450 protein-coding genes, 5 tRNA genes, 6 pseudogenes and 1 riboswitch (2 of these 462 only partly in view) are annotated in these 450,446 nt (G+C 58.3%); of the genes and pseudogenes, 256 read left to right on the forward strand and 205 right to left on the reverse strand.

The features are described from left to right. From BMY55_RS04780 to BMY55_RS04790, 3 genes are all read left to right on the forward strand, one after another. Nucleotides 1–216 carry the end of an ABC transporter ATP-binding protein gene (locus tag BMY55_RS04780; RefSeq protein ID WP_091428773.1) on the forward strand. Its footprint begins 846 nt before the window's first position, so only the last 216 of its 1,062 coding nucleotides appear in the window; its start codon lies off the left edge, out of view; it ends in the stop codon at nt 214–216. 83 nt (nt 217–299) lie between these two features. Then, on the forward strand, nt 300–1,493 hold the full coding sequence (locus tag BMY55_RS04785; protein WP_143064282.1) for an AMP-binding protein: 1,194 nt from the start codon (nt 300–302) through the stop codon (nt 1,491–1,493). Beyond that, the gene (locus tag BMY55_RS04790) at nt 1,490–2,602 is read left to right on the forward strand and encodes a thiolase family protein (protein ID WP_091428777.1); all 1,113 of its coding nucleotides are present in this window, start codon (nt 1,490–1,492) and stop codon (nt 2,600–2,602) included. Before BMY55_RS04785 ends, BMY55_RS04790 begins: the two co-directional genes overlap by 4 nt. Nucleotides 2,603–2,609: 7 nt before the next feature. On the opposite strand, the gene BMY55_RS04795 is transcribed toward BMY55_RS04790, so the two are convergent. Then, nucleotides 2,610–3,287: a nitroreductase family protein gene (locus BMY55_RS04795; RefSeq protein WP_091428779.1), complete on the reverse strand. Its 678-nt coding sequence runs from the start codon at nt 3,285–3,287 to the stop codon at nt 2,610–2,612. 486 nt (nt 3,288–3,773) lie between these two features. On the opposite strand from BMY55_RS04795, the gene acs reads away from it, so the two are divergent. The 7 genes from acs to BMY55_RS04830 all read left to right on the forward strand — a co-directional run bounded on the left by acs (nt 3,774) and on the right by BMY55_RS04830 (nt 12,463). After that, the gene (gene acs / locus BMY55_RS04800; protein ID WP_091428786.1) at nt 3,774–5,744 is read left to right on the forward strand and encodes an acetate--CoA ligase; all 1,971 of its coding nucleotides are present in this window, start codon (nt 3,774–3,776) and stop codon (nt 5,742–5,744) included. Continuing rightward, nucleotides 5,744–6,427, forward strand: a complete 684-nt coding sequence (locus BMY55_RS04805; protein WP_091432038.1) for an adenylate kinase — start codon at nt 5,744–5,746, stop codon at nt 6,425–6,427. Before acs ends, BMY55_RS04805 begins: the two co-directional genes overlap by 1 nt. Before the next feature lie 60 nt (nt 6,428–6,487). After that, entirely contained in the window at nt 6,488–6,748 is a 261-nt protein-coding gene (locus tag BMY55_RS04810) for a DUF4212 domain-containing protein (RefSeq protein ID WP_091428788.1), read from the forward strand. A 15-nt stretch (nt 6,749–6,763) separates the two neighbouring features. After that, complete coding sequence (locus BMY55_RS04815; protein WP_091428789.1) at nt 6,764–8,551, forward strand: sodium:solute symporter family protein; 1,788 nt, start codon at nt 6,764–6,766, stop codon at nt 8,549–8,551. Between the two features lie 103 nt (nt 8,552–8,654). Next, nucleotides 8,655–10,490 carry a DUF294 nucleotidyltransferase-like domain-containing protein gene (locus BMY55_RS04820; RefSeq protein ID WP_091428791.1) on the forward strand — a complete coding sequence of 612 codons (1,836 nt, stop codon included), beginning with the start codon at nt 8,655–8,657 and terminating at the stop codon, nt 10,488–10,490. A gap of 30 nt (nt 10,491–10,520) precedes the next feature. Then, nucleotides 10,521–11,051 (forward strand): hypothetical protein, encoded by a 531-nt coding sequence (locus BMY55_RS04825; RefSeq protein ID WP_091428793.1) that lies wholly within the window; start codon nt 10,521–10,523, stop codon nt 11,049–11,051. Further along, nucleotides 11,048–12,463: a 3'-5' exonuclease gene (locus BMY55_RS04830; protein WP_322787715.1), complete on the forward strand. Its 1,416-nt coding sequence runs from the start codon at nt 11,048–11,050 to the stop codon at nt 12,461–12,463. The genes BMY55_RS04825 and BMY55_RS04830 overlap by 4 nt, the downstream gene beginning before the upstream one ends. A 15-nt stretch (nt 12,464–12,478) precedes the next feature. Here BMY55_RS04830 and BMY55_RS04835 read toward each other — a convergent pair whose 3' ends face one another. Both BMY55_RS04835 and BMY55_RS04840 read right to left on the reverse strand, forming a co-directional pair. Then, the gene (locus BMY55_RS04835; RefSeq protein WP_091432041.1) at nt 12,479–13,249 is read right to left on the reverse strand and encodes an amino acid ABC transporter permease; all 771 of its coding nucleotides are present in this window, start codon (nt 13,247–13,249) and stop codon (nt 12,479–12,481) included. Nucleotides 13,250–13,258: 9 nt separating this feature from the next. Then, nucleotides 13,259–13,960, reverse strand: a complete 702-nt coding sequence (locus BMY55_RS04840) for an amino acid ABC transporter ATP-binding protein (protein WP_091428797.1) — start codon at nt 13,958–13,960, stop codon at nt 13,259–13,261. A gap of 167 nt (nt 13,961–14,127) precedes the next feature. Between BMY55_RS04840 and BMY55_RS04845 the strand changes: the two genes are divergently transcribed. Then, complete coding sequence (locus BMY55_RS04845) at nt 14,128–14,901, forward strand: transporter substrate-binding domain-containing protein (RefSeq protein WP_091428798.1); 774 nt, start codon at nt 14,128–14,130, stop codon at nt 14,899–14,901. Nucleotides 14,902–14,958: 57 nt separating this feature from the next. Here the strand turns inward: BMY55_RS04845 and BMY55_RS04850 are convergent, their stop codons facing one another. Both BMY55_RS04850 and BMY55_RS04855 read right to left on the reverse strand, forming a co-directional pair. Further along, a complete protein-coding gene (locus tag BMY55_RS04850; RefSeq protein WP_091428799.1) occupies nt 14,959–16,080 on the reverse strand; it encodes a THUMP domain-containing class I SAM-dependent RNA methyltransferase in 1,122 nt (373 codons plus the stop codon). A gap of 43 nt (nt 16,081–16,123) precedes the next feature. After that, nucleotides 16,124–16,687 carry a DUF1285 domain-containing protein gene (locus BMY55_RS04855; protein ID WP_218142252.1) on the reverse strand — a complete coding sequence of 188 codons (564 nt, stop codon included), beginning with the start codon at nt 16,685–16,687 and terminating at the stop codon, nt 16,124–16,126. 116 nt (nt 16,688–16,803) lie between these two features. Between BMY55_RS04855 and BMY55_RS04860 the strand changes: the two genes are divergently transcribed. From BMY55_RS04860 to BMY55_RS04875, 4 genes are read left to right on the forward strand one after another with little or no spacing between them, the layout of a single operon-like run. Next, a complete protein-coding gene (locus BMY55_RS04860; RefSeq protein WP_091428801.1) occupies nt 16,804–17,808 on the forward strand; it encodes an AAA family ATPase in 1,005 nt (334 codons plus the stop codon). Further along, the gene (locus tag BMY55_RS04865; RefSeq protein WP_091428803.1) at nt 17,805–18,662 is read left to right on the forward strand and encodes a DUF58 domain-containing protein; all 858 of its coding nucleotides are present in this window, start codon (nt 17,805–17,807) and stop codon (nt 18,660–18,662) included. Before BMY55_RS04860 ends, BMY55_RS04865 begins: the two co-directional genes overlap by 4 nt. Further along, complete coding sequence (locus tag BMY55_RS04870) at nt 18,659–21,433, forward strand: DUF4159 domain-containing protein (RefSeq protein ID WP_091428805.1); 2,775 nt, start codon at nt 18,659–18,661, stop codon at nt 21,431–21,433. The genes BMY55_RS04865 and BMY55_RS04870 overlap by 4 nt, the downstream gene beginning before the upstream one ends. Continuing rightward, nucleotides 21,430–23,526 carry a hypothetical protein gene (locus BMY55_RS04875; protein WP_091428807.1) on the forward strand — a complete coding sequence of 699 codons (2,097 nt, stop codon included), beginning with the start codon at nt 21,430–21,432 and terminating at the stop codon, nt 23,524–23,526. The genes BMY55_RS04870 and BMY55_RS04875 overlap by 4 nt, the downstream gene beginning before the upstream one ends. A gap of 3 nt (nt 23,527–23,529) precedes the next feature. Here the strand turns inward: BMY55_RS04875 and BMY55_RS04880 are convergent, their stop codons facing one another. Further along, on the reverse strand, nt 23,530–24,228 hold the full coding sequence (locus BMY55_RS04880; protein WP_091428809.1) for a DUF599 domain-containing protein: 699 nt from the start codon (nt 24,226–24,228) through the stop codon (nt 23,530–23,532). An 88-nt stretch (nt 24,229–24,316) separates the two neighbouring features. On the opposite strand from BMY55_RS04880, the gene BMY55_RS04885 reads away from it, so the two are divergent. The 6 genes from BMY55_RS04885 (at nt 24,317) to BMY55_RS04910 (ending at nt 30,461) form a co-directional block, all read left to right on the forward strand. Further along, nucleotides 24,317–25,750 carry an FAD-linked oxidase C-terminal domain-containing protein gene (locus BMY55_RS04885; protein ID WP_091428812.1) on the forward strand — a complete coding sequence of 478 codons (1,434 nt, stop codon included), beginning with the start codon at nt 24,317–24,319 and terminating at the stop codon, nt 25,748–25,750. Next, nucleotides 25,747–26,871: a glycolate oxidase subunit GlcE gene (gene glcE / locus BMY55_RS04890; RefSeq protein WP_091428815.1), complete on the forward strand. Its 1,125-nt coding sequence runs from the start codon at nt 25,747–25,749 to the stop codon at nt 26,869–26,871. The genes BMY55_RS04885 and glcE overlap by 4 nt, the downstream gene beginning before the upstream one ends. Before the next feature lies 1 nt (nt 26,872). Then, the gene (gene glcF, locus BMY55_RS04895; RefSeq protein WP_091428817.1) at nt 26,873–28,153 is read left to right on the forward strand and encodes a glycolate oxidase subunit GlcF; all 1,281 of its coding nucleotides are present in this window, start codon (nt 26,873–26,875) and stop codon (nt 28,151–28,153) included. An 89-nt stretch (nt 28,154–28,242) separates the two neighbouring features. Further along, complete coding sequence (locus BMY55_RS04900; RefSeq protein WP_091428819.1) at nt 28,243–29,070, forward strand: trypsin-like serine peptidase; 828 nt, start codon at nt 28,243–28,245, stop codon at nt 29,068–29,070. 62 nt (nt 29,071–29,132) lie between these two features. Further along, nucleotides 29,133–29,888, forward strand: a complete 756-nt coding sequence (locus tag BMY55_RS04905) for a trypsin-like serine peptidase (protein WP_091428821.1) — start codon at nt 29,133–29,135, stop codon at nt 29,886–29,888. 120 nt (nt 29,889–30,008) lie between these two features. Next, nucleotides 30,009–30,461 carry an Hsp20 family protein gene (locus BMY55_RS04910; protein ID WP_091428822.1) on the forward strand — a complete coding sequence of 151 codons (453 nt, stop codon included), beginning with the start codon at nt 30,009–30,011 and terminating at the stop codon, nt 30,459–30,461. Between the two features lie 56 nt (nt 30,462–30,517). On the opposite strand, the gene BMY55_RS04915 is transcribed toward BMY55_RS04910, so the two are convergent. From BMY55_RS04915 to BMY55_RS04930, 4 genes are all read right to left on the reverse strand, one after another. Further along, nucleotides 30,518–31,396 carry a DMT family transporter gene (locus BMY55_RS04915; RefSeq protein ID WP_091428824.1) on the reverse strand — a complete coding sequence of 293 codons (879 nt, stop codon included), beginning with the start codon at nt 31,394–31,396 and terminating at the stop codon, nt 30,518–30,520. A gap of 77 nt (nt 31,397–31,473) precedes the next feature. After that, a riboswitch (FMN riboswitch) is annotated at nt 31,474–31,614 on the reverse strand. 61 nt (nt 31,615–31,675) lie between these two features. Continuing rightward, nucleotides 31,676–33,640: a vWA domain-containing protein gene (locus BMY55_RS04920; protein WP_091428825.1), complete on the reverse strand. Its 1,965-nt coding sequence runs from the start codon at nt 33,638–33,640 to the stop codon at nt 31,676–31,678. After that, a complete protein-coding gene (locus BMY55_RS04925) occupies nt 33,637–34,176 on the reverse strand; it encodes an RNA polymerase sigma factor (RefSeq protein ID WP_091432043.1) in 540 nt (179 codons plus the stop codon). Before BMY55_RS04925 ends, BMY55_RS04920 begins: the two co-directional genes overlap by 4 nt. A gap of 108 nt (nt 34,177–34,284) precedes the next feature. After that, a complete protein-coding gene (locus BMY55_RS04930; protein WP_091428826.1) occupies nt 34,285–35,763 on the reverse strand; it encodes an NAD-dependent succinate-semialdehyde dehydrogenase in 1,479 nt (492 codons plus the stop codon). 63 nt (nt 35,764–35,826) lie between these two features. Here BMY55_RS04930 and BMY55_RS04935 point away from each other — a divergent pair, with 63 nt between their 5' ends. Further along, nucleotides 35,827–36,609, forward strand: a complete 783-nt coding sequence (locus BMY55_RS04935; protein ID WP_091428827.1) for an alpha/beta hydrolase — start codon at nt 35,827–35,829, stop codon at nt 36,607–36,609. Between the two features lie 3 nt (nt 36,610–36,612). Here BMY55_RS04935 and BMY55_RS04940 read toward each other — a convergent pair whose 3' ends face one another. From BMY55_RS04940 to ffh, 20 genes are all read right to left on the reverse strand, one after another. Continuing rightward, complete coding sequence (locus tag BMY55_RS04940) at nt 36,613–37,170, reverse strand: hypothetical protein (protein ID WP_091428828.1); 558 nt, start codon at nt 37,168–37,170, stop codon at nt 36,613–36,615. Between the two features lie 10 nt (nt 37,171–37,180). Beyond that, nucleotides 37,181–38,167, reverse strand: coding sequence for a P1 family peptidase (locus BMY55_RS04945; protein WP_091428829.1), 987 nt, complete (start codon nt 38,165–38,167; stop codon nt 37,181–37,183). A 64-nt stretch (nt 38,168–38,231) separates the two neighbouring features. After that, a complete protein-coding gene (locus tag BMY55_RS04950; protein WP_091432044.1) occupies nt 38,232–38,972 on the reverse strand; it encodes an SDR family oxidoreductase in 741 nt (246 codons plus the stop codon). Nucleotides 38,973–39,028: 56 nt separating this feature from the next. After that, nucleotides 39,029–40,186 (reverse strand): winged helix-turn-helix domain-containing protein, encoded by a 1,158-nt coding sequence (locus BMY55_RS04955; protein WP_091428831.1) that lies wholly within the window; start codon nt 40,184–40,186, stop codon nt 39,029–39,031. Nucleotides 40,187–40,189: 3 nt separating this feature from the next. After that, nucleotides 40,190–41,629 (reverse strand): aldehyde dehydrogenase family protein, encoded by a 1,440-nt coding sequence (locus tag BMY55_RS04960; protein ID WP_091428832.1) that lies wholly within the window; start codon nt 41,627–41,629, stop codon nt 40,190–40,192. Nucleotide 41,630: 1 nt separating this feature from the next. Beyond that, a complete protein-coding gene (locus BMY55_RS04965) occupies nt 41,631–43,208 on the reverse strand; it encodes an ABC transporter ATP-binding protein (RefSeq protein ID WP_091428833.1) in 1,578 nt (525 codons plus the stop codon). Beyond that, a complete protein-coding gene (locus BMY55_RS04970) occupies nt 43,205–44,029 on the reverse strand; it encodes an ABC transporter permease (protein ID WP_407639004.1) in 825 nt (274 codons plus the stop codon). Before BMY55_RS04970 ends, BMY55_RS04965 begins: the two co-directional genes overlap by 4 nt. Continuing rightward, entirely contained in the window at nt 44,026–44,973 is a 948-nt protein-coding gene (locus BMY55_RS04975) for an ABC transporter permease (protein WP_091428835.1), read from the reverse strand. The genes BMY55_RS04970 and BMY55_RS04975 overlap by 4 nt, the downstream gene beginning before the upstream one ends. A 61-nt stretch (nt 44,974–45,034) precedes the next feature. Next, nucleotides 45,035–45,847 carry a division plane positioning ATPase MipZ gene (locus BMY55_RS04980; protein ID WP_091428842.1) on the reverse strand — a complete coding sequence of 271 codons (813 nt, stop codon included), beginning with the start codon at nt 45,845–45,847 and terminating at the stop codon, nt 45,035–45,037. Nucleotides 45,848–46,044: 197 nt separating this feature from the next. After that, nucleotides 46,045–46,266 (reverse strand): 50S ribosomal protein L31, encoded by a 222-nt coding sequence (gene rpmE / locus BMY55_RS04985; RefSeq protein ID WP_091428845.1) that lies wholly within the window; start codon nt 46,264–46,266, stop codon nt 46,045–46,047. A gap of 11 nt (nt 46,267–46,277) precedes the next feature. Further along, nucleotides 46,278–46,652 (reverse strand): 50S ribosomal protein L19, encoded by a 375-nt coding sequence (gene rplS, locus BMY55_RS04990; RefSeq protein ID WP_091428846.1) that lies wholly within the window; start codon nt 46,650–46,652, stop codon nt 46,278–46,280. 834 nt (nt 46,653–47,486) lie between these two features. Beyond that, nucleotides 47,487–48,293: a tRNA (guanosine(37)-N1)-methyltransferase TrmD gene (gene trmD / locus BMY55_RS04995; protein ID WP_091428849.1), complete on the reverse strand. Its 807-nt coding sequence runs from the start codon at nt 48,291–48,293 to the stop codon at nt 47,487–47,489. A gap of 97 nt (nt 48,294–48,390) precedes the next feature. Continuing rightward, on the reverse strand, nt 48,391–49,209 hold the full coding sequence (locus BMY55_RS05000; protein WP_091428852.1) for a hypothetical protein: 819 nt from the start codon (nt 49,207–49,209) through the stop codon (nt 48,391–48,393). Next, a complete protein-coding gene (rimM, locus tag BMY55_RS05005; protein ID WP_091428853.1) occupies nt 49,206–49,718 on the reverse strand; it encodes a ribosome maturation factor RimM in 513 nt (170 codons plus the stop codon). The genes BMY55_RS05000 and rimM overlap by 4 nt, the downstream gene beginning before the upstream one ends. Then, nucleotides 49,715–49,864: a hypothetical protein gene (locus BMY55_RS16885; RefSeq protein WP_177179290.1), complete on the reverse strand. Its 150-nt coding sequence runs from the start codon at nt 49,862–49,864 to the stop codon at nt 49,715–49,717. Before BMY55_RS16885 ends, rimM begins: the two co-directional genes overlap by 4 nt. Before the next feature lie 19 nt (nt 49,865–49,883). Next, complete coding sequence (gene bluB, locus BMY55_RS05010) at nt 49,884–50,513, reverse strand: 5,6-dimethylbenzimidazole synthase (protein ID WP_091428854.1); 630 nt, start codon at nt 50,511–50,513, stop codon at nt 49,884–49,886. A gap of 27 nt (nt 50,514–50,540) precedes the next feature. After that, entirely contained in the window at nt 50,541–50,939 is a 399-nt protein-coding gene (gene rpsP / locus BMY55_RS05015) for a 30S ribosomal protein S16 (protein ID WP_091428855.1), read from the reverse strand. 50 nt (nt 50,940–50,989) lie between these two features. Further along, the gene (locus BMY55_RS05020) at nt 50,990–51,286 is read right to left on the reverse strand and encodes a chorismate mutase (RefSeq protein WP_091432048.1); all 297 of its coding nucleotides are present in this window, start codon (nt 51,284–51,286) and stop codon (nt 50,990–50,992) included. 29 nt (nt 51,287–51,315) lie between these two features. Continuing rightward, the gene (locus BMY55_RS05025) at nt 51,316–51,879 is read right to left on the reverse strand and encodes a GNAT family N-acetyltransferase (protein WP_091428857.1); all 564 of its coding nucleotides are present in this window, start codon (nt 51,877–51,879) and stop codon (nt 51,316–51,318) included. A 1-nt stretch (nt 51,880) separates the two neighbouring features. Further along, a complete protein-coding gene (gene ffh, locus BMY55_RS05030; protein WP_091428859.1) occupies nt 51,881–53,389 on the reverse strand; it encodes a signal recognition particle protein in 1,509 nt (502 codons plus the stop codon). Nucleotides 53,390–53,695: 306 nt separating this feature from the next. Here ffh and BMY55_RS05035 point away from each other — a divergent pair, with 306 nt between their 5' ends. The 5 genes from BMY55_RS05035 (at nt 53,696) to BMY55_RS05055 (ending at nt 56,173) form a co-directional block, all read left to right on the forward strand. Continuing rightward, nucleotides 53,696–54,103, forward strand: coding sequence for a universal stress protein (locus tag BMY55_RS05035; protein WP_091428866.1), 408 nt, complete (start codon nt 53,696–53,698; stop codon nt 54,101–54,103). Between the two features lie 92 nt (nt 54,104–54,195). Continuing rightward, entirely contained in the window at nt 54,196–54,570 is a 375-nt protein-coding gene (locus tag BMY55_RS05040; protein ID WP_091428870.1) for a TFIIB-type zinc ribbon-containing protein, read from the forward strand. A gap of 107 nt (nt 54,571–54,677) precedes the next feature. Then, nucleotides 54,678–54,998, forward strand: a complete 321-nt coding sequence (locus BMY55_RS05045) for an antibiotic biosynthesis monooxygenase family protein (protein ID WP_091428871.1) — start codon at nt 54,678–54,680, stop codon at nt 54,996–54,998. A gap of 21 nt (nt 54,999–55,019) precedes the next feature. Continuing rightward, complete coding sequence (locus BMY55_RS05050) at nt 55,020–55,607, forward strand: rhodanese-like domain-containing protein (RefSeq protein WP_091428872.1); 588 nt, start codon at nt 55,020–55,022, stop codon at nt 55,605–55,607. Nucleotides 55,608–55,750: 143 nt separating this feature from the next. Further along, nucleotides 55,751–56,173: a hypothetical protein gene (locus BMY55_RS05055; protein ID WP_245744649.1), complete on the forward strand. Its 423-nt coding sequence runs from the start codon at nt 55,751–55,753 to the stop codon at nt 56,171–56,173. On the opposite strand, the gene BMY55_RS05060 is transcribed toward BMY55_RS05055, so the two are convergent. Both BMY55_RS05060 and BMY55_RS05065 read right to left on the reverse strand, forming a co-directional pair. Continuing rightward, nucleotides 56,151–56,645 (reverse strand): YdcF family protein, encoded by a 495-nt coding sequence (locus BMY55_RS05060; RefSeq protein ID WP_091428873.1) that lies wholly within the window; start codon nt 56,643–56,645, stop codon nt 56,151–56,153. The genes BMY55_RS05055 and BMY55_RS05060 overlap by 23 nt on opposite strands. Continuing rightward, entirely contained in the window at nt 56,642–57,034 is a 393-nt protein-coding gene (locus BMY55_RS05065; protein ID WP_091428874.1) for a hypothetical protein, read from the reverse strand. The genes BMY55_RS05060 and BMY55_RS05065 overlap by 4 nt, the downstream gene beginning before the upstream one ends. Nucleotides 57,035–57,225: 191 nt before the next feature. On the opposite strand from BMY55_RS05065, the gene BMY55_RS05070 reads away from it, so the two are divergent. Together BMY55_RS05070 and BMY55_RS05075 are read left to right on the forward strand one after the other, a co-directional pair. Next, the gene (locus BMY55_RS05070) at nt 57,226–59,022 is read left to right on the forward strand and encodes an ABC transporter transmembrane domain-containing protein (RefSeq protein ID WP_091428876.1); all 1,797 of its coding nucleotides are present in this window, start codon (nt 57,226–57,228) and stop codon (nt 59,020–59,022) included. 137 nt (nt 59,023–59,159) lie between these two features. Beyond that, complete coding sequence (locus BMY55_RS05075; RefSeq protein WP_091428877.1) at nt 59,160–61,052, forward strand: acyl-CoA synthetase; 1,893 nt, start codon at nt 59,160–59,162, stop codon at nt 61,050–61,052. Between the two features lie 103 nt (nt 61,053–61,155). Here BMY55_RS05075 and BMY55_RS05080 read toward each other — a convergent pair whose 3' ends face one another. From BMY55_RS05080 to BMY55_RS05095, 4 genes are all read right to left on the reverse strand, one after another. Beyond that, complete coding sequence (locus tag BMY55_RS05080; RefSeq protein WP_091432051.1) at nt 61,156–61,740, reverse strand: outer membrane protein; 585 nt, start codon at nt 61,738–61,740, stop codon at nt 61,156–61,158. A gap of 236 nt (nt 61,741–61,976) precedes the next feature. Then, on the reverse strand, nt 61,977–62,564 hold the full coding sequence (locus BMY55_RS05085; RefSeq protein ID WP_091428879.1) for an acyl-homoserine-lactone synthase: 588 nt from the start codon (nt 62,562–62,564) through the stop codon (nt 61,977–61,979). A 57-nt stretch (nt 62,565–62,621) separates the two neighbouring features. Continuing rightward, nucleotides 62,622–63,233, reverse strand: a complete 612-nt coding sequence (locus BMY55_RS05090; protein WP_091428880.1) for an autoinducer binding domain-containing protein — start codon at nt 63,231–63,233, stop codon at nt 62,622–62,624. 293 nt (nt 63,234–63,526) lie between these two features. Continuing rightward, nucleotides 63,527–63,601 (reverse strand) — tRNA-Thr (locus tag BMY55_RS05095). 262 nt (nt 63,602–63,863) lie between these two features. On the opposite strand from BMY55_RS05095, the gene murA reads away from it, so the two are divergent. The 10 genes from murA (at nt 63,864) to BMY55_RS05145 (ending at nt 70,196) form a co-directional block, all read left to right on the forward strand. Continuing rightward, on the forward strand, nt 63,864–65,129 hold the full coding sequence (gene murA, locus BMY55_RS05100; protein ID WP_091428882.1) for a UDP-N-acetylglucosamine 1-carboxyvinyltransferase: 1,266 nt from the start codon (nt 63,864–63,866) through the stop codon (nt 65,127–65,129). Then, nucleotides 65,126–65,614, forward strand: a complete 489-nt coding sequence (locus BMY55_RS05105; protein ID WP_091428883.1) for a DUF2948 family protein — start codon at nt 65,126–65,128, stop codon at nt 65,612–65,614. The genes murA and BMY55_RS05105 overlap by 4 nt, the downstream gene beginning before the upstream one ends. A gap of 3 nt (nt 65,615–65,617) precedes the next feature. Continuing rightward, a complete protein-coding gene (gene hisD / locus BMY55_RS05110; RefSeq protein WP_091428884.1) occupies nt 65,618–66,919 on the forward strand; it encodes a histidinol dehydrogenase in 1,302 nt (433 codons plus the stop codon). Nucleotides 66,920–66,935: 16 nt separating this feature from the next. After that, a complete protein-coding gene (locus BMY55_RS05115) occupies nt 66,936–67,418 on the forward strand; it encodes a UPF0262 family protein (protein ID WP_091428885.1) in 483 nt (160 codons plus the stop codon). A gap of 2 nt (nt 67,419–67,420) precedes the next feature. Beyond that, on the forward strand, nt 67,421–67,897 hold the full coding sequence (locus tag BMY55_RS05120) for an arsenate-mycothiol transferase ArsC (protein ID WP_091428886.1): 477 nt from the start codon (nt 67,421–67,423) through the stop codon (nt 67,895–67,897). 93 nt (nt 67,898–67,990) lie between these two features. Further along, nucleotides 67,991–68,209 carry a translation initiation factor IF-1 gene (gene infA / locus BMY55_RS05125; RefSeq protein ID WP_008186030.1) on the forward strand — a complete coding sequence of 73 codons (219 nt, stop codon included), beginning with the start codon at nt 67,991–67,993 and terminating at the stop codon, nt 68,207–68,209. Between the two features lie 14 nt (nt 68,210–68,223). Next, the gene (locus BMY55_RS05130; protein WP_091428892.1) at nt 68,224–68,811 is read left to right on the forward strand and encodes a Maf family protein; all 588 of its coding nucleotides are present in this window, start codon (nt 68,224–68,226) and stop codon (nt 68,809–68,811) included. Then, entirely contained in the window at nt 68,808–69,851 is a 1,044-nt protein-coding gene (locus tag BMY55_RS05135; protein WP_091428895.1) for a ribonuclease E/G, read from the forward strand. The genes BMY55_RS05130 and BMY55_RS05135 overlap by 4 nt, the downstream gene beginning before the upstream one ends. Next, nucleotides 69,848–70,042: a DNA gyrase inhibitor YacG gene (locus tag BMY55_RS05140; protein WP_091428896.1), complete on the forward strand. Its 195-nt coding sequence runs from the start codon at nt 69,848–69,850 to the stop codon at nt 70,040–70,042. Before BMY55_RS05135 ends, BMY55_RS05140 begins: the two co-directional genes overlap by 4 nt. A gap of 79 nt (nt 70,043–70,121) precedes the next feature. Beyond that, a tRNA-Phe gene (locus BMY55_RS05145) sits at nt 70,122–70,196 on the forward strand. Between the two features lie 516 nt (nt 70,197–70,712). On the opposite strand, the gene BMY55_RS05150 is transcribed toward BMY55_RS05145, so the two are convergent. From BMY55_RS05150 to BMY55_RS05160, 3 genes are read right to left on the reverse strand one after another with little or no spacing between them, the layout of a single operon-like run. Beyond that, nucleotides 70,713–71,510 (reverse strand): substrate-binding domain-containing protein, encoded by a 798-nt coding sequence (locus tag BMY55_RS05150; protein WP_091428897.1) that lies wholly within the window; start codon nt 71,508–71,510, stop codon nt 70,713–70,715. Continuing rightward, nucleotides 71,507–72,220: an energy-coupling factor ABC transporter ATP-binding protein gene (locus tag BMY55_RS05155; protein WP_091428898.1), complete on the reverse strand. Its 714-nt coding sequence runs from the start codon at nt 72,218–72,220 to the stop codon at nt 71,507–71,509. Before BMY55_RS05155 ends, BMY55_RS05150 begins: the two co-directional genes overlap by 4 nt. Continuing rightward, nucleotides 72,217–72,921 carry an ABC transporter permease gene (locus tag BMY55_RS05160; protein ID WP_091432053.1) on the reverse strand — a complete coding sequence of 235 codons (705 nt, stop codon included), beginning with the start codon at nt 72,919–72,921 and terminating at the stop codon, nt 72,217–72,219. The genes BMY55_RS05155 and BMY55_RS05160 overlap by 4 nt, the downstream gene beginning before the upstream one ends. A 253-nt stretch (nt 72,922–73,174) precedes the next feature. On the opposite strand from BMY55_RS05160, the gene hpaE reads away from it, so the two are divergent. The 6 genes from hpaE to BMY55_RS05190 all read left to right on the forward strand — a co-directional run bounded on the left by hpaE (nt 73,175) and on the right by BMY55_RS05190 (nt 79,097). Beyond that, on the forward strand, nt 73,175–74,683 hold the full coding sequence (gene hpaE, locus BMY55_RS05165; protein ID WP_091428899.1) for a 5-carboxymethyl-2-hydroxymuconate semialdehyde dehydrogenase: 1,509 nt from the start codon (nt 73,175–73,177) through the stop codon (nt 74,681–74,683). Between the two features lie 80 nt (nt 74,684–74,763). Further along, nucleotides 74,764–75,606, forward strand: coding sequence for a 3,4-dihydroxyphenylacetate 2,3-dioxygenase (gene hpaD, locus BMY55_RS05170; protein ID WP_091428901.1), 843 nt, complete (start codon nt 74,764–74,766; stop codon nt 75,604–75,606). A 12-nt stretch (nt 75,607–75,618) separates the two neighbouring features. After that, nucleotides 75,619–76,473, forward strand: a complete 855-nt coding sequence (locus tag BMY55_RS05175; protein ID WP_091428903.1) for a fumarylacetoacetate hydrolase family protein — start codon at nt 75,619–75,621, stop codon at nt 76,471–76,473. Next, nucleotides 76,470–77,270, forward strand: a complete 801-nt coding sequence (gene hpaH, locus BMY55_RS05180; protein WP_091428904.1) for a 2-oxo-hept-4-ene-1,7-dioate hydratase — start codon at nt 76,470–76,472, stop codon at nt 77,268–77,270. Before BMY55_RS05175 ends, hpaH begins: the two co-directional genes overlap by 4 nt. 109 nt (nt 77,271–77,379) lie before the next feature. Then, nucleotides 77,380–78,504 carry an aminodeoxychorismate synthase component I gene (locus BMY55_RS05185; RefSeq protein ID WP_091428905.1) on the forward strand — a complete coding sequence of 375 codons (1,125 nt, stop codon included), beginning with the start codon at nt 77,380–77,382 and terminating at the stop codon, nt 78,502–78,504. Between the two features lie 8 nt (nt 78,505–78,512). Continuing rightward, nucleotides 78,513–79,097 (forward strand): aminotransferase class IV family protein, encoded by a 585-nt coding sequence (locus BMY55_RS05190; RefSeq protein ID WP_322787716.1) that lies wholly within the window; start codon nt 78,513–78,515, stop codon nt 79,095–79,097. A gap of 37 nt (nt 79,098–79,134) precedes the next feature. Here BMY55_RS05190 and BMY55_RS16890 read toward each other — a convergent pair. Next, nucleotides 79,135–79,218, reverse strand: a tRNA-Tyr gene (locus BMY55_RS16890). Between the two features lie 145 nt (nt 79,219–79,363). Here BMY55_RS16890 and rlmB point away from each other — a divergent pair. The 3 genes from rlmB (at nt 79,364) to BMY55_RS05205 (ending at nt 81,373) form a co-directional block, all read left to right on the forward strand. After that, nucleotides 79,364–80,149: a 23S rRNA (guanosine(2251)-2'-O)-methyltransferase RlmB gene (gene rlmB / locus BMY55_RS05195; RefSeq protein WP_091428906.1), complete on the forward strand. Its 786-nt coding sequence runs from the start codon at nt 79,364–79,366 to the stop codon at nt 80,147–80,149. 69 nt (nt 80,150–80,218) lie between these two features. After that, a complete protein-coding gene (locus BMY55_RS05200; RefSeq protein ID WP_091428907.1) occupies nt 80,219–80,692 on the forward strand; it encodes a YHS domain-containing (seleno)protein in 474 nt (157 codons plus the stop codon). A 228-nt stretch (nt 80,693–80,920) separates the two neighbouring features. Continuing rightward, on the forward strand, nt 80,921–81,373 hold the full coding sequence (locus BMY55_RS05205; protein ID WP_091432057.1) for a CoA-binding protein: 453 nt from the start codon (nt 80,921–80,923) through the stop codon (nt 81,371–81,373). A gap of 83 nt (nt 81,374–81,456) precedes the next feature. Here the strand turns inward: BMY55_RS05205 and BMY55_RS05210 are convergent, their stop codons facing one another. Together BMY55_RS05210 and hisF are read right to left on the reverse strand one after the other, a co-directional pair. Next, nucleotides 81,457–81,771, reverse strand: a complete 315-nt coding sequence (locus tag BMY55_RS05210) for a phosphoribosyl-ATP diphosphatase (protein ID WP_091428908.1) — start codon at nt 81,769–81,771, stop codon at nt 81,457–81,459. Then, complete coding sequence (hisF, locus tag BMY55_RS05215; RefSeq protein WP_091428909.1) at nt 81,768–82,547, reverse strand: imidazole glycerol phosphate synthase subunit HisF; 780 nt, start codon at nt 82,545–82,547, stop codon at nt 81,768–81,770. Before hisF ends, BMY55_RS05210 begins: the two co-directional genes overlap by 4 nt. A gap of 101 nt (nt 82,548–82,648) precedes the next feature. Here hisF and BMY55_RS05220 point away from each other — a divergent pair, with 101 nt between their 5' ends. After that, nucleotides 82,649–83,092, forward strand: a complete 444-nt coding sequence (locus BMY55_RS05220; protein WP_091428910.1) for a DUF302 domain-containing protein — start codon at nt 82,649–82,651, stop codon at nt 83,090–83,092. Here the strand turns inward: BMY55_RS05220 and hisA are convergent. After that, nucleotides 83,089–83,805: a 1-(5-phosphoribosyl)-5-[(5-phosphoribosylamino)methylideneamino]imidazole-4-carboxamide isomerase gene (gene hisA / locus BMY55_RS05225; protein ID WP_091428913.1), complete on the reverse strand. Its 717-nt coding sequence runs from the start codon at nt 83,803–83,805 to the stop codon at nt 83,089–83,091. The genes BMY55_RS05220 and hisA overlap by 4 nt on opposite strands. Before the next feature lie 137 nt (nt 83,806–83,942). On the opposite strand from hisA, the gene BMY55_RS05230 reads away from it, so the two are divergent. Continuing rightward, nucleotides 83,943–84,326, forward strand: coding sequence for a DUF2147 domain-containing protein (locus tag BMY55_RS05230; RefSeq protein WP_091428915.1), 384 nt, complete (start codon nt 83,943–83,945; stop codon nt 84,324–84,326). A 46-nt stretch (nt 84,327–84,372) separates the two neighbouring features. Here the strand turns inward: BMY55_RS05230 and hisH are convergent, their stop codons facing one another. The 4 genes from hisH to BMY55_RS05250 form a co-directional block, all read right to left on the reverse strand. After that, nucleotides 84,373–85,011, reverse strand: coding sequence for an imidazole glycerol phosphate synthase subunit HisH (gene hisH, locus BMY55_RS05235; RefSeq protein ID WP_091428917.1), 639 nt, complete (start codon nt 85,009–85,011; stop codon nt 84,373–84,375). 24 nt (nt 85,012–85,035) lie between these two features. Continuing rightward, a complete protein-coding gene (hisB, locus tag BMY55_RS05240) occupies nt 85,036–85,623 on the reverse strand; it encodes an imidazoleglycerol-phosphate dehydratase HisB (protein ID WP_091428919.1) in 588 nt (195 codons plus the stop codon). 91 nt (nt 85,624–85,714) lie between these two features. Beyond that, nucleotides 85,715–86,431: a hypothetical protein gene (locus BMY55_RS05245; protein ID WP_091428921.1), complete on the reverse strand. Its 717-nt coding sequence runs from the start codon at nt 86,429–86,431 to the stop codon at nt 85,715–85,717. Nucleotides 86,432–86,603: 172 nt separating this feature from the next. Next, nucleotides 86,604–87,488 (reverse strand): LysR family transcriptional regulator, encoded by an 885-nt coding sequence (locus BMY55_RS05250; RefSeq protein WP_143064283.1) that lies wholly within the window; start codon nt 87,486–87,488, stop codon nt 86,604–86,606. A gap of 229 nt (nt 87,489–87,717) precedes the next feature. Between BMY55_RS05250 and BMY55_RS05255 the strand changes: the two genes are divergently transcribed. From BMY55_RS05255 to BMY55_RS05270, 4 genes are all read left to right on the forward strand, one after another. Continuing rightward, complete coding sequence (locus tag BMY55_RS05255) at nt 87,718–88,080, forward strand: helix-turn-helix domain-containing protein (RefSeq protein WP_091428926.1); 363 nt, start codon at nt 87,718–87,720, stop codon at nt 88,078–88,080. Nucleotides 88,081–88,364: 284 nt separating this feature from the next. Next, nucleotides 88,365–88,751: a hypothetical protein gene (locus BMY55_RS05260; RefSeq protein ID WP_091428929.1), complete on the forward strand. Its 387-nt coding sequence runs from the start codon at nt 88,365–88,367 to the stop codon at nt 88,749–88,751. A 97-nt stretch (nt 88,752–88,848) separates the two neighbouring features. Further along, nucleotides 88,849–89,094, forward strand: coding sequence for a helix-turn-helix domain-containing protein (locus BMY55_RS05265; protein ID WP_025059995.1), 246 nt, complete (start codon nt 88,849–88,851; stop codon nt 89,092–89,094). Continuing rightward, a complete protein-coding gene (locus tag BMY55_RS05270; protein ID WP_091428930.1) occupies nt 89,094–90,386 on the forward strand; it encodes a type II toxin-antitoxin system HipA family toxin in 1,293 nt (430 codons plus the stop codon). The genes BMY55_RS05265 and BMY55_RS05270 overlap by 1 nt, the downstream gene beginning before the upstream one ends. A gap of 423 nt (nt 90,387–90,809) precedes the next feature. Here BMY55_RS05270 and BMY55_RS05275 read toward each other — a convergent pair whose 3' ends face one another. From BMY55_RS05275 to BMY55_RS05285, 3 genes are all read right to left on the reverse strand, one after another. Continuing rightward, nucleotides 90,810–91,346, reverse strand: a complete 537-nt coding sequence (locus tag BMY55_RS05275) for a GNAT family N-acetyltransferase (RefSeq protein WP_091428933.1) — start codon at nt 91,344–91,346, stop codon at nt 90,810–90,812. A gap of 182 nt (nt 91,347–91,528) precedes the next feature. Then, nucleotides 91,529–91,756, reverse strand: coding sequence for a DUF1127 domain-containing protein (locus BMY55_RS05280; RefSeq protein WP_091428935.1), 228 nt, complete (start codon nt 91,754–91,756; stop codon nt 91,529–91,531). After that, nucleotides 91,746–91,970: a DUF1127 domain-containing protein gene (locus tag BMY55_RS05285; RefSeq protein ID WP_177179291.1), complete on the reverse strand. Its 225-nt coding sequence runs from the start codon at nt 91,968–91,970 to the stop codon at nt 91,746–91,748. Before BMY55_RS05285 ends, BMY55_RS05280 begins: the two co-directional genes overlap by 11 nt. Nucleotides 91,971–92,101: 131 nt before the next feature. On the opposite strand from BMY55_RS05285, the gene BMY55_RS05290 reads away from it, so the two are divergent. Next, complete coding sequence (locus BMY55_RS05290) at nt 92,102–93,013, forward strand: LysR family transcriptional regulator (RefSeq protein ID WP_091428937.1); 912 nt, start codon at nt 92,102–92,104, stop codon at nt 93,011–93,013. 37 nt (nt 93,014–93,050) lie between these two features. Then, a complete protein-coding gene (locus tag BMY55_RS05295; RefSeq protein WP_091428938.1) occupies nt 93,051–93,431 on the forward strand; it encodes a carboxymuconolactone decarboxylase family protein in 381 nt (126 codons plus the stop codon). Nucleotides 93,432–93,521: 90 nt separating this feature from the next. Here the strand turns inward: BMY55_RS05295 and BMY55_RS05300 are convergent, their stop codons facing one another. Next, entirely contained in the window at nt 93,522–94,280 is a 759-nt protein-coding gene (locus BMY55_RS05300; protein WP_091428940.1) for a metallophosphoesterase family protein, read from the reverse strand. An 87-nt stretch (nt 94,281–94,367) separates the two neighbouring features. On the opposite strand from BMY55_RS05300, the gene BMY55_RS05305 reads away from it, so the two are divergent. Both BMY55_RS05305 and BMY55_RS05310 read left to right on the forward strand, forming a co-directional pair. Continuing rightward, nucleotides 94,368–95,000: a LysE family translocator gene (locus BMY55_RS05305; protein ID WP_091428942.1), complete on the forward strand. Its 633-nt coding sequence runs from the start codon at nt 94,368–94,370 to the stop codon at nt 94,998–95,000. A 104-nt stretch (nt 95,001–95,104) separates the two neighbouring features. Then, nucleotides 95,105–95,737 carry a tyrosine-type recombinase/integrase gene (locus tag BMY55_RS05310; RefSeq protein WP_091432061.1) on the forward strand — a complete coding sequence of 211 codons (633 nt, stop codon included), beginning with the start codon at nt 95,105–95,107 and terminating at the stop codon, nt 95,735–95,737. Nucleotides 95,738–95,992: 255 nt separating this feature from the next. On the opposite strand, the gene BMY55_RS05315 is transcribed toward BMY55_RS05310, so the two are convergent. After that, on the reverse strand, nt 95,993–96,352 hold the full coding sequence (locus BMY55_RS05315; RefSeq protein ID WP_245744650.1) for a DUF1330 domain-containing protein: 360 nt from the start codon (nt 96,350–96,352) through the stop codon (nt 95,993–95,995). A gap of 139 nt (nt 96,353–96,491) precedes the next feature. Here BMY55_RS05315 and BMY55_RS05320 point away from each other — a divergent pair, with 139 nt between their 5' ends. Then, nucleotides 96,492–97,184, forward strand: coding sequence for a winged helix-turn-helix transcriptional regulator (locus tag BMY55_RS05320; RefSeq protein ID WP_091428943.1), 693 nt, complete (start codon nt 96,492–96,494; stop codon nt 97,182–97,184). A 22-nt stretch (nt 97,185–97,206) separates the two neighbouring features. Here the strand turns inward: BMY55_RS05320 and BMY55_RS05325 are convergent, their stop codons facing one another. Then, nucleotides 97,207–97,920 (reverse strand): winged helix-turn-helix transcriptional regulator, encoded by a 714-nt coding sequence (locus BMY55_RS05325; protein WP_177179292.1) that lies wholly within the window; start codon nt 97,918–97,920, stop codon nt 97,207–97,209. A gap of 108 nt (nt 97,921–98,028) precedes the next feature. Here BMY55_RS05325 and BMY55_RS05330 point away from each other — a divergent pair, with 108 nt between their 5' ends. Continuing rightward, complete coding sequence (locus tag BMY55_RS05330) at nt 98,029–99,147, forward strand: acyl-CoA dehydrogenase family protein (protein ID WP_091428946.1); 1,119 nt, start codon at nt 98,029–98,031, stop codon at nt 99,145–99,147. Between the two features lie 263 nt (nt 99,148–99,410). Here the strand turns inward: BMY55_RS05330 and BMY55_RS05335 are convergent, their stop codons facing one another. Further along, nucleotides 99,411–100,040, reverse strand: a complete 630-nt coding sequence (locus BMY55_RS05335; RefSeq protein WP_177179293.1) for an MSMEG_1061 family FMN-dependent PPOX-type flavoprotein — start codon at nt 100,038–100,040, stop codon at nt 99,411–99,413. 75 nt (nt 100,041–100,115) lie between these two features. Next, entirely contained in the window at nt 100,116–100,970 is an 855-nt protein-coding gene (locus BMY55_RS05340) for a class I SAM-dependent methyltransferase (RefSeq protein ID WP_218142229.1), read from the reverse strand. A 142-nt stretch (nt 100,971–101,112) separates the two neighbouring features. Between BMY55_RS05340 and BMY55_RS05345 the strand changes: the two genes are divergently transcribed. After that, nucleotides 101,113–101,823 (forward strand): winged helix-turn-helix transcriptional regulator, encoded by a 711-nt coding sequence (locus BMY55_RS05345; RefSeq protein WP_091428949.1) that lies wholly within the window; start codon nt 101,113–101,115, stop codon nt 101,821–101,823. 580 nt (nt 101,824–102,403) lie between these two features. Here BMY55_RS05345 and BMY55_RS05350 read toward each other — a convergent pair. Continuing rightward, complete coding sequence (locus BMY55_RS05350) at nt 102,404–103,600, reverse strand: IS91 family transposase (protein WP_091428951.1); 1,197 nt, start codon at nt 103,598–103,600, stop codon at nt 102,404–102,406. 12 nt (nt 103,601–103,612) lie between these two features. Further along, on the reverse strand, nt 103,613–104,491 hold the full coding sequence (locus BMY55_RS05355; protein WP_091428952.1) for a tyrosine-type recombinase/integrase: 879 nt from the start codon (nt 104,489–104,491) through the stop codon (nt 103,613–103,615). Between the two features lie 524 nt (nt 104,492–105,015). On the opposite strand from BMY55_RS05355, the gene BMY55_RS17020 reads away from it, so the two are divergent. Genes BMY55_RS17020 through BMY55_RS05385 form a run of 5 tightly spaced genes read left to right on the forward strand, consistent with a single transcriptional unit; the run spans nt 105,016 to nt 108,587 of the window. After that, complete coding sequence (locus BMY55_RS17020; RefSeq protein WP_245744651.1) at nt 105,016–105,888, forward strand: helix-turn-helix domain-containing protein; 873 nt, start codon at nt 105,016–105,018, stop codon at nt 105,886–105,888. Next, a complete protein-coding gene (locus BMY55_RS17025; protein ID WP_245744652.1) occupies nt 105,885–106,358 on the forward strand; it encodes a plasmid mobilization protein in 474 nt (157 codons plus the stop codon). The genes BMY55_RS17020 and BMY55_RS17025 overlap by 4 nt, the downstream gene beginning before the upstream one ends. After that, the gene (locus tag BMY55_RS05375) at nt 106,352–107,875 is read left to right on the forward strand and encodes a relaxase/mobilization nuclease domain-containing protein (RefSeq protein ID WP_091428954.1); all 1,524 of its coding nucleotides are present in this window, start codon (nt 106,352–106,354) and stop codon (nt 107,873–107,875) included. Before BMY55_RS17025 ends, BMY55_RS05375 begins: the two co-directional genes overlap by 7 nt. Nucleotides 107,876–107,926: 51 nt before the next feature. After that, entirely contained in the window at nt 107,927–108,256 is a 330-nt protein-coding gene (locus BMY55_RS05380) for a type II toxin-antitoxin system RelE/ParE family toxin (protein WP_091428955.1), read from the forward strand. A gap of 1 nt (nt 108,257) precedes the next feature. Further along, the gene (locus BMY55_RS05385) at nt 108,258–108,587 is read left to right on the forward strand and encodes a helix-turn-helix domain-containing transcriptional regulator (protein ID WP_091428957.1); all 330 of its coding nucleotides are present in this window, start codon (nt 108,258–108,260) and stop codon (nt 108,585–108,587) included. Nucleotides 108,588–108,748: 161 nt separating this feature from the next. On the opposite strand, the gene BMY55_RS05390 is transcribed toward BMY55_RS05385, so the two are convergent. Continuing rightward, nucleotides 108,749–108,982: a helix-turn-helix domain-containing protein gene (locus BMY55_RS05390; protein ID WP_091428958.1), complete on the reverse strand. Its 234-nt coding sequence runs from the start codon at nt 108,980–108,982 to the stop codon at nt 108,749–108,751. Between the two features lie 120 nt (nt 108,983–109,102). Here BMY55_RS05390 and hsdR point away from each other — a divergent pair, with 120 nt between their 5' ends. From hsdR to BMY55_RS05415, 5 genes are all read left to right on the forward strand, one after another. Next, nucleotides 109,103–111,457, forward strand: coding sequence for an EcoAI/FtnUII family type I restriction enzme subunit R (gene hsdR, locus BMY55_RS05395; protein ID WP_218142230.1), 2,355 nt, complete (start codon nt 109,103–109,105; stop codon nt 111,455–111,457). After that, the gene (locus tag BMY55_RS05400) at nt 111,458–112,936 is read left to right on the forward strand and encodes a type I restriction-modification system subunit M (RefSeq protein WP_091428959.1); all 1,479 of its coding nucleotides are present in this window, start codon (nt 111,458–111,460) and stop codon (nt 112,934–112,936) included. Further along, nucleotides 112,933–114,708, forward strand: a complete 1,776-nt coding sequence (locus BMY55_RS05405; protein WP_218142231.1) for a restriction endonuclease subunit S — start codon at nt 112,933–112,935, stop codon at nt 114,706–114,708. The genes BMY55_RS05400 and BMY55_RS05405 overlap by 4 nt, the downstream gene beginning before the upstream one ends. 91 nt (nt 114,709–114,799) lie before the next feature. Then, complete coding sequence (locus BMY55_RS05410) at nt 114,800–115,561, forward strand: hypothetical protein (protein ID WP_091428961.1); 762 nt, start codon at nt 114,800–114,802, stop codon at nt 115,559–115,561. Between the two features lie 9 nt (nt 115,562–115,570). Then, nucleotides 115,571–117,418 (forward strand): ATP-dependent nuclease, encoded by a 1,848-nt coding sequence (locus BMY55_RS05415; protein ID WP_091428962.1) that lies wholly within the window; start codon nt 115,571–115,573, stop codon nt 117,416–117,418. A 9-nt stretch (nt 117,419–117,427) separates the two neighbouring features. Here BMY55_RS05415 and BMY55_RS05420 read toward each other — a convergent pair whose 3' ends face one another. After that, entirely contained in the window at nt 117,428–117,697 is a 270-nt protein-coding gene (locus BMY55_RS05420) for a hypothetical protein (protein ID WP_091428964.1), read from the reverse strand. A 13-nt stretch (nt 117,698–117,710) separates the two neighbouring features. Beyond that, nucleotides 117,711–118,118, reverse strand: a complete 408-nt coding sequence (locus tag BMY55_RS05425) for a helix-turn-helix domain-containing protein (protein ID WP_177179294.1) — start codon at nt 118,116–118,118, stop codon at nt 117,711–117,713. A gap of 320 nt (nt 118,119–118,438) precedes the next feature. On the opposite strand from BMY55_RS05425, the gene BMY55_RS05435 reads away from it, so the two are divergent. The 6 genes from BMY55_RS05435 to BMY55_RS05460 all read left to right on the forward strand — a co-directional run bounded on the left by BMY55_RS05435 (nt 118,439) and on the right by BMY55_RS05460 (nt 123,041). After that, nucleotides 118,439–118,627, forward strand: coding sequence for a hypothetical protein (locus tag BMY55_RS05435; protein WP_245744653.1), 189 nt, complete (start codon nt 118,439–118,441; stop codon nt 118,625–118,627). Then, entirely contained in the window at nt 118,606–119,640 is a 1,035-nt protein-coding gene (locus BMY55_RS05440; protein ID WP_245744654.1) for a tyrosine-type recombinase/integrase, read from the forward strand. The genes BMY55_RS05435 and BMY55_RS05440 overlap by 22 nt, the downstream gene beginning before the upstream one ends. A gap of 383 nt (nt 119,641–120,023) precedes the next feature. Then, nucleotides 120,024–120,887: a hypothetical protein gene (locus tag BMY55_RS05445; protein ID WP_091428975.1), complete on the forward strand. Its 864-nt coding sequence runs from the start codon at nt 120,024–120,026 to the stop codon at nt 120,885–120,887. A 97-nt stretch (nt 120,888–120,984) separates the two neighbouring features. Beyond that, a complete protein-coding gene (locus BMY55_RS05450; protein ID WP_091428977.1) occupies nt 120,985–121,230 on the forward strand; it encodes a helix-turn-helix domain-containing protein in 246 nt (81 codons plus the stop codon). Next, nucleotides 121,230–122,522, forward strand: a complete 1,293-nt coding sequence (locus BMY55_RS05455; RefSeq protein ID WP_091428979.1) for a type II toxin-antitoxin system HipA family toxin — start codon at nt 121,230–121,232, stop codon at nt 122,520–122,522. Before BMY55_RS05450 ends, BMY55_RS05455 begins: the two co-directional genes overlap by 1 nt. A 321-nt stretch (nt 122,523–122,843) precedes the next feature. Next, nucleotides 122,844–123,041, forward strand: a complete 198-nt coding sequence (locus tag BMY55_RS05460; RefSeq protein ID WP_091428981.1) for a hypothetical protein — start codon at nt 122,844–122,846, stop codon at nt 123,039–123,041. Nucleotides 123,042–123,352: 311 nt separating this feature from the next. Here BMY55_RS05460 and BMY55_RS05465 read toward each other — a convergent pair whose 3' ends face one another. The 3 genes from BMY55_RS05465 to BMY55_RS05475 form a co-directional block, all read right to left on the reverse strand. Further along, nucleotides 123,353–124,720: an exonuclease domain-containing protein gene (locus BMY55_RS05465; protein ID WP_091428983.1), complete on the reverse strand. Its 1,368-nt coding sequence runs from the start codon at nt 124,718–124,720 to the stop codon at nt 123,353–123,355. A 77-nt stretch (nt 124,721–124,797) separates the two neighbouring features. After that, nucleotides 124,798–126,825, reverse strand: coding sequence for a DNA phosphorothioation-associated putative methyltransferase (locus BMY55_RS05470; RefSeq protein ID WP_091428985.1), 2,028 nt, complete (start codon nt 126,823–126,825; stop codon nt 124,798–124,800). 72 nt (nt 126,826–126,897) lie between these two features. Next, nucleotides 126,898–128,040, reverse strand: a complete 1,143-nt coding sequence (locus tag BMY55_RS05475; protein ID WP_091428987.1) for a cysteine desulfurase family protein — start codon at nt 128,038–128,040, stop codon at nt 126,898–126,900. A gap of 126 nt (nt 128,041–128,166) precedes the next feature. Here BMY55_RS05475 and BMY55_RS05480 point away from each other — a divergent pair, with 126 nt between their 5' ends. The 6 genes from BMY55_RS05480 (at nt 128,167) to BMY55_RS05505 (ending at nt 137,888) form a co-directional block, all read left to right on the forward strand. After that, nucleotides 128,167–129,108, forward strand: a complete 942-nt coding sequence (locus tag BMY55_RS05480; protein ID WP_143064285.1) for a DUF4007 family protein — start codon at nt 128,167–128,169, stop codon at nt 129,106–129,108. After that, nucleotides 129,098–132,448, forward strand: a complete 3,351-nt coding sequence (locus BMY55_RS05485) for a hypothetical protein (RefSeq protein ID WP_091428991.1) — start codon at nt 129,098–129,100, stop codon at nt 132,446–132,448. Before BMY55_RS05480 ends, BMY55_RS05485 begins: the two co-directional genes overlap by 11 nt. Further along, nucleotides 132,441–133,280 (forward strand): phosphoadenosine phosphosulfate reductase domain-containing protein, encoded by an 840-nt coding sequence (locus tag BMY55_RS05490; protein ID WP_091428993.1) that lies wholly within the window; start codon nt 132,441–132,443, stop codon nt 133,278–133,280. Before BMY55_RS05485 ends, BMY55_RS05490 begins: the two co-directional genes overlap by 8 nt. A gap of 267 nt (nt 133,281–133,547) precedes the next feature. Next, nucleotides 133,548–135,209: a DEAD/DEAH box helicase gene (locus BMY55_RS05495; protein WP_091428995.1), complete on the forward strand. Its 1,662-nt coding sequence runs from the start codon at nt 133,548–133,550 to the stop codon at nt 135,207–135,209. Beyond that, nucleotides 135,209–136,975, forward strand: a complete 1,767-nt coding sequence (locus tag BMY55_RS05500; RefSeq protein WP_170805353.1) for an ATP-binding protein — start codon at nt 135,209–135,211, stop codon at nt 136,973–136,975. The genes BMY55_RS05495 and BMY55_RS05500 overlap by 1 nt, the downstream gene beginning before the upstream one ends. Before the next feature lies 1 nt (nt 136,976). Then, on the forward strand, nt 136,977–137,888 hold the full coding sequence (locus BMY55_RS05505; RefSeq protein WP_091428998.1) for a phospholipase D family protein: 912 nt from the start codon (nt 136,977–136,979) through the stop codon (nt 137,886–137,888). Nucleotides 137,889–137,963: 75 nt separating this feature from the next. Here the strand turns inward: BMY55_RS05505 and BMY55_RS05510 are convergent, their stop codons facing one another. Further along, the gene (locus BMY55_RS05510; RefSeq protein WP_091429000.1) at nt 137,964–139,004 is read right to left on the reverse strand and encodes a class I SAM-dependent methyltransferase; all 1,041 of its coding nucleotides are present in this window, start codon (nt 139,002–139,004) and stop codon (nt 137,964–137,966) included. Nucleotides 139,005–139,556: 552 nt separating this feature from the next. Between BMY55_RS05510 and BMY55_RS05520 the strand changes: the two genes are divergently transcribed. The 10 genes from BMY55_RS05520 to BMY55_RS05565 all read left to right on the forward strand — a co-directional run bounded on the left by BMY55_RS05520 (nt 139,557) and on the right by BMY55_RS05565 (nt 150,494). After that, a complete protein-coding gene (locus tag BMY55_RS05520) occupies nt 139,557–140,435 on the forward strand; it encodes an ArdC family protein (protein ID WP_091429006.1) in 879 nt (292 codons plus the stop codon). Further along, nucleotides 140,432–140,635, forward strand: a complete 204-nt coding sequence (locus tag BMY55_RS05525) for a hypothetical protein (RefSeq protein WP_091429008.1) — start codon at nt 140,432–140,434, stop codon at nt 140,633–140,635. Before BMY55_RS05520 ends, BMY55_RS05525 begins: the two co-directional genes overlap by 4 nt. After that, nucleotides 140,632–140,856, forward strand: coding sequence for a hypothetical protein (locus BMY55_RS05530; RefSeq protein WP_091429009.1), 225 nt, complete (start codon nt 140,632–140,634; stop codon nt 140,854–140,856). The genes BMY55_RS05525 and BMY55_RS05530 overlap by 4 nt, the downstream gene beginning before the upstream one ends. Continuing rightward, nucleotides 140,843–141,124: a hypothetical protein gene (locus BMY55_RS05535; RefSeq protein WP_091429010.1), complete on the forward strand. Its 282-nt coding sequence runs from the start codon at nt 140,843–140,845 to the stop codon at nt 141,122–141,124. Before BMY55_RS05530 ends, BMY55_RS05535 begins: the two co-directional genes overlap by 14 nt. Before the next feature lie 255 nt (nt 141,125–141,379). Beyond that, nucleotides 141,380–141,889, forward strand: coding sequence for a hypothetical protein (locus BMY55_RS05540; RefSeq protein WP_245744655.1), 510 nt, complete (start codon nt 141,380–141,382; stop codon nt 141,887–141,889). Beyond that, a complete protein-coding gene (locus BMY55_RS05545; RefSeq protein ID WP_091429013.1) occupies nt 141,876–143,684 on the forward strand; it encodes a relaxase/mobilization nuclease domain-containing protein in 1,809 nt (602 codons plus the stop codon). The genes BMY55_RS05540 and BMY55_RS05545 overlap by 14 nt, the downstream gene beginning before the upstream one ends. Further along, nucleotides 143,677–145,569 (forward strand): type IV secretory system conjugative DNA transfer family protein, encoded by a 1,893-nt coding sequence (locus BMY55_RS05550; protein ID WP_091429015.1) that lies wholly within the window; start codon nt 143,677–143,679, stop codon nt 145,567–145,569. The genes BMY55_RS05545 and BMY55_RS05550 overlap by 8 nt, the downstream gene beginning before the upstream one ends. Nucleotides 145,570–145,751: 182 nt before the next feature. Further along, on the forward strand, nt 145,752–147,032 hold the full coding sequence (locus tag BMY55_RS05555; RefSeq protein WP_091429017.1) for an MBL fold metallo-hydrolase: 1,281 nt from the start codon (nt 145,752–145,754) through the stop codon (nt 147,030–147,032). A gap of 173 nt (nt 147,033–147,205) precedes the next feature. After that, nucleotides 147,206–148,495, forward strand: a complete 1,290-nt coding sequence (locus BMY55_RS05560) for an SIR2 family protein (RefSeq protein ID WP_245744656.1) — start codon at nt 147,206–147,208, stop codon at nt 148,493–148,495. Continuing rightward, complete coding sequence (locus tag BMY55_RS05565; RefSeq protein ID WP_091429018.1) at nt 148,482–150,494, forward strand: ATP-binding protein; 2,013 nt, start codon at nt 148,482–148,484, stop codon at nt 150,492–150,494. Before BMY55_RS05560 ends, BMY55_RS05565 begins: the two co-directional genes overlap by 14 nt. Nucleotides 150,495–150,628: 134 nt before the next feature. Here the strand turns inward: BMY55_RS05565 and BMY55_RS05570 are convergent, their stop codons facing one another. The 22 genes from BMY55_RS05570 to BMY55_RS05680 all read right to left on the reverse strand — a co-directional run bounded on the left by BMY55_RS05570 (nt 150,629) and on the right by BMY55_RS05680 (nt 169,216). Further along, complete coding sequence (locus tag BMY55_RS05570; protein ID WP_091429020.1) at nt 150,629–151,336, reverse strand: uracil-DNA glycosylase; 708 nt, start codon at nt 151,334–151,336, stop codon at nt 150,629–150,631. Nucleotides 151,337–151,450: 114 nt separating this feature from the next. Beyond that, nucleotides 151,451–152,449, reverse strand: coding sequence for a type IV secretion system protein (locus tag BMY55_RS05575; RefSeq protein WP_091429021.1), 999 nt, complete (start codon nt 152,447–152,449; stop codon nt 151,451–151,453). A gap of 9 nt (nt 152,450–152,458) precedes the next feature. After that, entirely contained in the window at nt 152,459–152,650 is a 192-nt protein-coding gene (locus BMY55_RS05580; RefSeq protein WP_143064286.1) for a DUF4177 domain-containing protein, read from the reverse strand. Next, nucleotides 152,643–153,638 carry an ATPase, T2SS/T4P/T4SS family gene (locus BMY55_RS05585; protein WP_091429025.1) on the reverse strand — a complete coding sequence of 332 codons (996 nt, stop codon included), beginning with the start codon at nt 153,636–153,638 and terminating at the stop codon, nt 152,643–152,645. The genes BMY55_RS05580 and BMY55_RS05585 overlap by 8 nt, the downstream gene beginning before the upstream one ends. Nucleotides 153,639–153,640: 2 nt before the next feature. Beyond that, nucleotides 153,641–154,957 (reverse strand): TrbI/VirB10 family protein, encoded by a 1,317-nt coding sequence (locus BMY55_RS05590; RefSeq protein WP_177179295.1) that lies wholly within the window; start codon nt 154,955–154,957, stop codon nt 153,641–153,643. Further along, nucleotides 154,950–155,645, reverse strand: a complete 696-nt coding sequence (locus tag BMY55_RS05595; protein WP_091429029.1) for a TrbG/VirB9 family P-type conjugative transfer protein — start codon at nt 155,643–155,645, stop codon at nt 154,950–154,952. Before BMY55_RS05595 ends, BMY55_RS05590 begins: the two co-directional genes overlap by 8 nt. Nucleotides 155,646–155,648: 3 nt before the next feature. Then, complete coding sequence (locus BMY55_RS05600) at nt 155,649–156,299, reverse strand: virB8 family protein (protein WP_091429031.1); 651 nt, start codon at nt 156,297–156,299, stop codon at nt 155,649–155,651. Nucleotides 156,300–156,303: 4 nt separating this feature from the next. Beyond that, entirely contained in the window at nt 156,304–157,083 is a 780-nt protein-coding gene (locus BMY55_RS05605; protein ID WP_091429032.1) for a type IV secretion system protein, read from the reverse strand. Beyond that, the gene (locus BMY55_RS05610; protein ID WP_407639009.1) at nt 157,080–158,228 is read right to left on the reverse strand and encodes a lytic transglycosylase domain-containing protein; all 1,149 of its coding nucleotides are present in this window, start codon (nt 158,226–158,228) and stop codon (nt 157,080–157,082) included. The genes BMY55_RS05605 and BMY55_RS05610 overlap by 4 nt, the downstream gene beginning before the upstream one ends. Before the next feature lie 143 nt (nt 158,229–158,371). Then, nucleotides 158,372–160,738, reverse strand: coding sequence for a VirB4 family type IV secretion/conjugal transfer ATPase (locus tag BMY55_RS05615; protein WP_091429036.1), 2,367 nt, complete (start codon nt 160,736–160,738; stop codon nt 158,372–158,374). Further along, entirely contained in the window at nt 160,728–161,006 is a 279-nt protein-coding gene (locus BMY55_RS05620; RefSeq protein WP_024096577.1) for a type IV secretion system protein VirB3, read from the reverse strand. The genes BMY55_RS05615 and BMY55_RS05620 overlap by 11 nt, the downstream gene beginning before the upstream one ends. A 7-nt stretch (nt 161,007–161,013) precedes the next feature. Further along, the gene (locus tag BMY55_RS05625) at nt 161,014–161,304 is read right to left on the reverse strand and encodes a TrbC/VirB2 family protein (protein ID WP_090219049.1); all 291 of its coding nucleotides are present in this window, start codon (nt 161,302–161,304) and stop codon (nt 161,014–161,016) included. Then, nucleotides 161,304–161,882, reverse strand: coding sequence for a lytic transglycosylase domain-containing protein (locus tag BMY55_RS05630; RefSeq protein ID WP_091429039.1), 579 nt, complete (start codon nt 161,880–161,882; stop codon nt 161,304–161,306). The genes BMY55_RS05625 and BMY55_RS05630 overlap by 1 nt, the downstream gene beginning before the upstream one ends. A gap of 64 nt (nt 161,883–161,946) precedes the next feature. After that, a complete protein-coding gene (locus BMY55_RS05635; protein WP_245744657.1) occupies nt 161,947–162,264 on the reverse strand; it encodes a hypothetical protein in 318 nt (105 codons plus the stop codon). Nucleotides 162,265–162,971: 707 nt separating this feature from the next. Beyond that, entirely contained in the window at nt 162,972–163,316 is a 345-nt protein-coding gene (locus BMY55_RS05645) for a RidA family protein (RefSeq protein ID WP_091432075.1), read from the reverse strand. A gap of 2 nt (nt 163,317–163,318) precedes the next feature. Next, nucleotides 163,319–164,086, reverse strand: coding sequence for an ABC transporter permease (locus tag BMY55_RS05650; RefSeq protein WP_171006891.1), 768 nt, complete (start codon nt 164,084–164,086; stop codon nt 163,319–163,321). Nucleotides 164,087–164,088: 2 nt separating this feature from the next. Then, nucleotides 164,089–164,778 carry an ABC transporter permease gene (locus tag BMY55_RS05655; protein ID WP_091429043.1) on the reverse strand — a complete coding sequence of 230 codons (690 nt, stop codon included), beginning with the start codon at nt 164,776–164,778 and terminating at the stop codon, nt 164,089–164,091. 67 nt (nt 164,779–164,845) lie between these two features. After that, entirely contained in the window at nt 164,846–165,637 is a 792-nt protein-coding gene (locus BMY55_RS05660) for an ABC transporter substrate-binding protein (RefSeq protein ID WP_091429045.1), read from the reverse strand. 26 nt (nt 165,638–165,663) lie between these two features. Beyond that, the gene (locus tag BMY55_RS05665) at nt 165,664–166,434 is read right to left on the reverse strand and encodes an ABC transporter ATP-binding protein (protein WP_091429048.1); all 771 of its coding nucleotides are present in this window, start codon (nt 166,432–166,434) and stop codon (nt 165,664–165,666) included. Beyond that, entirely contained in the window at nt 166,431–167,816 is a 1,386-nt protein-coding gene (locus tag BMY55_RS05670) for an NAD(P)/FAD-dependent oxidoreductase (RefSeq protein ID WP_091429050.1), read from the reverse strand. The genes BMY55_RS05665 and BMY55_RS05670 overlap by 4 nt, the downstream gene beginning before the upstream one ends. Further along, complete coding sequence (locus tag BMY55_RS05675) at nt 167,809–168,126, reverse strand: (2Fe-2S)-binding protein (protein WP_091429051.1); 318 nt, start codon at nt 168,124–168,126, stop codon at nt 167,809–167,811. The genes BMY55_RS05670 and BMY55_RS05675 overlap by 8 nt, the downstream gene beginning before the upstream one ends. Next, nucleotides 168,092–169,216 carry an NAD(P)/FAD-dependent oxidoreductase gene (locus BMY55_RS05680; protein ID WP_091429052.1) on the reverse strand — a complete coding sequence of 375 codons (1,125 nt, stop codon included), beginning with the start codon at nt 169,214–169,216 and terminating at the stop codon, nt 168,092–168,094. The genes BMY55_RS05675 and BMY55_RS05680 overlap by 35 nt, the downstream gene beginning before the upstream one ends. Here BMY55_RS05680 and BMY55_RS05685 point away from each other — a divergent pair. Further along, nucleotides 169,199–170,221, forward strand: a complete 1,023-nt coding sequence (locus BMY55_RS05685) for a LysR substrate-binding domain-containing protein (protein ID WP_143064287.1) — start codon at nt 169,199–169,201, stop codon at nt 170,219–170,221. The genes BMY55_RS05680 and BMY55_RS05685 overlap by 18 nt on opposite strands. Nucleotides 170,222–170,397: 176 nt before the next feature. Here the strand turns inward: BMY55_RS05685 and BMY55_RS05690 are convergent, their stop codons facing one another. Beyond that, the gene (locus BMY55_RS05690) at nt 170,398–170,610 is read right to left on the reverse strand and encodes a hypothetical protein (protein WP_091429057.1); all 213 of its coding nucleotides are present in this window, start codon (nt 170,608–170,610) and stop codon (nt 170,398–170,400) included. A gap of 2 nt (nt 170,611–170,612) precedes the next feature. Beyond that, nucleotides 170,613–170,825, reverse strand: coding sequence for a helix-turn-helix domain-containing protein (locus tag BMY55_RS05695; protein WP_091429058.1), 213 nt, complete (start codon nt 170,823–170,825; stop codon nt 170,613–170,615). Nucleotides 170,826–170,983: 158 nt separating this feature from the next. Between BMY55_RS05695 and BMY55_RS05700 the strand changes: the two genes are divergently transcribed. Continuing rightward, a complete protein-coding gene (locus BMY55_RS05700) occupies nt 170,984–171,625 on the forward strand; it encodes a hypothetical protein (RefSeq protein ID WP_091429060.1) in 642 nt (213 codons plus the stop codon). 2 nt (nt 171,626–171,627) lie between these two features. Here BMY55_RS05700 and BMY55_RS05705 read toward each other — a convergent pair whose 3' ends face one another. Beyond that, complete coding sequence (locus BMY55_RS05705) at nt 171,628–171,942, reverse strand: Arc family DNA-binding protein (RefSeq protein WP_091429061.1); 315 nt, start codon at nt 171,940–171,942, stop codon at nt 171,628–171,630. A gap of 84 nt (nt 171,943–172,026) precedes the next feature. Here BMY55_RS05705 and BMY55_RS05710 point away from each other — a divergent pair, with 84 nt between their 5' ends. From BMY55_RS05710 to BMY55_RS05720, 3 genes are read left to right on the forward strand one after another with little or no spacing between them, the layout of a single operon-like run. Further along, the gene (locus BMY55_RS05710; RefSeq protein ID WP_091429063.1) at nt 172,027–172,221 is read left to right on the forward strand and encodes an Arc family DNA-binding protein; all 195 of its coding nucleotides are present in this window, start codon (nt 172,027–172,029) and stop codon (nt 172,219–172,221) included. 24 nt (nt 172,222–172,245) lie between these two features. Continuing rightward, a complete protein-coding gene (locus tag BMY55_RS05715) occupies nt 172,246–172,437 on the forward strand; it encodes a hypothetical protein (RefSeq protein WP_091429065.1) in 192 nt (63 codons plus the stop codon). Then, the gene (locus BMY55_RS05720) at nt 172,434–173,465 is read left to right on the forward strand and encodes a site-specific integrase (protein WP_091429066.1); all 1,032 of its coding nucleotides are present in this window, start codon (nt 172,434–172,436) and stop codon (nt 173,463–173,465) included. Before BMY55_RS05715 ends, BMY55_RS05720 begins: the two co-directional genes overlap by 4 nt. Before the next feature lie 68 nt (nt 173,466–173,533). On the opposite strand, the gene BMY55_RS05725 is transcribed toward BMY55_RS05720, so the two are convergent. After that, nucleotides 173,534–173,607, reverse strand: a tRNA-Cys gene (locus tag BMY55_RS05725). A gap of 196 nt (nt 173,608–173,803) precedes the next feature. Here BMY55_RS05725 and BMY55_RS05730 point away from each other — a divergent pair. The 3 genes from BMY55_RS05730 to BMY55_RS05740 all read left to right on the forward strand — a co-directional run bounded on the left by BMY55_RS05730 (nt 173,804) and on the right by BMY55_RS05740 (nt 176,874). Further along, a complete protein-coding gene (locus tag BMY55_RS05730; protein WP_091429068.1) occupies nt 173,804–174,457 on the forward strand; it encodes a protein-L-isoaspartate O-methyltransferase family protein in 654 nt (217 codons plus the stop codon). A gap of 77 nt (nt 174,458–174,534) precedes the next feature. After that, nucleotides 174,535–175,911, forward strand: a complete 1,377-nt coding sequence (locus BMY55_RS05735) for a TolC family outer membrane protein (RefSeq protein ID WP_091429070.1) — start codon at nt 174,535–174,537, stop codon at nt 175,909–175,911. A gap of 99 nt (nt 175,912–176,010) precedes the next feature. Continuing rightward, nucleotides 176,011–176,874 carry a hypothetical protein gene (locus BMY55_RS05740; RefSeq protein WP_091429071.1) on the forward strand — a complete coding sequence of 288 codons (864 nt, stop codon included), beginning with the start codon at nt 176,011–176,013 and terminating at the stop codon, nt 176,872–176,874. A gap of 9 nt (nt 176,875–176,883) precedes the next feature. Here BMY55_RS05740 and BMY55_RS05745 read toward each other — a convergent pair whose 3' ends face one another. Together BMY55_RS05745 and BMY55_RS05750 are read right to left on the reverse strand one after the other, a co-directional pair. Continuing rightward, complete coding sequence (locus BMY55_RS05745; RefSeq protein WP_091429073.1) at nt 176,884–178,329, reverse strand: cobyric acid synthase; 1,446 nt, start codon at nt 178,327–178,329, stop codon at nt 176,884–176,886. 120 nt (nt 178,330–178,449) lie between these two features. Further along, a complete protein-coding gene (locus BMY55_RS05750) occupies nt 178,450–178,767 on the reverse strand; it encodes a DUF6280 family protein (RefSeq protein ID WP_091429074.1) in 318 nt (105 codons plus the stop codon). Nucleotides 178,768–178,982: 215 nt separating this feature from the next. Between BMY55_RS05750 and efp the strand changes: the two genes are divergently transcribed. Together efp and BMY55_RS05760 are read left to right on the forward strand one after the other, a co-directional pair. Beyond that, the gene (gene efp / locus BMY55_RS05755; RefSeq protein ID WP_091429076.1) at nt 178,983–179,546 is read left to right on the forward strand and encodes an elongation factor P; all 564 of its coding nucleotides are present in this window, start codon (nt 178,983–178,985) and stop codon (nt 179,544–179,546) included. A 67-nt stretch (nt 179,547–179,613) separates the two neighbouring features. Beyond that, complete coding sequence (locus BMY55_RS05760) at nt 179,614–180,159, forward strand: pseudouridine synthase (protein WP_091429078.1); 546 nt, start codon at nt 179,614–179,616, stop codon at nt 180,157–180,159. Nucleotides 180,160–180,169: 10 nt separating this feature from the next. On the opposite strand, the gene ygfZ is transcribed toward BMY55_RS05760, so the two are convergent. The 3 genes from ygfZ to BMY55_RS05775 are packed head-to-tail and all read right to left on the reverse strand — an operon-like array spanning nt 180,170 to nt 183,572. Next, nucleotides 180,170–180,937 (reverse strand): CAF17-like 4Fe-4S cluster assembly/insertion protein YgfZ, encoded by a 768-nt coding sequence (ygfZ, locus tag BMY55_RS05765; RefSeq protein WP_281242425.1) that lies wholly within the window; start codon nt 180,935–180,937, stop codon nt 180,170–180,172. Nucleotides 180,938–180,966: 29 nt separating this feature from the next. Then, nucleotides 180,967–182,844: an ABC transporter ATP-binding protein gene (locus BMY55_RS05770; protein WP_245744659.1), complete on the reverse strand. Its 1,878-nt coding sequence runs from the start codon at nt 182,842–182,844 to the stop codon at nt 180,967–180,969. Continuing rightward, complete coding sequence (locus BMY55_RS05775) at nt 182,841–183,572, reverse strand: tyrosine-protein phosphatase (protein ID WP_143064288.1); 732 nt, start codon at nt 183,570–183,572, stop codon at nt 182,841–182,843. Before BMY55_RS05775 ends, BMY55_RS05770 begins: the two co-directional genes overlap by 4 nt. Before the next feature lie 112 nt (nt 183,573–183,684). Between BMY55_RS05775 and BMY55_RS05780 the strand changes: the two genes are divergently transcribed. Continuing rightward, entirely contained in the window at nt 183,685–184,884 is a 1,200-nt protein-coding gene (locus BMY55_RS05780) for a pyridoxal-phosphate-dependent aminotransferase family protein (RefSeq protein ID WP_091429082.1), read from the forward strand. Here the strand turns inward: BMY55_RS05780 and BMY55_RS05785 are convergent. Continuing rightward, nucleotides 184,881–185,993, reverse strand: coding sequence for a pyridoxal phosphate-dependent aminotransferase (locus BMY55_RS05785; RefSeq protein ID WP_091429085.1), 1,113 nt, complete (start codon nt 185,991–185,993; stop codon nt 184,881–184,883). The genes BMY55_RS05780 and BMY55_RS05785 overlap by 4 nt on opposite strands. Nucleotides 185,994–186,088: 95 nt before the next feature. Here BMY55_RS05785 and BMY55_RS05790 point away from each other — a divergent pair, with 95 nt between their 5' ends. Then, a complete protein-coding gene (locus tag BMY55_RS05790; protein ID WP_091429087.1) occupies nt 186,089–186,265 on the forward strand; it encodes a Tat pathway signal protein in 177 nt (58 codons plus the stop codon). A gap of 109 nt (nt 186,266–186,374) precedes the next feature. Here BMY55_RS05790 and BMY55_RS05795 read toward each other — a convergent pair whose 3' ends face one another. From BMY55_RS05795 to BMY55_RS05805, 3 genes are all read right to left on the reverse strand, one after another. After that, the gene (locus BMY55_RS05795) at nt 186,375–189,500 is read right to left on the reverse strand and encodes a valine--tRNA ligase (protein WP_091429089.1); all 3,126 of its coding nucleotides are present in this window, start codon (nt 189,498–189,500) and stop codon (nt 186,375–186,377) included. Nucleotides 189,501–189,627: 127 nt separating this feature from the next. Continuing rightward, on the reverse strand, nt 189,628–191,697 hold the full coding sequence (locus tag BMY55_RS05800; protein WP_177179297.1) for an autotransporter domain-containing protein: 2,070 nt from the start codon (nt 191,695–191,697) through the stop codon (nt 189,628–189,630). A gap of 667 nt (nt 191,698–192,364) precedes the next feature. Further along, nucleotides 192,365–192,796 carry an Lrp/AsnC family transcriptional regulator gene (locus BMY55_RS05805; protein WP_091432081.1) on the reverse strand — a complete coding sequence of 144 codons (432 nt, stop codon included), beginning with the start codon at nt 192,794–192,796 and terminating at the stop codon, nt 192,365–192,367. A 129-nt stretch (nt 192,797–192,925) separates the two neighbouring features. Between BMY55_RS05805 and BMY55_RS05810 the strand changes: the two genes are divergently transcribed. Further along, nucleotides 192,926–194,065, forward strand: a complete 1,140-nt coding sequence (locus BMY55_RS05810; RefSeq protein WP_091429092.1) for a type III PLP-dependent enzyme — start codon at nt 192,926–192,928, stop codon at nt 194,063–194,065. A gap of 24 nt (nt 194,066–194,089) precedes the next feature. On the opposite strand, the gene metF is transcribed toward BMY55_RS05810, so the two are convergent. Next, nucleotides 194,090–194,956 (reverse strand): methylenetetrahydrofolate reductase [NAD(P)H], encoded by an 867-nt coding sequence (metF, locus tag BMY55_RS05815; protein ID WP_091432083.1) that lies wholly within the window; start codon nt 194,954–194,956, stop codon nt 194,090–194,092. A 100-nt stretch (nt 194,957–195,056) separates the two neighbouring features. Between metF and BMY55_RS05820 the strand changes: the two genes are divergently transcribed. The 3 genes from BMY55_RS05820 (at nt 195,057) to BMY55_RS05830 (ending at nt 197,096) form a co-directional block, all read left to right on the forward strand. Further along, nucleotides 195,057–195,962 carry a LysR family transcriptional regulator gene (locus BMY55_RS05820; RefSeq protein ID WP_091429095.1) on the forward strand — a complete coding sequence of 302 codons (906 nt, stop codon included), beginning with the start codon at nt 195,057–195,059 and terminating at the stop codon, nt 195,960–195,962. Between the two features lie 73 nt (nt 195,963–196,035). Continuing rightward, nucleotides 196,036–196,824 (forward strand): inositol monophosphatase family protein, encoded by a 789-nt coding sequence (locus BMY55_RS05825; RefSeq protein ID WP_091429097.1) that lies wholly within the window; start codon nt 196,036–196,038, stop codon nt 196,822–196,824. 50 nt (nt 196,825–196,874) lie between these two features. Next, nucleotides 196,875–197,096, forward strand: a complete 222-nt coding sequence (locus BMY55_RS05830) for a hypothetical protein (RefSeq protein ID WP_322787717.1) — start codon at nt 196,875–196,877, stop codon at nt 197,094–197,096. A gap of 62 nt (nt 197,097–197,158) precedes the next feature. Here BMY55_RS05830 and BMY55_RS05835 read toward each other — a convergent pair whose 3' ends face one another. Beyond that, nucleotides 197,159–197,908 carry a rhomboid family intramembrane serine protease gene (locus tag BMY55_RS05835; protein ID WP_091429100.1) on the reverse strand — a complete coding sequence of 250 codons (750 nt, stop codon included), beginning with the start codon at nt 197,906–197,908 and terminating at the stop codon, nt 197,159–197,161. Nucleotides 197,909–197,952: 44 nt separating this feature from the next. Further along, nucleotides 197,953–201,411: a bifunctional proline dehydrogenase/L-glutamate gamma-semialdehyde dehydrogenase PutA gene (putA, locus tag BMY55_RS05840; protein WP_091429102.1), complete on the reverse strand. Its 3,459-nt coding sequence runs from the start codon at nt 201,409–201,411 to the stop codon at nt 197,953–197,955. A 109-nt stretch (nt 201,412–201,520) separates the two neighbouring features. Here putA and BMY55_RS05845 point away from each other — a divergent pair, with 109 nt between their 5' ends. The 3 genes from BMY55_RS05845 (at nt 201,521) to BMY55_RS05855 (ending at nt 202,713) form a co-directional block, all read left to right on the forward strand. Further along, complete coding sequence (locus tag BMY55_RS05845) at nt 201,521–202,000, forward strand: Lrp/AsnC family transcriptional regulator (RefSeq protein WP_091429104.1); 480 nt, start codon at nt 201,521–201,523, stop codon at nt 201,998–202,000. Nucleotides 202,001–202,082: 82 nt separating this feature from the next. Continuing rightward, a tRNA-Leu gene (locus tag BMY55_RS05850) sits at nt 202,083–202,169 on the forward strand. 253 nt (nt 202,170–202,422) lie between these two features. Then, on the forward strand, nt 202,423–202,713 hold the full coding sequence (locus BMY55_RS05855) for a CBU_0592 family membrane protein (RefSeq protein ID WP_143064290.1): 291 nt from the start codon (nt 202,423–202,425) through the stop codon (nt 202,711–202,713). Between the two features lie 96 nt (nt 202,714–202,809). On the opposite strand, the gene ychF is transcribed toward BMY55_RS05855, so the two are convergent. Beyond that, nucleotides 202,810–203,907: a redox-regulated ATPase YchF gene (ychF, locus tag BMY55_RS05860; RefSeq protein ID WP_091432085.1), complete on the reverse strand. Its 1,098-nt coding sequence runs from the start codon at nt 203,905–203,907 to the stop codon at nt 202,810–202,812. Nucleotides 203,908–204,006: 99 nt separating this feature from the next. On the opposite strand from ychF, the gene BMY55_RS05865 reads away from it, so the two are divergent. After that, on the forward strand, nt 204,007–204,423 hold the full coding sequence (locus tag BMY55_RS05865) for a VOC family protein (RefSeq protein WP_091429108.1): 417 nt from the start codon (nt 204,007–204,009) through the stop codon (nt 204,421–204,423). Between the two features lie 60 nt (nt 204,424–204,483). Continuing rightward, a complete protein-coding gene (gene trpA / locus BMY55_RS05870; RefSeq protein ID WP_091432087.1) occupies nt 204,484–205,275 on the forward strand; it encodes a tryptophan synthase subunit alpha in 792 nt (263 codons plus the stop codon). Nucleotides 205,276–205,278: 3 nt separating this feature from the next. Here trpA and BMY55_RS05875 read toward each other — a convergent pair whose 3' ends face one another. Beyond that, entirely contained in the window at nt 205,279–206,481 is a 1,203-nt protein-coding gene (locus tag BMY55_RS05875; RefSeq protein WP_091429110.1) for an NAD(P)/FAD-dependent oxidoreductase, read from the reverse strand. Between the two features lie 54 nt (nt 206,482–206,535). Further along, nucleotides 206,536–207,036 (reverse strand): DUF2478 domain-containing protein, encoded by a 501-nt coding sequence (locus BMY55_RS05880; protein WP_091429111.1) that lies wholly within the window; start codon nt 207,034–207,036, stop codon nt 206,536–206,538. A gap of 132 nt (nt 207,037–207,168) precedes the next feature. Here BMY55_RS05880 and BMY55_RS05885 point away from each other — a divergent pair, with 132 nt between their 5' ends. After that, nucleotides 207,169–208,032: an urea carboxylase-associated family protein gene (locus tag BMY55_RS05885; RefSeq protein ID WP_091429112.1), complete on the forward strand. Its 864-nt coding sequence runs from the start codon at nt 207,169–207,171 to the stop codon at nt 208,030–208,032. A 9-nt stretch (nt 208,033–208,041) separates the two neighbouring features. On the opposite strand, the gene deoD is transcribed toward BMY55_RS05885, so the two are convergent. Next, entirely contained in the window at nt 208,042–208,746 is a 705-nt protein-coding gene (gene deoD / locus BMY55_RS05890; protein ID WP_091429114.1) for a purine-nucleoside phosphorylase, read from the reverse strand. A gap of 29 nt (nt 208,747–208,775) precedes the next feature. Between deoD and BMY55_RS05895 the strand changes: the two genes are divergently transcribed. Then, nucleotides 208,776–209,318, forward strand: coding sequence for a DUF4329 domain-containing protein (locus tag BMY55_RS05895; RefSeq protein WP_245744660.1), 543 nt, complete (start codon nt 208,776–208,778; stop codon nt 209,316–209,318). Nucleotides 209,319–209,321: 3 nt separating this feature from the next. Here the strand turns inward: BMY55_RS05895 and BMY55_RS05900 are convergent, their stop codons facing one another. After that, on the reverse strand, nt 209,322–211,289 hold the full coding sequence (locus BMY55_RS05900) for a protein meaA (protein WP_091429115.1): 1,968 nt from the start codon (nt 211,287–211,289) through the stop codon (nt 209,322–209,324). 228 nt (nt 211,290–211,517) lie between these two features. Between BMY55_RS05900 and BMY55_RS05905 the strand changes: the two genes are divergently transcribed. From BMY55_RS05905 to BMY55_RS05925, 6 genes are all read left to right on the forward strand, one after another. Further along, on the forward strand, nt 211,518–212,969 hold the full coding sequence (locus BMY55_RS05905; RefSeq protein WP_091429116.1) for a 1-acyl-sn-glycerol-3-phosphate acyltransferase: 1,452 nt from the start codon (nt 211,518–211,520) through the stop codon (nt 212,967–212,969). Between the two features lie 155 nt (nt 212,970–213,124). Next, a complete protein-coding gene (gene ccrA / locus BMY55_RS05910) occupies nt 213,125–214,414 on the forward strand; it encodes a crotonyl-CoA carboxylase/reductase (RefSeq protein ID WP_091432090.1) in 1,290 nt (429 codons plus the stop codon). A gap of 252 nt (nt 214,415–214,666) precedes the next feature. Continuing rightward, a complete protein-coding gene (locus BMY55_RS16720) occupies nt 214,667–214,882 on the forward strand; it encodes a hypothetical protein (RefSeq protein ID WP_143064291.1) in 216 nt (71 codons plus the stop codon). Then, complete coding sequence (locus BMY55_RS05915; protein ID WP_091429118.1) at nt 214,827–215,540, forward strand: helix-turn-helix transcriptional regulator; 714 nt, start codon at nt 214,827–214,829, stop codon at nt 215,538–215,540. The genes BMY55_RS16720 and BMY55_RS05915 overlap by 56 nt, the downstream gene beginning before the upstream one ends. Before the next feature lie 90 nt (nt 215,541–215,630). Further along, entirely contained in the window at nt 215,631–216,281 is a 651-nt protein-coding gene (locus BMY55_RS05920; protein WP_091429120.1) for an acyl-homoserine-lactone synthase, read from the forward strand. Between the two features lie 67 nt (nt 216,282–216,348). Next, a complete protein-coding gene (locus BMY55_RS05925) occupies nt 216,349–217,887 on the forward strand; it encodes an ATP-dependent DNA helicase (protein WP_091429121.1) in 1,539 nt (512 codons plus the stop codon). 10 nt (nt 217,888–217,897) lie between these two features. Here BMY55_RS05925 and BMY55_RS05930 read toward each other — a convergent pair whose 3' ends face one another. The 14 genes from BMY55_RS05930 to BMY55_RS05995 all read right to left on the reverse strand — a co-directional run bounded on the left by BMY55_RS05930 (nt 217,898) and on the right by BMY55_RS05995 (nt 230,036). Further along, nucleotides 217,898–218,665 (reverse strand): TIGR02186 family protein, encoded by a 768-nt coding sequence (locus tag BMY55_RS05930; RefSeq protein ID WP_091429123.1) that lies wholly within the window; start codon nt 218,663–218,665, stop codon nt 217,898–217,900. Then, entirely contained in the window at nt 218,665–219,582 is a 918-nt protein-coding gene (locus BMY55_RS05935; protein ID WP_091429125.1) for a sulfite exporter TauE/SafE family protein, read from the reverse strand. Before BMY55_RS05935 ends, BMY55_RS05930 begins: the two co-directional genes overlap by 1 nt. Before the next feature lie 66 nt (nt 219,583–219,648). Next, nucleotides 219,649–220,452: a purine-nucleoside phosphorylase gene (locus tag BMY55_RS05940; protein WP_091429126.1), complete on the reverse strand. Its 804-nt coding sequence runs from the start codon at nt 220,450–220,452 to the stop codon at nt 219,649–219,651. Next, a complete protein-coding gene (locus BMY55_RS05945; RefSeq protein WP_177179298.1) occupies nt 220,436–221,401 on the reverse strand; it encodes an ABC transporter permease in 966 nt (321 codons plus the stop codon). Before BMY55_RS05945 ends, BMY55_RS05940 begins: the two co-directional genes overlap by 17 nt. Further along, nucleotides 221,401–222,498: an ABC transporter permease gene (locus BMY55_RS05950; protein ID WP_091429131.1), complete on the reverse strand. Its 1,098-nt coding sequence runs from the start codon at nt 222,496–222,498 to the stop codon at nt 221,401–221,403. Before BMY55_RS05950 ends, BMY55_RS05945 begins: the two co-directional genes overlap by 1 nt. Beyond that, a complete protein-coding gene (locus BMY55_RS05955; RefSeq protein ID WP_091429133.1) occupies nt 222,498–224,069 on the reverse strand; it encodes an ABC transporter ATP-binding protein in 1,572 nt (523 codons plus the stop codon). Before BMY55_RS05955 ends, BMY55_RS05950 begins: the two co-directional genes overlap by 1 nt. A gap of 7 nt (nt 224,070–224,076) precedes the next feature. Continuing rightward, complete coding sequence (locus tag BMY55_RS05960; protein ID WP_091429134.1) at nt 224,077–225,072, reverse strand: BMP family lipoprotein; 996 nt, start codon at nt 225,070–225,072, stop codon at nt 224,077–224,079. 159 nt (nt 225,073–225,231) lie between these two features. Next, nucleotides 225,232–225,672 (reverse strand): GNAT family N-acetyltransferase, encoded by a 441-nt coding sequence (locus BMY55_RS05965; protein ID WP_091429136.1) that lies wholly within the window; start codon nt 225,670–225,672, stop codon nt 225,232–225,234. A gap of 10 nt (nt 225,673–225,682) precedes the next feature. Further along, entirely contained in the window at nt 225,683–226,300 is a 618-nt protein-coding gene (gene tsaB, locus BMY55_RS05970) for a tRNA (adenosine(37)-N6)-threonylcarbamoyltransferase complex dimerization subunit type 1 TsaB (protein WP_091429138.1), read from the reverse strand. Then, nucleotides 226,290–226,853, reverse strand: a complete 564-nt coding sequence (locus BMY55_RS05975) for a NifU family protein (RefSeq protein ID WP_091429140.1) — start codon at nt 226,851–226,853, stop codon at nt 226,290–226,292. The genes tsaB and BMY55_RS05975 overlap by 11 nt, the downstream gene beginning before the upstream one ends. 70 nt (nt 226,854–226,923) lie before the next feature. Further along, nucleotides 226,924–227,379 carry a universal stress protein gene (locus BMY55_RS05980; RefSeq protein WP_091429141.1) on the reverse strand — a complete coding sequence of 152 codons (456 nt, stop codon included), beginning with the start codon at nt 227,377–227,379 and terminating at the stop codon, nt 226,924–226,926. Between the two features lie 58 nt (nt 227,380–227,437). After that, complete coding sequence (locus tag BMY55_RS05985) at nt 227,438–228,472, reverse strand: AbrB family transcriptional regulator (protein WP_091429142.1); 1,035 nt, start codon at nt 228,470–228,472, stop codon at nt 227,438–227,440. After that, nucleotides 228,465–229,328 (reverse strand): branched-chain amino acid aminotransferase, encoded by an 864-nt coding sequence (locus BMY55_RS05990; protein WP_091429144.1) that lies wholly within the window; start codon nt 229,326–229,328, stop codon nt 228,465–228,467. Before BMY55_RS05990 ends, BMY55_RS05985 begins: the two co-directional genes overlap by 8 nt. A gap of 270 nt (nt 229,329–229,598) precedes the next feature. Further along, nucleotides 229,599–230,036: a DUF1489 family protein gene (locus tag BMY55_RS05995; protein ID WP_091429145.1), complete on the reverse strand. Its 438-nt coding sequence runs from the start codon at nt 230,034–230,036 to the stop codon at nt 229,599–229,601. Nucleotides 230,037–230,161: 125 nt separating this feature from the next. Between BMY55_RS05995 and BMY55_RS06000 the strand changes: the two genes are divergently transcribed. After that, a complete protein-coding gene (locus BMY55_RS06000) occupies nt 230,162–232,417 on the forward strand; it encodes an adenosylcobalamin-dependent ribonucleoside-diphosphate reductase (protein WP_091429146.1) in 2,256 nt (751 codons plus the stop codon). Nucleotides 232,418–233,022: 605 nt separating this feature from the next. On the opposite strand, the pseudogene BMY55_RS17030 reads toward BMY55_RS06000, so the two are convergent. Next, nucleotides 233,023–233,274, reverse strand: a pseudogene (locus BMY55_RS17030) (IS110 family transposase); the annotation flags it as partial. A gap of 74 nt (nt 233,275–233,348) precedes the next feature. On the opposite strand from BMY55_RS17030, the pseudogene BMY55_RS06010 reads away from it, so the two are divergent. After that, nucleotides 233,349–233,944 (forward strand): annotated as a pseudogene (locus BMY55_RS06010) (helix-turn-helix domain-containing protein); the annotation flags it as partial. Nucleotides 233,945–234,059: 115 nt separating this feature from the next. Here the strand turns inward: BMY55_RS06010 and BMY55_RS16900 are convergent. Further along, nucleotides 234,060–234,338, reverse strand: a complete 279-nt coding sequence (locus BMY55_RS16900) for a hypothetical protein (protein ID WP_177179300.1) — start codon at nt 234,336–234,338, stop codon at nt 234,060–234,062. 603 nt (nt 234,339–234,941) lie between these two features. Here BMY55_RS16900 and BMY55_RS06020 point away from each other — a divergent pair. From BMY55_RS06020 to BMY55_RS06045, 6 genes are all read left to right on the forward strand, one after another. Further along, nucleotides 234,942–235,667 (forward strand): ribonuclease activity regulator RraA, encoded by a 726-nt coding sequence (locus BMY55_RS06020; RefSeq protein ID WP_091429147.1) that lies wholly within the window; start codon nt 234,942–234,944, stop codon nt 235,665–235,667. 1 nt (nt 235,668) lies between these two features. Beyond that, the gene (locus tag BMY55_RS06025) at nt 235,669–237,189 is read left to right on the forward strand and encodes an aldehyde dehydrogenase (NADP(+)) (RefSeq protein WP_091429148.1); all 1,521 of its coding nucleotides are present in this window, start codon (nt 235,669–235,671) and stop codon (nt 237,187–237,189) included. 646 nt (nt 237,190–237,835) lie between these two features. Then, nucleotides 237,836–238,801 (forward strand): Bug family tripartite tricarboxylate transporter substrate binding protein, encoded by a 966-nt coding sequence (locus tag BMY55_RS06030; protein WP_091429149.1) that lies wholly within the window; start codon nt 237,836–237,838, stop codon nt 238,799–238,801. 247 nt (nt 238,802–239,048) lie between these two features. Beyond that, nucleotides 239,049–239,453: a tripartite tricarboxylate transporter TctB family protein gene (locus BMY55_RS06035; RefSeq protein ID WP_245744762.1), complete on the forward strand. Its 405-nt coding sequence runs from the start codon at nt 239,049–239,051 to the stop codon at nt 239,451–239,453. 3 nt (nt 239,454–239,456) lie between these two features. After that, nucleotides 239,457–240,983: a tripartite tricarboxylate transporter permease gene (locus BMY55_RS06040; RefSeq protein WP_091429153.1), complete on the forward strand. Its 1,527-nt coding sequence runs from the start codon at nt 239,457–239,459 to the stop codon at nt 240,981–240,983. Nucleotides 240,984–241,141: 158 nt separating this feature from the next. Further along, nucleotides 241,142–241,843, forward strand: coding sequence for a FadR/GntR family transcriptional regulator (locus tag BMY55_RS06045; protein WP_218142232.1), 702 nt, complete (start codon nt 241,142–241,144; stop codon nt 241,841–241,843). Between the two features lie 383 nt (nt 241,844–242,226). Here BMY55_RS06045 and BMY55_RS06050 read toward each other — a convergent pair whose 3' ends face one another. From BMY55_RS06050 to BMY55_RS06060, 3 genes are all read right to left on the reverse strand, one after another. Next, the gene (locus BMY55_RS06050; protein WP_091429157.1) at nt 242,227–243,537 is read right to left on the reverse strand and encodes a TRAP transporter large permease; all 1,311 of its coding nucleotides are present in this window, start codon (nt 243,535–243,537) and stop codon (nt 242,227–242,229) included. Then, nucleotides 243,534–243,968, reverse strand: a complete 435-nt coding sequence (locus tag BMY55_RS06055; protein ID WP_245744661.1) for a TRAP transporter small permease — start codon at nt 243,966–243,968, stop codon at nt 243,534–243,536. The genes BMY55_RS06050 and BMY55_RS06055 overlap by 4 nt, the downstream gene beginning before the upstream one ends. A 156-nt stretch (nt 243,969–244,124) precedes the next feature. Further along, the gene (locus BMY55_RS06060) at nt 244,125–245,120 is read right to left on the reverse strand and encodes a TRAP transporter substrate-binding protein (RefSeq protein ID WP_091429160.1); all 996 of its coding nucleotides are present in this window, start codon (nt 245,118–245,120) and stop codon (nt 244,125–244,127) included. Nucleotides 245,121–245,430: 310 nt separating this feature from the next. On the opposite strand from BMY55_RS06060, the pseudogene BMY55_RS06065 reads away from it, so the two are divergent. Continuing rightward, nucleotides 245,431–245,769, forward strand: a pseudogene (locus BMY55_RS06065) (Gfo/Idh/MocA family protein); the annotation flags it as partial. A 51-nt stretch (nt 245,770–245,820) separates the two neighbouring features. On the opposite strand, the pseudogene BMY55_RS16725 reads toward BMY55_RS06065, so the two are convergent. The 3 genes and pseudogenes from BMY55_RS16725 to BMY55_RS06080 all read right to left on the reverse strand — a co-directional run. Further along, nucleotides 245,821–246,030 (reverse strand): annotated as a pseudogene (locus tag BMY55_RS16725) (integrase core domain-containing protein); the annotation flags it as partial. 92 nt (nt 246,031–246,122) lie between these two features. After that, nucleotides 246,123–246,643, reverse strand: a pseudogene (locus BMY55_RS17190) (MATE family efflux transporter); the annotation flags it as partial. Nucleotides 246,644–246,710: 67 nt separating this feature from the next. Further along, complete coding sequence (locus BMY55_RS06080; RefSeq protein WP_091429166.1) at nt 246,711–247,403, reverse strand: GntR family transcriptional regulator; 693 nt, start codon at nt 247,401–247,403, stop codon at nt 246,711–246,713. A 251-nt stretch (nt 247,404–247,654) separates the two neighbouring features. On the opposite strand from BMY55_RS06080, the pseudogene BMY55_RS06085 reads away from it, so the two are divergent. From BMY55_RS06085 to BMY55_RS06130, 10 genes and pseudogenes are all read left to right on the forward strand, one after another. Continuing rightward, nucleotides 247,655–247,912 (forward strand): annotated as a pseudogene (locus BMY55_RS06085) (ATP-binding cassette domain-containing protein); the annotation flags it as partial. A gap of 189 nt (nt 247,913–248,101) precedes the next feature. Then, nucleotides 248,102–248,845, forward strand: coding sequence for an SDR family NAD(P)-dependent oxidoreductase (locus BMY55_RS06090; RefSeq protein ID WP_091429167.1), 744 nt, complete (start codon nt 248,102–248,104; stop codon nt 248,843–248,845). Between the two features lie 22 nt (nt 248,846–248,867). Then, nucleotides 248,868–249,179: a cupin domain-containing protein gene (locus tag BMY55_RS06095; RefSeq protein WP_091429169.1), complete on the forward strand. Its 312-nt coding sequence runs from the start codon at nt 248,868–248,870 to the stop codon at nt 249,177–249,179. A gap of 9 nt (nt 249,180–249,188) precedes the next feature. After that, complete coding sequence (locus BMY55_RS06100) at nt 249,189–250,100, forward strand: sugar kinase (protein WP_091429171.1); 912 nt, start codon at nt 249,189–249,191, stop codon at nt 250,098–250,100. A 27-nt stretch (nt 250,101–250,127) separates the two neighbouring features. Next, entirely contained in the window at nt 250,128–251,276 is a 1,149-nt protein-coding gene (gene uxuA, locus BMY55_RS06105; RefSeq protein ID WP_091429173.1) for a mannonate dehydratase, read from the forward strand. Between the two features lie 146 nt (nt 251,277–251,422). Next, nucleotides 251,423–252,301 carry an NAD(P)-dependent oxidoreductase gene (locus BMY55_RS06110; RefSeq protein ID WP_091429174.1) on the forward strand — a complete coding sequence of 293 codons (879 nt, stop codon included), beginning with the start codon at nt 251,423–251,425 and terminating at the stop codon, nt 252,299–252,301. Nucleotides 252,302–252,457: 156 nt separating this feature from the next. Further along, a complete protein-coding gene (locus BMY55_RS17195; protein WP_177179301.1) occupies nt 252,458–252,724 on the forward strand; it encodes a type I-E CRISPR-associated protein Cas6/Cse3/CasE in 267 nt (88 codons plus the stop codon). Beyond that, nucleotides 252,688–252,969: a type I-E CRISPR-associated protein Cas6/Cse3/CasE gene (gene cas6e, locus BMY55_RS17130; protein WP_091429178.1), complete on the forward strand. Its 282-nt coding sequence runs from the start codon at nt 252,688–252,690 to the stop codon at nt 252,967–252,969. Before BMY55_RS17195 ends, cas6e begins: the two co-directional genes overlap by 37 nt. Nucleotides 252,970–253,148: 179 nt before the next feature. Continuing rightward, nucleotides 253,149–253,547: a hypothetical protein gene (locus BMY55_RS06125; RefSeq protein ID WP_143064292.1), complete on the forward strand. Its 399-nt coding sequence runs from the start codon at nt 253,149–253,151 to the stop codon at nt 253,545–253,547. A 490-nt stretch (nt 253,548–254,037) separates the two neighbouring features. Then, on the forward strand, nt 254,038–254,301 hold the full coding sequence (locus tag BMY55_RS06130; RefSeq protein WP_245744663.1) for a hypothetical protein: 264 nt from the start codon (nt 254,038–254,040) through the stop codon (nt 254,299–254,301). 43 nt (nt 254,302–254,344) lie between these two features. On the opposite strand, the gene BMY55_RS06135 is transcribed toward BMY55_RS06130, so the two are convergent. The 6 genes from BMY55_RS06135 to BMY55_RS06160 all read right to left on the reverse strand — a co-directional run bounded on the left by BMY55_RS06135 (nt 254,345) and on the right by BMY55_RS06160 (nt 258,930). Further along, nucleotides 254,345–254,710 (reverse strand): cupin domain-containing protein, encoded by a 366-nt coding sequence (locus BMY55_RS06135; RefSeq protein ID WP_091432092.1) that lies wholly within the window; start codon nt 254,708–254,710, stop codon nt 254,345–254,347. A 170-nt stretch (nt 254,711–254,880) separates the two neighbouring features. Next, nucleotides 254,881–255,735 (reverse strand): ferredoxin--NADP reductase, encoded by an 855-nt coding sequence (locus tag BMY55_RS06140; protein ID WP_091429183.1) that lies wholly within the window; start codon nt 255,733–255,735, stop codon nt 254,881–254,883. Between the two features lie 68 nt (nt 255,736–255,803). Beyond that, entirely contained in the window at nt 255,804–256,214 is a 411-nt protein-coding gene (locus BMY55_RS06145) for a DUF934 domain-containing protein (protein ID WP_091429184.1), read from the reverse strand. Beyond that, nucleotides 256,211–256,951, reverse strand: coding sequence for a phosphoadenylyl-sulfate reductase (locus BMY55_RS06150; protein WP_091429186.1), 741 nt, complete (start codon nt 256,949–256,951; stop codon nt 256,211–256,213). Before BMY55_RS06150 ends, BMY55_RS06145 begins: the two co-directional genes overlap by 4 nt. Beyond that, a complete protein-coding gene (locus tag BMY55_RS06155; RefSeq protein ID WP_091429188.1) occupies nt 256,941–258,611 on the reverse strand; it encodes a nitrite/sulfite reductase in 1,671 nt (556 codons plus the stop codon). Before BMY55_RS06155 ends, BMY55_RS06150 begins: the two co-directional genes overlap by 11 nt. Further along, nucleotides 258,604–258,930 (reverse strand): DUF2849 domain-containing protein, encoded by a 327-nt coding sequence (locus tag BMY55_RS06160; RefSeq protein WP_091432094.1) that lies wholly within the window; start codon nt 258,928–258,930, stop codon nt 258,604–258,606. The genes BMY55_RS06155 and BMY55_RS06160 overlap by 8 nt, the downstream gene beginning before the upstream one ends. Before the next feature lie 140 nt (nt 258,931–259,070). Between BMY55_RS06160 and BMY55_RS06165 the strand changes: the two genes are divergently transcribed. Further along, on the forward strand, nt 259,071–259,532 hold the full coding sequence (locus BMY55_RS06165; protein WP_091432096.1) for an Lrp/AsnC family transcriptional regulator: 462 nt from the start codon (nt 259,071–259,073) through the stop codon (nt 259,530–259,532). A 117-nt stretch (nt 259,533–259,649) separates the two neighbouring features. On the opposite strand, the gene BMY55_RS06170 is transcribed toward BMY55_RS06165, so the two are convergent. Next, nucleotides 259,650–260,825 carry a cytochrome P450 gene (locus tag BMY55_RS06170; RefSeq protein ID WP_091429190.1) on the reverse strand — a complete coding sequence of 392 codons (1,176 nt, stop codon included), beginning with the start codon at nt 260,823–260,825 and terminating at the stop codon, nt 259,650–259,652. A gap of 59 nt (nt 260,826–260,884) precedes the next feature. On the opposite strand from BMY55_RS06170, the gene BMY55_RS06175 reads away from it, so the two are divergent. The 5 genes from BMY55_RS06175 to BMY55_RS06195 all read left to right on the forward strand — a co-directional run bounded on the left by BMY55_RS06175 (nt 260,885) and on the right by BMY55_RS06195 (nt 267,284). After that, a complete protein-coding gene (locus tag BMY55_RS06175; RefSeq protein WP_091429192.1) occupies nt 260,885–262,642 on the forward strand; it encodes a sensor histidine kinase in 1,758 nt (585 codons plus the stop codon). Then, nucleotides 262,639–263,880 (forward strand): sigma-54-dependent transcriptional regulator, encoded by a 1,242-nt coding sequence (locus BMY55_RS06180; RefSeq protein WP_091429194.1) that lies wholly within the window; start codon nt 262,639–262,641, stop codon nt 263,878–263,880. The genes BMY55_RS06175 and BMY55_RS06180 overlap by 4 nt, the downstream gene beginning before the upstream one ends. A gap of 234 nt (nt 263,881–264,114) precedes the next feature. Beyond that, nucleotides 264,115–265,116: a TRAP transporter substrate-binding protein gene (locus BMY55_RS06185; protein WP_091429195.1), complete on the forward strand. Its 1,002-nt coding sequence runs from the start codon at nt 264,115–264,117 to the stop codon at nt 265,114–265,116. 113 nt (nt 265,117–265,229) lie between these two features. Then, on the forward strand, nt 265,230–265,889 hold the full coding sequence (locus BMY55_RS06190; RefSeq protein ID WP_091429197.1) for a TRAP transporter small permease: 660 nt from the start codon (nt 265,230–265,232) through the stop codon (nt 265,887–265,889). 3 nt (nt 265,890–265,892) lie between these two features. Further along, nucleotides 265,893–267,284: a TRAP transporter large permease gene (locus BMY55_RS06195; protein ID WP_091429198.1), complete on the forward strand. Its 1,392-nt coding sequence runs from the start codon at nt 265,893–265,895 to the stop codon at nt 267,282–267,284. A gap of 121 nt (nt 267,285–267,405) precedes the next feature. Here BMY55_RS06195 and BMY55_RS06200 read toward each other — a convergent pair whose 3' ends face one another. From BMY55_RS06200 to BMY55_RS06225, 6 genes are all read right to left on the reverse strand, one after another. Beyond that, nucleotides 267,406–267,600 (reverse strand): YgaP family membrane protein, encoded by a 195-nt coding sequence (locus BMY55_RS06200; RefSeq protein ID WP_091432098.1) that lies wholly within the window; start codon nt 267,598–267,600, stop codon nt 267,406–267,408. Nucleotides 267,601–267,680: 80 nt separating this feature from the next. Beyond that, the gene (locus BMY55_RS06205; RefSeq protein ID WP_091429200.1) at nt 267,681–268,340 is read right to left on the reverse strand and encodes a Crp/Fnr family transcriptional regulator; all 660 of its coding nucleotides are present in this window, start codon (nt 268,338–268,340) and stop codon (nt 267,681–267,683) included. A gap of 138 nt (nt 268,341–268,478) precedes the next feature. Beyond that, on the reverse strand, nt 268,479–269,351 hold the full coding sequence (gene mmsB, locus BMY55_RS06210; RefSeq protein WP_091429202.1) for a 3-hydroxyisobutyrate dehydrogenase: 873 nt from the start codon (nt 269,349–269,351) through the stop codon (nt 268,479–268,481). An 11-nt stretch (nt 269,352–269,362) separates the two neighbouring features. Continuing rightward, nucleotides 269,363–270,391, reverse strand: coding sequence for an enoyl-CoA hydratase/isomerase family protein (locus BMY55_RS06215; protein WP_091429204.1), 1,029 nt, complete (start codon nt 270,389–270,391; stop codon nt 269,363–269,365). Next, on the reverse strand, nt 270,391–271,542 hold the full coding sequence (locus tag BMY55_RS06220) for an acyl-CoA dehydrogenase family protein (RefSeq protein WP_091429206.1): 1,152 nt from the start codon (nt 271,540–271,542) through the stop codon (nt 270,391–270,393). The genes BMY55_RS06215 and BMY55_RS06220 overlap by 1 nt, the downstream gene beginning before the upstream one ends. Before the next feature lie 136 nt (nt 271,543–271,678). Continuing rightward, nucleotides 271,679–272,812 carry a carboxylate-amine ligase gene (locus BMY55_RS06225; RefSeq protein WP_091429207.1) on the reverse strand — a complete coding sequence of 378 codons (1,134 nt, stop codon included), beginning with the start codon at nt 272,810–272,812 and terminating at the stop codon, nt 271,679–271,681. Between the two features lie 178 nt (nt 272,813–272,990). Here BMY55_RS06225 and BMY55_RS06230 point away from each other — a divergent pair, with 178 nt between their 5' ends. Beyond that, the gene (locus BMY55_RS06230; RefSeq protein ID WP_091429209.1) at nt 272,991–273,425 is read left to right on the forward strand and encodes a hypothetical protein; all 435 of its coding nucleotides are present in this window, start codon (nt 272,991–272,993) and stop codon (nt 273,423–273,425) included. A gap of 53 nt (nt 273,426–273,478) precedes the next feature. On the opposite strand, the gene BMY55_RS06235 is transcribed toward BMY55_RS06230, so the two are convergent. Continuing rightward, nucleotides 273,479–274,978: a CoA-acylating methylmalonate-semialdehyde dehydrogenase gene (locus BMY55_RS06235; protein ID WP_091429211.1), complete on the reverse strand. Its 1,500-nt coding sequence runs from the start codon at nt 274,976–274,978 to the stop codon at nt 273,479–273,481. 183 nt (nt 274,979–275,161) lie between these two features. Between BMY55_RS06235 and BMY55_RS06240 the strand changes: the two genes are divergently transcribed. From BMY55_RS06240 to BMY55_RS06255, 4 genes are all read left to right on the forward strand, one after another. Continuing rightward, nucleotides 275,162–276,052 carry a LysR family transcriptional regulator gene (locus tag BMY55_RS06240; protein ID WP_091429212.1) on the forward strand — a complete coding sequence of 297 codons (891 nt, stop codon included), beginning with the start codon at nt 275,162–275,164 and terminating at the stop codon, nt 276,050–276,052. 109 nt (nt 276,053–276,161) lie between these two features. Further along, nucleotides 276,162–276,596, forward strand: coding sequence for a CBS domain-containing protein (locus tag BMY55_RS06245; RefSeq protein ID WP_091432100.1), 435 nt, complete (start codon nt 276,162–276,164; stop codon nt 276,594–276,596). Nucleotides 276,597–276,700: 104 nt separating this feature from the next. Further along, nucleotides 276,701–277,192 (forward strand): pantetheine-phosphate adenylyltransferase, encoded by a 492-nt coding sequence (gene coaD, locus BMY55_RS06250; RefSeq protein ID WP_091429214.1) that lies wholly within the window; start codon nt 276,701–276,703, stop codon nt 277,190–277,192. Nucleotides 277,193–277,363: 171 nt separating this feature from the next. Next, nucleotides 277,364–277,918: a DUF6151 family protein gene (locus tag BMY55_RS06255; protein WP_091429215.1), complete on the forward strand. Its 555-nt coding sequence runs from the start codon at nt 277,364–277,366 to the stop codon at nt 277,916–277,918. A 213-nt stretch (nt 277,919–278,131) separates the two neighbouring features. Here the strand turns inward: BMY55_RS06255 and gap (BMY55_RS06260) are convergent, their stop codons facing one another. The 3 genes from gap (BMY55_RS06260) to gap (BMY55_RS06270) form a co-directional block, all read right to left on the reverse strand. After that, the gene (gene gap, locus BMY55_RS06260; protein WP_091432101.1) at nt 278,132–279,130 is read right to left on the reverse strand and encodes a type I glyceraldehyde-3-phosphate dehydrogenase; all 999 of its coding nucleotides are present in this window, start codon (nt 279,128–279,130) and stop codon (nt 278,132–278,134) included. Between the two features lie 125 nt (nt 279,131–279,255). After that, the gene (locus tag BMY55_RS16905) at nt 279,256–279,399 is read right to left on the reverse strand and encodes a hypothetical protein (protein ID WP_091429217.1); all 144 of its coding nucleotides are present in this window, start codon (nt 279,397–279,399) and stop codon (nt 279,256–279,258) included. A 115-nt stretch (nt 279,400–279,514) separates the two neighbouring features. Next, the gene (gene gap, locus BMY55_RS06270) at nt 279,515–280,513 is read right to left on the reverse strand and encodes a type I glyceraldehyde-3-phosphate dehydrogenase (RefSeq protein ID WP_091429218.1); all 999 of its coding nucleotides are present in this window, start codon (nt 280,511–280,513) and stop codon (nt 279,515–279,517) included. Between the two features lie 248 nt (nt 280,514–280,761). On the opposite strand from gap (BMY55_RS06270), the gene BMY55_RS06275 reads away from it, so the two are divergent. Both BMY55_RS06275 and BMY55_RS06280 read left to right on the forward strand, forming a co-directional pair. Continuing rightward, nucleotides 280,762–281,724, forward strand: a complete 963-nt coding sequence (locus BMY55_RS06275; protein WP_091429221.1) for a DUF808 domain-containing protein — start codon at nt 280,762–280,764, stop codon at nt 281,722–281,724. A gap of 80 nt (nt 281,725–281,804) precedes the next feature. Then, nucleotides 281,805–282,293: a VOC family protein gene (locus BMY55_RS06280; RefSeq protein ID WP_091429223.1), complete on the forward strand. Its 489-nt coding sequence runs from the start codon at nt 281,805–281,807 to the stop codon at nt 282,291–282,293. 100 nt (nt 282,294–282,393) lie between these two features. On the opposite strand, the gene tkt is transcribed toward BMY55_RS06280, so the two are convergent. Then, the gene (tkt, locus tag BMY55_RS06285) at nt 282,394–284,418 is read right to left on the reverse strand and encodes a transketolase (RefSeq protein ID WP_091429224.1); all 2,025 of its coding nucleotides are present in this window, start codon (nt 284,416–284,418) and stop codon (nt 282,394–282,396) included. Nucleotides 284,419–284,659: 241 nt separating this feature from the next. Between tkt and BMY55_RS06290 the strand changes: the two genes are divergently transcribed. From BMY55_RS06290 to BMY55_RS06300, 3 genes are read left to right on the forward strand one after another with little or no spacing between them, the layout of a single operon-like run. After that, complete coding sequence (locus tag BMY55_RS06290; RefSeq protein ID WP_091429226.1) at nt 284,660–285,181, forward strand: hypothetical protein; 522 nt, start codon at nt 284,660–284,662, stop codon at nt 285,179–285,181. Beyond that, a complete protein-coding gene (locus BMY55_RS06295; protein ID WP_091429227.1) occupies nt 285,174–285,557 on the forward strand; it encodes a cell division protein ZapA in 384 nt (127 codons plus the stop codon). Before BMY55_RS06290 ends, BMY55_RS06295 begins: the two co-directional genes overlap by 8 nt. A gap of 1 nt (nt 285,558) precedes the next feature. Then, the gene (locus BMY55_RS06300) at nt 285,559–285,915 is read left to right on the forward strand and encodes an MliC family protein (protein ID WP_091429229.1); all 357 of its coding nucleotides are present in this window, start codon (nt 285,559–285,561) and stop codon (nt 285,913–285,915) included. Nucleotides 285,916–285,921: 6 nt separating this feature from the next. Here the strand turns inward: BMY55_RS06300 and grxD are convergent, their stop codons facing one another. The 5 genes from grxD to BMY55_RS06325 form a co-directional block, all read right to left on the reverse strand. Next, nucleotides 285,922–286,284: a Grx4 family monothiol glutaredoxin gene (grxD, locus tag BMY55_RS06305; RefSeq protein WP_091429231.1), complete on the reverse strand. Its 363-nt coding sequence runs from the start codon at nt 286,282–286,284 to the stop codon at nt 285,922–285,924. Between the two features lie 47 nt (nt 286,285–286,331). Beyond that, entirely contained in the window at nt 286,332–286,574 is a 243-nt protein-coding gene (locus BMY55_RS06310) for a BolA/IbaG family iron-sulfur metabolism protein (protein ID WP_091429232.1), read from the reverse strand. Nucleotides 286,575–286,595: 21 nt separating this feature from the next. Then, entirely contained in the window at nt 286,596–287,171 is a 576-nt protein-coding gene (locus tag BMY55_RS06315) for a hypothetical protein (RefSeq protein WP_143064293.1), read from the reverse strand. A gap of 3 nt (nt 287,172–287,174) precedes the next feature. Continuing rightward, nucleotides 287,175–289,334, reverse strand: coding sequence for a phosphoribosylformylglycinamidine synthase subunit PurL (gene purL / locus BMY55_RS06320; RefSeq protein WP_091432103.1), 2,160 nt, complete (start codon nt 289,332–289,334; stop codon nt 287,175–287,177). A 442-nt stretch (nt 289,335–289,776) separates the two neighbouring features. Then, nucleotides 289,777–290,670, reverse strand: coding sequence for a LysR family transcriptional regulator (locus tag BMY55_RS06325; RefSeq protein ID WP_091429236.1), 894 nt, complete (start codon nt 290,668–290,670; stop codon nt 289,777–289,779). Between the two features lie 166 nt (nt 290,671–290,836). Between BMY55_RS06325 and BMY55_RS06330 the strand changes: the two genes are divergently transcribed. From BMY55_RS06330 to BMY55_RS06380, 11 genes are all read left to right on the forward strand, one after another. Continuing rightward, on the forward strand, nt 290,837–294,253 hold the full coding sequence (locus tag BMY55_RS06330; protein WP_091429237.1) for an indolepyruvate ferredoxin oxidoreductase family protein: 3,417 nt from the start codon (nt 290,837–290,839) through the stop codon (nt 294,251–294,253). 124 nt (nt 294,254–294,377) lie between these two features. Then, on the forward strand, nt 294,378–295,190 hold the full coding sequence (gene murI / locus BMY55_RS06335) for a glutamate racemase (RefSeq protein WP_091429239.1): 813 nt from the start codon (nt 294,378–294,380) through the stop codon (nt 295,188–295,190). Between the two features lie 55 nt (nt 295,191–295,245). Continuing rightward, complete coding sequence (argC, locus tag BMY55_RS06340) at nt 295,246–296,274, forward strand: N-acetyl-gamma-glutamyl-phosphate reductase (protein WP_091429240.1); 1,029 nt, start codon at nt 295,246–295,248, stop codon at nt 296,272–296,274. Nucleotides 296,275–296,304: 30 nt separating this feature from the next. After that, nucleotides 296,305–296,748: a cytochrome c maturation protein CcmE gene (gene ccmE, locus BMY55_RS06345; RefSeq protein WP_091432105.1), complete on the forward strand. Its 444-nt coding sequence runs from the start codon at nt 296,305–296,307 to the stop codon at nt 296,746–296,748. 66 nt (nt 296,749–296,814) lie between these two features. Next, nucleotides 296,815–297,426: a holin-associated N-acetylmuramidase gene (locus BMY55_RS06350; RefSeq protein ID WP_091429242.1), complete on the forward strand. Its 612-nt coding sequence runs from the start codon at nt 296,815–296,817 to the stop codon at nt 297,424–297,426. Continuing rightward, nucleotides 297,417–298,007 (forward strand): holin family protein, encoded by a 591-nt coding sequence (locus BMY55_RS06355; protein ID WP_091429244.1) that lies wholly within the window; start codon nt 297,417–297,419, stop codon nt 298,005–298,007. The genes BMY55_RS06350 and BMY55_RS06355 overlap by 10 nt, the downstream gene beginning before the upstream one ends. Next, nucleotides 297,997–298,191, forward strand: a complete 195-nt coding sequence (locus BMY55_RS06360; protein WP_091429246.1) for a hypothetical protein — start codon at nt 297,997–297,999, stop codon at nt 298,189–298,191. Before BMY55_RS06355 ends, BMY55_RS06360 begins: the two co-directional genes overlap by 11 nt. A 130-nt stretch (nt 298,192–298,321) precedes the next feature. Next, nucleotides 298,322–298,744: a hypothetical protein gene (locus BMY55_RS06365; RefSeq protein WP_091429247.1), complete on the forward strand. Its 423-nt coding sequence runs from the start codon at nt 298,322–298,324 to the stop codon at nt 298,742–298,744. 94 nt (nt 298,745–298,838) lie between these two features. Then, nucleotides 298,839–300,809, forward strand: a complete 1,971-nt coding sequence (locus tag BMY55_RS06370; protein WP_091432107.1) for a heme lyase CcmF/NrfE family subunit — start codon at nt 298,839–298,841, stop codon at nt 300,807–300,809. Continuing rightward, the gene (locus tag BMY55_RS06375; protein WP_091429249.1) at nt 300,806–301,270 is read left to right on the forward strand and encodes a cytochrome c-type biogenesis protein; all 465 of its coding nucleotides are present in this window, start codon (nt 300,806–300,808) and stop codon (nt 301,268–301,270) included. The genes BMY55_RS06370 and BMY55_RS06375 overlap by 4 nt, the downstream gene beginning before the upstream one ends. Before the next feature lie 122 nt (nt 301,271–301,392). Then, on the forward strand, nt 301,393–302,169 hold the full coding sequence (locus BMY55_RS06380; protein WP_091429251.1) for an enoyl-CoA hydratase-related protein: 777 nt from the start codon (nt 301,393–301,395) through the stop codon (nt 302,167–302,169). A gap of 42 nt (nt 302,170–302,211) precedes the next feature. Here BMY55_RS06380 and BMY55_RS06385 read toward each other — a convergent pair whose 3' ends face one another. From BMY55_RS06385 to gltX, 3 genes are all read right to left on the reverse strand, one after another. Further along, on the reverse strand, nt 302,212–302,865 hold the full coding sequence (locus BMY55_RS06385) for an alternative oxidase (RefSeq protein WP_091429252.1): 654 nt from the start codon (nt 302,863–302,865) through the stop codon (nt 302,212–302,214). 164 nt (nt 302,866–303,029) lie between these two features. Then, nucleotides 303,030–304,325 (reverse strand): citrate synthase, encoded by a 1,296-nt coding sequence (gene gltA / locus BMY55_RS06390; RefSeq protein ID WP_091429254.1) that lies wholly within the window; start codon nt 304,323–304,325, stop codon nt 303,030–303,032. Between the two features lie 68 nt (nt 304,326–304,393). Beyond that, nucleotides 304,394–305,797 (reverse strand): glutamate--tRNA ligase, encoded by a 1,404-nt coding sequence (gltX, locus tag BMY55_RS06395; RefSeq protein ID WP_091429256.1) that lies wholly within the window; start codon nt 305,795–305,797, stop codon nt 304,394–304,396. Between the two features lie 156 nt (nt 305,798–305,953). Here gltX and BMY55_RS06400 point away from each other — a divergent pair, with 156 nt between their 5' ends. Further along, nucleotides 305,954–308,005, forward strand: coding sequence for a ComEC/Rec2 family competence protein (locus BMY55_RS06400; RefSeq protein WP_245744664.1), 2,052 nt, complete (start codon nt 305,954–305,956; stop codon nt 308,003–308,005). Nucleotides 308,006–308,065: 60 nt separating this feature from the next. Further along, nucleotides 308,066–309,028 (forward strand): LysR family transcriptional regulator, encoded by a 963-nt coding sequence (locus BMY55_RS06405; RefSeq protein ID WP_091429258.1) that lies wholly within the window; start codon nt 308,066–308,068, stop codon nt 309,026–309,028. On the opposite strand, the gene BMY55_RS06410 is transcribed toward BMY55_RS06405, so the two are convergent. The 10 genes from BMY55_RS06410 to secG all read right to left on the reverse strand — a co-directional run bounded on the left by BMY55_RS06410 (nt 309,025) and on the right by secG (nt 318,987). Then, a complete protein-coding gene (locus BMY55_RS06410) occupies nt 309,025–310,245 on the reverse strand; it encodes a DegT/DnrJ/EryC1/StrS family aminotransferase (protein WP_091429260.1) in 1,221 nt (406 codons plus the stop codon). The genes BMY55_RS06405 and BMY55_RS06410 overlap by 4 nt on opposite strands. 199 nt (nt 310,246–310,444) lie before the next feature. Beyond that, nucleotides 310,445–311,824, reverse strand: a complete 1,380-nt coding sequence (locus tag BMY55_RS06415; protein ID WP_091429262.1) for a glutamine synthetase family protein — start codon at nt 311,822–311,824, stop codon at nt 310,445–310,447. Next, nucleotides 311,824–312,504, reverse strand: coding sequence for a type 1 glutamine amidotransferase (locus BMY55_RS06420; protein WP_091429263.1), 681 nt, complete (start codon nt 312,502–312,504; stop codon nt 311,824–311,826). The genes BMY55_RS06415 and BMY55_RS06420 overlap by 1 nt, the downstream gene beginning before the upstream one ends. Before the next feature lie 106 nt (nt 312,505–312,610). Then, nucleotides 312,611–313,417, reverse strand: coding sequence for an ABC transporter permease (locus tag BMY55_RS06425; RefSeq protein WP_091429264.1), 807 nt, complete (start codon nt 313,415–313,417; stop codon nt 312,611–312,613). After that, nucleotides 313,414–314,298 carry an ABC transporter permease gene (locus tag BMY55_RS06430; protein WP_091432111.1) on the reverse strand — a complete coding sequence of 295 codons (885 nt, stop codon included), beginning with the start codon at nt 314,296–314,298 and terminating at the stop codon, nt 313,414–313,416. The genes BMY55_RS06425 and BMY55_RS06430 overlap by 4 nt, the downstream gene beginning before the upstream one ends. A 101-nt stretch (nt 314,299–314,399) precedes the next feature. Continuing rightward, complete coding sequence (locus BMY55_RS06435; protein ID WP_091429266.1) at nt 314,400–315,119, reverse strand: transporter substrate-binding domain-containing protein; 720 nt, start codon at nt 315,117–315,119, stop codon at nt 314,400–314,402. A 42-nt stretch (nt 315,120–315,161) separates the two neighbouring features. After that, the gene (locus BMY55_RS06440; RefSeq protein WP_177179302.1) at nt 315,162–315,920 is read right to left on the reverse strand and encodes an ABC transporter ATP-binding protein; all 759 of its coding nucleotides are present in this window, start codon (nt 315,918–315,920) and stop codon (nt 315,162–315,164) included. A 289-nt stretch (nt 315,921–316,209) separates the two neighbouring features. Then, nucleotides 316,210–316,665: a tellurite resistance TerB family protein gene (locus BMY55_RS06445; RefSeq protein WP_091429270.1), complete on the reverse strand. Its 456-nt coding sequence runs from the start codon at nt 316,663–316,665 to the stop codon at nt 316,210–316,212. Nucleotides 316,666–316,761: 96 nt separating this feature from the next. Next, nucleotides 316,762–318,405, reverse strand: coding sequence for a CTP synthase (locus BMY55_RS06450; protein WP_091429271.1), 1,644 nt, complete (start codon nt 318,403–318,405; stop codon nt 316,762–316,764). Nucleotides 318,406–318,603: 198 nt separating this feature from the next. Then, nucleotides 318,604–318,987, reverse strand: coding sequence for a preprotein translocase subunit SecG (secG, locus tag BMY55_RS06455; protein WP_091429273.1), 384 nt, complete (start codon nt 318,985–318,987; stop codon nt 318,604–318,606). Between the two features lie 198 nt (nt 318,988–319,185). On the opposite strand from secG, the gene BMY55_RS06460 reads away from it, so the two are divergent. Further along, nucleotides 319,186–320,481, forward strand: a complete 1,296-nt coding sequence (locus tag BMY55_RS06460; RefSeq protein WP_091429274.1) for an adenylosuccinate synthase — start codon at nt 319,186–319,188, stop codon at nt 320,479–320,481. A 6-nt stretch (nt 320,482–320,487) separates the two neighbouring features. Beyond that, on the forward strand, nt 320,488–320,766 hold the full coding sequence (locus tag BMY55_RS06465; protein ID WP_091429276.1) for a DUF2842 domain-containing protein: 279 nt from the start codon (nt 320,488–320,490) through the stop codon (nt 320,764–320,766). Nucleotides 320,767–320,842: 76 nt separating this feature from the next. Here BMY55_RS06465 and BMY55_RS06470 read toward each other — a convergent pair whose 3' ends face one another. Then, nucleotides 320,843–322,870: an RNA-binding protein gene (locus tag BMY55_RS06470; RefSeq protein WP_091429278.1), complete on the reverse strand. Its 2,028-nt coding sequence runs from the start codon at nt 322,868–322,870 to the stop codon at nt 320,843–320,845. A gap of 145 nt (nt 322,871–323,015) precedes the next feature. On the opposite strand from BMY55_RS06470, the gene BMY55_RS06475 reads away from it, so the two are divergent. Then, on the forward strand, nt 323,016–323,684 hold the full coding sequence (locus BMY55_RS06475; RefSeq protein ID WP_091429280.1) for a thiamine diphosphokinase: 669 nt from the start codon (nt 323,016–323,018) through the stop codon (nt 323,682–323,684). On the opposite strand, the gene BMY55_RS06480 is transcribed toward BMY55_RS06475, so the two are convergent. Both BMY55_RS06480 and BMY55_RS06485 read right to left on the reverse strand, forming a co-directional pair. Beyond that, the gene (locus tag BMY55_RS06480; RefSeq protein ID WP_091429282.1) at nt 323,681–325,060 is read right to left on the reverse strand and encodes an L-serine ammonia-lyase; all 1,380 of its coding nucleotides are present in this window, start codon (nt 325,058–325,060) and stop codon (nt 323,681–323,683) included. The genes BMY55_RS06475 and BMY55_RS06480 overlap by 4 nt on opposite strands. A gap of 80 nt (nt 325,061–325,140) precedes the next feature. Continuing rightward, the gene (locus BMY55_RS06485; protein ID WP_091429284.1) at nt 325,141–325,494 is read right to left on the reverse strand and encodes a YbaN family protein; all 354 of its coding nucleotides are present in this window, start codon (nt 325,492–325,494) and stop codon (nt 325,141–325,143) included. 183 nt (nt 325,495–325,677) lie between these two features. Between BMY55_RS06485 and rpiA the strand changes: the two genes are divergently transcribed. The 7 genes from rpiA (at nt 325,678) to BMY55_RS06520 (ending at nt 333,134) form a co-directional block, all read left to right on the forward strand. Continuing rightward, a complete protein-coding gene (gene rpiA / locus BMY55_RS06490) occupies nt 325,678–326,460 on the forward strand; it encodes a ribose-5-phosphate isomerase RpiA (RefSeq protein ID WP_091429286.1) in 783 nt (260 codons plus the stop codon). 153 nt (nt 326,461–326,613) lie between these two features. Further along, nucleotides 326,614–327,981: a glutathione-disulfide reductase gene (gene gor, locus BMY55_RS06495; RefSeq protein ID WP_091432112.1), complete on the forward strand. Its 1,368-nt coding sequence runs from the start codon at nt 326,614–326,616 to the stop codon at nt 327,979–327,981. A gap of 141 nt (nt 327,982–328,122) precedes the next feature. Continuing rightward, complete coding sequence (hflK, locus tag BMY55_RS06500; RefSeq protein ID WP_091429287.1) at nt 328,123–329,268, forward strand: FtsH protease activity modulator HflK; 1,146 nt, start codon at nt 328,123–328,125, stop codon at nt 329,266–329,268. Then, entirely contained in the window at nt 329,268–330,137 is an 870-nt protein-coding gene (gene hflC / locus BMY55_RS06505; protein ID WP_091429289.1) for a protease modulator HflC, read from the forward strand. Before hflK ends, hflC begins: the two co-directional genes overlap by 1 nt. Beyond that, entirely contained in the window at nt 330,134–330,322 is a 189-nt protein-coding gene (locus tag BMY55_RS06510; RefSeq protein WP_407639013.1) for a DUF2065 domain-containing protein, read from the forward strand. The genes hflC and BMY55_RS06510 overlap by 4 nt, the downstream gene beginning before the upstream one ends. 114 nt (nt 330,323–330,436) lie before the next feature. Next, on the forward strand, nt 330,437–331,483 hold the full coding sequence (locus BMY55_RS06515) for a fatty acid desaturase (RefSeq protein ID WP_091429291.1): 1,047 nt from the start codon (nt 330,437–330,439) through the stop codon (nt 331,481–331,483). Between the two features lie 226 nt (nt 331,484–331,709). Beyond that, complete coding sequence (locus tag BMY55_RS06520) at nt 331,710–333,134, forward strand: Do family serine endopeptidase (protein WP_091429293.1); 1,425 nt, start codon at nt 331,710–331,712, stop codon at nt 333,132–333,134. 91 nt (nt 333,135–333,225) lie between these two features. Here BMY55_RS06520 and BMY55_RS06525 read toward each other — a convergent pair whose 3' ends face one another. Next, a complete protein-coding gene (locus BMY55_RS06525; RefSeq protein ID WP_091429294.1) occupies nt 333,226–333,423 on the reverse strand; it encodes a DUF1127 domain-containing protein in 198 nt (65 codons plus the stop codon). A 372-nt stretch (nt 333,424–333,795) separates the two neighbouring features. On the opposite strand from BMY55_RS06525, the gene ruvC reads away from it, so the two are divergent. The 16 genes from ruvC (at nt 333,796) to BMY55_RS06605 (ending at nt 347,723) form a co-directional block, all read left to right on the forward strand. Then, complete coding sequence (gene ruvC / locus BMY55_RS06530) at nt 333,796–334,302, forward strand: crossover junction endodeoxyribonuclease RuvC (RefSeq protein WP_091429296.1); 507 nt, start codon at nt 333,796–333,798, stop codon at nt 334,300–334,302. Beyond that, complete coding sequence (ruvA, locus tag BMY55_RS06535; RefSeq protein ID WP_091429297.1) at nt 334,299–334,976, forward strand: Holliday junction branch migration protein RuvA; 678 nt, start codon at nt 334,299–334,301, stop codon at nt 334,974–334,976. Before ruvC ends, ruvA begins: the two co-directional genes overlap by 4 nt. 17 nt (nt 334,977–334,993) lie before the next feature. Next, nucleotides 334,994–336,061 (forward strand): Holliday junction branch migration DNA helicase RuvB, encoded by a 1,068-nt coding sequence (gene ruvB / locus BMY55_RS06540; protein WP_407639014.1) that lies wholly within the window; start codon nt 334,994–334,996, stop codon nt 336,059–336,061. A gap of 55 nt (nt 336,062–336,116) precedes the next feature. After that, the gene (locus BMY55_RS06545) at nt 336,117–336,779 is read left to right on the forward strand and encodes a hypothetical protein (RefSeq protein ID WP_091429298.1); all 663 of its coding nucleotides are present in this window, start codon (nt 336,117–336,119) and stop codon (nt 336,777–336,779) included. Continuing rightward, entirely contained in the window at nt 336,780–337,316 is a 537-nt protein-coding gene (gene thpR, locus BMY55_RS06550) for an RNA 2',3'-cyclic phosphodiesterase (RefSeq protein WP_091429300.1), read from the forward strand. A 27-nt stretch (nt 337,317–337,343) separates the two neighbouring features. Further along, complete coding sequence (gene ybgC, locus BMY55_RS06555) at nt 337,344–337,730, forward strand: tol-pal system-associated acyl-CoA thioesterase (protein WP_091429301.1); 387 nt, start codon at nt 337,344–337,346, stop codon at nt 337,728–337,730. 110 nt (nt 337,731–337,840) lie between these two features. Next, a complete protein-coding gene (gene tolQ, locus BMY55_RS06560; protein ID WP_091429303.1) occupies nt 337,841–338,536 on the forward strand; it encodes a protein TolQ in 696 nt (231 codons plus the stop codon). A 1-nt stretch (nt 338,537) separates the two neighbouring features. Beyond that, entirely contained in the window at nt 338,538–339,020 is a 483-nt protein-coding gene (locus BMY55_RS06565) for an ExbD/TolR family protein (protein ID WP_091429304.1), read from the forward strand. Nucleotides 339,021–339,029: 9 nt separating this feature from the next. Beyond that, nucleotides 339,030–340,133, forward strand: coding sequence for a hypothetical protein (locus BMY55_RS06570; RefSeq protein ID WP_091429306.1), 1,104 nt, complete (start codon nt 339,030–339,032; stop codon nt 340,131–340,133). Further along, the gene (locus BMY55_RS06575) at nt 340,133–340,846 is read left to right on the forward strand and encodes a copper homeostasis protein CutC (RefSeq protein WP_245744665.1); all 714 of its coding nucleotides are present in this window, start codon (nt 340,133–340,135) and stop codon (nt 340,844–340,846) included. Before BMY55_RS06570 ends, BMY55_RS06575 begins: the two co-directional genes overlap by 1 nt. After that, nucleotides 340,843–342,207 carry a Tol-Pal system beta propeller repeat protein TolB gene (tolB, locus tag BMY55_RS06580; RefSeq protein WP_091429309.1) on the forward strand — a complete coding sequence of 455 codons (1,365 nt, stop codon included), beginning with the start codon at nt 340,843–340,845 and terminating at the stop codon, nt 342,205–342,207. The genes BMY55_RS06575 and tolB overlap by 4 nt, the downstream gene beginning before the upstream one ends. Before the next feature lie 148 nt (nt 342,208–342,355). Then, nucleotides 342,356–342,862 carry a peptidoglycan-associated lipoprotein Pal gene (gene pal / locus BMY55_RS06585; RefSeq protein ID WP_091432118.1) on the forward strand — a complete coding sequence of 169 codons (507 nt, stop codon included), beginning with the start codon at nt 342,356–342,358 and terminating at the stop codon, nt 342,860–342,862. 26 nt (nt 342,863–342,888) lie between these two features. Further along, the gene (ybgF, locus tag BMY55_RS06590) at nt 342,889–343,722 is read left to right on the forward strand and encodes a tol-pal system protein YbgF (RefSeq protein ID WP_091432121.1); all 834 of its coding nucleotides are present in this window, start codon (nt 342,889–342,891) and stop codon (nt 343,720–343,722) included. Continuing rightward, entirely contained in the window at nt 343,719–344,972 is a 1,254-nt protein-coding gene (gene tilS, locus BMY55_RS06595; RefSeq protein WP_091429310.1) for a tRNA lysidine(34) synthetase TilS, read from the forward strand. Before ybgF ends, tilS begins: the two co-directional genes overlap by 4 nt. 88 nt (nt 344,973–345,060) lie before the next feature. Beyond that, the gene (ftsH, locus tag BMY55_RS06600; protein WP_091429311.1) at nt 345,061–346,977 is read left to right on the forward strand and encodes an ATP-dependent zinc metalloprotease FtsH; all 1,917 of its coding nucleotides are present in this window, start codon (nt 345,061–345,063) and stop codon (nt 346,975–346,977) included. Between the two features lie 134 nt (nt 346,978–347,111). Continuing rightward, complete coding sequence (locus BMY55_RS06605; protein ID WP_091432123.1) at nt 347,112–347,723, forward strand: LysE family translocator; 612 nt, start codon at nt 347,112–347,114, stop codon at nt 347,721–347,723. Between the two features lie 76 nt (nt 347,724–347,799). On the opposite strand, the gene BMY55_RS06610 is transcribed toward BMY55_RS06605, so the two are convergent. Then, nucleotides 347,800–348,969, reverse strand: a complete 1,170-nt coding sequence (locus BMY55_RS06610; RefSeq protein ID WP_407639015.1) for a type III PLP-dependent enzyme — start codon at nt 348,967–348,969, stop codon at nt 347,800–347,802. Nucleotides 348,970–349,304: 335 nt separating this feature from the next. Here BMY55_RS06610 and BMY55_RS06615 point away from each other — a divergent pair, with 335 nt between their 5' ends. From BMY55_RS06615 to BMY55_RS06630, 4 genes are all read left to right on the forward strand, one after another. Beyond that, complete coding sequence (locus BMY55_RS06615; protein ID WP_091432125.1) at nt 349,305–349,889, forward strand: MOSC domain-containing protein; 585 nt, start codon at nt 349,305–349,307, stop codon at nt 349,887–349,889. Between the two features lie 213 nt (nt 349,890–350,102). Continuing rightward, nucleotides 350,103–351,779: a formate--tetrahydrofolate ligase gene (locus tag BMY55_RS06620; protein WP_091429315.1), complete on the forward strand. Its 1,677-nt coding sequence runs from the start codon at nt 350,103–350,105 to the stop codon at nt 351,777–351,779. A 101-nt stretch (nt 351,780–351,880) separates the two neighbouring features. Further along, a complete protein-coding gene (gene folD / locus BMY55_RS06625; RefSeq protein ID WP_091429316.1) occupies nt 351,881–352,783 on the forward strand; it encodes a bifunctional methylenetetrahydrofolate dehydrogenase/methenyltetrahydrofolate cyclohydrolase FolD in 903 nt (300 codons plus the stop codon). A 285-nt stretch (nt 352,784–353,068) separates the two neighbouring features. After that, nucleotides 353,069–354,079: a Hint domain-containing protein gene (locus BMY55_RS06630; protein WP_245744666.1), complete on the forward strand. Its 1,011-nt coding sequence runs from the start codon at nt 353,069–353,071 to the stop codon at nt 354,077–354,079. A 24-nt stretch (nt 354,080–354,103) separates the two neighbouring features. Here BMY55_RS06630 and BMY55_RS06635 read toward each other — a convergent pair whose 3' ends face one another. From BMY55_RS06635 to BMY55_RS06655, 5 genes are all read right to left on the reverse strand, one after another. Continuing rightward, nucleotides 354,104–354,898, reverse strand: coding sequence for a crotonase/enoyl-CoA hydratase family protein (locus BMY55_RS06635; protein ID WP_091432127.1), 795 nt, complete (start codon nt 354,896–354,898; stop codon nt 354,104–354,106). 59 nt (nt 354,899–354,957) lie between these two features. Further along, nucleotides 354,958–355,401 (reverse strand): PaaI family thioesterase, encoded by a 444-nt coding sequence (locus BMY55_RS06640; protein WP_091429319.1) that lies wholly within the window; start codon nt 355,399–355,401, stop codon nt 354,958–354,960. 73 nt (nt 355,402–355,474) lie between these two features. Next, entirely contained in the window at nt 355,475–356,137 is a 663-nt protein-coding gene (pdeM, locus tag BMY55_RS06645; RefSeq protein WP_091429321.1) for a ligase-associated DNA damage response endonuclease PdeM, read from the reverse strand. Between the two features lie 56 nt (nt 356,138–356,193). Beyond that, nucleotides 356,194–358,608 (reverse strand): ligase-associated DNA damage response DEXH box helicase, encoded by a 2,415-nt coding sequence (locus BMY55_RS06650; RefSeq protein WP_091432129.1) that lies wholly within the window; start codon nt 358,606–358,608, stop codon nt 356,194–356,196. A gap of 113 nt (nt 358,609–358,721) precedes the next feature. After that, complete coding sequence (locus BMY55_RS06655; protein ID WP_091432131.1) at nt 358,722–360,035, reverse strand: P-loop NTPase family protein; 1,314 nt, start codon at nt 360,033–360,035, stop codon at nt 358,722–358,724. Between the two features lie 121 nt (nt 360,036–360,156). Here BMY55_RS06655 and BMY55_RS06660 point away from each other — a divergent pair, with 121 nt between their 5' ends. Then, a complete protein-coding gene (locus BMY55_RS06660) occupies nt 360,157–361,848 on the forward strand; it encodes a DUF2029 domain-containing protein (protein ID WP_091429322.1) in 1,692 nt (563 codons plus the stop codon). Between the two features lie 56 nt (nt 361,849–361,904). Here BMY55_RS06660 and BMY55_RS06665 read toward each other — a convergent pair whose 3' ends face one another. The 12 genes from BMY55_RS06665 to BMY55_RS06720 all read right to left on the reverse strand — a co-directional run bounded on the left by BMY55_RS06665 (nt 361,905) and on the right by BMY55_RS06720 (nt 372,910). After that, on the reverse strand, nt 361,905–362,405 hold the full coding sequence (locus tag BMY55_RS06665; protein ID WP_091429324.1) for a prepilin peptidase: 501 nt from the start codon (nt 362,403–362,405) through the stop codon (nt 361,905–361,907). 7 nt (nt 362,406–362,412) lie between these two features. Then, the gene (locus BMY55_RS06670) at nt 362,413–363,279 is read right to left on the reverse strand and encodes a tetratricopeptide repeat protein (RefSeq protein ID WP_091429326.1); all 867 of its coding nucleotides are present in this window, start codon (nt 363,277–363,279) and stop codon (nt 362,413–362,415) included. Between the two features lie 31 nt (nt 363,280–363,310). Next, nucleotides 363,311–363,835 (reverse strand): tetratricopeptide repeat protein, encoded by a 525-nt coding sequence (locus tag BMY55_RS06675; RefSeq protein WP_143064349.1) that lies wholly within the window; start codon nt 363,833–363,835, stop codon nt 363,311–363,313. Nucleotides 363,836–363,979: 144 nt separating this feature from the next. Further along, entirely contained in the window at nt 363,980–364,954 is a 975-nt protein-coding gene (locus BMY55_RS06680) for a type II secretion system F family protein (RefSeq protein ID WP_091429328.1), read from the reverse strand. Between the two features lie 14 nt (nt 364,955–364,968). Next, complete coding sequence (locus BMY55_RS06685) at nt 364,969–365,937, reverse strand: type II secretion system F family protein (RefSeq protein WP_177179304.1); 969 nt, start codon at nt 365,935–365,937, stop codon at nt 364,969–364,971. Nucleotides 365,938–365,939: 2 nt separating this feature from the next. Then, nucleotides 365,940–367,409, reverse strand: a complete 1,470-nt coding sequence (locus BMY55_RS06690) for a CpaF family protein (RefSeq protein WP_091429329.1) — start codon at nt 367,407–367,409, stop codon at nt 365,940–365,942. Nucleotides 367,410–367,422: 13 nt separating this feature from the next. Beyond that, complete coding sequence (locus BMY55_RS06695) at nt 367,423–368,697, reverse strand: AAA family ATPase (RefSeq protein ID WP_091429331.1); 1,275 nt, start codon at nt 368,695–368,697, stop codon at nt 367,423–367,425. A 413-nt stretch (nt 368,698–369,110) separates the two neighbouring features. Then, a complete protein-coding gene (locus BMY55_RS06700; protein ID WP_091429333.1) occupies nt 369,111–369,788 on the reverse strand; it encodes an OmpA family protein in 678 nt (225 codons plus the stop codon). Between the two features lies 1 nt (nt 369,789). After that, nucleotides 369,790–371,208 (reverse strand): type II and III secretion system protein family protein, encoded by a 1,419-nt coding sequence (locus BMY55_RS06705; RefSeq protein ID WP_091429336.1) that lies wholly within the window; start codon nt 371,206–371,208, stop codon nt 369,790–369,792. Between the two features lie 216 nt (nt 371,209–371,424). Further along, nucleotides 371,425–372,261 (reverse strand): Flp pilus assembly protein CpaB, encoded by an 837-nt coding sequence (cpaB, locus tag BMY55_RS06710; RefSeq protein WP_091429338.1) that lies wholly within the window; start codon nt 372,259–372,261, stop codon nt 371,425–371,427. Between the two features lie 238 nt (nt 372,262–372,499). Next, entirely contained in the window at nt 372,500–372,691 is a 192-nt protein-coding gene (locus BMY55_RS06715; protein ID WP_091429340.1) for a Flp family type IVb pilin, read from the reverse strand. A gap of 27 nt (nt 372,692–372,718) precedes the next feature. After that, a complete protein-coding gene (locus BMY55_RS06720; protein ID WP_091429340.1) occupies nt 372,719–372,910 on the reverse strand; it encodes a Flp family type IVb pilin in 192 nt (63 codons plus the stop codon). A 378-nt stretch (nt 372,911–373,288) separates the two neighbouring features. Here BMY55_RS06720 and BMY55_RS06725 point away from each other — a divergent pair, with 378 nt between their 5' ends. Both BMY55_RS06725 and BMY55_RS06730 read left to right on the forward strand, forming a co-directional pair. Next, nucleotides 373,289–374,074: a lytic transglycosylase domain-containing protein gene (locus BMY55_RS06725; protein WP_245744763.1), complete on the forward strand. Its 786-nt coding sequence runs from the start codon at nt 373,289–373,291 to the stop codon at nt 374,072–374,074. Continuing rightward, nucleotides 374,064–375,524 carry a UbiA family prenyltransferase gene (locus BMY55_RS06730; protein WP_245744668.1) on the forward strand — a complete coding sequence of 487 codons (1,461 nt, stop codon included), beginning with the start codon at nt 374,064–374,066 and terminating at the stop codon, nt 375,522–375,524. The genes BMY55_RS06725 and BMY55_RS06730 overlap by 11 nt, the downstream gene beginning before the upstream one ends. Nucleotides 375,525–375,533: 9 nt before the next feature. On the opposite strand, the gene BMY55_RS06735 is transcribed toward BMY55_RS06730, so the two are convergent. From BMY55_RS06735 to BMY55_RS06755, 5 genes are all read right to left on the reverse strand, one after another. Next, nucleotides 375,534–376,283 carry an SDR family oxidoreductase gene (locus BMY55_RS06735; protein ID WP_091429344.1) on the reverse strand — a complete coding sequence of 250 codons (750 nt, stop codon included), beginning with the start codon at nt 376,281–376,283 and terminating at the stop codon, nt 375,534–375,536. Between the two features lie 5 nt (nt 376,284–376,288). Continuing rightward, nucleotides 376,289–377,602 (reverse strand): FAD-binding oxidoreductase, encoded by a 1,314-nt coding sequence (locus tag BMY55_RS06740; protein ID WP_091429346.1) that lies wholly within the window; start codon nt 377,600–377,602, stop codon nt 376,289–376,291. Further along, nucleotides 377,583–378,611, reverse strand: a complete 1,029-nt coding sequence (locus tag BMY55_RS06745) for a lysylphosphatidylglycerol synthase transmembrane domain-containing protein (protein WP_322787718.1) — start codon at nt 378,609–378,611, stop codon at nt 377,583–377,585. The genes BMY55_RS06740 and BMY55_RS06745 overlap by 20 nt, the downstream gene beginning before the upstream one ends. 176 nt (nt 378,612–378,787) lie before the next feature. Then, nucleotides 378,788–379,804, reverse strand: a complete 1,017-nt coding sequence (locus tag BMY55_RS06750; RefSeq protein ID WP_091429349.1) for a Hint domain-containing protein — start codon at nt 379,802–379,804, stop codon at nt 378,788–378,790. Nucleotides 379,805–379,966: 162 nt separating this feature from the next. Beyond that, nucleotides 379,967–380,461 (reverse strand): toxin-activating lysine-acyltransferase, encoded by a 495-nt coding sequence (locus BMY55_RS06755; protein ID WP_091429351.1) that lies wholly within the window; start codon nt 380,459–380,461, stop codon nt 379,967–379,969. Between the two features lie 100 nt (nt 380,462–380,561). Between BMY55_RS06755 and BMY55_RS06760 the strand changes: the two genes are divergently transcribed. Beyond that, nucleotides 380,562–381,680 carry a TIGR03032 family protein gene (locus BMY55_RS06760; protein ID WP_177179305.1) on the forward strand — a complete coding sequence of 373 codons (1,119 nt, stop codon included), beginning with the start codon at nt 380,562–380,564 and terminating at the stop codon, nt 381,678–381,680. Between the two features lie 56 nt (nt 381,681–381,736). Here the strand turns inward: BMY55_RS06760 and BMY55_RS06765 are convergent, their stop codons facing one another. Both BMY55_RS06765 and BMY55_RS06770 read right to left on the reverse strand, forming a co-directional pair. Beyond that, nucleotides 381,737–382,366, reverse strand: a complete 630-nt coding sequence (locus BMY55_RS06765; RefSeq protein WP_091429354.1) for a 3-oxoacid CoA-transferase subunit B — start codon at nt 382,364–382,366, stop codon at nt 381,737–381,739. Between the two features lie 3 nt (nt 382,367–382,369). Further along, on the reverse strand, nt 382,370–383,065 hold the full coding sequence (locus BMY55_RS06770; RefSeq protein ID WP_091429356.1) for a CoA transferase subunit A: 696 nt from the start codon (nt 383,063–383,065) through the stop codon (nt 382,370–382,372). Between the two features lie 214 nt (nt 383,066–383,279). Here BMY55_RS06770 and BMY55_RS16910 point away from each other — a divergent pair, with 214 nt between their 5' ends. Genes BMY55_RS16910 through BMY55_RS16745 form a run of 3 tightly spaced genes read left to right on the forward strand, consistent with a single transcriptional unit; the run spans nt 383,280 to nt 384,671 of the window. Beyond that, nucleotides 383,280–383,765: a hypothetical protein gene (locus BMY55_RS16910; protein WP_091429357.1), complete on the forward strand. Its 486-nt coding sequence runs from the start codon at nt 383,280–383,282 to the stop codon at nt 383,763–383,765. Nucleotides 383,766–383,803: 38 nt separating this feature from the next. Further along, nucleotides 383,804–384,328, forward strand: a complete 525-nt coding sequence (locus BMY55_RS06780) for a helix-turn-helix transcriptional regulator (protein WP_091429359.1) — start codon at nt 383,804–383,806, stop codon at nt 384,326–384,328. Then, nucleotides 384,294–384,671 carry a hypothetical protein gene (locus BMY55_RS16745; protein ID WP_143064296.1) on the forward strand — a complete coding sequence of 126 codons (378 nt, stop codon included), beginning with the start codon at nt 384,294–384,296 and terminating at the stop codon, nt 384,669–384,671. The genes BMY55_RS06780 and BMY55_RS16745 overlap by 35 nt, the downstream gene beginning before the upstream one ends. A gap of 374 nt (nt 384,672–385,045) precedes the next feature. Here the strand turns inward: BMY55_RS16745 and topA are convergent, their stop codons facing one another. Next, nucleotides 385,046–387,625 (reverse strand): type I DNA topoisomerase, encoded by a 2,580-nt coding sequence (gene topA / locus BMY55_RS06790; RefSeq protein ID WP_091429362.1) that lies wholly within the window; start codon nt 387,623–387,625, stop codon nt 385,046–385,048. A 234-nt stretch (nt 387,626–387,859) separates the two neighbouring features. On the opposite strand from topA, the gene BMY55_RS06795 reads away from it, so the two are divergent. Then, nucleotides 387,860–390,232 (forward strand): ATP-dependent helicase, encoded by a 2,373-nt coding sequence (locus BMY55_RS06795; protein WP_091429364.1) that lies wholly within the window; start codon nt 387,860–387,862, stop codon nt 390,230–390,232. 9 nt (nt 390,233–390,241) lie between these two features. On the opposite strand, the gene BMY55_RS06800 is transcribed toward BMY55_RS06795, so the two are convergent. Beyond that, nucleotides 390,242–391,507 carry a SulP family inorganic anion transporter gene (locus BMY55_RS06800; protein ID WP_091429365.1) on the reverse strand — a complete coding sequence of 422 codons (1,266 nt, stop codon included), beginning with the start codon at nt 391,505–391,507 and terminating at the stop codon, nt 390,242–390,244. A gap of 441 nt (nt 391,508–391,948) precedes the next feature. After that, entirely contained in the window at nt 391,949–392,164 is a 216-nt protein-coding gene (locus tag BMY55_RS06805; RefSeq protein WP_091429367.1) for a DUF1127 domain-containing protein, read from the reverse strand. A 465-nt stretch (nt 392,165–392,629) separates the two neighbouring features. On the opposite strand from BMY55_RS06805, the gene BMY55_RS06810 reads away from it, so the two are divergent. The 10 genes from BMY55_RS06810 (at nt 392,630) to BMY55_RS06855 (ending at nt 405,044) form a co-directional block, all read left to right on the forward strand. After that, nucleotides 392,630–393,706, forward strand: a complete 1,077-nt coding sequence (locus tag BMY55_RS06810; RefSeq protein ID WP_091429369.1) for an Mrp/NBP35 family ATP-binding protein — start codon at nt 392,630–392,632, stop codon at nt 393,704–393,706. Between the two features lie 661 nt (nt 393,707–394,367). Then, nucleotides 394,368–394,883 carry a division/cell wall cluster transcriptional repressor MraZ gene (gene mraZ / locus BMY55_RS06815; RefSeq protein WP_091429371.1) on the forward strand — a complete coding sequence of 172 codons (516 nt, stop codon included), beginning with the start codon at nt 394,368–394,370 and terminating at the stop codon, nt 394,881–394,883. A gap of 4 nt (nt 394,884–394,887) precedes the next feature. After that, nucleotides 394,888–395,883, forward strand: a complete 996-nt coding sequence (gene rsmH / locus BMY55_RS06820) for a 16S rRNA (cytosine(1402)-N(4))-methyltransferase RsmH (RefSeq protein ID WP_177179376.1) — start codon at nt 394,888–394,890, stop codon at nt 395,881–395,883. Beyond that, on the forward strand, nt 395,883–396,224 hold the full coding sequence (gene ftsL / locus BMY55_RS06825; RefSeq protein ID WP_091429375.1) for a cell division protein FtsL: 342 nt from the start codon (nt 395,883–395,885) through the stop codon (nt 396,222–396,224). Before rsmH ends, ftsL begins: the two co-directional genes overlap by 1 nt. Further along, the gene (locus BMY55_RS06830; protein ID WP_091429377.1) at nt 396,221–398,017 is read left to right on the forward strand and encodes a peptidoglycan D,D-transpeptidase FtsI family protein; all 1,797 of its coding nucleotides are present in this window, start codon (nt 396,221–396,223) and stop codon (nt 398,015–398,017) included. The genes ftsL and BMY55_RS06830 overlap by 4 nt, the downstream gene beginning before the upstream one ends. A 20-nt stretch (nt 398,018–398,037) precedes the next feature. Beyond that, nucleotides 398,038–399,528: a UDP-N-acetylmuramoyl-L-alanyl-D-glutamate--2,6-diaminopimelate ligase gene (locus tag BMY55_RS06835; protein ID WP_091429380.1), complete on the forward strand. Its 1,491-nt coding sequence runs from the start codon at nt 398,038–398,040 to the stop codon at nt 399,526–399,528. Continuing rightward, nucleotides 399,525–400,940, forward strand: coding sequence for a UDP-N-acetylmuramoyl-tripeptide--D-alanyl-D-alanine ligase (locus tag BMY55_RS06840; protein ID WP_091429383.1), 1,416 nt, complete (start codon nt 399,525–399,527; stop codon nt 400,938–400,940). The genes BMY55_RS06835 and BMY55_RS06840 overlap by 4 nt, the downstream gene beginning before the upstream one ends. Before the next feature lie 21 nt (nt 400,941–400,961). Beyond that, a complete protein-coding gene (mraY, locus tag BMY55_RS06845) occupies nt 400,962–402,044 on the forward strand; it encodes a phospho-N-acetylmuramoyl-pentapeptide-transferase (protein ID WP_091429385.1) in 1,083 nt (360 codons plus the stop codon). Nucleotides 402,045–402,240: 196 nt separating this feature from the next. Further along, complete coding sequence (murD, locus tag BMY55_RS06850; RefSeq protein ID WP_091432138.1) at nt 402,241–403,650, forward strand: UDP-N-acetylmuramoyl-L-alanine--D-glutamate ligase; 1,410 nt, start codon at nt 402,241–402,243, stop codon at nt 403,648–403,650. A 107-nt stretch (nt 403,651–403,757) separates the two neighbouring features. Beyond that, nucleotides 403,758–405,044 (forward strand): DUF3422 family protein, encoded by a 1,287-nt coding sequence (locus tag BMY55_RS06855; RefSeq protein WP_091429387.1) that lies wholly within the window; start codon nt 403,758–403,760, stop codon nt 405,042–405,044. On the opposite strand, the gene BMY55_RS06860 is transcribed toward BMY55_RS06855, so the two are convergent. The 4 genes from BMY55_RS06860 to BMY55_RS06875 form a co-directional block, all read right to left on the reverse strand. Next, the gene (locus BMY55_RS06860) at nt 404,977–406,041 is read right to left on the reverse strand and encodes a YeeE/YedE family protein (protein ID WP_091432140.1); all 1,065 of its coding nucleotides are present in this window, start codon (nt 406,039–406,041) and stop codon (nt 404,977–404,979) included. The genes BMY55_RS06855 and BMY55_RS06860 overlap by 68 nt on opposite strands. A gap of 201 nt (nt 406,042–406,242) precedes the next feature. Further along, nucleotides 406,243–407,157, reverse strand: coding sequence for an ABC transporter permease (locus BMY55_RS06865; protein WP_091429389.1), 915 nt, complete (start codon nt 407,155–407,157; stop codon nt 406,243–406,245). Beyond that, nucleotides 407,150–408,151, reverse strand: coding sequence for an ABC transporter permease (locus BMY55_RS06870; protein ID WP_091429391.1), 1,002 nt, complete (start codon nt 408,149–408,151; stop codon nt 407,150–407,152). The genes BMY55_RS06865 and BMY55_RS06870 overlap by 8 nt, the downstream gene beginning before the upstream one ends. A 66-nt stretch (nt 408,152–408,217) precedes the next feature. After that, the gene (locus BMY55_RS06875; RefSeq protein ID WP_091429393.1) at nt 408,218–409,930 is read right to left on the reverse strand and encodes a peptide ABC transporter substrate-binding protein; all 1,713 of its coding nucleotides are present in this window, start codon (nt 409,928–409,930) and stop codon (nt 408,218–408,220) included. A gap of 283 nt (nt 409,931–410,213) precedes the next feature. On the opposite strand from BMY55_RS06875, the gene BMY55_RS06880 reads away from it, so the two are divergent. Beyond that, nucleotides 410,214–411,380 carry a M20 aminoacylase family protein gene (locus BMY55_RS06880; protein WP_091432142.1) on the forward strand — a complete coding sequence of 389 codons (1,167 nt, stop codon included), beginning with the start codon at nt 410,214–410,216 and terminating at the stop codon, nt 411,378–411,380. 13 nt (nt 411,381–411,393) lie between these two features. Here BMY55_RS06880 and moaA read toward each other — a convergent pair whose 3' ends face one another. Beyond that, entirely contained in the window at nt 411,394–412,401 is a 1,008-nt protein-coding gene (gene moaA / locus BMY55_RS06885; RefSeq protein ID WP_091429395.1) for a GTP 3',8-cyclase MoaA, read from the reverse strand. Between the two features lie 94 nt (nt 412,402–412,495). On the opposite strand from moaA, the gene BMY55_RS06890 reads away from it, so the two are divergent. The 3 genes from BMY55_RS06890 to BMY55_RS06900 are packed head-to-tail and all read left to right on the forward strand — an operon-like array spanning nt 412,496 to nt 414,858. Further along, a complete protein-coding gene (locus BMY55_RS06890; RefSeq protein WP_143064297.1) occupies nt 412,496–412,963 on the forward strand; it encodes a D-galactarate dehydratase in 468 nt (155 codons plus the stop codon). After that, the gene (locus tag BMY55_RS06895; protein ID WP_322787719.1) at nt 412,960–414,624 is read left to right on the forward strand and encodes an AMP-binding protein; all 1,665 of its coding nucleotides are present in this window, start codon (nt 412,960–412,962) and stop codon (nt 414,622–414,624) included. Before BMY55_RS06890 ends, BMY55_RS06895 begins: the two co-directional genes overlap by 4 nt. 33 nt (nt 414,625–414,657) lie before the next feature. Continuing rightward, nucleotides 414,658–414,858 (forward strand): DUF3955 domain-containing protein, encoded by a 201-nt coding sequence (locus BMY55_RS06900; RefSeq protein WP_091429398.1) that lies wholly within the window; start codon nt 414,658–414,660, stop codon nt 414,856–414,858. Here BMY55_RS06900 and BMY55_RS06905 read toward each other — a convergent pair. From BMY55_RS06905 to glmU, 3 genes are read right to left on the reverse strand one after another with little or no spacing between them, the layout of a single operon-like run. Then, entirely contained in the window at nt 414,855–415,532 is a 678-nt protein-coding gene (locus BMY55_RS06905) for a DNA alkylation repair protein (protein ID WP_091429400.1), read from the reverse strand. The two genes, BMY55_RS06900 and BMY55_RS06905, sit on opposite strands and share 4 nt — an antisense overlap. Next, nucleotides 415,529–417,349, reverse strand: a complete 1,821-nt coding sequence (gene glmS, locus BMY55_RS06910; RefSeq protein WP_091429402.1) for a glutamine--fructose-6-phosphate transaminase (isomerizing) — start codon at nt 417,347–417,349, stop codon at nt 415,529–415,531. The genes BMY55_RS06905 and glmS overlap by 4 nt, the downstream gene beginning before the upstream one ends. 2 nt (nt 417,350–417,351) lie before the next feature. Continuing rightward, nucleotides 417,352–418,707: a bifunctional UDP-N-acetylglucosamine diphosphorylase/glucosamine-1-phosphate N-acetyltransferase GlmU gene (gene glmU / locus BMY55_RS06915; protein ID WP_091429403.1), complete on the reverse strand. Its 1,356-nt coding sequence runs from the start codon at nt 418,705–418,707 to the stop codon at nt 417,352–417,354. A gap of 132 nt (nt 418,708–418,839) precedes the next feature. On the opposite strand from glmU, the gene BMY55_RS06920 reads away from it, so the two are divergent. From BMY55_RS06920 to BMY55_RS07080, 34 genes are all read left to right on the forward strand, one after another. After that, nucleotides 418,840–419,544: an HAD-IA family hydrolase gene (locus tag BMY55_RS06920; RefSeq protein ID WP_091429405.1), complete on the forward strand. Its 705-nt coding sequence runs from the start codon at nt 418,840–418,842 to the stop codon at nt 419,542–419,544. A 51-nt stretch (nt 419,545–419,595) separates the two neighbouring features. Next, nucleotides 419,596–420,801 (forward strand): DegT/DnrJ/EryC1/StrS family aminotransferase, encoded by a 1,206-nt coding sequence (locus tag BMY55_RS06925; RefSeq protein WP_091429406.1) that lies wholly within the window; start codon nt 419,596–419,598, stop codon nt 420,799–420,801. Between the two features lie 194 nt (nt 420,802–420,995). Beyond that, entirely contained in the window at nt 420,996–422,156 is a 1,161-nt protein-coding gene (locus tag BMY55_RS06930) for an isovaleryl-CoA dehydrogenase (RefSeq protein ID WP_091432145.1), read from the forward strand. Further along, nucleotides 422,156–422,629: a lysozyme inhibitor LprI family protein gene (locus BMY55_RS06935; protein WP_091429408.1), complete on the forward strand. Its 474-nt coding sequence runs from the start codon at nt 422,156–422,158 to the stop codon at nt 422,627–422,629. The genes BMY55_RS06930 and BMY55_RS06935 overlap by 1 nt, the downstream gene beginning before the upstream one ends. 7 nt (nt 422,630–422,636) lie before the next feature. Next, nucleotides 422,637–423,233, forward strand: a complete 597-nt coding sequence (locus BMY55_RS06940) for a lysozyme inhibitor LprI family protein (RefSeq protein ID WP_245744669.1) — start codon at nt 422,637–422,639, stop codon at nt 423,231–423,233. Nucleotide 423,234: 1 nt separating this feature from the next. Next, nucleotides 423,235–424,839, forward strand: coding sequence for a carboxyl transferase domain-containing protein (locus tag BMY55_RS06945; protein WP_091429411.1), 1,605 nt, complete (start codon nt 423,235–423,237; stop codon nt 424,837–424,839). Between the two features lie 92 nt (nt 424,840–424,931). Next, nucleotides 424,932–426,869: an acetyl/propionyl/methylcrotonyl-CoA carboxylase subunit alpha gene (locus BMY55_RS06950; RefSeq protein WP_091429412.1), complete on the forward strand. Its 1,938-nt coding sequence runs from the start codon at nt 424,932–424,934 to the stop codon at nt 426,867–426,869. Next, nucleotides 426,869–427,546, forward strand: a complete 678-nt coding sequence (locus tag BMY55_RS06955) for a glutathione S-transferase family protein (RefSeq protein WP_091429414.1) — start codon at nt 426,869–426,871, stop codon at nt 427,544–427,546. The genes BMY55_RS06950 and BMY55_RS06955 overlap by 1 nt, the downstream gene beginning before the upstream one ends. Nucleotides 427,547–427,565: 19 nt before the next feature. Beyond that, complete coding sequence (locus tag BMY55_RS06960) at nt 427,566–428,420, forward strand: hydroxymethylglutaryl-CoA lyase (protein ID WP_091432147.1); 855 nt, start codon at nt 427,566–427,568, stop codon at nt 428,418–428,420. 2 nt (nt 428,421–428,422) lie between these two features. Further along, entirely contained in the window at nt 428,423–429,205 is a 783-nt protein-coding gene (locus BMY55_RS06965; protein ID WP_091429416.1) for a crotonase/enoyl-CoA hydratase family protein, read from the forward strand. 366 nt (nt 429,206–429,571) lie between these two features. Then, nucleotides 429,572–429,937, forward strand: coding sequence for an NADH-quinone oxidoreductase subunit A (locus BMY55_RS06970; RefSeq protein ID WP_091429417.1), 366 nt, complete (start codon nt 429,572–429,574; stop codon nt 429,935–429,937). Beyond that, a complete protein-coding gene (locus tag BMY55_RS06975; protein WP_091429419.1) occupies nt 429,928–430,461 on the forward strand; it encodes a NuoB/complex I 20 kDa subunit family protein in 534 nt (177 codons plus the stop codon). The genes BMY55_RS06970 and BMY55_RS06975 overlap by 10 nt, the downstream gene beginning before the upstream one ends. Before the next feature lie 3 nt (nt 430,462–430,464). Then, nucleotides 430,465–431,076 carry an NADH-quinone oxidoreductase subunit C gene (locus tag BMY55_RS06980; RefSeq protein ID WP_091429421.1) on the forward strand — a complete coding sequence of 204 codons (612 nt, stop codon included), beginning with the start codon at nt 430,465–430,467 and terminating at the stop codon, nt 431,074–431,076. 5 nt (nt 431,077–431,081) lie between these two features. Continuing rightward, nucleotides 431,082–431,921: a sulfotransferase gene (locus BMY55_RS06985; RefSeq protein WP_091429422.1), complete on the forward strand. Its 840-nt coding sequence runs from the start codon at nt 431,082–431,084 to the stop codon at nt 431,919–431,921. After that, nucleotides 431,921–433,141 (forward strand): NADH-quinone oxidoreductase subunit D, encoded by a 1,221-nt coding sequence (locus BMY55_RS06990; protein WP_091432148.1) that lies wholly within the window; start codon nt 431,921–431,923, stop codon nt 433,139–433,141. Before BMY55_RS06985 ends, BMY55_RS06990 begins: the two co-directional genes overlap by 1 nt. Further along, nucleotides 433,138–433,329, forward strand: coding sequence for a hypothetical protein (locus BMY55_RS06995; RefSeq protein ID WP_091429424.1), 192 nt, complete (start codon nt 433,138–433,140; stop codon nt 433,327–433,329). Before BMY55_RS06990 ends, BMY55_RS06995 begins: the two co-directional genes overlap by 4 nt. Further along, the gene (locus tag BMY55_RS07000; RefSeq protein WP_091429425.1) at nt 433,329–434,474 is read left to right on the forward strand and encodes an NADH-quinone oxidoreductase subunit E; all 1,146 of its coding nucleotides are present in this window, start codon (nt 433,329–433,331) and stop codon (nt 434,472–434,474) included. The genes BMY55_RS06995 and BMY55_RS07000 overlap by 1 nt, the downstream gene beginning before the upstream one ends. Before the next feature lie 117 nt (nt 434,475–434,591). Next, complete coding sequence (locus BMY55_RS17040; RefSeq protein WP_245744670.1) at nt 434,592–435,407, forward strand: NADH:quinone oxidoreductase; 816 nt, start codon at nt 434,592–434,594, stop codon at nt 435,405–435,407. A gap of 3 nt (nt 435,408–435,410) precedes the next feature. Next, a complete protein-coding gene (locus BMY55_RS07010) occupies nt 435,411–435,647 on the forward strand; it encodes a DUF5337 domain-containing protein (RefSeq protein ID WP_245744671.1) in 237 nt (78 codons plus the stop codon). A gap of 6 nt (nt 435,648–435,653) precedes the next feature. Continuing rightward, nucleotides 435,654–436,949 carry an NADH-quinone oxidoreductase subunit NuoF gene (nuoF, locus tag BMY55_RS07015; protein WP_091429427.1) on the forward strand — a complete coding sequence of 432 codons (1,296 nt, stop codon included), beginning with the start codon at nt 435,654–435,656 and terminating at the stop codon, nt 436,947–436,949. Between the two features lie 148 nt (nt 436,950–437,097). Beyond that, nucleotides 437,098–437,517 carry a DUF5333 domain-containing protein gene (locus tag BMY55_RS07020; protein WP_091429428.1) on the forward strand — a complete coding sequence of 140 codons (420 nt, stop codon included), beginning with the start codon at nt 437,098–437,100 and terminating at the stop codon, nt 437,515–437,517. A gap of 59 nt (nt 437,518–437,576) precedes the next feature. Beyond that, nucleotides 437,577–439,598: an NADH-quinone oxidoreductase subunit NuoG gene (gene nuoG / locus BMY55_RS07025; RefSeq protein WP_091432152.1), complete on the forward strand. Its 2,022-nt coding sequence runs from the start codon at nt 437,577–437,579 to the stop codon at nt 439,596–439,598. Nucleotides 439,599–439,620: 22 nt separating this feature from the next. After that, entirely contained in the window at nt 439,621–439,755 is a 135-nt protein-coding gene (locus BMY55_RS17135) for a hypothetical protein (protein WP_281242428.1), read from the forward strand. Continuing rightward, the gene (gene nuoH / locus BMY55_RS07030; RefSeq protein WP_091429430.1) at nt 439,748–440,785 is read left to right on the forward strand and encodes an NADH-quinone oxidoreductase subunit NuoH; all 1,038 of its coding nucleotides are present in this window, start codon (nt 439,748–439,750) and stop codon (nt 440,783–440,785) included. Before BMY55_RS17135 ends, nuoH begins: the two co-directional genes overlap by 8 nt. 3 nt (nt 440,786–440,788) lie before the next feature. Then, a complete protein-coding gene (nuoI, locus tag BMY55_RS07035) occupies nt 440,789–441,280 on the forward strand; it encodes an NADH-quinone oxidoreductase subunit NuoI (protein ID WP_091429432.1) in 492 nt (163 codons plus the stop codon). Between the two features lie 20 nt (nt 441,281–441,300). Continuing rightward, nucleotides 441,301–441,708: a carboxymuconolactone decarboxylase family protein gene (locus BMY55_RS07040; protein ID WP_091429434.1), complete on the forward strand. Its 408-nt coding sequence runs from the start codon at nt 441,301–441,303 to the stop codon at nt 441,706–441,708. After that, nucleotides 441,705–442,319: an NADH-quinone oxidoreductase subunit J gene (locus tag BMY55_RS07045; RefSeq protein WP_091429435.1), complete on the forward strand. Its 615-nt coding sequence runs from the start codon at nt 441,705–441,707 to the stop codon at nt 442,317–442,319. Before BMY55_RS07040 ends, BMY55_RS07045 begins: the two co-directional genes overlap by 4 nt. 93 nt (nt 442,320–442,412) lie before the next feature. Further along, complete coding sequence (nuoK, locus tag BMY55_RS07050) at nt 442,413–442,718, forward strand: NADH-quinone oxidoreductase subunit NuoK (protein ID WP_091429437.1); 306 nt, start codon at nt 442,413–442,415, stop codon at nt 442,716–442,718. Nucleotides 442,719–442,724: 6 nt separating this feature from the next. Then, entirely contained in the window at nt 442,725–444,875 is a 2,151-nt protein-coding gene (nuoL, locus tag BMY55_RS07055; protein WP_091429439.1) for an NADH-quinone oxidoreductase subunit L, read from the forward strand. Beyond that, on the forward strand, nt 444,875–446,419 hold the full coding sequence (locus tag BMY55_RS07060) for an NADH-quinone oxidoreductase subunit M (protein WP_091429440.1): 1,545 nt from the start codon (nt 444,875–444,877) through the stop codon (nt 446,417–446,419). Before nuoL ends, BMY55_RS07060 begins: the two co-directional genes overlap by 1 nt. A gap of 12 nt (nt 446,420–446,431) precedes the next feature. Next, nucleotides 446,432–447,868, forward strand: coding sequence for an NADH-quinone oxidoreductase subunit NuoN (gene nuoN, locus BMY55_RS07065; RefSeq protein ID WP_091429442.1), 1,437 nt, complete (start codon nt 446,432–446,434; stop codon nt 447,866–447,868). Beyond that, nucleotides 447,858–448,622 carry a biotin--[acetyl-CoA-carboxylase] ligase gene (locus BMY55_RS07070; RefSeq protein ID WP_091429444.1) on the forward strand — a complete coding sequence of 255 codons (765 nt, stop codon included), beginning with the start codon at nt 447,858–447,860 and terminating at the stop codon, nt 448,620–448,622. The genes nuoN and BMY55_RS07070 overlap by 11 nt, the downstream gene beginning before the upstream one ends. A 10-nt stretch (nt 448,623–448,632) precedes the next feature. Beyond that, nucleotides 448,633–449,412 (forward strand): type III pantothenate kinase, encoded by a 780-nt coding sequence (locus tag BMY55_RS07075; RefSeq protein WP_091429446.1) that lies wholly within the window; start codon nt 448,633–448,635, stop codon nt 449,410–449,412. Then, nucleotides 449,409–450,446 carry the 5' portion of a ribonuclease J gene (locus tag BMY55_RS07080; protein ID WP_091429448.1) on the forward strand. The gene runs 636 nt beyond the window's last position, so only the first 1,038 of its 1,674 coding nucleotides appear in the window; its start codon is at nt 449,409–449,411; its stop codon lies beyond the right edge, outside the window. Before BMY55_RS07075 ends, BMY55_RS07080 begins: the two co-directional genes overlap by 4 nt.

Below are 450,446 nucleotides of genomic sequence, written 5' to 3' on the forward strand. Positions count from 1 at the left end.
CTGAGCATCAGCGCAGGCAATGGCGGTGCTGTGTTGGACCTGCGCGAACGGTTGGGCGGGGTGTCATATGATTACCTGATCGCCAAGACCGGCGAGAAGATCATTGTGGAAAACCGGACCGAAGACACGCTGCCAGAATCCAGCGAGGTGATTGTCGGGTTCGGTGACGGGGATGCCATGTTCTTTGACGCGACCACTGAAAAACGTCTGCGCTAAGGGCGTGACCCGCCCGAAAGGGTTGGCGAACATCAAAGCTCCATCGCATAGTGCTGTGCAAATCGCGTGGCAAGGAAACCGATGTGACCGGCACTCTTTTTCGGAAAGATATCTCAAGCACCGTGTTGGTGCCTGGCGAGGGGCAGTCTGCTATCGGCACTGAAACAGCGCGGGCGGTGGCAATGGTGGTGGGTCTGCTGCGCCGTGGCGAAAGCCTGATGATGACGCAAACCGGTGCGGTCACCACGGCCCAAGGCGACGGCCAATGGTTGATGGTGCAAAGTGCAGGGTCCACAGGTGCGCCAAAGACCATTCGGCGCAGCCCCGCCTCGTGGGTCGCCAGCTTTGACGTAACGCGTCGCCAGTTCGGTATCGGCCCGAACGCGCCCTATGCGGTGCTGGGCGCGATCACCCATTCCCTGACCCTTTATGCCGTGCTGGAGGCGTTGCATATCGGCTGCGACCTCTCTGTGCTGACCGGTCTAAAGCCCCGCTCGCAGGCGCGTGCGCTTAAACAGGCCGGGGCGCAGGTGCTCTATGCCACGCCGACCCAGTTGCGCCTGTTGACCGCTGCAACGACCGAGCCCGTTCCCGGAGTGCGCTGGATCTTTTGCGGGGGCGGCACGCTCGACCCGCAGACGCGGGCGCAGGTCAGTCAGATGTTTCCCACTGCCACCCTGCACGAGTTTTTTGGCGCGTCCGAGACGAGTTTCATGACGATCAGCGATGCGGAAACGCCGTCGGGGTCGGTCGGGCGCGCTTATCCCGGTGTTGATCTGCAGGTTCGCGATGCACAGGACCGCGACACGCGCGACATTGGCGAGATTTGGGTGAAAAGCCCGTATCTGTTTGACGGCTATGTTGATGGTGACAGCCCGGACACGAGGTGGAAAAACGGGTATTTGTCGATCGGTGAAATGGGTCGGTTGGACGATGCGGGAAACCTGACCATTCTGGGGCGAAAAAGCCGGATGGTGACGGTGTCGGACCAGAATGTCTTTCCCGAAGCGATTGAGGCACAGATGCGCGCGGTGCCCGGCGTCGGACATTGTGCAGCCATCGCGGTGCGTGATGCGCGGCGCGGCCATGTCATCATCGGCGTTCTTGAAGGTCAGCAAGATGACGCGCTGGCCGCGCGTGTTCGGACCCACTGCCGCGCCACACTGGGCGCGCAGAAGACGCCCCGGCGCATTCTGTTCGTCGATCGGATGCCCCTGCTGACCGCCGGAAAACCCGACCTGATCGCCCTGGGCCACCAATTGGAACAGCTTGCATGAGCACTGCCTGCATCATCGCCGCCCGACGCAGCGCAACCGTCCCGCAGGGCGGGGCGTTTGCCGCCGTTGACATCCATGATCTGGCCGCCCCGGTCGTTCAGGCAGTGCTTGCTGATGCCGGGCTTGGGGAAGACGAGGTTGGCGAGTTGATCCTGTCCAACGCGCTGGGTGCAGGTGGCAATCCGGCGCGACGCGCCGGGTTGGCCGCTGGGTTGCCAGAGCGGGTCTCGGGGCTGACAATAGATCGTCAATGTTGCGGCGGGCTGGATGCAATCCTGCTCGCGCGTGCACTGGTCGTGTCAGGGCAGCATGACATCGTGCTTGCGGGCGGGGCCGAAAACTATTCACGCCGCCCACTCAGGTCGCGGACTTTCGCGGATCGACGTCCACCCGAGCCCTATGATCAGGCGCCGTTCACCCCCTGGCCGGATCGTGACCCGGATATGGCTGACGCGGCGGACGCGTTGGGCCGAAAGCTGGGGGTGTCACGGCGCGAACAGGATGATTGGGCGATGGACAGCCACGCGAAGGCGATGCGCTGGCAGGATCAAAGTGCAGCGGCAGAGATCATTCCGCTACTTGGCACCACCCGCGATGCCTTCACCCGAAAGTTGACCCCACGCCTGTGCGCCCGTGCGCCTGTGGTGTCTGGCGACATCACGGCGGCAAACATGGCGGTAGCGGCAGACGGGGCGGCGTTTTGCCTTGTGGTGTCGGAGCGTGTGGCCAAACGGTTGGCGCGTCCTGCGGTGCAAATCCTGTCCGGCGCAACCGTCGGCGGCGACCCGGTCTTGCCCGGTCTGGCTCCGGTCGCCGCCATTGCCGCATCGCTTGAGGAGGCGCGATTGACAGCAGCCGACCTGACACGTGCCGAGATCATGGAAGCCTTCGCGGTTCAGGCCATCGTCTGTCAACAAGGCGCGGGTCTTGCGCGTGAGATCGTCAACACTGACGGCGGCGCATTGGCGCGCGGTCATCCGGTGGGGGCGTCTGGTGCTATCCTTGCGGTGCGTCTTTATCATCAGTTGACCACGCAAGGGGGGGCGGGATTGGCCGCGATTGCGGCTGCGGGTGGATTGGGCACGGCGGTGGTTTTGCGCTCGGTTTAGGGCAGGATCAGTCGAAGCCGCGAAAACTCGTGAATTCCTCAAGCGTGGCGCGCGCGGTGCGAAACTGGTTTTCGGGCGCGGTTTCATCGGCGACGCCCACCGCAATACCGCACACCACCATTTCGTCGTCCGGAAGGTGCAAATGATTGTGCGCAACCGGGCCATAATTGGCCAGGGCACCGATTCCGGTAGCGCCAAATCCCTGATCCTCGGCAGACAGCAGAAACGACATCAGAGACATGCCAAGGTCCATAAAACAGCCTTTGCCCATATCGCGCCGGATCGTCACCACGATGCCGACGGGGGCATCGAAAAAGGCATAGTTGCGGGAAAACTGCGCGCGCCGCGCCTCGATGTCGCGTCGTTCGATGCCAAGGGCTGTATAGAGCGCATAGCCTGCGGCCCGCTGGCGGGCTTTCAACTCGGCAGGCAAAGGGGTCGGGAAATAGGTGTATTCGGACGCGTGTGGCGTGTTTTTCTTCTGCGCGTCTTGCAATGCTGCGACGAGCTTCCGCAGCGCCGATCCGGTCAGCACATGAAACCGACCCGGTTGCAGGTTGGCCCCGCTGGGCGCGCGTCGGGCCGCACGGCACATGCGTTCAATGGCACCGCGTGGCACCGGGTCGGGGGTGAAAGCGCGGGTTGATCTGCGGCTATCCAGCAGGTTTTCAAATGCACGGGACATGGGGCACCACGAGTTGTTGTCCGGCATTGGTAAATGATCCCGCATGCGGCGTCCATGTGGGTGGCTCTTCGATCCAAAATCCGCGCCCGTGCCGACGTGAAAACCTCGCAGAATCTTATAGAACATTCCCTTGCAACTGGACTGAGGCGCAGGGAGATTCTTTACAGGTTGAGCTGGTTCTGCCCGTTTTGCGGTCATTAATGACTGCGTGCGAAACATTGTTAGCGAAAACCGGCGGTCAGCTTTACAGATCGTGCGGCGACCTCTTCACAGGCAAACACCAGCGTTTCTATAGAAAATTCACCATTCAAGTAAATTATTTACACTTGTCGGGTCGCGTAGTTAAACAAGTTTACAAAAAAATTGTTGTTTGCTGAAGGGTTGTCCCACTATTTTCAGCATCAACGGAAATCGGGCTGTTAACACTTGGGTTTTCGTGGATCGCACGATCAGCGCGATCCGGAGGAATAATTGGGAGGACCTTGCATGTCGTCGGAAAACACGGCCGATAAAACTTATGCTCCGTCAGCTGAGTTTGTCGCGAACGCTCATATTGATGCTGCGAAATACAAAGAGATGTATGCCGCTTCGGTGAACGACCCGGAAGCGTTCTGGTCCGATCAGATGACACGACTGACATGGTCCAAGACCCCCACCAAGATCAAGAATACCACCTTCAAGCATCCGGATGTGTCGATCAAGTGGTTCGAGGACGGCGAGTTGAATGTCTCGGAAAACTGTATTGACCGCCACCTGGACACACGCGGGGATCAGGTCGCGATCATCTGGGAATCCGACGACCCCACCCTGGACAAGAAAATCACCTATCGCGAACTCCACGAAAATGTGTCGAAGCTGGCCAATGTGATGAAGGGGATGGGCGTCAAGAAGGGCGACCGCGTTGTGCTCTATCTTCCCATGATCCCCGAGGCTGCTTATTCAATGCTGGCCTGCGCGCGGATTGGTGCGATCCACTCGATTGTTTTTGCGGGTTTCTCGCCTGAAGCACTGGCGGCGCGTGTCGCAGGTTGCGAGGCGTCGTTGGTTATCACAGCCGACGAAGCCCCGCGTGGCGGGCGCAATACGCCCCTGAAAACCAACGTGGATGCGGCACTGGATCATGGCGACCTTGGCAATACCCCGGTTCTGGTGGTTGAACGCACGGGCGGCGATGTGCCGATGGTTGCCGGGCGCGATCATTCCTATGCCGCGCTGATGGCAGACGCGTCTGCCGATTGCCCTGCCGAGCGGATGAATTCAGAAGACCCGCTGTTCATCCTTTACACGTCTGGCTCGACCGGTCAGCCGAAGGGCGTTCAGCATTGTTCCGGCGGCTATCTGCTGTGGGCCGCGATGACCCATGAGTATGTGTTCGATTATCACGAGGGCGACATCTATTGGTGCACCGCTGATGTGGGCTGGGTCACTGGCCATAGCTATATCGTCTATGGCCCGCTGGCCAATGGCGCGACCACGCTGATGTTCGAAGGTGTGCCGACCTATCCTGATGCGGGCCGGTTCTGGGCCGTGTGTGAAAAGCACAAGGTGAACCAGTTCTATACCGCACCGACAGCCATCCGCGCCTTGATGGCCCGTGGCGAGGATTTCGTCACCAAATACGACCTGTCCGACCTCAAGGTATTGGGCACTGTGGGCGAGCCGATCAACCCCGAAGCATGGAATTGGTACAATGACGTTGTCGGCAAGGGCAAATGTCCCATCGTTGACACGTGGTGGCAGACAGAAACCGGCGGTCATTTGTTGACCCCTCTGCCCGGTGCGACTCCGACCAAACCCGGATCGGCCACGACGCCGTTCTTCGGCGTGCAGCCGGTGATCCTTGAGCCCACCACGGGCGAAGAGATCACCAGCACCGAGGCCGAGGGCGTGTTGTGCATGAAAGACAGCTGGCCCGGCCAGATGCGCACGATTTTTGGCGATCACAAGCGTTTCGTGGCGACCTATTTCGCCGACTACAAAGGCTATTACTTCACCGGTGACGGTTGCCGCCGCGATGCGGATGGATATTACTGGATCACCGGTCGCGTGGACGATGTGATCAACGTCTCCGGCCACCGCATGGGCACCGCCGAGGTCGAAAGCGCGCTGGTGGCGCATCCCAAAGTGTCCGAAGCGGCCGTGGTCGGCTTCCCGCACGACATCAAGGGGCAGGGTATCTATTGCTACGTCACCCTGATGGACGGCGAGGAATACACCGACGATCTGAAGACCGAGTTGCGCAACTGGGTGCGTCAGGAGATCGGCCCAATTGCCAGCCCGGATTACATCCAGTGGGCACCGGGCCTGCCGAAAACCCGTTCAGGCAAGATCATGCGCCGCATTCTGCGCAAGATCGCCGAGGATGATTTTGGCGCGCTGGGCGACACATCGACACTGGCCGATCCGTCGGTGGTGGATGATCTGATCGACAACCGCATGGCCAAGGACAAAGCATGATGGACGCGGCAACGAAAACCGCGGCACCCGTCCTGATCCTGCTTGGACCGCCGGGGGCTGGGAAGGGCACCCAGGCGCGGATGTTGGAGGAGACATTCGGGCTTGTGCAACTGTCCACGGGTGACTTGCTACGCGCGGCGGTTGCGGCCGGGACCGAGGCCGGGAAAGCCGCGAAAGCCGTGATGGAAGCGGGCGAACTGGTATCGGACGAGATCGTCATCGCCATTCTGCGCGACCGTTTGACCGATGCGGATTGCGCCAAGGGCGTGATTCTTGACGGCTTCCCCCGCACCACCATTCAGGCCGAGGCACTGGACGCACTGTTGGCCGAAGGTGGTCAGAAGATCAATGCCGCCGTCAGCCTTGAGGTTGACGACGCTGCCATGGTGAACCGTATTTCGGGTCGCTACACCTGTGGCACTTGTGGCGAAGGATATCACGACGAATTCAAGCAACCTCTGCAAACCGGAGTTTGTGACAAATGCGGCGGCACGGACATGAAACGCCGGGCCGACGATAACGCCGAAACCGTGGGCAGCCGTCTTGTGGCTTATCACGAACAAACGGCACCGCTCATTGCCTATTACAAGGGCAAGGGCAGCCTGAAAACGGTCAACGCGATGCTGGGCATCGACGAGATCTCGGGCAATCTGAATGCGATCGTTGAGGAGGCGATTGCATAAGAAAGGGACAGGCCGGTTCGCATAAGCGCCCGGTCAGTGGAACGTTAGGGAGGTGGCTTCATGGCCGAAAACTCATCCAACTCAGCATATTGGTCTGCCAATGTGCGCATCATTTTGATCAGCCTCGTGATATGGGCGCTGGTTTCCTTCGGGTTCGGCATCCTGCTGCGCCCAATGCTGTCCGGGATCGCCGTCGGCGGAACCGATTTGGGCTTCTGGTTTGCTCAGCAGGGGTCGATCATCGTCTTCCTCATTCTGATCTTCAACTATGCCTGGCGCATGAACAAGCTCGACCGTGAACACGGCGTCGACGAAGAGTAAGGGAGACTGGAATACATGGATCAGTTTACACTTAACTGGCTGTTTATCGGCGCGAGCTTCGCACTGTATATCGGCATCGCAATCTGGGCCCGTGCGGGCTCGACATCAGAATTCTATGCCGCAGGGCGTGGCGTTCACCCCGTCACCAACGGGATGGCAACGGCGGCTGACTGGATGTCGGCGGCCTCGTTCATTTCAATGGCTGGCCTTATCGCCTTCACCGGCTATGACAACTCGACCTATCTGATGGGTTGGACCGGCGGCTATGTGCTTCTGGCCCTGCTGCTTGCGCCTTACCTGCGCAAGTTCGGCAAATACACCGTGTCGGAATTTATCGGCGATCGCTTCTACAGCCAGACGGCGCGTATCGTGGCCGTTATCTGTCTGATCGTTGCCTCGACCACATACGTTATCGGTCAGATGACTGGTGTTGGCGTGGCCTTCGGTCGCTTCCTTGAGGTCGACAACACGACAGGTCTGCTGATCGGCGCAGCGGTTGTGTTCGCATATGCCGTGTTTGGCGGCATGAAAGGCGTGACCTATACGCAGGTGGCCCAATATGTCGTGTTGATTATGGCCTATACCATTCCGGCCATCTTCATCTCGCTGCAACTGACCGGCAACCCGATCCCGGCCCTCGGTCTGTTCGGTGATCACGCAGCATCTGGCGAGCCTCTGTTGGCCAAGCTGGACGCGATTGTGACAGAACTGGGCTTCAATGAATATACTGCCCACTACGGCGATACGTTCAATATGCTGCTGTTCACACTGTCGCTGATGATCGGTACGGCTGGTCTGCCGCACGTTATCATGCGCTTCTTCACTGTTCCCAAAGTGTCCGACGCGCGTTGGTCCGCGGGCTGGGCGCTGGTGTTCATCGCGCTGCTTTACCTGACAGCCCCTGCCGTTGGTGCCATGGCACGTCTGAACATCTCGGAAATGATGTGGCCCAATGGCGGCATCGAAGGTGGCGCTGTGACCGTTCAGCAGATCGAAGAAGATCAGCGCTATGATTGGATGGAAACCTGGCAGAAAACCGGCCTTCTGGGCTGGGAAGACAAGAACGGCGATGGTGCGATCCAGTACTATAACGACTCCAACGCTGAACTTCAGGCCATCGCTGCCGAAAAAGGCTGGGCCGGTAACGAACTGACCAACTTCAACCGTGATATCCTGGTTCTGGCTAACCCTGAGATTGCCAACCTACCCGGTTGGGTGATCGGTCTGGTTGCAGCTGGTGGTCTTGCAGCCGCGCTGTCGACCGCTGCCGGTTTGCTACTTGCGATCTCGTCGGCTGTATCGCACGATCTGATCAAAGGTTCGTTCAATCCGGGCATCTCGGAAAAAGGTGAGCTATTGTCAGCACGTATTGCCATGGCCGTTGCGATTGTTGTTGCAACCTATCTGGGTCTTAATCCTCCGGGCTTCGCGGCACAAACCGTGGCACTTGCCTTTGGTCTGGCAGCTGCGTCGATTTTCCCGGCGCTGATGATGGGTATCTTCTCGACCAAGGTGAACAACTCCGGCGCGGTTGCCGGTATGTTGGCGGGTCTGACCGTTACCTTGATCTACATCTTCATGCACAAAGGTTGGTTCTTCATCCCGGATACGAACAGCTTCACCGATGCTGATCCGCTTCTGGGTACGGTCAAGTCGACTTCGTTCGGCGCGATCGGTGCTGCGATCAACTTTGCGGTGGCCTATGTTGTGTCGGGTATGACCAAAGAAACGCCTGCACATATTCAGGAACTGGTTGAATCGGTTCGCGTTCCGCGCGGCGCCGGTGCGGCACAGAACAAGTAAAAGGCCAGGGCGAGGGGTCGATGCGACGCCCCGCCCCCTTTCATTCCTGTCCCGTCCGGTGCACACCGGGCGGGACATTTTAGTTCAGAAAAGGCCCGTTCGAATGCCGTTGACCCAGGACCAGATCCTTCGTTTCTTGCAATCCGTGCACCCCTATGACGTCCTGCCACAGGACACGTTGGCTACGCTTGCTGCGCAGATCGAGCCACGTGCCGTTGCATCCGGCGATCCCATTTACGAGCTGGGCGACAAGCTGCCGGGCATCTTCATCATTCATGCGGGCGAGGTCGAGGTTACAGACGAAAACGGCGAGACCGTCAGCCAGTTGGGTGTGCGCAATTCATTCGGCGAACGTGGCCTGTTGCGGGACGGTCGCGCGGTGACCAAGACGCAGGCGGTGACGGAGGCAATCTTGCTGATCCTGCCCGTTGACGCATTCCGGGACCTGATCAAAACCCATGACCCCGTGCGCCGGTTCTTTGACCGTTCCCGCGCAGACAGGCAGGGCAAACAAAGTCAGCAAAGCCTTGCCACCACGCAGGTTGATACGTTCATGGCCCGCAATCCGATCACCTGCGCGCCGGATGCAACGGTGCGTGATGCCGCCATCCTGATGCGTGACCATCGGGTGTCGTCACTGTGCATGACCGACGGGGACACGCTGACCGGCATCCTGACCACCCGTGATATGTCGGGCAAAGTGGTCGCCGAGGCCTTGCCCAGCGACACCCTTGTTTCCGCTGTTATGACGCCCAATCCCATCACGCTGGCCCCTTCTGCGATCGGGTCGGACGTGTTGCATGTGATGATGGAAAAACGCATCGGACATCTGCCCATCGTCGAAGGTGACAAGCTGGTTGGCATCGTCAGCCAAACGGATCTGACGCGGTTTCAGGCTGTCAGCTCAGCCGAGTTGGTGCGCGAGTTGGCGCAAGCCGTCGATGCGCTGGAAATGCGCGCCGTGACGAAACGCATTCCGCAACTTCTGGTGCAGCTTGTCGCGGGTGGAAGCCCCCATCAGGTCGTGACCCGCCTGATCACCGATATTGCCGACACCGCCACCCGCCGTCTGGTCGCACTGGCCGAAGAAAAACTCGGCCCTGCCCCCGTGCCTTACCTGTGGCTGGCCTGTGGCAGCCAGGGGCGGCAGGAACAAACCGGCGTGTCAGATCAGGACAATTGCCTGATCCTGTCCGATGACGTGAGTGACGCGGATCGCGATGGCTATTTCTCCGAACTGGCGAAGTTCGTCTGTGACGGGCTGGACACTTGCGGCTATGTCTATTGCCCCGGTGACATGATGGCCAGCAACCCGCGCTGGCGCCAGCCGCTATCGGTTTGGCGTGGTTATTTTGAAGGGTGGGTCGCCAAGCCCAGCCCGGAAGCGCAAATGCTGGCCTCGGTCATGTTTGATCTGCGTCCGATTGCGGGTGACGCGCGGCTGTTTGGCTCTTTGCAGACGGACACGTTGGCGATGGCCGCAAAGAATTCGATCTTCGTGGCGCATATGGTGTCAAATGGTCTGAAGCACACGCCTCCGCTGGGGCTGTTGCGCGGGTTTGCAACCATTCGGACGGGCGAACACAAGAACCGCCTGGACATGAAACACAACGGCGTCGTGCCCATCGTTGATCTGGGCCGTATTTATGCGCTGCAAGGGCAATTGACCGAGGCTAACACGCGGGCGCGGCTGGTCGCGGCCATGAATGCCGGCGGTCTGAGTCAATCCGGCGGGCAGGACCTGTTGGATGCCTATGACCTGATTGCCGAAACTCGGCTGGAACATCAGGCCGAGCAGGTGAAAGAAGGGCAGGCGCCTGACAATTATCTGGCACCGTCCGCGCTGTCAGAATTTGATCGCAGCCATCTTCGTGATGCGTTTGTTGTCGTGAAATCAATGCAAAGTGCCATTGGGCATGGGCGCGGAATGCTAAGCTGACGCTTGGCGCGTGCAATGGAAGGAATGTGAATGTTTTACGAGATTGTCGCCACGCTGGTCTCTGCCTTTGTTGGTGCGGGTTTGGTTCTCGCCCTGAACAAGCTGACCGGGGGCAGGTTGCCGAAATGGGCGATGCCGGTTGGGGCAGGGCTTGCCATGATTGTGACGACAGTTGCCACCGAATACGCGTGGTACGACCGCACGAAGGAGATTCTGCCCGAAGGGATGACCGTGGTGATGGAGGTCGAGAACAAATCGCTCTATCGTCCCTGGACTTACGTGGTGCCCTTTGTCGAGCGTTTCGTTGCGCTGGACGAGCAATCATTGCGCACGCACCAAGCCCAACCGGCTTTGCGGATGGTCGATCTGCTGTTCATGGGACGATGGTCTGCACCCGAGAGAATGGTGGTCCTGGGAAACTGCGACACCGGTCAACGGGCGCCACTGATTGACGCGGTCGAATTTGATGCATCGGGACAGGTCAAGGGAGTCGACTGGGTCAAGGTGCCGGAAGACGACGCCATCCTGGCAGCCATATGCAAACTTGAGGTGACATCATGAAAATTCTAACCACCCTGTCTTTGCGCCTGCGGATATTTCTGTTTTTCGCACTTTTGGCTGTCTGTGGGGTGGGTCTGGTACTGGTGTCGCTGGCAATCGGTTATGCGCGTGCGCAAGCAACCGGGCTGGCATCGGGGTTCGTTTTTGCCGGGGTGTTGTCCGGATTTGGCCTGCTGGCACTGTCTGTGGGCGTTTGGTTTTTGTTCGATGAGAACGTTGCGCGCCCGATTGAGCGGTTGGCAACAGGCCTGCGATCGCGTGCTCATGCGGGGGCCGGGGGTGTGGACAAACATGCTGCGCGCTATCTGGGTGATCTGGCCCCGGCGGCGGAAGCGGTGTCCGAGCAGTTGATGAAATCCACCATGGATCAGGCCAGCATCGTCGCATCGGAAACCGCGCGGCTGTCCGCGGACAAGGCGCGGCTGACCGCGCTTCTGTCTGAAATCCCGGTGGCGATGATCCTGGTGAACCCGGCGCACCAGATCGTGCTTTACGACAAGCAGGCGGCTGGCGTGCTGTCACAGGTCTGCCCGCCGCGCTTGAATGCCTCGATCTTCGATTACTTCAAGAAGGGACCTTTTCTTGCGGCACACAAGAAGATGATGGCGACGGGGCTTGAGCAGAGCTTCACAGATCTTGCCGCCGCCAATGGGTTGGAGTTTGACGCTCGGCTGAAGCCTCTTGGCCCCGGCGACGGGTATCTGGTCATCATTGACGACGCCCATACCAATATCGCCCCCGATCAAAGCCGCCCCGTGGTGTTCGACTTTGATCTGATGGAGGGACAGGCCACTGACAACCTGATGGATATGCAGCTAAACGACCTGAGTTACGTCGTGTTCGACACGGAAACCACCGGGCTGTTGCCGCACAAGGATGAGGTGGTTCAGATCGGCGCTGTGCGGGTCGTGAAAGGCAAGATCGTGCCGGGTGAGATCGTCAATCAACTTGTCGATCCGGGCATGAAGATCCCGCCTGCCTCGACCAAGGTGCATGGCGTGACAAACGCGATGGTGGCAGGGCAGCCGGGTATTGATGTGGCGGGCAAGCACCTGCATGACTTTGCACGCGGGGCGGTTCTTGTGGCGCATAACGCCCCGTTCGATATGGCCTTCCTGCGGCGACATGCGGAAACCTGCGGGGTGGAATGGACCCATCCGATCCTTGATACGGTGCTGTTGTCGGCGGTGCTTTACGGCACGACCGAGGTGCACACACTGGACGCCCTGTGCGAACGGCTGGGCGTGACCATCCCGCCCGAGCTACGCCACACGGCGCTGGGCGATGCCCATGCCACTGCCGAAGTTCTGTGCAAGATGCTGGCCATGCTGCATTCGCGTGGGATCGAAACCTTGGCAGGCGCCATTGCCGAAGCCAAGAAGCACAAGCGATTGTTGGACGATCTGAATTGACGCGGGCGTCGCTTGTCAGCGACTTTCATCCGCATTCATCTTGCGCTCCAACCACCGCACACCCGCCGAGATAATCAGGACCAATACCAGATACTCAAGGATCAGCAGCGTATAGATTTCCAGCGGCCGGTATTCGGTGACGACCAATTCATTGGCCCGGCGGGTCAGTTCTGCCATTCCGATCACGGACGCGAAGGCGGACATTTTTACGATATAGATGAACTGGTTGGCCAACGGCGGCAGGATGCGCCGCACCGCTTGCGGCAGGATGACATAGCGCATTGCCTGCGCCCGACTCAGCCCGATGGTCTGCGCGGCCTCGGCCTGTCCGCGCGGGACAGCCTGAATGCCGGACCGGAAGATCTCGGCAGTAAACGCACTGTCCGAGAGGGCCAGCGTGATCACCGCGCCCCAGAACGGGTCGATGTTGAGGTTGACGCCCATGGAGCGCAACACGACCGGCAAGCCGTAATATACCCAAAACAGCATCGGCAGCAGGGGGATTGCCCGAATAATCTCGACATAGATGCGGTTGGGCAGGCGCAACCAACGGCTTTGGGCGAAAGCGGGCAGGGCAACAAGCAGGCCGACGATGATCGACGCGACCGCCGCCAAAACCGAGATCTGGATGGTCGCCGAAAACCCTCGCAGCAGAAACTTGATATTGGTCCAACCCGCCGTGGTAGACGGGTCAATCACATACCAGCCCCACGTCCCCGGCGGGGCCGAGCAGGCGACCAAGGTGAAGAGCGAAAGAAGCGCAAGCGACAGGCGGATTTTGGTCATCGTCATCCCCTAATGCTTCAAAATCTTGTCCAGAAACTGCGCGAACCGGGCAGATTTCGGCGAAGAAAAGGCGATTTCGGGCGAGTCAACCTCGACCACCTCTCCGGCATCCATGAAGGCGATGCGGTCGGCCACCCGGCGCGCGAACCCCATTTCGTGGGTCACGCAGATCATCGTCATACCGTCGCGGGCCAGATCTTCCATTACTTCCAATACTTCGGCGATCATCTCGGGGTCGAGCGCAGATGTGGGTTCGTCAAACAACATCAGTTTCGGATCCATGCACAGAGAACGGGCAATCGCCACCCGTTGCTGCTGGCCGCCAGACAGTTGGCCGGGACGTTTCATTGCCTGTTCAGGGATGCGGACACGTTCCAGATAGGCCATGGCACGGTCGCGGGCTTCCAGCTTGGGCATCCCCAAAGCGCGCATCGGGCCAAGGATCAAATTGTCCAGAACGGTCAGGTGGGGAAACAGGTTAAACTGTTGAAACACCATGCCAATATCGCCGCGTCCTTGTGCATCTACGGGCTGTCCGTAAAGTGTGATGGTGCCTTCCTGATGTTTTTCCAATCCGGCCAGAAGCCGCACGACGGTGGACTTCCCCGACCCAGACGGGCCGCAGATCACCAGCTTTTCACCATGGTCCACCTCCAGCGTGATGTCGCGCAACACCTGAAAATCGTCGTACCACTTGCTGACATGCGCCATGGTGATCGCGTGCTTGCCTTGGTTAATGTTCGCCACTTGTTCTATTGCCCGCGATCTGTTCAACTGATCGTGAGCGGCTCATCCAAGTGCTGCCTCGATCCGTAGTCTGTTTGTTAAGGTATACGGACAAGCAACGAACTTGATAACCACCAAAAGGACACCGCGCGATGAAGTTACTGCGAACACTTGGGGCCGGGCTGCTGGCAATGACGATGCTGGCAGGCGGGGCGCAAGCCCAGTCCGCCCTGAATGACATTCTTTCCGGCGGCGTCCTGAAGGTGGGCACGACCGGAGACTGGAACCCGATGACGATGAAAGACCCAGCCACGGACAGCTACCGCGGCTATGACATCGACATCATGACCGAACTGGCCAAGGACCTCGAGGTCAATCTGGAATTTGTTCCCACCGATTGGAAAACACTGGTGAACGGGATCGTGGCGGGCAAGTATCACATGACCGGCTCTGCCTCGATTTCGCCGTCGAGGATGAAGGTGGCGGGGTATTCCGAACCCTATATTTCGGTGCAAATTCTGCCGTTTACCACGTCTGACAAGGTGGGGAACTATGACGGCTGGGATGCAATCAACAAGCCTGACGTGAAGGTGGCAACAACGCTTGGCACTTCGTTCGAAGGGATGGTGCGCAGCTGGTTCCCGGAAGCCGACATCAAGGTGGTCGAAGCGCCCGCCCGTGGCTATCAAGAGGTTCTGGCCGGTCGCGCCGATGTCTTCATCACCTCGAACATCGAAGGTGCCACCCTGACCGAGAAGTTTCCGCAAGTGGCCGCCATCCCTGTCGACGCGCCGCGCGCGCCGACACCGATTGCGATGCTGTTGCCGCAAGGCGATCAGGTGTGGATCAACTATGTGAACAGTTGGGTGAAGCTGAAGAAGGAACAGGGCTTCTTTATGGAAACCGCCGCGAAATGGGGTCTGTGACACGGGCCGTATGATAGCTGAAAGGCCGGGTGATGTGTCCGGTCTTTTTCTTTTCTGTCATGACAGCTTGGCCGTTTGATAGAGTTTCACCTTGGTGCCGCCGTGATCAACTGGCGGGCCGGGGGGCAAGAAGGGCAGGCCAGTTGCCTTGGCCAAGCCGCCGTCGCTGGTGATGATCGCCACACGCCAGCCCGCAAACCGCTCCAGCAAGACCTTGCCCAAGGTGCCATAAAGCGCGAACAGAAGCTTCTTGTTGCCGATCCGCCCGCCGTAGGGCGGGTTCACGATGACAAGGCCGGGTGTAATGTTGGGGCGTTGCAGATCACTGATTGACCCTTCGGTGAATCGGGTCAGCGGTGTGATCCCGGCGGCATCCGCATTCTGCCGGCTGTTGGCAATCGCGCCAGCGTTCCTGTCTGATCCAAAAAACCGGGGTGGTCCCTCGGGCGTTGTGCCTTCTGCCGCCGCTTTCATCTTCGCGAAGGTTTCGGCATCAAAACTGGCCAGATGCTCGAATGCAAAATGGCGCGCGCGACCGGGCAAAAGGCCCACTGACATCTCGGCCGCTTCGATCAGGAAAGTGCCCGATCCGCACATCGGGTCCAGCACGGGTTCGTGCCCGTCGTATCCTGCTGCTTTCAGGAACAAGGCCGCCAGCGTTTCACGCATCGGGGCCTTGCCGGTGGCGGTCTTGTAACCTCGCTTATGCAGGCTTTCGCCGGACGTATCCAGGCTGATCGTCACCAGATTGTCGTCGATCCGCACCTTCAGAACCAGGGCGGCGTTTTTCGAGATCGTGGCGCCCAGTTCCTCGGCAATCGCTTTCTCGACCCGTTGGGCGGCGGCCCTGTGGTGATAGATCTTCGACCGCTTGCACACCGCCTCGACACGCACCGGCATATCTGACCGCAGAACCTCCCCCCACGGAAATTTTCGTGCACGCTTGTCCAGTTGGGCCAGATGAAATGCCCGGAAACTGCCCAGCCGCACCAGAACGCGGGTTGCGCCGCGCAGTGTCAGGTTGGCACGCCAGATCTCGGACCAGTCGCCATGGATGGTGACGCCGCCGGGGCAGGTTGTTGGGGTGGCAAAGCCTGCCGCGCGCGCCTCGTCCGCAAGCACGGGTTCGAGGCCCGGCGGCGCAACAAGGAAGATTTCAAAGGCGTTGGTGTCAGTCATGGCCTCCCATAGCCCAAAGGCGCATATGGGGCGAGATGTATTATTAGACCTTCAATTCTTTGGACGGAATGATGGGGAAGAAGACACCGCCGGACCACAGACCGAACCATTGGTCCCCCTCGTGCTCCTTATGCGTGCCCAGATCCACCAGACGATAGAAACTCTTGCGATCAATCAGCGCCTCAAGATTGGTGCGCACCAGCACATAGGGCGACGGCTCGCCGGTTTCGGGGTCGCGTTCGACACGGATGGGCGCATCTGGCCCGGCCACGGTTTCGTCGCCCACATTGGTGGTGAAGGTCAGAACCTGATCGCGCCCTGTGCCTGACGCTTCGAAGTCGATGGCGACAAATGGTGCGTCATCCACCGTGATCCCTACTTTTTCGACCGGGGTGACAAGGAAATACTCGTCGCCATCCTTGCGAATGATGGATGAAAACAACTTCACCAACTCGTGCCGTCCGATGGGCGTGCCAAGGTAAAACCACGTCCCGTCGCGTGCGATCCGCATGTCAAGATCACCGCAAAAATCAGGATTCCAAAGATGCACCGGCGGTGGCCCCTTTTTGCCGGCTTTTCGGGCGGCAGTGGCCAGCGTTTCGGTCATGTTTCCGCCGACAGCCGCTTTTTCCGGCGATTTCCCGTCATTTGGCGCTTTTGTCATTTGTTCCCCCGACGCGTTTGGCCTTTAATGAAATGTAATAGTCGAGCGGAGGAATTTCCATGACCAACGATGCCATTCTGGACGAGATCGAAGCCCTTGGTGACACGCTGGCGCGGGCGAAATCGGTGATTGCGCGCCGGATTATTGGTCAGGATCAGGTTGTTGAGCTGACACTCTCGGCGCTTTTGGCTGGCGGCCATGCGCTTTTGATCGGGTTGCCGGGGTTGGGCAAGACACGTCTGGTGGAAACAATGTCCACCGTGATGGGCCTGCGCGAAGGGCGCATTCAGTTTACGCCAGACCTGATGCCTTCGGACATCCTCGGAGCCGAGGTTCTGGAAGAAAGCGCCGAGGGCGCACGGTCGTTCCGGTTCCTGAAAGGGCCGATCTTCTGCCAGCTTCTGCTGGCGGACGAGATCAACCGCGCCAGCCCGCGCACCCAATCGGCATTGTTGCAGGCGATGCAGGAACATCAGGTTTCGATTGCAGGCCAGACCCACCAACTGACCGCGCCCTTCCATGTGCTCGCCACGCAAAACCCGTTGGAGCAGGAAGGCACGTATCCTTTGCCCGAGGCGCAGTTGGACCGTTTCCTTTTGCAGATTGATGTCGAATACCCTGACCGCGATGCTGAACGCGATATTCTGCTGGCGACCACCGGCACCGAGGATGCGCAGGCCGAAGCGATTTTCTCGGCGGTGGAGCTGATTGCCGCTCAGAAACTGTTGCGCCGGATGCCGGTTGGCGAAAACGTGGTCGATGCAATCCTTGACCTTGTGCGCGCCTGTCGTCCTGATGATGAAGCTGCTTCACAGATCGTGCGCGACACGGTCAGTTGGGGGCCGGGGCCGCGCGCGGCGCAGGCCTTGATGCTGCTGACGCGGGCGCGTGCTTTGATCGACGGGCGATTGGCACCGGGGATCGATGACGTGCAGGCGCTCGCGCGTCCGGTTCTGAGCCACCGTATGGCGCTGAGCTATGGCGCACGGGCAGCCGGTCACGATCTGGCTGGCGTGATTGACACTGTGGTCGACCAGACCACGCGTGCCGTGGCGGCGGCGTGACCTCCAACCCCACATTGCGCAGCCGGGCCGAGGCCCTTGCTGAACGGCTGCCCCCGCTTCTGGCCCATGCACGCCATTTGGCGGCAAGTGTGGAGTTGGGCGAGCATGGTCGGCGCAAACCGGGGCAGGGGGATGCGTTCTGGCAATTTCGCCCCGCCCAGCCCGGTGATCCGGCACACCGGATCGACTGGCGCCGCTCGGCCCGGTCTGACCACCACTATGTGCAGGAAAAGGAATGGCAGGCGGCGCAAAGCGTGTTGTTCTGGGTGAATCCGTCGCGTTCGATGGATTTCGCCTCCACGTCCGATCTGGCAAAGAAAGGTGAAGTGGCACGGCTGATCGCCATGGCGCTGGCGGTGCTTCTGGTGCGCGGCGGCGAACGGGTAGGGCTGGCCACAAGTGCCGCCCCGACTGGCCGCGGAGAGCTTGCCTTGTCGCGTATGGCGACCGCCCTTCTGACCCCGCAAGAGGCAGAGTTCACAGACCTTCCGGCGCGGTCCCGCGCGGTGTTCCTGTCCGACTTCCTTGGTGATACGGCCTCTGTGACCCGGGCCGTCACCCGCGCCGCTGATCGCGGCGTGACCGGGGTGCTGTTTCAGATCCTCGACCCTGTGGAAGAAGGGTTCCCCTTTCACGGGCGTATGATTTTCGAAGACATGTCTGGCCGACTGGAACATGATACGACCGAAGCTCATGATCTGCGCGATCGCTATCTGCACCGACTTGCGGCCCGGAAATCAGAGCTTGCCGATCTGGCACGCCGGACCGGCTGGCAGTTTCACACCCATCACAGCGGAGAGGCGGACAGCGCTGCCTTGTTGTGGCTCTTTCACGCGATTGAGGGGCACAGATGATCTTGGGCCTGCCCATCGCCTTCACGACCCCCTGGCTGCTTGCCGGGTTGGTGGCCTTGCCGGTCCTGTGGTGGCTGTTGCGGGCTATTCCGCCCGCGCCACTTCGCCAACGGTTTCCGGCTGTCACCCTGCTTTTGGACCTGGAAGATCGCGATGCGGAAAGCGACCGCACGCCTTGGTGGCTTTTATTGCTGCGACTGCTGGCAGTTGCTGCGCTGATCCTTGGGTTTGCGGGGCCGGTGTTGAACCCTGAACAACGCCAGACAGGACGCGGGCCGCTTTTGATTTTTGTCGACGCACAATGGACCGCCGCCTCGGATTGGCCGCAACGGATGGGCGCGATTGAAGATCAGCTTGATGCAGCCGCGCAGGCCGGGCGCACCGTCGCCATCGCCTTGTCGCACGAAGTTACGGAAGCCGGGGCTGACGCACCGCAATGGCAAAGCGCAGGTGATTGGCGCGCGCGGCTTTCGGGCCTATCCCCCGTGGCGTGGGATGCACCCTATGGGGCGGCGTCCGCCTGGGTTGCTGCGCTTCAGGATGCCGACACGATCTGGATCTCGGATGGGGTGGCGCGCACCGGACGGCTTGATCTGCTGGCGGAGTTTGAGGCGAAAGGCCGCGTCGATGTGCTGCAACCCACCACGCCGCGCTTTGGCCTGTTGCCTGCACGGGCAGAAGATGGCGCACTTGTTTTGGAAGCGCTGCGCAGTGGCGAGACAACCGGGGCTGATCTTGTGGTGCAGGGTATTGGCCCCGATCCGTCAGGCGTTGAACGGGTGCTTGCCTCATCGGTGCTGTCGTTCGCCGCAGGTGCCGCCCGCGCCGAGGTGCAGATGCCCCTGCCACCGGAACTGCGCAACCGGATCACCCGGTTTCAACTGGAAGATCAACGCGCCGCAGGGGCGGTGACGCTGGCTGATGACAGCTTGCGCCGTCGTCGTGTGGCGCTTCTGACCGGTACCCAGTCGCGGGAGGGGTTGGAGTTGTTGTCACCGCTACACTACCTGCGCGAAGCCCTGGTCCCGTCCGCCGAGGTGATTGAGGATGCAGCCATCGACACACTGATCGAAGCCGGGCCAGAGGTGTTGATCCTGCCCGATGTCCCCAGCCTTGTCGAACCCGACCAAAGGGCGTTGGCCGAGTGGGTGGCGCAAGGCGGGTTGCTTCTGCGCTTTGCCGGACCACGTCTGGCTGCGGCGGATACCGGGCGCGGGGTCGAGGATATTTTATTGCCCGTGCGGCTTCGTTCGGGCGGGCGCGTCGTGGGCGGCGCGATGAGCTGGGGTGCCCCGCGTGCTTTGGCGCCGTTCCCCGAAACCTCGCCCTTCTTTGGGTTGCGCGTGCCGGATGATGTGCTGGTCCGGGCGCAAATTCTGGCGGAACCCAGCCCAAATCTCGCCGACCGCACATTGGCGTCGCTGGCAGATGGCACACCGCTTGTGACCCGCAAGGCATTGGGGCAGGGACAGGTTGTGTTGTTCCACGTTTCGGCCAATGCCGAATGGTCATCGCTGGCACTGTCCGGCCTGTTCGTGCAGATGCTCGAGCGGCTCGCGATATCGACCCGCCCCGGTCAGGTCGAGGCACAAACGCTGGAAGGCACACAATGGGTTGCCGAGCGTGTGCTGGACCCGTTTGGCCAGCTTGGGCCTGCCGGGGCGCAGGCCGGGGTGGACGGGCCGCGGCTTCTGGACGGTGCGCGCGCCGAGGTGCCTCCGGGGCTTTATGCTGACGGCGATCGCCGGTTGGCGGTGAACACATTGGGGCCGGACGCGCAAATGACCCCCGCAAACTGGCCCGCACGTATCGCCCCAAGATGGGAGGACCGCAGTGCTGCCCGCAGTTTTGCGCCCTATTTGCTGGCCGCGGCCCTGATCCTTGGAATGCTGGACATTCTGGCCAGCCTTTGGATTTCCGGGCGGCTTCGCAGGAGGGCGGTTGCGACCGGGCTGCGGGTGAGTGCACTTGTTGTGACGGCGCTGCTCGCCTTGCCGAACCAAGGTGTCTCGCAGGACGCCGATACACATGAGGCAGTGATCGGCGCGGCCAGTACCGTGACGCTGGCGCATGTTCTGTCTGGCGATCCGGCCACGGATGAAATTGCCAAAGCCGGGCTTATGGGCTTGTCGGATCAGTTGTTTTCCCGCACCTCGGTCGAACCTGCGCCACCTGTCGGTCTGGATATCGAACGCGACGAGTTGTCGGTTTATCCGTTTCTCTATTGGCCCATTGGTGACACGACCCGCCAACCCAGCCCTGCCGCCTATGCCCGGCTGAAAACCTATCTTGCGGCGGGCGGGTTCATCCTGTTTGACACCCGCGACGCCGGGTTTGGCGGGGAAAGCGCCGCCGCCCGTCGACTGCGGACCATAGCTCTGCCGCTTGGCCTGCCACCGTTGGAGCAGGTGCCGCATGACCATGTTCTGACCCGCGCGTTCTATCTGCTGGAAGAATTTCCCGGCCGAGCGCGTGGTCCTGCCTGGGTCGAAGCCGCCCCACCCAACGCCGAACGCGCTGAAGGGATGCCGTTTCGCAACCTGAACGACGGTGTCAGCCCGGTGATCATTGGCGGCAATGACTGGGCAGGCGCTTGGGCAATTCGGGCAGACGGCGCACCTATGTTTCCGGTGGGTCGTGGTCAGGCAGGTGAGCGTCAGCGCGAAATGGCGGTGCGCTTTGGGGTGAACCTCGTGATGCATGTGCTGACCGGGAACTACAAATCCGATCAGGTTCACGTGCCTGCGCTGCTGGAAAGGTTGGGGGAATGAATGCCTCGGGGCTGATATTCTCGCCGGGTTTGCCCTGGCCGGTGATTGGCGTCCTCGCGGCGCTGGCGGTTGTGGCGCTGATGGTGGCGCTGTGGCGCGGCCTGTCAGGCTGGGCGCTTCGGACAGTGGCCGCATTGGCTGTTTTGACTGCTCTGATGGGGCCATCCTTGCAGCAGGAAGATCGCGATCCGTTGGCCGACATTCTTCTGGCCATCGTGGATGACAGCGCGTCGCAAACCCTGTCTGACCGACCTGACCAGAACGCCGCTGCCTTGGCGTCACTGGAGGCTCAGGTCGCCGCCCGTCAGGGGCTTGAGCTGACCACGCGCCGCCTGTCCGAATTTACCGACCCGGCAATCACTGACGGCACCCATATGATGCGCGCGATCACCGCCGCGATGGCCGATCTGCCAAGGGATCGCGTGGCTGGCGTCGTCGCGATCACCGACGGTGTGGTCCATGATGCCGAGCTTGCGCCAAACCTGCCGGCCCCATTTCAAGCCCTTCTGACCGGACGCGCGGCGGACTGGGATCTGCGCCTGTCTGTCACGGAGGCGCCCGCCTTTGCCATTCTGGGTGAGCAAACTGAAATCCGTCTACGTGTGGACGCGTTGGGCGCACCGCAGGAAACCAGTCGTCTGGTCGAGCTTTCGGTGTCGCGCGATGGTGCTGACCCAGAACCTGTGTTGGCGCAGATTGGGGCTGAAATCGTGTTGCCGCTGACCCTGACCCATGCGGGTCGCAATCTGATCCACGTGACCTTGCCCGCGGCCCCGGGCGAACTGACCGACCGCAACAATGCCGTGGTGATCGAGATCAACGGCGTGCGCGACCGGTTGCGGGTGCTGCTGGTCTCCGGCACTCCCCATCCCGGCACACGCACATGGCGTAACCTGCTGAAATCTGACAGTGCGGTCGATCTAGTGCATTTCACCATCCTGCGCCCACCAGAAAAACAGGACGGCGTACCGGTCAACGAACTCAGCTTGATTGCTTTTCCGACGCAGGAACTTTTCGTCGACAAGATCGACGAATTTGACCTGATCATCTTCGATCGCTACCGGCTACGCGGCATTCTGCCCGGCGGCTATCTGGACAGTGTGCGGTCTTATGTGGATCGGGGAGGGGCGGTTCTGATCGCAGCTGGTCCCGCGCTGGCCGGGGCCGAAAGCATCGCGCGGTCGGCTCTGGCGGGTATGTTGCCGGCTTTCCCGACAGGGCGTCTGATCGAAGACGCGTTTCGACCCGAAATCAGCGACGCGGGCGGGCGCCATCCAATTACGCGCGATTTGGAAAGTTTTGCACCGGAAGGCGGCTGGGGCCCATGGCTGCGCCGGGTCGAGCTTGAGCCGACCAGTGGCTACACGATTCTGAGCGGGCCGGATGACGCGGCGCTTTTGACTGTCGATCGCGTAGGCGATGGACGTGTGGCGCTGTTGGGGTCTGACCAAGCCTGGCTGTGGGCGCGTGGGTATGAAGGCGGTGGGCCACAATTGGAACTTTTGCGGCGACTGGCCCATTGGTTGATGCGTGAGCCCGAGCTTGAAGAAGAGGCGCTTTCGGCAACCGCCACTGAAACTGGACTGCGGATCGAGCGGCGCACAATGGACGACACTGCCCCGGATGCGACCGTGATGTTCCCGGATGGAACCGAGGCAGGGGTTGCCTTGTCTGAACGTGCGCCCGGACTGTTTGAAGGTGTGATCGTGGCAGCCGATCAAGGGCTGTATCGCATCGCGCAAGACGATCTGACAACGGTTGTGGTGCGCGGGCTTGCAGCGTTGCGCGAGTTTGAGCAACCCATCGCGAATGCAGCACTTCTGGCACCTTTGGGCCATGCCACCAACGGCGCCGTGACCCGGATCGAAGATGGTCTGCCCGGCCTGCGCCCTGTGCGCATGGGGCAATTGGCGCATGGTCGGGGATGGATCGGGTACACGCCCCGCAACGCCTATGTGACACAAGCAATCCGGCTCATCCCGCTTGCCCCGGCTTGGTTGATGCTGGCGGTTGCCGCGCTGTCGCTGATCGGTGCTTGGCTGATTGAAGGGCGCGGCGGTGCGCGGCGAACAGGCCAGCCATCTGTGCCTTGATGCTTAGCTGTCGGGCTGCATAAGCACAGACCGTGAATGTGACGCAAATTCGCGCCGATACAGGACGAACACGGTCAGCAGGGTTGCGACGATCAAGCTGATGGGGCCAAGCAACCAGGCCAGCGCCCCCAAGGCGAAATAGACCGACCGTAGCCCACGATTAAAACTGCGCGCCGCCGATATGTTGATGTCTCCGGCCTTGCGGGCGCGGGGCAGGGCGGTAGGATCGTTTGGGTCATTGGGCACCGAGGCCATGACAACCGCGCAATAGCCGAACAATCGGTGCGACCAGACGAACTTTAGAAAGGCATTGGCGAGAAACAGCACCACCAGCAGGATCTTGACCTCCCACACCAGTTCAGGGGCGCTGCTTTGGGTCAGGTCTTGGGCGACGCCGCGCAGCCGCTCGGTATTGCCCAACAGGGCCATGCCGCCACCGATGGCAATCATTGACGCCGAAGCGAAGAAACTTGCCCCTTGGCGCAGGGTGGCCAGGATGGCGCTGTCGAAGATGCGCGGGTCGCGGGCGACGAACTGGACCATCCAGTCACGCCGGTATTGGGCGACAAGCCCTGACACCGAGGGTCTGGCGGGCGACGCGAATTCTATCCGCCAGCCAATTACGGCCCAGGCAAGAATGATCAGGCAGACGGCGACACCGTCCAGGGGTGAAAACAGGGAAAGGCGTTCGGTCAGGGACATGGGCGCACGCTATGCGCATTCCTTTCGGTTGCCAAACCGGAAAATTGGTAATATATTTTTACCAATTGCAGAATCTGGAGGGCTACCGATGCAGATGCCGACCCCCGACGCCACCATTCTTGCGCGCAAAGATCAGATCGTGAAGCGTCTGCAAGCCGTGCTGCCCGATGGCGCCGTGGTGCATGACCCGTTCGAGACCCGCGCCTATGAATGCGACGCGCTGACCGCCTACAAATGCCCACCGCTCTGTGCCGTTCTGCCCGCATCAACCGCCGAGGTGTCGGCGGTCATGCGTGTCTGTCACGAAGAAGGCGTGCCGGTGGTGCCACGTGGGGCGGGCACGTCGCTGGCGGGCGGGGCGCTGCCCACGGCCGACAGTGTGATCCTTGGCGTGGCCCGGTTGAATGATGTGCTTGAAACCGATTTTGCCAACCGGATCATCCGGGTGCAATCGGGCCGCACGAACCTGTCGGTCACTGGCGCGGTCGAGGAGGAAGGCTTTTTTTATGCGCCTGATCCGTCATCTCAGTTGGCCTGTGCGATTGCTGGCAATATCGCGATGAATTCCGGCGGGGCGCATTGCCTGAAATACGGTGTGACCACCAACAACCTGATGGGTGTGACCATGGTCATGGCCGATGGAGAAGTCGTGGAAATTGGCGGGGCGCACCTGGACGCAGGCGGGTTGGACCTGTTGGGGCTGATCTGTGGGTCCGAGGGCCAATTGGGCATCGTGACCGAGGCGACCCTGCGCATCCTTGCCAAACCCGAAGGCGCGCGTCCCGTGTTGGTCGGCTTTGACAGCAACGAGGTTGCGGGGGCCTGTGTGTCCGACATCATCAAATCCGGCATCCTGCCCGTCGCGATCGAATTCATGGACCGCCCTTGCATTCGTGCCACCGAGGCGTTTGCAGGCGCGGGCTATCCCGATTGCGAGGCGTTGTTGATCATCGAGGTCGAAGGCTCGGATGCTGAGATTGACGATCAATTGTCGCGCATTACCAAGATTGCCCGCGCCCACAACCCGGTCGAGCTGCGCGAGAGCACCTCGGCCGAGGAAAGCGCGAAGATCTGGTTGGGGCGCAAATCGGCGTTCGGCGCGATGGGGCAGATCAACGATTACATGTGCTTGGATGGCACGATCCCGGTGTCGGAATTGCCCTTGGTGTTGCGGCGCATTGGCGAGATGTCGAAGGACTATGGGTTGGACGTGGGCAACGTGTTTCACGCGGGCGATGGCAACATGCACCCGCTGATCCTGTTTGACGCCAACAAACCCGGTGATCTTGAGAAATGCGAGGCATTTGGGGCGGACATACTGAAGCTCTGTGTCGAGGTGGGCGGCTGTTTGACTGGCGAACACGGCGTTGGAGTAGAAAAAAGAGACTTGATGGTTTCACAATACAACCAAAGTGATCTGGAGATTCAATTGGCGGTAAAGGATGTGTTCGATCCAAACTGGCTTTTGAACCCGGCAAAGGTGTTCCCCTTGTCGTCCACGGAAACAAGGCGCGCGTCATGACCCCTACAACAGAAGCAGAACTGGCCGAAGCGATTGCGGCGGCCAACGGTCCCTTGCGGATAGCCGGTGGCGGGACGCGTGACATCGGTGTGCCGGTCGAAGGAGCGTCGTTGTCAACCTTGGGCTTGACTGGTGTCACGCTTTATGAACCCGGCGCACTGACCTTGGTGGCGCGCGCTGGCACCCCGCTTGCCGATATCGAGGCGCTACTGGCCAGGGAAGGCCAGCGTCTGGCCTTTGAACCCGGCGACATGCGTGCGCTTCTGGGCACCAAAGGCGGGTCGACCATCGGCGGAGTTATCGCCACCAACGCTTCTGGTCCCCGGCGCATTCAGGTTGGGGCAGCCCGTGATTTCTGTCTTGGGGTCCGTTTTGTTGACGGGCAGGGGCAGGTCCTGAAAAACGGCGGGCGCGTGATGAAGAACGTGACCGGCTATGACCTTGTAAAGCTGATGGCGGGCAGTTGGGGCACGTTGGGCGTCATGACCGAGGTCAGCCTGAAAGTGCTGGCCATTCCCGAAACCGAGGCGACGCTGGTCTGCAACGATGAATCTGCTGAAACCGCCGTGGCGTCCATGGCCGCCGCCTTGGGGTCGCCCTTCGATGTGACAGGTGCGGCTATGATTAACGGGCAGACGATGATCCGGGTCGAAGGCTTGGCAAAATCCGTCGCCTATCGCGCGAAGGCCTTGCAGGACGGTGTCTTGCAGGGGTTCGATATTGTCGAAGGCGCGGCCTCGGCCAAGCTGTGGGCCGACCTGCGCGACCTGACACCCTTTGCGGGCAGGGATGGCGCAGTCTGGCGCATCTCGGTCAAGCCGTCTGACGGACCGGCTCTGGTGCGTGAACTGAGCGCGCTGTCGCCCGAGGCAATTTTTGACTGGGGCGGCGGGCTGGTCTGGCTGCGCGTGGCCGATGAAGTCGATGCGGGTGCCCAGATGATCCGCGAGGATCTTGCTTCAATCGGCGGCCATGCCACTTTGGTTCGGGCAACCACCGAAACCCGTGCCTCTGTGCCGGTCTTCCATCCGGAGCCCGCGCCCATTGCGGCCCTCAGCCGTGGCCTGCGCGCGAAATTTGACCCGCGCGGTATCCTGAACCCCGGCCTGATGGGAGCCTGACATGCAAACGCATTTTACTGACGAGCAGTTGAAAGACCCTGCGATCAAGCGCGCCAATGAAATCCTGCGTTCTTGCGTGCATTGCGGGTTTTGCACGGCGACCTGCCCCAGCTATCAGGTGCTGGGGGATGAGCTCGACAGCCCGCGCGGACGCATCTATCTGATCAAGGACATGTTGGAGGCCGGGCGGCCTGCCGACAAGAAAACAGTCGAGCATGTGGATAAATGCCTGTCCTGCCTTGCCTGCATGACCACCTGTCCGTCCGGCGTGCATTACATGCATCTGATCGACCACGCCCGCGCGCATATCGAAAAAACCTATAAGCGCCCGCTGTTTGACCGGCTGCTGCGCTGGACACTGGCGCAGATCATCCCCTATCCGGGCCGGTTCCGGCTGGCGATGCAAGCGGCCCGATTGGGTCGCCCGCTGCGCAAATTCATGCCAGACCCGCGACTGGAGGCGATGCTGGAAATGGCACCGCCCAAGTTGCCAAAACCCAGCCCGAACGATAAGCCGCAAACCTTTCCGGCCAAGGGTGCGCGCAAGAAACGCGTGGCGCTGTTGACCGGTTGCGCGCAGAAGGCACTGGACACGGACATCAATGACGCAACGATCCGCCTGCTGACGCGACTGGGCTGTGACGTGGTGGTGGCCAAGGGCATGGGGTGTTGCGGGGCGCTGACCCATCACATGGGCAAAGAGCGTGAGAGCCACGCCCAGGCTGGTGCAAATATCACCGCCTGGATCGCCGAGAAAAACGGCGCGGGGCTGGACGCCATCGTCATCAACACTTCAGGGTGCGGCACGACCGTCAAGGATTACGGGCACATGTTCCGCAATGACGCGTTGGCCGAAGATGCTGCGACGGTGTCGGCATTGGCCATGGATGTCAGCGAACTTCTGATGAAACTCGATCTGCCCGAAGCGCAGATGAACAAGCGGGTGGCCTATCATTCGGCCTGTAGTTTGCAACACGGCCAGCAGGTCAAAACCCACCCCAAAACGCTTTTGAAACGCGCAGGATTCGAGGTCGTCGAACCCGTCGATGCCCATCTATGCTGCGGGTCCGCCGGGACGTATAACCTGATGCAGCCCGCGATCTCGCAAGAGTTGAAACGCCGCAAGGTCGCTAATCTGGAAGCCAAAACGCCCGAGATCATCGCAGCCGGTAATATTGGCTGCATGATGCAGATCGGATCGGGCACAGGTGTCCCGGTGGTTCACACGGTCGAGTTGTTGGATTGGGCAACCGGGGGGCCACAGCCACGCAAATTGACCTGACCATGGCAGTTTTTTCTTTTTCCTGTCCCCATTTTCGCCCTAAACATATGGTGAGAGGGTGGAAGAACCGCCCCACCAGAGGCAGAGAAATGAAGAAACTAATCGCTATGATGGCGGTGGGCCTATGGCTTGCCAGCCCTTTGGTCGCATCCGATCCGTCACCGCTGCGAACCTTGATGACAGGGGATGAAAGCCGGGGATGGGAAGGCGTAGGGCGGTTGAACATCGGCGCAGGTGGCTTATGCACTGGCGCGATGATTGGCGAAAACCTGGTGCTGACTGCTGCGCATTGCATGTTTGACAAAACCACGGGCGAACGTGTTCAACCCAAAGACATTCAGTTTCTGGCGGGCTGGCGCAACGGTCGGGCGTCGGCCTATCGCGGGGTGCGCCGGGCGGTTGTGCATCCTGATTTCACCTTTTCAGGCGATGACAAGGCTGCCCGCGTTGTGAACGATCTGGCGGTGCTGGAGTTGGATCAGCCGATCCGCAAAAGCTCGGTCAAGCCGTTCGCCATTCATTCCCGCCCGCGCAAGGGGGCCGAGGTCGGCGTCGTGTCCTATGCGCATGATCGCGCAGAAAGTCCGGCATTGCAGGAAATGTGTAAGGTGCTCGCGCGTCAAAGCGGGGCGCTGGTGCTGAGTTGCTCAGTCGATTTCGGCTCGTCCGGTGCGCCGGTTTTTGTGGTGCAGGATGGAAAGCCCGCGATTGTGTCGGTGATTTCGGCAAAGGCAATGGTGCGGAACATTCCTGTGTCGCTGGGCACCAGCCTTGAAAAACCGCTGGCGGACCTCATGGATATGCTTGCCAATGGCGATGGCGTCTTTGCGCGCGTGCAGCCCGTGTCGCGCCCACCGGTAAGCAACTTCGGAACCGGTGCCGCCGGCCCGGGCGGCGCAAAATTCCTGCGCCCGTAATGCTAAGGTTGCGCTGCTTTTTCCTTTGTTTCTCGGCACTTCTTCTAACGCTTCCCGCCGCGATGGCGGAAGAGTCCACGAGCCTGCGCCGCTTGACCAAACGTGAAGACTTGTTTGGATACGAGGCTGTTGGGCGTCTGGATTTCGGGCAAACGGGTTATTGCACCGGTGTCTTGATTACAACAGACCTTGTTCTGACAGCCGCCCATTGTCTGCGCAGTGTTGCGCGTGCGGGCCATGTCCAGGGGCTTCGCTTTCGGGCAGGTTTGCGCGACGGGCGCGCCGTGGCAACTCGCAACGCGAAACTGGCGATCATGCATCCGGACTATGACCCCAATCAGCGGATGAATGCTGTGAATATTCGCAACGATGTTGGATTGGTGCAACTTGACGCCCCAATTGCGGCGGCGGTCGCAGCCCCGTTTGCGGTTGCGCAGCTTCCACCCACCAAACGGAAAGTGTCGGTGGTCAGCTTCGGGGAAGGGCGCGATGCTGCCCTGTCGCGGCAAGCGGTCTGTGACGTATTGGGGCGAAATGCAGGTTTGCTGGCCTTTGATTGCGATGTCACGTTCGGATCGTCCGGGGCCCCGGTGTTTGACGACAGCGCACGCCGCGTGCGCATCGTGTCGCTCGTGTCCGCGGGAACGCGGGGCGGGCGCAACAAGATCGCCTATGGCACAGAATTGTTCGAGCGTGTGGCCGAAATAAAGCGTGCCCTGCGGGCCGGAACAGGCATCATTGGTAAAACCGGTTTTAAGCCTCGCCGATTAGGCGTCGGGCAGTCGAATGATGGTGGCGCGAAATTTCTGCGTCCCTGACCCCTTGAAGGGCGAAAAAACTTCCATAAATCTGTGGCACGGGCGCCGAAGGATCGGGCCCGGAACTCTGCCTGTCCCAGTGAAGGGAAGGCGCAACACTGTCGCTTTCAGGAGGACACCATGCGTAACTTTGACCTTTCGCCCCTATACCGCGCCACCGTCGGTTTCGATCAGATCGCCGACTTGATGGACCGGGTGCTGACCAATGACGTGAGCCGCGAAAGCTATCCGCCCTATAACATTGAAAAGATCGCTGACGACGGTTGGCGCATTTCGGTTGCCGTGGCGGGCTTCACCGAAGACGAACTGTCGGTGGAAGTTCGCGAAAACGCCTTGGTCATCTCGGCCAAGAAGGCGGACGAGGAAGAGCGGACCTATCTGCACCGTGGCATTGCCACGCGTGCGTTCGAGCGCCGCTTTCATCTGGCCGACCATGTGCGCGTGACGGGCGCATCCCATGAACATGGTATGTTGCATATCGACCTTGTGCGCGAAGTGCCCGAGGCTTTGAAGCCGCGCCGGATCGAGATTGCAAAATCCAAGGACGTGGAACGCAAAGCGATCGAAGCCTAAACATGGCTTGATCATCCGATAAGATGGGCGCGGAGGACAACCTCCGCGCTTTTGTTTTACACGGTCTGACGTCGTTCCTGTTCCAGCAGGTAAAAGCTGGCCGCCAGAATGATCGCGGTGCCCAGCCACATGGACCCGGTTGGCAGAAAACCGAAAACGGCAAATCCCAGCACCACGTTGAACACCAGCTTCAGATGGTCAAACGGTTGCAGGAAGGCCGCATCGGCCAGCGAGTAGGCACGCACCAGCACATGCTGTGCAAAGGCGGTCAATAGCCCGGCACCGACCACCAGCCAGATTGCGTCCATCGGCAGGGTGAACCCTGACCCAAGCGCCAAAGCGGCATTGATCGGGCTGAGGAGGACCAGAAGATAGATCGTGACTGTCTCCGGCCCATCTGCGCGGGTCAGAAACTTCGTGATCACCGAACTGGCCGCCCAAAGGGCGGCGGCGCCGACGGGCAGAAGGGCCACAAGCTCGAACCGGTCGGACCAGGGTTCAAGGATGACTGCACCGCCGATGATCCCAAGAAGGACCGCACCCCAGCGATGCATGGACACCGTTTCACGCAGGAACAGCCCCGCACCGAGTGTCACAAAAAACGGGGATAGTAAGATAAGTGCGATGGCCTGCCAGATCGGAACATACGCCAAGCCCAGCGTCCAAAGCTGGACACCTCCGGCGGCCAAGGCGACGCGCAGAATATGCAACCAGACCTGCCCGGTTTTTATCGCCGCCGCACGGTGGCGAACCACCCATGGCAGGTAAAACCCCAAAGCGATCAGATATTGCCAGAACGTAACCGAGGGCGCGGACGCCCCCATTTTCATTGTCGCCCCTTGCAGAGCTGTGTTCACGACGGCGAAGCTTGCGCCTGCCAGAACCATGAGACCAGCGGCCTTCACAGGCGTGGTCAGTGTCAGTTGATGAGCCATTGCGCAATGTCCTTTCTTCCTTACGCGTTGACCCAAGGCAGAAGGACAAGGCGCGCGGGAAAACCCGTCGCGCCTTTGACCATCCTCTTCCATCCGGACTTTAACCGTCGGCCCCGGAATTTCACCGGATCTGCTGACCCAGGCGTTTCATTAGAAACGCGAGGCGCTCGCGGGCTGTAACCGCCGGTGGGGAATTTCGCCCCGCCCTGAGAATGTCGCCACCCCGGCCGGGGCAGCGACAGGGAAGATAGGTTCGGGATGGCGCGCGGTCAAGCGGCCTTAGTTCGACAGGCTTTCGGCCAGACGCATCAGCGTGACCGCCTCGGCCCGGTAGCCATAAGGGTCGTCGCCCTTGGACCCGTTGGCCAGCGCGATGGCGTCGGAGTACGTCCAGTCGCCAAGATATTTGTCCTCGCGCAGCAACTGGCCGAAGCCAGCGATGGCGGCGGCAAACTGCTGTTCGCTGCCCGCTTTGTCCGCATCGGACATGATCGGCGTCTCGATCAACGTGCTGACATCCTCGCCGGGGCGTTTGTAGCGCAGTTTGAGAAAGCCAATCTCGTCCGACCCATCCGCGTCAGGGCTCGGGGCATAGCGTAGCGCGTCTGTCAAAACGGCATCCGAGCCGACAGGCGTGACCTCGTAGATCGCCGTCACCTGATGGCCCGCCCCAATCTCGCCCGCGTCCACCTTGTCATTGTTGAAGTCCTCGCGCGCCAAGGTGCGGGTTTCATAGCCGATCAGACGGTATTCCGCGATTTGGGTAGGGTTGAACTCGATTTGTATTTTTACGTCATCAGCAAGGGGGTAAAGCACGCCGGAAAGCTGATCGACGAGCACTTTTCGCGCCTCGCCCAGCGTATCGATATACGCGGCCTGCCCATTTCCGTTCTGCGCCAGTGCCTGCATGGTCGCGTCATCCAGATTGCCGCGCCCGAAGCCCAGGATCGACAGATAGGTGCCGGTGTCGCGCTTGTCCGCAATGAAATCCTTCAGCGCGTCGGGGTCGTGAATGCCCACATTGAAATCACCATCCGTGGCCAGCAGCACTCGACCAACTTCGCCGTCAGCGGCCATGCGGTCCGCAATCTGATATGCCAGTTCGATCCCTTGCGCACCAGCGGTCGATCCACCAGCATCCAACCGGTCCAGAGCGCCCAGAATGGTGTCACGATCTGCGGCTTTGGTGGGTTCCAGAACCTCGCCTGCGCTGCCAGCATAAGCGACGATGGCGACCTCATCCTCCGGCCGCAATTCGGATAACATCAGGCGCAGGCTTTGCTTCAGAAGCGGCAGTTTATCGGGGTCTGACATCGACCCGGACGTGTCGATCAGGAACACCAGGTTCAGCGGTGGGCGGTCCGTGATCATCTCGCCCTGAATGCCGATTTGCACCAGTTGCGTGCCGGAATTCCACGGCGTTTGCATCGTCGTAACCGTGGGTGCGAACGGATGCGGCCCCTCGGGCGCGGGGTAGGTGTAGGGGAAGTAGTTCACCATTTCCTCGATCCGCACCGCGTTCGGGTTGGGCAGATAGCCCGATTTCAAATCGCGCCGCACCACCGCATAGCTGGCCGTGTCCACGTCGATCGAGAAGGTGGAAACCGGGTCCTCGGTTGTAATTTTCAGGGGCGAAGGGACCTCGTTGGCGTATTCTTCGCCGCGTGCATCCCGCGGCACGGGTAGGATGCCGGGCATGTCGTCATACTTGATGTAACCGTCGCTGTCCGCAAAGGGCGATCCGTCCGCTTCCATCAACGGTTCGGCGACAACGGAAGGGGTGGCTTGCCCGGTCTGCGCACGCAACTCAGTCGTGCTGTCAGACCGAGTCCGTGCGGGCGGCTGTGCAACTTTTCCCAAAGGTTTGGGGGCGGACGGCGCGATTGCTTCTTCGCGTTCAATCAGCGTGTCATCGACTGTGGGTGTCGGGGTCATCGTCACCCCCGGCATTTCCACCCGATCAACATTCGGCATCACCACCAGCACGGCAAAGCCCACCGCCACCAGCGCGGTCGTCGCAGCCAATCCGCCGCGTGTGTTCAACGCATTCAACATTTCAAGAACTCCTTTTCCAAGCGCCCCGAATTTCGGAGCGTCAGAAGTAGGACGCGCGCCGTCACGCGATCCTTGGAGGTCATCGAAATTTTTCATCGCAAGCGCCAGATCGGCCTCTTTCTTTGAGGCGTCCGGGGCAGGTGGGGCCGCGTGCAGGGCGGCCTTCAGATCGTCCAGATCGTCGGTCATATCGCGTCCTCCTCAGCCCGCATCGCACGCAGGCGTTTCTTCACTTCGGACATCCGCCAGGCGATGGTGCCTTCGGACAGACCCAGAACGTCGCCGGCTTGCGCCTGTGTCAATTCTTCACCAAGAACCAATGCGACGGTGTCACGTAACTCGTCGGGCAGGGCGGTCATGGCCTGGGTCAGCCAATCCTGCGCCTCGGTCTCTTCCCGGATGGCTGCGCGCCGGTTCACTTCCCAATCACCCCAGCCATCGGCAGCCCGCGCGTGGGTTGCAGCACGGCGGCGACGGTCATGGGCGGCATTCACGGCAATGCGGTAGAGCCAGGTTGTGAACCGTGCCTCGGCCCGGAAACCTTTTAGCTTGGCGGGCAGGGCCGCGCAGATATCTTGCGTCAGGTCTTCGGCATCCGCCCGATTTCCCATCATCCGGAACGTAAACGCGAACAGCCGGTCATAGTGGCGTGACAGCAGGGCCGCGAAGGCAGCCCTGTCCCCTGTCACCGCCGCTGCGGCCAGTTCCTCGTCCTGATCGGTCATCATCTTCACATAGAGTAAGACGCGGGCGAAACGTCAATCCTTGGCGGAAATACGAAAAAAGGCGGCAGGTTGCCCCACCGCCTTGAACCTATTGCTTTTTCACTCAGATCAGACCGACATGCAGATATATTTCATCTCAAGGAAATCCTCGATCCCGTGGCGTGAACCTTCGCGGCCAAGGCCCGATTGTTTCACGCCACCAAACGGTGCGGTTTCGGTCGAGATGATGCCGGTGTTCACCCCGACGATCCCGTATTCCAGCGCCTCGGCCACTTTGTAGACACGGCTCAGGTTGTTGGCATAGAAATACGACGCCAGCCCGAAAATCGTGTCGTTGGCCTGTGCGATCACGTCATCTTCATCCTTGAACTTGAACAAGGGCGCCATGGGTCCGAAGGTCTCGTCCGTGGCGACCTCCATATCACGCGTGGCGTTCTTGATAATTGTGGGTTCGAAGAACAGCCCGCCTTTTTCGTGCTCCTTGCCGCCCAAAATGATCTCGCCGCCCTTGGAGGTTGCGTCGGCGATGTGCTCGCGCACTTTTTCAACCGCGCTTTGCGAGATCAATGGACCCAGGGCAATGCCTTCGTTCAACCCGTCACCGACGGGCAGGGCGGACACGGCCTTGGTGAAGCGCTTGGCGAATTCGTCATAGACGCCTTCCTGCACATAGATCCGGTTGGCGCAGACGCAGGTCTGGCCATTGTTGCGGAATTTGCAGGCGATGGCGCCTTCGACGGCGGCATCCAGATCGGCGTCGTCAAACACGATGAAGGGCGCGTTGCCGCCCAGCTCCATCGAGCATTTCAGCACCTGATCGGCGGCCTGACGCAGCAGGATGCGGCCAACATTGGTCGATCCTGTGAAAGTCAGCTTGCGCACCAAGGGGTTCTCGCAGAACTCCTTGCCGATGTCTGAACTGCGCGAGCTGGGCACGATGTTGAACACACCGGCCGGGATGCCCGCACGGTCAGCCAGGACGGCCAGAGCGGTGGCAGACAGCGGTGTCTCCGCCGCCGGACGCCCCACAAAGCCACATCCTGCCGCGACAGCCGGGCCGCATTTGCGTGTGATCATCGCGTTGGGGAAGTTCCACGGCGTGATCGAGGCGACGACCCCGATCGGCTGACGGATCACCATCAGCCGCTTGTCGGGTTGGTGGCCGGGGATGGTTTCGCCATAGATGCGTTTTGCCTCTTCGCCGAACCATTCGATGAAGCTGGCACCATAGGCGATCTCGCCGGTCGCCTCGGCCAGGGGTTTGCCCATTTCAGCGGTCAGGATGGTGGCCAGGTCGCCCTGGTTTTCCATCATAAGGTTGAACCATTTGCGCATGATGCCCGCGCGTTCTTTCGCGGTGCGCTTGGCCCATTCGCGGCCCGCCTTATCGGCGCAGTCGATCGCGTGCGCGACTTCGGCGCGGGACAGATCTGCCACTTTGGCAATCACATCGCCGCGTGCGGGGTTCTTGACATCGAAGGTTGCGCCGTCTTTGGCATCGATCCATTCGCCGTTCACATAGGCGCGGGTTTCGACCAAGGACGGGTCTTTCAGCAAGCTCTTCAGCTCGGTTGCATTGGCGGCCATTTTCCTCTCCCATAGCTCTGGTGTCGTTCGGGGTGGTCCCGACGCAATCACAGGACATCTGTCATGAATTTCGACATAGCCTATGCGAACGCGGATTTCATCCCGAATGGATACGATTTCCCGGCAAAATGGCAGAAATTGGCGAGCGACTTTCGCGCATCGCACAAGAATCTTCGGCTTGACCTGCCGGATGGCGAAGATGCTTCGAACGCGTTTGACCTGGTGTTGCCTGACACGCCACCCAAGGGCTTGATAGTGTTCGTTCATGGCGGGTATTGGAAGGCGTTCGGACGCCGCGACTGGACCCATCTTGCGGCGGGTTCGGTTGCGCAGGGTTACGCTGTAGCCCTGCCATCCTATCCGCTTGCGCCAGACGCGCGCATATCCCAGATCACGCGCTTTGTCGCGAAGGCCATCGACACCGCGGCCGCGCATGTAACCGGCCCCATTCGGCTGGTCGGTCATTCCGCCGGTGGGCATCTGGTGGCGCGGATGAACTGTCATGATGTGCCGTTGGTCTGTCGTGACCGAATTGTGCGAATCATGCCGATTTCGCCGCTGGGGGATTTGCACCCCCTGATGCAAACCGCCATGAATGACACGCTTCGTATTGACGAGGCCGAGGCGCAGTCGGAAAGCCCCGCCCTGATAGACCGGCGCGCCGGTATTCCAACCACGGTCTGTGTGGGGGCGGACGAGCGTCCTGCCTTTCTGGATCAGGCCCGTGACCTCGCGCTATTCTGGTCCGAGGCCGATCTGGTCATCATTCCCGACCGACACCATTTTGATGTGATCGAGCCACTGATGGACCCGGACAGCGATATGGTAGCCGATCTGTTGCGTTAGGCTCTAGCGGCCGAAATCTTCCAGCGCACGGTGGTCGATGGTTTCAAGCACGGGGATCATCACCTCAAGGTCCGCGCCTTCGGCCTGAATCAAGATCCTGCCATCGACGATGCCTGACAATTCTCCATCCTGATTAAGATATTTCATCCTCCCGACACGTTCAAGCTTTGCCCCCATCAGCCCGGCATTGGACAGCATCCCAGACAGCGCGCCCACCATCGGGTTATTCGCCATGATGGTGATCGAAAACTCTTCCGACCCATTGGAATAGGTCGCCTCGGCCCCCGCGCCGCCACCCAGCATGGCAAGGCCCGCATTCATCTCGGTCGACACCTCACGCGTCCAACCCTCGGGGGCGTCCGGCAGAAACTTGGCCAGGTCCGCTGTTTTCATCGCCTGAAGCAATTGTTTGGCGTATTCCAGTTCTTCCAGCGTGTAGGTGATGTCGCCTTCCTCATAGGCTTTCAGGGCGCTTTGAAGCGTATCGGTCACTTCGTCTGCTCCGGCAAGGGTTGGTGCCAGCAGGGTGGCCAGAGCAACGGCTTTGAACAAGTGTTTCATAAGATCCTCCTCAAGAAAATTTCTCGGCCCATGCGGGCAATGTGTCATGTTTAGCGGGCTTTGCCGCGTAAACCCCGCGCGCGATGGCACGGGCCAGACAGGTGGCAGCGGCATGACCCAGACGCAGCGCATCAAAGTCTGCGTCAGGCATGGCGTGTGCCCCTGTGGCGGCGGCAAATACCAGGTCGCCATCAAAGGGTGTGTGGCTGGGATGGATCGCGCGCGCCATCCCGTCATGAGCGGCGGTGGCCAGTCGGGTGGCCTGCGCTTGGGTCAGGTCCGCATCGGTGGCGATGATCGCGATGGTGGTGTTTTCGCCCAGCCGCGCCTCGGGCCGAGGTTCAGTGCTCGGGTCGTTGGTGCCCATGCCACGTGCGCCAAACTCGCTGTTCATCTCCCAGGGTGCGGCCCAGAATGTGGGACCGTCGCCCATTGTTACCGCGCCCAAAGCATTCACCGCCACCAATGCGCCCACGGTGACGCCGTTGTCCATCACCAATGAGGCCGAGCCTAACCCGCCCTTCAACCCGTCAACCGTAGCACCGGTGCCCGCGCCGGTCGTGCCAAGTGTGAAATCTTCGCTTGCCACTTCCAGTGCCGCCCGACCGAGCGCCTTATAAGGGTTCTCGGCCCAGCCCTTGTCGCCGCCGTTCAGAAGATCAAAAAGGATCGCGCCCGGCACAATCGGCACGCGCTGGTCGCCCACCCGAAACCCGCGATCCTGCGCGCGCAACCCGTCCGCCACGCCGGATGCTGCATCCAGACCAAAGGCTGATCCGCCCGACAGAACCAATGCATCCACTTGCTGCACCAGCTTGTCAGGGGCCAGCAGGGCGGTTTCGCGGGTCCCCGGCGCACCGCCCATGATGTGAACGCCCGCCGTGAATGGGGCATCACCCACCAGCACGGTGCTGCCGGTCTTGATCACCTCGTCCTGGGCATTGCCGACCCGCAGGCCAGCGACATCAGTGATCAGATTGCGGGGTCCGGGTTTCATCTCGTTCTCTTTTTCTTGTCACAAATATCCCACGGGGGTCCGGGGGTGTGAAACCCCCGGAGCATCAGATGCACCGCCCGCCGTCGACTTCCATCGCAACGCCCGTGACCATTGACGCTTCGTCCGAGCACAGGAAACACGCCGCGTTGCCCATATCCTCGGGGGTTGAAAACCGGCCCAGCGGGATGGTGGACAGGAACTTGGCGCGCATCTCGGGCGTGTCCTCGCCCATGAAGCTGGACAGAAGCGGCGTCTCGCCCGCAACCGGGCAGATCGCGTTGACGCGAACGCGATGTGGGGCCAGTTCAACCGCCATCGCTTTGGTCGCGGTGATCATCCAACCCTTGGAGGCGTTGTACCAGTTCAGGTTCGGGCGCGGGCTAAGCCCGGCGGTCGAGGCCACGTTCAGGATCGCGCCCGCGCCTGCCGCCTTCATCGACGGCACGAAATAACGCGCCATCAGGTAAACCGATTTGGCGTTGACGGCAAAGACGCGGTCGAACTCGCCCTCGTCAACCTCTTCCATCGGTTTGGGCAAATGTGTGATGCCCGCATTGTTCACGACTATGTCCACATGGCCCCAAAGCTCATGCGCCGCGCGGGCCATTTGGGCGACGCTGTCACCGCTGGAGACATCGACGTGATGGGCCACGCCGCCCGCCTCGGCAGCCACCGCGCGGGCCAGATCGTCATTCAGGTCGGCGACCATCACGCTTGCGCCCTCGGCTGCGAATTTGCGAACAATACCAGCGCCGAAGCCTGACGCACCGCCGGTCACGATCGCCGTTTTACCCTGAAGCCGCATCCGATCCCCCCTTGGTTGCTGGGCCGAGCTTGCGCCGATTTGCGCAGCGGTGCAAGTCAACCGCGCGGGGTCAGCCAATGCACCTGATCCAGCCCGGCGAACCGCGCAAATCGCGACAGTTCGGCGTCCAGCTTGGCATGGCGCGCGGCAACCCAGCGCACGCCGGGCTCAGGCCAGAAGCCAATCACGCTCAGAGTCTTGGCCTTGCGATCCGCTTTCAGCTCGATCCGCCCGACGAAGCGGTCGCCTTCCAGCACAGGATAGACGTAATAGCCCCAGCGTCGTTTGGGCTTGGGGACGAACATTTCGTTGCGGTAGTCGAAGCCGAACAGACGCTCCAACCGGGCGCGGTCGCGGATGGCCGGGTCAAACGGGTTCAGGATGCGCAACCGCGTGGTGGGCGCGGGCAGGGTGGCGAGCCGCGTTTCGATGTCAGGATGGGCAAGGGAAGTGACCGACCCCTTGTCAGCCGTCTCGATTTCGACCGGCACCAGTTCGGCGGCGTCACACCAGTTTTTGGCCTCACGCGCGCTCATCGCCTCCCAGAAACGACCCACCTCGCCACTCGTGCCGAAGCTCAGCCGGTCCATCGCGGCAGAGCACAGCCAGTCGACGGCGTGGGCATCCTCGGCGGGGTCATGCGTGGGGAAAACCCGTTCGCCAAGGTCATAGAACTTCACGAAGTTTTCGCGGTGGCAGGTTGCCAGTTCGCCCGCATACCACATCTGATCCAGCGCCTTCTTGTGCGGCGGGCGCGCCCACATCTCGCGGGTTTCGGCCTTGGTGTCGAAGGCGTGGGTGGACAGTGCGCCCTCGTCCGTGATGCGTTGCCGAATCTCGGCGATTTGGGCTTGTCCCAACCCCGATTGATACCAGTCATGCCGCGCCACCCGCGCGCCCAGACGGTCAAACTGGCGCCGCCAGAATGGCAGAACACGCATGTCGATCAGGCTGGCGTCATGGGTGAAATGTTCGAACACATCACGCTGGGCCAGCCGATCCCAGATCATCCCTTCACGGACATTCTGATTACGGCTCCATAGGATGTGGTTGTGCGCGCGGGTCACGTTGCGGATCGTGTCGATCTGAACGAACCCCAACCGCCTGATGATCGCGTCGAGGTCCAGCGGGCCGGTGGGCGTGTCCGACAGGGCGTTGGTCCACAGCCACAAGTGTCGCGCCTGCTTGTTTGAAAGTTTCAGGTGCGCGCCCATGCCTTACCCGTGTTTCGCGGCGATGGTTTTGAGTTGCGAGAAGCCGTAAAGCGCTTCGAACCCTTTTTCGCGTCCGTGACCCGATTTCCCGACACCGCCGAAGGGCAGTTCAACCCCGCCACCCGCGCCGTAATTGTTGATAAACACCTGCCCCGCACGCAGCCGTTTCGCCAGCCGCATCTGGCGCGCACCGTCGGCGGTCCAGATGCTGGCCACCAGACCGTAATCGGTAGAGTTTGCGATCTGAACGGCTTCTTCTTCGGTCTTGAAAGGGATGATGACCTGGACTGGGCCGAACACTTCGTCGCGCGCCAGCGGGTGGTCTGGCGGCACATCGGCAAAGAGGGTCGGGGCCACGTAATGCCCGCCTTCGGGGACGTCTGTGATCTGCCCCTGCCCGGCGATGCGCAGATCATTACCTTTTCTCAAGAATGTTTCGACGATTTCTTTCTGGCGGGCCGAGATCAGGGGGCCAACATTCAGATCGGCAGTCGCAGGTCCGACTTTCAAGGCGTCATAGGCCGCACCCATCCGCGCCACCACGTCATCATAGACGGCGCGCTGCACCAGCACCCGTGAACTGGCCGAGCAGGTCTGGCCCGCGTTCTGGATGCAAGCGCCCACCAGAAAGGGCAGGGCGGCGTCCAGATCGGCATCGTCGAACACGAGCTGAGGTGACTTGCCCCCAAGCTCCAACGTCACCGGCACCACGTTTTTCGCGGCGGCGGCTTGCACCAAACCGCCCACGGACACCGAGCCCGTGAAGCTGATATGCTGAACGCCGGGATGGGCGGACAGGGCAGCGCCCGCTTCCTCGCCCAGCCCGGTGACGACGTTCAAGGCACCCTTGGGCAACCCTGCTTCTTCGGCCAGTCGCGCGAAGGCGAGCGCGGTCAGGCAGGCTTCCTCGGCTGGTTTCAACACGCAGGCATTGCCCATCGCAAGTGCCGCCCCGACGGACCGGCCGATGATCTGCATCGGATAATTCCACGGCACGATATGACCCGTGACTCCGTGCGGTTCACGCAGGGTATAGACCGTGTAGCCATCAAGATATGGGATCGTCTGACCCATCACCTTGTCGGCAGCCCCCCCGTAAAACTCCATATAGCGGGCCAGTGCCACGGCGTCGTTGCGCGCTTGGGTGAGGGGCTTGCCCACATCGCGCGCCTCAAGCGCGGCCAGATCATCCACGCGCGTTTCAACCAACTGCCCGATTCGGGTCAGAATGCGCCCGCGCTCGGTGGCGGTCATGCGACCCCAATCGCCTTCCAGTGCGGATTGCGCGGCGGTCACGGCGGCGTCGATTTCATCAGCAGTGCCGCGCCCGATTTGCGTGAAAACCTTGCCGGTCGAGGGGTCTTCGACGGGCAGCGTGCGCTCGGTCTTGCGCCACAGACCGCCAATCAGGATCTCGGTCGGATCGAACCAAAGGTCTTCCATCTTAAGCCTCCTTCCACGCGGGCGGGATGACCGGCGCGGCGTTGATCAGGGTTTGTGTATAGGCGTGTTGGGGCGCGGCAAAGACCGCATCCGTCGCGCCGTCCTCGACGATCTTTCCCGCCTTCATCACCAGCACCCGGTCAGTGATCGAGCGCACCACGCCAAGGTCATGGCTGATGAACAGATAGCCCATCCCGTGACGCGCCTGAAGGTCTGCCAGCAGGTCGAGGATACCGGCGCGGATCGAGACATCAAGCGCTGACACGGCTTCGTCCAGAATGATCAGTTCCGGCCGCAGTATCAGCGCGCGGGCGATGGCGATGCGTTGGCGTTGGCCACCAGAGAACTCGTGCGGATACCGGGTCATGGCGTCTGCGTCCAAGCCGACCTCGGCCAGCGCATCGTGCACTCGGTTGCGCCAGCCTTCGGGGCGGCTGCCCAGCAGGTGAAAGGGCTCGGCGACCAGCCGTTCGACAGTCCAGCGGGGGTTGAAGCTGCCATAGGGATCTTGAAACACCACTTGCAGCCCGGCGCGGCGGGCGTGCGGCATGTCGGGCGCGATGGGCGTGCCATTCAGAAGGATCTCTCCGCTTTGCAGCGGTTCCAGACCCAGAATGGCGCGGCTGAGCGTCGATTTCCCGCAGCCGCTTTCGCCGACCAATCCAAGGCTCTCGCCCTTGTTCAACGTGAAGCTGACCCCATCCACGGCGCGAAATTGCGGGGTCGAACCAAACAGGTGCGTGCGGGGCAGGGGGTAGTCACGCACCGCACTGCGCACCTCAAGCAGCGGCGCGTCTTTCGGAATGGCCTGACCGTCCGGCACGTGGCCGGAGGCATCCAGCAACTTCCGCGTATAGGGGTGCGACATGGTGCGAAACAGCGGCTCGGTTTCACCCTGCTCAACGATCTCGCCCTTGCGCATGACGGCGACATGATCGGCCATGCCCGCCACCACGGCCAGGTCGTGGGTGATCAGCAGAAGCCCCATACCCTCTTCGGCGACCAGCTCTTTCAGCAGCCCAAGAATCTGCGCCTGCGTGGTCACATCCAGCGCCGTGGTTGGTTCATCCGCGATCAACAGATCGGGATGCAGGGCGATGGCCATGGCGATGCAAACCCGCTGCCGTTGTCCACCGGACAGCTCATGCGGATAGCGATCCAGCGGGAAGCGATCTTGCGGCAGGCCCACGCGGGCGAGCTTCTCGGCTGCGATGCGCTTGGCGTTGTCACGACTGGCACGGCCATGGACCAACAGCGTCTCGGCCACCTGATCGCCGATGGTCTTGACCGGGTTCAGCGCGGTCATCGGTTCCTGAAAGATCATCGAGATGCGGCGCCCGCGGATGCTGCACATCGCGTCTTCGTCCAGCGTCGTAAGGTCGGTGTCCTCTAACCTCATCTGCCCGGATTGGATCATGCCGCGTGGCAAAAGCCCCATCAGGGCAAGCGCCGTCATCGACTTGCCCGACCCGCTTTCGCCCACCAGTCCGACCACCTGTCCGGGCGCAATGGCCAGATCCACATCGCGCAGGATCGGAATGTTGTGGATCGACAGGCTCAGGTTTTCGATCCGGATCATCCGCGCGCCCTTCTGATCCGGGGATCAAGCAGATCGCGCAGCCCGTCACCCATCAGGTTCAGGCCCAGCACCATCACGACGATGGCCAGCCCCGGCGCGATGGCCAGGCGCGGGTGGGAATAGATCATGGTCTGCGCATCCGCCAGCATTCGCCCCCAACTGGCTGTCGGGGGCTGCGCGCCAAGGCCCACGTAGCTCAGCCCAGCTTCTGCCAGAATGCCCAGCGAGAACTGTATGGTGCCCTGCACGATCAGCAGGTTTGCGATGTTGGGCAGGACGTGTTCGACACTGATCCTGGCTTTGCCCTTGCCAGCGACGCGCGCGGCCAAGATGAATTCTTGTGTCCAGATCGTCAGCGCGCCACCGCGTGCCACACGCGCGAACACGGGGATGTTGAAAATGCCGATGGCGATGATGGCATTGGTCGCGGACGGGCCGAAGGTTGCGGTGATCAGGATGGCGATGACGAGTGACGGGAACGCGAAGATCAGGTCATTACCGCGCATGATGACCTCGTCCAGCCTCCCGCCCCGATGGGCTGCGGCTAAAAGACCAAGCGGCACGCCAAGCGCCATGCCGATGCCCACGGCAAGCACTGCCACGGCGATGGAAATACGCCCGCCCTCCATCAGCATCGACAGAAGATCGCGCCCGAAATGGTCGGTGCCCAAAAGGAACTCTGCTGACGGGGCGCGTAGCTTCGCGGCAATGTTCAGCGCGGTGACGTCATAGGGCGTCCAGAGGAATGACAGAAGGGCCGCCGCCAGCAAGACGGTGCTGAACGCCGCACCAATCCAAAGCTGGGCGGGCAGACGGATCATCTGCGCCTCCGCAATCGGGGATCAACCAGCGCGTAGGCCACATCAACCAAAAATGTCACAAGGATCACTGCAAAAACCAGCAACATCACCACACTTTCCACGACGACAAGGTCACGCTGCGTGATGGCCTGAAAGATCAGGCGCCCAAGACCGGGCAGGAAAAAGACGTTTTCGATGATGATCGCGCCGGCCAGCAGGAAGCTGAATTGTAATCCGATGATGGTTAGCACCGGGATCAGTGCGTTGCGCAGTGCGTGGCGGCGCGTGGCCTGAGCGATGCTCAGCCCCTTGGCGCGGGCGGTGCGCATATAGTCCTGATGCAGAACATCCAGCAGTGATGATCGCATGACACGGGCCAGAATTGACGCTTGCGGCAAGGCAAGGGCCACTGCGGGCAGGGTCAACGCCTTGATTGCGGGCCAGAACCCTTCATCCCAACCCGGGAACCCTCCGGCAGAAAACCAACGAAGCTGCACGGCAAAGACCATCACCAACAGCATCGCAAACCAGAAATTCGGCACGGCGATGCCCAGTTGCGTGACCCCCATGATGGCATAGTCGGCGGGATTGCCGCGCCTGGCGGCGGCAAACAGGCCGACAGGGATGGCGATCAGAGTGGAGAGACATAGAGCAAGCAGCGCGAGCGGCAATGAGACCTGAAGCCGCTCCAGCACCAGTTCGGACACCGGCACGCGATAGGTATAGGACAGGCCGAAATCCCCGGTTACTAGCCCGCCCACCCAACCCAGATACCGGGCGGGTAGCGAGCCATCCAACCCCAGTTCCACGCGTAGGGCGGCAATCGTTTCCGGCTGAGCATTCAGCCCCAGCATGAAGGACGCCGGATCGCCGGGGATTACCTCGATCATCGCGAAGATCACCAACGAGGCAACCACAAGACTGAGGCCAAGCGACAAGGCGCGGGTCAGGACAAAACTCAACATGATCGCGAGGGTAGTCGGAGCCACGCCCTTCCGAAAGGGGGAAAAAGTGTGGCGCGCGTGGTTAGATTTTCACCTCGACACCGGGCAGGTTCAGGGCCTTCATCAACTCGCGCAATTCCTGACGAGCCGCGACGTTCGAGATGTTCATCTGCCCCACCACTCCGATATCGCGCAGGTCAAGCAGGGTCAGGCCACGCGGGAACAATTCACGGAAGATGACCCTTTCGTTAAAGCCGGGGGCCACACGAAAGCCGATGCGCTTGGACAGATCATCGACCGCATCGCCCATCTTTTTCTTGTTGTGCATCATCTGTGCGCCCAGACGGTTGCGCACCACGATCCAGTCAATCGGTTTCAGCCCGGCCTTGGCGCGAAGCTGACGTGCGTTCCAAACCATCTCGGAATAGACCGAGGGGCCTTTGACCTTGTTGGTGTCCGGGTCGATATGGGCCAGCAGGTCGAAATCAACAAAACTGTCATTCAGCGGCGTGATCAGCGTGTCCGCCAGTGAATGCGCGACCTGGCTCAGCCGCGTGTGCGATCCGGGGCAGTCGATGATGATGAAATCCCGATCCGCCTCCAGTTTCGCCACGGCCATGGACAGGCGGCGATCATAAGGGTTTTCGCCGGGTTTCAGCGTGGCGGGATCGACTTCGGGCAAGTCGTGGTATTCGGGGGTGGCGAGATCAACCCCGGCGCGCGCCATGGTGGCTTTGCGGTTTTCGACAAAGCGGCCAAAGGTCTTCTGGCGCAGATCCAGATCAAGAACCCCGACCTTATGCCCCAGCCGCGCAAGCGCAGTTGCCACATGCATGGACACGGTGGATTTACCGGCCCCGCCCTTTTCGTTTCCGACCACGATAATATGCGCCACGCCTGTATCCCCGACTGTTGTGCAGCTTCTTATGTGCGGGGACTATAAATACGAAGCCCAGCGGGGGGAAGGTGTTCTGCGCATTGAAATCCGGGTTGAGTCTTCAGTGCCATAGGGGCTGAATTTGGGTATAGCCAGACGCAACGAAAAACGCCGCCCCACTTGGGACGGCGTTTCTGCCTCGAAAGAGGTTGGGCTTAGAAGCCAAAACCTTCGTATTTCGATTTGAATTTCGACACGCGACCACCGGTGTCCAGCAGGCGCGAGCTGCCGCCATTCCATGCCGGGTGCGCCGTTGGGTCGATGTCCAGCGACATGGTATCGCCTTCCTTGCCCCAGGTCGATTTCATCTGCACGATCGTGCCGTCGGTCATCTTGACGTCGATCATGTGGTAGTCGGGATGGATATCCTTTTTCATAACGACGCTCCTTATGCTTTCTTGGTTTTGTAGTTTGCATCTTCTGCGATACGTGCCGATTTACCGCGGCGGGTCCGCAGGTAATACATTTTCGCACGACGCACGCGACCACGGCGAACCACGGTGATGCTGTCGATGTTGGTCGAATGCAGCGGGAACACACGTTCCACGCCTTCGCCAAAGGAAATCTTGCGAACAGTGAACGAACCGGCAATGCCTGCGCCGTTCTTACGGCTGATGCAAACGCCTTCATAGTTCTGCACACGGGTGCGCGACCCTTCGGTCACTTTGAAGCCGACACGGATGGTGTCACCGGCTTTGAAATCGGGAATGTCTTTTCCCAGGGCGGCAACTTGTTCCGCCTCAAGCTCTGCGATCAGGTTCATCTGACCATCTCCTATCTATGCTTGCGGTTGGTCCGCAAAGTTAGCTGCCGTCCAAGAGCTCCGTGTCTTCACCGGGTCCGCATGTGCGCCCGCAGGAGGTCGTCCGTCGTTTCTTTTTCCGTTCTTCAGCCGGGTTTTGGGATGCAGAAGAAAGCACCACCCCAAATGAAAAACGCCCGCGCGACTCGGAAGAGTGGCAGACGGGCGGTGTATAGGCCCAATTTACCAGCGGATCAAGCGGTTTGGAGGCGGTTGAAGCGGGACAGAAAAGGCGGAAGCCGCACCCGGGAAAAAAGATGCGGCTTCCTTCACTTCGGCATTCGTGAGTGGTGTCCGTCAGACGAGGACGAGGGGTGTCGAAAATTCGTTCCGTGCTGAGCGGAACATGGGGATGCGACGCTTGAGGGTCGCCGAGGGGCGCTGAGTGCAAGACGCGCGTTTCTTTTGCGCAAGGGCGTTCAGTGCGTTGATGCGGTTTTGTTTCGCTGTGATCAAAAGTTCCATGTCGTTCACCTTTCCTTGCCGTGTGTCGGTCGTTCAGAGTTCGAAGTTCACAAACTGTTTTCAATCGAAAAGAGACTAAGAAAGATGGTCGCGTGTCGGTCTGCGAAATCTTTTGAAATGGGTGGTTCGGTCTATCGTTGATTAAACGTCGCACGCCCAATAAATGACACAAATTCACCTTTCTCGGTTCCCCATAAATGGCGAGTACGAAAGGTTATAAGTCGCGAGTTTTTAGATGTTTTAGAAACAGTTAAGGGTTATTTTTGTGAACAGTTACACTTTTCGAAACAACGCCACAAAAAAGCCTTGATTGAATTTGGACGAAACCGGTCATTCAGCCCCGTCTTTGTCCCGTTTCCGCCGCAATGATTCCCACAAATCTGGCCTGCGCTCGCGTGTAAGTTGTTCACTCGCCTCGCGCCGCCAGGCCGCGATCTTGCCGTGATGACCCGATGTCAGAACCTCGGGAATGGTGCGGCCGCGCCATTCGGCGGGGCGGGTGTATTGGGGATGTTCCAGCAGCCCAGCGGAAAAACTTTCCTCTTCGGTCGAGGCTTCGTTGCCCAAAACGCCCGGCAGAAGCCGCACGGTGGCATCCAGCACAGCTTGGGCGGCGATTTCACCGCCGGTCAGGACGAAGTCGCCCAGACTGACCTCTTCAACCTCGTATTCCTCCAGCACCCGTTCATCGACGCCTTCAAACCGCCCGCACAGGATGGTCAGGCCGTCGCAGGCGGCAAAGCGGTGCGCCATGGCCTGATCCAAAGGCTTGCCGCGCGGCGACATGTAGAGGATCGGCCATTTGGCGCGGTCGCTGGATACGCCGGATTGCGCGGTGTCGATGGCATTCCCCAAGACATCGGCGCGCAGCACCATACCCGCCCCACCACCCGCCGGGGTGTCGTCGACATTGCGGTGCTTTCCTTCGCCAAACGGTCGCAGGTCGATCGGTTCCAGCGCCCATAGCCCTTCGTTCAAAGCCCGCCCGGTCAGGCTTTCGCCCAGCACGCCGGGAAAGGCGCCGGGAAACAGGGTGATGACCTTTGCGGTCCAGACCCCGGCATAGCGCGGCGTGTCGGTCATCAACTCGCGCGGTTTAAGCGATGCCGAGACCGCAATTTTGCCGTGCGATTTCATAGCGCGAGACTTGGGGCTTGCGCTTGCATCGGTTGAAGGGGCTCTTGGTTTGCTCGTCATGGCGCCTCCCATACCGGGTTTCGGAGGGGGTGGGAAGTCAGGGTGTTCGCCGATGGGGCGACAGAAGGCGTTCTTTTTGCGCCTTCAACTCCGACTTTGAAAGCCCCTGACGGTTGAGCGCCAGAAATGCCTTGCGCAGCCCCGCGCCCTGACCCCGGTTGGTATGCGGGGCGGGCGTCAGGCCAACGCGCGCCGCACGGGGCACCTGCGCCAGATCAAGCACCGCCGTGGCCAGCCCGTTCGGGTCGTCGGTGTGATCTTCCAATGCAGCGGTCACGACCGGGATAGGGGACAACGTCTTCGCCATGCGCCGCGCTTCGTCAACCGGGCCGATGCCCGCCGAAAATCGCCCGCGAAAGGTGTCGAAATCATCGGTCAGGCGGATCGAGCGCAACAGGTGCCCGTGCACCGACCGAAGCCAGTCTTCGCGGTCGCGGGTGGTATAGAGGAACGTGATCGCAACATCAGGCCCGAAGCGCAGACGCAATTCTTTCACAATGGTTCGGGCAAGTTTCTGGGCGGCGGGAAGATAGCTTGTAATCATCCGCCCGCCCAGCATCCGGTGTCCCGGCATCCCGCCGGAAAAACTTTCGCGCGATAGGATAATGACCTCGTGGTCTGGGATCGATGCCAGAAATGTCCGAAAGGCCTTGCGAAACAGATACAGGCGATGTGGAAAAGGGCGCTGGGCATAAAGACGCGCGGCGGCACCGGCGTTCATGAAATCCCGTTGGCCGTAATAGTCAAAAAACGGCGACAGGGGGGCACGGTTCTGGCTGAGGAAGTCCTGAAGGCTTGTCGTGCCGGTTTTGTGGAACCCGGCATGAACGATGACATGAGGTCTTCCGGAGATCATTCCGGAAAGACGCCTTTGGGTGGATCGGCGATGATCCGGCCCGCGGCCAGATCAACGGTCGGCACGGCCTCGAGTGTGAAGGGCAGAAGCGCGCCCGTCTTCAGGCCGGGGCCTTGCACCTCCAGCACGTCGCTGGCGCCATGGTTGTGCACCGCAGAAACGCGGCCAAGCTCGCGGCCACCCGTGTCCAAAACGGTCAATCCGATCAGGTCTGCATGATAGTATTCGTCATCGGGCAGCGTCGGCAGCGCATTGCGATCGGTGAAAAGCCGGGTGCCCCGTAACGCATCGGCATCTTCCTTGGTGCGCACACCGTCGATCCGGGCGGCGAACCCGTTCTTGATGGGGCGGTCCAACGCCAGTTCAAACTGGCGGGTGCCGTCCTCGGACCAGAGCGGGCTATAGTCGCCGATGGCCTTTGGCTCGGCGCAGAAACTTTTCAAGCGCACCTCGCCTTTGACGCCGTAGGCTCCGGCAATTGCACCCACGCAAATTCGATGTTCGCTCATTCCACACCTACGCAAATGCCACGATCCACGGCACCGCCCCGATCAAGGCAACGGTCCGTCATGGAGTTTCGTTCAAACAGCAACCCGGCCAGAAACCCGGCACCGACGATCAGGATCAACCGAAAGGGACGAAATAGCAAACCCATGGCACAGCTTCCTTGGATGTCAGCGCGTTTCGATGGGAAGCGCGCCGCGTCGCTCCTCCCAGCCCGCATGTTCAAGTTCCGGGCTGTCGTCAACCGTTTCGGGCCAGCCCAGACAGAAATAACCCACCAGTTGCCAGTCAGTTGGGATGTCAAGATCACGGCTCAACCGGTCTGGGTCAAGGATCGACACCCAGCCTAGCCCCAGACCACGCGCACGCACGGCCAACCAGAACAGCATGATGGCAGACACCACCGAGTAGCGGCGCATCTCGGGCATCGTTCCCGCACCAAGGCCTGCGCCTTTCGCGGTGGCTTCGTCGCTGAACACCGCCAGTTGGACGGGGGCATCCTGCATTCCCGACAGTTTCAGCCCGGCATAGAGCTTGGCCTTTTCACCGGAATAGCCGCGCAAGGCGTCGTCGTTTGCTTTCGTGAAATTCTCAAGCGCCGCGGCGCGGGCCATATCGCTTTCGACGCGGATCACCCGCCATGGTTCCGACAGTCCGACAGATGGGGCCAGCAGAAACGCGTCGAGGCACTCTTGCAAGAGTGCCTCGTCCACTGGATCGCTGCGAAAGCGGCGCACGTCGCGCCGCCAACGCATCAGATCTTCAAGATCCGACTGAAACGCCCGTGAAAAGGTGTGCATGTCAGATCCGCCCCTATTATTGGCAGCTTATTCTTCCGAGGCTTCTTCTACAGGCTCTTGCGCAGGAGCGGCAGCGGCTTCGGCAGCGGCGGCCGCTTTGTCGGCTTTTTCCTGCACACGCTCTTGTGCTTTCTTGCCCGGCGCACCTTTTTTCAGGTTCGCACGTTCTTTCTTCTCAAGGATGCCGGCGGCTTCCAGGAAACGCGACACGCGGTCTGATGGCTGCGCGCCCTGGCCCAGCCAGTATTGAACGCGTTCCATGTCCAATTTCACACGCTCTTCCGAATCTTTCGGCAGCAGCGGGTTATAGGTGCCCAGCTTTTCGATGAAACGGCCATCGCGCGGCATGCGGGAATCGGTTGCAACAACGCGATAGAACGGACGTTTTTTCGAGCCGCCACGGGCGAGACGAATTTTCATAGCCATGAGAGTTTTCCTTTTTTCTAGCTACTTGCGGGGAAGGCCCCGGCATTTGGTTATTCGTGGTGTTTCTTGTGATGCCTGATGACCTCATCAATGATGAAGTTCAGGAATTTCTTGGCGAATTCGGGGTCCAGATCGGCGCGACGTGACAGGTCTTCCAGGCGCTCGATCTGTTTGGCTTCGCGGGCGGGGTCCGAGGGCGGAAGTTCGTGTTCGGCCTTCAGCTTGCCGACAGCTTGCGTATGCTTGAAACGTTCGCCCAGCGTGTAGACAAGGATTGCATCCAGCCGGTCGATCGACCTGCGATGGTCTTTCAACAATTCAGCGGCGCGGGCGGCATCGTCGGTCATCGCGACGTCCTTTCCGTGAGAGGTATCGGTCATGCATACGCCTCCGGCCCGCCATCGCTGTCCAGCGGATAGCTAAAAACAAGTGCCCCGTCCAATGTGCCTGTCTGCTCGCCGCCCAATTTGGCGACCAACGCTTGGCTGGCGGTGTTTTCCGGCGCGACGTAGCTGACGATTTGGTCAGGTCCCAGACTGCGCAGATGGGCAAGCGTGGCTGTTGCGGCCTCAGAAGCGATGCCCTGACCTTGCGCCTCGGGGGCGATGAAAAAGCCAAGCTCGATGGCTTGGTCGCCGATTTCGACCCCAGCGAAGATAAACCCCACAGGCGTATTGTTCTGGCAGACGGTGAACATCCCATCGCCACGCAGTGTCCAGCCAGCGGTGTAGTTCGTGAACTGCGCCCAGATCGCCTCGTTATCCGGTGGCTGCCCCATGAACTTGGCAGTGGGCAGCGAAAACAGTTGCTTGAACAGCGCGAAGTCACCCAGTTCGGGCGCACGCAAAACCAGACGTTGCGTGCGCAGCACGGGCAACGCGGCGCGGGCGGCTTCGGCAATCGGGGCGCCGGGGCAGGGAATGGTGACGGGCGAGATCATGTCACTTCTTCTTTCCAAAGCCAGACAAACCGGGAGGCAGGCCACCGCCGCCCAGACCGGGCAGCCCCCCCTTGGCGCCCAGTTGCTTTGCGGCTGCTTCCAGTGCCTTCGGGTCCATCGACGACGGGTCCATTCCCGGCGGCATGTCGGGGATGCCACCTTTGCCGAACATGCCTTTCATGGCTTGTTTTAACATCTTGCCTTTGCCCATCTTGCCCATCTTCTTCATCATGTCGCCCATCTGGCGTTGCATTTTCAGAAGCTTGTTCAACTCCGACACTTCCAGCCCGGCCCCTTTGGCGATCCGCTTTTTGCGGCTGGCTTGAAGAATCTGCGGGTTGGCGCGCTCGCGTTTTGTCATGGACTGGATAAGCGCAATCTGCTGCTTCAGCACCTTGTCGTCCATCCCGGCGGCCTCGGCCTGTTTGGCCATCTTGCCCATGCCCGGCATCATCCCCATGACGCCCTGCATCCCGCCCATCTTGATCATCTGCTCAAGCTGCATCTTCAGGTCGTTCATGTTGAACTGACCTTTCTGGAAGCGCTTCATCATGCGCTCGGCCTGTTCGGCCTCGATGGTTTCCTGCGCCTTTTCGACCAACGAGACGATATCGCCCATGCCAAGGATACGGCCTGCGATCCGCTCTGGCTCGAAAGTTTCCAGCGCATCCATCTTTTCGCCAAGACCGACATATCGGATCGGCTTGCCAGTGACTGCGCGCATCGACAGGGCGGCACCACCGCGTCCGTCGCCATCCATCCGGGTCAGAACGACGCCCGAAATGCCAACTTTGTCGTCAAATTCCTGCGCAACCTCGACGGCAACCTGACCGGTCAGGCCATCGACGACCAGAAGCGTTTCGCGCGGAGTGACGACTTTCGAGACTTGCTCGACCTCGTCCATCAGGACTTCGTCGATATGCAAACGACCCGCCGTGTCCAGCATATAGACGTCATAGCCACCCATCGTCGCCTGCTGCTTAGCGCGTTTGGCGATGTCGACAGGTTTCTGGCCGGGCACGATGGGCAGTGTGTCAACGCCCACCTGCGTGCCGAGGATCGCCAACTGATCCATTGCGGCGGGGCGATACACGTCAAGCGATGCCATCAGCACGCGCTTGCCGTCTTTTTCCTTCAAACGCTTCGCCAGCTTGGCGGTCGTCGTCGTCTTACCACCACCTTGCAGACCGACCATAAGGATCGGGGCAGGGGGGTTGTCGATCTTCAAGGCACCCGGCTCGCCCTCGCCGGTCAGAACCTCGATCAGCGCATCGTGCACGATCTTCACGACCTGCTGGCCCGGGGTCACGGATTTGGTGACAGACTGGCCGGTGGCCTGTTCCTGCACTTTCTTGATGAAATCGCGGGCGACAGGTAGTGAGACATCGGCCTCAAGCAGTGCCACGCGGACCTCACGAAGCGCAGTTTTTACATCGTCCTCGGACAGCGCACCCTGTTTCGTCAGGCGGTCAAAGACACCGGATAGGCGGTCTGACAGGCTCTCGAACATATCTCGGCTCCTTTGCCGTTTCATTTACCCCTAAATAGGGGCTGGGCTGCACTAATCCAAACTTCAAACCAGTGACGCCCCTGTGGGCGCAACGCGCTGACAGAGGGCGATCCCGGCATAAGCCACGGGACCGGAAGCATAACGACTCCCGGAGTTGGGGCGGAGATAGCCCGCTTGCCCCTTGCTGTCAAGGAAAGCCACACAGCTGGCGGCAGGCTGGCACCAATTGACCTGTATCATGGTTGTGTGCTGCGGTGTAACGTATCCGGAAAGGGAAACGGAACACTCAAACACAGGAGCACCGAGATGTATAACAATGTCCTCGTGCCGATCGCTCTGGATCATGAGCGGGATACCAAAGAAGCCCTGAGCATTGCGAAAGCCATTGCCGAGAAAGGTGCCAAGATCACCGCCCTTCATGTGATGGAGGAAGTGCCCGCCTATGTTGCCCAATACCTGCCTGAAGGGCAGCTGGAAGAAAACGTGCATGAGCTTGAAGCGCGGATGAAAGAAGAACTGGCCGGAGAGGACAGCATCGCCATCAAGGTGGTCTCGGGCCACGCGGGCCATGCGATTGTGGATTACGCCAAGCACCATGGGGTCGACTGCATCGTCGTGGCCTCGCACCGGCCCGGCCTGACCGACTTCTTCCTTGGTTCAACGGCGGCGCGCGTGGTGCGTCATGCGCCTTGTGCAGTGCATGTGTCGCGATAATTCGCGCATTTCAAAATGTTGGGAAAGCGGGCTCTTGCGGCCCGCTTTTTCATTCCTACATCATTTATCAGCAAGGCAGGAGGAGCCAGCACATGAAATGCCCGATTGATGGAACTGATCTTTTGATGACGGAACGTCACGGGGTCGAAATCGACTATTGCCCCGAATGCCGGGGTGTCTGGCTTGACCGGGGCGAACTGGACAAGATCATAGAAAAGGCGACCCCTGCCGTGGTGCTTCCCAATCCTGATCCGGCCCCGACCGATCCGCCCGACCTGCCGGGACCGATCACCACCGACACGCCCGTGGCGGCCCGCCGCGAAGGTCGGGATGATCGGCGGTATAAAAAGCCATCGCGCAAGTATCGGTATGACGATGACGACGACGATGATGATTACCGCCATGCGAAGCGTTACAAACGCAGGCGCGGAAAGTCGATCCTGTCCGAAATATTCGACTTCGATTGATCCGTGATTGATCGGGGTGGGGGTGAGCCATTTCCGCCCACCCTCAAATCTCGTATTCATCTGGCGCACGAAAGGGATTAGGCTTTCCTTATCAACAGGAGGAAGCCATGCCCAAAATCAGCAAAGCCCCCGATTATCAAACTGTTATCACCACGTTCGAAATGACGCCCGGCACCTGTCAGGATTTGCTGGACGCGCTGACCGATGCCTATCATCAGTTCATTTCAAAGCAGCCCGGTTTCGTCGGGGCCGGTCTTCATGTCAACGACGCTCAGACCAGGATCGCCAACTATTCGCAATGGAAGAGGCGCGAGGATTTTCAGGCCATGCTGCGCACTGATGAAATGCGCGAGCGTAATCGCGTAATTGCGACCCTGTGCAAAAGTTTCGAGCCGGTCATGTATGACGTGTTTGAAACCTTCGACTAAACTTGGTGGAGAGGGACCGAGATGAAACATACAATTGCTTTTCTGACGGCAGTGATGTTGGCAACTCCTGCATTGGCGGATGGGGTGAATATCCGTCCGGACATGCCGTCGGTGACGGTCGAAACCGTCTCTGGCCCAGTGGAAATTTCGCGCAATCCCGATCAGGACAACCAGATAACAGGGGAATGGGCACGGACCTCTCGCGCCTGCCCGAATTTTTGTGTGCAACCGATGGTGCCCGCGCCCGGAGTGACACCAATCGGTGAGCTTGAGTTGCTTGAGATGTTGCAAGATCCCGAGGTGATCGTGGTGGACAGCCGCGTGCCGGCCGATCACGCAGGTGGCACCATCCCCGGCGCGATCTCGATCCCCTATAACGAAGCGGCAGATCGTCTGGATGAATTAGGGTGCGAGATTGATTTTGACGGGTTCGATTGTGAGGGCGCAAAACCCGTTGCACTGTTCTGTAACGGCAATTGGTGCGGTCAGTCGCCAACCGCCGCGCGTCGGATGATCGAAGCGGGCTTTCCCGCCGACAAGATCAATTATTATCGTGGTGGGATGCAGGCGTGGCGGTTGCTGGGTCTTACCGTGTCAGATCCCCAGTGACCTTTACCGGTTGGCGCGACCTTCACCTGTCGCGCCAGTTCCATCGCGTTGCAAAATTGGGGCAGTGTTGATGGCAACTGAACCCAGCCATTGACCCGATGAACCGACATCCCCAAGTTGAGCGTAAGGATAAGGGTGATGCAATGTCGCGAAAGACCCAAAAACGACGATTTGGTCTGCCGTCTGCCGCGTTTGCGGTGGGGTTGGTTCTGGCGTCTCTGGGCGGGACCGCCGCCCGGGCGCAAGAGCTGATCGGCTCCTACGTCGCCTATATCGGCCAGCCCGATCTGTTCAGTTCCAAGGGCGCGCGGCTGAACCAGCCCTGGCAGATTCTGCGTCAGGATCGCGCCAATTTTCATCGGTACGGGATCAGCCAGCCAGGCGATGAGTTCGACCCGTTCTTCGGGTCGATCGACAATCGTGGGGAAATGGAACGTATGGTGATGAACGGGTCCATTGATCCCCAGGCTGCAAAGCGTCTGGTGCAAGGCGGGGCGACCGTGTTTGTGCGCATCTATGGCAGCGGCAATACTGGAACGTCCCTTACAGTGACTGTCGCGAAATAAACCGCTGCGCGCGGCGCATGGCATAGAGCAAGACGGCGGCGGCTTCTCTGAGATAGCCCCGGATGATCCGGTCAATCCTGTTCGGGCGCAGTGCTGGTGAAAAGCACTCCGGGGTCAATCCAAACTCGCGGGCTGTCAATCGTGCCCGAAACGCGTGATAGCGATCCGTGACCAGGACCACCTGCGCGTCGGGCGGCAGTAATGCTTTGGAGTATTTGATGTTTTCCAGCGTGTTGCTCGACGCTTCCTCGATCATGATGGCCGATGTCGGAACCCCGGCTTGTTTGCAAACCTCACCAATTACGCTGGCTTCGCTGCGGCCCGCGCGGGGCACGCCGCCGGATGCGATGATCTTACTAACCTTCCCGTCCCCATAGAGGCCAGCCGCAGCTCTTGCGCGCCGCAGAAGTGCGGGCGACGGCGATCCATCCGGTCGCACCGCCGCACCCAGCACAATGGCAACGCGGGTCATTCAGGATAGGTCTGGCGACAGACCTTGGTGCCCGCAACCGCTTTGCGCTGCGCCGTTGCAAGTTTCGCCTTCAGGCCGGCCAGCTTGGCCTTTTCGTTGTCAATGTCGATGGATACCGGCGTTTCAATTTGGCGAAATGCCGTCCGTTGGCAGGTATACGGGTTCTTATTGCCATCGTAGCACACACGCGTGTTGGTGATGGGAATGGATTGCCGGTGCAACGCATAGCCGCGCGCGATGTTGGATTCGGCTGTCTTGATCTGGGTCTGTAGCGTGCGATAATCGGCGGTTGCCCCGGCGATGCAGCGTTGTTGCGGCGTCGCACAGGCGGACAGACCCAAAAGAAGCGCAAGACCAACCATTGTCGGGATACGGTGGAAAAGTAACATGAAACGTGTTCCTTCATCGTGCCTCTGGGCCAGCAGATCATAGCATTCTGCGGCAGATATGTGAAAGGACAGAACTTCGCAAAGTTTGTCGATCAGGAAACGCCCCCGGCGGTCTGCGACAATCCCGAATGGCAGTTCGGCTTGTGCGTCGTGCCGTGCGCGGCTATCTCTGCCCGAAAGGAGCAGGTCAAATGGCAAGACAGGCAGGTGCGTCCAGCGTTGAAATGGACGAACGCGAGAAATCCAAACGTATTGGCGCGCTGGCTGGGCTGTGGCCGTTCATGCAGCCTTATCGGTTCTGGATATTGGCTGCGTTCTGCGCGCTGGTGTTTACGGCTGGAATTTCGTTGACCCTGCCAATCGCGGTGCGCCGGGTCGTGGATGGGTTTGGCGACGCGACGACCCAACTGCTCGACAGGTACTTTCTGGCAGCACTCGCCGTTGCCAGCTTGCTCGCCCTTGGGACGGGGTTGCGCTACTATCTCGTGACCCGGTTGGGTGAACGCGTGGTTGCGGATATCCGCAAGGCTGTCTTTGGTCGCGTCGTCGGAATGAGCCCGGCCTTTTATGAAAACATCATGACCGGCGAAGTGCTGAGCCGGATCACGACTGACACCACGTTGATCCTGTCGGTGATCGGATCGTCGGTGTCGGTCGCGCTGCGCAACGTGTTCATCTTCCTGGGCGGTATGGTTTTGATGCTGCTGACTTCGGCAAAGTTGACCGGGCTTGTGCTTTTGATCGTGCCAATAGTGATCGTGCCAATCATCGTTCTGGGGCGGCGTTTGCGTGTGCTGGGCCGCGAAAACCAGGAATGGATCGCCAAAAGCTCGGGCAATGCGTCCGAGGCGCTGCTGTCGGTCCAGACCGTTCAAGCCTTCACCCACGAGGACCTGAGCCGAGGCGAGTTTTCCGGGCTGACCGAGGAAAGCTTTATATCGGCCAAGCGCCGGATTGGCACACGTGCCGTGATGACGGTGATCGTGATTTCGCTGATCTTCTCGGGCGTTGTTGGGGTCTTGTGGATTGGGATGCGCGATGTGACGGCGGGCAATATCTCGATCGGGGCACTGGTGCAGTTCGTGATCTATTCGGTCATGGTGGCCGGGGCCGTTGGTGCCCTGTCGGAAATCTGGAGCGAGCTGCAACGCGCTGCTGGGGCGACTGAACGTCTGGTCGAGCTTTTGAACGCCGAAGATGCGGTCAAGGATCCGGTCAACCCGATTGCCATCACCAAACGGCCCAAAGGCGCGATCGAGTTCGATGACGTCACCTTCCACTATCCCGCACGCCCAAATCAGGCGGCTTTGGAGGGGATATCGCTGAACGTAGCTCCCGGCGAAACGCTCGCACTGGTCGGCCCGTCCGGCGCGGGCAAGTCGACGATCATCCAACTGATCCAACGGTTCTATGACCCCGAGGACGGGGCGGTGATGCTGGACGGCGTCGACCTGCGCCAGATGCGCAGGGACGAGTTCCGCAAATACGTGGCGCTGGTGCCGCAGGACGCGGTGATCTTCGCAGCCTCTGCGCGCGAGAACATCCGCTTCGGCCGTCCCGATGCGACAGACGCCGAGGTCGAAGCCGCCGCCCGCGCCGCCGCCGCGCACGAGTTCCTGGAACGGCTGCCCGAAGGTTATGACACCTATGTGGGTGAACGCGGCGTGATGCTGTCGGGGGGGCAGAAACAGCGCATCGCCATCGCCCGCGCCATCCTGCGCGACGCGCCGATCCTGCTGCTGGACGAGGCGACATCGGCGCTGGACGCCGAAAGCGAGCGTCTGGTGCAACAGGCCGTGGACGAGCTGGCGCAAGGCCGCACCACGCTGATCGTGGCGCACCGGCTGGCCACGGTAAAAAAGGCGGATCGGATCGTCGTCTTTGACGAAGGGCGTATCGTGGCGCAAGGCACACATGATGAACTGGTTGCGCAAGACGGTCTCTATGCCCGGCTGGCACGTTTGCAATTTACCGAAGGTATGGCCTGAGGCCCGTCTCGCCTGCTAACCTCCCCTAGCGTCACCCAAATTCGCCACGTCACGTCACACTTGCGGGGGGCCGGTTTTGACCGCATTCTTGTGATCAAACGACCGCCCGGTTCTCTGGGCGCAGGGGAGGAACAAGAATGTATGATTTTGGCTCGATGAAAGACCGCAACGCGGTCGAAGCCGAGATGAGTTGGGATGCGCGCGACAAGCCCGTCACGCTGTATCAAATGTTGGAACAGACCGCAAAGAAATTCCCGGAACGGCCCGCGGCGTCGTATCAGCTGACATCCGGGCCAACCGACGCCAAGGAAACCGTGACATGGCGGCAAATGCTGGAACGGTCCTGCCAGGCGGCGAACCTGTTTCGGTCGCTGGGGATCGGCGAAAAAGATGTTGTCGCCTTCCTGTTGCCCAATTGTAACGAGACGATTTACACCCTCATGGGTGGCGGCATTGCTGGGATCGTAAACCCGATCAACCCGCTTCTGGACGCCGAGCAGGTCTCGGGCATCCTGCGTGAAACCGGAGCCAAGGTGCTGGTGACGCTGAAATCTTTCCCGAAGGCCGATGTTGCACAACTGGCGGCCAAGTCCGTGGCGATGGCGCCGAACGTGCATACCGTGCTAGAGATCGACCTGAACCGTTACCTTAGCCCGCCGAAAAGCTGGCTGGTGCCGCTTCTGCGACCGAAGAACCCGGTCGCCCACAAGGCGCGTGTTCTGGATTTCGTGGCCGAGATGTCGCGCCAGAATACCACCCTCGATTTCACCGATACGCCGGAAGATCGCGTCGCCGCCTATTTCCACACCGGCGGCACGACCGGCACGCCGAAAGTGGCGCAGCACAAATACTCTGGCATGGTCTATAACGGTTGGCTTGGATCGAGCCTGCTGTTTGACGAAAATGACGTGATAATCTGTCCCTTGCCGCTGTTTCACGTCTTTGCAGTGCATGTGATCTGGATGTCGGTTCTGATGGCAGGCAGCCATTTCGTGCATCCGACCCCTGCGGGCTATCGCGGCGAAGGGGTGTTCGACAATTTCTGGAAACTCGTCGAGCGCTACAAGGTTAGCTTCATGATCACCGTCCCGACTGCCATTTCGGCGCTGATGCAGCGGCCGGTGGACGCGGATGTTTCGTCGCTCAAAACCGCGTTTTCTGGTTCCGCCCCGCTGCCGATCGAGCTTTACAACCGCTTTGTTGCGGCAACCGGTGTCACGATTGTTGAAGGCTACGGGCTGACCGAAGCCACCTGTCTTGTGTCCTGCAACCCGCCAGCGGGCGACAAGAAAGTCGGGTCGGTCGGTGTGCCATTTCCCTATACGGACGTGAAGATCCTGACCTGTGACGACGACGGGAATGTCCTGAAAGAACATGACGTGGACGAGGTGGGCGAGATATGCCTGTCCAACCCCGGCGTCTTTGCGGGCAACACCTATACGGAAGAGGCCAAGAACCAAGGTCTGTTCGCCTATGGCAGCCATCTGCGCACGGGCGATCTGGGCCGTCTGGACGAAGACGGCTATCTGTGGATCACCGGTCGCGCCAAGGATCTGATCATCCGGGGCGGACACAACATAGACCCGGCCGAGATCGAAGAGGTTCTGGCCGGTCACGACGCGGTGGCCTTCGTGGGGGCCATCGGACAGCCCGACAGTTATTCCGGGGAACTGCCATGCGCCTATGTCGAACTGGTCGGCGGCGCGCAAGTTACGACCGACGAGTTGATGGATTTCGCCAAGAAGCATATCCACGAAAAAGCCGCACTGCCCAAGCATATCGAGATTTTGGACGAACTGCCCAAGACCGCTGTTGGAAAAGTGTTCAAGCCCGAGCTGCGCAAATCCGCGATCACGCGGGTTTATGACAAGGCGTTGGAAGATGCCGGACATGACGCCCATGTGGTTGAGGTCATTGACGACAAGAAACGCGGGCTTGTGGCAAGATTGCGCGCGACGGGGGATGTGGATCACGAGGCCGTGGCGCAGTGCCTGGGCGAGTTTACCCGTCCGTTCGAGTGGATGGATTAAGCTGGGTTATCGCAAGACCCCAGCCAGGGCAAATGTGCAGGATGGAAATACGAATGGCGCGCCTGGCTGGCGCGCCATTGTTTTGTCTAAGGTACACTGACCATCAGAAGCGGTAGGTGCCGCGCAACTGAATCGTGGTCGCGTCAACGTCGATACCGCTGCCATTGAAGTCAGCAAATTCGTGATACAGAACTTCTGCACCGATATTGAACGAGCTTGTGACACGCTGTTCGTAGCCAGCGCCGACGAAATAGCCGTCGCTGTCTCCAAGTGTATCCGTATAGGCATTGGCGTAACCGGCGGTTGCGTAAAGCAGCCCGTCGCCCATCTTGTAACCGCCACGCGCTTTGACGCGCAGGACGTTCTCAAGGTTGGCGGCGCCAGCAAGATCCACATCGGCCCAGTCATAGTCGATGCCCACACCGGCAACCCAGTTGCCCATGTCAAAATCGTAACCGGCAGTAAGACCGCCGATCACGCCATCGCCTTCGACGCCAGCGGCTGTGGTGCCAACATCGGCATAGCCGATCTGTGCACCGACATAGCCACCTGTCCAATCAGGTGTGGCGGCCGGTGCAGGAGCGTATGCGATCGTCGGCTCAGGCGTAGGTTCCGCCAAACTGCCAGCCAATGCGGTAGTCGCCGTCAACGCCACGGCGGCGGCTGTATAAGAAAACGTCTTCAACATGTGTTCCATCCTCTCGTTGTATGTGGCCCTAATACGAGGCTTAGGCACCTCTGGATCATATGTAGGGTTGATATGTGCTGATTTAAGGGGTGGGGCCGCGTGTCGCGTCACATTGGCGGGGAATTGCCCAAGGGCATGAGGGATCGGTTGATACCTGCCGACTTGTTGAAAAGGGCGCAGAAACCGCGCCCTGATCACAGGTGTTCGTTGGGTTTGCAGCGGGGTGGCTGCCCTTGTCAGTGCAGCTTGCCTGACAGGTCGATGGACACGACTTGATTGTTGATCCCATCAATTTCCATCACCCGTCCTGCGGCGCTGGTGTCCAAACCCAAACGCTTGGACCAACGGGGCCAACTGGCCGGGATCAAGCCCAGAACACGCGTGGCCCCCAAATCGCGGGCCGACTTCGTCATCTCGGAAATCAAGTGTCCATGGACAAGGCGGCGCACCCGCTGCGGCGTATCATGCGCCACGAAGACCCGACTGCTTTCCCAGATGTTCTCGGCCACCGGGGCGTCGTCATACAGAAGGTCCGACGGGATCGAGTCCAGCAGCCCCAGCTGCGCATCGCGGATCATGTAGGTATAAATCCCGCAACGCGCCGTGGTCGGCGTCAACCGAATGCCAGCCAGAACCCGGCCGAATTCATGGACCGCCACCCAACGGCTGGCGGGCGTGTCGTATTGGTCGAACTCCATTCCCAGTGCTTCGGGAAGATCCCAACGGTTCTGAATGATAAAGCTTTGCCGTCTAGCGCGAAGTAGATTCGCAAATAACTCGCCATGGTTGTGTAAATTGGCGAAAGAAAGTGTGGTCGTCTGCATGACATCCTCCAGTTTGGTTGAAAAAAAACGGGAAGCACGCCCAGGCGACAGCCGGGTCTAGATCAGTCGGTAGTCCTTAGCTCTCTGAATGGCCTCGGCCGAGGTGCGTGCAAATAACTTCTTGCGGGCAGAGGACAGACGCGCCTTCAGCGCGCTTTCCGAAATGCCCAGCACAACCGCACCTGCCGCATAGCGTTCACCCGATGCCAGCACGCGAAGCGCTTCGATCTCGGCCTTGGTCAGCGTATCAGGGGGTTGTGAAACATGGTGAAGCCGAAGCACGACACCGCTGATCGCGGCGATCTCTTCATCGGTAAATTCCCGGTCAGCCCGGGCTAAACCTGCAACCGTCCGCGATGAGATTTCACCACAGGACACGCAGACGCCATAGACCAGCCCGTGCCGAGCGGCATCCTTCAGGATGCCAAACGGGTCGGGCAGGTCAATATCGCTCCAGCGCGTGGCACCGGTGCGCGATATGCCCCAGGCGATCATCGGGTCACGCAACGCATAGGCGTTGCGCGTGTAGTGATCGGACCAGGCTTGCGGGTATGTTTGGAAGGTCAGGAGAGGTGCGGCAAAACGAATATGCAGCCCGACGAAATATCCCGCCGAGGCCATTGGTTCCAATTCATCTAGCAGCGAGTCTATCGCTTGATTCCGGCTCATGGTTAAATTTTGGTTACACCGAAGAGAAACACAACCCTAAATTGCATTCAGCGCCACGAAACACTCAAAAAATGCGCCGCGAAGCCTTGGCGCGCCAAGCTCTCATCGGATAAAATCAGATGCAAGCCAAAACACACACTGCCCGAAAAATATCAACCTTAAGATGATATTTGTACTCGTAAATGAGACAATCCATGTATCCGGTGAGAATAGCGTTCAAATCGACAGAAATCAGAATAGCGTGCACCGCCGTCACTGCCTGATCAAAGCCCAGTCTGATATTGCCGATGATATGGTGCTGCTAGGGAGGATCGAACTCCCGACCTCGTCATTACCAATGACGCGCTCTACCACTGAGCTACAGCAGCACACTGTGGGCGGCTGATTAGCCCTAATTGCGTAAGGACGCAAGCGCATTCTGGACCCTTTTTTGAAGCTGGGTTACAGAAGGGGTTATGGAGCGTAAGAAGATACCCCAGAAACCCTCAAAAAAAGGGGCGGATCGTGAAGAGCGGCTGAAAGCTGCGCTGAAGGCCAACATGGCGCGGCGCAAATCCCAGGCGCGCGCGCGGGCGGGAAACGGGGCCACTCGGTCGCAGACGCAAAAAGACCAATAGAAAAGGCGGGCAGATGGATTCGATAGTTGTGACCGGTGGTGGTGAACTGCGCGGCGAAATACCTATTGCGGGGGCAAAGAACGCGTGTTTGACGCTGATGCCGGCGACTCTGTTGTCGGAAGAGCCCTTGACGCTGACCAACGCGCCGCGCCTGTCAGATATCAAGACGATGACTGAATTGCTCGCCTCGTTAGGGGCTGAGGCGACGTCGATGCAGGACGGGCAGGTGCTGGCGATGTCGTCGCATGACATCAACAACCACGTGGCCGATTATGATATCGTACGAAAGATGCGCGCCTCGAACCTTGTGTTGGGGCCGATGCTGGCGCGGCTGGGGCATGCAGTTGTGTCGCTGCCCGGCGGCTGCGCGATTGGAGCGCGACCCATGGACCTGCACATTTTTGGGCTGGAAAAGTTGGGCGCAGAGATCGAGCTGAAAGACGGGTATCTGCATGCCAAGGCACCGCGTGGCCTTAAGGGGACCGAGATTGAACTGGCCTTTGCGTCTGTCGGGGCGACCGAGAATATCCTGATGGCGGCCACGCTGGCCAAAGGCACGACCATCATTCGCAACGCCGCGCGCGAGCCGGAAATCGTCGATCTGGCGGATTGCCTGCGCAAGATGGGCGCGCAAATTGACGGGGATGGCACGACCGAGATTGTCATTCAGGGCGTGGACCGCTTGCACGGCGCAACCCACCCGGTTGTCACTGATCGGATCGAACTTGGCACCTATATGCTGGCCCCCGCCATCGCGGGTGGTGAGGTCGAATGCCTGGGTGGTCGCATTGATCTGGTTAAAAGCTTTGTCGAAAAACTGGATGCTGCGGGCATTCAGGTGGAAGAAACCGCGCGCGGTTTGAAAGTCACGCGAAAGAACGGGCGCGTCTCGGCGGTCGATGTCACCACCGAACCCTTCCCCGGTTTCCCGACCGACCTTCAAGCGCAGATGATGGCGATGCTATGCACCGCAGAGGGCACATCGGTTCTGCACGAAACCATCTTCGAGAACCGCTTCATGCACGCACCTGAACTGACGCGTATGGGTGCGAATATAGAGGTGCATGGCGGCACGGCCACGGTGCACGGGGTCAAGAAGTTGAAAGGCGCGCCGGTCATGGCAACTGATCTCAGGGCGTCCGTGTCGCTGATCCTGGCGGGCATGGCGGCGGAGGGTGAAACCGTGGTCAGCCGCGTCTATCACCTTGATCGCGGGTATGAGAAGGTTGTGCGCAAACTGTCCTCAATCGGGGCCAAAATCGAACGGATCAAAGAATGAGCGATACAGACCAGGATGCCCGGTTTGAAGATGCGGCAGAGGCTCCGCTTCGCCTGATTGCGATGGACGATGAGGATCTGCAAGTGATCAGCACGCTGGTGCAGGACGCCGTATTCCCGGCATCAGAAATCGCGTGGGATGCGCGCCACAGACGCTTTGCCCTGTTGCTGAACCGCTTCCGATGGGAGGATACAGCCGCCGCGAAACGCCGGTCGCGCCCGGTCGAGCGGGTTCAGTCGGTGCTTTCCGTCTCGGATGTTCTAAAAGTGCAAAGTCAAGGAATTGAGCGCGGCAATAAAGATCTGATTTTATCGCTTCTGTCTTTGTCGTTCGTGGCGGCTAAAGATGGGATGGGGCTACTTGAACTGATCTTGGCAGGCGACGGAGCCATCGCGCTGGACGTCGAAACGCTGGATGTCACGCTTCAGGACGTCACCCGCCCTTATGTCGCGCCGTCGCGTCACACGCCTGAGCACCCGGAATAACCAATGCCCCAGTTTCTGAACTCCAAAGACGCTGATTTCGAAGCACGTTTTGTCGACCTGCTGTCCATGAAACGCGAAGATAGCCCCGAGGTCGACGGCATCGTGGCCGACATTATCGCCGACGTGCGCGCCCGCGGGGATGCGGCGGTGATCGAACTGACGTCAAAATTTGATCGGCTGGACCTGACGCCCGACACCCTTCGGTATACGACGGATGAGATTGATGCGGAGTGTGCCAAGGTTTCGGACGCGGACCGCGCCGCGCTTGAACTGGCCGCAGACCGCATCCGCGCATATCATGCCCGCCAAATACCGGACGATCAGCGCTGGACGGATGAGACCGGGGCCGAGCTTGGCTGGCGTTGGTCGGCGGTATCTGCCGCAGGGCTTTATGTGCCCGGTGGCTTGGCCAGCTATCCGTCCTCGGTCCTGATGAACGCGATACCGGCCAAGGTGGCGGGGGTGGAGCGGCTTGCGATTACGGTGCCGACACCTGACGGGATCGCCAACCCGCTGGTGCTTCTGGCCGCGCGCATTGCCGGCGTGGACGAGATCTATCGCATCGGTGGCGCACAAGCCGTGGCGGCACTGGCCTATGGGACCGAGACGATCGCACCGGTCGACAAGATCACCGGGCCAGGTAACGCGTTTGTTGCCGCGGCCAAGCGCCGCGTGTTCGGCAAGGTGGGCATCGACATGATTGCCGGGCCCTCCGAGATATTGGTGATTGCTGATGGCGACAATGACCCCGACTGGCTGGCGTTGGACCTGATGAGCCAGGCCGAACACGACGAAAGCGCACAATCTTTGTTGATTACCACGGATGAGGTCTTTGGTCGCAAGGTTGCCCAGGCGGTTGATGAAAGGCTGGAGACATTGGAGCGGCGCGAGATCGCGGGCGCAAGCTGGCGCGATTTCGGGGCGGTGATCGCGGTCGCTGATCTGGACGAGGCCGCCGCCCTGTCCAATCGGATCGCGCCTGAACATCTTGAACTGTGCGTTGCCGACCCCGAGGCATTGTCAAGCAAGTGCATTCATGCTGGTGCGATCTTCCTTGGCCAATGGACGCCCGAAGCCATCGGCGATTATGTCGGTGGGCCGAACCACGTTCTTCCCACCGCAAGGTCGGCCCGGTTCAGCTCTGGTCTTTCGGTGATGGATTTCCTGAAACGCACCACGCTGGCCCGAATGACGCCGGCCGCATTGTCCGAAATCGGACCCGCAGCAGAAACGCTTGCCATTTCAGAAAGCCTTGAGGCACACGGGTTGTCCGTTCGCGCACGGCTTGACGCCCTTAACGATTGATCCTCAGAGCGCCCCAATGACCACAAACCGCATCAACGACATCCAAATTGACGACAGTGGCCTTGCCGCCCCCACACCTGCGATCGAACAGGAGCGTAAAGTCGCGATCTTCGACTTGCTGGAAGATAACAGTTTTGAACTGGCCGGTCGTGATGATCTGGTGCCGCCCGAAGGACCGTATCATCTGGGCCTGTCCATTCGCGAAAAACGGTTGGTGGTAGACGCAAAAACGGAAAACGGCCACCCTGCGGCTGAATTCCACCTGTCTCTTGGTCCGTTTCGTCAGGTGGTGAAGGACTATTTTGCGATCTGCGAAAGCTATTTCGACGCGGTGAAAAAACTGCCACCCAGCCAAATTGAAGCCATCGACATGGCCCGGCGCGGCATCCACAACGAAGGCGCGCGCGTGTTGCAGGAACGACTTGAAGGCAAGGCCAATGTCGACATCGACACCGCGCGCCGCCTGTTCACCCTGATCTGTGTCCTGCACTGGGGCTGAGCATGGCCGCTGATCTTCCTCAGTCTGTGCTGTTCTGTTGCGACCACAATGCGGTGCGCTCGCCGATGGCCGAGGGGATGATGAAAGCCTATTACGGGCACGACATTTATGTGCAATCCGCCGGTGTTCACAGCGATATGGATATTGATGGCTTTTCAATATCGGTCTGTGACGAGCTGGGGATCACCCTGTCCAACCACCGGGTGCGCAGCTTTGACCAGATGGAGGAGTGGGGGGATGATCTGTCCAGCTTCGATCTGGTCGTGGCGCTGTCGCCGGCCAGTCAGCGGCGCGCATTGGAATTGACGCGGCTGTTTCATCTGGATGTCGAGTATTGGCCGATTCTCGACCCCACCGGGCTGGGCACACGGCGGGACGAGAAGCTGGCCGCCTATCGCCAAACCCGCGACCAGATTCGCGGCCATATCCTTGACCGTTTTGGCCCGCCGCGGCCGCAAGGTGATGAAACCACGGTCTAATCTGCCAGCAGGCCGGATTTCCCTTGAAAAACTGAAAGTTTGGCCCCATTTAGAGGGCGCTCACAAAGGGTGGGTGAAAATACAGGAGTGAACATGGCCAAGGAAGAACTGCTCGAATTCCCCGGTGTCGTGAAGGAACTCCTGCCGAATGCGACATTCCTGGTCGAGCTGGAAAACGGCCATACGATTATCGCTCATACGGCAGGAAAGATGCGCAAAAACCGCATCCGCGTTCTGGCTGGCGACAAGGTGCAGGTCGAAATGACCCCCTATGATCTGACCAAGGGTCGGATCAACTACCGCTTCAAGTAAGCGGTCTGCCGGGCATGACACGCCCCAAGTTGATTCTGGGCTCTGGCAGCCCAAGACGGGCCGAGTTGCTGGGGCAGCTCGGCCTTGTTGCAGATGATGTGCGGCCACCGGAAGTGGATGAAACGCCGTTGAAGGCAGAGTTGCCGCTGGACTATTGCCGCCGGATTGCCGGGGCAAAGGCCGCGGCGATGGATGTGGCTGTGGATGAGGTCGTTCTGTGTGCCGACACCACCGTCGCATCGGGCCGCCGCATCATGGGAAAGCCCGAGGATGCGGGGCAGGCAGCCGAGTTCCTGCTGGCCCTGTCAGGTCGTCGCCACCGCGTCATCACCTCGGTCGTTGTGCGCAATGCAGGCCAGACATGGGCGCGAGATGTCGTGACCACCGTGAAATTCAAACGCCTGTCGGATGTTGAACTGAACGCGTATCTTGCGTCTGAGGACTGGCGCGGCAAGGCGGGTGGCTATGCCATTCAAGGACCAGCCGGGGCTTTCGTCACCTGGCTTCAGGGCAGCTATACCGCCGTCGTCGGTCTGCCGGTGGCGGAAACCGCCAACCTGTTGGTGGCAGCGGGCTACCCGATTTATGGAGAGAGAACATGAAGGGCAGCGTGATCGCGCTTGACCGTTACAAGGGGCGCTTGGCAGCGGCCCATATCGTCGATGGTCGGCTTGAAGATCTTCTGATCGAGCCGCCCGAAGATGTGACATTGCCCGGCGCGATTTTCCGCGCAGTTTGTGATCGCCCGCTGAAAGGGCAGGGGGGCATGATGTTGCGCCTGGCGGATGGGGAAACGGGGTTTCTGCGCCAGGGCAAGGGGTTGAGTCCCGGCCAGCCCCTTCTTGTGCAGGTCACAGGGTTTGCCGAGGACGGAAAAGCCGTTCCCGTCACCCGGAAGCTATTGTTCAAAAGTCGGTATGCGATTGTCACACCGGACGCGCCCGGCATCAATGTCAGCCGCGCGATACGGGATGACGACGAACGCGTGCGCCTGCTGGACATCGCCCACGGCGTGATGGACGGGGTGGATGAAGGTTTGATATTACGCTCGGCGGCGGCAACCGGATCGGATGACGAGATTGCCGACGATATTGCACAGATGCTGTCGCTGTCTCGGGCTGTGCGCGCGGATGCAACCGGGCAGACACCAGAACTGTTGCTTGACGGGGCCGACCCTCATCATCACGCGTGGCGCGAATGGGCCAAACCCGATCAAATGGATGATGGCGATGGCGCGTTTGACCGCCATGGGGTGTCCGACCTGATTGCAGATCATACCCGCGCCCACGTGCCCTTGTCAGGTGGCGCATGCGCCTTTGTCGAACCCACGCGCGCACTGGTGGCCGTGGATGTAAACACCGGCGGCGACACCAGCCCGGCGGCCGGTCTGAAAGCCAATATCGCCACCGCTCAGGCCTTGCCGCGCGCCTTGCGGTGCCGGGGTTTGGGTGGGCAAATTGTCATTGATTTCGCACCCAGCCCCAAGAAAGATCGCCGCCAGATCGAGCAAGCCCTGCGCAACGCCTTTCGCGCCGACAGGATCGAAACATCCCTGGTTGGCTGGACGACGCTGGGCAATTTCGAGCTTCAGCGCAAACGCGAACGGATGAGCCTGCGCGCCTGTCTGGAGGGCCCGAAATGAGCTGCCCCGTTTGCGAGAAGAAGACCGACCCGACCTATCGTCCGTTTTGCTCACGCCGCTGTGCGGATGTGGATCTAGGGCGCTGGCTGAACGGCTCCTATGCGGTCCCGTCAGACGACCCGGAAGACATTGAAGAAGCGGCGGAAGCCGCGCCTCATGCGCACCCCGAGGAAAGTCACGGCCCGCACTGAAAATCCTGCATTTTCCCTCTGGACACCACATTCCCCCCCGTCTACAACCCGCCCACCCGAACGATTAACGTTCACCCATGCCCGGGTAGCTCAGGGGTAGAGCAGTGGATTGAAAATCCTCGTGTCGGTGGTTCGATTCCGCCCCCGGGCACCATAGCACACTCTTAGTTGCAATGATATCAATGGGTTATGTGGCGAAATCGTCCCGCCGTTTTCGCCCCGGGGCAAAAGTGGGACATTTTTGTTCGCGGTTCGGTCTCGAAGCTGTACCGACCTGCCACCTGCTTGGCTGACTAATTCGCCAACCTGCCGTAACTTCGTGACAATCTCTTCCGGCTTGTGTCTCTTGATTCCCATCTTTGATCCTCCGTTTCCTAACTTTAGGGGCGGACCGCTTCAGTGGGAGAGGATCAGTTCCGACTTGTCTCAATTGTTGTGCCAGAATGATAGTTTTTCGCATATTTGTGCATCAGTCGATTTTTGATGCCCTGTTGGTTTGCGCATTTTTTAAGGTCTTTGGGCATCTCATCAGTCTCATTGGTCAGCCCCAAAGGTTCTACTACCCACACTTTCACTCGTAGCCAATCCAGTGTGGATCGACTGGTAGAGCGCAGATGTTTGCCCGTGGCTGGTGCTGGGCGCGCGCGGGCTGGGGTAGGTGTCAGATAACCTATTGATCTGCGTTGAAAACGAACAGGGTCTCATTGTTGATTTGATAGGTGTTGATCAACGTTTTCGCTGTGTCCGAGACCAGCCATGTTTCCAGTTCTGCTGCCAGCCCCGCTTTCACATGTGGATGCTTTTGTGGGTTCACAGGAAGATAGGCATATTGATTGAACAAGATGGGATCGCCAGCATAGACAAGCGCAAGGTCGCCCTTGTTACCGAAGTTCAGCCAGCTTGCGCGGTCCGACATGATATAGGCGTTCATACCCGATGCGGTGTTCAGCGCCGCCCCCATTCCAGCCCCGACCGCTTTGTACCAAGACCCAGCCGGGTCGATCTCGGCAGCCGCCCACAGGCTAAGTTCTTTCTTATGTGTGCCGCTGTCATCCCCGCGGCTGACGAAGGGGGCTCCGGCGGTCTGAATGCGCGTCAGGGCGTCTGTGGCGCTGGTGGCGGCGGCCAGATTTGCCTCGTCCGTTTTGGGCCCGATAAAGACGAAGTCGTTATACATGATCTCGCGGCGGTGGGTGCCGAAGCCACCGGCCAGGAACGCGTCTTCCGCTTTGCGAGAATGCACGAGAATGGCGTCGACGTCGCCCGCTTCGCCCAGTTTGATCGCTTGACCGGTGCCGACCACAAGCAGTTGAACCTCGATGCCGGTATCCTGCTTGATCTGTGGCAGCAGAATATCCGCCAGTCCAGAATTGTGGAACGAGGTCGTCACCGCGAGTTTCAGTTCATCGGCAACCGCCATGCCGGTCAGGGTGATCGATGCAATAGCCGCAAGAAGTAACCGTTTCATTCGACAATGTCTCCTTTCAGAAAAGCGCGTGCCTGCGCTGTTGTGGGCTGGGTGAAAAAACATTCGGCTGTGCCGCGTTCGTGGATCTGCCCGTTCAGCAGGAACAGAACATCCGTGGCCAAACGGCGCGCCTGCCCCATGTCATGCGTCGACATGATCAGCCCGGTGCCTGCGGCGGCTGCGCGGGTCAGGATGGTCTCGATCTCGCGCGTGGCGCGTCCGTCAAGCGAGGCGCAAGGCTCATCAAGAAACAGCAGATCGGGCGCGGTGATCAGAGCACGGGCCAAAGCCAGCTTCTGGCGTTCGCCACCCGACAGAAACGGCGCGGGACGGTCCAGCATTTTCTGCAACCCGACCTCTAGCGCGGCCTGCGTCGCTTTCGCATACGCCTCGGCGCGGGACAGTCCGGTCAGACGAAGCGGGTAAGCTAGATTGCCCAGGACCGATCGGCGCATAATGATGGGTGACTGGAACACAAAGGCCTGCCGTCGCCGAGCCTCGGTATCATCGCAGGCCCAGCGGATCGAACCACTGCCAAGTCGGGCAATACCATGCAACATGCGCAACAGCGATGTCTTTCCGGCACCATTCGGGCCGATCACCATCGTGATCCCCGGTGCATCCAGCACAAGATCTAGGGGACCAACCAGTAGCTTGCGGCCCCGGCGCACCGATGCGCCTTTGACGTGAAGGGGAAACAGCTTGCTCACCACCTGCCGCCTTGTTCTGTTCGACTTATGATGTGTATGGCCAGATTGACCGTGATCGCCAGCAGGATCAGCACAAAGCCAAGGGCAAGTGCCAATGCAAAGTCGCCCTTTCCAGTCTCAAGCGCGATTGCAGTGGTCAGGACACGGGTGTGGTGATCAATGTTGCCCCCCACGACCATGATCGCGCCGACCTCGCCGATAGCGCGTCCAAACCCGGCCAATGCGGCGGTCAGGAGTGCACGGCGACCATCCCAAAGCAGTGCCCGAATACGTTGCTTTTGCGTCGTGTTCATCGAGATCAGAAGATCATGATAGTCCGACCAAAGCTCACGCAGGGCTTGGTGCGAGATTGACGCGATGAGCGGTGTGATGATGATCACCTGGGCGATGATCATGGCAGTGGGGGTGAACAACAGCCCCAGCACACCGAAGGGACCAGAGCGGCTGAAGAACACATAGACGATCAAGCCGACCACAACAGGTGGCAGGCCCATAAGAGCGTTCAGCACCGCGATTGTGACCTGGCGGGCACGAAAGCGGCGGACCGCCAGATAGGCGCCCAGTGGCATACCGATGGCACAGGCAATCAGCAGCGCCGTCAGGGTGACACGCAATGATCTGAGCGAGATTTCGACAAGGTCCGCATCCAGCGTTGCCAAAAGCCAGAACGCCTGGGTGATGCCAGACCATAAATCAACCATGCCTTCCCCTTCGGCTTTGACCAGACAAGTCGGTTGCAGCGCCACCGCTGCCGTAGTCGAAACACACATCAACTGACAAGAAAACCGATTTTTGGTTTGCGGGTGAAAAATGATGTGATCTGTCGGGCTGTGCGCAGACCACAGTCTATTGACGGGTGATAAGACCGGGTTGACAAGCACGAGTCCAGATAGTTAACATGTGAAGCAATTGAAGGGCGCGGTTCTTGGACAGCGCAGAGCTGCCGGGGGCGTAATGACTGCGTTAACTGAAAATCTTGATAAGCTGGACGGGTATCTGGCGCGCTTTCGCGGCGCAGGGATCAAGAACCGGATTGGCGGTAAAGACAGCGATGGGACTGGTTCGGCGTTCACCACACATTCGCCGGTCGATGAAAGCCTGATCTGTGCCGTTGCACGCGGGACCGAAGCCGATATTGACGCCGCCGCACATGCCGCCCATGACGCGTTCGCGGATTGGCGCGACATGCCGGCAACCGAACGCAAAAAGATTCTGATCAACGTGGCCGACGCGATCCAGGCGCGGGCTGAAGAAATCGCCCTTTGCGAATGCTGGGACACCGGGCAAACGATCCGGTTCATGTCCAAAGCCGCCCTGCGCGGGGCCGAGAACTTTCGTTACTTCGCCGATCAGGTCGTGCGGGCGCGCGATGGTCAGCAACTCAGATCGCCGACTTTGTTGAATGTCACAACCCGTGTTCCCATTGGCCCGGTTGGGGTGATCACGCCCTGGAACACGCCGTTCATGCTGTCGACCTGGAAAATCGCGCCTGCGCTGGCCGCCGGCTGCACCGTCGTTCACAAGCCGGCCGAGGCGTCTCCGCTGACCGCCCGCCTGTTGGTCGAGATCGCCGAAGAGGCAGGCCTGCCACCCGGCGTTCTCAACACCGTCAATGGGTTTGGCGAGGACGCGGGCAAGGCGCTGTGCGAACACCCACTGATCCGCGCCATCGCCTTTGTGGGGGAAAGCCGCACAGGGTCATTGATCACCAAGCAGGGCGCAGACACGTTGAAACGCAACCATCTGGAGTTGGGGGGTAAAAATCCGGTGATCGTCTTTGACGATGCCGACCTTGACCGGGCGCTGGACGCGGTGATCTTCATGATCTTTTCGATCAATGGGGAACGCTGCACCTCGTCCTCGCGCCTGTTCGTGCAAGACACCATCAAGGATGAATTCGAAGCACAACTGATCGAGCGCGTGAACAACATCAAGGTGGGTCATCCGTTGGACCCCGCCACCGAAATCGGTCCGCTTGTGACCGAAGAGCATTTTAATAAAGTGACCTCGTATTTCGACATTGCGAATGAAGACGGCGCCACGGTGGCCGCTGGCGGCGTGGTGATCGGGGACATGGGATATTTCGTGCGGCCCACTGTGTTCACCAACGCCACCAATGACATGCGCGTCGCGCGGGAAGAGATTTTTGGCCCGGTCCTGACGTCTATCCCGTTCTCGACCGAGGATGAAGCGCTCGCCATGGCCAATGACACGCAATATGGCCTGACCGCCTATCTGTGGACCAACGATCTGACCCGCGCGCTGCGCTTCACGGACAGGTTGGAAGCCGGTATGATCTGGGTGAACTCGGAAAACGTGCGCCACTTGCCAACGCCGTTTGGTGGGGTGAAGGCATCGGGCATTGGTCGCGATGGCGGCGATTGGTCTTTCGAATTCTATATGGAACAAAAGCATATAGGCTTTGCCACCGGGGATCACAAAATCATGCGACTGGGTGCTTAACTGCTCTTTTTCTTGTTATAAATATCCTGGGGAGCACGAGGGGCTGGCCCCTCGTTCCCACAGACCCCAGAGGAGATTCAATGGGACAGATCGTTCAAGCTGCGAAAATCACTCATGTGCCCAGCATCTGGATGTCGCATACGATGGAGAAATACAAAGGCATCCGTCAACCGGCCATTGATGGCTATGCCAAGCTTCGGCAAGACGCGATTGATCGCGGGGTCGAGACTTTCATCGTCTTTGATACCCACTGGATCACCAACCAGGGGTTTCATCTGAACGCCAAGCCACATCACAAAGGGCGTTTCATCAGCCATGAGTTGCCGCATATGCTGGCGGATATGGAGTTCGACTATCTCGGCGACAGTGAGTTGGCGGCCTCGATCCTGTCTGTGCTCGAAGAACGGGGCGAGCGCGCGATGGGTCACGCACAACCCGATCTGGGTATGGAATACGGCACGCTTCTGCCGATGCATTTCATCAACGAGGGCGTGAATGCCCGGGTGTTGCCGGTGGCGGTGAACCAGTTTTCGTCCATCGAGGAAAACCGTCGGTGGGGCGCTGCGATTGCCGAGGGCATCTGCCGGTCGGATCGGAAGGTGTCAATCTTCGCGTCCGGCTCTCTCAGCCATGATTTCACGCCCAATGAGCGTTCGGTCGATGGGTTGAATTCTGTGAATGGCGAGTTCAATCGCCAGATGGACATGCGCGTCTTGGAGCTTTGGGAAAGCGGCAGGTGGGAAGAATTTCTCGACCTGCTCCCTGATTATGCTGTCAAATGCACTGGCGAATGCGCGATGAACGACACCGCGCTTTTGTTCGGTGCGCTGGGCTGGAAGGATTATGAGGGCGAGATCGACATTTACACCCCGTATTTCGGCAGTTCCGGTACCGGGCAGGCCAATATCAGTTTCTCAGTGTGACAGGATCACCCAATGCGTATCGCCAGTTTTACCGCCGGGGGCACAGCCTTTTATGGTGTCATCGCCGACGCGGGCGCAATAGCCCTTTCCCCTGATTTTACGCACTGGCCCACGCTTTGTGATGTGATGGCGGCGGGCGGGCTGAATGACCTGACGCAGGTTGCGAAAGGCAGACCCGTCACCCATACCGACTTCACCTATGACATGGTGATGCCAGATGCCTCCCGCATCCTCTGCGTCGGGGTGAACTTCCCCGACCGCAATGCAGAGTATAAAGACGGTAGTGCACAGCCGAAATACATGTCGCTGTTTCCCCGCTTTGCGAGCGGTTTCACCGGTCACAACCAACCGCTGATCCGCCCGCCGGAAAATCACACGCTGGACTATGAAGGCGAGGTCGCAATTGTCATTGGCAAAGCGGGTCGGCGTATCCCGGCGGCAGATGCCTATGACCACATCGCGGCACTGACACTGTGCAACGAAGGTACGATCCGCGATTGGGTGCGACACGCGAAGTTCAACGTCACGCAGGGCAAGAACTGGGATCGGTCGGGCGCGATGGGTCCGTGGCTCGTGCCGTTCACAGACCCTGCGCAATTGGACGAGGCCCGCATTCAGACCCATGTGAACGGCGAGCTTCGGCAAGACGATCACGTGCGCAACATGATGTTCCCGATCCGTGAGGAAATCGCCTATATCTCGACCTTCATGACCCTCCAGCCCGGCGATATCATCGTGACCGGCACGCCGACCGGTGCAGGCGCGCGGTTTGATCCCCCTCGCTATCTGGCGCCCGGCGATGTGGTTGAGGTTTCGGTGGACGGCATTGGCACACTCCGCAATACGGTTGAGGACGAAGTGATATGACGCCGGACGACCACGCCTCGGCTGCCGCCGACCTGCTGAACGCCGAACGGACGGGTCGACAGATCGGCCTTCTGTCCCAGCGCCACCCCGAGATGGGGATGGATGACGCCTATGCGGTGCAAAACGCAATCCATAATCAGAAACTGGCCGAGGGTCGTCGCGTGATCGGGTGGAAGATCGGCTTGACCTCGAAAGCCATGCAATACGCGCTGAACATCGACATCCCCGACAGCGGCATTCTGTTCGATGACATGCTGTTTGAAACCGGCGCGACCGTGCCCGCCCGGCGCTTCATCCAGCCCCGCATTGAGGCCGAGATCGCCTTCGTGATGAAAGCCCCACTGGACGGTGCGGATGTCTCGCGGGATGACGTGATTGCGGCCACTGACCATGTCGCGCCCTCCCTCGAAATCCTTGACACCCGTATCCAGCGGGTGGACCCCGACACGGGCATAACCCGCACGGTTTTTGACACGATCAGCGACAACGCGGCCAATGCGGGGTTAGTTCTGGGCACGGCCCGCCATGCCATCGACGCCTTCGATCTGCGCTGGGTCGGTGCGCTGACCTTCCGCAATGGTGAAATTGAAGAAACCGGGCTGGGTGCGGGCGTGCTGAATGACCCTATCGAGAGCGTGGTCTGGCTGGCCCGCCGCATGGCGCAATATGGCCAAAGCATCGAGCCAGGGCAGGTTATTTTGTCGGGCAGTTTCATCCGCCCCGTGGAATGCCCGCGCGGCACCGATATTCACGCCGATTTCGGCCCGTTCGGGTCCGTTGACATCCGATTTGGCTGATCAGGCGGTGCGGATGCACGCCGCAATCGCGCACCGCATCGGCGCAAATGGTTGCACCCCCTCGCGATCTGAATGATAGAACCGGGGTCCACCCAGACGGAGACCCCGCGTGAAACTGCGCTTTGACCACGGCCCGCATCATATGCCCTGCCAGTTCGATACGCCTCGGCGGCTGATCGTGGCGCATGGGCTGACGGATGTAGCGCCCGCGCTGGCCGAGTTGGATCTTGTCCGTGCACAAGGCGCTTGGGTGGCCGGGTTTGCCAGCTATGAACTGGGCTATGCGCTGGAGCCGCGTCTTGCGCCCTTGATGCCAGCGAACCGCCGCTTGCCGCTGTTGCAGTTCGGGGTATACGACGACCCGTGCCTGCCCGTGGCCGTTGCGGGCGGCCCGGCCCATTTGATGGGTCTGACGCCGGGCTGGAGCCGTGATAGATATGATGCCGCGTTTCAGCGAGTTCACGATTATATCTGCGCGGGCGACACGTATCAGGTCAATCTGACCTTTCCGATCCACGGTAGGGCATCGGGATCGCACCAGGCCATCTATGCCGCACTGACGCGCGCGCAGCCGGTGCGGTTTGGCGTGCTTCTGGAAGCGGATGCGCTGCCCGCGATCCTGTCGCGATCACCGGAACTTTTCTTTCGAACCACCGCAACCGGTCAGATTGAAACGCGCCCCATGAAGGGCACGCAACCGCGCAGCGCCGACCCGATTGAAGACGCCCATCGCGTCGATTTTCTGCGCAATGATGAAAAGAACCAGGCGGAAAACCTGATGATCGTCGATCTTCTGCGCAACGACATCTCGCGGATATGCGACGCAGGCAGCGTATGCGTGCCGGAACTTTTCACCGTCGAAAGCTACGAGACCGTGCACCAGATGGTGTCGCTCGTGCGGGGGCAAATGCGCGCGGGCACCGGGTTGGGCGACATCTTTCAGGCGCTGTTTCCCTGTGGCTCGATCACCGGCGCACCAAAGCTACGCGCGATGGAGATCATTGCCGAGTTGGAGCGCAGCCCGCGCGAGATTTACTGCGGCACCATCGGGTGGGCCGCACCGGACGGACGGTCCGAGTTTAACGTCGCCATTCGGACCTTGATGGTCGACGATGGTGCGGTCACGCTGAATGTCGGGGGCGGCGTGGTCTATGACAGCACCGCACACTCGGAATACGAGGAAGCCTTATGGAAAGCCCGTTTCGCGACGCAATTGATGACGATACAAGGCTGATAGAGACCATGCTTTGGACGCCAGAAGGTGGCATCCGCATGCGGGATCGGCATTTGGCACGGCTGGCGCGTTCGGCAGCGCGCTTGGGCTTTCCAGTGTCCGATCCGACGTTCCTGTTGAATGCTTTCGGCGCCGAAGGGCCACGCCGTTTGCGGTTGACGATGGATCGCCACGGTGCGCTTGATCTGGTCTCTGGGCCCTACCAACCGCTGCCCACTGGCACGGTCTGGACCTTGCAGATCTCTGCCGTGAAGCTCAACTCGGCAGACCCATGGCTTTCGGTGAAATCCACCCGACGGGCACTTTATGACATGACACGAGCAGCGCTTCCTGACGGTGTGAACGAGGTAATTTTCCTGAATGAGTGCAACGAGTTTTGCGAGGGAGCGATCACCAATCTTTTCGCTGACTTCGGGCAGGGGTTGGTCACGCCGCCGCTGTGCTGCGGCCTGTTGCCCGGTATCCTGCGCGAAGAGATGTTGGAAATCGGGCACGCGCGTGAACAGATGATTTCAATCGACGAACTACGGCAGGCAAAGGCGCTTTATGTCGGAAATTCCCTGCGCGGACTGATCGCGGCGCGCTTGACCTGACACAGGTTCGATCTGGTCGCTTTCCAAGGGTGGGAAGTGGTGGGCGACCTTGGAATCGAACCAAGCGTGCGTCTCCGCGAGGGAGTTACAGTCCCCTGCCACACCTTGCGGCCTGTCGCCCACTGTCCCGGCACGCGATGCGCCGAATGTGGGGCTGATTATCCCGCCCACGCCGAAGGGTCAATACGAAAATTCGACCATCTGCTCTTGTCTCGCTCTGACAATGGCCGCATTGTCCGGACCTTGCGAAAAGAAGGGCAAACGGCATGACGAAAAAGCCGAAATGGGTGGTTCAGAAAGAAAAAGCGCGGCGCGATGCCGAGGCTGAAACCGTGTGGCTGTTCGGGCTTCATGCGGTGCGCGATGCGTTGATGAACCCGGACCGAGAGCGGTTGCGTCTGATCGTGACAAAGAACGCGGCAGACAAGCTGGCGGAGGCCATCGCCGCGTCAGGCATGCAACCCGAGATCGCCGATGCCCGAAAATTTCCCGCGCCCTTGGACCCGAATTCGGTGCATCAGGGCGCGGCTCTTGAAGTAAAACCATTGGCTTGGGGCAGTTTTGCCGAGCGTGTGATGGGCGGTGCGGGCGGCTTGCCGATCGTCGTGTTGCTGGACCGCGTGACCGACCCGCACAACGTGGGGGCGATCCTGCGGTCCGCCGAAGTGTTCGGGGCCAGCGCGGTGATCGGCACGGCGCGCGGATCGGCACCGGAAACCGGCGCATTGGCCAAGACGGCTTCGGGCGCGTTGGAGCGCCAGCCCTATCTGCGTATCCGCAACCTGGCCGACACGATGATCGAATTGCGCGAGATGGGGTTTGTCATTCTGGGTCTGGATGGGGAAGCCGACGTGACGCTGGACGAGGCACTTGATGCCCAACGGGACAGGCCGGTCGCCCTGGTGCTCGGGGCCGAGGGGCCGGGGCTGCGAGACAAGACGAAGGCGACCTGCGATCAACTGGTCAAAATTCCCTTCGCGCGTGACTTCGGATCGCTCAACGTGTCGAATGCGGCGGCAGTGGCGCTTTCCCGCACACGAGCGACCCGTTGATCACTTCCCCTTGAGGGGGGTGATTTTTTCTGAAGATAGTGATCTGATAGGGATGTGGAGGGGTGCCACATGAAAAAGACGAGATTTACACGCCGACATGTTGTGTCGGGCCTGCTTGCTGCACCGATTGTCGCAACTGTCGGTGTGCCACGCGCGTGGGCTGCGGCGTCTGCTGTCTATATCGAGGATGGTGTGGCGTGGGACGGGCATGATCCGGTTGCCTATTTTACCACCGGGGCGCCGATGCCCGGTTTGCCGGAATTTGCCTTTGATCACAACGGTGTCACCGTGTTGTTCGCCAATGACGAACACCGCGCGATGTTTGCCGATGACCCGATGCGGTATGCACCGCAATATGGTGGCTATTGTGCCTACGCGATGAGCAAGGGGCAGATTGCACCCACCGTGCCCGAGGCGTGGACGATCTATGAAGGCCGACTTTATCTGAATTTCAGCCTTGGCGTGCGCGAATTGTGGTTGGCGGATGTCCCCGGCCACATCGCCAAAGCCGACACGTTCTGGCCCGGGGTTCTGAGCGGATAGGGTTCCGCCGCTGCTGCCCTGAGTTCACAAGTTCTTGACAATCCCTTCCCATAGATGGGTTTGCACATATTTGTATGACGAGAGCGGGCTGTGGAACGCCCGATATCTCATTTCACTGTCCCTCGTTCCACCAACTTGCGCCCGACCTTTATTGGTTTCGGGCGCATTTTTCTGTGGGGATGTGGGCGGGGGATTGGAAAGTGCTGCGTGCTGGCCTATCTGTCGCACATGACCCATAATGATACAGATGCCCGCCTGAAATCCATCCTGACCACGACCCGCACCATCGGGTTGGTCGGGTTATCCCATAAACCTGAACGCGCAAGTCACGGTGTGGCGGCGTTTTTGGTTCGCAAAGGGTATCGCGTGATTGGCGTCAATCCGGGTCTGGCCGGGCAGGAGATGTTTGGCGAAAAGATCGTCGCCTCTGTCACTGAATTGCCAGCGGAGACAGATATGCTTGATCTGTTCCGCCGCTCGGATGCCGTGGCCCCAATTGTGGACGAGGCTTTGGCAGCACTGCCTGGATTGAAAACAGTCTGGATGCAGCTGGGGGTCGAGAACGCCGAAGCCCGCGCGCATGCCGAGGCTATGGGCGTCACGGTGATCGAGAACCGGTGTCCGAAGATCGAATATCCGCGCTTGTTCGGGGAAGCGGCGCTGGTTGAATTGGTGGGATAAGGCTCACGTCGTGAGCCTGAGGGGCGCTGCCCCTCGCGGCAAGGCCGCTCACCCCGGGATATTTCAAGCCAGTAGAAACAGGATCAGTCTGTGCGAGCAGCTTTTTCGGCGATGCCGGAAGTTCCTTCGCGGCGTTCGAGTTCGGCCAGAACGTCGGCCAGAGGGATGTCGCGGGCGGCGAGCATGACAAGCAGGTGGTAGACGACATCGGCAGCTTCGGCGGTCAGGTTTACGCGGTCGTTCTTGACCGCGGCGATGATAGCCTCAACAGCTTCTTCGCCGAATTTTTCAGCACATTTCTCTGGCCCTTTGGACAGGAGTTTTGCGGTCCAAGAGGTGTCGGGGTCGGCGCCTTTGCGCGCCTCGATCGTGGCGGCGAGGTGGTCGAGAATGCTCATGTCAGCCTCATCGGAATGCCCGCGGCGGCCATGTGTTCCTTGGCCTCGCGGATGGTGTAGTCGCCGAAATGGAAGATCGAGGCGGCGAGTACGGCGGATGCCCCGCCGTCTGTAACACCTTCGACCAGGTGGTCGAGTGTGCCCACGCCGCCGCTTGCAATGAGGGGCACATGGACAGCGTCGGAGATAGCGCGGGTCAGGGGCAGGTTGAAACCTGCGCGGGTGCCGTCGCGGTCCATCGAGGTCAGAAGAATTTCCCCCGCGCCCTTGGCTTCCATCAGCTTGGCAAACGCGACGGCGTCGATCGGGTCGCCGTTCTTGTCCAGCGCGGGTTTGCGGCCGCCATGGGTGAAGATGCCCCATTTTCCGGGGGCAATTGTCTTTGCGTCAATGGCGACCACGATGCACTGGCTGCCGAACCGGTCCGCCGAGCGGGCAATCACGTCGGGGTCGGCCACGGCGGCGGAGTTGAAGCTGACCTTGTCGGCACCTGCCAACAGCAGGTCGCGCACATCGTCTGGGCTGCGCACGCCACCGCCGATCGTCAGCGGCATGAAACACTGCTCTGCCGTGCGGGTTGCCAGATCATACATCGTCCCGCGGTTTTCATGCGTGGCCTTGATGTCGAGAAAGCAGAGTTCATCGGCCCCGGCGGCATCATAGGCGCGCGCCTGTTCCACCGGATCGCCCGCGTCGATCAGATCGACAAAGTTGACGCCCTTCACCGTGCGGCCTTCGGCCACGTCGAGGCAAGGTATGATACGGGTCTTCAGCATGTTCTGCGCGGTCCTTGGCTGATCACGGTTTGTTTTATTTGCTCTATGCCCAACTGGCCAGAGCATTGTCGCATTCGAACCTGAATTAAAGGAATTGCCCCATGATGAAACTCACCCTTGCAACACTTGTGTCGATGGTCGCCCTGCCAGCGATGGCAGAGATTGTGAAAGTGCCCGCATCCGGTTCTGTTGCTGAGACGATGGACGCTTTGGAGGCGGCTGTCGGAAACGCAGGTGCTACCGTGTTCGCACGTGTTGATCATGCAGGTGGTGCTGCGTCGGTCGATATGGAGCTTGCGGCGTCGCAGCTACTGGTTTTCGGCAATCCCAAGCTTGGCACGCCGGCGATGCAGGACGATCCGTTGGCTGGATTGATGCTGCCATTGCGTGTGCTGGTTTATGAGGACGGTGAAGGCGCGGTCTGGCTTGCCTATGAAGCGCCCGCCGACATGCTGGGGGAGTTTGGCATTGCAGCTGACACACCCTATGTCGGAATGATGACGGGCGCGCTGGACAAGCTGACCACCGCTGCTGCGGGGGGTTAGAGCGCGGCGAGGGCTTCCTTCAGGTCAATCGCGCCGTCATAAAGTGCCCTGCCAGATATCACCCCGTTCAGCGCTGCCCCACAGTCACGCAAAGCGATGAGGTCAGCCAGAGAGCTGACGCCGCCACTTGCGATCACCGGGATTGAAACCGCGCGGGCGAGGGCGGCGGTGGCTTCCACGTTCGGGCCTTGCATCGCGCCGTCGCGGTTGATGTCGGTATAGATGATGGCGGCGACGCCTGCATCCTCGAAGGATTTCGCAAGGTCAGCGACCATCACATCGGTTTCCTCGGCCCAGCCTTTGGTGGCGACGCGGCCATTGCGCGCGTCGATCCCCACGGCAATCTGGCCGGGGAAGGCGCGCGCGGCTTCGCGGACAAGATCCGGGTTTTCGACGGCCACGGTGCCAAGGATCACACGGGCAAGGCCCTTTTCGATCCAGCCTTCGATGGTTTCCATGTCGCGGATGCCGCCGCCCAACTGGACAGGGACGTCGATGGCGGCGAGGATCGCCTCGACCGCCGCGCCGTTCATCGGTTCGCCTGCGAATGCGCCGTTCAGGTCAACCAAATGGATCCATTCACAGCCTGCATCCTGAAACGCGTGCGCCTGAGCCGCCGGGTCGTCGTTGAAGACCGTGGCTTCCTCCATCTCGCCGCGCAGCAAGCGCACGCATTGGCCGTCTTTCAGGTCGATGGCGGGATAGAGGATCATGGCAGGCTCCGATGTTTGGTGCTTTTGGTGCTTTTTGCATGGAAGTCGCGGCTTGCCAAGCCGTCCCTCCCGTCACGTCACACTTGCCTTAAACGGTTTCTCGGGGTCAGGATAATTCCAAATTCAGGGAGGATTGAATGAAACGTATGGTTCTGGCGCTTGCGCTGAGTTTTGGTATGGCCGCCCCGGCTTTGGCGGACGCTGTGGAAGGCGTGTGGAAAACGCAGGTGGATGATGGGGCCTATGCGCATGTGACAATCTCGCAATGTGGAAGCGCATTGTGTGGCGTCATATCGCGCACCTTCAAGGACAGCGGTGAATATAAATCCGAGAACATTGGCAAGAAGCTGGTCTGGGACATGCAGCCCAATGGTGGCGGCAGGTATTCGGGCGGCAAGATATGGCAGCCGTCAACGGGCAAGGTCTTCAAATCCAAGATGACGCTCTCCGGCAGCAGCCTGAAAGTCGAAGGCTGTGTCGCAGTGTTCTGCAAGAAACAAACGTGGTCACGCGTGAAGTAAGCGCATTTGGCGTTGTAGAAAAAAGGGCGCCGCGTTGGCGCCCTATTTATGGCGCCCAGCTTAGGAAGTTGGCGATCATCCGAAGCCCGGCAGCCTGACTTTTCTCGGGGTGGAACTGCATCCCGATCAAGTTGTCACGCCCGACGATTGCGGTGATGTCACCGGCATAGTCGCAGTGCGCAAGCCGGTGGGCAGCGTCATCGACCACAAAGTGATAGGAATGCACGAAATAGGCGTGATCGCCTGTCGCAACACCGTCGAGCACTGGATGTTCCTGTTCGACCACCAGATCGTTCCAACCCATATGTGGCACTTTCAGTGCCGGGTCTGAAGGGGTGATCTTGCGCACATGGCCCTTGATCCAGTCAAACCCGTCCGTGTCCTGATATTCGTGGCTCATCGTGGCCAGCATCTGCATCCCGACGCAAATGCCCATGAAGGGTCGAGCTTGCCGGATCACCGCCTCTTCAAGTGCCTCATAGATGCCGCGATGGTCTGACAATTGCTGTCGGCAGGCGGGGAAGGCCCCGTCGCCGGGCAACACGATCCGGTCGGCGCGGGCCACCTCTTCTGGTTTGGTGGTGACGATCACTTTGCCTGCGTCGGTTTCGGCCGCCATGCGTTGAAACGCCTTTTCGGCCGAGTGCAGGTTGCCGCTGTCATAGTCGATGATCACGGTCAGCATGGAATGCTCCGGGGATGTAGCGGCTTAAAGCGCGCCTTTGGTCGATGGGATGGCGTCCGCTTTGCGCGGATCAGTTTCGACGGCCAAGCGCAATGCGCGCGCAACGGCCTTGAAGCCCGCTTCCGCCACGTGGTGGGCGTTGAAGCCGTGCAACTGGTCCACATGCAAAGTGATCCCGCCATGGGTCGCCAGCGCCTGAAAGAATTCGCGCACCAACTCGGTGTCGAACGTGCCGATCTTGGGGGCCGCGAACTCAATGTTCCACACCAGATACGGGCGCCCGGACAGATCGAGCGCGGCCCGCACCTGCGCGTCATCCATCGGCAAGTGACACTCGCCATAGCGACGGATGCCTTTCTTGTCGCCAAGCGCCTCGGTCAGGGCTTGCCCCAGCGCGATGCCGGTGTCTTCAACCGTGTGGTGGTCGTCGATGTGCAAATCCCCCGTGGCCCGCACCGTCATGTCGATCAGCGAGTGGCGCGACAACTGGTCCAGCATGTGGTCGAAGAACCCCACGCCGGTCTGGTTGTCGTAAGTGCCGGTTCCGTCGAGGTTGATCTCGACCGAAATCTCGGTTTCCGCAGTCTTGCGGGTGATCTTTGCGCGCCGCATCGGGTCGTCCTTCTTCTGTCTGCGCCCCTTATAGGCGCGCAGGACGGCGCGGGGAAGGCGACAAATGCCGCCCTTGCCGGGGGTGTGGCAATCACGCGGCTTGCGACATCATGAAGTCGCGCGGGCAAAGCGAGATCAGATGGCTTAGATCATCGCGGCTCATATATGTCATGAATCCTTTCAAAGGGGCGTTGCTGCCTTTTGGATACCAGGCCAGCGCGCTGGGATCGGTGTGCATATAGCCTTCACGCTCGGCCAATCCACGGAACGCATGGCGTTCGGGCATGAAGCCGAAGATATGATCGGGCGACCAGCGCAGCACACAAGTGGCCAGCGCGAACCGAGCCAGCAATCCCGGCAATCCGGTGCCGCGATAGCGGTCGTCCCCCTTGACCCACAATTCGCCATGATAGCAGGTCTTGCCGCTGATACGTCGGGCACCGGGACCAGGCTGATAGCAACTACGCTCCATGTCCAGATCCAGTCCCACGGGGGGGAAATCCCTGAAATTCTGCCCAAGATAGTCTGATAGCGTCAAGCCACCCAGATTGAACCGACGCATGGCCTGCGTGTGCACCAGCGTGCCTTGTTCGTTCCAACCCACGATCCAGAAGCCGTTATGTTCGTTCATCTCGTGGCGTTTGGGGTCGAACGGCGCGCCAATCGGCTGATGCGCGCGATGTGTGTTGATGTGGCTTTCATACAGGTCGAAATCCGACCCCATCTCGATCACCAAGCCGTGTTCACTGGCCATATCGAGAATCGCGGTCACATATTGTGCCCCCGCAAAAGTGTCGTGAATGGTCATTTGGATCTCCCATGTGCTCGTGGTCCACGGGAATCTTAACCTATGCGGGAAACATTTCGAATCGATTTGCGGAAATTCGCGAATTACGGGAAATCAGGCAGAAATATGAGCATAATCTGACACATTTCGAACTATTCTGTGGCCCTGCTGCGAACCAGAGACGATCGTTGCGTCAGTAATCGTCCGGCGGCACGACGTTCATGGTAAACTCGGCGTCCATCGCATCGCGATCTGCGTCACTCAGATTGGCAATCTGAACGTTTCTTGTCCGGTCGATGAGAGTGGCAAGAGCGAACTCGCCATCTGCAAACCGACAAGCCATGGCCAGCCGCTGATAACTGATCGCCTTAAGGTCATTATTGTCGCCATGCCCGATGCGTGTGTGGATATGATCCAGCCGGATACCGCGCGTGGTGGCGATGTCGTGAAATGGTTTTGCCAGCAGGTTGGCAAACCCCGGACCGCCGGGCAGATTTGCTATGCCCTTGCCGACTGAAGATCGGTATTTTTCCCACCCGAACCATGTGGCGTAAGATGATTTTTCGCCCACTTCGGTGCAGATCCAGTCGCCATTATCCGCGTTGAAGCGAAACACCATCAAATAGGGCCGCAGCGGGGCGAAGGCCGGACTTTCAAGCGCGCCTTCTGACCGCGCCCAAGCGTGAAAGCCGAACCGGATCAAGGGCGAGCCCATATCCCAGATGGCGGTCAGCGGGTGCTGTTGCAGGAAATACGGCACATCCCCGATTTGCATCGCAAGATAGAACAGCTCGTTCACATGCTTGCTTTCGTCGTAGAGCCATGCCTCGCCACGTGCGATCAACTCCTCGGCCTCTCGCAATGCGTTCTTACCATCCTCGGTCAGCCGGTATTGTCGGTTTTCAAAGCTGAAAAGTTCGCAACCTTTATAGCTTTCCAATGATGCGATGTGGCGACGGACGGTTTGACGGGTGCTGTCAAGCTCGCGCACGGATTCGGATAGGTTCAATGTGCGCGCCAAAGATGCAAACGAGCGCAACATCTCAAACAAAAGGGCGGGGCTGGTTCGATTGGTCATTTCTGCACCCGGACTGTCTTCACCAAACTGTTTCCGCAATGGAATTCAACATAATCCAAACAGCCTATAGCAGAAATTATCGTTCTTAAATTGATATTTAGACAGTAGGGTAAATAAATCATCCATACCGGGTAAATTTTTGCAACCAAACCGTTCAAGACTCATCACTTGGGTCTTTCGATGAAACCTGACATTCTCGTTTAACGGGAAGCAATTAAATGGTGAGAAAATGGTCCATCCAGTCGATGTCCATGTGGGTAAGAAAATCAGAGAAGTCCGTCTGCTGCGCGGCCTGACTCAGGTAAAAGTTGCCGAGCAACTGGGACTGTCGTTCCAGCAGCTCCAAAAGTACGAAACGGGATACAATCGTGTCTCGGCCAGCAAAATGTTCGAGATTGCACAACTCTTGAACGTTCAACCAGGGTATTTCTTCGAAGGGCTGGCAGATGCCGGCACGTCAGAGGACGAAGCCATGGATGAACGTACGGCGAAAGCCGCACAGGCGTTGTCGTCAATCCAGGACGTGAAGGTGCGCAACCAGATCCAGTCCATGATCCACGAACTGGCCAACCGCCAGTCGCTGAGCGCCTAGACAAACGACACTGCCTTTTCTGAGGGGGAAGGGACGTGGTGGAAGGGGGACGTGCCAAGCGCGTCCCTTTTTCTTTGGAGCACGTGAAAAAGACGTGTGGGCGCCCGTCATCTCTAGTGCAGTCAATTCTGTCCAAGAGATCCCATTGGAGCGGGCGAGGCCTTTCGAACACCCGACCCTAGCCTTGGCAATCAAATATAGACAACCTAGCGCGCGCGTCCCACTTTGGGTCATACCCGCCGTTCAGCCGCCAGTCCTATGAAGATCTTGAATCTGAGAAGATCTTGGCGGCCTATCCCGAAGACAGGATCCGAGACCGGCGGACCAGTCTGCGCCTGATTGCAGCGGCTGTGAAAGCGGGAGTGAAGCCCGATGACTTGCAGCAGGCGGTCAAAGCCTATGCGAAGGAAACCGAGGGCTACACGCGGAGCAAGGTCTGTTTTTCGGACAATTGGTTCAGGATGCGCCGATGGGAGAAGGGGCTTGCCCAGATACAGGCGGACCGGGAGAAGGCGCGAGAGGCCGAAGCCAAAGGCCGTGCGAGCCTCGCCGAGTGGATCAGTGAACGCCACCCCCTGTGCCGCTACATCACGAACCGGCAGATCAAGGACTTGATCGCGTCAAAGCTGGTGACGCCCGAGCAGGTGTGCGCTGCGGGGCTGCAGGCATAAGTGCGGCTCGATTGTTACGCCATGGCGTAAAAAGTAGATATTTACGTTGTAGCGTAATTTGTTTTAATTTACGCTGTGCCGTAAAAGGAGCCGCATCATGGACCTCACAGCACGAACGGCCGAGCAGATCGGCGAGGCACTTCGCCGGACGCGCAAAGCGCGCGGATGGACCCAAAGCGACATCAGCGCGCGTACGAATTTGCGCGTCGCGACGATTTCGTCGCTCGAGAATGGCGACGCGGGAGCCAAGCTCGCCACAGTGCTTGCTGTTATGGCGGCACTTGGGCTTGAGTTCCGATTGGTGGAACGCGGTGGCTCGCTTGAGATCGAGGATATCTTCTGATGGCGAAACGCGGGCGTAGCGGCACAATGCAGGTGCTTCTGAATGGAAGGCTGGTTGGGGCTTTGCGTCTTGCAGGCTCAGGCGCAATCAGCTTCACCTATGATCCGGAATGGTTGGCATGGGAACATGCCATGCCCATTTCGTTGTCACTGCCTTTGCGCGAAGAGGCGCATCAGGGCGGCCCTGTCATCGCCTACCTGGAAAACCTGCTGCCGGACAATCAGGCGATACGTGAACGCGTTGCTGCACGGGTGCGTGCGGGCGGCACGGACGCGTGGCACATGCTGGAGAAGATCGGCCGCGATTGTGTGGGGGCCTTGCAGTTCGTTTCGGGTGAGATCCCCGAGGTTGGCGCACTCGAGGGAGAGCCCGTTTCCGAGGCGCAGATTGCGGATATGTTACGCAACCTCGCAAGCGCCCCCCTTGGCTTAGACGAGGAAGACGACTTCCGCATTTCTATCGCCGGGGCGCAGGAGAAAACGGCGCTGCTACGCCACGAGGGCGCGTGGATCCGTCCATCGGGGCTCACCCCAACAACCCATATCCTCAAGACGCAGCTTGGCGTTCTGCCCGCAGGGATCGATTTGTCCGATAGCGTCGAGAACGAGTTTTTCTGCATGAGCTTTTGCCGCGCCATGGGCATGGATGTGGCCGAGGTTGAGATTGCCGACTTCGAAGACGTGCGAAGCCTTGTCGTAACGCGGTTCGATCGGCGCTGGACCAAGGATGGCCGATTGATCCGCCTCCCGCAGGAAGACTTTTGCCAAGCGCTCTCAGTCCCGCCCAGTCAGAAATACCAAATGGACGGCGGGCCGGGAATCACCGAAGGGATCGGGTTGCTGAAGGGCAGTGATGACCCCGAGGCGGATCAGCGCGTGTTCTTCCGCGCGCAGGTGCTGTTTTGGCTTTTAGGGGCGACGGACGGGCACGCCAAGAACTTCAGCATCGCATTACGCCCTGGCGGCTTCCGCATGACCCCACTCTACGATGTGCTGAGTGCACAGAAAGCGGTGGATGATGGCCAAATCCGTCAGAACCGCATGCGCCTCGCGGTGGCGGTGGACGGGCACTATCGGGTAAACGAGGTGGTGCCTCGCCATTTCCCGCAGGCTGCAAAGGCGGCTGGTTTTGGTGTGGCGCTGGCGGAAGAGATCTTGTCGGACATTGCGACAGAGCTTGAACCCGCCTTGGACAAGACACTAGCAGACCTGCCAGATGGGTTTACACAGCCTTTGGCGGAAGCCATTGCCGCTGGCATACGACGCCGGGCAATTGTCTTTCATGCCGTATGATCCGCAGATCATATTTCTGCTTTATGATCCGTGGGTCATATTGAGTGGCAGGTCGCCTTCATGCAGCAACACGTATTTAGGGCCAGAGTACACCGTGATTGTGAGGTCGCAGGGGCGTCACTCTATTCGATGCATCGGATTTTCCATGTGGATGGACGCCAAAGCGGACATTAAGTTGAATTGCAGCGAATAACTGCCAAGAGCCCAACCTGTGAATTCAACTATCGCGCTGCGTGCGCTCGCAGCACAAAATTTGCCGCAGTTGCAACGAACATGACGCTGTCATGCAGCGGACAAACCGGCCGTTCGTATTCTACTCAGCGGGAAATTCTGACCCAAATCATAAGTTGTGAAACATCCTCGCCATTCCACTGAACTCTGTTGATGTCCGGATAGACTTATGAACGCCTACCTTATGAGCAGCTACGAGTATCCACTAGTTTCCGCGATGATCTCTTTCGCAATGGAAAACGGAGTCGGCCAACTGGGGTGCAGCACTGCTTTAACGGTCTCTACGTCAACGAAAAGCCGCGCACTATGCTTCGCTGCGAGATAGCGCATGTGGCTGTTTTCCTTCAAACACATCATTTCGATTGTTCTCACTCCTCTGTTCTGCGCCATTGCGAACATCTGTTCAAAGAGGGCATCGCCAATCCCGATGCTTTGCCACTCAGCCTCGACAGAGAAAGCGGCTTCGGTCCTTGATGGCCAGGAATGAAAGAGGCCGCGCAGCTCTACAATGCCCCTCAGGTGCCGAGAGACAAATGCGCCACACGCGATACTGTCGTACCGAAGAATGTTATGTGCGTATCTCAGGACCGACTCGTCGCTCGCGCCGCCGCAAAACCTTGCCCGCCGGGTCTGACCATCCAGCCGAAGAAAGTGTTCACAAATATCATCTTGGTCTGCGGAACGGAGACGACGGACGACCAGGTCCTGTGGGGTTCTTTTATCGCACATTCTTCGGGGCTCCTGCTTGGCAGGTTGGTTCGAGCCAGCACCTTCGGGAGGAGGTGAAGATGCTGGCCCGTTTGCGTTGGCGCTCCCTGTTGATGTGTTCGCCGCCGCCCATGCTGGCCTACTCTGGGAGGAGCGAGAACCAGCACGTTTCTTGTATGCTTCTGACCTAAAAGCGTGCGCCCTTATTCGTCGGCCATCAATTTCTCCGCGTATTCCGGGATTTCGGATCGCGAGATACCGATCTGAGCGAGCTGGTAGTCGGTCATATTCGCAAGCGTGGAGAGCATTCGAGCCATTTGAAGCGCCTTCAAGGCCGCCTTCGCTCTGGTTCCAACCCACGCCAACAACGCGATTGATGTACCGACGACGTTACCGCGTTCAGGTCCGGCTGTATGGGTGCTAAAGGCCATAGGCCGCCTCCATCGCCAGTCTTTTGATGTTGCTGCGCGGAATGCCCAGATCCCCCAGCTCACGGTCGGACAGGACCGAGAGTTCGTGAAAGGTTGTGCGATAGACCCGCCGCTTGGCCTGTGCCTTGCGAAAGTGATCCAGTTTCTGATGAAAGAACGTGCGGCCAGCATCGAAAACGACATCCAGCCCAACGTTTGATCGTGTGATTGCCATGATAGTGCCTCGTCTATTGCCGCAGCGCAGTATTTATGCTGCACTGCAGCAGTACGTGTATTTGGTAGCGCTCACAATTGGTCGATTTGGCAATGGACCCATGCCAGATTGGAACAGGCAGGTGACATAAGATGGATATCTCAGCACAAATGCTGATATTTGCGACCGTGGTGGAACAGGGTAGTATTTCTGCGGCTGCAAGATCGATGGGGCAAACGCCCTCGGCCGTCAGCAAACAAATCGGACTCCTTGAAGATCATGTGCATTACCGCTTGCTCAATCGCACGAGAACTGGTGTGTCGCCAACGCGAGAGGGGCAGGACTTCTACGAGAAATGCAAAGCCATGGCTGAAAAGTTCAAAGAGGCGGAAGCGATGATCCACAATCTTGATGGTGTACCGCGCGGAGAACTCAAAATCGCATCCACGGTTGCGTTTGGTAAGTCCCAACTGATCCCAGCGCTGCCAGAGTTCATGGAAGAGAATCCGGAGGTTCAGGTTTCATTGGACCTGACAGATAGGGAAATCGATCTTCCAACTGAAGGATTCGACGCGGCCATTTGCTTTGCTGAGCAACGCAAGAACCCCGATATGGTTGTGAGGCGCATCATGCAAAGCCGCAGGGTGTTATGCGCCTCGCCCGATTATCTTGAGCGGTCAGGGGTGCCGACGAACTTTGCTGAGTTGGCCGAACACAACTGCCTTAGGGTAGCGGGTAAAAGTCAACGGAACGCCTGGAATAGTATTGAACCGACGAACGGTGAAAGATTTGAAGCAACGGGAAATTTTGAGGGGAACAGCACTGATGTTGTATTTCGGGCCGCGCTCGCAGGGATGGGGATCGCGCGACTACCCTGCTATATGGCAAACAGGAAGTTTAAGTCCGGTGAACTCGTCCATGTCATGCCAGAGTATGCGCCGCCCAGCACCGATATCGTGGTAATGTTTGCCGACAGGCGCAATCTAGCGCCGAAAACGCGTGCTTTCGTGGACTATCTGGTGCGGCGGTTTATGGACGTTCAAAGCTATCAAATGACTGGTTAGATGGCACATAGCTGATCAGATGCAATGAGGTGACAATTTGGCTGAGAACACCACTGACATAGGGCGAGAGCTGTCCGAGCAGCTGAACCCGGGGATGGAAGACGCATTGAACGCGCGCTATGGGCACTTGCTGCCCGGAATGGCTGAAGGCGTGGTCGATTTCGCCTATGGCCGCCAGTACGCGCGGCCGGGCCTTGGTCTTCGCGACAGGTATTTGGCGACCATCGCTGCTTTGGCGGCCTTGGGAGGACAGACCAAGCCTCAACTCAAAGTGAACATCGCGGGCGGGCGCAAGGCTGGCTTGACGCAAGAAGAGATTGCAGAAGTGATCTGGCAAATGGCGCTATACGGTGGGTTTCCGTCGGCGATCAATGCGTTGAACGCCGCGCTGGAGGTTTTCGAGGAAGAAGAGGCGTGACCAGTCGATCTCCCGATGCTCGACGCCACCCGATTTCGACCCCCTCGCAACGATCAAAGTGAGTTCGCTCATAGCTGCGTCAGGGCCTTCCTAAGCTACCCATCCCGTTGCTAATCTTGCTTCCCAGTTTGGATGGTTGGCGGCCTTCGCCAGCTGTATCATTCGGCTCGGGTCATAGGGGACGTGTCGGAACATGGTCACCCATCCGTTGGTTGTTTTCTCAGCGACGGCATAGCAAGCTGCACTCGTGCCTGTTTGAACGACATGATGAACGGGCGTCTTATCGATGTAGCCCGGGCACCCGACACTGCCGGGGTTCAGGACCACGCGACCATCAGGTAGGTCCATTCGGCGTGGGAGATGGGTGTGGCCACACAGCAGAAGGCTCGCGTCGATGCTAGATGCCTCATCAGCAACTTCGTCACGCGATCTGAGGATAATATCTCCTTGTGGCGAAACCTTTTCCATCCAGTAAGTCGTGTCGCTCTTCGGTGTCCCGTGACAGGCGAAAACGTCTTCTGACAACCAGAGCGTCGTAGGCAGCTCCCGAAGCCAGTTCAAATGATGTTCGTCAAGCTGGTCGAAGGCGACACCATCAATTGAGATCATGTCCTCACGCTTGTTCTCGACAAGCCACCGGTCATGATTGCCACGAATAGCAGGCATTTCGTTAGATAGAAGCAGTTCGGCAGTTTCACTCGCTGCCATCGGGCCACTCAGATGATCCCCAAGATTAACGACGCTTTCTATACCCTGATCCGAGATGTCCTGAAAGACTGCTTCCAAAGCGTCAGAGTTGCTATGAATATCGGCAATGACCGCGAAACGGTTGGGATCAAAGTCTTGCATTTAAGCATCTTAGCAAGGCTCGGGCATCAGAGCAGCCAAATTCACGATATTTCTTGGCATTTTTGGCTCTCTGCCTAATTTGACAGCATGTCACCTGAGATCATCCTGACAACCTTTCTCGCCGGTATGCTCTATGTGCTCATCCCAGGTCCGGCGACGCTTGCTGCGCTGAGCTTATCGGCGACCGATGGGCGTGCGGCCTGCGTTCGGTTTCTGGGGTGTCACCTTGTCGGCGACCTCATGTGGTCAGCGGCAGCGATCCTTGCAATCGTAGGTGTGTCGCAACTTGGGCCTGCGCTCTTCGATACCCTCGGGCTGATCTGCGGCCTCTATCTTATTTACCTCGGCATCAATGCACTGCGCAGTCCGAGTGCGGGAAACACTCGCTCTATCAAGAACCCGTGGCGATCCGGGTTGCTATTTGGGTTGACCAACCCGAAAGCCTATCCCTTCGCCTTGACGATGTTTACTGCTGTGTTTTCACGCTTCGATGAAGCTATGTCGCTCTCGCATGTGTTTCCTCTGGTGGCCGCCGCGTTCAGCGGCTTTCTGGTTGCTACGGGCTTCGTTGTCCTTTGGACCGGACTGCCGATTACGCGAAAACTTTTCCTGCGATACGGACGCTGGATTACGAGAGCGACGGGGCTGGTCTTCATCGCTTTTGGAGCGAAGTCGATCGTTGATGCCGTCAACGGCTTCCGCGCTAGAGCAACTATCTAGGAATCGCTTCGCCCGAAGAAAGCTAACCTTGCCATAGACGATACAATCTCATTGCCAGCGTGGTGCTGGTGATTGGGTTTGGAGGGTGGATCGGAGGGCAAATCATGCCAAGAGTCCAACTTCCTGCAACAACCCCGAAACGCAACGCCTGGAACAAGGGGCGGATCATCGGTCAGAAGAGGCCGCTGTTGCCGAAACAGGTCTGGGCAATCCGGGCAAGGCTCGAACTTGCGGGCAATTTGCGTGACCTGGCCTTGTTCAACGTCGCCATCGACAGCAAACTGCGCGGCTGTGATCTTGTCAAATTGGCAGTGTCTGATCTGGTCAAAGATGACCGGGTACGCGAACGTGTTTCAGTGATCCAGAGCAAGACCAAGCGACCTGTTCAGTTCGAACTAACGGAAAACACGCGTGAAACTGTCTTGGCCTGGGTCAAATCGCCAGAGATGTATGCATGTCGGTTCATGTTCCCCAGTAGGTTCCACGACAGGCCACACATCTCCACCCGCCAGTACGGACGGTTGGTTCGTGATTGGGTGACCGCAATTGATCTAGAGCCAAGCGGATATGGCACCCATTCGCTCCGCCGGACAAAGGCAGCAGAGATATACCGAAAAACTGGCAACCTCCGCGCAGTCCAATTGCTGCTCGGCCATACTAAGGTTGACAGCACTGTTCGTTACCTCGGCGTCGAACTAGAAGATGCACTGAGCATAGCTGAGCGCATCGACATCTGAGCCATATTGGCGAACGGTCCTGCCGTTCGCCATTCCAAAGCGGATGTCTGTCCGTTGCGCGGCGGGGGTCGGTGCTGAGCCCATTCTGTGAGTTCGAATTTCTCGCTGCGCGTGCTCGCAGCGTAGAGAAAACTGCGGGTGCATAATTGATTCTGATGCTATGCGGCGAAGATATCGGCCATTCATGCCGGTCGCAGCGAGAAAGTTATCCGAATGGCTGCACCAAATCGGGTTCTTTGGCGCAGCCTCTCGTCGTTAGCCCGCCTTTAGGTAGGGAATTGCACCTGCAATATCTGTGTCGTCAATGACGTGGAAATTGCTGACGCTTCCTGCCTGGCGCGCTTTCCCATACGGAGCGTAGTTAGGATCCGAGGCAAAGCGGTCTAACGCGGCCCGTGTCGGAAATTCAAGAATAGCGATCAGGGTACTGTCTTTGTCCCGACCTTCAAGCGTTTCAATATTTCCACTGCGGGACAGGTACTTACCGCCATGTTTCTTGACCAGATCGTGGACATTGGCGGCGTAGTCTGGGACCCAGCTGTCGTCTGTAACTTTGATATCTGCTATTAAAAATACACTCATCGGTTTCTCCAATTGAACTTCAGCATCGACCATCGAGGCTTATGGATTGAACCTATGAGACGCCGCCCCAACCGATCCAGTCACCGATCTGAACCATCAGATTCAGTTTCTGAACTAGGCCAATAAAATATTCGGGCCTAGGGTGATCCTTAACGAGAAAAGGAAACGCGATATGACCCAAGCTGGATACAAACAATTCTGCCCCGTCGCCATGGCATCAGAAGTACTCTGCACACGCTGGACCATGGTCTTAATGCGTGAACTTGTGGCTGGAACCACCAGATTCAATGACTTGCGACGCGGCGTGCCGAAAATGTCGCCAGCTCTTTTGTCCACTCGACTGAAGGAATTGGAACTGGCGGGCGTGGTTGAACGCAAGCCTTCGAAAACCGACAAGGGAATTTTCGAATATCACCTGACCGAAGCCGGGAAAGATCTGCGCCCGGTCGTCGAGGCTATCGGCATGTGGGGCCAGAAATGGGTGGAATCTTCGCTGTCATTGAAGAACCTCGACCCATCGTTGTTGATGTGGGACATGCGTCGCAACTTAAATCCATCCCCGCTACCGCCCATTCGGACGGCCGTTCAGTTTCTGTACTCAGATTTGCCTTCCACGAAAAACCTGTGGTGGTTGGTCATTGAACCTAGCGGCGAGGTCGATCTTTGCTGGTCTGATCCGGGGTTTGAAATCAATCTCTATGTGACGACCGATTTGCGAACGATGACCGCGATATGGATGGGACTGGGCACCCTCGAAAGCGAGCGGGACAAAATCGAACTGCTGGGCGAACGACAAGTCGCAGAAACCATGCAAGTTTGGCTGGGACTTAGCCCCTTCGCAAAACAAAAGAAACTTGTGGCCTAGTAGAGAGATGGGCAGACCGGTGCTATCGTCTGTCTGCATTTCTTTCCAATTCGGCTTGCGCAAAATGACTGAGGACAAACCACTCTGAAAACGCCTCTATCTCTGGACGCGGGCCATCCAGTTGAAGAGCGCCTTCGTCGTACGCCTGACTTAACGGGACATGTCCAAGCCAGATTTCGACCAATGTTTTGATACTGCTGGTGATCCACAAATCAACTTCGTGACCTGGGTCTTTGATACAGATTTCGATGTTGTCAGGTTCAAATATCAACCAATACCGCTGTTTTGGGGCAGGTACACCGCTGACGTTGAACTCTGTCACCCTGCGGCGCTCAACATCTATGCCACGAGAGATGTTCAGTTGCCGGAGCTCCCAAAACAAAACGTCGGGGTCCATGTTTTCTTCCAAAGTAATCTCACGCCGCAGCCAATTTTGAGCCCAAATGCCCATCTGATCGACAATTGGGAACAGGGCCTTCCCCGCAGCGGTCAGTTGGTATCGCTTGCGGGCGTTCTCCTTTGCAGGAACGACTTCAATGATGTTGGCAAATTCCAACTCCCTGAGACGGCGAGACAAAATGGCCGAAGACATCAAGGGAGCGCTGCCTTGAATATCGCTGTAACTTGTCGCCCCGCAGAAGAACGCGCGCAAAATAAGCGTCGTCCAGCGGTTGCAGATCAGCTCTGAAGTGAGCGCAACGGGGCAGAACTGATTGTATCCATGTTTGTTTTCCATGTGGAAAAGCATCTGCGAATTGCGGCAAAAGTTCAACTTCACTTATTGAAGTGGAGCGTTGGGTTGAAATCATTGTAGGTCTTGGTCGAACCTAGAGGGAAATTTTTGATGCGAAGAATTGATTTGGAAACTCTTGCTGACACCGTTTCTCAAGAATTGGCCACAAGCAGCGTCAAACGTGACAAGGCCGGTGAATTTGCGGCGGACAACCACCATTGCTTGCGGACTCACAAACTGTTCTCAGCCTTGATCCCGCTCGAACTGGATGGCGGTGGCTGTAAACACAAGGAAATGGCAGCGTTCCTGCGCAAGATCGCCAAGTCGAACGCATCTACGGCACTCGCCCTTGCGATGCACCAACATTTAGTTGCCGCTGCTGTCTATAATCACGGCAAAGGGCGACCCGGCCGCAAACTGCTAGACAAAGTTGCTGCGGCAGAAGCGGTGTTGATCAGCACCGGAGCAAACGACTGGATGGAATCGAACGGCCACGCAACCCGCACAGACGGGGGGTATATCGTCACGGCGCACAAACCCTTTGCCAGTGGCTCACCAGCGGCCGTGGCCGTTGTGACGTCTGCGCGATACGACGATCCGGTGAATGGCGCCCAAGTTTTGCATTTCTCGATTCCACTTCAAACCGAAGGCCTGTCCTTTGCCGATGACTGGGACACGATGGGAATGCGCGAGTCTGGTTCGCAAACAATGCTTTTAGAAAAGGTATTTGTGCCGGACGAAGCCATTATTCTTTCGCGCCCTCGTGACGGTTACGGTGCAATCTTTGACGTCGTGCTTCCCTGCGCTTTGCCATTGATAATGTCCGTCTATTTAGGGATTGCGGAAGAGGCAGTGAAGGTCGCGATAACGCAGGCAAGTAAGCGAATGAGCGACGAAGTTGCTCCATACCTCGTCGGCGAAATGCTGAACCTACTGACCACCGCCCAAGTAACCGTCGATGATATGCTGGCAATCGCAAATGACCTCGACTTTGTCGCTTCGATTGAGACGACCAACGCGATATTGATGCGCAAAACAATCACTGTGAACGCGGTGATGAATACTGTCGAAATGGCAATGGAAACAGCAGGCGGTTCGAGCTATTTTAGAAAGCTGGGCATAGAGAGAATGCTGCGCGATATTCACGCAGCGCAGTTCCATCCGATGCAAGAAAAACGACAACACAGATTTAGCGGTCGCTTTGCTTTGGGTTTGGATCCTATCCGGTAGAATTAGATGACCAGCAGACAGGGTGTGTTCTCGGCAATTCAAGATCAACAGCGAACTTAACGCCTTGATTGTTTGCGCAGTTAGGAAAATTGGGCAATAAACGTGACCATCAGCGCGGTTACAATGAACGATCGTAAAGCCCTGCACTAAGGCCGCTCAAGCTGATATTACCTCTAAATTTCTTGACGATGTTCACCGGAATCCCGCTGTGAGCCCGAGTGGACAGATGTCAAAAAACGGGCAAATGTCAGATTCTGCCTAACTCAATATAGGCGAGATTTTTCGTCGGAACTGTGGTCGGCTTGCACCTCATCAAGCGTCTCCCGAGTGTCGACAGTTGCTTTGACCCATTCCGCGAGCGTCGGTGCCGTCTTTCGTTTTGGCCAATGGTCTGCATGCCATAGACGCGAGCGAATAAATGATTTTGAACAATGCATGAATGCTTCCTCAACGTCGATCACGAGAGCGAGCAGCGGCTCTTTCCCATTGACTGCATGGCGCTTGTTGATTGCCGCATCCCGAACGATACGTGCTTTGCCCGCAATTCGCAGAGTGTCACCATGACCGGGCACAATGAACAAAAGCGCCACATTGGGATCTTCTAAGAGATTATGAAAACCATCGACGCGATGATTGCCAAGCCTATCCGGTATGATCAGCGTCTTGTCATCATAGACCTCGACAAACCCGGCCGGATCTCCTTTGGGTGAGATGTCGATCAAGCCATCCGACGCTTTGGTCGCCACTATAACAAAAGGAGCATGAGCAATAAACGCTCGCGCTACATCGTTCAAACGATTGGTGACCTTAAGAAAAGTATTTGTGAACCCCTCAGTGGGCAAGAGTTCCCTAAGGCGTTCAATGCTTTGAATTTCTTCATCAATTTCTAACAATCGGCAATCCCTTCTATGCAATGAAGTCTTTGTCAACTCCAACCAGTGTGCTGGTCAAGTGCCGCGCTCTAGATCTTAGGGTTTCCTCCCGCTAGCGGCAATCATGGTGCAAGGTCCCGCAAAACCCTGATCCGTCTCAAACGCCTCCAAGGCCTTTTCCACAGCTTCCCATGCCTTCTGTTTGGCTACATCATCAAGGCCACCCAGCATTTGGTGGAGCGCGCCAAAGCTTTCTTGTTCGAAACGCAGACAATCCTTCGCGCTTGGGAGTGTGACTGGAGCATCTATCTTCTGGATTTGGATGTCAGTTAGCCCCGTTCGTTCGAATAGGGATTCGATGACACCTGGCGCACCCAGACTGAATGGACCCGGCATACCCGGTTCTGGTGGCGGAAGGTTAGCGTGTTTGCGAATGATACCGACAGGATCAGAGAAAAACCGGCACTCCTGAGGCGTTGCATAGACCAGCGCACCAACAGTTCCACCCGATTTTAGGGCGTCGATCTGGCTGTTCATCGACCGTTCCTGATCTGGAAAGAAAATCAACCCTACCCGCGAAATCACAGCATCAAATAGAGGACCATCGACACTGATATTCTCGCCGTCCATTGTGACCGCGTGCGCCTGAGATACCCCTGCGTCGGCGAATTGGATGTTCGCCAGCCGTGTCAGTTCCTCAGAGAAGTCCGTTGATAATACGTGGCCAGTATTTCCAACACGGCGCGCACTTTGCATCGCATCTTGTCCCGATCCTCCAGCGACATGCAAAACGCGAGATCCAGTTTGAACATCGCACATATCAAGCAGCGCTTCAGTTGATGGACCAAGCCACCGATCCAGAAGTGAGCCCCAAGCGTTCCAGTGTTCGGCAACCGTATCCCATTGGACCTGCGTAGATAACTTGTATGCCTCGGCGTCAAAATCCTTCATTTTACCCTCCATTAAAATCAAATTCAGCGTCGGGCCGTGCGGCGTTTTCCTCAAGTCTCTGATCTGAAGCGGATCTGGTACAAAAACAGGACTAGACTGATTTCGGATACCGCCCCATTCTGAGAACCGGAGACCAAGCCACATGAACACCCGCAAGAACATGCTTTTCTGTCCTGTCACGATGGCCTGCGAGGTGTTGCAGCCACGTTGGACAATCCAAATTCTCGCTGAAATGTGGTGGGGCTCGACCCGGTTCAATGAAATTCGTCGGGGCATTCCGGGTATTTCCCCGACGCTCCTGACCAAAAGGTTAAAAGAACTGCAGGCCCATGGCTTGATCGAAAGGGTCGAGAATAGTGCGACCGGAATGATCGAATATTTGCGTACTGCCGCAGCGGTCGAACTTGAGCCGGTTATTCAAGCGCTGGGTAATTGGGCCTATCGGAACACAAACACCATGAACGGAATTTGCGACGCGGATGCCAAAGGGTTTGTCTGGAACTTGCGCCGCAGCATCGACGTTTCTGAGTTGCCCGCCCGACGTGTGGCCATCCAGATATCATTTCCAGAACAAGAAACAGGCGAAAAGAACTTCTGGATTGTCTGTAAACCTGGAGCGCCAGTCGATATTTGCTATCTCGACCCCGGCCACAATGTCGATCTGTTCATTACCGCCGAGCTTGCAGCAATGATATCGGTCTATTTTGGGCATACTTCCCTGAGCACCGAAATCGACGGCGGCCGGATTATCCTATTGGGCCAAGCCTCTCTAGCTCGCAGCATCGACCGTTGGTTGATCGTCAGTTCCTATGGCGAGGGCATTTTAGCAGAAATGCACAGTAGTGGTGTTTAATGTCTGCAGCCGAAGCAGCTCAGATTTTTCGTTGGCCGTTTAAACCAGTCATTGAGTTAGAACCGTTCAAGGTCCGCGACTTGATTGTTGGAGCAGATCGCAGCGAAAGGTCATTCCAGTATCCACCAAGATCGGCCCGTGTGAACGACCGCTTCGGTGAAATGTGCTGCATATGCAAATGAGCGACGCTGCAATTGCGAAAGTTTTCTGCGTCAGCAATAGCTGCACCTGCATCAGGTCCGGTTTGTCTAAGATTTTTCGATGCGGGCCAGTTGGTTAGGTTGGTCTTGGCGGAATGGCCCGCGTTGACAAATCTGACAAGGTGGAAGCCGCGGGATGCGTGCGCTGCGTTATGGGGAAAGTACAGGCGTCTGCCTCTGATATCGGTTTGAGTTTCGCCGGGTTTGCCAAATTTGACCGGGCGGCTGGACGGCCTTTGGCGTTCCGTTGGGGGCTTTTGCGGGTCTTGCGGCGGTGCTTTGCATGGTCTTTTTCATCGAGAACGGCGTTGAACCAAAGCCCAGCTCTGACCGGCACCCTGAGCGTCGGATCGGAGGATGGGCAGCAGATGGGCGTTTCATCATGCGGCCTGCTTTCGTGGTGGTGCCCGGGTGCGGGGTTTCTGCCCGCGCCGGAATGCTTCGATGATGCGCATCGTGCCGCCGCAGTTGGGACATGGTTCGCGCAGTTTCAGTGAGACTTGGGGGTCATCTTTCAGCTGGTCTGGTTCGTCAGATCTCGCTGTTCCGAGAAGCGAGCGGATCTGGGCGACTTTCTCTTTGCGACCGCTGCCCGCAAGGTAGCCGTAGTGGCGAATGCGATGGAAGCGATCGGGCAGGACATGCATCAGAAAGCGGCGGATGAACTCGAAAGTCGGTAGCCGCATCACCTTCATGCGATCCCCGCGCTTAGTCCTGTAGTCCTTCCACCGGAACGCCACGGTGTCGGCATCAGCGCTGACAAGGCGGTGGTTTGAGATTGCCACTCGGTGGGTATACCGGCTCAAATAGGCGAGCACCGCTTCCGGGCCACCGAAGGGCGGTTTGGCATAAACAACCCAGTCGATCTTGCGCAGCGGGGCCAACCATCTGGCGAAAGCGCTGGCGTCTGCCAATCCGGCAAGATCGCCGAAGAACCTCAGTTGCCCGACACGGTGCAGGGCCATCAGCCCCTCAAGAAAGAGACGGCGCAACAGCCGCGACAGCACGCGCACATGCAGAAAGAACCCGGGCTTGCAGGCATTCCATCGATTGCCGTCCGAGGTCAGGCCGCCCCCCGGAACGATCATGTGAATGTGGGGATGATGGGTGAGCGCTGAGCCCCAGGTGTGTAATACGCTGGTCATGCCGACACGGGCGCCAAGGCGCTTGGGATCAGCGGCGATGGTGGTTACCGTTTGAGCAGACGCCTTGAACAGCAGACCATAAACAGCGCGCTTGTTCCAAAGGGCAATCTGGGCGATCTCAGCTGGCAGCGTGAAGACGAGGTGAAAATACTCGACCGGCAGCAAATCTTCGGCGCGCGCCTGCATCCAGTCACGGGCCGCTGGTGCCTGACACTTGGGACAATGCCGGTTCTTGCAGCTGTTATAGGCGATGTGCTGATGGTTGCACTTCGTGCAGGCCGCCACATGCCCACCGAGCGCTTCTGTACGACAGGATTCAATCGCTGACATGACGCGGAGTTGGCTCAGGTTCAGACGCCCCGCTTTGGCTCCCCGATAGGCAGGACCGTAGGTTCGAAAGATATCAGCGACCTCCAGCTTCGGGCGCGGCAACGCCCGTGCCCATCACTCTGACCTTCGGTCCTGAAGCTGCGCCAGCAGCTCATAGGGGCTGTCGGTGTCCCGGATCAGCTTGGTCGCGACATGGGTATATTGTGCGGTCGTGCTCAGCTTGGCATGGCCCAACAAAACCTGAATGACACGCACATCCGTCCCGGCCTCAAGAAGGTGGGTGGCAAAGCTATGACGCAACGTATGCAACGTGCTTCTCGGCGTCTTGATACCGGCCAGATGCTTGGCAGCGCTGAAGGCACGATGCAATTGACGCGGTGAAAGTGGGTTGATCCGAGGTTTGCCGGGAAACAGCCAGCCCTCCGGGCGCGCCTCGCGCCAATAGTCACGCAAAAGCTCCAATAGGCCCGGCGACAACATCACCTTGCGATCCTTGCCGCCCTTGCCCTTCTCGACGTGGATCAGCATCCGGTCGCTGTCGATATCCGTAACTTTCAGATTGCAGACCTCCGATGCCCTCAAACCGGTGCCATAGGAGATACTGAGCGCCGCGCGATACTTCAGCCCCGGTCCGGGTGCAACCTTTAGCAACTCGAATACCTCTTCGGCGCTGAACACAACGGGCAGTTTCCGGGGCTCGGTGCGGAAATGCAGGCACTGCTTCATCTCGGGGCGCTTGCAGGTCGTTTCAAAGAAGAACCGCAGCCCGACAAGCCGTACATTGTAGGTCGATGGGGTGACGTTCGTGTTCACCATCTGCAACTGATAGGCACGCAAGTCTTCGGCGGTCGCTGTGTCCGGAGACCGACCAAGGTACTCGGCAAAATATCGAACCGCTCGGATATGCGCTTTTTGTGAGCTCTCGCCCAGCCCTTTGATCCGCATATCTTCGATCATCCGCTCACGCAGCGGTGTGGTCTTCGTGTCCGCCATGGGACCCTCCTGTCTGTTGATTGAGAGACCCCAATCGTCAGACAGACACGCCCATTCCCAAAGTCTCGACCGTCAGATCATCGCAACGCGCCGGCCACAAGCGCCCCCGCCGCGCGAGCGGCTTCGTCCTCGTCCCGCATACCGGACCTTAATTGGTTTTCGATGAACGGCAGTGATGTGGAGATAGTGCTGAAGAAGTTTGTGTTTTGGTCTTTTGATTGCCCGCGATGGTCGGGCAGCCACCTCAATGTCTCGCACATGCGCTTTCGCTGGGAGCTGGAGCCGTAAGGATGGCTCAGGACTACAATTTCAAAAATCCGTGTTTGAAATTCGCGTATAACTGCGAAAATCCGGCTAAGTGATTGAAATTTATTGGAGGCGAGTACCGGAATCGAACCGGTGTACACGGATTTGCAATCCAGTGTATTTCGCTCCGAAAACAAGCCCTTAGGTCCCAAAAAGTATCAGGACATTTGTCGAACAAGTTGTGAACCTGATACCACCCTTTTAGCAGGCTCAAAACCATGAGCGGCATGGCGTTGATCTGGGCCGCGAACGTCAAAGGCCTGAAGCCCGCCGCCAAGATTGTGCTGATTCAACTGGCAGACTTTCACAACAAAGAAACGGGCCAATGCAACCCAAGCGCTCAGCGGTTAGCAGACGAATGTGAGATGGCCCGTGCAACGCTGTTCCGGCATATGGCCACCTTGGAGGAATGTGGCCTTGTCACGCGGCATGCCCGTGGTGATGGCGACGGCGGGCGTGGGGCCAACCAGTATGAGTTGCACCTCGACATTACCCTCGGTCCGAGCGCGCGCCCCAAGGGTGGGGGCAGCGGTCCTGATAGGGTTGTGTCTCAAAATGAGACGGGGGGAAACGTCTCAAAAAAGCGGGGGAAAAGTCCCAAGGGTGAGACGGGGGTAGTCTCAAATCGAGACAGGAACCTTACCATTGAACCTAGGAAAGAACCGCCTTCGCGCGGGCGCGAGGCGGCGGAGGCTGAGAAGATTTTGGCGGCGTATCCACCGGACCGGCTACGCGGCAAAACAGCCTGTCTTGCCCAGATCGAAGAGGCCATGAAGGAAGGGATTGCACCGGAAGACTTTCTGCAAGCGGTCCAGGCCTACGCGACCGACAGTGCAGGTTTCACCCGTTCCAAGGTCTGCTTTTCTGACAATTGGTTTCAGTCGCGTCGGTGGCTTGCCTATGTTGAGAAGCAAGCGGAAGACCGGGAGAAGGCGGCAGCGTTGCAGGCTGCTCACCAAGCGCGGCTTGCTAGCTGGATCAGTGATCGCAGCCCGATGTGCAAACACATAACGGCCAAGCAGATCGACGGATTGCTCGCCTCAAAGCTGGTGACAGAGGCCCAAATCCAAGCCGCAGGCCTCAGATCATGACCGCTACCGACCCCACCGAAGAGCAAACAGCAAGGCGACCCATGTCATACGCTGGCGCTGCTGACACGGGACCTTGCGAGGGGCGGCAAGCCTCCCCTTCGAACCCCACCGGTGCGGGAAAAACCCGCACCAAAGAGCCGCTGACCGAGACCTTTGTCTTCCGCTGTACCGCGTCCGAGAAGGCCGAGCTGCGCGCCAAAGCCGAGGCCGCTGGCTTGCCCGCCGCGACCCTGCTGCGCGAAGCGCTTGGCCTGACCGAGGCCCGCCGCCGCAAGCCTGTGCCGCATGTCGATCCGGCGCTCGTGCTGGCCGTCGGGCGCATCGGCGGCAACCTCAACCAGATCGCCCGGTGGCTGAACCGCGCGATGCTGGCGGGCCGCGTTGACCTCGATGCCCTCACCGTTGCCCGCCGCCTGCTGACCATCGAGCGCCAGCTTGCCCAGATCGTGGAGGCCGCACGCCGATGCTGATCAAGTTCTTCCGCAACGGCAAAGGCGCGGGCGCAGGTCCGGTCGGCTATCTCGTCGCGGGCAAGGTGCTGGCCTACGACGACAACCGCGACCTGATCCGTGATGCGGACGGTCAACCGATGACGGTCACACGGGAGCCTTTGCCGGAGGTCCTGCGCGGCAATCCCGACCGTACAGAAGCACTGATCGACGCCAGCCGCCACCAGTGGACCTACCGCGCGGGCGTGATCAGCTTTGCCGCAGAAGATGCCCCAACCGAAGAACAGCAGGCCGAGGTCATGGACGGGTTCGAGCGTCTGGCCTTCGCGGGGCTGGACCCTGAGCAATATGAGGTGCTCTGGGTCCGACATACCCACGAAGACCGTGTCGAGCTTCACTTCTGCACGCCGCGCCTGGAGCTGACCTCGGGCCGGAGCCTGAACATCGCGCCGCCAGGTTATGAGAACGCCTTCGACAGCCTGCGCGATGTGATGAATCAGCGGCACGGCTGGGCCGATCCGATGGAGTTGGAGCGGGTCCAAGAGGTCCGCGACACCATTGAAACCCCGACCCGCGCTCAGGGCCGTGACGAGCTGCATGCGTGGATTCTGGATCAGGTCAGCGTCGGCCTGATCACCGACCGCGCCAGTATGCTCGACGCCCTCACCGATGCGGGCTTTGGCATCCCGCGCGCGGGCAAAGCCTACCTGACCGCCCAAGACCCAGACACCGGCGAGCGCTGGCGTTTGAAAGGAGAGATTTTCCATGAAGACTGGCAAGCCGACACGGCTGAGCGAGAAGTTGAACGCGGAACTGGACACGATACGGCAGGACTACGCCGCCTCGATGGCATCCCAATTGGAGAACTTCAGGACAGATTTGAACAGCATTGCGACCAACGCGCAGCGTACAATCGAGACCGATACCCGCACCTTTCTGCGACAGAACAAGAGTTGGCTGACGATCTCGCCCTGGCTGATCACAGGGACGTTCTTGGTGGGGATCGTCTCGATGATGGCCGCGAGCTTGCTCTGGACGCTGATGCTGACCAGCTCGGAACTGACGGACTTGGGCCTGACACGGATCGACAGGGAGGACGGGACATGGCTGGTGCTGGACCCGACCAAGACACGCCTGAGGACCTGCACGCTAGGCGGCAGGTCAGTGACGTGCATCAAGATCGAGGAGGATTAGATGACGACACCCCTGACAGCCTTAGAACGCGACTTGCTCGCCTGCGTCGAGCGGTTGGTGACGGCCTGCGAGGTCTCAGCCGCGGAATTGAGCGGGTTAGAGGCACGCTCGACGACCAAGATGCAGAGCCAGATGGATGGATTGGCCGCCTGCGTGTCAGTGCTCATTCAATCGCAAACGGCGTCCGTGGCTGCGTTGCACGGCTTGTTGAGCGAGGGCTCGAACTACGGGAAGCTGCGCACGCAACTCGAGACCAGCTTGAAATTAGTGAAAGCCGCCGAAGAGAGGTTGAGACAGAGCTAGAAGAGCGGGAGGTGGAGATGGACCGGGGGATGACGCATTGATGTGCCAAAACCGATTGACAATTGGTAACGTATATGTCACCAATGGCTGTAATGAATAAGCTTGTTGTCTATGTCACCGAGGCGGGGAAAACACCGTTCGACGATTGGTTCAATGGTCTGGATACGGCGGCGGCACTGAAGGTGCGAACGGCGCTTGCACGGATCGAGACCGGAAACCTTGGCGACGTGAAGCCAGTGGGCCAAGGCGTGTCAGAGCGGCGCATCACCTTCGGCGCCGGCTACCGCGTCTATTTTGGCAAAGACGGCGATACGCTTGTGATTCTGCTCTGTGGCGGCACGAAAAAGCGCCAGTCAAAGGACATAGAACAGGCCAAAGCATATTGGGACGACTACAAGGCCCGCAAAGAGAAAGACGAATGACATGCCCCTGACGAAAGACTTCAAAGACACGATCAAAGCCCGAGCTGAGCGCGATCCTGAGTTTCGTTCGGGGTTGTTCCGCGAAGCCATCGAAGCGATGCTCAGCGACGATCTGGAGACCGGCAAGGTGTTGCTGCGCGACTATGTCAACGCCACGGTGGGATTCGAGGCCTTGGCGCAAGACATGGACAAAGACCCCAAGAGCCTGATGCGAATGCTCAGCGCCAAGGGCAACCCGCGCGCGGATAATCTGCTGGCCATGGTTGCCCGCTTGAAGCAGCGTGAAGGCGTGTCTTTTTCCATCACCTCAAACGACAGACTACACGCGTAGCTTTTCGGTCAACCAAGCTAAGCTGGACAAGTCCCTTGTGATGTCATTGACCGCGAGGTCTCAATGCTGTGATCCGGGGGCGGGGCGCGCGCATCATTATTCAGCCAAAACGTTGATCAGTAAAACAAAGCTTGGGTAGTCAAGTCGATCATTCTAATGGGTTAGGCTCTTGATAGATTTGACTTCTTTCGAACTACGAGCTCAAGTTCGTTTGCTTCAAGCAAAGATAGTACTGTTTCTAACCTTACACCTTGATCACCATTTTCTACTTTTGAAACCGTTGCCTGCCGAAGGTCAGCACGTTCCGCAATTTCAGCCTGAGTTGAGGCGGAAGCCTTTCTAGCTTCGGCGAGCAGAGCACCCAAGCGTTGCGGGCTAGAAATCAGACTATTCATCGCGCGTCCATTGCAAGAAAGATCACACTAGTCAGTATACGCTTTTGCGTATAATTGTATAGCCTAAGAACCTTCGCTCTGTACAGCTTAGCAAAGGGATTTTTGGAGTATTAAAAGCAAATGTCGCTGCCCCCTGGAGAGAAGAAGAAGCTCAGTGAGTCCGATATCTGCGACCTTTATATTACCCCGGCACTGAAGCGCGCTGGCTGGGATCAGTTTACCCAGATAAGGCGAGAAGTGACTTTGACGCCGGGGCCAATCATCGTCCGCGGTAACATGTCTTCCCGCAACAAGAAGAAAAAGAAATTTGCCGATTACGTCCTATCCTGGGAGCCATCACTTCCCGTGGCTGTATTGGAGGCCAAAGACAACAACCATTCTATAGGACACGGGATGCAGCAGGCGCTTGGCTACGCCGAGATCATGCAGATTCCAACGGCTTTCAGTTCAAATGGCGATGGTTTCGAACAACACAACAAGCACCCAAGCTCCGGCGAAGACATTGAAACATCTCTTTCTTTGACTGCGTTTCCAGACCCCCAAACCCTTTGGGCACGTTACAAATCGTTTCGTGGCATTGAAGATGGTGAGCAAACCTTGCTCATGGAGCCTTACCATGATGACGGGTCGGGCAAAGAGCCGAGGTATTATCAGGCCGAAGCGATCAACCGCACAATTGAAGCTGTCGCCAAAGGCAAGAATCGAGTGCTATTGGTCATGGCGACCGGAACCGGCAAGACCTACACGACTTTTCAGATCATTTGGCGGCTTTGGAAGGCTGGTGCTGCAAAGCGCATTTTGTTTTTGGCTGATCGTAACATTCTTGTTGATCAGACTCTTGTGAACGACTTTAAGCCCTTTGGTTCAGTGATGACCAAAATTGGAAGTCGGAGAATTGATCCGTCTTATGAAATACACTTGGGTCTATATCAGTCACTCACGGGCCGTGAAGAAAGTGATAAGACGTTCAAGACCGTTTCCCCAGACTTCTTTGATTTGATCGTCGTAGATGAGTGTCATCGCGGGAGCGCGTCCGAAAACTCGGAGTGGCGTGAGATCCTCGAGTATTTCAAGGGTGCCATACAGATTGGTTTGACGGCGACGCCGAAGGAAACCAAAGACGTTTCGAGCAGCACCTATTTTGGCGAACCAGCCTACACATACAGCCTGAAACAAGGGATCGAAGACGGGTTTCTAGCGCCTTACAAAGTAGTGAAAATCGATATCGACAAGGATGTCGAGGGTTGGACCCCGCCACCCGGCGCCATCGATGATCTCGGCAACCCGCTTGAAGACCGACAGTACAACCAGAAAGACATGGATCGACTTCTGGTGCTTAACCAACGCACCAAGCTGGTTGCCGCGAGGGTTATGCAGCTTCTCAACGCGACTGACCCTTTCAGCAAGACCATCATCTTTTGCGAAGACATTGACCACGCGGAGCGGATGCGCAAGGCAATCGTAAACGCTGCAGGCCAGATCGCGATCGATAATCCACAATATGTCCGGCGTATCACCGGTGATACTAAGGAGGATGGCAAAGCCGATCTGGACAATTTCATCGACCCGGAAAGCAAGTTTCCCGTCATTGCGACAACATCGGAAATGCTTACCACTGGCGTAGATGCGAAGACCTGCAAGCTGATAGTCCTCGATAAAACGATCACATCCATGACCACCTTCAAGCAAATCATTGGGCGGGGAACCCGCGTCGATGAGGAGCATGGCAAGTGGTACTTCACCATCATGGACTTCAAAAAGGCTACAGAGCTTTTTAACGACCCAGACTTTGACGGGGAAGCGGTCGTTATCTACGAGCCAGGCAATGATGATCCGCCCGAACCTCCTGATCCCCCAATTGATCCGGAGGACGATCATTTGGAACTGCCAGATAGTACTGGAATAACCAAACTAGTCGTCAGCGGCGTTGAAGTGGAGATCATTGCGGAACGCGTCAGCTTCATCGGTCCCGACGGTGCTTTGATCACAGAATCTTACAGGGAATTCGCGCGGAAACAGATTTTGACCGAGTTTTCGTCCTTGGACGACTTCATCCGCAAGTGGAACGACGCAGACAAGAAGGCCGCTATCATCCAGGAGCTGGAGGAGCATGGCATCTTGTTGGAGAACTTGGCCGAAGAGGTCGGCAAGGATTTCGGCGATTTCGACCTGCTCTGCCACATCGCATACGACCAGCCGCCCCTCACGCGCGCGGAGCGGGCCAACAACGTCAAGAAGCGCAACTACTTCACAAAATACGGAGACGAGGCCCGCAAGGTCTTGTCGGCGCTTCTGGACAAGTATGCGGACGAAGGTGTGCGCACGATCGAAGACGCCCGCGTCTTGCGTCTTGACCCCTTCGATGAAATTGGAACACCGGTCGAGATCATCCGCGATGTGTTCGGCGGCAAAGAACAATACGAACAAGCCGTAAGAGAGCTTGAGCAACAGATATACAGACAGGCGGACGGATAAATGGGTGATCTTACCAGCATCATCAAGGCAATTCAGGACATCATGCGCAAAGACGTGGGTGTCGATGGTGATGCGCAGCGCATCGGCCAGATGGTATGGATGTTCTTCCTAAAGATTCTCGATGACCGCGAACAGGAACTTGAACTCATCGATGATGATTTCGTGTCGGCGCTTCCCGATCACCTAAGGTGGCGCAATTGGGCGGGCGAGCGTGAAGGCCTGACCGGCGAAGGTCTGTTTGACTTTGTGCAAGATACGCTCTTCCCAAAGCTGAAGGCTCCTGTGAAGACGCAAGGCCCGCAGCGAGAACAGGCGCTGATTATCCAGCGCGTCTTTGAGAACGCATACAACTACATGAAGTCCGGCACTTTGCTGCGCCAGGTCATCAACAAGATCAACGAAGTCGATTTCAATAACCGCGAAGACTGGCACACATTTGGCGGCATCTATGAGCAAATCCTGCGCGACCTGCAAAGTGCGGGCAACGCTGGCGAATTCTACACGCCTCGCGCCGTCACTCGCTTCATCGTGAACCGCGTTGATCCAAAGCTGGACGAGGTCGTGTTTGACCCGGCCTGCGGCACCGGCGGCTTCCTGACCTGCGCGATCGACCATAAGAAAGAGCATTACGCCAAGACCAGCAAGGACCGCCAGCAGCTCGCCAAAACCATCAAGGGGGTCGAGAAAAAGCCGCTGCCCTATATGCTCTGCATGACCAACATGATCCTGCATGGGATCGACAGCCCTTCAAACATCCGCCTCGATAACACGTTGGCCAAACCCTACCGCGACTATGGCGATAAGGATCGCGTGCACTGCATCATCACCAACCCGCCCTTTGGTGGGATCGAGGAAGACGGGATCGAGCAGAACTTCCCGGCAGGCCTGCGCACCCGTGAAACCGCTGATCTTTTCATTGCGGTGATCATCAAGCTGCTCAAGAAACACGGCCGCGCTGCGGTCGTTCTGCCGGATGGTTTTCTGTTTGGCGAAGGCACAAAGACACGGCTGAAAGAGTCTCTTTTGACCGAGTGTAACCTTCACACCATCGTTCGCCTGCCTAACGGTGTCTTCAACCCTTACACGGGCATCAAGACCAACATCCTGTTCTTCACCAAGGGCGAGCCGACGACGGATGTCTGGTTCTACGAACACCCCTATCCAGAGGGCGTGAAGAACTACAACAAATCCAAGCCCATGCAGTTCGCGGAGTTCCAGCCCGAGATCGACTGGTGGGGGGATGAGGCCGATGGTTTCAAAGCACGCAAGGAAACCAATCAGGCGTGGAAACGCAGCGTTGAATACTTCGAGCAGCGCGGTTTCAACTTCGACGACAAAAACCCTTTTGAGGCGGCCAAGGCGGACCATGACCCCGACAAGCTGTTGAAAGACTATCAGGAAGCGCAGGATGACATTCAGAAGCTGCGTGATCAGCTGAAATCGATCTTGTCGGATGCGCTGAATGGGGCTCGCCCGTGACGGATGTGAACCAACTCATCACTGACCATCTGGATGTCTGGACGGCAGCAATCGAGAAGAAATCCAGCGCGGGCCGTGGAAATAGCGGCGCGATCACGCTCTACGGCATCAAGAAACTGCGCGCTTTGATACTTGAGCTAGCAGTTCGAGGAAAACTGGTCCCTCAGGATGAAAATGATGGCGGTGTTGCTTTCTATCTTGATGAGATCTTGCGACTACGCAACGAGCTCGTAAGGCACGGCAAATCGAAGAAAACAAAGGCGCTACCTGAAGTTGCTAAAGGTGAGGTTCCCTTTGATGTGCCAGAAAGCTGGGTATGGACGAGGCTACAGGACGTCACCGGATATATTCAAAGAGGAAAGAGCCCTAAGTATGCCGAGGACGGTCAGGTTCAGGTTGTCTCGCAAAAGTGCGTGCAGTGGGGGCAGTTCGACTTAGAGAAAGCCAGGTTCATCAACGACGCGAGCGTTGATACCTACGGCCCTGAGCGTTTCTTAAGGAGCGGCGACATTCTCTGGAATTCAACGGGCACTGGTACCGTAGGGCGAGTATTGGCCATTGAAGTTGAAAACGATCAGACACTAGTGGCGGACTCGCATGTTACGGTTGTTCGGTCAATTTCTGGATGCCCAAGGTTCCTTGAGGTGTTCCTTTCCTCTGCGGGTATTCAGGATCGTATTGACCCAACACATGAACGCTCCTTGGTGTCAGGTTCGACGAAGCAAGTCGAATTGAACGTGAGTACAGTTACCGCACTTCCGGTTCCGCTTCCGCCGCTCGAAGAACAAAACCGCATCGTGGCCAAAGTGGATGAGCTGATGGGGCTGTGTGATGCGTTGGAGCGGCAGGCCGAGGACAGCCTCAAGGCGCACCAAACCCTCGTCGAAACCTGCCTCGCCACCCTCACCAACAGCCAAACCCCCGAAGACCTCACCCAAAACTGGACCCGCATCGAAGCCCACTTTGACACGCTGTTCACGACCGAGGAGAGTGTGGCAAGGCTTGAAACAACCGTGCTCGAGCTGGCCATAAGAGGTTTGTTGGTTTCCCAAGACCCGAGCGACGAACCAGCGGCCACATGGTTAGAGCGTGCTATCCGCACCAGAGACAAACTCGTCAAAGCAAAGACAATCCGAAAGCCAAAGGCCACAAAGGATGTGGACGGATTGCCAAAGCCGTATGCTCTGCCAGAATCGTGGACTTGGGCCAGATTGCCAGAGGTCGGCGAGCTTGCTAGAGGAAAATCAAAACATCGGCCTCGGAATGATCGGCGTCTGTTCGACGGCGGCGAATACCCTCTTGTTCAAACGGGGGACGTCGCCCGCGCAAATCCGTTCATTGTCGAGTCTGAAAGCTTTTATAACGACTTTGGCCTCCAGCAGAGCCGACTCTGGCCGAGAGGGACACTCTGCATCACCATCGCCGCGAATATCGCCGATACTGGCATCCTCGCAATAGACGCTTGTTTTCCAGACAGTGTGGTTGGCTACATCCCGTTTGAAGATGACGTTGACGTCACCTACTTTGATTATTTCATTCGCACCGCCAAGAACGATCTTGAACACTACGCTCCATCTACGGCGCAAAAGAACATCAATTTAGAAATCCTCGGCGAGGTTCTTGTGCCTTTGCCACCGAAGGCGGAGTTAAGCCGAATTTGCGATCGAGTGTCCGACTTGTTGAAAATTTGTAAAATGCTGCGCCAGCGAATTCGAGACTTAGAATCTTCCAGCGTCAAGCTGGCCGACACCCTCACCTCAAAAATTCATTGAGAAAACATGTATTTAAAATCTGTCCGGTGCTACGAGCACAGAAGCCTTAGCCAACTTACCTCAACCTCTCTGATTTGCGAGAGGTTTGCCCATGCCCTGGCCTGACTTCACTGAGTTGACCTTCGGCTTCGCTTTCCTGCGCGAGCTGGAACAAAATTACGTGCTTGGCGGCAAGTTTCCGAAGGCCCCCGACTTCATCAGCCAGGGTGCCGAGGCGACGAAAGGCTATGATGTAGAAGTCACTCTTGACGGTTCGACGCCTGTCTTTATCCAGCTGAAACGCTCCTACGTCCTGGTGCAGCACAACGCGAGAGAGATACAGCAAGGGCTTTATGCCGCCCCGAAGGTTTATCGCATGAACCTGCACAAGAACGGTAAGTACCGCCAACACAAGGCCCTGCAAGGGCTCGAAGCGCTCGGCAATGCCGTTTTCTACGTGACCAGCCAGATACACACACCCAAGGAATTCTCAGACGCCTACAGCGGCGGAACGGTTGTGTCGCAGGCCTCAGCAATGTTTGCGCCCAATGAGATCATTTTGCCGGACGACACGAAGGATCATCACGTCAGCTTCAAGCCGAATGATAGTTTTGGCTACGTGTATTCCAAAGAACCGCACCAGTTCGAACGAAAGTTCCAGAGCTTTGATAGCTGGCTTCCGGCTGTTGGGCAGCGCGCGCAAGGTGCGAAAGAGAACCGGCAACTGCTTGAAAAGACGGTTGAGTTCTTGAAGAAGAAGCGTGGCCCCCGCGATCCTGTCCGCCAAATGATCCGCGACCAACCGCTCGAAGCCCAAGCCGCGATCCTCGCCTATTTTATCCTCGACGCCCAACTGACCTTCGTGAAGACATAGGGGAAATCTATGCGCCTAAAATCTGTCTGGATCAGCGAATATAAGAACCTTCGCGACTTCACGCTCACCTTTGACGGCGACAGCTTCCTCGACATCTTCGTCGGCAAGAACGGCACGGGTAAGTCCAACTTTTTCGAGGCCCTGGTGGAGATCTTCAACTTCGTCTTTGCCTCGACGAAGCGGCGCAGCGAGATCAGTTTCGACTTCGATCTGTTCTACGAGATCGATGGTGATGACGTGCGCGTATGTTGTGAGGGTGGCCAGTTGCAGGTCAACGGAGCGAACCGTTCGAAAATCGCCGACGCGCTGACACCCGACAACGTTATCATCTACTATTCCGGTCACAGCGACAAAATCACGTCTACCGTAGATCAGTACTCCCGGGCCTACGCCCGCCGGAACCGCAAGTGGACCGGCGAGGAGGCGCGGGAGTTCATCAGCATCGGCGCGGAGTACAAGGAGATGCTGCTTTCGATCCTGTTAATGCAGCCTGACGATTGTGCGGCCCGTCGCTACATCTGCCAGAAGCTGGGGATCGAGGTCACGTCTGAAACAGTCACGCTTCGGCTTTCGCCGCCCAGGTTTAAGCACAGCGATGTCGAAGTTGGCGATGTGGCTTCGTTCCTATGGGGGGCGAAGGGCCAATCACTCGTTTTCGTTGAACGGTTGCTCAACTGTGTTAGGGGCGAGTTCACACGAGACTCGATTTATGACCGTGGGCAAGATCGATATACTATCCGCATTAATCTTGAGCTCTTCCGTGAAGAGTTTGCCGAAGCGTCGTCGTCTGATCTTTTTCGCCAATTCGACAACCTTAAAACACTTGGCATGTTTGAGGGCTTGTCCATTCCGATCGGCTTGGGCGACGGAAGGCCGATCCTTGTCGGAGATTTTAGCGACGGTCAGTTCCAATCCATTTACATTTTTGCCATCACGGAATTCTTCAAGGACCGTAATTGCATCACGCTCCTCGATGAACCAGACTCCTTTCTGCACCCGGAGTGGCAGTTTAGCTTTCTCAAGCAGGTAGAAGACATTGCGGCCACCGAAGCCGCCCAGACCAATCACGTTCTACTCAGCAGTCACAGTGCTTCGACGATCGTCGAGGCCAATGAACCGCAGATACGGCTTTTTGAGATTGCGGATGGCAACGTCTCGGCGGTGCAGCGTGATAAAGCGGCAGTAGTTCAGTCACTCTCGGCTGGGCTAATTACGTTTAGTGAGCGTGAGGCGCGCCTCAACATTTACCACAATCTCAAGAACACCAATGGGCCAGTACTCATGGTTGAGGGAGTAACGGACGAAATCATCTTCGAAACAGCTTGGCGCAAGTTGTATGGAGCAGAGGTGAACAGGCCCTTTGAGATATTGAGCGCATTTTCTTGCACAACACTTGGCCGTTTGATGCGAAGCAACGAATTCTACCATGATAATCAGGGGCGCACAATTTTTGCGTTGTATGATTGGGATGAAGCTTACAACGAATGGAACATGAACCACAGTCAAGTTGTTCAAAACGATGTTTCGCGTTGTTTGGTAAAAAAGCGGAATGGAGTGGACGGCTACAACCTGATGTTGCCAGTTTCCGAGGAACATAGCTGCTACGGACAAGTTGTGAACGCAGCCACCGGGGAGCATTATAAAAGCAAGTCAAGTTTTCCCATGGAGCTGCTTTTTCGTGATGCGCCTGGAGTAGGCGCACATTTTGAAATCGACCCGACGCGCCCCGGCGATTGTCAGCGCTTCAAGGGAGACAAGGCAACCTTTGCTAAGGAAATAGTTCCCGGTCTACCGCCTGTGGCGTTTGAACCCGCCAGGCCCGTTTTTGACTTTATCCTGCATACTATCGGCCAATAAGAGCCAAAACTACTCTTCGCCATAGAAATAGAACTTACGGCGCGAGACGTCGCTGTTTGTCAGTAGTATTTTCCATAGCGCTTCGCCAATAAATGCGAGGATAGCCCCGGCAACGCCAAGGTGAAGCAGGAACAGGGTGTAGACGTCCCAAAAGTGGCCGGTTTCAGAGCGATAGGAGATGAAGCCAACGCTGGTGACGACCAGTAGGACAATCCCCATCACGCGCAAAGAATTGGCGAATTTGTTGATTGGCGTCTTAGGGTCTTTCAAATGTTTCATCGGGTTGTCCGCCTTAGCCAATGGCCGAAAAGAACAGCTTTGCCTCGCTTTGCGGCGAGGTGCCCTTCGAAAGGGCTTGCTCAAAGATGTAGTGTGTGAACTTTTGTATTTCCGCGCTGGAAAACGTCCTCTTGTTCGTTTGCGCGTGATCAAACACAGCCTGCGCGGTTTCCCCGGCTAAACGAGCGGACTGCTCACTGTCAGGCACGGAGCTTCCATAAACCAGCCACATGAGGCTCTTGTCGAACTCTTCGCAAAACTTGACTGCGATCGAGAGCGGCAGCTCCCGTTTTTCAAGCTCGTAATTCTTATAAGATTTGTCAGCGATCCCCAGGATCGCTGCGACTTTGTTTTGAGGATAGCCAAGCTGACTGCGTACGCTCAGCATCCTTTGGCCAATTCCAATCAATACAGTTGACATTCGGACAAATGTTCCCATATTTGGACTTACGTAACCTTTTGTTGCGTATTCTTTCTATTGATATCACTAAATGCCAAAGAGGAAAGAACTATGGACGATTGTTCCCTGCTTACCCCGAGAGAATTGGCAGCTCATAGCGGCTGGCCTGAGAAGCGGATCAGGAAGTTGATAGCCACCAGAAGCATTCGATTCCTCAAGAACGGGACTAATTTCCTACTGCCGCAGGACGCGGTTCAGGACTACATCGCGCGGAATATGGTGGAACCTGACGAGCGTTCGGGCGCGAGCAAGCCATGAGCCGGGCAGGGCAAACACCCATCATGGCCAGCGAGACGACCGCCGCGCGGTTGCTCGATTTGCGCACGAACGAGTTCAAGGCTTTGGTCGATGAAGGTCACCTACCGCCGGGGCATGAAATTGCGCCCGGCGTTGTTCGTTGGGATACTGAGACGCTCAAGCGAATTTCAGGTGGGGATGTGACAGGATTATGGGATCAAATTCAGTGGTAGGCCGACGCAAGAAATACCTTTGGCAGCATCCGTCTGGCCGTTGGTATGTGCGCAAGAGCGTCAACGGCAAGATGTTCTATCTGGGGCGGATCACGGCGGAGGAAGGCACGGCAGAGTTCGACCAGCAGTACTGGGAGATCGTCAGCGGGAAGAAAGCGGTCTCCAAGACATCATGGGGCGCTTTGATTGATGCGCTGCGCGAGACGGACAAATGGAAAGATTTTTCGCCGCGCTATCGGCGCGACCTTGAGCAAGTTTTTGAGTATTTGACCGAAAAGATAGGGCGCGCTGACGTGGCACGCCTGACCCAAGCCGACATTTATGACGCCATGGAAAAGAACCGGCATCGGGTCAGGTTCGCCAATTACATCCCGACCGCGATCAGCATGTTATCCAAAATGGCGATGCGCAAGCGCTGGCGCAAAGACAATCCCGCGATTGATATTGAGCCGTTGAGGGTTCCGAAGGACCGCAAGAAACCGCATTTGCCGTGGACGGATTGGGCGGTCGAAAAGATGCGGGAAGAGGGTGAGCCATTGCCCCGCCTGATTTTTGAGATTGGTGTGGGCAGTGTACAGCGTCCTGGTGACTGGGTGGACTTCCAGTGGGGCGACTATGACGGCGATACCCTCAAGCTACGTCAGAACAAGACAGATACCGTCCTTTCACTGCCCTGTACGATTAAACTCAAGGCGGCACTGGACGGTGCGAAGGCTGATCTGGGGTTCACGCCTCATCCATCGCGCCACATCCTGACGCGCGCTAATGGTTCGAGGATGGATTATCACGCGATGGCGCGTGTCATGGTGCGCGAGCGTAAGCGGTTGGACCTTATGGCCCATGACCAGCACGCTTTGCGGTATCGCGGCGTGATGGAATTGGCGTGGGCGGGCTGCACTGACGATGAAATCGCCAGCTACAGCGGCCACACATCCAAAGAGATGATCATCAAATATGCGGGCGAGGCTCGGCAAATCATGCGGGCGAGGCAGGCGGTAGCAAAGCGCAAATGACCCCGAACAGAACAGGCACAGAACGTGAAACTGATACCAGAGGTGATACCCAATGAGCAGAGAAATTCGTAACCCATTGATTTTATTGGAGGCGAGTACCGGAATCGAACCGGTGTACACGGATTTGCAATCCAGAAAGACAAGAAGCAAAAACAACGGCTTAAGGGTGCAAAACACCCCCTGACAAAAGGTGAACAAAAAGCGAAAGTTTCAAAGCCAAATTCGCCGGTTCAAAACGAAAAAGGCCCCGTCACAGCGGCAACTGTGAACCGGGGCCAAATAGAAAAAGCCTGTCAGCTTTCACTGAACATTAGCATGGGCCAGTGTCTCTTCGCAAACGCTCAGTCGGCTTTTTCGTGGCCTCTAACCGGCGAGGTGGTCCAATGAGCTGGCGCATCGCAAACGAATGCGCAGAGCGTCGCTTTGGCAGTGCCGCGCGCAAACAGATCATCATGTTCCTGGCGGACAAGGCGAGCGACGACGGCTCGGGTATCTGGTGCTCCAAGGGGACGATCCAGCGCCACACAGAGCTCAGCGAAAGCACGGTCAAGCGCACCATCATCGACTTTCTGCGCGAAGGCATTCTGATCGAGACAGGGCGGCGGCACTGCAAGAATGGCTACACCGTCATTTACCGCATCGTTCTGGAGCGCGTGGCCGCGCTCGAACCCACGGCTGAGCCCGATATTGAGACGGGGGTCACTGTGAACCCCGTCCAGCCTGAACCCGGTACGGGGTCCACGGTGAACGGGGTACGGGGTTCACGGTGGACCCCAAACCATCCTAAAACCATCCATAAACCACCTACGCGCAGGCGCGAGGCGGCGGAGGAGGTTGAAGATCTTGAATCTGAGAAAATCTTGGCGGCCTATCCCGAGGACAGGATCCGAGACCGGCGAACCAGTCTGCGCCTGATCGCAGCCGCCGTGAAAGCCGGGGTAAAGCCCGATGACTTGCAGCAGGCGGTCAAAGCCTATGCGAAGGAAAGCGAGGGCTATACACGCAGCAAGGTCTGTTTCTCGGACAATTGGTTCAAGATGCGCCGGTGGGAGAAGGGGCTTGCGCAGATACAGTCGGACCGGGAGAAGGCGCAAGAGGCCGAAGCCAAAGGTCGCGCTAGCCTCGCCGAGTGGATCCGTGAACGCCACCCTCTTTGCCGCCACATTACAAACCGGCAGATTGAGGGCTTGATCTCGTCAAAGCTGGTGACGCCCGAGCAGGTGCGCGCTGCGGGGCTGCAGGCATAAGTGCGGCTCGATTGTTACGCCATGGCGTAAAAAGTAGATATTTACGTTGCGGCGTAATTTGTTTTAATTTACGCTGTGCCGTAAAAGGAGCCACATCATGGACCTCACAGCACGAACGGCCGAGCAGATCGGCGAGGCACTTCGCCGGACGCGCAAAGCGCGCGGCTGGACCCAAAGCGACATCAGCGCGCGTACGAATTTGCGCGTCGCGACGATTTCGTCGCTCGAGAATGGCGACGCGGGATCCAAGCTTGCCACAGTGCTCGCTGTTATGGCGGCACTTGGGCTTGAGTTCCGATTGGTGGAACGCGGTGGCTCGCTTGAGATTGAGGATATCTTCTGATGGCCAAACACGGGCGTAGCGGCACGATGCAAGTGCTTCTGAACGGACGGTTGGTGGGGGCTTTGCGTCTCGCTGGTTCAGGCGCGATCAGCTTTATCTATGATCCGGAATGGTTGGCATGGGAACATGCCATGCCCATCTCGCTTTCGCTGCCTTTGCGTGAAGAGGGACACCAGGGCGGCCCCGTAATCGCCTACTTGGAAAACCTGCTGCCGGACAATCAGGCGATACGTGAACGTGTTGCGGCTCGGGTGCGCGCAGGCGGCACGGACGCATGGCACATGCTGGAGAAGATCGGGCGCGATTGCGTGGGGGCTTTGCAGTTTGTTTCGGGTGAGATCCCCGAGGTTGGTGCACTCGAGGGGGAGCCCGTATCCGAGGCGCAGATTGCTGAAATGCTGCGCAACCTCGCGAGCGCTCCGCTCGGCCTGGATGAGGAAGACGACTTTCGCATTTCCATCGCAGGGGCGCAGGAGAAAACGGCGCTGCTACGCCACGAGGGCGCGTGGATCCGTCCATCGGGGCTCACCCCAACAACCCATATCCTCAAGACGCAGCTTGGCGTTCTGCCCGCAGGGATCGATTTGTCTGACAGTGTTGAGAACGAATTTTTCTGCATGTACCTCTGTCGGGCCATGGGCATGGATGTGGCTGAAGTCGAGATTGCCGACTTCGAGGACGTGCGGAGCCTTGTTGTGACCCGGTTCGATCGGCGCTGGACCAAAGATGGCCGGTTGATCCGCCTCCCGCAGGAAGACTTTTGCCAGGCGCTCACAGTTCCACCCAGCCAGAAATATCAAATGGATGGCGGGCCGGGGATCACTGAAGGGATCGGGTTGTTGACTGGTAGTGATGACCCTGAAGCAGACCAGCGTGCCTTCTTCCGCGCGCAGGTGCTGTTTTGGCTTTTGGGAGCGACGGACGGGCACGCCAAGAACTTCAGCATCGCATTGCGCCCCGGAGGTTTTCGCATGACCCCGCTCTACGATGTGCTAAGCGCCCAGAAAGCCGTGGATGACGGTCAAATTCGCCAGAACCGGATGCGCCTCGCGATGGCGGTGGACGGGCACTATCGGATCAACGAGGTGGTGCCCCGCCATTTCCTGCAAGCTGCGAAGGCGGCAGGTTTTGGTGTAGCGCTGGCGGAAGAAGTCTTGCCGGACATCGCGGCAGAACTTGAACCCGCCTTGGACAAGACACTCGCAGACCTGCCGGATGGGTTTCCACAGCCATTGGCAGATGCCATCGCTGCTGGCATACGACGTCGGGCGGCTGCCTTTCATGCCGTATGATCCGCAGATCATATTTCCGCTTTATGATCGGTAGATCATATTGGCTTCGAGCAATCTGCAGTCCCGATGCGGATCTTGAAACTTCCTATGCCAGTCTTGATCGGCTAGCTCAGAGACGGATAGCCAAGCTCAGATCCTCTACGCCGCGTTTCTGATTGCTGAACATAAGCGGGCAGCCGTGTCCGACGCGGGGCAAGCCCCGCTTCAACAAGAAAATTCCCCTGCGCCTGCGCATTCCTCGCGAAGCAAGTTTCTCGCTGACAGCCCCTTGCTGCCAGCTTTGGTCATGTTCATCGAAACACTCAAAGTGAGGATCAAAAAATGGCTACTCAAACTCTGAAACTGAACGTCAAATCCGGCGAAAAAGACGGCAAGAACTTCTGGGACCGCTGCGGCGTCCTCTTCGTCAATACTGATGACAACGGCAACATCACGTCGATAAACGTCAAACACAGCATGTTCCCCGATGTCGAAATGGTCGCCTTCCCGCGCCGCGACGAAGATCCGGTCACCGAATGACCTCAGCGCCAGGGTGGGTTTCCTGCTCTGGCTTTTTGCAAGAACGATAGAGCTAAGCATTAAATCGGATTTCCCTCGAAATTTCATGGGCATACCGACCAAAGCTAAGGTACCAGAATGTGAAGATTTCAACATCATTCAAGGCGTGTGTGGTGATCTGAATTAAAGAGCAGAGCCTTAACCCGATGGCGATGAGCGCTCTACCGTTTTTGTATTTGGGATCAAAGCACTACAGTGCTTCTAGTGAGCCAAGACCCATACGAAAGATCAGGGGCCGGAATCGATGACGCGTCATGACAGGTGATGCAAACTCATGTGTCTATTTCCGAAATTCTTGCGCGATAGAAGTCTTGAAGTGCGCAAATCCGACCACGGTCTAACACCTCAGCACTGATAATCTCGTGGAGTTGTTCTTCTACCGTTGCCTTGGTCGTCCACGGAGTGGATGGCTCGTTGGTCAGCCAGCGGTCTCGGATCGCAGCGTTTGCTGCTGATCGGTAGTTCGCGGGTGCAAACTCTGGGGCGTTGGAAAAGATAAGCCGCATACCCAGTTGCTTGAGCCGGATGTCGTCCAATTGTGCGACAATTCGAGCGCGGTCACGCCAGTCGGCTGCAGTGAAATCTTCAAGGATCCGCTTGTCATCGGCGCTGTAGAAGCCGTCATAGATCAACTGTTCAACGTGATGAGCTGGCTCTTTATCTGCATAGCGATCGGCCAAAGCCTGCCCCACTCGTTTATGAAATTCAGGGTGCGCAGAAACTAATTCAGCGAGCGAACTATGCGCAGCGCTTGGGTTGGCTACCGGAAAAACACTTGGGACTTTGTTTATCGCAATAGTCCGTATCAGCTTGGGTGATGCAGCAACCGCTTTGGCAAGATCGCAATCGGTGGTGTCGATGATAGACGCATCGCAGAGGTCCAAATCGAGAAATGCTACAGAGTTGCGGTTCTGCGGGTTTGTGCCTGCGTATGCACCGAAATAGGATCGCGGTGGTGCCGCACCAAATCGTTCGATCAGGCACACGGGATGCCCGCTTCGCAGCAACCGATCAACTTGGTGTTTGTCGCGGTTCAACAAGCATTGATCCCAAACCTCAGGGGCACGCTTGCGAATGAGTGACGCGATATGGATCGTTGCCTCTACGTCGCCGAGGGCATCGTGGGCGTCATGATTGGCAAAGCCGTTTGCCGGGGCGAGGCGATCCAGTTTGAAACTTTCGCGTCCAAGATCATCTATTGGCCATTCGAGGGCGTCGGGCTGGCGATCCCGAACTGCGTAGACCACCTTCATGAGATCCAGGCGGTCATTGTTGTCAAACTGGGTTTGATACAAGTTGGGATGAAGATTTTGATAGAATGACTGCCTGAGGAACTCTTCGTCAAAGGCAAGTGTGTTGTATCCGGCCCATGTCGCTGGAGCCCAGCGGTTGATTAGACCACTTATCTGATATGAAAACTCAAACCAGGATGGCAGGCTAGGGTCCATCAGCCGATCTGGTGAGATCCCCGTAACAGCGAGCGCCCATGGTGCTGGAAGTATGTGAGGCGCGAGCCTGCAGCGAATATCTACGCGCTCAACTTGGTTGAAGTCGTCATCCGTCAGGATCGCCGCAAACTGTAGGGGCTGGTCGAAAGCGGGTGATGTCCCCGTGGTTTCAAGGTCGTAAAATGCAAACATACGTGACTACTACCTGCCTTATTCCGCCAAAGTCCAATTCCTACCGGCCTTGGCGACGAAGCCTAAGGATGCTTAACCTAGCTTGGAATTCTCACGCCAGCCTTGAGGAGGGTCTGAGCAAACTCCCGAAAACTTGGTCCCTCATTGCAGAAATTGAGAGTATTCAAGTCTAAGACTTCCTGATCAAATGCTTTCTGCGCCGCTTGCCGAGGATCAGTCTCTTTCATGTAGCGGGATTTTAGATACAGAAGTCGGACGTCATTGTCTGCAGAATGGTCGATGATGGAAACGTCGAAGGTGTCGAACTCGACTTTCACCCGGGTCATCAAGCGAGGCAAGAAGGACGTCTCAAAATCGGCATAGGTTAGCGCAGTCAGCTTACGGCTGGTAATGTGAATTCTCAGCAGAGTTGTTTCGGACAGATCACCCGCTAGCCTTTCAGCGAGAGCTACGAACCCTCGAAGCCTGACGGACAGTTCTTGGAGCCTATCAGTGGGAAATTGAAATCTGCCCTGTTCTAAATGACCGATTCCAGCAGCGGCTGCCGTTTCAGCATCTTCTAGGAGAAGGTCCTGGTTGCCGATCGAATAGAGGAGCGCTTGTCCGGAGTCCTGCGCTCTTTTGTGGCTGCCAAAGAAAGCGCGAATGTCGCGCCTTAGTTCAGGAGGAAATGAGCCATATGATCTTCTTTGTGAGAATGCATGCATTGCGAAGTGAAGGCTTAGATCTTCAGTCCTCGTGGCGACGATTTCTTCAAGTTCTTTGTGACCTATTTCAGCAATTGCTTGATTTGCGGCATACTGAAGGCCTTGTTTTGCGCGCGAAAGCTTTGTCACAAGACTCTTGGGAAGTTCTGAGATGTCGGGCTGACGGCCAAAGGCCCTGATCTCAGCAGCAAGGTCTCGGATGGTTGTTTTGTTGAGCTTGTCGTTGGGGTTGTTTGGGGTGCCTTTTTTCGGTGCACTTGGTTTTGGAACGGAGCGGTACTCACGGCCTTTGAAGCCTATTTGACGCCTTAGCAGATATCTTTGCTCTTCCAACTCGTCCCGAAAGACCAAAAATATACCTTGGCCTACGGCCAAGGGTTCGACATTCAAAATGCTTACGATGAAGTCTCTGAGTTCTGCTTGGGTATAGTACTTTTGGAATGTCTGTCGGGACGTCAAGTATCCGTCGCGGTAGGGCCGCGCGCCACTCAGGTCAGCCTTGCCGTACAGCATGACGGATACTGCCAAGCAGAGCTCCGTTAGGCTGAATGCGCGCTTAAGTGCCTCTGCCCGCTCTTCAGGATCTTCGATTACGTTGAGGACAAATCCAAGATTGGTGACTTGGCTCTTTTTCAGAGTACTGGGATCTGGTCGATAGTGGGGATCCCAACCTTCGACGGTAAAGCCATCAGACTGTAGAGCTCGGATGTCATCACCTTGACCGCATCCATAGTCCAAAACGGTTCGATCGTGACGGATCAGACCACTTGTAAACAATAGGTACATTGGCGCTGAGAGCGTAGCTCGCGTGATCGCCGTTTTGTGGCGCTCAACAATGTTCTTCTCTAGGCCATTCATGTCATCGGCTGAAGTCTTGGCGGACTCCTCTGAGATTAAACCGCTCTGCACGATGTGTGGACCTTCGACGGTCAATCCGGCTTCAGCCAGTGTCTCCATCCAAATCCGCCGCGTTCCCTTGTTGGCCATGTTCTTAAAAAGCCCCTTGCTCTCTAAGGACTGCGTCAGCTTTGCGAAGTCATCTCTTAGTGGATGATCCGGGGCTAGGAGTAGCTCCTTTCTGTGGAGAATAGGTGGGTTTGCGTCAGAATATTTTCTCAGTTTTGCGCTTTCTTCCGTGAGGTTGACGAGTAGGCTAGCCCGCAGCTCTGGAAAAGCCACGGCGCTGAAGTCTTGATAGTCCAAAAACGAGAAGGTCTGGTCGTTTTGCCCCGAGATCTTCAATACTGACCATTGGAAATCTTCCGGAACCCTTTGCAGTGCAAGGCTCAGCTTATCCTTTGCGCTCGTCTGAAGGTGATCAACCGCGCTACGGTGCACGTAGATCGCCTGGCCTACCTTTTTTCCAACCGCATTTTTGAGAGATTTTTTGTTTTGCAAGTTTGCCCCCTCGGGTTTGGATCTTTCTAAAGGCTCTTTTGAAACATCCTACCTGACCGAGGGGCGATCGATCTAGAGTACTGCTATAATGGCCTCGGCGGCTTCTAGAACTTCATCCGATGTATTGGTGTGCCCAAAACTAAAGCGTATGGAGGCTTGCGCTTCATCCGATGTGAGTCCGATTGCACGGAGGACGTAGCTTGGTTCCGAAATTCCCGAAGAGCAGGCCGAACCTGTAGAAGCTGACACGATGGGTTGTAATCGTTGGAGCATTTCTCCCGCATCGCGTCCTTCGAACCTTAGATTCGCATTGCCAGGATGGCGGGAGCAAAGCTTATCTCCATTTAATCCAATATGGTCGCGGTTCGATTGCAGTTTGTGTACGAAGAGATCTCGTAGACCTGCGACCCGCGCTCTCAAAGCAGTTCCAGCTTCAGAGGCATGGAACTCCGCCGCTGAGCCAAGACCAACACACAAGGGAAGGGGTAGTGTGCCGGACCGAAGCCCACCTTCTTGCCCACCTCCGTGAAACAGAGGTTCAATCCGGTCCTTCAGCTCACGGCTCACATAGAGCGCGCCAACACCCATTGGCCCACCAAATTTATGCCCCGACAGACTAACCATGTCAGCCAAATCTGCATATTCTTGGAGGCTGACTGCGCTTGGTGCCTGCGCGAAGTCGGAGTGGAGGATTGCGCCCATATCGCGGCAAAGTACTGATATTGAAGCAAGATCTTGGATGGTCCCGATCTCATTGTTGACCAATGCCACGCTTACCAAAAAAACATCCTCGCTTAGCATGTCTCGCAGTTTGTCGAGGTCGACGTGGCCTTTTCCGTTGACCGGAATCTCTCGAACCGCACATCCTTTCGTCTGAGCTACATAGGCGGCACTTTCCAATACGCACTTATGCTCCGTCGCTGAAACAAGGATTGTCGTGCGCTGACCTTGCCGTTGCTCCGGAGTTCTCAGACCCTTGATGGCAAGATTGTTCGCCTCTGTAGCTCCGGATGTGAAAATGATCTCATCCGGATCGGCTCCAATGCAGTTGGCCACTTTGGTCCTCGATGATTCAGTAGCCTTGTTTGCGGACCACCCTGTCGAATGCTCTGAGGAGTGCGGGTTACCATGGCAGTCCGTCCAAAACGGCTGCATTGCGGCCCGAACTGTTGGCAGGATCGGGGTGCTTGCTTGATGATCAAGGTAAATGGTCAAGGGGCTTTTCCTACCAAATAGGAGCTCATCTGTAGACCAGTCTTGATCCTGGGGTCAAGCACCAGGACGTCGTTGACCATCCCCTTGGAAGGTCGCTATAACGGCCCGAAACGGGGTAGCAGTTACATGAAAAAGCAAACGACATTTGCGCAGGATTACAAGCCGCAGTTCTCCGGCCACGAAACCTTTCCTTTGCGTTATGGGTGGCTGGAAAAGGCTTTTGAAGCAGTTGATGATAGTGGATTGAATAACAAAAAGATTTTTTCAGAGAGTGCGGCAATTGCGCATTTTGGCGTCGGCAAAAATATGGTGGCGGCAATTCGATTTTGGGCGCAGGTGGCAGGTATTCTCACAACAGATGGAAAGGATGTAAGGACGACCGAGTTTGGTCAGCAGTTGCTTGGGCCAAATGGTTGCGATCCATACCTTGAAAGCGCTTCGTCGCTTTGGAAAATCCACTGGGATATTGCCTCTAATCCTAAGCATACAGCCACCTATTGGTTGTTCAATGTTTTCAATGAGTCAAACTTTGACCGCGATACGGTTTTGCGAAGGTTGATGGAATTTATTGATCAGCGTGGTTGGAAGCTGCCAACCGAGAAGACGTTGTCAAACGATATAAGTGTCTTGTTGGCTAACTATGTTCCTAGTGTACCAAAACGCGGCCCAAGCGAAGAGGCATTCAATTCTCCGCTTACCGAGCTGGGTTTGATCCGGCGGCGCTCCAGTGGAAAGTTTGGTATGAATTTGGGCCGTAAGCCGAGCCTGTCTAACGGCGTTTTCCTCTATGCGGTATGCGATTTTTGGGAGCGAACATCTTCCGCGAATACGCTTAGCGTTCAGTCAATGTTACTAGAGCCCGGGTCTCCTGGAAGGGTTTTCGTTCTTGAGGAGGGTGAGCTGATTGATCGGTTGGCCGATGTCGCTGACATGACCGACGGTTTGATTTCTTGGTCTGAGACAGCTGGATTGAAACAGCTTCTTAGACAAGGGGAGTTTCCCCAAGATTTTGCAGAGAGTCTGTGGTCCTCCGACATTTCTGCGTTGAGAGGTTCATATGCCGCTTAACGAAATTGTCTCGGTGAATGGACGCTTTCTGCGATCTGTTCGAATTGATCAAGATGACCGCAATGAAGCCCTAGAGGGGTTTGTCTTTTCATCATCAGTAAGGGAGATCCTGAGTAATTTCTCACACCAACAATTTGAGAGCGGGCAAGGTGCCTTCACTTGGACTGGTCCGTATGGAAGCGGGAAGTCGAGCCTCGCACTCGCTCTCTCCGCGTTGTTGAGTGGTAGTAAGCAAGAACGCGCGGCGGCTGCGAGCAAGACTGATCCGGTGTTTGCAAAGGAACTATGGAAGTTACTCCCTCCGAAGCGAGATGGCTGGAAATGTGTGTCGGTCGTAGGACGCAGCATGGAACCCTTCCAGCTGATCGGTGATGGTATCAAGGATGCAGGACTTGCGGCACGCCAAAGGAAGTTTGATACGCCTGAAAAAGTCATTGAATACTTGCAGTATTTGGCCGCCGACGACCGTGAGCATTCTGGAGGTTTAGTCCTCTTTTTGGATGAAATGGGGAAACTACTTGAGCACGCGGCATCCTCAACGGGAGATGCATATTTCTTCCAACTGCTTGGTGAAGCGGCGTCGAGAAGCGGTGGCCGCCTTATCGTTGTGGGTATCCTTCATCAATCCTTCCAAGAATATGCGAGCCGCTTGGCACGCGACATCAAAGATGAGTGGGGAAAAATCCAGGGTCGCTTCATCGACATTCCCGTCAATGTATCTGGCGATGAGCAGATTGAATTGGTGAGCAAGGCGATTATCGCTTCAGAGCAGCCGGATAGCGCTAGACAGAACGCAGAGGCAGCCGCGGAACTACTTGCCGATGTTCGACGTGGCGCGTCCGTAGTTTCGAAAGAGTTGCTTACGAGCGCTTGGCCACTCAACCCGCTTGTTACACTGGTGCTAGGGCCTGCATCGCGACGGAGTTATGGGCAAAACCAGCGTAGCATCTTCAGTTTTCTAGGCTCGTCCGAGCTGTTTGGCTTTCAGGACTACCTTGAGAAGGCGAGCAAAGAAGATCCGAAAGACTACGGATTGGCTGATTTTTGGGATTATCTCGATTTCAATCTGCAAGCTGCAATTGCCGTGTCTTTGGACAGCCATCACTTTGCGAATGCGAGGGATGCAATTGCGCGGTGGGAAGCGAAAGATGGCGGAGAGATCGGTGTGCAGCTGCTAAAGTCGCTAGCCATTTTGGAACTCACGCAAAAGCAGACCGGAGTAGGTGCGACGCTAGGCGCACTTTGCCTGGCAATAAATCAAACAAGTGCTGCGGTAGAGGGGCTTTTGTCAGAACTTGAGGCGGCGTCAATTGTTGTTTTCCGAAAGTTCAGGGGCACTTACGCTCTCTTTGACGGGAGCGACTTTGACATTGAAGTGGCGTTGGATGAGGCATTGAGAGAAAGATCAGACTTCGATCTCAGCTCAATCTCAAACGCTTTATCTTCACCCAATATCGTCGCGAAACGGCACTACCGTGAAACTGGTGCTCTGCGCTGGTGCGAACTCAAGGTAATGCTCGAAAGTCAGGTAGAGAACTATGTGACCAGCTTTGCCTCTACAAATGGATGCTTTGGCGCATTCATCATTTCACTGGACGATGCGACGCCAAGCATTGTTGAGGATTTTGGTGAGTATGGGTGGGGGGGCGACTTTGCGGTTGTGAGGTCTGAAAAATCGAAGAACCTTGTGGCACTCGCACGAGAGCACTCCGCTTTGAAGGATGTATTGGCATCGAACCCCGAGATTCATCGAGACAAAATCGCGCGCAGAGAGCTTACCGATCGTATCGAGGCGATTGGAGGCCGGATTGAGCATGAGGTCTGGCAATTGATCGCAAGCGCAGAATGGGAAACTGGAATTGATGATCTCCCGGTTTCCGCGCGCCGGAACCTCACAGTTTTAGCGTCAGAAATGGCAGACCGTCGGTTTTCGCAGTCGCCCAAATTAAACAACGAACTGCTGAACCGCGCCAAGCCATCGGCATCGGCCAATTCAGCGCTCAAGCTGCTACTGCATGCTGCCGTCCTTAAAGAAGGTAATCCAGGGCTTGGGTTTAAGAAGTTCCCAGCGGAGAAAGCTCTGTTCGTATCGCTTGTTGAGGCTAATGGATTGTACCGAGAAGAGGGCAATGAATGGAAGTTTGTGCCACCATCCGGAGAAGACGTCGCAAATCTGTTGCCCATTTGGAAAGCAACGAAAGACTTCTTGAAGAAACGGGGAAACCGCAACGTACAACTTACCGATGTTTATGACCTATGGCGGGCACCTCCCTTTGGGTTGAAGGACGGTTTGATGCCATTCCTTGCTGTGCTGTTCATGCTAGCTGAACGCCGGAACCTGTCACACTATCGGGAAGGTATTTTTCTATCTACCATTTCGGATGTTGACGTGGATTATGTTCTGAGAGCGCCGCAAATGGTCCAGCTACGCTGGATCGAAATGAACCGAACGACCAAAAGGCTGCTTACTGAGCTGGCAAACGCGGTCGGTGAAGTTGTGGACAAACCAATCTCAACTTTAAGTCCGCTAGAAGTTGGACGCGCGCTCATCGCGGCTTACGAAACTTCAGCACCTTGGGTTCAACGAACCGCACGTCTTCCTGAGCACGCAAAAAAAGTCAGAGCGCTCTTCAAGCGATCTAATGACCCACAAAAATTCGCATTTGATGACATTCCTGGCCTCTACGGACAGGACATCGACATTCTCACAGATCAAGGAATCGCTGAGATCGCTCAAAACATCAAAGAAGGGCTCATCGAAATACGTGCGGCTTACCCTGCGATGCTCACAAGAATGCGCGAACACATTCTGAATGAGTTACAAGTTCACGGGCGCACTGCGAAAGCGTACCGAGAGCTGAATGAGCGCGCGAAGAATATCCGAGATGTTGCAGGTGACTTGCGGCTTCGATCTTTCATCACCCAACTCACGAACTTCGGAGATGACCTACAGTCGATGGAAGCACTCGCGGGGTTGGGCATCAACAAGCCTGCTAAAGCTTGGATCGATAGCGACATAGACCGGGCAATTGTTCAACTGACCTTGCTTGCTCAACAGTTCAACCAGCACGAGTCTGTCGCGCGCGTGGCCGGGCGGAAGGACAAGCGCTCTGCAATGGCGTTGATCGTCAGCGTTGATGATCGGCCCACGCCTGTGATGGAAGAATTTGATGTCTTGGACACCGAAGATGAGGAAGTGAACAACCTTAGTAGAAAAATTGAAGAGGTATTGCAGCAGGCTGCGGAAGGCACCGGTAGAAACGTGATCCTGGCTGCTTTGGCAAAAGTCGGTGCTGCGAGGATCAAACAATCAGACGCAAGTGAGGAAGTAGATGGCTGACAAAGTTAAACATGTTCTAGGCTTGTCTGGGGGCAAAGATAGTTCAGCCCTCGCGATCTACATGAGCCAGGCTCACCCCGAACTTGATATTGAGTATTTCTTTACCGACACGGGCGAAGAGCTGGATGAGGTTTATGAGTACTTAGCGATGCTCGAGGGCTTTCTTGGCAGGAAGATCCGGTACTTGGATCCGGGGAGAGATTTTAAGTTTTACCTTGCCCAGTATAATCAATTCCTCCCGTCTGCACAGACGCGTTGGTGTACGAAAGACCTCAAGATCAAGCCCTTTGAGAAGTGGGTGAAATCTGAATTTACCGAGCAGGGATATACAGTCTACAGTTATGTGGCGATCCGGGCTGACGAAGATTTCCGCCAAGGTCTGAACTCGAAAAATGGAAGTTTGATTACCAAGCTGCCTTTCAAAGATGATGGGATCGACAAGGCAGGCGTTTTCGAAATTCTTGAGAACTCGGGACTTGGCCTTCCAGCATACTATGATTGGCGTTCCAGGAGTGGCTGCACGTTTTGTTTCTTTCAGCAAAAAATTGAGTGGGTTGGACTAAAGGAGCGTCACCCTGAAGCCTTCGAGAGGGCTAAGCAAATGGAGAAAACTTCTCTCGACCACGGGTCGCCGTTTTCATGGAGCGAAGGGGAGACACTGCTTGAACTGGAAAAGCCGGAACGCATTGCTCAGATCCGCGCAGATCATGAAAAACGTGTCGAAAGAGCTAAGGCAAAGCGGAAGGTTGATCCTCTACGGCCGGAACAAGGCGCAGTTGACATAGATGAGATCTATGGCCAGCAAAAGGTGTGTTTGGCCTGCCATAAATGATCTGATGTAGGAATTTTTGGGGTGCAACGTTGAAGAGACTTGAAGCGGGGGCACGCGGATACCTACCGTCAGATGGTTTCGTCTGAACCCAAATTTGGGTTTTGTACCCTCACAGGATCGCCGGGCACGCATTTAGGGCCAATTGACAAAAAGGCATTGCCGTTCAAAGGCTTTACCCAGCAGCTGAATCTGTCAAAGTGTGTCGGAAGCGTACGACCCTGGTCTCTGCTGCTGGGCGAGTAGAAAATTGAGAGAGTGGAAAACAGCATGAGTTCCAGCACCGTAGTTGACGCCCTCGCAAGCATTGGTATCGCGCGACTAGCAGCTTTTTGGGGTGAGAACCGACTAGAGGGGCTTTCAGAACTTGGGGTGAGTACTCGACCTCGAGCGGTAGCTGAGGCTATGCTGTCTGAGAGTGGGCTGGCTATCTTCAAGAAGAAAGATCTCAGAAACGCTGTTCTAGAAGTGTTTTCGCCGCAAGTTATCCGCGACAAACTTGGCTTAGGACAGGATGGTTGCCCTGTAACTATTCCTCCGAATTTTACCTGGGGAAGAAATGAGTCAACGACCCAGTTTCTCAAGCTGATGGATCTGAACATCGACGAAGCTTTCCCAAACGATTTGTTGTCTGGCCCAGAGCCACATCTGCAAACGGACATTGAAAAGCCTCTCTTTGATTATCAAAACAGCATAAGGAAACAGCTTGTTAGTTTTTCCTTCTTGGAGGCTGGTGCCCACAGAGATGCTGAAAACAGCAGAATCGTTGCGCATATGCCGACAGGTTCGGGAAAAACAAGAACAGCTATGGAATTCATTTCAGATTTCCTTCGGTTTAGCTGTTCACGCGAAAATCCCGTTGTTGTTTGGCTTGCTCATAGCGAAGAGCTCTGCGATCAGGCTGTTCAAACGTTTCTTAGCATCTGGACAAAACTAGGAACTGAGAATGCAAATGTTTACTCAATGTGGGGGGGCAGGAAGCCAGATCACATTGACCTGAGCAAGCCCTGTTTCATTGTTACGAGCTTTCAGAGTTGCTACTCTAGCATTCACTCAAACAAAAACGCTGATTTTGATCGATTTGCGGAAATTAGGCGCGAATGTAGTCTGCTGATTGTCGATGAGGCGCACATGTCGATGGCGCCAACTTACAAAAAAGCAATAGAGTTTCTCTGTAACTCGAGCACTACTTTGATAGGCTTGACGGCTACGCCTGGTAGGCATCACGTTGGGGGCGATGTGGCTCAAACCAAGGCTCTATCGGATTTTTATGGCAATAAAAAACTCACGATCGACCAGCGATTGACCGGCGAGAGAAACTCAATTGAGTATCTGCAGGATCGTGGGATCTTGTCTTCTGTTGAACGAATGCGTCTCAACACCAGCGCAACTGTTAATCTTGACGCCGAGGCAGTCAGGCTAATTTCCGATCTTTTAGACATCTCACCCAAAGTGCTGGCGGAGTTAGGCAACAATGCCCAGAGGACACTGGAAGTGGTCGCTGCGGTCGAAAAGCTTGCGCTTGTTGATAAGAAACAGACCATCGTCTTTTGCCCATCGAAGCAGAATGCATCTGATATGGCATTAGTCTTAAGGGAAAGAGGGTGCGCGGCAAGAGCAGTAACCGGCGAAACGCCACCGAGTGATCGGCGTGAGGCAATTGAAGATTTCAAAAACGGAAGTGTCAGGGTTCTCACAAATTTTGGTGTTTTGACAACGGGATTTGACGCGCCAAAGACAGAGGCCGTTGTGATTGCGCGTCCGACAACGTCGGTTGTGCTTTATTCACAAATGGTAGGACGGGGCCTTAGAGGCAGTTCAGTTGGTGGGACGCCTAGCTGCACAGTGGTGGATGTGGTGGATAATATTGTAAATTTACCCAACGTGCCGCAGGCTTTTACATATTTTGACGAACATTTTGGGAAAACATGATGAGTAAACAAGACGAACAAGTGCAAATCGTTGATGCGTACTTGGCGCTCAATGCACTGCGCCAAGTTGGGTATCGGAACACAGCTACTGCTGTAGCTGAATTGGTTGATAACTCGATCGAGGCCGAGGCAAAAAAGATAACCATTGTTACGCTGTCAGCCAGAGAACCTGTAGCAAAGCGCACGGTCTACCGAGTTCAAAAAATAGCGGTTTTGGATGACGGGCAGGGGATGACACCGGATGAGTTGGGACGCTGTCTATCACTAGGTTGGGGCACTCGACTAGATACCCGTGAAGGTCTCGGACGTTTTGGTTTTGGACTTAAAGGCTCGTCTCTTTCACAGGCTGAGCTTGTTGAGGTATATTCTTGGCAAAATGGGGCGGTCTACAAGACGTATCTTGATCTACCAGAAGTCAAAGAAGGCAGACAGCAGTATCTTAAAAGCGTTGAAGAGACGAGCCTTCCCAAGGAGATAGTTGAAGCGGTTGGAGGAAAGATCGGTAGCAGTGGCACGCTGGTCTTGTGGTCCAAGCTAGATGGAGTGGATTTCAAACGCCCGTCGACGCTCTTTTCTCGGATGCAAGAAGAGCTCTGCCGAATTTATCGGCACTTCCTGGATGACAATGATGACTATGGCAAAAAACGTGATGTGAGCTTGGTCGACTTCGATCTAGACAATAACAAAGTCGAAGCGTCGCATGAGTTGAAGCCGAATGATCCTTTGTACCTTTTGGAGCCATCAAGCTGCCCAGACAGCGATGGGAAAGCTACGAATGTCGAGTTTGAGAAACCATATACCATACCAGTTGAGTATGAGCAGGGGAAATTTTCGGACATTGAAATTCGCCTTAGTATAGCCAAGCCAGAGACCCAAAAAATGGGTGGTAACTCAAATCTTGGCAAGCACTACGCACGCAATACTGGTATCTCGTTTGTTCGAGCTGGCCGTGAGATAGACTTTGGTTCCTTTGGTTTTCTAGACAGTGATACAAGGCAGAGGTGGTGGGGCGTAGAAGTTCGTTTCAAGCCGGTTTTGGATGAGTTGTTTGGTGTTACTAACAACAAGCAGCATATTCGAGGCTTCAAGAAGCTAGACCCGAAACATGACGCCGAGCAGATTGAAGCCTTGAACGAAGCTGCCGAGGACCCGGAGAATTCCGGCCACTACAAATCTTCACTGCATCTTGAGCTCAATCGAAATCTCACAGTCAAGATCAATGCAATGTTGGACGTTATTAAAACACGCAAGGAAGGGAGTTCTGCGGACCCATCTAAAGCCAAACCGGACCCCGTTTCTGAGAAGGTCAATAAAGATGTGGCGGAGGATCACACTGAAACATCCTCAGACAAAGAGGCTGAGACCAAGTCGGAGCAGGAGAAGCTGGCAGAACGTACAAAATATGTTCTGGAAACTCGCCCGGAGCTTTCTGAAGAGGATGCCCAAGCGTTCGCCAAAGCAACGATTGACTACAAGGTTGACCTGAATAAGGGTAGTTGGCCCGGGACTATGTTCTTGGATCTGCAGTTCGTAGCAAATGCAGCGGTTGGAGTTATCAACACGCGTTCGCCATATTACGAAAAACTATGGCAACATGTCGAAGACTCTGGCGATGATCGAGCGCTCAGTGCTCTTGAAGTTTACACGATGGCTTATGTGCGTACTGAAGATGAGTTCAGGAAAACCCTAGATGGCGAAACTTTTGAGAAATTCCGTGATCGGTGGGGGTACTGGGTCTCAAAACTCTTAGAGAATATTGACGAGTAGAATGCTTCTCTTAGAAACGGGTGCTTTTAGACGAGAACTTGCGGATGCTTTGTCCTCAGCGGAGCAAGAAGTAATAGTTCTCAGCGCATTTGTTAAGCTCGATGCGCTCAAGTGGCTTATTGAAACAAGTAGAACTAGCAACCTTAAGATCGTATCTCGTTGGCAGCCGGCAGATCTGGTGGCTGGAGCTTCAGACCTGGAGTGCTTCTACCTCTGTGAGGAGGCTGATATTCCATTCGGAATTTCTCAGAACCTGCATGGAAAAGTCTATATCGTAGACTCTAAGATCTTCATTGGTAGTGCCAATCTAACATCAAAGGGGATGTCACTTTCGCATTACGAGAACGACGAGTTCGGAACTGGATTCGAATACGGTCAGACTGAAAAGATCAAAGTCCGGGACTATCTCGCTTCCGTAAACTGGCTTGATGTCAAAACTGTCGAATTGATGGCTGACTTCTTGAGAAACTTTGTTGGCAACACGGATGCGCAGTCGAATGAGTGGCCCCAAGAAATTTCTGAAAAACTTCGTTCTCAACCCCTCGGTGTCTGGTTTCACGATCTGCCAATGTGCAACCCAAATCAGTTGCTAGCACAGACGGCTGTAGCGACGGCAATAGAGCACGATCTAGATTGCTTTCGAAGCAAGAAAGGCGCGACCGAAGACGAGCTGTTGAAAGGCTTCAAGTCGTCGCAAATTTGCTTTTGGCTTGAAGTGCAATTGCAGGAATATGGTGAGCTATCATTTGGGAAGGTCACATCTTTGTTCCACAACCAACTCCTTGACGATCCTATGCCATATCGGAAGAGCATCAAGGAGGGCGTGGCAAACCTGTTCGATTGGGCTAGCAGATGCAACTCAAAGTTTGAAGTAATCAGGCCGCAGTACAGTCAGGTAATCCGCGCGGTGTAGTCCTGCGGAGTTCACTATCGACCTGGATCGTGGGCACTTACAGTCTGGTTGACTTACTATAGGTATGATCCGATTTTATTGCTGGATGCTGAGTTCATACATCTTCCAGCTTATTTGATCGCGCCCGAGAAGGTCATCGAAATCACCGTGACTAAAGAGTTCGAAACCGGCTTGCTCTGCGGTGTGTTCAAACTCAGAGGCGTTGACTTCGTACATCCCACGATCTTCATCTTGCGGCCCAATTCTGAGTGAAACAAACGCTCTGCCACCGTCGGAAAGCAGTTCTCCTATGCGTAACAAAGAGGCCTTGCGTTGTTCCGGGGGGATGTGCATCCAAACAGCACTAGCTAAGATTATGTCAAAGCTGTTGGGCTTTAAACGCGTGTTTTCGAGTTCTGGAAGTCGTGCGTCGATCCATTCGATAGCATCATCGGGGTGAATGGCTTCAGCAATTCTGCGCATAGATGCAGACGGCTCTGCAGCCACAACTTTGTGGCCATGGCGAACTAGCCAAGACGCATCTCGGCCGGTTCCAGAGCCAATATCAAGTATCGAAAGGGAAGCATCACTCAAAGTCGTAACAAGAAACGGGTACGCTTCCTCAAAAGATATGGCTTCGTAACCGTCTGCCAAAGCAGCGGCATGGCTGTCGTAGAATTCAATGCCTGCGTCGCGATTCATTTTTGTGCTTTCGCTTTTCCATTGGTATAGCTCTACCGACAGCAGCACGAAACTTGCACCTGCCGCCCAATAAAGCAAGATTGAGAATGTTTGGCGAACACGCTGCTCTCCGGCGAAGAAACTAGCTATCCGCCCCATTCCGTCGTTTGGTGAACTAGCGTCTACGAACCCCACTGGGTATGCGCGCTTGAGCTCATCTAGATAGCAGCGCATGACAAAGCGGAACCGGTAAAGTACCGCAGAAAATGCTAGATTTCCGACGACAGCGGTGCAGAGTAGGATGCTCGCCAAAAAGGGGTTGCCTTCAATTTTGGAAACGCCGAACCAAAGCCCCCCGGTCAACGTCATCGCCAAGACTGGAATCTGCCACATTATTTGGTTTAGAGAGCGAAACTGTTGATAGTTTTGCTCATATGCTTCCTTTTCGAGCGACATCCCAGTCACCTTTCTTTTGTCAGCAGAATTGTTGTCTCATCAATTCAGAAGTCTTGATTTTGACAAGGCGAAACGGATGCGCGCGTTGTGATCTGAGCTTTGCAGCTTTCGTATCAAACGCGAATGTTGATTTCAATGCGCCCGCGCTTTCTTGCGCGGGCAACATTACCCAATAGACTGCACCGGGGTTCAACGGGCCGCAGGCCCGCTCACCCCGATCCAGGCATCCTTCTTTTTGTTTGGTCCGCCCAACATCCCTGACCGTGGCGGTCAACCTTGGGCCATCCCCAAAATCAGCCACCAATTTCCCCTGTCTCGCGGGCGAGCCATTCCTCGCGGGTCAAATTGGCGTCTGATTTTGGCGCAGACATTTTCTTCGCAAATGTGGCCGATTGACAGCCCCGTTCAGGGCCATGGGTCGGGCTTTGCCCTCTCCCACTCTGTTCCGCCGAATACATGTGTATTCGGTCAGATCAGGTGGCCGAGGCGCAGCCCATCGGCGGAAGGGGGCACGAAGCCTCACCCGCGTCACTTTGATTGAGGAGGCCACAAATGGCACCGAAGTTTGATGTTTATGCCCATGTCACCGACACCATTATTGCAGAGATCGAGGCGGGCACGCCGCCTTGGCGCAAGCCGTGGACCGGAAGCGCGTCCGGCGTTGCCTTGCCGACCCGACACAATGGCGAGGAGTATCGCGGGATTAATATCCTGATGCTCTGGGTCATGGCGGCCAAGAATGGCTATGTTTCGAGCCGCTGGATGACCTACAAACAGGCGCAGGAGCTGGGCGGCCAAGTCCGCAAAGGCGAAACGTCGTCGACCGTGGTCAAATACGGGACGTTCACCCGAGAGACCGAATTGGGCATTGAGGAAGAACTGCCCTATGCGCGCGCCTATCGCGTGTTCAATGCCGATCAAATCGAGGGTTTGCCGAAGGATTACTACATCCGGCCCGAGGCCCCGCGCGACCTTGGGACGGTGGAAGATCCGGAGCTCGAGGCGTTTTTTGGCCGGACAGGGGCGGAGATCCTCACCAGCGACGACCCGCGCGCCTATTACAGCCCCGCGAGAGATCATATCCACATGCCGCCGATTGCCACGTTTCATAATGCGGAAGGCTACTATGGGACTTTGGCCCATGAGGTGATCCATTGGACCGGCAGCGAAAAGCGGCTGGAGCGCATCAAGAAGTTTGCGAACCGTGAGGCCTATGCCTTTGAAGAGCTGGTTGCTGAAATTGGAGCCTGTTTCCTCGGCGCTCAGATCGGGGTTGCGCCGGAGTTTGGCCAAAGCGCGGCATATGTCGAAGGATGGTTGAAGGCATTGAAAGACGACAAGAGGGCTATTTTTCGCGCGGCGTCTGATGCGCAAAAGGCTGCCGATTTTGTCCTAGCAGCTGCAGGTCAGAGCAAGGAGGTGGCAGCATGATCCCTGATTATCACAGCAATGATTTTGCGACCGCGCGTCCGGAAGACACAGTGAGCTTGCGAAGCGCCGCCCGCGAAGCACGCGCCACGCTCTACGCCGTTTTGAACCGGTTGGAGCTCAATGATCTGGACGGCGAAGAGCAGCCCTATATCGACGATTGTCTTGGGGCTCTCGCAATCCTCGAAGAGGCGTTGCGATGACTTTGGAAGAGATCAAAGCAGCAGTGGACGCGGGCAACCGCGTTCACTGGGTCAACAGCGGGTATGTGGTGACGTGTGATTGCCTCGGGCAATACCTCATCACCTTCACACGGAACGGCTCAGCCATTGGTTTGACCAGTCATGATGGCACCTGCCTGAACGGCAAGCCTGGCAAATTTTTCATCAGTGAAAGCACCGAGGTTTGCCATGAAGTATTCTAAAGTTGAGCAGGCGGCCCGAGAGGGGCGCGCCAGCGTGCATCTGCATGGGTTTTGCATTCTGCCCGATGGCGGGGAGGAGTATTGTGACGATCCGGCACTGATCGATGGCTGGGCGATCTATGTCCGAGTTGAGACCCCGGACGACCCGCAACAGCCCTTTGATCTGCACGAGCTGCCCGATCATCAAACCTATGCCAGCGCCGAAGGCGCGGCCCGCGCAATAGCGCTGCAATTGCTTGGCGATGCTGAGGCGTGGAACCACGATTAGTGGTGCCATGCCTTGCGCATGCGGCCGGGCTTTGCCCGGCGGTTGCAGCCGATGGCTGCTCCAAACGGAATACAAGCAGTTGACACAATATTATAATATTGAATCAATTATGGCGAAGTGCCATAACAGGGCTGCCTGTATGATGCTGGCAAGAAATAGGGGTGATTACTTCACATGGGCCGACCGCGCGCACCACGGCACAAGCGACTGACGCAAAACCAGCGTTTTGCCATCGCGCGCAAGCGTGCCGAAGGGGTGCCAATCGAGGATCTGGCCCGCGAATTCGGCGTCACGACCCGCAGCATCTTCTACACATTGAAGGCCGATCAAAGCCGCAAGCTTGATGCGCGCGTGCGCTCCGAACTGGTGAATGTCCGCCTCACGCCAAAGGAGCTTGCGAACTTTGATGCGGTGCTTGCGCGGCATGATATCACCAGCCGCGCGGAGGGGCTTCGGCGCTTGATCCATGCCTCAAACGATCTCTTCGTTCCCGACGATGAACTGGCGAACCAGATGCAGGGGTTATCGGCTTCGCTCAATCGCACCGGCAACAACATCAACCAAATTGCGCAGCGCCTGAACGAGGCAAAGCGCCAGGGCAAGACGCCGCCTTATGGGAATTCCGCCCATGCTCAGGTCCGCGCTTTGGCCGGGCTGATCTTCGATATCGCCGACCAGGTTCAGGACATGGCGCAGCGTCGCCGAAGCGCGCTGTCCGGCGAGGTTGCCCGCGTGCTGGGAGGCTTTGCCGATGGCTCGGAATAGCGCCGTTGCCGCCGCGCAGGAGGCCTTTTTCGATCGCGACTGGAGCCGCATTCGCGGCAGCGTTCCGCGCGCCCGTGCCAAGCAAATGGCGCGTGCTGCCATGGGGCATTCCCCCGCGATCTTCAAAGCCATTCGCGACGGCGGCACACACAACAAAACGCAACTCCGCAACCAGCTGGAGTACCTGACCACCAAGTCGAGCTTCATCATCGACAGCCGTGGCACCTATGACGGCCAAAGCGTCTTGTCCGCGAAAGAGATCGAGCAGGTCACACGCCGGCTTTCAGCGCAGTGGAATGAGGGATTCCATCCCAAACTGGGGCATACCTCGCATCTCTTGATGGCCTTGCCAATTGGCACGCGCGGCGAGGATGTTGCCGAGATCACGCGCGAGATCTGTGAGCGGTTCTTTCAAGGCGAAGGCAGCCACTTCGACTATATCGCGGCCGTGCATGAGGACCGGGATCACCCGCACGCGCATATCGTTCTGAACCGGCGCAGCAAGGACGGCGAGTTCTTCTTCCTAAAGGAAGGGCACCACTTCAACTACGACAGTTTTCGCGAGGCGATGGTGGAGGTGTCTGACCGCTATGGGCTGCGGCTTGAGGCGACGCGAAAGCTCGAGCGTGGGATCACGACGAAGAGGCCAAGCGATGTTGACCAGCGTCGCGCAGAAGCCACCGGCCAGAAACTGACCGAGCGTGAGCGCGTCGGACCAGAGCTCGATCGTGCCTTGGCTGAAGTCGCCCAGAACTCGTGGCTCTATCGCGGCCTGGCGGCCGAGGCCTCGCGCGAGAACCAGCATGACATTGCAGCGGCCTTGGAAAAAGCCGCGACGCTTTTGGCGCAGGGCAAACCGATTGAAGCAGATGGAAAGGTATATGGCATGGCCGAAGAACAGCATTCCTTTGATGAGGTCGTGGATGCCTTTCACGACAAGATCAACCAGGCCGAACGCATTGTGGCGGACGCGCCGGTAGAGCGGCGCGCGGCGCTCGAGCATGAGCTGAACGACATCTATCGCTCTCTGTCGCATCTGAGCCCAATGGGAACGCAGTCCCACACCTTGCTCGAAGACGCGTCCGAAAGTGGGATCTATTCGGCCGCGAACATTCAGGCCGACGCCCAAGGCTTTTTGCAGGATCCAGCTCTTTCCGAACGTCTTCAGCAGGCATTGAAAGGCACTGGAATTGACGCGCAAGAGGTGACGCGCCGCGTTGAAATCGGCGCGGGCAATGCCGCGCTCGAGCGGCAATGGCTTGGACAGGATTTGAATGCGATTGCCGAGAAGGTCGGCTTTGATCTGTCACGCGCCGATGAGCTCGAGAAAGCGATCGACCGCCTTGACCAGGTGCACAGTGATCTGGGCCATGTGTTGGCAGATGCTGAGGTTCTAAAAGACAGTGGGGCGGTGGAGGTCGACCGGCAGGAAGCCATCATCGACCGGCTGCCGCCGACCATCGCTTATATCCTGAGCCGTTTGAGGGACGACCCGACCGCAGATCCTTTCCGCAGCGATCTGGAGCGCGAAACCTTGCGTGCTGAGCTGGAGGAACTGGTCGGTGAAGTTAGCACCCCGGACTTAGCAATTGGCGACGAGACCACGCTGGAGGAACATATCGAAGACCGCCTGGACCGGCTCTATGCGGCCAAGGCCTATCTGCAGAGCGATGCCGCTTTGGCGAACAGTATGGCAATGGAGCATGTCCTTGATGAGATCGCCAATGAAGAAATTGATGTTCAACGCGAGCGGCATGTCGATGCCGACGGCGAAAAGGGCGTGACGCATGGGTAAGGCGCGGATCGCACTCGGCGTCATGAGCTTTGCCCTTTTGGGAGCGGTGTTGGGCTATGTTCTAGCGTCGGCCTTTCTGACATTCCGCTGGTTCGGGGTCGGGGCCGATATCGATTTCCTGATGCTGGCGCGCAGCTATGGGGTTCTCCAAACGACCCATCCAGGCGATATGCAGATCGTTCACTTGCTTGTCGGGATCTGCACCGGGGGAGGTGTTTTGCTTAGCGCAGTTTTGATGAACGATGCGCTGACCAAATTCGGGGAAACCCATTGGCAACACATGTCCGAGATGAAGAGGAACGGCTTTTTCGGCAAGCCTGGCCACGGGTTTGTCCTCGGCAAAATGGGCAAGCCGCGGAGCCGCAGACCCTTTGTCATGTCTAAAGTCTTTCCCCACGCCCTGATTGTGGCTCCGACCGGGCGCGGCAAGACCACGGGTTTCGTCATCCCGAACCTACTGACCTATAAGGGCAGTGCTGTGGTTCTCGACGTGAAGGGTGAAAACTTCGAGGCGACGGCGCGTCACAGAGCATTGCAGGGCGACAAGGTTTTTCGGTTCGCACCCACTGACTGGAAGGATGGCCGATCACACCGCTACAATCCTTTGCTGCGCATATCGGCGCTGGAAAATGTCGACCGCCAGCAGATGGAGCTGCAGCTGCTGGCCTCATTGTTCCTGCAAGCGGATAACGACCGGGTCCAAGGGCTCCTTGATGGCGGCATTGACCTATTTGTGGCGGCAGGGCTTTTGGCGTTTGAACGAAAGCGGCCGACCTTGGGCGAGATCTACCGCATCACGGCGTCAGGCGGCGACAAGCAGAAAGAATACCGTCGCCGCGCCGATGAAGCGGTCAACCCAGCCGCCAAGCTGATCTTCATGCGCATGGCCTCGACCAATAACGACACGCTGACCTCTTACCTGTCGCTCTTGATGACATCTGGACTCAAGCAGTGGTCGAACCCTGCGATCGATAGGGCAACCGCAACGTCTGACTTCGATTTCCGCGATATCCGCAAGACACCGTTTTCGGTCTACCTGGTGGTCGAGCCGCTGATGGTGAAACCCCTCGCGCCGCTTATCCGCCTTTTCTTTTCGGACCTGCTGGCATCGCTTCAGGATCATGAACCCGGCAAGGACGAGCCCTGGCCGGTGATGCTCATGCTCGATGAGTTCAATCGCCTTGGCAAAATGCCGATCGTGCTCGACAGCATCGAAACACTGAGGTCCTACCGCGCCAATCTCGCGATCGTCACCCAAACGATCCCGGCGTTGGACGAGATCTATGGCGAAAATGCCCGCCGCGCCTTGCAGGGCAACGCAGGCATCAAGCTCTACCTAACCCCCTCGGATGAAAAGACTATCGAAGAGCTCAGCAAAGCCGTCGGCAAAACCACCAAGCGCGTCGTGACCCGCTCGCGGTCGGTCGGCCGCAACCCTTTCGCCGGGCGCAGTATGTCTGAACGGACCGAAGAAACCGCCTTGCTGCCAGAGGATGAGGCGCGGCGCATGGATCTGGATGACATCGTTCTAGTGGTAGACGCGCAAATGCCCGTGCGGGCCAAGCGGATCAAATACTATGAGGATCGGTTTTTTAAGCAGATCTTCGACAAGCAGACCGGCGATCTGCCGTATCCGTCCGCCGGTGACCAAATGCGCGGGCTGCAAGGCCAGATAAAGGCGCTCGAGGCGAAGATTGGGGCGCTTGAGGTGCCGAGAGCAGTTTCAAATGAGGGCTCTGACGGCGGCGGGAAGCGGCGCGAAGAGATCGACGGTTTGGCTAACGAAGAACGGGGGGCTGTGTCAGGCGAAAAGGCAAGTTTGGATGAGTATCAGACTGGAACTGAAAGGGTGAAACGATTTATGGAAGAGGCTGCTAGAGGATGACGGGCGGATTCGGACATTTGCTGCGAGCATAGTTTGCAGCCTTAGGGTAAACGAAAGCGGACCTTTATTCAGCTCACACCCCACCAAAATTGCACGACAAAGCGAATTCTCAATCACGATTTCTTCCCAATAGATCAGCAATCTTATAGCGTTTAGAAGCCATCAGTTGGAGCTTTGTCCCTATGAAAATTGAAAATACCAGATTTCAAATGCCTGTGGGTCAGGGTTTTTTCCACGCGGGTTGGGTTGGTTTCCCAGAGGCCGAAGAGAGGTTCTTCTACGTCTACGATTGCGGCGCCATGAACAAGTTCGCGTTCGAGCGAGACCGGGAAATCAAAAAGCTGAACGCGCTTGTTGGTGACGGAGCGCGGCTCGATCTTTTGGTAATCTCACATATGCATGCAGATCATGTGAACGGCATAGAAGCACTCGTGACTGACGGAAAACTCAAAGTCGACACGATCATGATGCCAATGATTGAGATGAAGGAAAGATTGCTCTCTTTCGCGACAACTGCCTATGAAGATCCAGCGTCAGCCGAGTCTAATTTTTTCAAGGATTTCATCGTAGATCCAGTTGCTGCTGTTTCGCGCTTTGGACCCAGGAACATTCTGCTCGTCGGGCGTGGGGATGGAGGGGCACCGGGCAGTGGATCGCCTGACGACAGCCCATTGGATGGCGGTCCCTATCTATCTGGTGAGGGCCGCGGGTACACATGGAAACTGGTTGGGCAGGGCTCCGCAGACGTCCGGTCACTAGATGCTGACCGCCCTCAAATCGTAGCTATACCCGACACCTCAGCCATAAAGGTCTTTGAGTTTGGGAACTGGCAAGACGCATGGCTAATCGCGCCTTATGTTGATGAAGAAATCACAGCCAAGAATGATTTATTCTTAACTAACCTGGCCAACGAATTGCATATTACTGTGGCCGAACTTGAGGGCCGTCTTTCAGACAGCTCTTTCAGTCTAGATCTTATTACCAATCACGCGGACAAACTCCAGTCTGCCTTCAAATCTTGCCACGGAAATCTCAACCGCACTTCCCTTTGCCTCTACTCAGGTCCCGCTGCTTCGGTCGCGGTCGAGCATGGTTGTCAAGTGCAGCATGGCCCATGGGTTTCCAACTTGGGTCACCAACGGATCGCATGGTTAGCAACTGGGGATGCCAAGCTGTCAAAGGATGCCAAGTGTGACGCCCTCCTGGCGCATTTCAAGGACCATTTGGACAAGGTGTCGACACTCACCTTGCCGCATCACGGCGCTGCGGGAGATTTCAATCAAAAGCTATTGACGTCAACGAAACCGAGCTTTTGCCCGGTCGCTGCGGATGAAGTGAACGATTGGCAACATCCAGCCGCAAGCGTAACGCGATCTGTTGCGTCAGAAGGAGCTATGTTGCTCGTGGTCAATGCCAACGAAACCACTTCGGTTCGAGAATACGTGTGGACAGGCACGCCTTAGTCAAGCCTGAAGCTAGGATTACGACAATTGCGTATGGACGACTGCGGTAGCCCGCCAATCGTGACAACTCCCTGTGATTAAGGCACGCAACCGAAAGCAGCCTTACAACATTTGAGCTCCTGCGCTACCGTAAGTTGGTAAAGAGAAGAGCGAGATTCACTTGGAGTGGTTTTTTGATCAATTTTAGAAAAGGGAGCAAAGACGAGTTCGCGAAACTTACCCCTGAAGCAGGGTTTGATGATCGCGCCGATATTATCCGGCGGCATCTGGCAGAGGTTTTTGGCTCCAAGAACCTGTCTTTTCTCATTGGGTCCGGTTGCTCATCCTACATGCAAGAAGGAAATGAGCTTGGCATTCCGACTATGGGGCCGCTCGCGGCAGAGTTTCAGGCAACGCTTCAGGGTATGCCTGGTCTCCCTGGGTTTGGTGCCTTTGTGACTCCTGAACAAGGAGATGCGCTCAGAGACAGGCTTGGTATCGACCTCACGCACGAAGACTTCCAAAAGAACCTAGAGCGGCTGATGGAAGTTCTGATGATGGCGCAGCAATTTTGCAAGACGAGCGCCAAGGGGGAGCTTCAGGAAGCACTAGCAACCGTCGAGACCGTCATTGCTGGCGTCAAAAAGTTCATCCTTCAGAAATGCACCGAAGGACAGTTTGCAAAAGGCGACGAAACAATAGTGACGCTGTACCGGCGTTTTTATCAGTCGCTGGCCACTCGATCCCGTGGTCTTGCGCCTCCTTGGGTTTTCACCACCAATTACGACCTCTTCAACGAGCGGGCAATGGACCGTTCCGGCATCCCTTACTCCAACGGGTTCGCGGGTACGGTCGAGCGCCGCTTCAACCCTTCCACATATCGCCGTGCCTTGGCTGAGCAGCTCGATATTTCTTCAAAGAGGTGGGCAGCGGTCGATGGATATGTGCATTTCTGCAAGCTCCACGGCTCCGTAAACTGGACGGAAGAGAACGCTGGCCTTTTCCCTATCAGAGAGTCTGCCGACAAGCTCGACCCTATTCAAGACCGTGTTATGATCTATCCGACGCCCTCGAAACAGACGGCGAGTTTTGGCTCGCCATACTCAGACATGTTCCGTGAGTTTCAGCGGCAGGTCGTTCAAGACCAGAGCGTCCTCTTCGTCATTGGATTCAGCTTTGGGGACGAGCACATCAACAACATCATTTTTCAAGGTCTAACCCTCCCGGGCTTTCGCCTGATCGCGTTCCTCAATCCTGAAGACGCCAGCAATCCTGTGACGCAAGAGCTGGTGGCACTAGGAGACCCGAGGATTTGGTTCATCTGGGGCAGCGACGAAGAGACGGGCAAAAAGGCGCACTATTTCGACAGCATCGTGCAGGATTTAATGCCGACGAGTGCGGATCAGAAAGAAGAGCAAGCCATCGAGAAAGTTTTCAAGAAGCTGCTTACCAAGCAGCAAGGTGGCGAAAATGGCGAGGGATGAGGCGAGTCGTGCCATAGGTAAGATCGTCAGCGTTTCGGCGGATCGTTTGGTCGTCGAGCTGCATAGGGGCAGCGATAATTTCACAGTCGTTGGTTTTGATGATGTCCATTACGTCGCGACATTGGGATCGTATCTGATGGTGCCTACCCAATCCGAGTATGCCGTCTTGGAGGTTATCGGCCTCCGAGAGAAAGATTTTTCACCAGCCTACGGCAACGCAGCAGAGATGGACAAAGCCACAGCGGCAAAGTTCCTTGACGTGGTTCCAGTCGGCTCCATGCCTGTCCAAGGAGGCTCTTTCAAATTCGGCGTCTCAACCTTTCCCCCACTTTATGCAGATGCCCTTTATGCGCGTGATGAAGACCTAGACCGCATCTTCAACGTCGAGCAACCGGCAGATCGGGAGACAAAGACGGATGCTGAGGGGGCTGAAAAGGAGGGAACAGTTCCTCATACAATCGAGATAGGCACGTCAGCGGTTTTCAAGGATTATCCTGTGAAGGCGCAGCTTGACGCGCTTTTCGGTGGGCATGTCGCTGTTCTTGGAAATACCGGAAGCGGAAAATCTTGTACTGTAGCTTCGATTTTCCAGTCGGTTTTCATGAAGCCTGACGACTTTGGAGCGCTTGGCGCGGCCTTTGTGATATTCGATGTCAACGGCGAGTATCGGCAAGCACTCGACAACCTGCCATGGTCGATCAATTCGAGCTACCTCAAAGCCACCGATCCAGGTGCAGAGATCGAGGCTTCAACGAGGAGCATTTTAGGGAACGAAGAAATAAGCCGCTTCCGGCTGCCGCATTGGTTCATGACAGTCGATGAATGGGCTCTCCTGTTGCGCGCCAGCGAGCGATCACAGCAGCCCGCGCTTAGGACTGCACTCGGCCTCACCACGCTATTCGCAGAGCAGGAAGACGGTGTCGTAGAAGACAACGATGGTATCGCGACAATCCAAAATCATGTTCTTGCCAAAATTGTCCTGGCGATCCTGCAAAGTGATGCCAGCAGCGCCAGTAAGTCGGACCGTGTTTTGTCGATTCTTGCGTCTTTCAATACGCAAGAAATCAGCATCGCAGCTATCAGGCATAGAGTTGGCGTGAACTATGGACAACTCGCTGACGCGGAGGGATTGGCAGAGTTTTTATCGGATTTTGTCCAGGAGGAACCTGTCCTACCAACGTATGCGAACAAGCCCTTCACATTCGATAGGCTTCAGGCAGCACTCGATCTGGCGCTTCACTATGAGGAAGCAAACGGAAACAAACAGATACGAGATTATTGCTCGCAGATGGTAACGCGCTTAAAGTCAGTTTCCGATAACCCTGACTTTGAGTTTTTGCGGGCGTCGGTCGAGAATTTAGAAGATCATGATAGGGAGCCAACCTATTTCGTGGACCGCCTCTTGGGCATTGCCAGAGATGGGGGGAGCTACCAGAAACAGCGGCAGCTTTGCATCATTGACCTGAACGACGCTTCCGACGAGATCGTGGAACTTGCCTCCGCCGTTGTTGCGAGGCTGATCTTCGATCGGATGCGCCGAGCAACGCCCCGAAATAAGATGCCTGTTCATCTGATCCTTGAAGAAGCGCACCGTTACATCTCCGAGCGTCCAAGTCGCTTCGCCATTGACGCAGGCATCACCTTTCAGCGGATTGCCAAAGAAGGCCGGAAATATGGGGCTTTCTTGATTGTGGCTTCACAACGGCCGAGTGAGCTCTCGAAGACGGTTCTCTCGCAGTGTAACAATTTCGTCATTCATCGCATCCAGAATCCCGATGACCTTTCGCAGATCAAGCAGATGACGCCATTCATCTCGGAAACCGTGTTGAAGCGTCTGCCGTCGCTACCAAAACAGCACGCGCTGATTTTCGGAAGTGCTGTAAAAATTCCGACCACCTTCCGCGTCAGAGATGCTGATCCCACGCCCAACAGTGATGACACTCAGGTTCGTGATCTTTGGTATGTCCCCCAGAATCCGAGTTTGCATTGGAAAGAGTAGGTTCTTCGACTCCCATTTCTGAAAAAATGGTAACACGATAGTTCTATTATTGCTGCGCTATCGATCAAGGCCAGCTTTAGGAAAGCTGCACTCCGGCATTAGCCGCTCCGCTCATGCTCCGGTTGGGACCGGTGTCAGTTTGGGGCATCAGCAAGTCCCAATATTTCACGGAACTGTGCTCTGAACTGAGCCGCACCGCCGTTGGCTGGGTGACGCAGAGCATTTGCCTGCACGCCTAGATCTTGGAGGTGATCTCTTGCAACATTACCAACGGCGACAAGGTGACAGTTGTGGGCAAACAGAGCTCTCAATTCCACAAGGAAATGAGCACTGGCCGCTATCTCCGCTCTGGTCGGCTTCCGATTTGATAATCGATTGGCCTCCTGATGGGGGTGGAAGGGAAAGGTATTCCAGAGAACCACATTGCGGGATTGCCTTGTCTCCATTAGCTCTTGCCAAACAACAGTTGCTGTTGGCTCGGCGAAGCCGCCCTGCCGAACTGCATCTTTAGCTGACGCATCGATATGGCTAGTTCGTTCAAATAGACCATCCTGACCAAGGATGTCATGTTCTGTGACGAAGTTCAGCCCTCCGGACAAAAGCCGTTCACTGGTCATTGCCAGACCAGAGAACCGCGCTCCTTGATACCCAGGCGCTTCTGCTACCATGATGATCCGTGCAGTTTCTTGTCGATGCCGCAGATATGCGGCCAACTGGAGGCATCTTTGACAGAATGCTTCCTGTGAGGTGTCGATACCCGGTTCGTAACAATTGTATGGATTTGCCACGTTTTCGGTGGCCGCTCGTCCTCGTAGTTGGGCTATAAACTGATCAACACTCATTGAGTTTGTTTGGCATGTGCCGGATCAGATTTAAAGAGGGATCGAACGGCAGCTTTGGCGAAGCTCCGCCACAGCATGCTTGCCTGTGACTAAGGTCTGGTTTGGCCGAAATACCTATTCCAGCCGCTTTGTCCGTTCAGCCACCCTCTGAACCATCGAAACAGTCGCACCGCCTGCCTGCCGTATCCCAGCTCCCGCAATTTCAGCGTTCGACCTGGTCCCAAACCGCGCCCTCGCTCGCGAGCCCTTGGTGCCGATCAACCCTTTTGCGAAACCGCCAGGGCCTGGAATGCTCGGCGGTCCGGCCATCATGAAGTTGCCTGAAATAGAACGCACGATCAGAGGGGTGGCGATGATCATGCCGCCCGCGAGGAACATCATCATGAAGAAGGGCACCAGCGCGCCGATATTGCTCGCTCCGGAGGGATCTCCGAGTTCGGTCATGAGCGAGCGCGACATGCCCACAACGGTGGAAAACACGCCCGCGATCACGAGGGGGTAGAGCGCGTAGGATACTGTGCTGGACAGCCAACGGTGGAAATAGTCCTTGCTGACATCGAACAGTGAAAGTGCGATCATGATTGGGGCGATGCCGATCATGAAGGCCAGCATGATCTTCGCGAAAACTAGGACAAGGCCGCAGAGCGCGCCGATGACGCCTAGGAGGAATGCACCGATTGCGCCGATGAGGGCTCCGGCCATCCAATGCATGTTGTCACCGGCCGCGTTCAGGTAGTCGCCAAATTCTTCGATGAGGTCATCAAAGGCGCTAGCAAAATAGGCCGCGCCAGCCCCGCCACCACCAAGCCCCGCCACCATGCCGCCCGCGAGTTGGTCGAGCCCATCGATCAGCGCGCTAGCCACGGCGTTGAATTGGATCCAGTTCATGGCAAACAGCGAGATGAGCATGAGTTTGAGCGCGAACCAGAAGGCGGTCCGCCCGTCCATGGATTTGTACTGAAACACCATATTGATGAACACGCCGATCACGGCGAGCGTCGAAGCGACAGCGATGACGCCGCCAAGCTGACTGGCGACGTTGCCAAAAGTGGTTTGGGCTGCGTCGTCCAGAAAGTTGTCGGTTGTCTCGACCATCCAGGTGACGACGCCCATTGGGTGCTCCTATGCTTTTTCGGTTGGTTTGACACGCCAGATGTCACGCTTCAGGAAGGCCTTCAGGATGTGCTCGCCATCGAAATCCGGCACGACCGAGACGAGCTCCCAGCCATCCTGACCAAGAGCAGTCAGTTGCGCCTCGATCTTTGGAGACTTTGTCTTGGCGGTGTTGAGCTGTTCAATCTTGTATTCAAACATGAGCTGTTTCCTTTGAATGGGCCGGATCAATCGGCAGGTAAAATTCGGTAATGCCGCGCGCACCTTCATGGCGACCGGCTTGAATGATCACATCGATGGACCGGGTGATGTAGTCGTTCATGTCTTGATAGGTCATGGGCACATCGGTTTTCAGGGCGGCGATGGCGAGGCGCTGGACCGCTAGTTGAGGCGTCTCGGCGTGTAGCGTGGTTAGTGAGCCACCATGGCCGGTGTTAATGGCCTCGAGGAAGGTCATGGCCTCCTTGCCACGTACTTCGCCCAAGACGATGCGGTCAGGTCGCATGCGCAGAGTCGAGGTCAGCAGGACATCAGCGCTGCGGGTAGCTTCATCGCGGTCAGACATCAGTGTGACAACGTTGGGCTGCCTCGGACGCAGTTCAGCGGCTTCTTCGATGGTGATGATGCGCTCGTCAGCGGGCACGAATGAGAGGATCTTGCGCGCAGTAACGGTTTTGCCCGTCGAGGTGCCGCCGGACACGATCATGTTGAGCTTGTGTGTGACGCAGAACTTGATCGCGGCGTCGATCTGACCGGTGGCCACGACATCTCTTAGCTCGGCATTGCGCCTGCGTCTTGCACCTTCATTGCTGCGCTCTTTTCCGAACAGGTAGGACAGTTTGATCTGGTCCAATGGCAGGTCGGCGAAGAACCGCAAGGAAATCGCGTAACCGCCATCAACGGCGGGAGGCTGGATGACCTGAGCGCGGATCGGGCGGTCACGGTAGATGATGCTGACTGACACAATGGGCTTGGTTCGGCTGAGCGTGGTGTTCGCGGCGGAAGCAATCTGATTGCCAAGGTCTTTGATTTCATTGGGTGAGAGCTGTCGATTGACGCGCCGCATAAAGCGATCCCCCTGAAATTCCGCCCACAGCGTGCCGTCGGGGTTGATACAAAGCTCGATCAGCTTGGGATCACGCGCCTCGGGGATCTTGTCCATCGAGCTTTGCAGATAGCTGGCGGCCATGGTCAGAAAATCTCCAGATCACGGTCGACCATCACGGTGACGCGGGCACCTTGATCGACATAGATCACGGGCGAGACGGAGAGATATTCGCCAATCACGCTTTGCGCGCTGTCCTGGAGGTCTTCGCCAATTCCTTCGAGCACATCTGAGGTGATCTCATCTTCAGTGTTTTGCGCAGCCACTGCGGGCAAGGCTCCGATCAGAGATATCAGAGCAGCGGACCCGAACCGCGTGCCGAAACGACTGTCAACAAATCCAGTTGTGCCGGACCGCCCCAGTTCATCGCCACCGAAGGCGCTGATTTCGACGGTCTGGTTGCTGGGAAGAATGATCCGATCCCAGGCGATGGTCACGCGCTGTTGCGCGATATCGAGGCCAGATTGATACCGCCCGATCAGACGCGCGCCACGCGGGACCAGAACCCGTGAGCCATCATAGGCGTGGACATCTTCAGACACCATCGCGCGGACCTGACCGGCGAGCGAGCTGTCTATTGCGGTCTCCAGCACGGCCTGGATCATCGTGCCCTGAACAACGGTGTTTGACGGGTTCACGATCAACTGGGCTTGCGTCACCTCAGCAGGTTCAGCGCCGTTGCGAACAAAATCTGTGTCGCCATCAAGCCGTCGCTGCTGCGCGGTGGTTTCATTGTTGCCGCCTCCGGTGCCGCCAAAGGCGATGATTGGGCTGGCGATGCGGGCTTGGAGTTCCTCAAGTTCTGCTTGCCGCCGCCGCTCGAGGTCCTGAAGGCGCAGTTCTTCGGCCGTGGGACCAGTTGGTGCGGGCGTGCGCGGGGTTTCCAGGCGCGCAAGCTCCAGATCATTCTGCAGTCGCTGGATTTGCCGGGCACGTTCCTCCAACTCCTCGCGCAAGGCGGCTTGCGTTGCTGCTGCCTCGCTGCGCAGGGCATCGATCTCTGCGCCTAAGGTATCAAGCGCCTCCGTGTCGACAGCAGGGGCCTCAGGTGCTGGCGCGTTGCGCAGCGCTTCAAGCTCGGATTGCATAGCGTCCATTTGCGCGCGCAGCTCTTCTGTCTCGCTGTCTGGTTCTGACACCGCTGGCGGCGGAGAAGTGTCAATTGGCGCAGGGGTTGGCTCGAGCGCACCAAACCCCGGACCCGCCGCTTGGAATTCATCCGGTGAGGCGGTTTCAAGGGCGTCCTGTTCAGAGCCACCGGAAAACAGCAGTAACAGGCTGCCGAGGGCTACGATGCCCCCGATGGCGAGGGCAATAGTCAGAAATGACGGACTCTTGGGGATCTTTTGTGTAGCCCCTTCAATTGCTTCTAGGCGTTTCTTCAACTCAGCCGTTTCACTCATTGTGATTTGCCTCGCTCATCTCCTGCACGCAAATCTCGTCCTCGCCGAGCCTGAGAACCCATCGATCGCTGACACCTGACACGCGGATCACGCCGTCTGGCCGCGCGAGCGCATTCACGCTCCGCTCATTGCCCCCAGACCATCGAAAGATCGCGGGAAGCGGTGCGTCCGCGGCAAAACGGAAATAGGTGAATGTGCCGTCATCCCAAATCTCGCGCGGCGTTATCTCGGATCGCGCGCTGACGCCGTAGGCGTGGTTTGCTGGCTGGTTTGTCGTAACCCGCGATTGCCGTGGTGCCGCTTCTGGATAGGTGAAACGAATGACATAGAAGGTCGGTGAGCTCGCTTCGGTCACGTTGAAATAATAGCTGCGCCGGTTGGTGTAGACGGTGATGTTTGTATGCGCGCCGCGCGTGACCGGCTTGATCGCAAAGGCCTGCCCACCGGGCACGCCGTCCAAAAGGAACCCTTCAGTGTCGCCTGCAATGATCGAGCGGATGGTCTCGCCTTGGCCAAATTCTATGCTGGTCACATGTGTTTGGCTGGTGCGGATGCGGTAGACCTGCCCATCCTGATAGGTGGCCAGCCGGACGCGGGCATCATAAGGACCTTGGCGCGGCTGGGTTTCGGCAAAGGCGGTGCCAGCAAGCGGAACAAGGAAGGCGAGGATCAGGAACAGGCGGCGCATTGGTTACTCCAAACGATCCGAGCGGATCGCGTATTCGGTGACAGTGAAGCCGAAGGGGTTCTGCCAGACATCATCGATCGACCGGCTATTCTCGGGCCGAAACTCAAACATCAGCGTTGCGGTGAAGAGCCCGTTTTGCGTGCCGCGTGGCGAGTTGAGCCGCTTGCGAAGGCGCACCTGGGCACGGTTGGCGCTGATGTGGGTGATCGACAGAACCTCGACATCAAGCCGGGCATCTGTGCCGTAGCTGTCGGGCGGATAGGCTTCGTGGCCACTTGTCCAAAGCGCGCGCAGCCCTGCGGCGGCCGCGCCGTCCGACTGGTCCAGGACCCGCCGCACACGCACATCGTTGTCGAGCTGATTGTACGTCTCTCGATCAATGACATAGCGATAGACCTGTGCCTCAATGATAGCGGGGCGTTCCGTGAGTGAGACCGCTTCAACCACGGCATTGGGGAGGGCCATGCCGGTTTCGCTATCAAAGGGCACGATCATGGGTGGCGGGTCCACGTCGAGCAGGGCCGCAAGGGCGGCGGCGAGGCAACCTGCCATGCCAAACGCCATGCCTGTCAGCCCCAGTTTCTGCCACATGAGCTCGCGTCGTCGTGCGCCGTAGACGAGTTCTTCTTCGATGATTTCTGCCTCGCTGTTCATAAGGTCATTCCGCGCGCAGGTCTGGCAGGGTGAAATCCATGTAGCGACGTTCTTCGGCCAGCGTGGCGGCATCAACCACGCCGGATTGGCCCGCGCCGACGGTCTGAATTGCTTCGAGTTCCCACATGCGCGTCATGGCGATCGCGAGTTCAGCTGTGACGCGGGTGTTGTGATCGACGGCTTCCTTGAGCGTTTCCATATCGGGGATCAGTGAAACCAGCTGTTCGACCCGTTCGAGGGATTGCGCAGCTTCGTCATAGCTGTTCTCAGCCGCTGCCGACATCACCGCCCCGGTACCCGCCTGGCTGGCGATGCGTTCCGCGCCTGGATTGCCGCTGCTGGCCATGTCGGACAGGCTGTCTTGGTCAAAACCTGCATCTTCGAGCGCCTGTGTCATGCGGCCTTCCATCTGAGGGGCTGCGTTGCCGATCAGGCCGCTGAAATCACCGCTTTGGATTTGGCGGATGGTGCCAAGAAGATCGCCGAACTCTTGGTCTAGAAGCCCATCGAGATCACCGCCCATGGCCATCTCGATGATATCCGTTGCGCCGGTCAGGGCAGCGTAGGTCTCATTGAGCGTGTCGAGTTGCTGCTGCACCAGATCGAGCTGTTCGAGAAGCGTGTCGAGCTGGTCGGTCTGGATCCCGAAATCCTCCAGCATCTGCTGCAGCTGACGAATTTCCTGCGCGATGTTGCGCGTGTCGACCGTCGGAACGCCTTGGGCAGACACAGGTGAAGCAACCAGCAACGTGCAAGTGGCAACGGTGGATAGAAAGCGGATCATCGGAGTGCCTCCAGATCGAATTGCATGAAGTCTTGTTCTCGCGCCTGAGCGGCCGCCATGGCCAGTTCTGCGGCGCTAAGCCGACGGGTATGGGCGGCCTTGAGGCGCGTGCGAATTGCGATCAGTCGAGCGAGCTCGGCCCGCGCGTAGGTGTTGAGCGACATGGCCGCGTGAATGTCATCTGTCTCGCCAATGCGGGTGATGATGTCCTGCACCCGAAGCGCGGCCGCTTGAACTGAGACCAATGAGTAGTCGCCATATACCCCCGCGCCGAAGGAGGTCAGGCTCATGGTGGAGTTGGCAAGCAGAACGGGATCAATCGTGCCAAGCGCATCAACGCCACCGACGCGGGCAAGGTAGAGATTGTAGCGCTCAGGTATGACCTGAACGTAGTGTTGGGTCTCAGCAAATGGCGGCACGCCGCTGTAGCGCTGCACATTGCCGGGACCGGCATTGTAGGCCGCCAGACCGTGAATGATGTTACCATCAAACATGGCCAGCATCTGCGCCAGATAGCGCGCGCCACCGGTGACCTGGATGTAGGGGTTTTCGTAGTAGGCTGGATAGATCCCGAGATCCTGCGCTGTGCCGGGCATAATCTGGGTCAGGCCAAAAGCGCCGACAGGGGAGCGCGCGCCGATGGTGAAGCGGCTTTCCTGCCAGATCAGCGCCTGCAACAGGCAGCGCCATTGCTTAGGCGACAGACCCGCCGCGCGCACGCCAGACATATGGTGCGTTTCCTGAGCGGCGCGAATAATCAGCTGTTCGATGGAGCCGGAGGCATCGCCGAACATCTGAGCTGCGCCGGGGTTCGGGTCGTCAGTGCCATAGAGCACTTCAGCCGCTCTTTCCGGCGAAGACCCTGCCTCCAAGCTTGCGACCAGTGCGCCAGAGTTCCCGCTGGCAAGTGTTGAAACATCGAGGATGTCTTCCAGCGCTTGAAGTTGCTCTTGCTCGAGCTCCTCTAGTTCTTCCTCTTTGGTCAGCCGATCCCACTGCAGCGCCAGATCTTGTTCGCCCTGCTGCAGCACGCGCTCGCGCTGCAGGAACATGCCCGCATCAAAGGTTGGCACACCTTGGGCAAAGGCCATTGGCGCGGCCAGCGAAACCAAGCCCGCAAGGATATGTGGGCGGAAGCTATTCACCCAGGCTACCAATCGGTCCGAGCAGCTCAAAATTACAGTCGCTGCGGCTGACCTCAGCAAACGAGTTGAAGCACTCTGCCTCTGACGGCCGGTACTCCGCGCAGGCTGTCAGGGTCAAAAGGGTGAGGGTCAGCACGCAAAGTCTACGCATTAATCTGTCTCCAAAAATCTGGGTTCTGGCGGTAATCTGCGCCCACCAGCGCTTCGCCTTTTTCCATGCCGCCAAGGATCGTGAGGTAAGGGCCAAGGGCGCTTAGATCAGCGTCGATCACCACCGAGCCTTGATCATCGCGTACCAGCGCCAAGCGGGAATTGCTGCCTGTGCCGAGCAGAACGCCGAGTTCTTTTTCGGTGAGACCGAGCATGGTGTAATCACTGGCCGAGGCGCGGATGTTTGGAAGCAGAAGCTGCGTCGGCACCGCCTCGACAATCGTCTTGCCGGTGCGGGTTTTCTCAAGCTGGCTTGCGTATTGGGTCATCATCACGACGACCGCGTTCTGTTTGCGCGCCGTGACCAGCCAGTTGCTCAGCCGGTCGGCAAAATACGGGTTGTCGAGCGCTTTCCAGGCCTCATCGATGATAATCAGCGTCGGTTTGCGATCCTCGATCACCCGCTCCACCCGCCGAAACAGGTAGGACAGGACCGCCATGCGTTCCTTCTCACTTTCGCTGTCGAGAATGCCGGTCAGGTCGAACCCCACGACATCACCATCGAGCGAGAAGGTATCCTCGGCGCTTTGCCCAAAGATCCAGCCATAGCGACCATCAGCGGTCCATTCCTGAATCCGTTCGAACAGATCCCCTTCGTCCGCCCCTGCCACAAAGAGCGAGGCCAGATCCTGCCAGTTGCGAAGGGCGGCATCGCTCGCCCCGGCGTTTTGGCGCACCACTTCTTGGATGCGGTTGATCTGAACCGGGCTCAGGGGCTTGTCGGCACGATGCAGCAGCGTGGCCAACCAATCGGAGAGCCAGGCTTGCCCGCGCCCGTCGATTTCCGTGCGTAGAGGGTTGAGGCCGGTTGCTTCACCCGCCTTAATGGCGCTGTAGCGCCCGCCATTGGCGCGCACCGCCATTTCCATGCCTGCGCGATAGTCGAAGACAAAGACGCGCGCGTCGCAGCGGCGGGCTTGGGTCATGAGGAAGGCTGACAAGACCGATTTACCCGAGCCAGGGCGGCCTAGGATCAAGGTGTGCCCGCCTGTCGGCTCTTTGTCTGGCTGACCCGTCTCATGGTAGTTGAACAGAAAGCCCGAGCGTTCAGGCGTCGGGAAGAGAGTGATCGGCTTGCCCCAAGGCACTTTGTGCCCGGGTTTCCCCAGTTGACCACGATGCAGCGCCGCGAGATCAGCAAAGTTGGTGTTGGTGATGGCGGCCTTGCGGCTGCGCATTTGCCCGTTGCCCGGATGCTGCGCGAAATAGTGGGTGCGCGCCGCAAAGCTCTCGTTCACTAGGTTTACGCCTTCACTGGCTGCGATGTTGCGTACCTCGGCGGCGATTGCTTCCAGCTTTTCCTCGGTCTCGGCGAAAACCGTAACCGTCATGTGATGGTCGCCGAAACTGAGCCGCTTGGATTCCAGATCGTCGAGCGCGTCGACCAGTTCTTCGGCGAGCGAAATCGCGCCATCATCGCTGGCCTTCATCAGGCGCTGTTGACGCTTAATCCGGCTGGCCATGATATTGCTGTTGATCGGCGTGAAGGAATGCGTGACCACCAGGTCGACGGGCAGGTTCAGCTCATCAAATATGGTGCAGTTGGTTTTGGCCGGGTAGGTCTTGATCGCAAAGCTCGTACCAAACCGCTTGCCCGCCGTCCCATCGTCCAGCGTAAAGCCTCGCCCCTGAAACGTGACGCGCGTGTTGGCCACATCCTCGGCAATGATGCCAAAGCGGGATTTTGCGAAAAGCGGTCGCTCTTGGCCGATGTTGAGCGACCCGAGGAACCCCAGAAGCTCGCCGTTTTCAGCCCCAAGGAGGCGCGGTTTCATCTCTGCAAAGGACGATAGCAGAAACCCAACGACCTCCCCGAGTTTGCGAAGTTGTTTGGCTGTCTGGTCTTTCAGCTGTGCGATTGAGTCTACACGCTTCAGGCGCAGCCGCGCGCCGAGGGGAGGACGCTTCAGCACAGTAAGAGTGAGGGTTTTGTCCCGCAGGCCTGCCTGCGCCATGGCCGTTTGCCAACGGCTGTCCAGCGCTTGTGCAAACCCTTCCTCGGGCACCGGCGGCAGCCTGGTCTCGATGGCCTTCGAGACCTTGTGAACGTAGAAACTGTAGTCTGGCCCAATCTGCGCAATGATTGCAGCAAAGAGTGCTCGGATCTTCTCCAGATGCGCGTCATCACTAGTCATGCTGTTGACCCCATCAAGGCGGATACACTGGAGCAGTGCATTGCCGCGCGTGCGGATCGTCACGTCATTCACGAGGCTGACATAGGGCAGCATGCTAGCCATCGGCCGCTCTTTGCGCGCCCAGTCTGGCAGCATGGTAAGGTCATCCGAAGGGTCAAGGAGCATAGCTGTCCCCCGAATGGATCTTGCGGTTGGGGGTGGGCGGCGTCTCCTGCAGTGCTGTGACCATCACCTCAAGAAAGGCCGGATCCCAGTCAGCGGCTTTCCACAGCGCGGGATAGGCCAGAGCGGCGATGATGATCACCGGCCAGCTCTGAACCCAGAGAAACAGCAACACAAACCCGAAGAGCCAGACCATGGCATACATGATCGGCAAGCCGATGAGCTTTGGCGGCCGGATCAGACCGAGGAAGAGGCGAGTTTGCGTTGCCATACCGGATTTACGCGCCCCAGATCGCGGTCACAATGGTCGGCGCAGCTGCAATGCCTGCAATCGCAACCAGCACCCAAAGGGCTTGGCGGAAGTCGAGGATGCCAAAGAGCCAGGAGAGGAACACACCGATCAAAGCCAAGGTGCCGATGACAATGCCCAAGGGGCCGGTGATCGTGTCGACGATCCCCTGCAAAAGGTTTTGCACCGGAGAGAGATCGATGCTCTGCGCAAAGGCCGGGTTGGCAATCATCAAGCTGGCCAGCGCCAGCGACAGGATCGTGCGGAATTGTGTGTGCATCAGGAGGCTCCAGTCAGTCGGTCACGCACAGCCATGACCCGGCGCACGTGATTTTGGGTTTCTTGGTAGGGAGGGATGCCGCCATAGCGCGCGACCGCGTCAGGCCCCGCGTTGTAGGCGGCAAGCGCGAGTTCGGGCGTGCCGAACTGTGCCAGCATCAAGAGAAGGTAACGAGCAGAGCCATCCAGGTTGGCCTGCCAGTCATGCGGATCCACGCCAAGCTGAGCGGCCGTCGCAGGCATCAACTGTCCAAGCCCAATCGCGCCTGCGGAGCTGCGCGCATTCGGGCGATAGGCGCTTTCGATCTCGATATTGGCTTGGAAGAGGGCCTGCCATTCCGTCACCGACAGACCCGCGCGGCGCAGCGCGGGGTGCCCGCCATAGCGATGCGCGGTGCTTTCAAGTGCAGCGAGGATTTCAGGGCGGGGGATTGCTGGCGCAGGCGAAGGGCGGGGCGCTTGCGGCTCAGGGGCTGAAAAAACAATCAGTTCTGGTGGGTTCGCGCCAATACCGTCGACATAACTCTGTGCGAAACTCAATTGCGGTTCTTTGGACTCCAGCTGACCATCAGCCAGCATGGAAAGAACGAAGCCTTCTGACGAGGCAGGGGCAGCAAGGAATGCTGCGAGGACGGCAAGTGGCTTAGCTCGCGTCGTCCAGTGTGTGCGAGGCGACCTTGCCTTCGAACATCGGGATCGAAATAATCGACACGCCAAGTCCGGCAAGGAAACTGGATAAGCCGTTGATAGTCTTGAACTTTCGGGCGGCCATGTTGTTGCGCGCAGTAACGAGTAGGCGGCGTGTCTCGCCGTCTGGCGAGACGCAATGCACGGTCCAAACTCCGGACCACTGAGCACCTGTACGTGTGGGCGTAACTCGGCACACGACATCCGCCGAATGTCTTTCGGCAAGCAGTGTGCGCAGCCCGTCTTCGCTGACAACATTGGGGGCGTCTTGCATCAAATTCATAGGATCGAGCCTTACAGAATTGTGCATTGGCCCGGTAGTCCCTCATGGACTACCCAACCGATACAATATTATAATCTTGCAATCAATAGGTGTAATTTGCGTTATTGCGCCTTTCATGCGTTGAAACGAATTTACTGCAACGGAGTGGCTGAGCCAAGATAATATGGCGCTTTTGAAACAAACATGGGCGGCTATGGCTGTTTTGGGTTGTGGTTCCGCCGCGATCGCGGGCAGTTGCCTGCCGCCTGTGCCGCCATGGATGCCCACCGATCCCGATGATGTCAGGGCATATGCTGACCTGTTGAAACGCGACGCAGAGGCATACTTTAACGATGCCGAGCAGTACTTCCGGTGCCAGGACCAAGAGCGACGTGAGGTTTTTGAGCAAGTGCGGGCAGTCAGCGAGGACTATGCGCGCGTTTTGGAAGTTTCGAGGAGTGGTAGTTAGGAGTGGCTGCGTCGTCGCGAAAGCAGCCACTCACAATCATGGAGGCGAAGGTCGGCCATGCGGGACTTTGCTGCCGTTCGCTGCGGACGCACAGTTTCCGTTTCAGTTGAGAAGACCTTTTGGAGAAACGGCGGAGAAAGGACATTCGCTACTGTGGCGATTTTGCCTTGTTGTCGGGGGTTATGCAGCCATTCAGCGTGAGTTCATTTGAAGGAAGTCATCGACAGAAGGGTGAGTTCTCAAGCATTCATCAACCAGCTACGGCGGCGGTCACGATAATTTCGACACGCAGGTCGGCATCCGCCAGTTTGGCTTCTCCGCAGGCGCGTGCTGGGGCTGCGCCTTGGGGGACCCATGCGTCCCAGACCTCATTCATCGCATCGAAATCCGCCATATCTGCGAGCCAGATCACCGCCTGCAACACATGCTCGCGCGATGACCCCGCTTCGTGCAACAGCCTGTCGACCCGCCCGAGGCAGTCTTCGGTCTGTTCGGCCACGGTGGTCCCGCTGCCGACTTGCCCACAAAGGTATACAACGCCCCCGTGTTTGACGATTTTACTCATACGTTGATTGGTGTGGATGCGTTCGATCATGATCATACTCTTTCAGGGGTCGGAAGGGGAGAAGTCACGGACTGAGCAGTGGTGTCGCGGCGGGTGAGATGGCGCAGGTAGCGGCGCTCAAACCCGCGGAAGGCCCATGTGATGCACAACACTATCAGGAAATAAAGTAGGGCGGCGGTGATGAACCCTTCATAAGCGAGGTAATAGCGCCCGTTCAGCCAGCGCCCAACGCCAAGGATATCTTGCAGGGTGATCGTGCTGGCGATGACTGAGCCGTGCAGCATGAAGATGACTTCGTTGGAATAGGCCGGGATCGCGCGGCGGAAGGCCGAGGGCAGGATGATCCGGCGCAGGCGGCTGCGGTAGGAATGGCCGGTGGCGATGGCCGCCTCGACCTCGCCGGTTGGCGTATCCGCAATGGCACCTCGCAGTAGTTCGGTCGTATAGGCGGCGGTGTTCAGCGTGAAGGCAATGAGCGCGCACCACCACGCCGAGGACAGGATCGGGTCCCACAGGAAGCTTTCGCGGATCACCTCAAACTGGCCGACACCGTAATAGATCAGATAGGTTTGCACCAAAAGCGGCGTGCCGCGAAAGACATAGGTATAGCCCTGCACCAAGGGGTTAAAGACCCGGTGTTTCGACGCGCGGGCAATGGCCATGGGGATCGACAACAAGCCGCCCAACAGCAGCGACAGGAAGGTCAGGTTAAGCGTCACCCAGACGCCATAGAGGAAACGGTCAAAATTCTCAGCGATCAGGGCGATGTCGAGCGGGATATAGGTCAGCAGGTTTTCCATCATCACGCCCTCACTACGCCACGGTTGTAGTGACGCTCCACCGCGCGCAACAGCAGGTCGGACACGCCAGTCAGCAACAGGTAGATGACAAATGCTGCCGCCATGAAGGTAAAGAGCTGTCCCGTCGAACGACCGGCGGTGAAAGCGTTATAGACCAAGTCTTGAAGCCCAATGACCGAGACCAGCGCCGTGGTCTTGAGTTGCACCAGCCAGTTGTTTGTAAAGCCCGGCAAGGCAAAGCGGACCATCTGCGGCCAGATAATATGACGAAAGATCAGCGATTTGCGCATTCCACAGCTGATGCCAGCTTCGATTTGCCCGCGCGGGATGGCCATGATCGCACCGCGAAAGGTCTCAGTAAAATAGGCGCCAAAGATTACACCGATCGTGCCTGCACCTGCGGCGAACTGGCTGACCTCGACATAGCCCCAGAGGCCCGTAATCGCGCCTATATTATTAAGCGTCACCTGACCGCCAAAGAACACCAGCAGGATCAGCACCAGATCCGGCACCCCGCGCACGATGGTGGTGTAGGCGCCGGCCAGTCGCTGGGCCAGACGGTTGGCGGAAAGTTTCGCCCAAGCACCGAGCAGGCCAAAGATCAAAGCGATGACCAGCGATGTGAGCGCCAGTTTGATCGTCATGATCGTGCCGTCGATCAATTGGGATTGATATTCCAAAAGCAGGTTCATCGCATGTTCCTCAAAGGATCATCAGGGCAGCGCATGGCCGCCCTGATGAATGGTGTAAGGCGAAAACTCACTCGCCCTCAGGACGGCCGCCGTAGATGTCGAAGGGGAAGTATGTGTCGTTGATCTCGGCATAGGTGCCGTTCTCACGAATGGCAGCAATGGCCTTGCTCAGATCTTCGCGGAGCGCGTCCTCGCCCTTGCGCACCGCGATGCCCACGCCTTCGCCGTAGCATTCAACGTCTGTATGATCGCCGCCGAGGAAGGCATAGTCGGCCCCTGCCTCTGCACTCAGGAAGCTTTCCTGTGCGATCAGGCTGTCAGAAAGCTGCGCATCCACACGGCCAAGGGCCAGATCGCGGAACACTTCATCTTGGGAGCCATAGAGGACGATCTCGGCATCGGGGAACAACTTTTCCGCGTAGCACTGGTGGGTCGCGCCGCGCTGCACACCGATGCGCTTACCGGCCAGACCTTCAGGCGTGCCTTCGAAGTCGGCGTCCTTGGAGGCCACCAGACGCGCCGGGGTCTTGTAGTATTTGTCAGAGAAATCAATCTGGCGCTTGCGCTCTTCGGTGATCGACATGGAAGCCACGATGGCATCGAACTTACGCGCTTTCAGTGCCGGGATCATGCCGTCCCATTCCTGCTCGACCAGTTCGCATTCACGCTGCATCTCGGCGCAGAGCGCCTTGGCGATGTCGATGTCAAAGCCGACAAGCGTGCCGTCGGATTCCTTGGAGGAGAACGGAGGGTAGGCGCCTTCGACGCCGATGCGCAACGTGTCTTGGGCGGCCAGCGGCAGGGCGACGGCGCTGAGGGCGATGGCAGCAACGCTGCTTAGGATGGTTCTACGAAACATGGTTTGGTCCTCTCTGTTGTGGTTGGTTAGTTCATCCGCGAAAGAAACGCTTGGAACTCTGGGGTTTGCGGGTTGGAAAACAACTCTGCGGGCGGGCCTTCTTCGCAGACCTCGCCCTGGTGCAGAAATACGGTGCGAGTGGAGACATCGCGGGCAAAGCCCATCTCGTGGGTCACGACCAACATGGTGCGGCCTTCTTCGGCCAGATCGCGCATGACGCCCAACACTTCGCCCACCAGTTCCGGGTCCAGTGCCGATGTCGGCTCGTCAAAGAGCATCACATCTGGGTCCATCGCCAGCGCACGGGCGATTGCGACACGCTGCTGCTGGCCACCTGACAGATGTGCGGGGTAATAATCTGCTCGGTCCGACAAGCCGACCTTGGCGAGCAGTGCTTCGGCCTTTTCGCGGGCTTGCGCCTTGGGGGTTCCCTGAACGTAGAGCGGGCCTTCCATGACGTTTTCCATCACGGTCATATGCGACCAAAGGTTGAAGCCCTGAAACACCATCGCAAGACGGGCACGCATGGCTTCGACCTGTCGTAGGTCTTGCGGCACGATCTCTCCCCGGCGGTTCTGCGTCATCCGCATTTGCTCGCCTGCCAACCAGACCTCGCCTGAGTTCGGCGTCTCCAGCAGGTTGATGCAGCGCAGGAAGGTGCTTTTGCCAGAGCCGGAGGCGCCGAGAATGGCGATGACCTCGCCCTTTTGCGCCTCAAGCGACACGCCTTTGATGACGTCATGCGAGCCAAAGCTTTTATGCAGGTCTTTGACTTTCAGGGCAGCGGGGGCGCTCATGCGGGTTCCTCCTGAGGGGGTGAGAGTGCGGCAAGCTCGCCCAAGGCAATCGGCTTGATCGGCGAGCGGGCGCGGGGTGGGGAGATGGGCTGGCTTGCCTTGCCTTCGCTGAGCAGCCCGCGCAGGGTCGCGTCACACATGCGGCCCTGACAGGGGCCCATGCCGCAGCGCAGGGATGTTTTGATCTGGCGGTGACCTTGGGCACCTTCGCGGATCGCTTGTCGAATGGCACCGGCAGAGACTTCTTCGCAGCGGCAGACGATGGTGTTGTCTGATGGGGCAAGTATATCGGTCGGCGGAGGGTATGCGGCATCAAGGAAGGGCCGAATGGCGCGGGCGCGGAACAACGCGGCGCGAGCGCGGGCGGCACGCTGATTGCGGGTGTCGCTACTTAGGCGGCCAGATTGGCACAGGATATTTAACCCAGCCAGTTCACCGGCAGATGCAGCCGCCTCCGCCCCGCCGATCCCGGCTCCGTCTCCGGCCACATGCAGGCCCGGCTGGTCGGTCGCGCCCCAAAGATCATGTTCGGGCTGAAAGGCACCCTGCGCGGCGTTCCAATAATGCTCGATCCCCGCAGCCCTTGTGATATGGGTGCCGGGGATCACCCCTTGGTGGGTCAGCAGCAGACCACAGGTAAGGCGTTGATCCCGCCCATTAGCCCGGAAGGAAAAGAGGATATTGCCGCTCTCGGTCGTGGTGGCGTGGAAGCCCGACGCAGCGGTGTAGCGCGGCACAGCCGCTTTGCGGATCTTGGCAATCAGGCTCAGCCCTTTCCGCAAGGTTGGCAAGCCAAACAGGGCGCGGGGCAAATGCGGTGTTGCGCTCAGCATCTGCGGGAATGTCTGTGTCTCCACCAGCGCTTGTGGGGGGCTACCGGCGTCAATCATCTGCGCCGCGATCAGATAGAGCAGCGGACCAGACCCCGCGAGCACGGCATCCTTGGGCAGCATCCCCGCTGTTTTCATCAAAATCTGCGCGGCCCCTGCCGGCATCACGCCGGGGAGCGTCCAGCCAGGAAAAGGCACGGGGCGTTCCTGCGCGCCGGTTGCCAGCAGCACATGGGCAGCCGAGGTCGTTTGACTTTTGGCGCCGCGCGACCATGTCACCTGCGGCCCTTTGTCAAGCCGCCAAACCGTTGCGCCAGTTAGGAGAGTGATGTGCGGATGGTCGAGCGCATCGACCAAATCTGTCCCGGCGGCATAAGCCTGGCCAAGAAAGCCGCGCTTGCTGCGGTTCTGAGCCACATTGCGATAAATCTGACCGCCCGGATGCGGCTGTTCGTCCAGTATCAACACCTGCAAACCGCCACGTGCCGCGAAGGCTGCGGCTGACATGCCCGCGGGACCAGCGCCGATGATAATTAGATCCACCTCAGCCACAATGACCTCCGTTCAAATCACGCAGGCCTGTTTGGCGCCGGACGGTCATACCCTCGCGCAGAAGGGTCATGCAGGCTTGGGTGTTGGGCGTGCCATCGACCTCAACCAGACAGTCAAAACACACACCCATCATGCAATAGGCCGTGCGCGGTGCACCCTTCACGGTCTGCCGCGTCCACGCGCCTGAATGGGCCAGCAGCGCCGCGGCAACAGTGACCCCGGCGGGCGCACTGGCAGGCGCGCCATCCAGCGTGAACTGCACGCGGTCCCCGGTCTCAGGCAGCGTGCGAAAGCGCGAAGCGACATTCATCGAAAGCCTCCAGTTCAGGGGTGGCGGATGTGTTCAAAATCCACTCAGCCAGCACACTGGCGTGTAGCGGGGCAAGCGTGACACCGCTGTGGCAGGTCACCAGAAAGGCACCAGGATGCATGCTGGATTTGGCATAGACCGGATAGCCATCCGGCGACATGACCCGCAGCGCGCCCCAAGCCCGGACAACCCGCACATCGGCGAGCGCCGGGAAAACCGTGACCGCATGGTGCGCGAGTTTGGACATGATAGGTAAAGTCTCATGATCATTAAGCCCCGCATTCGCCTTGGTGCCGCCTATCTGCACGCCGCCCTCGTCGACCTGCCGGATGGTGCTGGACAGGAACGGCAGGCGGTCGCCTAACTTTTCGGTGATCAGCAACTCGCCAAGCTGCGGCCTGACCTGTGTATTAAAGCCAAGATCCCGGGCCAGCGTGGCAGCGCCCAACCCGGCGCAGAGCACGACCTGCTCGGTGTAGAGCGTTTCCCCATCGGCCAGCACCAGCGCAAAACCACCCTTAGGCTGCGGCCTGATCGCGGAAACGGTTGCGCCCAGCCTCACATGCCCGCCCATCGTCTGAACCGAACAGCGAAGGGCGCGAAGAAAGCGGAGCGGGTTTACATGGCCATCGCAGAGCGAGAAGCTCGCGCCGACGACATCTGGCCCGATGCCTTGCATCTGGCTGCGCAGATCATCGCCGCTGAGCATTTCATAGCGGGCGCGCTTGCCCAAATGGATGGCCTGCTGCGCCAACTCTGCTTTGAAAGCGTCAAACTCTGTCGGATCGGTAAAAAACTCGTAGCCCCCAGGCTGATCCAGCGCCACGTCGATCCCCGACAGCCCTCGCAACTGTTGCGCGAAAGCGGGCCAAGCGGTCAGCGCATCCATTGTCCAATTGGCGTAAGGGGCGAAATCCCAGCCTTTGCCTTGGCCCCAAATGAGACCGAAGTTCCCCTGTGACGCACGCGCATCGCTATCTGCCCCGTCTAACACCCGAACACGCTGTCCGGCCATCAGCAGGCCGAGGGCCACAGACAGGCCGACAAGCCCGCCGCCGATGATGGTGATTTCTTGGGTGCGTTGCTGCATGCGATTCCTCCGCCGCCAAAATTGCAGCATTGCGCTCATAAGAATAATCGTAATATTTGCGCAAACCATTCTCTCAGGTTATGGAATTTCATGCTCCCTCGGCTCACGCACCGTCAGATCGAAGCCTTCCGCGCTGTGATGGAGACCGGCAAGGTCACCTCGGCCGCCGCTGTGCTGGGAACAACGCAACCATCGGTCAGCAAGCTGATTGCGGATTTGGAACGCGCCGCTGGTTTTAATATGTTTGAGCGACAGGGCAGGCAGGTCGTGCCCACCTCTGAAGCACGCGCGCTTTATGAAGAAGTTGAGCGGGCTTTCGTCGGGATGATGGAGATTTCCCGCGTTATCCAAGACATCCGAGACTTTCGGACCGGAAGCTTGCTGATTGCGGGGATGCCAGCACTGGCTCTGAAACTACTGCCCGATGTAATCGCCGAATTCATCGCAGCCGAACCCGGAATCACTGTGTCTTTGCGCACCAGAAGCTCTCAGGCGGTGCTACGTCACCTAAGTTCGCAGCAATTCGATCTCGGCTTTGCTGCTTTGGATAACGACCATCCCGCTGTCCTGCGCCGCGAGTTGTTCACGGCACCAATGTTGGCCGTGCTGCCCCTGTCTCACGAGCTTGAGCGGAAAACAGTGCTCTTGCCGGGAGATTTCGATCAGCGCCCGTTCATCGCGCTCGGCGCAGAAATTGGAACCCGCTCCGAAACCGATGCATTTTTGCTCGCGGGCGGTGCTCGTCCTCGGATCGTTGCCGAGGCGCAATTGTCTGCGTCGATCTGTGAATTGGTGGCCGCTGGGGCTGGCATTTCAATAGTAGAGCCTGTGACGGCAATGCATTTTGCCAACCTCGGTAAGATTCTGGTGCGCCCTCTGTCGCCTGTTCAGCCATTTCGATATGATCTGCTTCTGCCAGCCACCCGCCAACCGTCGCGCATAGCGAAGCAGTTTTTGAAATTAGTTGAAGCGCGATTTGACACGCTTCTTGGTGTTCATGGATAGTGTCTTGGGCGAATTTTCTATCATAATGAACGTGCGGGCCGAACGGCTGCATTAGGAATGCCGCAGTGCGGCAACGGCAGGTCAGGCCAGACCAGGGTCCGGGTAGGGTTGCCCCCTGCAAAGTATGCGTTACTGCGACTGCGAATAGCTTCAAACTCGGCACAGTCACTAAGGGCTCATTCCGGCCCTTGGCCGCGATTTGCACCAAGGTCCGGTTCTGCATTTTGCTCTGGGCAGATTGTCGATCGAAGCAGGCCGTCTTCGTGCAGCGCGGCCTGCGTGTCGCCATTATCCCACAGATAAAGTAGGCCGATTTCGTCGCCTGTTTTGATGCACGTTATACGGCCGATGGCTTCGGCGGTTGTGCGACCACTCTCAAATTCGGGCAAAACTAGCCCCTCTCGTTAAACAATTCCTTGGGAGTGACCTCGAGAGCATACGCGATCCGCTCTAGAACATCGATCGATGCTGAGAATTTCGCGAGCTCGATCTCGCTGATATAGCTGCGATCCAGGTCGGCAGCTAATGCTAATTGTTCTTGGCTCAACCCTCTGGAATTTCTTAGATTCCGGATATTTAACCCTACTTGTTCCCGTAATTTCATGGCCTGTATTCGGCCAGATCACAAGAACCGCTCTACGGAACATATTCCACAAAACGCGCGCGAGCCTCATAAAGGTCATGCTCGCATATGGTGTAGAGATGGAGGGTAGCAGTAAAGTATCAATAATGCAGTAATGTAATCAAAAGGTGTTTATTGATATGTGGTGTGCACTTCTCAGAAATTGGACTGCCGGAGTTGCTTTGGCTCTGCTTTCAGCCGTGGCTCCGCAGGCTGCGAAGGCCTATCAGGTCGATTGTGCCATTCTGCTTTGCCTGGCTGGTGGGTGGCCTGCTTCAGCAGAATGTGCCCATGCCCGTGCCGTGTTTATCCGCCGGATCACGCCCTGGCCGATTGAGCCGCCATTGCAAATCTGGCGCTGCCCTATGGGCGTTTCTGAGCGCGCGCCTTTTCAAAGCACGGTCCCGAAGATCTGGGAGGCCAGCAACCAATCAGGTCAGGCGCTTGGCCAAGTCATTCTGGCACAGGTGGTCGAAGGCGGTGCCGATATCGACATCAGTGGCTTGGAATTCGATTTCGTGCGCTCGATCCGTGTCTGGGATGTTCGGCACTACAGTCATCGCGAACGAGGTCGCGACGATGATTGCTCTGAGAGCTACGACATGCGCCTTGGGACTTACGGGATGCAGGGCGAATTCGGCTGGCAACGCACGACGCCAGCCGCCGCCCCGCAATGGGTCCTGCCGTCACGGCGCTGCTCATCATCGAATTGGCGGCGCGGGGTGGGTGTTGAATGGGAAGATCACGAGGGCAACCACGGATATGAGTGGGTAGCCTACTAAGGCTATTCGCCGATGTCCTTCATACGTTCCGCGATATCACCTGCAATGCGCTCATACAGGGCGGCTTGCTTGTCTCTGGGAGTTCCGGGCTTCGGGTTCCTTCGGCGGATGCGTTTGGCAAGCCAGAAGAGCAACCTCGCTGCGGGGTCATCCAATTTTTCCGGCACAGGAGCTGGATAGTTTTCTTCGAGGAGGGCAACGACCTCAGCATTCATGCTGCGATGGTTGGCCTCGGCTGCGAGGCGTATTCGATCGCGCAGGCCGTCGGGCAGACGCACGATGAATTTATCCTGAGTTTGAGAGCTTTGATCTGGCATGGTGGCACTATGCCATAAAAAGCGATTGACGCAATAGTGGCTAAGTGCCACTAACGGGGTGTGGTTTCAACCTGGAGGCGTTTCATGAACAGTCGTAAACCAATGCAGCTTCGGCTTCCGCAAGAGCTCAAAGAGTGGATCAAGGCGGAGTCTGATCGCAATGGAAACTCCCAAAATTCGGAAGTGATCCGCGCCATTCGCGCGGCGAAGGATAGACGTTCTTCACTTGGTACATTTGAAAAAATCACTATGGACCAGAGTGGTAATGCGCGTTGTTAACCAGGTGAAAGAGGTTCCGATACGATGACCAAAGCAAGTGCACAAACAAAGGCGAAACAAGCGGCCTCGGCCTTTATCCGCGAGGCGCGGGAGGCAGGTTGGCAGCGAGCGAAGTTCGAGATCAAGCCTGATGGCAGTGTCATCGTCGATGCCAACATGATCGCGCCAGAGGCCGCAGACGACTTTCTCAACAGTGACTTGAGAATGGGCGAATGACCCGCACGAGCCTGCCAAAATACGTCTATAATGATAGGGGGTATCTCCGGTTTATCCGGCGTTCACGCGGTATCTCGGTCATGATGCACGAGGAAGCGGGCACGCCGGAATTTTGGGATCATTACAATCGCCTGCTGAAGGGAAAACCAGCGCCTGCGCCGGTGAAGCGTAATTTTGAGGCGTTGATTCTCAGTTACTACGAGAGCGACGCCTACAAGAAGCTGAAGCCCCGGACGAGATCGGACTATCGGCGGTACATCAGCCACATTCGTGAGATCTGGGCCGAGAAAGACCCGGCAAGGATCGAAACCCATCACATCTACGAATTGCACCGCGCCAATGCGGATCACTGGCGGCAAGCCAACTACCTTGTCCAGGTCATGGTCGTCTTGATGAATCACGCCCGGTTGATCGGCTTCATCAAGAAAGAGCACGGCAATCCGGCGAAGGGTATTCCGCTTTACAAGCAGCAGAGCGACGGCTGGGAGCCTTGGCCAGATGATGTTCGGGCCGAGTTCGAAGCGCTGGCTTCAAAGAGGGCGCGGCTGGTTTACGAGCTGTGCGTTGGAACAGGCCAGCGTATTGGCGATGTCGTGAAGATGAAATGGGAGCACTTCTCCGATGAAGGATTCGATTTCACGCAGGGCAAAACCGACAAGCCACTTTGGATCCCGCTCACCGACCGCCTGAAAGCCCATCTCGACGGGCTCGCACGAACGGACGGCACTGTTGTGACCGACGCTAAAGGTCGACCAGTGAGCTACCGGATCGTTGCTGAGGAAATGCGCACCATCAAAAAGAAGATGAAGCACGAGAGGGCGAGCTACTACAAAACGCACGGGCTCAGGAAAAATGCGACGATCGAGCTGTATCTGGCTGGATGTGATGACGAGATGGTCAAGGCGGTCACCGGCCATTCAGGCGTCGAGATGCTGAAAAAGTACGGTGGGCCGATCCGGCAAAGGGAGCTCGCTAAGCGCGCTCAAGAGGCAAGAAATCAAATGGAACGAAGCAAGACCGAAACGTGAAAGTTTCAACGATTGTTTCAAAAATGGCAGTGAAGGAGAGGAAGGATGACGCAAGTCATTGATTTTATTGGAGGCGAGTACCGGAATCGAACCGGTGTACACGGATTTGCAATCCGCTGCGTCACCACTCCGCCAACTCGCCATCCGTGGTGTTTGGCTTCTCTATCGCCAATTCCGGGGCCATGTCCAGCCCGGAACCGCAGCGCAGATGCAAAACTGTCGGCTGAAATCAGTTTTGCAGGGCTGCGACGCATTATCCAGTTTGATCCGTGCGGGATTGCCGCGTCTGGCTATCTATGGCAAGAGAAGCCAGACGTCTTAGAAATGATAGGCCAGACATGACTGATTTTGCCATGCGCCGCACGATGATGGTGGACACGCAAGTTCGCCCGTCTGATGTGACCAAATTCCCGATTATCGAAGCGATGCTTTCTGTCCCCCGCGAAGACTATGTGCCGGACGCCAAACGCGAAGCTGCCTATGTTGGCGAGAATATCCCACTGGAGGGTGGACGCGTTATGCTGGAGCCGCGCACATTGGCGAAAATGCTGGATGCCGTGGATATTCAGAGCGATGAACTGGTGCTTGATCTGGGATGCGGGTTTGGATACAGCTCTGCCATTATCGCGCGCCTTGCCGATTTCGTTGTCGCCGTCGAAGAGGACGAGACGATGGCGGCGGAAGCACAGGCGAACCTTTCCGAGCACGGGGCAGACAATGTCGCGGTCATCGCCGGTCCTCTGACCGAGGGAAATGCCAAGAACGGCCCGTATGATGTGGTTCTGATCCAGGGAGCGGTTGAGGCTGTGCCATCGGCGATCACGGATCAACTGAAGGACGGTGGCCGGATCTGCTGTATATTTGCCGAAGGTATGCTGGGCACTGTGAAAGTGGGTTACAAGATCGACGGGAATGTTGTGTGGCGCCATAGTTTCAGCGCCGGTGCCCCGGTGATCGACGGGTTTAAAAAAACCCGCGAATTTGTACTTTAATGAGACCCGGGATGGGGCAGACAAAACTGCTCCGATCCAGGCACGAGTGAGGTTGCAGAATGGCCCGTCGATTTGGAATGAAATGTGCAAGCGTCCTGTTGGCGATCGGCGTTTCTGCCGCGCAGGCGCCGTTGGCCATGGCGGAAACGCTGTCTGATGCAATGGCAGCCGCTTATAAGCAGAGTGGTCTTCTGGATCAAAACCAAGCTCTGTTACGCGCGGCGGACGAGGATGTCGCGATTGCACAGGCAGCACTGCGCCCGACCTTGAACTATGCCATTACCCATGGCTGGACGGACCCGAACACCAGCATTTCCGGCAACTCGGCATGGGCCACAACGGCGTCGTTGACGGCCGAGTTTCTGATCTACAATTTCGGGCGCGGCAAGGCGGCAGTTGAGGCACAGAAAGAGATTGTTTTGGCCACGCGCGACGGATTGGTCAGCGTCGAGCAGCAAGTGCTTTTGCGTGCGGTCAAGGCCTATGTGGACGTTCGATCTGCCGTCGAGAATGCACAGCTTCAGAGCAATTCGGTCCGGGTTTTGACACAGGAATTGCGTGCGGCCAATGACCGGTTCGAAGTGGGCGAAGTGACCCAGACAGATGTCGCATTGGCACAGGCCCGTCTGGCCGCGGCGCGCGCCAACGAAGCTTCGGCGCGCGGCAATCTGGCAATCGCCCGTGAAGAATATCGGGCGGCAACCGGAAACTTGCCCGGTGCGCTGTCCACACCGCCAGCCCTGCCGATGACGGCAAAAACACTGGATGCAGCCAAAGCAATCGCGCGTCAGGGGCACCCTGATATTCTTGCGGCGCAACACAATGTGGCAGCGGCTGACCTTGCTATCGAGATTTCGATGGCCGCCATGAAACCGGCGCTGGTCGGCAGCGCGGAAACCAAATGGCAAGATGTGGGCGGAACGGATTTTGTCTCCAACAACGTCGGGGTGTCGCTTCGGGGAACGATCTATTCTGGTGGTAAGCTATCGGCGGACTATCGCAAAGCGGTCGCAAATGCTGAAGCGGCTCGCGCCGGGTTGCATCAGACCCGTTTGGCTGTCGATCAGGGCGTTGCCAATGCCTGGGCGCAGCTTGCCATTGCGGCGGCTTCTCTGGAAGCGACCGAACGTCAGATCCGCGCCAGCCGGGTTGCCCTGCGCGGTGCCCGGGAAGAAGCACAACTCGGGTCGCGCACCACGCTTGACGTGCTGAATGCCGAGCAAGAGCTCTTGAACGCAGAGGCCAGTCGCATCACCGCACAATCCAACCAATACCTCGCGGCCTATTCACTGTTGTCGTCGATGGGATTGCTGACCGCAGAGCACCTGAAACTGGGCGTGGTGATCTATGATCCCGAGGCCTATTTCAATACGGTCAAGTCCGCACCGGTCCAACGGGTCAGCCCGCAGGGCAAGCGTTTGGACAGCCTGTTGGAAGCACTTGGCAAAAATTGAAACAGTTCGTTCAGTTGTGCGAACGCTCTGCATTGGGTAGTGTTCTGGTAATGAAGGCCGGACGGACCGGTCCAAGGAACAAATTGCAGGTGTTTTTGCATGTCTGACCCGGTTTCAAATGCCGAGATAGAGGATGTCCTGTCCTCGATTCGTCGGCTGATCTCTGAAAGTAAAGCGACCGATGAGCGAGCGGATTCGGGTAAAACGGAAAAGCTGGTCCTGACACCCGCGTTTCGGGTTCATGACGAGGGCAGCAAGAAAGCTGCCAATCGGGCACCCGATCGCGACCTTGAGCAGAAGAGGTCTGCTGCTTCGAATACACTGCCACAAAATCCCCCTGCCGAAAAAGCAGACATCGGTGAAGACGACCGTCCGAATCCGGTTTTCTCGCATCGCGGCTATTCCCCACCCGATGATGGGGATGTGGAAGAAATGCACACTGACCTGTCCGCGACCTCGGACGACGCGGTGTCGCGGACCGGACGAGTCTCGAATTTCCAAGATCCCGCCAATCAACGTCAGGACCTTTGGGAAGCTGACGGCGGGGATGAGACAACCCAAACCGATGTATTGATGTTCCATGCGGCGCGGCTGCGTTCGGAAGATGAACATGTCATCGTAGGGGAAAGCAATCCGGGTGACTGGTCAGACGAATCGGATGGCGGCGAAGCTGACGAAGCGCCGTTTGTTGCCGTGGACGATTCCGCAGATGAACGGTCGTTACCGCCCGCCGACACTGTCCATAACCGTGATGAGCACATGACCCCGATACCGACGGGACGTGAGGTCGAAATCGTTGGCGACGATACAGACATCATTGATGAAGAAGTGGTTCAGGCCATGGTTGCCCGACTGGTGCGGGAAGAGCTGCAAGGCGAGGTTGGTGAAAAGATCACCCAGTCCATCCGCCGCTTTGTCCGGCGCGAGATCGAACGCGCGCTGACCCTGAAAGGGTTGGAATAGGCGCGGGCGTCACTCGGCGAGGCTCAGCAAGCGATCAAGGTCCAGGTGAGTTTCGACATGTTGGGCCAAAGCATCCAGCGTGGTGTCAACCCGGGTTTCGAAGCCAGACGACGCTGCCCGCGCGCCCAGTTCTTCCAGATAAGCCTTTCTGAACCCATCTGCCGAGAACAGACCATGCAGATAGCATCCCAGAACGCGGCCATCGGCGCTGACGGCCCCCTCGGGTCGGCCATCCACTGACAGCCAGGCACGTGCAGTGTCCGGGCCGGTGCTGCGACCCAGATGGATTTCATAGCCCTTGACAGGCTCGCCCGAGGCGATGTGACGGGCTTTGATCAAGGCCAAGGTCTTCTTGGGTTCCAAATGGGTGGTGATCAGAAGGTGCCCCAGACCTGCCACCTGTCCAGGTGGGCCTTCGATCCCGCTCTGGTCGATGATCTTCTGCCCCAGCATCTGATAACCACCACATATCCCCAACACATGACCACCGCGTCGAATATGGGCGGCCAGATCCACATCCCATCCTTGGGCGCGGAAATCTGCGAGGTCGGCAATGGTGGATTTCGAACCGGGGATCAGCACCAAATGGGCGTCACCGGGCAGCGCACGGCCGGGTTCGATGATATCGACCGTTACGTCGGGTTCGTTAACCAGCGGGTCCAGATCATCGAAATTCGCAATTCGGTTCAGACGCGGCACCGCGATTTTGAACGCACCCCCCGGACGGGTCGCGATGTCCATCACATCCTCGGCAGGCAGGCGCCACGCGTCGGCGAACCAGGGTAGCGTGCCCAGATCATGCCAGCCGGTGCGGTCCGCGATTGCGGCGGCGCCGTCGGCAAACAGGGTCGGGTCGCCGCGAAACTTGTTTACCAGAAAGGCTTTGATCCGGTTGCGATCCCGGGCTGGCAGCACCGCATGAGTGCCCACAAGCTGTGCGATCACTCCGCCGCGGTCGATGTCACCGGCCAGCACGACGGGCAGGTTCGCGGCCTCGGCAAAGCCCATATTGGCAATGTCGCCCGCGCGCAGGTTGATCTCGGCGGGGCTGCCCGCACCTTCGACGATGATCAGATCGCGGCCTGTGCCCAACCGGTGAAAACTATCCAGCACACGTGGCATCAGATCGGCCTTGGCCTTGCCATAGTCGCGGGCTTTCATTGTGGTAAAACGTTGTCCCTGCACGATCACTTGCGCGCCGGTGTCGGTTTCGGGCTTCAGCAGCACAGGGTTCATGTCGACCATCGGCTTTAACCCGCAAGCGCGTGCCTGAAGGGCCTGCGCCCGCCCGATCTCGCCACCGTCGACGGTCACAGCGGCATTGTTCGACATGTTTTGTGGCTTGAACGGCGCGACATTCAGGCCGCGTATAACACAGGCGCGCGCGATCCCTGCCACCAGCAGGGATTTTCCCACGTTCGAGCCTGCGCCCTGTATCATGATCGCTTTGGTCATACCGGTTGCATAGGAGCTTTTCGCAAATCTGCCCAGCCCTGAACCGACGGATGATCGGCCGTGAACGAAAAACGCGCCCCTTGGGACGCGACTTCGTTCGATCCGGCACGGATCGTCTGGTTATGCGGCTTCTGCCTGTGCGGCGTTGCGACGCTCGCTTTCTTCGCGGCTCAGCGCTACGGACGTGCGAATGCCTTTGGAAACGAATTCCATCAGGCCCTTCACGACACGTTCGTTCGGGTCGATGCCAGCACAGCTCAACACCTCACGTCCGTCGCGCGAACGTGCCCAGCGGGCAATCTGGTCGGGGCCGTTGCCGTATTTCTTGTCATCGGCGATTGCGTCGTCCAACGCGGCCAGCACCACAGCGGCAAACAATTTGCGCGCGCGGTTGCCTTGTTCGTTGTTGAAAGCGGTACCGTCTACGGAGTCCAGCATGGTCGTCCTTTATTTTTCTTGCTCTTGCGCTCGTCGGAGTAGCGGACAATATGGCCTTTTCTGCGTGATTCGGTATCCCCGCAGCCACATGCCTGCTATGCGTTTTACGCATGGCTTCGGCGTTAGGCATACCAAATACGTCACCTTGCCAGAGCCAGACCGTCAAGATATAGGTGCAGGCCAACAGAGTTCAACCTTTTGCAAAGGTTTAAGGTATGCCCAAAATCAATGGTAACGAAATCCGGCCCGGCAACGTGTTGGAACATAATGGCGGTCTGTGGGCTGCGGTGAAGGTCGATCACGTCAAACCGGGCAAGGGCGGCGCGTTCGCTCAGGTCGAGATGCGCAACCTGCGCAACGGATCGAAACTGAACGAACGCTTCCGGTCGGCGGACAAGGTCGAACGGGTGCGGCTTGAACAGAAAGACCAACAGTTCCTTTATGAAGACGACGGGATGCTGATCTTTATGGATACGGAAACCTATGAGCAGATCCAACTGCCTGCTGACCTGCTGGGAGAGCGCCGTCCGTTCCTGCAAGATGGTATGACCATCGTGGTGGAATTCTATGAAAGTGAGGCGCTGAACGCGACCTTGCCGCAGAAAGTGACCTGTACCATTGAAGAAACCGAGCCGGTCGTCAAAGGTCAAACCGCTGCCAACAGCTTCAAGCCTGCGCTGCTAGACAATGGGGTGCGCATTTCCGTGCCGCCCTTCGTCGGGCAGGGCGAGGCCATCGTGGTAAACACGGAAACCATGGAGTATTCCGAGCGCGCATGACGCGGGCCGGGTTAGCAAAACGGGGCAGGGCGGTCGCTCTGCCCTTTTTTCTTGGGAGTGCCGCGCGGTGACGACCATCCTGTTCAACAAACCCTTCAATGTGCTGTCGCAATTTACCGACAAAGGCACCATGGGGTCGCAGCGCGCGACCCTGTCCGATTACATTGACATTCCGGGTGTTTATGCTGCGGGCCGACTTGATCGTGACAGCGAAGGGCTGTTGATCCTGACCGATGACGGGACGTTGCAGGCGCGAATTTCCAATCCACGACACAAACTGCCAAAGACCTATTGGGTTCAGGTCGAAGGGATGCCGGATGACAGTGCTTTGCAGGCTTTGCGAGACGGCGTTGCACTGAAAGACGGAGTGACCCGCCCTGCACAAGCCCTCTGCATTGACGCGCCCAACGCACTCTGGCTGCGCGACCCGCCCGTGCGGTTTCGCAAGTCTGTTCCAGACTGTTGGATCGAACTCACGATCCGCGAAGGCAAAAACCGGCAGGTGCGCCGGATGACCGCTGCGGTCGGGCATCCGACCCTGCGCCTGATCCGGTATGCCGTGGGGCAATGGACGTTGGACGGCCTGGCGTCCGGCAAATGGCGCTACGCCTGAGGCGCGACCTCTATCCCAGCCAAGACACGCTGGCGTCGCCGGCCTGCATGTCCTTGCCCGCGCGATCAAACCGCAGATAGGCAATGGCCCGATCGCCGGACTGGGTGAACAACGTGCCCACCGGTTTGCCAACTGCGGTGATCTGCGTTCCAACCGGGGCCATGCCGTCGATCTGGACCACGGTCAGCCCTTTCTTCAAGTCTGTCTTGTGTTTCATGCGGGCCGTCACCTCTTGCCCGACATAGCAACCCTTGCGGAAATCCACGCCATTCAGGCGATCTAACCCGGCCTCTAACGGATAGGTGTCCGGTGTCAGTTCGATCCCGGTTTCCGGAATGCAATGGGCGACCCGAATAGCGTCCCAATCAACGCCGTCCTGCGCGGTCTGTCCATCATAGGCGCGCCAACCCATCGCGTCATGTCGGGGATCCACAAACGCGCCATCGGGGATATCACCAACTCCGCAGGCGGGCACGATGTCGGCTGGTGTGATCTGCACATCTGCCCGAAGCTTGTACATTGTCAGTCGTTGGGTCAATGATGCCGCCAGTGGTGTTGCCACGTCCAGCAAGATGGCATCCCCGTCCGGCACCAGAAAAAAATCAGCCAGATATTTGCCCTGCGGGGTCAACAAAGCCGTATAAACCAGCCCATCGGCCAGTTTCTTGACATCGTTGGTGATGAGGCCCTGAAGAAAGTCCTGCCGGTCATTCCCGGTCAGACGCAGAACCCTGCGCGATGTGTCTGTTGTCATGCTGCTCTCCTGTCGCCGCCTCAATATAGGCGCGCACGCGCAAAGCGAAAGGGTCAGTCGCGTCGGCTGCCCAGCAACCCACTAAACAATTGGCGCACAGACCAGCGAGCCGGTTCGGACTGTTCGGGTTGCGGCAGGCGACGCTTGCGGCGCTTCCCCTTCACCGGGCGAGAGGCGGGCTTGGCTTCGTCTTGAAACTGCAACTTGTAAAGCTGGGCGTATATGCCGCCACGGGCCAGAAGCTCCTCATGTGTGCCATGATCGACCACTTGTCCCTGATCCATGACGACGATCTTGTCGGCCTCGCGCACGGTGGCCAAACGGTGGGCGATCACCAGCGTCGTGCGGTCTTTTGACAATTCGTCCAGTGCTTTCTGGACCAGTTTTTCCGACTTGGCATCCAAGGCGGATGTCGCCTCGTCCAGCAGCAGAAACGGTGCGTTGCGCAGAACCGCACGGGCAATCGCCACCCGTTGGCGCTGTCCACCCGACAGGTTCGAGCCCCTTGGCCCGGCCTGCGTGTCCAACCCTTGTTCCATCTGTGGCAGGAAATCGGAGACATGCGCCACGTCCAGTGCGTGTTTAAGGGTTTTGTCATCAACATCGGTGCGCCCCATGAGGATGTTGTCACGCAGAGTTTCGTCGAACAACAGCGCCTCTTGGCTGACGACCGAAAACAGACCGCGCAGGTGATCGAGTGGAAGCCGAGTAACATCTGTCCCACCAACCATGACCTTGCCGGTTTTGGCGTCCGCCAGTCGGGTTAAAAGATTGAAGACAGTGCTTTTTCCTGCGCCGGAAGCTCCAACCAGCGCCGTTGTCTTGCCCGCCTCGGCGGTAAAACTCGCACCGCGCAGAACGGGCGTGTCACCATAGGAAAATCCGACATCCTTCAATTCAATCCGGGCCTTGCGCGCGGGAATTGGCAGTGCCACGGGCGTCGTGGGCGACAGGATCGACGGGCGTTCGTCAAACACGTTGCGGATGCGGGCAAGGCTGGCCAGTGCCGCCTGCCAAGCGCCCGACACTTTGCCAAGGTTTCTGAGTGGATCAAAGACCAACGCCATTGCCGTGAAAAAGCTCATGAATTCGCCGACGGTCTTGGCACCCGAATTGATCTGCATCCCGCCATAGACCAGCACACCAAAGAACCCGACTGCGGCGATGATGTCGACCATTGCGACGATCCCGCCCTGATTGGCTTGGCTTTGCAGGTGCGTGCGGGCGAAGGCGTCAATCTCACGGTCCACGCGGCCTTGTTCGTGGCGTTCGGTGCCGGACAGCTTGATCGAGTTGATGCCATGGAAAATCTCGTCCAACCGGGTCGAGATTTGGGCCGCTGACGACCGGCTATCCGTCGTGGTGCGCCGCACCCGTTTTTGCAGGATGCTCATCGGAATGGTCAGGATCGGCGCTGCGGCCACCGCGACCACGACCCACAACCAGTCGATGGACAACGCCACGCCCAGCAATGCCAGAAGCGAGACGACATCGCGCGCGACAGCGGCCAGAACGACCTCCCAAATGTTGGCGATGGCTTGCGCGTCCCCGCGCACGCGTTCGATCAACGTGCCGGGGGAATTGTCGCGAAAGAAGTTGCTGTCCAGCGTCAGCATATGGGCAACCATGTCTGATTGCAGCTTGGCTGCCACCCTTTGACCGACATGGACCATCAGCACACGGTGCCCGAAGGCCGCGATAGCACGCGTGATGAAAATCGCCGCCACGATCAGCGCGACCCCGACAATCGACGAGGTGGTGCCTGACGAGAACGCCACATCAAACATCGGCTTGATCATGTAGCTCAGGCCCCCCAGCGCAAGCCCTTCCAGCAGCATCAGGAAAACAGCGGCGATAAGGGGCCAGCGATAGGCGCGCATATAGCTGCGCCACATCCAGCGGATCATGTCGGGGCGCTCTAGATCGCTCATCCTTTGCTCCGCTTGGCGTGAAACGAGGCGCTCACGGCCTCGGGGTCATAATGGTTTGCCAACCAGTCGCGCACCGTGATCGGATTGGTCTCGCAATGGATGGCGTAAGTATCCAGAAGATGATCCAGAATGCCCGCCTTTGACCAGCGTTGATGGGCGTATTTCAACGACAGTTGCGCCCGTGCCGCGTCAATGTCTGCCCCTTTTTGGTCCAGCAAATACAACGCAGCCGCAATCCCGGTGCGGTCGGCCCCGGATTTACAATGGATCAACATCGGTTTTTCGACAGTCTCCATCAGGTCGAGCAGATCCAGGTAATCCTTTGGGCTGCCAAGCACACGTGCGAAAAGCTCGTGATTATACAACGCCATACCGTAATCCGTGCAGGCCTCTTTTTCGAACAGGTAGTATGAAAACCTGTCCGGTCCGCGCAAGTTTATCACGCTTCTGATGCCTATCTTTTGCAGGGCAGGGAAGTGAACGGGATCAGGTTGATTGGATCGCCATGCCTCGTCCGACAATTGGTATCGATTGGGCAGAATGCGTCGCAGGAAAGCATGGTCCACCAGATTGTTGTGACGCCGCGCCGCCTGACGCCCCTCGGGTGTCGAGATATCGGTGCCAAACGAGCTTTTCCAGCTGCGTTCCCATTGTTTGATCCGGGCATAGACCTTGGAAAACATGGTGTCTCCGGTGCGCTGGCCCGGCAGAAGTGCGGGCAGTTTCACGGCGGTGTATCCTGTCGGACAGGTCCAGACAAGCACAGCGGGGTGACGGGTTGTTGACGCGTTGACAGGGGCGCAGTACCGATTGGAAAATTCGCAACAGGACGAGCGCAGTATGACACTTTCCTTCGGACGCCACTATCTTGCCATTCCGGGGCCATCAGTGATGCCTGATCGAGTGCTGCGTGCAATGCACCGGGCTGGCCCGAATATCTATGAAGGCGCGTTGGTCGAGATGATGCCGACGTTGACCGACGATCTTAAGGCGATCGCGCGCACCCGGCACAATGTTGCGATCTATATCTCCAATGGCCACGGCGCGTGGGAGGCCGCACTGTCAAACGTGCTTGCCCCCGGCGACACCGTGTTGTCGCTGTGCACCGGGCGGTTCGGGCACGGCTGGACCGAAATGGCCGAGGCGCTTGGCGTGCAGGTCCAGATCGATGATTTCGGGATGCGCGCGCCCGTGGATCCGGACCGGGTCGAGTCCGCGTTGCAGGCGGATCCAGACCATCGTATCCGTGCCGTCCTGCTGACCCACGTGGATACTTCGACGTCGATCAAAAATGATGTGGCCGCAGTCCGTGCAGCAATGGATGCAGCGGGCCATCCCGCACTGCTTATGGTCGATTGCATCGCATCCATGGGCTGTGACCGGTTCGAAATGGACGCCTGGGGCGTCGATGTTGCAATCACGGCGTCGCAAAAAGGGTTGATGGTCCCCCCCGGCGTGGCCTTTGTGTTCTTCAGTGACAAGGCTGCAAGGGTGCGTGCAGAGATTACGCGAGTTTCGCGATATTGGGATTGGACGGACCGAGCGAACCCTGATTTGTTCTATCAGTATTTCGGTGGCACCGCCCCGACGCATCATCTTTACGGGGTGCGAGAGGCGCTGGATATGATCGCAGAGGAAGGTGGTATGGAGGCTGTTTGGGCGCGCCATGCCCTTTTGGCGCGGGCCATCTGGGCCGCCTTTGACTGCTGGTCTGACCGCGGCCCGGTGGAACTGAACGTCGCCAACCCGGCACATCGTTCTTGTGCCGTGACGTCGGTTCACATCGGTGCCCCACACGGCACGGCGCTGCGACGCTGGACCGAGGAAAAGCTTGGCGTGACATTGGGGATCGGGTTGGGCATGCAATCAGAGGACGACCCGAATGCAGACGGATTCTTCCGGTTGGGCCACATGGGACATGTGAATGCTCCAATGGTCATGGGGGCGTTGTCGTCCATCCAGGCTGGGATGACTGCCCTGAAGATCCCACATGGTGCCGGTGCACTTGAGGTCGCAGCGCAGCTGATCGCCGAGGCTTAACCACGCGCCTTTGCAAGTGCGATGGGCAAAGCTGCTGCGAAGATATCCAGTTCTTCAGGCCGCCCGGCGGACACGCGTATGCACCTGTTTTGCGGGCTGGCAAAGGGCATCCGAACAAAGACGTCCTGCTCAATCAACGCATCCAGTACCGATTTCGCAAACGCAGCATCACTGCCACAATCAACCGCCACGAAATTGGTGGCCGAGGGCAGGGTGGTCATACCGTTTCGCCGCGCGATACTGTCAATGCGATGCCGTGCGTCTGCCACGTTGGTCAGTGTGACCGCCAGATGATCCTTATCTTGCAACGCCGCCAAAGCGCCGGCCTGACTGATCCGACACATTCCGAAATGGTTGCGGATCTTGTGAAATGCCGTGATCAGATCCTGCGCAGCAATCGCGTATCCCACCCGCGCCCCGGCCATCCCATAAGCCTTCGAAAATGTGCGCATACGGATCACGCGCGGATCGTCAGGCGCAAGCTCGGGTATGGTCCCATCCGGGGCAAACTCGACATATGCCTCGTCAAGGGCCAAAAGGCACCCCTCTGGCACCGTATCAATCATTCGTTGGATGGTGCCCGCATCGTGCCATGTGCCCATCGGGTTGTCGGGGTTGGCAATATAGACCAGCTTTGCGCCAACCTCTGCCGCCGTCGCGATCAACGCGTCAGGGTCTTCATGATCGTTCTTGTAAGGCACCGGCTCAATCCGCCCGCCAAATCCCGTCACATGATAGTTGAAGGTGGGATAGGCCCCGTGCGAGGTCACGACGACATCGCCGGGGCCAACCATCAGACGCACCAGATAGCCCAACAATCCGTCAATTCCCTCACCCACCATGATGTTGTTCGGGGAAATGCGGTGATGCGCCGCCAAAGCGCTGCGCAGATCGAAGTTTTCCGCATCGCCATACATCCACACGTCCTGCGCGGCTTGCGCCATCGCCGCGACCGCCTTGGGCGAAGGACCGAAGGTGTTTTCATTGGCACCCAAGCGCGCCGCAAAGGCACGGCCACGGGCGCGTTCCTGCGTTTCCGGCCCCACAAAAGGGACGGTGGCGGGCAAGCTGTCGGCAAGCGGGGTCAGGCGGGCATATGTCTTTGTCATGACGCTGTTAGAGCAGGGTGCACCACACGCGACAAGGTTGAAAATTCGCGGTCAGCCATTAGGTCAATAGGGTCGTTAACAAGTCAGGGGCTCGCATGCTCAAGATGAACCGCCGAGTGTTTCTTGTCAGTTCTGCTGCGGCTGGGGTTGCATCACGCGTTCCCCAAATCGCCGTTCAGACCGCGAAATCTCCCCCGATGCGCCGCATCCTGACGTTGGTCTATGACAAATCGCTCGGCATGATGAGGGCAGTGGAGCGCCTGGTTCCCTGAGCCTGTTCTTCTGGCCGTAAATATCCCGGGGTAGAGTGAAACCACAGGTTTCACTCGAAGGGGCAGCGCCCCTCAGGCTCACACCGTGAGCCACGTTCCCCGAGCGCGTTCAGATTTCGCGAAGCCGTTCCAGTGCAGCGGTCAGGGTCGCCTCTTCTTCCTCGCGCGCAGAAAGGTTGTCCTCGGCCTCTTCCACCACCTCGGGTGGCGCGTTCTCGGCAAATTTCGGGTTTTTCAACCGTCCGCGCAATCCGCCGATTTCCTTGCTCAGTTTGCCCAGCGTTTTCTCAAGCCGTGCAACTTCTTCATCCACGTCGATGATGTCTGCCAAGGGCAGGGCAAAGATGCCACCCGCCACCGCGATGGTGATGCAGCCCTTGGGCAGGTCCGCCATCTCGGTCATGCTGTCGATCCGCGCCATGCGCTTGATCATCATCTCGTTGTTGGCCCAGGCCCTGCGCCCGACGGCGTCGAGTTCTTGCAGGATCAGCGGCGCTTTCAGCCCTGCGGGCACATGCATCTGCGCGCGCGCCGAGCGGATGCTCTCGATCAGTGAAATCACCCAGTTCATTTCACGCGCCGCGTCGTCATCGACCAACTCGTCACCATAGGTCGGCCAGTCGGCATGGATCAGCATCGTATCGCGTGCTGCGATTTGGCCCCACAGTTCTTCGGTGATGAAGGGCATGATCGGGTGCAGCAGGATCAGGCACTGGTCAATCACCCAGGCCATTGTGGCACGGGTCTCGGCCAAAACGGCCTCATCCTCGGAATTCAGAAGCGGTTTGGAAAATTCAACATACCAGTCGCACACCTTGCCCCACACGAACGCATACAGCCCGTTGGCGGCGTCGTTGAAGCGGAAGGCGGCCAGGGCTTCGTCCACCTCGGCGCGGACCTTTGCAGTTTCCGAGATGATCCAGCGGTTCACCGTCTGGGTCGGGCTTTTCGGATCAAACCCGACGACCGGTTTGCAGCCGTTCATTTCTGCAAAGCGCGCGGCGTTCCACAGCTTGGTGCTGAAATTGCGATAGCCCGCGATGCGTTCGCGCGACAGCTTCAGAACGCCGCCGATCGACGCCATGGACGTGTTGGTGAACCGCAGCGCATCGGCGCCATATTCGTCAATGATCTCAAGTGGATCAATAACGTTGCCGGTGGTCTTGGACATCTTCTTGCCCTTCTCGTCACGGACAAGACCGTGCAGATAGACCGTGTGGAACGGGTTTTTGCCCGTGACCGCCTGGCTCATCATCATCATCCGGGCGACCCAGAAGAACAGGATGTCCTGTCCGGTGATCAGTACGTCACCGGGGAAGAAGCGGGTCAATTCGTCGGTGTCCTGAGGCCAGCCCAGCGTGCCAAAGGGCCAAAGGCCGGAGGAGAACCAGGTATCGAGCACGTCGGGGTCGCGCCATACGGGATAAACCAGTTTTGTTGGATCTTGCGTGCTTTCATAGGCAGCAAGGCTTTCAGCCAACGCGTGAATTGCAGCCCCACGGTCCGCCACTTCGACCACGCGCGCGTTGCCTAGCGGAACGGGGAGGGTGACAAGCACCTCGTCAAACTTCGGTACAACGGCTTCGAAGTCATGGGCACAATGGCTGTGCTCATGCCCGGGCAACATATCCTGTTGCAAGAGCAATCGACCCATTTCGACCAGATCAAGCGCATTGTCGCCTTCGTCGTCGGTGAAGCCTTCGCCCGACAGGTCAAGGCCATACCAAACCGGCACCTGATGTCCCCACCAGAGCTGGCGCGAGATGCACCACGGTTCGATGTTTTCCAGCCAGTGGAAGAACACCTTCTCGCCGCTTTCCGGCATGATCTTCACGTCGCCCTTGCGCACAGCGTCCAACGCAGGGCCGGCGATCTTCTCGGCGTCCACGAACCACTGGTCGGTCAGCATCGGTTCGATCACCACCTTTGAGCGGTCCCCGAAGGGTTGCATGATCGGTTTGTTTTCAACATAGGGCACGGTGCCGGTGATTTCCTCACCGTCCACCTCGACAGTCTGGGTGATCATCACCGCCAAGCCCTCGGCCGTGATCTGGTCGACCACGCGCTTGCGCGCTTCGAACCGGTCCAACCCGCGCAGTTCGTCCGGGACAAGGTTCATCGCCGCGATCTTCGCCTCGTCGAATCCTTCTTCACCATTGGCGATGCGCTGGGCGGTCGCGGCTTCCTCGGCATAGGGCAAACCATCGGCCCGCATGTGCCCGCGCGTGTCCATCAGCGAATACATCGGGATGTTATTGCGCTTGGCGACTTGATAGTCATTGAAATCATGCGCGCCGGTGATCTTCACCGCGCCCGAGCCGAAGTTCATGTCCGGGTATTCATCGGTGATGATCGGGATCAGGCGGCGATGCTCTTTCGGACCCACGGGGATTTCGCAGAGCTTGCCCACGATGGGCGCATAGCGCGCGTCATCCGGGTGCACGGCCACCGCACCGTCGCCCAGCATGGTTTCGGGGCGAGTCGTTGCAATCGAGATATAGTCGCGCTCTTCTTCCAGTACGACATTCCCGTCCTCGTCTTTCTCGACATAGGTATAGGTCGCCCCATCGGCCAGCGGGTATTTGAAGTGCCACATATGGCCGGGTGTCTCGATATTCTCGACCTCAAGATCGGAAATTGCGGTCTCAAAATGCGGGTCCCAGTTGACCAGACGTTTGCCGCGATAGATCAGACCCTTGTCATACATATCCACGAAAACCTTCAGAACGGCGTCGTGGAAGTTGGCCGAATTCTCATGCCCCGTGCGTGGATCGCCCGGTGCGCCAGCCATGGTGAAGGCGTTGCGCGACCAGTCGCAGGTGGAGCCCAGACGCTTCAACTGGTTGATAATGGTCGAGCCGGAATTGCCTTTCCATTCCCACACCTTCTCAAGAAACTGCTCGCGGCCAAGTTCACGGCGACCGGGTTGCTGCGTCTCGGCCAGCATCTTTTCGACTTGCAACTGGGTGGCAATGCCCGCGTGGTCCTGGCCGGGCTGCCATAGCGTGTCAAACCCGCGCATCCGGTGCCAGCGGATCAGAATGTCCTGCAATGTGTTGTTGAACGCATGGCCCACATGCAGCGCGCCCGTGACGTTGGGCGGGGGGATCATGATCGCGAAGCTGTCTGCCCCCGGCTTGGCATTGGCGCCTGCTTTGAAAGCGCCTGCGTCTTCCCAGCTTTGATAGATGCGTGCTTCGGCGGATGCCGCGTCGAATGTCTTGTCCATGGCCATGGTTTTGTCCCAAGTCGTATGAGTTCAAGACCGTTTACCCAAGACGACGGCAAAGGGAAAGCCCGCGCAGAGACGACAACGCCCGGACCTTGGCCCGGGCGTTGAATTGCGCATTCTCTTGCGAAGATCAGAAATCCATCTGATAGCCGATCGTCGCCATCACCGACGGTTTCTCCGCATAGGGCGTCTGATGCACGCCCAGCCCCAGATCATAACTGCGTCCATTCCCCAGAGTGTGGGTATATCGGGCTTCGGCAAACAACCGGTTTTCATTCTCAAGCGGCGGACCAGCCACGGCAAAACTGGTCATGCCCGGAATGGCGCTGGTCCCCGACACGGTGTCGGCAGAACGCGACAGGTCCCATTCAACACCAGCGGTCAGGCGCACCACGCCCGCTTCGGAAACGGGAAGGCGCAGATCGGCGCCAAGTGTGGCCGTTGTCGCACTGACCTCGTAATCGTCATAGGTCACAGGGAAGGCGACGGCGTTGGTTTCTGTATATCCGTCACGCTGAACCGACGAACGGGTGACGCGCATGAACGGCGTAACCAGCGCGGCCCCGCGTTGCATGCCGTAGCCAAGCTCGATCGACGTGGCCCGTGCGCTCATATCGGTGGTTCCTGTGCCCCGCTCGGTATTCGGCAGTGTGGTGGACCGCGTGATGTCCACCTCGGCTGCCGATTGCGCGGTGGCGAGCTTCCAGTTCAAACCATTGGTGGCCGGATGCCCACCCTGCAAATAGGCGCCAAAGCTGCGGAAATTTCCATCGATGCCAAACCCGGTCAAGGTGTCGTCGTCATTGCCAAGCCCGACAAACCCGCCAAACGACAAATTGTCGGTCAGCGCCGTCGCGGCAATCAGACCGGCCACGGCGGTATCGTTGCCGTCGCGATTGCTTGCAGCGCCTGCGGTGATTTTCATCGAGAAAGGACGGCCCAACCCGGTTTTGCTGCGCTGCCCGTCAACGCCGTCGATGGGCAGTTCAAGCGATTGGCCCAGCGTGAATTGGACAAGTTTGTCCATGTATTGGGCACCTGCTGCCTGTTCAGCGGCGCTATTGGACACTTGCGTCAGTGTGTTTAGGTGATCCAGCATTGTTCCCCCGGGTCGAACAGCGTCGCGCCAGATGAACCCGCGTGAATTGGCTGCGTCATTGGTCGCCACCCCGACGACGACGGAGCCGTCCGCGCTGATACCATTGGCGAAGGACGTTCCTGTATTGCCCGTGGTCAGATCACCCAAATCCTGTGCGACCCCGTTTTCGTCCCAGCGCAAAGCGCGATAACCTGGTGTCGTCGAGTAGCGTGCGGCCCCCGCGACATAAGACCCATCCTGACTGGCAGCATTGGCCAGCGAGAAAATGACATTTGCCTCATCAGTCGACGCCAGTTGGACCATGCCGGTGCCCGCGCTCCAGCGAAAGGCGCGTTGCCCTGTCACGGAAGGCGCCACCGACTGGCCGACGACAACAAGCCCATCACCGCTGACCCCATTGGCTCGGCTTTGACCGGTTGCACCGCCGATGGTGCCCAGATCGGTTATGGCCCCACCAACCACTGCGCGGAACGCATGAGTCGCAGTTGTGGTCTCACCCCGCCCAACAACGATGCTGCCATTGTCGCTGATGTCTTGCCCAAATGTATCCCCGCCCACAATCAGGCTTGGAAGGGTGACGAATGTATTCGTGGCGCGCGTCCAGACAAAGGCACGGTCGTATGGGGCAGGAGAGGTCGGCCCGACGGGTGGTGGCGTCGCCGCGCCATTGTCATAGATGGTCCCGACAATCCGCGTGCCATCCGCGCTGATGTCGTTCGGCTCGCCATAAACTCCAGCGCTAATTGGAATGGTGACGGCCCCGGTCGCCTGGGTCCAGTAGAACATGGATGGAAGGCCAGCCGAGAACGTAACCCCGGTGATAACCGACCCGTCCTGGCTGGCACCTTTTGCAAAGCTGTAATCTCCGATTGCAGGTGCAAGATCAACAAGTGTGCCACCCGTAAAAGCAAATGCGCGCGGCACACTGGCCGTATCTGACGCGTTACCAACAGCGACCGAGCCGTCGGCGGAAATATCCACTGCGTCAGACCCGGTGAAGAATGCCCCGTCATCAAAGGTCGGTATTTCTTCCATGGTGGGAATCGCTGTTTGGGAAAGCGCCGGATGCGCCGCCAACGCCAGTGCCGAAAGGGCGACCAATCGACACGTCTTTGTGCTGAGTTTCAGTGAAATGAGATTTGAATCTCGATCCTTGGAATAGTTTTTCATTTGCCCCTCGCAACTGAGAACACGCGAATTCAGCAAAGAACGGGCCTTACCGCCAATGCATGGTGGATTTGACCTGCGTCCGACCTTTGCCATTCGGTGATTTTCCAAATGTTATCAAAATCGCCCGGTTCGGGCGTGGTTGATTTATGGTTTACTTTAATAAAGCTGACCGTAGTCGCAAAAAAACAACTAGATGATGGCTCTTGGAATAACAATACACAGCAACATTCCCTACAAAGTATTCTCGGAATGGTGGAAAGGCACGGGCTAGGTCACTACGTTCGGCGTGTGACAAACAGTAGAATGTTTGATTTGTGCAATCGCACATGTGGTCCCAACACCACTGAACACAGCCGATTGTGCGCCCAGATCATGAAATACTCCGGCGGAGCATATCGCCCAAGTCAGGTGCGCAAGGCCGCGCCCTCAGTCGCTGTGCCAGACAGGCGCGGAGTCGCCCGCAAACGTCGGAATGAGCCCCCGACCAGTGCCGACAGAGCCGTCGGTCGGGCGGGTAAAGCTGGGTTCCTGGCCGCGATCACGGTCATTCCCTGCACGGCAACCTCGTCTGGGAAAGGGGAAATTCAATTCGATTGCCCTAGCCCGGTCGGTTGATCCGGGTCGACAGGTGGATCAGGCTTTCCGAACTTTTCACCCCGTCGATTTCACCAATTGCATCAAGCGTTTGGTCCAGTTCTGCCGTCGATTTTGCGGCGAGTTTCAGGATCATGTCGAATCGGCCAGACGCCGTATGCGCTGTTTCGACTGCTGTCAGGGTTTTCAACCGTGCCAAGACCGCCGGAGTCGAACGTGGTTCGATCGCGATCAATACGGTCGCATGAATGCGGTCGCCGCGTGCCGAATCCCCAAGTCTGAGCGCATATCCGGCAATGATGCCCTTTTCCTCCAACCGTTCGATGCGGGCTTGAACCGTTGATCGGGCAAGCCCCAACCGCCGGGCAAGTGTTGCCACGGGCAGACGCGCATTTCCTTCAAGCTGAGCAAGCAATTCGCGGTCTTTATCGTCCATATGGTCGGTATCCTCGATGTTTTGGCGGAAAATACACGACATATTGCCCGAAATGCCACTGGAAATCGACGGCTTCTGTTCAGATTCTAGAAGAACGACGCGAACAGACATTTTTCAAAGCGAGCGAACATGAGCAGGCAACCTTCGATCTGGCTAACGGCCTTGTCACATCTGAAATCCGAAACGCCGAAGCGGCCGGTGTTGTATTTCGCGCCCGCGACCTTGCAGGCGACGGTTCAGCAATTCGTCGACGGGTTCGACGGTCTTGTGACTTATGCGGTAAAGGCCAATGATTCCCGTGTTGTGCTGGAAAACCTCGTGGCCTGCGGAATCAGTGCCTTCGACGTTGCCAGCCCGGCCGAGATGCACGCCCTGCGTGCCGTTTCACCCGATGCCATCATGCATTACAACAATCCCGTACGCTCCCACGATGAGATTGCCGACGCGATTGCCCTTGGGGTCCGGTCCTATTCTGTCGATGCGCCGCATGAGTTTGACAAGCTGCGCGCGCAGGTGGATCCGGAGGGAATCGAGATTTCCGTGCGTTTGCGCCTGCCAGTGGAAGGCGCTGCCTATCATTTCGGGGCCAAGTTTGGTGCAGATGTCGAACAAGCTGTCGCGCTTCTGCAAATGGTGAAAGAGGCGGGTTTTATCCCCTCGATGACCTTCCATCCGGGCACGCAATGCGCCAGCCCGTCGGCCTGGTCGACCTATATCGCCACTTGCGCCGAAGTCTCGAAGGAAGCGGGCGTGAAGCTGGCTCGTCTGAATGTGGGTGGCGGGTTTGCTGCCAACCGGGGGGTTGCCCCGGATCTGGATGCGATATTCGCGGCAATCCATCGGGCAGTCAAAAATGCCTTTGGAACCGACGCGCCAGCACTGGTCTGCGAGCCGGGGCGCGCGATGGTGGCTGAAGCCTTCACCCTTGCGACGCGGGTGAAATCCATCCGCGAGGACGGTGCGGTTTTCCTGAATGATGGGATTTATGGCGCACTGTCCGAGGCACCGTCCATCGGGGTGCCGGATCGCATCGCGACTGTTCGGGCCAGTGGAAAACGGCACAAGGGTGCGATGATCAAGCGCACAGTATTCGGGCCGACCTGCGATTCCATCGACCAGCTGCCGGATCCTCTAGCGATGCCAGATGATTTGGCTGAAGACGATTACGTGCTGTTTTCAGGTATGGGGGCGTATAGCCTTGCTACGGTGACGCGGTTCAACGGCTATGGGCTGATCGACATGGTGACGGTGCAGCGCGCCGGGGTGTAACCCGGCGTGCCGAGGTATTTGTCACTATGCCACGTCCTGCAATTTCATGGGGGGCGTGATGCCTAAAGCGTGCGCCACTTCGCGGGTCAGGGCAGGTTTGTTCAGCGTATAGAAGTGCAGATCTTTGACGCCGCCATCAATCAGGTCGGAACACAACTCGGTGCACAGGGCGGTGGACAACAGATCCTCGCGCCCGTCGCGGGTGGCTTTGGCAAACGCATCATCCAACCAGGCGGGGATATACGCACCACAGCGTTCTGCGAATTTGCGCACGCCGTTCCAGTTTTCAATCGGCAGGATACCGGGAATGATCGGCACGTCGATTCCGGCCTTTTCGCATTTGTCGCGGAACCGGAAGAACGTGTCATCCTCGAAGAAGAACTGCGTGATGGCCGAATTGGCACCCGCATCCACCTTGCGCTTCAACCAGGCGACATTGGCATCCAGATCGGCACTTTCGGGATGCGGATCGGGATAGGCACCCACACGGATATGGAAATCACCGGTTTCCGCGAGGGCTTCAATCAAGTCCACCGACGAGGCAAAACCGTTCTTGTGCGGAGCAAAGCCGTTGCTTCCCTTGGGCGGATCGCCCCGTAGGGCGACAATTTCAGTCACGCCAGCCTGGGCATAATCTTTCGCGATGGCCAAAGTTTCATCGCGCGTGGCATCAACACATGTCAGGTGGGCTGCGACATTCAGGTCGTAATGTTTGTGGATGGTTTGCACGGCGTCATGTGTCAATTCCCGGGTCGTTCCGCCCGCCCCGTAGGTGACTGAGACGAAGCTGGGGTCCAGCGGTGCGAGTTCGCGCACTGTTTCCCACAGTCGGAAAGAAGCATCCAGCGACTGGGGTGGGAAGAACTCGAACGAGATATTGGGCGTTGTCATGGCGGCCTCGGGATTCAGAGAAGTGACTGTTGCCCTCTTGTGCCGGTTTTCTGTTTGTGAGACAAATTCATAATTCTCACAATAAACATGAGCTTCGTGCATGTATTTGGAATTTCGTCATTTGCGCACCATTCGGGCGATCCATCAGGCGGGCAGTCTGGCACGCGCTGCGGATATATTGCATATCACCCAATCTGCACTAAGCCACCAGATCAAAGGGCTTGAAGATCAGGTCGGTATGGAACTGTTTCACCGCCGCACAAAGCCCATGCGGCTGAGCCCCGCTGGATTGAAATTGCTGCGCCTTGCCGAACAGATATTGCCTGAAGTCGCACGGCTGGAAGAAGAATTCAGGTCGCTGAAGTCGGGACGATCTGGCCGGTTGCACATTGCGATTGAATGCCACGCTTGTTTTGACTGGCTGTTTCCGGTGCTGGACAAGTTGCGCCATGCCTGGCCCGATGTTGATCTGGATATTCGTCAGCGACTTGCCTTTGATGCGCTTGAGGCGCTTCGGCGGGAGGAGGTCGACTTCGTGATCTCATCTGATCCCATTGCGATCCCGGGTATCACTTTTGCGCCTCTGTTTGACTATGAACCACGATTTGTCGCGGCCTCCACCCACCGATTGGCGCAGCACGATTATATTGAGGCCGAAGACTTCGAAGACGAGATGCTGCTGACCTATCCGGTCGAACGGTCGAAAACGGATGTGTTCAGCGGGTTGTTGACCCCGGCCCGCGTCGAACCTCGCGCCGTGCGCCAGGTGGAAATGACCGAGGTCATTCTGATGCTGGTTGCTGCCGGGCGCGGGGTTGCGGTCATGCCGGACTGGGTGCTGCGCAATGTTGAGGACAACCCTGACTATGTCACGCGACCATTGACTGAGAAGGGGTTATCCAAGCGCATGTTTGCCGCCACCCGCGAAGAGGATGCGATCGTCCCCTATGTCGCGCATATGATCCGTTTGTGCCGGTCCGAACCCGTCAAGCTACAGCGCGCGTGAAACGGGGAAACGGGCTTGGCAAACAAGGCATCCCCGCGTATACGCGCCGTCTGAGATGATAGGAGCGCCCCCGATGGAAGGCAGTGCAAATCTGAACGTGATGATCAAGGCCGCCCGGATGGCGGGTCGCAGCCTTGTGAAGGACTTTCGTGAGGTCGAAAACCTGCAAGTTTCTATGAAAGGCGCGGGCGACTTTGTGTCGAAAGCGGATATTGCTGCCGAACAGATCATTCGCGACATCCTGATGGAAGCCCGCCCCAATTATGGTTGGCTGGCCGAAGAAAGCGATGCCACTGACGGCAAAGACCCGACCCGACGCTGGATCGTCGATCCGCTGGATGGCACCACGAACTTTCTGCACGGCTTGCCGCATTGGGCGATCTCGATTGCATTGGAGCATAAAGGTCAGATTGTCGCCGGTGTGATCTATGACGCCGCGAAAGACGAGATGTTCACAGCCGAAAAAGGTAAAGGCGCGTGGCTGAACCAAAGCCGCCTGCGCGTTTCCGGCCGTTCGCGCCCGATCGAAAGCCTGTTTGCGACGGGTTTGCCCTTTGCCGGGCGTACCGATCTGCCGGACACGCTGCAAGATCTTGCGCGTATCCTGCCCAGTTGTGCCGGTGTGCGCAGGTTCGGTGCGGCGGCACTGGACCTCGCCTATGTGGCGGCCGGCCGTTATGATGGGTTCTGGGAACGTCGCCTGAACGCTTGGGACGTGGCCGCAGGGCTTGTCATCGTGCGCGAGGCAGGGGGATTTGTTGCCCCGATCAATCCCGAGGGGTCTATCCTTGAAGACGGAGAAGTCATTGCCGCAAACGAGGCGATTTTCGACAAGTTCTCGGGTCTTGTGCGGGGCAGTTGATTTCGGTCGCGAGCTGCAAAATACCGTTTCAGGGCCTTATTGCTGCCTGATTGTTCGGGAAAAAAAGCGATATGGAACAGTTAAAAAATATTTTCGCCCGTATTTCTGGGCTGATCACGGACGAAGACGGTGCTGTTACCGTTGATTGGGTCGTGTTGACGGCATCTATCGTGATGTTGGGGATGGCTAGCATGTTTATTGTCGCCGGCAATATTCCCGGGCTGACCGAGCAGATCAGCAGCGTGGTGGCTAATCAATCAGTGGGCAGCTAGAACACTGTTTGCGCTGCTGCTGGTTGAGTGGTGGTGTTCCATTCTTCCGCACTTGTTATCTTTCACTTCCGTCGACGAACGGTCGGAATGACGCTTTTCGTGACTCTGTATTGCGCATCCGGGTGATCTGGATGCCCGTCCGTGCGCATCCAGAATGCCCGGCCGCCCAAGCCTTTCCATATGGGCAGGACAAACAAGAACCCCGCGATGAAGCCGCCCGCATGGGCCCAATAGGCGACACCTCCGCCCATTTGGGACCAGTTCAGCGCACCGTTGACCACCTGCAAGCCAAACCAGAGCAACAGCATCAGCCAAGCCGGGAAGGGAAACACTTTGAAGATCACGACAAAGATGAACAGGACGTCGACGCGCGCCCGCGGAAACAATAAAAGATACCCCCCCATAACCCCCGCAATTGCGCCCGACGCCCCCACCATCGGGACCACGCTTGAGACGTCAGCAGCCACCTGAAGCAAAGCCGCGCCAAGGCCCGAGACCAGATAAAATATGGCAAATCTGACATGGCCGAGAACATCTTCCAGATTGTCGCCAAATATCCATAAGAACAGCATGTTACCCGCGAAATGCATGAAGCTGCCGTGGACGAACATTGAGGTGAGCACAGTCTCGAACCCGTCACCGCTCATCACGCGCAGGGGGATCAGACCATATTGCACGAACACGCGATCAGCTGCGACATCGTTGCCGTAGAGCGGCAGCATCGTCAGAAAGACGATCAGGTTCGCCGCGATCAGCCCGAAGGTGACATAAGGTGTACGTTCTGACGGGTTGTGATCGCGAATTGGAAACATGGGGGGACTTGACCCGATGGCGTCCGCCGGGTCAAGCGTCGCGCCTATTCAGCAGCCAGATCAGGCGGTTGCGAGAGCATCAACAGCTCGGCATTGCCACCCGAGGCTGTTGTGTCCACGCACAAATGCCGTTCATGGGTCACAGCCTCTTCCGTTACCGCGCCGGTGATCAAAGGCAGGATTGCCCCGGATCGTGCGGCAAGAGCCAGCGCAAGAGCGCGCGCGCCAACCTCGTCTCCCCAATAGATCGCACCGCCGATCCCCTCGACCTTGGACAGTTCGCCCGCTGCCAAGTCGGGTGCCAGCACCGCCAGTCCACCATGCGCCTCGACGTCCGTTTTCTGGCGTTCGGCGGCTGTGAGGCCGGGGCCAAGACACAGGAACGGGGCGCGGGGGTGCGTGGACAGTTGGTTCAGCTCTCCGGTTGGGCCGGGCAAGCGGGTTGATGCAAGCGTCACCGCACGCGTGGTAGCGGTGATAGTGCGTTCAAGCAGGGCGGGATTGGTCGATCCGTCGCCATCCGCCTCGCCGGTCATCGGCGCAGGCCCGGACTTGCAGAACCGGTCCATGTAGGCTGGGCCACCCGCTTTGGGGCCGGTGCCGGACAGCCCTTCGCCGCCGAATGGTTGCGAGCCGACAATGGCACCGATCTGGTTGCGGTTCACATAGGCGTTGCCGGCACGGATGCGATCAACCACGTGTTGAACGCGGTCATCAATCCGGGTGTGAAGACCAAATGTCAGGCCGTATCCCGTGGCGTTGATCGCATTGATCACCGCGTCGAGGTTTTCGGCCTTGTAGCGCGCAACGTGCAGCACCGGTCCGAAGATCTCGCGCTTCATCTCGTGAATGCCGCTGACACGGATCAGTGTGGGGGCGATGAAGTGACCGCCGTCGGGGACTTTCAACTCGTGCACCAGCCGTTTTTCTGCGCGTGCCGTATCGACGTAGGCGCGAATGCCCCCATAGGCCTCGTCGTCGATGACGGGACCAAGGTCGGTGGACAGGTGCCACGGGTCAGCCGGGGTCAATTCGTCCATCGCGCCGATCAGCATCTCGGTCAGGCTGTCGGCGATGTCGTCCTGAACATAGAGACAGCGCAGGGCCGAGCAGCGCTGCCCTGCCGATTGGAAACTGGACGCGACGATGTCACGCACCGCCTGTTCGGGCAGCGCGGTGCTGTCCACGATCATGGCGTTCAACCCGCCGGTTTCCGCGATCAGCGGTGCGGCGGGTGACATATGCTGCGCCATCGCGTGGCGGATGATCTGCGCGGTTTCGGTCGATCCGGTAAATGCGACCCCGTCAATGCGCGCATCCGACGTCAGCGCCGCCCCGACGGTTGCCCCGTCGCCGGGCAAAAGCTGCAACGCCTCGCGCGGAACACCGGCTTTGTGCAACAGCTTCACCGCCTCATATGCGATGATCCCGGTCTGCTCGGCAGGTTTGGCCAACACGCCGTTGCCCGCCGCCAAAGCCCCCGCAATCTGACCGGTAAAGATCGCCAAGGGGAAGTTCCACGGCGAAATGCAGGTGAACAGGCCACGCGCATCGCGGGTAAGGTGCGGGATGCGGGACGCATAATATCGCAGGAAATCAACGGCTTCACGCAATTCGCCCAGACAGTCGGGCAAAGTCTTTCCCGCTTCGCGGGCAAGCAGGGCGAAGAAGATTCCAAAATGTTCTTCATAAAGATCCGCTGCGCGGTTCAGAACCTCGGCACGGGTATCTGGTGCGGCATCCCAACGGGTTGCCGCGTCAAGGGCCGCCTGCACGTCCTTGGCGCTGGCCCAGGTGATCTTGCCAACCTCGGTGCCATTGGCGGGGTTGGTAACGGTCACATCCTTGCCGCCCTTTGGCGTGCCAGCAATCAGCGGTTCAGCGGCAAATCTCGTATCCGCGAAAGGATTGCGGGCGGTGTCGATCTGCTCCAGATGGGGTTCATATGTCAGGTCCAGCCCTTTGGAGTTTTTGCGATCCCCATAAAGCTCTGGTCCGGTGGGAACATGTGGTGCGGGATGGTCCAGCGCGTCGAAGGGGCAGGCGGCAACCTCCTCGGGCGAAACGCTTTCATCGACGATCTGGTTCACGAACGAGCTGTTGGCGCCGTTTTCCAACAGTCGCCGCACCAGATAGGCCAGTAGGTCGCGATGCGCCCCAACAGGGGCATAAATCCGGCAGCGTGTGCCGTTTTCATCCATGATGATCTGGTGCAAACGTTCTCCCATGCCATGCAGGCGCTGGAACTCGTAACCACGCGCGTTCACGCCTGAACTTTTTGCCATATCCAGTATGGCGGCCGCCGTGTGAGCATTGTGGGTGGCGAACTGCGGATAGATCCGATCGGTCAGCGACAGCAGTTTTCGCGCGTTGGCGATGTAGCTGACATCGGTGGCGACCTTGCGTGTGAACACGGGGAATGCATCCAAGCCTTCAACCTGCGCGCGCTTGATCTCGGTGTCCCAATAGGCACCTTTGACCAGCCGAACCATGATTTTGCGGTCCAGCCGTTTGGCCAGCGCGTGCAGCCAGTCGATAACGGTGCCGGCGCGGTGCCCATAGGCCTGCACGACCACGCCGAACCCGTCCCATCCGGCCAATGATTTATCGGACAGCACCGCTTCGATCACGTCTAGCGAGATTTGCAGGCGGTCAGCTTCTTCGGCGTCGATGTTGAAGCCCATACCCGCCGACTTCGCCAGATGTGCGAGGGCCGAAACACGTGGCACAAGCACATCCATTACCCGGTCGCGCTGGGCGCGTTCATAGCGGGGGAAAAGCGCGGAAAGCTTTACGGAAATACCAGGATTGGCACGGATATCCTTGGATTTGCAGGCACTTGCGATCTCGGAAATTGCCTTGGCATAGGACATCTGATAGCGGCGCGCATCGTCATCGGTCAGCGCCGCTTCGCCCAGCATGTCATAGGAATAGGTGAAGCCTTTCGCTTCCATCTTCGACCCGCGTTTCATCGCAGCAGAGATGGTTTCGCCCAACACGAACTGATTTCCCATCTCTTTCATCGCGCGTCCGACGGCGGTGCGAATGACGGGTTCACCCAGACGTTTCACCGCCCCACGCAACGCACCGGTGATCCCCGGTTCGCGCTCGTCCAGCACCTTACCTGTAACCAAGAGCGCCCATGTCGATGCGTTCACCAAAGAAGACGACGAGCGACCAAGATGCTTGCCCCAATCGCTGGGTGCGATCTTGTCTTCGATCAGAGCGTCTATGGTTTCTGCGTCCGGCACCCGCAACAGGGCTTCGGCCAGACACATCAGTGCGATGCCTTCATCCGTTGACAGGCCATATTCGGCCAGAAAAACCTCCATCATGCCCGGGTCGGATGACGCGCGGATGGCGCGCACAAGTTCGGCGCCGCTGGCCGCGATCCGCGCGCGGTCGTCACTGGACAGCCCCGCCTCTTTTGCGAGCGTATGGATATGCCGTTCCTCACCGGCATAGGCAAGATCGTCAATTTTCTGGCGAAGGCTGTCGGTCATGTGCGGATCCTCATGGTGTTTGCACTTCCCCTATGATATCCCGAAAAGACAAGGCGATTTTCCTGATTTTCGCCATTTGGCAGCCGAAATGACCGATTAAAGGTGGTGAATGCAGGAAGATAAGCAAGTTGATCTTGATCGGTTCGATCGCAGGATTCTGGATGTCCTGTCAGGCGATGGGCGCATTTCGATCACCGATCTTGCACAGCGGATCGGATTATCAAAGTCCCCGACCCAAGCCCGTGTACGTCGGTTGGAAGCGGAAGGGGTCATTACCGGATACCGTGCCGATATCGACCCGATTCGTTTAGGCCGGGATCATGTCGCCTTTGTCGAAGTAAAGCTTTCGGACACGCGCGAGGCCGCATTGAGTGCGTTCAACAAGCAAGTTTCCAGCATTCCCGAGGTGGAAGAATGTCATCTGCTGGCGGCGCATTTTGACTATCTTCTCAAGGTGCGCACCCAAGACATGCGTGACTTTCGGCGCGTCTTGGGCGAGGCAATTTCGACCCTTCCGCATCTGGCGCAAAGTTCAACTCACGTGGTGATGCAGGCGATCAAGGATGACAGCCCCTCCATTCTTGGCTGACTTCTTTTGGCAAATGCTTCTGACCGATTGCCTCCGGTTTTAAGAGGCGTTAGGGAAGGGCTGGGGCCAAGCTCCACCCGGTGCGGGCGTGATGGAATGGTAGACATACCAGACTTAAAATCTGTTGGGCCTTGTGCCCGTGTGGGTTCGAGTCCCACCGCCCGCACCACTCTCATCCCAGCAAAAAACGTTTTTCAATACGATGTTCGGCCTTTGTTTCGACTGGCGTGATTGCGTGGTTGAGGGGCCGTGAATTATGCGTCAATTCGTGGGGCGGGGCATTGCTTTTAATCCGGACATGGCGAAACCTGAGTGCAGGTCGGGCACAGCAAAACATTTCTTTGCAGATTACAGCCAGTTTTTATTAGGCCTTTTCGATGACCAAACTATTTTTTTAAGTCTTTGGATTGGACGGTCGGGGTATGAGTAATTTTAGCTCATTAGACAGTTGGGAAATGGTCGGGTTGCTTGGGGCAGCGATCTATTGCACGACCTATATGTTGATCGCGTTCGACATATTGACCAGCAAGACGACGTGCTATTACGCGTTGCAGTTTTCGGCGGCCAGCTTCGTCGCACTGAGCCTGATTGAGCATTTCAACGTTGCCGCGTTGACCGTCCAACTGTTTTTTATCGTGGTGTCGGTCTTTGGTTTTGCAAACCATATGAAGGGGCGAACTGTTTCACCTGCGAAGGACAAAGAAGTGGTTTGACGGGAACGAGACCTCTCCCTGAGTGCGTTGTTCCACGCGCTCACAGAAAAGTCGGGCTAGGGGTGGCCCGGCTTTTCACTTTCTTACCGTGTGAAATCAGGCGTTGAACAGGAAGTGCAGAACGTCGCCGTCTTTAACCTGATAGGTTTTGCCTTCGGCGCGCATCTTGCCTGCCTCCTTGGCACCGCTTTCCCCACCCAATGCGATGTAGTCGTCATAGGGGATGGTTTCGGCCCGGATGAAGCCGCGTTCGAAATCGCCATGGATGACGCCAGCTGCTTGTGGCGCGCGGGTGCCTTCGCGGATGGTCCAGGCACGGGCCTCTTTCGGGCCGACGGTGAAATAGGTTTCCAGATGTAGAAGTTCATAGCCCGCACGGATCAGGCGATCCAGACCAGCTTCTTTCAGGCCCAACTCTTCCAGGAACATCTGCATGTCGTCGGCGTCAAGTTGGCTGATTTCTTCTTCGATCTTGGCGGAAATAACCACTGAAGCCGCGCCTTGTTCGGCGGCCATTTTCTCGACCGCTTGCGAATAGGCGTTTCCGCTGGCCGCATCGCTTTCATCCACGTTACAGACGTAAAGGATCTTCTTGGTGGTCAGAAGTTGCAGCATGTTCCAAGCCTTGCGATCTTCCTCGTCCACCTTGACGGTGCGGGCGGGTCGGCCGGCCTCAAGCGCCTCTTGTGCCGCGCGCATCAGACGCTCCTGCTGCACGGCTTCCTTGTCGCCGCCGCGCACCTTGCGCACGATGTTTTGCAACCGCTTCTCGATGCTTTCCAGATCGGCCAGCATCAACTCGGTCTCGATCACCTCGGCGTCTTCAACCGGGTTCACACGGCCTTCGACATGGGTGACGTCGCCGTCGTCAAAGCAACGCAGGACGTGGGCAATGGCGTCCACTTCGCGGATGTTGGCCAGAAACTGGTTGCCCAGCCCTTCGCCTTTCGACGCACCCTTCACCAGACCGGCAATGTCGACGAAGGTCATCCGGGTCGGAATGATCTCTTTCGAACCAGCAATAGCGGCCAGTTTGTCCAGCCGGTCATCCGGCACGTTCACCTCGCCCACATTTGGTTCGATGGTGCAGAACGGAAAGTTCGCAGCCTGCGCCGCCGCCGTCTTGGTCAGTGCGTTGAAAAGGGTCGATTTACCGACATTCGGCAGACCGACGATGCCCATCTTGAAACCCATCACGGCCTCCGTCATTCAGTGTTCGGGGCCTTCTAGGGCTTTGACAGGATGGGCGCAAGCGTGGTGAAGTGGGAAGACGCGCAACAGAGGAGCTTTGCCATGCAACCTATTCCTTACGTGTTTTTCAAAGATAACTGCCGAGAAGCCGTCACGCGCTATGGCGAGATTTTCGGCAATGGACCAGAGATCATGTCGTTCGCGGACATGCCGGACGAAGATCGCAAGCAGATGCCCGGCGTGCCGGATGACGCGGTGATGCATGCCAGCGTCGCCGTCGGTGACGGGATGCTGTTTGCCAGTGACGACCCAAGCGGCGAGACGCCGGAAATGGCGGGCTGCAATGTCTGCCTTTCCCTGCCGGATGAGGCCGAGACAAAGCGGGTCTTCGATGCTTTGGCAGATGGGGGTGATGTGCGAATGCCGCTGAGCCCGACGTTCTGGACATCGCTTTTTGGCACGTTGACCGACAAATTCGGAGTGCGTTGGATGATCATGGCGGACAGCGATTACGAGTGACCCATTGATTTTCCCGACCGTATTCGGCACATCGGTTCTGAACATGACAAAGGACGGATGATGACCCGAATTGATGCGAAGTTTGCTGCCTTGGCCGAAAAGGGTCAGAAGGCGTTCGTCAGCTACATCATGGGCGGTGATCCCGATATGGCGACCTCGCTTGAGGTGATGAAAGGGCTGCCTCGGGCAGGCGTTGATATTATCGAATTGGGCGTGCCGTTTACCGACCCGATGGCGGATGGGCCGACCATTCAGCTTGCGGGACAACGTGCGCTGGAAGGCGGCATGACCCTGCAAAAGACGCTGGATATGGCGGCGGAGTTTCGTAAGGATGACGATACGACCCCGATTGTTCTGATGGGATACTACAACCCGATCTATAGCCGGGGCGTGGACAAGTTTCTTGCCGATGCAAAGGCGGCAGGTGTGGATGGGCTGATCGTTGTCGACCTGCCCCCGGAAGAGGACGACGAGCTTTGCATTCCAGCACAGAAGGCGGGATTGAACTTCATTCGGCTGGCGACCCCGACCACTGACAACAAACGCTTGCCGAAAGTGCTGCAAAACACTTCGGGCTTTGTCTATTACGTGTCTGTCACAGGTGTGACCGGGGCGTCCGAAGCGCAAGCCGCGAATGTCGGGCCCGAGGTCGCGCGCATCAAAGCCGCGACGGATATTCCCGTGATCGTTGGCTTTGGCGTGAACACCCCCGAAAAGGCGCAAGCGATTGCCAGCGTTGCCGATGGCACTGTTGTGGGCAGCGCGATCGTGTCGAAGATCGCGGCGGGTGAACCGGTCGCGGATGTGCTGGCCTTCGTGAAGACACTGGCCGACGGGGCGCATCGCGGCTGACGTCTAGATCACTGCGGTTTCACCAATCGGGCGGCCTTCTACGATCCGGTCATAGCCAAACGGGCAAAGGTCCAGCGTCTGGAAGCTGCCGGTTGTGATCAACTCGGCAAGGCCGCGCCCCATCGCGGGGGCTTGTTGCAGTCCGTGGCCGGAAAAACCGTTGATAAAATAGAAGTTCTCAACCTTGTTATGTGGGCCAAGAACGGCATTTTGATCCAGTGTGTTATAGGCATAATGACCCGCCCATTCGTGCACGATCTTCAGGGCGTCGAACTGGGGAATACGCGTCGCCACGATCGGCCAGACATGATGCTCCCATAGCCCGTGATCCATATGGAAATCATCGGGGTCGACTGCCGGATCGGGGTCGGGCCGCGCGCCGATCATATAGGTTTCGGGACCATCCTGTCTGATGTGAACGCCAGATGGGTCGATGGTCAGGGGAAGCTGACGATCAAGCGGACGCTCTGCTTTGACCACCCATGTGAACCGCTTCCGTGGCTCGACGGGGATGTCCAACCCCGCCATGCGCGCGACCAGTCTGGCGCGCGGACCGGCGGCGTTGACCAGATGACCACAAGACAGCGTCTGTCCTGAGGACAGGGTAACATTGACCACTTTATCCTGCGCCGTGGTGATTGCCTCAACCTCGCCCGCCACATATTCGACACCGGCGGCGACCGCTTTGCGTCGGAACCAATCAAACAACGCCCCACCATCCCAGTAGCCTTCGTCGCGCGTGCCGTGGCTTCCTAAAAGAATGTCGTCCAACTGATAGAACGGAAAATCCTGCGCAATCTCGTCTCGCGACAGAATACGGGTGGCCGCGCCAAGGCGGCGCTGCATCGCTTGCGCGGCGCGCAGCGCGTCGGCATGCGCCTTGTTGTGGGCGAGATAAAGATACCCGAAGCTTTGGATGGTCAGATCTTCGATGCGGGGGTCGCCGCCCATATTGGCCCGCAAATTCTTGATGAAGGAAGCGGTGAATTGCGAGATACGCACATTTAGCGGCTCGCTGAATTGCTGCCGGAGGCAGGAGTTCGTATGTGCCGTAGAGCACAGCGCATAGCTTGGGTCACGTTCGACCACCAATATACGGCCCTGAAAATCCGGTGATTGGCTCAGCCACCAAGCCACCGACGACCCCATGATGGCTCCGCCCACGATGATCACATCATAGGTTTGTTGGTGTGGATCTGTCGCCATCGCAGCCACTTGATCAAGCTGGGTCAGAGGTGCTGCGGAACCGCCAACGCCCCGTCATCGCGTCGCCTCCCGCGCCCATGACAGGACGGCATCATGGTCAGGGGAAAGCTGTTCGGCGTCGCCAACAAACGCCATGAACGCCTCGCGCGACCCTTCGGAAACACCGATGATCGCCGGGATGTCGCGGGCCAGTGCTTCGCCCACGGCTTCACGAAAGCCACGCCCCTCGGCTTCCTGTTTGCCGAATTTGTTGACGATCAGAAGATCGGCACCGGCTTTCAAACGGTCTTCGGTTTGCCCCACCGCTGTCTCCAACGCATCGGGGTTCAGTTTGCAGCCGCGCGCGTTGGCACCAAGATACTGGCTGATGCGGATCTTTGGACCGTCAGGCAACACCAGGACATCCATATCGCAATGGTGATCCTCGGCGCGTTCGGTATCAAGCTGGACGGTCCCGCACAGGGCCAGACCTTGCCGCGTCAACGCGTCCGCGACGCCTGCAAGCAACAGGTTGGTTTTGCCCCGACCGGGCGCGATGACATAGGCGAGTTTCATGCAATCCCCAATCGACCGTGCTTATCAGATGCCAATCGGAACGGGCGTTGTCAATTGCCGTGACGCCCCTCTGATGCGCTTGCGTGGTGCGACCGGCTGTGGCCAGATGTTGGAAAAGAAAGGTGCGCCATCATGAAGCTGAAACTCCCTGATCACCGACCGCCGCGAGATGCAGCGCAGCGCCGCGCAGTCGCGCCAGTTATTTGCTATCCTGTCGATGGATTGCCTGTACCAAATATAGCGCTCTATCGGGCCGCGCGGAAAACAGCGAGAAAAATCACTGAAGTGCTGGTGCCGCCGCGGGATGCGAAGGTGTTTCAAGTGCCCGCAGGTCATTACTTTCGGATCAATTCGGTAGAGGGACCACAGGTTGGAGATCTGAATCTGTGGAATCTGCACGATCTGCACGAAAGGTTCTATTCAGGCAAGACGCGGGCGCTCCATGGCACGCATCTGTCTGTATCAGATCGGATTTGGTCAAGTCATCCCTATCTGCGTCCCATCGCAACCATCGTTGAAGACACGCTTGATTGGTACGGGTTTGACGAATTTGGTGGGTCCGTTCACGATGTGATCGGCACGCGGTGCGACCCGTACACACATAATCTGCTGGTGGGCGGTCACTATCACCATTGTTGCCATTCTAACCTGACGCGCGCGCTGGCCGATTACCTTGACTGCCCTGCATGTGACGCCGAACCACACATCCACGATGTTTTGAATGTTTTCATGTGCACGGGTTTCACGCGGGACACGGGGCAGTATTTCATGAAAGCCAGCCCGGTGCGGCCCGGTGACTATCTAGAGTTCTTTGCCGAAATTGACCTGCTTGGGGCGCTCAGCACCTGCCCTGGGGGTGATTGTTCGTCCGAGCACAGCTCGGATACCGCCACCTGCCACCCGTTGATGATCGAGCTGTTCGCGCCGACAGAAAATGCACTAAGGGATTGGTCACAGCCGCCGGTGAACGGCTATGACCGGACGCATGGGGTTTGACCGCGCAGATCACGCGAAGGCGGCTTCCAGTGCAATCTCGATCATGTCGCCAAAGGTCTTCTCGCGCTGATCGGATGGCAGCGCCTCGCCGGTTTGCAAGTGATCGGATACGGTCATGATCCCAAGCGCCCGCACGCCATGACGGGCGGCAAGGGTGTAAAGCTCGGCGGCCTCCATCTCGACCCCAAGGATCCCGTGACGGGTCATTTGTTCGTTCAGGTCAGGGCGTTCGTCATAGAAGGTGTCCGAGCTGTAGATGCCGCCCACATGCACCCCCACATCGCGTTTTCGTGTCGCAGCAACGGCGGCTTCCAGCAGGCCATAATCGGCGCAAGGTGAGTAATTCAAGTCGCGAAAGATCGTGGATGACGGCGTTGCGACTGTTGTGCAGGTCATGGCGATGATCACATCACGGACCTTAACCTGCGGCTGCATCCCCCCGATAGAGCCGACGCGGATCAGGGTTTTCACGCCGTAATCCCTGATCAACTCGTTGGCATAGATCGACAGGCTCGGCATCCCCATGCCTGACCCTTGAATTGATACCCGATTACCCCTGTAAGTGCCGGTAAATCCGAGCATTCCGCGCACCTCGTTCACCAGTTCCGCACCGTCCAGAAAGGTCTCGGCGGCCCAGCGGGCGCGATAGGGGTCGCCCGGCATCAGGACAGTTTCTGCGATCTGGCCGGGTGCGGCACCGATGTGGATGGTCATAGCTATCTCCTGTGGGTAAAGTCACGCATATGAAACCGGAATCCCTGATGCGCGCGCTGTTCTTTGCCCTCTTTATCCTCCCACTTCCTGCCTTGGCGCAAGAGCCGGGCGAGCTTGCATTGGTGAAGAAGGTGTTTGCGAAACTGCAACCGATCTCGATCCGGGCCAATCGCGAATATTGCGGGTATATCGGGTATGATCGCTCCGGCAAGCTCGTGGCGTCGAAGGCGTGGCGCGGCGGCAAGGGCACCTGTCGGGCGCGCGACCCCGACAACTTGGTCAATGTCGTGTCGTCCTATCACACCCACGGTGCCTTCTCGTCCCGCTATGCCAACGAAGTGCCGTCAGGCGACGATATGGCCACCGACGAGTTTGAAGGCGTCAACGGCTGGGTCGCCACGCCCGGCGGTCGGCTTTGGTATATCGACACGCAAAAGATGGTGGCGCGGCATGTGTGCGGTATCGGTTGCCTGCCAATGGATGCGAACTTCCTTGAAGGCGATATGGGACCAATCGCGCCCCGTTATCAATATGACCAGTTGATCGATAAGCTGATGTCGTTTGGCGGGTGATGCCTATTCCGCCGCGACGGTTTTGGGCGCAACCAACGTCACAATATCTTCCATGATGGTGTTCAATTCGAAATCCTTCGGCGTATAGACCTTGGCAACACCCATCGCGCGCAGACGGTTGGCATCGTCGTCCGGAATGATACCGCCCGCGACCACCGGGATGTGACCCAGTCCGGCCGCGCGCATCCGTTCGATCAGTTCTTCCAGAAGCGGGATGTGGCTGCCTGACAGGATTGACAGGCCGACCACGTGGGCTTTGGTTTCAAGCGCGGATGCGACCAGTTCTTCCGGCGTCAGACGAATGCCTTCATAGGTAATGTCCATTCCGCAATCTCGGGCACGGGCGGCAATCTGCTCGGCCCCGTTAGAATGACCATCCAACCCAGGTTTGCCCACAAGAAAGGTCAGGCGACGGCCAAGCGCGTCAGAGACCGCATCCACACGGGCGCGAATATCGTCCAGCCCTTCGGTGCGGTTTGATGGGTTTTTCGACACGCCCGTCGGTGCACGATACTGGCCAAAGGTCTGGCGCATCACTTCGCCCCATTCACCTGTCGTCACACCCGCTTTGGCGGCGGCGATTGAGGGCGGCATGATGTTGTCGCCGGACTTGGCTGCGATGCGCAGATTTTCCAACGCTTGCTTAACATCGGTCGCATTGCGATCGGCACGCCATTGCTCAAGACGTGCGATCTGATCGGCCTCGGCTTCCTGATCAGCGACCATGATCGCGCCATCCCCTGCCGTAAGCGGGCTTTCGGCGGCTTCGGTCCAGCGGTTCACACCGACCACGGTGGTTTCGCCCGCCTCGATCTTGTTGATGCGGCGGGCATTTGAATCCACCAAACGCGACTTCATGTATTCGATGGCCGCCACCGCGCCGCCCATCCCGTCAATCTGGGCCAGTTCGGCGCGTGCACCGTCTTTCAACTCGGCCACTTTACGGTCCACAGCGGGGTTTTCGTCAAACAGGTCATCGAACTCCAGAAGGTCCGTTTCATACGCAAGGATCTGTTGCATCCGAAGGGACCATTGCTGATCCCATGGGCGGGGCAGGCCAAGCGCCTCGTTCCACGCCGGCAGCTGCACGGCGCGGGCGCGGGCATTTTTCGACAGCGTAACCGCCAGCATTTCGATCAGGATGCGATAGACGTTGTTTTCTGGCTGCTGCTCGGTCAGGCCCAGCGAGTTCACCTGAACCCCATAGCGGAAACGGCGGAATTTCGGGTCTTCCACACCATAGCGGTCGCGGGTGATTTCATCCCACAACTCGACAAAGGCGCGCATCTTGCACATCTCGGTGACGAACCGGATGCCCGCGTTTACGAAGAAGCTGATGCGGCCTACCATGGCTGGGAAGGCGTCCGCCGGGACTTTGTTTTTCAGATCGTCCAGCACGGCGATGGCGGTGGCAAGCGCGAAGGCCAGTTCTTCTTCGGGCGTCGCGCCTGCCTCTTGCAGGTGATAGGAACACACGTTCATCGGGTTCCACTTTGGCAGATGCTGGCGCGTATAGGCGGCGACATCGGTGATCATGCGCAGGGACGGCTCGGGCGGGCAGACATAGGTGCCGCGTGACAGGTATTCCTTTATGATATCGTTCTGCACCGTGCCTTGCAGCTTGGATACATCCGCGCCCTGTTCTTCAGCGGCTGCAATATAGAGCGACAACAACCACGGCGCAGTGGCGTTGATCGTCATCGAGGTGTTCATCTGCTCCAGCGGGATATTTTCAAACAATGCCCGCATGTCCCCCAGATGGCCAAGCGGCACGCCCACCTTGCCCACTTCACCGCGCGACAGTTTGTGGTCACTGTCATAGCCCGTCTGAGTTGGCAGATCGAAGGCCACCGATAGGCCCGTCTGACCTTTGGCCAGATTGGTGCGGTAAAGCTCGTTCGAGGCTTTGGCGGTCGAGTGACCGGCATAGGTGCGGAAAAGCCAGGGGCGGATCGAGTTTTGGCTGGGCATGTCAGAGACTCATCGTTTTGTTGCGCTGCAGCATTTTTCGCAGACGAAAGAATATTACGCAAGGGTGAAATTCGTGGGAAGAAAGTTGCGCAAGGTGCGGCATGCATCGATCTTTTTGGGGCGCAGTGGATAGTCTTGCAGCATACGATCCAATTCACACCACCGGATTGCTTTTGCGGCACGACGCGCCGTCTTTACCTTGTCGCTTTTTCCTGAAAACGTAGCGCCATGACGCGTTCCATAGAATTGCCCCTGTGGCTTCTTGTTCTGATTCTGGCTTTCGCCACGGTGACGTTCGCGTCCCATTTCCTGTTTCCTTCGGTCCGCTGGTTCTTCCGCAAGCGACTTGAGCGGGCGGTGGAACGGCTGAATGAAAAGCTCGAACGTCCGATCGAGCCGTTCAAACTGGCGCGTCGCTATGACATGGTTCAACGCCTCTCATATGACCCCGAGGTTGCAAAGGCGATCGCCGAACATGCGCGCAAATCGGGCATGCCAGAGCAAGTCGCCTTTGAAACCGCACAACGCTATGCTCGCGAGATCGTGCCACGGTTTTCGGCCACAGCATATTTTGGCTTCGGTATATGGATTGCCAAACTGCTCAGCCGTTCTTTCTATCGTGTGCGACTTGGGGCTTTCGATGAGGCGCGGTTGAAAGAGATCGATCCGGATTCGACCATCGTCTTCGTGATGAACCATCGGTCGAACATGGATTACGTTCTGGTCACGTGGCTGGCCGCTGAACGGTCACATCTTTCCTATGCCGTGGGGGAATGGGCGCGGGTCTGGCCGCTACGCATGTTGATACGGTCGATGGGTGCCTATTTCATTCGTCGAAAAAGTCGCAATGCTTTGTATCGCAAGGTGTTGTCGCGCTATGTGCGACTGGCAACGGATGGCGGGGTCACACAAGCGATGTTTCCCGAAGGCGGATTAAGCCTGAATGGAACTGTCGGCGAGCCGAAACTGGGGCTGCTGAGCTATCTTGTGCAGGACTTTGATCCAGAGGTGAACCGCAACGTCGTCTTTGTCCCCGTCGCCATGAACTATGATCGCGTGCTGGAGGATCGGGTGCTTGTCAGGGCCGATATCTTGGGCAATCGGCGGTTTGGGTTGCGATTCAAATACGTCGCCCGCCACATCGGGCGCCATGTTTGGCAACGTGTGACGGGGAAGTTCCATCGTTTCGGGTATGCCAGTGTGTCATTTGGTGCGCCCTTATCGCTGAACGAATATCTCGCGAGCCACAGGACGGAGGAAGACCCACTGGAAAACCTGGGCCACGAGCTGATGTCACGCATTCGCGATGTGGTGCCCGTTCTACCTGTTCCCGTTGTGGCGGCAATCATGCTTGAGCAAGAGACGTTGACCCGCGCCGAGGTGGAAGCCCGCTTTGCGGCGCTGGTCTCGGATATGGAGGCCTCGGGTGCCCATGTGCATCTGCCGCGTGGAGATATGAGCTATGCGACGGAAGTTGGTATCAGGCTGCTGTCATTGCGTAAGCTGATCGTCGAAGAAGGCGAGGGACCACTTGCCCGGTATCGTGTCAACCAGCCTGATCGCTTGATTCTAGCCTATTACGCGAACTCCATTGCACATTTGTCCGATGCCATCACGACGGTTCAGATGTCTGATTTGAGCCCGGCCGAGGTCGCGGACGCGGCCGGTTTTCCGGACTGATGCTTGGTTCGCCTTGAATTGAGCACGACATAAAATTACAAAAAATGGCTAAACGTTGTTGCATTCTTGCGAGGCGATACGTAATGCTGCACGAGCAGCCGCATTTCTGCATCGCGGCAACAGAATCGGATAACGCGCAACAGAAGGAGGCCCCGATGGCTTTGGATACTCAACCCAGCATCGCAGATTACGATGCCCCGAAGAAGGACCTGTACGAGATCGGTGAGATGCCGCCGCTCGGGTATGTGCCCAAGCAGATGTATGCATGGGCCATCCGCCGTGAACGCCATGGCGAACCGGACAAATCGTTTCAGGTTGAAGTTGTCGATACTCCGGTATTGGACAGCCACGAGGTGCTCGTCCTCGTGATGGCCGCTGGCGTGAACTATAACGGTGTTTGGGCCGGTCTTGGTGTCCCGATCTCCCCGTTTGATGGCCACGGCGCGGATTATCACATCGCCGGGTCGGATGCTTCGGGTATCGTCTGGGCGGTTGGCGACAAGGTGAAAAGCTGGAAAGTGGGCGACGAAGTTGTCATCCATTGCAACCAGGATGACGGCGACGACGAAGAGTGTAACGGCGGCGATCCGATGTTTTCACCCTCGCAGCGGATTTGGGGATACGAAACCCCCGACGGGTCTTTCGCGCAGTTCACCAACGTGCAGGCACAACAGCTTTTGCCGCGTCCCAAGCACCTGACTTGGGAAGAAAGCGCCTGCTATACGCTGACCTTGGCCACTGCCTATCGGATGTTGTTCGGTCACGCACCGCATGAACTGAAACCCGGCCAGAACGTGCTGGTCTGGGGTGCCTCTGGTGGTCTGGGATCGTTTGCGATCCAGTTGATTAATGCTGCGGGTGCGAATGCGGTTGGCGTGATCTCGGATGAAGACAAACGCGAGTTCGTCATGTCACTTGGCGCAAAAGGCGTCATCAACCGCAAGGATTTCAATTGCTGGGGACAACTGCCCACCGTGAACACACCCGAATATGCGGCGTGGTTCAAGGAAGTGCGAAAGTTCGGCAAAGCCATTTGGGATATCACCGGCAAGGGCAACAACGTGGATATGGTGTTCGAACACCCTGGTGAAGCCACGTTTCCGGTGTCGACCTTCGTCTGCAAAAAGGGCGGTATGGTCGTGATCTGCGCCGGCACCACCGGGTTCAACTGCACCTTTGATGTGCGGTATCTGTGGATGCACCAAAAGCGCATCCAAGGCAGCCACTTTGCGCATCTGAAGCAAGCGGCCTCGGCCAACCGCATGATGATTGAGCGTCGAATCGACCCCTGCATGTCCGAAGTCTTCCCATGGGAAGATATTCCGGACGCACATATGAAAATGTTGCGCAATCAACACAAGCCCGGCAACATGGCGGTCCTGGTTCAGGCACCGAAGACCGGTCTGCGCACTTTTGAAGACGCTCTTGAGGCCGGCCCGAAATAAACCCAAAACCAACTGAAATTCAGCCCTCCGTCCGATCTGGGCGGAGGGTTTTTTTGTCGAATTTTGAAACACTTCACATGTTAGATTTGCGAATCACCTACTCTTAAAGCTGACCCACTGGTCGGTTTATTCAAAGAACAATATGTTACGTGTTTCATCCTCCCCATTTATGGGGAGGTTAAATGGGTGAATACCGAAATGAGAAAACACATGCGAAGGTTGATTTCCCAACTTGCGAGATCGAGGCTTTACATGTCTGATGAATGGATCATTGATGTTCTTACTGACCTGAAGGCCTACGCGGTTAAAAATGGTTTGAACGTCACGGCCGACCAGCTTGATGACGCGCGACTGATTGCCATGACAGAAATCGCCTCCGCCTCACGTCAAGAGACGGAGAACGCGCGCGAATATGAAAAACCGGTTGGAAGACCTTGTCTCTACGTTGCAGGCGGCGAGCTCGCTTGAAGACCTGCAAGCCGTAACCGAGGCTCTGCGGGACCACTATGACGTTTCGCATACGGTTTATCATTGGGTTAATTCCGTTGGTGAAAGGTTCGGCGCGGGCACTTACAGCGCCGAGTGGGTTGATCGCTATCTTGAAAAAGATTACTTGCGTATCGACCCGGTTATTTTCGGTTGTTTTCAAAGATTTACACCGGTCATCTGGAAGTCGCTCGACTGGTCGTCGAAGGCGGCGCGGGAGATGTTTCAGGATGCCATGAACTATGGTTTGGGCAACCAGGGATTTACCATTCCGATACGTGGTCCCAACGGGCAATTCGCTCTGTTTACCATGAACGCGACCGCTGAAGATGACGCTTGGGAAACCTTCGTCGATGAGAACACGCGCGACCTGATGATCATCTCGCATGAACTGAACAAAAAAGCGTTGGAATTTGAGAAGTGGGGGCAGGATGTTCAATCCCCGTCACTGTCGCCTCGCGAGTTATCGGCGATGACGTGCTTGGCGAAGGGCATGAATCGCGCACAATCTGCGGCAGAAATGAACATCTCAGAACACACGCTAAGAGTGTATATCGAATCGGCGCGACACAAACTTGGCGCGATGAATACAACCCATGCGGTAGCGCGTGCGTTGTCTGCGGGGATCATCATCGTATAAAATACATCTAAAACGCTTAAGACATTTGCCTTATTTTAACCATAAGGCGACCATCATTTGGCTAACTTATCGGACAAAGGAGCCAAACCGATGCTGCGCTATCTCTATGGTAATGATTTGAACAACTTCCCTCTGCTTGCAGACACAATGTTTCGTGATCGTGCGGAACAGTTTTCTCGTCGGTTGGGCTGGGATGTCCATGTAGACGATGCAGGCCATGAGCGGGATGAATACGACGACATGAATCCCCTATACGTGATCTGGGAACAGGCAGATGGTCGCCATGGCGGCTCAATGCGTTTTCTACCTACGGTGGGCCAAACCATGGTCAACGACCATTTCGATCACCTGACGGACGGGGTGCATATCGAAAGTCCGCTGATCTGGGAATGCACCCGCTTCTGCCTCGCGCCAGGCGCGGATCGTCGGGCCTCGGCCGCTCTGGCACTTGGTGCAGGCGAATTGATGGCCGCCTTCAAGCTGCGCCACTATGTCGGTGTGTTCGATCCGCGTATGGAGCGGATCTATCGCCTGATGGGGCTGGAGCCGGAAGTCATCGGAACTGCCGGTGAAGGTAAAGACCGCATTGGTGTGGGTCTTTGGTCCATGAATGATGATGCCTTTGCGCCGACACTTGCCCGAGTGGGCGTGGATCGCGAAACCAGCAAGAACTGGTTGCGGTATTCGCTGGGTCTTGGCCAACGTGTTGTTGCACCGGATGCCATTCCCGCAAGTGCATAAGCGGTCATCATACTGATGTGCGCCATACGTGCTGGCGCAGCATCAGAGCGCAGGTTAGGGTCGCGCCATGACCACTGGCGCGCACCTGACCTATTCTGATGACCAAGCGGACGCCCATGACCGCGTGGCTGAAATGCTGCGCGGGGCAGGCGTTGATTTGGATGATGCGCTGCTGACGCCATTGTCCGACGGCAAGTCGCAAGTGATGGCCGTCGTCGGTAAAGCGGGGTCGGGCAAGACGATGCTGCTTGCCCAACTGTATCGCGCGCTGCAAGAAGCCGGGGTCGAGGTCGTGTCCGGCGATTGGGAAGGCAAACGTCGCAAGGATCGCAGGACTTTGGCCATATTAGCCCCGACCAACAAGGCGGCCAGCGTGTTGCGCAACCGCGGCGTGCCAGCAACGACGATTCATCGCATCCTTTATACTCCCGTCTATGACCCCGAATACGAAAAGATCGCCGAATGGCTGGCCGGAAACGGGGAGCGGCCATCGGTCGAAGGTCTGACTGATGCGGCGCTGGATCGCGCTTTTGCTTTTTATCAGGCCCAGAAGTCCATTCCGGGGGCGCTTGCTGCGGCAGGATTGCGCGGATCAGATTTCATCACCGGCTGGAAACGGCGGGATGACCCTTTGGATATTGGCTTTGTCGACGAAAGTTCGATGCTGGACGAAAAACAGTTCAACGATCTGCGCGAGATCTTCCCGACATTGGTATTGTTTGGTGATCCCGCACAGCTGGCCCCGGTGGGCCAATCGGGTGAAATGGTCTTTGATCGGCTGGGCGACAGCCGAAAGATGGTGCTGCATCGTATTCACCGTCAGGAACACGATAACCCAATTCTGGATCTGGCCCATGCTCTGGCGGATGACACGCTGGATTTCGCAACGTTCGAAAACATGATCGAAGAGGCCGCACGCTTGGACGATCGGGTGGTGGTTGCACCCCGCGTGAATGCCGATCTGATGGCGCGCTCGCCCGTTCTGGTTTGGCGCAATGTGACACGCGTCCGACTGATCACCGCATTCCGGGGGGCATTTGGCGCGCCTGAGCATGAACTGATGCCCGGTGAACCGCTGATCTGCGACGGGATCGAGCTGCCTCTGAAGCATCGCAAGAAACGTATTGATCTGGAAGCGCGCGGCCTGATCAAGGGCGCGCAATGTGTTTATCTTGGCCCCGGAAAACGTCCGGGGTTTTCACGATTGCACGTGTTGGGGGCCGAGGATCCGCAATTGTCAGCGGCCTCGATCATCAAGATTGAAATGCCTGACGAAGAAGAACCGTTCATCCCGTATGCCGCCAACATGGGCGCGGCTTTTTTGCATGGGGCGGCTGTGACCATTCACAAGGCACAGGGGTCACAGTGGCCTGAGGTGCAGGTCTTCGCGCCGGACATCTGGGCGGCATCGCGGGCGGGACGAACAGAGGCTGGGCTGCCGTTGTGGAAACGTCTGGCCTATGTCGCCATCACGCGGGCCGAGACGCGCTTGTTTTGGGTGAAACGCTATGCGATGGCCCGGCCAGAGGTCGCATTGTCGACAAGCGACTTGGCTGCAAAGCCGGTGGAGTTGACCCTTGCCGCGCCGGACGAAGGCGCAGCCTGACTCGGACAGATCACGTGCGCAGGATCACGCGAAACAGGGCTGATGCGCCCCATCCAGCGGCAATCGCGATCACCAGTGACAGGATGCCATAGATCAATGGTTGTTCGTGGGCGAGGTTGAAGATCCACCGTTCCAGCCCAACCTTCTGAACGTTGATCACCGTTTCATATTGCGAGGCAACATTACCGTCCCGCGTCAGATAGATACGTGTGCGATAGTCACCTTCGGTCACATTGGCGGGCAGGGCTATTCGCGTGTCGAACAGCGTTTCTTCCTGCAATTTGACGCTGTTTTCCATCAGCTTATATAGCCCCGACTTTTCGCGGATGCGGATCAGGGCGCGGGTGAAGTCGCGCGGGTCTTCGTTGGTGAAGGGGTTGTCGCTGATGCGGATCGACCGCTCGACCGAAATGACGTGCTTCAGGTCGTCAAGGATCGACAATGTTTCAGTCAGCGGCGCTGATGTTGCAACAGCATAGAAGCTTGGCGCAGCGGCCAGTTCGATCGAGTCCGTGTTCACCCATATCCCGAAACGCTTGTCCTTTTTGCGCACAGTGATCGGGTGCGCTGGGCCCTCGACGACGACGATCACTTGAAGGGGGCTGTCGTTGGGGGGCGGGGCGTCCCGCTTGACAGCACCGAAGATCAGGATCTCCGACCCCACAAAAGTCGCCGTGATCGAAACGCGGTTCTGGCTAAGTCCCGCAACGACTTTTTCTGCGCGTGCGGGCAGGGCGGCGAAGAACATCAACGAGAGGATGGAAATGGCACGCAGCATCAGTGCGCCCCGGCCTGACCGATTTCATAAAGCTCGGCCGGTTGGATCAGCAGGTCCAACCCAAGTTTGCCACAGACAACAAGCACCATCAGCGCCAGCAGCACCCGCAACTGCTCTGCTTTCAGTTTCACGCCAATGCGCGCACCGATCTGTGCGCCCACGACACCGCCGATCAGCAGCAGAACGGCCAACCCCATATCGACGGTGAAGTTGGTTGTGGCGTGCAGAAGCGTTGTAAAGGCGGTCACGAAGATGATCTGGAACAGCGAGGTTCCCACAACCACCTTAGTCGGCATCCCCAGTAGATAGATCATGGCCGGCACCATGATGAAACCTCCACCGACGCCCATGATGGCAGCGAGAATCCCGACCAGAACGCCCACCAGAATGGGCGGAATGACCGAGATATAGAGGCCCGAGGTGCGGAATTTCATCTTGAAGGGCAGGGCGTGCACCCATGTGTGCTTGCGGCGCGTCGGCACCGCCGTCCCCCCGCGGGTCTTCATCAACGCCCGCACGCTTTCAACGAACATCAGGGATCCGATGATGCCAAGGAACACGACATATGACAATTTGACCAACAGATCGACTTGTCCGATTGCTTTCAACGCATTGAACAATTGCACGCCCAAAGCCGCACCGATCAGACCACCGATCAGCAGCACCACCCCCATTCGAAGGTCCACCGTCTTGCGTTTCAAATGCGCCAGAACGCCAGAGAACGAGCTGGCCACGATCTGGTTGGCTTCCGTGGCCACCGCGACCGCGGGCGGAATACCGATGAAGAACAGCAAGGGCGTCATCAGAAAGCCGCCACCCACACCAAACATACCCGACAGAACACCCACGATGCCACCAAGCCCGAGCAGCAGAAACGCGTTTACGGAAACCTCGGCGATTGGCAGGTAAATCTGCATTGGGAAAGAACTCTGGGCTGGCTGTGAATTGGCTGGTTGTTTCTTTATTGGCCCATGAGGCGGGGGTTAGTCACGTGTTAAGTAGCGTCGAACCAGTTTTTCCAGCTTTTCAGCACCAAGTGGTGCCATTGCCTTGGTATGTTCGTGGCTGATCGCCTCGTCCGACAAACCCTGCGCCATGTTGGTGATGGTTGAAAAGGCGGCAACCCGCAAACCAAGGAAGCGCGCAAGAATCACTTCGGGCACGGTTGACATGCCGACCGCGTCCGCCCCCAAGGTGCGAATGGCGCGGATTTCGGCGGGCGTCTCGAAGGACGGGCCGGAATACCAGGCATAGACGCCAGGGGGCAGAGCAACGCCTTCATCTTTGGCGATCTTTGCGAAAACCTTCTGCATCTCGGCGTCATAGGCACCGCCCATGGGCACGAAACGAGCGTCAGCCACTTCGCCGATCAACGGGTTCAACCCCGAGAAGTTGATGTGGTCCGAGATCAGCATCAGCTCGCCGGGCGGAATGTCCAGCCGCATTGATCCGGCCGCGTTGGTCAGGATCAGGCGATCCGCGCCAAGGGCTTTCAGAAGTTCCAGCGGCAGGCGCATCGCATCGGCTTTGCCATGCTCGTAATAGTGTGACCGGCCGCCAAACACGGCAACCCGTGTGCCTTCCATATGCCCGATCACCAGTTTCGGATTGTGGCCCGATACATGCGCCTGTGGGAAGCCATCAAGCTGGTCATAGGGGATCGCAACCCCGTCGACCGTATTGGCCAGATGCCCCAGGCCTGATCCAAGGACCAGGCCCACCTCGACCGGCTCTGACCCAGCCAGGTTGCGAACCTGCCGGGTCAGCGCCTCAGCGTTCCTTGACATAGGGTTGCCCCCCGGCTTTCGGTGCAACAGCGGTGCCACCGAAGCCAGCCAGAATGATCACGGTCAGGATATAGGGCAGGGCCTGCATGAATTGCACCGGAATGACGAAGGTGCCAAGATCAATGTTCTGATACCGGTTGGCGATGGCTTCCAGCAGACCGAACAGCAGCGTGGCATATAGCGCGTGCCACGGACGCCACCGGGCAAAAATCAACGCCGCCAGCGCGATATAGCCGCGACCTGCGCTCATTTCCTTCACAAAGCCTGCGGCGAGTCCTGTCGCCAGATAGACCCCGGCCAAACCACACAGGACGCCCGCAATCAACATCGCCGCGTAGCGCAGCCGGATCACCGATACGCCTGCCGTATCGACCGCCGCAGGATTTTCGCCCACGGCCCGCAGGCGCAGGCCAAAGCGAGTGCGATACAGCACGAACCATGACAACGGCACCATCAGAAGCGCCACGTAAACAAGGATTGTGTGGCCCGATAACAGATCGGAATAGATCGGTCCAAGGATCGGCACATCGGCCACCGCATTGGCAAAGGGCAGTTCCAGATTTGAAAAACGCTGACCGCCGGACAGGCTTGGCGTGCGCCCGCCAAGCCCGAACCACGCAGTGCCGATCAGGATCGTGATGCCCGAGGCAAAGAAGTTCAGCGCCACACCCGAGATCAACTGGTTCCCTTGAAAGGTGATCGAGGCAAGGCCATGCACCGCAGAGAACGCGATCGAGGACGCCACACCGGCCAGAAGCCCCAGCCAGACCGACCCGGTCGCCGCTGCAACGGCTGCCGAGAAAAAGGCCGAGGCAAGGATTTTGCCCTCAAGCCCGATATCGAAAATGCCCGCTCGTTCCGAGAACAACCCGGCAAGGCAGGCCAGCAAAAGCGGTGTTGCCAGACGCAAGCCGCTGTCTGCGATTTGGATGATCGTCAGGAAATCCATCAGTGCGCCCCCCGTTTTGCAGACCGGATGAACGCGCGTTCCACCGGCGCCCTGACCATGTTGTCAAGCGCCCCGGTGAACAGGATCACCAGCGCCTGGATGACGATGACCAACTCGCGCGGGATTTTCGTCCATAGCGACAATTCGCTGCCGCCTTGATAAAGGAAGCCGAACAGCAAAGCCGCCAGCAGCACCCCAAACGGGTGATTGCGGCCCATCAGCGCCACGGCGATCCCGATAAAGCCAGCGCCTTCAACCGAATTCAGGACAAGTCGCTCGGCCTCGCCCATCGTGTTGTTGATGGACATCATGCCCGACAAGCCGCCGGACAGGATCATGGCGACCATGATGATCTTGAACGGTGATATACCCGCATAGACTGATGCTTCTGAGGATAGGCCAAAAGCGCGGATCTCGTATCCCAGACGTGACCGCCACATCAGAAGATAGACGATCAAGCAGGCCGCAAGCGCGATGAAAAGCGAGACATTCACAGGCGCGGATTTCGAGAAGTTTATGCCGATCGGAGCAAGAACGTCGTGCAGTGTGGGCAGTTGTGTTGTTTCGGGGAACGATGCGGTTTGCGGGTTCATCTCGCCTTTTGGACGCAGTACGTTCACCAGAACATAGTTCAGTGCGGCTGCCGCAATGAAGTTGAACATGATTGTGGTGATCACCACATGGCTGCCGCGTCGGGCTTGCAGATAGGCGGGAATAAGTGCCCAGGCCGCGCCAAACACAGCCCCGCCGATCATGGCGAACAATATCGCGACGGTCCAATGCGGGAAGGGGATATAAAGACAAACCAGCGCAACACCCAGCCCGCCGATCATCGCCTGACCTTCGCCGCCGATGTTGAACATCGCCGCTTTAAAGGCGATCGACACGGCAAGTCCGGTGAAGATGAAGTTGGTGGCATAGTAAAGCGTGTAACCCCAGCCGTAGGTTGACCCCAGCGCCCCGGAAATCATCATCCGAAGTGCATTGATCGGGTTTTCACCAATGGCCAGTATGACAAGCCCAGACAGCACAAAAGCGATCAGCAGGTTCAGAAAGGGGATCAGAGCCACATCGGCCCACTTGGGCATCTTCTGCATCAGGCTGCATCCCCTTCCTGTGTGACCCCGGCCATCATAAGGCCCAGTTCACGTTCATCTGTCTGGTCGGGCAGGCGTTCGCCCATGATATGGCCGTCAAACATGACCGCAATTCGATCACTGAGGGACAGGATTTCTTCCAATTCGACCGAGATGAGAAGCACCGCCTTTCCCTGATCGCGCAAGGCAATAATCTGTTTGTGAATGAACTCGATCGCGCCGATGTCGACGCCGCGTGTCGGCTGGCCAACCAAAAGCAGATCGGGGTTGCGCTCGATCTCGCGCGCCACGACGATCTTTTGCTGGTTGCCGCCCGAGAAACTTTTCGCCTCAAGTTGCGGATTGGGGGGGCGCACATCGAACCGGTCCATCTTGTCCTGGGCAATCTCCAGGATTTTCGCGTTATCCATCAGAAACTTGTTCTTTTGGTATTCCGGCGCGTGGTGATAACCGAAGACGATGTTCTGCCACGCCGGGAAGTCCATGATCAGACCGTGCTCCTGCCGATCCTCGGGCACGTGTGCGATCCCGCGTGCCCGCCGCGAGCGCCCGTCGGAATACTTGCCGGTCAGGTCAATTGAATCACCACTGATACGAATTTCGCCGGTGGCATTGGCATAGCCGCCCAGAACCTCCAGCAACTGCGACTGGCCGTTGCCGGACACGCCCGCGATGCCAAGGATTTCACCCGCGCGCACGTTAAGCGAAATGCCCTTCAGGCGTTCCACCCCATGATCATCGACCATGCGCAGGTTCTCGACCTCCAGAATCTTCTTGCCGGGACTTGCAGGGACCTTGTCGACACGCAACAGCACCTTACGACCCACCATCAGTTCTGCCAGGTGTTCAGGGTTCGTGTCCTTGGTCTTGACTGTCGCGGTCATCTCGCCGCGCCGCATGACGGACACGGTGTCTGTGATCTCCATGATTTCGCGCAGTTTGTGGGTGATCAGAATGATCGTCTTACCTTGATCGCGCAGCCCATTGAGGATGCGGAACAGGTGGTCGGCTTCGGCCGGTGTCAGCACGCCGGTCGGCTCGTCCAGGATCAGGATATCCGCCTCGCGATAGAGTGCTTTCAGGATCTCGACACGTTGTTGTACACCGACGCCAAGGTCTTCGATCAGCGTATCCGGATCAACGTGGAGTTCATATTCTTCTGCAAGCGATTTAAGCGATTTTCGGGCCTTGGCCAGTGACGGACGCAGCATCGCGCCATCTTCCACGCCGAGGATCACATTTTCCAGCACCGAGAAATTTTCGACCAGTTTGAAATGCTGGAACACCATCCCGATACCGGCAGCAATTGCGGCCTGACTGTCGGGGATCTGGGTTTCCTTGCCGTGGATGAAGATCTGCCCTTCATCGGCCTTGTAGAACCCATACAGAATGGACATCAGGGTAGATTTTCCCGCGCCGTTTTCGCCGATGATCCCATGGATCGTTCCCGGCTGCACGGAAATCGAGATGTCCTTGTTCGCTTGCACCGGCCCAAAGGCCTTCGAGATGCCGCGAAGTTCGATGGCGGGGGCAACAGTCGCCTGTTGCCCCCCTTTGCTCATGTCAGCCATCGCCCGATCAGAACTTCATGACGGGGCAGGTGTCGTCCGACTGATAGTCGTGAACGGCGATTTCGCCCGAGATGATTTTGGCTTGGGCCTCTTCAACGGCGGCTTTCATCTCATCCGTCACCAGTTCGGCGTTATATTCGTCCATCGCCAGACCAACGCCGTCATGCGCCAAATCCATGACACGCACGCCGGGCTTCAGGTTTTCGCCTTCTTTCATGGCGTCATAGACCGAAACATCGACCCGCTTCACCATCGAAGTCAGCACCTTTCCGGGGTGCAGGTAGTTCTGGTTGCTATCGACACCGATGGACAGCACACCTTCGTCTGCGGCGGTCTGCAATACACCAAGACCGGTGCCGCCAGCCGCAGCATAGATCACGTCAGCGCCTTGGCTGATCTGTGCTTTCGTCAACTCGCCACCTTTCACCGGATCGTTCCAAGCCGTCGGCGTGGTTCCGGTCATGTTCGAGATGATCTTGGCATCCGGATTTGTCGCCAGAACGCCTTGTGCGTAGCCGCAACCGAACTTACGGATCAGCGGGATGTCCATTCCGCCGACAAAACCGACGGTGCCCGACTTGGATGCCATCGCAGCCATGATGCCGGCCAGATACGAGCCTTCATGCTCGGCAAACGCGACATTCAGGACGTTGGGGGCATCCGACCAGCCGTCATTGGTGACGAATGTGGTTTCCGGGAAATCCGGGGCCACTTCGGACAGGGCCGCCGACATGGCGAAGCCAAGGGTGATCACCGGGTTGGCTCCGGTTTCAGCAAAGCGGCGCAGTGCCTGTTCGCGCTGGGCTTCGGACTGAAGCTCGATCTCAAGATAGCTGCCGCCGGTTTCCTTGGCCCATTTTTCAGCGCCATTGAAACCGGCTTCGTTGAACGATTTGTCGAACTTGCCGCCAAGGTCGAAGATGATCGCGGGATCAGCCAGTGCCGTCCCGGCGGTCAGGGCCATCGACGCAGCGGCGCCAAGAAATGTCTTCATCAGGGTCATGTTAATACTCCCGGTTGTTGTTGTTGGGGGTCGCGGACGGAATGTCAGCCGATTCCCAGAGTCTGCGAGCAGATCGCTGAATAGGATCATCCGGGATTTTGGGCGGAGGGCAAGGGCGCGGTCAACATTAAGTTTCGTGGTCCGCGTTGAAAATGTCTATTATTCAGAAGGTTCACCCAAGGGAAGGGGCTTGTTCAACAAGATGGCATCGACCGCGCCACCCGCTGGGCGTGCATAGTAGCCTGATCGGCGTCCGGATTCGACCCAACCCGCCGACATATATAGCGCGCGTGCTGGCCCATTGTTCTCGGCGACTTCAAGAAACGCCAGCTTTGCGCCGCGGGATTGGGCATCGACCTCGAACGCGGTCAGAAGTCGACGACCAAGACCTCTGCCTTGTTGGTCGGGGTGGACGACGATGGTCATAAGCTCGGCTTCGTCCAGGATCACTCGGCCCATTGCAAAGCCATGTCGTGTGCCCACCGTGAAGACCAGTGGCGAGGATAACAAGGCCCGCATTTCATCTTCGTTCCACGCGCGGCTTTCAGGAAAAGCCACTTCGTGAAGCCGCGCAAGATGGGTTGGAGTAAGCTCGAACATCCCGCAGTCCTTAGGGAAGGATCAGAGGTGCGGGATCACGGGGTGGGGCGGCATCGGCTGCACGGATATACAAGGGCGCGGGGCGCGGGATCGAGGTTTGTCCGGCTGTCGCAAGACGCGCAGCGGCGATACGTGCGATCGCCGGGGCAGGATCGGACAATGCGTCTGGCCCGACCCGCGCGCCTTTCCACGCGGCAGCTTCGCGGGCTGACATCAAAGCAGGGGCTTCATCATCGCCACCCGCGCGCAGATATTGGGCGTAGACGTGGTCCCGCCGTGCGTCGATCAACGACCAGACCGGGCGTTTGGCGTCGATAGCCTGCGCATCAAGGGACGAGACGCCAATCGCAGGCACGCCCAGCGACAGGGCAAGACCACGCGCTGCGGCAACCGAGATGCGGATCCCGGTGAAGTTGCCCGGCCCAATCCCGACCCCAATTGCTGCAAGGTCACGCCATGACAGGCCCGCATCCGCCACTACCTTTTCCAGCAGCGGAATCAAGCGTTCTGCTTGTCCGCGTGCCATGGGTTCGAAACGTGATGCGATGATCCTGTCGCCTGACAGCAAAGCGGCCGCGCAATGCGCGGCCGATGTGTCAAACGCCAGGATCAAAGGGTCACGCGGCAACAGGGCGCACCTCGATCACCTCGGGGATATAGTGCTTCAAAAGGTTTTCGATGCCCATCTTCAGCGTCAAGGTCGACGAGGGGCAGCCCGCACAGGCACCCTGCATATGCAGATACACGATGCCACGATCAAACCCGTGGAAGGTGATGTCGCCACCGTCCTGCGCAACGGCGGGACGCACGCGGGTGTCCAGCAGTTCCTTGATCTGTTCCACGATCTCGCCATCTTCACCGTCATGCTCGGCATGACCGGCGGGGGCGCTGGCTTCGCCTGCCATGACAGGCTGGCCGGACTGGAAATGTTCCATGATTGCGCCGAGGATCGCAGGTTTGATGTGATCCCATTCGACATCGTCCCCCTTGGTCACGGTCACGAAATCGGCACCGAAGAAAACCGCAGTTACGCCTTGCACCTTGAAGATGCGTTCGGCCAGGGGCGAGCTTCCCGCCGTATCAGCGGATGGAAAATCCGCCGTTCCGGTGCCAAGAACGGCCTGTCCGGGCAAAAATTTCAGCGTGGCGGGATTTGGTGTGGATTCGGTCTGGATGAACATTTTTGGCGCACCTTTTTTGTCAGGTTTGATATGGGCCTCGCGCCGGGAAGAGTCAAGATGCGCTGGATTGTCAGGTGATCTCTTCCAGCCGATCCTTGGACATTTCGCCGGGAACGATGGTCATGGGCACGGGCAGCGTGGCTGAGGCACGCATCAATTGGTTGATGATCGGACCGGGGCCGTTTTTTTCCGACCCCGCACCCAGAACCAGAACACCGATATCCGGGTTTTCGTTGATCTGTGCCATAATCTCGGGCACTGCTTCTCCTTCGCGGATCACAAGTTCCGGGTCCACGCCCTGACGGTCGCGCATCCACTTGGCAAACACTTCGAAATGCACAGTGATGCGTTCGCGTGCTTCTTCGCGCATGATGTTGCCAACGCCGATCCAGTGATTGAACTCGTCCGGCGCAATGACGGACAGAACCTGTACGCCACCACCGGTTTTGGCAGCCCGCATGGCCGCAAAACGCATGGCGTTCAGGCACTCGCGGCTGTCATCAAGGATCACAAGGAACTTGCGCATGTTGGACCTCCCGAAACGGCGCCAGTCTGCATCAGGGGTAGGGTGCTGTCCACGGTTTTCAACGCGTGGCGCCGCGCGCGATGCGGGTGGCGTAGGTGGTGATCAGGATCGCCAGCAAGACCAGCCGCCCAACGTGCGCCGCCGCAATGAAACTGGGATCCCCGCCCATGGCGACCCCAACGATGATCATGGTCTCCAGCCCACCGGGGGCAAATCCAACGAGCATGTCCAGCAAAGGCAGGCCCGACAAAAAAGCCGTCGGGATCGCCACAGCAGCAGCCAGAGAGGCCGTGAGCAGGACAACCACACCCGCCGCCGCCATGTTGTGCCGCAGATCCCGCCAGGTCACGCCCGAGAACCGGGTGCCAATCAGGCAACCCATCATCATCAGCACAACCTGGCTGACCCAGGGGGGCAGGTTGCCATCAACCGCGCCGGTCAGGTGGAACGCCGCCGCGGCGATCATGGCGGCCAGCAGCACAGGCGCGGGCAAGCGGATCTTGATCAGGAGCGGAGTAAGCGCCAGTGCCACAATCAATTCCGCCCCTATCATCAACCATGGCGCGGTCGCGCGACCGACCGGCAAACCCGCGCCAAGCTCGATCCCTGACAGACGGGCGGCGATGGGGACAAACAAGCTCAGCGCCAGCACGCGGAACGACGCCAGGATGGCCGGGCGGGCCACGGGGATGCCGAGGCTGTCGGACAGCGAAACGACCAGACTCAGATGCCCCGGCGCGGCTGACAGGAAGGCTTCGTCGCGATCAAATCCCATGCTGCGGGTCAACACCCAACGGCCGATATAGGGTGTTGCGACGGTCAGCGCGGCCAGCATGGCGAAGGCAATGGGCCAGCGCAGCACGGCCTCGATACTGGTTGGCGTGACCATCGACCCCACGGTGATCCCGACCAGTATGAAAATCACGTTGCGCAGGGGTGGTGCGATGTCGGTATCCATACCGCGCAGGCTGGCGAAGGCGACAACGAGCGCCGGGCCAAGCAAAAACCCCATCGGCAAATTGACCGCCCAAGCCACCGCCGCCCCAAGTGATCCGACACAAAGTGTCAGGAGCGTTCGATTTGGCTCAGCCATCGGAATGCGCCCAGTCCCAGTATAACTGGCGCACCCGGCGCGTCATGGGCCCAGAACGATATATCGTTCCGTCAAACTCGCTGACCGGCGTGACTTTCATCATGTTTCCCGACAGAAACACCTCGTCCGCCTTGTGGAAGTCGTCGAATGTCAGAACGGTCTCATGCACCTTGATCCCGTCAGCCTGCATATTGGCGATGTGACGAGCGCGGGTGATTCCGGCCAGAAAGCAGCCGTTCGGGATCGGGGTGAACACTTCGCCGTCGCGCACCATGAACACGTTGGCGGACGAGGTTTCGGCCACATTGCCAAGGGCATCGGCGACGAGCGCGTTGCCATAGCCCTTGGCGCGCGCTTCGGCCAACATGCGGGCATTGTTGGGATAAAGGCACCCGGCCTTTGCGTTTACCACGGCGTCCTCGATCACCGGGCGGCGAAAGCGGGTCGTGGTCAGCGTCGTCACCGCCCTCTGCGGCGCCATCGGGATTTCCTCAAGCGACACACAAAAGCCGGTTGCCCCAGCCTTCGGCACAATACCAAGATCACCTCCATCAAGCGCCCAATACATGGGGCGGATATAGAGGGCGGTATCTTTTGGATAGGTCGCAAGACCCTCTTTGACGATCTCGACCATGGCGGCAGTTTCGACTGTCGGCGTAATCATCAACGCCTCGGCCGACCGATTCACGCGGGCGCAGTGGGGTTCAAGATCCGGGTGGATTCCTTCAAAATACCGCGCCCCATCAAAGACCGTGGTGCCCAGCCACGCACCGTGATCTGCGGCGTTCATGACCGGAATGTCGCCATCATGCCATGTGCCGTTGAAATAGGTGCGGATATTGGTGCCGGTCGCCATCGAAATCTCCTTGAAACTGCGGGCGAGACTATCAGGCAAAGGTCGGGTGTCCAGACCCGTTGCATTTGCACGAAACAGGAAAGAACACCCCCGGCAGTTGGGGATCGCTGCCGGGGGCGTGCGTATGCGAAAAGACGGGACGGGCACACGCGTTGTGCGATCTGATCCGTCTGTCCGGGCGGGCAACCGGTCAGACCGAGAATCGATCACGGGGTCGAGTTTGGAGCGATAATGATTCCGTTTTGTGACATCTGCACTTGTTGTGTGCCGTCACCGAATGCCAATATCTGCCAGCGCCGCCGCCAGTTTGTTGGGCAGAGGCGTGTCGTCCGAACCCGCGCGGTTGGTGGACAGGTCGCGCGGAGCGTCCTGTGGTGTCAGATAACGCCAGCCCTGAAAGGCACGGCGGGGTTGGCTTTCGGTGCGGACAACCCGAGGGTCGAACACGATACCGCAGCGCCGTATCCCGTCTTCGCCAATCACTTCTTCCAACCGAACGATGCGTTGACGGGCAAGGACAAGCCCTTTGAAAACCCAATACAAAGAGCCGCCAGCCAGAAGCTCTTCCTCGCGCTTGGGCCACATGCGCGTGACGTGACGCGGGTTGGCCTGACCGCTTTGCGCCATGCGCGCAGCCTGCCAGGTTTCAAGGTCTTCGACCTTCTCTGCTCCGACACAGAGTTTTACCAGATTTATGGTGCTGACCACGAAGTCACCCCAGATATTGTGGTTAGCTTACCACTTTACGCCGAATCTCGTCCTTTGGCAATTGACCTCACCCGGCCGGATCGCCTAGTCTCAAGGGCCTTCCAACACGCACAGGAATCGTCTGCATGAGCCGTTTTGCTGCCCCCATCGCCGAACAAATCTGGGATATGAAATACCGCCTGAAAACGGCTGAGGGTGCGCCTGACGACAAGACGGTCGAGGATACGTGGCGCCGGGTCGCCCGTGCGCTGTCCGAAGCCGAACCCGCGCAGGAAGACGCGTTCTATGGTGCCTTGGAAGATTTCAAGTTTCTGCCCGCCGGTCGCATCACCGCAGGGGCTGGCACGGGCCGGTCTGTGACGTTGTTCAACTGCTTTGTCATGGGCACGATCCCCGACAGTATGGGCGGCATTTTTGATATGCTAAAAGAAGCCGCACTGACCATGCAGCAGGGCGGCGGGATCGGCTATGATTTCTCGACCATTCGCCCGCGTGGCGCGGATGTGAAGGGCGTGGCGGCGGATGCCTCTGGTCCGCTCAGCTTCATGGATGTGTGGGACGCGATGTGCCGCACCATCATGTCTGCGGGCTCGCGCCGTGGGGCGATGATGGCGACGATGCGCTGCGATCATCCGGACATTGAAGATTTCATCACCGCAAAATCCGATGCCGCCCGTCTGCGCATGTTCAACATGTCGGTGCTGGTGACAGATGATTTCATGCAGGCGGTGAAGGATGACGCCAGCTGGGACCTGAAATTTGAAGGCACCATCTATCACACGGTCGAGGCGAGAGACCTTTGGAACAAGATCATGAAGGCGACTTACGAATACGCCGAACCGGGTGTGATCTTCATCGACCGCATCAACCAGATGAACAACCTCGCTTATTGCGAGACGATTGCCGCGACGAACCCCTGTGGCGAACAACCCCTGCCGCCCTATGGCGCTTGCCTGTTGGGGTCGATCAACCTTGCGCGTCTGGTTGCAGACCCGTTCGAGGATACCGCTCGCTTGGACGGCGACGCCCTGACCGAACTGGTCGCGACCGCCGTTCGGATGATGGACAATGTCGTGGACGCCAGTCGCTTTCCACTGGAAGCCCAGCGTCAGGAAGCGCTGGCCAAGCGTCGGATCGGCCTTGGCGTCACGGGCCTTGCCGACGCGCTGCTGATGCTGGGCTTGCGCTACGGCTCGGACGAGGCCGCCGCCCAGACCGAAGCGTGGATGAAGCAGATCGCGCGCGCGTCTTATCTGGCGTCGGTGGAACTGGCGAAAGAAAAAGGCCCGTTCCCGTTGTTCGATGCCGAGAAATATCTGGCTTCCGGATCGCTGACGCATATGGACCAGGACGTGCGCGACGCGATCCGTGAACACGGTATCCGCAACGCGCTTCTGACCTCGATCGCGCCCACCGGAACGATCAGCCTTTATGCGGGCAATGTATCGTCAGGGATCGAACCGGTCTTTGCCTATGCCTACACTCGCAAGGTGCTGCAAAAGGACGGCTCGCGGACCGAAGAAGAGGTCGTGGATTACGCTGTTCAGATGTGGCGTGACAAGTTTGGCGATAAGGAACTGCCGGATTACTTCGTGAACGCCCAGACGCTTGACCCACTCGCGCATGTAAAGATGCAGGCCGCCGCGCAGAAATGGATCGACAGCTCGATCTCTAAGACCATCAACTGCCCTGAAGACATCAGCTTCGAGGCATTCAAAGACGTCTATATGGAAGCCTGGGATAGCGGCTGCAAAGGCTGCACGACCTATCGCCCCAATGATGTAACAGGCTCTGTTTTGTCTGTCTCCGAGGACAGCGAGAAAGCCCCCGAAGCAGATTCCGGTGCAGATGTGGTCTATATTTCCGAACCGCTGGACCGCCCGCAATCGCTGGAAGGGCACACCTACAAGGTCAAATGGCCCGACAGTGAACACGCGATCTATATCACTGTGAACGATCTGGTCCTGAATGGCCATCGCCGCCCGTTCGAGGTGTTCATCAACTCCAAGAACATGGAGCATTTCGCCTGGACGGTTGCGCTCACCCGCATGATCTCGGCCGTGTTCCGGCGCGGGGGAGATGTGAGCTTCGTGGTCGAAGAGTTGAAAGCTGTGTTTGACCCGCGTGGCGGGGCGTGGATGAACGGGAAATACATCCCATCAATTCTGGCCGCGATCGGCGGTGTCATCGAACGCCACATGGTGCTCACAGGGTTCCTTGAAGGCGAGGGGATGGGCCTGAAAACCGACCCCCACGCCGAGGTTATCAACCTTGGCAACGCGCCGCGCGGCCCAGCCTGCCCAAGCTGCGGCCAATATGACATGCGCATGGTCGAAGGCTGTATGACATGTGCGTCTTGTGGGCATTCAAAATGTGGGTGACGTGAACGATGAGACGTTGTTGTTTGTTTAGCATAGCATAACATGGCCATTCGGGGGTGTTTTTTGACCTCTTGGCACAGATCAAATGACCACCGATAGCTTGGCTGTCGGTGGTTTTATTTTGTTTTCAATGACTTGTATGACGTCAGCGCCAATGGGACAGTTTAGGGCGATTTGACAAGAGAGGGTTTCTGACTCATCGTAACCTTCATGGCGTGAATCTATGGACGCCCCCCTGCGCAAGGTGTTTTTCATGATTGTATTTACGGCATTGGATGCGTGAATCTATCCGGCCTTTGACGAAGCATTATCGTTTGCTTCTGGCCTCGGTGGGATCCGCTGGTTTCGGTGCCTGCCAAGATGACCGGCCTTTCGTGGCCACCACTCCTTACAGGCTTTGAATTGGCGGCTCCTGCCGTGACACCATCGTCATATCACCCCGCATTCTTGGAAGCTGAGCTTCCGGGCTGCCCGTACACCGTTTTGTAGCTTTCTCCGCTCCGCAACACCGCCCAGGCAATGCGTGCTGTCTTGTTGGCGATTGCCGCGAGCGTCTTGTTGTGACCTGCGCGTGCCAGCAGGTCCTGTGCCCATCTCGCATGTCGATCGTTACGGTTGACAAACAGCGTTACGAAGCGTGGATGAACGAGGCGCACGCCATACCCCAGAGCCTGGAACCGTCGGCCCCAATGATGAGCACTGGCGCAAGCCTCCATGGCAACGGTTTCCGGGGAAAGTTTCTGAACTGCGGCTTCGAGCTTGGATCGGCTAACCTTCTTTGACATCACCTCGCCCTCATCAGTAATCCCGTGGACGTGGAACGACTGTTTGCCCAAATCAATCGCAAGTAACTGCATTCTGTGAATTCCTTCTGCTTGCTACGTTTGCCCAAAACTATCGGCTCGGGTGCAAGGGGCGTCCATTCCATAAGATGAGACAGAAACCCGGAACCAAGCGGAGCCACGGCGAGAAGGTCATCAAGGTTATCCGCCGCGCCACCCGTAAGCAATATTCTGCGGAAGAGAAAATCAGGATCGTGCTGGACGGCCTGAAGGGCGAAGACAATGAGACCTTGTCCGCCACTGGTCCGAGGACAATGGTCGAATGCCGAGCTGTGCCGCCGTGAGGGCATCGCCCAGAGCCTTTACTACAGCTGGTCGAAATAGTTCCTTGAGGCTGGGAAGAAGCGCATGGCGGGCGACACGGCGCGTGCGGCGACGTCGAGCGAGGTCAAGGATCTGCGCCGAGAGGCCCGTGATCTGAAGGAGGTCGTGGCCGAGCAGGCCCTCGAACTGCGGCTGCACAAAAAAGCATGATCGCGGATGGGGGCGACGAGGAATGAGGTCTCGCGCATCCGAGAAACTGGAGATCATCCGCCTCGTCGAAGGATCGCATCTGCCGACCAAGCGCACGTTGGACAAGCTCGGCTTTCCCAGGACCACGTTTTACCGCTGGTATGATCGCTACGTGGCTGGTGATCCCGAGGCACTTGAGGATCGCAGCCCGAGGCGATCGCGGGTCTGGGACCACTTCAGGGCAATCGCTGCAGGGGGTGGCTGCTCTGACGGTGCATAGAGTGTGTTGATAAGTGTCCACCATTGATAGTGGGCATCTTGAGGGCAGATATGGCGGGCAAGAAAGGTCAGAACAAGCGTTTTTGGTCGGATGAGGAGAAGGTGTCGATCTGTGCGCAGACATGTGCGCCGGGGGCATTGGTTGCGCGGGTTGCGCGGCAGTCCATACCGTTGGTCTTTTCGGCTGTCTCGACACTGGCAACATAGCGAAATTGGCCAGTTTCATCGGCTTCACAACCGGCCCCGTATGCCGCGCCATCGACTGCGCCGACCACATCACCAACTTTCGCGTTAAACGACCGCCACAGCCCGGGAATGGCACTGACGTTTTCGAAGCTGTATTGCAAACTAAATTCGACAACACGAAAGGCTTCGCGATCTCGCTGATCAGGCTTGCGACTTCAACAATCATATCTTTTTATTTTCAATGGCTCCAAGAGAGACAGGTGCGAAACGGAACGTGTAGTGCCGACTGTGCTAGCTAGCACACCAAAGTAGCCAGACATTTGCCCTGTGTTTACCGCCTAATGTATCATACGGAGTGAGACGCCTATCATTAAATTTGTAATCATAAAGTACAAATAACCCTCCGCTCACCCAGCAGGCTCGGCCTTTTCCCAAAAATTTATTACTAATATTGACATATACTTCAAGGTGGCGTACTAATTTTCCTAACTTTTGAGGGGGTGTTGGGAAGAGCTGATTTGGCGAGCGCGATGGTGATCGGATTGCGACTTAACTGCCGGACGCCACAAGGCGGTTATGATGCGCTGATCGGCCAAGCCTACAACGGATCAGATTTGACGCGATCGGGGATTTTCCGCCTGACGAGTCTTGGCATCGGCTTAGTTCGGTCGGGTCGCTAAAATGGCCGCACCTTCCGATAGGCGAACTTTGGATCGGATTCAAAGCAAACATGGCTGAAACGAGCCACACGATAGGACGAGAGAATGAGTGAATACATCTTGACCAAAGAAACACGTGACAAACTAACCAAGGTATCTACGGCTTCCGTTGCGACGGCATTGTATAAGCGCGGCTTGCGCAACCAGTTTGTGCAGGGTGTCGTGCCCATGAAGCCAAAGTCGGTGACTATGGTCGGACAGGCCTTTACACTTCGTTATATTCCGGCGCGAGAGGACCGCAACCCGCTCACCGTTTTCCGCGACCGCGACCACAAGCAGCGCGTAGCGGTTGAGACTTGCCCGGAAGGTTATGTGCTGGTGATGGATGCCCGCAAGGACAGTCGTGCCGCCACAGCCGGATCGATCCTGATCACCCGTCTTGCGCAACGCGGCGCTGCGGGTGTCGTGTCAGACGGAGGTGTGCGCGATGCATTGGGCATCGGGGCTCTCGATATGCCGGCCTACTTTGCCTGCCCCTCGGCACCAACAAACCTCACCCTACACGAGGCCATCGAAATCAATTGCCCGATTTCCTGCGGCGATGCGCCGGTGTTTCCCGGTGACGTGATGCTGGGCGATGGCGATGGCGTGATGGTGATCCCGGCACATCTGGCCGATGAGATCGCTGATGAATGCACGAACATGGAATCCTACGAGGATTTTGTGCTGGAGCAGGTGAACGAGGGCGCCGGGATCATCGGGCTCTACCCGGGTACGGACGAAGAAAACCTTGTGAAATACGATGCATGGCGCGAACGGACAGGACGATAGCATGACCTTTATTCCCCACGGAGATCACTTGATCGCAGGCAAGCGCGTCGGTTCAGAGGTGCGGTTTTCGTCCGCGCCAGCGACGGGAGACGCCTTTGACTTTTCGTCCGGTTCGCCCGAGTTGGTGGATCAGGCTTGTGCTGCGGCTCATGCGGCCTTCCCGGGCTTTGCGTCCACGTCGCGCGAAGAGCGCGCGGCGCTTCTGAATGCCATTGCCGACGAGATTGACGCCCGTGGTGATCAGATCACCGAGATCGGATGTGCGGAAACCGGCCTTCCCGCTGCGCGTTTGCAAGGTGAACGGGGCCGGACGACCGGCCAGCTTCGCCTGTTCGCGTCGCATATTCTGGCCGGGGACTATCTCGACCGGCGCCATGACGAAGCCCTGCCCGAGCGGCAGCCGCTGCCGCGCCCCGATCTGCGGATGATGCAGCGTCCGGTCGGCCCGGTTGCCGTCTTTGGGGCATCTAACTTCCCGCTCGCTTTTTCCACCGCTGGTGGTGATACGGCGGCGGCACTGGCCGCTGGCTGCCCTGTTGTTGTCAAAGGCCACGGCGCACATCCGGGTACCGGGGAAGTCGTCGGTGAAGCCATTGTTGCGGCACTTGAAAAGTTGGGGATGGAGGCGGGAATCTTCAGTCTTGTCCAAGGTGGCACGCGTGCTGTGGGCGAGGCGTTGGTGACGGATCCGCGTATCAAGGCCGTTGGTTTTACCGGCAGCCTCGGCGGCGGCCGCGCGCTTTTCAATCTTTGCGCATCGCGGCCCGAGCCGATCCCATTCTTTGGTGAGCTTGGTAGCGTCAATCCTATGTTCGTCCTGCCGAAAGCGGCAGCTGCTCGTGGTGCGGCTCTTGGCACCGGCTGGGCTGAAAGCCTGACGATGGGCGTGGGCCAATTCTGCACCAACCCCGGAATCGCTATCGTGCTGGACGGGCCAGATGCGGATGCCTTCGTGCAAGCCGCGACCGACGGGCTCAAATCTGTGTCCGATCAAACCATGCTGACGGATGGAATGGCCGACGCTTATCGCGATGGTGCCCGCCGGGTCTCGGAAGGTGCTGGCGTTCGATCCCTGCTGACCACGGCCTGCGAAGGTCGGAATGCCGCGCCGTATTTGTTCCAGGTTTCGGCCGATGACTGGCTGGGCAATGAAGAGCTGTCGGAAGAGGTTTTCGGCCCCCTTGGGTTGGTGATCCGTGTGAAGGACATCGCGCAGATGAAAGTGCTTGCGGAAAGCTTCAAAGGGCAATTGACCGCGACAATGCAGATGGACGACGGCGACATCAACCTCGCGCGCGATCTTCTGCCTGTGCTGGAGCGTATGGCAGGCCGAGTTCTGGCCAATGGCTTCCCGACAGGTGTCGAGGTTTGCGATGCGATGGTTCACGGAGGGCCATACCCAGCAAGCACTAACTTCGGCGCCACATCTGTTGGCACGTTGTCAATTCGCCGCTTCCTGCGTCCGGTGTGTTACCAGAACCTTCCAGAAGCACTCCTCCCAGACGACCTCGTGAAAAGCTAACCCTTGCACGGATTGGTATCTGCTAACCCGCCGCCGCATCATTATGCGGTTGGCGGGTCTCTTTATTGACTGAGCACCAGGCATCTTGTTCTGACCTCACTGCAGCAGGGCAAGATGAGAAACTCAGTTCCAACCGACCGCGCAGTATTACAAATTCTGCCAGATATCCCCGGAGATGGTCTAGTTTAGTAGGTAGATATCCAAAAATATTGCTACTATGAACATAAAAGAGGCGATATCCGTGGTTTTTCCCAATAATTGGTAAATAATAGAATTGATTTGTAATAATTAGTACCGTATGGTGAATTAAGCTTTCTGGAGCGTGCGCCAGATTTGCAGACCGCAATAGGAAGTGACGACTTGGTAATTTTGGGAGGGTGTTATCAGTCGCATTTGAGGTGCGGGACTGCCAAGCTTCAAGGGGCGCAATAGTTTGACGAGGCATTGGCGTGCAGTTTGCCGCCTGAAGGTGCCCCGCCCGTTCCGCAGCATGAAAGCGAAAGGCGGAGCCCATCCCGACTTTGCTTACCCTCTAAGAAAAAATCGAAGTCAAACTGACGAAGTGGATCCGGCCGCCCGGCCACTCGGTTCATTCAACATGCCAGATATTTCTGGACGACGACATCTGTAAAGGAGGAACAGATCTATGCTATCTAAAAACCTGAAAAGTAAATTCGTGCTGGCGCTTGGTGCCTGTATCATCGGCACTTCGGTCGCCGCAGCTGATTACCCCACCCGAGATATCCGGCTGATCGTTCCGTGGCCAGCAGGCGGTGGCGCAGATGCAATTTCGCGTAAGATCAGCAACATTGCCGAACAAGAACTGCCAAAATCCATCTATGTCGAAAACATCGCGGGCGCTGTGACAGCAACCGGTCTGATCCAGATGACCAGCTCTCGCCCCGATGGTCATACCGTCGGCGTTCTGACCTATGACAGCGTCATAACCTTGCCGCGTGGCGAGATGGTTCCGGGCTATTCGCTGGACAACATGGCCCCAATCGCCCGTATCACCAGCGAAGCCGACGCAATCGTCGTCTCTAAGCATTCTGGCATCAACACCTTTGAAGAGCTGGTCGAAAAGGCCAAGGCCAATCCCGGCACGGTGCGCATTGGTGTAGCACCGAAGGGTTCGGGTCCCTATCTATCGGTCAGCCAGCTTGAAAAGCTGCTGGACGTCGATTTCAATGTGATCACCTATGCAGGTTCCTCGAGCGCCGAGGCAGAAGCACTTTTGTCGGGCGAACTCGACGCAGCGATCTCCAGTCTGGGTGATTTCAGCGGTATCATTTCCTCCGGCGATGCCAAGGGTGTGGTCGAATTGACGTCTGTTCAGAACAAGACTTACGCAGACGTGCCCACAATCAGCTCCAAGGGTTTCGATCTGCAGACTGGTAGCTTCATCATTTTGGCGGCACCGAAAGATACCCCAGAAGAAGCGCTCACAACGCTCGAGGCAGCGTTTAAGACGGCATACGACACGGCTGAGTTTCAGGACTGGTTGCAGCAGGTTGGCGTGACCGCTGATTGGCTTGGCTCTGACGAGGTTAAAACCTGGATCGAAGAACTTCAGAACAAGACCTTCACTCTTATGGACGAGTTGGACCTGTAAACCATAGCATGAAACATGCCTCCGATCTTTGGGTCGGGGGCATGACCAAAAAGGGCAGGTGACGCAGTCAGCTGGGATTCAACCCGGCATTGGCGCGTTACGCCCCGAGTGGGCGTGACCTAACGGTTTCTTCCAGGGGTCTGACCGCGCGAAAAACCACATAGCGCTTGCCACACCATCAAACCCATATCGGGAGAAGACGATGCTCTTAAATAGACACCTGATATTTCTATATGTCACTTTGGCAGTGTCGGTCGGATATCTCATTTCTGCACTGCGTTTGGGCGCTCCAACATCTGAAAGCGGATTGACGCCTTCTTTCTTCCCGATCCTCTTGGGGGCCACTTCCATCACGTTTTCTTGCATTCTCATTGTTCAGAAGTTGCGTTCTGAACCCGAGGAAAAGCGCCAGAGCGAACCGGCAAACTACACCCATCTTTGGGTTGTTGTCGCCATCTTTGCCTACATCACGGCTTTCAAGACAGTGGGATACTTCATTTCGTCGGGGCTCTTCGTCTTCGTGCTGATCGTGATCTTCTCGTCCTTTGAAAAGTTTCTCGTGAAGGCCGCCATTTCCGCAGCGGTAGTGGTCGTCGCCTATGTCACGTTCCAACAACTGTTCGGGGTTCGACTCCCGACGCTGTGGGGTTAAGTCATGGACTTCATTCTTCTTGTCATCAACAGCTTCAGCCTGCTGCTGGATCCCCTCAACCTGACCTACGTGATCCTTGGTTTCGTGATTGGCACCATCTTTGCTGCCATTCCCGGCCTGACCGCGACGCTGGCCATGGCCCTGCTTTTGCCGCTGACCTACACGCTTAGCGTGGAAACTGCGCTGATGGCCAGTGCCAGTATTTACATGGCCGGTATGTGCGGTGGCAGCATCACAGCAACTACGATCAACATCCCCGGGGCACCATCTTCGATGATGACTGCTCTGGACGGCTATCCTATGCACCAACAAGGCAAAGGTGCCCTAGCGCTGGGACATGCCGCGCTGGGTTCGATGTTCGGCGGTGCGGTCGGAGCCTTGCTCCTGATCGCGGTCGCGCCTTTCGTGGCCGAGCTTTCCCTGCTCGTCAAAACCACCGGCAAGTTCTCATTGCTCGCTTTTGCCATGGTTGTTGTCGTTATTGCACAGCGCGGACGCATTCCACAGGCCGGTTTGGCCGCCTGTATCGGCCTCATGCTTGCCACCGTCGGTCTTGATGCAATGGAGCCGATTACCCGGTTCACCTTTGGATATAGCAACCTGACGGCAGGGATCGACCTGATGCCTGTTATCATCGGAACCTTTGCGATAGCAGAAGTTCTCATGCAGGCCATCTCGTCCAGAGATATCAGCGCTGCCACCGCGGCCGCCGATAAGGTCAAGATCAGACGCAGGGATTTCCTGCCGCCGCTGTCCGATATCCGCGAGATCGGCTTCAGTTGCTATTTCAAGTCCTGCCTGATCGGCTATTTCGTTGGAACTCTGCCGGGGGCCGGCGGTTCGATGGGCTCTTTCTTGGCTTACACCGAAGCGGTGCGCACGTCGCCCGAGCCGGAGACCTTCGGCAAGGGCAATCCAAAAGGCATTGTCGCGTCTGAAAGCGCCAACAACGCCGTCTGCGGCGGGGCCATGGTGCCGATGCTAACCTTCGGCATTCCAGGCGATCCGATCACTGCTATCATGCTTGGCGTTCTGGTGATCAACGGTATTCAGCCCGGGCCGCAATTGATGTCCGATCAAGCCGGTCTGATTGCGCCGATGCTGGCAGCGCTTCTGTTCAGCGCCGTGGTGCTCATTCCATTGACGCTCTACCTGATAGGGCCGTACTTCATCAAGATTGTGTCGGTGCGCAAGGATGTCCTCTACTCTGTCATCGCCCTTTTGGCCGTCGTCGGCAGCTACGTGGCCACCTATTCGACATTCCAGATGTTCATGGCTCTCGGGATGGGTGTTCTCGCCTTCTATCTGAGGCGCAATGGATTTCCAGTGATTACGATGTTGCTGGGTTATATCCTTGGTCCCAACCTGGAAGAATTCCTGCGCCGGTCACTGGCCCTGTCTAATGGCGACCCGACAACGTTCCTAACCAACCTGGACAGTTTGTTCTTTGTCCTGTTGACTTTGGTCTTTGTCTATTTCCTGGTGATCAGGAAACCGGCCACTAAAACACCAGCGTCCCAAGCCAAGTAAGGTGCCGCTGTCTTGGCGCCGTCCCCATGATCGCACCGACTGGACAATGGGACGGCACAGGATGCCTGAGCGTTGCAAAGGCGCAGCCGCTGTTTATAAAGACTTCGAACCTTTTGGCCGATCTATACTCGGTCCCACCTGAAACCACGGAGACCAGATTGCCAGAGACCCTGCGCCCCACGTTGGCAGATCAAGTTTACGATCAATTGCTGATGAAAATTCTTGAAGAGGAATACACGGTAAATAGCCGATTGCCCGCCGAAGAGGTCTTGGCCCAGAGTTTCGGTGTGTCCCGCCCGATCGTCCGTGCGGCTCTGTCGCGGCTTCGGGATGACGGCATCGTTCAGTCCCGCCGTGGTTCTGGTAGCTATGTACTGCGTCGGCCCGACCGGCAGTTGATCGGCTTTGTGCCGCTGGAATCGGTCTCGGATGTTCAGAGGTGCTACGAGTTTCGTATCGATGTGGAAGGGGCTGCGGCCGCATGGGCAGCCCGGCGCAGAGACAGCGATGATCTTGCCGCCATGGATCATGCCTATCAGGTGATGGAACAGGCCTATAAAGAAAACGCCATGGGCGTCGAGGCAGACCAGATGCTTCACCTCGCCGTAGCGCGGGCGTCAAAGAACCCGTTTTTTGCTGCTGTTCTTGAATCCCTTGGTGAGCAAATCGCCCAGGGTGTGAAGCTCTCTCGATCCCTGACGCTTTTGGATATACCGGGGCGTCAGGAACTGGTACTGGCAGAGCATCGCGCAGTGCTTGACGCGATCCGGCTCAAACAGCCGGAAGTTGCAGAGGCAACCATGCGCCATCACATCACGGCCGCCAAGGATCGGATGTTCGTTGGCACACGGGAAATGTAGCTGTTTGGTACGATCCCACCGTTCAAGCCTTGGTAATCCAGCTCTTTCTGCATATGCTATTGCCGCAATGAAATGGATTGGGTTTGTCGGCGTTGCGTAAATCGCATTCTAATCCCTGCTGCGTTATGCAGGAACCTCCGTTCTTCTCGAATGAGAGCTGACCTGTGACGTAAGTGATGACGCTGAGTGTATTTCAAGCTTGCCGCGTTCGATTGAGCGGGCAGGCTTTAAATTGGGCGTGATGTGCCAGAAACTCTCTCTCATCAAATTGCCCTGATTGGACCTACAACAGTTGACCTCAAACTGGCCAAGGCTGTCGTTAGATTGGCCGCGCTAACATGTTGCAGCATATCCCAGCAGGCCCATAGCACCCGTAAGACAATCTACTGGAACGCGCCTGGCATCAGTGTTTGTGGCAACCACAGAGAAATCTGTGGGAAAAGAATGACAAGCAACAAAATGATCAACATCGGGATCAGGATGATCGCGACGTCCTTCATCACTTGCACCACGTTCAAACCTCCGATTGCAGCAGAAATTAGCAAGCAAAGCCCGTAGGGGGGCGTGACCAAGCCGAAGGAAAGCGAAACAATCGCGATGATCGCAAAGGCAATCGGATCAAGTCCGGCCGCTGCAGCTACTGGTTTCAGAACTGTGCCCAAAATGATGATTGTAGGAATTGCGTCGATGAACAGCCCAAACAGAAGAAATAATCCTGCAATAAGAAGGCCAGTTCCGACGGTGCCCATCTCGGCTGCGGTCATCGATTCAACGATTAGTGTTGGGACCTTGAAAAACGTCAGCATAAAGCCGAACGCCGATGCAGTTCCGATAGCGAACAACGAGATCGAGGCAAATCTGGCCGTATCATAGAAGACGACACCCAGATCTTTGATGGTAACCGTTCTGTAAACGAACATCCCAAGTATCAACGCATAGCCTGCGGCAATGACGGCGCTTTCGGTGGGGGTGACAAAACCGCCAACGATGCTTCCGATGACGAAAATCGGGGTTAACATTGCCAAGAATGACCCCTTTAGCGCGGACCACAATTCGCTCAGGCTGGGTTTGCCATAGGTGGGATAGTTGTAAACCAGCGCGTAGCCCAGCACGGTGGCCATCAAGGACAGGCCGATCATGAAGCCCGGAACAGCACCCCCCAGAAAAAGAGCACCGGGCGAAACTTGCATCACACCCCCCCAGACAATCATCAGAATACTGGGTGGGATGATCACACCCATCACGGACGAACAGGCGGTCAGCGCAACGGCAAATCGTGTGTCATATCCTTGTTTTTGCATTGCAGGGATCAGGATTTTGCCGCAGCCTGCCGCGTCTGCGGTGGACGACCCCGAGATGCCGGCAAACAGCATGGAAACAGCGACATTTACATGCCCCAGACCACCAGGCATCCAACCGGTTAACACGCGAGCCAGTTCGATCAACCTGTCAGTGACCTTGCCCGAGTTCATAAGATTTGCGGCCAACAGGAAAAAGGGAACAGCCAACAGAATGAACGAGTTATAGGATTGGAACATCCGATCCAGAACGATGAACGGCGTCAGGCGAATGTCCATCAAAACCACTGGAATTGTTGCGATTCCGAGCGCAAAGGCGACTGGCAACCGCAGTGCCACTAAAAGAAGAAACCCCGCGACCAGAATGATACATGCGGTGAGTGTTGAAACGATCACTGGGCAGCCCCTTTTCTTTGGCGATACACCGACACTTGTTCAAACAACCGATACGCCGCAAATAGTGCCCAGGCAGCCCCCGCAATTGGGACCGAAATATGCGTTATCAACTTGTTCGCTCGCATCATGACAGAGCGTTGTTTGCTTCCAAACTCGGCATATTCGATGCCATACCAAGCGAAGATCAATCCAAACCCCATGATCAGGATCAGAACAAAACCGTTCTGGAGCAACCTGGCGAGTGGGCGTGTTGCGTCAGGCAACACACGCACATCAAAATGCGTGCCATCCCAGACTGCAACCATAGAGCCGATCATGACCATCCAGATGAAGATGAAGGTCGACAGCTCTTCTGTCCAAAGATAGGTCGGAATTATTGGAGTGTATCGGGAGACCACTTGCATCGCGACAGGAACTGCAAGCGCTGCCATCAGTATGGCAAGAAGTACACGCAACCCCTTGCAGATCGTTTCCAACCAAACGCCAACCATGAGAATGCTCCTGTCATGCAGTGGGCGACGCCTGTGTCGGGCCACGAAGCGGAAAGAAATCGGCGCACGCCCTAAACAGACGCGCGCCTTTGTCGGTTATTGTGCGCGAACAGCTTCAAGCAGTTCGGTTGCGCCAAGTTCAGCAGCGTAGGCATCTTGAACCGGTGTCACCATTTCTAGCAGCTTCTCGCGACCTTCAAACTCGAGTGTTTGAACCTGACCTGCGTCGACCATCTCTTGCAGTTTGGTGCCATCTTCTCTTGATTCAAGTGCCCGACCGAATGCTCCGGCTTGTGCACCCGCGGCTTTCACAATTTCTTGCTGCTCAGGGGTCAATGCGCGGAAGGCTGTTCCGCTCATCACAATCGGACGCACGGTGATCGTGTGGCCCGTCAGCGTGACATAAGGGGCAACTTCATAAAATTTGAGGTTCTGAATCGAGGCCGCTTCGTTTTCAAACCCTGCAATCACGCCGGTTTGGATCGCGTTATAAACCTCGCTGTAGGCAATTGCCGACGGGGCGGCGGTCAAAGCCTGAAAAACCTGAGCCTGAATCGGGGCACCCATCACGCGCATACGGTGACCGGCCAAATCTTCCAGATTTTTGATCGGCACGCTGGATACAAGGTTACGCACACCGCCGCCGGTATAGCCAAGAATGACAATATCAGCAGCTTCCAGAAGCTCGGCTTCAAGCGGTGCAAATGCATCGCTGGACAACACAGCTTCCCAGTGTTCCAGATCGCGGAACAGGAATGGCATATCCATCAACGGAATGGACGGTGCAAATGTCGCCATGTTTGACGGTGCCATAATGGTGTAATCGACCGCGACACCTTGATTAAGGAATGTGACGTAGTCGGATTCAACACCCAATTCGCCGTTCAATCGCAAATCAAAGGCAATGGAATTTCCTGATGCTTCGCCGACGATGCGTTCGAATTCACGCATGGTTTTGGTGAATGCATGATCTTCATCAAACATGCTCGCGCCGCGCAGCGTTACGTCCTGTGCAGAGGCTGATGTTGCCAGAAGAGTGACAGCAATCGCCGACCCCTTCAGCAGGTTAACTGAACTGGTGAAAAATGACATTTTATCCTCCCGATTTTTTGTATTCGATTTCTCGCCGATGGACGTTTTTTGTGAAACCCAATGAACGGACTAATTTACTAATATTTGTAAAAAGTCAACGATACTTGTCATTCGATAATTTGTGCATCGTGCCCGATATGTCGATCTAGAAAAAATGATTACCTGAAATAATAACGATATAAAACAATAAGTTATGCAATAACTTCACTGACGAAATCCCTGAAATTTTCGTTCGATAAAAACGTAAATTTGCAAAGTTAAAAGTGGGAGATTAGAATACTAGTCGTCTTTTTTGACTGGGAGAATTGAAGTGAGTCGCAAGCAGAAAGTTCTGATTCTGGGCACCGGTTTTGCGGGCAAAGGTCATGCCGAAGCCTTCCGCGCTGCGGGTGCCGAAATTGTCGGAATTGTCGGGCGTACCACGCATGTCCTGAACAAGTTGGCCGAAGATTTGGGCATCCCATATGTAGGCACGGATTGGCAGGACGCATTGAAGGTCTGCCAACCGGATATCGTGTGCATCGGAACGCCGGGCGGGGCACATTTTGAACCCATCAAGCAGACCATCGCTCGCGGATGTCACATATTCTGTGACAAGCCTTTGACTGAGAGCGCCGGGTCAGCTGTCGAGCTTTACGAACTTGCGCAGAAAAAGGGGATCAAAACCGCCTATGCTGCCCCCCCAATTCTCCCTCATTCATTACGAGAGTCTGCGGGGCAGGTTTTCATAGTCTTCGGTTTTGTTTTGGGCAAGCGCGCCGGGCGCGGAGCCCTCAAATTGCTCAAGCGTCCGGCGCGCTTCTGCTGGAGTTTTATTTCCGAGCGATGAGTGCGGTCTGACGTTGTTGTAGTCGTAGCGCCAGAGCGCCAATTTCCGGCGGGCGTCATCCAGGCTGTCGAACCATTCCTTAACGCACTGCCCATAGCCGCGCCGGTCACGCCAAACGCTGGCAATCCCCACAACCCGTGGATCAATACAATGCTGGAGCCGACATTGATCGGAAGCGATAGGCAAAAGCTGTAAAGCGGGATGCGCGTACGACCGCAGCCGTTGAAATAGCTTGATAGACACTGGCCCACCGCTTCACCCAAGATCACAAGCGAAAAGACCGCAAGATAGCTTTTCGCCATCGCGGCCACTTCGGTCGAGGGTGCGATTGAGCTGATCACCGATCCTCCGAACAGCACAATGAACCCAAGTCCGATGCAGCCCACGGCCACGCTGACCGTCAAACCAGACGCGAGCGTGGATTTGAGGAAGATGGGATCATTGGTGCCAACGCCTGCGCTGTGCGGATTTGCATTGCGTAGGAAAAGGCGAGTATTGCACCGAGTATGAAACCCGCTATCGCGGTGGCAAGACCCATCGCGGCCAACGCGGATTCCCCTAGTGCCGAAACGAGATAGGCGTCAATGACGACGGTCCCATGTAAGAAGATCGCCTTCAGCATCGTCGGCCACGCGAGCGTAAACACGTCTCGCCAGTCACGACCTGCAGAGGAGGGAGCGATTGTTGCGACCATTTCAAGTTGCAGTCAAGGAACACATCGCTTTGTGCAGGGAGGCACATTTTTCCTGTTTGCGTTTGCCTTATTCATCCGGGGATTCAAAATAGTTCGCGTTGGTGACAGTGATTGACTCGATAGTTTCATCCAGACGTGACAGGTGTAACATCCCAATTTCGACAGCGAGATCGCCGTCATGCTTTTTAACAGCCGCAGCGATACCTTTGTGGTCTTTCACAAGATCCGGCATGCGGTGTTCTTTTGACAAACCAAGCATACACAGGCGGTCGACCTTGGCTTTTTCTGTCATGATGACATCAAACGCGAATTCCGCTTGAGCTATTGCACAAAGTGTCTTGTGAAATTCGTAATCCAGGACGCTGAAACTATCTACATCCCGTTTCTTGATGGCCTTCTTTTGATCGGCAAGGGATGCGTCCAATTTGGCCGCGCCTTCTGCGTCGCAAAGTTCAGCCGCACGCCGTAAGACTTCTTTCTCAACCGCGGCGCGTACAAAGCGCGACTTCTCAATTTCTCGCATCGAGAAACGTTTGACCTCGGTGGCGCGTTGTGGGCGGATCAGCAGAAGGTCCAAATTCGCTAGCCTGCTAAAAGCATCGCGCACAGGTTGGCGTGAGACACCGAATCTTGCGGCGATGTCTGCTTCGGAAATCTTATCTCCGGGTCGCAAGTTTAGCGTAACGATTTCATCGTGAAGATAATCGAACACTTCATCGACGCTTGTTCGTCGTTCATTCAATCGTGTCAAATTTTGCATGGCATCACCTCCCTGTACGATGGTCGCAATAGTGCCAGTTTGGGGCGCACAGCCCGAGATATCGGTCCGTAGGTCAGCCTATTTCTAATGTCACATCCGATTCAGGGCTCAAACCCGAACCCATGCACCAACTCTAGCCAGCTTTTAACTAGTATGCCATCCTGATAACTAGTATTCTAGTCTAAGCTGACATCGAATCGACTTCAGACGTCAGCGAATGTGGCAGATGCCGCATAGTAGGGAGGATGCATATGTCAGGTGTCAGTCTTCAGGGGCTTGTAAAAGCTTACGGTGCCGTTCAGGTCGTTCACGGGATCGATCTTGAGGTGCAAGAGCAGGAGTTTGTTGTGCTTGTCGGACCGTCGGGTTGTGGAAAATCCACAACACTACGCATGATTGCCGAGCTTGAAGAAATTAGCGGCGGGGATCTGACCATTGACAGTCGCTATGTAAACAGAGTGGCTCCAAAACATCGCGACGTCGCGATGGTGTTTCAAAACTATGACCTGTAGCCACGCTGTTGGTGCCTTACAAACTCAACGCGCCAAAGCGGATTTTCCACTTCATGGACGATCAAGGATATGACGCCGACCTCTATTTCACAGATGTCGAGGAAAACACCTTCAGGGTCGTCATGAAAAAGCTGGCAAACACATAAACGACCGACACTCGCAAACATAAAGACAAAGAGGACTGCTATGAAACTTCAAGGGAAAACCGCAATCGTCACAGGTGGTGGGCGCGATATTGGCAGTGCAATTGCTGTTAAGTTAGCTTCCGAAGGCGCAAATGTTGCAATCAACTATTTTGCCAGCTCAAAGGGCGCGGATGAAACGGTTGCCAAGATCGAAGCGGCAGGTGGCAAAGCCATTGCCGTTCAGGGCGATTTGAACAAGCAAGAAGATGTCGACGCGCTTACCCAGAAAACAGTCGATGCGTTTGGCGGGATCGACGTGCTTGTGAACAATGCGGGTGGCCTAATCGCGCGCAAAACGATTTCCGATATGTCGCTTGAACATTGGAATGCGGTGATGACGCTGAACCTGACAAGCACTTTTATGATGATCAAGGCCTGCCTTGCGCACATGAAAACCGGCGCAATCGTAAACCTTTCCAGCCAAGCCGGACGTGATGGGGGGGGGCCTGGTGCGGTCGCTTATGCAACATCCAAGGGTGCTCTCATGACCATGACACGCGGTCTGGCTAAAGAACTTGGACCAGATATTCGCTGCAATGCGCTTTGCCCAGGCATGATCGACACGGATTTTCACAACATCCACACACCCGATGCGGGTCGTCGCGGATTTGAAGCCAACGCGCCGCTCAAGCGTCAAGGCAATGTGGATGAGGCTGCAAATCTGGTGCTGTTCCTAGCCTGTGAAGACAGTTCATTCATCACCGGTGCCAACATAGACATCAACGGCGGCATGCTGTTCAGCTAAACAATAGTCAAGAGGATAAGACATGACTGATTTCCCTGTTGTTTCAACCGGCGAAAACGTTACGCGGCAGGTGCTTTCGGATCATCCGAGTATGATGGTTGTCGCCTTTCGGTTTGCGTCGAAAGGCGCGACCGGGGCGCTTCACAATCACCCGCATGTTCAATCAACCTATGTCGAAGCCGGACGTTTTCGGTTCACACTGGGTGATGAAGAGAAAGAAGTCGGCCCGGGCGACAGCTTCGTCATCCCAAGCGACTTGACCCATGGCTGCGTTTGCCTTGAACCGGGTACGTTGATCGATTGTTTCACGCCGCGGCGTGACGATTTTTTGTAAGGTTTTAGAATGCGCGTCCTATCAATCGGGGAATGTATGGCCGAACTGTCTCCACAGCACGAAGCGGGGACATTCCGGCTTGGCTTTGCGGGTGATACTTTCAATACAGCTTGGTATCTTGCGCGCATCAGCCCCGAAATCAATGTGTCCTACTTTACCGGTTTTGGCAGTGATTCAATCTCGGCGCAGATGCGAGAGATGATTTCAGAGGCGGGGATCGATCATAGCAACTGTCTTGTTGTGCCTGATCGAACGGTCGGTCTTTACCTTATTTCGTTGGATCACGGGGAACGCAGTTTTTCCTATTGGCGCGGCCAATCCGCCGCGCGCTGTCTGGCGTCAGACCCCGACAAACTGGGGCAAGCGATTGAAGGCCACGATCTGATCTATTTTTCGGGGATCACCCTTGCAATCCTTGACGCGAGTGGGCGTGCGACTTTGCTTTCGGCGCTTCGTACTGCTCGAATCAATGGCAAGCTGATCGCTTTTGACCCGAATTTGCGCCCACGCCTTTGGGAAGGCACGGACACAATGCTGAAAGCCACGATGGAGGGCGCGCAAGTGTCTGACATTGTTCTGCCCTCGTTTGAAGACGAAGCCACATGGTTCAAGGATGCGACGCCCAAAGCAACGGCCAATCGCTACTTATCCGCCGGAGGCAATACCATCGTGGTTAAAAACGGAGCAGACGAAATCTATTATCGTGATCAGACCAGAGAGGGAACGGTTCCGGTGCCACCCATCGCAGCCGTGATCGACACCACCGCTGCGGGTGATAGCTTCAACGCAGCGATCCTTGCCGGAACGAAAGATCAATCGCCACTGCCGCAACGCATAGCCTTGGCTTGTCGTTTGTCCGCTGCGGTAGTTCAGGCGCGCGGCGCTCTTGTGCCCATCAATGCGGCAGACTTCAAAAGCTAAACACCGGAAACCAAAGGAGCTATCCCTATGCGAGAGACATGGCGCTGGTTTGGAGAATTCGATCCGATCCCGTTAGATCAAGTGGCCCAGACTGGGGCACAGGGTATTGTCAGCTCTCTGCACGCTGTTCCCTATGGCGAAGTTTGGTCGCGCGAGTTGATCGCAGCACGCCGCACACAAATCGAATCCGCAGGATTTTCATGGGACGTGGTAGAAAGCCTGCCCGTCCACGAAGACATCAAGCGCGGAACTGGCGATCTGAAGTCGTTGTTTGCAAACTATCGCCAATCTCTTGCGAATATTGCTGCTGAAGGTGTCTCGACTGTTTGTTACAACTTCATGCCCATCCTGGATTGGACACGCACCGACCTTGCAGCACCTGTTGCGCGCGGAGGCACTTGTTTACACTTCTCCGCAGCAAAAATGGCAGCGTTCGAGATACACATGCTTGGTCGCGCGGATGCTAGGGAAGACTATCATCAAGACGCCGTTCGCGCAGGCGACGCTTGGTTCGCGTCAGCATCCAAGGACGATCAGGCTGCCCTGTTTCACGCGGTTATGTCTGGTCTGCCGGGTGCATTGGATCGATATGATATCGACGGGTTGCGCAGTGTACTGACGAGTTATGCGGGGATCACGCACGATGATCTACGCGCAAATCTTGCACGTTTCCTTGCCGAAGTGGTGCCAACGGCGGCAGATCTGGGCATTCGAATGTGCATTCACCCAGACGACCCGCCGCGAGACATTCTGGGACTGCCACGCATCGTGTCATCAGAGGATGATATTCGTTGGATTTTGCAAGCACAGAATGATCCGGTAAGTGGCCTGACATTGTGCACTGGATCGCTTGGTTCTGCGCAAGGCAATGATGTTCCCGCCATCGCCAAAGTGTTTGCTGATCGCATTCATTTTGTTCACCTTAGAAATGTAACCAAATCGACAGACGGCTCGTTTACCGAGTCAGCGCATCTGGCCGGGGACGTAGATCTTGTGGCTGTAATTGACGAACTTCTAGAAGCAGAATGCCGTCGTGATGTGGACCTTCCATTCCGGGCAGATCATGGGCACGCGCTGCTGTCTGACACAGAGATGGATGCACAGCCGGGTTACACAATGATCGGCCGCCTGCGCGGTTTGTCCGAACTACGCGGGATCATTTGTGCCCTCAGTTAAATTTGTACTCGCGGGGTTCAGCCAACTTGGTGCGAAATTGAGCGGTTCTCGCTGAAGACCCTGAATCTTCCGCATATTATTCTGGTATACTAGTATAAAATAAAGTAGTGTCCGAGTCGACACTGGCATTCGCTAAGGAGTTTGAAATGGAAAGTCCCGTGATCGGTTTTATTGGCCTCGGTCTTATGGGTGGCAACATGGTTGAATGCCTGCAAAAGAACGGTTTTGAGCCTGTTGTCATGGATCTGAACAAAGACGCGGTGGCAACTGTCTTAGCTCGCGGCGCACGTGAAGTCGCCTCGGCAAAAGAACTCGCTCAAGCCAGTGATGTTATCATGCTTTGCCTCACAACTTCCGCAGTTGTGGAAGGCTTGATCTATGGTGATGACGGCATTCTGGCAGGTATCCAGGACGGTGCTGTCGTGATTGATTTCGGCACTTCCATTCCTGCATCGACACGCAAAATCGGCGCGGATCTTGCTGCAAAGGGTGCGGGCATGATTGATGCCCCGCTTGGACGGACGCCAGCCCATGCAAAAGATGGATTACTAAACATCATGGCGGCAGGTGACGAAGCAACCTTTGAAAAAGTGAAGCCAGTGCTGGATGTGTTAGGTGAGAACGTCTTTCATCTTGGCGCTCTGGGGGCAGGGCATACGACGAAGTTGATCAATAACTTCATGGGTATGACAACCGTCAGCGCCATGAGCCAAGCATTTGCGGTGGCAGACCGCGCAGGCGTCGACCGCCAGCAACTGTATGAAATAATGTCGACCGGTCCATCCAATTCACCTTTCATGGGGTTTTGTAAAAACTACGCCGTTGATGATGTCAGCGATCTTGGTTTCTCTATCGCCAATGCCAACAAAGACCTCGGCTATTTCCTTAAAATGGTCGAAGATTTGGGGACGCGATCCGAAATCGCAGAAGGGACGTCACACAACCTTCAAGCCGCTGTCGACGCGGGGATGAGCAATGGAAACGTTCCTGAAATTTTCGATTATTTCGTCAAACTGAAAGCTTAACTTCTGGTTAGGCAGTGTCAGAAGAACCTAGGTTGAAGCGGGCAGGGTGCTGACATAGCGTCCCGCCATGACAAAACGCGACCCACAGGTCGCCGCCCTTGGCGCGCTGTTGGACCCAAACGAAGGCGGCGCGCGGATGGGGCCGGGCGATTTCTGGTGCTGTCTGCGCGCCCGCCTGCCGAGACACCCTTCTTCAACCCCATCCAGACCAAGGAATTCGCCCCCGACTTGCGCGCCGGAGACCGGCTGGGCTTTGTCCTGCGTGCCAACGCGACGCGCACGCAGAAGACCGGCGAACAGACCGCCAGCGGCAAGGAAAAGAAGCGCCATATCGACTTGGTAATGGACGCTTTGCCCCCAGCGGCTAGGGTCGGGCCGAGGCGCGCATGGCCACGGCGCAAGAGGTCGCGCAGACTTGGCTGACGGGGCAGGGCGCGCGGGGCGGCTTTGCCCCCGAACACGTTGCGGTCGATGATTATTCGGTCCATCGCTTCGCGAAAAAGCGCGGCGCACGAAAATACGGAATGCCCGTCACCTTCGGCGTGCTGGACATCACTGGGAGGACGCTGCGCGTCACCGACCCGGCGGCGTTCGTCACAACGCTTGCGCGCGGGATCGGGCGGGCCAAGGCGTTCGGCGGCGGGCTGATGCTGATCAGCCGGGCATGAAGGGCCTGCCGCCTTGGCGCGCATCATCCCCCAGATCGAAGAGGTCTTGCGCGCAGGCGACCTGCCCAAGCCCCTTGGCCTTCGAACGAAAGGTCGCTTAAATGAGCAATCGGAGCGGAACAATTCCGTGACAGGTCCATTTTGACATTGTCATGATAACCATCGGCGTGTCGAGTTGGATGCCTGACCTCGACAGTTTCTTCGCAGAAATATCGAAACTACTCGCACCAGATGGGATGATATTTATCTACGAGCATCATTCCATCTTGATTATGCGTGAGCCGGGACAAGCAAATGACCCGGTCAGTTGGGAGCTATCATATTTTCGGGACGATGCCTACATCGACGAAAGCGGCTTGGATTATTATGGCGGCGAGAGCTATGAAGCGTCGCCAAACGTTTCTTTCAGTCACAAGATGTCAGATATCGTAATGGGTGCTATCAATTCGAGCCTCACTTTGGATTACTTTGAAGAATTGCCAAAACATACATTGAATGCTTGGTGGAATGTTGAACACTCTGAGATCGGCTTGCAGATGAGCTATGTCATGGTTTTCAGAGAACCGAGCCATATTTAGCGACAGCGGACATTCTTGAGCACAAATCCATAGAACGATTCTTCCCGCAGACTGTCGGGTCGGAATAGCGGTTGACCTCGCAGGCGCGGCGAATGACTGCAAAACGGGCTGCGACCGCCGCGTCCAAGCACAGCATAGAGAGTCCGGTCAGGGCCGTTGCCATTTCCACGAAGAACATTTGTTCCGTAACCTGGCTGCTCCCTTTAGGATCGAAAAAGACAATATAGGATTTAGACCATCGGACGTCTTGAAACCATTCGTGCCGGGGCAACTTGGAAAGATACGTTAGAAAAGCATCAAACCTGTCCCATTGGCGCTGACGTCAGACAGATCCAGACCGGTCCCGCCAGACGAGTGTTTTTCAACCCGACCCGGATATGTGCTACACTCACCCATCGCGCTCAATCACGAGCGGGTGGGTCGAACGCCAATTATGTGCGTTCGAAGAAAGGGTCCAAAGAAAATGTATGCTCGCATTACACCTTACAAAATGAAACCAGGAAGCAAAGCCGCGGCCACCAAGATCATGGAGAGCCTGAAAGACAAGATCATGGCGTTGCCCGGTCAGAAGTCCTTCTTGAATGTCATGAACGACGACGAGGGGTCTGGTTATGTCATCTCGACGACAGAGTTGGCAGAGATGAGCCCAGAGACCGGAGAAAAGGTCAAAGCGCTTTGGTCAGCTTTTTCCGAATATCTGGTGGATGAGCCGAAAGCGCATTCATTTACAGTCATCGCAAACTGGAAAGCCTGAGCGCCGATAGAAACGCCGCGCTTGGGCCGTGAAGTGATACATACTATTCGTGCTGAATGATCACCGCTTCAAAGTCGATTTCGCTTGTAACCATGGTGTGATGGCCTTGGCCGTGTTTATCTTCCATGTGCCAGACGTCGCCTTTTGCGATATCGCGGGTCTGACCGTCGCTTGCGGTGACTTTGATGCTGCCCGCAAGGCAGATCAGTTTTTGTCGCACAGGGGTGGGGTGGATTGGTTCGTTCCACCCCGCACGCAACCTTAGAAACATCATCCGACGCGCTGGCTCTGGGTCCGAAACCTCGATGTCTTGCGCGGGTGGTGCGAAGCTGCGCGGTGCCAGCGTGATGTCGATATCGCTCCAATGGCTTTCGCCCGCGGCATCCGCGTAGAGTTTGACGTAGTGCATGATTTCCCCCGTGGCCCATTTTGCACACAGGGATATCACATTGCGTGTCTCTGGCCTATCGTCAGAACGCGGGTTCTGGGTCGCATGGATAAAACGAAAAAGGGCAGACCAATGGTCCACCCGTTGCACTTTGTGCGACCGACATCCGGCTGTGCCAAGTGTTTGTCGACTTACTCCAGAAACGCCTTTTCCACCACGTATTGTGCGGGTTTCGAATTTGCGCCTTCCTCAAGCCCGGCTTCTTCCAGAAGTTCCTTGAGCTCCAGGTTGAAAGGCAGGTTGCCGCAGATCATCGCGCGGTCGTTCTGGGGGCAAAGCGGGTCGGTGCCCAGATCTGCGAACACGTCGCCTGAACGGATCAAATCGGTGATCCGGCCCATCTTGGGGCTCTCTTCGCGGGTGGTGGTCGGGTAGTATTTGATCTTTTTCCAGAAGCCATCGCCGATCACCTCGTTCAGAAGTTCATCATCCTTCAAGGCCTCGATCAGATTGCGACCATAGGTCAACTCGCCCACTTCGCGGCAGGTGTGGGTGATGATCACCTCGTCGTAATCCTGATAGGTCTGGGGTTCGCGCAGCAGGGACGCGAAGGGCGCAAAGCCTGTGCCAGTGGCGAAGAACCAGATGCGTTTGCCGGGGATCAGCGCATCATGCACCAGCGTGCCCACGGGTTTCGGGCGCAGGATGATCTGATCGCCGGGCTTGATGTGTTGCAGCTTGGACGTCAGCGGGCCGTCCGGCACCTTGATCGAGTAGAACTCAAGCTCTTCATCCCATGACGGGCTGGCAATCGAATAGGCGCGCAGAAGCGGTTTTTGCTTGCCGGTCTTGGGGTCCGGGTCGCCCATCAGCCCGATCATCACGAACTCGCCCGAGCGGAAACGCAGGGTTTGCGGCCGGGTGCAGCGAAACCGGAACAGGCGGTCGGTGTAATGTTCGACCTCGGTCACGGTTTGCGCGTCGGGCAGAGTCGGAACGGGTTTTACTTTTGCTTCAGCATCCATAACGGGCGTCACTTCATTCATGTGCATCAACGGGGCACGCGGCCCCGTCCTTTTCTGTCTGCGTATATAGGGAGGTTCAGGGGAAGGGTCTAGCCAGTCAGCCGCGACCTATAGTCATAGTCCTGCCAATCCGCGCGCGACAGCCAGTCGTCTTCGGGCTGGCGCAGGGACAGATCTTCGCTGATCTCGACCTCGTCGAACCCGGACCGGCGCGCCATGGCGTATTGGTCCGAGATCACGTGGCCATGGGCGCGCAATCGACCCTTGTAGCCGAGCAGCCGCAATTGGCGGCCCAGCGTAAAGCCGCGCCCATCCGCAAAAGACGGGAAGTCGATGCGGATCATGTCGATGCCAATCATCAACTGGGCCAGAGCGGCAGGGTCGGTGTCAGAAGGCAAATGCAGCCCACGCGTGTCGTTGGCGGCCCGCTCGTCAGCCAAGGCAAAACCGTTGTCCCAATCGTCATGGGCAAAGCCCGCATCTGTTACGATCACGCTCATGCGCTTGCTCCTATTCGTTGTATCTTGCCATCCACGAAATGGATGCCGCATTCCGTCTTTTCCGCCCCGCGCCAGCGACCGGCACGCGGGTCTTCGCCCGGTTTCACGGGCGACGTGCAGGGCGCGCATCCGATCGACGGGAAGCCCCGCCCAACCAGCGGGTGACGCGGCAGACGGTTGTTGATCATGTAATCGCGCACGTCCTCGGACGCCCAATGGGCCAGCGGATTGACCTTCAGGCGTTCGTCTTCGGCCTCAAAAAACTGAAGATCAACGCGTTTACCGCCCTGAAAGCGTTTGCGCCCGGTGATCCAGCCGTCAAAACCCTGAAGAGCGTTTTCCAGCGGTTCGACTTTGCGCAATTCACAGCAGGCATCGGTGTCGGCCAGATGCAGGATGTTGTCGGGGTCGCGTTTGAACAGCTCGTTTGCGTCGGGGTGAATGACTCGCACATCGGTCAGGCCCAGCTTTTGCGACACCTCGACCTGATAATCCAGCGTTTCCTGAAACAGCATCTGTGTGTCCAGAAAGATCACCGGGACAGAACGGTCGATACGCGCAACCATGTGCAGCAGCACGACACTTTCCGCGCCGAAGCTGGAGACCATGGCCAATGCACCAATTGTGCTGTCCGTCAGCGCGCGTTCAATGACCGAGGTGGCCGAATGGTGTTTGTAGCGCGCATTCAGCGTCTCGACCCGTTCAGCGGGGGCGGGAAGGGGGGCTTCAAGCGGCATTGGTCTTCGCCTCCTCCGGATAAAGGGCGGCCTTGAACGGCGCTGCGCCCAGACGGCGGAAGGCGTCGATGAAGGTCTCGGTTTCGTCCTCGCGCAGGTCCAGATAGGCCAGCACAAGACGCTCGATCGCAGGCACGATCTGGTCATAGGCAAAGCCGGGACCGGCGCGGTTGCCAATCACCGTATCTGGGCCAGCGTCACCGCCAAGGGTGATCTGGTAGTTCTCGACGCCCGCACGGTCGAGACCAAGAATGCCGATATGGCCCAAGTGGTGGTGCCCGCAAGCGTTGATGCAGCCCGAGATCTTGATTTGCAGGTGGCCGATATCGTGTTCGATCTTCAATTCGTCGAAACGTTCGGCAATCTGCTGTGCGACGGGGATCGACCGCGCGGTCGCCAACGCGCAGTAATCCATGCCCGGACAGGCGATGATGTCCGAGATCAGACCGGCATTGGCTGTTGCCATGCCATGTGCGCGCAGGGCGGCAAACAGCGTAGGCAGGTCAGCGCGGTGGACATGGGGCAGGATCACGTTCTGTTCGTGGCTAATGCGAATGTCGCCATGGGCGTAGTGCTCGGCCAAATCGGCAATTACGCGCATCTGGTCGGCAGAGGCATCCCCCGGCGTGGCGCCATGCGCCTTCATCGAGATCGTGACGATGCCGTAGCCTTCGGCGCGGTGCTCTGCGACGTTGGTGTCGACCCACGACCGGAACACGGGGTCTGCGTCGCGGGCCGCGTGATAGGCGTCCAGCGGTGCGGTCTTGAACGCGGGGGCTTTGAAATTGGAGGCGATATCGTCGAAATGCTGTTGATCGACGCCGGAGAAGAGAGGGCGCAACTGGGCAAACCGCGCCTCGACCAACTCGCTGATCTTGTCGATCCCGTTTTCCATCGTGGTGATCTTGATGCGCGCCTTGTATTTGTTGTCACGCCGTCCCAGCGTGTTGTAGACACTGACGATCGCCTCGACATAGGGCAACAGGTCAGCGCGGGGCAAGAAGTCTTTGAGCACCTGACCAACCACCGGCGTGCGGCCCAAACCACCACCAACGATGATCTGATAGCCAACCTCGCCCGCGTCATTTTTCACGATACGGATGCCGATGTCATGCGCCTTGGTCACGGCGCGGTCTGCTTTTGACCCCGTGACCGCCAGCTTGAACTTGCGCGGCAGGAACTGGAATTCCGGGTGGTCGGTGGACCATTGGCGCAAAAGCTCTGCGGTAGGGCGGGGATCTTCAACCTCGTCTGCCGCAGCGCCTGCGAAATGGTCGGCGGTTACGTTGCGGATCGTGTTGCCCGAGGTCTGGATGGCGTGCATCCCGACATCGGCCAGAGCCTCCAGCATGTCGGGAATATCGGCAAGTCGCGGCCAGTTATACTGGATGTTCTGACGCGTGGTCCAATGGCCATAGCCCTTGTCCCAGCGTTCGGAAATCATCGCAAGCTGGCGCATCTGATTGGGGTTGAGCGAGCCATAAGGGATTGCCACCCGTAGCATATAGGCATGCAGTTGCAGATAGACGCCATTCATCAGGCGCAAGGGGCGAAACTCGTCCTCGGTCAGCGCGCCTGAGATGCGGCGCGACACCTGGGCGCGGAACTGGTTGACGCGGTTGCGAACAAAGCCTTCGTCGAAATTGTTGTAATCATACATGGGCTGCGGCCTCGGTCCGGGCAGTATTGATTTGTTTGCCGTGGAAGCGGTTCGACGGCCCTTTGGCCCGGAACGCTTCACGGAAATGGGTGGGGACGGGGCCATTGGGGCCAGCCTTGGCGTCTGCCAGATAGGCGCCCACGGCGATCTCGGGTTGTGTTTCGGCCAGTGCCAGCTGGGCGACGGCCTCCGCCTCATCCTCGATCAACCATGCCATACACATGTCGCGCACCCAGGCCCCGTTCCGGTTCAGATAAATCACATCGCCTTCGACAAGGTCGTTTGCGGTTACAACTTTGGGTGTGAAGGGGCGGGGCATGGCCGGTCCTTTCTTATTGCGTTCCTGCCCTATATAGGACATTTTCCCATCAAACAGCGATATGTTGCGCCAGATAAGGAATATTGTTTCGGTTTCAGGTGATCGCAGAACGTATGGACCAAAAGGAGGAAGAAAACGAAATGTCTGTTCGGCTGGACGAGATCGACCGGAAAATCCTGCGCGAGTTGCAAGGCGACGCCAGCCAATCACTCGACGTGATTGCCAAGAAAGTGGGGTCATCGAAGACCCCGGTCTGGAACCGGATTCGCAAGTTGCGCGAAGCCGGGGTGATCGGCAAAAACACCATGGTGATGGATGCCGAAAGTCTGGGGTTTGAGGCGTGTTTTTTCGTCCTGATCCGCACCTCGGAGCACGAAGCGGATTGGCAGGGGAAATTCCTGGCGGCCTTGCGGGCGCGTCCCGAAGTGATGGAAGCGCACCGGTTGGCGGGCGAGATCGACTATATCCTGAAAGTTCGCGTGAAAAACGCCCGCGCCTATGACGAGTTCTATCAGGCGCTGATTTCTGAGGTGAAGATTTTCAACGTCACGGCCCTTTTGTCGATGGAAGAGATCAAGTTCACGACCGAACTGCCGCTCTGATGTAGCGGGCGGTGGCGCGCTTCGCGCGCCCGAGGGGCGCTGCCCCTCCGCACAAAGCCCGTGGCTTTGTGCTACCCCGGGATATTTCAGGCCAGAAGAAGTCGGAAGAGGTGCGGGTCAGCATCGCACCATGAGGCGCTCAAGCCCGTGAAAGTGGTAAACATTGCCAAATTGTGGCGGGGCGGTCAGGCGCAGGTTGGGGCAGCGGTCGAACAGGATCGGCAGGGCGCGGGCAAGTTCCAATCGCGCGAGTGGTGCACCGATGCAAAAATGCGCGCCCGCGCCGAAGGATGTGTTTGGCTTGATCGGGCGCTGGGGGTCGAAATCGTCGGGATCGTCCCAGACATCCGGATCTCGATTGGCCCCGCCCAACAGCAGCCCGATCTTGTCACCGCGATTGAAATTCTGACCGTAGAGCACTGTCTTCTCATAAACATATCGCGTGAACATGTGCAGGGGTGGATCAAAACGCAGGGTTTCTTCGATGGTCGCATCGCGGGCGTCAGGGGCAAGGGCTGATGCGGGTGTCTGTTGCTCCAGAAGCGTTTTCACGACGATCGCCATCGCGTGTACCGTCGCCTCGTGCCCCGCGTTGAGCAGAAGGATACAGGTCGAGATCAACTCGTCCGACGACAGTTTTTCACCCTCTGCCTCTGCTGCGATCAGTTCAGAGATCAAATCGTCACGCGGATCGTCGCGGCGCTGATCTACATAATCTCGCAGGAACGCGACAAAGGATTCGGTGGCTGCCACGGCCTTGTCCTCGACCGCGCGGGCGCGGCGCGCCTGATACATCGAGACCATGGCGTTGGACCATCGCGCCAGATCATCTGCCATATCCTCGGGCACGCCAAGAAGGCGGCAGATGATGATGACCGGAATGCGCGTGGCGAAGGCGGGCAGCAGGTCGAAGTTGCCGCCCGGAAAGGCGTCGATCAACTGATGGGCCAGCGCGTCAATCTCTGGTCCCAGCCCGGCGATGCGACGGCTGGTGAAGGCGCGCAGCACCAATTTGCGCAGCCGCGTGTGACGGGGGGCTTCCAGTTCCAGCATCGAATGCGCCTCGACGGCATAGAACGGCGCGAGGTGGTCAGGAAATGCAATCGGTTCAACGGGCTCGCGACCGAACCTGCGATCACGCAACAGCGCGTTTACGGATCGAAAGCTGACCGCCATCGGCATATCGTAATCTTCCCACCAGAAGATGTCGCCCTCCGCACGGGCGCGGTCATAAAACCCATAGGGGTTCTGGATAAAGTCGGGGTCCGTCGGGGATTGGGTCAGGCGCAACATCCGCGCATGGTCGTCAAAGCTGCTGGCCTTTGCAAGCGCGGCTTTCTATTCTTTCCCTCATGTTTCGATACCTGCGCACGAAATGGGTCTTTCCCTTTCTCATTGGCTCCGTAGCGATCAGCGCCGGGGCTTGGGCGCTGGCGTGGCGCGCGTCGCTGGCGTCTTTGTCTGAACAGGCGACATCCGAGCTTGCTCTGGCCTCGGACCAGTTGACGCGGCATCTGTTTCGCTACCGCGAATTGGCGGTGGTTCTGGCCGAACATCCTGTTTTGCGGGACCGTTTGGGCGGCGAGCCTGATGTCGAAGGCGAAGCCGATGCGTTGTTGCAGGCAATGGCGGACATGACGGGTGCCTACCATCTTTCACTTGTCGGGGTGGACGGCAAAGTGCTGGCCGCGTCGGGTGAGGGGGAGGCGCAGCTTGACCCAGATGCGCAGTTGATCCATCGCGCGCTGACCGGCGCCTTGGGCGTCGAGGCGCGGTTTCAACCCATGGCCTCGGGTGTCACGCAGCGAATCTTTTCATTTGCGGCTCCAATGCACAGTCGCGACGGTAAACCGTTGGGCACGGTGATCGCGCGGACAGATCTTCTGGATTTCGAAGAAAACTGGCCCTCAACGGCGGCGGCATTGTTTTTTACGCTGAACGGAACTCGCGTGTTTGCGGCAAACCGGTTGGAGCTTGTGGGGGCCGAGCGACCTCGTGAAGGGGTGCTGAAAAGCTCGGTCAGTCATTGGACCGGATACGAGGTCTGGACACTTGATGCCGGACCCTACCTGCCGAACCGGGCGCTACATCTGACCCGTGACCTGCCAGTCATTGGCCTGTCCGGCGAGATATTGCTGGACACCGCCCCGGCGGAGCGGACGGCGGCCCTGCTGGCCGCGATTGCCGCAGCGATCTGTCTGGGGATCGGCGGACTGTTGCTGGCAGTGGGCGAAAGGCGGCGGGCGTTGAACAATCAATTGCGTCTGAAAGCCGCGGCAAATGCCCGGCTTGAAGCGCGCGTGGCCAAGCGCACCAAAGCCCTGTCGGCGGCCAATGTCGATCTGCTGCGCGAAAACCGCGAACGCCGCGAGGCAGAGGCGGCGCTGAAAAAGGCGCAGGCGGATCTGGTGCAGGCAGGCAAATTGTCTGCTCTTGGGCAAATGTCAGCGGGCATCAGCCACGAGTTGAACCAGCCGCTGATGGCCATTCGGTCGTTTGCCGACAATGGCATGGTGTTTCTAAGGCGTGGGCAGACCGATGAGGCTGACAAGAACCTGAGCCGCATTTCGCAACAGGCGGGCCGGATGGATCGGATCATCAAGAACCTGCGCGCCTTCGCCCGACAGGAAAGCGAGCCGATCACCGATGTCGATCTGGCGAAGGTCGTCGATCAGGCGCTTGAGATGCTGGGACCCCGGATCCAGTCGGAACGGGTGCGCGTGGACTGGCAACGACCGGAGGGCGCGCCCAAAGTGCGCGGTGGTGAGGTGCGGCTTCAGCAAGTGGTGATGAACCTGATGTCCAATGCAATGGATGCGATGGCCGAGCGGGTTCACAGAAAGATCGAGATCACGCTGGATCCATCGACGGATCGCGTGGTGCTGTCGGTGCGTGACACCGGCCCCGGCATTGACGAACCCGACCGTATTTTTGACCCGTTCTACACCACCAAAGAGGTCAGCCCGACCGAGGGAATGGGGCTGGGCCTGTCAATCTCCTATGGGCTGGTGCAGAGCTTCGGCGGCGCAATCCGTGGGCGCAATCATCCCGATGGGGGGGCGATCTTCACCGTGGAACTTGACCGCGCTGGCGCGCAGGAGGCCGCATGAGCAAAACTGTTCTTCTGGTTGATGATGACGCAATGGTACGTCATGCGCTGGGCCAGACGTTGGAGCTGGATGGTCTGACGACGATCCTGGCGGGCAGCTATATTGAAGCCAAGGACCACATCGTGCCGGACCTTGATGGCGTGATCCTGTCTGACATTCGGATGCCGGGTAAGGATGGGTTTGCATTGCTGGCACAGGCGCAAGCGGTTGACCCGGAGCTGCCGGTGATATTGCTGACAGGGGAAGGGGATATTCCCACTGCTGTGCGTGGGATCAATGAAGGTGCGTTCGACTTTCTGGAAAAACCCTGTGATCCTGCGTCGCTTTTGGCGGTGGTCGGGCGGGCTTTGCGCACCCGTGCGCTGGTGCTTGAAAACCGCGCACTGAAGGCGCGGGCAGAAACCGGTGACGCGGCGGCCCGCCTGTTGATTGGCGAAAGCACCTTGGCCGAAGACTTGCGCAACACAGTGCGCGCGGCGGCCCATGCACAGGCCGAGGTGCTGATCTGCGGCGAGCCGGGATCGGGCACATCGAAAGTGGCCGAGGTTGTGCACCTGCTGTCCGGCGATGCCACGCGAGCGTTCATCAAACTGTCCGCTTCCGGGCTGGCAGCAGACGCGCTTGAAGCTGCGTTTTCACGCGCCGAAGGCGGCACGCTGTTTCTTGACGAAGTGGCCGCACTTGAGGGATCAACGCAATACCTGCTGCTTGACCTGTTGGACCGGACCAGCAAGACGCGGGTCCTGGCAGGCACCTATCGCGATCTGGAGGTCGAGGTGGGCGCAGGACGGTTCAATCCGGATCTGTTCTACAAGCTCGACGTGCTGCGCATCCGTATTCCGGCGCTTCGCGAACGCAAGGATGATATTCCCGTGCTGTTTCGTCATTATGTCTCGATCGCCAGCGAACAGGCCGCGCTGACCCCGCCCGAGATCGAACATGATGTCATCGCGCAGTTGATGGCGCAGGATTGGCCGGGCAACGCGCGTGCCCTGATGAACGCCGCCATGCGGTTTGCAATGGGGCTGGGGCTGGCGGATGTCGAAGGCGGGGCGTCGGATGCCCGGCCCGGTCTGGCCGAGCAGTTGGCGCAGGTAGAACGATCGTTGCTGATTGAAGCCCTAAGGCGTCACCGGGGCGGCGCGACGGCGGCGGCACGCGAGTTGCAACTGCCGCGAAAAACTTTCTATGACAAACTGGCCCGGCACCAGATTCGGCCTGAAACCTATCGACATTGATGTGCGAATTTCCGCACAGTGGCGTGATATGGATGTGCGGTCATCCGCTCACTCCGCTGCGGAGTTGAGGCTCCGTCACACAAAAATTACCCCATAGGGATATGAAAAAATGGGAAAATATCCCATTTTCACATCTGCGTGATTGTTTTTCTTGGTGAGGCAGCAGAACCGTGTCCCAATAGATGCAGGCGCCCAACCGGGCTGCCGGAGGATATCTGTCTGGGAGGACACCTTATGAAATTCCTGACCATGGCCGTATCGGCGATCGTGCTGACGGCAACTGTGAACACGGCTTCCGCTGCCTGCGAAGAAGGCGAGATTGTCATCAAATTCAGCCACGTGACAAACTCGGACAAGCACCCCAAGGGCATTGCGGCCTCGCTTCTGGCTGAACGTGTGAACGAAGAGATGAACGGCAAGGCTTGCATGGAAGTCTATCCGAACTCGACCCTATACAACGATGATCAGGTGCTTGAGGCGATGTTGCAGGGCGACGTTCAGCTTGCCGCGCCGTCACTGTCGAAATTCGAAGCTTTCACCAAACAATTCCGCATCTTTGATCTGCCCTTCATGTTCAAGAACATGGACGCGGTCGACGCGTTCCAAATGTCGGAAACCGGTCAGGCGATGAAAGAATCCATGGTGCGTCGCGGCCTGTTGGGGCTGGATTTCTGGCATAATGGCATGAAGCAGTTCTCGGCCAACAAGCCGCTGATTGAACCGTCTGACGCCGCTGGCCTGAAATTCCGTGTACAGCCGTCTGATGTGTTGGTTGCCCAGATGCAGGCGCTGGGGGCAAGCCCACAGCCAATGGCGTTCTCGGAAGTGTATGGCGCTTTGCAACAGGGTGTTGTCGATGGCCAGGAAAACACCTGGTCGAACATCTATGGCAAGAAATTCTTCGAAGTGCAGGATGGCACGACGGAAACCAACCACGGTGTGCTGGATTATCTGGTCGTGACCAATGTTGATTGGTGGGAAGGTCTGGACGCGGATGTGCGCGACCAGCTGGCCACCATCATGCACGAAGTCACAGCAACCCGGAACGCAGCGGTTGGCGAAGTTGACGCCGAAGCCCGTCAGGCCGTTCTGGATGCAGGCGGCGAAATCCGCGAACTGACAGCAGAACAACGTCAAGCCTGGGTTGACGCGATGAAACCGGTCTGGAGCCAGTTTGAAGCTGACGTCGGCGCCGAAAATATCGCCGCTGCGCAGGAAATCAACGCGCAATACTAAGCTGACAATCAGGGGCCCGTGCAACATGCACGGGCCCCGATCATATCCCACTTTTGCACCCTTACCTTGACGTAAGGTAAGGGCCGCCCCCAGCATCATGGGAAGGGACAGCCATGAGCACTCACTCTAATAATTCAAACGGGTTCGAAGAAACGGTGATCGCCGTGATCCTTGGCCTGATGACAATGATCACATTTGTGAACGTGGTCCTGCGATATGTTTTCAACTCATCCCTGATTTGGGGGCTTGAGGTGACGCTGATCCTGTTTGCGTGGCTGGTGCTGCTTGGCGTCAGCTACGGGGTAAAGGTCACGGCCCACCTGGGCGTCGATGCGCTGACCAATTTACTGCCCGAGCGGCCGCGGCGTGTTCTGGCGCTGACCGCCGCTGCGATCTGTATCATCTATACCTTTCTTCTTTTGAAAGGCGCGTGGGATTACTGGGCACCCTATGCAGCCCTTGATCGCACCTCGGGTCGGTGGTTCCCCACCGGATTTGAGCAGACCCGCGATCAGGCTTGGTACATCACCGATCAGGTGCCGATGCTTGATTTCCTGCGCTTTCTGGAAGGCTGGATCAACCAGGGCGAAACCTATGACAAGCTGCCCCGTGTGATCCCTTATGCGGTTCTGCCGTTTGGCGTCGCGCTGCTGCTGTTTCGCTTTATCCAGGCGACCATCCGTATCTGGCGTGGCCAGCAGGACAGTCTGATTGTCAGCCACGAAGTGGAAGACGAGATCGAGCAGCTTCAAGACAAGCCCGAGGAGGCATAAGCCATGGACGTCCTATTCCTTTTTGCGATGGTCGTCGGGTTTCTGATGATCGGCGTGCCGATCGCGATTGCCCTTGGCATGAGCTCGATCATCTTCCTGCTGTTGTTCTCGGACACGTCGCTCGCATCGGTCGCGCAGAGTTTCTATCAGGCCGAAGCCGGGCACTATACGCTGTTGGCGATCCCGTTCTTCATCCTTGCCTCAAGCTTCATGTCGACAGGCGGCGTGGCGGCACGGATCATCCGGTTCTCGATTGCCTGTGTGGGCCATTTCCGGGGCGGTTTGGCGATTGCGGGCGTGTTTGCCTGTATGCTGTTTGCCGCTCTCTCCGGCTCCAGCCCGGCAACCGTTGTCGCCATCGGGACGATCGTCATCGCGGCGATGCGCCAGGTTGGGTACACCAAGGATTTCGCCGCCGGTGTCATCTGTAACGCAGGCACGCTGGGCATCCTGATCCCGCCCTCCATCGTGATGGTGGTCTATGCCTCGGCGGTCGAGGTGTCGGTTGGCCGGATGTTCCTGGCCGGTGTGATCCCCGGCATCATGGCGGGCGTCATGCTGATGATCGCGATTTATGTGATTGCTACGATCAAGGACATGCCCAAAGGTGATTTCGCAGGCTGGAAAGAGATTTTCGCCAGCTTCTCGGATGCGCTTTGGGGGCTTTTGCTAATCGTGATCATCATGGTTGGCATCTATGGCATTCCCGGCATCACCGGGGCGCTGTTTACCCCGACGGAAGCCGCTGCGGTCGCGTCTGTCTATGCCTTCCTTGTTGCCACGTTCATCTATCGTGATATGGGGCCGTTGGCTGACAAGGGCGAGGGAAAGCGCACTTTGCTGCAAAAGCCGCAGGCCTTGATCACTGCCTTCTTCCATGTCGACACGCGCCGGACCCTGTTTGACGCCGGCAAGCTGACCATCACGTTGATGTTCATCATCGCCAACGCACTGATCCTGAAGCACGTGCTGACGGACGAGCAGATCCCGCAGCAGATCGCAGGTGCGATGCTGTCGGCGGGCTTTGGCAAGATCATGTTCCTGATCATCGTGAACATCATCCTACTGATCGGTGGACAGTTCATGGAACCGTCGGGCTTGATCGTGATCGTGGCGCCGCTGGTCTTCCCGATTGCCATCGAGCTTGGGGTCGACCCCATTCACCTTGGCATCATCATGGTGGTCAATATGGAGATCGGGATGATCACGCCACCGGTGGGCCTGAACCTGTTTGTCACATCCGGAGTGGCCGGGATGCCTATGATGAAGGTGGTGAAGGCTGCATTGCCCTTCCTGGCCGTTCTGTTTGTGTTCCTGATTATGGTCACCTACATCCCCTTCCTGTCGACATGGCTGCCGACAACCTTGATGGGACCAGAGATCATCACCAAATAAGAAAGGGCGGGCTGCATGTGCGGCCCACCCCCCTCAACACAACGCCGGGCGTATCTCGCCCGGCGTTTACCGTTTTACTCGCTACACCTTCGGGTCTAGCGGCCAAAGGTTGCCAATTTCTTTAGTTCTTCATCTTGCAGGTGTTCATCCCGAGGATTGAGTAAACCGGGCAAGAACCGATCGCACCCGTCACCAACGGCACGATACCGATCAGCGCCCAGACCGGGCCACCAGCGAAGAAATACCAGCCCAGCAGGGCGAGGCCGACGACGATTCGAATGATGCGGTCAATGTTACCAGTGTTTGTCTTGAACATGGTCATCTCCTTTTTTCCGTTCATCTGACCTTAGAAAAGGGAACAGAAAAAAGCATGTGACGTGGTCACATAGAAAACGGTCAAAATGCCGCGCCAAGGACAATGCCGTTCAAAGCCTTTCGGTCAAGGATTGTCACGTTTCCCCGCTCATGCGCCACAGCACCCGCCTGAGCCATCTTGTCCAACCGCCGCGAGATCACCTCGCGCGCGGTGCCGATGGCGGTGGCCATTTCTGCTTGCGTCATATGCAAGCAACCGTCCAGCCCTGCGCGATCCAGGATGAGGGCCGCCAATCGAGCTTCGACCGACATGAAGGACACGTTTTCAATCAGCTGCATCATGGATTGCATCCGGTCGGCGAATGCAGAAAATACCAGTCGCCGAAACCCAGGAGAGCTGTCGAGCAGGGCAAAGAACACATCGCGGGGGATCAGAACCAGACGGACCGCGGTCTCGGCTGTCGCCTCTGCCGTATAAGCGTCGCCCCCCAAAAGACCCAAGGTGGATTGGATACAGCCTTGGCCGGGTGCCAGACGATAGAGCAAGATGTCGCGACCATTGGGTCCGATCAGATTTACATCCACCTGACCGGACAGCATCACGACGTAGCCCTTTACGGCCTCGCCTGGGCAGAACAGGACCGCACCCTTAGGAACATCCATCGGCGTAAGCGTGTCCAAAAGCGCACGCGCCCGGGCATCTAGCGCGGCAATCTCATCAGGATCATCTGTCCAACTCATCGGATTTTATGCCTCCGGCGGGGATATTTGAAACAAGAAAAAGCGCTCAAACCACCTTTTTCTTGTTTCAAATATCCCGGGGGAGGCGCGCCCCTTAGGGGGTGCGCCGTGGGGGCAGAGCCCCCGTTGCCGACCGTATCAGCCGCGCGAGCGTTTTTCAAAACGCGGCAACATAGCTGAGAAGTCCATGCCGCGGCCATTCTCGTTCTCAACGAATTGTTCATACAGGGCAGTGGCGGCCTGGCCCATTGGGGTGTCGGCATCGGCCGCTTCTGCGGCTTGTTGGCTCAGGCGCAGGTCTTTCAGCATCAGTTCAGCGGCGAAGCCCGGTTTGTAGTCGTTGTCGGCAGGTGATTGGGGGCCGACACCGGGGGCGGGGCAATAGGCATTCATCGACCAGCTGTAGCCGGAGGAGGTGGACACGACGTCGAACATCTTTTGCCGATCCAGCCCCAATTTGTCGGCCAGTGCGAACGCTTCGCAGGTGCCGATCATGGTGATGCCGAGGATCATGTTGTTGCAGATCTTGGCCGCTTGCCCCGCACCGCTGTCGCCGCAATGCACGGCCTTCTGGCCCATGATCTCGAACAAAGGTTCTGCTTTGGCAAACGCCTCGGCCGAGCCACCGGCCATGAAGGTCAACGTGCCGCCCGATGCGCCGCCAACGCCGCCGGACACAGGCGCGTCCACCGGCAGAAGACCCGCGTCCAAGGCTTGCTTGGCAACGTCGCGGGCGCTTTCCACATCCACCGTCGAGCAGTCGACGAAAGCGGTTCCCTTGGCCATGGCGGGTATGATTTCGTTCGCCACGGCGCGCAGGATCTGTCCGTTGGGCAGCATGGTGATGACCACGTCGCGACCTTTGGCCGCTTCCACACCCGATGCTGCCATTGTTACGCCGTCGATATCGACGGGGGCCATGTCGAAGCCCGTCACGTCATGCCCCGCTTTGGCGAGGTTCGTGGCCATCGGGCCACCCATGTTGCCCAGTCCGATAAATCCGATTTTCATGGCAGGTCTCCTTAGAATGTCAGTGTGTTGTCGCCGAGCGGTGCGAGCATCTTGCCGACGGCGTCGTTTGGCAGGTTGTCCAGGCTGTGCTTCCAGTTCGGGGTGCGGTCTTTGTCGATGACGGCGGCGCGGATGCCCTCCATCAGGTCTGAATATTCCAATGCGCGATAGACGAAGCGGTACTCCAGCTCCAGCGATTTGCGCACATCGCGAGTTGTGGAGAGGTGGTGGATCATCTCGACCGTACAGGCCATCGACAGCGGCGAATTGCGGCTGAGAACTTCCAGCGCATTGGACGCGAAGACGCTGTCTTCACCGCGCAGCGAGGCTACGATGTCGCCAAGGTTGCCACCCCCGAAATGCGCGTCGATCATGGGCTGCATGGCCGACAGGTTGCCGGGTATCGCCGGGATCGCGGCCTCGTTGATATGGCTGGGGTCGCCGGTGCGGATCAGGTCGGCTTTCAACGCGGGCCATTCGGCCTGACGGATCACGAAATCGGCAAAGCCCGCGTGGATCGCATCGCCTGGCGCCATGCGGGCACCGGTCATGCCGATATATTCGCCCAGCCGACCCGGAGCATGGGCCAGGATCAGTGATCCGCCCACATCGGGCACCAGCCCAATGCCGCATTCCGGCATCGCCATACGTGAGGATCGCGCCATGATCCGGTGCGACGCATGACAGCCCACACCAACACCGCCGCCCATGGTGAAGCCTTGCATGAAACTGACGATGGGCTTGGGAAATTCAAACAGTCGAGCGTTCATGCGGTATTCATCGCGCCAGAAGTTCTGAGCGCGGGTGGGGTCGCCGGACTGGCCGATCTCGTAGATCTCACGGATGTCACCACCGGCGCAGAAGGCTCGGTCACCTTGGGCGTCGATCAGGATCAGCGCGACCTCGTCATCGTTGATCCAGTCGATCAGCGCGGCGTCGATCGCAAGGCACATGTCATAGGACAGGGCATTCAAGGCATCGGGGCGGGTCAGGGTGATGCGCCCGGCTTTACCCTCTTTTCTAATCGAGATGTCAGACATCAGCCGCGGTCGCGTTCAGCCAGCAGTTGACGGGCGACGATCAGGCGCATGATCTCATTCGTGCCTTCCAGAATCTGGTGCACGCGCAGGTCGCGCACGATCTTCTCGATCCCGTAATCGGCCAAGTAGCCATAGCCGCCATGCAGTTGCAGACATCCATTCGCCACGTCAAATGCCGCATCCGTCACCATCAGCTTGGCCATGGCGCAGAACTTCGAGGCATCGGGCGCTTTGTTGTCCAGTTTCCAAGCGGCCTGACGCAGGAAAGTACGCGCGGCTTGCAGGCGGGTCTCGTATTCCGCCAGCTTGAATTGCAATGCCTGAAACTGGTCGATGGTTTTGCCGAATGCCTTGCGTTCGCCCATATATTGCAGCGTCAGGTCCAGTGCCTTCTGTGCACCGCCAAGCGCACCTGCCGAGATGTTCAGACGCCCACCATCCAGCCCCGCCATCGCATAGACAAACCCTTTGCCCTCTTCGCCCAGCAGGTTTTCGTGCGGGACGGCGCAATCGTCGAATTGCACCTGTGATGTGGGCTGGGCTTTCCAGCCCATCTTGCGCTCATTCGCACCGAAACTCAGGCCGGGGGTGCCCTCTTCGACAATCACGGTGGAAATGCCCTTGGGACCATCTTCACCTGTGCGGCACATGGTGACATAGACGTCAGAATAGTTGCCGCCCGAGATGAACGCCTTGTTGCCGGTCAGCACATAGCTGTCGTTGGTCTTCTGTGCGCGGGTTTTCAGCGCCGCCGCATCCGAGCCGGAGCCCGGTTCGGTCAGGCAGTAAGAGAACACTTTTTCCATCGTGCAGAGCGACGGCAGCCATTTCTGCTTGTCTTCTTCTTTGCCGAATTTGTCGATCATACCTCCGCACATGTTGTGGATCGACAGGAACGATCCGACCGCAGGGTCGGCCATGGCGAGCGCCTCAAAGACCAGCGTTGCATCCAGACGCGACAGGCCCGAGCCGCCATATTCTTCGCTGACATAGATGCCGCCAAAGCCCAGTTCGGCCAATTGCGGCCACAGATCTTTCGGGATGGTGCCCTCGGCCTCCCATTTCTCGGAATTGGGGGCGATGTGTTCCTCGCCAAACCCTTTGGCCATGTCGAAGATGAGGGTCTGTTCCTCGGAAAGCGCGAAATCCATGTCTTTCTCCCGTCCGCGTGTTTGCGGGTCACGTTATGGCGCAATTCTTACAGGAGTTTTTCAATGCGGTGGAGAGTTCCGTCACGTCGCAAGCTGCCGTAACGTCAGACACCGCGGGCGGGGCGGGTCCTGCGGGTCACAGGTCGGTGTGATACTCTTCGATCAAATGCCGCACAACGTCTTGAAGCGCATACTCTTTCGGTTTCTCAGCCTGAATGCTGTCGTGATAGACAGCGCGCTGGCGGTCGGACGAGATGCCCGTCTCAAGAATACCGCGGGCGGCTTCGACTTCGACGACGCAGCCAAGGGCCTCGGCGTCCTGTTCAATCAGGTGGAACATATCCTCAAGAAGCTGCGGGAAATCGACGATCTCACCGATGCCGAAGTCGATCAGCCCGCCGCCGACCCCGTATCGTTGCGCGCGCCAGCGGTTTTCGGCGACAAGAAAATTGTCATAGAGCCGCCAGCGTTGGTTCTTGGCCTTCAACCGCCACAGCATACGGGCCAGACATTGGGTCAGCGCCGCCAGGCTGACTGTGTGCTCCAGGCGGGGTTGCACATCGCAGATGCGGCTTTCGATGGTCGGAAAGCGCGAGGACGGCCGCAGATCCCACCAGATTTTCGAACTGTCCTCGATCACGCCGATATCAACCAACGCCTGAACCGAGCGTTCGAATTCGGACCAGCCGGACAAATGCGGCGGCAGACCCGTGCGGGGCAAGTTGTCGAACACGGTCAGGCGATAGGATGCCAACCCGGTATCATCGCCTTGCCAGAATGGCGAACTGCCGGACAAGGCAAGCAGATGGGGCAGGAAATAGCTGAGCTGATTGACCAGGTCGATCCGCGTGTCGGGGTCAGGTATGCCGACGTGAACATGCATCCCACAGATCAGCATTCGGCGCACGACCCCCGCAAGATCGCGTTTCAGATCATTATAGCGGTCCTTGTCGACATGGTGCTGTTCCTTCCAGTCGGCAAAGGGATGACACGACGCCGCAATCGGGGCCAGACCATATGTTTTGGCATGTTTGGCGACGCTCGACCGCAAACGTTTCAGATCTTCGCGGGCGTCGGTCACGTTGGCGCAGACGCAGGTGCCGATCTCGATCTGGCATTGCAGGAACTCGGGACTGACCTGACCTTCAAGCTCGGCTTTACAGTCGTTCATCAAGCGATCAGGTGCACGCGCCAAGGCATAGCTGTCGCGATCCACCAGCAGATATTCTTCTTCGACACCAATAGAAAACGGCGGTTCTTTCAGGGCCATCGGCTGTCCTTTCGGTCGTGTCGGGAACAGCTTTGCATCATTGAGGGCAAGCGACAAGCATCCGGCACCATGAACACCGGCTGATTGGTCGTTCGGATCAAAGCGGAGGGAATTGAAGGTTGACCTTAGGTAAGGATGGGGCTTTGTTTGACTTGGCGTAATCGCGCCGAGGTTGAAAATGTATACTGCCACCTATTTCGATGACCAAAAGTTTTTGCTTATTCGCTGCTCTGCGCATGCCCGGTTCGCCAGCCTGACGGCCCGAATTGCCGAGTGGGTCATTGCCATTGACGCACCCAGGGGGCGTAGAGTTCTGGTTGATTTGCGCCAGTTGCGCACCATTGACCGTCCGAATGAGGGACCAGCGGAATACGTACAAATGCAACGGAAGCTGTTACGCGATTATCCCGCGGCCAGCAAATTGGCGCTTCTGGCTCCACGGCCCGAAATATTTGTTCTGGCGCGCATTTTTGAACAATCCGCGCAAGATCACGTGCCGACCGAGATTGATGTGTTCCGCAATGGGGCGGACGCTCTGGCTTTTCTGGGGGTTGCAGCCGAAGACGTTGACGATTTCGTCAGATCTTTGGGGGATGGTCGGCGGTTGGATTAGAAAAGCCCCGGTTGAAGAACCGGAGCTTTCTTGTTGATTTTGGCGGCGACCTGTCAATCCATCGCTTTGAAGTGGAATTCGCCACCTTCCTTTAGACCCGAGGGCCAGCGCGACGTCACGGTCTTGGTGCGCGTATAGAACTTGAACGCATCTGGGCCGTGCTGGTTCAAATCACCAAAGCCCGACTTTTTCCAGCCGCCAAAGGTGTGATAGGCCAGCGGCACGGGGATTGGCACGTTGATGCCGACCATGCCGATGTTGATCCGGTTGGCGAAGTCACGCGCGGTGTCGCCATCGCGAGTGAAGATCGCGGTGCCATTGCCGTATTCGTGGTTCATCGCGTGGCCGAGGGCTTCTTCGTAAGACTGCGCGCGCACCATGGATAGAACGGGGCCGAAGATCTCGGTTTTGTAGATGTCCATATCGGTGGTCACGCGGTCAAACAGGTGCGGACCGACGAAGAATCCGTCCTCATAGCCTTGCAGCTTGAAATCGCGATTGTCGACCACCAGATCAGCGCCCTGTTCGACGCCGGAGCTGATCAGACGCAGGATGTTTTCCTTGGCGGCTGCAGTGACGACCGGGCCGTAATCCACATCGTCGCCGGCGGTATAGGGCGCAACCTTCAGCTTTTCGATCCGCGGCACCAGAGCATCGCGCAGCTTGTCGGCGGTTTCCTCGCCGACTGGAACTGCGACCGAGATGGCCATGCAGCGTTCGCCAGCCGCGCCGAACCCGGCACCGATCAATGCATCCGCGGCTTGTTCCATATCGGCATCAGGCATGACGATCATGTGGTTCTTGGCCCCGCCGAAACACTGCGCGCGCTTGCCGTTTGCTGTGGCGCGCGAATAGATGTAATGCGCGATCGGGGTCGAGCCGACGAAAGCAACCGCCTGGATGGTTTCGTTGTCCAAGATCGCGTCCACCGCGTCCTTGTCGCCGTTCACAACCTGCAACACGCCATCGGGCAGGCCCGCCTCTTTGCATAGCTCAGCCAGCATCAAAGGGACCGAGGGATCGCGCTCGGACGGTTTCAGGATCATCGCGTTACCGGCAGAGAGTGCCGGGCCCATGCCCCAGAGCGGAATCATGGCGGGGAAGTTGAACGGCGTGATCGAGGCAACAACACCCAGCGGCTGGCGCATGGAGTACATGTCGATGCCAGGACCGGCTGAATCGGTGAATTCGCCTTTCAGCATCTGAGCGGCACCGATGCAGTATTCGATCACTTCAAGCCCGCGCTGAACGTCGCCTTTCGCGTCGGGGATGGTTTTACCATGTTCACGCGACAGGGCTTCGGCCAGCTTGTCCATGTCGCGGTTCAGAAGGCCAACCAGTGCCATCATTACGCGACCACGCTTTTGGGGGTTGGTCGCACCCCATGCTTTCTGTGCTTCGGCCGCTTTTGCGACGGCGTCGTCCATTTCGGCCTGTGATGCCAGCGCGACCTTGGCCTGAACCTCGCCTGTCGCGGGGTTGTAAACGTCTGCCGTGCGGCCCGACGTGCCGTCGACCAATTGGCCGTTGATCCAGTGTCCCAGTGTTTTCATGGTCTTTCTCCCATCAGTTCGAGGGGAAGATAGCCTTGCAATTATGCTTGGAAAAGAGGCAGTTCTTCAAAAAGGTTTTGCAAAAACGCAAAATGGGTCGAGGTTGGAGAGCAGGGAAGCCTCCGGCGGGGATATTTGGGGCCAGAAGAAACGCAGGTGATGCGAGAAGGGGCGAGGTGTTTGATGGACTGGGATGATCTGAGGGTGTTTCTGGCGGTGGCGCGCGCGGAAAGCCTGTCACGTGCAGGCAAAGTGTTGCGGCGTGATGCAGCAACCGTGGGGCGGCGGGTGGCGAAGCTGGAGGGGGATCTGGGGCAGCCACTTTTTACCAAATCACCGCAGGGATATGCGTTGACCGAGGCGGGGTCACGTTTGTTGTCCCACGCCGAACGGGCGGAGCAGGCCGTGTTGTCGGGGGCAGACGAATTGACCGGGCAATCCGGGCAATTGTCGGGGCAGGTGCGTATTGGTGCGACGGATGGCTGTGCCAGCTATATTCTGCCGCAGGTCTGCACAGCGATCCAGAAAGAGCATCCCGAGTTGGAGTTGCAGATCGTGGCCTTGCCGCGGGTAATCAACCTGTCGAAGCGTGAGGCGGATATGGCGATCACGGTTTCTCCGCCACAGGCCGGGAGGATCACTGTGCAGAAGGTGACGGATTATCATCTGCATCTTGCTGCGGCGCGGGAATATCTGGACCGTGCACCGCCATTGACCAGTCTGGATGACCTTCATGCACATCCGATCGTTGGGTATATCCAGGATATGATTTTCTATCCTGAGCTGGATTTCCTGACCGGGATGGGGATTGAGAAAGTGGCGCTGGCGTCAAACCTGGTCTCGGTTCAGTTGGGCATGGTGCGGCAGGGTGGGGGGATTGGGGTCACACATGATTTCATTCTGCCCTTTGCGCCAAACCTGCGGCGGGTGCTGACGGATGAGGTCTCGGTCACGAGATCGTTTTATCTGATCCGGCACGAGGGCGATGCGCGGGTCGAGCGGTTCACGCGCGTGGCCGAGGAATTGACGCGGGGTATCCGTGACGAGGTCGCACGATTGGAAGCGATGGCGTGACGGGAACTTTTCCTTTGCTGCAATTGCAAACAGCCCTTGACATATTGTTGCGCTTGGGGTGACGCTGAAGACAGAAAAATACAAGCATTTCACCAGAATGGAGGGCCACATGCTCATTCACCAGATACTGAAAAACAAAACGCTGGCGGGTGTTGCGACGGTCAAGCCGGGCAGTAAGGTTTCGGATGCGGCAAACCTTCTGTCCGAGAAGAAAATCGGCGCGGTGATCGTGTCCGAAGACGGTGTGCGCCCATTGGGGATATTGTCAGAGCGTGACATCGTTTCGGCATTGGGCAAGGTTGGCGCCAGCTGCCTGGACCAGTCAGTTGATGATCTGATGACGTCTAAACTGGTGACGTGTGTGCCGGGGGACCGGGCCATTCAGGTTCTGCACACAATGACCGACGGCCGATTCCGTCACATGCCAGTGATGGACGGCGATGAAATGATCGGATTGGTGTCGATTGGCGACGTGGTCAAAGCGCGTCTTGACGAGCTGTCACAACAAGCGGATGCCTTGAAAAACATGATCATGGGGTACTGACCAGATCCAATGGACCAGCAGTCAATGCTTTGCGCATTGCGGAATAAAACTTGCAGTGCCGGGCACAGTATTGTTGCGTATCGGCATTGAAGAAAGGCCAGAATATGCGCATAGGATTGTATCCCGGAACCTTCGATCCCATCACTCTGGGCCATACCGACATCATTCGTCGTGGGTGCGCTCTGGTCGACCGCCTGGTGATTGGGGTTGCGATCAACACGGGCAAGAACCCTATGTTCTCGCTTGAAGAGCGGGTTGCGATGGTCGAGGCGGAATGTGCCAAGCTGACGGCGGAAACTGGCACCGAGATCGTGGCCCATCCTTTTGAGAACCTTCTGATCGATTGTGCCCACGATGTTGGCGCGCAAATCATTATCCGCGGCCTGCGGGCGGTCACAGACTTTGAATATGAATATCAGATGGTTGGCATGAATCGCGCAATGGATGACAGCGTCGAAACCGTGTTTCTGATGGCCGAGGCGAAGTATCAGGCCATTGCGTCGAAGCTGGTGAAAGAGATTGCAAAGCTGGGCGGGGATGTGACGAAATTTGTGCCGCCCAGCGTGAAGGAGCAACTGTTGGCGAAAATCGGTTAGGCGGTGGTTTCACGCGGTCTGAGAGGTGACCGGGGCGGCGGCATTTTGGTATTGATCAATCGGTTTGAGCCCATCTGCCGATCTTCTGCAATTCCGTCCAACGGACGTTCCCGGTCGCTATTGATGAAAAATAGGCCCGTATTAGGAAAACAGTAAAGAGAATTTCGCGAAATGAAAATTCAGTGTGACTGTGGCAGTTTTCAAGCGGAACTTGCCAATTCCCCAAAGAATTCGCCCGGCAGACTTGTTTGTTATTGCGATGATTGTCAGGCTTTTGCTGAAATGCTTGAACGCACTGATGTCCTCGATGAGTTTGGGGGCACAGAAGTTGTCCCTGCTTACCCAAGCGACATCACTTTTATCAAAGGAGAAAGCAATCTTTGCTATTCTCAGGTGACACAGAACGGTCTTTATCGTTTTTCAACAACATGTTGCAATTCGCCGATCGTCAACACGCGCCCCAATTTTCCTTGGGCTGGTATATTTCACTCGGCGTATACTGCGGCTGATACTCAAGCGCTAAAAAAATTTGGCGAAATTCGTGGGCGGATTAGGGGAACATACGCCAAAGGCAACCCCGATTTCAAAGTTTCCGATAAGATCGGTGCGCGCGATATGCTGACAGTTCTCCCCTTTGTTGTGAAAGGCAAGCTTTTTGGAAAGCATAAGGGTTCACCCTTCTTTGAAAACGACGGTGCTACTCCCATCGGCCTCAAAAGACCTTAATGGCGTTTACGTGTTGACTAGCATCTGATCCTTGACCCACGGCAATCGTTGCAAAAACGACCGTTTGTTGAACGCCTCGCCCAAAAAAGGCGATATCTGTGCGACTGGGGTGAAAGCTAACTTCGTCCGCAAGCTAGAGTTCCGCGCCGACCAACCAAGTCGAAGAAAAGCCGGAGCCGATGCCCCCGGGCTTTCGCGTTCTGTGCGCGTGGGTCACAGATGCTTCGCCATCTCGACCGCTGTATCCAGCATGCGGCAACTGAAGCCCCATTCGTTGTCATACCAGCTGAGCACCCGCACCATGTTGCCGTCCAGCACCTTGGTTTGGTCCAGCGCGAAGTTCGATGAGTGCGAGTCGTGGTTGAAATCGCTTGAGACCAGCGGGCGGTCGACCACGCCAAGAACGCCTTTCAGCGGGCCGTTGGCGGCGGCGACAATGGCCGCGTTGACCTCGTCCACCGTGGTGTCGCGCGACGCCTCGAACGTCAGGTCAACGCAGGAGACGTTGGGCGTGGGGACACGGATTGCGACGCCGTCCAGCTTGCCCGCCAGCTCTGGCAGCACCAACCCGACCGCACGAGCAGCCCCGGTGGTGGTGGGGATCATGCTGAGCGCGGCTGCACGGGCGCGATAGAAATCCTTGTGCAGCGTGTCCAGCGTGGGCTGATCGCCGGTATAGCTGTGGATGGTCGTCATGAAGCCTTTGTTGATGCCAATTGCGTCTTGCAGAACCTTGGCGACCGGCGACAGGCAGTTCGTTGTGCACGAGGCGTTTGATACATGCACATCTGCCGCGGTCAGCGTGTCATGGTTCACACCGTAAACGATGGTCTTGTCTGCGCCCGAGGATGGGGCAGAGACCAATACACGGCTCGCGCCGTTTTCCAGGTGGATCTTGGCTTTGTCGCCGGTGAAGATGCCGGTGCATTCCAGTACGATGTCCACATCCCCCCAAGGCAGCTCGGCAGGATTGCGGATGGCGGTGACACGGATTGGACCACGGCCTGCGTTGATCGTGTCGTCAGTGAACGTCACTTCGTTCGGGAAACGACCATGCACGCTGTCGAATTGCAGCAGATGGGCATTCATGTCGACCGGGCCAAGATCGTTGATTGCAACAATTTCGATATCGTCGCGTCCGGTTTCATGCAGGGCGCGCAGCACCAGTCGTCCAATCCGTCCAAATCCGTTGATGGCCACTTTGACTGTCATATTCTTCATCCTTGCATGAGGGGCGCCCGGCGAAAGTCCGGCGCGGCCGGTCGTCATATGTGAGCGCTAACATCAACATTTCAGCCAAAAGGTCAAGAGAAGATCACCAACCGGGCCAGTAACCATCAACGCCAGAATGCAATCCATTCGGTGAATTCGAGGAACTTCTTTGACAGAAACAACAGGCTGCCACCCTCTGCAAACAGCAGATCAGCCGCGATCAAACCCACGATCAAAATGCCCAGGGTCAGTGCGATCTGGTTTGTCAAAGTCTGCTCCTGCCCATTTTGGCATATTGTTGCAATGGCAGGCGAGCCGGGGCAAGGGTAAAAGAAACCCCGCCACTGGAAGGGACGGGGTCAGGACTTGTTGTTGGTGGGGTGCTTAGAACGAGCCCATTTTCACTGCGACATCCGCCATGCGGGTCGAAAAGCCCCATTCGTTGTCATACCAGCCCATTACTCGCACAGTGCGGCCGCCAACGACCTTGGTCTGGTCCGGGGCGAAGATCGAGCTTTGTTCGGTGTGGTTGAAGTCAATCGAAACCTTGGGTTCGGGGTCATATCCCAGAACGCGCGACATCGTGCCTTCGGCGGCGACGCGCACGATCTCGTTTACTTCCTCCACCGACGTGTCGCGCCCGGCTTCAAAAGTCAGATCAATGGCCGATACGTTGGGAGTGGGCACCCGCATGGCGGTCCCGTCCAGTCTGCCAGCCAGTTCCGGCAGCACTTCGCCCAAGGCTTTCGCGGCGCCTGTCGACGTCGGAATGATCGCCATGGCGGCGGCGCGGGCACGGTAAAGGTCGTTGTGACGGCGGTCGAGCGTCGGCTGGTCGCCGGTGTAGGAATGGATTGTGGTCATGATGCCACGCTCAATTCCCAGCGCTTCGTGCAGGACCTTGGCCAGCGGGGCTAACCCGTTGGTGGTGCACGATCCGTTCGATACCATGTTGTGATGGGCCTGAAGCTCTTTGTCATTCACGCCCAGAACGATGGTTTTCTGCACATTCTTGGCGGGGGCCGAGATCAGAACCTTGCGCGCGCCCCGTTCGATGTGGCGCTTTGCCTTTTCACCATCGTTGAAATTGCCGGTGCATTCCAGCACAACGTCGCAGCCGGTCCAGTCCAATTCATCCAGATCATAGGTCGACATCATCTGCATCGGGCCGCGGCCCACATCCATGGTCATGTCGCCCAGCGAAATCTCGTTCGGGAAGCGGCCATGGATGCTATCATATTTCAACAGGTGTGCAGCGGTTTCCAACGGGCCGGTTGCGTTGACCTTGACCACGTTTATGTCGTTGCGACCCGATGCGGCGATCTGCGCCAAGGTGCAGCGGCCGATGCGGCCAAATCCATTGATACCCACTGTGACGGTCATGCGTCTTCCCCTCAGGTTTTGGCCTGATGGCCACGAAACTTTCAGCTGATATAACGACCGATCCGTCATGGCCCAACCCGCAAAACGCGTTTGACACCAGCTTGTTAGCGAAAACATGGTGGGTGAGCAGGTCGTTAGCGCAAACGATATGCGCCCACAGCCAACAGGACTCTTTGGTCTGCAAGTGCTTCACCCTGTGCGCGAATGCCTTTAATGTCCCGATCAACACAAACACAGGGGCATGGTTTATGAGTGGTTTGATTGCGCTGTTAGATGACGTGGCGGGCATTGCGAAGATCGCGGCGGCTTCGGTTGATGATGTGGCGGGTCAGGCGGCGAAAGCCGGGGCGAAAGCTGCCGGCGCGGTGATCGATGACGCTGCCGTCACGCCGAAATATGTGCAGGGGTTCGAGGCCAAGCGTGAGTTGCCGATCATCGGGCGCATCGCTTGGGGGTCGATCAAGAACAAGCTGATCATCCTGCTGCCGATCGGGCTGCTTCTGTCCTCGTTTGCGCCTTGGTTGATCCCGCCGCTGTTGATGTTGGGCGGGTCCTATCTGTGTTTTGAGGGCGCGGAAAAGGTCTGGCAGGTGTTGTTTCCCCATGAGAAAACATGGGATAAAGCCGAATATGACATCGGCGATCCGGCCCATCTTGAAAAAGAGAAAGTGGCGGGCGCGATCAAGACCGATTTCATCCTGTCGGCTGAGATCATGACCATAGCTCTTGCCGCCATACCGGAAAGCAATATCTGGATGGAGGCTGCGACTTTGGCAGTCGTCGCCATTGGTATAACGGTGGTCGTTTATGGGTCGGTCGCTTTGATTGTGAAAATGGATGATCTTGGGCTTTATATGGCCCAACGGGGAAATCTGTCTGCGACCCGCGCCTTCGGGCGCGGAATCGTCAACGCCATGCCGGGTTTCCTGAAATTGCTGATGGTCATAGGGACGGCGGCGATGATCTGGGTCGGCGGTTCGATCATCATTCATGGGCTATACGAACTGGGCGTATATCAACCCTATAGGTTCATTAACGAAATCGCGATTTCAGTGGCACGTGCCGTGCCGAATATGGCCGGGTTTGTTGAATGGGCCGTGACGGCGACGCTTGATGGAATTGTTGGGTTGGCGCTGGGCGTGTTGATTATCCCGCTGGCCACCCGCGTGATCGGGCCGATTTGGCAGTCCGTGTTCAAGGGCAAGGCCTGAATTGGCCGAAGGGTTGCCGGGTTCTCCTGGCACTTCGGGCGTTGTGCTAGGATTGGCGTGGTGACAGAGGAGCGACGGCGATGCCCATTTATCCGATCACAACCTGCCTGATGTATGACCGCGGAGCACAGGACGCCGCGCAATTCTATGCCCAAACCTTTCCCGACAGTGCGGTGACAGCAATACACCGTGCACCCAGCGATTATCCATCCGGCAAGGCAGGCGATGTGCTGACGGTCGAATTTACCGTGATCGGCATGCCCTGCATTGGGGTGAATGGCGGGGACCATTTCAAGCACAGCGAGGCGTTTTCGTTTCAGATAGCGACAAACACGCAAGAGGAGACCGACGCCTATTGGAATGCCATTGTCGGCAATGGCGGTCAAGAAAGTGTCTGTGGCTGGTGCAAGGACATGTGGGGGATTTCGTGGCAGATCACCCCGCGCACCTTGACCGAGGCGATTGCGGCGGGGGGAGATGAAGCCCGACGTGCGTTTGAAGCGATGATGCATATGAAAAAGATTGATGTGGCGGCCATTGACGCGGCCCGGCGGGATCGTGGCTCGTAAAGGGATGACCAGTCAACACTCGCCGAATGTCCAAGATTTTGGACAAAAAAAGCCCCGCCAGCAAGCCGGCGGGGCACTTCAGTTTCAAGGTTGTGAAGCGTTAGCCCAACAGATCCTTGGCTTTCTCGACGACGTTCTCGGCGGTAATGCCGAACTTCTCGAACAAAACGCCTGCCGGGGCTGACGCGCCAAAGCTCTCCATGCCCACAAAGGCGGCTTTCGCTTCGCGGCCGCGCTCGCCCAAAAGCCAGCGATCCCAGCCCCCGTCACGCACGGCCGCTTCGACGCCTACGCGCACGGGGCCAGGGGGCAGAACCTTGCGGCGATAGGCTTCGTCTTGTTGTGCGAACAGTTCCATACACGGCATCGAGACAACGCGGGTGCCGATGCCCTGGGCTTCCAGTGTGGCACGCGCATCCATCGCCAGCGACACCTCGGACCCGGTGGCGATCAGGATCACCTGACGCTTGCCAGCTTCCGCATCCGCCAGAACATAAGCGCCCTGAGCGGACAGGTTCTTCTGTTTGTATTCGGTGCGCACGGTCGGCAGGTTTTGCCGGGTCAGCACCAGGGTCGATGGCGTTTCCTTCGAGGCCAGCGCCAGTTCCCATGCCTCGGCCGTTTCCACCGTATCGGCCGGGCGGAAGGTATAGCTGTTGGGGGTCGCGCGGCAGATTGCCAGATGTTCGACCGGCTGGTGGGTCGGGCCGTCTTCACCAACGCCGATCGAATCGTGTGTCATCACGAAGACCGTCGGGATTTTCATCAGCGACGCCAGACGCATGGCAGGGCGCGCATAGTCGGTAAAGCAGAAGAATGTGCCGCCATAGGGGCGCATGCCGCCATGCAGCACCATGCCGTTCATCGCAGCCGCCATGCCGTGTTCGCGGATGCCCCAGTAAATATAGCGGCCTTTGCGGTTGTCCACGTCAAAGACGCCCAGATCACCGGTCTTGGTGTTGTTTGACCCGGTCAGGTCAGCCGATCCGCCGACGGTTTCCGGCATCACCGGGTTGATGACCTCAAGCACCATTTCCGACGATTTGCGGGTGGCTACCGTGGGTTTGCCTTCGGCCACCTGACGTTTCAGGGCACGGACAACGCCGCCCAGCTTCTTCGGCACGTCCAGCGCATATGCGCGGTTGAACTCGGCCTGTTTGCGTTCGCTGATTGACGCAAAGCGGGCTTCCCACTCAGCGCGGGCTGCTGCCCCTTTGGCGCCCATGGCTTCCCAAGCGGCTTTCACGTCGTCTTCAACCTGGAAGTCGCCGATGGGTGCGCCGTAGGCTTCTTTCGCAGCCTTGAGTTGGTCCGCGTCGGTCAACGCGCCGTGGCCTTTGGATGTGTCCTGAGCCGCATGGCCCAAAGCGATATGTGTCTTGCAGGCGATCATCGACGGCTTCTTGGTCGTCTTGGCCTTCGCAATCGCCGCATCGATCTGTTCGGGGTCGTGGCCGTCGATTTCCTGCACATGCCAGCCGGATGCCTTGAAGCGCTGCACCTGGTTGGTGCAATCAGACAGCGAGACCTTGCCGTCAATGGTGATGTCGTTGTTGTCCCAGAAAAGGATCAGCTTGCCCAATTGGTGACGCCCGGCCAAACCTATGGCTTCGTGGCTGATGCCTTCCATCAGGCAACCGTCACCAGCGATCACATAGGTGAAGTGATCGACGATTTTCTTGCCGAAGCGGGCGCGCTGGATTTCTTCGGCCATGGCAAAACCAACGGCGTTGGCGATGCCCTGACCCAGCGGGCCGGTGGTGGTTTCAACGCCCGAGACGTGCCCATATTCCGGGTGGCCCGCAGTGATCGCACCCCATTGGCGGAAGTTTTTGATCTGATCCAGCGTCACATCTTTGTAACCGGTCAGATGAAGCAGCGAATAGATCAGCATCGAACCGTGACCCGCCGACAGGATAAACCGGTCGCGGTCTTCCCAACGCGGCGCAGACGCATCGAATTTCAGGTGGTTCTCAAAAAGCACCGTTGCCACATCTGCCATGCCCATCGGCATTCCAGAGTGACCCGAATTCGCGGCGGCAACCGCATCCAGCGTCAGCGAGCGGATCGCGGTGGCTTTTTTCCAGTGATCGGGGTGGCTTTTGCGAAGCGTGGCGATGTCCAACGGTCAACATCCTTTGACAAAGTTGAGGTTGGACCCCTGATAGCAGTCATTTGCCAAGGGTCAAGCCAAGCTGCATGTCGCGGGCCAAGTGTTTGGAAAAGAACGGGGGGGCGCATTTTGGGGTGGGGTCGGGTAAGATCGGCATACCAGCACGCACCGCCGATTCGCACGCATGTCTTGCGTTGTCAGGTCGGCAGGCATGTGACAAGATCGGGCAAACAATACTGGTTCAGGGCAGAACATGAGCGATATTTCCGAATTGGAAACCCGAATTACCACCGCACTTGAACGGATCAGCAGCGGCTTGTCTGCGCTGTCCACTCAGTCAGGCGGTTCGGACGAAGAAGTTGCACAACTTAAAGCACAGTTGGATGAAGAGCGGACAGCGAACAGCCAATTGTCGGAACGGGTGAAAACCCTGCAGCAAAGCCGCGCTGACGAGGTGGACAAGCTGCGTGGCGAACTTGGTCGCCTGACTGCTCAGCTTGAGACGGACGAAGTGGTTCTGTCCAAGATGCGACAGGTGAACGCTGACCTGAGGGCCAATAATGATGCATTGCGCAAGGCGATTGCAGATGGCGATGTGAATGCTGAACTGGTCAACGACGCGATGGCGGCAGAGCTTGAAGGCTTGCGGGTTGCGCAATCTGCGGATCGTGCCGAACTCGATGCGGTCCTGGGCGAACTTGGACAGTTGATCAACGACAGCAACACCGGCACGATGCCACATTCACCAAACGGGAAGGAGGGTGCTGATGCCTGATATCAATATCACCATTGGAAGCCGCAACTTCGATGTGGCTTGTCAGGAAGGTGAAGAGCATTTCCTGATCACCGCCGCCAAGATGCTGGACAACGAAGCCTCGGTTCTGGTCAGCCAGATGAGCAACTTGACCGAAAGCCGTATGTTGTTGATGGCTGGGCTAATGCTCGCCGACAAGACGGCTGGTATGGAAGACAAAGTGAAGCTGGCCGACAAGAAAGTGGCCGATTTGGAGGCGCAGCTTTATGCGGCGCAGAATGCTGCCCCGCAAAAGGTCGAAGTGCCGGTGATTCCAGATGCGGTCACGGATACTCTGGCCGAGATTGCCGCCCGCGCTGAGGCCGTCGCTGCGGAAATAGAAGAACGCGCCGGTTAAGATGACAGCCACTCATTTCGGAGTTTGGCGCGCGGTGGCGACCGCGTCGTTCCTGCTGACACCCCTTTCTGTTTCGGCTGAAGCGCTGATTGACACCCTTCGCTATAGATGCGAGCGCGGCGCGATGGTTTGGGCCACGTATATCAATGGGGACGAAGGATCATTCGCCGTGATTCATGTGGAAGGGCAGCAGGTGGCACTTGGCCAGGTCATATCGGGGTCGGGCGCCAAATATGCGCAAGCCCCGGATGGGGCTGGCTATGTCTGGTGGACCAAGGGCGACGAAGCGTTTCTGATGTGGGAGGATGCCCCCAACAACACGGACGAAACGCTTCTGTCGCAATGCAGGACGATGTGAACCGGCTTAGCCGTTCGCTTCGCGGATCTTGTCTGCGGCTTCCTTGTTATAGGCAACGCCGTTTTCGTCAAACAACGTGTCCAGCTCGCCCGACAGGGTCATCTCGGTGATGATGTCGCAACCGCCCACAAACTCGCCTTTGACATAAAGCTGCGGGATGGTGGGCCAATCGGAATAATCCTTGATGCCTTGGCGGATTTCTTCATCGGCCAGCACGTTCACGTCGGCAAAATCAACGCCCATGAAATTCAGTACACCGGCCACACGCGAGGAAAACCCGCATTGCGGCATGTCTTTCGTGCCTTTCATGTAGAGCACAACGTCGTTGGCCTTGACGGTTTCGGTGATACGGGTTTTTGCGTCGGTCATGTCATTTCCTTGATGTCAGGGGTCGGGCCGGAGGTGTCCGGGCGTGTTTAGTCAGGCGCTTTCGTCGTCAGTGCCAGTGCATGAAGGTCGCCATGACTGCCGGCCATCTTTTCCTTCAGGGCGGCATAGACGGCCCGTTGCTGTTGCACACGGTTCTGGCCGCGAAAGCTCTCATCCACCACCTCGGCGGCATAGTGGTTTCCGTCACCGGCCAGATCGGTGATGGTGATTTTCGCCTCCGGGAAAGCCTCGCGGATGAGGGTTTCGATTTCGGATGCTTCCATGGCCATGGTCAGAACCTCGTTTATGTTTCAACTCAATCTATGTTCGGGGCAGGGGGGCCGCAAGACCTGGTGGCGTGTTGCGGCATCACGAAACCCGGACAAAACAGCGCGGGCGTCCGACAGAATGCCGCCTTGTTCGGCCTGCGCCAACGTATCCGCCGTCCAGGCAGGTCGGGGCAATAGCCGGTCAAGCATGTCGCGCCTGGCGGTTTCCTGTGCGGGCGACAGCGGCAGGCGTTCAGCCGCGCGAAACAGCTCGATCATGTCACAGATGGCGCGCATCCGGCGATAGGCTTCGGCGATTGCCTCCAGCGTTTCGCGATCCTTGCGCCAGCGTTTGCGCGGAAAGATGTGCGTCATCACGTAAGGTCCGGCCCCCTTGCAGTCAAACCGTGCACAGCCCGGAAACCCCTGATCTTCAAGGGTTTCGTGGATGCGACACAGGTTGTCGTCGCCAAGATGACGGCACGGGGCCAACGCACGTTTGTCAAAAGCGAAATCATCGCCCGCGTCAAAGCCCGGTGCCACACAACACAGCCCTGCGCAGGCGGCGCAATCCGCCACCAGTGCCGACATGTCTTGTGGGTCAGGGGGGGAAGTCATGGATCAGCGATGCGCCTGATCGAACCCGGTGCGGAAGATCTCGGCCAGTTCGTCCAGCGGGGCTTCGGACCCGCCCATCTTTACGGTGTCGCCGGTGAAGCGACCGACCGAGGCGATGGGGATGCCCAGCTTGCCCGCTTCGATCATCAGGGCCTCGGCCTGATCGAAGTTACAAGCCACCAGATAGCGCGCCTGATCTTCTCCGAACAGGGTCGGCGTGTCGGCAGTGTCGAGAGAGACCCCCACACCACCCGCTTCGGCCATTTCGAACGCCGCCATGGCAAGACCACCGTCAGACAGGTCCGAACAAGCCTTGATCAGTTCGCGGTTGGCGCGGATGAAGTCGCCGTGCGCCTTTTCAGCCGCAAGGTCCACATGCGGGGCGTCGCCGTCCTCGCGGTTGAACACCTCAGCCAACAGGGCGGATTGGCCCAGATGCCCGGTGGTCTCGCCAATGACCATCGCGACATGCCCGTCACGGGCCACGCCGTCGATCATGTCGTCAAGGCTGTCCAGCAGCCCAACAGCGCCGATGGTTGGCGTGGGCAGAATGCCCTGACCGTCGGTTTCGTTATACAGCGACACGTTGCCCGACACGATCGGCACATCCAGCGCGGCGACCGCCTCACCGATCCCTTTGATGGCTCCGACGAATTGGCCCATGATCTCGGGCTTCTCGGGGTTGCCGAAGTTCAGGTTGTCGGTGGTGGCAAGGGGTTTCGCGCCCACGGCGGTCAGGTTGCGATAGGCTTCGGCGACGGCCTGTTTGCCGCCTTCAAAAGGATTGGCCTTCACATAGCGCGGCGTCACATCCGATGTGAACGCGATGGCTTTATCAGTTCCGTGAACCCGCACGATGCCAGCGCCTAAACCGGGCGCGCGGACGGTGTCGGCCATCACCATGTGGTCATATTGTTCATAAACCCACTGTTTCGCGGCGTAGTTGGGCGACCCGATCAGGGCCTTCAAAGCGTCGATGGCATCGATCTCGGGAACGTCCGACAGTTCTTCGGCGGCTGGCGTCTCGACCCATGGACGATCATATTCTGGCGCGCGACCCGACAGGGGGGACAGCGGCAAATCGGCTTTCACTTCGCCATTGTGCATGATCAAAAAGCGATCTTCTGCAAGCGTTTCGCCAACAATTGCGAAGTCCAGATCCCACTTTTCGAACACAGCACGGGCTTCGGCCTCTTTTTCGGGCTTAAGGACCATGAGCATCCGTTCTTGGCTTTCGGACAGCATCATCTCATAGGCGGTCATGTTGTCTTCGCGCTGCGGCACGTCTTCAAGGTTCAGTTTGACGCCCAAACCGCCCTTGTCGCCCATTTCGACCGCTGAACACGTCAGGCCAGCGGCCCCCATATCCTGGATTGAAATCACCGCACCGGTTTGCATCAGTTCCAGCGTTGCCTCCATCAGGCGCTTTTCTGTGAAGGGGTCGCCGACCTGCACGGTGGGGCGCTTGTCTTCGATCGTGTCGTCAAATTCGGCCGATGCCATGGTCGCCCCACCAACGCCATCGCGGCCTGTCTTCGCGCCCAAATACACAACGGGCATTCCGACGCCGGAGGCTGCGGAGTAGAAAATCTTGTCGGCATCGGCCAAGCCTGCTGCAAAAGCGTTCACAAGGCAGTTGCCATTATAGGCAGGGTGAAAGCGAACCTCGCCGCCTACATTGGGCACACCGAAACAATTGCCATAGCCGCCGATACCTTCGACCACGCCGTTCACGAGTTGTTTGGTTTTTGGGTGATCAATTTCGCCAAAGGACAGCGAGTTCATCGCCGCAATGGGGCGGGCACCCATGGTGAACACGTCGCGCAGGATGCCGCCAACACCGGTGGCCGCGCCTTGGTAGGGTTCGATGTAGGACGGGTGGTTGTGGCTTTCCATTTTGAAGACCACAGCTTGTCCGTCACCGATATCGACGATACCCGCGTTTTCGCCGGGGCCGCAGATCACCTGAGGGCCATCGGTGGGCAGGGTGCGGAGCCATTTCTTCGAGGATTTGTACGAACAATGCTCGTTCCACATGGCCGAGAAGATGCCAAGCTCGGTGAATGTCGGCTCGCGACCAATGATTTCGAGGAGCAGCTCGTATTCGTCAGGCTTTAGCCCGTGCGCTGCAATCAGGTCCTCGGTGATCTTCGGCTCGGTCATGCCCGTTTCCCCCTTAGGCTTTGGTTGGCGCTTTTTATGCGATGCGTGCGTAATGGGAAAGAGCAAAGGCGTTGGCTGCAAAGGCCGAAACCGGCGCTTGCGAAAAAAAAGGCCGGGCAAAGCCCGGCCAAGTCCAACAGGGAGGTAAAAACCGACTAGAGCAAAGCTCACCATCGGCTTTGGTTAAGAATTAGGTTTCTCAGCGGGGCGGATCAAGGGAAATTGCTGCATTGCAGCTATGCAAAATTCGCATGCCTTCGCAGATAAAACGGGACGCAATCGCGAATAAGTAGAGTTAGGGTGCGATATTCCCTGACTTTTGAGCAGGTTAAGCGTCGACTTGGGTCGACGTTTGTATACAATGCAGTGTTGCGTCCTTTTTCGGGTGTTGCGAAAAAACACCATAATTCTCGGGTCAGTGTTACGTCATCAGCGAAAAAAGCTAGTCCTGTCGGCCTTTGCGATGCTCGATCAGTTCTTCCACCACGAAATCCCGAAAGGCTTCGATCCGCTTGGAGGCGCGCAATTCTTCGGGGTAGGCAAGGAATACGGGAATCTCTTTGCTTTCGACATCAGGAAGCACCCGTTGGACGCCGGGTATGTCTTGCGTGACATAGTCTGGCAGCATTCCGATGCCAAGATTGTGCAGGACCGCCTGAAGCACACCGAAGTAATTGTTTACGGTCAACAAGGACTTAACATCATAGGTCAGCAGTTCCCGCGCAAGATCCGCGCCCGCCCGGACTTGCGCAGATGAGGTATTCTGACAAATCAACCGGTGTTCGGAAAGGTCTTCCAGCGTTTCGGGAATGCCATTTTTCTCGAGGTATGCTGGCGTTGCATAAAGCCGCATATGCACATCCATCAGACGCTTGCGGATCAAGTCAGCCTGGCTTGGCTCTTTCATGCGAATCGCGACATCGGCCTCGCGCATGGGCAAGTCGAGCACATGCTCTTCCAACATCAGGTCGATTTTCAGGTCAGGATATTTCTCGTACAGTTTCGGCAGGCGCGGGGCCAGCCAAAGCGATCCAAAGGCAGTGGTCGTTGTGACTCGCAATTCGCCGAACACTTCTTCCTTGCTGTCGCGAATGCGTGCGACAGCGGCTTCGATCCGCTGATTGATTGACCGAGTGGCGTCAAACAGCAGCTCGCCCTGTTCAGTGAGAATCAGCCCACGCGCATGCCGATGAAAAAGCGTGGCATTCAGGCTTTCCTCAAGCGCCCGGATTTGTCGGGACACAGCAGACTGCGACAAATGCAGTGTATCACCCGCATGGGTCAGTGACCCGGCATCCGCCACCGCGTGAAATATTCTGAGCTTGTCCCAATCCATACCGAAAGAACCACAATTTGTTAGCGCCAAAAACTTGCACAGTGTTATCATCAGAAACGTGATGAGTTCCAGCACGGATTATGATGCGATTTGAATTGATAGGTCATAGCCTTTGACCTATAATTGACCTTATCCAGTTTCACTGTAACGTATTGGGAGGTGCGTCATGGGCAAGCCAGACATCACTCTGAACGACCGATTTGATCTGACCAAGAAGCATGTTCTGTTGAACGGCACGCAGGCCCTGGTGCGCCTGATGCTAATGCAAAAGGAGCGCGACCGGACCGCCGGGCTGAACACAGCAGGCTATGTGACAGGTTATCGGGGATCGCCCCTGGGGGCCGTGGATCTTTGGATGGGCCGTTCAAAGAAGGTGTTGGAGCCCAATGATATCAAATTTCACCCAGGCCTGAACGAGGACCTTGCTGCCACCGCGCTGTGGGGCAGCCAGCAGGCCGAACTGCGCGGCGAGGGCACACATGATGGTGTCTTCGGGCTGTGGTATGGCAAGGGGCCGGGTGTAGACCGAACCGGCGATGTGATGCGACACGCGAACATGGCCGGCACCAGCCCGCATGGCGGCGTGCTGATGGCGATGGGCGATGACCACACCGGAGAAAGCTCGACGGTGCTGCACCAATCGGACTGGGCGATGGTGGATGCGTATATTCCGGTGCTCAGCCCCGCAGGCGTGCAGGAAATTCTGGATTATGGCATTTATGGCTATGGCCTGAGCCGGTTTGCTGGGGTCTGGGCAGGTTTGAAAGTGATGAAGGATACGGTCGAGGCGACCTCGGTCGTAGATGGCGACCCGAACCGGATGAAGCTTGTGACGCCCGAGTTTGATATGCCCGAAGGCGGGTTGAACATTCGTTTGGCTGACCAGCCGGTGCCGCAAGAGGCGCGGATGATCGACTATAAACGGTTTGCGGCTGAGGCCTATGCCCGTGCCAACCGGATCGACCAGCGCAAATGGGGCAAACCGGGCGCTAAAATCGGGTTTGTTGCGGCGGGTAAGAATTGGCTTGATCTGGTGCATGCAATGGGCCTGCTGGGCATTGATGAGGTCGAGGCCGAACGTCTGGGGATCACGACCTATAAGGTGGGTCAGACTTTTCCGCTGGATATGGAAAGTTTCCACGAATGGGCCGAGGGGCTGGACCTGATCGTGGTGGTCGAAGAAAAGCGCAAGCTGATGGAAGTGCAGATCAAGGAAGCGATCTTTGACGACCGTGACGGCCGGCGCGTCTATGGCTGGCACAAGGGCGACACGTGGGAAAACGGACGTCGGTTGGAACTTTTCCCGACCCGCTATGCGCTGGACCCGATCATGATTGCCGAGAAAATCGGCGACATTCTGATAGAAGAAGGACGCGGGACCGAGTCTGTGAAAGCGGGCCTGACCATGTTGGCCGAGGCGAAAGGCGCTGATAACGCGCCTAACATCGCCGCGCGCCTGCCGTTCTTCTGCTCAGGTTGTCCACACAACACATCGACCAAATTGCCGGAAGGGTCGCGCGCTTATGCGGGAATTGGCTGTCACTATATGGTGCAGTGGATGGATCGCGATACAGTTGGATTCACCCAAATGGGGGGAGAAGGTGCGAACTGGATCGGCGAGGCGCCGTTCTCGAAAACCGGGCATGTGTTCCAGAACCTTGGCGACGGGACGTATAACCACTCGGGTAATCTGGCGATCCGGGCCGCGTTGGCCTCCGACGCCAATATCACCTACAAAATTCTCTATAATGATGCCGTCGCGATGACCGGCGGACAGACCAACGAAGGTGGGCTGGATGCCGAGCGTATCGCGCGCGAAGTGCAAGCGATGGGCGTGAAGCACATCTTCCTTGTCTATGATGACAAAGAGGATGTGGACTTGTCTGCCTTCCCGAAAGGCCTGTCACACCACACCCGTGACGAGTTGCTGGACGTCGAAAAAAAATGCTGCGACATCAAGGGTGTGTCTGTCATTCTTTACGTCCAGACCTGTGCGGCTGAGAAACGCCGCCGCCGCAAGCGTGGACAGTTTCCTGACCCTGACAAGCGCGTGTTCATCAACACCGACATCTGCGAGGGCTGCGGCGATTGCGGGGTGCAGTCGAACTGTGTCTCGATCGTGCCAGTGGAAACCGAACTGGGTCGCAAGCGCGCCATCGACCAGTCAAGCTGTAACAAGGACTTCAGCTGTGTGAACGGCTTCTGCCCCAGTTTCGTGACCGTCGAAGGGGCCAAGCTGAAGAAAGCGGCCACGGTCGAGGTCGATCTGCCAGATCTGCCAGCGCCCACGCTGCCCGCAATTGACGGCACGTTCAACACGGTGATCACCGGGGTTGGCGGCACTGGCGTCGTGACCATTGGCGCGATCATGGCGCAAGCCGCCCATATCGACGGCAAGGGCGTGGGCATGATGGAAATGGCTGGTCTTGCGCAGAAAGGTGGCGCCGTCACTGTGCATTTGCGCCTGGCCGAGAAGCCGGAGGACATTTCCGCCATTCGTGTGGCAACAGGCGAATGCGACGCGCTGATCGGTTGCGATCTTGTTGTGTCGGCAGCTCATACAACCCTGGGCTTGACAAAAACCGGGCGCACCGGCGCTGTCGTGGACAGCCACGAGACCATTACGGGGGAGTTCACCCGCAACACCGATTTCGCCATCCCCGGCGACCGCCTGCAACTGTCGCTTGAAGCGCGTCTGCGCGAACGTGTGTCAATGTTCGACGCGACCGAGTTGGCGCGGGTGTTGATGGGGGACAACATCTTCTCCAACATGATGGTTCTGGGCGCAAGCTGGCAGGCGGGCATCGTGCCGCTGACCCATGACGCGCTGATGTATGCAATTGAATTGAATGGTCAGGCCCCTGACCGAAACAAACGAGCCTTCGAACTGGGGCGTTGGGCAGTGCTACACCCGGAAGATGCCGAAAAGACGGTTCTGGGCGAGATCGTTGATAAGCCCAAGACACTGGCCGAGATCATCGCGTTCCGCGCCGATCATCTGACCACCTATCAGGATGCGCGGCTGGCCAAACGCTATCGCGCTTTTGTCGACCAGATGCCGGAGGCGCTGAAAGAACCGGTGGCAAAAAGCTATCATAAGCTCCTGGCCTATAAGGACGAATACGAGGTGGCGCGCATGTTGTGCGATACCCGCGCCAAGGCCGAAGCCGAATTCGATGGCGATCTGAAGCTGACTTATCACCTTGCCCCGCCGATCCTGAGCGGGACTGATGCCAGCGGACGGCCGAAGAAACGCGGCTTCGGTGGTTGGTTTGAAACCATAGCCCCATGGCTTGCCAAGTTGAAAGTCCTGCGCGGCACACCGTTTGACCCGTTTGGCCGGTCCGAAGAGCGTCGCACCGAACGCGCCCTGATCGCCGAGTATGAAGCGGACATGAGATCCGTCGTGGCGGGTCTGACCGATGACAATCTGGCGATTGCGCAAGAGCTCGCCGCGCTGCCCCTGACCATCCGTGGCTTTGGGCCAGTGAAGCACGCCAATGTAGAGAAAGCCGCTGAGCGTCGTGCCGCGTTGATGTCACAATTCGACGGCAAGGCGCCGTTGGCGCACGCCGCTGAATGACTCCGCCTGCCGCTGCGACGCCGCACCTGGGCGGAGAATCGTCGCAGCGCGCAATCGGTGATGGATTTCCGCGAAAAACGGACCTATGGCTTGCACCAGAACAACACGGACGGGACCATAGGGCATGGCTGTAGGGGTATTCGATTCAGGGCTTGGTGGACTGACGGTGCTGGATGCCGTGGCGAAACGCTTGCCTGATGTGGATTTCGTCTATTACGCCGACAGCGCCCATGCACCGTATGGCGTTCGAGATGCAGATGACATCTATGACCTGACCACCACCGCCGTTCAGGCCCTTTGGGACGAAGGGTGTGATTTGGTCATTCTGGCCTGCAACACCGCCTCCGCCGCCGCGCTTCGGCGGATGCAGGAAAGCTGGATTCCAAAAGACAAACGGGTTTTGGGGGTCTTTGTGCCGCTGATCGAAGCCCTGACCGAAAGGGATTGGGGCGACAACTCGCCTCCGCGCGAAGTGGCTGTAAAACATGTGGCATTGTTTGCCACACCAGCGACCGTGTCCAGCCGGGCTTTCCAGCGTGAACTGGCCTTTCGAGCCATCGGGGTCGATGTCGAAGCGCAGGCCTGTGGTGGCGTCGTCGATGCGATCGAAGAGGGCGACATGATCCTGGCCGAAGCGCTGGTGCGCAGCCATGTGGATGCCCTGAAGCGCAAGATGCCCAAGCCCGAGGCGGCCATTCTTGGCTGCACTCACTACCCGCTGATGGAAGAGGCGTTCCAGGCCGCGCTGGGTGACGACGTTCAGGTTTACAGTCAGGCCAATCTGGTTGCAGAAAGCCTTGCTTATTATCTGGACCGGCACCCGGAGATGAAGGGCGCAGGCACTACGTCGAAGTTCCTGACCACAGGCGATCCAAACCGCGTGTCGAACAGCGCGACCCAGTTTCTGCGACGAAAGATCACGTTCGAACCGGCCTGATTGAAGCCGCCCTTCAAAACCACTACATCTTTCGACGAACCCGCAGGAGGTCTTGATGACCCACAAAATCGCCATTCTGGGCGCGTCCGGATATACCGGCGCTGAGCTTGTCCGGCTGATTGCCACCCATCCGACGATGGAAATCGTCGCCCTGTCCGCTGACCGTAAGGCAGGAATGGACATGGCAGATGTCTATCCGCATTTGCGCCACCTCGATCTGCCCAAACTCACCACGATGGATGAAATTGATTTCGCCAATGTCGATCTAGCCTTCGCAGCTCTGCCGCATGGGTTGAGCCAGGCACTGGTGCGTGATTTGCCCAAGACCGTTAAAGTCGTTGATCTGGGCGCAGATTTTCGACTGCGCGATCCGGCGGAATACGAGAAATGGTATGGCGCACCGCATGTGGCGACCGAGTTGCAGAAAACCGCCGTCTATGGCCTGACCGAGTTCTATCGAGACGAGATTCGCACTGCGCGACTGGTGGCGGGCACAGGTTGCAATGCCGCGACCGTGCAATATGCGCTGAGACCGCTGATTTCGGCGGGGTTGATCGACCTTGACCGGATTATCTGCGACCTGAAGAACGGCATTTCGGGGGCAGGGCGGTCCCTGAAGGAAAACATGTTGTTCGCCGAACGTTCGACCGATGTGCAGGGATATGCGCAAGGTGGCAAGCACCGGCATCTTGGTGAATTCGATCAGGAGTTTTCACTGTTGGCCGGTCGCTCGGTCCGGATCATGTTCACACCTCACCTTGTGCCTGTGAACCGCGGCATCCTGGCCGATTGCTATGTGGACGGGGATGCTGTAAAAATTCACGCGGCTTTGGTTGAGCAATATCAAGACGAGCCGTTCGTGACTGTGCTACCCAAGGGCCAACTGCCGGGTATGGGGCATGTAATGGGGTCGAACCAATGCCATCTGGGCGTTGTCGGCGACCGCGTGCCGGGGCGTGCTTTGGTTGTGTCGGCGCTGGATAATCTGTGTAAGGGTTCATCCGGTCAGGCGATGCAGAACGCGAACCTCATGCTGGGCGAAGACGAAAAGACAGGGCTGATGTTGCCGCCGGTCTTTCCATAAGAGTTTGAAAAGGAGCCGAATATGGCTGGTTTGAAAAATCTGAAGAAAACACGACGCATCCAGATCATCCTGCTGGCATTTGTCGCACTCGTGATTTCGACCGGGTTGATCGGATATGCGCTGAAGGACGGGATCAATTACTATCGTTCGCCGACCGAGGTTGTGGCCGAACCGCCCAGCGAAGACGAAGTGTTTCGCATGGGCGGATTGGTTGCGGACGGAACATTGGTGCGCGGGCAAAGCGAGACAGTGACCTTTTCGGTAACGGACGGCGCGGCGGTTGTGCCGGTTTCCTATACCGGTGTGCTGCCGGATCTGTTTGGCGAGAATCAAGGCATGATCGGCACCGGTAGCTATGTAAACGGAACGTTCCAAGCCACGGAAATCCTTGCCAAACACGACGAAGACTATATGCCGAAAGAGGTTATCGACAGCCTCAAGGCAACGGGCGTTTACGTCGAGCCGACCTCTTGATTTGAGATTTCTTAACGCTTCTTAACCAGCCTGTGCCTCGTATTTCTTATGCGGGGTTAGGCGCGGATGAAAAGCGTAGAAGACATAGCGACCGAAATAGTCGCCCGCGAGGGCGGCTTTGTGAACGATCCGGATGATCCGGGCGGGGCGACAAAATACGGTGTGACCATCCACACCATGCGCCGGTTGGGACTTGATCTGGATCGCGACGGGCGGATCACCGCAGACGATGTGAAGCGGCTGACCCGCGATCAAGCCCGCGACATCTTTCTGAGGCATTATTTCCGAAAACCCCGGCTGGCGGAGCTTCCGCAACCGTTGCAGGCCACGGTCTTCGATATGTATGTGAATGCCGGCAGAAATGCGGTGCGCATTCTGCAAGAACTGTTGCGCAAGATGGGCTATGAACTGGCGGTGGATGGGGCGCTTGGCCCGCAAACGCTGGGGATCGCACGTGATGCGATCTTGCAGGCACCCGATCATCTGGTTGACGCCTATGGAATCGAGCGGCGCAACTATTACTACCGTCTTGCTGACCGGCGCCCAACCTCACGAAAATATGCCCGTCGCCGGGATGGTGGAAAGGGTGGGTGGATTACCCGCGCAGAGGCATTCCTGTCGGCCAAGTATCATTTCTCTGACCAAGATCACCGCGAAAGGACCTCCGCATGGGGCTGATTGGAAACGTCTTGACCATTCTATTCGGGCGCAGCGGGAACCTTGTGCGCGAAACCGCAGAAGTGTTTCGTGAAAACACCGAGGCAGCCGCCATTCGTGACAGTGACGCACAACAGGCTGCCATCGACGCTTTCCGTGCCGAGTTCATTGCCGGCCAGGGCGGATGGTTCAATCGCTTCATGGATGGCGTGAACAGGGTGCCTCGACCGGCTCTTGCGCTGTCCACGTTGGCCCTGTTCGCAGCCGCCATGATCAGCCCAGACTGGTTTGCCGCGCGAATGGAAGGTGTCGCGGTCGTGCCTGAACCGCTGTGGTGGCTGATGGGAGTGGTGGTCAGCTTCTATTTCGGCGCGCGATATCAGGTGAAAGGGCAAGAGTTCCAGAGGGCGATTGCTGCGAGCTTGATGCGGGACCTGGAGACAGCGCGCGTTCAATCAGATCGCGGCAAGCCACCGTCGGTGTTCAGGCCAGAACCCCTAGCCCCACAAGAAACCGTGCAAGCGGCGCGCGCCGGTGCGCAGGTGGACATCACCGACAACGCGGCGCTGGCGGACTGGCAGGAGTCATCGCGTGGCCTTTGACGTGCTTATGAATCTGGTCGCCGAACATGGGCCCTGGGTGCTGTTGGTGTTCTATCTGCTGTACCGAGACTTGCAGAAAGATCAGGCGACGCGAGCGGTGTTGGACAAGAACTCATCCATCCTGATCGAGATCACGACGATCATCCGCGAACGTCTGCCCTCCGCCGGGGGGCGGGTCGGATGATGGCGGTGCTTTGGCGGCTCAGATGCCGGCTGTGGGCAATTCTGGTGGGATCAAGATTCCAGCGATCAATTGAACAAAACAAACATGCAGCTGCCGAATTGGACGCTGCTGTGCGAGAGGTCTTGCAGAAATGAAACAAGCATTCGGTTTAATGATGTGTCTCGCCATCGTTTTGCAACTTGGCTATCTGGTGGCGGGATATGATGCGATGTACCAGATCGGATATGGCGCGATCACCCTGATGGGGCTGATGATTTCGCTGACATTTCTGTGGCTTTACGTTCAGCGTGCGACACCATTGGCGCTGGGCATGGCCTATAGCTGGTCAGGGGCAAGCCTTGTTCTGGGTTGGTGGTGGATATTTGCACTGGCGGGTGAGCCAGCGATCATGTCACACAGCGCCGCGCATTTCGTCCCCCTGGCCCTGTACCTGTCGGGTGCTGTTTTGCATTTCAGTGTCATTCACCGATCCTTCGGGTGTCACGGCACGACATTCCTGTGGCCGGTGTTGGCGGCGGTGGCGGTGTCGACGATCATCTATCTGGCCCTATGACGATGAGGAACCCGTGACCTGACGCCGCAGAGGGCTAGGCCCGCTTCGCGACTACCTGTATGGTCACGATCATGAATATGGGATGGCCGCGAACATGATTGCAGAGCTCGGACATTTTGCGCTGATCCTGGCGCTGGGCGTGGCGGTTGTGCAGATGATCGTTCCACTGATTGGAGCACATTATGACTGGCGTGGCTGGATGGAACTGGCAGTGCCGGCGGCAACGATCCAATTCCTTCTGATCCTTGCCTCGTTTCTGGCATTGACCTATGCGTTTGTGACGTCGGACTTTTCGGTTCGACTGGTCACGCTGAACTCGCATTCAGCCAAGCCAATGCTTTACAAGGTGTCGGGCGTTTGGGGCAATCACGAAGGCTCGGTTCTGCTTTGGGTGTTAATCCTGTCGCTGTTTGGTGCCACGGCCGCGTGGTTCGGTGGAAATCTGCCGCAGCGGCTGAAGGCGCGAGTGCTGGCGGTGCAAAGCTCGATCGCAGTGGCCTTTTTGGGCTTTGTTCTGTTCACATCGAACCCGTTTCTGCGCATCGAGCAGCCGCCCTTTGACGGTCGCGACCTGAACCCGCTTTTGCAAGACCCCGGTTTGGCTCTGCACCCACCTTTTCTTTACCTGGGTTATGTCGGACTTTCGATGGCGTTTTCTTTCGCCGTCGCTGCCTTGATCGAAGGGCGGGTTGACGCGGCATGGGCGCGCTGGGTCCGTCCGTGGACACTGGCCGCCTGGGTATTTCTGACAATCGGAATTGCCGTGGGCAGTTGGTGGGCTTATTACGAACTTGGTTGGGGTGGCTTCTGGTTCTGGGACCCGGTCGAAAATGCGTCATTCATGCCATGGCTATTTGCCGCCGCCTTGCTGCATTCGGCCATCGTTGTCGAAAAACGCGAGAGTCTGAAAAGCTGGACAATCCTGCTGGCGATCTTGGCCTTTGGGTTCTCGCTGATCGGGACATTTATTGTGCGGTCTGGTGTGCTTACTTCGGTGCACGCGTTCGCTTCTGATCCGAAACGCGGTGTCTTCATCCTGATGATTCTGGCCGTCTTCACGGGCGGTGCGCTTACGCTGTTCGCAGCACGTGCCAGCACGATGGAGGCGCGGGGAGTCTTTGGCTTTGTTAGTCGTGAAAGCGCCTTGATTGTGAATAACATCTTGTTGGCGGTGTCCTCTTTCGTTGTGTTTGTTGGGACCATCTGGCCACTGATTGGCGAGATTCTTGATCGCAAGATATCAGTCGGAGCACCGTTCTTTGAGGCGGCGTTTACCCCGTTTATGGTGGCGTTGGCGCTGATCCTGCCAGTTGGAGCGATGCTGCCGTGGAAACGGGCGAAACTTGGACGCGTGACCAAACAACTTGTGCCTGCCTTTGTCCTGGCTTTGGCGGTTGGGGCGTTGGTCTGGGCGATGCAAACTGGCAAAACAGCATTGGGGCCCATTGGTATGTTCCTGGGCACCTGGCTGATTGCCGGATCATTGGTTGATATCGCCAGTCGCACGGGGCGCGGCGCGGTGTCGACCCGGCTGTCGCGACTGACACGTCTGCCGCGTTCGGACTGGGGCAAACTTGCCGCACATGCCGGTTTCGGGATCACCGTGATGGGCATTTCAGGTCTAATGGCCTGGAGCGTCGAGGACATCCGCGTTGCCGAGATTGGCAAGAGCTTCCCTGTCTCAGATTATGAAATCACCTTGGTCGATGTCACGCAGGAGCAGGGGCCGAATTATCTCTCGACCAAGGCCGAGATGCTCGTCACTGAAAACGGGCGCGAGATCACGACGCTTTACCCGGAAAAACGCGTCTATCCCGTTCAGGCCATACCGACGACGGAAGCCGCTATTTCAAACGGCTTCTGGCGGGATATCTATCTGGTGATTGGAGATCCGCAAGAGGGTGGTGCCTGGGCTGTTCGGACGTTCATCAAGCCTTTTACAAACTGGATCTGGATGGGCACGATGATGATGGCACTTGGTGGGGTGCTAAGCCTGACAGACCGTCGTTTCCGCGTTGCCGCAGGCGCGACCAAGTCACGTATACCGGGAGTGCCCGCCGAATGATACGGGCAGCACTTTCTGTGTTTCTTGCGTTTGCGGTGCTGGGTTCACCGGCGCTTGCTGTCAATCCTGACGAAGTGCTGAGCGATCCAGTGCTTGAACAACGTGCCCGCGACATTTCTGCGGAGCTTCGATGCGTGGTGTGCCGAGGCGAGAATATTGACGAAAGCAATGCTGCGATCGCGCGGGATTTGCGCCTTCTTGTGCGTGAACGTCTTGTCGAAGGTGACAGCAACGAAGAAGTGGTGGATTTCATCGTCGAACGCTATGGCGAATACGTTCTGTTGAAGCCGAATACCACAGGCGCAAATATCATCCTGTGGGCCGCTAGTCCCGTCCTGTTCATCGTTGCCCTGATCTCCGGCACCGTCTATTTGCGCCGCCGCTCGCAAGCCCGTGAAGGCGCTGTGGCCCTGTCAGCGGATGAAGAGGCGCGCTTGAAGGAACTTCTGAAGGACGGCTGATCGTTTCTTACCCAATTGTTTGACCCGGTGATTAGTTTGGTGTTTTTACTCGAATAACGGTGCGTTCACCTTTACCTGACCGATTGGTCAAGTAATCTACCCGAAATTTGCGGGAGGACCGAATGAACTACGAAACGATCACGCTGGACATGACTGATGGTTTGGCAGTGCTGACCCTGAACCGCGCCGATGTGATGAATGCGCTGAACACGCAGATGCGGGCCGAAATCACCCATGCGGTGAAAGACGCCGGTCAGACGGCGCGGGCGCTTGTCATCACCGGGGCAGGTCGGGCATTTTGCTCGGGTCAGGATCTGGGCGACCGGGCAAACGCGGCCCATGTCGATCTGGAACGCACCTTACGTGATGAATACGAACCGCTGTTGGATGCGATTTACAACTGCCCGATCCCGACCATCTCGGCGGTGAATGGGGCGGCCGCCGGGGCGGGGGCGAATATCGCCTTGGCCGCGGATGTGGTCATCGCCGCTGAAAGCGCGTTTTTCATGCAGGCTTTTTCCCGCATCGGCCTGATCCCCGATGCCGGTGGCACCTATTGGATGCCGCGCCAGATGGGGTTCGCCAAAGCGATGGGGGCGGCGCTGTTTGCCGAAAAAATGCCTGCCCGTGAAGCCGCTGATCTGGGTTTGATCTGGGAATGCGTGACCGATGATGACTTCGCCGCCACTTGGCGAAAGCGTGGCGGGCATCTGGCGAAAGGGCCGACGCTGTCCTATCGCAACATCAAGAAAGCCTTGCGTGCCTCGATGAGCAATACGCTGGACGAGCAACTGGCGCTTGAGGCGAAATTGCAGGGCGAATGCGGCAACTCGCGCGACTTCAAAGAGGGCGTGCTGGCGTTTCTGGAAAAGCGCAGCCCAAACTACGAAGGGCGCTAGGATCGCGACAACGACCTGCGCCCCTTTCGAGGGGGGTAGGGGTCAATCATGCGCCTGGTCAGCGATCTGGTTGGCAAACTCGTGGTTCGTATCGCGATGGATGGCCTCATCCGCGCGGATGACCAGAACCACCTCGCGCAGGCGGGCATCTGCGGGTAGATTCCAATATTCCAGCGCAACCGTTGGCGCAGGCACGTTGTCCACCTGACCCGCGTCAATCTGTTCCAGATATTGCGTGTAGCTGATGACGGCTTCTTCTTCCAGATACCCGACAACGCGATGTGCGATGCGCGGTGCGAAAAGGTAGAGAAAGAAGTAGAAATTATAAAACACGGCCTGTGTCATCATGATGACAAATCGTTCGAATCGCGTCGGTTTTGCGATCTCGATGAAGGTCATCAGGTGCATCCGTTCGTTTTCCGCTTCGTCCAGAAGCTCGCGGATCCAGCCCTGGTCGTCGCGGATATGCCGAATGGCTTTCAGGTGCTGAAGCAGGCCACCCACCATGCCGGGCACGGCGGCGACTGTTTCAAGGACGACCGCGCGGTGCCCATAGCGGCCCGCGAAAAAACCGTCGGCAAAGACACGAAGGAACTTGACGAAACCCAAGGCGAACCGGTCACGGAAATCCTGCGGTTCGTGATGTGTCTGCTGGAAATCGACCGTCGCTGTATCCAGATCCGAGGCCTGTTTCATGATACCCCTTTCTGCGGAGGCCCGAACCAGACATTAAGGCCTGGAAGATCGGTCCTGCGCCTTGCTGACAGCCGGTGACGACACCGGCATTCACCTTCAAGTTCACAGATAGGGTGTGCAGGCCGCGGTTTTAAGGGCCGCGGCCTGCGTCATTTCATACCGCCTTAGCGTTTTGATACGTCGACATAGTCGCGCGTGGTCGCACCAAGATACAACTGGCGCGGACGGCCGATTTTCTGGTTTGGATCGCCCAGCATCTCTTTCCACTGCGAAATCCAGCCAACGGTGCGCGACAGCGCGAAGATCGGCGTGAACATCGAAGTCGGGAAGCCCATCGCCTCAAGAATGATGCCGGAATAGAAATCGACGTTGGGATAAAGCTTCTTCTCAACGAAATATGGATCTTCAAGCGCGATGCGCTCCAGTTCCTTGGCGACCTTGAGCGTCTCGTTATCCTCGATGCCCAGAAGACCCAGCACCTCGTCAGCGCTTTCTTTCATGACTTTCGCGCGCGGGTCGAAGTTCTTGTAAACGCGGTGGCCAAAGCCCATCAGGCGGAATGGGTCGTTTTTGTCCTTGGCGCGGGCAACGTATTCGGGGATGCGGTCCACCGTGCCGATTTCGCGAAGCATTTCAAGGCAGGCCTGGTTGGCGCCACCATGTGCAGGCCCCCAAAGGCAAGCGATGCCAGCGGCGATACAGGCGAACGGGTTGGCACCCGACGACCCCGCCAGACGCACGGTCGAAGTCGACGCGTTCTGTTCGTGATCGGCATGCAGTGTGAAGATGCGGTCCATCGCTTTCGACAGGATCGGGTTCACCTCGTATTCCTCGCACGGGACTGCAAAACACATGCGCAGGAAGTTCGAGGCATAATCCAGATCGTTCTTCGGATAGACGAAGGGCTGACCGACCGAGTATTTGAACGCCATGGCGCAGATTGTGGGCAGCTTGGCGATCATGCGGATCGCGGCAACTTCACGCTGCCACGGGTCATTCACATCGGTCGAGTCGTGATAGAAGGCAGACATCGCGCCCACCACGCCGGTGATGATCGCCATCGGGTGCGCGTCACGGCGGAAACCCGAGAAGAACTTGATCATCTGCTCGTGCACCATCGTGTGGTTGGTCACGCGGCTTTCGAAGTCGATTTGTTCGGCTTCGGTCGGCAACTCACCGTATAGCAATAGATAACACACTTCGAGGTAATGCGATTTCTCGGCCAGTTGGTCGATGGGATAACCGCGATACAACAGCTCGCCCTTGTCGCCGTCGATGAAGGTGATGGTCGAATCGCAGCTTGCCGTCGAGGTGAAGCCCGGATCGTAGGTGAACACATCGCCTTTGGCATAGAGTTTTCGAATGTCGATCACGTCGGGCCCTGCCGTGGGCGAATATATCGGCAGATCCAGCTCTTTGTCACCAAAGATGAGCTTTGCAGTTCCGGTTGGTTTGGCCATCTTGTCTATCCCTTCGTGTTCGAATCTTACCGCGCCGACCCCGGACGGATCGGTCGCGTTTGCTTATTCTATTCGCTTGCGTCCTCAAGGCGCGCAACAGATTCTTCGCGTCCTAGAACAAGCATCATATCGAAAACGCTGGGGGTCACGGCGCGACCGGCAAGGGCTGCGCGCAACGGTGCAGCCAGTTTGCCAAATTTGGTCCCGTGAGCTTCTGCAAGCCCGTTCAGGATCCCTTCCAGCGTGTTGCGGTCCCAGCTAGCATTTTGCAGCTGCGGCGTCAATTCTTTCAGTATACCACGGGATACTTCATCTAGGGACTCTGCCGCTTTCCCGTCCTGCTCAATGGGGCGAGTGGCAGTTGCAAATCTCGCTTTTTCAAGGAGTTGAGGGAATGTCTTCGCGCTCGTTTTTAGCACGTACATTGCATCTGTCAAAAGTTGACGTTGCTGCGGCTGCAAAGGGATTTGCCCCGTTGCGGCTAAAAAAGCCTCAAGCTCGGCCATCACCTCGGCATCGTTCATCGCAGCAAGATGTTGCCCCGATAGATTGTCCAACTTCTTGAAGTCGAACCGCGCCGGGCTTTTGCCGATTCCCGTCAGGTCGAACCACTCCAATGCCTGCGCATCTGTGAAGTATTCGTCATCCCCGTGGCTCCATCCCAGACGCGCCAGATAGTTGCGCATTGCGCGGGGGGGGTAGCCCATCGCCTGATATTCCTCGACCCCCAGCGCGCCGTGACGTTTGGACAGCTTTTTGCCGTCGGGACCATGGATCAGCGGAATATGCGCCCAGACCGGCACGTCCCACCCCATGGCCTGATAGACAAGTTGCTGGCGTGCGGCATTGTTCAGGTGATCATCCCCCCGAATGGCATGGGTCACACCCATGTCGTGATCGTCGACAACAACGGCCAGCATGTAGGTGGGCGTGCCATCGGATCGAAGGCAAATCATGTCGTCCAGTTGATCATTGCGGATCGTGACATCACCCTGCACCTGATCGCGGATCACCGTCGCACCGTCGCGCGGTGCTTTCAGGCGGATCACATAGGGCGCGTCCGGATGGGACGCGGGATCGGCATCGCGCCACGGCGATTGATACAATGTCGATTTTCCGTCGGCGCGGGCAGCATCGCGGAAGGCCTGAATTTCGTCCTGCGTGGCAAAGCACTTATACGCATGGCCGTTCGCCAGCATCTCGTGCGCCACTTCGGCGTGGCGGTCGGCGCGGTCGAATTGGCTGATCACCTCGCCGTCGTGATCCAGACCCAGCCATGCCAAACCCTTCAGGATCGCCGCGGTCGCTTCGGGGGTGGAGCGCGCGCGGTCTGTATCCTCGATCCTCAGCAGGAATTTCCCACCACGGCCACGGGCATAAAGCCAGTTGAACAGGGCAGTGCGGGCACCCCCGATATGTAGATATCCGGTGGGCGAGGGGGCGAAACGGGTGACGATCTGGTCGGTGGTCATGTGACGTTAACCTTTTGGAAACCATGCTGGCGTTACTCAGGTGTCAACGCGTTTGGTGCGCGATGAACCGTGGGCCTGGGGGCGAGGGGTCGATGACACCGCTCGGCTCAAGCCTGTCCCGACAGGCTTTACGCAAAAGGGAGGCCGTGAACAAGGGTGCTGGTCCATAAGTTCCTGATCCGGATCGAAGAAGAGCGGGGGCGCTTGCTGCACTGGGCACCGCTGTTCATGGGATCGGGCATTGGCCTATATTTCGGGCTGATGACCGAACCGACGGTGCCGGTCTATGTCGGACTGACCGCGTTGATTGTGATCTGCGCCGTGATCGCCCGGATCTGGCCGTGGGGGATCGGACCTCTGGCCACCGCCATCGGGTTGATGGCATTCGGCGTCAGTCTTGCGGGTGCGCGGGCGCATTACGTGGCCGAACCGGTGCTGGGTTTCCGCTACTACGGCCCTGTTGAGGGTCGCATCGTGAACATCGACCGATCGCAGTCTGATGCGGTGCGTCTGACGCTGGATCAGGTGCGGTTGGATGATGTCAGCCCGGCCAGCCGCGCGACCATGGTGCGCGTCTCTCTGCACGGGGATCAGCGTTTTCTCGACCCCGCCATTGGCCAGCGCATCGCATTGACCGCACATCTGTCCGGCCCCAACGGCCCTGTCGAACCCGGTGGCTTCGATTTTCAACGCATGGCGTGGTTTCGCGGCATCGGGGCGGTCGGCTATACTCGCGTTCCTGCACTTTTGCTCAGCCCACCCGAGCCGGGGGTCAACCTTGCGGTCTCGCGTATGCGGCAGGCAATCTCGGCCTGGGTGCGGGGCGTTTTGCCGGGGGAAACCGGTGCTTTTGCCGCCGCGATCACAACCGGCGACCGATCCGCCATGGGGCGACCGACGATCGAGGCGCTGCGGGCGTCGAACCTTGCCCACCTGCTGGCGATCTCGGGACTGCATATGGGACTGCTCACCGGGTTCATCTTTCAGGCGACGCGTATGCTTCTGAGCTTGTGGCAGGGCGTGGCCCTGCGGTTTCCGATCAAGAAACTGGCCGCCTGTGTGGCAATCCTGTCTGGCGGATTCTATCTGGCCCTGTCGGGCGGTAATATCGCAACGGAACGCGCATTCATCATGGTCGCGACCATGTTCGTCGCCATCCTGTTCGACCGCCGCGCCCTTTCGCTGCGCGCCGTGGCAATGGCGGCAATCATCGTCATGACCCTGCATCCCGAGGCCCTGGCAGAACCCGGTTTTCAGATGTCTTTTGCCGCCACAACCGCACTGGTGGCGGTGTTTGGCTGGCTCAGGGACAGAACGCGGGATGACCGTGCGTGGCGGGCCCCCAAATGGGCCCGTCCGGCGCTTGCGGTGGTGATTTCGTCCTTTGTGGCGGGGCTGGCAACTGCGCCTTTTGGGGCCGCACATTTCAACCAGGTCAGCCATTTCGGCCTGTTGGCCAATCTTCTGTCGGTGCCGGTCATGGGCGCGTTGATTATGCCGTTGGCGGTGCTGGCGGCACTGTTGTCGCCCATCGGGCTGGGATGGTTGCCGCTGAAACTGATGGGGCCAGCGATTGACTGGATCATCGGCGTTGCGCGGTTCGTGTCCTCGCTGGATGGGGCAACCGGGCAAATCCCTGCTCCGCCGGACGCGGTGCTGCCGCTGGTCGCTGTGGGAGGTATCTTTGCCACGCTGTTGAAGTCACGCGCGCGGTGGGTGTCACTTGTGCCGTTCGCCATCGCCACGCTGCTGTGGTCACAGGTTACGCGCCCCCCGGTTCTGATCAGCGCCACGGGCGGGCTGGTTGGGGTGATGACCAAGGACGGGCGCGCCTTGTCAAAGCCGCGTGGTGAAAGCTTCGCCGCGCTGTCCTGGTTGGAGAATGACGGCGATCCGGCAGATCAGGAAACAGCCTTCGCCCGCACCGGGTTCACCGGCGCCAAGGGAAAGATGCGCGCCGCGTTGGCAGGCGCAACGCTGATCCACCTGACCGGGCGCGGCGCCGGGGATCGCGTGACCGATGCCTGTGCCTCGGCCGATCTGGTGGTGCTGTCCGGAAAAGTGACCATACCCGCCCCGCCGGGTTGTGTATTGCTGGACCGTGCCGGCCTGGCCAAGACGGGCGCGGTCGCGTTGTGGCCAGATACCGGGCGGTTCATTGTCGAAACTGCCCGCGCAAAATCCGGCGACCGGCTATGGACCCGCTGACACGCAAGCGTGTTGCCCGCCACGCCCAAAGGCCCTAGCTTTCCTGCAAAGGAGCAGGAAATGGTCGAAACAGCCGGACGTATCACCCTTTGGGGTGTCGAAGTTTTTGTCGCAGCCGCCGACGAACGGTCGATCTCGATTGCGGCCCGCAGACTAGGGGCCAGCCCATCTTCGGTCAGCCAGCAACTGACCAATCTCGAGACCGCGCTGGGCACGACACTTCTGGATCGATCCGCCCGCCCGATGAACCTGACCCCTGCCGGGGCGCTGTTTCTGAAACGCGCGCAAGCCATCCTGAACGAGGCCGAACAGGCCCGCGCCGAATTGGCGCTGGGGGCAATGTCACAATTGTCGCGCTTGCGGCTGGGCATGATCGAGGATTTCGACGCCGATGTGACCCCCCGCCTGTTGTCTGAGCTTGCGGGCGACATGCAATCCACTCGTTTTCTTCTGGAAACCGGCGCGTCTCATCGGTTGCATGACCAGCTGGATGCCCGCGCGCTGGACGTGATTATTGCGGCAGACACGGGCGCGTCGGCGGACTGGATGGAGGTTCACGCGCTGATGGAGGAGCCCTTCGTTGCCGCAGTTCCAAGAGGCGTGGCCGACACGGCGGACCCCACCCAAACCCTGCGCGATCTGCCACTGGTGCAATACACAGCACGCCATCACATGGGGCGTGTGATCTCAGACCATCTGGCGCGACAGAATATTCACCTTCACAACCGGTTTGAACTGGACAGCTATCACGCGATCATGGCGATGGTGGCGGCAGGCGCAGGCTGGACGATCATCACACCGTTGGGCTTTTTCCACGCCCAGAGGTTCCGCGCGCAGACCGAATTGATCGAACTGCCTTTCGCCCCGATCACCCGCCGGATCAACCTGACCGCGCGCGAGGGCGTGTTGGGCAACTTGCCGCACGACATGGCGGCCCGTGCCCGGACGATCCTGACGGACATGATCGTGGACCCCGCCGCGCAATCCTATCCGTGGTTGCGCGACAAGCTGGTGGTGCTTTAGGCGGCGTTCGTCTTGGCTGACGGCGCTTTGACATCAGCTGCCGCTGCCACCAACGCATCGGCGATGAAATCCAGATCGGGCCTTTTCAGACGCACCGGCAGGCGGGTGTCACAGGCACGCATCAACATGTCGCGGGTTTGCGGCAGTTCGCCTTGATCGCCGATGAAATGCCAGTTCCAGAACGCACGCGCGTTATCCGTGCTCATCCCGAACACCTGCACCGAGACACCGCGTCGTTTCGCGGCATTCTGAAAGGCGCGGGTGTCATCGTCGCTCATTCCGACGAGGTTGAACTGGATGGAATCAGGCGCGCGGGTTTCCGGGGGCAGGGGGGCGGGCACGTCGATCCACGGGCTTTGGTTCAGCCGGTCAGCCACGTAATCGTGGTTCTTCAACCCATCCCTAACCCTGCGCTGCAATTCGTCCAGTTGGGGCCGAATGACCGCTGCCGACAGGTTCGACAGGCGCGTGTTGTAAAGCGGCAATTGGTTCTGCCAGCGCGCAAAAGCATCTTGCAGGGCCGAAGTGTTGTCACCGCGCGGGCCTTTGTGTTTTTTCCAGTTGTGTTCGTAAGCGCCCGACATGATGACCGCACGGGCGATCAGGTCGGCATCGTCAGTGATCAGGATCCCGCCTTCGCCCGCATTCAGCATCTTGTAGGACTGGAACGAGAAACAACCAATCTTGCCGATGGTCCCGATCTTGCGCCCGTGCCACAGCGTGCCCAGTGAATGGGCCGCATCCTCGATCACCGGCACACCGGCGGTGTCGCACAGCGCCATGATGGCATCCATGTCGGATGTGTGCCCGCGCATGTGGCTTATGATCACGGCCTTTATGTCGCCGGTCAGCTTGGCGGCGAAATCCTCCATGTCGATGCGGTAATTGTCTTTGACGTCGACCAGAACCGGCTGGCAATCGGCATGGACGACCGCGCTTGGCACGGCGGCAAAGGTGAAAGCCGGGATTAGAACCTTGGTGTCGCGCGGTAAGTCCAGTGCCTTGAGTGACAAAAACAGCGCGGCCGAACAACTGGCGACGGCCAGCGCGTATTTCGCGCCCATCATCTCGGCAAATTCGGCTTCCAGCAGGCTGACCGGGGCATCTTCGGGTGCCGTATAGCGAAACAGATCGCCCGATTGCAAAAGCCGGTCGATCTCGGCGCGGGCGGCTTCGGGGATGGGTTCAGCGTCATAGACGTTGGGGGCAAGGGTCAAAGTCGGCTCCTGCTCATGTGGACGAGAATCGGGTCAATTTCGATTTGCCGAAACTCTTCTTCGGATAATCCGTAGATGAATCCTCCCCGAAAAACCAGAAAAATGTGCTTATAAATGGAATCCGAACACAGACCCGCCGATGGCCGTTCAGCCACGCAAAGGGTTGAGGCACCCAGTTTCCCGAAGCCCCCGCCTTATCTTACACGTTCAAAAGCAGATGTTCGCGTTCCCATGGGCTGATGACTTGCAAGAACTCGTTGTATTCAGCCTTCTTCACGATGGAATAGACGCGTGCGAATTCCGGACCCAGAACCTCGTGCAAGCTCGTGGCCTCGTCAAACAGCTCCAGCGCATAGCCCAAATCGCGGGGGATATCCTCTTCCCCCTGATAGGCGTCGCCCCGGAACTGTGGCGTCGGGCGTTTTTCTTCCATCAGGCCAAGATAGCCAGCGGCAAGGCTGGCAGCGATCCCAAGATAGGGGTTGCAGTCCATCCCCGCGATGCGGTTTTCAACGCGCCGCGCCTTGGGTGAGGACAGCGGCACGCGGATACCTGTTGTGCGGTTGTCGCGGCCCCATTCCAGGTTGATCGGTGCCGCGTTGTCTTTCACATAGCGGCGATAGCTGTTCACATAAGGTGCCAGCACCGCCACTGCGCTGGGCAGGTGGTTCTGCATCCCGGCGATGAAGTGGAAAAACGCGTCTGTATCGCCCCCTTGAGGTCCGGCAAAGATATTCTCGCCGGTTTTGCGATCCAGCACCGAATGGTGAATGTGCATGGCGGATCCCGGCTCTTCGGCAATCGGCTTGGCCATGAACGTGGCAAAGCAATCGTGGCGCAGCGCGGCCTCGCGGATCAGACGTTTGAAATAGAACACTTCGTCGGCCAGCTTGATCGGGTCGCCGTGGATCAGGTTGATCTCCAGCTGGCCCGCGCCACCTTCTTGTGTGATGCCGTCAATCTCGAACCCCTGCGCTTCTGCGAAATCATAGATGTCGTCGATTACCGGGCCGAACTCGTCAACAGCGGTCATTGAATAGGCCTGACGCGCCGCCGCCGGGCGACCGGATCGGCCCATCATCGGTTTGATCTTCTCGGCCGGGTCGAGGTTGCGGGCGACCAGATAGAACTCCATCTCGGGCGCGACGACCGGCTCCCACCCTTGCGCGTGATACAGATCAACCACCCGCCTCAGCACGTTGCGGGGGCTGTAGGGGATGGGAGCTTTCTTGCGGTCATAGGCGTCATGGATCACCTGCAACGTCCAGTCGCCCGTCCACGGCGCGGCGGTGGCGGTGGACATGTCGGGCACCAGCGTCATGTCGCGTTCGATGAACCCTTCATCGCCAGCGGCTTCGCCCCAGTCGCCGGTGATTGTCTGATAAAACACGCTGTCGGGCAGGTGGAAATAGTCCTGCCGGGCGAACTTGCCCGCTGGCACGGCCTTGCCGCGCGCAATGCCAGGCAGGTCCGAGACGATACATTCAACCTCGTCGAGGCGTTTGCCATCCAGATAGGCCCGCGCGGCTTCGGGCAGATCGTCCATCCAGGCATTGGTGTCTGTTATTGACGTGTCCATTACCTGTCTCCTTTGTTCAGGATATCTGCCATTTGATCTGCGAATTTGTCGGCGTCAATGACTTGCGCCAGCCCGTCTTCTGCGTGGGACAGGACATCATCCGATATGTTGCCGCGGCCCCGGTATTTGATCAAAGCGTCGATCATCTGGGCCGTGAATTCCGGATGAGGCTGGATCGTCATGATCTTGTCGCCGATCATCAGCCCTGCATTTTCGCAAAAGTCGTTCGACGCAAAGACCCGCGCGTCTTCGGGCAGTTTGACCACCTGGTCCTGATGCCAGGCGTTCAGCGCGATCTTTTCGCCGTTGATGTCATAGACCTGACGTCCCACGGCCCAGCCGCCATCGAACTTCTCGACCTTGCCGCCAAGGGCCTGCGCGATGATCTGATGGCCAAAGCACACACCCACAAGGGGCAGGTTCGCATCGCGAATGTCGCGGATCAGCTCTTCCAGCGGGGGGATCCAGTCGTGATCCTCATAAGCGCCGTGTTTCGACCCTGTGATCAGCCAGCCATCTGCCGCGCCGGGGCCGTCGGGAAACTGGTTGTCCACCACGCTGTAGATTGTGAAGTCATAGCCATGCCCGTCCAGAAGCCGGGTGAACATCTGGCCATAATCGCCCAGATCGTCACGCACTTCATCAGGGGAGTGGCCGGTTTGTAGGATACCGATCCGCATGAATCACCGAATTTGATCAAATTATGGATTGGACACTAACCGAGCCAATGTGCCGGGGCAAGAGGGGAAATCGGCGGATGGGCGTGCCACCGTCGCGGGTTGGTGGCTATCGCATCATGGTGCGCATGAAACCGGGACGTCGGATGACCGCTTGCGGCAAATGCCGGTTCAACCGCTTTCCAACCTGACCGAAAATCGTGATCACCGTCAGCGTCAGCAGGATGAAGAACCCGGCCAGAATGGGATAGGGCACGAATGGGTTGAACGTTTTGTCGGCAAAATAGCTGGCGTAATACAACGCATCGCCGCGTTGCCCCCACACCGGAAAGCCCGAGAAGAACACCAGCGCAGTCGCGTGGAACAGAAAGATCGCTTCGTTCGTATAGGCGGGCCAGGCCAGCCGCAACATGGATGGCCAGACGATCCGGGTGAACCGGGTGCGCCCGCTGATGCCATACGCATCCGCCGCCTCAAGATCACCCTTGGGAATGGATTGCAGCGCGCCATAAAAGATCTCGGCGGTATAGGCGGTGGTGTTCAGGAACAGAACCAGCGTCGCCCCCAGCCAGGCGGAGGTGAAGGGCGCAAAGAGCGGCACGCTTTGTTTCAGAACCACAAAAACCGCATAGGCAAAGAACATCTGAATGAACAGGGGCGAGCCGCGAAACACATAGATGAAGAAATCAGCCGGTTTGCGTATCCACACATTCTGGCTGTTCTTGGCCAGCGCCATGCCGGTGGCGGCAAAGAACCCCAGCACGATGGCAATCAGGCCGAAATAAATGTTCCAGATCATTCCCGACCCGATCAACGTCACCTGTTCGCACAGGGTGAAATCTTCGCGCGGCAGCAGACGTTCGCCAATCCCGACCGAACGCAGGGCATAATCCTGAATGGTTTGAAGGCAGCTCATTGTGCGGCCTTTCGCTGGGCTTCACCGGCAGCGGTGGCCTGTCCATGTGACAGGCGTCGCGTGATGCGTTTGAAAATCCGTTCGCTGACGGATGTCAGCATCAGATAGAACACGAGCAGCCCAAAGAAATAGATCGCGTGCCAATTGCCATGGGGATAATCGGAAAAGCGCGCTGTCTTGGTGCCGCCAAGCTCGCGTGCCCAATAGACGATATCTTCAACCCCAAGAAGGAACAGAAGCGGCGTGGCTTTCACAAGGATCATCCACAGGTTCGACAGGCCGGGCAGGGCGAAGATCCACATCTGCGGCACAAGGATACGCCAGAAGGTTTGGCGCGAGGTCATGCCATAGGCTTCGGCAGTCTCTAGCTGGGCGTGGGGCACCGCGCGCATCGCGCCATACAGCACATTGGCCGCAAACGCGCCGAAGACGATAGAGAAGGTCAGAACCGCGAGTGAAAAACCATAGACCTCGTGCACCCATTGCGGGCTGGTGGACAGGGGCAGTTTGGCCTGCGTGCAGACAACGAAGTCGCTGCCCTGGCGGATCGGTTCAGACCAATCGGGACATTTGACCTTGTGGCGCAGATATTCAAAGGCTTGGTCCAGAGCGATGACGAAAAACATGAAAAAGGCGATGTCGGGAACACCACGCACAATCGCCGTGTAGGTTTTGCCCAGCAGACTCAGCGGCAAGAACCGCGAGCGAGCGGCGGACGCGCCGGCAAAACCAAACAAGAGCGCAACCGGTGCCGTGATCAAGAGCAACGCGATGACCGTCAGGAAGGACAAGTAAAAGGCCATGTGCTTGCCTGTGGACAGGTAGCAGCTAAGCCAGGTCAGGCCCTCAAGTGTTGACGGGTCGGTGCAGTAGGAAAACATTGCGATTACCGATTGGGGTTGCCCGGGTGTGCCGGTCTGGTCGAACCGCACGGGCAAAAAATGGCCCGCACGACACACGCGCGGGCCAAAGGTTCAGATTATTACCACTGCGAAGAAACTTCCCACTTGGCAATCATCTCGTTCAGAGAACCGTCGTCCTTCATGGACTGGATCGCTGCGTCGAAGGTGTCACGCAGTTCGGCATCGCTTTCACGGAAACCCATTCCGACACCGCCGCCAATGGCTTCCATCCGCTCCAGCATCACCAAGCCGTCCGAGCCGACCATCGTGTCAAGATAGCTCTTGTCGGCAAGAACTGCATCCGCTTCACCGCTCTTCACCGCCGCGACGGTTTCTTCGGGGGTCGGGAACTCGACCACGGTCCAGCCCTGTTCGGCAACGAATGCGGCCTGAATGGTGGTCGCCTGCGCCGCGATCACGCCGCCTTCAAGGTCCACATCCGGCGACATGGCAAGATAGGCGGAAGGATCTGGTGGGGTGTAGGGCTGGGTGAAGTCGATGACTTCGTCGCGTTCATCGGTGATCGACATGCCCGCGATGATCGCGTCATAGTTGCCCGACACGAGGTTCGGGATGATCGTGTCCCATTCGTTCTTGACCCATTCACAGGTCAGGTCGGCGCGTTTGCACAGCTCGTCGCCCAGTTCGCGTTCGAAGCCGTCAATCTCGCCGGCATCGTTGACAAAGTTCCACGGTGCATAGGCGCCTTCGGTGCCAAGACGCACGGTCTTGTCGCTTTGGGCCATCGCGAAACCTGCCGAGATCGCGAGAGCCGCGGTCGAAAGGATCAGCTTTTTCATAAGTTAACTCCCTTAAAGTGTTGGTTTTCTTGGTTTTTCAAATCAGCCGGGTTGGGTGGCCGATAGAAACTGTTGTAGCCGTTCGCTTTTCGGCGATCCGAACAGCGTTTCGGGTGGGCCTTCTTCTTCAATCAGACCTTGATGCAAGAAGATGACGTGGTCCGACACATCTGCCGCCAACCGCATATCGTGGGTCACGATCACCATGGTGCGTCCTTCGGTGGCCAAATCCTTGATGACCCTGACCACCTCTTGCTCCAACTCTGGATCAAGGGCCGATGTCGGCTCGTCAAACAAAAGCGCCTTCGGTTCCATGCACAGAGCGCGCGCGATGGCGGCACGTTGTTGCTGCCCGCCGGACAGTTGCGCGGGCCAGACATCGCATTTGTCGCCAATGCCAACTTTCGCCAGATAGGCGCGGGCTTTTTCCTCGACCTCGGCCTTGTTCCGGCCCAGCACCGTCACTGGGGCTTCCATCACATTTTGCAGGATGGTCATGTGGGACCAGAGGTTGAACTGTTGAAACACCATCGACAGGTTGGTGCGGATTCGTGTGACTTGCGCGCGGTCAGCGGGGTGCCGGTGCAAAGCATGGCCGCGCCATTTGATCGGTTCACCTTCAAACAGGATTTCCCCTTGCTGGCTGTCCTCAAGCAGGTTTGCACAGCGCAGAAGTGTGGATTTGCCCGAACCCGACGACCCGATCAGCGACACAACATGCCCACGCTCGGCGACCAGATCGACCCCTTTCAGGACTTCAAGAGCCCCGTAACTTTTGTGAAGGTCACTGATCTGGATCACAGGCGTGGCTGTGGAGGAGTTTTGGGCAGCGTTGTCTAGTGGCACTTGGAAGCCTAGTTGTGAAACAAGTGGTGTGACACCGGAGTAGGGCGCATATTCGCCTGAATTGCAACGGCGAAAAGGCGGGGAAGTAACGTAAATCCGGGCGGATCGGCGGTCAGGCAAGGCATATTGTGCATGGCGATCCGCGACGTGCGCGTTACGGTTGAACCCTCAGTCCGACGCAAATGCGCGCACTGGGTCGCGAAGTGGGCACCGCGCCAAGGGGTGGTTCCATAGATTGCACAGATCAGGTGCCGCCGCCGGTGATTTCCTGCGTGGCCCGAAGACGAGCCTCGTTGCTTTGCAGATCCGTGATGCCAAGAAAGCGTGGGATCATCCGCATCAACGCATCCTCTTCCATCGTGCGCACACCATCGGCCAGCACCACGGACCACGCCGCTTCGATTACGGCAATCCGGTCGTCCAGCGGCACACCATCCTTTACCGCATTGGTAAAACGCACAGTGTCGGGGGCAGCAGCTTCGGTCTGTTCGGCTTCATGTCGCAATGCGGCGGCTGCGTCGGGTGTTAAACCGTAGCGGCGGGACAGGATGCGCGTGATCTCGTCAATTTCGGTCGCGCCATAGGCATTGTCAGATCGCGCCAGTCGCACCAGAAGGGCGGCAATGGCCAGCCGCGCGTCATCCTTGTCCAGCGGACTGGGGTCGGGTTGGCTGAGTTTCGACAATAAGGATCGGATCATGACGCTAACCTAAGACACCCATCTTAAAATGCCAGCCCGGATTGCCCATCGCGGATCACAAGCGTGTCAAGCGACATCATGCGTTCCTCATCGGGATCAGACCAGCCGCTCAATGTCTTTCGCCGCACGAACGAAATCAGCAAACAGCGGCGCCGGATCAAAGGGTTTTGACTTCAGTTCCGGGTGGAACTGCACACCGACGAACCAGGGATGATCTTTCCATTCAACGATTTCCGGCAGCCGACCATCCGGCGACATGCCCGAGAAATGCAATCCGCATTCCTCCAGTTGTTTGCGGTATTTGGTGTCGACTTCATAGCGATGGCGGTGGCGTTCTTCGATGGTCGTCGCGCCATAGATTTCGGCAACCTTCGATCCGTCGGCCAAAGTCGCGGTATAGGCGCCCAGCCGCATCGTGCCGCCCTTGTCGTCCGAGACTTTGCGTTTGACCTTGTAATTACCCTGCACCCATTCCTTCAGGTGATAGACGACGGGGGTAAAGCGGGTTTCTCCGGCTTCGTGGTCGAATTCCTCCGATCCAGCATCCTCGATGCCCGCCACGTTGCGCGCGGCTTCGACCACTGCCATCTGCATCCCCAGACAAATGCCCAGATAAGGGATCTTGCGTTCACGGGCGAACTGTGCGGCCTTGATCTTGCCTTCGGTGCCACGCTCGCCGAACCCGCCGGGGACAAGGATCGCATGGAAACCTTCCAGATAGGGTGCCGGGTCTTCCTGCTCGAACAGTTCCGCATCCACCCATTCCAGTTTCACCCGCACACGGTTGGCCATGCCACCATGCATCAGGGCTTCCTTGATTGATTTATAGGCATCCTCAAGCTGGATATACTTGCCGACCACCGCCACGCGCACTTCGCCTTCGGCGTTGTGGATGCGGTCTTCAACATCCTCCCAGCGGCGCAGATCAGGTTTGGGGGCGGGGGCGATCTGGAACGCGTCCAGCACGGCCTGATCCAACCCGACATTGTGGAACGCCATGGGCGCCTCATAGATCGACTTCAGGTCATATGCAGGTATCACAGCGTCAAGGCGGACGTTACAGAACAGCGCGATCTTGGCACGCTCTTTTTCCGGGATAGGATGCTCGGCGCGACAGACCAGCACATCTGGCGCGATGCCGATCGAGCGCAGTTCCTTCACCGAGTGTTGGGTGGGCTTCGTCTTCAATTCGCCCGAGGCCGCCAGATAGGGCAGCAGGGTGAGGTGCATGAAAATACACTGACCACGCGGGCGTTCCTGGCTGAACTGACGGATCGCTTCAAAGAAGGGCAGGGCTTCGATATCGCCGACCGTGCCGCCGATTTCACACAGCATGAAGTCAACTTCATCATCACCGATTTCAATGAACTCTTTGATTTCATTGGTGACATGCGGAATTACCTGAATCGTTTTGCCCAGATAGTCGCCGCGTCGCTCTTTTTCCAACACATTGGTATAGATGCGGCCCGACGAAACGGAATCGGTGGCGCGCGCCGCCACCCCGGTAAACCGTTCGTAATGCCCAAGGTCCAGGTCGGTTTCCGCCCCGTCATCGGTGACGAACACCTCGCCATGTTCAAACGGGCTCATCGTGCCGGGATCGACGTTCAGGTAGGGGTCGAGTTTGCGCATCCGCACCGAATAGCCGCGCGCCTGCAACAAGGCACCCAAGGCAGCGGCGGTCAGTCCCTTGCCCAATGAAGAAACCACACCGCCGGTGATGAAAATGTAACGTGCCATGCGTCAGGCTGCCCCCGTGAAACCGGCGCCTCTGCGCCTTTGGATTTTGGTTTTCGAACTCTGCGTGCGGCCACGAAAAAAGCCCCGGCGAATCCGTTGTCCACGGGATTAAAGACATAATCGATTCCGGTCCCCCGCGCAACCAGATCGCAAGATGATGGGGCGGAAAATCCGCCCTGCCTCAAGGTCTTGTGGGTATCAGTCCGCGCGGGGCGGGGTCAGGCTGTCATCCGCGCTACTCGGAGGCAGCAGGTCGGACACGTCAGGCGTGACAGGTGCGTCGGGGCTTGCGGCACCGTCAACGGCAGGGGCTTCGATCCCCAGCGTATCCACAACCGAACTGTCAGCCGAGTTCTTCGCCGCAATCACCGTCAGGGTGATCGAGGTGCCGAGAAACGCAATGGCAAAGACCCAGGTCAGTTTGCCCAACGCGGTGGCTGCTCCGCGTGATGACATTACGCCACCACCACCGCCACCGCCACCGCCGATGCCCAAACCGCCACCTTCCGAGCGCTGCAAAAGCACGATCCCGATCAGGCCAAGGGCCAGGATCAGGTGAATGACGAGGATGACGTTTTCCATAAGGGACGCTTCCGTGGCTGGGGGTTCGTTCAATCTGCGGGGCTATGTAGGGGAAAAGCCGAAGGGGTGCAAGAAGCGTGGCGCCTCATTATGTGAATACTTCCCGCGTTTATCCGTTCACATGCGGATTACGGGTTTCACACAAAGGCATGTGCGGCTATGACCCTAGCGGGTTTTCTTTGAGACAGGAAATAGATCATGGCCAATGTAGTCGTCGTAGGTGCCCAGTGGGGCGATGAGGGAAAGGGCAAGATCGTTGACTGGCTCAGCGAACGTGCCGATGTGATCGCGCGCTTTCAAGGCGGCCACAATGCGGGCCATACGCTGGTTGTGGACGGCAAGGTCTATAAGCTGCACGCCCTGCCGTCCGGTGTCGTGCGCGGCGGGAAATTGTCGGTGATCGGCAATGGTGTCGTGCTGGATCCCTGGCATCTTTTGACCGAGATCGAAACGATTACCGGGCAAGGGGTCGAGATCTCGCCGGATACGTTGATGATTGCCGAAAACACGCCGCTGATATTGCCGTTCCACGGTGAATTGGATCGCGCGCGGGAAGAGGCGGCATCGAAAGGCACCAAGATCGGCACCACCGGGCGCGGCATCGGCCCGTGCTACGAAGACAAGGTGGGGCGTCGTGCCATCCGCGTCGCCGATCTGGCTGATGAGGTCACGCTTGAAACCCGCGTGGACCGTGCCCTTCAGCACCACGACCCGCTGCGCAAGGGATTGGGGATCGCCCCGATTGACCGGGACGCCCTGATCGCCCTTCTGAAAGAAGTGGCCCCGAAAATTCTGCGTTTCGCAGCCCCGGTCTGGAAAGTGTTGAATGAAAAGCGCAAAGCGGGCAAACGTATTTTGTTTGAAGGGGCGCAGGGTGCACTTCTGGACATCGACTTCGGCACCTATCCGTTCGTCACCTCGTCGAACGTGATCGCCGGGCAGGCAGCCACGGGCGTGGGCATCGGCCCCGGTTCGATCGACTATGTGCTGGGTATCGTGAAAGCATACACCACCCGTGTGGGCGAAGGTCCGTTCCCAACCGAGTTGGACGATGATGACGGCCAGCGCCTTGGCGAACGTGGCCATGAATTCGGCACCACGACCGGGCGCAAACGCCGCTGCGGCTGGTTCGACGCGGCGCTGGTGCGCCAGACCTGTGCGACCTCGGGTGTGTCGGGCATTTCGCTGACCAAGCTCGACGTTTTGGACGGGTTCGAAACGCTGAAAATCTGCGTCGGATACGAGCTGGACGGCAAGCGGATGGACTATTTGCCGACCGCGGAAAACGAACAGGCCCGCTGCGCGCCAATCTACGAAGAAATGCCGGGCTGGTCCGAAACGACCGAGGGCGCGCGCAGTTGGAACGATCTGCCCGCCAACGCGATCAAATATGTGAAACGCGTGGAAGAGCTGATCGACTGCCCCGTCGCCCTTCTGTCCACCAGCCCGGAACGGGACGACACCATTCTTGTCACCGACCCGTTCGCGGATTGATCGACAATGGCATTGGGATACAAAGCACGTAAGCGCCTGTCTTTGCTGGTTTTACTGGTGGGGTTGCCACTATACATTCTTGTGGCGGTGAAGGTGGTCAGCCTGTTTGACCGCCCGCCGATCCTAATGGAGCTGCTGGTCTATATCGTGCTTGGTTTTTTGTGGATGATCCCGCTGCGAAAGGTGTTTCTGGGCGTGGGCAAGCCCGACCCGGATGCCGATCCGGACAGCTATCCGCATGATCCGGTGGACGCCGAGGAGGAGAAGCGCGGCACAAAGAAATAACGAACTATCCGCCAAGCCCCTAAAACAAAAGCACGACCCCTAAGGGGCCGTGTTTTTTTAGTTAAATTTTAACAGGTTAGGCTGATTGGCGTCCGCTTTCATCGGTTGCGTCGCCTTCCGCAAGGGCAAAGCGGCCCGGTGCAATCTTGCTGATACGACCTTCACGCAACAGACGACCAAACGCGCGCAAGGCTTCTTCGCGCGAGATGCCACCATTGACGTTCAGCGCGACGACCAACCGCATCACATGCGGGCGGCTGAACTGCGGCATTCCCTGAACTTTCGTGGCATAGGTGGCAGCAGCCTCCATCAAGCCCGTCATGTCCGAGGCATCGGCCCCATTCACATAGGCCGCGAACCCATCCTGAGAGGGGTCTGCCGAGACGGCACCGAAGGTTTTGCCGGCACCATCAACAGGTGCCTGCCCGGCGACGGTTTCCGCCTTGCTGCCGGGTTTGCGGCTGACACGGCGCGGGCGCACGATCCGCACGGCCTTGTTGCCCTTTGCATCGGTGTCCGCGTCTTCATCGGTATCGCGAATGGCATCGACGCGCTGCTCTGACACCAGAACCAGCGGGGCCATACGCAACGAATTGCCCTTCGACTCGGTGTTTTCGGGACGCTTCGGGCGGACGGCGCGGGCCAGGTCTTCGCGATACGGGTCTTCTTCGTGTTCTTCGTCCTCGACCTCACCGGCATCTTCATCAGCGCGTTTTGCTTGCACGGCGGCTTTCAGATGTTCGATCGAGTTGCGGCGGCGCGAAACTTCCTGGCTGTCCATCTTGTCGTTGGTTTCAGCCAGAATCCGGTTCAAAGTCTCGTCGCTTTGATCGGCGGCGCCGTTGTCAAACACCTGCTCGCGACGTTCGCGGCGCGCTTCGGTTTTGACCTCGTGGTCAATCATGTTCAGCAGTTTCAGGGTCGAGTGATCGTTCTGATCGCCGTCGTCGGGGCTCCCGTCATCCTGTTCTGCGTCATCAGAGTCCAGAACGGTCGCGTCTTCCACGTCTTTCGGTGTAACGGTCAGTTCTTCAACGCCATCCTCGCGCCGCATCCGCTTCACACGCACAACACGATTGACGGGGCGCAAAGCCTCTGGTTCGTCGTCGAAGGTGTTTTCCAGAACATTGGTGACGCCGTCTTCGATGTCCAGATCAGCATCGTCTTCATCGTCATAGCTGGCGTCCGCTTCGGCCACGTCTTGGTCGGCCTGATCGCCTTGTGCATTCAGTTGGGACAGAATGGCGTCAACATCTTCATCTGTGTCAGTACGGACGCTGGCATCCGCGCTCAGAACCAACGGACCATCTGTGGATGAGGCTTCGTCAGAGACCTCTTCAGTTGCGTCCGGCTGTGCGTCTGCTTCCTGTGCTTCGTCCTGATCAACCGTGGCGTCGATGACGGCGCTTTCCGCCGCAACGTCTTTCTTGTCGGCGTCATAAAACGGCTCGACATCCGGGTCGTCCGAGAAATCGTCCAAGCTGGCGTCGTTTGCAACGGCGCGAATACGATCCAGCTTTGCTTCCGCACTGTCATCGTCCAAATCGGCCGGGGCGTGCGTGGCGGCTTCTTCCGCCATATGTTCAAAATTGTCGTGTTCCGCATTGCCAGCGTTTTCGGTGGCGTCCTCGGCGACCGGTTGGTCCGCGTCTTGCTTGACCTCTGCATGACGATCTTCAGCGGGAGCTTCTTCTGCCGGGGCAGCTTTTTCTGTCTCTGCGGCTTCGGCAGTGTCTTCTTCGGCCGCTTCGTCTGCCGGAGTGTCCGCCTGATCTTCTGCATCATCATTCAGCAGCGCCTGACCGGCCACCACCGTGGCTCCGGTCTTGGTCACAGCAGGCAGGGCCGAGCCTTCCTGACGCAGAACAACTCCATCGTCCTCCACCCGAGCCTGAACGCGTTTCTGAATTTCGCGTTCGGCAATACGGTGAAGCACCTCGGCATCCGGCGTCGGGGGTTCCGCACCGAAATAGCGGTCATCCGCTGCCAGATCGCGAAAATACTCCGCGATGGACTTCATGGTGCCAAATGGCTCGTCGAATCCTTCAAGCGTGCACGAAAAAGTGCCATAGGATACAGTGAGGATTTTGCTGTTGCTCACCATTGATAACTCACTTTCTCCTCCGAAACTGCGCAGGTATACACCACCCTACATCGTTCCGGGAACTTAAACAAAGCCGTGAAAACCACGGTATTTTTTCCGGACAAGTCCGTTCTTAAAATCAGATTGGGAGACAATTGTGTCCATAATGAGATATTTTCGTCAATTTTCCCACAATGTGACTTTGCTGGGCGGCGGTGCTGTGAATCCGGCGACACTTTCGCACTGTCTGAGCCTTGCGCCAGAGCTTGTCGCGGCGGATGGCGGTGCGGATCAGGCGTTGGAAATGGGGCATGTGCCCGTGGTCGTGGCCGGCGATATGGATTCGGTGTCGGACCGGGCGCGCAAGGTGATCGGTGCGGATCGGTTCGTTGACACCCCGGACCAGAATCGCACGGATTTCCACAAAACGCTTGATCTGATCGACGCGCCGGTGGTCCTGGGGGTCGGGTTCATGGGCAAGCGGCTGGATCACGAACTGGCCTGCTATAACACCTTGGTGCGGCTGCCGGAAAAGCGGGTCATACTGGTAGGCGAGGTGGACATTTGCTTCCATCTGTCCGCGCCGCTTACAATGTCGTTGCCCATTGGCACCCGGTTTTCGCTGTTTCCCATGGCCAAGGTGAAAGTGAGCGGCACAGGCCTGGTCTGGCCGGTGGAAGATCTTGAAATGTCGCCTTGGGGTATGATCGGCACATCGAATGAAACCAACGCGACGAAAGTTACCGTCGAGGCTGATGGCCCTGGTCTTCTGGTGATCCTGCCGCGCGCCCAATTGACCGATGCCATTGCGGTTTTGACCCCGCCTAAAGCCTAGCAGTTCGGGACGTTCACGGCCAAACCGCCAAGGGACGTCTCTTTATACTTTTCCGACATGTCCTGCCCGGTTTCGAACATCGTCTTGATGCAGGCATCCAGTGGCACAAGATGGGTGCCATCGCCGCGCAGGGCCAGTGACGCGGCAGACACCGCCTTGATCGCGCCAAGCCCGTTGCGCTCGATACAAGGCACCTGCACAAGCCCGCGCACGGGGTCGCAGGTCAGACCCAGATGGTGCTCCAAAGCAATCTCGGCGGCATTTTCAACCTGCATCGGCGTGCCGCCCATCACGGCGCACAGCCCGGCGGCGGCCATGGCGCTGGCCGATCCAACCTCGGCCTGACACCCCGCTTCCGCGCCAGAAATAGATGCGTTGTGTTTCACGATCCCGCCAATCGCCGAAGCTGTCAGAAGAAATTCATGCACCCGCGACGGCACCGCGCCCGGCACATGATTCAGCCAATAACGAACAACCGCGGGCAAGACCCCCGCCGCACCGTTGGTCGGGCTGGTTACAACCTGCCCACCTGCGGCGTTTTCTTCATTCACCGCCATGGCATAGACGCTCATCCAATCGTTGATGATATGCGGGGCGGACAGGTTCATCCCCTGTTCCGCCATCAGGCTGTCATGGATCGCCTTCGCGCGGCGGCGCACCAGAAGGCCACCCGGCAGGATTCCATCCTGCGCCAATCCGCGGTCAATGCACCGGTTCATCGCATCCCAAATCCGGTCCAGCCCTTCGGCAAGCGCGGTTGGACCCATGTGTTCCAACTCGTTTTCGCGCTTCATATCGGCGATGGATTTGCCGGACTCTTGGGCCATCTCAAGCATCTGGGCGGCAGTGTCGAATGGATAGGGATGCCGCTTGGCATCGCGCACGTCCAACACCGCCTCGCGTGCCTGTTCGGCTTCGGTCACGACAAAGCCGCCGCCGATGGAATAGTAAGTCTCGCGCACCACCACATCGCCCTGAGCGTCAGTGGCCATCAGTTGCATCCCGTTGGCGTGACCCGGCAGGGGCGTTTCATAATCGAAGATCAGGTCGGTCTTTGGGACAAAGGCCAAGGTGCCCAATCCCACAGGACTGACAGTGCCGGTGCGGTCGATCTCGGCCAACGTGGCTTCGGCGCTGATGTGGTCATAGCTGTCAGGCAGAAAACCGGCCAGGCCAAGAATGGTTGCCCGATCAGTCGCGTGACCCACTCCGGTAAAGGCAAGCGACCCGTGCAAAGAGGCGCGCAATCCCTGCACCTTGAAGGGTTGGGCGCGCAGATGGTCCAGAAATCGCCCCGCTGCGACCATTGGGCCCATGGTATGGGATGAACTGGGGCCGACCCCGATTTTGAACATGTCAAAGACAGACAGGAACATTGTGACCTCGTTCGATTGCAGGTTGGATCAGATTGATCATTTCACACCGGGATGTCAGCGCAAAAGCGACGCTTTTTGCTTCAGTCCGGCCGGGTCAGCACAAAAGCTGCCCCTGCGCCCATCAAAACAGCCTGCGCCAGCAATACCAGCGGTGGCGCGCCAAGGATCAGCGATACGACGAACACCAGTGCCATCATGAAAACCGCAAGTGTTTTCGCCCGTGGCGAGATCGCGCCACGCTCTTCCCAATCCTTGATCGCGGGGCCGAAATGGGCGTGGTCGATCAACCATGCGCGCGCTTTCGGGCTGCCTTTGCCAAACGCGAAGGCGGCCACAAGTAGAAAAGGCGTGGTGGGCAGGACGGGCAGGATGACCCCGATCAGTCCCAGCGCCACTGCGCTCCAGCCCAACACAATATAGACATATCTGCTCATCCTGAGGGAAGTCGCCCTTGCCAGAAAATCGTTGCGTCAGCTTTGGGCGATGCCGGGGCGAATGTCCACCCGGCGGCAGGAAGGCGAAATTCGGCAACGTGCTGCGTTCCCTCTCGCCTCCCCCGGTCATGCGTTTTATAACGCTGACAACTCGAAACATGTGCCACAAGGGGAATCGCTGCCATGTCCGGAGAACTTTCACCCATCGACACCGCCAAATTCGTCGCTGCCAAGCGGGCAGTTCAATATGTAGAAGACGGAATGCGCGTGGGGCTGGGCACCGGGTCCACCGCCGCCTGGATGGTGCGTTGCCTGGGCGAACGTGTTCGCAGCGAGGGGCTGAAGATCACTGGCGTGCCCACCAGCACCCGCACCGCCGAACTGGCGCGGCAGGTGGGGATCGAGGTGACAACGCTGGACGAGGCGAAATGGCTGGACCTGACCATTGATGGCACCGATGAATACGACCCGGATCTATGCCTGATAAAAGGGGGCGGCGGCGCGCATCTGCAGGAAAAGATCGTCGCCACGGCCTCGGACCGGATGGTGGTGATTGCCGATCCCACCAAAGGGGTCGACATGCTGGGTGCCTTCCCGCTGCCAATCGAGGTGATTCCCTTTGGCCTTCAAGCCACCAAGGGGCTGGTCGAAGAGCTGTTGGCCGCGATGGACGTTCTGGACAGCAAGGCCGTGCTGCGCGAAAAGGGCGGTGTTCCCTTCGTAACCGACGAAGGCAATCACATCGTAGACCTGCACCTGAAACGTATTCAGGATCCGCGCAAGCTGTCCATGGTGCTGAATCAGGTGCCGGGCGTGGTCGAGAACGGGTTGTTCATCGACATTTGCGACGCGGTGGTCATCGGCCATGGCGATGGCCGGGTCGAGGTGATCGACATCAACGAAGGCACCCACGAAGAAGAGCGGATCGAGTTCGCAGACAGCGCGAATATTTTCGCAGATATTTGATCCCTCTGGCTATCTGTGGCGCAGGCTCGCTGCGCGCAAACGTGAACCATGTGACATAACTGGCTCTGGAAGTCCGACGGCGTTGCCCATAGCTTCTGCCGCAATGTGATTTGCGCCCTGACGATATGGTCGGGGCTGGAAAGGCGAATGGATATGAGCGGATTTGACTATGACCTCTTTGTGATTGGTGGCGGATCGGGCGGCGTGCGCGCGGGTCGCGTGGCGGCCGAAAGCGGCGCCAAGGTCGCGCTGGCGGAAGAGTTTCGCATGGGCGGCACCTGCGTGATCCGGGGTTGCGTGCCGAAAAAGCTGATGGTCTTTGCCTCGCAATTCGGTCCCGCTGCCGATGCGGCCCGTGCCTTTGGCTGGCAGAACAATGCGCGCGGCGATTTCGATTGGACCGGCACGTTCCGGCCCACGCTTCACGCCGAACTCGACAGGCTGGAAGGTATCTATACCAAGAATCTTGGCAACTCGGGTGCTGACATTTTCCATGCTCGGGCCACGATCAAGGATGCTCATACGGTCGAACTGTCGACGGGCGAGGCCTTCACAGCCAAGCATATTCTTGTGGCGACCGGCGGTCGGCCCTTCCTGCCTGACACACCCGGTGCGCAGGAATTGGGCATCACCTCGAACGAGGTGTTCAATCTGGACGATTTCCCCAAGCGGATTCTGATCGTTGGCGGCGGCTATATCGCCTGTGAATTCGCCTGCATCTTCAACGGGCTGGGCAGCCATGTCGCGCAGTGGTATCGCGGTGCGCAAATCCTGCGCGGCTTTGATGACGAAGTGCGCGGTTTTTTGGCCGAACATATTCACGAGCGTGGCGTCGATCTGCATGTCGGTCTTGAAGTTGAACAGATGGAGCGTCGTGATGGTGCCATACTGGTCACGGGCACGGATGGACGGTCAGAGATGTTCGATCAGGTGCTGTTTGCCACCGGGCGAACGCCCAATACAGACGGGCTTGGTCTGGAAGACGTGGGCGTCAAGCTGGGTCGCGGCGGTGAAGTGGTCGTGGATGACTACAGCCAGACCTCGGTTCCGTCGATCTATGCGGTCGGGGATGTCACGAACCGGATCAATCTGACCCCGGTCGCGATCCGCGAAGGGATGGCGTTTGTTGAAACTGTGTTCAACGGCAACCCGACCAAACCAGACCACGAAAACGTCGCTTCGGCGGTGTTTACGCAGCCAGAATACGGCACGGTTGGATTGTCGGAAGAGGACGCACGTGCCCGCGAAAAGATCGATGTCTACTGCGCCGCGTTCCGCCCCATGCAAAAAAGTTTCATTGGTATGAATGAACGCGTGTTGTTCAAGTTGGTCGTCAGCCAGGAAACCCAGAAGGTTCTTGGCTGTCATATTGTGGGTGACGGGGCAGGCGAAATGATCCAACTGGTCGCTATTGCCGTGAAGATGGGGGCCACCAAGGCAGATTTTGATCGCACGGTTGCAGTTCACCCGACCATGTCGGAAGAAATCGTGCTGATGAAGTCGCCCACGCGCAGCGATTAAGCCCCAATCCGATATCGAAATGCGAATGCACAGGAAATTCAACTCGAAACGGGGCGTATCGCCCCCTCTGTGCCTTGAAATCCGGCCCGCAAAGGGTCAGGTATGACGACGAAACCATTTACGTGGAAGGAATAGGACCAGATGGCCAGCGATAATGGCGGTCCCTGGGGCGGCGGTGGAAACCGTGACGGCTCTGGTGGGCGTCCCCCCTCGAACGGTGGCGGCAACCGTGGCGGTAAAGATCAACCGCAAATGCCCGAGATTGAAGAACTGATGAAAAAGGGACAGGAGCAGTTGCGCGTCCTGATGGGCGGTCGTGGCGACAAAGGTCGCGGTGGCGGCTCAGGTGGTGGCACCGGCGGGCCCAGCTTCGGACGCGGATCGATCCTGTTGGTGGCGCTGGTCGCTGTGGCGGTCTGGGTATTTGCGAGTTTCTATCGCGTGGACACATCGGAGCAATCGGTCGAGCTTCTGTTCGGTGAACGCTATGGCGTTGGTCAAGAGGGTCTGAACTTTGCGCCCTGGCCCATTGTCACAAGGGAAATCTATCCGGTAACGCGTGAAAACGTGATCAATATTGGTGACGGCACCAATGAAGGCCTGATGCTGACGGGCGACGAAAACATCGTCGATATCGACTATCAGGTCGTCTGGAACATCTCGGACCTCGAGAAATTTGTCTTTAACCTTGCCGCGCCGGAAAACACCATTCGCGCGGTATCGGAATCGGCCATGCGCGAGATTATCGCGCGTTCGCGTCTTTCTCCGATCCTGACCTCGGATCGCGGAATCATTGCTCAGGATTTGCAAGAGCTGATCCAGTCGACGCTGGATGGGTATCAGTCCGGGGTAAACATCGTTCGGGTGAACTTTGACAAGGCCGACCCGCCTGAAGACGTGATTGACAGTTTCCGCGAAGTGCAGGCAGCCGAACAGACCCGCGACACGCTTCAGAAACAAGCCGACGCTTATGCAAACCGTGTGGTTGCAGCGGCACGTGGTGAAGCCGCACAGCTTTTGGAAGAAGCCGAAGGCTATCGCGCCCGCGTGGTCAACGAGGCCGAAGGTGAAGCCGCCCGGTTTATCGCTGTTTACGATGAGTTCGCGAAGGCTCCGGATATCACGCGAAAGCGTCTGTATCTGGAAACGATCGAGAAAGTGATGCGCAGCGTGGACAAGGTGATCCTTGACGACAATGTCGGTGGGGAAGGGGGCGTAGTGCCCTATCTGCCGCTGAACGAATTGACGCGCAAACCAGCGCAAACAACGGACGGAGGGGCGAACTGATGAAACGCACACAAATCATCCTTGTCGCCGTTGTGGCGGTGCTGTTTGGCGCGTTGCAGGCGATCTATATCGTCGATGAACGCGAGGTCGCGCTACGGCTCTGGTTTGGTGAGGTGCAGGCCGAGATCACGGATCCGGGTCTGTATTTCAAGATCCCCGTGCTGCACGAGATCGTCAAATATGACGGTCGGATCCTGCCCCTGGAAACCAGCAAACTTGAGGTGACGCCCGCGGATAGCCGGCGGCTTGAAGTTGACGCCTTCGCACGCTGGCGTATCTCGGACGCCAAGCAATTCCGCCGTGCCGTGGGAGCAAGCTCGATCGCCGGTGCACAACCGCGTCTTGAACGGATCCTGAACGCCGAACTGCGTGAGGTTCTTGGTAAAGTGAACTCTGGCGCGGTTCTGTCTGCCGACCGGGTTCTTCTGATGAACCAGATCCGCGATCAAGCCCGTACGCAGGCGGCGTCGCTGGGGGTCGAGATCATCGACGTGCGCATCAAGCGCGCCGATCTGCCCAAGCAAAACCTTGAAGCAACCTTCGAACGGATGCGTGCAGAACGTCAGCGTCTGGCCGCCGATGAAATCGCACGCGGTAACGAAGCGGCCCAGCGTTTGCGGGCCACCGCAGACCGGACCGTGGTCGAAACCGTGTCCGAGGCGCGCAAGCAGGCCCAGATCATCCGGGGTGAGGCTGACGCCCGCCGCAACGGCATTCTGGCCGATGCACTGGGTCGCGACGAGGAATTCTATGCCTTCCTGCGATCGCTGGAAGCCTATGAAAATTCGCTGCTTGGTGCCAACTCGTCGATGGTTCTGTCGCCGGACAGCGAGTTCTTCGACTATCTGAAATCGGATACGGGCCGGTGATCTCGACGGTTGTGTTTGGGATCGGGCTTGTGCTCGTGATCGAGGGGCTGGTGTTCGCACTGGCCCCTTCGCGTTTGGATGATCTTGTGGCCATGATGGCCGCAATGTCACGTGACCAGCGTCGGCTTATCGGGCTTGTGGCGCTGGCTTTGGGTGTTGTGCTGGTCTGGATGTCGCGTGGGTGATCCAGCGGAAAATATCGTTCGCGTCCAGCGTGTCACTTTGTCCATGCCGCATAATTTACTTGCTATGTGGAGCAAGTTGTTTATCGGTGCCCGAGTTCTTTGCAAAGCAGGCCTATGAAACATACCCCAGATTTTCCGCAATCATCCGATGACACGAAATCCGCGAGGGACTGGGTCAAGACCTTGGCCGCCTATCGCGAACCGAACCAGTGGCGCAGCGCGTTTGAACTGGCGGTCAGCATCGGTCCGTTCATCCTTTTGTGGGGTCTGGCGTGGTTGTCGATGTCGGTCAGTCTTTGGCTGACACTTGCGATTTCAATCGTCAACGCGCTGTTTCTATTGCGTTTGTTTACCATTCAGCACGATTGCGGCCACGGCGCGTTCTTCAAGCAACGCGCGCTCAGTGATTGGGTTGGGCGGGTGATCGGGGTTTTGACACTGACACCTTATGCTGTCTGGCGGCGCACCCATTCGATCCATCACAGCTCGGCCGGACATCTGGGCAAGCGTGGCATTGGCGACATCATGACCCTGACAGTTGACGAATATAACAGCCTGTCACGGTTCGAGCGTTTGCGGTATCGCATCTATCGCAATCCGGTTTTCCTGTTCGGATTTGGACCGGGCTATCTGTTCCTTCTGCAAAACCGCCTGCCGCTTGGCCTGATGAACAGTGCGCGGTACTGGATCAGCGCGATGGGCACCAATCTGGCCATCCTCGCCGCGCTGGTGGTGATCTGGTATTTCGGCGGCTTCTCGGCGCTTTTGCTGATCTTCTTGCCGACCACCATACTGGCCGCGACGGCTGGCATGTGGTTGTTCTATGTGCAGCACCAGTTTGAAGACACGCATTGGAGCACCGAAGAGGATTGGCAATTGCACGACGCGGCCCTTGAAGGCAGCTCGCATTATATCATGCCACCAGTGCTGCAATGGTTCAGTGCCAATATCGGTATCCACCACGTGCACCATCTTTACAGCCGCATCCCGTTCTATCGCCTGACCGAAGTGCTGCGTGACCACGCGGAACTGGCGCAGGCCAACCGCATGACCATAGCCGAAAGCCTGTCATGCGCGCGACTGCATCTGTGGGATGCGAACCGCAAGCAATTGTTGTCGTTCTCGCAGGCCCGTGCGATCTATGGCTCGGTCGCGGGTTAGAACCTGTTGGCATCCTTCCGCGTGTCACGCAGCATTACAGACGTTCACATGCCGGTGAACACTGTTCTGGAGCTTTGCTTTGCGCATTAGTCTCCCTATCTAGAGACTATTCGTGAACGGGCCGAGGCCCGAAACTGTTTCTTGAAAGGAGAGAGGTGTGAAAGTGCAGGCGATTTCCCCCGAACATGCTCAAACGCGGGGCTTACACGCTTTTGTCGGGCTTATCATGGCGTTGGCCATGATCCTTGCAACGGGCTTGCAGGCCGAGGCGCGCAGCGCCCCTGACAGCTTTGCCGATCTGGCCGAACAGGTCAGTCCGGCGGTGGTGAATATCACTACGTCGACCATCATCGCGCAAAGAACCGGCAACCAGCCTATGATCCCGGAAGGCAGCCCGTTCGAAGATTTCTTCCGTGATTTTCTGGATCGCAATCAGCCAGGCGGGCCAAATGGCAATGACAACCAGCCACGCCAGCGCCGCAGTCAGGCCCTTGGCTCGGGTTTCGTGATTTCCGAGGATGGATTCATCGTGACCAACAACCACGTCATCGATGGCGCGGATGAGATCATGATTGAGTTTTTCAACGGTGGCGGTGAATTGCCCGCCAAAGTGATTGGCACCGACCCCAACACCGACATCGCTGTTTTGAAAGTGGAAAGCGACAAGCCACTGCCTTTCGTGACCTTTGGTGACAGTGACATCATGCGCGTCGGCGACTGGGTGATGGCCGTCGGCAATCCGCTTGGGCAGGGTTTTTCGGTTTCAGCCGGGATCGTATCGCAGCGCAATCGCGAGCTGTCAGGTGCCTATGACGACTTCATCCAGACGGATGCGGCGATCAACCGCGGCAACTCGGGCGGGCCGCTGTTCAACATGGATGGCGAAGTGGTCGGGGTGAACACTGCGATCCTTAGCCCCAATGGCGGCTCGATCGGTATCGGGTTTGCAATGTCTTCAGCCGTCGTCAAACGCGTTGTGGATCAGTTGAAAGAATTCGGCGAAACCCGCCGTGGCTGGCTGGGTGTGCGCATTCAGGACATCACCGACGATATCGCCGAGGCGATGGGGCTTGAAAGCACCAACGGCGCTTTGATCACGGACGTGCCGGATGGACCGGCCAAGGATGCGGGCATTCTGCCCAATGACGTCATCCTGTCCTTCGATGGCACCGAAGTGACGAGCACGCGCGAACTTGTGCGCATCGTCGGCAATGCGCCTGTTGGCAAAGCGGTGCGCGTGGTGATCTTGCGCGAGGGGCAGACCGAAACGCTGAAAATCACGCTTGGACGTCGCGAAGATGCCAATGCAGCACCCGGCGATGCCCCGAGCGAGGACGCACCAGACGCGCCAGCAGAAGGCAAAGTTCTGGGCATGACCTTAGGTGAACTGGACGACATGCGTCGCGACGACCTTGGGTTGCCGCCTACGGCTGAAGGGCTGATCGTGCTGGACATCGACGAAGACAGCGAGGCCTTTGAAAAAGGCATTCGGGCCGGTGACGTCGTGGCTGAAGCCGGGCAAGAATCCGTCAATTCGATCGACGCGCTGGAAGCACGTCTTGAGGATGCCAAGGACGGCGGGCGTAAATCGGTGCTGCTGCTGGTGCGTCGCGACGACAACCCACGGTTCGTCGCGCTGACACTGGAATAGGCGACCGACAAAAGAAAACCCCGTGCGGCAGATGCCGAACGGGGTGGCAAGCCCGCGCCAGAGAAGCGCGGGCTTTTTCGTGGTGGTGATCTTACAGCGAGCTGATGTCAGCGCGGCACAGCCCGATATCGTCAAGCTCGCGGTCGCTCAGCTTGGCCAGGGCGTTCCGGGTCATACGGGCGTCATTCCAGACGCGGACCGTGACAACAAGTTTGCGGAACGCGGCGGACAAACGGCCGCCGAATGACGCACCGCTCACAGGGATATATGTCGTTTCGAAAGCAGCCATTTTTCGGATCCTTCTCGGTTAGATAACGGCAACAAGCACGATTGCTTTGGCGGGCATCTAGGCCCGATTTTCGAGGGCGGCAAGATCGCAAAATGCATGACTCATATGCGTTTTCTGCAACGGGTCGCAATTGGGATATGCGAAGTCGAAAACAGGCTGAATCCGTCGATTTTCGACCCGCGACATTCTGTCCGGTGGGACGGCATGTGGCTTAAAAGCCTCACGTTCCCGATCGCGCCAACGGACCTTGGGAATCACTGTCGCCGCAATTGCTTCTGGCGCGTGTTCTCGTTTCGTGCTAGTCCGGTTTGCAACAAGAGCGCCGCGCATCTGTGTGAGCGACCGGACAGAGCAGACAGGGCAGGATAGGACATGCGCGTAATTGGCATTGATCCGGGGCTTCGGAACCTTGGCTGGGGCGTGATCGACACCGATGGCACGCGGATGTCGCACGTGGCCAACGGGATTTGCCATTCGCGCACGGGCGAACTGGCCTCGCGGTTGTTGTCGCTTTATGATCAATTGTCCGAGGTGCTTGCGCTTTATGCCCCCGACACTGCCGCAGTGGAACAGACTTTCGTGAACAAGGACGCGGTTGCCACATTGAAGCTGGGGCAGGCGCGCGGGATTGCACTGCTTGTGCCGGCCAGGGCGGGGCTACCCATCGGGGAATATGCGCCCAACGCGGTCAAGAAAGCCGTGGTGGGGGTCGGACACGCTGACAAGGTGCAGGTCGAACACATGGTGAAGATGCAGTTGCCGGGTGTGCAGATCAAAGGCGCGGATGCCGCCGACGCGTTGGCGATTGCGATCTGCCATGCCTTTCACGCCGGAAGCGCCGGGCGATTGGAAGCCGCGCTCAGAAAGGCGTCAGCATGATCGGAAAGATTGCGGGACGCATCGATTATCGCGCCGAAGATCACGTGCTGATCGACGTGCGCGGCGTGGGCTATCTGGTCTATGTCTCGGACCGCACCATGGCCAGCCTGCCCGGTCCGGGCGAAGCTGTTGCACTTTACACCGAGCTGCTGGTGCGCGAAGACAATCTGCAACTATTCGGCTTCACAACGCTGGTCGAGAAGGAATGGCACCGGCTGCTCATGAGCGTGCAGGGCATCGGGGCGAAGGCGTCGATGGCGATCCTTGGCACATTGGGGCCGGACGGGGTCAGCCGCGCCATTGCGCTGGGTGACTGGAACGCGGTCAAGGCGGCCAAAGGCATCGGCCCCAAAACCGCGCAGCGCGTGGTGTTGGAGCTGAAAGACAAGGCGGCGTCTGTCATGGCGCTGTCGGGGCAGGCATCGGTTGCCACTGGCTCCTTTGTGCAGGATGACGCGGTGATCGAACCGTCCACACCCTCTGCGCCTGTCACCGCGCCCGTGTCCACAGGCAACGCCGCCGCACAATCCGAAGCTCTGTCGGCCCTGACCAACCTTGGCTACGCGCCCGGCGAGGCGGCGTCCGCCGTGGCACAGGCCTTGGGCGAGGATACGACGCTCGACACGTCCGGCCTGATCCGCGCCGCGCTGAAACTTCTTGCGCCCAAAGGGTAGGGGGCTAGAAAGAACGCATGACCGCCTCTGACCCTGTGAACACGCCGGACCCGACGCTGCGCCCCGCGCCGCGCCCGGAAGACGCGGAAGATACCAACCGCGCCCTGCGCCCGCAAACGCTGGGCGACTTCATCGGACAAGCCGAGGCGCGGGCCAACCTGCGCATTTTCATCGAAAGCGCGCGCAAGCGTGGCGAGGCGATGGACCACGTGCTTTTTCACGGCCCGCCCGGTCTGGGTAAGACGACGCTCGCGCAGATCATGGCGCGCGAGTTGGGCGTGAACTTTCGCATGACATCCGGCCCGGTGTTGGCCAAGGCCGGTGATCTGGCCGCGATCCTGACCAATCTGGAAGCCAATGACGTGTTGTTCATTGACGAAATTCACAGGCTCAATCCGGTGGTCGAGGAAGTGCTGTATCCCGCGCTGGAAGATTTCGAACTGGATCTGGTGATCGGCGAAGGCCCCGCCGCGCGCACCGTGCGGATTGAATTGCAGCCCTTCACGCTGGTGGGGGCCACCACCCGCTTGGGCCTTTTGACCACGCCGCTGCGCGACCGGTTCGGTATTCCTGTGCGGCTGCAATTTTACTCCGTCGATGAACTGCACGAGATTGTCACAAAAAACGCGATCAAGCTGGGCGCCCCTGCGGACACAGATGGCGCGCGTGAAATCGCGAAACGCGCCCGCGGCACCCCTCGGATCGCGGGGCGGCTCTTGCGCCGCGTGGTTGATTTTGCGGTGGTTGAGGGCGACGGGCGCATCACGCGCGACCTCGCCGACAATGCGCTGACGCGATTGGGCGTTGATCATCTGGGTCTGGACGGCGCGGACCGGCGCTATCTTGGCTTGATGGCCGAACATTATGGCGGCGGCCCGGTGGGTATCGAAACCCTGTCCGCCGCGCTTTCCGAAAGCCGCGATGCGCTGGAAGAGGTGATCGAGCCGTTCCTGCTGCAACAAGGGCTGATCCAGCGCACCCCGCGCGGGCGGATGCTGGGCCAGATCGCGTGGCGCCACCTTGGCCTGACTGCCCCGGCACCGCAGCAACGTGGCGAGGGACAAGGACAGCTTTTCGACGGTTGACCCTTGAAACGCGCGTCCTTTTGCGGGACATCACGGCTCAGATCAGGAGACGCAGATGACCGCCCCCCTTATGACCCCGGAAGACGTGACCGCACATTTTACCCGCGCCAATGGCGACTTCACCTTCGCCCGCTGGGGTCGCCCGATTGTGCCAGTGGTGTTCGGTGTCGAAGACGCCACGCTTGAGGTCGTCAAAGGTGCGGTCGAAGCGGTGGTCATGCTGGCCGGTCACAAGATGGCCGAAACCGACCCGGAACTGGGCGCTAACCTGATGGTGTTCTTTTTTCGCGATTGGGACGAGCTTTTGGACGTGCCGAAACTCGACGAGATGATCCCCGGACTGGTGTCGCTTGTGGCCCGGCTGAAGGCGGAAAGCGCCACCCAATACCGCGCGTTCCGGTTTGACGATGACAATGCCATCCAGGCTTGTTTTACGTTTGTCTGCATGCAAGGCGCGATGGCCGAACAACCTGCCGATACCATTGCCCTGACCCAAGCGGTTCAGGCTGTTCTGGTGTGGGGTGATGGTGCGTTTTCGACGAACAGCCCCCTTGCCCTGTTGCCTGATGGTCAGACCATCCTGCGCCCGGAGATCGCTGGGTTGATTGGGGCGTCCTATGATCCGGTGCTGCCCGCAGCCGCCAATGATCCCGCCCATGCGCTGCGCCTGTTTGCGCGGATGCAGGTGCAAGCGGCACAAGATCAGACACAGCATTAAATGCGCAGCTTTCTGGCTCTTCCCCTGCCGGATGACCTGGCCGCGCAGCTTGCCGGATTTGCCGGGCGGCTGAGGGTCGGACGTGCGATGCCCGAAGAAAACATCCACCTGACCCTGGCGTTTCTGGGTGAGCAGCCCGTCCAGGCGCTTGAAGACCTGAACACGGAGTTGGAGGTTTGGCGCGCTCCGCCTGCGACCGTTGATCTGGCCGGTCTGATCACCATGGGCGGAGTGGTGCCATCCGTTCTTGCGCTCAAGGCCGATGGGGTGGATGCGCTGCACAATCAGGTCAAACAAGTCATTCGTCGCGCCGGGATCACGCTGCCCCATAGACGGTTTCGCGGCCACGTGACGCTGGCCCGCCTTCCACACACGCCCACGGCGAACGACGCGCCGGCCCTTGGCCGCGCGCTGGAAGCCCATGGCGCGATTCGATACCCGACCGTGACGCTCGACACCCTGTCGCTTTACCGCTCCGATCTGCGCCCGGACGGCGCGCGATATCAGCGGTTGGCAGACTATCCCCTTCGCGGCTAGGGTCGGAGCGAGCAGAACCAAGAGGCCCTGATGCACCGTTTTCCCATCCGCGTTTATTATGAAGATACCGACATGGCGGGGATCGTCTACTACGCCAATTATCTGCGCTATATCGAACGCGCGCGGTCCGATTGGGTGCGTGATATCGGGATCGACCAGAACGCGATGCGCGAAGACGGTCTGGTGTTTGCGGTGCGCCGGGTCGAAGCGGACTATCTGTCCTCGGCGCGTTTTGACGAAGAGTTGCAGGTTGAAACATCTGTTCAGCAGGTCACAGGCGCGCGACTTGTGATGGAGCAGGTGGTCAAACGCGGCGAACAGCGTTTGTTTGAAGCCCTTGTCACCATCGTCTGCGTGTCGGACACCGGCCAACCTGCCCGGCTTCCGGCAAATATCCGCCGTCTGGTTCACTGACCCCACGGCTTTCATGCCGATGACGCGGTTTTGATGGCATTCCCCGTGGCAATCCGCTATGAAACGTGCAGATAAGCTGCCCAAAGAGGTGGCGGTACAGAGGCAGACATATGGAAACGGAAACGCTTCAGGCGGCGGCGGAGATCGATTTCTCCTTCCTCGCCCTTTTTCTTCGCGCGACATTCACGGTCAAGCTGGTGATGCTGATTTTGATTGCGGCTTCTATCTGGTCGTGGGCGATCATCATCACGAAACACATGGCGTTTCGCCGCGCGCGCGCTGATGCCGCGTCGTTCGACCGCAAGTTCTGGTCGGGCGAACCGCTGGACGAGTTGTTTGACCAGATCGGACCAACGCCCAGTGGATCGGCGGAAAAGGTCTTTTCCTCAGGAATGCTGGAATGGCGGCGCAGCCACAGGGCCGATGGCGGGTTGATCGCCAACGCGCAATCCCGCATCGACCGATCGATGGACGTGGCCATCGCCAAGGAAGGCGAAGAGCTGAACAAGGGGCTGAGCTTCCTGGCGACTGTAGCTTCGACCGCACCGTTTGTGGGACTGTTCGGCACCGTCTGGGGCATCATGAACGCCTTTGTCGAAATTGCGCAGCAGCAGAATACCAACCTGGCCGTCGTCGCCCCCGGCATCGCCGAGGCGCTTCTGGCGACCGGTCTGGGCCTTCTGGCCGCCATCCCGGCGGCGGTATTTTACAACAAGCTGAGCGTGGACAGCGACAATATCCTGGCAAGCTATGAAGCCTTCGCAGACGAGTTCGCCACCATCCTCAGCCGCCAGCTGGACAGCTGATATGGGCGCGGGTGTGCAACAAGGTGGGGGCGCGGATCGACGCGCCCGGCGCGGTCGCCGTCGCGGCAAACATCGCCGCGTGATGGCCGAGATCAACATCACGCCCTTCGTGGACGTGATGCTGGTGTTGCTGATCATCTTCATGGTTGCCGCGCCTTTGATGGTTGTGGGCGTACCGGTGGAACTGTCCAAGACGGCCGCCAAATCGCTGGACGCGCCCGAGGAAGAACCGCTGGCGATCACCATCACCGAAGACGGCCAGATCTTCCTGCAAACCACAGAGATCGCGCAGGGTGAACTGATCACCAAGCTGCGCGCGGTAGCTGCGGAACGCACAGATAACAAGGTGTTCTTGCGTGCTGATGGGCAGGTGGAATGGGATGCGATTGCCAAGGTGATGGGTGCGCTGAATGCGGCCGGGTTTACCTCGATCGGGTTTGTGACCGAAGGTGGCGGGCCAAGTCTGACCGGCACGGACAACTAGGGCAGGCATATGCGCAGAGGTCTTTACATCTCGGCATCTGTTCACGGGATCCTGATCCTGTGGGTGCTTTTTGGCGGAGTTTTTAACTTCTCGCGCGATGATCAGCTTGTGCAGGTGTCCGATGTCTCGATCCTCTCGGAGGACGAATTCGCGGCGTTAAGTGCGCCGCGTGGCGAGACCGCGACCGAGGGGGACACCCCGCCCGCACCGCGTCCGACGCCTGAGCCTGAGCCTGCGCCAGAACCGGCCCCCGAGCCAGAACCGGCCCCCGAGCCTGCACCAGCACCAGCACCAGAGCCTGCACCAGCACCAGAGCCGGAACCTGCGCCAGAGCCGGAACCAACTCCCGAACCCGAACCGGAAACGGCCCCTGAGCCTGAAACGGCGCCGCCCGCACCCGCGCCGCGCGTGGCCCCGACGCCTGCGCCTGAACCGGAAACGCCGGTCGAGGAAGCACCCGAGGTTGTTGAAGCCCCCGAACCCTCACCCGAGCCGACACCGGAACCCCTGCCCGAAGAGGTAACACCGACCGCGCCGCCGGAAGCCTCGACCGAGATTGTGACAGAGGCCGAGGAGCCGGTGGAAGATCCATCGCTGGCCCCGGCAACCTCGTCGCGTCCGAAAACACGCCCAAGCCGCCCCGCGCCCGTGGAAACCGCCGAACCGGCAACACCTGTCGAGACGCCCACCGAAGCGCCGACGCCCGCCAACAATGCCGCCGCTGTGGCGGCTGCGGTGGCCGATCAGGTGGCCGGTGGGGAAACCGATACACCCGCGCAGGACGTGCCCGAGGGTCCGCCGCTGACTCGCGGTGAAAAGGACGGGTTGCGCGTGGCGGTCAGTCGCTGCTGGAACCTTGGGTCAAGCTCGACGGACGCGATGTCCACGACAGTGGTCGTCATGGTGTCGATGAGCCGCGATGGCAGGCCGGAAGGCATCCGTATGGCGTCCTGGGACGGTCCTTCCGAGGCCGCCGCGAACACCGCCTTCCAGGCCGCACGGCGCGCGATCATCCGCTGTGGTGCGAACGGGTTCGACCTGCCTGCCGAGAAATATGGCCAGTGGCAGGATATCGAAATGACCTTCAACCCCGAGAATATGAGGATCAAATGATGCCTCGGACGCTCGAAATATGTGTCGATACGATCGACGGGGCAATCGCCGCTCAAATTGGTGGTGCGGATCGGATCGAGCTGTGCGCGGCGCTGTCCGAAGGCGGACTGACCCCCACGGCTGGATTGATGATCGCAGCATCGCAACTGGACGTGCCGTGCTATGCGATGATCCGCCCCCGCTGTGGTCTGTTCACCTATTCGGAGGCGGATGTGCAGGTGATGCTGGATGACATCGCCGCGGTGAAAGAGGCCGATTTGGCAGGCGTTGTCCTTGGGGCGCAAAAGCCAGATGGCACATTGGATACTGCCGTGCTTGGCCGCCTGCTGGCCGCTGCCGAAGGGTTGGGCGCGACGCTGCATCGGGTGATTGACGTGGTGCCGGATCCGATGGTCGCAGTGGATCAGGCCGTCGCTCTGGGGTTCGAGCGCGTTCTGACCTCGGGTGGGGCCGCAACGGCGGTGGAGGGTGCAGCTGGGATTTGTGCTATGGTCCGGCGCGCCGCCGGGCGCGTCTCCGTCATGGCCGGCAGTGGGCTGACAGAAGACAATATTTCTGATTTCGTGGCGCAGACAGGTGTTCATGAGGTTCATGCCTCCTGCGCTGTGGCGGTGACGGGAGAGGAGAGTTTTTCAAATTTCTCCCCTGCCGGTGGCCGCAAGATAACGTGTATGAACCGGGTGAAACAAATGAAGAGGGAATTGGTCGGATGAGCGTGAAACTCAAGAAACTGATCCTCGAACGATCGGTCGGGGCGGTTGTGGCTGTTCTGATCGCGGCAGTCATAGGTGTTCTGGGGCTGACACGGCCAGCAGAGGCGCAAGGGCCGTTGCGGATCGAAATCACCGATGGTGTGATCGAACCCTTGCCCTTCGCCGTGCCTGATTTTCAGGCCGAGAATGGTGCGGCAGGCGAATATGCACGATCCATCGCGCGGGTGGTAGCGGCGGATCTGTCCGGCACCGGGCTGTTTCGTGAAATTCCCGCAGACGCGTTCGTGTCAGGCATCACGAGTTTTGCCAGCCCGGTCGCTTATGCGGACTGGAAGGCGATCAACGCACAGGCGTTGATCACCGGGGCCGTTTCGGCCTCGGGTGACAGCCTGAATGTGAAATTCCGGGTCTATGACGTGTTTTCCGGCCAACCGCTGGGCGAAGGGCTTCAGTTCTCGGGCGCGATCAGTTCCTGGCGCCGGGTGGCCCATAAGGTCGCTGACATCGTTTACAGCCGTATCACCGGTGAAAGCGGCTATTTCGACAGCCGCGTTGTATTCGTTGCGGAAACCGGCCCGAAGAACGCCAAGCGCAAGCGGTTGGCGGTCATGGATTACGACGGGGCAAATGTTCAGTATCTGACCGACAGCTCGGCCCTGGTTCTGGCACCGCGTTTCTCGCCCACCGGCGACAGGGTGCTTTACACCAGCTACGAAACGGGCTTCCCGCAAGTGTATATTCTTGATGTGGCCACCGTTGGACGTCAGGCACTGTCGCAGCAGCAAGGCACGATGACCTTTGCGCCGCGCTTCTCGCCCGATGGCGGCACGATTGTCTATTCACTGTCAACGGGGGGCAACACGGACATCTATGCGATGGACATCAATGGCGGTAATCCACGTCGGCTGACCTCGACCCCGTCGATCGAAACCGCGCCAAGCTATTCGCCCGATGGCAGCCAGATCGTCTTTGAAAGCGACCGGTCCGGCACGCCGCAACTTTATGTCATGCCCGCCGGTGGCGGCGAGGCGACACGGATCAGCTTCGGGCAGGGGCGCTATGGCACACCGGTCTGGTCGCCGCGTGGCGATCTGATCGCCTTCACCAAGCAAAACGCGGGCCGGTTCCATATCGGCGTCATGCGCACCGACGGATCCGAAGAACGTCTGTTGACCGCCTCCTTCCTGGATGAAGGCCCCACTTGGGCACCGAACGGGCGCGTGATCATGTTCACCCGCGAAAGCCAGGGCGCGTCGGGAGCACCGTCGCTGTATTCTGTTGATATCTCTGGCCGCAACCTGCGGCGCGTGGTGACGGAAGGGGCGGCGTCCGACCCGGCATGGTCGCCGCTTTTGAAATAAGCGCATTATTGCGCAGCGATCGGCGCGGACCAGCAGGCATGCGCCGATCCGTTTCCAAACGGGATTTTTGCTGCTAGGATTGCGCCAACGAGCAACAATTTGCCTGCCCACGACAGGGGCACGCGAGAAAATGGACACAGGAACGATCATGAAACGTATTGCAATTGCTACGCTGGTTGTGGGCGCGCTGACGCTTTCGGCCTGCTCTAAGAACCGCCTTGGTGATCAGTATGGCGCAAACGGCGCGTCTGGCGATTTTGTCGCGGGTAGCCCGTCTGACCCCCGGTCGCCGGCATATTTCCAGCAGACCATCGGGGACCGTGTGCTGTTCGCGGTGGACCAGTCCTCGATCAATCCGGAAGGCATTGACCTTTTGACCAAACAGGCGGCGTGGCTGATGGAAAACACCGCCTATACCGCCGTGATCGAAGGTCATGCGGATGAGCAGGGCACACGGGAATACAACCTTGCACTGGGTGCGCGTCGCGCGTCTGCCGTGCAGAACTTCCTGATCGAACGCGGCGTAGCCCCGAACCGACTTCAGACCGTCAGCTATGGCAAGGAACGCCCGCTTGAAATCTGCTCGGACGAGCTTTGCTATGCCAAGAACCGTCGCGCGGTGACCGTTCTGGCCGCCGGCGCCGCCACAAGCTGAACCTAGATCGTTTGAAGGAGGGTCAGATGTCGCCTTTCCCCCGGCTGTCCGCCATTGCCCTGTCCGTATCCATCGCGCTGGTGTCCCCAGCCTTGGCACAGGACCGGGCGCAGTCACTTGCCGATATCCGGCAAGAGCTGTCGATGCTTTATGTCGAAGTTCAAAAGCTTAAGACCGAGCTGTCCACCACGGGCGCGGGCAGCATTGCGACGGGCTCTGGCAGTCTGACCGAACGCGTCGCGACCATCGAAAGCGAATTGTCGCGGCTGACCGGGCAGACCGAACAGCTTCAGTTCCGCATCGACTCGATTGTCAAGGACGGCACCAATCGCATTGGCGATCTGGAGTTCCGTCTGGTCGAGTTGGAAGGTGGCGATGTCTCGAAGCTTGGCGAAACCTCGACCTTGGGCGGCGGCGAAGTTCCGGCCGCCCCGGCCACGGCCCCTGCACCAGCCCAGCCGTTGACGACGGAGATGGCGGTGGGTGAAAAGCAGGATTTCGAAGCGGCAGGAGCGGCGCTGGAGGCTGGCGACTTCGATCAAGCCGCCGCACTTTATGAAACCTTCATCGAAACTTACCCCGGTGGTCCCTTGACCGCCGAGGCGCATTTCCAGCGTGGCGAGGCGCTGACTGGCAAAGGCGACATCAAATCGGCCGCGCGGTCTTATCTGAACGCTTTTTCCGGTGCGCCCAACAGCGATCGCGCGCCTGACGCGCTGTTCCGTCTGGGCAATGCGCTGGGTGCGCTGGGCCAAACCTCGGAAGCCTGTGCAACGCTGGCCGAAGTCGGCAAACGCTTCCCCGGCACACCGGCGGTAGAGGATGCAGCGGCCGCACGTGCAAGCCTTGGGTGCCAATGACGCCTGAAGGATGCATCGCTGATGCCCTCGACCGGGTCCGCGCAGGCGGGCCCGTTTTGCGTTTGGGTGTGGCCGTATCAGGCGGTGGGGACAGCATGGCGCTGCTTTTGCTGGCGCGGGACTGGTGCGCGAAACATGGTGCCGGGCTTTACGCGGCGACGGTCGATCACGGTCTGCGCGCGGACGCGGCGCAGGAGGCGCGGTTCGTGCAGGGCAGTTGTGCGGAGATGAACCTGCCGCACCGGATATTGGCATGGAACGCGACGCCCGAGGGCAATGTGCAGGATGCGGCCCGCCGGGCGCGATATGACCTGTTGGCCGACTGGGCGCGGACCGAACGGCTTGATGCGGTGCTGTTGGGGCATACTGCCGATGATCAGGCAGAAACCTTTCTGATGCGATTGGCGCGCGGGTCGGGTGTCGACGGGCTTTCCGCCATGCGTGACGATTGGCGCGACCGGGGCGTGCGCTGGATGAGACCCCTGTTGCCGGTCGCGCGGGCGGCGTTGCAAGAGGTTCTGACCATGCGCGGGCAGGGCTGGGTGGACGACCCGTCCAATGACGACCCAAGCTATGACCGTGTTAAAATGCGCCGAGCGTTGCAGGACCTGCCGCAGATCGGGTTGACACGCGGGCGGCTGACAGACACCGCGCATCGCATGTCGCTGGCGCGGGATGCCCTGTCCTGGCTGGCCCATGATGCCGCCCGCAGGCTGGCAGAAGTGAAGGGCGGGGATGTGAAATTTGCTCTGCCGGGGTTCTCTGAATTGCCCGATGAAACCCGCCACCGTCTGCTGGCTCATGCGATTAACTATGTCTCATCGACCCCGTATCGCCCGCGTTATGACGCTTTGCGGAGTCTGGAGGCCGAAGTGATGGCGGGGCAGACCCGCACCTTGCAGGGCTGTCTTGTGTCGCGCGGGCCCGACAGGTTTGTGATCGGGCGCGAGTTGCGCGCGGTCGAGAGCGTCGCATCCCGGCCCGGTGCGCTGTGGGATCACCGCTGGATCATGGACGCGCCACGTCACTCCGATGTGGCGGGATTGCAGGTCAGGGCCTTGGGCGACGGCATTCATTTCTGCAAGGATTGGCGGTCGTCGGGTCTGGCCCGAAACACTCTGATGACAACGCCCGCGTTATGGCAGGATGACAGGCTGATCGCCGCCCCGTTGGCCGGTTTTGGCGATATTTATCTGTTAATCCGCGCGCCAGTCGTAGAAGATTTCCTATCAACCATTTTATCGCATTGAACATACTGCATTCATCCCTATTTTAGAGTGGCAGCGTGCGGACCGGTGGTTCTGCGCTCTGTCGCCATGGCATTCAAAGGAGATACCCTTGGGCAACGCGAGAAATTTCGCCTTCTGGATCGTTTTGTTCCTGCTGATCCTGGCTTTGTTCAACCTGTTTTCGAACGGGCAGGCAGGGCTGGCAGCATCGCAGGTCAGCTATTCGGAATTTGTGACCTCTGTCGAAGGGGACGAGGTCAAGACCGCGACCATCGACGGTGAAAAAGTTATCTATCAATCCGCAGATGGGAAGATGTATCAGACCATCGTGCCGCGCGACGCCGAAGTGTCGAACTTGCTGCTGGACAATGGGGTCGAACTGAAGGCTGAACCGCAACAGCAATCGGGCTTCATGAGCCTTATGACATTGCTTCTGCCGGTGATCCTGCTGATCGGGTTCTGGTTCTTCATGATGAACCGGATGCAAGGTCGCGGGGGCGGTGGAGCCATGGGGTTTGGCAAATCCAAGGCCAAGATGCTGACCGAACGTGAAGGTCGTGTGACCTTTGACGACGTGGCCGGCATTGATGAAGCCAAAGAAGAGCTGGAAGAGATCGTGGAGTTCCTGCGCAACCCGCAGAAATTCAGCCGCCTTGGCGGCCAGATTCCTAAAGGGGCGCTGCTTGTTGGCCCTCCGGGAACCGGTAAAACGCTGCTGGCCCGCGCAATTGCCGGCGAGGCAGGGGTGCCATTCTTCACCATCTCAGGTTCCGATTTTGTAGAGATGTTCGTGGGCGTCGGCGCAAGCCGTGTGCGTGACATGTTCGAGCAGGCCAAGAAAAACGCGCCCTGCATTGTCTTTATTGACGAGATTGACGCCGTGGGTCGGTCGCGTGGCGCAGGCTATGGCGGCGGAAATGACGAGCGCGAACAGACGTTGAACCAGCTTCTGGTCGAGATGGACGGATTCGAGGCCAACGAGGGTGTGATCATCCTTGCCGCGACCAACCGTCGCGATGTGCTGGACCCTGCGCTTCTGCGTCCGGGCCGTTTTGACCGTCAGGTCACTGTGCCCAATCCCGACATCAAAGGTCGCGAGAAAATTCTGGGCGTTCACGCCCGCAAGGTGCCTTTGGGTCCCGACGCCGACATGCGCATCATCGCGCGTGGCACACCGGGCATGTCGGGCGCTGATCTGGCGAACCTGGTGAACGAAGCTGCCTTGATGGCCGCCCGTGTGGGCCGCCGATTTGTCACTATGGAAGATTTCGAGAACGCGAAAGACAAGGTGATGATGGGGGCGGAGCGTCGCTCCATGGTTCTGACCGACGACCAGAAGGAAAAAACCGCTTATCACGAGGCCGGTCACGCCGTGGTTGGGATGTCGCTTCCGCAATGTGATCCGGTCTATAAAGCCACGATTATCCCGCGCGGTGGTGCGTTGGGTATGGTTGTGTCGCTGCCCGAAATTGACCGGTTGAACTGGCATAAGTCGGAATGCGAAGAAAAGCTGGCCATGACTATGGCAGGCAAGGCCGCCGAGATCATCAAATATGGTGAAGAGAATGTCTCGAACGGGCCAGCAGGTGATATCCAGCAGGCATCGGGTCTGGCGCGCGCGATGGTGATGCGCTGGGGCATGTCCGAGAAGGTCGGCAATATCGACTATGCCGAAGCGGCCGAAGGCTACTCTGGCAACACGGCGGGCTTCTCGGTTTCGGCACATACCAAAGAGCTGATCGAGGAAGAGGTAAAGCGCTTCATCCAACAAGGCTATGAGACCGCCCATAAAATCCTGACAGAGAAAAAGGATGAATGGGAAAATCTGGCGCAAGGTCTTCTGGAGTATGAAACCCTGACCGGCGAGGAAATCAAACGCGTGATGCGGGGCGAGCCGCCCACGAAAAGCGAGGATGACGACACGCCCGACGAAGGCAGCGCGCCGTCGGTCACGGCGATACCTAAAACCAAACCGCGGGCGAAACCAGCAGGCGAGGGCGACTTGGAGCCTGAACCCACCACCTGAACGCGGATCATTACAGGCCAAGCCCCCGAACGGATCACTCCTTCGGGGGCTTTTTCGTGGTTTTGAGTTTGCGCAGGAAACGGGTCGATATGATCACGACACATGCTCACCTTCAGGGAAAGGAGGGCGCGATCATGCTTCCGACAACTCTGGCATTGCTTCTGTTTCTGGCACCGCTGGCCTACAGCCCTGGGCCCGGCAACATGGTTTTCGCGGCCATGGGCGCGCGGTTCGGTCTGCGTGCCACCTTGCCCGCCAACCTCGGCTATCACGTTGCGACATGGATCGTGACTTTCGGCCTTGGGCTGGGGTTCTCGACTTTGGTCGCCACGGCGCCGGCCTTGTTTGAGGTGCTCAGGTGGGCGGGGGCTGCCTATGTGGCGTGGCTGGCGTGGACCTTCCTTCGCGCCGGTCTTTCCGGGGCGGGCCGAGACTTGGGGGTTATCGGCGTTCTGGACGGTGCCTTGCTGCTGGTTCTGAACCCGAAAGCCTATGTGATCATCGCCCTGATGTTCAGCCAGTTCCTGACCGCGTTTCCGATCCCACATCTTGCCGCCGTGTTGTGGATCACGACCATATTCACGCTGAACAACCTTTTGGCGTTCCTGTTCTGGACAATTGTCGGTGATGGTCTCTTGGCCCGGTTCAGACACCGCGATCATGCGCGCCTGCTGAACGGGGCATTCGCCGTGATACTGGGTCTTGTCGCGGTCTGGCTGTTTGTGGCAGGCCGCGCGGCGGTCTAGCAATTGCCGCCCCGACTTGGAGTTCGGGGCGACAGGTGTTCCAGAAAATCAGAAACATTCCATAGCGATTTTCAGGTCAGATCACGACCACATCCAGCGGCGGGAACCCGTTGAAGCACACGCTGGAATAGGTCGAGGTATAGGCACCGGTGTTGCGGATCAACACTCGATCCCCCGCTTTCAGGGTCATCGGCAGATGAACCGGGCGCTTTTCATAGAGCACGTCTGCGCTGTCGCAGCTTGGCCCGGCCATGACGCATGGCCCCATCGGCTCGCCATCGCGCGGGGTTTCGAACTGATAGCGGATCGCCTCGCCTTCGGTTTCGGCAAGGCCCGAGAACCGCCCGATGTCGAGATACACCCAACGGTGCATGTCACGGTCGGATTTGCGGCTGACCAGCATGACTTCGGCCACGATCACGCCAGCCTCGGCCACCATACCGCGCCCCGGCTCGGCCATCACCTGCACCTTGTCGCCAAAGCGCTCGGTCACAAGGTCGATAACCTGACGGGCATAGATTTCGGGCGCGTCAATCGCTTCGCCATAGAAGGCTGGGAAGCCACCGCCGATGTTCAGAACGGACACGGCATGGCCCGCTGCGTGGGCTGCACGCCAGATCTCGGCCATCACGTTCAGCATCGGCACCCACATCTTGGCGCGGCGGGTCTGTGATCCGACATGGAACGAGAATCCGACGGGGTTTAGCCCAAGTTCTTTGGCATAGCCCAGAAGCGCCATGGCGGTGTCGCGGTCACAGCCAAATTTGCGCGTCAGCGGCCAGTCGGCCTGGGAAGCTTCGACGATCAGACGAATATAGACCGACGCGCCCGGTGCGTTCTCAGCGATCTTCTCAAGCTCCTCCTGCGCGTCTGCGGCGAACAGGGTGATGCCTTGCTGGTGTGCCCACGCGACATCCGATGCCCGTTTGACTGTGTTTCCGAAGGAAATATCCTGCGGCCGCGCACCTTCTTCAAGGCATAGCGAAATCTCACCTTTCGAGGCGGCGTCGAAATGGCTGCCAAGTTCGACAAGACGGGCAATGATTTCGCGCGCCGGGTTTGCTTTCACGGCATAATGGATACGGGCGTGGCCCAGACCGGATTGCAGCGCGTTGTATTGTTGTTCGACCCGGTCGAGGTCCATGACCAATGTGGGACGGTCAAATTGCTGGCTGGCGACAAAAGCGTCCAGTCGGGACGGGACAGCAACAGGGGAAGGCGCACCAGCGCCAACGAAATGCATCATGGTCATCTCCAAAAGACCCGGCCATAACGAAAATCGTCGAAGACCGCTCAGTTCCAAGGGAGACGTTACCGTCGCTACGTAAACACGTGGGCGTAGATGCTTCCGGCCAGAGGCGCGTGCGTTGGCGTCTATGTCGCGCAAATGTCCTGAAAAAAGATTCGATGCAAGACCAAAAAATCGCGGCACGAGATTTTTTTTGCCACCCGGCGCAACAGCGTGTCCGGGCGACACAGGTTCTGCCAGACAATCCGTGGTTCGAGCCGTATCTTTGGACCTGTCGCCTTGAGCTAGCGGCCGCTCTGCGTCACTCTGCTGTTGATTGGAAGGAGGCTTTCATGCCCGCGCTTATCCCAACAGACTACCACGGTCAGATTACATGGCTGGGAAAGACCATCGACCGGGACCAGACATTGGCATCGGTCGCCTGCGATGCGGTCCAGCTCACCTATGCGGGTGTAACGGGCGAGGCGCGGTCTGGCCTGACGCGCAAGTCATGCGCCAGGATGCGCGCGCAATATCCGGTGAACACCGAAATTCGGAATGTCCGCCAATTGTCGATCCTCTGCGCAGAGGAGCTCGCGTTGATTGCACAAGCGATGGAGATCGACGAGATAAACCCCGAATGGCTGGGCGCGTCCATGATCATTTCCGGTCTGCCGGACTTCACCCATACCCCGCCGTCTTCCCGTCTTGTCGCGGAAAACGGCACCTCGCTGACCATCGATATGGAAAACAGGCCCTGCAATTTCCCGGGTCAGGAGATCGAGCGCCATCTGCCGGGAAAAGGGCACGCCTTCAAGGCGGCAGCAGCGGATCGTCGCGGCGTCACGGCCTGGGTCGAGCGCGAAGGCGATCTTCGCACAGGCGATGCATTGCGTCTTCACGTCCCATTCCAACGCACATGGCAACCTGACCGTTAAGCCGTGCCGTTGAAGAAAGAGTGTCGCTGTCGAGATCTGGCTGCCCGATTGAAAACGACGAACTGGATTTCGACGAATTCCACGGCAAACATGTCGGATTCCACCCTATGAGATGATATCGGGGCAGATAAGTATCGGGAAGAAAAATGGTCGCAGGATCAACAGGGCTGCGATCTGACCTGAACAACAGCGCACGAATCTGAAGGATCTGCCATGAGCTATAAATCCGACATCGAAATTGCCCGCGAAGCCAAGAAACGCCCGATTCAGGAAATCGGCGACAAATTGGGCATTCCGACCGAACACTTGCTGCCCTTTGGCCATGACAAGGCGAAGGTCAGTCAGAATTTCATCAATTCAGTTCAGTCCAACGATGATGGCAAGCTGATCCTTGTGACCGCGATCAACCCAACACCGGCCGGTGAGGGTAAGACAACCACCACCGTGGGTCTGGGCGATGGTCTGAACCGCATCGGCAAGAAAGCGATGGTCTGCATTCGCGAAGCGTCGCTTGGGCCGAACTTCGGCATGAAGGGCGGGGCTGCGGGTGGCGGTTACGCGCAGATCGTGCCGATGGAGGATATGAACCTGCACTTCACCGGCGACTTCCACGCCATCACCTCGGCCCATTCGCTGCTGTCGGCGATGATCGACAACCACATCTATTGGGGCAATGAGCTTCAGATTGATGAACGCCGCGTGGCCTGGCGCCGTGTGGTCGACATGAACGACCGCGCGCTGCGCGATATCGTGTGTTCGCTGGGCGGCGTCTCGAACGGTTTTCCACGTCAGACCGGATACGACATCACCGTCGCTTCGGAAGTGATGGCAATCCTGTGTCTGTCGAACAATCTTGAAGATCTGCAAAGACGTCTGGGCGATATCATCGTGGCTTATACGCGCGAACGCACGCCGATCTATTGCCGCGATATTGGTGCCGATGGCGCGATGACTGTGCTGCTCAAGGACGCGATGCAACCCAATCTGGTGCAGACGCTGGAGAACAACCCCGCCTTCGTGCATGGTGGCCCTTTCGCCAACATCGCGCATGGCTGTAACTCGGTCATCGCGACGAAAACCGCGATGAAACTGGTGGATTATGTCGTGACCGAAGCCGGTTTCGGCGCCGATCTGGGTGCCGAGAAGTTCATGAACATCAAGTGTCGTAAAGCAGGCATCGCCCCCAGCGTTGTGGTTCTGGTTGCCACCGTGCGCGCGATGAAGATGAACGGCGGCGTGGCCAAGGCCGATCTGGGCGAAGAAAACGTCTCAGCGGTCGAGGCAGGGTGCCCCAACCTTGGCCGTCACATCGAGAACCTGAAATCTTTCGGCGTGCCGGTTGTCGTCGCGATCAACCACTTTGTCACAGATACGGATGCAGAAGTGCAGGCGGTGAAGGATTATGTCGGCGAACACGGTTCGGAAGCCATCGTCTCACGCCATTGGGAACTTGGTTCGGAAGGGTCCGAGGCGCTGGCCCGCCGCGTGGCCGAAGTGGCCGATGCGGATGTGGCCAGCTTTGCGCCGATCTATCCAGACGAAATGCCCTTGTTCGAAAAGATCGAAACGATCGCCAAACGGATCTATCGCGCCGATGAAGTTCTGGCTGACAAGAAAATTCGTCAGCAATTACGCGATTGGGAAGAGGCCGGGTATGGCAACCTGCCGGTCTGCATGGCGAAAACGCAATACAGCTTCTCGACCGATCCCAACCTGCGCGGCGCGCCCACTGGCCATTCGGTGCCGGTGCGCGAGGTGCGTCTGTCTGCGGGCGCCGGCTTCATCGTCGTCGTGTGCGGCGAGATCATGACCATGCCCGGCCTGCCGCGCCAACCCGCCGCGCTGACCATCGGGTTGAACGCTGACGGCGAAATCGAGGGGCTGTTCTGATCAAGGAAGCGGCGCGGCGCGGGGCTTGCCTGTTGCTGCGCCCCGACCTGTTCTGATACCGGTCTGCCAAAGACCAAATTACACCACAAAAGGAGAGGGCGATGTCAGCTCAGATCATTGACGGCAAGGCTTTTGCTGCAACCGTGCGCGAAAAGGTCGCTGCCCATGTGACGCGTATCAAAGACGAAAATGGCATCACGCCCGGTCTGGCTGTCGTTTTGGTGGGTGAAGACCCCGCCAGCCAGGTCTATGTCCGCTCGAAAGGCAAGCAGACCATCGAAGTCGGCATGAACAGCTACGAGCACAAGCTGGATGCAGACACGTCCGAGGCAACATTGCTGGCCCTGATCGACAAGCTGAACAATGACCCGGAAGTGCATGGTATCCTTGTGCAATTGCCACTACCTGGCCACCTGAACGAAGACCTTGTGATCAATTCGATAGATCCAGCCAAAGATGTGGACGGGTTCCATATTTCAAATGTCGGGCTGTTGGGGACGGGTCAGAAATCCATGGTGCCTTGCACGCCGCTGGGCTGTCTGATGATGCTGCGCGGCCACCTGGGGTCGCTGTCCGGGTTGGACGCGGTGGTGATCGGTCGCTCGAACATCGTCGGCAAGCCCATGGCCCAACTGCTGCTGGGCGACAGCTGCACCGTGACCATCGCGCATAGCCGCACCAAAGATTTGCCGGACGTGGTGCGTCGCGCCGATATCGTGGTGGCCGCCGTCGGGCGTGCCGAGATGGTTCCGGGCGATTGGATCAAACCCGGTGCCACCGTGATCGACGTGGGCATCAACCGCATCGACGCGCCCGAAAAGGGAGAGGGTAAGACCCGGCTGGTGGGCGATGTACATTTTGACAGCGCCGCCAAAGTAGCCGGTGCCATAACGCCGGTGCCGGGCGGGGTTGGCCCGATGACGATTGCCTGCCTTCTGGCCAACACGTTGACAGCCTGTTGTCGGGCCAATGGACTGGTTGAGCCTGAGGGTTTGACCGCCTGAGGCGGAGGTTATTCACAGCATCTTGGGGGCGGGTTCTGATCTGCCCCTTTCTACATGCGCAGACCCGTGTGTTGCAGACTTGGCACTCTATTTTCGCAGCCCAATAAAATCGATTCGCACTAGCAAATATTCTGTTAACCTTTTCAGCGCTAACGCGACGCCAAAAGTCGCGGGCAATTGAGCAGTTCATCGTGGCCAACGCGTCACGAAAACAGGGCGTCAAAAGAGCGCCGCAGGTAGAGCATGTCTATTTCCATATACGGGGCATTTCGCTCCGACACGACGATGTCCAACGATACGGCGACCTATGCCACGATCGGGTCACGGTTCCGGATCAGTTCCTACAGCAAAATCTCCATCTCGGATGGGGCTGATGGCACGATCATTTCAGGCGATAACGTCATCAATGAATCCCCCAACGATCCAAGCCAGACGTATAACGGAGAAGTCTTCATCTGGGATTACACGATCCAGGTGACAGACGGGTCAAACATCTATGAAGTCGGGGTCATGGATTGGGATGCGAACGGCAACGGCTCGTTCCAGTGGCCCGGTGCTGAACAGGGCTACTTCATCGCTTTTCTGAATGGTGATATTCCGCCGTTGAACACAAACCTGCGGGTCGTCGCGGTCACGGATAACGGCCCGTCGATCCCTGCCAGTTCTGTGGTGCCCTGTTTTGTCGTTGGCACGATGATCGACACACCGCATGGTCCCCGCCAGATCGAGACACTTGGTGTCGGCGACGAGGTGTTGACGCTGGACAATGGGCCGCAGAAAATTCGCTGGATCGGCAAGCGTGAACTCAGCCTTCGGGAGCTTTTGAAGAAACCCAAGCTGACACCGATCCGCATCACCGCAGGTGCATTGGGGGCCAACTTGCCCTTGCGCGATCTCTGCGTGTCACCACAGCACCGTGTGCTGGTCCGTTCACCCATTGCGAAACGGATGTTTGGCGGGGAAGAGGCATTGATCCCGGCCCATAAGCTGATCGAAATCCCCGGCATCTTTATCGACACGGTGGATGCGCCGGTCACATATATGCATATGCTTTTCGACAGCCACGAGATCGTGTTGTCGGAAGGGGCACCGACAGAAAGCCTGTTTACCGGCAAGGAGGCCCTGAAAAGCGTGGGCGATGCAGCCTATGACGAGATTATGACCTTGTTTCCCGAACTGGCAGCGGCGGATTATGTGCCCAGAATGGCGCGGTTCTGTCCGCCCAAGGGCAAGCATATGAAAACGCTCGTGCGCCGTCATGTCAGCAATCAAAAGCCGCTTCTGGCGATGCAGTAACCGCTCCGTGGCCTGTGGTTTGACCTAATCAGTGAATTTAGGTGCGCGTTTTTGCATTCCGGCCACCACAGCTTCCATCTGATTGGGTTTGCCCATCAGCCCCTCCTGCACGCGGCTTTCCGCGATCAACGTGTCCTTGACCCCCGTCAGCTCCGTATCCCGGATCAGGGCCTTGGCGGCCCGGATGGCGTCGGGGGATTTCTGCGCAATCTCGGCGGCAAGCGCTTGCGCCCGCTTCAGTGGTGTATCTGACAGTTCCGTCACAAACCCCCAGTCCAGCGCCTGTTGAGCCTCGAATTGCTCGGCGGAATAGGTCAGCTTGCGGATCACATCGCCCCGTGCCAGCCGCCGCATCAGAACCATACCGCCCATGTCGGGAATGATGCCCCAGCGGCCTTCCATGATGGAAAAGCGCGTATCGGGCGCGGCGATGCGCAGGTCGGCGCCCAGCATGATCTGGAACGCGCCGCCAAAGGCATAGCCATGCACAGCGGCGATCACCGGTTGTGGCATCTCGGCCCAGACCATGGAGGCGGCTTGAAACAGGTTTGAATTGCCATGCGTGCGCTCAAGGAACACGTCGCCCTGCATCGCGAACTGCGCGATTTCGGGCATTGCAGCCAGATCAAGCCCGGCCGAAAAGGCAGGCCCGTCGCCTGCCAGCACCACGGCGCGGATATCCTTGCGCGCGGCAAGGATTTCGCCAGCCTCCACGATGGCGCGGATCATCGCAAGGTCCAACGCATTGCGCTTGTCGGCCCGTGTCAACGTGACCGTGGCGACTTGGTTTTCTTCCGTGATGCGAACGCGGTCTGACATTTGGCTCTCCTGTTTCGGGTTGGAAAGAATGTGCAGTTTTGCCACGTGAAGGCCAACCGTCACGTTGCGGCAGGTCGGATCGGAACCGGCACCATGGTGCCCAAAAGCCGGGCGATCAGCGTGCGCTGGCCGTCCTGTTCGGCCCAGACATCGGCTTCGACAGGTATCAGCCGGCGGCCCGTTCGCAGCACGCGCCCCTCGGCGATCAGCCGATCGCCCGAAGCAGGGGCCAGCAAGTTGATCTTGATCTCGGAGGTCAGGACTTCGTGTCCCTCGGGCATGACAGACAACGCGGCATAGCCCGCAGCGGTGTCGCCCAGCCCGAAGGTCAGCGCGGCATGACCATACCCGTGGTGTTGGCGCATATTGTCCGGGATTGGCGCGCTGATCTGGCACGACCCGTGCGCCAAATCGGTCATTTCCGCCCCGATCAACGTCATCAGACTCTGCGCTGCAAAGCTTTGCCGGGCTTTGGCAATGGTGTCTGGGGAAAGCTCTGTCATGTGGCGTCCTCTCGTTGGGAAAGGGTAGCACATTTGCCGACCACGCAATGAAAACGCCACGTCACAAGCGGGGTCAGCGCGGCATCGGGATGGGTTGTGGTGGCTCGCCCAGCAGGACAGCGATCGCTTCGCGTCGCATCAAACGCGACAAAACCGAATTGTCCGTGCGCAGCCCGCCAGTATAAGTGCCATAGGACGGCATGATCACCCGATCCCCATCGAAGAGCATGCAGCGCCGACTGACTGTGCGACCTTTGAAATGAAGCTGCGCTTTGGGGTGGAAATGCCCGGTGATCTCGCCTGACGCGCCGACCCGCGCGATATGGCGGAAGTGCAGCGGGGGTTGCAAAAGCTCTGCCAGATGGGTGCCGGCAAACTCGATCGGGCCGGGGTCGTGGTTGCCCTCGATCCAGACCCAGCGGCGGCCAGCCATCAGGCGGGTCAGCCACAAGGCTTCATCCTCGGGCAGGTTTGCCGACGCCTCAAGATCATCAAAACTGTCGCCCAGACAGACAATGGTGCGCGCACCCGTCGCTTCGATGTCGGTTTCCAATTTGTGCAGAGTGTCACGGGTTTCATAGGGCGGCAGGATTGCACCACCGCTGCGCGCCATCCGTTCGGATTTGCCCAAATGAAGGTCCGAGACACACAGGATTTTTACCTCGGGCCACCAAAGCGCACCCGATGACAACAAGGTCAGCTTCACCCCCGTGAAAATAAACTCGTACCCCTTCATATAATCTTCCAAGTCGATTTTCGGCGCTATTGCAAGATTTTACTGCGGTTTCGGGGTTAGATCAGTCCGGCCTCTATCATAAGGCGATCTGCCTCAGCGCGCATCAACGTCTCTTGCCCCGCGCCATTGACCGGCACCTTGCCGACTTCAAGGAACAGTGGGGCGGCGAAGGGCGTCACACGGCCCGGATGGACGTGGTCGATCATACCCCCGGTGCGCTCCAGCATCCCGTCAATCCGGTCAAAGCCGATCAGGCCGCGCATCGCTTCGTCGCGGGTGATGGATAACAGCAAGTGGTCGGGATCGTATTTGCGAAGCGTGTCGTAAAGGATGTCCGCCGAAAAGGTCGCCTGCCGCCCCGAAGATCGCTTGCCGGGCAGGTTGCGGGTGATCAGACCGGCAATGGTGGCCGCGCCTTTGAAGCTTCGTTTCATCAGGGCGTTTTCCGCAAGCCATCCGTCCAGCCCGTCACGCAGGCCCGTGGCGTCGAGCGCTTGAGCGGGGTTGTCCAGATGCGACAAGGACCAAATCAGCGTGGCATAGTCGGTGGCGACGAAGCCCAGCGGGCCAAGCCCCAACTCCTCCATCCGGCGTGTGACCATCAGGCCCAGCGTCTGCTGCGCGTTTTTGCCGGCAAAGCCATAGATGCAGGTATGCGGGCGGTCTTCGTGGTCGAAACTTTCAACAAGGATGCGGCCTGCGCGCGGTAATTGGCTGACCTCGCGCTGCAATTCGATCCAGTCAAGCGTGTGGCGGGGCAGGTCGGGCAGGGGCGTGCGGTGCAATAGATCAAGGATACGGCTGGACAGTTGCGTCGAGGTGGAGAACTTGGTGCCGGAAAACACCGCGAGTTTTGGTTTGCGACCTCGATCGCGGCTGACCTGCACCTCCATCTCTCGCAGGCTTTCAAACCGCACGATCTTGCCGCCCATAAGGAAGGTGTCGCCGGGCACCAGCGAGGCGGCGAAGCGTTCCTCGACCTCGCCCAATGGCTTGCCACCCGAGGCACCAGACCGTCCCTTCATCCGCACCTTCAGCTTGTCGGTGTCAACGATCGTGCCCACATTCATCCGCACCTGTTGGGCCAGACGCGGATCGCGCAGCTGCCACAGCCCATCGGCACGCTGCATCAGACGTTGCCACCGATCATAGGCGCGCAGGGCGTAGCCTCCGGTCGCCACGAAATCGAGGCAGGCGTCGAAATCCCTGCGTGTCAGGTCGGCATATGGGCCAGCGGTCGTAACCTCGGCAAATACTTCATCGGCGTCAAAAGGGGCCGCAGAGGCGGTGATCAGGATGTGCTGGCACAGCACGTCACGCGGGCCGGGGCCGCGCGGGTCGCCGTCAAGGTCATGGGCCAGCACCGCCTCGATCGCAGCGTGACATTCGATGACTTCCCACCGGTTTGCGGGCAGGATCAGCGCCTTGGAGGGTGCATTGTAACGGTGATTGGCCCGCCCGATCCGCTGCACCAGCCGTTTTACGTTCTTGGGCGCGCCCACTTGAATGACCAGATCGACATCGCCCCAATCCAGCCCGAGGTCCAGCGACCCGGTGCAGACCACGGCGCGCAATTGGCCCGCAACCATCGCGGCTTCGACCTTTTTGCGTTGTTCCAGCGCCAGCGAACCATGGTGGATGCCGACGGGCAGGCCCGCGTCATTGGCCAGCCACAACTCGTGAAAGAAGACCTCGGCCTGCGCGCGGGTGTTGTGGAAGATCAGCGTGGTCTTGTGTTTTGCAACCTCTTCAAGAACCTCGCGGATTGCATATCGCCCGCCACCACCGGACCACGGGGGTGGGTTGTCGGTGGTCAACATGGCGATATCAGGATCAGGACCGGGGTCAGCTTCGATGATCGCGCAGGCGGTTGGATGCGGGGCAAGGAACCGGGCCAGCGCGGGCGGGTCTTCGACCGTGGCCGACAGTCCAACGCGCCGCAGATCAGGGCAGAGCGCTTGCAACCGCGACAGACACAGCATCAGCTGATCGCCGCGTTTGCTTTCCGCCAGCGCGTGCAGCTCGTCCACGACGACACGTTTCAGACCCGCGAATATGCGTGGTGCGTCTTCATAACTGAGCAGCAAGGCAAGGCTCTCCGGCGTGGTCAGCAGGATGTGCGGCGGGTCGGCGCGCTGCGCTTTCTTACGGGTCTGGGTGGTGTCGCCGGATCGATCCTCGACCCGGATTGCCAGCCCCATCTCGTCAATCGGGGCGGTCAGGTTGCGCCGCATATCTGCCGCCAACGCCTTCAAAGGCGAAATATAGAGCGTATGTAGACCCGGACCGGGGGCCGCGCCCAGTTCGACCAGCGTCGGCAAGAACCCCGCGAGGGTTTTGCCGCCCCCGGTGGGTGCGATCAGCATCAAGGCCGGGGCATCGGACCGCGCCAGCATCCTGACCTGATGCGGATGCGGCGACCAACCGCGCTGGGTGAACCAGTGGTCGAATTGGGGGGGCAGGGTGATCATGCGGTCAGGATAGCAAAGCGCTGTGCCAAGAACATGCCGCAAATGCATCCGGCCACGAAAAAGGGCGGTCCGAGGTGCACGACAGACCGCCCTTGCTGCTCGTCTTGATCGTGTTAGTGCACGATCTCCTCTTCTTTTACGAACATGTTCTCCCATGCCCGGTCGATCAGTTCGGGGGTCATCTGTGGGGGGATCCCCTCGAAATCGCAGATCGACAGCATCTGGTCGATCAGGAACACCGGCTGATAGTTGGCATAGATGTTGTCGATGGTCGGATATTTGGTTTTCAGAAGATGGACCAACGCCTCCTGGTTCAGGGGCATGCCCTTCTTCTTCGCGACCATGGCAAAGATTTTCAGGAAGCCTTCCTGATCCGGCCCGTCGATCTTGATCTTGTAAAAGATCCGGCGCAGAGCCGCCTTGTCGAAGATTTTGTTTGGGTGGAAGTTGGTCGAGAAGATGACCAAGGTGTCAAATGGCACCTCGAACTTTTCGCCGGATTGCAGGGCCAGAATATCCTTGCTTTCTTCCAGCGGCACAATCCAGCGGTTGATCAGCGCCTGGGGCGGATCGGCTTGACGACCAAGGTCGTCGACGATGAACACGCCGCCGGTCGATTTCAACTGAAGCGAGGCCGTATAGGTCCGCGCGGTCGGGTTATAGACCAGATCCAGCATGTCCAGCGTCAGTTCGCCCCCGGTGATCACCGTGGGACGTTCGCACAGCACATAGCGGCGGTCGTATTTCTTGGACACCCGGCGCAGGGCGTTGGGGTCGCCTTCTTCTTCCTCGGCCAGCGTGTGGACGATGGGGTCATAGACAGTGATCACCTGCCCTGAATACTCGATGGCACGCGGCACAAAGATCTTGTCGCCCAACGCGTCACGAATCCCGTTCGAGATCGAAGATTTCCCGTTGCCCGGTGGGCCATACATCAGGATCGACCGGCCCGAGCCGACCGCAGGCCCCAACTGGTCCAAAAGATCAGGTGGCAAGATCAGATGTCCCATGGCACCGGTCAGTTGTTCGCGTGACATGTGGATGTTGCGAATTGACTGACGCTTGACCTGTTTGGCATAGACCGACATTGGCACCGGCATGGCGCCGAAATACTCGGATTGCGACAGCGCATCCAGCGCGCGTGCCTTGCCGGTGTCGGACAGGCGATAGCCCATCTCGGACGACTTGGAACCCGCGTGCAGCGTGCCCATCGCCTCGACCAATCCGCCATCGCGGCACATATCCACCAATTCTTGCACCACGCGGGCCGGCAGGCACAAAACCCGCTCAAGATCCGAGATCAATTCCAGATTGGTGCGAAACATGGTTTTCAGCAGGATGTCCCGCATCATCACCAAGGACAGCCCGGTTTCGGACAGGGTCATCGCCACCGGTGGCGCCATCATGTCCGTGCTATGTACATTCATTGTCATGCCCGATCTTATGTTGCGGTTTTGTCTGCCAAGTCAATAAATTGACCAAACAATTACAAACCTTTGCGAAGCGCGCTATTGGCGCTATTTTAGCTACAAAAGAATGAGGGCAGGTATGAGCACAAATAAAGGCAAGTTTTTGGCAGCCTTCATGGCGGGCCTGATGGGGCTGTATGCCTTTGTTCTGCTAAACAAAGGTGGTCTATACATCTCAAAGCATGAAGGTGACACACTGCATTTGTTGCAAATGCTTCTGCGCATGGGGCAGGGGGACTGGCCGCATCTGGATTTCGTGACACCCATCGGTGTGCTGGCCTTCGCGCCAATTTCGGCGTTTCTAAAGGCAGGTTGGGGCATTGGGCTTGCGATCCAAGCGGGTCAACTGCTTGTGGCTGCTGTTCTTTTTCTTCCGACATGGTGGGTGGCCAAGACGCGGTTTGACAGCGGTTGGGCCTATCTATTTGCGGCAACCATCCTGATTTTCACAACCGCTCTGGTCTATGGCGAGGTGGATGACAGTGTCTCGATCTCGATGCACTACAACCGATGGGCCTGGGCACTGTCGTTTCTGGCGATCACGACCGCAATCTTGCCAGCGCGCGACGCGCCTTCGCAGCGTATGGACGGGTTTGTGATCGGGCTGGCAATCGCGGCCATGGCGATGATCAAGATCACCTATTTCGCGGCCTTCTTCATCCCGGTGCTCATAGGGTTGTTTGCACGCGGGGCCGGGCGCACGGCGCTATACGCCTTGCTGACGGGCCTTGTGACCGTGGCGCTTGTTACGCTCTGGATCGGTACGCCGGTGATCTGGCTGGCCTATCTGCGAGATCTTCTGAACGTCGCCACCTCGGACGTGCGACCGCAACCGGGGCGCGATTTCAGCTATGTGGTCAGCGCGCCCGCCTATCTGGGTGGATCACTGATCGCGCTGCTTGCGGTGATCTTCCTGCGTCAATCCGGGCGGATGACCGAGGGGCTGGTGCTTCTTCTGCTCCTGCCCGGTTTCTTTTATGTGACGTTCCAGAATTTCGGCAATGATCCGCAATGGTTGTGGCTTCTGGGGCTGCTTTTGATCGCGCTGCGCCCGTCAGGCCCATTGTTCAACGGCTTCGGTTGGGATTTGCAAAAGGCGATAACCTATTCGGCTATCGCCGCTTTCGTCTTCGCCACCCCCAGCTTCATGAATCTTGCCGCCAGCCCGTTTCGACACTTTGCCACGGATGTGGAGAAATATGCCCCGCTGATGCCGGGAAGCGGCGTGAATGAAGACTTGCAGACCTATGCGCCGCGCGCGTCACGGGTGGATGTGCGCCGTGCCCTGGACGGGCCGGAGACGTTGTTCGCCGATCTTTATGACGATGAGGCGCGCGAGGATACGAATGTCACCTTCAAGGGCCGTGATCTGGAGTATTGCAGCTTGGAACTTGGCATGGTCGTATGGTTCCGCGCCGTGTCGCAGGACATTGCAGACTGGTCTGGTGGTGGCAAGGCGCTGTTTTCCGCAGACCTATTGTCCAGCTATTGGCTCTATGCCGATTTGGCCCCGCTGAAGGGCGGCGCGCCTTGGTATTACGGCGATCTTAGCGGGATCGAGAATGCGGATTACCTGCTGGTGCCGACCTGCCCCCTGTCTGCCGACACCCGCAAGAAGATTTTGGACGAGGTATCGGGACAGGACTGGATCGACGACGTGGAAGAGGTGCGGCGGACGCCCTACTACACGCTCTACAGCTTGCCGGGGAAAGCGCCAAAACCGGTAGAACCACCTGTTGAAACCGAGAAGGAGGATGGGCGGTCGGAATAATTCCGTGCCGTATCGCCCCTGAAAAACGAAGGTCTGTTCGGTGATCGGCGGATTGATCAGGCGCCGGTGAGCGCCGCCAGCAGGAAATATGTGATCAGCGTGGTCCCAAGGCTCAACCCCATGGGATAGTCGCGGCGGGTCCAGCTTTCCCAGTTCGGCGTTGTGGCGCGCACCCAATCCATACTGCGTGCCAACCGATGCAGGATGAAGCCGGCTACGGTCATTACGGCAAGGATTGTCAGCACCAGAAAGGCGTCGGGCAGCGCAACCAACGGTGCCATCGCCGCGGCGAACTTGGCGTCGCCCGCGCCCAGCATCCGGCCAAGGTTCATCACAAAGCCGATCACCAGGACCACGACCAGATGGATCCATCGCAAGAGGTAATCGTTCAGTTCAAAGGCAAACAGCCCGACCACCGCAAACACGATGATCAGCGCCATAACCGCCTTGTTGGGGATTTTCATCCGGGACAAATCAGACCAGACCACCCAAAGGGCAATCGGCACCACGAAGGGCAGAAACAGCATCGCTGCCCAGCTTGTCATTGCGGTGCTCATGCGCGGGTCATCCGTTCGAGACGTTGTTTTCCAACGCTTCCAACGCGCGGGTCGCAGCCTCGAAATGCTGCGGATGGGTGTCGATTGCTTCTTGCAGCAGACCTTTTCCAGTCGTGACATCGCCCTGCTTGATCGCCGACAAGGCCAGCGTGTGCAAAAGCTGCGCGCGTTCGACCTGGTTCATCGGGATCACGGGCAGGTCATATTTCCGCTGCGCGCCACGGGCCAGAACCAGGTTGTTCTTCGCTGTGAACATCTTGCTGTCATAGCTCAACGCCTGCGAGAACAGCTTCTCGGCGCCCTGGTAATCGGCCCGCGTCAGTTTGGAATAACCCCAGTTGTTCAGGACTGAACCGGGGTTGGTGGTCAACCCCACAGCCGTTTCATAGAAACTGTCGGCCTTCTTCCATTCCTTGTTACTGTCTGCAATCATCGCTTCCAGCCGGTAACGGCGATAGGTTTCGTGGGTCGGGGGCACTTTATCCAACACCGCTTCGGCTTCGTCCCAGTCACCGGCGCGGATCAGCGCGTCGGCAAGACTGACACGATCAACCGATGTGCCTTCGGAACTGGCCACGATGGCCTTCCAGACCGGCACGGCCTCGGCCGGGCGCTTGGCGCGGATCAGCGACTGCGCCAAGCCGCGTTTCAGGTCGATGCGGTTTGGCTGACTTTCAGCCGTGCGTTTGAAATAGGCGACGGCTTCGTCCGGATCGCCCACAGTCAACATGATGTCGTTAAGATTGCTTTCGTCGATGACGTTCACATCTGCGATGGCACGTTCGACCTCTTCACTGCCCGATTTCGGCTTGCCACAAGCTGACAGGGCGACCGCGCTGCCAAGGCAGAGCGTCAGAAAGATAGAGTGGCGCATTTTTGCGTCCTTTTACTGCTCGTGTCTTCGCTTAGATTTGCGACAGAAGCAGGTAATCCCCCGTCCCCCGCCGAACCAGCGCGAATGCATCATTATGGGTCTGATCATAATCCGGATTTTCCGATTTTGCGAGCGCCAAGCGCAAATTGTCGCGAATTTGGGCAGATTGGCCACGATCCAGGCCAAATGCGATCTGGAAGACACGGGCGGCCTCGGCTGTTTGGCCGGTTTCCATCAGGACAACGCCCAAATTGTTCCATGCCGGAACGAAGCTGCCATCCATTTCGGTGGCTTTTCTGAGGATGCGCTCGGCCTGACCCAGACGGCCGAGTTGCAGATTGGTCGATCCGATGGCCGACAGCACATCGACGGTGATGCCCTGCTCGCTGGCCGCACGCAGATAGGCTTTCAGGGCCAGTTCATGTTCGCCGGCGGCGGTCAGGCGGTGGCCGACAGTCAACCCATCCACAGCTTCTTCGCCACGTTTCAGTGCGGTTGGCGCATAGGGGCCTGTGTGCTTGGCAAATGGTCCCGTTCCAGACGCACAGGCCGTCAGAAGGACGCTGGCGGCTGTTCCGACAGCAAGAAAACGCGCGCGCGCATGACGGGCGCGACGATCACGGACCAGATAATGGGGGACAAGGTGGGGCGGGCGGCGCGTCGTCAAAGGTGGCTCCTTCGCGCGGCCCGTTCAGTTGCGTCAGAAGCGGACCGATTTAAGGGTCAGATAGATGTCATAGACCGATGGTCCGATCAGAATGATCAATAGCGGCGGAACGGTCAGCATCATAGTGGCAAGTGTCATCTTGGTGGGCAAGGTGTTTGCCTTTTCTTCCGCGCGCATGACGCGTTTATCACGCATCTCGCCAGCATAGACCCGCAGCGCATCGGCAATGGATGTGCCGAATGTGGCCGATTGGATCATCACGGTGACAAAGCTTGCCACGTCCGGCACGCCCGAACGTTCAGACAGATCGCGCAGCACTTGAACCCGGTCTTTACCGGCCTTCATCTCGTTCGACACGATCGAAAACTCGTCGGCCAGCGCCGGGTATGAGGCCCGGATTTCCTTGGACACCCGCAGGATGGATTGGTCCAGCGATTGACCCGCTTCGACGCAGGTCAGCATCATGTCGAGCGCGTCAGGGAAACCGTTGGTGATCTCTTCTTTGCGGGTTTCGACCCGGCGCGTGACCCAGTATTTCGGCAGCATATACCCGGCGACGCCGGGGATCAGGATCCACAGCATGCGCGCTGTCGTGGTCAGCTCTTGCCCGTTTGCGGTTTTCAGGATGGTCAGGAAGATCCCGAAGATCAGCAGACCGATGCCAAGCGCAAACTGCGCAAAGTGAAAGGTCCGAACCGCGTTCTTGCCCGGATAGCCCGCTTGCAGCAGCTTCAGTTGAACGGCCGAATATTCGTCAGCGTCCTGCGGTTCCAGAAAGGCGGAGTATCTTTCGAGCTTATCCGAACCCGAGGCGACCCGCAGATCGACCTTCTGCCCGCTCTTACTTCCACTCTCACGCGCCTTGCGGAGCTTTTCAATTGGATCTTCGGTCTTGCGAAGCAGGAACGGCACCGTGACGACGATCAGCACGATCCCCAGCGCGCCCACTGCCAGAAGGGGACCAGCGGGACCAAGAAGGTCGGTCAGAATTGTGTTGATCTGTTCCATCTCTTGTACCTCTGTCAGACCTTGATGTTCACCAGCATCCGCATGACGAAGACGTTCGCCACAAGGAAGCCGGCAACGATCAGGCAAGCGGGGATGAAATAAGGCGTGTCACGCACCTTGTCGTAATAATTGGGCTGGATCAGGTTGATCATGACCAGCGCCAGAACCGGAAAGCCGGACAGGAAGTTGCCAGACCATTTCGCCTCGGCGGTGATGGCGCGCACGCGGCGGAACAATTTGAAGCGCGATCGGATCACCTTGGCCAGACCGTCAAGGATTTCGGCCAGATTGCCGCCTGACGTTTGCTGAATGATGACGGCCACGGCCAGAAAGCGCATGTCCTGATTGTCCAGACGCTCGGCCATGGCGGCCAAGGCTTCGCCCACGTCGCGACCATAGGCGCTTTCGTCGGCAATCAAGCCCATTTCAGTGCCAAGCGGATCGGGCACTTCCTTGGCGACGATCTGAACGGCGGATGAGAATGGGTGCCCCACCCGAAGGCTGCGCACCATCAGTTCAACCGCATCGGGCAGTTGTTCTTCGATCATCGAAGTGCGTTTTTTTGCTTTGTTGTTCACCCAGATGTAAACACCACCGACGCCCATGACGACAGCAATACCAGCCCGAATGGGCAAGGACGCTGCGGTGGCGACACCCAGCCCGACAAAGGCAAACATCGACAAAAGCACCATCATCAGCACTAGTTGGCCCGGTGTAAACGCGATGGCGGCTTTCTGTGCCTTGGTCGCCAGAAGTGAATAGAACGGGATACCCTGCGCACGGACGTGTTGGCTCATCTCCTTGCGGAGCTTTTCCAGAACCTCTTCGCGTGCCGCACCCTTTTCCAGCATATCCAGCCGGCGGTTGATACGGTTGTTCAGGCTGATCGACTTGCCAAAGACAGTCAGATAGATACCTTCAACCAGCAGAAGGACCGCCAGGAAAATCAGGCCGTAGAGGATTGGCTCGATGGAAATGGTCATTCTCAGTCGCTCCAGGGTTCATAGATGGATGCGGGCAGGTCATAACCCCACTGGCGGAAGCGGTCGGAATAGTGTGACCGCACGCCGGTGGCGTTGAACCGTCCAATGATCTTGCCATCGGGTGCCAGACCCAGACGTTCATAGCGGAACACCTCTTGCATCGAGATGACGTCGCCTTCCATGCCGGTGATTTCCGTGATCGAGACCATGCGCCGCGAACCGTCTTGCAGGCGGCTGGCCTGCACGATCAGGTTCACCGCCGATGCAATCTGGCTGCGCACGGCCTTGATCGGCATTTCAATCCCTGCCATGGCGATCATGTTTTCCAGACGCGAAACCGCATCGCGGGCCGAGTTCGCGTGGATTGTCGTCATCGACCCGTCGTGGCCGGTGTTCATGGCCTGCAACATGTCGATAACCTCTTCGCCGCGCGTCTCGCCGACGATGATCCGGTCAGGACGCATCCGAAGGGCGTTTTTCAAACAGTCGCGCTGGCTGACCGCGCCCTTGCCTTCGACATTGGCCGGGCGGCTTTCCATTCGGCCCACATGGGTCTGTTGCAGTTGAAGTTCGGCCGTATCCTCAATCGTCAGGATCCGTTCCGAGTTGTCGATGAAAGACGACAACGCGTTCAGCGTGGTCGTCTTACCAGACCCCGTCCCGCCCGATACGATCACGTTCAGGCGCGTCGCGACGGCGGCCTGAAGGTAAACGGCCATTTCTTCCGAGAAGGCGCCGAAACCGACCAACTCATCAATGCCAAGCTTGTCTTTCTTGAACTTACGGATCGACACGAGCGATCCATCCACCGCAATCGGCGGCACCATCGCGTTGAAGCGCGAGCCATCGGCCAAACGGGCGTCAACATGGGGGTTCGATTCATCGACCCGACGGCCCACGGCGGACACGATCTTGTCGATGATCCGCAGAAGGTGGCGTTCATCCTTGAAGCTCACATCGGTCAGTTGCAGTTTGCCCGCACGTTCGACGAATACCTGTTGGGGTCCGTTGACCAGAATATCGTTGACCGTGTCGTCCTGCAAAAGCGGCTCCAGCGGGCCAAGGCCACGGACTTCGTCATACAATTCCTGGTTCAGCAGCAGGCGTTCATCGCGGGTGAGCACGACATCGCGCGTGCTCAGGAATTCGGACGTGATATCAGTTATTTCCGCGCGAAGGTCTTTTTCTGCGGCGCTTTCCAATGCGCCAAGGTTCAGGTTGTCCAGAAGCTCTTTGTGAAGCTCGGTCTTGATCTCGGACAGCCGTTCCTTGCGCTTGCGTTCCTTGTCGGCCTGAGGTGCGCGGGCTTCCTGCAACGGCGCTTGCCGACGCGACACAGGCGCGCGGGACGCCGCCGCCGCGTCAGGCTTTGACGTGCTGGGGGCAGGGGCATCTGCCCGCCCACCGTCCACTGCCTTCAGTTCGGGCGCTGCCGCGGCTGGTTTCGTAGGCTTTTTATAGCGGGAAAACATGGCGCCTCCGGGGTCAGTTGGCTGTGGCTTCGGCCTGGTTCAGATCGTGAACCGACTGCGCCAATTTCTGGATTTCTTTACGCAGCGGGTTCTTGGTTGCCGCGCTGGACAGGGGAATCCCGTGATCGCAGGCCTGCGTGACCGGCTTGCCGCCGTCAGGCAAATGAAGTTCGATCGAGATATCAAGACTTTCCGCCAGGCGCTTGGCGCGTGACTTGCCCGACATGTCGGTGAATTTCGGTGCGCGGTTCAGGACATAGCGCAGCTTTTCAACCGGCAGTTCCTCGGACTTCAGCGCCTTGATCATACGCAGCGCATTCTGAGCCGAGCGCAAGTCAAGCTCCAGCGTTGCAAAATACACATGCGCTGCGTGCAAAACGGTTTCGGTCCATTGTGCAACGGTGTTGGGCATGTCGATGACGACATAGTCAAAATTTCGACGGGCCATTTCGATAATGCGATCAATGTCTTCCGCGTTGACGATATCCAGTGGCAGCATGTCGGGCGGCGCGGTAAGGACGTGCAGTTCCTCGTCAAATGTCACAAGCGCCTGCGAGAAGATTTCGTGATCCATAACTTCGGTATCGGACAACAGTTCATAGACCGCATCACGGCGGGGCAGATCCAGATATGTCGCGACCGAGCCAAATTGCAGGCCAAAATCCAAAAGGCAGACGCGCGGCGGGTTTTTTCCTGCCTTTTTGTCCTTTTTGCTGCGATCCATCTGGCAGAGTTCCCAGGCCAGGTTCACCGCCAGCGTGGTCGCCCCGGTGCCGCCCGCCATGGGTTGCACTGCCAGAATCACCGCTTCGCGATCCCCGCCGGCTTTCAACTGGGTCGCCTGGTTGGCGGGATCGACAAGGGCAGGGGCTTCCGGTTCGGGTGCGCGCAGACGCTCGATCGCGTCATGAAGAGCACCTTCGGGCAGCGGGTAGGGAACGAATTCTTCTGCCCCCATTTTCAGAAGTTGGTGCAGCGCGATCGGGCTGACCTCTTCCGCGATTACGATGACTTTGATGCCTTTTTCGACGGCAGTGCGGATAACACCGGCCACCTTTGACAGGTCTGCCTCGTCCTGGTCGTCCATCGCAATCGCGACAAACTCCAGCGCGTCAGCGTCGGGTTGAGCAAAAAACGCAAGTGCGTCTTCAAGCGACAGGTCGCCCCACGCCTCGCCAAGTTCGGCTTCCATGTCTTCGATCAACAGATCGAAGTTCTGTACGTCCCGTGCGATCGTGCAAGCTACGATCGGTTCGGGGTCGGCGTGTAGCGCAACACTGCTACTCATCGTAAAATCCCTCCAGTTAGAGCCCGCTCCCAGGCATTCTGCCATCGGTCCTTTGCCCGCAAAGGCGTGCGCGAGTCGGAAATTGCACGCGGACTGCTCCCAATGGTTCAAGAAATGCCAGTCAATCTGGGCAACATTGCGGCTGAAACCGCCAAATTATTCGTTCATTTGGGACGATCACGGGTGAAACGGCGCATCTGTTTCCCAGAGAGGAACGGCAAAAGGTTTCACCTTTAACGGGATATCATGTCCCAATCCCGCACGGAAACCTCATGAAATGAATATGTTCACAGCGAGAGCTTTCCTGCGGTGTCCCAGCTTCTCGGCCCAGAATGCGGCGAAAATGTGGCGATCCGGGGCAGGTTGCATGAAAAAGGCGCGAGCGAGCCGCGCCTTTTCGTCGTCTGTGCAGGTTAGGTGCCTTCGCCGATTGATCCCGCGGTCCCGGCCGAGATGATCGGCAGGGGCACCGCGCTGCCAATATATTCGCGATATACGACCTGAGCATACTTGCCGTCCAGAACCGTGGGTTTGCGACCACCCACGAAACCGGTGACTTCCGTCACCGTGCGACGGTTGCGCACTTCAGGCGCACGCGTCACGATCAGCGGGCGGGTCTCGCCATAGCTGACGACGGCTTCCAGTCGTGACCGGCTGATCCCGCTGGCGACCAGATAATTCACCACCGCATTGGCCCGGCGCAAGCCAAGACGCTTGTTATAGGCGTTCGATCCAACCAGATCGGTATGGCCATAGACGCGGAAGCGCAGTTCGGGGAACTGGCCGATCCAATGGGCCTGCTGGCTTAGAATGGCGCGCGCCGTGTTGTCCAGCGCGGCGCTGTTGAAAGCAAAGTTGACGGTGTCCTGCGATTCTTGGTTGAACCGGTTGGCCAGCGCAACAGTCGGATTGATCTGGCCGTTCTGGACGCCTGTGTTATAGGCCGTGGGTTGCCCCAGCCCGCCTTCGTCCAGTTGTGCACCTGCTTCGACGAACCAGGATTTCGACGCCACATCCGCACCGGAACATGCCGTCAGAATGGCAATCGCCGAGGTGGCAGCGAGCACTGGTTTGATACGTTCAATGGGCATCTCAGTCCTCCATCACATAGCCATAGGACCCGGAGAAGTCCTGTTGCGCCACTTCGCCCGCCGCCCCGGTTTTGGGTCGGTTCGAGGCTGTCGTATTGCCGAACAGGAACAAATCCTGCTCAGACGGTGGGCGGATCCGGTCAGTCGGAACCGCCAGCGCTTCGCCGCGCGTCGGGGTAACAAGATGCGCGGTGATGATGATCACCAGTTCAGACTGCGACCGTTGGTATTCGGTTGATCGGAACAGCGCGCCAAGCACCGGGATGTCGCCCAGCCATGGGACCGCCCCGATATTGTCCTGAAAATCGTCCTCGATCAGACCAGCAATGGCGAAGCTTTCGCCGTCCCGCATCTCGACCGTGGTCGAAGTTTCGCGGCGGCGGAACGCGTTGATGCTGAAGCCGCCATTGTTATAGCTGACGGATTCATCCAGACCCGACACGGCGGCGTTCAGTTGCAGGTTGATCACGTCATCAGCCAGCACTGTCGGGGTGAATGTCAGTTCAACACCGAAGGGCTTGTAAGTCACGGCAATCTCGTTGTTGCCGTTTGAGACGGGCAGGGGGTATTCACCGCCTGCAAGGAACGATGCCTCCTGGCCTGACAGTGCAGTCAGGTTCGGTTCAGCCAAGGTGCGCACAACCCCCTTTGTTTCAAGGGCTTCGAGCAGAACATTCATTCTGAGGCCGCCCGCGTTAAAGCCAAGGATCATACCGCCTTGCGTCCCAGAAGCTACGTTGATCGGATCGCCGGGACTACGGCTGGCATTTGCCGGGCTCAACAAAGTGCCCGATGCTCCAAGCGCGTCAACATTACCGATGGTGCCGCCAAGCTGCAACGAGCTGGACAACGATTTGCGAACCGACCGGCCCATCTCGGCAAAGCGCACTTTCAGCATGACTTGCTGGGTGCCACCGACGGTCATCAGGTTCGACACCCGTTCGGGCGCATATCGCTGGGCCAGATCCAAGGCGCGATCCAGTCGCTGGATCGAACTGACCATGCCTGACAGCACGATCCCGTCATTGGCGGTGCGCACCTCGATTTGCTCGCCTGGCAGGATTTGCCGCAGGCGTTCCTTGAACTCTGCGATATCCGGCGCGACATGCACCTCGACATTGGTGATAAGCTTCCCATCAGCCCCAAGCAGGGTCAGTGTCGTGCGCCCTGGTGTCTTGCCCAGCACATAAATCGTGCGGTCCGACAGGGTCGAGATGTCCGCGATGCCGGGGTTGGCGATGGAAAGCTCGGCGAAGGGGACGTCGCTTTCGACGACCACAGCCCGGTTCATGGGGACTTTCAACGCACCGGATGGTGCGCCGCTCATGACGCGCAGCGTTTCAGCGGAAGATGCCGCTGGCACGCCGATCCCGAGCGTCAGACCCAATAGGGCTGCCTTGATAAATCGATCAACTTTCATGTGATCCTGCCTCTCTGACCACGTGTGGATAGCGTGGGTGTTGCCCACTTGACTGCTCCGGGTCTTGTGCCCGATTTGGTGGGTTTTTTACCCGATTGCGTGGCAGACTGCGTCAGAAATCGAAATAATGCAAGAATCAATACCTTGCTGGGTAGGCTTCATGTGGACATGTCGCAACAGTCCTGTTGTCGCGACATGACTGCGCTGATCGTGAAATCACTCTGGGCAGGCGATTTGCGTCTCGATAATCTCGCCGCCACGACGGGTGCGAATGGTGCACACCTCTTCTTGTACACCAACCACTTCGCCCATGATTTCGCCTTGTCCCACCTCGACAGAAGAGGTGACAGTTTCGTCCTGCGTGCCCACAAGCGCCAGCGACAAGCGCCCGCTGGACTGGGCTTGAGCAAGGGCGGCCACTTGCCGGGGGGTCACTTCAACAGTGATGGTCCGTGCGATGGTCGGACCTGTGCGATCCGTGTCCGCAATCTGGTCGACGGCGATGATATGAACATTCGCCAGGATAAGTTTGGTGACTGCCTGGCCTTCACCCAACTCGTCAAAGCCGCGCCCGGACCAATAGACATCGATGCGGTCTTCTGGTCGCAGAAAGCCGGACACGCCTGAGCTGACATCCACATTGATGGCATAGGCGCGCATCCCCGTCGCCAGACGCGAAGACACGCCGGCATCCGCACCAGGTTTTGTTACCTTGACCTCTAGCAGGGCTTCGTCCTTTTCCATCGCGCGCAGCACGGTGCGGAATTTCTTTTCGCCGTCAGGGAAAATGTCTTCAATCTTGCCGAACGTGCCTTCTGGGATTGCGTTCTCGGGCCATTTCACAGCCCTGATATCGTCGGCCGTCATTTGTTCGCCATAGCGTAGTGGGCGGTTCACGACGAACACATCAACCGTCGGAACGATGGCAGCGCGCGCGGCGCGTTCAGCATCAAGCTGGGTCTGGAAATCGCCGATGTAGTCCTTGGCCATATAGACCGCGAACCCCGCCAGGCCGACACCAATGATCAGAACGAGTCCGAAGAGCAAACGCATTTAAGTTCCTTTCCCACTACAAGACGCCAGAGGCATCACACACCAACTCCCCCATCTACATGTCAACACGAATTGAGGCAATTTGAAGTATAAAGCGTGAATTTAGGGTGAACTTCACAGGAAACGTCAACAATTTCCAGTGCCATTCATAAAGTATTTATCATAGCACCTTGGGCGCGAGAAAAAACCGCGCCGGAATGGCGCGGTTTTGCTAACTATCAAACAATCAGGCGACTGTTTAGTAGCTCATGATCGACATGTTGGACAGCGAGGACGAGATCTTGTCTGCCAGCGACGTTGTGCCGCCCGAGACCGATGTCAGAACCGCGATGCCGAGGCCCACGATGGCTGCGGTCAGCACGACCCAGTCCACGGTGACAGCGCCGTCTTCGTCGGCTTGGAAAGTCTTGATCAGGTTATACAGTTTCATATTCTTTACTCCAGTTACTTGTCTAAATTAGTAGCTCATGATCGACATGTTGGACAGCGAGGACGAGATCTTGTCTGCCAGCGACGTTGTGCCGCCCGAGACCGATGTCAGAACCGCGATGCCGAGGCCCACGATGGCTGCGGTCAGCACGACCCAGTCCACGGTGACAGCGCCGTCTTCATCAGCTTGGAAAGTCTTGATCAGGTTATACAGTTTCATTTGTCTCACTCCGAAAGGTGTTGTTTCGTTTCGTTCACCTTGGCGCCTGAACTTGTTGCCGTCCGCAGCGCTGCTTGGCATGAAACCTAATTAGCCCTTTGATTGGGGCGAGAGTTGGGCAGGTTTCGTACCTTTTCTGGCTTAACCAATTTTTAAGGTTTTGTTGGGTTAAGATATTGAAAGTAATAAAAAATAAAATTCATAAAAATCTATGGTCTGTGATAATCCTGCGCGGTTGCCCGCAAAACTTGTGAACAATATCAGGTAAATCTGGCCCTGACAGGCGAAATCTGCAACAAACAACAAAACAATTCGAGGCAGAGCAGTGAACCGCAAATGCGGCGCTTCGTGAGCATAAGCATATTCCTGACCTTCGCGATGGGGGTTCAGGCGCAGGCGGACAACACGCCAGCGCCCTTTCCCGACTTTACCTTCAAGCGCGTATCGGTGCCGCAAGCCGGGGCCAGGCGCATCACCATTCAGATTGACCCCGTTGCCCAGGCAGCGGCACTCGCGCCAAAATTTCCAAAGCAGGATATGGTCGAGGAAGTTGCAGCCGCTGTCGCCACGCCTCTGCCCACCGAATGGGATTGGTTCTGGACCACCGTATCGCCGCGTTTGGACAAGGCTGGTCCCGCAAACGTGCGTGTCGCCCTTGATTTGCTTGATACGCAAGAGGGGTTGGTGCAGCCGCGCCTGCAACATCTGCAATCCATCGCACAGGCGCATGGCACCGACATATTGAAGGCGACGATCGGCACTCCCGTGTCCCCCGCGTTGGTGCTGGCCTTGATTTCGGTGGAAAGCGGCGGGCGCGTGAATGTGGAAAGCCAAGCAGGCGCGCAGGGGTTGATGCAACTGATCCCAGATACCGCCGCCCGGTTCGGTGTCGTGGACAGCCACAACCCCGCCCAGAACATCAAGGGCGGTGTCGCCTACCTGAACTGGTTGATCAACCACTTCAATGGTGATCCCATATTGGCCCTGGCCGGTTATAACGCAGGCGAGAATGCGGTGAAGGACAGTGGCGGCGTTCCGCCCTATGCCGAGACCCGTGCCTATGTGCCGAAGGTTCTGGCCGCTTGGAAGGTTGCGCGCGGGCTGTGTCTGACCCCGCCAGAGCTGTTGTCGGACGGATGTGTATTTGCAGTGAATGGATCGTAACGAGATGGCCGAAGAGTTGACCAAGAAACCGTTCGTATTGGACGTGGACGGAACATTCCTGCGGACTGATATCTTGTTCGAATGTTTTTGGGCGGGCCTTGGCCGCGACCCGATCCGCACGCTGAAAACCAGCCTTGCGCATTTCCGCGATCCCGCGCGCCTGAAAGCGGAACTTGCCCGCATCGCAGCGCTGCGCACCGATTTACTTCCCGTCAAAGCGGATGTGCTTGAGGTTGCCCGCGCCGCGCAGGCCGAAGGGCGCGAGGTCGTGCTGGCGTCGGCATCGGATCATAGTGTCGTGGCGCAACTGGCGGCACAGCATGGTCTGTCAGAGCATGTCTTTGCCTCGGACGGGCGCACCAACCTGAAAGGCGTGCGCAAAGCCGAAGTGCTGGTGCAAGCCTATGGTGAGGGCGGGTTCCACTATGCGGGCAATGCCCCGGTGGATCGCGCGGTGTGGGATCATGCCGATGCCGCCCTTGTTGTGGGCGATCCGCGTTCCGCCAAGGCTTTGGAGGCGCAAGGCAAGCCCGTCACCCAGATCGACGGTGGCTGGCGCATGAAAGACGTGCTGAAAAGCTTCCGCCCCCATCAATGGGTCAAGAACGTGCTTTTGTTCGTGCCGATGATTGCCGGTCACGCTTTTGACCTGAACACGTTCATCCTGGCCATTCTGGGCGTAATCAGTTTCTCGGCGGCGGCGTCCTCGATCTATCTGGTCAATGACCTTCTGGATCTTGAGGCCGACCGGCTACACGTCAAGAAATGCAAGCGTCCCTTTGCCTCGGGTGCGGTTCCGATTCAGGTGGGGATGGTGTCCTTCTTTGTCCTGGCTGCCATCGCGCTGGGTATCGCGGCCTATCTGGGCGGGGCGTTTTTCGGGGTGGTCAGCTTCTATATGGCCCTGTCGCTGGCTTATTCGCTGAAGCTGAAACGAATGCGCTGGGTGGATATCGCGGTGCTGGCATCGCTTTATACACTTCGTGTCGTGGCGGGCGCTGCGGCGACAGGTATTCCGGTGTCGGGCTATCTGCTTGTGTTCATCTTCCCGGTTTTCCTGGCTCTTGGCTGTGTGAAGCGCCTGACCGAGTTGACCCTTGCCACATCGGACGAGCGTTTGCCGGGGCGGGGGTATGGGCGCCCGGACCGGCCCGATCTGCTGAACGTCGCCTCGCTGGGTGTGGTGGCGTCGCTGGTGGCTTTTTTCCTGTATTCATTCACCGAACAGGCGTTGTCGCTTTACAAGACGCAATGGCTGATGTGGGTGGCAGGTCTGCCGCTGGCCTGGTGGATGATCCGTATGGTGCGCCTTGGCTGGTATGGCAAGCAGGACTATGACCCGATTGTCTTTGCGATGAAGGACAAGCGGGGTATTGGGCTGATGCTGATGACCATCTCGATCATGTTCTATGCCGCAGGTCTTTGGCAGGAGTGGTTCGGAGTTGGCTGACGCCGCTGATCAGATCGACATCTTCTTGAAAATGAACTCCGGGATGTGCCGGATGATCAGCATGATATAGCGCCAGAAGAACGGCGTGTAGATCACGTTGCGCTGTTTTTCGACGGCTTTCAGGATGTCGGCGGCGACCTTTTTCGGGGGGGCGACAAGAAACATTCCTTCGATCCCCCATGTCATCGCGGTATCCACGAAACCGGGTTTCACCGTCACAACATGGCCACCCGCGCTTGTCAGGCGGTTGCGCAGACCGGACAGATATGTGGCAAATCCCGCCTTGGCAGAGCCATACACATAGTTGCCGATCCGCCCCCGGTCGCCCGCAACCGATCCGACACCCACGATCGTGCCCGCGCCCCGGTCTTCGATGATCGGGGCCAGCATGGTCAGGAACGCGGCTGGTCCGGTATGGCTGTCTTTCACCACGCCTTCGATCAGGGACGGGTCCGCGTCGATATCTTCTTGCGCGGGCATCGAGCCGACGAAGACCGCAGCGTTGATTACACCATCCTCAGACGCCGCCCGGTCGATGATGGGTTGAAATGTCGAGATGTCGCGCGCATCGAATTTGACCGCCGCGGCATTGACCCCACGGGCGGTCAGGTCAGAGGCCGAGCGTTTCAGATCGTCCATATCGCGGCCTGCCAGAATGACGCTGGCCCCTTGATCGGCCACGGCCTGCGCAAAAGCGCGCGCCATTGAGGAGGTTGCGCCAAGGATGATCCAGCACTGGTTCTGTTTGGTCTTTGTCATATCTCTTACCCTGCCTCGCGAAGGTTCAGGCGGCGCACCATATCGGTTTCCAGCGCGTGGTCCGGGTCGGCCTTGTTGACCTGTTTCACCCAGTCGCCATGTTCGGGATACATCGCCTTGATCGCGGGCCCGGTGGCCAACGCGTCCTTGGCAAGATAAAGCCGCCCGCCTGCGTCCATGGTCATATCCTCAAGCATCGCGATCAGGTCCACAGCCGCGTCACGGGCGGGAAAGTCGACGGCGAGCGTGTAGCCTTCCATCGGGAAACTCATATGCCCCGCGCGACCTGACCCCATGCGTTTCAGCACGGCCAGCGGCGAGGACAAACCAGCGCCTGCGATCAGCTCCAGCATCGCTTTCAAGGCATCTGCCTGATCCAGCGGCACGACGTTCTGGAACTGGTAAAACCCGCGTTTGCCATACAGGCGGTTCCAGTCGTGGATCTTGTCCAGCGGGAAGAAAAAGTCGTCGATCCGCTTGACGGACGAACGGCCCGAGCCTGGCACCCGCCGATAATAGGCGTTGTTGAAGGCCCGGACGACGGGATTGGACAGGGCGAATTTAGGTGCATCCAGCGGGATTTTCTTCGACGGTTTCGCTTTGGGCAGCAGGCCCGCCGCCAATTCGGCCTCTTCTATGACCCCGCGCCCCAAGGCTGCGCCTTTGGCGGTGGTGTCGATCCAGCCCACACAATAGGTCGCCTGACTGCCGTCCAGCAGGGCGATATGGTCATCCCAATCCTCGGCCCGGCGTTCTGTGACCATCATCACATCGCCGGGGCAGGGTTTGAGTTGCAATTTCGCCTCGGCAATCACACCGGTTTGGCCGATCCCGCCCATCGTGGCGCGAAACAGGCTCGCATTACGGGAGGGGGTGGCGACGGTGCGCTTGTCACCAGTCAGCAGGGTGACGGACAGAACATGCTGGCCGAAGCTGCCTTCGTTATGGTGGTTCTTGCCGTGCACGTCCTGCGCGATGCAGCCGCCAACGGTGGCAAACCCGGTGCCGGGCATGACGGCGGGCAGCCATCCGCGCGGGGCGAAGACATGGGCCAGATCACCGATGGTGATGCCAGCCTCGACCGTCACAACACCACTGCCGGCGTCAAAGTCGATAATGCGGTTCATGCGTGTCATGTCGATGGCGCGCCCGCCGTCGTTCAGCGCCGCATCACCATAGGACCGGCAATTGCCTATCGCCGGGCAGGGGTGGGTTTCCACAACTGCTTTCAGGCTGCGGGCGCGCTCTGGACGCGCCAATTCGGCGGTTGCATGCTGAACCCGGCCCCAGCCGGAATACTTAGTCTTTTTCCAAACCATGTGTATGTCTCAAAGAGTTGCGCTCAGCGACGGGAAAGACCAGAAGGCCAATCCCGATGGCGAACCAAAGGGTTGTTACGCGGATGATGGCGGTGGCAGGCACGCTGACCTCAAGCGGCACACCTTCCATCGCAAGCAGGGCAATCATGGCGGCTTCGGCGCCGCCAACGCCGCCCGGTGCACCGGTCAGGCCACCGGCAAGTGTCGAGAAAACGAAGATCGCAACGGCCTTGGCAAAACCGATATCGGCCCCCATCCACATCAAAAGAAGGTGAAAGGCATAGCCTTCGGCGATCCAGCCAATGACCCCGATCATCGCGGCGAGAGCCATCAAAGTAGGTGAGGTAAACGCCGACAGCGACAGCGAAGCGCGCCGGACCTTGGCCCAAAGCCGCGCAAACCGGCCAGTGATCTTGTGACCCATTGTGGCAAACCAGCCCAGCAGGCGTGGGCGGGTGGCTGCAAAGGCAGCGATCAGGGCGAGCACGGTTACAGGCAAGCCCCCCGCGATGCCCGTGGTTGAAAAAGCAAGCGCCAGGCCAAGGATCAACGCCATCGCCGACAGGTCAGATGCGCGATCTACAAGCACCAGTGGTGCGGTTCGCTCAAATGCCCAGCCTGTTTCGCGCTTCAGCCAGCGCATCCGCACCAGCTCGCCCACGCGACCGGGGGTCACGGACATGGCAAAGCCACCAAGGAAGTGGCGGAGGTCTTGGATAAGACCCGTGGGCAGGCCCAGTTTGCGCGCAAAGATATGCCAGCGCAGACCTCGAAAAAGGTAATTCACAAGGCTGAGGGCCAGCAGAGCGGCGAATTGCACGGCAGTCAGCTTGGCCAACTGGGCGCGGGTCTCTTCCCATCCGGTTGCAGCCGCCAGACCGATCAATCCGACCAGCACCAAACCAAACAATCCCAGAAGCACAAGCGTATCGCGCAGCCGCCGGGTGGGGCTGGCATCAGGGGCAGATTGTTTCCCTGATGTGGAAGATATGGGGTTTGTGCTGCTCATTGTCATTGCCCGGCTTATGGCGGGGGATTGCGGCGAGAATATGAAAGCATCGTTGCAAAAGCGAGAGCGAATAAGGCGCGTATGCTTTGCCGGTTGCAGCGGCACAAGCGACAGCGCGGTTCAACCGCTACACCAGGACATACCCGGGGACGTGCCGGGTCAACGATATGTCCAGATCAGACCGCGCGATCTTCGGGTGTCGCCGGTGTCGGCTTCAGGGCGCGCGACAAGACCTGCCCTTCAAACCCGCGCATCTCGGCATGCGCCAGATCGCCTTGTCGTTTGGTCAGGTCGGGGAAGATGGCGTCAAGCTCTTCCATCTGCGCTTTGGTCAGGGTCGACAAGGCCACGTCGCCGAAATGAAGTGTCTCGGCAGGGCAGCCATTGGCAAAAACGATCTCGTGCTGATCGAGCACGATGTGCCAGTATTCCAGATCCGCGACTTCGGCGCCGCATTCATAGATGCTGTCGCCATTCACAAGGCTTTTCGCGCTGGCAAGGGCGGCATCTTGTGCCAATAAAAGATTGACTTGCGGACCTTCCATCAGCAATCGGTGCTGAGGTGACACGCGCAGGGTTTTGTTTGGCACGCCGGGCGCAAAGGCGTCGGGTGCAATGGCAACCGGATCCAGCTGTGAATTACCGCGCCGTCGGTCCTGCGAGACTTTTGAGGCGGAAATCCAGCGCAGCGGTTGCAAACCATTGTCACGCGTCAAGACCAGATCACCAACGCGCAATGTCTCGATCCGACGCGGGCCGAGATCGGTCAGGATTTCGGTGCCGCGGGCAAAGCACACCTCGGTCTCGCCAAAGATGGTGATCGTCACCTGATGGGTGTCAACGACGGCAGATCCGTTCACTGTTGAAGCATAGCCATTTGCGTTGTTGAACGATGTGTCGCGGACCCTGATATTGAAGGTAATATCCAGACTTTGACCTGCGTCCAACCCATCTAAAGCAGGATCGTCGCTGTCCACAACGAATGACCAGGTATAGCCGCCTTCGTCATTGGCGGTGTTCTGGGTGATGGTCAGCGTCCCGAACGAGGGGGCGGACAGGATATCGTATCCCCCCGCAATCCAGCTATAGGTGCCGGGTTCGGTGTTGATCACGGAACCGCTGGCGCTGACATTGCCTGTTCCGGGCAGGCCCTCGTTGATCGAGGCGGTCGTCGCACCTGATAGGCTGACCATGATTGCTTCTCCTTCACGCGGCACAATATGGACCGAGGGCGCTTAAGGCCCGAACTCTTGCTGTCCGTCGTCTGGTGGCATCCGCGCTTTTGTTAATACTTCAACTATATTCTGGCAATTTGTTGAAGCAGAAAAGGGGAATTCTTGGAAATCGGCGGCAAATCACGCGACCACAGTCGATCGGATCTTCCATTTCGAACTGCCGGGCGCGCGGTGCCATTCCAGAATTTTCTTCTGGCCCTTGTGAATGCGCAGGGTCTTTACGCTGTCTTCCTGAATGGTTGACTTGATGTTTTCGATGATCTCGGCCCCATGGCCCCACGGTGCCATGATGTCCATGATCCAAAGCTGATCGCCCGACCGCCATTCGTCGAATTCGTCCAGCCCACTGCCGGACAGGTGTTTTTTCTCGGCGGCTGCATCCAGCTTGGCCCAGGTGACAAGGCCGCGCGGCACGTCACGCGCCCGGTAAATGTTGAACTGTTTCAGATAGATCGGAGGTTCAAACGCTTTCGCTAACGCGCGCGCGGACCAGTTGCCATAGACGTTGGAATAGAAGGCGAGAAAGGCCAGTTCGCCGAACACTCGCAGGACATCGTCATTGGGATAGAGCGGTGATACCTCGATCAGGCCGCCCGTGTCGTCATCTTTTGTCATGCGTTTACCCCTTACCTGAACCGGACCAGCTTATTTTCCCCTCGACTGCACCCGCTCTGGATAACAGTATCGGCCTGCCAAACTGGACACGGAGCAAAAAGTGACGGACGCAGCCGAAGATGACAACACCAAAGTGGACCTGAATTTTCCAAAGCCCCCTGCGCTGACCAAGGGCAGTGTGCGTTTGCAACCCAGCGACGGGTTTCGTGGTTGGTTGACGCAAAACCGAATCTCTTTGGTGTTCAACACCTACCATATCGGCAAATTGTTCATGATCGGCGTGAACGAGGCGGGCCAGTTCGTTTTATCGGATGCCAATTTCCCCCGATCAATGGGATTGAGTCTACACAGGGGCACATTGTGGATGGCCAGCCAAAAGCAAATCTGGCGGTTCGAAAACTTCTTGGACAAGGGCCAGATGTCGCAGGGCAATGACGCCGTCTTTGCCCCCATTGGGGCAACCACGACGGGCTATATCAACCTGCATGATCTGCGTGTCAGTGACCATGGTGTGTATTTCATCGCCTGTCAGTTCAATTGCATCGGGCGGTTGCACGAGAAATGGAGCTTCGAGCCGATTTGGAAACCGCCCTTCATCAGCGAGTTTGCCTATGGCGATCGGTGTCATTTGAACTGTCTGGCGCTTGAAGACGGTGTGCCAAAATATGTCACCTGCTTTGCAGAAACGAATGTGCCAGAGGGCTGGCGCGCGCTTCCGAAAGATCAAAGCGCCGGGTTGGTGATAGATGTGCAGAGCAACGATATTCTGTGTGACAGTCTGCACATGCCGCATTCGCCGCAGCTTCATAACGGGCGACTTTATGTTGCCAATAGCGGGCAGGGCGAGTTTGGCGAAGTTGACCGTTCAACGGGCGAGTACAGGCCAATCTGTTTCGTTCCGGGGTTCACCCGTGGCATTGCATTTTGGAAAAACTACGCATTGGTGGGTGCATCTCGACCCAGACAGAGCGGTGTGTTCGAAGGCAATGACGCCACTCCGCTGAACCAGCGCCTTCAGGATATGGGGGTTGAGCCGGAATGCTCGATTTCGGTGATCAATCTGGACACGGGTGACATTGAACATCAGATCGTGCTGGATGGCGTTGCAACCGAGATCTATGACCTTTGCGTATTACCCGCGATCCGAAAACCGCGTGTTCTGGATGTCGAAAGCGATGCGATGAACACGATGTTCCGGCCTTCCAAGCTGCACATTTAGGCTGGGCCACAAAAAAGGCCCCGCGAACGGAGCCTTTTCTTCGTTGTTAATCCCGCTTAGTTGACAATGGTCGCTTCGGTCGCGGCGCGCAGTTCGTCTTCGGTCACGCCATCGGCGGTTTCAACGATCTTCAAGCCACCTTCGACCACGTCCAGAACACCAAGGTTGGTGATGATACGGTCCACCACGGCCTTGCCGGTCAGCGGCAGGGTGCATTCTTTCAACACCTTAGAATCGCCGTGCTTGTTGGTGTGATCCATCACGACCACCACGCGGCCAACACCAGCCACAAGGTCCATTGCGCCGCCCATGCCTTTGACCAGCTTGCCGGGGATCATCCAGTTCGCCAGATCACCGTTTTCTGCCACTTCCATCGCGCCAAGGATCGCCATCGCGATCTTGCCGCCCCGGATCATCCCGAAGCTCATCGCACTGTCGAAATACGAGGTCTGGGGCAGTTCGGTGATGGTTTGCTTGCCAGCGTTGATCAGATCGGCGTCAATCTCGGCTTCGGTCGGGAAGGGGCCCATGCCCAGCATGCCGTTTTCCGATTGCAGTGTAACTTCAACCCCTTCGGGGATGAAGTTGGACACCAGCGTCGGAATACCGATGCCAAGGTTCACATACCAGCCGTCTTGCAGTTCCTGTGCCGCGCGGGCGGCCATTTGGTTGCGGTTCCAAGCCATATCTTATGCCTCCCGAATGGTGCGTTGTTCGATACGCTTTTCGTGATCGCCCTGAATGATGCGATGCACATAGATGCCCGGCAGGTGGATCGCATCCGGGTCCAGCGAGCCGGTCGGCACGATTTCCTCGACCTCGGCTACGCAAACCTTGCCGCACATCGCGGCGGGCGGGTTGAAGTTGCGGGCGGTCTTGCGGAACACAAGGTTGCCGGTTTCATCGGCCTTCCAGGCTTTCACGATGGACAGGTCGGCAAAAATGCCTTCTTCAAGGATGTATTCTTCGCCGTTGAAGACCTTTACGTCCTTGCCTTCCGCGATCACGGTGCCGACGCCGGTCTTGGTATAGAAACCGGGGATGCCGTGACCGGCGGCGCGCATGCGCTCGGCCAGGGTGCCTTGGGGGTTGAACTCAAGCTCAAGCTCGCCCGACAGGTATTGGCGCATGAACTCGGCGTTTTCGCCCACATAGGACGACATCATTTTCTTGATCTGCTTCGTGTCCAGCAATTTGCCAAGCCCGAAGCCGTCAACACCGCAGTTATTCGATGCGATTGTGATGTCCTTGACGCCGCTTTCGACCAGCGCGTCGATCAGCAATTCTGGAATGCCGCACAGGCCAAAGCCCCCGGCGGCAATCAGCATCCCGTCGCTCAAAAGCCCATCAAGGGCGTCGGCGGCGCTGCCATATACCTTTTTCATGAAAGTTACCTCTCGTCAGTTTCGCGTCTGTTCTGGCGTGGGGGCATTGCAAAGTCAACGAAACCCGTGCGTGGAAGGGCGGTCTGCGTATTTCTACCTGATTGGGCGTCTATAACTTTGGTTGGTTGCGCCCTGGATGATCCAAAGTCCAGTATCGCAGCAACGGAATGTGCCAATAGCTTGTTGCATCAACTGAAAAGCAACGGAGACCACCATGACCAAGATGAATACGTCAAATGCCTTTGTCACCGCAATTGTGTTGGCGATGCTCGCCGCCCCGGCCAGCGCCCAGACCACGCGTGACGAGGTCATCGAAATGTTGAGCGCCGAGGGGTTTACTGAAATCAAAATCAAGCGCAGCCTGTTTGGCAATCTGCGGATTGAAGCCGAAGGTCCGAAGGGCGAGCGTGAAATCGTGCTGGGCAAGAATGGCGAGGTTCTACGCGACAAGTTTGAGCCCGAAGATGATCGCGACGACGACCGGACTGACCGGGATGACGACGACTATGGCGACCGGGATGACGACCGGGACGATGACCGGAATGACGACAGGGATGATGACAGGGATGATGACCGCGACGACGACCGGGACGATGACCGGGATGACGACAGGGATAGCGACCGGGATAACGACCGGGACGACGACCGGGATAACGACCGGGACGACGATCGCAACGATGACCGGGACGATGATGACTGATCCGTCGTGATCCGCACAGACCAACATCCGAGGCCGACATGAAACCAAAAACGATTACCCGAATTGGCGTTGCGATATACATTCTGTCGGCCTTGGCTTTTCTGGAGGAGCTGGTGGGTGAAATCACCGGCTTCTACCTGCTGAATTCCGGCTGGATCGTTCACGAGATGGTCGAGCTTGCCACCTTGGTCGGCTTCATCATCGGTGGCTTGCTTCTGTGGTACAGTCACCGCGTCCTTCACGCGCGCAACGCCGAGGTTGAAAGACTTCTGCGCGCGGCGAAAGGCGAGTTTACTGCGATGCTGCAAGCCCTGTTTGCGCAATGGTCGTTGACCGAGGCCGAACAGGATATTGCGCTTTTGACTGTCAGGGGTATGACGGTCGCCGAGATCGCTGAAGCGCGAAACACCAGCCAAGGCACCGTCAAGTCGCAAAATAATGCAATCTATCGCAAGGCTGGAGTGAAGAACCGGACCCAATTGGTGGGGGCGGTGGTCGAAGAGCTTCTGGTTGGCCCAGACGACCAGCATGACCATCCACCGGGACACGAGGACGCGGCTTAGTCACGCCGCGTCGATTCCAGATCAGACATCCGAACCTGACCGCCGACCGGCGTATCGGGAACAGCTCGACGATGGGGCTGTTGTTAAAACCGGTGCACCTGTCCAAGCCGCGCTGCCCGGTTTTGCGCGTAACGTGCGCGCCGTCGATCAAATGGGCGGGCCAATCCAGTTATATCGCCTGCGCGTCCAGCGGATTGCCGGAGCCGGACGGGGGGATTTCAGTTTCGGGTTGCGCTCAAGCACGCGGGGGAATGGGGTCCAGTCGGGGACCACACGCTTGCGCACGATCCTGGTGTATCCGGTCGTGGTCAACTCGTCCGTCATCGGCATCGAGGTCGGATAGATGCGATAAGCGCTGCCGTCCGCGCTCCAGAAATGCTAAGCGCGCAAAACGGTGTCGCAGTCAATCGTTACACGATCCAGCTTTTCGAAATGGTCCTGTCATTCCTGGTTGGCAAAGCTGGACGCAGTGCGCTTGGCGGTTTCGATGGGGGGGGGTGGCAAAGCCAGATCCAGGCAGCGCGAACGATGTTGTGGCACCCTTGATCACCGCGCGGCGCGATGGAATGGGTGACATGATAAAGCCCACCGTTCGATTGCGTCCGGCCGCATTCGATCTGACACATGCGTGTGTTTCAACTCACGAATTCGCCGGTTGGCATGTGATGCGGGGCTCTGACAAATTTTCTGACCTGAGCCGAGGCACTCAGCCCGCCGTCAGCCCTTGCCGGCAGCGGGCTTTTTCTTCGCGACGGGTTTCTTCTTTGCCGCCGCTTTCTTCTTCGGCGCGGCTTTCTTTTTCGCTGGCTTTTTCTTGCCGGCTTTTTCCGCAATCAGCGCGACCGCCATCTCAATCGTCATGTCCGCCGCGTCAACATCCTTGGGAATTGTCGCATTAATCTTTTCCCACTTCACATATGGCCCATAGCGCCCGTCCATCACATTCACCGGACCGCCACTTTCGGGGTGCTCACCCAGCTCTTTCAGGGGCTTGGCCGCCGCACGACCGCGCCCACCAGGGTTGGCGCGCTTTTCCGCCAGCATCTCGACCGCGCGGTTCATGCCAATCTCGAACACATCATCGGGGTCTTTCAGATTGGCATAAGTCGGTTTGGCGTCGTCGGGCAGCTTGTGCATGACGTAAGGGCCAAAGCGCCCGAAATTCGCGCTGATCATACCGCCTTCGGGATGTTCGCCGATTTCGCGCGGCAGGGACAGCAGCACCAGCGCTTTTTCAAGATCCATCGCGTCCTTGTCCCACCCTTTGGGCAGGCTGGCGCGTGGAGGTTTCTTGTTCTCAGGCGTCGGTTCGCCGCGCTGAACATAGGGGCCGAAACGACCGGATTTCAGCCAAATCTCGTCGCCTTGATCTTCACCCAGCATCCGTTCATCGCCCTCGGCACCTTCGCCTGCGATGGGGCGGGTATAGGTGCATTCGGGGTAGTTGCCACAACCGACAAACCCGCCGGTGCGCGAGGTTTTCAGATGCAGTTTGCCCTGACCACATTTCGGGCAGATGCGCGGGTCGGAGCCATCTTCACGTGGCGGATAAAGCTGAGGAGCCAAAGCGGCATCCAGCTTGTCCAGCACTTCCGAGATTCGCAATTCGGACGTTTCGGCAATCGCTGCCGAGAAATCGCGCCAGAAGCGCGCCAGCACTTCTTTATAATCCGCATCGCCCGCCGAGATTTCATCCAGTTCTTCTTCCAGGTTGGCAGTGAACTCATACCCCACATATTTGCGGAAGAAGTTCATCAGGAAGATGGTGACGATGCGGCCTTTGTCCTCGGGAAACAGGCGGTTCTTGTCCTTGCGAACGTACTCGCGATCCTGGATCGTGGTGATCACCGACGCGTAGGTCGAAGGGCGGCCGATGCCCAGTTCTTCCATCCGCTTCACCAACGTGGCCTCGGTATAGCGGGGCGGGGGCTGGGTGAAATGCTGTTCGGGCGTGACGCCCTTCTTCTCGGCCTTTTCGCCTTCCATGATCTGGGGCAGGCGCTTGTCGTCATCATCCACCACCTGATCGTCGCGACCTTCTTCATAAACCTTCAAAAAGCCTTCGAACACGACAACCTGACCGGTGGCGCGCAGCACGACCTGACCGTCGGATGAGCCCACATCGACGGTGGTCCGCTCGAACTTCGCGCTTTCCATCTGGCTGGCCAGCGTGCGTTTCCAGATCAGGTCGTAAAGTTTGCGCTGATCGGGTTCCAACCGCGCCAGATCGCTCGCGGAAACGGTCATGTCCGTCGGGCGGATACATTCGTGCGCTTCCTGTGCGTTCTTGGCCTTGTTCTTATAGATGCGCGGCTTGGCCGGGATGAATTCCCTGCCATAGCGATCCGAAATCGCATCCCGCGCAGCGGCCACGGCCTCGGGTGCCATGTCGATCCCGTCTGTCCGCATATAAGTGATATAGCCCGCTTCATAGAGGCGCTGGGCCGTCGACATGGTCTGACGCGCGCCGAAGCCGAACTTGCGGCTGGCGTCCTGTTGCAGGGTCGAGGTCATGAAGGGTGGTGAGGGGTTGCGGGTGGCAGGTTTGGCCTCCACCGATTGCACCGACAAGTCGCGGGATGAAATCGCCTGCACCGCCATTTCAGCTGCGGTCTCGTTCTCAAGGTCATACCGGTCCAGCTTCTGGCCGCCCAGAACCGTCAGACGCGCCTCAAACTCTTGTCCACGTGGTGTTGAAAGCAGCGCTTTCACAGACCAATACTCGCGTGCGTTGAACGCCTCAATCTCTTCCTCACGCTCAACGATCAGGCGCAGGCAGACAGACTGCACGCGACCGGCAGACCGCGCGCCGGGCAGTTTGCGCCAGAGGACAGGCGACAGGTTGAACCCTACAAGATAATCCAGCGCACGGCGGGCCAGATAGGCCTCGACCAGATCGGTGTCGACGTCGCGGGGATGCTCCATCGCCTCGGTCACGGCGGATTTGGTGATTGCGTTGAACACAACGCGGCTGACCGGTGTGTCCTGCTTGATCGCACGCCGCTTGCGCAGGGCTTCTTCAAGGTGCCACGAAATCGCTTCGCCTTCACGGTCGGGGTCGGTGGCGAGGATCAGGTTGTTGTCGTTCTTCAACGCATCCGCAATGGCGCGCACATGTTTGGCGCTGTCGCGACCAATTTCCCATTTCATCGCGAAATCGGCGTTGGTATCGACGGACCCATCCTTGGGCGGCAAATCGCGCACGTGACCGTAAGAGGCAAGAACGGTGTAGTCCGACCCAAGATACTTGTTGATGGTCTTGGCTTTGGCCGGGCTTTCTACGACGACAACGGGCATGAACTTCCTCTCGACTCAAACGCGCCATGGAATAATGGCAGTCTTTCTGGAGGCGTTAGATGGGTCGGGAAGGGGCAGGTTGTCAATGGCGTGTCATTATATATAGGGGCAGGGTGCGCCACGCCCCCTTAAGGGGGCGGAGAATTTCGGCCCGCAGGCGACAATCGGTTTGCGCGCAAAGAACATTCGTGGAACACTCTTCCCACCCGCATCCCCCGTTGATAAAGAGCGACCATGAGTGATTTCAGCGAAGACGACGCCTTTGGGGCCGCCGCCCGCCCCAGCCTGTCGCAACAGGCGATGGCAGCGCGTCCGATGCCTTACCTTGACGGGCTGAACCCGGCGCAGCGCGAAGCGGTCGAGGCGTTGAACGGTCCGGTGTTGATGCTGGCGGGGGCGGGCACCGGCAAGACGAAAGCTCTGACCACGCGGATTGCGCATCTTCTGAACACCGGGCAGGCGCGGACGAACGAGATCCTCGCCGTGACCTTTACCAACAAGGCTGCGCGCGAGATGAAAGAGCGTGTCGCCGGCCTGTTGGGCCAGACGGTCGAAGGGATGCCATGGATGGGCACGTTCCATTCGATTTGCGTGAAGTTGTTGCGTCGTCATGCCGAGCTTGTGGGGCTGAAAACAAACTTCACCATTCTGGACACGGATGACCAGATCAGGCTGATGAAACAGCTGATTGCCGCCAACAATATCGACGAAAAACGCTGGCCCGCGCGGCTGCTCGCGGGCGTGATCGACAACTGGAAAAACCGCGCATGGACGCCCGAGGTGCTGCCCGCGAGTGAGGCCAACGCGTTCAACGGTCGCGGCCCTGAGCTTTATGCGCAATATCAGGCGCGGCTGAAAACCCTCAACGCCTGCGACTTCGGCGACCTGCTGTTGCACATGGTCACGATATTCCAGAAACACGACGACATATTAACCAAGTACCAAAGCTGGTTTCGCTACATCCTCGTCGACGAATACCAAGATACCAACGTCGCCCAATATCTCTGGCTGCGCCTGCTGGCGGCGGGGCATAAAAACATCTGCTGTGTGGGCGATGATGACCAGTCGATTTATGGCTGGCGCGGGGCCGAAGTGGGCAATATCCTGCGGTTTGAAAAGGACTTTCCCGGCGCGAAGGTGGTCCGGCTGGAACAAAACTACCGCTCGACCGCGCACATCCTTGCCGCTGCGTCCGGTGTGATCGCGGGCAACCAAGATCGGTTGGGAAAAGAGCTTTGGACGGACGCCGAGGGCGGCGAGAAGGTCCGCCTGATCGGCCATTGGGACGGCGACGAAGAAGCGCGCTGGGTCGGGGAAGAAATCGAGGCGCTGCAATCGGGCACGCGGGGCAGGGCACCCATGTCGCTGGACGATATGGCCATCCTCGTCCGTGCCTCCCACCAGATGCGCGCGTTCGAGGATCGGTTCCTGACCATCGGTCTGCCCTACCGCGTCATCGGCGGCCCTCGGTTCTACGAACGCTTGGAAATCCGCGACGCGATGGCCTATTTCCGGCTGGCGGTATCCCAAGACGACGATCTGGCGTTTGAACGCATCGTCAACACGCCACGCCGGGGGCTGGGGGATAAAGCGGTGCAGACCATTCAGGGTTTGGCGCGGCAAAACGGCGTGTCACTGGTCGAAGGCGCGCGGATTGCGGTCGAAAGCGGCGCGATCAAGGGCAAGGGCGGCAAGGGTTTGGCCGAACTGGTCGCGGGCCTTGATCGTTGGTATGCTCAGTTGCGCGCCGAGGAAGACACCCATGTCGAAATGGCCGAGGTGATCTTGGAAGAATCCGGCTATACCGAGATGTGGCTGAACGACAAAACGCCCGAGGCACCGGGGCGACTGGAAAACCTCAAGGAACTGGTCAAGGCGTTGGAAAGCTTCGAAAACCTGCAAGGGTTCTTGGAGCATATCAGCCTGATCATGGACAATGACACCGACGACGCCGAAGAAAAAGTGACCATCATGACCCTGCACGGCGCGAAGGGGCTGGAGTTTCCTGCCGTCTTCCTGCCGGGGTGGGAGGATGGGCTGTTCCCGTCCCAACGCTCGATGGATGAAAGCGGGCTGAAGGGCCTCGAAGAAGAACGCCGTCTGGCCTATGTGGGCATCACACGGGCCGAGGAGATTTGCACAATCTCGTTTGCCGCCAATCGCCGCGTTTACGGCCAGTGGCAGTCTCAACTCCCCTCGCGCTTTGTTGATGAACTGCCCGCGGATCATGTCGAGGTGCTGACGGCGCCAGGCCTTTACGGCGGCGGTTATGGTGGCATGGCCGGGGATTTCGGCGGCAATTCACCGTTGGAAGACCGCGCCAGCCGGGCGGACGCTTATAACTCGCCGGGGTGGAAGCGGATGCAGGCGCAGGGCGCGCTGCGTGCCAAGCCAAGCCCCAACGAATCGCGCGGGCTGGTGATTGATGCAACGGCCGTCTCGTCCTTCACGCAGGGTGATCGGGTGTTTCACACCAAGTTCGGCTATGGCACGGTGATGGGCATTGAAGGCGACAAGCTGGATATCGAATTTGACAAGGCGGGCGCGAAAAAGGTCGTGTCGAAGTTCATCGTGCCGGCGGCGCAAGCGGGCGACGTGCCGTTTTAAGGCGGCGCGTCAACGGTCCGGCGGGGTCCAGTCCTTCCCGGGTTCGGCGCCATGGCGGCGCAGGCGCAGCGCCAACCCGACCGAGACACCGACGCCGATGGCGATCGTCAGGTCCGCAAACACCGTCAGCACCAGTGTCAGCAAAAGCAGCACACGGTCCGACACCCGCCCCTGCATGTAGCCGCGCCATTTCTGCGGCTCGCTCATGTTCCAGGCGGTCAGGATCAACAGCCCCGCCAAGGCAGGCATCGCAAGATATCCGGCAAGTGGGGCTGCCAGCAGCATGACCAAAAGAATGGTCAGTGCGTGTATGATCCCCGCAACTGGTGTCTTGCCGCCCGCGCGCACATTGGTTGCCGTGCGCGCAATCGCCCCGGTGGCGGGTAGACCGGCAAACAGGGCAGACCCAATATTGGCAAAGCCTTGTGCCAGGATCTCGGCGTTAGGGCGATGTTTTCCGCCGATCATGCGATCCGCGACCATTGCTGACAGAAGCGATTCGATGCTTGCCAAAAAGGCGATGACGATAGCCGAAGGCAGCAGTTCAGTGATCCGCGCAAGGTTGATTTGGGGCAAGGATGGAAGTGGTAAAGTGCCGGGTAACGGACCAAACCGCGAAAAGATCGTGTCGACAGGCAACGCGGCAAATGCGACGGCAGCCGACGTTAATCCCACCGCAACAATCAGACCTGGAAATCTGGGGGCCAGTCGCCGCAGAAAGACGATCAAAGCCATCGTCACCAGTCCGATCGTGAGTGCATGGAAGCTTAGCGTGTCGCGAGCGGTCCAAAGCGTGCTGATCTTCGCGAAGAACTCAGCCGGCACCTCGGCGATAGACAGGCCGAACAGGTCTTTGATTTGACTGGTGGCGATGATGATACCGATGCCAATCGTGAAGCCGTTGATGACGGGTTCGGGCACATAGGCTGCCAGACTGCCCGCTCGCAGATAGCCTGCGACTACCATAATCGCTCCGGCCATAAGTGTCGCCAGAACCAGCCCGTCATATCCGTGATCGGCGATGATGCTATAGACAACGACGATGAACGCACCGGTTGGGCCGCCAATCTGAACCCGACTACCTCCGAGAAGCGAAATCAGAAACCCCGCAACAATTGCGGTGACAAGCCCTTTCTCCGGCCCTGCGCCGGACGCGATCGCAATGGCAAGGCTTAGCGGCAAGGCGACCATGGCAACGGTTACACCTGCAATCAGGTCGCTTGCGAATTGGTCGCGATCATAGTCGCGCAGCGTCGTTAGGATTTTGGGTTTCATGGAACGAGCTATCCCGTCTTGCGCCCGAAAATCAATCGACAAAATTGCAGGCCCGGTATGCCGGGCAGGCGTCTGCGGATCGTGCGAAGTACGGTGTGCCAAAAAAAAACGGTGACGCCCGGGAGGAGGTGGGCGCCACCGTTTCTATGTGAAGCGGGGCTCTGGGAGGAGGTAGAGACCCGACGTCATGTGGTTCAGGGTCTGGGAGGAGGTAGACCCGTCACCGTATCGGCTTAACCCCGGGAGGAGGTGGGGCAAACCGGATCTTGGGGGTGCGGTGGTGCCAGGGAGGAGGACGGCGCCACCGCGACCCGCGGACCTTCAAGGGAGGAGGAAGAAGGTCCGAAACTTTTTTGATTGTGCGGCGGAACCGGGGAGGAGGTCGGTCCCGCCGCCAATCGAAGCCACTACCTGGGAGGAGGTAGGCGGTGGCCAGGAAACCTATTGGTCGTTAACCGCCATGCGGGCCAGGAAGCGGATCGACGCACGGCTAATGCCCAGGTCGTTCAGTTCGCGGTCGCTCAGAGCGTTCAGTTCGCGCACAGTTTCACGATATTGGGCGCGCTGATGCATTTGCTCTTTCCAAACGGCGATCCGGGCTGCCAGACGATCAGCGATGCTGACAGGGGCAGAAAGAATTTCAGTTGCGTATGTCATATTCTCACTCACTTACATCTTTTCCGCAGAACCCTGCGGTGCGGGGCGGCAATGCCGCTGTTGTCTCTGTTGGCGCTCACATTGTCGCCTTGACCCCAAGATGGGCACAATGCTGCAGATGCACAATACCCCGCGTTCGCAAACCCGATATGCGGCGAGTGCATACATAAAAATGACATAATATTAATCGGTTGCTGACATTTTGTGCGCTGACGCAGGGTAAATTGCTGCGGCGCAGAAGGCGGGGGTTGATGTTAACTTAAGGTCAATTTGTGTGGTGCATATTTATTGCCCGATATGCTCAGATCCAAGGCTTGATGACTGCGGCAAGTATGACGACGCACCCAGTGCATGAGACGACTCACCGCAGGTCTGCGGCCACGTGACCGCCCGCTTTCAGTAGGTATGCCCCTTGCACCTGCCCACAAAGCTGCCAAGTAATGTGCGAAGCTGAAGGAGGCACGAATGTCGGATATGCGCGAAAAGATCATGGGCACCTTGTCCACCGTTGCTCTGCCGGATGGTGGGGATCTGGCATCGCGTGACATGGTGCGTGCGCTGAGCGTTGATGGCGGGGCGGTCAGTTTCGTCATTGAAGCGCCGACCCCTGAACAGGCCGCCGGTATGGAAGCCCAGCGACGCGCTGCCGAAACCGCCGTTGCGGCCTTGGATGGGGTCGAGCGGGTCTCGGTTATCCTGACAGCGCATGGCCCGGCCAAAGCCGCCCCGCAGCCGCCCAATCTGAAGATCGGCGGCCATCCGAAGCCGCAGGCCGGGCCGCTGCCTGTGCCGGGCGTGGCCAACATAATCGCCATCGCGTCTGGTAAGGGGGGGGTCGGAAAATCGACGCTCAGTTCGAACCTTGCCGTGGCGTTGGCGCGTCAGGGCCGCAAGGTCGGGCTGCTGGATGCTGACATTCTGGGACCAAGCCAGCCGCGCATGATGGGCACCAACCAACGTCCGTCATCGCCTGATGGCGAGTTGTTGATCCCGGTCGAGGCGCACGGCGTCAAGATGATGTCCATCGGCCTGATGCTGAAATCCGACCGCGAAGCCGTGGTCTGGCGCGGTCCCATGCTGATGGGTGCGCTGCAACAGTTGATGTTTCAGGTCGATTGGGCGCCGTTGGATGTGCTGATCATCGACCTGCCACCGGGAACGGGCGATGTGCAACTGACGCTTGCGCAGAAATCGCAGTTGACCGGCGCGATCATCGTGTCGACCCCGCAGGACGTGGCGCTTCTGGATGCGCGCAAGGCGATTGACATGTTTGACAAGGTCAAGGTTCCAATCCTGGGGCTGGTCGAAAACATGTCCACCTATGTCTGCCCCAATTGCGGGCACGAGGCGCATCTGTTTGGCCATGGTGGCGTCCGCGACGAAGCCGCCGAACTGGGCGCGCCGTTCCTTGGTGAAATCCCCTTGTCCCTGGATGTGCGTCTTGCAGGCGACAGCGGCACACCTGCTGCGGCCGGGGCGGGGCCGGTGGCCGAAGCCTATGCCACGCTGGCCCGTGATTTGGTGGCGCGCGGGATCGCGTAAGCGTTTTGACCTCTCGGGAACGGCCTGTGGGAAACCATGGGCCGTTATGATTCCGGCGCGCCGCGCGCTGCATGGGAAACCATGGGTAAGCGGCGAAAAACTGCCGAATCAACGCGGATCACCCCCCGACTTTATCACTCAGGCGTGGACCCGCAGTGGTTGGTTTGTCAGGGCAGCGCCATCATTTGAATGATTTTCCGGGAAATTGTGGGATTTTTTTATGCTGCGCATGCAGCACCAGATTTAGTGGTCTTATATCCGTTACATCACTAGGTGTCGCGCTAAATGCTCAAGAATACACGCTACATATTGTTTTTTGCACCTTCGGAAAACAACATCTGGCCCGTTCTTCCCATAAAAACCTGTTGCGTCCCACGATTTCCCAAGCTATCCCTAAATACAAGATGAGGACGGGACATAAGAGGCAGCAAGACCTCGTGACACTCCCAAGTCAGGTTTCATACAGGCACCCGCTTCATCGTAACGAAAGAGATCCGGCGCGATCGCGAGCAGACATCCCCCCAGGTGGCGCGCGCAGCTGGACACCCGGAAACGGGACAGGCGGCGGATTGGGCAGTGGCAGCAGCTCAATCCGCCGTTTCTATTCCAGCCCTACATTTTCAGGGCGCAGCGATGCTGGGACAGTGAAGGAGCCGCGCAAGTGGCACGCAGGTTCAGAGGTGAAAGCCACCACAAGGTGGACGCGAAGGGCAGGGTTTCGATCCCGGCCCTGTTTCGCCGTGTACTTGAAGCTGGCGACCCGGACTGGACCGAAGGTCTGAACCCCAATCTTGTTATTGTCTATGGCGACAAGCGCCGTAATTTCCTTGAATGCTATACAATCGAAGCGATTGACGACGTCGACCGGCAGATCGCTGATCTGCCGCGCGGCTCGGTCGAACGCCGCGCGCTTGAGCGCATGTTCAACGGCCAATCGCTGCCGACAACGGTCGATGAGACCGGCCGACTGGTGCTGCCCGCAAAGCTGCGCGCGAAAATCGGTCTTGAGAACGAAGCATTTTTCATCGCCACCGGCGACACGTTCCAGATCTGGAAGCCCGAGACATACGAAAACGTTGAAATGGCCAAGGCCGAAGCGTGGCTGGACAGCCAGCCCGAGGATTTCGACCCGCTTACCTTGCTCAGCAGCGGATCCGCGTCAGGCAGGGATGGATGATATGATCGATCCGGCTGCCACCGAGAAACGTCCCCACATTCCAGTCTTGTTGCGGCCGCTTTTAGATGCGGTCGCACCTGTTTCTGGCGATTGGGCAGACGGCACGTTCGGGGCGGGGGGCTATACCCGTGGATTGTTGGATGCCGGGGCCGATTGGGTTTGTGGCATCGACCGCGATCCGATGGTGTTTGACATGGCTGCCGATTGGGCCGCTGACTATGGTGGCAGGCTGGCGCTGCGCGAAGGCACATTCTCGGACATGGACGAACTGGCGGGCCGCCCCTTGGACGGCGTCGTTCTGGACCTTGGCGTCAGCTCGATGCAACTGGATCTGGCGGATCGCGGGTTTTCCTTCATGCGCGACGGACCGTTGGACATGCGGATGAGCCAATCCGGCCCCACTGCCGCCGATATCGTCAATCAGGCCGACGAAGAGGCGCTGGCTGATATCCTGTATCATTACGGCGAAGAACGCGCCTCGCGTCGGATTGCGCGGGCCATTGTCAGAGCACGCACCGAGGCACGGTTCGAAACCACTCTGCAATTGGCCAGCGTGGTGGAAAAATGTCTGCCCCGCTCGAAACCTGGCCAAAGCCACCCGGCCACAAGGTCGTTTCAGGCGATCCGCATCGCGGTGAATGATGAGTTCGGGCAACTGATCGAGGGCTTGGAAGCCGCCGAGCGCGCGTTGAAGCCCGGTGGCAAGCTGGCGGTCGTCACCTTCCATTCGATGGAGGACCGCGTTGTGAAGCGGTTTTTGCAGGCGCGCGCGTCCGAAGGGGGCGGCGGATCACGTTATGCCCCGCAAGAGGTCGCAGAAACGCCACGCTTCAAGCTGACCCCGCGCAAAGCCATAGCGCCGGATGCCGACGAGCTCGCCGTAAACCCTCGCGCCCGGTCGTCACGCCTGCGCGTGGCCACCCGTACCGACGCCCCTGCCGGTCCGTCCGACCGGCGCAAACTTGGCCTTCCACCCCTTGTTTTCAAGGATAGATCATAATGCGCAGCTTGCTTTACATCACATCCGCCCTGGTCGTCATGGCGCTGGCCTATTGGGCCTATTCGGAAAACTACAAGACGCAAGCGTCGCTTGACCGGGTCGAAGAGTTGCAGCACGAAATCGGGCAGATGCAGGAACAATTGGCGGTGTTGCGCGCTGAATGGGCCTATCTGAACCGTCCCGACCGGTTGCGTGATCTGGCCGAACTGAATTATGACCGTCTCGGTTTGTTGCCACTGGCACCTGAGCAGTTTGGCCGGGTCGACCAGGTGGTCTATCCCGATGAGGATTTGCCGGAAATCACCGAAACCTTCGATGTCTTTGGGGAGATCGAACAATGACCCGTGTCCCCCTGCGACCGCTCGCCCGTATTCTTGACGCCCGTGCCAAGGGCGAAAATCCGGATGCAATCGAACACGAGAATCTGCGCCACCGGCATGAAGAAATCCGCGACCGATCGCGTTTGCGTTCGGAAGGGCGGCTCTTGGTTCTGGCGGGGCTGTTTCTGTGTGCGTTTTTGGTTGTCGGCGGGCGGATGGCGGTGCTGTCTTCGACCGAACCGCGCGAGCCGCGCGCCCAGGCGCCGGGGTCTGCGATTGCGACCGCTCGTGCCGATATTGTTGACCGGCAGGGTCGTATTCTGGCCACCAACCTTGTGACCCATGCGCTGTATGCCCAGCCGCCCTTGATGGTTGATCCGTTGCGCGCGGCGGACGAACTGGTGAAAATATTCCCCGATCTGAAACGCGAACGTCTGATAAAAGATTTTACCGGCGCGCGTAAGTTCCTGTGGATCAAGAAAAAACTTAGCCCTGAACAGAAGCAGGCTGTGTTCGATATCGGCGAGCCAGGCCTGTTGTTCGGTCCACGCGAGATGCGCCTCTATCCCAATGGCAAGCTGGCAGCGCATGTGTTAGGCGGGGCCAGCTTCGGGCGCGAAGGTGTCAGCGCCGCCGAGGTGATCGGTGTGGCGGGCGTGGAAAAGCAATTCGACGACTATCTGCGCGACCCTGCCAATGGCGACAAGCCGCTGGAACTGGCGATTGATCTGACCATCCAAAGCGCCGTTGAGCGTGTTCTCTATGGTGGCATGAAGCTGATGAATGCCAAGGGCGCGGCCGCGATCCTGATGGATGTGCATACGGGCGAAGTGGTGTCCGTGGTCTCATTGCCCGATTTCGATCCCAACAAGCGGCCACGTGTTCTGACCAAGGGCGATCAGTCCGACAGCCCGCTGTTCAACCGCGCCGTGCAGGGGGTCTATGAACTTGGGTCAACGTTCAAGATTTTTACCGCGATTCAGGCGATGGACCTAGGGCTGGTGAACGCCAACACCATCATCGATACCGACATCCCGATGAAGATCGCAGGCTACCGGATCGGCGAGTTCAGAAACAAGAACTATGGCAAACTAAGCGTGTCGGACATCATCGTAAAATCTTCCAACCGGGGCACCGGGCGGATGGCGCTGGAGATCGGCCCGGAGCGTCAGCAGGAGTTCCTGCGCACCCTTGGCATGTTCGACCGCACCCCGTTCGAGATTGTCGAGGCGCATGGCTCGAAGCCGCTTGTGCCAAAGAACTGGGGCAAGCTCAGCTCGGTCACGATTTCCTATGGGCACGGGTTGTCCTCGACCCCGATGCATTTGGCAGCGGGCTACGCAGCGATTGCCAATGGCGGGTTCGCGGTGAAACCCACAGTGCTGAAACAAGATCGCATCGCGCGGGGACCACGGATCATATCGGCAGCGTCTGCCGCAGCGGCGCGTGACATGTTGCGCAAGGTTGTCACCGAAGGCACCGCCACGTTCGGGGAAGTGCAGGGTTACAAGGTGGCAGGCAAGACCGGCACCGCCGACAAACCGCGCCCACAAGGTGGCTATTATGACGACAAGGTGATCAACACTTTTGCCAGCATGTTCCCGGCGGACAATCCGAAATATGTTCTGGTGGTCACATTGGACGAACCGGTTGAAACGTCGGGGCCGAAACCGCGCCGCACGGCAGGATGGACCTCGGTGCCGGTGGCATCCGAGATCATCCGCAGGATCGCCCCGCTTCTGGGTTTGAAGCCTGAACCGGAACCCATCGTTGAATCCCTTGCGGCAGCTGGGGTAACACTCACCTCGAACTGATCTGGATGGGCAGAACACATATGGGCGCTGAAACAAAGACCAAATCCCTTGCGGAACTGGGGCTGAGCGCCCGAGGCGGCATCGAGGCGCAGATCACCGGCCTGTCGGTGGACAGCCGCGAAGTTAAGCCCGGACATCTGTTTGCCGCCCTGCCCGGGACGAAAGTCCATGGGGGTGAGTTCATTCAATATGCCCTGCGGATGAAAGCCGCCGCCATCCTGACCGATCCGGAAGGCGCGCGGATCGCCAAAGCCGAACTGGAGGCCTCTGACGCGGCCCTGGTCGTCACCGAAGACCCGCGTATGGCGCTGGCCTATGCTGCTGCACTTTGGTTCGGAGCACAGCCCGAATACATGGTCGCGGCCACCGGCACCAACGGCAAGACCTCGGTCGCCAACTTCACGCGGCAAATCTGGACCCTGCTGGGGATCAGGGCCGCCAATCTGGGCACCACCGGGGTCGAGGGCGCCTTTGCCGCCCCGCTGGCCCACACCACGCCCGAGCCAATCACCCTGCACAAGGTGCTGGCCGAGATGGCTGGCGCAGGCGTGACCCATGCTGCGATGGAGGCGTCCAGCCACGGATTGGCGCAACGGCGGCTGGATGGGGTGCGCCTGACCGCGGCGGCATTCACGAATTTCACACAAGACCATCTGGATTACCACGAAACCTTCGAAGAATACTTTGCCGCAAAGGCTGGACTGTTCGCCCGCGTGCTGCCCGAAGGCGGAACGGCGGTGGTCAATATGGATGATCCCAAGGGGGAACAGATTGCCACCATCGCCGAAGCGCGCGGCCAACACCTGATCCGCGTGGGGCAGGGCGATGACAACGATCTGCGCATCAAGGCGCGCCGATTCGATGCCACCGGGCAAGAGGTGATGTTCATCTGGAACGGCGCGGCCCGCACGGAGCGGTTGAAACTGATCGGCGGGTTTCAGGCGGAAAACGTGCTGGCTGCCGCCGGGCTGGCCATCGGTTGCGGGGCCGAGCCCACCCATGTGTTCGACACGCTCAGCGAACTGGAAACCGTGCGCGGGCGGATGCAATTGGCTGCCACTCGTGACAATGGTGCCGCCGTGTTCGTGGATTACGCCCACACGCCCGATGCCCTGAAAACCGCACTGCGCGCCATGCGCCCGCATGTGTTGGGACGGCTGGTGGTGGTGTTCGGAGCGGGCGGCGACCGCGACACCTCGAAACGCGTCTTGATGGGGCAGGCAGCGGCAGAAAACGCCGATGTGGTGTTCGTGACCGATGACAATCCCCGCAGCGAAGACCCCTCCGCGATCCGCGCCATGGTGATGGGGGGCTGCCCCGAGGCCGTGAATGTCGGCGACCGGGCCGAAGCAATCCTGCGCGGTGTCGATGCGCTTGGCCCCGGTGATGCGCTGTTGATTGCGGGCAAAGGGCATGAGACCGGCCAGACGATTGGTGATGACGTGTTGCCGTTTGACGATGCCGAACAGGCCTCGGTCGCGGTGGCTGCGCTTGACGGGCACATGGCATGACCCTGTGGCGTGCGGAAGATGCCGCGAATGCGACAGGCGGGAAGGCGCGGGGAAACTGGTTGGTCGATGGCGTGTCGATTGACACGCGCACCCTTCAGCCGGGCGACCTGTTCGTTGCGCTGAAAGACGTGCGTGACGGGCATGACTTCGTGGCGCAGGCCCTGGAAAAAGGCGCAGGCGCAGCCATGATCAGCCGCATCCCCGATGGTGTTGCCCCAGACGCGCCCTTGTTGATCGTCCACGACGTGCTGGCCGCGTTGGTGGCGCTGGGCCGTGCCGGTCGCGCACGAACAGATGCGCGCGTGGTGGCGGTGACTGGATCGGTTGGCAAGACCTCGACCAAGGAAATGCTGCGTGCGGTCTTGTCCGCACAGGGTCGCACTCATGCTGCCGAAGCAAGCTATAACAACCATTGGGGTGTGCCGTTGACCTTGGCGCGGATGCCCAAGGATACCGAGTTCGCGGTGATTGAAATCGGCATGAACCATCCCGGCGAAATCGGCCCGTTGTCGCGCTTGACACGGCCCCATGTGGCCATGGTCACAACCGTTGCCGCAGCCCATCTTGAAGCCTTCGACGACCTGCCCGGCATCGCGCGCGAAAAAGGCGCGATCTTCGAGGGGTTGGAGCCGGGCGGTATCGCTGTCATAAACGGCGATCTCGATACCACGCCGGTTCTGGCAAAGGCCGCAAAGGGATTTCAGACCGAGAGTTTCGGCGAGGGCGCAGCGAACGGCCACCGGCTGACCCATGTCTCGCTGACCCCGGACGCCACGATTTGCAAAGCGTTGATCGCGGGCGAGGAGCAGGTGTTCAAAATCGCCTCACCCGGGCGGCATTTCGCGATGAATGCGCTGGGCGCGCTCGTCGCGGCGCGGGCTTTAAGGGCAGATACGACGCTGGCAGCGCGGGCGATGATCCAATGGCAGCCCCCCACTGGGCGCGGCACGCGGGAAGAGATCACGCTGGATGCCCCAGAGGGGCTGACCGTGACGCTGATCGACGACGCGTTCAACGCCAACCCCACTTCGATGGCAGCGGCACTGGAGGTGTTGGGCGCGATGCAACCCCTAGATGGCGTGGGGCGCATCCAGAAAGGCCGCCGGATCGCCATTCTGGGCGACATGCTGGAACTCGGCCCGGACGAGGTTGCCTTGCACGCAGACCTGGCCGATCTGCCCTTTATGTCGGCCATCGATCAGGTGCATTGCGTGGGACCGCGGATGCGGGCGCTTTGGGCGCGGCTGGACGGTGATCAGCAGGGGCTTTGGGTCGACACCGCCGCCGAGATGTCAACACAGGTGCGCCGGTTGATCGACGCGGGTGATGTTGTGCTGGTGAAAGGATCGAAAGGCTCTTTGGTGTCTCAAACTGTTGACGCGATCCGCAAAATGGGTCAATCGCTTCGTTAATTCCAGAAAAGGGACCGCTATATGTTGTATTGGTTGACCGAGTTTTCGGACGGCGGCGATGTTTTCAACCTGTTTCGCTATATCACCTTCCGATCCGGCGGGGCCTTCTTCACAGCCCTGATCTTCGGGTTCATTTTTGGCCAGCCGCTGATCAATATCCTGCGCCGTAAGCAAGGCAAGGGGCAACCGATCCGCGACGATGGCCCTGAAAGCCACAAGGAAAAACAAGGGACGCCGACGATGGGTGGGCTGTTGATCCTGTCGGCGCTTCTTGTGTCCACATTGATGTGGGCGCGGCTGGACAACCCTTATATCTGGATCACGCTGTTTGTCACCTATGGCTTTGGATTGATTGGTTTTGCGGATGACTACGCCAAGGTGTCGAAAGCCACAACGACCGGGGTGTCGGGCAAGTTGCGTATGGCGCTGGGCCTTCTGATCGCGGCAATTGCGGGCTATCTGGCATCGATAACCCACCCCGAGGGGCTGCAATTCAAGCTGGCCCTTCCGTTTTTCAAAGATACCCTTGTGAACCTGGGGATATTCTTCATCCCCTTCGTGATGATCGTAATCGTGGGCGCGGCCAATGCGGTAAACCTGACCGATGGTCTGGACGGGCTGGCCATCATGCCAGTGATGATCGCGGCGGGCACGCTGGGCGTCATTGCCTATGCGGTCGGTCGCGTTGACTTCACCGAATACCTGGATGTGCATTACGTCCCCGGCACGGGCGAGCTGTTCATCTTCACCTCCGCGCTGATTGGCGGGGGGTTGGGCTTCCTGTGGTATAACGCTCCGCCTGCTGCCGTGTTCATGGGCGACACCGGATCGCTGGCCCTGGGCGGCGCTTTGGGCGCCATCGCGGTTGCCACCAAGCACGAAATTGTGCTGGCCATCGTCGGCGGCTTGTTCGTGATCGAAGCGCTGTCGGTCATCATTCAGGTGCTTTATTACAAACGCACCGGGCGCCGGGTATTCCTGATGGCCCCGATCCACCACCATTTCGAACATCTGGGCTGGAAAGAGCCGCAGATCGTGATCCGCTTCTGGATCATCTCGCTGATCCTTGCGCTGATCGGGCTGGCGACACTGAAAGTTCGCTAACCGCCGCCACGCAAGTCGCACAGCCCTGGAACCGGTCTGATCGCGGCTTCTTCTGGCCTGAAATATCCCGGGGTGAGGCGCGCTTGCAAAGCGGGCCGAGGGGCAGCGCCCCTTTCCCGATCCGCGACATCAGACGAGGGCTTTTGTTTCCGCCCGTCGTGGTCTAGCCATAATGAAACGAAGGCAGGAGGCGCGGATGATCCCGGTCAAAGGCTATGAAGGGCAGAAGGTTGCGGTTCTGGGGCTGGGGCGGTCCGGCCTTGCAGCCGCCCATGCGTTGGAAGCAGGCGGGGCGGACGCCCTGTGCTGGGACGACAGCGCCGAGGCACGCGACCGCGCCGAGGGCCAGGCCTTGATCCTGCACGATCTGTCCAAACCGAGTGCGTGGCAGGATGTGGCGGCCCTGATCGTCAGCCCCGGCATTCCACATCTCTATCCCGAACCCAACAAGATCATCGCCGCCGCGATGGAGGCGGGCGTGCCGGTCGACAACGATATCGGTTTGTTCTTTCGCAGCTTCGCCGACGAGGACTGGGACAGTTTCGATGTCAGCCCGAAGGTCGTCGCGATCACCGGATCGAACGGGAAATCCACCACCTCGGCGCTGATCCATCACGTTCTGCAACAGTCCGGGCGTCCGACGCAACTTGCCGGCAATATCGGGCGTGGCGTGCTGGATATCGACCGTGCCCATGATGGCGAAGTCGTGGTGCTGGAACTGTCCAGCTATCAGACCGATCTCGCGCGCGCGCTGACCCCGGATGTGGCGGTGTTCACCAACCTGTCGCGCGATCATCTGGACCGGCACGGCGGTATGGGCGGCTATTTCGCGGCCAAACGGCGCCTGTTTGCCGAAGGCGGCCCGGATCGCGCGGTGATCGGCGTGGACGAGGCCGAAGGTGTCTATCTGGCCGGGCAATTGTCCGAGGGGCCATCGGATGACCGGGTGATCCGCATCTCGGTCGATCGCAAGCTGTCGGGGCCGGGCTGGCAGGTCTTTGCACGCAAGGGGTTCTTGTCGGAATACCGAAAGGGGCGGCAGGTGGGATCAATTGATCTGCGCAAGATCAAGGGATTGCCCGGCACGCATAACCACCAGAACGCCTGCGCCGCATATGCGGTCTGTCGCACGCTGGGGCTGGCCCCGAAGCAGATTGAGACCGCGTTTCATGCTTTCAAAGGCCTGCCGCATCGCTCGCAACTGGTAGGTGAAAGGGATGGCGTGGCCTTCGTCAATGACAGCAAGGCCACCAATGTGGACAGCGCCCGCGCGGCCTTGTCCGCATTCAAGAACATCCGCTGGATCGCAGGCGGACTGGGCAAGGATGGCGGGATCGAAAGCCTGACTGCCGATGATCTGTCGGGTGTCACCAAAGCCTATCTGATTGGCCATTCGGCGCGGGAATTTGCCTTACGGCTTGGCGACGTGCCGCATGAAATTTGCGAAACGATGGGGCAAGCTGTGGCCCGCGCAGCCGAAGACGCTCAATCCGGTGACACAGTTCTTCTGGCTCCCGCCGCCGCCAGCTTCGACCAATACCCGGACTTCGAAAAACGCGGTGAAGACTTCACGCGGCTGGTGGCGTCGGTTTTATCAGGCAACTAGCATGGCTGTATTCCGCGGCATACGAACTTTGATGAAAACCCCTTGTTGTTAAGGGTTTGCATGGGTTGTCGGCTCTGCTACCTCTGTCGCGAGAGGAGCACGGCCATATGTTTGCATTGGAAGATTATCCCCATCGCTATGAATTGGCGAACGAGCTACATGCGCGCCCGTCTCCGGCACTCTCTGCCCCTATTACGGCTGTCTACCTTGCCGTAAAGCGGCCGGAACATGCGGCCAGTCGCAATCGGGATGCGGATCGCGCGCATCTGATCGACCTGCTGGACCGCTTCGGAGCGCCGCATCCCAGCCCGGATGCGAACCATTATTTCGGCACCATCGGGCGGTATCAGTTGAAGTGGGAACAACACACGGAAATCGTGACCTATACGGTCTTCGCAGATGGGGTCGCGTCGCGGGCCTTTGATCCGGCGGCCTTTGATGTTTTCCCCACTGATTGGCTGCAAAATGCACCGGGCAAGCGCGTGACTTCAGCCCATATTCGGATCGACAGAATGCCCCTGACCGAGGCCGAGATGAACGAGGCGATCAACAACTGGTTCGTCGCCGAAAGCGTCGCCGCGACCTGGGTGCTGGACCGCGCCGCTGTCGTGGCAGGGGATTTTCGCATCGACGCGGCGGGACATATGCGCTTCGCGGCATTTATCGGCAACGACGCAGGCCCACGGCGCATCGGTCGGATCGTGCAGCGACTGTGCGAGATCGAGACCTATAAATCCTTGTCAATGCTGGGATTGCCGCAGGCGCGCCATTTGCAGGCCAAACTGGGGTATCTGGATGGGGAGCTGACCAAGCTGGTTGGCGCCATGTCGCGCGATGCCGAAGCGCCCGAGGCGACGCTGGACGAGCTTTTGCAGATATCTTCCGAGCTTGAGGATTTGACCGCTGCGACCTCGTTCCGGCTGAGCGCAACGACGGCCTATGAGGCGCTGGTAAACCAACGCATTCAGGCGCTGCGTGAAGAACGGTTCTTGGGGCGGCAGACCATGAGCGAGTTCATGATGCGCCGCTATGACCCTGCAATGCGGACGATTAAAAGTGCCGAACGGCAGCTGGGCAGCATGGCGCAAAGGGCCATGCGGGCCGGGGATTTGCTGCGAACCCGTGTCGATGTTCAGCGGTCCGAGCAAAATCAGGCCTTGCTGGCCAGTATGGATCGTCGCGCGGACATGCAGCTTCGGTTGCAGGAAACGGTCGAAGGGCTGTCGGTCGTGGCGATCAGCTATTACGCCGTGTCGCTGGCGGGCTATCTGGCCTATCCGTTGACCGAGCTGCTGGGCGTCTCGAAAGGAATGCTCACTGCGGTACTTACACTGCCTGTGGTTGGGCTTGTGTGGCTGGGTGTGCGTCGGATCCGGCATTCGATCGGGAAGTAAGGCGCGCATCCACGCGCCCTGCGGCCCAGGCGCTGGCCGAAATCGTGACCAACGCCAGAACGGCTGCGACGGACAACGTCGCTACGCCCGAAATCCCTGCGCCAACCGTGCAGCCTCCGGCCAGAACGCCACCAAAACCCATCAGCGCGCTCCCGGTCAGGTAACGGCCCATCTGGCCCGGCCCCTCAAAGCCTTGCCATTGGAACCGTCCTGCGATCACGGCAGAGACCAGTGCGCCCAGAACGACGCCTCCGATCAGCCCGGTACCGAAATTGGCACCAATCGCCGAGGATGCGCCGGTCCAGAACAGTGTATCCGCAAGCGGTGCCGTAAAAGACAGGCTTTCGAAGGTGATCGGATCGAATTCGTCCTGCAACACCAGACCCGTGCCCACCCAGCCCAGCGGGATCAGAGCACCCAGCAAGGCCGCCAACAGCAGAACACCGGCGCGCGGACGGGCGTTTTGGATAAGAAAACCCGCGAGAAGCAGCGGCAGGATCGCGGTCCAAACCGGTAGCGTAGGGGCCGGGATCGCCACGGCCTCAAGCGCCACGCGGGCTGGGGCCAGAAGGCCTTTCAGGGTTGCCAGCGCAGCAAGGGCTGCCACAAACAGCACGACCAGTGCACGCAGATTGCCCGATGCGCCCAGAACGGCCATCCGAGACAGGCAGCCTCGAGTCATCACCATGCCAACGCCAAATAGCAATCCGCCGACGATGATTGACAAATAGGGCAGGTCAGCGGCGTAGAAGCGATGAGCCGAGAAATCGATCCATCCGGCCTGCACAACCGCTTGCGTACCCAGAACCGCGATGGCCAAGGCCGTGACCCAGATCGCAAGGGCTGACCGGTTGTCTTGTCCGCCCCCGATCAGACCGCGCCGCAAACAGAAGCGCGTGATTTCCGCCAGCACACCAAAAGCCGCGCCCAATCCCAATCCGAACAGGATCGAGGCCGTGCGTGGGGTCAGGGTTTCAAAGCCAAGGGTCTCAAACATCTTCATGTCTCCGCATTTGGGAATATGTTCCATCTGACGAGAGATTTTGGCGCTGACAAGGGTATGCAGGACGCAAGGAGGGACTGGCTGTGGAACAATTTCCCATTCGGGCGCGTGGGTTGCGAATATGTTGTGTCGGGGTGCGCATCCATCAAACCGGTGTTGCTTCACGGGTGAATTATCCCGCAGGAACGTTCTTTTTTACCGCGCAGCGCGCCGCTGCCGACGCGGGTCCAGCGCGTCGCGCAGACCATCGCCGATATAGTTCACACTTAGCACCGTCAGCGAAATGGCCAGCCCCGGCCAGACCACCCGTGCAGGCGTCAGAGTCATGTAATTCGTGCCATCAAACAGCATACGCCCCCAACTGGGCACGTCCGACGGAAACCCCAGACCCAGAAAGCTCAGCGCGCTTTCGGTCAGGATCGCGTGGCCCACCCCCAGCGTGGCCGATACAACGATCGGGCCAAGGATGTTTGGCAGGATGTGGCGTCGGATCATCGCGAAAGGGCGCGTGCCAAGGGCGGTGGCCGCCATGATGAATTCACGCTCGCGCAGGGCCAGCACCTCGCCCCGGACGATCCGGGCTGTCTGCATCCAACTGGTCAGCCCGATGGCGCAGACGATCAGAAGGAACATGCCAACCTCAGGGCCGAACTGCGCGCGCAGGCTGTCGCGCCACAGCATGATCGCCACAAGCAAAAGCGGCAAAAGCGGCAAGGACAGAAACAGGTCGGTCAAGCGCATTAACGGTGCGTCCCAGTGGCGAAACACGCCCGCCGCCACGCCGATCAATGTGCCCAGACTTACGGCCAGCGCGATCGCCACCAGGCCGACCAGCAACGACACCCGGCCCCCGGACAGCAGCGCGGCCAGAAGATCACGCCCCAGTTGATCCGTGCCCAGCGGATGGGCCAGGCTGGGACCTTGGTTCTTGGCGCGGATGTCAATTTGCGCGGGGTCAAGCTGCCAGATCAGCGGACCGATCACCACCGCCAACGCAATCAAGGCCAGGATCACAGCCCCGATGACCGCGCCGGGATGGGTGCAGAAACGACGCCAAAGGGTCGCGCGCCGAATGGGGGGTGGGACGGATACGACCTCTTGCTCAGTCATACCTTATCCTTGGATCCAGCAGGCCATAGACGATATCGGCCAGCAGGTTGAACATCACGATCAGGACGGCGAACAGAAAGGTCAGCGTTTGCACCAGCGGCACGTCACCGCTTTGAATGCCCGAAATCAGCAACTGCCCCAAGCCGTTTACGCGGAAAACTTGCTCGGTCACGATGGCGCCCGCGAAGACCTGCGGAATGGCCAGTGAAATAACGGTGATAACCGGGATCATCGCGTTGCGCAACGCGTGGCCCAGCAGGACACGAGCCTCGGTCATACCCTTGGCGCGGGCGGTGCGCACGAAATCCTGATGCAAGGTTTCCAGCATTGAGGCGCGCAGATAACGGCTGAATTGGGCGGCGTTGAACAGGGCCAGCACGGTGACAGGCATGACCATCTGACGAAACTGGACGCCAAAGCTGTGCCAATCCGTGATCCGGTGTGTGGTGTCATAAATCGACGGAAACCACTCCAGCTTGACCGAGAAGACGAGGATCATCAGAACGCCCAGAAAGAAGCTGGGCACCGAAAAGCCGATCATCGCGATGAGGGTGCCAAGCTGATCCACCCAGCCATATTGGTCGCGCGCCGACAGGACCCCCAAGGGCAACGCGATCATCACGCCGATCACCAGCGACAGTCCGACCACCCACAGGGTCTGGGGCAGGCGGTCGCCGATCAGATCGACAACCGGGGCGTGGGCCGACCAGCTTTGCAGACGCAATCGGTCGCTCTGACTGCCGGTCATCCAGTCCAGCAGGTTCAGCGGCTCGTTGATGAAAAACTGTTTGCACCACAGAAGATAGCGGACGTAGGTTGGGGCGTCCAAACCAAGACCGGTGCGGATTTGCCCGCGTATTTCTGGCGGAATGGTCAGGGGCAGATTGGCGGTTGGATCATTTGGTGCAAGGTCGATCAACAAGAAAATCACAAGGCTGATTGCCAGCAATACAGGAATGGAAAAGGCAAGCCGCCGCAGCGTATAGGTGAACATGGGACGACCTGCGGTCTTTGGGATTGCCCGTCAGAGTTGACGCGCCTTGCGGTCAGTCTAGCGGGCTTACCTGGCGCGGGTCCAGTCCGCGATGTTCCAAAGCTCGCTGTCCCATGAGTTCATCCTGACGCCCATAAGCGTGTTGGATCGCGCAGACACATCGCCACGATGCACCAAGGGGATCAGAGCACCCGCTTGCATCAACATGTCATTCATGCGCCGCGCGATCCCCGCCCGATCCTCAAGGACCGAGGTCTGCGCCAGCTTGGCGGCCAGTGCGTCATAGTCGGCGTCACAATAGCGCGGGATGTTGAAACCCAACCAGTTATTGGCCGGCTCGGGGATGCTGTTGCAGGTCCAGTTGTTCAGATAGGCTTCGGGATCGGTGCCGGGGAAGAAATTGGTGAACATCTGGATATCGGCATAGAATTTCTGGAACGTGTCCGGGCTGCCTGGGTCGCCGCCGAAAAATACCGAAGGATCGATCTGGCGCAATTCGGTTTCGATCCCGATCTCGGACCACCATGACTTCAGAAGTGCCTGTGTGTCCTGCCGCACGGGGTTGGTCGAGGTCTGGAACAGCACTGACAGGCGCACCCCGTCCTTTTCGCGCACCCCGTCGCCGTCGCTGTCCACCCAGCCCGCATCGTCCAGCAGTTGGCGCGCGCGGTCCAGATTCTGCGTCAAGCAAGCATCATTGGCGGATGAGGCGTAAATCGCGGGGGCGGGCAGGATGTCACAAGTCGGCCTGCCCGCGGCGCCATATCCCAGTTCGGCGACCACAGCGCGGTCAATGGCGGCGGACATCGCGGCCAGAACGGCGGGGTCGGTCAGAAACGGATGTGGTCCACCTGCGCGGGTCGAGCGCCGCTTGCCCAGTGATGGCGATGGGTCGGTGCGGTTGATCATCAACCGTTCGACCGGCGTACCAAAGGATCGGATGATCTGCCCTTTGCCGCCATCGGCCATTTTGTCCAGAATGGCCGGGTCCACCTGAAGGTTCCACGCATAATCCACTTCGCCGGTTTCCAGCACGGCGCGGGCTGCACTGATCGCGTCGCCGCCGCCCTTGATGGTCACAGTTGCAAAGCCTGGTTTATCCGGGTCACGATAATGGGGATTGGCCTCGAATGTGACGACATCGCCTGCGCGAAACTCGACCACCCGAAACGGGCCGGTGCCGATGGGGGCGGCGTTCTGGGCGGTGCAGCTTTGCGCCGCCGCACCCAAGCAGGCCTGAAACTGCGCTTTTTGCAGAATCGGCGTTTCGACCCCGACCAGCGGGCCATAGGGAAAGGGCTTGGGCGCAGCGAATGTCAGACGGACGGTCAGGTCATCCAATGCCTCGACCGTTGTAACATCCGAGAACTTTCCGACCTGCTGACAGCCACCGTCCGGCGTCATGCAGTAATTTGCCGTGAAAACAACATCATGCGCGGTAAAGTTTGTCCCGTCTGACCAGGTCAGATCAGGGCGCAATGTCCATGTGATGGTGGTCAGGTCATCCGTGACACCACCATTGGCACGGGTTGGAATGTCGGCTGCCAACCAAGGAACCAGAGTGCCCGTCTCGTCATAGCGGGCCAGCGGTTCCAGCACCAATGAAGCAGGCTCGATATCTTTCGGACCGCTGGACAGATAGGGGTTCAGGATCGTTGGCGCCTGCCAATAGAGGATGTTCAGATGCCCGGATGCGCTGCGCTCGGCCAAGGACGTGACAGGCAACAGCGATATGATAATCCCCGCAGCTATTCCCCAAACAGATCGTCGGTCGCCCATCAGTCTTGCATCCCCCTCATGATCGGCGTGGCCCCGGTATTGTTCAAACCATCAACTCATGGCATCGGGTGCTGGAATACCGCACTGCCTTCCTTTGCGTAAAGCCATAGCTGTGTCGTTTGTCAAAGTCACGTCAACACAGATGGAACCGCTGCAAATTTCTCTGGCGTTCTTGCTGAACGGTTGAACCGGACGAACAACCCGCGCATTGTCACAAACGCGGCGGGGATTCTTTTCTGGGCCGCCGAAATTCAAACCGAAAGCCAAGCAGAAAGGTCCTTCCGTGCCGATCAGAAACCGATTTCACGAGTTGAAGGACGAAATCACCGCGTGGCGGCGCGATTTTCACGCGCATCCAGAGCTGATGTTCGACACGCACCGTACGGCAGGCATCGTGGCCAACAAGCTGCGCGCTTTCGGTTGCGACGAGGTGGTCGAAGGTATCGGACGCACAGGCGTTGTCGGTGTCATCAAGGGGCGATCTGATTCTTCTGGCCGCGTTATCGGGCTGCGTGCCGATATGGACGCGCTGCCGATCGAAGAGGCGACGGGGTTGGATTACGCCTCGACCAAACCGGGCAAGATGCACGCCTGCGGCCATGATGGGCACACCGCGATGCTGTTGGGCGCTGCGCAATATCTGGCCGAGACCCGGAAATTCGATGGCACCTGCATCGTGATCTTCCAACCCGCCGAAGAAGGGGGCGGGGGCGGGCGCGTCATGTGCGAAGACGGGTTGATGGAGCGGTTCGGCATTCAGGAAGTTTACGGAATGCACAACTGGCCGGGACGTGATCAGGGGACGTTTGCGATCCGTCCCGGACCGTTCTTTGCGGCGACCGACCTCTTGGATATTCGGTTCGAAGGGCGTGGCGGACATGCCGCCAAACCGCATGACACAATTGACCCGGTTGTGATGGCCTCTCAGGCCGTTCAAGCCTTGCAGACAATCGCATCGCGCAATGCTGATCCGACCGAGCAGATGGTTGTGTCGATCACGTCTGTTGAAACAAGTTCCAAAACTTTCAACGTGATACCGCAGGAGGTTCATCTTCTGGGAACGGTGCGAACACTTTCGCAGGAATTGCGCGATCTGGCCGAAAAACGGGTCAGCGCGATCTGCAACGGGATCGCGGCGGCCTTTGGCGGCTCTGTCACGGTGCGCTATGAACGAAACTATCCGGTCATGGTGAATCACGTGGAGGAAACCGACCATGCCGCCCGCGCGGCGCAGGCGGTTGCCGGGACGTGCGAGGAAGCCCCGCTGATCATGGGTGGCGAGGATTTCGCCTATATGCTGGAAGAACGACCGGGGGCCTATATCCTTGTGGGCAACGGCGACACGGCGATGGTTCACCACCCCGAGTACAATTTCAATGACGAGATCATACCGCACGGATGTTCATGGTGGGTCGAGATCGTCGAACAGCGAATGCCAGCGTCAGAGTGACCGGTTCCCGTCCTTAACCGCCCGTGTGGTTCATGTGACGGATCGTCTGGCCCTTCACCCCTTGCCGGGAATAGTCGAAATCATGCCCCTTGGGCTTGCGTCCAATGGCGGCATAAATGGCGTCGATCAGCACTGCATCACTTTCCGAGGCGCGCAAAGGCGCGCGCAAGTCTGTCATGCCATCATGACCCAGACAGGTGTAGAACTGACCGGTGCAACTCATCCTTACCCGGTTGCAGCTTTCGCAGAAATTATGGGTCAGGGGCGTGATCAGGCCGATTTTCTGCCCGGTTTCTTCGACCCGCATATACCGTGCCGGACCGCCGGTGGTCTCGCTCAGGTCGGACAGTGTCAGGCGTTCAGCCAGTTGCGCGCGCAGGTCCGAGAGCGGCCAGTATTGGTCCAGTCGATCCTCTTCCCCCATATCGCCCATCGGCATGACCTCGATAAAGGTCAGGTCCATGCCCTTCTGGGCACACCAATCGACAAGATCGAACAATTCGCTGTCGTTGAAGCCTTTCAGGGCGACGGCGTTGATCTTGACCTTCAATCCGGCTTCAAGGGCGGCGTCGATGCCACGCATGACCTGCGGCAGCCGGCCCCAACGGGTGATACGGGCAAACTTGTCCTCATCCAGCGTATCAAGCGAAATGTTTACCCGTCGCACCCCCGCCGCATACAGATCAGCCGCAAACCGGTGCAGTTGCGACCCGTTCGTGGTCAGCGTCAACTCGTCCAATGCGCCGCTGTCCAGATGCCGACCCATGCCTTCGAAAAAGCCGATGATTCCTTTGCGGACCAGCGGTTCACCCCCGGTGATGCGCAGCTTGCGCACGCCAAGGCCAATAAAAGCGGTGCAGATGCGATCCAGTTCCTCAAGCGTCAGAAGGTCTTTTTTGGGCAGAAAGGTCATATTCTCGGACATGCAATAGGTGCAGCGGAAATCGCACCGGTCCGTGACGGACAAGCGCAGATAGGTGACCGCCCGCATGAACGGATCGACAAGCCGAGGTGTATTCATGGGTAGAACCTAAGCACGGGCGGACGGGCGCGCAAGTCACGATCGGGCGAATTCTGCCGTTGAAACAGACCGCGAATTGCGCCACCCTGTAGATATGAAACATGTCATTCTCATGCCTGCTATTTTTCTTACTCTGGCCGGGTGCTCCGGTCTGGATATGAACAATATCATGCCCCGCCCGCCACATTTGCAAAACCAGCCGACATATAACGCCGACTTGCCGCCTCCTCCGCCAGAGGATGCGATCACGGTGGATGAGCTGGATACCGCCACAGATGAAGACCGGATGGCTGCCGCCACGACCGCGCCCAATGCGGCGGCGGGATCGCTGGGCGTAACGGTCGCAAGTCTTGGCGACCCGACTGCACCAGGCTTCTGGGTCGAAACGTCGCTGGTGTCATCCGAAACTCAAGGCCGCGTGCAGTCCAAGACAACCGGTCGAACCGTGAAAGTCACCCTGCGCCCCGCGTCGGGCGGTGGCAGTCGCGTGTCCCTGTCGACGCTTCAATTGCTGGACCTCGACATCTCGGGTTTGCATGAGCTGGTTGTCTTTGGATCGTGACCCCGCGTCTGTCTTACGCGGACTGGCTGATCGAAAGCCGGGCGCGCAAACTGATCGTGCGTTGGGGTGATTGGCGCGACATGCGCGACGATTTCGCGTGGGACATCCCTGAATGTTTCAACATCGCCGAGCGATGCTGTGACAGCTGGGCCGCGTTGGACGCGGGCCGCGTTGCTCTGACCCATGTGGCACAGAACGGAGCGGCGGACGACTGGAGTTTTGGCGATCTGAAAGCGGCGTCTGACCGGTTGGCGACAGTTCTGCGGGCGCGTGGTCTTGGCAAAGGCGACCGGATCGCGGTGTTTTTGGGGCAGGGGCCAGAAGTGCTGATCACCCATTTCGCGGCCTATAAGCTGGGCGCGGTCGTTTTGCCTCTGTTCACCTTGTTCGGCGCTGATGCGTTGTTCTATCGCTTGTCCGACAGTGGTGCGCGAGTGGTGGTTACAGATGCACAAAACACTGAAAAACTGACCGAGATTCGCGACGCCCTTCCCGATCTGGCCGAAGTTTACTCAACCAGTCCGATAGACACGGCGCGGGATTTCTGGGCCGAGATTGATGCGGCAGACCCGCTGCCAAGACCTGACGTGACGCTGGCCGAAGACCCGGCGGTGATGATCTATACCTCCGGCACCACCGGGCCGCCCAAGGGCGTTTTGCACGCGCATCGGTTTCTTCTCGGTCATCTGCCCTGTGTCGAAACCTATAACGAGGATTTTCCGCAGGCCGGCGACAAGGGCTGGACACCCGCCGATTGGGCGTGGATCGGTGGCTTGATGGATCTGGCCCTGCCGTTTCTCTATTTCGGCGTGCCGATTGTCAGCCATCGGATGCGAAAGTTTGACGCCGATGCCGCCTATCGCTTGATCGCGGCGCACAGGATTCGCAATCTCTTCATGCCGCCCACGGCGCTGAAGCTGCTGCGTCAATCGGATGCGCCGGCTGACGATGTCCAGATCCGCTCGATCGGGTCGGGGGGGGAAAGCCTTGGGGCAGGCTTGTTGGGCTGGGCGCGAGAAGTGCTCGGCGTGGATGTGAACGAGTTTTATGGCCAGACCGAATGCAACCTTGTCCTGTCTTCGGTCGCGGGAGCGATGGCCGTCAAACCCGGCAGCATGGGGCAACCCATTCCGGGCCATGATGTGGCCATCATTGACGCACACGGCAACCCGTCTCCGCCTGGTGAAATGGGCGAGATCGCCGTGCGCACGGGCGACCCTGTTATGTTTCTGAGCTATTGGAACCTACCCGACAAGACAGCCGCGAAATTCGATCAAGACTGGATGCGCACCGGCGACCTGGCGGTGCGCGATACCGATGGTTATTTCACCTTTGCGAGCCGGGACGACGACGTGATCACGTCGGCCGGCTATCGTATCGGCCCGTCCGAGATTGAAAACTGTCTGCAAACACATCCCGATGTTGCGATGGCAGCCGTGGTGGGAGTGCCAGACCCGTTGCGAACCGAGGCGGTCAAAGCCTTCGTCGTGTTGCGTGCGGGAGCGAACGAGGCCGGTATGGCCGACCAGTTGATTCAGCTTGTTCGCGATCGGATCAGCCCCCATGTCGCCCCGCGACTGGTCGAATTCGTCGATGAACTGCCAATGACTGCCACGGGTAAGATCATGCGCAGGGAATTGCGAGAACCAGATGCGCCTTAACGCAGGTATGACCTTATGCAATAGGATTCTAACATGAAAAAGCTTTTGCGCACGCTTGGTCTGGTGTCGCTTGTGTTTGCCGCCACATCATGGCTGGCCGAACGGGTGTTTTATGGCGGGGTAGATGAAAACGGAGTGTTGCAAGAAAGCTTGAACCTACCGCTTTCGGTTTTTCTGGGCGTGGCTGGCGGGGTTTGCCTTCTGCTGTCCTTTGTCGTGAGGCCAAACCGTTAGGCTAGATACTTCCCGGCCTCCTTCCGCGCAAAGGCTTTCATCCTGTCGCCATGTGCCTCCACAAAGGCGCGGGTGCGGTCCGGGTCGTGTTTGGACAGATCGCGCAGCCACCAGGCGATGGCCTTCTGGATGAACCACTCCGGGTCATCGACATAGGTCGATGCCCAGCCAAGCACGCGGTCGCGGATTGCCAATTCCTCTGGCTTGGGGTTGTTCTGCTTTGTCCAGGGCAGGGTGATGACCAGTGCCGCGCGTCGGGTCCACATATGGTCGGACTTTGTCCAGCTTTCGACCGTGTTGATGCGTGCCGGGTCGGCCACCAACCGTTTCTGCCCAGCCATGCAGGCGTGGTCAGCAATCGCCCAACTGTCGAAATCGGCCACCCAGCTTTGAATCAGCGTCCAAGCCGCTTCGTCCGGGCGCAGCCGGGCTTGGGTCAGCAGTTTCGCCGCTGCGATGCGGGCCTCGAAAATATCCGCCTGCCAAAGCTCATCGGCCAATGTCACGCGGTCCTCGATCGACAGGGACTGCCGCCAGCTTTTTGTCAGGTCATTCAGCGCGGGGTTTGGGATGCCAAGCACCTCGCGCGTTTGCTTGTGATATGCCGCCATGCTCTCGGCACGGCCCTCTTCGACTTGGGCACGCAGGGCGGTCAGCGCCTCGTCCAGCGTCATTCGACTGTGACCGATTTGGCCAGGTTGCGCGGCTGGTCGACGTCGGTGCCTTTGGCAATCGCTGTGTGATAGGCCAGAAGCTGCGCGGGGATCGCGTAAAGGATCGGCTGGATCAGTTCGGGCGCTTCGGGAAGGGCGAGGGATTGCCACACACCGTCGCCCGCCTCTTTCGCGGCGCGCGCGTCGGACACAAGGACCACGCGCCCCCCACGCGCCATGACCTCCTGCATGTTGGACACGGTTTTGTCGAACAGCCCGTCATGGGGTGCCATGACCACCGTCGGCGTGGCTTTGTCGACCAACGCAATGGGGCCATGCTTCAATTCACCAGAGGCATAACCTTCGGCGTGTATATAGCTGATTTCCTTTAATTTTAGCGCGCCTTCAAGCGCCAGAGGGAACATCTGTCCGCGCCCCAAAAACAGCACATCGCGCGCCTCGGCCAGTTTCGCGGCGATCTCTTTTGTCGCGGTGTCGATGGTCAGCGCGTGGCTCATCAGCCCCGGCAATTGGCGCAGATCGGCCAAATGCGCGGCAAGGCCTGTATCGTCCAGATGGCCGCGGTCATGGGCCGCTTTCAGCGCCATGATGGCAAAGCAGGTCAACTGGCAGGTGAACGCCTTGGTGGAGGCCACAGACACTTCTGGCCCGGCATGAATTTCCACCGCCACGTCGCTTTCACGCGCGATCGAGCTTTCGGGCACGTTGATCAGGCTGACGATCTTGTCGACCTTGCCTGCTGAATAGCGCAGCGCGGCCAGGGTGTCGGCGGTTTCACCGGATTGGCTGACAAAGACGCCAAGCGTCTTAGGCGCAAAGGGGGCTTCGCGATAGCGAAATTCGCTTGCCACGTCGATGTCGATGGGCAGGCGGGCGTAATGTTCGAACCAGTATTTCGCCACCAGCCCCGCATAGTAAGCCGTGCCGCAGGCCACGATGGACAGGCGATCGACATCGGCAAAGTCAATGCCGCCAAGGTTCATCGCGATCCGATCATCCTTCACATAGGCATTCAGCACCTCGCCCACGACAGTGGGCTGCTGGGCAATCTCTTTCGCCATATAGTGTTTGTATCCGCCTTTCTCGATCCGGGCGGAATCAAGGCGGACCTGTTTCATCGGGCGATTGGCAAGGCGACCGTTGTGATCATAAATCTCGGCTCCGTCGCGGGTGATGACGGCCCAATCACCTTCTTCCAGATAGGTGATCTTGTCGGTCATCGGGGCGAGCGCGATGGCGTCGGAGCCGACGAACATCTCGCCTGTGCCATGACCGATCGCCAAAGGGCTGCCCTTGCGCGCGGCGATCATCAGATCATCCTCGCCGTCAAACAGGAAACACAGCGCAAATGCGCCCTCCAACTCGGCAAGCGTGGCGGCGACGGCCTCTTTGGGGGATTTGCCGCGGGCGATATGGCTTTGGGCCAGCAGGGCAACGGTTTCCGTGTCCGTCTCGGTCAAGAATTTCAAACCCTCTGCGGCGAGCTTTTCTCGCAATTCGCGGAAATTTTCGATGATGCCATTGTGCACCACCGCGACCGGTCCCGCCTTGTGCGGGTGGGCGTTTTCGGTGGTGGGCGCCCCGTGCGTGGCCCAGCGGGTGTGACCGATGCCGGACTTCCCCGCCAGCGGATTGTGGACCAGCGTGTCCGACAGATTCACCAGCTTGCCGACCGCGCGGCGGCGATCCAGTTCGCCCGCCTCGTTGATGGTTGCAATCCCGGCACTGTCATAGCCGCGATATTCCAGCCGCTTCAGCGCCTCGACCAAGATCGGCGCAGCTTCGTGATTGCCCAGGACCCCTACAATACCACACATTTTCAGGACCCTTTCTGGCGTCTGGCCTTTGCGGCCTTTAACTTTTCAAACAATTTGAGGGCTAGGCCGGGCTTGACCTCCATCTTCGCACGGCCCACGGCCATCGCGCCGGCTGGCACGTTTTTCGTGACAACGGTGCCGGTCGCCGTCATTGCCTCATCCCCGACCGAGACGGGCGCGACAAGGCAAGTATTCGAACCGATGAAGGTCCGCGCGCCAATATTTGTGTGATGTTTGGAGACACCATCATAATTGCAGGTGATCGTGCCCGCGCCGATATTGGCGTGCTTACCCACCCGGGCGTCGCCAACATAGGACAGGTGATTGATCTTCGCGCCTTCCTCGATCTGGGCGTTCTTGATTTCCACAAAATTGCCGACCTTGGCGTCATTGGCCAATTCGGCTCCGGGCCGCAGGCGGGCATAGGGGCCGACCACGGCACCGCGCGAGACGTGGCATCCTTCAAGGTGTGAAAAAGCGCGGATCAAAGCCCCGCTTTCCACGGTGACGCCGGGGCCGAAGACCACGTTGGGCTCGATCACGCTGTCGCGTCCGATGACCGTATCATAGGCAAAATAGACCGTATCGCGAGCGATCAAAGTCACGCCATCTTCCAGTGCGGCATCTCGAGCGCGGGTTTGGAAAACATCCTCGGCATCGGCCAGTTCGGCGCGGGAATTGATGCCCAGCGTCTCGGCCTCGTCGCAGGTGACGACAGAAGCGGTCAGGCCGCGTGCGCGCGCGACAGATACAATATCGGGCAGGTAGTATTCACCTGACGCATTGTCGTTGCCGACCCCATCCAGAAGGTCGAACAGGAGCCCGGCGTCTGCGGCGATAACGCCGCTGTTGCAAAGGGTTACGGCGCGTTCATCTGCGGATGCATCTTTGAATTCAACAATGCGGTCCAACGCGCCATCCACGACGATCAGGCGGCCATAGCGACCGGGATCGGCGGCGTCGAACCCCAGCACAACCACGTCGGCACCCTGAGTGCGCGCGGCGGCCATGGTTTCCAGCGTTTCCGGGCGGATGAACGGGGTGTCGCCATACAGGACGAACACATCGCCCCCGAACCCATCAAGAGCGGCCCGTGCCTGCTGCACCGCGTGCCCGGTGCCAAGCTGTTCTACCTGCACGGCGATGGATATCTCGGGGTCAATCTCCTTGGCTGTCGCCTCGACCAACTCGGCGCCATGCCCCACAACCAGCACCACGCGGTCGGGCGACAATGCAGCCCCGGATGCCAGTGCATGGGCAAACAAGGGTGCACCTGCAACTTGATGCATGACTTTCGGCAGGTCTGAATTCATCCGTGTTCCCATGCCAGCGGCAAGGACAATCAGGGCGGTCGCCATATCTATCTGCTCTTTCAATTTCTTTTGGTCCGTTTTACCCCTTGGGGCGCGGCTCGCAAGCGAAAGCTGTTCAATTAACCTTACGCGAGGTTACAGGCTTTGCGTGGAAATTCCAAAGGCTGGGAACAAAAAATGACGAACAACGCAACGCCGGTGCGGCGTTCAGGGCGACGAACGGTGATCTTCGATCTGGATGGCACCTTGGCGGATACGTCCGGCGATCTGATCGCGGCGGCGAATGCGTGTTTCGCGGCGTTGGGGCATGGTGAGGTTCTGGATCCAAGCGTCGATCAACTGACTGCTTTTCACGGTGGCCGCGCGATGCTGCGGCTTGGTTTTTCGCGGGTGAATGGTGGCGCGGTCAATGACGCTGATATCGAGCGCGAGTTTCCCAATCTCTTGATCGCCTATGAGGATGACATCGATCGCCACACGCGCCTGTATCCCGGTGCGATGGAGGCGGTCGCGCGACTGCATGACAACGGCTATGCCGTGGGGATATGCACGAACAAGCCTGAAGGGCTGGCGCGGCTGTTGCTGACGCGGCTGGATATCCTGGGCCATTTTACGTCGCTGATCGGGGCGGATACGTTGCCGACCCGCAAACCGGACCCGGCCCCGTTTGTCGCTGCGGCGCAGGGCGCAGGCGGCGATCCCGCGCATGCACTTTTGGTCGGGGACACAGAAACCGACCGCAAAACGGCACAGGCCGCAGGTGTGCCCTGCATCCTTGTGGGGTTCGGTCCGGAGGGGCCGGGCGTGTCGCGGTTGGAACCCGAAGCACTGCTGGATCATTTCGACGATCTGGACGCCGTGGTGGCGCGGCTGATCGGATAGCGTCCACCTCCGCCCATTGACGCCAAGCTCAACCCCGCGCAGGGTCGATGTATGACAGAGCGATTCACCGGAAACTTCACCCAGCAAGAACCGATCCCGGATGAGGGGATCGCGGCAGCATTGGATGTGCTGCGCCATGGGCGTTTGCATCGCTATAACGTGGCCAAGGGCGAGGTGTCGCAAACCGCGCTTCTGGAACAGGAATTCGCTGCCCTGATGGGGTCGAAATATGCGCTGGCGGTGGCGTCGGGCGGCTATGCGATGGCAACCGCGCTGAGGGCGGTGGGGGTTGGACCGGGCGACCGGGTGCTGACCAACGCCTTCACACTGGCCCCGGTGCCGGGCGCGATTTCCTCGGTGGGGGCTGTGCCGGTTTTTGTCGAGGTGACAGAGGCACTGACCCTGGATCTGGATGATCTGGCGGTGAAGGTGGCGGAACCGGATGCGCCCAGGGTTCTGCTGCTCAGCCATATGCGCGGTCATATCTGTGACATGGATCGGCTGATGGCGATCACGGACGCGGCAGGTGTGAAGGTTATCGAGGATTGCGCCCACACGATGGGCGCGCGATGGAATGGCACACTGTCGGGGCGGCATGGGGCGATGGCGGCTTACTCGACCCAGACCTATAAACACGCAAACTCGGGTGAAGGCGGGCTTCTGATCTCGGACGATCCCGACCTGATGGCGCGGGCGATTGTGCTGTCGGGCAGTTATATGCTGTACGAACGGCACTTGGCAGGGCCACCGTCCGAGGTGTTTGAGCGGGTGAAATATGTCACCCCCAACATTTCGGGCCGGATGGACAATCTGCGCGCGGCGATCTTGCGGCCTCAGCTTGCGGGCCTGGCGGAGCGGTGTGCCGCGTGGAACGCGCGCTATCGCGTGGTCGAGGATGGGCTGCGCGACACGCCGGGCCTGACGGTGATCGAGCGACCTGCCGAAGAGGGCTATGTCATGTCCTCGTTCCAGTTCTTGTTGCTTGATTGGGCCGAAGGCGGTGTGCAGGAGGTGGTGCGCCGATGTGCAAGTCGTGGTGTGGAGTTGAAATGGTTCGGCGGGGCGGAGCCTACGGGCTTCACCAGCCGCTATGACAGTTGGCGCTATGCAGATGCGCCACGGATGCCAAAGACGGATCGGGTGTTGCGCGGTATTCTGGACCTGCGCGTGCCGCTGACCTTCAGCCTGGACGATTGCGCCCAGATTGCCCGGATCATCCGGGATGTGGTCGGACTGGTGTATCAGCAAGCGGAGTAGGGGCTTCGCCCCAGAGCCAAATCGGGGATTTGGCTCTTCCCCAGGATATTTTGGGGCCAGAAGAAACCGGGTGCCGTGGATGTGACGCTGCGTGAATAAGCGCGCGTATTGACCCGAATCGGGCTTTGCGCGATTAAATGAACAAGCGTTCAATAATGGCGACTGGCACGGCGCGCCAAATGGAGGATGACCGGATGTTCAACCACACAATGACTTTCGACCTGGGAGAGGACGTGAATGCCATGCGCGAAATGGTGCACCGGTTCGCGCAAGACCGGATCAAGCCCATTGCTGCCGAGGTCGACCAGAAGAACGAATTTCCCAATGATCTGTGGCGCGAGTTTGGTGAGCTTGGACTGCTGGGTGTCACCACGCCGGAAGAATATGGCGGGGCGGGCATGTCCTATCTGGCGCATGTTGTGATCGTGGAAGAGATCGCGCGGGCGTCGGCCTCGGTCTCGCTGAGCTACGGCGCGCATTCAAACTTGTGCGTGAACCAGATCCGCCGCAATGCGACCGAAGAACAAAAGCAAAAATACCTGCCCAAGCTGATTTCGGGCGAGCATATAGGGGCCTTGGCCATGTCCGAAGCAGGGGCGGGGTCGGATGTCGTTTCGATGAAGCTGCGGGCTGAAAAGCGCAATGGCTACTATGTGTTGAACGGCACCAAGTTCTGGATCACCAATGGCCCGGACGCAGACACCCTAGTGGTTTACGCCAAGACCGACCCGGAGGCTGGCCCGAAGGGCATCACCACCTTCATTATCGAGAAAGACATGAAGGGGTTCAGCACCTCGCCCCATTTCGACAAGCTGGGGATGCGCGGGTCGAACACGGCCGAGCTGATCTTTGACGACGTCGAAGTGCCCTTCGAGAACGTGTTGGGCGCGGAAGGTAAGGGTGTTGCCGTGCTTATGTCCGGTCTGGACTATGAACGTGTCGTGCTGTCAGGCATCGGCACCGGCATCATGGCCGCCTGCATGGATGAAATCATGCCTTACATGAAAGAGCGTAAACAATTCGGCCGCCCCATCGGGGACTTCCAACTGATGCAGGCAAAGATTGCCGACATGTATACCGCGATGAACTCGGCCCGTGCCTATGTTTATGAAGTGGCCAAGGCATGCGATCGCGGTCAGGTCACGCGTCAGGACGCGGCCGCCTGTGTGCTTTATGCGTCCGAAGAGGCGATGAAACAGGCGCATCAGGCCGTACAGGCGATGGGTGGATCAGGCTACATGAATGAAACCCCGGTGAGCCGCATCTTCCGCGACGCCAAACTGATGGAGATCGGCGCGGGCACCTCGGAAATCCGCCGAATGCTGATCGGGCGCGAATTGATGGGCAAGATGTGATGGGTTTCCGTCTGGCTGTCGTCGTCATCGCCGTGGGTCTTGCGTTCTTCGCGACGAAGATCGCGGCACAGGATGTGGTTTTCGACAGCGCGACCGTTGACGCCTGTCTGGCCTCGACGCCCAGTGGCGCGGTTGACCCGTCCTGCATCGGCGTGGCCTCGAACGCGTGCCAGACGGCAACGCCGGGTGGCGAGACCACGATCGGCATTGCTGACTGTATCCAGGCCGAGACCCAGGCGTGGGATGTACTTTTGAACCGGGAATACAAGGCAACGCGCAAGGCGCATGCCGGGGATCAGGTGGTTCTGGACCAGCTTCTGGCCGCACAGCGCGCCTGGATTGCCTTTCGCGATGCGGAATGTGCACTGGCCCATGCGCTGTGGCGCGACGGGTCGATCCGGGTGATCGTAGCCGCGAATTGCATGATGGTTCAGACGGCACGTCGGACCATCGAATTGCGTGATATGAGGTGACTTTGCAATGAGTTTGACCACCAGACTCCGGGCATCTGGCATGAGGGCCGCACATGTCGCACAAGCGGCGTCCAGGCCCTTGTTCACGGCGGTTGCGTGGCTGATCCTGGCCGTCCCGGCCCCGGCACAGGATGTCACCTACAGCTTCCACCCCACCACGGACTGCCTGTCCGCCCTGGGGGACGATGGCGACCCGATGCGCTGCGTTGGATCGGCGGCCAATTATTGCATGGAGGCAACCGAAGGCGGGGCGAGCACTGTTGGCATGTCGTCCTGTCTTGGGCTGGAATACGAGGACTGGGACCGCCGCCTGAACCGCGCCTATGGGCTTTTGATGACCCGGCTGAAGGCCGAAGATGAAGAGATGGCGACGCTTGGGTCAGCGGCCCCCAAACAAGCCCCCGCGCTTCTGGAAACGCAGCGCGCCTGGATCACCTTCCGCGACGCGTCGTGCGACTATGAACGTTCGAAATGGGGTGGTGGCACGGGCGGAGGCCCTGCGTCCATTGCCTGCATGCTCCAACTGACGTCCCGCCAGGCGCTTGCGCTGGAGGCGGACCTGAACAGTTACGGTGACGCAATCTGCAACCACGAAGGATGCTGAGATGAAACTGACTTCCCAAGCCACGCCCGGTTCCGAGGCGTATAAAGCCAACCGCGAGGGCCATCTTGAGGCGTTGCAAGTGGTGGCTGACGCTGCCGAGGCTGCCGTGATGGGTGGCGGGCAGAAATCGCGCGAACGGCACCTGAGCCGCGGCAAGATGCTGCCGCGCGACCGGGTGTCGAACCTGCTCGATCCCGGATCGCCTTTCCTCGAGGTTGGGGCGACGGCGGCGCATGGTATGTATGACGGGGCTGCGCCCTGTGCCGGTGTTATCGCAGGCATTGGTCAGGTGCACGGGCAAGAGGTGATGGTGGTCTGCAATGACGCCACCGTCAAAGGCGGCACCTATTACCCGATGACGGTCAAAAAGCACCTGCGCGCGCAGGAGATTGCCGAGGAATGCAATCTGCCGTGCATCTATCTGGTCGATAGTGGCGGCGCGAACCTGCCCAATCAGGACGAGGTGTTCCCCGACCGCGACCACTTTGGCCGCATTTTCTACAACCAAGCGCGGATGTCAGCCAAGGGCATCCCGCAGATTGCCGTGGTGATGGGGTCGTGCACCGCCGGGGGCGCTTATGTGCCTGCCATGTCGGATGTGACCATCATCGTGAAGGAACAAGGCACGATCTTCCTTGCCGGTCCGCCCTTGGTGAAGGCCGCGACGGGCGAGGTTGTCACAGCAGAAGACCTCGGTGGCGGTGACGTGCATACGCGCCTGTCCGGCGTTGCCGATTATCTGGCCGAGGATGACGCCCATGCGCTGGCCCTGGCACGGCGCGCAGTGGAAAGCCTGAATCGCACCAAGCCGATGACGGTGAAGTGGCAGGAACCGGAAGAACCGGCCTATGACCCCGAGGAACTGCTGGGCGTGGTGCCTGCCGACCTCAAGACGCCTTACGACATCCGCGAAGTGATTATGCGCATCGTCGATGGCTCGCGCTTTGATGAGTTCAAGCCGCGCTTTGGTGACACGCTGGTCACGGGTTTCGCGCATCTGAAAGGCTGCCCCATCGGGATCATCGCCAACAATGGCGTGATCTTCTCGGAAGCCGCACAAAAGGGCGCGCATTTTGTCGAGCTTTGCAGCCAGCGGAATATCCCCCTGGTTTTTCTGCAAAACATCACCGGTTTCATGGTGGGCCGGAAGTATGAGAATGAAGGCATCGCACGGCACGGCGCCAAGATGGTGACGGCGGTGGCAACGACGAACGTGCCGAAGGTGACGATGGTGGTGGGCGGCTCTTACGGGGCCGGTAACTACGGCATGGCCGGGCGCGCCTATCAACCCCGTTTCATGTGGTCCTGGCCCAATTCGCGGATTTCGGTGATGGGCGGCGAACAGGCGGCGGGCGTGCTGGCAACGGTGAAACGCGACGCGATCGAACGTCAGGGCGGCGAGTGGTCGGCGGAAGAAGAAGCTGCCTTCAAGCAACCCACCATTGATATGTTCGAGGAACAAAGCCATCCCCTCTATGCCTCGGCGCGGATGTGGGATGACGGCGTGATCGACCCGCGCAAATCGCGCGAGGTGCTGTATCTGTCGCTTCTCGCCGCGCTGAACGCTCCGATCGAGCCAACGAAGTTCGGCATCTTCCGCATGTGATCAAAACCGGCCTTTCTTCTGGCCGGAAATATCCTCGGGGGTCCGGGGGCAGACAGCCCCCGGTTCCTCCGCCCGAAAAAAGGAACAGAAAAATGTTCACGAAGATCCTGATTGCCAACCGGGGCGAAATAGCCTGCCGGGTGATCGACACCGCCCGCAAGCTGGGTGTGGCCACGGTGGCGGTTTATTCCGACGCCGATGCCGCCGCGCGCCATGTAAAGATGGCGGACGAGGCCGTGCATATCGGTCCACCACAACCCGCAAACTCATATCTGAAAGGCGATGTGATCATTCAGGCGGCGCTGGACACGGGCGCGCAGGCGATCCATCCCGGTTATGGGTTCCTGTCGGAAAACCCCGATTTCGTGGATGCGGTTGAAAGGGCAGGGTTGGTCTTTATCGGTCCGTCGTCAGACGCGATCCGCAAGATGGGTCTGAAAGATGCCGCCAAGAAACTGATGGTCGAGGCTGGCGTGCCGGTCGTGCCCGGGTATCACGGCACGGATCAAGACCCTGCACTGTTGGCGTCTGAGGCCGACAAGATGGGCTATCCTGTCTTGATTAAGGCCGTGGCGGGCGGCGGCGGCAAAGGCATGCGCCGCGTGGATGACCCCAAGGAGTTTGCGGATGCTTTGGCAAGCGCGCAGGGTGAGGCGAAAACCGCCTTCGGCAACGCGGATGTTCTGGTCGAGAAATACATCCTGTCACCGCGCCATATCGAAGTGCAGGTGTTTGGCGACGGCACCCAAGCGGTGCACCTGTTTGAACGTGACTGTTCACTGCAACGCCGCCATCAGAAGGTGATCGAGGAAGCGCCTGCGCCGGGCATGACCGACGAGGTCCGCGCGGCGATGGGCTTGGCCGGCGTTCGCGCCGCCGAAGCCATCGGGTATAAAGGCGCGGGCACGGTGGAATTCATCGTGGATGGCGCGAATGGACTACGCACCGATGGGTTCTGGTTCATGGAGATGAACACTCGCCTGCAAGTCGAGCACCCGGTGACGGAAGCGATCACCGGCGTCGATCTGGTGGAATGGCAATTGCGCGTGGCCAGCGGAGAAGGGCTGCCAAAGCAACAGGACGAGCTGTCGATCAATGGCCATTCCTTTGAAGCGCGCCTTTATGCCGAGGATGTGCCGAAGGGCTTCCTGCCCGCCACCGGCACGCTGACGCATCTGAAGTTCCCCGAAGGTGCGCGCGCGGATACCGGCGTGCGGGCAGGGGACACGATCAGCCCTTTCTATGACCCGATGATCGCCAAGATCACGGTGCATGCCGGATCGCGGGCGGCTGCGTTGCGCCAATTGTCTTCGGCGCTGACCCATACAGAGGTCGCGGGCTCGGTGACGAACCTTGCTTTTCTTGGCGCGCTGACGCGGCACGAGGGTTTTGCGGCGGGCGACGTGGACACAGGACTGATCGAACGCGACCTTGAGGCGCTGACCGCTGACCCCGGACCAAGCATGGCTGATGTGGGCGCTGCCGCTTTGTGCGCGCTTGATCTGCTGAAACGCGAAGGCTCCGGCTTCACGCTTTGGGGTGGGCTCAACCATTTTGTGACGCTGACCCATGGCGACGATACGTATGAAGTCGTCGTAACGTCCTACGGCGCCGACCGTCACCTGATCACCGTTGGCGAGGACAGCATCGAAGCGACCTGTCTGAACGGCCAATGGAAGATGGGCGGCGACCGCGGCCCGCGCGTTGCCAAGGCAGGGAATGTCGTGACAGTCTTCGCTCAAAGCGGGCTTGAGTTCCATGTCGTTGACCCGTTGGATCAGGATGCGGGCGCGGGTGCCGGGGCAGGTGTGGTCGAAGCACCCATGCCCGGCCTTGTGAAAACTGTCTTTGCTAAGGCGGGCCAGGCGGTCAAGCAGGGCGACCGGTTGGCCATTCTGGAAGCGATGAAGATGGAACACAGCCTGACCGCCGCCCGCGACGGTGTAGTGGCCGAGGTGCTCTGCGCCGATGGCGATCAGGTCGAAGCGGGTGCCCCGCTTGTGCGGCTTGAGGAAGAAGAGGAAAGCTGATGACCTTCCGTCTGCATCACGTGCAATATGCCCGCTCGATCCGCATTTTGTGGCTGATTGAGGAAATCGGGCTTGAGGAAAAGCTGGGCCGCACGCTTGAGGTTGTGGAATACCAGATCGGCTCGAAACAGATGTATGAGGGCGAACTGCCCAAAGTCTCGACCGCGTCCCGTGTGCCCGCCCTGGAGATCGGCAACAAGCGGATCAGCGAAAGCGGCGCCATCGTTCAGTATCTGATCGAGGAGTTCGCCCCCGAGCTGGGTGTGGACCCGGGCGGGGCAGAGCGCACCGACTACCTGCAATGGATTCACTATTCCGAGACCATGGCCAGCCTGGTCGAGCAGTTGAACCTGCAAATGGTGTTCCTGCGTCCACCTGCGAAACCCAGCCCTATTGTTATCAAGCTGAACGTGGCCCGGTTGCGCCATACGCTCGTTGGGCTTGACGCGCGGCTGGCAGATCGCGACTGGCTGCTGGACAAAGGTTTCTCGGGCGCTGACATCATGTTGGGCTTCAACCTGTTCGCCGTGCCTTACTATGTGAAGCTGGACGAGTTTCCCAACATTCTGGCTTATAAGGCGCGGATCGAGGCGATGCCGTCCTATCAGCGGGTCATCGAACGCGAGGGCGAACAACGGTTCTATCAGCAGGATTTCTATCCGGTGCCCGAAGAATGAAACAAGCGGAGTGACGCTGATGGACTATGTGGAAATATTCGAAGTCGGCCCGCGCGATGGGTTGCAGAACGAAAAACGCCAGATACTGACCGAAGACAAGATCGCTTTGGTCGATCTTCTGTCCAGCGCAGGCTTCAAGCGGATCGAGGTTGCCAGCTTTGTCAGCCCCAAATGGGTGCCGCAAATGGCGGATTCTGCGGACGTGCTGTCCGGGATCACTCGGGCCAAGGAGGTGTCCTATGCCGCGCTTACGCCGAACCTGCGCGGGTTCGAAGGGGCGGTGGCCGCCAACGCTGACGAGATCGCCATTTTTGGATCGGCGTCAGAAGGGTTTTCAAAGGCCAACATTAATTGCACCATCGCTGAAAGCCTTGACCGCTTTCAGCCCGTGGCAGACGCGGCGAATGAGGCCGGGATCATGATGCGCGGCTATATCTCCTGCGTGACGGATTGCCCCTTCGATGGGCCGACGCCGCCCGCCAAGGTGGCCTGGGTGGCAGAGCAATTGGTTGCTATGGGGTGTTATGAAATCTCGCTGGGCGATACGATTGGGCAGGCCACACCCGAGACGATCGACGCAATGCTGGATGCCGTGCTGGGCGTGGCGGGGCCGGACATGTTCGCGGGCCATTATCACGACACGGCGGGTCGGGCATGCGACAATATCGAGGCATCGTTGAAGAAGGGGCTGCGCGTGTTTGACGCCGCCGTCGGTGGATTGGGTGGTTGTCCCTATGCCCCCGGCGCACAAGGCAATGTGGCAACCGAAGCGGTGCATGACCGCGTAACAGCACTGGGATACACGACCGGGCTGGACCGCGACATACTGGAACAAGCCGCCCAGATGGCGCGGCGGATGCGGGCAGGGGACTGATCATGGGCTACGAGACGGTTTCCGTCAGCACAGATGAGCGCGGCGTCGCAACGCTGCTTTTGGACCGCGCAGACAAGCACAACGCCATGTCGGCACTAATGATCGAGGAACTGACTGACGCGGCCCACGCGCTGGGCGCGGATGACGCTGTGCGCGTCGTGATCCTGACCGGGGCGGGCAAGAGCTTCTGCGCGGGCGGCGATCTGCGCTGGATGCAGGACCAGATGGCAGCGGACCCGGTGACGCGGGGCGTCGAGGCCAAGAAGCTCGCGATGATGCTGAACGCGCTGAATGAAATGCCCAAGCCTTTGATTGCCAAGGTTCAGGGGCAGGCGTTTGGCGGCGGTGTCGGTATGGCATCCGTTTCGGATGTGTCCATCGGTGTAACGGGCGCGAAATTCGGCCTGACCGAGACCCGTTTGGGCCTGATCCCCGCGACCATCGGTCCCTATGTGCTGGCCCGTCTGGGCGAGGCAATGGCGCGCCGGGTGTTTATGTCGGCGCGGATTTTTGACGCGGAAGAAGCGGTCACGCTGGGCCTTCTGGCGAAAGCCGTCGCGCCCGAGGATCTGGACGCCGCCGTCGAGGCAGAGGTAACGCCTTATCTGTCCGTCGCGCCAGGCGCGGTCGCTGAAGCCAAAGCCCTGGCCCGTCGCCTTGGTCCGTCGATAACCGAGGCGATCATTGACGAAACCATCGCCGGTCTGGTCGCGCGCTGGGAAAGTGCTGAGGCGCAGGAAGGCATCGCCGCCTTCTTCGACAAACGCAAACCCAGTTGGGCCTAGAACGGACCGAACCGTTGTGGCGATGTTGCCCCCATGTGATGACCCGACAGTTCCGATTGGAAATGCACCCCGCAATTTCAAGTGAGTGAGTCTCTGTTTTTTTTGTCAGTTTTGCCGGTCTTTTGCTGCAAGATGGCAAAACGCGATGGATTTTTGGTTAACAGGTGACGAATTTCTGCATGCGCGAAATGCTTAACCTGTGGCTGAAACCCTTGCAAACAACGGTATACTGATAGGTCTGCCCCCGGTTTTGCGATCGCATTCAAAAACTCGAATGCGATATGCACTCGGTTGACCCTGCCAACCCGCAAAGGTAAACCGCTGATAGCTAGCGACAGGCGGGTAAACCGTTCAAAGGAGCCACACGTGGAAGACCTTCTCAGAGAATATCTCCCCATTATCATTTTCCTCGGATTAGCCATTGTTATCGGACTTGTTCTGATCCTTGCAGCCGTCGTGCTGGCAGTCCGCAATCCTGACCCGGAAAAACTCAGTGCTTACGAATGCGGGTTCAACGCTTTTGATGACGCCCGGATGAAATTCGATGTTCGGTTCTATCTGGTGTCGATCCTGTTCATCATCTTCGACCTTGAAATCGCTTTTCTGTTCCCCTGGGCCGTGGCCTTCAAGGATGTCGGGATGGTCGGGTTCTGGTCGATGATGGTGTTCCTTGCTGTATTGACGATCGGCTTTGCGTATGAGTGGAAGAAAGGGGCGCTCGAATGGGAGTGATGACTGGAGCCAACACGGCACAAGGCGACCGCGAACATGGCACGCGCCTGTTGAACGACCAACTGGCCGACAAGGGCTTTTTGCTGACCACCACAGACGACATCATCAACTGGGCGCGCACCGGATCGCTGCACTGGATGACTTTTGGTCTGGCCTGTTGTGCGGTCGAAATGATGCACGCGTCCATGCCGCGTTACGACCTTGAACGCTATGGGGTTGCCCCGCGCGCCTCCCCGCGCCAGTCCGACGTGATGATCGTGGCGGGCACACTGACCAACAAGATGGCGCCCGCGCTGCGCAAGGTATACGATCAGATGCCCGATCCGCGCTATGTGATCTCGATGGGATCGTGTGCCAATGGCGGTGGCTACTACCACTATTCCTATTCCGTGGTGCGCGGCTGTGACAGGATCGTGCCTGTTGACATTTACGTCCCCGGCTGTCCGCCAACCGCCGAGGCGCTGGTTTACGGAATCCTGCAACTGCAACGCAAAATCCGCCGCACCGGCACGATTGTGAGGTAAGCGATGAGCGACGCCCTGAACGAACTTGGGACCCTGCTGGAAGCCAAACGCCCCGATTGCGTGCTGAACTGGGAGATTGCTTTTGGCGAGTTGACCGTCAATGTGCCCTTGTCGGCGATCCCGGCGTTCATCGAGTTTCTGAAGGCCGACAAGGCTTGCATGTTCTCGACGCTCGTGGACATCACCGCGGTGGATTATCCGTCGCGGGAACAGCGTTTCGATGTCGTCTATCACTTCCTGTCGATGTACACGAACCAGCGCATCCGCGTGAAGGTCGCCATTCGCGAAGACGACATGGTGCCTTCGATCACCGAGGTTCACGCCTCGGCGGGCTGGTTTGAACGTGAAGTGTTCGACATGTTCGGCATCCTGTTCTCGGGCCACCCGGATCTGCGCCGTATCCTGACCGATTACGGCTTCCGCGGCCATCCGCTACGCAAGGATTTCCCGACCACGGGTTATACCGAAGTGCGCTATGACGAGGTCGAGAAACGCGTGGTTTACGAACCTGTGTCGCTGACCCAGGAATACCGCCAGTTCGACTTCATGTCGCCGTGGGAAGGGGCCAACTATATCCTGCCGGGCGACGAGAAATCTGACGAGGCCAAAGGCTGAACCAGATGAGCGGGCAAACCTTCATATTCTGCCTTGGGGCAACGAAGGCTGGCACAAGCTGGCTGTTCGATTACCTGTCGGGCCACCGGGAGTGTCATCTTCCGGCGATGAAGGAACTGCACTATTTCGATGCGTTGGAGCACGGCACGGGCGATTACTATCGCACGCAGGCGCAGAGCCGTCTTGAGGCCGCCCGCAAAGACCCGTCGACTGCATGGCAGAAGCGGCTGGTGGCCGATCTGGAGCGCTGGCTGTCAGTGTTCGACGGCAAGACACGCGATGACGCGGCCTATCTGCGCTATGTGCAGAAAGGTGGTGAACAGGCCCGCGTGATCGGCGATTTCACCCCCGCCTATGGGCTGCTGAAAGAAAAATCGCTGAAAACCATGGCCGCGCTGACCGACAAGGTGCGGTTTGTTTACCTGATGCGTGATCCGGTGGATCGGATCTGGTCGAACATCCGTATGATGGTCGGCAATGACGGTTCGGCGCTGGCTGCGAAGGTTGATGGCGTGCTGAACGGCACGGCGGACAATATCCTCGACCGCTCGAACTATCGCCGCACGCTGAACCGGCTGACCCGCGCCATCCCGCGCGAGGCGCTGCATATCGAGTTTTACGAACGGCTGTTCACACCCGCCGCCATCGAGCGCCTGTGCGCGTTTCTGGGGATCACACCTCAGCCCGCATCGTTCGACCGCGTGGTGCATCAAAGCACGAAAGCCGACCTGCCGATGGGCCAACGCGCCCAGCTTCAGGCAGCCCTTAAACCGCAATACAATTTCGTCGAGTCGTTCCTGGGTGAGCTTCCGGCGGAATGGACCCAGAAGATGGTGAGCGCATGATGGACGGATCAAAGGATTTCAACGACGCCCTGACGGGTGAACAGAAGATCCGCAATTTCAACATGAACTTCGGGCCGCAACACCCTGCGGCACACGGAGTTTTGCGGCTGGTTCTGGAGCTTGACGGCGAGATCGTCGAGCGCTGCGATCCGCATATCGGTCTTTTGCATCGCGGCACCGAAAAGCTGATGGAAAGTCGCACCTATCTGCAAAACCTGCCCTATTTCGACCGGTTGGATTACGTGGCGCCGATGAACCAGGAACACGCCTGGTGTTTGGCAATTGAGAAGCTGTGCGGTGTGGACGTGCCGCGCCGTGGCTCGCTGATCCGGGTTCTGTTCTCGGAAATCGGGCGTATTCTGAACCACCTTCTGAACATCACCACGCAGGCGATGGACGTGGGCGCGCTGACCCCGCCGCTATGGGGGTTTGAAGAGCGTGAGAAGCTGATGATCTTCTATGAACGCGCTTGTGGCGCACGCTTGCATGCTGCCTATTTCCGTCCTGGCGGTGTCCACCAAGATCTGCCGCCCGAATTGATCGACGATATCGAGACATGGGCCAACGAGTTCCCTGCCAAGATCGCGGATATCGACGGGCTGCTGACCGAGAACCGGATTTTCAAACAGCGGAATGCCGATATCGGAGTCGTGACCGAGGAAGACATCCAGAACTGGGGCTTCTCGGGTGTGATGGTGCGCGGGTCTGGCTTTGCGTGGGATTTGCGTCGCGCGCAACCTTATGAATGCTATGACGAATTCGAGTTCCAGATCCCAGTCGGAAAGAACGGCGATTGCTATGACCGCTACCTTGTCCGCATGGAGGAGATGCGCCAGTCGCTGAAAATCATGCATCAGGCGATTGAAAAACTGCGCGCTCCGGATGGGCAGGGCGACGTTATGGCACGAGGCAAGCTGTCGCCGCCGCCACGTGGCGAGATGAAACGCTCGATGGAAGCGTTGATCCACCATTTCAAACTTTACACCGAAGGGTTCAAAGTGCCCGCAGGCGAGGTTTACGCCGCCGTCGAAGCGCCGAAGGGCGAATTTGGCGTCTACCTGGTGGCCGACGGGACCAACCGCCCCTATCGCGCCAAGATCCGCGCACCGGGTTTTCCGCATCTGCAAGCGATGGATTATATGATGTGCGGCCACCAGCTGGCCGATTGCTCGGCGGTGATCGGCTCTCTGGATGTCGTTTTCGGGGAGATTGACCGGTGAGTGCTGCTGCCGAAACAAAAGATTTCGATGAGTATCTGGACGATGGATATGAGATCAAGTCTATGGTGATTGATGCCGGAAATTATGTTTTTGCGCTGCAACGTGGTCGCAAAGCTGCGATCTTACATGTCGATGGCATTAACTCCGACTTTCTGGAAACCCTCAAATCAGTCGAGGTTGGTTACTAATGCTTCGCCGTCTGTATCATGAACAGCCTGAAAGTTTCGCTTTCACCCCCGCCAACCAGGCTTGGGCCGAAGCGCAGATCACGAAATATCCCGAGGGGCGTCAGGCCTCGGCGGTGATCCCGCTTTTGTGGCGCGCGCAGGAACAGGAAGGGTGGCTGACCAAGCCCGCGATTGAACATATCGCGGACATGCTGGGCATGGCGGATATCCGCGTGCTGGAAGTCGCCTCGTTCTACTTCATGTTCCAGCTGCAACCGGTTGGGTCGGTTGCGCACATTCAGATTTGCGGCACCACGTCCTGCATGATTTGTGGCGCGGAAGACCTGATCGCGGTGTGTCGCGAGAAGATTGCCGACAAGCCGCATGTCGTGTCCGCAGATGGCAAGTTCAGCTGGGAAGAGGTCGAATGTTTGGGGGCCTGCACCAACGCGCCGATGGCCCAGATCGGAAAGGATTACTACGAAGACCTGACGGCTGAGAGCCTTGGCAAGCTGCTGGATGATCTGGCCGCAGGCAAGGTGCCGGTGCCGGGTCCGCAGAACGGGCGCTATGCGTCCGAACCGCTGGCGGGGCTGACCAGCCTCAAGGAATATGACAGCGGCAAGACGCAGTATAACGCAAGCGCGCAGCTGGCCACTGATCTTGGCGACACGATCAAGCGGATTGATGGCACCGAAGTGCCGCTTCTGACCTCGTGGCTGGGCAAGAACGCCACCAGCGGCAAGGCGCAACCGCCGAAACCCGCCGTGGACCCCAAGCCCGCCAATAAGCAAAAACCCGTTCAAAAAGTGCCCGAGGGTGACAACAAGAAGATTGCCAAGCCTCCGGTAAAACCTGCGGCACAACCGGTTGCAGGTCAGGAAACAAAGAAACCGCGCACCATGAAAGCCCCCCGCAAGTCGGGTGCGGATGACCTGAAGCTGCTGAAGGGCGTTGGCCCGAAGCTGGAAGGTGTCCTGAACGGCCTTGGCTTCTGGCATTTCGACCAGGTTGCCAAATGGGGCGCGGATGAAATTGCCTGGGTTGACGATCAATTGTCCTTCAAGGGGCGGATTGAACGCGACGGCTGGGTGGAGCAAGCCAAAATCCTTGCCGAAGGCGGTGAAACCGAGTTTTCGCGCAAAGGCAAGAAAGGCGAGGTCTGACGGAACCAGGTATGTTGACAGGTCGTATGGAACATAAGCGTATCACAAGGCAAGAAAACGCCAACGCATCTGTGCGGCCTGATTGTGTGTCCACCATCAACAACAGGGATAGGGACAATGACTAAAGATACCGGGTTTTTCACCTGCAAGAACATCTGCTGGATTATCGGCGCTTTGCTGGGGTTCGCAATTTTTCTGATGATCCCAAGCTGGATTTTAGGCCTGATTGTCGGCATCATCGTGGCAGTTGGCGCGGCGATACTGCTGCAAAAATACCTTTGTGGCGAAGTGGTTGATACACGGCCCGCCAAGGGCTCCATGACCGCCGCAAGTCTGAGCGGCAACACCGCCAGAACAACAGCGGATACGGCAGGCAAGGACGAGGTGGCGGCTTCGGCAGCCAGCATCCCCGCCGCTGCAATGGACGGCGCGCCGGTGCCGGTCGAGGCCGCGACCGCGCCTGCTGCACCGACAACAGCCGAAAAGCCTGCCACGAAAGAAGCACCCGCCGCGAAGCCTGAGGCCAGGAAAGCGGCTGCGAAGAAGCCAGCTGCCAAGAAAGCTCCAGCGAAAACAGCCGCCAAGACTGCTTCCAAGACGGCTGCGGCCAAACCCGCCGCTGCGGTGGCATCCGCGCCGACCGGCAAGCCCAAAAAGCCGCGCACCCTGAAAGAACCGCGCAAATCCGGTGCCGATGATCTGAAACAACTGAAGGGTGTCGGTCCGAAGTTGGAGCAGACGCTGAATGGTCTGGGTTTCTGGCATTTCGATCAGATCGCAAAGTGGACAGCGGACGAGATTGCCTGGGTTGACGACAACTTAAGCTTCAAAGGCCGGATCGAACGTGACGGCTGGGTAGACCAAGCCAGGACTTTGGCCGAGGGCGGGGAAACCGCATTCTCGAAAAAGGTCAAGAAGGGCGATGTTTATTAAAGGATGACACAGATCATGCACACCGATCCAAAAAACAACGTACAGCGGGAAGGGCGCCTGGCAGGTCTTGTCATCGCCTTCACCGGTGCGTTGTGGCTCGGTGGCACTTGGGTTGGGAAAAGCCTCGATTGGTCCAACAGGACCATGGCGTTGGTGGATCTTCTGGCCCTTGCCGGGTTCTTGTTTGGCCTGGTGGTAACGTATCGGATCTGGCGCAAGCGCCGGACGGATGAAGGATAAGAACGAATGCTGCAGGATAAAGACCGGATCTTTACCAACCTTTATGGCATGCACGACCGCACCCTTGCGGGCGCAAAGCAGCGCGGCCATTGGGATGGCACCGCCGGGATCCTCAAGAAGGGTCGGGACTGGATCATCGAGCAGATGAAAGCCTCGGGCCTGCGTGGTCGCGGCGGGGCGGGGTTCCCGACCGGTCTGAAATGGTCTTTCATGCCGAAGGAAAGTGACGGTCGCCCGGCCTATCTGGTGATCAATGCGGACGAATCCGAGCCCGGCACCTGCAAAGACCGCGAGATCATGCGCCACGATCCGCATACACTGATCGAGGGCGCGCTGATCGCCTCTTTCGCGATGAACGCAAACACCTGCTACATCTATCTGCGCGGCGAATATATCCGCGAGCGCGAGGCGTTGCAGGCCGCGATTGACGAGTGTTATGACGCGGGCCTGTTGGGCAAGAATGCGGCCAAGTCCGGTTGGGATTTCGACCTGTTCCTGCATCACGGGGCGGGTGCCTATATCTGTGGCGAAGAAACCGCGCTTCTGGAAAGCCTTGAGGGCAAGAAGGGCATGCCGCGCATGAAGCCGCCATTTCCGGCGGGTGCCGGACTGTATGGCTGTCCGACCACGGTGAACAACGTGGAATCGATTGCCGTTGTGCCGACCATCCTGCGGCGCGGGCCGGAATGGTTTGCGGGCTTTGGCCGCCCCAACAACTCCGGCACCAAGCTGTTTGGCATCTCGGGTCACGTGAACAACCCCTGCGTGGTTGAAGAGGCAATGTCGATTTCCTTCGAGGAACTGATCGACAAACATTGCGGCGGTATTCGCGGCGGCTGGGACAACCTGAAAGCCGTGATCCCCGGTGGCTCGTCTGTGCCCTGCGTGCGCGGTGAGAACATGCGCGACGCGATCATGGATTTCGACTATCTGCGCGGCGAGCTTGGCTCGGGTCTGGGCACCGCGGCCGTGATCGTCATGGACAAGCAGACCGACATCATCAAGGCGATCTGGCGCCTGTCCAAGTTCTACAAGCACGAAAGCTGCGGCCAGTGCACGCCGTGCCGCGAAGGCACCGGCTGGATGATGCGCGTGATGGACCGTCTGATGCGCGGCGAAGCCGAAGTGGACGAGATTGACATGCTGTGGGATGTGACCAAACAGGTCGAAGGCCACACGATCTGTGCGCTTGGCGATGCGGCCGCATGGCCGATCCAAGGTCTGATCCGCAACTTCCGGGACGAGATCGAAGACCGCATTCGTGTAAACAAGCAAGGCAAAGCCAGCATCGCGGCGGAATGAGCCGACGCGCAATTGAAATGAAAGACACGATGATGAATATGCAACGCAACATACTGAAAACTGGCGCCTCTGCGTCCGTTTCTGCGTGTTGTTATTGCATGACAACATTGTGCATCCCCACCTCCTTTTCAACAAAAGGAGATTTGTGATGATGAAACTTCGTACTTTTGCTTTCGCCACGGCCATGGCGGCAACCGCCGCCACCGGTGCGGCCTCGTCCGTGGATTATGCGGCATTGCGGGACGACAGCCGGATGCATGAAGAACTTTTGGGCGCTTCGATCGCCTATTTGATCGACGAGAACTGCCCGACCATTCGGCTGCGGAAATTCCGACTTTTGAACAAGGCGTTTTCGCTGCGCAAACATGCCATGACGCTTGGCTATTCCTCGAAAGAGGTGCTGGCCTATGTGGAAAGCAAGGCCGAACAAGACCGTTTTCGCGCAATCGCCGAGCCGATGCTGGCCAAGCGTGGCGTAAAGCCGGGTGATGAAGAAAGCTACTGCGCGGTTGGACGGGCAGAGATCAAACAGGGCTCCTTTGCTGGATCGTTACTTTACGAAAGCTAGGGGCAGACATGTGCGGGCGCGGGGAAAACCCCGGCCTGCGGAACGAAAAAGGGACCGTGATGAGCGACTTGAAAAAGATCGTCATTGACGACATGGAAGTTGAAGTTGATGGCGCGATGACGCTGATCCAGGCCTGTGAAGTGGCCGGGATCGAAGTGCCGCGTTTCTGCTATCACGAACGCCTGTCGATTGCCGGCAACTGCCGCATGTGTCTGGTCGAGGTTGTGGGCGGCCCGCCCAAGCCCGCGGCTTCCTGCGCCATGCAGGTGCGCGATTTGCGTCCCGGTCCTGAAGGGCAGCCGCCGGTGGTGAAAACCAACTCACCCATGGTCAAGAAGGCCCGTGAAGGTGTGATGGAGTTCTTGCTGATCAACCACCCGCTGGATTGTCCGATCTGCGATCAGGGTGGCGAGTGTGATTTGCAGGATCAGGCGATGGCTTACGGTATGTCCGGCTCGCGGTTCAAAGAACAGAAACGTGCGGTGGACGATCTGGATCTGGGGCCGCTGGTTGGCACCGCGATGACGCGCTGCATCAGTTGCACCCGCTGCGTGCGCTTCATTACCGAGGTCGCCGGCATCCCCGAACTGGGCCAGACAGGCCGCGGTGAGGATGCTGAAATTACCAGTTACCTTGGCAAGACGCTGGACAGCAACCTTCAGGGCAACATCATTGATCTGTGCCCGGTCGGCGCGCTGACGTCGAAACCCTATGCGTTCACCGCCCGCCCTTGGGAGCTGACCAAGACGGAAACCATTGACGTGATGGACGCGCTTGGGTCAAACATCCGCGTGGATACCAAGGGCCGTGAAGTGATGCGGGTTCTGCCGCGCAACCATGATGGCGTGAACGAAGAATGGATTTCCGACAAGACGCGCTTCATTTGGGACGGTCTGCGCCGCCAGCGTCTGGATGTGCCGTATGTTCGCGAAAACGGCAAATTGCGCAAAGCCAGTTGGGGCGAGGCGCTGGCCAAGGCTGCGGATGCCATGAAAGGCGCCAAGAAGGTGGCCGGTCTGGTCGGTGATCTGGCCCCGGCCGAGGCGGCGTTCAGCCTGAAAACGCTGATCGAGGGGCTGGGCGGCAATGTGGAATGCCGCACTGATAATGCCCGTCTGCCGATCGGCAACCGCTCGGGTTATGTCGGCACCGCGTCGATTGAAGACATCGATAGTGCGAAGTTCATCCAGTTGATCGGCACCAACCCACGGGTTGAAGCGCCGGTTCTGAACGCCCGTATCCGCAAGGCGTGGCTCAAGGGCGCTCAGGTCGGTCTGGTCGGTGAAGCCGTTGATCTGACGTATGATTATGCGCATGTCGGCAATGACCGTGCGGCGCTGGAGAGCATTGTGGGCAAAGACTATGGCGCGGTGAAAGACGCACCATCCGTTGTTATCGTGGGCATGGGCGCGGTCCGCGAGGCTGACGGTCTGGCGGTATTGTCCAACGCGATGAAACTGGCCGAAGACACCGGATCGAAGCTGCTGATCCTGCACACCGCCGCAGGCCGCGTTGGCGCGTTGGATGTGGGTGCCGTGACCGAAGGCGGCATGGAGGCCGCCACCATTGGCGCAGATGTCATCTATAACATGGGCGCGGATGAAATAGACATCGGCGCTGGCCCCTTCGTGATCTATCAGGGCAGCCATGGCGACCGGGGCGCGATGCGCGCCGACGTGATCCTGCCGGGCGCGGCCTATACCGAAGAGGGCGGCTTGTTCGTGAATACCGAAGGTCGCCCGCAACTGGCACTGCGCGCCAATTTCGCTCCGGGTGAGGCCAAAGAAAACTGGGCCATCCTGCGGGCGCTGTCGGCGGAACTGGGCGCAACCCTGCCGTGGGACAGCCTGACAGGTCTGCGCCGCGCAATGGTCGAAGCCGCACCGGTTCTGGGTGGTGTCGATCAGGTGGCGGGGAACGAATGGCAGCCGCTGCCGGTCGAAAAGATGGGGACGGCCAGCTTCCGTTACACGATTGGCGATTTCTATCTGACCAACCCGATTGCACGGGCGTCAGAAGTGATGGCAGAGCTGTCGGCGCAAGCGCGCGCACGCGCGTCGTCGAAGCTGGCGGCAGAATAGGAACAGGGGCAGGACCGGGGACATGTTTGATCACCCAAACGGCAACAGCGAACAGAAAGACCTGCTTGCAGGATTTGTCGGCGTTGCTGTGCATCCCTTTGGTTCTGCAACGGAAAATAAATACCGACGGTCTGAGGGCATGACGCGACATGGTTGAATTCTTCACGACAACATATCTGGGCATTGCCCTTCTGATTATCGGACAAAGTCTGCTGATCGTGGTTCCGCTTCTGGTGGCGCTGGCCTTTCTTTTGTATTTCGACCGCAAGGTTTGGGCGGCTGTGCAGATGCGCAAAGGACCGAACGTGGTGGGCGCGTTCGGCGTGCTGCAATCTTTCGCGGATTTCATCAAATATGTGCTGAAGGAAATCGTGGTGCCCGCGGGTGCGGATCGCTTCGTCTTTTTCCTTGCTCCGATGATGAGCTTCGTTCTGGCCATGGTTGCCTGGGCTGTGATCCCGTTCAATGACGGCTGGGTTCTGGCTGATATCAACGTGGCGATCCTGTTCGTTTTCGCGGTCTCTTCGCTAGAGGTGTATGGCGTGATCATGGGCGGCTGGGCGTCGAACTCGAAATACCCGTTCCTTGGCTCGCTGCGGTCGGCTGCGCAGATGATTTCCTACGAGGTTTCGATCGGCCTGATCATCATCGGTGTGATCCTGTCCACCGGGTCAATGAATTTCGGGGACATCGTGATGGCGCAAGACGGCAAGGGGCTGCTCAGCTGGTATTGGTTGCCGCATTTCCCAATGGTGTTTCTGTTCCTGATTTCCGCGCTGGCCGAAACCAACCGCCCGCCGTTCGACCTGCCCGAGGCTGAATCGGAACTGGTGGCCGGGTATCAGGTTGAATATTCATCGACTCCCTTCCTTCTGTTCATGATCGGTGAATATGTGGCCATCGTTCTGATGTGCACGCTGATTTCGATCCTGTTCTTCGGCGGCTGGCTGTCGCCGGTCGAGTGGCTGCCCGACGGCATCCTGTGGCTGTTCGCGAAGATTTTCTTCTTCTTCTTCGTGTTCTCGATGATCAAAGCGATCACGCCGCGCTATCGCTATGACCAGTTGATGCGCATCGGTTGGAAAGTCTTCCTGCCGCTGTCACTGGCATGGGTTGTTCTGGTCGCATTCTTCGCCCAATACGGGGCATTCTGGGGCACTTACGCCCGCTGGACAGTAGGGGGCTGATCAATGGCTTTTGATTACGCACGTGCAACGAAATACTTCCTGCTGATGGATTTCGTGAAGGGGTTCGGGTTGGGGCTGAAATACTTCTTCGCGCCCAAGGCGACGCTGAACTACCCGCATGAAAAAGGTCCGCTGTCGCCCCGTTTTCGGGGTGAGCACGCGCTGCGCCGTTATCCCAACGGGGAAGAGCGTTGCATTGCCTGCAAGCTCTGCGAGGCGATTTGCCCGGCACAGGCCATAACGATTGACGCCGAACCCCGCGACGACGGCTCGCGCCGCACCACGCGCTATGACATCGACATGACCAAATGCATCTATTGCGGCTTCTGTCAGGAAGCCTGTCCGGTGGATGCCATCGTGGAAGGCCCGAACTTCGAGTTCGCAACCGAGACGCGCGAGGAACTGTTCTATGACAAGGCCAAACTGCTTGAGAACGGCGAACGCTGGGAAGCCGAGATTGCCCGCAATATCGAACTTGATGCGCCGTATCGCTAAGTGACCGCGAAGGATAACCCATGAACGATTTCTCCAAACTATATGCACAGATGATGGAGCAGGGGCAGGAAATGCTCCGCAACTTCAACCCTGCTTTGGAGACGTTCAAACCGCAGGGTTTTGACAAGATGCTGCCCACCATGCCGAAAGACATGATGGACATGATGTTTGGCAACGCCTTCAACAAGGACGGGTTGGACGCGAAAACGCGGATGCTGATCACGCTGGCCGGGCTGACCGTGCTGGGTGCGCAGGCTGAGCCGCAGATCAAGCTGACCGTGCGCCACGCCTTGGAAGCGGGTGCAACTGAAAAAGAGATCGCCGAGGTGATCTATCAAATGTCGATGCTGGGTGGTCTTCCGGCCATGACCCGTGCATTGGAACTGGCGCAAGCCGTGTTTGACGACAACGAGGAGGGGGACGCATGAGCGTTGCCGATTTCGCATTTTACCTCTTTGCCCTGACCACCGTGGTGGGCGGGTTCTTTACCGTGATGGCAAGAAACCCCGTCCATTCTGTCTTGTGGCTGATCACCGCTTTCGTTGGCGCCACAGGGCTGTTCGTTCTGCTGGGGGCCGAATTTGTCGCGATGCTTCTGATGATCGTCTATGTGGGCGCAGTAGCGGTTTTGTTCCTGTTCGTTGTGATGATGTTGGACGTGGACTTCGCCGAGTTGAAGGCCGAGATGTCCAAGTCGTTGCCGTTGGCACTGTTGATCGGTGTCATCCTGTTGATGGAGTTGAGCACGATCTTCGGGGTCTGGCAATTCTCGGACGGGGCCGAAGCGGCGCGTGCCGCCGTAACACCGGCTCTGGACGTTGCACATAACACGCAGGCGCTGGGGCAGATCCTTTACACCGACTACATCCTGCTGTTCCAGCTGGCTGGCTTGATCCTTCTGGTCGCCATGATCGGCGCCATCGTTCTGACGCTGCGCCACCGCACCAATGTGAAACGTCAGAATGTGATCGCCCAGATGCACCGCGACCCTGCCAAGGCGATGGAGATCATCGACGTGAAACCGGGCCAGGGTTTGTAAGTGGGACTGCGAGCAAAGCTGTGATGAAAACGAATAACAAGACTGGGGCGCGCTGCACCGGCAGCCAAGCCCGGAACGAAGGGACGCAAGCACATGGTTGGACTTGAACATTATCTCGCGGTTGGGGCGGCCCTGTTCGTCATCGGCATATTCGGGCTGTTCCTGAACCGCAAGAACATCATCATCCTGTTGATGTCGATCGAACTTATGCTGCTTGCGGTGAACATAAACCTCGTGGCCTTCTCGTCCTATCTTGGCGATCTGGCCGGGCAGGTCTTCACCCTGTTCGTTCTGACCGTTGCCGCCGCCGAGGCCGCCATCGGCCTGGCGATCCTGGTCAGTTTCTTCCGCAACCGTGGCACTATTGATGTCGAAGACGTCAACGTGATGAAAGGCTAACGGCAAATGGTACAAATCATCCTTTTTGCCCCGCTTGTCGGCGCGCTGATTGCAGGCTTCGGCCATCGGGTCATTGGCGACAAGGGCGCACAGGTGTTGACCACCGCGCTGTTGTTCCTTGCGGCGCTTCTGTCCTGGGTTGTGTTCTTGGGTCTTGGGTCCGAGACCCAGCAGATCCATCTGATGAATTGGGTGCAGTCCGGCACGCTGAGCGTTGACTGGTCGATCCGACTGGACCGCCTGACCGCGATCATGCTGATCGTTGTCACCACGGTCTCGTCGCTGGTTCACCTCTATTCAATGGGCTACATGGCCGACGATCCGCAGTTCGAAGGCGAAAGCTATCGCCCCCGTTTCTTTGCCTATCTCAGCTTCTTCACCTTTACGATGTTGACGTTGGTCACCTCCGACAACCTGTTGCAGATGTTCTTTGGCTGGGAAGGCGTGGGCGTCGCGTCGTATCTGCTGATCGGCTTCTATTACAAGAAACCGTCGGCCAACGCGGCGGCGATCAAAGCCTTTGTGGTCAACCGGGTCGGTGACTTCGGCTTTGCGCTGGGAATCTTTGGCCTGTTCTATCTGACCGACAGTATCCGCTTTGACGACGTATTCGCGGCCGCTCCCGCGCTGGCCGAGACCGAGCTTCGCTTCCTCTGGCGCGATTGGAACGCGGCCAACCTTCTGGCGTTTCTTCTGTTCGTGGGGGCCATGGGGAAATCGGCGCAGCTGTTCCTGCACACCTGGTTGCCCGACGCGATGGAAGGCCCGACCCCTGTGTCGGCCCTGATCCATGCCGCGACCATGGTGACCGCCGGGGTCTTCCTTGTCGTCCGCATGTCGCCTTTGATGGAATACGCACCGGAAGCCACCAGTTTCATCGTCTTCATTGGCGCCACGACCGCGTTCTTCGCCGCTACGGTGGGCCTTGTGCAGAACGACATCAAACGTGTGATCGCCTATTCGACCTGTTCACAACTTGGCTACATGTTTGTGGCTGCGGGCGTCGGTGTCTATTCGGTCGCCATGTTCCACCTGCTGACCCATGCGTTTTTCAAAGCCATGTTGTTCCTGGGGGCGGGGTCCGTGATCCACGGAATGCACCACGAGCAGGATATGCGGAACTACGGCGATCTGCGCAAGAAACTGCCCGTCACCTTTTGGGCGATGATGATCGGCACGCTGGCCATCACGGGGGTTGGCATACCGCTGACCACCATCGGCTTTTCGGGCTTCCTGTCGAAAGACGCGATCATCGAAAGCGCCTATGCAGGCACAAATGGTGGCTATGCCTTCTGGATGCTCGTGATCGCGGCCGTTTTCACCAGCTTTTACAGCTGGCGCCTGATGTTCATGACGTTCTACGGCAAGGCACGCGGCGACAAACACACGCATGAGCATGCACATGAAAGTCCCATGGTCATGCTGGTGCCGCTTGGCGTGCTGGCGCTTGGGTCGATTTTTGCAGGTATGATCTGGTACGGTTCGTTCTTTGGTGATCACAACAAGGTCAACACATTCTTCGGAATCGAGACGCATGCCGAAGCCGCAAGCGAGGACGGGGAAACCAATGAGAGCGTCATCGGTGATCAGACCGAAGACGCAGCCGTCGCAGATACAACCCAATCCGAGGGTGAGGACCCAGGCGGCACCGAGGATGACCCTGGCCACGCTGCTGTAACTCCCACCAGTCACGCAGAGGCTCCGAAAGGCGCGATCTACATGGCAGCCGACAACACCGTGATCGACGATGCGCACGATGCGCCCGCTTGGGTGAAGGTGTCGCCCTTCATTGCAATGCTGATCGGGTTGGCCACGGCGTTCTGGTTCTATGTCTTGGACAAAAGCGTTCCCAAGCGATTGGCCGACACGTTCCCGCATGTCTATCAGTTCCTGCTGAACAAATGGTACTTCGACGAAATCTACAATGTGATCTTCGTGAAGCCCGCCTTTGTCATTGGCCGCGTCCTGTGGAAACGGGGGGATGGCAATGTCATTGACGGCTTCCTGAACGGTGTTGCTATGGGCGTCGTGCCCTGGTTCACCAAACAGGCTGGCCGGGCACAAACCGGTTACGTCTTCTCTTACGCTTTCGCGATGGTCCTAGGCATCGTCGCTCTGGTGACAATCATGATCCTCTTCAGCGGTGGAGCGCAATAATGAACAACCTGCTTTCCATCATCACTTTCCTGCCGCTGGTCGCGGCTGTGATCCTTGCGCTGTTCCTGCGTGGCGATGACGAAGCGGCCGCCCGTAATGCCAAATGGCTTGCGCTGGCGGCAACTTTGGCGACCTTCCTGTTCTCGCTTCTTCTGCTGACCGGGTTCGATTCTGCTGACACGGGCTTCCAGTTCGTCGAAGAGGGCAGCTGGATCATGGGTCTTAAATACAAGATGGGCGTCGACGGGATCTCGGTCCTGTTCGTCATGCTCACCACCTTCATGATGCCCCTGACCATCTGGGCAAGTTGGGGCGTCAAGTCCCGCGTAAAGGAATACATGATTGCCTTCCTGCTGCTTGAAACGCTCATGCTGGGCGTGTTCATGGCGCTGGACCTGGTGCTGTTCTACCTGTTCTTCGAAGCGGGTCTGATCCCCATGTTCCTGATCATCGGGATCTGGGGCGGGAAAGAGCGGATCTATGCTGCGTTCAAGTTCTTCCTTTATACGTTCTTTGGTTCAGTCCTGATGCTGGTCGCGTTGGTCTATATGTATGTGGACGCGGGCTCGACCGACATTCCGACCCTGATGACCCACAAGTTTGGATCTGACACGTTCAGCTTTTTGGGCATTCAGATCGTGGGCGGTGTGCAGACCATGCTGTTCCTCGCCTTCTTCGCCAGTTTCGCGGTGAAATTGCCAATGTGGCCCGTGCACACCTGGTTGCCGGATGCACACGTGCAAGCCCCCACGGCGGGTTCGGTCGTGCTGGCGGCAATCTTGCTGAAAATGGGTGGCTATGGCTTTCTTCGGTTCAGCTTGCCGATGTTCCCTGTCGGAACGGATGTTCTGGCGACTTACGTGCTGTGGCTTTCGGTGATTGCCATTGTCTATACCTCGCTTGTGGCGCTGGTGCAGGAAGACATGAAAAAGCTGATCGCCTATTCGTCCGTGGCGCATATGGGCTATGTCACGGCGGGTATCTTTTCGCTCAATCAACAGGGTGTGGATGGGGCGATCTTCCAGATGCTGAGCCACGGTTTCATCTCGGGTGCGTTGTTCCTGTGTGTGGGTGTCATTTATGACCGGATGCACACCCGCGATATCGACGCCTATGGTGGTGTAGTGAACCGGATGCCAGCCTATGCGCTGATCTTCATGTTCTTCACCATGGCCAATGTCGGCCTTCCGGGCACCTCGGGCTTCGTGGGGGAATTCCTGACGCTGGTCGGCATGTTCCAGGCCAACACCTGGATCGCGCTTGTCGCCACATCTGGTGTGATCTTCTCGGCGGCGTATGCGCTGTACCTGTATCGCCGCGTGGTCCTGGGCGATCTGATCAAGGAAAGCCTGAAGTCAATCACCGATATGGACAGGCGCGAGAAGATGATCTTCGCCCCGCTGGTGTTCATGACCCTGCTTCTGGGTATCTATCCAAGCCTCGTGACCGACCTGATCGGCCCTTCGGTTGAGGCCCTTCTGACCAACTTCCACGCCGCCATTCCTGCTGACGTTGCAGAGATGGCCCAGACTGCATCGCATTAAGGGAGAGCGCAGATGAACTCTGTTGATATTCAAACGGTTCTGCCCGAACTCGCTTTGGCCATCTATGCGATGGTTGCCCTTCTGGGTGCGGTCTATACCGGCAAGGATGCACTGGCCAAACCGATCACATGGATCACCGGTGCCGTCATGGTGGTCATTGCGCTGATGGTCGCCGGGGGCGACGGGGCGACAGCGGCGTTCGGGGGCATGTTCCTTGACGATGCCTATGCCCGCTTTGCCAAGGTCGCGATCCTGCTGGCCGCCGCTGCGGTTCTGGTAATGGGCGAGGCGACGATGTCGCGTCGTGGTCTGCTCAGGTTCGAATATCCGATCCTCGTGGCACTTGGCACTGTTGGCATGATGATGATGGTGTCAGCAGGTGATCTGATGTCACTATACATGGGGTTGGAACTGCAATCGCTGTCGCTTTATGTCGTGGCGTCGCTGAACCGCGACAGTGTAAAATCGACCGAGGCCGGTCTGAAATATTTCGTGCTGGGTGCGCTGTCCTCGGGGCTTCTGCTTTATGGCGCTTCGCTGACCTATGGCTATGCCGGCACGACGCTGTTCTCTGGCATTATCGACGCTGCCAGTGACGGCCATGTGGGCCTTGGTATGCTGGTCGGTCTGGTCTTCGTCGCGGCCGGTCTGGCCTTCAAGGTTTCCGCCGTGCCGTTCCATATGTGGACGCCGGACGTTTACGAGGGCGCACCAACCCCGGTCACCGCCTTCTTCGCCACTGCGCCGAAATTGGCTGCGATGGCCTTGTTTGGTCGTGTTCTGTTTGACGCGTTCGGCCAGGCCATCGGTGACTGGCAGCAAATCATCGCGCTTCTGGCGGTGCTGTCGATGTTCCTTGGTGCCATCGCCGCCATCGGTCAGACAAATATCAAACGCCTGATGGCCTATTCGTCGATCGCGCATATGGGGTTTGCCCTGCTGGGTCTGGCCGCTGGCACGGAATACGGCGTTCAGGCGATGTTGCTCTATATGGCGGTTTATCTGACCATGAATGTTGGCACCTTTGCCTTCATCATGTCGATGGAACGTGACGGTCGCCCGATTGCTGACATCTCGGCGCTGAACCAGTTTGCTGTAAATGACAAACTGCGGGGGCTGGCAATGTTGGTGCTGTTGTTCTCGCTGGCCGGGGTACCACCGATGCTGGGATTCTTTGCCAAATACGGTGTGCTGATTGCGGCTGTTCAGGCGGGCCTGACATCGCTCGCCGTGGCCGGTGTAATCGCGTCGGTCATCGGGGCCTTCTATTACCTGCGCATCGTCTACTTCATGTATTTCGGGGAAGAAGGCGAGGGGCTTGAGCTTAACATGTCGCCCGCCGCTTGGGTGGCGCTGGTCGGATCGGCGGCGATTGTCGTTCTGGGTGTCGTGAACTTCTTTGGCATCGAAACTGCCGCCGCTGCGGCCGCTGAAGCCCTTGTCAAATAAAAGCCACACGGCTTGGCCCGAAGGCGTTGGCAAACGCATTCTGGATCAGGTCGACAGCACGAACGAAGAGGCCCGGCGCGTCGCGCCGGGTCTTTTGGGTCCGACATGGATCCTGGCGCATCGGCAAACTGCGGGGCGGGGGCGCAGGGGAAGGGCCTGGGCGGATCCCAAGGGGCATTTCTCGGCAACGCTGGTCATGCGCCCGTCCGAGCCACCCGCGCAGGTAGCGCTCAGAAGTTTTGTGACGTCGCTCGCGCTTTTTGATGCCTTCGTCATGGCCACCGGGCGTGCCGCTGCGTTTTCCCTGAAATGGCCCAATGATGTGCTGCTGAACGGCGGAAAAGTGGCAGGTATCCTGCTGGAAAGCGCAGGGATCGGGACGCAGGTCGGTCATTTCGCCATCGGTGTTGGTGTCAATCTCATCGACGCGCCCGTCGGTGTGGCAATTGAAAGCCGGGCCGTCGCGCCGGTCAGTCTTGCGGGGGAAACGGGTGTCAACCTGACGCCAGAGGCGTTTCTTGACTTACTGGCCCCGGCTTATGCGCAGCATGAGGCAACCTTTACCACCTATGGCTTTGCCCCGATCCGCGAGGCGTGGTTGGCCCGCGCCGCCCGTCTGGGCGAGGTGATCACCGCGCGGACTACGCGATCGGAACACCGAGGACGGTTCGACACGGTGGACGAAGACGGCAACCTTGTCCTATCAACGACCACATCCCGCGTGGTGATCCCCGCGGCCGAGATTTTCTTCTGAGGGGGGCGTCATGCTTCTGGCCATCGACTGCGGCAACACCAACACGGTTTTCTCGATCTGGGACGGCGACAGGTTTCTGTGCACCCTGCGCACATCGACCCACCATTCGCGCACCGCGGATGCCTATTTCACGTGGTTCTCGACGCTGATCAACCATTATGGGATCAAACCGGATATCGAGGATGTGGTGGTCAGTTCGACCGTGCCGCGTGTGGTGTGGAACCTGCGTGTGTTTGCAGATCGGTTCTTTGGATGCCGCCCACTGGTGGTTGGCAAACCCGATTGCCTGCTGCCGACACCCCCGCGCGTCGATCAGGGCGCCGTTCCCGGCCCAGACCGGCTCGCCAATGCGGTGGCGGCGTTCGAACGCTATGGCGGCGATTGCATGGTTGTCGACTTTGGCACCGCCACGAATATCGACGTGGTGGCCCATGACGGTGCCTATATCGGGGGGGTGATCGCGCCCGGTGTGAACCTGTCGCTTGAGGCTTTGCACCAAGGGGCAGCCGCGCTGCCCCATGTGGATGTGACCCAGCCTGACAAGGTGATCGGCACCAACACGGTGGACTGCATTCAATCGGGTATCTTCTGGGGCTATGTCGGCCTTGTGCAAGGGCTGGTGCAGAAGGTGAAAGATGAATACGGTCTGCCGATGAAAGTGATTGGCACCGGTGGTCTTGCGCCGCTGTTCGAGCAGGGCGCGCATCTCTATGACGAGATCGACCACGATCTGACCATGCATGGGCTGGTCAGCATTTACGAATATAATAAGGAACAGGGCAATATATGAGTGCTGACCGTCTGATTTACCTCCCGTTGGGGGGCGCCGGCGAGATCGGCATGAACGCCTATGTCTATGGCTATGGGAAGCGGGGCAAGGAACGGCTGATCCTTGTGGATCTGGGCGTCACTTTTCCGGACATGGACACGACACCGGGTGTGAACCTGATCATGCCGGATGTCACGTGGCTGGCTGACAATGCGGATCGTCTGGAAGCGATCTTCATCACCCATGCGCACGAGGACCATGTGGGCGCCGTCGGGCGGCTGTATTCCCGGCTGAAAGCGCCAATCCACGCGCGCCCCTTCACCCGCTACCACGCACAGCGGAAGATGGAGGAAGCCGGGCAGGTGCCCGAAGTGGTGATTGCCGCCGACAGCTACCCGCAGGTGATCGAAGCCGGGCCATTCAAGGTCAGCTTCCTGCCGCTCAGCCACTCGATCCCCGAAAGCGCCGGGCTGGTGATCGACACGCCCGCAGGTCGGATTGTGCACACAGGCGACTTCAAGCTGGATGAAACCCCCGTCCTGGGCGACGCGTTCGACGAGGTGTTGTGGCGCGAGATCGCAAAGCCCGGGAACGGCCAGCCTGTGAAGGCGCTGGTTTGCGATTCAACCAATGTATTTTCGACCCACCCCGGCCGGTCCGAGGCCGAGGTTGGCCCGGAACTGGTGAAACTGATCGGGGATGCGCCGCATATGGTGGTGGCGACGACCTTTGCGTCAAATGTGGCGCGGGTGAAGCAACTGGCCGAAGCAGGGAAGGCCGCGGGGCGGTCGGTCTGTCTGCTGGGTCGCGCGATGCGGCGAATGATCCAGGCGGGTGTGGAAACCGGCATATTGGCGGATTTTCCCACGACAGTCTCGGTTGAAGATGCACGCGATATTCCGCGCGAGAGCCTGATGTTGATCGTCACCGGCAGCCAGGGCGAGCGGCGGGCGGCGTCGGCCCAACTGGCGCGCGGCAAGTATATGGGGCTGTCCATGGCGGAAGGGGACATGTTCCTGTTCTCGTCCAAGACCATTCCGGGCAATGAACGCGGC

Source organism: Aliiroseovarius sediminilitoris, from assembly GCF_900109955.1.
GTDB classification, from domain to species: Bacteria; Pseudomonadota; Alphaproteobacteria; order Rhodobacterales; family Rhodobacteraceae; genus Aliiroseovarius; species Aliiroseovarius sediminilitoris.

Excerpts from the sequence above, each read along its gene's own strand:
- hisF (WP_091428909.1), bottom strand. The coding sequence starts at position 82,547 with ATGCTGAAGACCCGTATCATACCTTGCCTCGACGTGGCCGAAGGCCGC.
- BMY55_RS05900 (WP_091429115.1), bottom strand. The coding sequence starts at position 211,289 with ATGCCCAGCCAAAACTCGATCCGCCCCTGGCTTTTCCGCACCTATGCC.
- BMY55_RS06080 (WP_091429166.1), bottom strand. The coding sequence starts at position 247,403 with ATGCAAAATTTGACACGATTGAATGAACGACGAACAAGCGTCGATGAA.
- BMY55_RS06380 (WP_091429251.1), top strand. The coding sequence starts at position 301,393 with ATGAACTACGAAACGATCACGCTGGACATGACTGATGGTTTGGCAGTG.
- BMY55_RS06545 (WP_091429298.1), top strand. The coding sequence starts at position 336,117 with ATGACCGCCCCCCTTATGACCCCGGAAGACGTGACCGCACATTTTACC.
- topA (WP_091429362.1), bottom strand. The coding sequence starts at position 387,625 with ATGCCCGTTGTCGTCGTAGAAAGCCCGGCCAAAGCCAAGACCATCAAC.
- BMY55_RS05855 (WP_143064290.1), top strand. The coding sequence starts at position 202,423 with ATGAGTAATTTTAGCTCATTAGACAGTTGGGAAATGGTCGGGTTGCTT.
- BMY55_RS05320 (WP_091428943.1), top strand. The coding sequence starts at position 96,492 with ATGACCCAAGCTGGATACAAACAATTCTGCCCCGTCGCCATGGCATCA.
- BMY55_RS06475 (WP_091429280.1), top strand. The coding sequence starts at position 323,016 with ATGAGATATTTTCGTCAATTTTCCCACAATGTGACTTTGCTGGGCGGC.
- BMY55_RS17135 (WP_281242428.1), top strand. The coding sequence starts at position 439,621 with ATGTTTGATCACCCAAACGGCAACAGCGAACAGAAAGACCTGCTTGCA.
- BMY55_RS06245 (WP_091432100.1), top strand. The coding sequence starts at position 276,162 with ATGCTCATTCACCAGATACTGAAAAACAAAACGCTGGCGGGTGTTGCG.
- BMY55_RS05570 (WP_091429020.1), bottom strand. The coding sequence starts at position 151,336 with ATGAGTGTTGATCAGTTTATAGCCCAACTACGAGGACGAGCGGCCACC.
- BMY55_RS05085 (WP_091428879.1), bottom strand. The coding sequence starts at position 62,564 with ATGCAGACGACCACACTTTCTTTCGCCAATTTACACAACCATGGCGAG.
- BMY55_RS05915 (WP_091429118.1), top strand. The coding sequence starts at position 214,827 with ATGAAAAACCGGTTGGAAGACCTTGTCTCTACGTTGCAGGCGGCGAGC.
- BMY55_RS04875 (WP_091428807.1), top strand. The coding sequence starts at position 21,430 with ATGAATGCCTCGGGGCTGATATTCTCGCCGGGTTTGCCCTGGCCGGTG.
- BMY55_RS05130 (WP_091428892.1), top strand. The coding sequence starts at position 68,224 with ATGACACGCCCCAAGTTGATTCTGGGCTCTGGCAGCCCAAGACGGGCC.
- BMY55_RS05615 (WP_091429036.1), bottom strand. The coding sequence starts at position 160,738 with ATGCTCCTTGACCCTTCGGATGACCTTACCATGCTGCCAGACTGGGCG.
- BMY55_RS06425 (WP_091429264.1), bottom strand. The coding sequence starts at position 313,417 with ATGAGCTGCCTTCAAACCATTCAGGATTATGCCCTGCGTTCGGTCGGG.
- BMY55_RS06840 (WP_091429383.1), top strand. The coding sequence starts at position 399,525 with ATGACCCTGTGGCGTGCGGAAGATGCCGCGAATGCGACAGGCGGGAAG.
- BMY55_RS06680 (WP_091429328.1), bottom strand. The coding sequence starts at position 364,954 with ATGGAACAGATCAACACAATTCTGACCGACCTTCTTGGTCCCGCTGGT.
- BMY55_RS04855 (WP_218142252.1), bottom strand. The coding sequence starts at position 16,687 with ATGACCGAAACGCTGGCCACTGCCGCCCGAAAAGCCGGCAAAAAGGGG.
- BMY55_RS05465 (WP_091428983.1), bottom strand. The coding sequence starts at position 124,720 with ATGTTTGCATTTTACGACCTTGAAACCACGGGGACATCACCCGCTTTC.
- BMY55_RS06185 (WP_091429195.1), top strand. The coding sequence starts at position 264,115 with ATGAAATTCCTGACCATGGCCGTATCGGCGATCGTGCTGACGGCAACT.
- BMY55_RS06355 (WP_091429244.1), top strand. The coding sequence starts at position 297,417 with ATGGGGCTGATTGGAAACGTCTTGACCATTCTATTCGGGCGCAGCGGG.
- BMY55_RS06875 (WP_091429393.1), bottom strand. The coding sequence starts at position 409,930 with ATGGGCGACCGACGATCTGTTTGGGGAATAGCTGCGGGGATTATCATA.
- BMY55_RS06000 (WP_091429146.1), top strand. The coding sequence starts at position 230,162 with ATGAGCCGTTTTGCTGCCCCCATCGCCGAACAAATCTGGGATATGAAA.
- BMY55_RS04790 (WP_091428777.1), top strand. The coding sequence starts at position 1,490 with ATGAGCACTGCCTGCATCATCGCCGCCCGACGCAGCGCAACCGTCCCG.
- BMY55_RS04960 (WP_091428832.1), bottom strand. The coding sequence starts at position 41,629 with ATGGAAGACCTTTGGTTCGATCCGACCGAGATCCTGATTGGCGGTCTG.
- BMY55_RS06350 (WP_091429242.1), top strand. The coding sequence starts at position 296,815 with ATGAAAAGCGTAGAAGACATAGCGACCGAAATAGTCGCCCGCGAGGGC.
- BMY55_RS05305 (WP_091428942.1), top strand. The coding sequence starts at position 94,368 with ATGTCACCTGAGATCATCCTGACAACCTTTCTCGCCGGTATGCTCTAT.
- BMY55_RS06980 (WP_091429421.1), top strand. The coding sequence starts at position 430,465 with ATGAGCGACGCCCTGAACGAACTTGGGACCCTGCTGGAAGCCAAACGC.
- ychF (WP_091432085.1), bottom strand. The coding sequence starts at position 203,907 with ATGGGTTTCAAGATGGGCATCGTCGGTCTGCCGAATGTCGGTAAATCG.
- hsdR (WP_218142230.1), top strand. The coding sequence starts at position 109,103 with ATGTCGCTGCCCCCTGGAGAGAAGAAGAAGCTCAGTGAGTCCGATATC.
- BMY55_RS05525 (WP_091429008.1), top strand. The coding sequence starts at position 140,432 with ATGATCCCTGATTATCACAGCAATGATTTTGCGACCGCGCGTCCGGAA.
- BMY55_RS06090 (WP_091429167.1), top strand. The coding sequence starts at position 248,102 with ATGAAACTTCAAGGGAAAACCGCAATCGTCACAGGTGGTGGGCGCGAT.
- BMY55_RS06315 (WP_143064293.1), bottom strand. The coding sequence starts at position 287,171 with ATGACTTCCCCCCCTGACCCACAAGACATGTCGGCACTGGTGGCGGAT.
- BMY55_RS06725 (WP_245744763.1), top strand. The coding sequence starts at position 373,289 with ATGGGGGTTCAGGCGCAGGCGGACAACACGCCAGCGCCCTTTCCCGAC.
- BMY55_RS06655 (WP_091432131.1), bottom strand. The coding sequence starts at position 360,035 with ATGAATGTACATAGCACGGACATGATGGCGCCACCGGTGGCGATGACC.
- cpaB (WP_091429338.1), bottom strand. The coding sequence starts at position 372,261 with ATGCGTTTGCTCTTCGGACTCGTTCTGATCATTGGTGTCGGCCTGGCG.
- BMY55_RS06525 (WP_091429294.1), bottom strand. The coding sequence starts at position 333,423 with ATGGCTGCTTTCGAAACGACATATATCCCTGTGAGCGGTGCGTCATTC.
- BMY55_RS05880 (WP_091429111.1), bottom strand. The coding sequence starts at position 207,036 with ATGAAACTCGCCTATGTCATCGCGCCCGGTCGGGGCAAAACCAACCTG.
- BMY55_RS05315 (WP_245744650.1), bottom strand. The coding sequence starts at position 96,352 with ATGGTCGATGCTGAAGTTCAATTGGAGAAACCGATGAGTGTATTTTTA.
- BMY55_RS05545 (WP_091429013.1), top strand. The coding sequence starts at position 141,876 with ATGGCTCGGAATAGCGCCGTTGCCGCCGCGCAGGAGGCCTTTTTCGAT.
- BMY55_RS07020 (WP_091429428.1), top strand. The coding sequence starts at position 437,098 with ATGATGAAACTTCGTACTTTTGCTTTCGCCACGGCCATGGCGGCAACC.
- BMY55_RS06040 (WP_091429153.1), top strand. The coding sequence starts at position 239,457 with ATGGACTTCATTCTTCTTGTCATCAACAGCTTCAGCCTGCTGCTGGAT.
- BMY55_RS05500 (WP_170805353.1), top strand. The coding sequence starts at position 135,209 with ATGAGTAAACAAGACGAACAAGTGCAAATCGTTGATGCGTACTTGGCG.
- BMY55_RS06975 (WP_091429419.1), top strand. The coding sequence starts at position 429,928 with ATGGGAGTGATGACTGGAGCCAACACGGCACAAGGCGACCGCGAACAT.
- BMY55_RS04825 (WP_091428793.1), top strand. The coding sequence starts at position 10,521 with ATGTTTTACGAGATTGTCGCCACGCTGGTCTCTGCCTTTGTTGGTGCG.
- BMY55_RS05105 (WP_091428883.1), top strand. The coding sequence starts at position 65,126 with ATGAGCGATACAGACCAGGATGCCCGGTTTGAAGATGCGGCAGAGGCT.
- BMY55_RS06025 (WP_091429148.1), top strand. The coding sequence starts at position 235,669 with ATGACCTTTATTCCCCACGGAGATCACTTGATCGCAGGCAAGCGCGTC.
- BMY55_RS05175 (WP_091428903.1), top strand. The coding sequence starts at position 75,619 with ATGCGTATCGCCAGTTTTACCGCCGGGGGCACAGCCTTTTATGGTGTC.
- BMY55_RS06575 (WP_245744665.1), top strand. The coding sequence starts at position 340,133 with ATGCCTCGGACGCTCGAAATATGTGTCGATACGATCGACGGGGCAATC.
- BMY55_RS05480 (WP_143064285.1), top strand. The coding sequence starts at position 128,167 with ATGAAAAAGCAAACGACATTTGCGCAGGATTACAAGCCGCAGTTCTCC.
- BMY55_RS06945 (WP_091429411.1), top strand. The coding sequence starts at position 423,235 with ATGAAACTGACTTCCCAAGCCACGCCCGGTTCCGAGGCGTATAAAGCC.
- BMY55_RS05000 (WP_091428852.1), bottom strand. The coding sequence starts at position 49,209 with ATGATCTCCGGAAGACCTCATGTCATCGTTCATGCCGGGTTCCACAAA.
- rplS (WP_091428846.1), bottom strand. The coding sequence starts at position 46,652 with ATGAACCTGATCGCAGAGCTTGAGGCGGAACAAGTTGCCGCCCTGGGA.
- BMY55_RS05810 (WP_091429092.1), top strand. The coding sequence starts at position 192,926 with ATGAGCAGGCAACCTTCGATCTGGCTAACGGCCTTGTCACATCTGAAA.
- BMY55_RS06520 (WP_091429293.1), top strand. The coding sequence starts at position 331,710 with ATGGCGTTGGCCATGATCCTTGCAACGGGCTTGCAGGCCGAGGCGCGC.
- trpA (WP_091432087.1), top strand. The coding sequence starts at position 204,484 with ATGACCCGAATTGATGCGAAGTTTGCTGCCTTGGCCGAAAAGGGTCAG.
- BMY55_RS04910 (WP_091428822.1), top strand. The coding sequence starts at position 30,009 with ATGCGTAACTTTGACCTTTCGCCCCTATACCGCGCCACCGTCGGTTTC.
- BMY55_RS05590 (WP_177179295.1), bottom strand. The coding sequence starts at position 154,957 with ATGAGTGAAACGGCTGAGTTGAAGAAACGCCTAGAAGCAATTGAAGGG.
- BMY55_RS05285 (WP_177179291.1), bottom strand. The coding sequence starts at position 91,970 with ATGGCAATCACACGATCAAACGTTGGGCTGGATGTCGTTTTCGATGCT.
- uxuA (WP_091429173.1), top strand. The coding sequence starts at position 250,128 with ATGCGAGAGACATGGCGCTGGTTTGGAGAATTCGATCCGATCCCGTTA.
- glcE (WP_091428815.1), top strand. The coding sequence starts at position 25,747 with ATGACCCCTACAACAGAAGCAGAACTGGCCGAAGCGATTGCGGCGGCC.
- BMY55_RS07045 (WP_091429435.1), top strand. The coding sequence starts at position 441,705 with ATGAGCGTTGCCGATTTCGCATTTTACCTCTTTGCCCTGACCACCGTG.
- BMY55_RS06835 (WP_091429380.1), top strand. The coding sequence starts at position 398,038 with ATGGGCGCTGAAACAAAGACCAAATCCCTTGCGGAACTGGGGCTGAGC.
- BMY55_RS06135 (WP_091432092.1), bottom strand. The coding sequence starts at position 254,710 with ATGCACTACGTCAAACTCTACGCGGATGCCGCGGGCGAAAGCCATTGG.
- BMY55_RS05895 (WP_245744660.1), top strand. The coding sequence starts at position 208,776 with ATGAAACCGGAATCCCTGATGCGCGCGCTGTTCTTTGCCCTCTTTATC.
- BMY55_RS06695 (WP_091429331.1), bottom strand. The coding sequence starts at position 368,697 with ATGAGTAGCAGTGTTGCGCTACACGCCGACCCCGAACCGATCGTAGCT.
- BMY55_RS04840 (WP_091428797.1), bottom strand. The coding sequence starts at position 13,960 with ATGGCGCATGTCAGCAAGTGGTACGACGATTTTCAGGTGTTGCGCGAC.
- BMY55_RS04880 (WP_091428809.1), bottom strand. The coding sequence starts at position 24,228 with ATGTCCCTGACCGAACGCCTTTCCCTGTTTTCACCCCTGGACGGTGTC.
- BMY55_RS04935 (WP_091428827.1), top strand. The coding sequence starts at position 35,827 with ATGAATTTCGACATAGCCTATGCGAACGCGGATTTCATCCCGAATGGA.
- hisA (WP_091428913.1), bottom strand. The coding sequence starts at position 83,805 with ATGATCCTCTATCCCGCCATCGACCTGAAAGACGGCCAATGCGTGCGC.
- BMY55_RS06730 (WP_245744668.1), top strand. The coding sequence starts at position 374,064 with ATGGATCGTAACGAGATGGCCGAAGAGTTGACCAAGAAACCGTTCGTA.
- BMY55_RS06745 (WP_322787718.1), bottom strand. The coding sequence starts at position 378,611 with ATGAGCAGCACAAACCCCATATCTTCCACATCAGGGAAACAATCTGCC.
- BMY55_RS05555 (WP_091429017.1), top strand. The coding sequence starts at position 145,752 with ATGAAAATTGAAAATACCAGATTTCAAATGCCTGTGGGTCAGGGTTTT.
- BMY55_RS04955 (WP_091428831.1), bottom strand. The coding sequence starts at position 40,186 with ATGGGCGCGCACCTGAAACTTTCAAACAAGCAGGCGCGACACTTGTGG.
- BMY55_RS05200 (WP_091428907.1), top strand. The coding sequence starts at position 80,219 with ATGAAAAAGACGAGATTTACACGCCGACATGTTGTGTCGGGCCTGCTT.
- BMY55_RS05080 (WP_091432051.1), bottom strand. The coding sequence starts at position 61,740 with ATGTTGAAGACGTTTTCTTATACAGCCGCCGCCGTGGCGTTGACGGCG.
- BMY55_RS06960 (WP_091432147.1), top strand. The coding sequence starts at position 427,566 with ATGGACTATGTGGAAATATTCGAAGTCGGCCCGCGCGATGGGTTGCAG.
- BMY55_RS06160 (WP_091432094.1), bottom strand. The coding sequence starts at position 258,930 with ATGCCCCGCCCCTTCACACCCAAAGTTGTAACCGCAAACGACCTTGTC.
- BMY55_RS06100 (WP_091429171.1), top strand. The coding sequence starts at position 249,189 with ATGCGCGTCCTATCAATCGGGGAATGTATGGCCGAACTGTCTCCACAG.
- BMY55_RS05955 (WP_091429133.1), bottom strand. The coding sequence starts at position 224,069 with ATGGCTGACATGAGCAAAGGGGGGCAACAGGCGACTGTTGCCCCCGCC.
- BMY55_RS05440 (WP_245744654.1), top strand. The coding sequence starts at position 118,606 with ATGGGATCAAATTCAGTGGTAGGCCGACGCAAGAAATACCTTTGGCAG.
- BMY55_RS05345 (WP_091428949.1), top strand. The coding sequence starts at position 101,113 with ATGAACACCCGCAAGAACATGCTTTTCTGTCCTGTCACGATGGCCTGC.
- BMY55_RS06515 (WP_091429291.1), top strand. The coding sequence starts at position 330,437 with ATGAAACATACCCCAGATTTTCCGCAATCATCCGATGACACGAAATCC.
- BMY55_RS05415 (WP_091428962.1), top strand. The coding sequence starts at position 115,571 with ATGCGCCTAAAATCTGTCTGGATCAGCGAATATAAGAACCTTCGCGAC.
- BMY55_RS05520 (WP_091429006.1), top strand. The coding sequence starts at position 139,557 with ATGGCACCGAAGTTTGATGTTTATGCCCATGTCACCGACACCATTATT.
- hisB (WP_091428919.1), bottom strand. The coding sequence starts at position 85,623 with ATGCGGCGCGCAAAGATCACCCGCAAGACTGCGGAAACCGAGATTTCG.
- BMY55_RS06215 (WP_091429204.1), bottom strand. The coding sequence starts at position 270,391 with ATGTCTGACATCTCGATTAGAAAAGAGGGTAAAGCCGGGCGCATCACC.
- BMY55_RS07040 (WP_091429434.1), top strand. The coding sequence starts at position 441,301 with ATGAACGATTTCTCCAAACTATATGCACAGATGATGGAGCAGGGGCAG.
- BMY55_RS06870 (WP_091429391.1), bottom strand. The coding sequence starts at position 408,151 with ATGTTCACCTATACGCTGCGGCGGCTTGCCTTTTCCATTCCTGTATTG.
- BMY55_RS05020 (WP_091432048.1), bottom strand. The coding sequence starts at position 51,286 with ATGACCGACGATGCCGCCCGCGCCGCTGAATTGTTGAAAGACCATCGC.
- acs (WP_091428786.1), top strand. The coding sequence starts at position 3,774 with ATGTCGTCGGAAAACACGGCCGATAAAACTTATGCTCCGTCAGCTGAG.
- BMY55_RS06200 (WP_091432098.1), bottom strand. The coding sequence starts at position 267,600 with ATGTTCAAGACAAACACTGGTAACATTGACCGCATCATTCGAATCGTC.
- rlmB (WP_091428906.1), top strand. The coding sequence starts at position 79,364 with ATGACGAAAAAGCCGAAATGGGTGGTTCAGAAAGAAAAAGCGCGGCGC.
- BMY55_RS05045 (WP_091428871.1), top strand. The coding sequence starts at position 54,678 with ATGCCCAAAATCAGCAAAGCCCCCGATTATCAAACTGTTATCACCACG.
- BMY55_RS05945 (WP_177179298.1), bottom strand. The coding sequence starts at position 221,401 with ATGGATTTCCTGACGATCATCCAAATCGCAGACAGCGGCTTGCGTCTG.
- BMY55_RS06865 (WP_091429389.1), bottom strand. The coding sequence starts at position 407,157 with ATGACTGAGCAAGAGGTCGTATCCGTCCCACCCCCCATTCGGCGCGCG.
- hpaH (WP_091428904.1), top strand. The coding sequence starts at position 76,470 with ATGACGCCGGACGACCACGCCTCGGCTGCCGCCGACCTGCTGAACGCC.
- BMY55_RS04965 (WP_091428833.1), bottom strand. The coding sequence starts at position 43,208 with ATGATCCGGATCGAAAACCTGAGCCTGTCGATCCACAACATTCCGATC.
- deoD (WP_091429114.1), bottom strand. The coding sequence starts at position 208,746 with ATGACCATCCACATCGGTGCCGCACCCGGCCAGATCGCAGAAACTGTC.
- BMY55_RS06640 (WP_091429319.1), bottom strand. The coding sequence starts at position 355,401 with ATGACAGAGCTTTCCCCAGACACCATTGCCAAAGCCCGGCAAAGCTTT.
- BMY55_RS05985 (WP_091429142.1), bottom strand. The coding sequence starts at position 228,472 with ATGGCTGAGCCAAATCGAACGCTCCTGACACTTTGTGTCGGATCACTT.
- BMY55_RS06570 (WP_091429306.1), top strand. The coding sequence starts at position 339,030 with ATGCGCAGAGGTCTTTACATCTCGGCATCTGTTCACGGGATCCTGATC.
- BMY55_RS06140 (WP_091429183.1), bottom strand. The coding sequence starts at position 255,735 with ATGAATGAAGTGACGCCCGTTATGGATGCTGAAGCAAAAGTAAAACCC.
- BMY55_RS06805 (WP_091429367.1), bottom strand. The coding sequence starts at position 392,164 with ATGACATACGCAACTGAAATTCTTTCTGCCCCTGTCAGCATCGCTGAT.
- BMY55_RS06795 (WP_091429364.1), top strand. The coding sequence starts at position 387,860 with ATGAGTGATTTCAGCGAAGACGACGCCTTTGGGGCCGCCGCCCGCCCC.
- BMY55_RS04845 (WP_091428798.1), top strand. The coding sequence starts at position 14,128 with ATGAAGTTACTGCGAACACTTGGGGCCGGGCTGCTGGCAATGACGATG.
- BMY55_RS06665 (WP_091429324.1), bottom strand. The coding sequence starts at position 362,405 with ATGAGCACCGCAATGACAAGCTGGGCAGCGATGCTGTTTCTGCCCTTC.
- BMY55_RS06480 (WP_091429282.1), bottom strand. The coding sequence starts at position 325,060 with ATGTTCCTGTCTGTCTTTGACATGTTCAAAATCGGGGTCGGCCCCAGT.
- BMY55_RS05025 (WP_091428857.1), bottom strand. The coding sequence starts at position 51,879 with ATGATCTCGCCCGTCACCATTCCCTGCCCCGGCGCCCCGATTGCCGAA.
- BMY55_RS05770 (WP_245744659.1), bottom strand. The coding sequence starts at position 182,844 with ATGAGCGATCTAGAGCGCCCCGACATGATCCGCTGGATGTGGCGCAGC.
- BMY55_RS04930 (WP_091428826.1), bottom strand. The coding sequence starts at position 35,763 with ATGGCCGCCAATGCAACCGAGCTGAAGAGCTTGCTGAAAGACCCGTCC.
- trmD (WP_091428849.1), bottom strand. The coding sequence starts at position 48,293 with ATGAAATCGCACGGCAAAATTGCGGTCTCGGCATCGCTTAAACCGCGC.
- BMY55_RS05340 (WP_218142229.1), bottom strand. The coding sequence starts at position 100,970 with ATGAAGGATTTTGACGCCGAGGCATACAAGTTATCTACGCAGGTCCAA.
- BMY55_RS06685 (WP_177179304.1), bottom strand. The coding sequence starts at position 365,937 with ATGACCATTTCCATCGAGCCAATCCTCTACGGCCTGATTTTCCTGGCG.
- gltX (WP_091429256.1), bottom strand. The coding sequence starts at position 305,797 with ATGACCACCGACCAGATCGTCACCCGTTTCGCCCCCTCGCCCACCGGA.
- secG (WP_091429273.1), bottom strand. The coding sequence starts at position 318,987 with ATGGAAAACGTCATCCTCGTCATTCACCTGATCCTGGCCCTTGGCCTG.
- BMY55_RS06860 (WP_091432140.1), bottom strand. The coding sequence starts at position 406,041 with ATGTTTGAGACCCTTGGCTTTGAAACCCTGACCCCACGCACGGCCTCG.
- BMY55_RS05710 (WP_091429063.1), top strand. The coding sequence starts at position 172,027 with ATGAACAGTCGTAAACCAATGCAGCTTCGGCTTCCGCAAGAGCTCAAA.
- BMY55_RS05120 (WP_091428886.1), top strand. The coding sequence starts at position 67,421 with ATGGCCGCTGATCTTCCTCAGTCTGTGCTGTTCTGTTGCGACCACAAT.
- BMY55_RS16745 (WP_143064296.1), top strand. The coding sequence starts at position 384,294 with ATGACCATCCACCGGGACACGAGGACGCGGCTTAGTCACGCCGCGTCG.
- BMY55_RS04830 (WP_322787715.1), top strand. The coding sequence starts at position 11,048 with ATGAAAATTCTAACCACCCTGTCTTTGCGCCTGCGGATATTTCTGTTT.
- hpaD (WP_091428901.1), top strand. The coding sequence starts at position 74,764 with ATGGGACAGATCGTTCAAGCTGCGAAAATCACTCATGTGCCCAGCATC.
- BMY55_RS04805 (WP_091432038.1), top strand. The coding sequence starts at position 5,744 with ATGGACGCGGCAACGAAAACCGCGGCACCCGTCCTGATCCTGCTTGGA.
- BMY55_RS05140 (WP_091428896.1), top strand. The coding sequence starts at position 69,848 with ATGAGCTGCCCCGTTTGCGAGAAGAAGACCGACCCGACCTATCGTCCG.
- BMY55_RS05930 (WP_091429123.1), bottom strand. The coding sequence starts at position 218,665 with ATGCTGCGTGCCATTTCCATCCTCTCGTTGATGTTCTTCGCCGCCCTG.
- BMY55_RS06810 (WP_091429369.1), top strand. The coding sequence starts at position 392,630 with ATGTCGGATATGCGCGAAAAGATCATGGGCACCTTGTCCACCGTTGCT.
- nuoL (WP_091429439.1), top strand. The coding sequence starts at position 442,725 with ATGGTACAAATCATCCTTTTTGCCCCGCTTGTCGGCGCGCTGATTGCA.
- BMY55_RS06155 (WP_091429188.1), bottom strand. The coding sequence starts at position 258,611 with ATGTATGATTACAACAATTTCGACGAAGGCTTTGTTCGCAACCGCGTC.
- BMY55_RS06630 (WP_245744666.1), top strand. The coding sequence starts at position 353,069 with ATGTCCAACGATACGGCGACCTATGCCACGATCGGGTCACGGTTCCGG.
- BMY55_RS05060 (WP_091428873.1), bottom strand. The coding sequence starts at position 56,645 with ATGACCCGCGTTGCCATTGTGCTGGGTGCGGCGGTGCGACCGGATGGA.
- tolB (WP_091429309.1), top strand. The coding sequence starts at position 340,843 with ATGAGCGTGAAACTCAAGAAACTGATCCTCGAACGATCGGTCGGGGCG.
- gltA (WP_091429254.1), bottom strand. The coding sequence starts at position 304,325 with ATGGCCAAACCAACCGGAACTGCAAAGCTCATCTTTGGTGACAAAGAG.
- BMY55_RS06195 (WP_091429198.1), top strand. The coding sequence starts at position 265,893 with ATGGACGTCCTATTCCTTTTTGCGATGGTCGTCGGGTTTCTGATGATC.
- BMY55_RS05965 (WP_091429136.1), bottom strand. The coding sequence starts at position 225,672 with ATGTTCGAGCTTACTCCAACCCATCTTGCGCGGCTTCACGAAGTGGCT.
- BMY55_RS06295 (WP_091429227.1), top strand. The coding sequence starts at position 285,174 with ATGCCTGATATCAATATCACCATTGGAAGCCGCAACTTCGATGTGGCT.
- mmsB (WP_091429202.1), bottom strand. The coding sequence starts at position 269,351 with ATGAAAATCGGATTTATCGGACTGGGCAACATGGGTGGCCCGATGGCC.
- BMY55_RS06765 (WP_091429354.1), bottom strand. The coding sequence starts at position 382,366 with ATGGCTTGGAACCGCAACCAAATGGCCGCCCGCGCGGCACAGGAACTG.
- BMY55_RS06230 (WP_091429209.1), top strand. The coding sequence starts at position 272,991 with ATGTATACTGCCACCTATTTCGATGACCAAAAGTTTTTGCTTATTCGC.
- hflK (WP_091429287.1), top strand. The coding sequence starts at position 328,123 with ATGGCCAGCGATAATGGCGGTCCCTGGGGCGGCGGTGGAAACCGTGAC.
- BMY55_RS06670 (WP_091429326.1), bottom strand. The coding sequence starts at position 363,279 with ATGCGCCACTCTATCTTTCTGACGCTCTGCCTTGGCAGCGCGGTCGCC.
- BMY55_RS06375 (WP_091429249.1), top strand. The coding sequence starts at position 300,806 with ATGATACGGGCAGCACTTTCTGTGTTTCTTGCGTTTGCGGTGCTGGGT.
- BMY55_RS05940 (WP_091429126.1), bottom strand. The coding sequence starts at position 220,452 with ATGTCAAGGAACGCTGAGGCGCTGACCCGGCAGGTTCGCAACCTGGCT.
- BMY55_RS05250 (WP_143064283.1), bottom strand. The coding sequence starts at position 87,488 with ATGACCAATCGAACCAGCCCCGCCCTTTTGTTTGAGATGTTGCGCTCG.
- BMY55_RS06715 (WP_091429340.1), bottom strand. The coding sequence starts at position 372,691 with ATGAAACTGTATAACCTGATCAAGACTTTCCAAGCCGACGAAGACGGC.
- ftsL (WP_091429375.1), top strand. The coding sequence starts at position 395,883 with ATGCGCAGCTTGCTTTACATCACATCCGCCCTGGTCGTCATGGCGCTG.
- BMY55_RS05835 (WP_091429100.1), bottom strand. The coding sequence starts at position 197,908 with ATGTTTCCAATTCGCGATCACAACCCGTCAGAACGTACACCTTATGTC.
- murA (WP_091428882.1), top strand. The coding sequence starts at position 63,864 with ATGGATTCGATAGTTGTGACCGGTGGTGGTGAACTGCGCGGCGAAATA.
- BMY55_RS06940 (WP_245744669.1), top strand. The coding sequence starts at position 422,637 with ATGAGTTTGACCACCAGACTCCGGGCATCTGGCATGAGGGCCGCACAT.
- BMY55_RS06190 (WP_091429197.1), top strand. The coding sequence starts at position 265,230 with ATGAGCACTCACTCTAATAATTCAAACGGGTTCGAAGAAACGGTGATC.
- BMY55_RS05400 (WP_091428959.1), top strand. The coding sequence starts at position 111,458 with ATGGGTGATCTTACCAGCATCATCAAGGCAATTCAGGACATCATGCGC.
- murI (WP_091429239.1), top strand. The coding sequence starts at position 294,378 with ATGGCTGTAGGGGTATTCGATTCAGGGCTTGGTGGACTGACGGTGCTG.
- BMY55_RS05205 (WP_091432057.1), top strand. The coding sequence starts at position 80,921 with ATGACCCATAATGATACAGATGCCCGCCTGAAATCCATCCTGACCACG.
- nuoK (WP_091429437.1), top strand. The coding sequence starts at position 442,413 with ATGGTTGGACTTGAACATTATCTCGCGGTTGGGGCGGCCCTGTTCGTC.
- BMY55_RS04975 (WP_091428835.1), bottom strand. The coding sequence starts at position 44,973 with ATGTTGAGTTTTGTCCTGACCCGCGCCTTGTCGCTTGGCCTCAGTCTT.
- BMY55_RS05720 (WP_091429066.1), top strand. The coding sequence starts at position 172,434 with ATGACCCGCACGAGCCTGCCAAAATACGTCTATAATGATAGGGGGTAT.
- BMY55_RS05655 (WP_091429043.1), bottom strand. The coding sequence starts at position 164,778 with ATGAACCTGCTTTTGGAATATCAATCCCAATTGATCGACGGCACGATC.
- BMY55_RS06635 (WP_091432127.1), bottom strand. The coding sequence starts at position 354,898 with ATGTCAGACCGCGTTCGCATCACGGAAGAAAACCAAGTCGCCACGGTC.
- BMY55_RS06800 (WP_091429365.1), bottom strand. The coding sequence starts at position 391,507 with ATGAAACCCAAAATCCTAACGACGCTGCGCGACTATGATCGCGACCAA.
- tilS (WP_091429310.1), top strand. The coding sequence starts at position 343,719 with ATGACGCCTGAAGGATGCATCGCTGATGCCCTCGACCGGGTCCGCGCA.
- glmS (WP_091429402.1), bottom strand. The coding sequence starts at position 417,349 with ATGTGTGGTATTGTAGGGGTCCTGGGCAATCACGAAGCTGCGCCGATC.
- BMY55_RS06175 (WP_091429192.1), top strand. The coding sequence starts at position 260,885 with ATGTTTCGATACCTGCGCACGAAATGGGTCTTTCCCTTTCTCATTGGC.
- BMY55_RS05290 (WP_091428937.1), top strand. The coding sequence starts at position 92,102 with ATGGATATCTCAGCACAAATGCTGATATTTGCGACCGTGGTGGAACAG.
- BMY55_RS06420 (WP_091429263.1), bottom strand. The coding sequence starts at position 312,504 with ATGCGGATCGGTATCCTACAAACCGGCCACTCCCCTGATGAAGTGCGT.
- BMY55_RS16885 (WP_177179290.1), bottom strand. The coding sequence starts at position 49,864 with ATGGGTTTGCTATTTCGTCCCTTTCGGTTGATCCTGATCGTCGGTGCC.
- BMY55_RS05300 (WP_091428940.1), bottom strand. The coding sequence starts at position 94,280 with ATGCAAGACTTTGATCCCAACCGTTTCGCGGTCATTGCCGATATTCAT.
- BMY55_RS05450 (WP_091428977.1), top strand. The coding sequence starts at position 120,985 with ATGGACCTCACAGCACGAACGGCCGAGCAGATCGGCGAGGCACTTCGC.
- rimM (WP_091428853.1), bottom strand. The coding sequence starts at position 49,718 with ATGAGCGAACATCGAATTTGCGTGGGTGCAATTGCCGGAGCCTACGGC.
- BMY55_RS06735 (WP_091429344.1), bottom strand. The coding sequence starts at position 376,283 with ATGACAAAGACCAAACAGAACCAGTGCTGGATCATCCTTGGCGCAACC.
- BMY55_RS06385 (WP_091429252.1), bottom strand. The coding sequence starts at position 302,865 with ATGAAACAGGCCTCGGATCTGGATACAGCGACGGTCGATTTCCAGCAG.
- BMY55_RS05355 (WP_091428952.1), bottom strand. The coding sequence starts at position 104,491 with ATGGCGGACACGAAGACCACACCGCTGCGTGAGCGGATGATCGAAGAT.
- BMY55_RS06150 (WP_091429186.1), bottom strand. The coding sequence starts at position 256,951 with ATGCCGCTTGAAGCCCCCCTTCCCGCCCCCGCTGAACGGGTCGAGACG.
- BMY55_RS05975 (WP_091429140.1), bottom strand. The coding sequence starts at position 226,853 with ATGTTCATCCAGACCGAATCCACACCAAATCCCGCCACGCTGAAATTT.
- BMY55_RS05675 (WP_091429051.1), bottom strand. The coding sequence starts at position 168,126 with ATGAATGTCGCTTCGCGCTTTCGCACGCTGCCTGAGACCGGGGACCGC.
- BMY55_RS05980 (WP_091429141.1), bottom strand. The coding sequence starts at position 227,379 with ATGCGCAAGTTCCTTGTGATCCTTGATGACAGCCGCGAGTGCCTGAAC.
- BMY55_RS06055 (WP_245744661.1), bottom strand. The coding sequence starts at position 243,968 with ATGGCAGCGCTTGCAGTTCCTGTCGCGATGCAAGTGGTCTCCCGATAC.
- BMY55_RS05065 (WP_091428874.1), bottom strand. The coding sequence starts at position 57,034 with ATGTTACTTTTCCACCGTATCCCGACAATGGTTGGTCTTGCGCTTCTT.
- BMY55_RS05115 (WP_091428885.1), top strand. The coding sequence starts at position 66,936 with ATGACCACAAACCGCATCAACGACATCCAAATTGACGACAGTGGCCTT.
- BMY55_RS05050 (WP_091428872.1), top strand. The coding sequence starts at position 55,020 with ATGAAACATACAATTGCTTTTCTGACGGCAGTGATGTTGGCAACTCCT.
- BMY55_RS05530 (WP_091429009.1), top strand. The coding sequence starts at position 140,632 with ATGACTTTGGAAGAGATCAAAGCAGCAGTGGACGCGGGCAACCGCGTT.
- BMY55_RS17025 (WP_245744652.1), top strand. The coding sequence starts at position 105,885 with ATGACCGCTACCGACCCCACCGAAGAGCAAACAGCAAGGCGACCCATG.
- BMY55_RS05600 (WP_091429031.1), bottom strand. The coding sequence starts at position 156,299 with ATGAACAGCGAGGCAGAAATCATCGAAGAAGAACTCGTCTACGGCGCA.
- BMY55_RS05650 (WP_171006891.1), bottom strand. The coding sequence starts at position 164,086 with ATGGAAAACCTGCTGACCTATATCCCGCTCGACATCGCCCTGATCGCT.
- BMY55_RS06275 (WP_091429221.1), top strand. The coding sequence starts at position 280,762 with ATGAGTGGTTTGATTGCGCTGTTAGATGACGTGGCGGGCATTGCGAAG.
- BMY55_RS05150 (WP_091428897.1), bottom strand. The coding sequence starts at position 71,510 with ATGAAACGGTTACTTCTTGCGGCTATTGCATCGATCACCCTGACCGGC.
- BMY55_RS05905 (WP_091429116.1), top strand. The coding sequence starts at position 211,518 with ATGACGCGTTCCATAGAATTGCCCCTGTGGCTTCTTGTTCTGATTCTG.
- BMY55_RS05510 (WP_091429000.1), bottom strand. The coding sequence starts at position 139,004 with ATGTCGCTCGAAAAGGAAGCATATGAGCAAAACTATCAACAGTTTCGC.
- putA (WP_091429102.1), bottom strand. The coding sequence starts at position 201,411 with ATGACCGACAGCCTTCGCCAGAAAATTGACGATCTTGCCTATGCCGGT.
- BMY55_RS06660 (WP_091429322.1), top strand. The coding sequence starts at position 360,157 with ATGAGCACAAATAAAGGCAAGTTTTTGGCAGCCTTCATGGCGGGCCTG.
- BMY55_RS05055 (WP_245744649.1), top strand. The coding sequence starts at position 55,751 with ATGTCGCGAAAGACCCAAAAACGACGATTTGGTCTGCCGTCTGCCGCG.
- hflC (WP_091429289.1), top strand. The coding sequence starts at position 329,268 with ATGAAACGCACACAAATCATCCTTGTCGCCGTTGTGGCGGTGCTGTTT.
- BMY55_RS04915 (WP_091428824.1), bottom strand. The coding sequence starts at position 31,396 with ATGGCTCATCAACTGACACTGACCACGCCTGTGAAGGCCGCTGGTCTC.
- BMY55_RS05660 (WP_091429045.1), bottom strand. The coding sequence starts at position 165,637 with ATGTTTCGTAGAACCATCCTAAGCAGCGTTGCTGCCATCGCCCTCAGC.
- BMY55_RS05795 (WP_091429089.1), bottom strand. The coding sequence starts at position 189,500 with ATGGCCATGGACAAGACATTCGACGCGGCATCCGCCGAAGCACGCATC.
- BMY55_RS06615 (WP_091432125.1), top strand. The coding sequence starts at position 349,305 with ATGCCCGCGCTTATCCCAACAGACTACCACGGTCAGATTACATGGCTG.
- BMY55_RS06365 (WP_091429247.1), top strand. The coding sequence starts at position 298,322 with ATGAAACAAGCATTCGGTTTAATGATGTGTCTCGCCATCGTTTTGCAA.
- BMY55_RS05460 (WP_091428981.1), top strand. The coding sequence starts at position 122,844 with ATGGCTACTCAAACTCTGAAACTGAACGTCAAATCCGGCGAAAAAGAC.
- rpiA (WP_091429286.1), top strand. The coding sequence starts at position 325,678 with ATGTCCGGAGAACTTTCACCCATCGACACCGCCAAATTCGTCGCTGCC.
- BMY55_RS05635 (WP_245744657.1), bottom strand. The coding sequence starts at position 162,264 with ATGCAAGACGCCCCCAATGTTGTCAGCGAAGACGGGCTGCGCACACTG.
- BMY55_RS05825 (WP_091429097.1), top strand. The coding sequence starts at position 196,036 with ATGGAAGGCAGTGCAAATCTGAACGTGATGATCAAGGCCGCCCGGATG.
- BMY55_RS06220 (WP_091429206.1), bottom strand. The coding sequence starts at position 271,542 with ATGGATTTCGCGCTTTCCGAGGAACAGACCCTCATCTTCGACATGGCC.
- BMY55_RS06445 (WP_091429270.1), bottom strand. The coding sequence starts at position 316,665 with ATGATCCGATCCTTATTGTCGAAACTCAGCCAACCCGACCCCAGTCCG.
- folD (WP_091429316.1), top strand. The coding sequence starts at position 351,881 with ATGTCAGCTCAGATCATTGACGGCAAGGCTTTTGCTGCAACCGTGCGC.
- BMY55_RS06755 (WP_091429351.1), bottom strand. The coding sequence starts at position 380,461 with ATGACAAAAGATGACGACACGGGCGGCCTGATCGAGGTATCACCGCTC.
- BMY55_RS06935 (WP_091429408.1), top strand. The coding sequence starts at position 422,156 with ATGGGTTTCCGTCTGGCTGTCGTCGTCATCGCCGTGGGTCTTGCGTTC.
- BMY55_RS05535 (WP_091429010.1), top strand. The coding sequence starts at position 140,843 with ATGAAGTATTCTAAAGTTGAGCAGGCGGCCCGAGAGGGGCGCGCCAGC.
- BMY55_RS07060 (WP_091429440.1), top strand. The coding sequence starts at position 444,875 with ATGAACAACCTGCTTTCCATCATCACTTTCCTGCCGCTGGTCGCGGCT.
- BMY55_RS06610 (WP_407639015.1), bottom strand. The coding sequence starts at position 348,969 with ATGATGCATTTCGTTGGCGCTGGTGCGCCTTCCCCTGTTGCTGTCCCG.
- BMY55_RS05735 (WP_091429070.1), top strand. The coding sequence starts at position 174,535 with ATGAAATGTGCAAGCGTCCTGTTGGCGATCGGCGTTTCTGCCGCGCAG.
- BMY55_RS05715 (WP_091429065.1), top strand. The coding sequence starts at position 172,246 with ATGACCAAAGCAAGTGCACAAACAAAGGCGAAACAAGCGGCCTCGGCC.
- BMY55_RS05705 (WP_091429061.1), bottom strand. The coding sequence starts at position 171,942 with ATGCCAGATCAAAGCTCTCAAACTCAGGATAAATTCATCGTGCGTCTG.
- BMY55_RS05990 (WP_091429144.1), bottom strand. The coding sequence starts at position 229,328 with ATGGCGACCGGCACCAATATCCGCACCTATTTCAACGGCACATGGCAT.
- BMY55_RS04860 (WP_091428801.1), top strand. The coding sequence starts at position 16,804 with ATGACCAACGATGCCATTCTGGACGAGATCGAAGCCCTTGGTGACACG.
- BMY55_RS17020 (WP_245744651.1), top strand. The coding sequence starts at position 105,016 with ATGAGCGGCATGGCGTTGATCTGGGCCGCGAACGTCAAAGGCCTGAAG.
- nuoG (WP_091432152.1), top strand. The coding sequence starts at position 437,577 with ATGAGCGACTTGAAAAAGATCGTCATTGACGACATGGAAGTTGAAGTT.
- BMY55_RS05595 (WP_091429029.1), bottom strand. The coding sequence starts at position 155,645 with ATGCGCCGCCTGTTCCTGATCCTCGCCTTCCTTGTTCCGCTTGCTGGC.
- BMY55_RS05700 (WP_091429060.1), top strand. The coding sequence starts at position 170,984 with ATGTGGTGTGCACTTCTCAGAAATTGGACTGCCGGAGTTGCTTTGGCT.
- glcF (WP_091428817.1), top strand. The coding sequence starts at position 26,873 with ATGCAAACGCATTTTACTGACGAGCAGTTGAAAGACCCTGCGATCAAG.
- BMY55_RS16720 (WP_143064291.1), top strand. The coding sequence starts at position 214,667 with ATGTCTGATGAATGGATCATTGATGTTCTTACTGACCTGAAGGCCTAC.
- efp (WP_091429076.1), top strand. The coding sequence starts at position 178,983 with ATGCCCAAAATCAATGGTAACGAAATCCGGCCCGGCAACGTGTTGGAA.
- BMY55_RS17040 (WP_245744670.1), top strand. The coding sequence starts at position 434,592 with ATGACTAAAGATACCGGGTTTTTCACCTGCAAGAACATCTGCTGGATT.
- BMY55_RS06225 (WP_091429207.1), bottom strand. The coding sequence starts at position 272,812 with ATGGCCCTGAAAGAACCGCCGTTTTCTATTGGTGTCGAAGAAGAATAT.
- BMY55_RS05820 (WP_091429095.1), top strand. The coding sequence starts at position 195,057 with ATGTATTTGGAATTTCGTCATTTGCGCACCATTCGGGCGATCCATCAG.
- infA (WP_008186030.1), top strand. The coding sequence starts at position 67,991 with ATGGCCAAGGAAGAACTGCTCGAATTCCCCGGTGTCGTGAAGGAACTC.
- BMY55_RS06650 (WP_091432129.1), bottom strand. The coding sequence starts at position 358,608 with ATGATCACCCTGCCCCCCCAATTCGACCACTGGTTCACCCAGCGCGGT.
- BMY55_RS05575 (WP_091429021.1), bottom strand. The coding sequence starts at position 152,449 with ATGGGCGTCGTCACCTGGATGGTCGAGACAACCGACAACTTTCTGGAC.
- BMY55_RS05445 (WP_091428975.1), top strand. The coding sequence starts at position 120,024 with ATGAGCTGGCGCATCGCAAACGAATGCGCAGAGCGTCGCTTTGGCAGT.
- nuoF (WP_091429427.1), top strand. The coding sequence starts at position 435,654 with ATGCTGCAGGATAAAGACCGGATCTTTACCAACCTTTATGGCATGCAC.
- bluB (WP_091428854.1), bottom strand. The coding sequence starts at position 50,513 with ATGCACACCTTTTCACGGGCGTTTCAGTCGGATCTTGAAGATCTGATG.
- BMY55_RS04885 (WP_091428812.1), top strand. The coding sequence starts at position 24,317 with ATGCAGATGCCGACCCCCGACGCCACCATTCTTGCGCGCAAAGATCAG.
- BMY55_RS06405 (WP_091429258.1), top strand. The coding sequence starts at position 308,066 with ATGGTCGAAACAGCCGGACGTATCACCCTTTGGGGTGTCGAAGTTTTT.
- thpR (WP_091429300.1), top strand. The coding sequence starts at position 336,780 with ATGCGCAGCTTTCTGGCTCTTCCCCTGCCGGATGACCTGGCCGCGCAG.
- BMY55_RS05190 (WP_322787716.1), top strand. The coding sequence starts at position 78,513 with ATGCTTTGGACGCCAGAAGGTGGCATCCGCATGCGGGATCGGCATTTG.
- BMY55_RS06565 (WP_091429304.1), top strand. The coding sequence starts at position 338,538 with ATGGGCGCGGGTGTGCAACAAGGTGGGGGCGCGGATCGACGCGCCCGG.
- BMY55_RS05585 (WP_091429025.1), bottom strand. The coding sequence starts at position 153,638 with ATGGCCGCCAGCTATCTGCAAAGCTCGATGGACAAGATCCCCGAGGCG.
- BMY55_RS05210 (WP_091428908.1), bottom strand. The coding sequence starts at position 81,771 with ATGAGCATTCTCGACCACCTCGCCGCCACGATCGAGGCGCGCAAAGGC.
- BMY55_RS04925 (WP_091432043.1), bottom strand. The coding sequence starts at position 34,176 with ATGACCGATCAGGACGAGGAACTGGCCGCAGCGGCGGTGACAGGGGAC.
- BMY55_RS05950 (WP_091429131.1), bottom strand. The coding sequence starts at position 222,498 with ATGCAGAAGATGCCCAAGTGGGCCGATGTGGCTCTGATCCCCTTTCTG.
- BMY55_RS04900 (WP_091428819.1), top strand. The coding sequence starts at position 28,243 with ATGAAGAAACTAATCGCTATGATGGCGGTGGGCCTATGGCTTGCCAGC.
- BMY55_RS05375 (WP_091428954.1), top strand. The coding sequence starts at position 106,352 with ATGCTGATCAAGTTCTTCCGCAACGGCAAAGGCGCGGGCGCAGGTCCG.
- BMY55_RS06890 (WP_143064297.1), top strand. The coding sequence starts at position 412,496 with ATGAAACATGTCATTCTCATGCCTGCTATTTTTCTTACTCTGGCCGGG.
- BMY55_RS06690 (WP_091429329.1), bottom strand. The coding sequence starts at position 367,409 with ATGTTTTCCCGCTATAAAAAGCCTACGAAACCAGCCGCGGCAGCGCCC.
- BMY55_RS05865 (WP_091429108.1), top strand. The coding sequence starts at position 204,007 with ATGCAACCTATTCCTTACGTGTTTTTCAAAGATAACTGCCGAGAAGCC.
- BMY55_RS07010 (WP_245744671.1), top strand. The coding sequence starts at position 435,411 with ATGACACAGATCATGCACACCGATCCAAAAAACAACGTACAGCGGGAA.
- BMY55_RS06965 (WP_091429416.1), top strand. The coding sequence starts at position 428,423 with ATGGGCTACGAGACGGTTTCCGTCAGCACAGATGAGCGCGGCGTCGCA.
- BMY55_RS05935 (WP_091429125.1), bottom strand. The coding sequence starts at position 219,582 with ATGCAGATTTACCTGCCAATCGCCGAGGTTTCCGTAAACGCGTTTCTG.
- BMY55_RS06330 (WP_091429237.1), top strand. The coding sequence starts at position 290,837 with ATGGGCAAGCCAGACATCACTCTGAACGACCGATTTGATCTGACCAAG.
- BMY55_RS06985 (WP_091429422.1), top strand. The coding sequence starts at position 431,082 with ATGAGCGGGCAAACCTTCATATTCTGCCTTGGGGCAACGAAGGCTGGC.
- BMY55_RS05605 (WP_091429032.1), bottom strand. The coding sequence starts at position 157,083 with ATGATCCGCTTTCTATCCACCGTTGCCACTTGCACGTTGCTGGTTGCT.
- BMY55_RS06605 (WP_091432123.1), top strand. The coding sequence starts at position 347,112 with ATGCTTCCGACAACTCTGGCATTGCTTCTGTTTCTGGCACCGCTGGCC.
- BMY55_RS04820 (WP_091428791.1), top strand. The coding sequence starts at position 8,655 with ATGCCGTTGACCCAGGACCAGATCCTTCGTTTCTTGCAATCCGTGCAC.
- BMY55_RS06170 (WP_091429190.1), bottom strand. The coding sequence starts at position 260,825 with ATGTTGCGCCTGACCCAATCCCCGACGGACCCCGACTTTATCCAGAAC.
- ruvB (WP_407639014.1), top strand. The coding sequence starts at position 334,994 with ATGACCGCCTCTGACCCTGTGAACACGCCGGACCCGACGCTGCGCCCC.
- argC (WP_091429240.1), top strand. The coding sequence starts at position 295,246 with ATGACCCACAAAATCGCCATTCTGGGCGCGTCCGGATATACCGGCGCT.
- BMY55_RS06020 (WP_091429147.1), top strand. The coding sequence starts at position 234,942 with ATGAGTGAATACATCTTGACCAAAGAAACACGTGACAAACTAACCAAG.
- BMY55_RS05135 (WP_091428895.1), top strand. The coding sequence starts at position 68,808 with ATGAAGGGCAGCGTGATCGCGCTTGACCGTTACAAGGGGCGCTTGGCA.
- BMY55_RS05220 (WP_091428910.1), top strand. The coding sequence starts at position 82,649 with ATGATGAAACTCACCCTTGCAACACTTGTGTCGATGGTCGCCCTGCCA.
- BMY55_RS06310 (WP_091429232.1), bottom strand. The coding sequence starts at position 286,574 with ATGGCCATGGAAGCATCCGAAATCGAAACCCTCATCCGCGAGGCTTTC.
- BMY55_RS05265 (WP_025059995.1), top strand. The coding sequence starts at position 88,849 with ATGGACCTCACAGCACGAACGGCCGAGCAGATCGGCGAGGCACTTCGC.
- BMY55_RS16910 (WP_091429357.1), top strand. The coding sequence starts at position 383,280 with ATGACCAAGATGAATACGTCAAATGCCTTTGTCACCGCAATTGTGTTG.
- BMY55_RS05090 (WP_091428880.1), bottom strand. The coding sequence starts at position 63,233 with ATGAGCCGGAATCAAGCGATAGACTCGCTGCTAGATGAATTGGAACCA.
- BMY55_RS05280 (WP_091428935.1), bottom strand. The coding sequence starts at position 91,756 with ATGGCCTTTAGCACCCATACAGCCGGACCTGAACGCGGTAACGTCGTC.
- BMY55_RS06700 (WP_091429333.1), bottom strand. The coding sequence starts at position 369,788 with ATGCCCATTGAACGTATCAAACCAGTGCTCGCTGCCACCTCGGCGATT.
- BMY55_RS06095 (WP_091429169.1), top strand. The coding sequence starts at position 248,868 with ATGACTGATTTCCCTGTTGTTTCAACCGGCGAAAACGTTACGCGGCAG.
- BMY55_RS05420 (WP_091428964.1), bottom strand. The coding sequence starts at position 117,697 with ATGAAACATTTGAAAGACCCTAAGACGCCAATCAACAAATTCGCCAAT.
- BMY55_RS06205 (WP_091429200.1), bottom strand. The coding sequence starts at position 268,340 with ATGAGTTGGACAGATGATCCTGATGAGATTGCCGCGCTAGATGCCCGG.
- BMY55_RS05695 (WP_091429058.1), bottom strand. The coding sequence starts at position 170,825 with ATGAAATTACGGGAACAAGTAGGGTTAAATATCCGGAATCTAAGAAAT.
- BMY55_RS05330 (WP_091428946.1), top strand. The coding sequence starts at position 98,029 with ATGCGAAGAATTGATTTGGAAACTCTTGCTGACACCGTTTCTCAAGAA.
- BMY55_RS06435 (WP_091429266.1), bottom strand. The coding sequence starts at position 315,119 with ATGAAAAAGCTGATCCTTTCGACCGCGGCTCTCGCGATCTCGGCAGGT.
- glmU (WP_091429403.1), bottom strand. The coding sequence starts at position 418,707 with ATGGCGACCGCCCTGATTGTCCTTGCCGCTGGCATGGGAACACGGATG.
- BMY55_RS06705 (WP_091429336.1), bottom strand. The coding sequence starts at position 371,208 with ATGAAAGTTGATCGATTTATCAAGGCAGCCCTATTGGGTCTGACGCTC.
- BMY55_RS06240 (WP_091429212.1), top strand. The coding sequence starts at position 275,162 with ATGGACTGGGATGATCTGAGGGTGTTTCTGGCGGTGGCGCGCGCGGAA.
- BMY55_RS06280 (WP_091429223.1), top strand. The coding sequence starts at position 281,805 with ATGCCCATTTATCCGATCACAACCTGCCTGATGTATGACCGCGGAGCA.
- BMY55_RS04940 (WP_091428828.1), bottom strand. The coding sequence starts at position 37,170 with ATGAAACACTTGTTCAAAGCCGTTGCTCTGGCCACCCTGCTGGCACCA.
- BMY55_RS05390 (WP_091428958.1), bottom strand. The coding sequence starts at position 108,982 with ATGAATAGTCTGATTTCTAGCCCGCAACGCTTGGGTGCTCTGCTCGCC.
- cas6e (WP_091429178.1), top strand. The coding sequence starts at position 252,688 with ATGGCCACGGCGCAAGAGGTCGCGCAGACTTGGCTGACGGGGCAGGGC.
- nuoI (WP_091429432.1), top strand. The coding sequence starts at position 440,789 with ATGGCTTTTGATTACGCACGTGCAACGAAATACTTCCTGCTGATGGAT.
- BMY55_RS04945 (WP_091428829.1), bottom strand. The coding sequence starts at position 38,167 with ATGAAACCCGGACCCCGCAATCTGATCACTGATGTCGCTGGCCTGCGG.
- BMY55_RS05425 (WP_177179294.1), bottom strand. The coding sequence starts at position 118,118 with ATGTCAACTGTATTGATTGGAATTGGCCAAAGGATGCTGAGCGTACGC.
- hisH (WP_091428917.1), bottom strand. The coding sequence starts at position 85,011 with ATGCTGACCGTGATCATCGACTATGACAGCGGCAACCTGCACTCGGCC.
- BMY55_RS06855 (WP_091429387.1), top strand. The coding sequence starts at position 403,758 with ATGTTTGCATTGGAAGATTATCCCCATCGCTATGAATTGGCGAACGAG.
- BMY55_RS05780 (WP_091429082.1), top strand. The coding sequence starts at position 183,685 with ATGACACTTTCCTTCGGACGCCACTATCTTGCCATTCCGGGGCCATCA.
- BMY55_RS07000 (WP_091429425.1), top strand. The coding sequence starts at position 433,329 with ATGCTTCGCCGTCTGTATCATGAACAGCCTGAAAGTTTCGCTTTCACC.
- BMY55_RS06905 (WP_091429400.1), bottom strand. The coding sequence starts at position 415,532 with ATGACGCTGGACGAGGCGCTGACCGCCCTGCGTGCCCAAGTCGAAGAG.
- BMY55_RS05275 (WP_091428933.1), bottom strand. The coding sequence starts at position 91,346 with ATGTGCGATAAAAGAACCCCACAGGACCTGGTCGTCCGTCGTCTCCGT.
- BMY55_RS06830 (WP_091429377.1), top strand. The coding sequence starts at position 396,221 with ATGACCCGTGTCCCCCTGCGACCGCTCGCCCGTATTCTTGACGCCCGT.
- BMY55_RS05380 (WP_091428955.1), top strand. The coding sequence starts at position 107,927 with ATGAATAAGCTTGTTGTCTATGTCACCGAGGCGGGGAAAACACCGTTC.
- BMY55_RS05920 (WP_091429120.1), top strand. The coding sequence starts at position 215,631 with ATGCTGCGCTATCTCTATGGTAATGATTTGAACAACTTCCCTCTGCTT.
- BMY55_RS05070 (WP_091428876.1), top strand. The coding sequence starts at position 57,226 with ATGGCAAGACAGGCAGGTGCGTCCAGCGTTGAAATGGACGAACGCGAG.
- ybgF (WP_091432121.1), top strand. The coding sequence starts at position 342,889 with ATGTCGCCTTTCCCCCGGCTGTCCGCCATTGCCCTGTCCGTATCCATC.
- BMY55_RS06430 (WP_091432111.1), bottom strand. The coding sequence starts at position 314,298 with ATGTTTTCCTACTGCACCGACCCGTCAACACTTGAGGGCCTGACCTGG.
- BMY55_RS05730 (WP_091429068.1), top strand. The coding sequence starts at position 173,804 with ATGACTGATTTTGCCATGCGCCGCACGATGATGGTGGACACGCAAGTT.
- BMY55_RS05845 (WP_091429104.1), top strand. The coding sequence starts at position 201,521 with ATGCAGGAAGATAAGCAAGTTGATCTTGATCGGTTCGATCGCAGGATT.
- BMY55_RS06720 (WP_091429340.1), bottom strand. The coding sequence starts at position 372,910 with ATGAAACTGTATAACCTGATCAAGACTTTCCAAGCTGATGAAGACGGC.
- BMY55_RS04835 (WP_091432041.1), bottom strand. The coding sequence starts at position 13,249 with ATGACCAAAATCCGCCTGTCGCTTGCGCTTCTTTCGCTCTTCACCTTG.
- BMY55_RS05745 (WP_091429073.1), bottom strand. The coding sequence starts at position 178,329 with ATGACCAAAGCGATCATGATACAGGGCGCAGGCTCGAACGTGGGAAAA.
- hpaE (WP_091428899.1), top strand. The coding sequence starts at position 73,175 with ATGACTGCGTTAACTGAAAATCTTGATAAGCTGGACGGGTATCTGGCG.
- BMY55_RS05620 (WP_024096577.1), bottom strand. The coding sequence starts at position 161,006 with ATGGCAACGCAAACTCGCCTCTTCCTCGGTCTGATCCGGCCGCCAAAG.
- pdeM (WP_091429321.1), bottom strand. The coding sequence starts at position 356,137 with ATGAAGGGGTACGAGTTTATTTTCACGGGGGTGAAGCTGACCTTGTTG.
- BMY55_RS05565 (WP_091429018.1), top strand. The coding sequence starts at position 148,482 with ATGGCGAGGGATGAGGCGAGTCGTGCCATAGGTAAGATCGTCAGCGTT.
- BMY55_RS06110 (WP_091429174.1), top strand. The coding sequence starts at position 251,423 with ATGGAAAGTCCCGTGATCGGTTTTATTGGCCTCGGTCTTATGGGTGGC.
- BMY55_RS06920 (WP_091429405.1), top strand. The coding sequence starts at position 418,840 with ATGACGAACAACGCAACGCCGGTGCGGCGTTCAGGGCGACGAACGGTG.
- nuoN (WP_091429442.1), top strand. The coding sequence starts at position 446,432 with ATGAACTCTGTTGATATTCAAACGGTTCTGCCCGAACTCGCTTTGGCC.
- BMY55_RS05490 (WP_091428993.1), top strand. The coding sequence starts at position 132,441 with ATGGCTGACAAAGTTAAACATGTTCTAGGCTTGTCTGGGGGCAAAGAT.
- BMY55_RS05750 (WP_091429074.1), bottom strand. The coding sequence starts at position 178,767 with ATGCTGGACTCCGTAGACGGTACCGCTTTCAACAACGAACAAGGCAAC.
- BMY55_RS05665 (WP_091429048.1), bottom strand. The coding sequence starts at position 166,434 with ATGAGCGCCCCCGCTGCCCTGAAAGTCAAAGACCTGCATAAAAGCTTT.
- BMY55_RS06485 (WP_091429284.1), bottom strand. The coding sequence starts at position 325,494 with ATGAGCAGATATGTCTATATTGTGTTGGGCTGGAGCGCAGTGGCGCTG.
- BMY55_RS05875 (WP_091429110.1), bottom strand. The coding sequence starts at position 206,481 with ATGGCGACAGATCCACACCAACAAACCTATGATGTGATCATCGTGGGC.
- BMY55_RS06130 (WP_245744663.1), top strand. The coding sequence starts at position 254,038 with ATGAAACCAGGAAGCAAAGCCGCGGCCACCAAGATCATGGAGAGCCTG.
- BMY55_RS05885 (WP_091429112.1), top strand. The coding sequence starts at position 207,169 with ATGAAGCTGAAACTCCCTGATCACCGACCGCCGCGAGATGCAGCGCAG.
- BMY55_RS06255 (WP_091429215.1), top strand. The coding sequence starts at position 277,364 with ATGAAAATTCAGTGTGACTGTGGCAGTTTTCAAGCGGAACTTGCCAAT.
- BMY55_RS06165 (WP_091432096.1), top strand. The coding sequence starts at position 259,071 with ATGTCTGTTCGGCTGGACGAGATCGACCGGAAAATCCTGCGCGAGTTG.
- BMY55_RS05385 (WP_091428957.1), top strand. The coding sequence starts at position 108,258 with ATGCCCCTGACGAAAGACTTCAAAGACACGATCAAAGCCCGAGCTGAG.
- BMY55_RS04950 (WP_091432044.1), bottom strand. The coding sequence starts at position 38,972 with ATGCGGCTTCAGGGTAAAACGGCGATCGTGACCGGCGGTGCGTCAGGC.
- BMY55_RS06990 (WP_091432148.1), top strand. The coding sequence starts at position 431,921 with ATGGACGGATCAAAGGATTTCAACGACGCCCTGACGGGTGAACAGAAG.
- nuoH (WP_091429430.1), top strand. The coding sequence starts at position 439,748 with ATGGTTGAATTCTTCACGACAACATATCTGGGCATTGCCCTTCTGATT.
- gap (WP_091429218.1), bottom strand. The coding sequence starts at position 280,513 with ATGACCGTCACAGTGGGTATCAATGGATTTGGCCGCATCGGCCGCTGC.
- BMY55_RS04850 (WP_091428799.1), bottom strand. The coding sequence starts at position 16,080 with ATGACTGACACCAACGCCTTTGAAATCTTCCTTGTTGCGCCGCCGGGC.
- BMY55_RS05805 (WP_091432081.1), bottom strand. The coding sequence starts at position 192,796 with ATGGACGATAAAGACCGCGAATTGCTTGCTCAGCTTGAAGGAAATGCG.
- BMY55_RS04810 (WP_091428788.1), top strand. The coding sequence starts at position 6,488 with ATGGCCGAAAACTCATCCAACTCAGCATATTGGTCTGCCAATGTGCGC.
- BMY55_RS04795 (WP_091428779.1), bottom strand. The coding sequence starts at position 3,287 with ATGTCCCGTGCATTTGAAAACCTGCTGGATAGCCGCAGATCAACCCGC.
- BMY55_RS06370 (WP_091432107.1), top strand. The coding sequence starts at position 298,839 with ATGATTGCAGAGCTCGGACATTTTGCGCTGATCCTGGCGCTGGGCGTG.
- BMY55_RS05075 (WP_091428877.1), top strand. The coding sequence starts at position 59,160 with ATGTATGATTTTGGCTCGATGAAAGACCGCAACGCGGTCGAAGCCGAG.
- BMY55_RS05230 (WP_091428915.1), top strand. The coding sequence starts at position 83,943 with ATGAAACGTATGGTTCTGGCGCTTGCGCTGAGTTTTGGTATGGCCGCC.
- BMY55_RS06235 (WP_091429211.1), bottom strand. The coding sequence starts at position 274,978 with ATGAAAACACTGGGACACTGGATCAACGGCCAATTGGTCGACGGCACG.
- BMY55_RS06930 (WP_091432145.1), top strand. The coding sequence starts at position 420,996 with ATGTTCAACCACACAATGACTTTCGACCTGGGAGAGGACGTGAATGCC.
- ccrA (WP_091432090.1), top strand. The coding sequence starts at position 213,125 with ATGGCTTTGGATACTCAACCCAGCATCGCAGATTACGATGCCCCGAAG.
- BMY55_RS06060 (WP_091429160.1), bottom strand. The coding sequence starts at position 245,120 with ATGTCATTTTTCACCAGTTCAGTTAACCTGCTGAAGGGGTCGGCGATT.
- BMY55_RS05790 (WP_091429087.1), top strand. The coding sequence starts at position 186,089 with ATGCTCAAGATGAACCGCCGAGTGTTTCTTGTCAGTTCTGCTGCGGCT.
- rpsP (WP_091428855.1), bottom strand. The coding sequence starts at position 50,939 with ATGGCTATGAAAATTCGTCTCGCCCGTGGCGGCTCGAAAAAACGTCCG.
- BMY55_RS05645 (WP_091432075.1), bottom strand. The coding sequence starts at position 163,316 with ATGATCGAACGCATCCACACCAATCAACGTATGAGTAAAATCGTCAAA.
- mraY (WP_091429385.1), top strand. The coding sequence starts at position 400,962 with ATGTTGTATTGGTTGACCGAGTTTTCGGACGGCGGCGATGTTTTCAAC.
- ffh (WP_091428859.1), bottom strand. The coding sequence starts at position 53,389 with ATGTTCGAGAGCCTGTCAGACCGCCTATCCGGTGTCTTTGACCGCCTG.
- BMY55_RS05680 (WP_091429052.1), bottom strand. The coding sequence starts at position 169,216 with ATGCAGCAACGCACCCAAGAAATCACCATCATCGGCGGCGGGCTTGTC.
- BMY55_RS05740 (WP_091429071.1), top strand. The coding sequence starts at position 176,011 with ATGTCTGACCCGGTTTCAAATGCCGAGATAGAGGATGTCCTGTCCTCG.
- BMY55_RS06450 (WP_091429271.1), bottom strand. The coding sequence starts at position 318,405 with ATGGCACGTTACATTTTCATCACCGGCGGTGTGGTTTCTTCATTGGGC.
- BMY55_RS05550 (WP_091429015.1), top strand. The coding sequence starts at position 143,677 with ATGGGTAAGGCGCGGATCGCACTCGGCGTCATGAGCTTTGCCCTTTTG.
- BMY55_RS06470 (WP_091429278.1), bottom strand. The coding sequence starts at position 322,870 with ATGGTGAGCAACAGCAAAATCCTCACTGTATCCTATGGCACTTTTTCG.
- coaD (WP_091429214.1), top strand. The coding sequence starts at position 276,701 with ATGCGCATAGGATTGTATCCCGGAACCTTCGATCCCATCACTCTGGGC.
- BMY55_RS05040 (WP_091428870.1), top strand. The coding sequence starts at position 54,196 with ATGAAATGCCCGATTGATGGAACTGATCTTTTGATGACGGAACGTCAC.
- BMY55_RS05410 (WP_091428961.1), top strand. The coding sequence starts at position 114,800 with ATGCCCTGGCCTGACTTCACTGAGTTGACCTTCGGCTTCGCTTTCCTG.
- BMY55_RS05925 (WP_091429121.1), top strand. The coding sequence starts at position 216,349 with ATGACCACTGGCGCGCACCTGACCTATTCTGATGACCAAGCGGACGCC.
- BMY55_RS04905 (WP_091428821.1), top strand. The coding sequence starts at position 29,133 with ATGGCGGAAGAGTCCACGAGCCTGCGCCGCTTGACCAAACGTGAAGAC.
- BMY55_RS05960 (WP_091429134.1), bottom strand. The coding sequence starts at position 225,072 with ATGACCCTGATGAAGACATTTCTTGGCGCCGCTGCGTCGATGGCCCTG.
- BMY55_RS06180 (WP_091429194.1), top strand. The coding sequence starts at position 262,639 with ATGAGCAAAACTGTTCTTCTGGTTGATGATGACGCAATGGTACGTCAT.
- ruvA (WP_091429297.1), top strand. The coding sequence starts at position 334,299 with ATGATCGGAAAGATTGCGGGACGCATCGATTATCGCGCCGAAGATCAC.
- BMY55_RS06770 (WP_091429356.1), bottom strand. The coding sequence starts at position 383,065 with ATGAAAAAGGTATATGGCAGCGCCGCCGACGCCCTTGATGGGCTTTTG.
- pal (WP_091432118.1), top strand. The coding sequence starts at position 342,356 with ATGAAACGTATTGCAATTGCTACGCTGGTTGTGGGCGCGCTGACGCTT.
- BMY55_RS06900 (WP_091429398.1), top strand. The coding sequence starts at position 414,658 with ATGAAAAAGCTTTTGCGCACGCTTGGTCTGGTGTCGCTTGTGTTTGCC.
- moaA (WP_091429395.1), bottom strand. The coding sequence starts at position 412,401 with ATGAATACACCTCGGCTTGTCGATCCGTTCATGCGGGCGGTCACCTAT.
- grxD (WP_091429231.1), bottom strand. The coding sequence starts at position 286,284 with ATGACCGACGCAAAAACCCGTATCACCGAAACCGTCAAGGCCAACGAC.
- BMY55_RS06325 (WP_091429236.1), bottom strand. The coding sequence starts at position 290,670 with ATGGATTGGGACAAGCTCAGAATATTTCACGCGGTGGCGGATGCCGGG.
- BMY55_RS05255 (WP_091428926.1), top strand. The coding sequence starts at position 87,718 with ATGGTCCATCCAGTCGATGTCCATGTGGGTAAGAAAATCAGAGAAGTC.
- BMY55_RS04970 (WP_407639004.1), bottom strand. The coding sequence starts at position 44,029 with ATGATCCGTCTGCCCGCCCAGCTTTGGATTGGTGCGGCGTTCAGCACC.
- BMY55_RS04870 (WP_091428805.1), top strand. The coding sequence starts at position 18,659 with ATGATCTTGGGCCTGCCCATCGCCTTCACGACCCCCTGGCTGCTTGCC.
- BMY55_RS06740 (WP_091429346.1), bottom strand. The coding sequence starts at position 377,602 with ATGGTTTGGAAAAAGACTAAGTATTCCGGCTGGGGCCGGGTTCAGCAT.
- BMY55_RS05580 (WP_143064286.1), bottom strand. The coding sequence starts at position 152,650 with ATGTTTGAATACAAGATTGAACAGCTCAACACCGCCAAGACAAAGTCT.
- BMY55_RS05455 (WP_091428979.1), top strand. The coding sequence starts at position 121,230 with ATGGCCAAACACGGGCGTAGCGGCACGATGCAAGTGCTTCTGAACGGA.
- BMY55_RS06780 (WP_091429359.1), top strand. The coding sequence starts at position 383,804 with ATGAAACCAAAAACGATTACCCGAATTGGCGTTGCGATATACATTCTG.
- BMY55_RS05625 (WP_090219049.1), bottom strand. The coding sequence starts at position 161,304 with ATGCACACACAATTCCGCACGATCCTGTCGCTGGCGCTGGCCAGCTTG.
- BMY55_RS06465 (WP_091429276.1), top strand. The coding sequence starts at position 320,488 with ATGGCATTGGGATACAAAGCACGTAAGCGCCTGTCTTTGCTGGTTTTA.
- BMY55_RS06125 (WP_143064292.1), top strand. The coding sequence starts at position 253,149 with ATGCCTGACCTCGACAGTTTCTTCGCAGAAATATCGAAACTACTCGCA.
- BMY55_RS06950 (WP_091429412.1), top strand. The coding sequence starts at position 424,932 with ATGTTCACGAAGATCCTGATTGCCAACCGGGGCGAAATAGCCTGCCGG.
- BMY55_RS06300 (WP_091429229.1), top strand. The coding sequence starts at position 285,559 with ATGACAGCCACTCATTTCGGAGTTTGGCGCGCGGTGGCGACCGCGTCG.
- BMY55_RS05310 (WP_091432061.1), top strand. The coding sequence starts at position 95,105 with ATGCCAAGAGTCCAACTTCCTGCAACAACCCCGAAACGCAACGCCTGG.
- metF (WP_091432083.1), bottom strand. The coding sequence starts at position 194,956 with ATGACAACGCCCAATATCTCGTTCGAGTTCTTCCCACCCCAGTCGCTG.
- BMY55_RS05785 (WP_091429085.1), bottom strand. The coding sequence starts at position 185,993 with ATGACAAAGACATATGCCCGCCTGACCCCGCTTGCCGACAGCTTGCCC.
- BMY55_RS04815 (WP_091428789.1), top strand. The coding sequence starts at position 6,764 with ATGGATCAGTTTACACTTAACTGGCTGTTTATCGGCGCGAGCTTCGCA.
- BMY55_RS05035 (WP_091428866.1), top strand. The coding sequence starts at position 53,696 with ATGTATAACAATGTCCTCGTGCCGATCGCTCTGGATCATGAGCGGGAT.
- BMY55_RS05160 (WP_091432053.1), bottom strand. The coding sequence starts at position 72,921 with ATGGTTGATTTATGGTCTGGCATCACCCAGGCGTTCTGGCTTTTGGCA.
- gor (WP_091432112.1), top strand. The coding sequence starts at position 326,614 with ATGAGCGGATTTGACTATGACCTCTTTGTGATTGGTGGCGGATCGGGC.
- BMY55_RS06290 (WP_091429226.1), top strand. The coding sequence starts at position 284,660 with ATGAGCGATATTTCCGAATTGGAAACCCGAATTACCACCGCACTTGAA.
- BMY55_RS06750 (WP_091429349.1), bottom strand. The coding sequence starts at position 379,804 with ATGGTCAGCCTATCAGGTGCGACGACCGCCTCGATCAACGAGGGCCTG.
- tolQ (WP_091429303.1), top strand. The coding sequence starts at position 337,841 with ATGGAAACGGAAACGCTTCAGGCGGCGGCGGAGATCGATTTCTCCTTC.
- BMY55_RS05485 (WP_091428991.1), top strand. The coding sequence starts at position 129,098 with ATGCCGCTTAACGAAATTGTCTCGGTGAATGGACGCTTTCTGCGATCT.
- BMY55_RS07075 (WP_091429446.1), top strand. The coding sequence starts at position 448,633 with ATGCTTCTGGCCATCGACTGCGGCAACACCAACACGGTTTTCTCGATC.
- BMY55_RS06460 (WP_091429274.1), top strand. The coding sequence starts at position 319,186 with ATGGCCAATGTAGTCGTCGTAGGTGCCCAGTGGGGCGATGAGGGAAAG.
- BMY55_RS05435 (WP_245744653.1), top strand. The coding sequence starts at position 118,439 with ATGGCCAGCGAGACGACCGCCGCGCGGTTGCTCGATTTGCGCACGAAC.
- gap (WP_091432101.1), bottom strand. The coding sequence starts at position 279,130 with ATGACAGTCAAAGTGGCCATCAACGGATTTGGACGGATTGGACGACTG.
- purL (WP_091432103.1), bottom strand. The coding sequence starts at position 289,334 with ATGACCGAGCCGAAGATCACCGAGGACCTGATTGCAGCGCACGGGCTA.
- BMY55_RS05325 (WP_177179292.1), bottom strand. The coding sequence starts at position 97,920 with ATGGAAAACAAACATGGATACAATCAGTTCTGCCCCGTTGCGCTCACT.
- BMY55_RS06620 (WP_091429315.1), top strand. The coding sequence starts at position 350,103 with ATGAGCTATAAATCCGACATCGAAATTGCCCGCGAAGCCAAGAAACGC.
- ruvC (WP_091429296.1), top strand. The coding sequence starts at position 333,796 with ATGCGCGTAATTGGCATTGATCCGGGGCTTCGGAACCTTGGCTGGGGC.
- hisD (WP_091428884.1), top strand. The coding sequence starts at position 65,618 with ATGCCCCAGTTTCTGAACTCCAAAGACGCTGATTTCGAAGCACGTTTT.
- BMY55_RS06145 (WP_091429184.1), bottom strand. The coding sequence starts at position 256,214 with ATGAGCGTGATCGTAACAGATGCGGGCTTTGCCCATGACGATTGGGAC.
- BMY55_RS06030 (WP_091429149.1), top strand. The coding sequence starts at position 237,836 with ATGCTATCTAAAAACCTGAAAAGTAAATTCGTGCTGGCGCTTGGTGCC.
- murD (WP_091432138.1), top strand. The coding sequence starts at position 402,241 with ATGATCCCGGTCAAAGGCTATGAAGGGCAGAAGGTTGCGGTTCTGGGG.
- BMY55_RS06415 (WP_091429262.1), bottom strand. The coding sequence starts at position 311,824 with ATGGACACGTCAATAACAGACACCAATGCCTGGATGGACGATCTGCCC.
- BMY55_RS05270 (WP_091428930.1), top strand. The coding sequence starts at position 89,094 with ATGGCGAAACGCGGGCGTAGCGGCACAATGCAGGTGCTTCTGAATGGA.
- BMY55_RS04920 (WP_091428825.1), bottom strand. The coding sequence starts at position 33,640 with ATGACCGACGATCTGGACGATCTGAAGGCCGCCCTGCACGCGGCCCCA.
- rpmE (WP_091428845.1), bottom strand. The coding sequence starts at position 46,266 with ATGAAAAAGGATATCCATCCCGACTACCACATGATCGACGTCAAGATG.
- BMY55_RS05245 (WP_091428921.1), bottom strand. The coding sequence starts at position 86,431 with ATGACCATTCACGACACTTTTGCGGGGGCACAATATGTGACCGCGATT.
- BMY55_RS06925 (WP_091429406.1), top strand. The coding sequence starts at position 419,596 with ATGACAGAGCGATTCACCGGAAACTTCACCCAGCAAGAACCGATCCCG.
- BMY55_RS06955 (WP_091429414.1), top strand. The coding sequence starts at position 426,869 with ATGACCTTCCGTCTGCATCACGTGCAATATGCCCGCTCGATCCGCATT.
- BMY55_RS05505 (WP_091428998.1), top strand. The coding sequence starts at position 136,977 with ATGCTTCTCTTAGAAACGGGTGCTTTTAGACGAGAACTTGCGGATGCT.
- BMY55_RS05495 (WP_091428995.1), top strand. The coding sequence starts at position 133,548 with ATGAGTTCCAGCACCGTAGTTGACGCCCTCGCAAGCATTGGTATCGCG.
- BMY55_RS05630 (WP_091429039.1), bottom strand. The coding sequence starts at position 161,882 with ATGCTGGCTGATGGTCAGCTGGAGTCCAAAGAACCGCAATTGAGTTTC.